This is a genomic window from Georgenia sp. M64 (assembly GCF_038049925.1).
Taxonomy (GTDB): domain Bacteria; phylum Actinomycetota; class Actinomycetes; order Actinomycetales; family Actinomycetaceae; genus Georgenia.
The window spans coordinates 3,099,978-3,561,350 of record NZ_CP145809.1; the positions used below are offsets into that span (position 1 = coordinate 3,099,978).

The following is a 461,373-nucleotide window of genomic DNA, read 5'->3' on the forward strand; positions in this document are numbered from 1 at the left end:
GACCTCGCCCGAACCCAGGCGCGGGACGGGGGCGAGGACCTCGGGCGCGTCGCCGTCCCCCGCCTCGTCGGCCTCCTCCTGCCGGCGGGCGAACTCCTTCTGGTTCACCGAGGCGAGGTAGCCGTCGATGACCTCGCGGACGTCGCCGACCATCTTGGGACGGCCGTGGTCGAGCCAGACGGCGCTGTCGCACAGGTCCGCGGCCAGGCCCAGGGAGTGCGTGACCAGGACGATGGTGGTGCCGCGCTTGCGCAGCTCGAAGAGGTAGTCGAAGCACTTGCGCTGGAACTCCTCGTCGCCGACGGCGATGATCTCGTCGACGATGAGGATCTCCGGGTCGAGGGTGACGGCGACGGCGAAGCCGAGCCGGACGTACATCCCCGAGGAGTAGACCTTCACGGGCGAGTCGATGAACTCGCCGATGTCGGCGAAGTCGATGATCTCGTCGATCGATGCCTCGATCTGCTTCTTCGTCAGGCCGAGGATCGCGCCGTTGAGGTAGATGTTCTCCCGCCCCGTGAGTTCGCCGTGGAACCCGGCGCCGAGCTCGAGGAGGGCCGAGACCCGGCCGTCGACGAGCACCCGGCCGGAGTTGGGCCGGTAGACGCCCGCGAGCACCTTGAGCATCGTGGACTTGCCCGAGCCGTTGTGGCCGATGAGGCCGAAGGTCGAGCCCCGGGGGACCTCGAAGCTGACGTCCTCGAGGGCGTGGAAGACGTGCTTGCCCTTGGCGGACCCGCGGACGAACCGCTCCTTGACGGTGTCCCGGCGCTCGTTGTGGATCGTGAAGGTCTTGCTGACGTTCTCGACCCTGATCGCGACCTCGGTCATATCTGCTCCCCCAGGTCCCCGCCGCGGCGTCTGTACACGAGCGAGCCGAAGACGAGCGCGGCGCCCGTCCACAGTGCCACCGACACCCACTGCGTCAGCGTGCCCGGGGTGAGGTCGTACACGAGCGCGCGGAAGAGGGTGATGAACTCCGAGATGGGGCTGAACTCCACGATCGCCCGCAGCGGGACGCCGCGCCAGGTCTCGGGCACGAACTCCGGGGTGTAGATGATCGGCGTGAGGTAGAAGAGCAGCTGCAGCGCCACCGCGACGAGGTGGGCGAGGTCGCGGTAGTAGACGTTGAGGATCGCGATGCCGGTCGCGACGGCGGAGGAGAACGCGACGAAGAGCACGAGCAGCGCCGGGACGAGCAGCCACGTCCACGACAGGTTCCCCAGGAAGAGCAGGACCACGAGCAGCAGGCCGAGCTCGATGAGGCTCTGGACCCCCACGGCCAGGCCCGCGCCGAGCACCGGCGCGTACGCGGGGAAGTAGATCTTCTGGAGCAGCCCGCCCGAGCCCAGGAGCCCGTTGATGCCGGCGTTGATGCTGGAGTTGAAGAACGACCACAGGGCGAGGCCGGCGAACAGCCAGACGGCGAAGATGCCCTCACGCCCGCTGCCGAGCGGGGGCGGCTGCATCCGGAAGACGATCGAGAAGATGATCGTGTAGATGCCCAGCGTCGCCAGCGGGACGACCAGGGACCAGGCCCAGCCGAGCAGGGTCCCGTTGAACTTGGCCTTGAGGTCGCGTCTACCGAAGTTGTTGATGAGGTTCCACTGCCGCCAGATCGGGACGGCGGGGCGGATCTCCTGGCCGAAGGTCGCGCTCACCGCTCACCGCCGGCGCAGCCGTCGGTGGGGCCAGCGGTGCCCGTCGTCGGCCGCGGTCGTCCGCGCATCGAGTCGTCCTGCCTTCCGGTGCCAGTGCCACGTGGTGCGCCCGCGCCCGGACCAGGTGCTCCCTGGCGGGGGCCGGCGACAGACCAAGGTAGCAAGAGGATCCGCCCGGGTGCCCGGGTGTGCCGGAGGTCTCAGGGCACCGTGACGTCGCGGCACACGAATGGCTTGTGGCTGCCCTCCCCGACATTGGAGCCCGTTACGCACACCCGGTGGCGTCCGCTGTCGGCGGCCAGGGTGGCCGAGAACCCGTGGCGGGAGCCGAGGTGGGGGTAGACCCGCGCGACGTCGCCGCGCTCCCCGCTGGCGTAGAGGTGGCGGCCCCGACCGTCGACCGTCACCCACACGTACACCGGGGAGGTCGTGTCGGGGTCGATGGCCCAGCCGCTGAGGGCGATCCCGCCGTCGACGCCCGTGGCGCGCTCGAAGTTGCCGAACGGCGGGCCGCCGGTGACGGTCACGGTCCGGCAGCCGAGGGGACGGTGTTCACCGGTCCCGACGTTCGAGGCGGTCGCGCAGACCACGTGCTCACCGGGTGCGGCGAAGACCGTGCTGCGGAAGCCGTGACGGTCCCCGTAGGCCGGGTAGGTGCGGCCGACGTCGCCGCGGACCTGGTTGGCGTAGAGGTGGCGGCCCTGGCCGTCGACGGTGAGCCAGACGTACGCGGGCCCGGTGGTGTCGGGGTCGATGGCCCACCCCTTGACCTCGATGCCACCGAGGGTCGGCGTGACCGACTCGAGGTTGCCGTACGGGTCGCCCTCGACGACGACGGTGCGGCAGCCGAGCGGCTGGTGGGTGCCCGCGCCGACGTTGGACGCGGTGGCGCAGACGACGTGGGCCCCCGGGCCGGCGTCGAACGTTCCGGTGTACCCGTGGTCCGGCCCGGCCCCGTAGGCCCGGTCGACGTCGGGGCGCGGGTCGTTGGCGTAGAGGTGACGTCCCTGGCCGTCGACGGTGACCCAGACGTAGATGGGCGAGGTGGTGTCCGGGTCGATGGCCCAGCCCTCGATCCGCACACCGCCGCGAACCACGCTGACGCCGTCGACCATGCCGTAGGGGTTCCCCGTCGAAGGTGGTGCGGGGGCGGGCTCCGGCTCGGGCTCCGGGACGGGCGCGGAGGACGCCGCGATGAGGCGGGCGACCTGGTCCGAGAGGCCGGCGATGCGCCCGTAGATGTCGTTGCCGGGGCACGCGGTGCTCGAGACGTCCCGGTGGCCGAAGACGCGCGGCAGGTTCTTCCCGGCAGGCAGCGCGTAGGTGCCCGGGGAGATGATGCCGCTGGGGGTGGACATGTCGATCCCGGCCGGGCCGAACTTCCAGGCGATGACGTCGGCCATCTTGTCCAGGACGACCTGGGGGGCGTCGACCACGGTGTAGTCGCCCATCGCCGCGATGCCGAGGGTGTTGGTGTTGGCCGGGGCGGCGTGCGCGCCGATCGTCATCTGCCCGTTCGTGGCGGCGAGCGAGCCGCGGCGGCCCTCGAAGACCTGGCCGTACTTGTCGACGAGGAAGTTGTAGCCGATGTCGCCCCAGTCGCGGGTGACCGCGTGGTAGTAGTAGATGCCCCGCACGATCGAGGCGGACTGACCGCTGGTGTAGGTGTTCGTGCCGGCGGTGTGGTGGACGACGGCGGCCTTGAGCTCGGAGTACTTCGGCTGCCACGTCATGAGGGACTCGTCCGCTCCCCAGCCGGCCCGGCTCACGACCGCCGGTGCCGGTACCGCGGTGGGCGCGACCGCACCGCTCACGGCCGGGGTGGTGACGGCAGCCGTCGTGGCCGCAACGGTCGGCGCAGACCCGCCGGTCACGGCTCCCGCCGCGGTGGCGACCGTCACAGCCGTGGTGCCGAGGGAGCGGAACGCCGCCGGCTCCGTCGTCGCCGTCGGCTCCTCGGTGGGCAGGACCTCGGGCTCGGCGGGCGAGTCGGTGATGACCTCGGTCGGCGGCGCCGGGTTCGCGGGCATGAGGCTGAGCTCGAGCCCGGCGGGCAGCTCGGCGGCGTCGCCGGAGACCTGGACCTGGACGGCCTCGGCGCCACCGGTGACGAAGGGGTCGGTGCCCGCGCGGCCCTCGGCGCTGCTGCCCGTCCGGACGGCCCCCTCCTCGACCTGGGTCTCGAGCCAGTCCGACCACACGCCGTCCTCGAGGACACGCAGGAACACCCGCGCACCGGAGGGCAGGGCGGCCCCGGCGTCCCAGGTCAGGCCGGCGACGAGGAACTCCTCGGTGTCCACCGGCGGAGTGAGCACCGCGATGTCGGCGGGGTCGGCGGCGGTGTCGGCCGGCAGCACGGCGGGCACCGCCGCCGCCTCCGGACCGGCGCCGGCCGCAGACAGACCCGCGGTCCCGATGGTGGCGTCGTCGCTCGACGTGCCCGTGGCGTCCTCGAGCTCCGCCACCCCCTGGGCGGCGACGGGGGTGAGGTCGCCGGCGGCGTCCGTGAGCGAGATCACCGTCACCGGCTCGGGCGCGGTGGTCGCCGCCGGGGCCGCGCCGAGCCCGCTCGGCGAGGCCGACGCAGGCTGGGCCGCACCGGCGGCCGGGACGACGAGCGCGCCCCCGACAAGGAGGGCAGCGACGGACAGGGCGGTGGGACGACGAAAAGCCATGGGAGAGCGCCTCAGAACGACCTACGGGGAAGACAACACGGACCTTGGTAAGACCCGTGCCGTGCTCTCGACGGTACCGTGCAGACATGAAGATTTCGGTTATTGGATGCGGTTATCTCGGCGCGGTGCACGCGGCGTGCATGGCCGAGCTGGGGCACGAGGTGATCGGCGTCGACGTCGACGCGCAGAAGGTGTCGCTGCTGGGGAGCGGGAGGGCGCCGTTCCACGAGCCCGGTTTCGAGGAGGTCCTCTCCCGCAACGTCGAGGCCGGCCGGCTCACCTTCTCCACCGACTTCGCGGACCTCGCCGGGGCGCAGGTGCACTTCATCGGGGTCGGCACCCCCCAGGTCGACGGCTCCTACGCGGCGGACCTGACCTACGTCGACGCCGCCGTGACCGCGCTCGCGCCGCACCTGGGCGAGCACCCGGACGGTCCCACGCTCGTCGTCGGCAAGTCCACCGTTCCGGTCGGCACCGCGGCGCGGCTCGCCGAGCAGCTCGCCCCCACCGGCGCCACCCTGGTGTGGAACCCCGAGTTCCTCCGCGAGGGCTTCGCGGTCCAGGACACGATCTCCCCCGACCGCATCGTCTACGGCCTGCCCGGCGACGCCGACCTGGCCGAGCGGGGCCGGGCGACCCTGGACGCCGTCTACGCCGACCTCCTCGCCCAGGACATCCCGCGCCTGCTCACCGACTACGCCACCGCTGAGCTGGTCAAGGTCGCCGCGAACTCCTTCCTCGCCACGAAGATCTCCTTCATCAACGCCATGGCGGAGCTGTGCGAGGCGACCGGCGCCGACGTCACCGCCCTGGCCGAGGCCATCGGGCACGACGACCGGATCGGAAGCAAGTTCCTCCGCGCCGGCATCGGGTTCGGCGGCGGCTGCCTGCCCAAGGACATCCGGGCGTTCATGCACCGCGCCGGCGAGCTGGGCGTGGACCAGGCGCTGACGTTCCTGCGCGAGGTCGACTCCATCAACGACCGGCGCCGCGACCACGTCGTCAACCTCGCCCGGCACGCCCTCGGCGGGACCTTCGAGGGCAAGAAGGTCGCCGTCCTGGGGGCGGCCTTCAAGCCCGACAGCGACGACATGCGCAACTCCCCCGCGCTCGACATCGCCGCCCGTATCGAGAGCCAGGGCGCCGACGTCGTCATCACCGACCCCGCCGCCGGCCCCCGGCTGCGCGAGGAGCGGCCCTACGTCACCGTCGCCGACGACGCCCACGCCGCCGCCGTGGGGGCCGACCTCGTCCTGCTCCTGACCGAGTGGAAGCAGTTCCGCGAGCTCGACCCCGCCGCCCTGCGCGAGGTCGTCGCCCGCCCGTACCTCATCGACGGGCGCAACGCCCTGGACCCCGCCACCTGGCGCGCCGCCGGCTGGACCTACGCCGGCATCGGGCGCCCCTGACCCGACGCGGAACGGTCATACTGGAGCGCAGTCAGCACCCGAACCACGGCCGAGGAGGCCCTTCGTGCGAGTTCTCATCACCGGTGGCGCCGGCTTCATCGGCGCGAACTTCGTCCACCAGACGGTCGCCGACCACCCCGACGCCCACGTGACGGTGCTCGACAAGCTCACCTACGCGGGCAACCGGGCCTCGCTCGACGGACTCGGTGCGAACGTCGAGCTCGTCGAGGGTGACATCGCCGACGCCGACACCGTCGACCCGCTCGTCGCCGACGCCGACGTCGTCGTGCACTTCGCCGCGGAGTCGCACAACGACAACTCGCTCAACGACCCGTCCCCGTTCGTCCGCACGAACCTCGTCGGCACGTTCACCCTCCTCGAGGCGGTGCGGCGGCACGGGACCCGCTACCACCACATCTCCACCGACGAGGTGTACGGGGACCTCGAGCTCGACGACCCGGCGAAGTTCACCGAGGCCACCCCCTACAACCCCTCCTCGCCCTACTCCTCCACGAAGGCGGGCTCGGACCTGCTCGTGCGGGCCTGGGTGCGCTCGTTCGGCGTCGAGGCCACCATCTCGAACTGCTCGAACAACTACGGGCCCTACCAGCACATCGAGAAGTTCATCCCGCGCCAGATCACCAACCTCGTCGACGGCATCCGGCCCAAGCTCTACGGGGCCGGCCAGAACGTGCGGGACTGGATCCACGTACGCGACCACAACACCGCGGTGTGGCGCATCATCGAGCGCGGCCGCATCGGGGAGACCTACCTCATCGGTGCCGACGGGGAGAAGAACAACAAGGAGGTCGTCGAGCTCATCCTCGAGCTCATGGGCCACGACCCCCAGGACTACGAGCACGTCGCCGACCGCCCGGGACACGACCTGCGCTACGCGATCGACAACACGCGGCTGCGCGAGGAGCTCGGCTGGGAGCCGCAGTTCAAGGACTTCCGGTCCGGCCTCGCCGACACGATCGCCTGGTACCGGGCCAACGAGGACTGGTGGCGGCCCCAGAAGGCCGCCATCGAGGCGAAGTACGCCGCCCAGGGCCAGTAGCCCGGCAGACAGCGGCGCCGGGATCCCGCGGGATCCCGGCGCCGCTTTCGCTCCTACCGCCGGGTCTCCAGCGCCGCCCGGGCCCGCAGCCCCAGCGAGATCGCCCCACGCAGGGGCGCGAGGTACCAGGCCGCGTAGCGCCGGTGCAGGTACAGCTCGGCGCTGCGGTGGTGCGCGAGGATCATCCGGGCGGGCTTCTCCCGCCAGCTCGCGCCCTGGTCGTGCACGACGACGGCGTCCGGGACGTAGACGTTCTCCCAGCCCGAGCGCCCCAGCCGCTCACCGAGGTCGACGTCCTCGAAGAACATGAAGTAGCTGGGGTCGAACCCGCCCACGGCGTCCAGGGCGGTCCGGCGCAGCAGCAGGCACGCACCGGAGAGCCAGCCCACGGGGTGCTCGGTGAGCAGGACCTCCTCCTGGCGCCGGTGGTACTGGCGCGTCCACGGGTTGCCGGGCCACACCCGCGCGAAGACGGCGTGGCCCGCCCCCTGGCGCAGCGACGGCACCGCGCGGGCGGAGGGGTAGACCGTGCCGTCGGTGTTGAGGATCTTCGGCCCGAGCGAGCCCGCCCGGCCGTGGCGCTCCCCCGCGGCCACCAGGGCGTCGAGCGAGCCCGGCTCCCAGACGATGTCGGGGTTGGCCACGACGACCCACGGGGAGTCGTCACCGGCGGACCCGAGGTTCGCGGCGGCGCCGTAGCCGAGGTTCCGTCCGGGGCGCAGGACCTCGGCGCCGTGGTCGCGGGACACCGCCTCGACCACCGTGTGGTCCGTGCCGTTGTCGACGACGACGAGGCGGACCGGCGCCGTGGAGGCCCCTCGCAGCGACCGCGCGAAGGACTCCAGCTCCGGCCCGGGGTTGAAGGCCACGGTGACCACGCGCACCGCCGTCGAGGGACTCACCCGGCCTAGCGTAGTGAGGGCCCGGGCGCGCCTGCGCTCCCGGCCCGGGCGGCGCCGCGGCGCAAGGAGGTGCCCGCTGCGACGTGAGGAGGGTCATGACCCCGCGGCGCGGCGCCGCCGTAGGATGTGATGCTGTGCCCCGCCACGCCACGCGCCCGCCGCAGCGCCCGTCCGCCGTCGCGGACGGCGGCGCGCCCGTGGCGCCCCGGCACGCGGTGTCGCTCGACCCGCACCGGCGTCTGCGACGCCTCGGCGCCGGCGCCCTGGGGGTGGCCCTCTTCGCCGGGTCCGGCGCGGCCATGGCCTACAGCGACATGCAGGGCAACATCACCCAGCACGACATCACGGACCTGCTCGGCGAGGACCGGCCCTCGGCGACGGCGGAGGCCGCGCCGGTGGACCAGCGCGCCGGGGAGGCCATCAACCTCCTCGTCATGGGCTCCGACGTGCGTGAGGGCGACAGCGACGTCGACGGCGCCGGCGCCGCCGGCGTCGTGGCCGGGATGCGCTCGGACACGACGATGATCGCCCACGTCTCGGCGGACCGCTCGCGGGTCGACGTCGTCTCCATCCCGCGCGACACCCTCGTCGACGTCCCCAGCTGCACCCTCCCCGACGGCACGACGACGCCCGAGCAGAGCGACGTCATGTTCAACTCCGCGTTCCAGACCGGTGGGCAGACCGGCGACGTCGGCGCCGCCGCGGCGTGCACGATCCGCACGGTGGAGGACCTCACCGGCATCTTCATCGACGACTTCGTCGTGGTCGACTTCGCGGGTTTCACCCAGATGGTCGACGCCCTCGGCGGGGTGGCGATGTACGTCCCCGAGGACATCGACGACGCCGAGGCGGGGCTCCAGCTCGCGCAGGGCTGCCAGGTCCTCGACGGGACGGACGCCCTCGGGTTCGCCCGGGCGCGGAAGTCGATCGGTGACGGCTCGGACATCTCGCGCATCGGGCGTCAGCAGGAGCTCGTCGCGGCGATCGCCCGGGAGGCCCTGGGCAAGAACCTCCTCACCGACCTGCCGGCGCTCTACCAGTTCCTCGACGCCGCCACCTCGACCCTGACCACCGGGCAGTACATCGGCGGGCTGACCACCATGGCCGGACTGGCCAACTCCTTGCGCGGGCTCGAGGCCGGTGGGATCTCCTTCGCGACCATGCCGTTCGAGTGGGCCGGGCCCCGGGTGCGCCCCACCGTCGAGGCGGAGCAGCTGTGGGCCGCGATCGCGGCGGACGAGCCGATCCAGGCCACGCTGACGGGCACCGGCGAGACGCCCACCGAGGAGCCGACGGCGACACCGACGCCGGGCGCGACCACCGCGCCGGGGGCGGAGCCCACGACGCCGGCCGCCCCGACGTCCGCGCCGACGGCGGAGCCCACGCCGACGATCCCGGTGTGCACGAAGTAGCGCGCCGGTCCGTCCAGGTGCAGGGCTTACGCTGTCCCCCGGCGGGCCGGACGTGGCGCACAGGACGAGGGGAGCACCGGTGAGCGAGAACTCGGGCGACCCGCGCCCGCCGAGCTTCCGCCCCGCCGCCCCCGGTCGTCGCCCGGACCCCTCCGGGGCCCGACCCGTGGGTGTGGGGGCCCAGCCCGCCGGCGCCGTCGGCGGCGAGGCGCAGCGGCCCGCCCACCCCCGCCGCACCGCCCGTCCCGACGTCCCCGTCCGGCGCACCTCGGTGCGCGGGGCTGCGCCGGACAGCCCGCCGGCCTACGCCCCCTCGCGGGCCGCCGCCCCGTCGTACGCCCCGGCTCCCGGGGCGGCGTCCCCACCGGGGCCCGCGCCCGCGCCCGGGCCGGACGCCCCGCGCCGCCCCGCCGGAGCTCGCCGGGGCCGGCGACGCCGCAGCCCGCTGGTGGTGCTGCTGCTCCTCCTCCTCGTGGTGCTGGTGGCGTGGCCCGTCGGCCTGGCCGTGTGGGCCGACTCCCGTATCCAGCACGTCGAGGCGCTCTCGAGCGCCGCCGACACCCCGGGCACCACCTACCTGCTCGCCGGATCCGACTCCCGCGCCGACGGTGCGGTCGCCGACGCCACCGAGGGCCAGCGGTCCGACACCATCATGATCATGCACGTGCCGGAGTCCGGCCCCACCGCCCTGGTCTCCCTCCCGCGCGACACGCTGGTGACCATCCCGGGCGTGGGCGAGAACAAGCTCAACGCCGCCTTCTCCCTCGGCGGCCCGCCGCTCCTGGTCGAGACCGTCGAGGGTCTGACCGGGCTGGGCGTGGACCACTACGTCGAGATCGGGATGGGCGGGGTCAGCAGCGTCGTCGACGCCGTCGGCGGGGTCGAGCTCTGCCTGGACTACGACGTCGCCGACGAGCTCTCCGGCCTGACCTGGACCGCCGGCTGCGCGCAGGCCGACGGCGTCACCGCGCTGGCGTTCGCGCGCATGCGCTACGCCGACCCCAACGGCGACATCGGCCGCACCGAGCGCCAGCGACAGGTGGTCAGCGCCGTCGTCAAGGAGGTGGCCGAGCCCACCACCGCGCTCAACCCGGCCGCGCAGGTCCGCCTCGTCGAGGAGGGCACCGGCGCCCTCCTCACCGACCCCGGGACGGGCATCGTCGACCTCGGCCGGATGGCCCTGGCGTTCCGCGCCGCGACCGGGCCCGACGGCCTCGTCGGCACGCCGCCGATCGCCGACCTCGACCACCGCGCCGGGAGCCTCGGCTCGACGGTGCTCCTGGCCGACGGCGCCCCGGACTTCTTCGCACGCCTGCGCGACGGCGAGCTCACCGCCGAGGACCTCCAGGCCGGTTGACCGCCGGGCGGCCGTGTGCCCGCGAGACGGGCCCGGTGCCTGCACGACGCGGCGCCCGCACCGAGGGGTGCGGGCGCCGCGGGGTCCTGCTCGGACCTGATGGCTGGTCCGGCCGCGTCAGCGGGCGCCAGGTGCTGGTTCAGAAGGCCCGGTGGATCCCGAGGGTCTCGGTGCCGTCGCCGTCCCAGTCGCCGACCAGGCCGGTGTCGGTGGAGCGCTCGTAGGTCACGGTGCGGTCGGCCGCGCCGCCTGCGAGGCTGTCCCTCAGGTACCAGACGTTCGCACGCCGGACGCCGACGGTGGTGTCGCCGTCGCTGTCCCAGTCGCCCGCGAACGGCTCGTCGGTGGCCCGGCCGTAGCTGAAGACCACGCTCGCCGCGCCGCCCGTGAGGGTGTTCGACAGGTAGAAGGTCGACAGCCGGCGCACACCGGGGGTGTCGTCGCCGTCGCCGTCCCAGTCACCGGCCAGCGCCGCGTCGGTGGAGCGCCCGTAGGTGAGGGTCACGTCCGCCGCGCCACCGGTCAGGGTGTTCTTGAGGTACCAGGTGCTGCCTCGGCGCAGCCCGATGGTGTCCGTGCCGTCGCCGTCCCAGTCCCCCACGACGATCTCGTCGGTCGAGCGGCCGTAGCCGAAGACGATCTCGGGCACGCCGGTGGTGTTGGAGTTGCGCAGGAAGAACAGGTTCTCGTAGCGGTAGCCCGGCGTGGCGGTGCCGTTGCCGTCCCAGTCGCCCATGAAGACCTCGTCCTCGGGCAGGCCGTACTCGAAGAGCGTCGTCGCCGTGCTCCCGAAGTCGTCGGCGAGGAAGAACCCGGTCTGCTGGACGGGCTCGGGGAAGCTCGGCGTACCGAGCGCGATGTCGAGGACGGCCGTGCTGTAGTCCAGGACGTAGGGGACGTGGAGGGGTCCCTCGCCCTCCGCGTCGTCACCGAGCAGCGCGTCCTGGAGGAAGACCACCGACTCGAAGGGCACCGTGAAGATGAGCCGGTACCAGCCCACGCCCGGGTTCGCGACGCCGCTCGGGGCGCCCCAGTTGAAGCCGTAGATGAGCTTGCCGGAACCGTTGACCTCCGAACCCATGAGGATCTCGGGCACGACGACCTCGCTGTAGGTGCCCGTCTCCTCCTCGGCCTTGAGGATGGTCAGGGTCGCGCCCGGTGCGTAGACCATCGGCGCCAGCTCGACGGCGATGCCGTCGGTGCCGAAGAGCTCCTCACGCATCTCGCCCTCGAGCGAGATGACGTTGTAGCCCATCATGGGCTCGAACGCGGCGGGGTCGTGGGCGAAGAGGTTGACCTCGACCCGGATCGGCTGCGTGCCGGTGCCGGGGAAGGTGTGGCTGACCAGGTTGTCGCTCCACTTGACGTCGGTGACGACCGGCTCGTCCGTCACCACCGTCCGGTCGGCACCCCACATGTCGGCGCCGAACTCCGGGTCGACGGTGCTGAGGTACGTGTCGGAGCCGACACCGGTGAAGTAGTCACCGTCCGGCACGTCGTCGCCGGGGAGGTCGTTGGTGTAGTCGGCGTTCCCGGTGGGCCCGGCCGGCACGGTGACGGGGTTGAACAACCCCGATGCGACGTCGTCGTCGGCAAGGATCACGGGCACGGAGAGGTTCTTCGTGCCCTCCTCCTCTTCCTCCTCGGGCGGCGCGGCCAGGGCGGCGCTGCCCCCGACGACTACCAGCGCGATCGCGGTGACCAGGGACGTCGTCCCGCGGCCCGCGCGCATGTGCACACTCATGGTTCACACCCTTCATCTGCCCCGGGTCCTCTCGGGGCTGCCCGTAGTTGGGCGTCGTGGGACCGCACCCCACGGCGCGGCCGGCGGGCGTCCTCACCCGGCCGACCGGTCGTCTCACCTCCCCCGACAAGCGGTCGAAGCGGACCTCACACCCCAGTTGTATGGGGCATCTCCTCGTTCCCCAAGGGACCTACGTCTGCCCCGTCCACGCGCGGGCCGGGCGCGGGGGTGGTTGCCTGGACCCATGACCCACGTCAACGACCCCGACGTCGTGCGCCGCCTGCTCACCACCCCGGCCCGCTGGGCGGTGGTGGGGCTGTCCCAGAACTCCGCGCGCACCGCCTACGGCATCGCCGCCTACCTCCAGGACCTCGGCATGGAGATCATCCCCGTCCACCCCAAGGCGGAGACCGTGCACGGCGCCCGGGGCTACGCGACCCTGGCGGAGATCCCCGGCGGCGTCGACGTCGTGGACGTCTTCGTCCGCTCCGAGCTCGCCGGCCCGGTCGTCGACCAGGCGGTCGCCGCCGGGGCGAGGGCGGTCTGGCTCCAGCTGGGGGTGGTCGACGAGGACGCCGCGAGGCGGGCGGCGGAGGCCGGGGTCGACGTCGTCATGGACACCTGCCCGGCGATCGAGGCCCCGCGTCTCCGCATCGTCTGACCGGACCCGCCGCCGGGCGGCGGACGGGGTGTTCCGTCCGCGTCGACCGTGCGGACGCGAGGCGGTGCTCCGTCCGCGAGGCCGCCGTGCGCCGTCAGACCGTCTGGGCGTTCCGGGCGGCCGGACGCTCCGCCTGGGGCGCACGCCGCAGCGCGGCCTCGACCCGGCGGCGCATCGGTGGTCCGACCCGCTTCTCGATCCGGTGGATGACCAGGGCGAGCATGACGCTGAGCGTCACGGCACCGGCGAGGACCACCCAGCGCCCGAGGTGGGCGGCGGTGAGGTCGATGAACCACCAGCCCCAGTACTCGTGGATGAGGTAGAGCGGGTAGGTCAGGGCGCCGGCGGGGACCAGCCACGCCCAGCCCAGCCTCTTCAGGGGAGTGAGCGCGATGGCCGCCACGGTGGCGAAGCAGCCGACCGTCAGCGCACCGAGCACCCACGGGTCCGGGGTGAAGACCGTGTTGGCGGTGAGGGAGGTCATCTGCCAGGTGACCGCGTGGTCGACGCCGAGGACGACGTTGCCCGCAAGGATCAGCCACGGAGCGCGGGCGTGGCCCTCGCGGAAGATGAGGTAGAGCATCATGCCGCCCGCGAAGAACGGGGCGTACCCGTCGATCGCCAGGGCGGCCAGCGGCGCGATCCCGGCCTCGACCGCCACCAGCCCGAGCGCCGGCCACAGCGCGGCCACCCAGAGCAGGCGACGGCGGGTGATGCCCCAGGCGACGAGCAGGCCGACGAGGAGGTAGAACCGCAGCTCGGCGTACAGGGTCCAGTACACGCCGTCGACGTGGCGGACGCCGAAGAGCTCCTGGAGCATCGTGAGGTTGACCAGCGCCTCGCCGACGCTGATGTCCTTGCCCGCCGGCCACAGGAACAGCAGAAGGGTGGAGGTCGCGATCACCGCGAGCCAGTAGGACGGGAACAGGCGCGCCACGCGGGAGGCGACGACGTGGGGGAGGTCGCGGCCCCACGCCGTCATGAGGATGACGAAGCCGGAGATGACGAAGAACTGCTCCGGTCCGAGGGCGGCGTAGATGAGCACGGGACCGGTCTCGGGGAAGACCGCCCCGGGGTCGTCCCCCCACACCTGCGACCACCGGGCGGTGAAGTGGTAGAGCATGACGCCGACGGCCGCGAGCAGGCGCAGGCCGTCGAGCGCGTACAGGCGCGGGCGGTCCGTGGTCGAGGACCGGCCGCCCGCGGGCGGCTGCGCGCGGGACCCGGGCGTGTGCGCACGTTCTGGACGGCGCGAGGCCGCCTCCCGCGTCGTGCCTGACGGGCCAGGGACGCGCGGGGCCGCGGGGCGGAGGGTGTCGGTCATCATCTCGACGGTAGGTCAGCCGTGGCCACCCCGCACCCGGAAGGTCACAGATGCATAACGTCGCCCGTGCCGCCGTCGGGCCCAGCGCGCTGCCGCCGCCCCGTCAGCGCACCTCGGTCAGGGCGCCGCTGGAGACGTCGTAGACGAAGCCGCGCACGGCGTCGCGGTGCGGGAGGAACGGGCTCGCGACGACGCGGGCGACGGACTGGCGGACGTCGGTCTCGAGGTCGGCGAACGCCTCCGCGGCCCACGGGGGCCGGATGCCGGTGTCGGCCTCCACCGACTGGCGGAAGTCGTCGTCGGTGAAGGTGAGCATCCCGCAGTCGGTGTGGTGGATCAGCACGATCTCGCGGGTCCCGAGCAGTCGCTGGCTGATCGCCAGCGAACGCACGACGTCGTCGGTGACGGCGCCGCCGGCGTTGCGGATCACGTGGGCGTCGCCCAGGCTCAGGCCCAGGAGGGCCTGGGGGTCGAGGGGGGCGTCCATGCAGGCGACGACGGCGACCCGCCGGGCGGGTGGCAGCGGCAGGTCCCCACTGTCGAAGCGGGCGGCGTACTGCGCGGCGCCGGCCAGGAGCTCGTCGGTGACGCTCATGGTGGGTCCTCTCCCTCGCGGGCGCCCCGGTGGCGCCCGACGCGCCCAGCGTGGGCCCACGGGCCCGGGTGCGGACGGACGAGGTGCCCGCCGTACCGGATGGCGGACACCCGGACGGTGCGCCGCGGGCCCCGGCGCTCAGCCGATGCGGCGCGGACCCGCCTGCCAGGCCTCCCACGCGGACCGGATGATGTCCGTCAGGCCGTGCTCGGCCTTCCACGACAGCACCTCGCCGATGCGGTCGGCCGCTGCGACGAGCTGGGGCGGGTCGCCGGCGCGACGGGCCTCGACCTCGGCGGTGACGTCGAGCCCGGACGCCCGCCCGATCTCGTCGACGACCTCCTTGACCGAGGCCCCCGTGCCGGTGCCGACGTTGAACACGTGCTCGGTCAGCTCGGCGTCGGAGGTGAGGTGGTCCATGGCGGCGAGGTGCGCCTGGGCGAGGTCGAGGACGTGGATGTAGTCGCGGATGCAGGTCCCGTCCGGCGTGGGGTAGTCGTCGCCGAAGATCTTCGGGCGGTCCCCGCGCTCGAGCCGGTCGAGGACCATGGGCACGAGGTTGAGCACGGCCGGGTCGCCGAGGTCGGGCCAGCCGGCGCCCGCGACGTTGAAGTAGCGCAGCGCGGTCCAGCGCAGCCCCCAGGCCCGTTCGCAGTCGGCCAGCAGCCACTCCCCCACGAGCTTGGTCTCGCCGTAGGGGTTGATGGGCCGGCACTCGACGTCCTCGCCCACGAGCTCCACCGGGGGCATCCCGTAGACCGCCGCGGAGGAGGAGAAGATCATGTTCCGCACCTCGGCGTTCTCCATCGCCGCGAGCACGTTGGCCAGCCCCCCGACGTTCTGCTGGTAGTACCAGGCCGGCCGGGCCACGGACTCCCCCACCTGCTTCCGGGCGGCGAAGTGGATCACGGAGGTGACCGCCCGCTCGGTCATCACCCGCTCGAGCGAGGTCTGAGCGCCGTCCCCGGCGACGTCGAGCTCGACGAGGGTGGCCGCGCCCACCCGGTCGGCCGCGCCGGTGGAGAGGTCGTCGACGACGACGACGTCCTCCCCGCGCTCGAGGAGGAGACGGACGACGTGGGCGCCGATGTAGCCGGCGCCGCCGATGACGAGGGTGCTCATGACCCGCAGCGTATCGGGGCAGGGGGAAGGGCCGGGACGCTCGGCGTCCCGGCCCCTCCGGTGCTCCCGCGCGGCAGGTGACCCGCCGCGCCGCGGTCAGCGCTCCCGGTTCTCCGGGTACGCCGTGCCGGTGTCACGGATGTCCCGGTCGATCTCCGGTGCGGCCTTGCCCGGCTCGGTCGCGGCGTCGGCCGCTGCCCGCTCCTCACGGACGCGGCGCTCCTCCCGGCCCGCCGCCCGCTCCTCGGCGGCACGGGCACCGGTCGAGACCGCCGCCGCCTCCTGCGCCTCGTCGAAGACCGACGGGGCGCCAGTGCCCTCGGCGCCGTCCTCCTCGCGCCCGGGGGTGCGCAGGTTGAACCGCTTGATCGCCCAGGTGAACAGCAGGAAGTAGATCACCGCGTAGCCCAGGCCGATCGGGATGATCCACAGGGGGTTCGTCGCGATGCCGAAGTTGAGCAGGTAGTCGATCCCACCGGCGGAGAAGGTGAAGCCGTCCTTGATGCCCAGGGCGTTGACCAGGGCCAGCGAGGTGCCGGTGAGCACGGCGTGGACCACGTACAGCGGGAACGCGACGTAGGCGAAGGCGTACTCGAGCGGCTCGGTGATGCCGGTGAGGAACGAGGTCAGTGCGACGGACAGCATGATGCCGCCGGTGACCTTGCGCCGCTCCGGGCGGGAGGTGCGCCAGATGGCCAGCGCCGCGGCGGGCAGGGCGAACATCATGATCGGGAAGAAGCCGGTCATGAAGGTGCCCGCGGTGGGGTCGCCGGCGAAGAACCGGAACAGGTCGCCCTGCGCCACCTCACCGGTGGTCGGGTTGGTGAACTCGCCGAACTGGAACCACGGGAGGCTGTTGAGCAGGTGGTGCAGCCCGAACGGGATGAGCAGCCGGTTCAGCGTGCCGAAGACGAACCCGCCGATGACCGTGTTGCCCTCGCCCGTCACCCACTCGCTGAACGCGCCGATGACGGCGTCGAACGCGGGGTAGATGAGGGCGAACAGCACGCCGACGACGACCGCGACCCAGGCGGTGATGATCGGCACGAGACGCCGTCCGCCGAAGAAGGCCAGGTACGGGGGGAGCTTCGTGCGGTAGAAGCGCTGCCACAGCAGCGCGGCGATGATGCCGATGGTGATGCCGCCGAGCACGCCGTAGTTGATCGTCTCCTCGCCCTCGGCCCCGGCGCCGAAGTACGGCGCGAGCGAACCGAGCACGGCGTCGAAGGTGAGGTAGCCGATGAGACCCGCGAGCGCCGTCGACCCGTCGGACTTGCGGGCGTAGCCGATGGCCACACCGATGGCGAAGATGAGGGGGAGGTTGTTGAACAGGGCCCCGCCGGCGGCGGCGAGGACGTCGGCGACCGGCTGCATCCAGCCGAAGCCGTCCCAGGACGACACGCCCTCGGCGCCGAGCATGTCGGCCTGGCCGAAGCGCAGCAGGAGGCCGGCCGCCGGCAGTGCGGCGATCGGCAGCATGAGCGAGCGGCCCACGCGCTGGGCCTGGGCGAAGCCGGGGATGTGTCGTTTCTCGCGCGCCGGGGCACCAGCCGCTGCTGTGGTCATCTCGGTTCCTCTCGGGCGGTCTCGCCGCCGTCGTCCGTGCAGCGCCGCACACCTCGCTGTGTCCGGCAGGATCGGTACAGACCGGACACGGTGGTCTGGACCAGTGGTGCACACTGAAGCCCTAACCTCGCGGGGTGTCAAGCATCACAGCGGCGTGGTGCACAATCGTCGGGCCGGACGCGGGGAGAGGGGGCACCGTGAAGCACACGACGGTGCGCGACTACCTCGAGGGGCTCGTCGAGCACCTCGAGCCGGGCTCGCGCATCCCCTCCGAGCGTGAGCTGTGCGAGCAGTTCGGCGTCTCGCGGATGACGGTGCGCCAGGCCGTCCACGCGCTCGTGGTGGCCGGCGTGCTGCAGCGGGTGCAGGGCCGCGGGACGTTCGTGTCCCGGCCCAGGGTGGACATGCAGCTGCGCCTGACGGCCTTCGACGACGAGATGCGCCGCCGGCACATGTCCCCCAGCTCGCGGGTCCTGCGGGCCGACAGCCGCCCCGCCCCGGCCGAGGTGGCCGCCGCGCTGGAGATCACCGCGGGCGACGCCGTGTTCTACCTCTACCGGGTGCGCCTGGCCGACGGCGTGCCGATGTCGCTGGAGGAGAACTGGGCACCGGCGGCACTCCTCCCGGGCCTCCTCGAGCCCGCCCCGCCCAGCAGCCTCTACGCGGCCTTCCTCGAGCGCGGCTTCCCGCCCTCCTGGGGCGAGGACACCATCGAGGCCACGGTCGTGCGCGCCCCCGACGCCGACCTCCTCGGTCTGCCCGACGGCGGGGCGGGCCTGCGCATCACCCGGCGTACCTTCAGCTCCGACGTCGCCATCGGCTACAGCCGCTCGCTCTACCGCGGCGACCGCTACGCCCTCTGGGCGCCGGTGAGCCCACCCAGCCCGGCCCTGGCGCCCCCGCGCCGCGAGGCCCCGAACCGTCGAACCCCCACGGGAGCGTCATGAAGGACGTCGGAGCCATCGTCGCGGCCCTCGGCGGCGTGGACAACATCCGCGAGATCGAGCCCTGCATCACCCGGCTGCGGGCGGAGGTGGACGACCCCGTCCGGGTCGACGAGCGCGCCCTGCGCGCGGCCGGGTGCCACGGCGTCCTGCTGCGCGGACGGGTGGTCCAGGTGGTCGTCGGACCGGAGGCGGACACCCTGGCGAGCGACCTCGAGGAGCTGACGTGGCGGCCCAGTGACGACCGGGGCCCGTCGGCTTGACACCCGTGGCAGGGCCACGATGTGATGCACTTGTCTGGACCACTGCGCCGGCAACGAGGCCGCCGGCAGCCCCGAACGAAGGAGACGACGTGGACGAGGCAGCAGCGACGAAGCGGACGCGCCGATGAGCGGCGTCGTCGTCGGCTCCCCGGTGCCGGGCACGGCGCTGGCCATGTCGGAGGTGCCGGACCCGGTCTTCGCGGAGTCGATCGTGGGACCTGGTGTCGCGGTGGACCCCCCGCGCGACGGGGACGTCGACGTCGTCGCCCCGTTCGAGGGCACGCTCGTCAAGCTCCACCCGCACGCGTTCGTCGTCCAGCATGCCTCCGGCCGTGCGGTGCTCGTCCACCTCGGCCTCGACACCGTCCAGCTCAAGGGTGAGGGCTTCACCCTCCACGCCGCCGAGGGCGAGAGGGTCACCGCCGGCCAGGTGCTCGTCACCTGGCGGCCCGGCGACATCGCCGAGGGCGGCCGCTCCCCGGTCAGCCCCGTCGTCGCCCTCGACACCGCACCGGGTGCGTTGAGCGCGCTCGTGGCGCCCGGCACCACCCTCGAGACCGGCGCCGCGCTCTTCGAGTGGGCCTGACACCTCCGCGGTCCCGAGCCGCGCCCAGCCCACGCGGCGGCCCCCTGCCGCCGGTCCGGGCCACGCGCAGCCACGCGGCGGCGCCCTCATCCGCCCCTTCCGTCCCGACCCCAGGAGCACCATGCCCCAGCGCAGCGCCGTCATCGCCTCGAGGGTGGGCCTGCACGCCCGCCCCGCCGCCGTCTTCGTCAAGGCGGCCGCCGCGACGGGGCTGGAGGTGACGATCGGCCGGCCCGGGTCCGAGCCGGTCGCGGCGGACAGCATGCTCGAGGTCATGACCCTCGGCGCCGGGCACGGCGACGAGGTGGTCCTCAGCGCCGAGGGCGACGGCGCGGAGCGGGCGCTCGAGGACCTCGCCGCCCTGCTGGCGACAGACCTGGACGCCTGACCTCAGGCCCCGAAGCCCACCCGCCCGCCGCGCTGGGCCCGCAGCCGGGCCCCCTTCTCCTGGGCCACCTGACGCAGGCCGTCCTGGAAGGTCACCATCTGCTCGCGCACGCCGGCGGCGCCCTCGCCCTCCCCGGCGCCGAGGATCCGGGCCGCCAGGAGGCCGGCGTTGCGGGCCCCGCCGATCGACACCGTCGCCACCGGCACCCCGGCGGGCATCTGCACGATCGAGAGCAGCGAGTCCATCCCGTCGAGGTGGCGCAGCGGCACCGGCACCCCGATCACGGGCAGGGGTGTCACCGAGGCGAGCATCCCGGGCAGGTGCGCGGCGCCACCGGCGCCGGCGACGATCACCCGCAGGCCACGCTCGACGGCGGAACGCCCGTACTCGATCATCTCCAGCGCCATGCGGTGCGCGGAGACGACGTCCACCTCGGTCTCGACCCCGAACTCCGCGAGGACGTCGGCGGCCTCCTTCATCACCGGCCAGTCCGAGTCCGACCCCATGACGATCCCGACCACCGCACCCATCGCTGCCTCCCGCCCGCCCGGCCGCCACGGCCGGTGCCGGCCACAGTCTCCCACGGCGACGTCTCGCCGGGCCGGGCGCGGTCACGCACACTGGTGACGTGCAGACCACCCACCCGACCCGGCCGGCGACCGGTGTCCGCGCGGACGGCCGGCCCGGCTTCTGGACCCGGGCCGCGCACATCCTCGCCGTCCCCGGCGGGCGTGCGGCGCGCGCGGCCACCGACGCGGTCGCCGTCGCCGGTGTCGTCAGTCTCGTCCTCGCGGCCGCGATGGGCCCGGTCGCCGTCGCCCTGTTCGCCCTGGTCCTGCTGGGGCTGACCGTCCCGCGGGTCCTGGGCGTGCCCGGGTGGCTCCAGGCCGCCTCGGGGACCGTCGTCGTCGTGGCCGCGTGGGCCGCCCTGCTGGGTCTGTACGAGCGGTGGTGGTGGCTGGACATCGCCGCGCACACCGCCGCGAACGGTCTGCTCGCCCTGTTCGCGTTCCGCCTCGTGGTCGCGGCCGGCCTGCTGCCGGGAACCGACGCGGCGGGTCGGGCCCGTGCAGGGGCGGTCCTGGTGACCGTGGCGCTGGGCGTGACCCTCGGCGTGGTGTGGGAGCTGGCCGAGTGGTTCGGCAACGCCTTCCTCGACGAGGGGATCCGGGTCGGCTACGAGGACACCCTGGGCGACCTCGTGGCCGGGGCCGCCGGCTCCGCGGCCGCCGGTCTGCTGCTCGCGCGCCGGCCCGCGGCGTCGCGGCGCGGGCTCTCGCGGCGCGAGCCCTCGCGGCGCCGGACCGCCCCGTGAGTGGCCCCGGCGGGTCGCTCGGCGCACCGGGCTCTGAGGTCGTCGTCAGCGTCGTCATCCCCGCCCGGGACGACGCCGTCGCCCTCGCCGTGTGCCTCGACGCCCTGGCCGTCCAGACGTCCGCGCCGCTGGAGGTGGTGGTCGTCGACAACGGCTCCACCGACGACACCGCCGACGTCGCCCGGTCCCACGGGGCGCGCGTGGTCCACGAACCGGTGCCCGGCATCCCGCAGGCGGCGTCGGCCGGCTATGACGCCGCCCGGGGCGACGTGATCGCCCGGCTCGACGCCGACTCCGTCCCGCCGCCGGACTGGGTGGCGCGGGTGGGTGCCGCGCTGGCCGGCGGCGCGGACGCCGTCACCGGCGTCGGGGTCTTCCACGACCTGCCGCGGGGCACGGCCCGCCTCACGGCGGCCGCCTACCTGGGGGCGTACTACGTGCTCGGGCACGCGGCGCTCGGCCACCACGCCCTGTGGGGCTCGAACATGGCGTTCCGCCGCGAGGCGTGGCTGGAGGTGCGCTCGCAGGTCCACCGCGACGACGCCGAGCTCCACGACGACATGGACCTCGCCTTCGTCCTGGGTCCGGGCCGCCGGGTCGTGCTGGACCGGCGGCTGGTGGTCGGCGTGTCCGGCCGGTCGGTGCGCGGCGGGGCGCAGCTCCGACGGCGGTTCCGCCGCCAGTTCCGCACGCTGGCCGTCAACTGGCGCACCGCCCCGCCGTGGCAGCGGTGGGCGGCGCGGCTGGCCGGCTGAGCAGCGGGCTCGCCGGCTCAGCAGGGGGCACGCCTGCTGAGCGGCGACTCCGCGGGAAGCGGGACGAGTCAGCGGCTGCGGGGGTCCGACCTCGGCGCGCGGCCACGTGCTCGGCGCGAGGCCCCGAACTCGACGCACGGCCACGACCGGCGTGACTCCGCGGGAAGCGGGACGGGTCAGCGGCTGCGGGGGTCCGACCTCGGCGCGGAGCCACGTACTCGGCGCGGGGCCACGTGCTCGGCGCGGACCCGCGCGGGGTCAGCGGTCGACGGTGTCCGGGTCGTCCGCGCCGGTCTCCTCCATGAGGGCGGCGTCGCCGCGCAGGAGCGCCACGGCCGCGTCGGCGGTGCGCCGCGCGTCCTCGAGCGTCGCACCGGTGACGGTCACGTGGCCGAGCTTGCGGCCCGGGCGCACCTCCTTGCCGTACAGGTGGACCTTCGCCTCGGGGTGGCGCGCCATGACCGCGGCGTAGGCCTCGCGCGGGTCGGCCAGGTGCGAGCCGAGCAGGTTGACCATGACCGCGGCCGGCGCACGGACCGAGGTGTCCCCCAGGGGCAGGTCGAGCACCGCGCGCAGGTGCTGCTCGAACTGGCTGGTCACCGAGCCCTCGATGGTCCAGTGACCGGAGTTGTGCGGGCGCATGGCGAGCTCGTTGACCACGAGCCGAGAGGAGCCGTCGTCGCCGTGGACCTCGAACATCTCCACCGCCAGCACCCCGACCACTCCGAGCCCGGTCGCGATGCGCTCGCCGATGGTCCTCGCCCGGTCGAGGGTCTCCTCGGAGAGGTCCGGCGCGGGCGCGAGCACCTCGGCGCAGATCCCGTGCTCCTGCACGGTCTGGACCACCGGCCAGGTGCGCACCTCGCCCGTGCCGTCCGGCCCGCCGCCCGGGCGACGGGCGACGAGGACCGCGAGCTCCTTGGTGAACGGCACCTTCTCCTCGGCGAGCAGGGCCTCGCCGGCGGCCAGAGAATCGAGCCAGTCCGCGGCCTCGTCGGCGGCATGGACGACGCGCACCCCCTTGCCGTCGTACCCGCCGCGGGCGGTCTTGACCACCACCGGCCAGCCGGTGGCCGCCCCGAACGCGTCGAGCTCCGCGGCGTTGCGCACGGCGGCCCACGCCGGGCAGGGCGCGCCGAGCTCGGTGAGCCGGCGGCGCATGACGATTTTGTCCTGGGCGTGCACGAGGGCGTCCGGTCCGGGCCGCACGGGCACACCCTCGGCCTCGAGCTCGCGCAGCAGGTCGTTCGGGACGTGCTCGTGCTCGAAGGTGAGGACGTCCGCGCCCGCCACGAGCGAGCGGACGGCTGACGCGTCGCCGGCTGCGCCCACCGGCGCGTCGGGGACGACCTGCGCGGTGGCCACCGTGGGCGACTCCACGAGGACGCGCAGGTGCACGCCGAGGGCGATCGCCTGCTGCTGCATCATCCGGGCCAGCTGGCCCCCGCCCACGACTGCCACGATCGGTGCTCCCACGATGGGCGAGCCTATCCGCGGTTACCCTGAGGCGGTGACGACGTTCCGCGGACAGGACGCCCCCGCGACCCCCGCGGGCACCGACCGCGCCGAGCCGGGACACCCCCGCACCGGCCTGCTCGGGCGGCTCCTGCGCGGTCAGAGCCTGCGCGCCTGGTTCGTCGAGCTGGTGCGCTTCCTCGCCGTCGGCGGCTCCGCGTACGTCGTCGACGTCGGGCTGTTCAACCTCCTGCGGTTCGGTCCCGGCGAGCTCCTCGGCGACAAGCCGCTGACGGCGAAGGTCGTCTCGGTCACCGTCGCGGTGGTCGTGGCGTGGCTGGGCAACCGGTACTGGACGTTCGCCGGCTCCCGGCAGTCCTCGCGCCGCCGGGAGCTGACGATGTTCGCCCTGGTCAACCTCGGCGGGATGGCGATCGCCGTCGGTGTGCTCGCCGTGAGCCACTACGTGCTGGGGTTCACCTCCCCGCTGGCCGACAACATCGCGGCCAACGGGGTCGGGCTCGTGCTGGGCACCGCGTTCCGCTACGTGTGCTACCGCTACCTCGTCTTCACCGCCGACGGCGGCGCCGCCCCACGCTGACGAGCGCCCCCTGGGGCAGGACGACGTCGGGGTCGAGCGCGGCCGGGACGGCGTTGAGGAAGATCGTGAAGACGGGCGGGCGCCGCTGGCTCAGCTCGAGCCGGCCGCCGTCGGCGGCGACGAGGTCCCGCGCCAGGGCCAGGCCGAGGCCCGTGCCGGACCCGCCGGAGACGTGCTTGGTGAAGATGTCGGGGGCCAGCTCGTCGTCCACGCCGGGCCCGTCGTCGGAGACGTCGACGAAGACGCCCTTGCCGGTCGCGGTGGGCCGTGAGACCACCCTTGTGGTCCCCGCGCCGTAGCGCAGGGCGTTCTCCAGCAGCGTCGCCAGGACCTGGGCGAGCGAGCCCGGGGTGGCCAGGACGGCCAGGCCGGCCGCGTCGTCGAAGACGAGCTCGCGCTTGGCCTTCTTGAAGGTGCGGGCCCACTCCTCCCGCTGCTGCTCGAAGACGTCCCCGAGGTGGACCGCCTCGGTGGTGCCGCCGCCGGCGGAGCGGGAGGTGCGCAGCAGGTCCTCGACGACGCCGGTCAGGCGCTCGGTCTGCTCCAGCGCCAGGTGGGCCTCCTCGCGCACCTCGTCCTGCTCGCTGAGGGCCTCGATCTCCTCCAGGCGCATCGACAGGGCCGTCAGCGGGGTGCGCAGCTGGTGGGAGGCGTCGGCGGCGAACTGCCGCTCCGCGGCGAGGCGCCCGGCGAGCCGGTCGGAGGTGCGGGCGAGCTCGGCGGCGACGAGGTCGATCTCCTCGATGCCGGTGGGCTTCATCCGGGGGCGCACCAGGCCCGAGCCGACCTGCTCCGCCGAGGCGGCGAGGTAGATCAGCGGCGCGGAGAGCTTGCGGGCCTGCCGCCGCGCCACCGCGAGGCCGACGGCGAACGCCGCGACGACGCCCGAGGCGACGAGCAGGACCACGCTGATCGAGCGCCAGCGCACCTGCCACGCGTCGACGTCCATCCGCACGGTGGCGCCGGAGGGGGTGACCTGCAGGGACCGGACCACACGGTCGGTGAACACCGGCCCCGCGCGGTACTGCTCGCCGTCGGGCCCCTGGACGAGGATCCCGGCCTCGAGGTTGACGGTGCCGTCGACCCACGGCTCGAGCATCGAGTCGCTGAGCTCCTGGTCGTTGACGAGGCGCCGCTCGATGGAGCGGCCCAGGGAGGACGCGCGCAGGTCGAGGGTGGAGCTCTCGGACTCCCACACGAGGATCGCCCCGAAGACGGCCATCGGGACACCGAGGATGAGGACCGCCGCGGTGACCGCGACGAGGATCATCTGGGTCGCGCGGCGGCGCACGGGAGGCTAGCTCCCGGACGTCTCGAACCGGAAGCCCATCCCGCGCACGGTGGTGATGTACTTCGGGTCGTTGGCGTCGTCACCGAGCTTGCGGCGCAGCCAGGACACGTGCATGTCCAGGGTCTTCGTCGAGCCGGTGGGGTCCGTCCCCCACACCTCGCGCATGAGGGTCTCGCGGCCCACGACCGAGCCGGCGTCGCGCACGAGCACGCGCAGCAGCTCGAACTCCTTGGCCGTGAGGTGCATCTCGCGCGTGCCGCGGAAGGCGCGGTGCGCGGCGACGTCGACCCGCACGTCCTGGGCGACGAGCTCGTCCTCCTCCGTGACGTCCCCGCCCGCGCGGCGCAGCAGCGCCCGCACCCGCGCCAGGAGCTCGGCCAGGCGGAAGGGCTTGGTCACGTAGTCGTCGGCACCGGCGTCGAGGCCCACGACGAGGTCGACCTCGTCGGCCCGGGCGGTGAGGACGAGGATCGGCAGGGTCAGGCCCTGGTTGCGGATGTGGCGGGCGACGTCGAGGCCGTCCATGTCCGGCAGTCCGAGGTCGAGGACGACGAGGTCGACGCCGTTCGGCAGGTCGTCGATCGCGGCCTGGCCGGTGCCGTGGGGACGGACGTCGTACCCCTCCCGCCCGAGCGCCCGGGCCAGCGGCTCGGCGATCGCCGGGTCGTCCTCTACCAGCAGCACGTTAGTCACGCCGTCATCGTAGGACAGAACGTCAACAAAGGGTCAAGCCTTGCTCACCAGGTGGCGTCGTCGCAGGTCACAGGGGCGCGGCGCGCCCAGTGACGGGGTCTCAGGGCCGGCTCGGCCGGGCTCCCGGGCGCAGCTCGGCCGGGGCCTCGGACGCGAATCAGCCGGGCACCCCGGCGCAGCTCAGCCGGGGACCCGGCGCAGCTCGTACGGCATGACCTGGCCCAGGCCCTGCAGGTCGGCGACGTCGCGCGGGACCATCGTGTACCGGCGCGCGACAGGGGTGAGCGACATCGCCCGTGCGGTGTCCGGGTCCATGAGGATCGCACCGGGCGGGGCGACGTCGACCAGGCGCGAGGCGAGGTTGACCGTGGGCCCGAAGACGTCGCCGTTGCGCGAGAGCACCCCGCCCCACACCACGGCCGCCCGGACGGGCAGCATGTTCTCCTTCGCGTGCAGGGCCTCGATGAGGTCGACCGTCACCTCCGCCGCCGTCGGCAGGTCGTCGGCGACGTAGAGGATGGCGTCACCGATGGTCTTGACCACGCGGGCACCGTGCGTGGTGATGACGTCGCGGGAGGTGTACTCGAAGGTCTGGACGAGGTCGGCGAGCGCGCGGGAGCCCAGCTCGGTCGACCGGCGGGTGTAGGCGACCATGTCCACGAACCCCAGCGCGCGCTGGAGGGGCAGGTGGAACGGGTCGGTGTCCGGCTGGCGCATCTCCGCCACCTCGGCCTCGGTGCGCACCATGAGGGCTCCGAGCTGGCGGCGCCAGGCGTAGTTGAGCTGGGCCTGGAGGACGTCGACGATGCCGGGCAGCTTGTCGAGCACGACGAGCCGCGCCGAGACGTCGTCGAGCTCGAGGGTGCGGGCGGCGTGCTCGATGAGGGCCTCGGTCTGCCAGAGCACCAGCCGGTCGGTCATGTGGGACTGCGCACGCAGGAGCGAGATGACGGCCGTCATGTCGAGGCGGCCGTCGTCGACGAGCGCGGCCATCTCCTGCAGGGCGGCGACGTCGCCGTCACCGAAGAGGACGACGTCGTCCTGGACGTTGGGGAACGCCATCGCCTTCCAGAACGTCCGGGCGAGGTCCACCGACACCCCGGCCCGCTGCGCCAGCTCGATGATCGTGTACCGGGCAGGGCCGCCCAGGAGCTGGTCGAGGTGCTCGGCCACCGTGGAGGACGGCGCGCTGATCGAGCGCGCCTCGCCGATGTCGTCCGTCCGGTCCGGGACGGCCTCGGGCACGCCGCTCGTCCCTGGCTCGGTCGTCACCGTCGCAGCCTAGCCCGCGACCCGGGCGGCACGTCGGCGGCCGTCAGCGAGAACGGACGTGGCTGACGTCCCCGGCGCGCACGGGCACCTCCCGGCCGTCCTCGGTGCGGACGAGCAGCGCCCCGTCGCCGCCCAGCGAGACCGCGGTGCCCTCGAGCCGCTCACCGCCCGGCAGGTCGACGGCGACCTCCTGCCCGAGCGTGGCGCAACGGGCGGCCACCTCGCCGGCGAGGGAGCCGGCGTCCCCGCCGGCCGCCTCCCACCGGTCCAGGAGGGCGACCAGGCGCCGGCCCACCGCGGCGAGGACGTCGTCCGGCGTCGTCGACGCGCCCTCGAGCGTGAGCGACGTCGCCCACGCGACGGGCAGCCCCGGACGCTCCTGCGCGACGTTGACCCCGATCCCCAGGACGACGGCGGGGGGCTGCCCGGGCACCACCTCGGCCAGGACGCCGGCCACCTTGCGGTCCCGGCCCCAGCCCGGCAGGTCCTCCTCGCCGGCGTCGACCACGACGACGTCGTTGGGCCACTTGAGCGCGACCCGGTGCCCCGCCGCGGTGCCGTCATGCGTGAGGACCTCCTCCACCGCCCGCAGGACCGCCAGGCCCGTGAGGAGCGTGACCCAGGCGAGATCCTCGGCGGGCACGCGCGGACGCACGAGCACCGAGGCGGTCAGCGCCTGGCCCGGGGGCGTGACCCAGGACCGTCCCGCGCGGCCCCGGCCCGCGTCCTGGGCGTCGGCCACGAGCACCGACAGGTGCGGCCACCGCCCGGGCTCGCGGGCGGCGGCCTCGCGCAGGTCGGTGCTGGTCGAGCCCGTGCGCGCGACGCGCACGGTCCGGGAGAAGGGGGCGGCGCCGTCGTCCATGGCCCCCATGGAACCACCGGGGGCCGATTTGTGGGACCCGCACAACCACCTGGGTCCGAACACGCACATCCTGCCCAAGGAGGGGTGGAGGTCCGACAACTACCCTCGGGGACGTGACCGATACGACCGAGAAGACCTCGACCACCACCGCCGCGAAGCTCGCGGACCTCGCGGACCGGGTCGAGGCCGGCATCACCGCACCGGCCGAGGCCGCCCGGGAGAAGCAGCACGGTCGGGGCAAGAAGTCCGCCCGCGAGCGTCTCGAGGCCCTCCTCGACCCGGGCTCGTTCACCGAGCTGGACGCCTTCGCCACGCACCGCTCCACCGCCTTCGGCCTGGAGCGACGCCAGGTGCCCGGCGACGGCGTCGTCACCGGGTACGGCACGGTCGACGGCCGGCAGGTGTGCGTCTACTCCCAGGACTTCACCGTCTTCGGCGGCTCCCTCGGCGAGGTCCACGGCCAGAAGATCACCAAGGTCATGGACCTCGCCCTGCGCACCGGGGTGCCCGTGGTGGGGATCTCCGACGGCGGCGGCGCCCGCATCCAGGAGGGCGTCGCGGCCCTGACGCAGTTCGCCGAGATCTTCCGGCGCAACGTGGCGGCCTCCGGGGTGGTCCCGCAGATCTCCCTCATCCTCGGCCCGAGCGCCGGCGGTGCCGTCTACTCCCCCGCCCTGACCGACTTCATCGTCATGGCCGAGGGCACCTCGAACATGTTCATCACCGGCCCCGACGTCATCAAGGCGGTCACCGGCGAGGAGGTGGGCTTCGAGGAGCTCGGGGGCGCGGCCACCCACGCCCAGCGCTCCGGCGTTGCCCACTACCAGGCCGCCGACGAGGACGACGCCATCGACTACGTGCGCGCGCTGCTGTCCTACCTCCCGTCGAACAACCTCTCCGACGCCCCCTCCTGGCCCGTGCCGGCCGCCGAGGCCGAGTCCGCGCTCGAGGTGACCGACGCCGACGCCGAGCTCGACACCCTCGTCCCGGACTCGGACAACCAGCCCTACGACATGCGCACGGTCGTCGAGCACATCGTCGACGACGGCGAGCTGCTCGAGGTCCAGCCGGGCTACGCCCAGAACATCATCACCGCGTTCGGCCACGTCGAGGGCCGGCCCGTCGGGATCGTGGCGAACCAGCCCCTGCAGATGGCCGGGACCCTGGACATCAACGCCTCCGAGAAGGCGGCCCGGTTCGTGCGCACCTGTGACGCGTTCAACCTCCCGGTCCTGACGTTCGTCGACGTGCCCGGCTTCCTGCCCGGCACCGACCAGGAGTGGAACGGGATCATCCGGCGCGGCGCCAAGCTCATCTACGCCTACGCCGAGGCGACCGTCCCGCTGGTCACCCTCATCACCCGCAAGGCCTACGGCGGCGCGTACATCGTCATGGGCTCCAAGCAGCTCGGCGCCGACATCAACCTCGCCTGGCCGACCGCCCAGATCGCCGTCATGGGCTCCGGCGGGGCGGTGAACATCCTCCAGCGCTCGGCGCTGAAGAAGGTGGCCGACGCCGGCGGCGACGTCGAGGCCGAGCGGGCCCGGCTCGTCGCCGACTACGAGGAGGCCCTCGTCAACCCGTGGGACGCCGCCCGGCGCGGCTACGTCGACGCCGTCATCACCCCGTCCGAGACCCGCGTGCAGGTCGTGCGTGCGCTCCGGGCGCTGCGCACCAAGCGGGCGAGCCTGCCCGCCAAGAAGCACGGGAACATCCCGCTGTGACCACCACCCACGCGCGCCTCTCGGCCGCCACGCCCGAGGAGTTCTCCGGCGACGACGACACCGTCGCCGTCGCCCTGGCCGGCGCCGGGCCGGCCGGGGACGGTGCGCTGCCGGCCACCGCCGCGGTGCGCGTCGTGCACGGCGCACCCGACGAGGTCGAGCTGGCGGCGCTCGTCGCGGGCCTCGTGGCGGCCCGGGCGGCGGCCGCCGAGCTCGGCGGCCTGCCCGACGAGGGGGCCGAGCAGGTCCGTACCCGCTGGACCGACCGCGCCCGGCCGCTCGGGGCCGCCCACGCCCCCGGCCCTGGCGCGTGGCGCTGGTCGTTGCACCCCTGATCGCGCCGGCACACGCCCCGCGCCACACCCTCACCTCCGCGCCCGCGCCCGCGCCCGCATCACGCCCGCATGCCCTGGCAGACCCCGCGCCCGCGCCCGCATCACGCCCTCATGCCCTGGCAGACCCCGAGCCCGCGCCGCACCATCAAGCCGAAACTTCCATCAGGACATTCCTGACAAGGTCTTCAGCCTGAGCTCATCGACGCCGGCCCTACGATGGTCGGGTGGTCGAGGGGCGTGCACGGGCGGACGGCGTCGTCGCCCTCGGGTCGACGGTCCGCCGCGCCCGCCAGCGCCGGGCCCTGTCCGTGGAGCAGCTGGCCGCACGGTCCGGCGTCAGCGCCGGCTCGGTGAGCCAGCTCGAGCGGGGCCAGGGCAACCCCTCGCTCAGCACCCTCACCCGCCTCGCGGACGCCTTCGGCGTCACGGTCGTCACCCTCCTGCAGGACGCCGAGCACCGCGGCGAGCCGGTCGTCCGGGCCGACCACCGCACGCTCCTGGCGACCCTCGACCCGGAGCCGGGGTTCGTCCGCGAGCTCCTCACCCCCGACCTGCGGCTGCCGCTACAGGTCATCCGGACCGTCATGCCGCCGCGCTACTCCAACGAGGGCCGCCCGTTCCGGCACCTGGGGACGGAGTGCGCGCACGTGCTCGAGGGTCGCCTCGACGTCGTCCTCGACGGCGTGCGGCACGAGCTCGGCGCCGGGGACACCATCACCTACGACTGCTCGCGCAGCCACTGGTGGGCCAACCCCGGCGACGAGCCCTGCGTGGTGCTCGGCGCGGTCACGCCCGTCGCGGGCTGACCGGTCACGCCGCCGCGGAGCCACCCGGACCGCACGACGACGAATGGCCGCGAGGTCTCACCAGCGCAGCTCACCGACCGTCCGCGCCTCGGGGACCACCGGACGGCCGCGGCGCTCCTCCTCGGCCTCGACCTCGGCGTGCCAGACTCCCAGCAGACGGCCGAGCTCGGCCACCGGGGCCGGGTGGTCGTCGACCCGCAGGTCGACCACCGCCACCGGCGGGGCGATGTCGGCGGCCTCGTTCGCGACGACGTAGAGCGCAGCGCTCTGGCGGCCACGGCGGTCCCCGCCGGCGCTCTCCCCCGCCCGGAGGGCGTCGACGAGCAGCTGCGGGAAGGACGGCGTCGCCGCGGCGAGGTACGTGCCCTCCATCGCGTCGAGCACCTCCGGACCGGTGAGCAGGTTGCCGACGACGGCGTAAAGGGGCCCGTGGCGCCCGCCCGCCCAGGCCGAGCACCCCGGGCCGGTCCAGGTGGCGCTGCGCCCGGCGCCGTCGACGACGCCGAGCTGGCGGTGGTCGAACTCGGAGTCCTCCCCGCGCAGGACCTCCAGGACCTCGGCCGGGGCGACGCCCTGCCGGAGCAGCTCGAGGACCCGTGAGCGGAAGGTCCGGTTGGTGTAGGCCTGGGTCGCGAGCGCGCCCGCCCGGGGCGCGGCGGCCGGCACCACTGCCCCCACGGCGAGGGTCCGCGTGGCCGTGGCGACGCCGAGGTAGTGGCCGTCCGGGCTCAGCGCCACGATCGAGAACGTCATGTCACTCCCATGTCACAGTTGGGTGAACTCCATGAGACCGCCTTGCGCGCACCGGGTGTTGGCAACAGACTGACGGAATCTTCACTGAGGCGAAGGTACCCCCGCCGCGACCGCAAGGAGCCCGCCATGTCCCTCCACCACCCCCGCCGACGCCGGGTCATGCTCGGTGCCACCTTGGCCGCCACCGCCCTGCTCGCCGCCTGCAGCACCGGCGACGGGGTGGACGTGGACGGCTCCGGCGACGAGACCGGCGCGGCCGGCGGCGACGGCGAGGCGTCGGGTGAGGTCCTCGTCGCCGGCATCGCCGGCGAGCCCGACCAGCTCGACCCGCAGTCGACCACCTCCTACTTCTCCTTCCAGGTGCTGGAGAACGTCTTCGACACCCTGGTCGAGCCCGACGAGAACCTCGTCATGCAGCCGGCCCTGGCCGAGGACTGGGAGGTCAGCGACGACCAGCTCACCTGGACCTTCACCCTGCGTGAGGGCGTGACGTGGCACGACGGCTCCGACCTCACGGCCGAGGACGTCGTCTACTCCTTCAACCGGATCATCGACGAGAACCTCTCCAACTCCTGGCGCCTCTCCGCCGTGACGGGCATCGAGGCCCCCGACGAGCGCACGGTCGTCTTCACCGTCTCCAGCCCCTCGCCCAACCTCCTGGCGAACATCGGCGGCTTCAAGGGCATGGCCGTGGTCCAGCAGGAGAACGTCGAGTCCGGCGAGATCGGGACCGCCCCGGTAGGCACCGGACCGTTCGTCGTGGACAGCTACGCCTCGGGCGAGAGCATCGACCTCACCGCCAACCCCGACTACTGGGGCGGCGCGCCCGAGGTCGCGGGCGTCACCTTCGAGTTCATCCCCGAGCCGACGACGGCGCTCGCCGCCCTGCAGTCCGGGGAGATCCACTGGACCGACAACATCCCGCCCCAGCAGGTGGCGAGCCTGACCGACGGCGAGGACGTCGAGCTCGGCCAGGTCGGCTCGAACGACTACTGGTACCTCGCGCTGAACCAGGAGCGCGAGCCCTTCGGCGACGTCGACGTGCGCCGGGCGATCTCCTTCGCGATCGACCGCGAGGCCATCACCGAGGCGACGATGTTCGGCAACGCCACGGTCAACCAGACGGCGATCCCGGAGTCGAGCGACTGGTACACCGAGTACGACGGCTACACCCACGACCCGGAGCAGGCGCGCACCCTCCTGGAGGGGACGGGCGTGGCCGAGGGCGAGCTCACGATCGACCTCATGGTCGCCACCGACTACCCCGAGACCGTCCAGGCGGCCCAGATCATCGCCAGCCAGCTCGACGAGGTCGGCATCGGCACGGAGATCCGCACCCTGGACTTCGGCACGTGGCTCGACGAGCAGGGCCAGGGCAACTTCGACATGCTCATGATGGGCTGGCTCGGCAACATCGACCCGGACGACTTCTACTACGGCCAGCACCACTCCGAGGGCCAGAACAACTACCAGGGCTACGCCAACCCCGAGGTGGACGAGCTCCTCGACGCCGGCCGCACCGAGACCGACCAGGCCGCCCGCAAGGAGATCTACGACCAGGTCGCCACGACCGTCGCGGACGAGGCGAGCTACATCTACCTCTACAACCCCGACGTCGTGCAGGCGTGGTCGCCCGACGTGAGCGGCTACGAGGTGCGCGGCGACCGCGCGATCCGCTTCCGCGACGTCAGCCTCTGAGCGGCACCTGAGCCATGGCCTTCCTGCTCCGGCGCGCCGGGCACGCCCTCGTGGTGCTCGTCGGGGTGACGGTCGTCGTCTTCGCGATCGTCCACCTCGTGCCCGGCGACCCGGTCCGCATCGCCATGGGCACCCGGTTCGACCCCGAGGTCTACGAGGCGCTGCGCCGGGCCTCGGGGCTCGACCAGCCCCTGCCGCAGCAGTACCTCAGCTACGTCACCTCCGCGGTGACCGGCGACCTCGGCGTCTCCTTCCGCTCGGGGGAGCCGGTCACCCAGATCCTCCTGTCCCGGCTGCCCGCGACGTTGTCCCTGGCCGGCGTCGGGATCGTCGTCGCGCTGGCCATGGCGTTCCCGCTCGGCATCTGGTCCGCGCTCCACCACGGCAGGGCCTCCGACGCCGTCGTGCGGGCCGTGAGCCAGGTCGGGGTCTCCGTGCCGGACTTCTGGATGGGACTGCTGCTCATCCTGCTGTTCTCCTCCACCCTCGGCTGGCTCCCGCCGTCGGGGTACGTCCCCCTCACCGAGGACCCGCTCCAGTGGGCGCGACGGGTGGCCATGCCGGGCGTGACGGTCGGGCTGGTCGCCGGCTCGATCCTCACCCGCTACGTGCGCTCGTCGGTGCTGGAGTCGCTCAGCATGGACCACGTGCGCACGGCCGAGTCCAAGGGGCTGCGGCGGCGGGTGGTGCTCGGCCGGCACGTCGTGCGCAACGCGCTGGTGCCGGTCCTGACGATCACGGGCACGCAGCTGGCCACGATGCTGGGCGGGCTGATCGTCGTCGAGGTGGTCTTCGCCTGGCCCGGGCTCGGCCGGCTGGTCTTCGACGCCGTCTCCGCCCGCGACTACCCGCTCCTGCAGGGCGCGGTGCTCCTCATCGCGGCGATCTTCCTCCTCGTCAACCTCGTGGTCGACGTGCTCTACGCCCGCGTCGACCCACGGATCCGGGTGAGCTCATGACCACGACCGCCGCACCCGTCCCACCCGCGGGCCCGCCGGCCGAGCCCGCGGGCACCCCGGCCGCGCCGACGGCGGCCCGCCGCCCGTCCTGGCAGCGCTCGCTCGGCCGGCTCCTGCACCGGCCCGTCGCCGTCGCGTCGCTCGTCGTGCTCACCGTGGTGGTCGTCCTGGCCGTCGCCGGGCCGTGGCTCGCCCCCTACGGGGTCAACGACGTCGACGTCACCCGCGCCCTGCGCCCGCCCGGCGCCGAGCACTGGTTCGGCACCGACGAGCTCGGCCGCGACGTGCTCTCCCGGGTCGTCCTCTCCGCCCGGGTGTCCATGCTCGTCAGCCTCGTCTCGGTCTCCATCGCCCTCGTCGCCGGGGTCGGGCTGGGCCTCGTGGCCGGCTACTTCGGCGGCTGGCTCGACACCGTGATCATGCGCACGGCGGACGTGATGTTCGCATTCCCGGTCATGCTTCTCGCCATGGCCATCGTGGCCATCCTCGGGCCGGGCCTGACGACGGCGATGATCGCCATCGGGGTGGTGTACGTCCCGATCTTCGCCCGGGTCACCCGCGCCAGCGTCCTCAGCGTGCGCACCGAGCCGTACGTGCGTGCCTCCGTCTCGCTCGGGGCCCGGTCGGGTCGGATCATCCGTCGCCACGTCCTGCCCAACGTCACCGCGCCGATCATCGTCCAGACCTCCCTCTCGCTCGCGTTCGCGATCCTCTCCGAGGCCGCCCTGTCCTTCCTCGGCCTGGGCGTGCAGCCGCCGGACCCGTCGTGGGGGCGGATGCTCTACGACGCGCGGGCCTTCCTCGACCAGGCGTGGTGGATGAGCGTCTTCCCGGGGCTCGCGGTGTTCGTGACCGTGCTGTCCTTCAACCTCCTCGGTGACGCCCTGCGGGACGTGCTCGACGTGCGCGGCGGGGACGGGGGACGCTGATGCCCGCCCTGAGCGTGAGCGACCTCCACGTCCGGATCGGCTCCGCGCACATCGTGCGGGGGGTGAGCTGGTCCGTCGAGCGCGGGCAGACCCTCGGCATCGTCGGGGAGTCCGGGTCCGGCAAGTCGATGTCCGTCCTGGCCGCGACCGGGCTGGTGGGCCCGCCCCTGGCGAAGGTCTCCGGCTCCGTCCTGCTCGACCGGCGGCCCGACGCCGGCCTCCCCGCCGAGGGGGCGGCCACCGGCGGTCGTGCGCGCGGCTCCGCGGCAGGCAGGTCCGCCCCACCCTCCGGGGACCTGCTGACCATGGGGGCCGAGGACCGCCGCCGGGTGCGCGGCCGGCGGATCGGGTTCGTCTTCCAGGACCCGGCCACCTCCCTCAACCCGATCCTCGACGTCGAGCGCCAGCTCACCGAGGGCCTCGAGGAGCACCTGGGCATGACGCGCCGCGCAGCACGGGGCCGCGCCCTCGAGCTCCTCGAGCTCGTGGGCATCCCCGACCCCGAGCGGCGGCTGCGCGCCTACCCCCACGAGCTCTCCGGCGGCATGCGCCAGCGCGTCATGATCGCCATCGCCCTGTCGTGCGACCCCGACGTCCTCATCGCCGACGAGGCCACCACCGCCCTGGACGTCACGATCCAGGCCCAGATCATCGACGCCGTCCGCTCGCTCCAGGAGCGCCTGGGCACCGCGGTCGTGTGGATCAGCCACGACCTCGCCGTCGTGGGCGGGCTCGCCGACGAGGTGGCGGTCATGTACGGCGGCCAGGTGGTCGAGCAGGCCGACGTCGTCACCCTCTTCCGCGAGCGCGCCCACCCCTACACCGCCGGCCTGTTCGCCTCGCGGCCCCACCTGGGCAGCCCCGAGGAGACCCTCACGACCATCCCCGGCGCCCCGCCCGACCCGCGGCACCTCCCGCACGGCTGCGTCTTCTACGACCGGTGCACCGTCCGCGACGACCCCCGGTGCGCCACCGACCGCCCCGACCTCCTCGAGGTCGCCCCCGGTCACCTCGTCCGGTCCTTCTACGGAGGTGCCCGATGAACCAGGACCTGCTGCGCGTGGAGAACCTCCAGGTGCTCTTCCCCGTCCACGGCACCGGGCGGCGCGAGCGCCAGTACGTCCACGCCGTCGAGGACGTCTCGTTCACCCTCGGCCGGGGCGAGACCCTCGGGCTCGTCGGGGAGTCCGGCTCGGGCAAGTCCACGGTGGGCAACGCCCTGCTGCGGCTCGTCGAGCCGACCGCCGGGAGGGTGCTGCTCGAGGGTGAGGACGTCCTCACCGCCCGGGGCCGGCACCTGCGGGACCTGCGGCGGCGGATCGCCATGGTCTTCCAGGACCCCCTCGCCTCGCTCGACCCGCGCGCGACGGTCGCGGAGTCGGTGAGCGAGCCGCTGGAGATCCACCGCCTGCACACGGGCCGGGCCCGGCGCCCCCGCGTGGCCGAGCTCATGGACCTCGTCGGCCTGCCCGACCGGTTCCTCGACCACTACCCCCACGAGCTCTCCGGCGGCCAGCGTCAGCGCGTCTGCATCGCCCGGGCCCTGGCCGGGGAGCCGGCGGTCCTCGTCCTCGACGAGGCCACCGCCTCCCTCGACGTCTCCGTCCAGGCGCAGATCATGAACCTCCTGCGGCGTCTCCAGGACGAGCTGGGCCTGGCCTACCTCTTCATCTCCCACGACCTCGCCTCGGTCGCCCACATGAGCCACCGCGTGCAGGTGATGTATCTCGGCCGGCTCATGGAGTCCGCCACGCAGGAGCAGATCTACGCCGCGCCGGGTCACCCCTACACCCAGGCGCTCATGTCGGCCATCCCCCGCGAGGACCCGGTCGAGGAGCGGGCCCGTGAGCGTGTGCTGCTCACCGGTGACGTCCCCTCCCCGATCCACCCGCCCTCCGGCTGCGTGTTCCGCACCCGCTGCCCCCTGGCGATCCAGGCCTGCGCGGAGCAGCTGCCACCGCCCGTCGAGCTCGGACCCGACCACGTGGCGGCGTGCATCCGGGCGGGCGAGAGCATCCTCTCCCCCGACCCGGTGCGCTGACCCACACCCCCGTCCGCACACACCGCACCGCACCGCCGGCCACCTGCCTCACGCCGCACGCCACACGCCGTCCGCCGCCGCACGCCGAAAACTCCGTCAGACCATTCCTGACAGAGTTTTCGCCCGAACCGCCGGCGACCTTGCCGAGACAAGTCGTGCCGGCCGGTCGCTCCGGACGGTCGCTCCGGGCGGTCGCTCCGGGCGGTCGCTCCGGGCGGTCGCTCCGGGCGGTCGCTCCGGGCGGTCGCTCAGGGCGGGCTCTTCTCTCGAGCCGGCCGCGCGGTCCTGCACCCGGTCCCCCCTGGACCAGGCGCCTCGGCCCGGCTCCCCCGGCACCACCCACTCGCAACCCCCAACGTGGGGGGTCCTGGGGACTCAAGTTTGGGGATTGAGGGGCCCTGACGGGCGCGGGAGGCTCACACGTGGGGAACACCGATCGGCGCACGTGCGGCCGACGGCGATTTGGGGGGGCCCACAGCTCAGGCTGGAGGCCGGGACATGGGGACGACGACGACCGAGGCACGGTCGATGCGCCCGGTGCGCCACTGCGCCCCCCTCCCCCTCGCGACGACCGGCCGCCCCCGGCGCCCCAGGCGCACCCGGCGCGGCCGCTGCTCCTGCCGGCCCACGCCACGTCGCACGGCCGCCCCCCGGGACCCCCGCACTCGCCGGGCCCTGCCCCGGTCCTCCCTCGGGACCGACGACGACTCCGGGCCACGCTGCGGGTAGCCCGCGGACCGCCAGCACAGATCAGCAGCACGCGGCGCTGGGCCCGGCCCTCCGCCACCTCGCAGGACCCGAAGCTTTCCGACCACCTTGGTAAGGAGCCAACGATGGCCGAAGTACCGCGGCACCGTCAGGACCGCCGCACCAGAGCGACCAGGCTGGGGGCACTCGTCTCGGCGAGCGCCGTCATGCTGTCCGGAGTGTTCGTCGCCACCGGCCCCGCCGGTGCCGCCCCGCCGCCCGGTCAGGACTTCAACGTCACGACCGGCGACCTCGAGTTCATCCTCAAGCAGATCCAGATCTCCGAGGCGCACGCCGAGGACGTGGTCACCGAGAACCCCGACTCCTCACCGCTGTGCCGCCCCGGCAACAGCTTCGACCCGGCCACCCAGACCCACTTCGACGCCGACGGCGACCCCTGTGTGGGCGCCCCCACCCTCCCCTTCGGCCTGCGCACCGTCGACGGCCGGTGGAACAACCTCCTCCCCGGCCAGGACGGCTACGGCGCCGGTGGGCAGATCTTCCCGCGCCTGCTCGAGGCGCAGTACCGCACCGCCGACCCCGTGCCCGACGGGTTCGGGTTCCCGAACGTGGGTGCGCCGACGACGTACGAGCAGACCCAGGGCCTCGTCTTCGACTCCGAGGTCCGCACCATCTCGAACCTCATCGTCGACCAGACGACGGCCAACCCCGCCGCGGTCGACGTCGCTGCCCGGGTCGAGGGCGCCGGGGTCATCAACGGCGCGACGATCGCCCGGCTCTCCGGGGCCGACCGCTTCGCGACCGCGGCGGCGATCAGCGCCTCGCGGTTCGGGCCCGGTGTCCCCGTCGTGTTCATCGCCACCGGGCAGAACTTCCCCGACGCGCTCGCGGGCGGTCCCGCCGCGGCGGCGGGCGGGGGCCCCCTGCTCCTGGTCTCGGGCACCGGCGTGCCGGCGGCCACGGCTGCCGAGCTCCTGCGCCTCCAGCCGCAGAACATCGTCATCCTCGGCGGCACCCCGAGCGTCAACGACGCCGTCGCCGACATCCTCACGAGCTACACCACCGGGACGGTCACCCGCCTCGCCGGACCCAACCGGTTCGCCACGGCCGCCGCGATCAGCGCCGCGACCTTCGCACCGGGCGTCGCACGCGTATACGTCACGACCGGCTTCAACTTCCCGGACGCGCTCTCGGCCTCGGCCCCCGCGGCCCGCGACGGTCACCCGATCCTGCTGACCAACACGAGCTCCTTGCCCGCCGAGACGGCCGCCGAGCTCAGCCGCCTCGCACCGCAGGAGATCGTGGTCCTCGGCTCGAGCGCCTCGGTCTCGGATGCGACGCTGGCCGCCCTCGGCGCCTACGCCCCGGCCGTCAACCGCGTGTCGGGGACCGACCGCTACACCACCTCCGTCGCCATCTCCGTGGCCAACTACCCCACGGCGACGACCGAGGTGTTCCTCGCCAACGGCGGCAACTACCCGGACGCCCTGGCGGGCGGTCCGGTCGCCGGCCTGGCCGGTGGGCCGCTCCTGCTCGTCCCGAGCACCGGCACGCTGCCCGCCGCGGTCGCGGCGGAGCTCCAGCGCCTCAGCCCCCAGCGGGTGACCATCTTCGGTGGTCTGCCCTCGGTGTCCGCGGCCATGGAGCAGCAGGTCTCCGGTCTCATCGCCGGGACCGACATCTTCATCCCGGACATCGCCACGGACGAGGGCCTCTCGGCCTCGGCCACTGGGCTCTTCACGATCTTCGGCCAGTTCTTCGACCACGGGCTCGACCTCGTGTCCAAGGGCGGTAACGGTGCCGTCATGGTCCCGCTGCAGCCGGACGACCCGCTGTACGTCCCGGGGTCGCCGACGAACTTCTTCGTCCTCGACCGTGCGACGATCGACACCACCGGTGGCGGCCGCGAGCACACGAACCGCACCACACCGTTCATCGACCAGAACCAGACGTACACCTCGCACCCGTCGCACCAGGTCTTCCTGCGTGACTACGACCTCGTCGGCGGCGTGCCGGTATTCACCGGCCGACTCCTCGACGGCGTCGACGGCGGCCTGGCGACGTGGGCCGACACCAAGGCGCAGGCCCGGGAGATCTTCGGCATCGACCTCGTCGACTCCGACGTCCTCAACGTCCCGCTCCTCATGACCGATCCCTACGGCCGGTTCGTCCCGGGCCCGAACGGCTTCCCCCAGGTGGCCTTCGAGGGCGGGTTCGTCGAGGGCAACCCCGCGGCGCCGATCTCGACCGAGGGAGCGTTGAGGGCCAACACCTCCTTCCTCGACGACATCGCGCACGGCGCGGTGCCGCAGGACCCGCCCGCCGGGTACGACAACGCCTCGCTCGACGCGCACTTCGTCACCGGTGACGGGCGCGGCAACGAGAACATCGCCCTGACGGCCGTCCACCAGGTCTTCCACGCCGAGCACAACCGGGTCATGGAGCAGGTCGACTCGTTCCTCACGACCGAGGCGCCACCCGGGCTCCTGACCGGCTTCCAGGCAGACGGGTTCTGGGACTACGGCGAGCGCCTGTTCCAGGCGGCCCGCTTCCTCACCGAGATGCAGTATCAGCACCTGGTCTTCGAGGAGTTCGCGCGCCGCATCCAGCCGAACATCGATCCGACGGTCCTCAACGAGAACTCCTACGTGCCGGACATCAACCCGGCCATCTCGGCGGAGTTCGCACACGTCGTCTACCGGTTCGGACACTCGATGCTCACCCAGACCGTCGACCGCGAGTTCAACGGCGTGACCGAGGAGATCCCTCTGCTGGACGCCTTCCTCAACCCCGTGGGGTTCCGGACCGGCCCGAACGGCGAGAGGCTCTCCCCCGAGGTAGCAGCGGGCTCCGTCATCCAGGGCATGGCCCAACAGACCGCCAGCGGGATCGACGAGTTCGTCACGGACACTCTTCGCAACGAGCTCCTCGGTCTCCCGCTCGACCTGCCGTCGATCAACATGCTCCGCGCCCGTGAGACCGGCGTCCCCCCGCTGCAGGCGGCCCGGGCGAGCTTCTTCGACGCCACGCAGGCGCCGGAGCTCGAGCCCTACAGCAGCTGGGAGGACTTCCGTCTGAGCATGAAGAACCCGGAGTCGATCCTCAACTTCGTGGCGGCCTACGGCGTCCATCCCACCCTCGACGGCGTCACCACCATCGAGGGACGGCGCACCGCCGCCGAGGCGCTCGTCGCCGACGCGGCCTTCATGACCGCCCCGGCGGCCCAGACCGGTCTCGACGACGTCGACTTCTGGATGGGCGGCCTCGCGGAGAAACCGTTCGTCTTCGGTGGGATGCTCGGTACGACGTTCAACTTCGTGTTCGAGCAGCAGCTCGAGAGCCTGCAGAACGGCGACCGGTTCTACTATCTCAACCGCAACCTCGGCAACACCCTTTTCAGCACTCTCGAGGCCAACTCGCTGTCGCAGATCATGCTGCGCAACACCTCGACGGACGGGCTCCCGCACGACGTCTTCGCCGACCCGCAGATCTCCTTCGACCTCGCGGACCCGGCTGCCGACCTCCAGGCGGCGGGCCTGACCCTGCTGGGCGGCCAGTGGCGCTTCACCGGCGGCGAGCACATCTTCATCCAGGGCACCGACCAGGCCGACAACGTCCGCGGCGGTATCGGCGACGACTCCATCTGGGGCCTCGCCGGCAACGACCGCATCGAGGGCGACGACGGCGTCGACGCCATCATGGGCGGCGACGGCGACGACATCCTCACCGACCTCAACGGTGACGACCGCATCCAGGGGGAGGCCGGCAACGACGTCATCAGCGGCGGACCCGGCCTCGGGGACATCCTCTTCGGCGGGTCCGGCAAGGACTTCATCATCGGCGGCCAGGACAAGGCGACCTCCTTCGGTGGCCTCGGTGACGACTTCCTGCTCGGCTCCACCGGGCCGGACAACCTCATCGGTCACGAGAACGACGACTGGATCGAGGGTGGCCTGGGCCACGACCTGCTGGTCGGGGACAACTCCAACACGATGATGAACGACCCGAACCTCAGCCACGGCGGGCACGACGTCATCATCGGTGGTCCCGGCAACAACGACCACGACGCCGAGGGCGGCGACGACATCATGGTCGCCGGCCTGGGCACCGAGCGCTTCGGCGGCATGCTCGGGTTCGACTGGGTGACCAACAAGGGCACCGGCGTCCCGCTCAACACCGACCTCGCGCTGGTGTTCGGCATCCCGCAGAACCTCACCGCAATCCGTGACCGCTACCTCAACGTCGAGGCCGTCTCCGGCTGGGACGGCAACGACGTCATCCGCGGGGCCCAGGCCGCGGAGGCGCTCGACGGCGCCACCGCGGGCCTCGGCTACGGCAACCGCCTCACGCAGGAACACCTGGACCGGGTCATCGGTCTGCGTGAGCTCCTCGGTGGTGGCGAGCTCCCGCCGTACGCCCTGCCGTTCCTGGTCGGGCAGACGGAGCTGGACATGGACTTCAACAACAACATCCTGCTGGGCGGTCAGGGCAGCGACCTGATCGAACCCCGCCTCGGCCGCAACTTCATCGACGGCGACGCCTGGCTGGATGTCAACGTGGTCCACCGGCCGGGCGGCGGCGACGTCGTCGAGCGGCAGGCCAGCATCAACGCCTACGCCGTGCGGATGGTCAACGGGACGATCAACCCCGCGGACCTCTACACCGAGCGGCGTCTGCAGAACGACACCACCAACCAGGCCGACGCGATCGACACGGTGGAATTCTCGGGCAGCGAGCTCGACTACACCATCGTGCAGCTCGAGGACAACGTCTGGCGCGTGACGAACACCGTCGTGGGCGCCGCCCGCGCCGACGTCGTCCGCAACGTCGAGCGGCTGCGGTTCAACGACGTCACCCTGTGTCTGCCCGCAGGCCTGGGCGACCCGACGGACTGCACCCAGGAGAACGGCACGATCACCCTGACCTCGACGTTCGTCGAGGACGAGGCGCTCACCACCGACCTCCAGCTCGTCGCCCCGGCCAGCGTGGTCGGACCGGTGCTCTACGAGCTCCAGATCGCCCAGGACGTGGCCCAGGACGGCATCACCGACCAGTGGATCACGACCCAGGCGAACAACACCGGCAACTTCACGCTCGGTGACGCCGAGGTCGACTGGCAGGTCCGCGTTGTGGCGTCGTACACCGACACCGCCGGGGCCACCCAGATCGTGCTCTCCGACCCGTCACCGGTCTTCGTCCAGAACGTCAACGACGCCCCGGTGGCACCGACGATCATCCCGGCGGCGCCCATCCTGGGTGACTTCGTGCGGATGGCCACGGCGCCGGAGGACGCCGACGGCACGACCGGCCTCGTCGCCGGCACGACCGGCGCGTGGCGCTGGCAGCGCGGCACCGGGGACACCTGGACCGACATCGCCGGGGCGTCGGGCACGGGTCTCGACCCGGTCCCGACCTACCAGGTGACCGCCGAGGACCAGGGCTCCGCCCTGCGCCTGGTCGTCAGCTACACCGACGACCTCGGTACCAACGAGAACGCCGCCTCGGCGGCGACCGAGGTGGTGCCGGGCGGCTGACCCGACCGAACAGGCGGCGGGGGCCCGGGCGTCAGCCCGGGCCCCCGCCCCCATGGATCTCAGGCACGCAGACGGGAGGCGGCGCATGACCGGGAACCGGGCGCAGCAGCAACGCTGCCTGCTGCTCGTGCACCCGTCGCCAGACCTGTACGGCTCGGACCGCCAGCTCCTCGAGACCGTCAGGGCCGCTGTGGCGGCCGGCTGGCAGGCGCACGTGCTCCTGCCCGAGGACGGTCCCCTGCACGGACTGCTTCGCGAGCGGGGCGCGACCACCGCCGTCGTGGCCTTCCCGGTGCTGCGCAAGTCCGTTCTCACCCCGGCCGGCATGCTCCGGTGGGGCCTGGCCGGTCTGCCGGCGGTGGTCCGGATGGTCCGCACGCTGCGCCGCCTCGACCCGGACCTGCTCTACGTCAACACCCTCACCATCCCGCCGTGGCTCCTCGCCGGCCGGCTCGCGGGTGTGCCGGCCCTGTGCCACGTCCACGAGGCCGAGGACGACCAGCCGTGGGTCGTGCGCACGGCCCTCAACCTCCCCCTGGTCCTCGCCCGCACGGTCGTGGCGAACAGCGGCGCGACCCTGGCGACCGTGACCGCGACCCGGCCCCTCGTGCGCCGTGCCGCCGTCGTCCACAACGGGGTGCCCGACGACGGTCCCCCGTGCGCTCCCCGGGCACGACGACCGGCGGACCCGCTGGCGGTGGCCGTGGTCGGCCGGCTCTCGCCCAAGAAGGGCGTGGACCTCGCCGTGGAGGCGGTGGCCCGGCTGCGCGCGACCGGCCTGCCCGTCACGCTCGACCTCTACGGCAGCGTCTTCCCGGGCTACGAGTGGTTCGAGGACCAGCTCCGCCACCGGGTGGCCCGGCCGGACCTGGCCGGCGCGGTCCGTCTCCACGGGTACGTCCACCCCACCCGCGCCGCCCTCGAGGCCGCCGACGTCGTCCTGGTGCCGTCGCGGGCGGAGACGTTCGGCAACTCCGCGGTCGAGGCGATGCTCGCCGCCCGTCCGGTCGTGGCCGCCCGGGTGCAGGGCCTCGCCGAGGTGCTCGCCGACGCGCCCCGGACCGGGCTGCTCGTCGAGCCGGGGTCCGCCGACGCCCTCGCCGAGGGCCTCCGCGCCGTCGCGGCCGACCCGGCCGGGGCCAGGGAGCAGGGCCGGCAGGCCCGGGCGTACGCCCTCGAGCACTTCTCCCTGGGGCGCTACGGGGAGGCGCTCACGGCACTGCTCGACGCCGGCGCCGGGACAGGCGGTCACGGGAGAGGCCGTCGCGGACCCTCCGTGCGGCCATCGCGGCCACGAGCCCCGGGTCCGCCGCCGCGGCTCGCAGGATGAGATCCCCGTACCGCGGGTCGGTGCGGGGCCCCCCCGCCCGCAGGTTCATGGCCTGGCGCAGGAGCACCCGGGCGCGCAGCGCGCGCGGCGCGCGTGGGCGCACCGGCACGGCGTGCACGCCGGCGTAGTGCAGGCGGATGGCCTCGGACGCCGCGATGCTGCGCATCGGGTCCTCGGTGGACTTGCCGCCGGCCAGCGTGTAGCGCGCACTGACCTCGTCGTGGAACTCCAGGTGGCCGGACCCGACGGCGCGGACGGTCAGCTCGTAGTCCTCCGCGTAGGCCGGCCACAGGCCCGGGGGTGCATCGGCGACGGCGGCGCGCAGGACGGGGGCACGCCACACGATCGCCGCCGGGGCACCGGGGGCGAAGCCGTCGCGCAGGAGGTCGTCGAGGTGCACGCGCCGGCGCCGGGCCCGCATGGCCCGCTCGCCACCCCCGGGCGCGACGGCCAGGGTCACCCCGCCCACCCCCGCGCACCCCGGACCACGGGTGGGCAGCAGCGAGAGCGAACGGGCGACCCCGGACGGCACGAGCTCGTCGTCGGCGTCGAGAAGGACGATCGCCGGCGACGTGCAGGCCCGCACACCCGCCCGGCGGGCGGCGGCCGCCCCGGCGTTGGGCTGGACGAGGGTGGTGCAGCCGAGGCTCCGGGCGAGCGCCGCGGTGGAGTCGGTGGAGCCGTCGTCGACGACGACGACCTCCTCGGCCCCGCACGCCCGGGCGCTGGCCACCGCCCGGGCCAGGGTGCGCTCGGCCTGGTAGGCGGGGATGACCACGCCGAGCCCGGTGGTCACCGACGCCCGCCGTCTCCGCGAGCCCCATCGTCTCCGCGAGCCCCACCGTCTCGGGGCGCCCCACCGTCCCGGCGAGCGTCCAGGGCTCCGGCCCCGGCGGCGACGGTCATGCGGTCGGCTGCCTCCGGGGCGAGGAGCCCACCGGCCCGGTCCCGTCCGGCCCCGCCCGCCGGCCCGGCCGGTCGTGCCGACGTGGCGGCCAGCGCAAGGAAGACCCACGGGAAGGTCATCCAGAATCCGTTCGTCGACGTCGAGGTGAGCACGACGGCGAGGAAGACGGGCAGCGCCCCGAGCCGGTCCGCGCTGCGCGCCCAGAGGGCGAGGAGGAGCACCGCGAACGCGAGCACCCCGACGACGCCGGCGTCGTAGAGCCAGGCGATCCAGAGGTTGCCCACGTACCCCTCGGTCACGCCGGTGATGTCCACCGGGTGGCGCTGCGCGTAGGAGTTCACGCCGAGGCCGAACAGCCACGCGTCGGCGGCGTCGAGATCGGCCAGGGCGAGGCGCCAGGTGTCCACGCGGTACGAGCCGGTCCCGATCTCGAAGTTGAGGAGGTTCTCGATCTTCCACACCAGCGAGCCCGGCTCCGCGCGCAGCTCGCCCCAGCGCGCGAGGAGGAGCCCGGCCCCCAGGGCGTAGACCATGAGGGCCGGCGGCGACCGGAGCACCCGTCCGTGCCGCGTGAGCGCCCAGAAGGCCAGCACGACGGCCAGGGCCACCCAGGCCGCCCGGGTGTTGGTGAGCACCAGGGCGACGACGACGGGCACGGCGAGGAGCAGGTGCCGCGGCGAGAGCTGGCGGCGCCGGTGCACCATGACGGCGAGCCAGCCGGCACAGATGCCCCCCATGAGGTTCGGCTCCAGGGCGAGCCCCCGCACCCGGGGCAGCCCGCCGCCCTGGGACGAGGCGACCAGCGGGGTGGTCTCGGGGGGCAGGGCGACGAGCAGGACGAGCGAGACGGCGCACACGGCACCGAGGATCCACGTCCCGGTGCGGACGAGGGCGGCGTGGTGCGGCGCGAGCCGGAGCACGAGGAAGTATGCGGCCACCCCGGCGGTGAGGTTGAGGAGCATGAACAGCGAGCGCACCGGCTCCGGCGCCACGAGGACGGAGGAGAGGAACGACGCCGCCCACCACGCCGCGAGGCCCGCCGTCGCCACCGCCCCAGCACGCACGGGAGGCGGCCCCGTCCCGCGCCCGTCGAGGACGGCCGCAAGGGCCAGCAGGGCGAGGGCGAGCAGCTCGACCCGGACCGTCGCGGGGCCCACCTCGAGGGCGACACCGTTGGCGAGCATGGCGAGGAAGAACACGGCGAACGCGGCGCGGACGCTCAGCGCCAGGCGCGGCAGCCACAGGGCCGCGGCGACCGCGACCGCGGTGACCACCCCCGGCAGCACGTACTCCCTCACGGGGGCATCCCAGCACCTCAGGACGCGCGGGGGAAGGGTGCTCGCAGTCTCGACGCCGTCGCCGGTCCGAGCACGTGCGGCTCGAGCACGGCCGGGACGAGCTCGGGTGGTGCCACGGGCGCCGGTAGCACGGGGACCGGCTGCGGGCGCGGGACGCCCCACGAGGCCGCGACCCCGGCCCGGTGGCCGGTGGGCCTGACCCGCACCGGGCCACCGACGGCCAGGCGGGTCGCGAGCGCCTCGTAGGCGTCCGCGACCTCCTCCCAGTCGTAGCGACGGGCGCGCTCGAGGGAGCGGATGCCGCGGCGGGCCGTGGCGTAGGGGTCGGCCTCGGCCGACTCGACGGCACGGGCGACGTCCGCCACGGTGACGAAGTACTGCCCAGCCTCGGCCAGGACGTCGCGGTTGAACGGGACGTCGTAGGCGAGGCAGGGCGCGCCGGCCCCGATCGCCCGCAGCAACGACGGGTTCGTCCCGCCCACGCTGTGTCCGTGGAGGTACGTCGCACAGCCCGCGTAGAGCTGGTCGAGGAGCTCCTGGTCCCACATCCCGCCGAGGAAGCGCACCCGGTCGTCGGCGAGGGCGTGGACCGTCGCGGTGTACTCGTTCGAGTACGGTGCCGTGCCGACGACGACGAGCGGCAGCCTCGCGCTGCTGCGGACGTAGCCCTCGACGACGAGGTGGAGGTGGTTCTCGGGCTCGAACCGGGCGACCGCGAGGTGGTAGCGGCCCGGCAGCAGGCCCAGCTCCGCCAGCCGGTCCGACCCGGGCGCCACGATGGGTGCACCGTAGGCGATCTGGTTGCTCTCGGCCGCGAACTCGGCCCGGTAGTACTCCGCGATGCCCTCGGCGTCGGCGATGAGGGCGTCCGCCCAGCGGACCCCCAGGCACTCCGCGAGGAGGTAGTAGGCCCGACCCGCACCGGCCCACTTGGCCCGCCGCCACTCGAGCCCGTCGACGTGCAGCGCCACCGGCACGCGTAGCGCCCGCAGCGCCGGCAGGAACGGGGAGTTGGCGGCGTTGAACACCATGGCGACGTCGGGACGGCCGGCGGCGAGCAGGTGCCCCACCGACAGGGCCGTGTGGGACAGGGTCTCGAGGCTCTTGCGTCGCAGCGCGGGAAGGTGCACGAGCCGCATCCCGAGGTGCTCCGGCGGACCAGCCTTGCCACCGGTCCGGCAGTACACGAGGACGTCGTGGCCGCGGGCCGCGAGGCGGCTGCCGACCTCCTCCACCGCCGTCTCGAAGCCGCCGTAGCGGGCCGGGACACCACGGGTCCCGAGGAAGGCGATGCGCAACCGGCCCGACCCTGCGCTCATGGTGGCCTCGCTTCCGTCGGGTCAGTACGCGCCGTCGGCGCGCAGCACGGCGCCGGCCGTCCGCAGGAGGATGACCACGTCACGCCGAAGCGAGCGGTGCTCGACGTAGTCCAGGTCGAGACGGACGGACTCCGCCCAGGACAGGTCGGACCGGCCGCTGATCTGCCACGGCCCCGTGATCCCGGGCTTGAGGAGGAGCCGGCGCCGGGCTGCCGGGTCGTACCGGGCCACCTCGTCGGGCAGGGCCGGGCGCGGGCCCACCACGCTCATGTGGCCCCGCAGGGCGTCCCACAGCTGGGGGAGCTCGTCGAGGCAGTACCGCCGCAGGAACCGGCCGACGGGCGTGACGCGCGGGTCGTCGTGCATCTTGAACAGGACGCCGTTGCCGTCGCTGAACGGGGTCAGCCCGGCGCGACGGGACTCGGCGTCAACCGTCATCGAGCGGAACTTGTGCATGGTGAAGGTGCGTCCGTCGCGCCCGACCCGGACCTGGCGGAACAGCACCGGGCCGCCGTCCCCGGCGGCGACGGCCAGCGCGACCGCCAGGAGCACCGGGGTGAGGAGCACCAGGGCGACCACCGCGACCACGACGTCCATCGCCCGTTTGAGTGCGGCGTCGGCGCTGAGCGCCGGGAGGGAGACAACCCGCCGGTCGCGGGTCCGCGTGAACGGGCGTGCCAGCGGCGCGGTGACCGGCCAGCCGATCTCTGTCGTCGCGCGCTGCTCCACGATCGCCACCGGGGCCCCCAATCGCCTCGTCCTCTCCGGCGAGCGTAGGGAGCGGCCGGTGAGGCCCGGAACCCCCAGGCGCGGGGTTCACGACCCCCCATCCGGGGGGTGCCCAAGAGCGTCCGATCGGCGGTGGCGGGCGGTACCGTGCCAGCCATGACGGCGGCCTCCGGCGGACCGGCGCACGGAGGGAGCTCCCCGTCGGCGCCCCTCGCGCGGGCGGTGCTCACCACGGTCGTCGGCAACCTCGCCCCGGCCGTGGCCGCCCTGGTCGCCGCCCCGATCCTCGCGCAGTCCCTGGGCGTGACCGGCCGCGGCGAGCTGGCTGCCGCCACCGCGCCGTTCCTCCTCGCCGTCACCCTCGCCACCCTCGGGGTGCCCGAGTCCGCCACGTACGCGATCGCCCGCAACCAGGCGGTCGCCTCCAGGGTGACGCGGCGGGCCCTCGCCGTCCTCGCCGGGGCGGGGGCGGTCGCCACCCTCGCCGTCGTCCTCCTCGCCGGGGTGCTCGCCGGCGGGGACGCCGATCTCGCAGCCCTCGTGATGCTGGGAGCGGCCGCGATCGTGCCGGCCCTGGCCGTGGGGGTGCTTCGCGCCACCGCGGCCGGTCTGCAGGCATGGGGGCTCGTCGCCCGGGAGCGGGTCACCGGTGCCGTGGTGCGCCTGGGGGCGGTGGCGCTCCTCGCCGCCGCCGGCGCGCTCACGCCCCTGACCGCGACGGTGGCCACGGCTGCCGCGCCGGTCGTCGCGGGCCTGGCGTACCTGCCCCTGCGTGGGCGGCTCGGGACGGGCGCCGCCGCACCCCCGCTGCTCGGCTACGGCCTGCGGCTCTGGGTGGGGTCGCTCTCGGGCGTGCTGCTCGCCCGCGTCGACCAGGTCCTCATGACCCCGCTCGCCGGTGCCGCGGAGCTGGGTCTGTACGTCGTCGCGGTCAACATCAGCGAGGTCCCGCTCGTGCTCTCGGCGGCGGTGCGCGACGTCACGTTCTCCGCCGACGCCGCCGCCCGTGACGACGCCCGGCTCACCGCCTCGGCCCGGCTGAGCGCGGCCGCGAGCGCCGCCGTCGGTCTCGTCGTGGGGGTGACCATGCCCGCGTGGGTGCCGGTCGTCTTCGGCGCCGGCTTCGCGGCGTCGGTACCGGCCGCCGGGCTGCTCGTCGTCGCCGTGGTGCTGGGCGTGCCTGGCTCGGTGGCCGGTGCGGGGCTCTCCGCCCGGGGGCACCCGGGCCTGCGCAGCGCCTCGCTCGCCGTCGCGGCGTCGGTCAACGTCGTCCTCGTCCTCCTCCTCGTCCCCGCCCACGGCGCGATCGGCGCCGCCGCGGCCACCCTCGTGGGTAGTCTCCTGTCGTCCAACCTCAACATCTGGTGGCTCCGCCGCGTGGCGGGGGTGCCGATGAGCGCCTTCTACGGTGTGCGCCGGTCGGACGCCCGCGAGGCCGTGCGCGCCGTCCGGGGCCTGCGGCACCGGTGAGAGGAGCAGGTATGGGCAGTCCCGACCCGTCCGCTGCCGGCGCCGGCCCGCGGTCCGAGCCGGCCGCCGCCCGCACCGCCCGACGGGTCTCGACCGCGTGGCTCCAGCTCCGCCTCGCCGTGCGCAACCGCCTGAGCCGCGCCCCGGTGACGGGTGACGCGGACGTCGTCGTGTCCCTGACGACCTACGGACCGCGCCTGGCCACGGCCCACCACGCCGTCGAGTCCGTCGGCCGGGGCATCGTCCGCCCACGCCGCATCGTGCTGTGGGTCGGCCGGGCGGACGCCGAGCGGCTCACGCCGCAGCTGCAGCGGCTGCGCCGGCGCGGGCTGGAGGTCGTCGCGACCACCGACGTCGGCCCGCACACGAAGTACCACCCCTACGTCATGGCCCACGAGCGCCACGCCCTGCCGCTGGCGACCGCCGACGACGACGTGCTGTACCCGCGTGGCTGGCTCGCCGGGCTGCTCACCGCCTATGCCGAGCAGCCCGGCGTCGTGAGCTGCTACCGCGCGTGGGAGATGGTCCTCGACGGCGACCGGCTCGCCCCGTACGCCACGTGGCCGCCGTGCCGGACGACGACCCCCGCCCACCGCCACTTCCTCACCGGCGTCGGCGGGGTGCTCTACCCCCCGGCCGTCCTCGACGCCCTCCGCCGGGCCGGCACCGGCTTCCTCACCCTCACCCGCGCCAACGACGACGTCTGGCTCAACGTCGTCGCCCTGCGCCACGGCGTGCCCGTCCGGCAGGTCGTGGCGCGGCGCACCGAGTTCCCCGTCGTGCTGCGCTCCCAGCGCGCCGGGCTCTACGGCCAGAACGTCGCCGCCGGACGCAACGACGCCCTCCTCGCCGCGGTGTACACCGACGTCGACCTCGCCGCTCTCGCTGCTGACGCCCGCGGTACCCCGGGGTGACCTGTGTCACACTGACGCCACCCCCACCACCAGGGACACGAAGGACGGCCCCATGGACCTCACCGACTACCTCGGCGTGCTGCGCAAGCGCTGGTCCACCATCGTCCTCATCGCGCTGCTCACGCTGGGGGCCGCCGTCGCGCTCACCCTGTCCGCGGTCCCGCAGTACACCGCCACGACCCGGATGTTCTTCGCCGCCGAGGGCGGCGAGTCCATCTCCGACCTCAACCAGGGCTCGACGTTCGCCGAGCGGCAGATGGTCTCCTACGCCGCCGTGGCGGCCTCGCCCATGGTCCTCGACCCGGTGATCGAGGACCTCGGTCTCGACGTCCAGGCCCACGAGCTCGCCGAGGCCCTCACGGCCACCATCCTGCCGAACTCGGTCATCCTCGACATCTCGGCCACGGACGAGGACCCGCAGCTGGCCGCGGACCTGGCCGACGCCGTCGCCGACGAGCTGTCCGCCGTCGCCGAGGACCTCTCGCCCGAGCGCTCCGACGGGACCCAGCCCGTCCAGGCCACCATCGTCACCGAGGCCCGTGTGCCCACCGAGCCCTCGGCGCCCGACACGGTGCTCAACGTGGCGCTCGGCCTGGTCTTCGGGGTGCTGCTGGGCACCGTGACGGCGGTGGCCCGCGAGCTGCTCGACACCAAGGTCCGCGGGGCGAAGGACGTCACCGCCCTGACCGGGGTGCCGGTGATGGCCACCGTGCAGTACGAGACCGGCAGCCGCTCGTCGCCCACCTTCATGGTCGACGACCCGCACGGCTCCCGGGCCGAGGACGTGCGACGGCTGCGCACGAACCTGCGGTACGTGGGACTCGACCACAAGCTCCGGTCCATCGTCGTGACCTCCTCCCTGCCCGGTGAGGGCAAGTCGACGACGTCCATCGCACTGTCCCTGGCGCTGGCCGACACCGGTGCCCGCGTCCTCCTCGTCGACGCCGACCTGCGCCGCCCCTCGGTGGCGGAGTACCTCGGCCTCGAGGGCGCCGCGGGCCTGACGACGGTGCTCATCGGCCGGGCCGAGTCCGCCGACGTCGTCCAGCGGTGGCGCCGCACGGGACTGGACGTCCTCCCGGCCGGGGACGTCCCGCCCAACCCCAGCGAGCTGCTGGGCTCCCGGGCCATGGCCACCCTGCTCGTGGACCTCGTGGCCGCCTACGACATCGTCGTCGTGGACAGCCCGCCGCTGCTGCCGGTCACCGACGCGGCGGTGCTGGGCAAGCTGGCCGGCGGCACGTTGGTCGTGGCGGGGGCGGACAAGGTCCACAAGGCCCAGCTGCGCGAGGCGCTCGACGCCCTCGACCAGGTCGGGGCGCACGTCCTGGGCGTCGTGCTCAACAAGGTCGGCCGCCGTGACGCGAACCGGTACGGCTACGAGTCCTACCGCTCGCGCGGGCCCGGGGAGACGCCCCGCCGGCCGGAGTCGCCGGCCGAGGCCGCCGCCGAGCTGGGGGTCTCGCGCCGGGTCCCCGACGCCGAGCCCGGGTCGCCGCCGTCCGGTACTACGCTCCCGGTGTGACCGAGACCACCCGCACCCCCACGCCCGTCGACGCCGTCGCCGAGGAGCACGTCCGCCGCACCGTCGAGCTCGACCCGCTCTTCGCCACCGAGCTGGGCGTCCCCGGCCACGACGACCGCCTGCCGGACCTCTCCCCCGCCGGCCTCGACGAGGTCACCGCCCTGGCGCGGAGCACCCTCGCCGCGCTCGACGCGGTCGCCCCGGTGGACGACGTCGACCGGGTGACCGTCGCCGCGATGCGCGAACGTCTGGGCCTCGAGATCGAGCTGGCCGAGGCGGGCGAGGACCTGCGCTCCCTCAACGTCATCGCCTCGCCCGTGCAGGCGCTCCGGGACGTCTTCGACCTCATGCCCACGAACAGCGCCGAGGACTGGGAGAAGGTCGCCGCCCGCCTGAGCCGCCTCCCCGAGGCGCTCGAGGGCTACCAGGAGTCCCTGCGCACCGCCCAGGGCGCCGGCCACGTCGCCGCCCTGCGGCAGGTCACCGCGTGCCTGCGCCAGGCCGACGAGCTCGCCGACACCGACACCTCGTTCTTCACCCGGCTGGTCCGGGGCGCCACCACCGACGGCGAGGTGCCCTCCCGGGCCCTGCGCGAGGCGCTGGCCGCGGGCGCGGCCGACGCCCGTCAGGCCTACGCCGACCTCGCCCGGTTCCTCGGCGAGGAGCTCGCACCCGACGCGCCGGAGGCCGACGCGGTAGGACGCGAGCGCTACGCCCTGTGGTCGCGCTACTTCCTCGGCGCCGCCGTCGACCTCGACGAGACCTACGAGTGGGGGCTGGGCGAGCTGGCCCGCATCGTCGCCGAGCAGGAGGCGGTGGCCGAGCAGCTCTACGGCCGGGGCACCGGCGTCACCGAGGCCATGGCACGCCTCGACGCCGACCCCGCCCGGATGCTCCACGGGACCGACGCGCTGCGGGCGTGGATGCAGCGGACCTCCGACGAGGCCGTCGCGGCACTCGCGGACACCCACTTCGACATCCCCGCCCCGGTCCGGCGCCTCGAGTGCCTCATCGCGCCCACCCAGTCCGGCGGCATCTACTACACCGGGCCGAGCTCGGACTTCACGCGACCCGGACGCATGTGGTGGGCGGTGCCGGCCGGGGTGACGGAGTTCGCCACGTGGCGCGAGCGCACGACCGTCTACCACGAGGGCGTCCCGGGCCACCACCTCCAGATCGGCCAGACCGTCTACCGGGCCGACACCCTCAACACCTGGCGGCGCCAGGGGTCGTGGGTCAGCGGCCACGGCGAGGGCTGGGCCCTGTACGCCGAGCGCCTCATGGCCGACCTGGGCTTCCTCGACGACCCGGGCGACCGGATGGGCATGCTCGACGGGCAGCGGCTGCGGGCCGCCCGGGTGGTCCTCGACATCGGCGTGCACCTGGGCAAGGAGGCCCCGGCCGAGTGGGGCGGCGGGACGTGGGACGCGGCGAGGGCGTGGCCGTTCCTCACCGCCAACGCCAACATGCCCGAGCCGTTCCTCGCCTTCGAGCTCGACCGCTACCTCGGCTGGCCCGGCCAGGCGCCGAGCTACAAGATCGGCCAGCGCCTGTGGGAGGAGATCCGCGAGTCCTCCCGGGCGGCCGAGCCCGAGACCTTCGACCTGCGGGCCTTCCACCGGCGCGCCCTCGACGTCGGCTCGGTGGGGCTGGACGTCCTGCGCGAGGCACTGCTCGGCTGAGGTGCGGCCGGCCACCCGGCCGTGCCCGGTCCGCGCCCGGTCCGGCCCCCGAACCGCCCCTGCCGGGCACGCACGCGCCGCTAGAGTCGCGCCATGGCGCAGCCTGACGCGAACCCGCCCGCGCGCCCGGCGATGTCCGACTCCACGCCGGCGCCGACCGCGCCGGTCGACCCGCCGCTGCCCGGGGCGCTGCGCGCGGGCCGGCTGGTGTGGCTGGTGAGCATCGCGGCGGGGCTCATCGCCGCCGGCTTCGCCGTCGTCGCCCGGGAGGAGAACCGGTCCCGGGTGGTGACCATGCTCGCCGACCTCGACCCGGCACGGCCGGCCGGGGAGGTCGAGAGCCTGGCCACGACGGTGCTGTGGGCGACGATCGGCGCACTCGTGGTGGTGACCGCGGTCGAGGCGCTGCTGCTGCACCGGCTGGTCCGCCGGCGGCGCGGCACGAGGGCCGTCCAGGCGGTCGTCCTGGCGGCGCACGTGCCGCTGGCTCTGCTCGCGGAGGGCTTCCTCGCCGAGCCGGGCCCGGCCGGGACGACGACGCGGGTCCTCGTGCTGGGCCAGCTCGCCTCAGCCGGCCTGGCGTTCCTCGTCACCCTCCTGGCCCGGTCGCGTCCCTAGGGCCAGCCACGACGCGGTCGCGGCCTCCTCGGCGAGCCCGGCGAGCACCCCCTCGCAGCTGCGCGCGACCTGCTCGCACACCTGGGCGGTCGCCCGGTCGCTGAAGGGGCTCGCGCCGAGGGACCGCCACCGTCGCAGCTCGTCCAGGGCGGCGGCGCGCATCGCCCCGACCGGTGCCGCGGCCTCCATCCCCAGCCGCTCGGCGGCCGTGGTGCCCCGCCCGCCGAGGACCCGCACGGCGTCGGCCTCGACGCCGGCGGGCAGGCCCAGCCCGCCGGTGCGGGCACGGGCGAGGAGGCGCAGCTCCTCCAGCTCGTGCGCTCCCGCGCGGAAGCGCTCCAGGGCGCGCTCGAGGCCGTCGGTGCCCGCCCGCGGCCGGGCCCGCAGCATCCGCTCGACCGCGACGACGGCGGTGCGGGCCTTGAGGTCCTCCGCCCGGGCCTGGAAGTGGTCCTCCACCACCCGGACCAGCTCACCGAGCCCCGAACGGCGGGCCAGCTCGCCCGCCAGCCGGGTCGGCTGGGCCACGCCACCGCGCAGGAGGACCAGCGCCAGGCGGACGCCGAACACCCCGAAGCGGTCGAGCAGGGCGGCACGCTCGGCCTGGTCGACCGGCGCCTCGGCGGTGGCGAACCGGTCGGCCGAGACGAGGAGCCGCTCGGTGTCGGCGCGCTCGAGCGCCGCGAGCGTGCTGAGCGCGTCGAACTCGCTCTGGCGCAGCGTCCGGGCGCTCTGTGCCAGCAGACCCGCCACCGGCACCACCGCCACGGCGAGCTCGCGCAGGGCGGGGTCCTCGCGGGCCCGGGAGGCGATGTCCCGCGCCGAGACGAGGGCGTCGAGCCGGCCGGCGCCGATCTCGTCCGCCCGGGAGAGCACGGCGACGGCGTTGGCGCTGCCCCCGGCGGCGTCCCGGAAGGCCTCGAGGAACGCGGTGTCCGCCGCACGGAGGTGGCGCATGAGGTAGACGACGGCGTCCGCCTCGGCCGGCACGTCCTCGGGCGTGAGGGCGGCCGCGGTCCGGGCGGAGACCTCGGTGGAGAGCGAGGACGTCCCCGGGGTGTCGATGAGCACGAGGTCGCGAAGCGCCCGGGCGGGCCACTCGACGACCAGGCGCTCGACCTCCTCCGGTGCCGTCCCGCCCAGGTCGAGCCGCAGCCGACCGTCCTCGCGCCGCACGGGCAGCGCCCGGGAGGGCCCCCCGCCCACCGGCACCAGGGTGACCGACGGCGCCGCGCCGTACCGGTACCAGGTGACCACCCGCGTGCACTCCCCCGCGTCGGTCGGGGCGATCTCCTCCCCGACGACGGCGTTGATGAGCGTGGACTTGCCGGCCTTGACCATGCCGGCCACCGCGATGCGCAGCGGCTCGTCCAGTCGCCGGGCCAGCCCGGTGAGCGCGGCCCGGTCCGCGGCGTCCTCGCCGAGGACGTCGAGCGCGTCGGCCACCAGGGCGCGCGCCGCGGCGAGGGTCGCGGCGCTCACCGGGCCACCGCCGCGCCAGCGGGTGCTGCCCGGTCGAGGGCCGCTGCGCTGCGGCGCAGCCGCGCCACCTTCTCCAGCTCGGCGTCGATCTGCCTCATGCGGCTCTCCCGTCCGGCGGCGAGGGTGGTGGTGGCGCGCTGCGCCGCCGCCACGGAGTCGGCGAGGGAGCGGTGCTGCTCCTCGGCGATCTCGGTGAAGTGGTCCCGCGTGAGCCGCTGGACGAGCCGGAGCCGGTCCCGCAGCTGCTTGCCCACCTGGAAGACGACGTCGTCGATCTGGCGCCGCACCAGGGTCTTGGCCTCCGACCGGCGCCTGCGCAGGCGCGCCTCCTTGTCCTCCCGGTACGCCTTGCCGCCGAGGAGCACGCCCGCGCCGACCGAGATGGGGTTGATGAGCGCCATGCCGGCGATCCCGGTGAGCAGGCCGAACATCAGCACGCCGCCGTAGGACCCGCGCATGCCGACGAGGATCTTCTGCCCGACCCCGAGGTGGCCGTCGTCCAGCTCGCCGACGTCCGGGACGGGGTCCAGGACGTCGGAGGTGTCCGCGACCTGGAGGGTCGGCAGCGCCACCTGCCCCTGGGCGAAGTGGGCCGCGACCTGCGCGGCCAGCCAGATCGAGCGCTCGTTGGTCCACACGAACGTGTCGGAGACGGCGGAGGCGACCCGCTGCTCGAGCCACTCGGTGAACTCCGGCCAGACCTGGCCGGGATCACCGGCGTCGACGGCCGCCTCGGCCTCGCGCTGGACGGAGCGCATCCGGTCGCGGAGGTCGTACTCCATGTCCGCGATGAGGTCGCCCATCCCGTCGGCCAGGGTGGTCTGCCACCGTGAGGATCGCCGCCGCTGCTCGTCGGCCTGCTGCTTGGCCGCCTCGAGCCCCGCGATGATCTGGGGGGCGGCGTCGGGGTCCTTGAGCGCGTCGAGCTCCGAGCGCAGCGCCAGCTCGAGGTGCTCGGCGGTGAAGAGCAGGTCGTTGGCGACCGACCGCCGGCTCAGCCGCTCGGCCTGGCCCAGCACCTGGTGGCGCAGGTGGCCCACGAGCGCGGGGAAGCCGGACTCCTTGTTCAGCTCGGGGTCGGCCTCTCGCGCGGCCGTCAGCCGCAGCACCGAGGACACGGGGATGAGCGGGATGTCCCCGCGCACGGTCGCCAGGTGGTCCTGGTCGAGCTCGGCGATGCGCCGCCACCGGGGGTACAGGTCGGTCTTGGTCAGGACGCACGCGACGTTGGGGCACACGCGCAGGGCCTGCCTGAGGAAGCGGATCTCGGGCTCGGTCAGCTCCTGGGAGGCGTCGGTGACGAAGAGCACCGCGTCGGCCGTCGTCAGGGCGGAGAGGGTGGCGACCCCGTGGCCGGAGTCCAGCCCGCCCACACCCGGCGAGTCCACGAGGACCAGCCCGCCCTTGAGCACGCTGCGGGGCAGGGCGACCTCGGCAGCGAGGAGGTTCTCGGCGTTGCCGGGGTTCCCGCGCTCCGAGACGTGCGACGCCACCTCCCCGAGCGGGACCGCGCGCCGCTCGGGGACCGCCTCCCCGTCCGGGCCGGCCGGCCCCGCGGCGACGAGCACCGCGGCCGGTTCCGTCCCGTGCCGGACCATCGTGGGCACCGCGGTGGCGACGTCGTCGTCGACCGCGCAGACCGGCGCGCCCACGAGGGCGTTGACGAGCTGGCTCTTGCCCTGCTTGAGCTCCCCGACGACGACGACCCGGACGGACGGGTCGAGCAGGCGGGCCCGGGTCTGCTCGAGGCGGCGGCGCAGGTCGAGCCGGTCCCCGGCGCCGACGAGCCGCATGGTCTGCTCGACGAGCCCGACCAGGTCCTCCACGTGTCCTCCTGTGCTGCGTCCTTGCCCTCAGCGGTCCCGTTCGTCGGTCGGAGCGCCTGACGCGCCGGACCCGGCCCAGCGGCAGGGGGGGGTGTGGTCGCTGGGCCGGGGCGGCGCGGTGCGGTGGATCAGGCGGCGGCGTCGCCCGGTCCGGTCTCGGAGACGAGCTCGACGTCGACCTCGTTGTCCTCGACGATGACGGAGTCGTTGATGGACTCGTCCTCGAACTCGGGGTTGAAGGAGTCCTCGATCGCCACGTCGAGCTCGACGTCGGCCTCGACCGAGTTGTCGACCGAGTTGTCCTCGTTGAAGGACTCCTCGATGTCGACCTCGACGTCCGTCTCCGTCGAGTTGTCGACCGAGTTGTCCTCGTTGAAGGAGTCCTCGATCTCGACGTCGGTCTCGACCGAGTTGTCCTGGTTGAAGGAGTCCTCGATGTCGACCTCGATGTCCGTCGTCGTGGAGTTGTCGGAGTTGTCCTGGAAGGAGTCCTCGATCTCGACGTCGGTGTTGCCGACGTCGCTGTCGGAGATGAGGTCGCCGGGGCCGGCCTCGTTGAGGGAGTTGTCCGAGGCGTCGATCGTGACGTCGCCGACCGTGATGTCGGTGTCGTTGTCCTCGATCTCGCCGCCGCGGTCCGCGAGCTGGCCGGTGTTGCCGCTGTTGTCGGTCGACTCGTTCTCGCCGCCGTTGAACGCGACCTGGCCGGAGTTGCCGCTTGCGTCGACGTCGTTGTCCTCGACCGTGCCGCCGCGGTCGGCGAGGTTGCCGCTGTTCTCGACGTCGTTGTCCTGGTTCTCGCCACCGCGGTCGGCGTACTGACCGCTGTTCTCGATGACGCTCGCGTCGCCGTCGTCCCCGACGTACGCACCCGAGTTGTGCACGACCTCGGCGTCGTCGCCGGCGGCCGTGGAGTTGTCACCGCTGGAGACCACCGCGTCGTTGTCGAAGAGCTGCAGGACGTCGCCGTCGGCCCAGATGTTCTGGTTGACCGACTGGTCCACGACGGTGTCGCGGTCGTCCACCGTGGAGGTGTAGGAGTAGTTGTTCACCACGTTGTGGATCTGCTGGACGGCGTGGCTGTGGTCGTCGTCGCGGTCCTTGTGCCAGTCGTCGCGGTCGTGGTCGTCCCGGTCCTTGTGGTCGTCGTCGCGGTCCTTGTGCCAGTCGTCGCGGTCGTGGTGGTCGTCGCGGTCCTTGTGGTCGTCGTCCCGGTCCTTGCCGCCGCCGTAGTCGTGGTCGCGGTCGGGCTTGCCCACCCACGAGGTGTTCCCGCCGGTGTTGTACTCACGGTCGAAGGTGGAGTCCATGCGTACCGGGGCGTAGTCGATGACCACCGGCATGACGGCGTCGACGTCGTCGGTGCACACCGAGCCCAGCCCGTTCGCGGCCAGCGTGCCCTCGGGATCGTCGTTGAACGCCGCGACCTTGGCCGGGTCGCTCATGAGGCTGAGCAGGAAGTCCAGGAGCGTGCTTGCCAGAGTTGCCATGATCTGTCCTCGTCGGTCGAAGGGTGCCGGCCTCGTTGCCGGCGACGTCACGAACGTAGGTCGGGGCCCGTGGGAGGCACATCGGGGATCGGCCCCCCGCTCCCCCGCGCCCGTTAGGGGATCCGTCCGCCCAGCGCGGGCCCGGCGGGCCCCTCACCCGCCGCCGCCCAGCTCGGCACGTAGGCGCACGAGCAGGTCGGAGCGGCTCTGCGCCCCGAGCCGGCGCCGGATCCGCGCCACGTGGTGCTCGGCCGTGCGGGGGGAGATGTACAGGGTCTCGCCGATGTCGCGGTAGGTGCGCCCCGCGAGGACCATCGCGGCGACCTCACGCTCCCGGTCGCTCAGCAGCGTCGAGACCCCGCCGCCACCCGCACCGGTCGGGGGTGGCGCCGCGCGGGGCGGGCCACCCGGCGTGGGTGGCGCAGCGTCGACCGGGCGGACGTCGACCGGGCGGACGTCGACCGGGCGGACGTCGACCGGATGGCGCGCCGTGCGGGCGAGCCGGTGGTCGATCCGCGTCGGCCCCCCGCCGGAGCTGCCGACCCCGGGGCCCGCCGCCGGCGCACCGGTCGGACCCGCGGCGGGTGCCGCCTCGGGGACCGTCGCACGGACGGGGTGCATGGCCCTGGCGCGGGCCAGGAGACGGCCCTGCTCGCGCCGGTCGTCGGCCCGCGCGGCGGCGTGACCGACGAGCCGGGCCCCCTCCCACACCATCCCCGCGCGGGCGAGCCCCTCGGCAGCCTCCTCCACCTCTGCGGCGTCGAAGGACCGTGCCAGGACCCGCACCCAGGCCCGGCCGGCCGGAGCCAGGGCCGCGGCGAGACGGTTCGTCGGCGCGGCCGCGACGACCGCGGCGGCGTGCGGACGCAGGTCCTGGGGGCGGTCGGCGAGGATCGCGGCCTGGACCGCACCCCAGTGCAGGGGGACCGCCCAGTGCGCGGGGCGGCCCAGCCGCTCCAGCAGCGCCCAGGCGTCGGTCAGGTGCGGCTCGAGGATCTCGGTGTCGCGCAGCCGGGCGGCACAGACGTGCAGCTCGGCGAGCGCCTGGATGGTGAACAGGTCCGAGGGGCAGCGCAGCAGCTGCTCCCGGGCGGCGCTCCACGCGCGCACCAGGGCGGCGGCGTCGTCGGCGCGTCGGGCCAGGCCGACGTCGAGGGTCAGCGCCAGGCACCGGTCGCGCCCGTCCAGGCGGTGCTCCCGCGCCTCCGCCAGAGCCGCCCGGGCGGGCGCGGGCTGGTCGCGCAGCATGGCCGTCCAGGACCGCACGAGGAGGAGGTGGGGTCGGACCGCGGCACCGCCCTGGCCGGCGCGCAGGGCGTCGTCGAGGACGGTGCCCGCGAGCGGCGCCTCGGCGTTCTGCAGAGCGACGAGGGCGGCGAGGACCGCGGGGAGCTCGGGCAGCGGGGGCGGCGCCGCAGCCGAGCTGAGGGTGTCCGAGGCACGCAGGAGCAGGGCCAGGGCCCTCGTCGGGCTGCCCACCACCGAGCATCGCAGCCCCTCGGCCATGAGCCGGGTGGCCACCCCCACCGTGGTCGGCGACCCCACCACGCCCGCGAGCAGGCTCTCCGCGCCGTCGAGGTCGCCCGTGCCGAGCATGGTCACGGCGGCGACGGGCGCGGAGCTGCCCACCCGTGGGCCCAGCCAGCGGTAGGCCTCCGCGCTGCGGACGAGCATGCCTCGGCGCGCCCAGACGGCGGCGGCGACGTCGACCGCGAGCACGGGCGGCTCGGGCCGCGAGAGCAGGTCGTCGACGAGCCGGGACGCGGCCTCCGTGTCCCCCGCCGCGGCCGCGGCACGGGCGCGACGGGCCGCCGTGAGGTCCTCCCCCGCACCGGCCGCCGCGGCGGCGCGGTAGAGGCCGGCCGCCTCCTCCGGCCGGTCGGAGACGAGGTCGTCACCGGCGCCGAGGAGCGCGTGGGCGAGGGCGGGGTGACGCACACCGGCGTCGGCGAGGTCGCGCGCGAGCGTGGACCCGATGGGCCGCCCCGCCTCGACGACGGTCTCCACGAGCCGGTGCCGCAGCGCGTGCTGGAGGTGCGGGTCCGTCCCGGCGAGCACCGCCGCGCCGACCAGTGGCACGCCGGTCGCGCCGCGCGCGAGCAGGCCCTCGTCCCGCGCGGCGTCAACGACGGCTGAGCCGTGCTCGAGGACGGCCGGGGGCAGGACCGGGCCCGACAGGTCGAACCCGACCGCCAGGGCCAGGAGGAGCTCCTGCGTGGCGGGCTCGAGGTGGTCGAGCTCGACGCCGAGCCGGGTGGCCACCTCCGGCGGCACGACGGGGACGGGGAGCCGGCCGTGCTCCCACGCCTCCGCGACCCGGTGCATGAGCCACGGCAGGCCGGCGGTCGCGCGGTGCAGCTCGGCCACGGCCTCCGCCGGGAGGGCGACGCCGAGCACCTCCTCGGCGTACCGGGCGACCTCGGCGAGGCCGACCGGCCCGAGGACCACCCGGCGGCGCCGGGTGCCCATCGCGGCCAGGACCCGGTCGAGGTGGGATCGGCCCGGGCCGGGCCGGTGCGCGACGACGAGGTGGTGCGTGCCGGCGTGCGCGAGCCGGGTGAGCGCGTCGAGCTCGTCGTCGACGAGGAGGTGCGCGTCGTCGACGAGGACGGCGCCGCCCGGCGGGACGTCGGCGCCGGCGGTCTCGGCCGTCCTCACGCCGGCGCCGTGCAGCCGTTCGGCGAGGGCGGCGAGCAGCACGCTCTTGCCCGAGCCGCCCGGGCCCGTGATGCTCGCGAGGAGCAGCCCCGGCGCGTCCGCGAGACGGAGCAGGTCCTCGGCCTGGTCGTGCCGGGCGAGCGGCGGGACGCGGAGCGGAGGACGGGCGGTCGCCATCGCGGTCACCCGGCGGTCGGGGCGGCGGTGGGCTCGACGGGTGGGTCGGTGGGGTCGGGGGCCGGCTCGGTGGCGGGCGTGGTGGGGTCGGGGGCGGGGGTCGTCGGGTCCGGCGCGGGGGTCGTCGGGTCCGGGGCCGGCTCGGTCGGGTCCGGCGCGGGGGTCGTCGGGTCCGGGGCCGGCTCGGTCGGGTCCGGCGCGGGGGTCGTCGGGTCCGGGGCCGGCTCGGTCGGGTCCGGCGCGGGCGTCGTCGGGTCCGGTGCCGGCGTCGTCGGGTCCGGCGCCGGTGTCGTCGGGTCCGGTGCCGGTGTCGTCGGGTCCGGGGCCGGTGTCGTCGGGTCCGGGGCCGGCTCGGTCGGGTCCGTCGCCGGTGTCGTCGGCGTGGTCGGGTTCGTCGTGGGGCTGCCCGGCGTCGTCCCGGACGCGGTGGGGCCACCTGTCGGCCCGGGGGTCGCCGGCGCGGTCGGGGACTCGGGCGCGGCCAGCGGGGTCCCCGCGTGCTCCTCGACACCGGCGGCCGCGAGGAGTCGCGGAGTGCCGGGACCGGTCTCGCCCGCGGAGTCCGTACGTCCCCCGGCCCCCGTGCCGGCCGTGCCCGCCGTACCCGCGGTGCCCGGCGTCGTCGCGCCGGGTCCGGTCCCCTCGGCGTCGGTGCCGCCTGCGGGCGCCTCGGTCTGCCCGGCGGCCGCGGTCGCCGGCTTGCCGGGGAAGGGCAGGAGCGACAGGAAGGTGCCGCCCCCGGGCGCGCCGGGCTCGACCGGTGTCTGCCCGGCGACCGCGGTGACGACGACGATGGTCGTCACCGCGGCGGCGACCGCCATGGCCCGCAGGCCGCGCCGACCGAGGAACATCACCCGGGTCAGGGCGCCGACGTCCATCGCCGCGACCGCCGGCGAGGACACCGTCACGAGCCCGGCCTGCGTCGCCGCCACAGGCTCGTCCTGCTCGGCCGGCGGGGCGGCCGGCTCCGGACGGGAGAGGGTGGCCGCGCCGAGGGCGGCCCCGCGCGCCGCGGCCGTCCCCGGCGCGTCCGCGACGACGACGGCCCGGTCGAGCGCCTCGCACACCCCCTGGACGACAGCGGGGACGCAGGCCGCGCCACCGACGAGGAGCACCTCGTCGACCTCCGCCAGACCCGCGGCGGCGAGGGTGTCGGTGAGCACCCGGACCGTCCGGGCCACCGGCTCGGCCACGAGCGCGTCGAACTCCGAGCGCACGAGCCTGATGTGGCGCTCCCCGTCCGGCCCGGGCACGACGACATCGGTCTCGGGGTCCGCGCTCAGCGCCCGGGTCGCCCGCTCGCAGTCCGTCCGGAGCCGCGCCAGCTCGGAGCGGACGGCCGCGTCGTCGCGGTCGAGGGCACCGACGGCGGTGCCCACACCGGCCAGCACCCGGGAGAGGACCGCCTCGGTGAGGTCGGCGGTCCCGGTCGCCCCGTCGCGACCGGGACGCCCGACCGGCTCGAAGGAGCCGGGGCCCGTCCGGCGCACCACGGCGGCGTCCGTGCCGCCGCCGACGTCGAGGACGGCGACGGTCGTGCCGTCGGGCAGGGCGCGCTGGGCCTCGAGCGCCCGGGCCGTCGCCACGGTGGTGGGCTCGAGGGTCGCGGCAGCCAGGCCGACACCGGCCAGCGACTCGCGCAGGAGGTCGGTGCGGTAGGGCCCCCACGTGGGCGGGTGGCAGAGGACGACGGCGGCCGGGGGCGCGCCCTCCTGCTCCTCGACGCGCTCGACGACGCGGCGCACGAGGGCGGCCAGGAGGTCCTCCGCACGCACGGCGATGTCCCCGAGGTGGACCGGGACGGGGTCGCCCACCCGCTCGACCAGCCCGACGCAGACCCGCTCCGGCGCGGTGTCACGCAGCTCGAGGGCCTCCTCGCCCACGACCGTGGTGCCGTCCTCGCGCAGGCCGATGGCCGCGGGGACCGCCGCACTCCCCCTGCCCAGCCCCACGACCTCCGGGGGCTCGTCCGTCTCGCGGCCCAACGCCGCTGTCACCGTGGTCGTCCCGACGTCGATGCCGAGGCCATAGCTCATGAGCAAGTCCTCCGAGCCTTCCGGCTCATCAGCCCCCCTGCTCCGTTGTCGAGGTTAGAGCGGTACGGCCGTCACCGCTAGGGGTAGCGGGTCCGAAGAACCGGGCTCTACCGGACGGCCGCCCCCTGTGATACGGGCGAAAATTGTCGCGAACCGCCCCGGACAGCAACGCCGCAGGTGGGGAGGGCGAGGGTGGTACCAGACCGCGCGCGCCCGGGAACGGGTCTCTACCCTGGGCGCGGTGACCACCCTGCTCCTGGCCTCCGCCTCCCCCGCACGCCTCGCCACCCTGCGCTCCGCGGGCGTGCGTCCCGACGTCCGCGTCTCCGACGTCGACGAGCCCGCGGTGCTCGCAACGGCCGTGCTGGACGCCGGCGGGACGATGCCCGCCGCCGAGCAGGTGCTCGTGCTCGCCCGGGCCAAGGCCGAGGACGTCGCCTCGCACGCGCCCTCCACGGACGTCGTCCTGGGGTGTGACTCCATGCTCGAGCTGGACGACGGGTCGGGCCCCGACGTCCTCGGCAAGCCGGCCGACGCCGCGGACGCCGTCGCCCGCTGGCGCCGGATGCGCGGCCGGTCCGGTGTCCTCCACACCGGGCACTGGCTCGTCCGTCCGGGCGACGGGGAGGCGGGTGGGACGTCCTCGACCGTCGTGCACTTCGCGGACCTCACCGACGAGGAGATCGAGGCCTACGTGGCCACCGGCGAGCCGCTCGCCGTCGCGGGGGCGTTCACCGTGGACGGCCTGGGCGGGGCGTTCGTCACGGCGATCGAGGGCGACTACCACGGCGTCGTCGGCGTGAGCCTGCCCCTCGTCCGGGTCCTGCTGGCGGAGCTGGGCCTGGCGTGGACGGACCTCTGGGCGCCGCGGTAGCCCCGCCGGCGGTCCCCGCACCGGCGCCTGCGCCGGTGCCCGTCACAGCCGGGCGATGACCGCGTCGAGCATCTCCTCGGTGAGCCGTCCGGTGAAGGTGTTCTGCTGGCTGACGTGGTAGCTGCCGTGCAGACGCAGGGTCCGGCCCTCGGGCGTGCGCAGCTCGGTCCGCGCGTCGTGGCCGAACCTGGGCCGCGGCCGCGGCACCTCCCAGCCGAGGCGCCGCGCCGCGGCGAGGGTCGCGTCCCAGCCGATGGCACCGAGCGCGAGGAGCGAGCGCAGCCCCGGTGCGGCCAGCTCGAGGTCGCGGTCGAGCCAGTGCCCGCAGGTGGCGCGCTCGAGCGGGGTGGGCCGGTTCGCGGGCGGGGCGCAGCGCACGGCGGCGACGATGCGCACGCCGGTCAGCTCGAGGCCGTCACCCGCGGCGGTGCTGGTGGGGCGGCTGGCGTAGCCGGCCCGGTGCAGGGCGGCGTAGATCCAGTCGCCGCTGCGGTCGCCGGTGAACATCCGCCCCGTGCGGTTGGTTCCGTTCGCCGCGGGCGCGAGCCCCACGACGAGCACCTGCGGCCGAGGGTCGCCGAACCCGGGCCCCGGACGCCCCCAGTACGGCTGGTCGGCGAACGCGGCCCGGCGCCCGGCCGTGGCCACCTCCTCCCGCCAGGCGACCAGTCGCGGGCACGCCCGGCAGACCGAGACGCGGGCGTCGAGGGCGGCGACGTCCCCCGCGCCGCTGGCGAGGGCCGCGACCTGGGCCTCGTCGCGCGCGACGGGCGTGCCGGGGAGCGCGGGGTCCCCGGGCCAGCCCGTCCCCGGCGGGACGGGCGAGGTGAACCGTTGACCGGTGATCGGGTGGGGGCGCGGCGGGACCTCGGGCACCACCCCATGCTGCCCGCTCCGCACCGCTCACGCCCGGCGCACCTCCGCGCGGGACGGTCCCTTCCGGACCGCCCACGCCCCGGCGCACCTCTCCGCGGGACGGTGTTTGTCCGGGTGCTACGAAGGTCACCGTCCCGGGCCGTCGAGACCTCCCGGTTGTTTGTGAACATCCCACAAGTTCATTTCGGCTCGCTTGCGGGGATGGACAGACTTCCGCACGCACGCGGGTCCGGTTGTGAGGCGCACGGCCCCCGCGGCTAACGTGAGCCGGTCAGGGAGCACGGAACCCGCGGGACGCCCCGTCGTGCTGCGCCGCCCCCCGGGGCCCGATCGACCAGGAGAGCAGATGACGAGCACCGTGAGCCAGCCGGCCGAGCGCCGGCTCACCAAGGTGCTCATCGCCAACCGCGGCGAGATCGCGGTGCGCGTCGCCCGGGCCTGCGCCGACGCCGGCATCGCCACCGTCGCGGTCTACGCCGACACCGACCGTGACGCCCTGCACGTCACGCTCGCCGACGAGGCCTTCGCCCTGGGCGGGATGCGCGCCGCCGAGACCTACCTCGACGCCGGCAAGCTCCTCGACGTCGCCCGCCGCTGCGGCGCCGACGCCGTCCACCCCGGGTACGGGTTCCTCTCCGAGAACGCCGACTTCGCGCGCGCCGTCGAGGCCGCCGGCCTGGTGTGGATCGGCCCGCCGCCGTCGGCGATCGAGGCGCTGGGGGACAAGGTCACCGCCCGGCACATCGCCCAGCGCGTGGGCGCCCCGCTCGTGCCCGGCACGTCCGACCCCGTCACGGGCCCGGACGAGGTCCTCGCGTTCGCCGACGCGCACGGCCTCCCGGTGGCCATCAAGGCGGCGTACGGCGGCGGCGGTCGCGGGCTCAAGGTCGCCCGGAGCCGGGAGCAGATCCCCGAGCTCTTCGACTCCGCCGTGCGCGAGGCGACGGCGGCGTTCGGGCGCGGCGAGTGCTTCGTCGAGCGCTTCCTCGACCGTCCCCGCCACGTGGAGACCCAGTGCCTCGCCGACGCGCACGGCACCGTGGTGGTGGTCTCGACCCGTGACTGCTCCCTCCAGCGCCGCCACCAGAAGCTCGTCGAGGAGGCGCCGGCACCGTTCCTCACGGCCGAGCAGGAGAGCAGCCTCGTCACGGCCTCCCGGGCGATCCTGCGCGAGGCCGGCTACGTCGGCGCCGGCACGTGCGAGTTCCTCGTCGGGACGGACGGGACCATCTCCTTCCTCGAGGTCAACACCCGCCTCCAGGTCGAGCACCCGGTCACCGAGGAGGTCTCGGGCATCGACCTCGTGCGCGAGCAGCTGCGCATCGCCGCCGGCGAGCCGCTCGGCTACGACGAGGTCGCCGTCCGCGGCCACAGCATCGAGCTGCGGATCAACGGCGAGGACCCGGCCTCGGGCTTCATGCCGGCACAGGGGACGATCAGCTCCCTGACGTGGCCGAGCGGCCCGGGTGTGCGGGTGGACTCCGGGGTGGTGGCCGGCGACGCCGTCTCCGGCGCCTTCGACTCCATGCTCGCCAAGATCATCGTCACCGGCGCGACCCGCACCCAGGCCATCGAGCGGGCGCGGCGGGCGCTGCGCGAGGCCGAGGTGGTCGGGCTGCCGACCGTGCTGCCGTTCCACCGCGGCGTGCTCGCCGAGCCCGACTTCGTCGCCGCGGACGGGGCGGACTCCTTCCGGGTGCACACCACCTGGATCGAGACCGACTACGCCGAGCGCCTGCGGGCCCTGCCCTCCACCCGTACGCAGCCCTCCCCCGCCGCGGCCGAGGAGGAGGCGCCCGCGACCGAGCGGGTCGTCGTCGAGGTCGGCGGCAAGCGCCTCGAGGTGGTCATCCCCGCCGCGCTGGGCATCTCCGCCTCCCGGGGCGCGGGCCGCCGGCCGCTGCGACGCACCGCGCGCGCCACGGCGGGCCCCGGCACCAACGGCAAGGGCCTGACCTCACCGATGCAGGGCACGATCGTCAAGGTCGCGGTCGCCGACGGCGAGATCGTCGCCGCGGGGGACCTCGTGGTCGTGCTGGAGGCGATGAAGATGGAGCAGCCGCTCCTCGCCCACCGGGCCGGCCGCGTGCACTCGATGAGCGCCGCGGTGGGGCAGAACGTCACCAGCGGCGCCGTCATCTGCCAGATCGACCCCCTCGACGACGGCGACAGCACGGACTGACCCTTGAGCCCGCACGAGCACCCGCCGCCGGACGCCCGGGTGCACCGCCGGTCCGGTGACGGCTGGGTGGACTGCTCGTGCGGCGCCGAGCACTGGGGGCTCAACGGCGCCGCGGGCCTGCTCGTCTGGCGTCGCGAGGCCGGCCGGGTGCGCGTGGTGCTCCAGCACCGCGCGCTGTGGTCCCACCACGGCGGCACGTGGGGCCTGCCCGGCGGGGCCCTCGGCGACGGCGAGCCGGCCGTCGACGGCGCGGTGCGCGAGGCCGTCGAGGAGGCCGGTGTGCTTCCTGGCGCTCTGCGGGTGCGTGCCGACCGGACCCTGGCGCACCCGCAGTGGTCCTACACGACCGTCGTGGCGGAGGCCGTCGAGCCGTTCACCCCTCAGGTCAGCGACGCCGAGAGCCTCGAGGTCGCCTGGGTGGACCTCGCGGAGGTCACGGCCCTGCCGCTGCTGCCCGCGTTCGGCGCCGCCCTGCCCGAGCTCACCGCGATGACGCGCCGCCTGGTCCTGGTCGTCGACGCCGCGAACGTGGTGGGCTCTCGGCCCGACGGCTGGTGGTCCGACCGGGCCGGGGCGACGGTCCGGCTGCGGGACCACCTCGTGGGTCTCGCCGGGGACGGCCTGCCCGCCACTGCCCTCGGCCTGCCGGGCGCACGGTGGTACCCCGAGGTCGTCCTCGTCGCCGAGGGCGCGGCGCGCGGTCTGCCCCCGGCCGACGGGGTGCGGGTCGTCGACGCCCCGGGCAGCGGCGACGACGCCGTCGTCGCCGCGGTGGCCGACCTGACGAGCGACCCGGCGACCGTCGTCGCCGTGGCGACGGCGGACCGCGAGCTCGCCGACCGCGTGCGCCGGGCCGGCGCCGTGGCCGTCGTCGGCCCGCGCCTCGTGCGGCACTGAGGGGCCGTCACCCACGTAGGCTGGGGCCATGACCGACCGCACCGCATGGGCCTTCGGCCTGGCCACCGTCACCGACCCCGGCGACACCCTCGACGTCTGGTACCCCGAGCCCTCGCTGGGCGCCGCCCCGGCGGGCGCGAACGGGGCCGACCTCGATCGGCTCGCCGGCGCCGACCCCGCCCGGGGCGTGCGCGCGGAGGTCGTGCGCACCGAGATCGACCTCGACGCCGCCCCCGCCACCGTGGCCGACGCCTACCTGCGCCTGCACCTGCTCTCGCACACGCTCGTCGCCCCGAACACGATCAACCTCGACGGCCTGTTCGGCGTCCTGCCCAACGTGGTGTGGACCTCCGCCGGCCCGTGCGCCGTCGAGGGCTTCGAGGCCACCCGGGCGCGCCTGCGCGCGGCCCGCGGGCACGTGACCGTCCACGGCGTCGACAAGTTCCCGCGGCTGGTGGACTACGTCATGCCCGCCGGGGTGCGCATCGCCGACGCCGACCGGGTGCGCCTCGGCGCGCACCTCGCCCCCGGCACGACCGTCATGCACGAGGGCTTCGTCAACTTCAACGCGGGCACGCTCGGCCGCTCGATGGTCGAGGGCCGGATCTCCCAGGGCGTCGTCGTCTCCGACGGCGCCGACATCGGCGGCGGCGCGTCGATCATGGGCACCCTGTCGGGCGGCGGCAAGCAGGTCATCTCGATCGGTCCCCGCTCCCTGCTCGGCGCCAACGCCGGTCTGGGCATCTCCCTCGGGGCGGACTGCGTCGTCGAGGCCGGTCTCTACCTCACCGCGGGCACGAAGGTCTCGGTGCTGAGCGGCGCGGGCACCCGGCCCGAGCACGGCCAGCTCGAGGAGCCGCGCGTCGTCTCCGCGCGCGAGCTCTCGGGCCGCGACAACCTCCTCTTCCGGCGCAACTCCGTCTCCGGGGCCGTCGAGGCGATCCCCCGCAAGGGCACGGGCATCGAGCTCAACGCCGCCCTGCACGCCTGAGGTGGCCCGGTCCGGCTCCCGGGGGTCCAGGCGGCGCGGCTGCCTCGGCGGCGCCGCGACCCTCCTCGTGGCGCTGGCCCTGGCGGTCGGGGCGGTCGTGGTCGGGCTCAACGTGCTGACCTCCCCCGGCGCGGCCGGGAGCTGCACCGTCACGCTCGCGGACGGCACCGCCGTCGCCCTCGACGACGACCAGGCCGCCAACGCCGCGCTGCTCTCCGGGGTGGCCCTGCGCCGCGAGCTGCCCGCCCGGGCGGCCACCATCGCCATCGCCACCGCGCTGCAGGAGTCCAAGCTGCGCAACATCGACTACGGCGACCGCGACTCGGTGGGGCTGTTCCAGCAGCGGCCGTCGCAGGGCTGGGGCACGGTCGAGCAGATCATGGACCCCGTCTACGCCACGAACGCGTTCTACGACGTGCTCGTCACGGTCCAGGACTGGGAGGGCCAGGAGATCACCGAGGCGGCCCAGAACGTCCAGCGCTCCGCGTTCCCCGACGCCTACGCCCAGCACGAGGACCGCGGCCGGGGGTTCGCCTCGGCCCTGTCGGGCTACTCGGCGGCCGCCCTCACGTGCGACCTGCCGGCGGACGCCGCGACGGACGGCGGCACCGGCGCGACCGGTCCGGTCGCCGCGGCGGAGGCCACCGGGCAGGACCCGACCGTCCCGCAGCGCCTCGCCCGCGTCGCCGAGCGCGTGGAGCGCGACCTCGGTCTCACCGCCACCGTGACGGCCGGCGGCGTGCTCGCCGTCGACGCCACGGCACTGCCCGGCGGACGCGACCCCTCCCCCGACCGTCTCGGCTGGGCCGTCGCCCAGTGGGCCGTCGCCACGGCGACCGACACCGGAGCCGAGGCCGTGGTCGTCGACGGGCGGGCGTGGGTGCGCGCGGGCGAGGAGGGGTGGACCGTGGCCGCGGAGGCGGACCTGCCCGAGGCCGTCGCCGTGGCGGCGGGCGCCGCGGCACCGGGCGTGGTCGTGGTCCTGGCGTGACCTCGCCCGTGGTGCCCGCCGGGGCGGGCACCACGGAGCGGGTCAGCGCTGGTCGATCGGCACGAAGTCCCGCTCGGGCGCGCCGGTGTAGACCTGCCGCGGGCGGCCGATCTTCGTGGTGGGGTCGCTGATCATCTCGCGGTACTGCGAGATCCACCCGGGCAGGCGGCCCAGGGCGAAGAGCGGGGTGAACATCTGCGTCGGGAAGCCCATGGCCTTGTAGATCAGACCCGTGTAGAAGTCGACGTTGGGGTAGAGCTTGCGCTGGATGAAGTACTCGTCGTGCAGCGCGATCTCCTCCAGCTCCATCGCGATCTCCAGGAGCTGGTCGTTCTTGCCCAGCCGCTGGAGGACGTCGTGGGCGGCGTCCTTGACGATCGCGGCGCGGGGGTCGTAGTTCTTGTAGACGCGGTGCCCGAAGCCCATGAGCCGGACGCCGTCCTCCTTGTTCTTGACCTTCTGCATGAACTGCTCGACCGAGTAGTCCGAGTTCTGGATCTTGCCCAGCATCTCCAGGACCGCCTCGTTCGCCCCGCCGTGCAACGGTCCCGAGAGGGCGCCGACGCCGGCGGCGATCGAGGCGTAGATGTTCGCGTGCGAGGAGCCCACGAGGCGCACGGTCGAGGTGGAGCAGTTCTGCTCGTGGTCGGCGTGGAGGATGAGCAGCATGTCGAGCGCCTTGACGATGGCGGGGTCGACGTCGTGGCGCTGGTACGGCAGGCCGAACGTCATCCGGATGAAGTCCTCGATGTAGGACTTCGAGGCGTCCGGGTAGAGCAGGGGGAGCCCGGTGGCGCGCTTGGCGATCGAGGCGATCATCGTGGGCACCTTGGCCATGAGCAGCACCGTGGACAGCTCGCGCTGGTACGGGTCGTGCGGGTCGAGGGTGTGCTGGTAGTACGTGGCGAGCGCGGCGATGCCGGCCTGCAGGATGGCCATGGGGTGGCCGTTCGCGGGGAAGGCGGTGAAGAACGCCTTGAAGTCCTCGTGGAGGATGGTGTGGCGCTTGATCCGGCGGGTGACCGCCTCGAGCGTGTCGGTGTCGGGCAGCTCGCCGTAGATGAGCAGGTAGGCGACCTCGAGGAAGTTCGAGTCCTTCGCGAGCTGGTCGATCGGGTAGCCGCGGTAGCGCAGGACGCCGGCGTCGCCGTCGATGTAGGTGATGGCCGACGTCGTCGACGCCGTGTTCATGAAGCCGGGGTCGAGGGTGACGAGCCCGGTCTCCTTGAGCAGCGAGGAGATGTTCACCCCGTCGTTGCCCTCCACCGCCTGGACGCGGGCGAACTCCAGCCGCTTCCCGTCAACCTCGAACGTCGCCGGGCTCAGCTCAGCATCCGCCATGTGTCCTCCTCGGAGTGGTCGGCGCCGTGCAGGCACCATTGCATGTGCGCCGGGCCCGGTGGCGGCTCGGCCGTGTGATCGTCGACACCAAGATATGTCATCGGCCCGGTCTGCACCGAACCATGGTCGCGTGCGGGGACGGGAGGGCGGCGCGGACGACGCCGCGCGTCCCGTCAGGCGAGCAGGGGCCCGTCGGCCAGCCGCTCCGCCGCAGCGGCGACGCGCTCGTCCGACGCGGTGAGGGCCATCCGCACGTAACCCGCGCCGGCGTGGCCGTAGAAGCTGCCCGGCGCCACGAGGATCCCTCGGTGCGCCAGCGCGTCGACGATCTCCCAGGATCCGGCCGCGCCGTGGCGCAGCCACAGGTAGAGCCCCGCCGCGGAGTCGGGGTCGGGCTCCAGCCCGGCCCGGGCGACGGCGCCGAGGAGCACCTCCCGGCGGGCGCGGTAGCGCTCGCGCTGGGTCTGCACGTGCGCGTCGTCGGCGAGCGCGGCGGCCATCGCCGCCTGGACCGGCGCGGGCATCATCATCCCGGCGTGCTTGCGGATCTCGGTGAGCCGCCCGACCAGCGACGGGTCGCCGGCCAGGAGCGCGGCCCGGTACCCGGCGAGGTTGGACTGCTTGGACAGCGAGTACAGCACGAGGAGGTTCTCGAGGGACCCGCCGCTCACCCGGGGGTCGAGGAGCGAGGGCACGCCCTGGTCGGTCCACGGGGCCACCCAGGGGAGCTCGGCGTAGCACTCGTCCGACGCGACGACGGCGCCGTGCTCGCGGGCCCAGGTGACGACCGCACGCAGCTGCTCCACGCCCAGCACGTGGCCGTCGGGGTTGCCGGGCGAGTTCAGCCAGACCAGCCGCACGCCCCGCGCCGGCCAGTCGGCCGGGTCGGGCCCCACCGGGGCCGGCGTCGCCCCCGCCAGCCGTGCGCCGACGTCGTAGGTCGGGTACGCCGCCCGGGGGTGCAGGACGACGTCGCCGGCGCCCAGACCCAGCAGCGCGGGCAGCAGGGCGACCATCTCCTTCGACCCGATGGTCGGCAGGACCGCGGACAGCGGCAGCCCCGGCACCGCCCGGCGGCGCGCGAACCAGCCCACCACGGCCTCGCGCAGCGCGAGCGTGCCCACGGTCGTGGGGTAGCCGGGGGCGTCGGCGGCACCGCGCAGGGCGTCCTGGGCGACCGCCGGGGTGGGGTCGACCGGGGTGCCGACCGAGAGGTCGACGATGCCGCCGGGGTGCGCGGCGGCGCGGACCTTGGCCGGCCCGAGCGCGTCCCAGGGGAAGTCGGGCAGCGCGCCACCGTGGAGCGGCACCCTCAGGCCTGCGGTGGCAGTGCCGCGATCATCGGGTCGTCCTTGTCGATGACACCCATCTTCGCGGCGCCGCCCGGCGAGCCGAGGTCGTTGAAGAACTCCACGTTGGCGCGGTAGTAGTCCGACCACACCGCCGGGACGTCGTCCTCGTAGTAGATGGCCTCGACGGGGCACACGGGCTCGCACGCGCCGCAGTCGACGCACTCGTCCGGGTGGATGTACAGGGAACGCTTGCCCTCGTAGATGCAGTCGACGGGACACTCGTCCACGCACGCCCTGTCCTTGACGTCCACACAGGGCTGGGCGATGACGTAGGTCACGGGTGCTTCCTCTCCTTGACGACGGCGCGGGCACCACCGGTGCGCCACGCGTCCCCAGTATCGCGCAGGCCCGCCGGGTTGACGAACCGTCTCGCGCGCTGGCGCGGGGGCGGCGCCCGGGGCAGGCTGCTCCCGTGACCAGCGACCACCCCGACCACGCCGACCAGGCCCCTCCCCCGCTGCCCTGGATGGCGTGGCGCCCGGGCGAGCGGGTGGTCGTGCGCTACCGGGCACCCGACGGCGTGCACGACGCCCTCGGGGACCTGCTCGAGGTGGCCCCGGACGCCGTCGTCGTGCAGACCCGTCGCGGTGCGGTCCGCGTGGCGGCGGCCACCATGATCACGGGCAAGCGGGTCCCGCCCCCGCCGGGCGCGTGACGCGCCCGGCGCGTGAGACTCAGCTCGCGGGGGTCGGCCGGTGAGACTCGGCGCGCGGGGGTCGGCCGGTGAGACTCGGCGCGCGGGGGTCGGCCGGTGAGACTCAGCCCGTGGGCGTCGGCGAGCTCGACGGCTCCTCCGAATCCTCGGCGGGCGGGTCGCCGCAGACGACGTGGTTCCAGGGCCGGTAGGTCCACGTCCAGCTCTCGTCGTCGAACAGCGCGCCGTCGCGGTAGCGCTGGCGGTCCACGGAGACGGTGAAGCCGACCTGCCCGCCGGTCTCGGGCTTGCAGTCCTCGGCCGGGTTGTAGACCGTCGTCGGCTGGACGATGTCGTACTTCTCCGACGTGGAGGTCTCCACGTCCCAGTACTTCGTGCCCCACAGGCGTGAGTGGAGCCGCCCGTCGGCGACCCAGGCCTCGACCATGACCCCGTGGTCGGTGCTGTTGCGCCAGACCATGTCCGTGCTCGACTCCCACACGGTGGCCTCGCGCCCGGCGGGGTACCGGTCGAACCAGCGCGTGTGGGGGGTGTGCCGGACGTCGTCCATCCCGGCCAGGAAGCCGATGTTGAACATGTTCGTCGAGAGTTGGGAGAGCCCGCCGCCGAGCGCGGTGGTGGCGAAGCCGTCCTCGACGACACCGGAGGAGACGTAGCCGTTCGCCTCGGTGATCGGTGCGATGTGCTCGAGGAGGGAGAACTCCTCACCGGGCTCGATGATGACGCCGGTGACCTTGCGTGAGCCCGCGACGAGGTTGGAGGTGCGCACCGGGTCGGGTGGCATCGGGGTGGAGAACTCCACGACGAGCTCCTTGATGCCCAGCGCCTCGGCGTCGGCGGTGGTGAACTCGGGCTCGGCCTCGACGAGGTCCACCTCGGCGGTGCGCTCGGTGGAGGTGCCCGCCTCCAGGACGGCCGCGGCGAGCGCCTCGGCGTCGAACCCGCGGCCCGACGTCGACGGGATGATCGTGGGCCTGCCGTCGCGCAGGACGATCTCGGCGTCCTCGCCGCCGGCGACGATGTCGGGGTTCACCTCGGTGACGGTGTCGGCCAGCGTCGGGCCGTCGAGCTGGAGCTCGAGGCGGTCGCCGGACGCGGTGAAGCTCGCGGCGGCGGCGAGCTGCTCGGGGGTGAGCTCGGCGAGCTCCTCCCCAGCCGTGACGACGACCGGTCCGGACACGAGCGGCTCGGCGAGCTCGGTCCGGGCGTCCTCCACGGCCGCGGCGTCGACGGCGGGCTCGAGCTCGCGCGTGGGCAGCTCGATGGGCCGCTCCGCCGTGAGCCACCCCTCGGTGACCACCGTGCGGGCGGCCTCGACGTCCACCGCGGTGCCGGGCACGGGCTCCGTGATCTCCGGCGTCGCGCCGTCGTAGGCGATGAAGCCCTCGACCGGGGCCACCTCGAGCTCGGCGGCCACCGACTGCAGGGCGGCGTCCAGGGCGGGCTCGTCCACCGTCGTCGCCGGGACGACGTCGCCCATGCCGAACAGCCGGCCCCACAGCACGCGCGGGTCGAGGGAGAACCCGGTGACGGGATCGAGGGTGGAGTCCACGTCCAGGGTGAGGCTCACGCCGGCGGGGTCGATGCTCGAGAGCCCCTCCCCCACCGAGACCGGGATCGCGTCGGTGGTCAGCGGGCCGAGCTCGCTCTCGAGCCGCTCGGTGGCGGCGGCCTGCGTCATCCCCCCGACCGGGACGCCCGCCACGACGGTGCCGTTGGGGACCCGGTCGCCCAGGAACCAGGCGGCCGCGCCGTACGCGAGGGCCAGGACGAGGACGACGACGCCCGCCACCAGCCAGCCACGGCCCCTCCGGGGCTCCTCGGCGTCGAACCGGTCCAGCGGCGACGGCGGCATGCGGGTCTCCTCGACCTCCGGGCGGTAGCGGTCGGCCGCCTCGTAGGTGTGCGCGGGGTCGCGAGGGTGCACCAGGGCCTCGCCGCCGCGGGGCGAGTGCGGGGCTGCGACGGCCGGGCCGGCAGGTGCCGCGGCGTCGATGGTCTCGGTGTCGGTGTCGGAGACCGGTCGCTCGGGGCTGAGGAGCGCGGTGTCGGAGTCCTCCGCGTGCTCGACGTACTCGGCGCCCTCCGCGGGCTCGACGTCCCCGGTACGGTCCGCGGGCTCGACGACGTCAGCGGGCGCGACGCCCTCGGCGTCCTCCACGGGCTCGGCCTCGCCGGCCGCCGCTCCGGACTCGACGTCCTCGACGTCCTCGGTGCGGACCGGGCGTTCGGGTGTGAGGAGCTCGGTGTCGGCGTCCGGTGCGTGGCCGTCGGCGAGCGCCGCGCGTCGTGCGAGCACCGCGTCGAGGTCGCCGAGGCCGGTGAAGCCGTGCTCGGCGTCGCTCTCGCGGTCGGCTGAGGTCTGGGCGGTACCGCCCTCGCGCCTGTCGTCGTGTGCCACTGCTGAGTGTCCTTCTCCCCCGGCTGCCGCGTGCTGCGACCCAGGCATCGTAAGCGTCCTGCCCGCCCTGACCGCGGCCGCGGCGCCCGCCGAAACCACATTGTGACCGTTCCGTCCAGGACCCGGACGGGTGGTCTCACGGCAGCGGGCGCAGCCTGCCGTGGTGGTGCACGAGCGCCCCGGTGCCCGTGGGGCCGAGCCGTGCGTCGAGGACCTCGCCCACGACGACGTCGTGGTCGCCGGCCGTGCGCACCCAGGCGGTGCGGCACTCGAGCCACCCCTGCGCGGCGTCGACCAGGGCCGCCCCGGAGGCCTCACCGCGGTGGTGGCCGATGCCGGTCAGCTGGCCGATCGAGGGCCGCCCGGGCTCGGCGAGCCGCTCCGCCACCTGGGTGGCGGTGGCGTCGAGGAGGCTGACGGCCCATGTGTCCGTCGTCTCCAGGGACTCGCGCAGCCGGGCGTCGGAGTAGACGCAGAACAGGACCATCGGCGGTCGCAGGGAGACGGATGCGACGTCGGTCGCGGTCATGGCGAGGTCGAGGCCACCCGCACGGACGGAGACGACGGTGACCCCGACGGGCCGCCGGAGCACGACCGCCCGGAAGCGGTCGACCAGCTCCTCGCCCGGCTCAGCCACGCGGCCCCCGCGACGCCAGGGCCGCCGGCTGCCCCGAGTACCAGCGCCGGGGGGTCACCGCGGCCACCACGGTGCTCAGCGGCAGCCCGAGGAGCCACGCGTACCCGATGACCTCGTCGGTGACGAGGACGTCCCCGCCCGGGGAGACGAACGCCATCGTCTGGGAGGTCACCACCGCGGCCAGCCCGAGGAGCACCACCCCTGCCGCGCCCGCCCCCGCCCGGGCCGCCACCGCGGACAGGGCGGCGGTGACGAGCGCGAGGAGCAGGCCGACCGGCCACCCGTCGGCGTCCCACCGGTGCACGAGCGTGCCGGCGGCCGCGACGACGACGCCCAGGACGACGACGGCGACCAGCGCCCCGGGCGTGCGCCCGAGGTCCTGGCCCCCGCCGGCGCGGGCGTGGTCGCTCACCGTCGTCGCCGGGTCAGGCCTGCCGACGCGCGGCCTTGTACCGCTCGTTGGCGTCGAGGACGACCTTGCGGATGCGCACCGACTCGGGCGTGACCTCGACGCACTCGTCCTCGGCGGCGAACTCGAGCGACTCCTCGAGGGTGAGCCTGCGCGGCGGGACGAGGTTCTCGAAGTTGTCCGCCGTGGAGGAGCGCATGTTGGTGAGCTTCTTCTCCTTGGTGATGTTGACGTCCATGTCCTCGTTGCGGGAGTTCTCCCCGACGATCTGGCCCTCGTACACCTCGGAGGTCGGCTCGACGAAGAAGGACCCGCGCTCCTGGAGGTTGATCATCGCGAAGGGCGTGACCGAGCCGGCGCGGTCGGCCACCAGCGAGCCGGTGTTGCGCATCTCGATGGGCCCCTGCCACGGCTCGTAGCCCTCGGCGATGGAGGAGGCGATACCCGTGCCGCGGGTGTCGGTGAGGAACCGTGTCCGGAAGCCGATGAGACCGCGCGCGGGCACGATGAACTCCATGCGGACCCAGCCGGTGCCGTGGTTCGACATCGTCTCCATGCGGCCCTTGCGCTGCGCCATGAGCTGGGTGACCGTGCCCAGGTACTCCTCCGGGACGTCGACGGTCATGCGCTCCATCGGCTCGTGGCGGCGGCCGTCGATCATCCGGGTGACGACCTGCGGCTTGCCCACGGTGAGCTCGAAGCCCTCGCGGCGCATCTGCTCGACGAGGATGGCCAGCGCGAGCTCGCCGCGGCCCTGGACCTCCCAGGCGTCGGGACGCTCGGTGGGCAGGACGCGCAGGGACACGTTGCCGATGAGCTCGCGGTCGAGGCGGTCCTTGACCTGGCGGGCGGTGACCTTGGCGCCCTTGACCCGCCCGGCGAGCGGCGAGGTGTTGATCCCGATCGTCATGGAGATGGCCGGGTCGTCCACCGTGATGAGCGGCAGGGGGCGGGGGTCGTCCGCGTCGACGAGGGACTCACCGATGGTGATGTCCTCGATCCCGGCGACGGCGACGATGTCACCGGCGCGCGCGCTCTCGGCCGGCACCCTCTCGAGCGCCTCGGTGCGCAGCAGCTCGGAGATGCGCACGTTCTTCATCGTGCCGTCCTGGCGCGCCCACGCCACGGTCTGCCCCTTGCGGAGCTCGCCGTTGTGGATGCGCAGCAGCGCCAGCCGGCCCAGGAACGGCGAGGCGTCGAGGTTGGTGACGTGCGCCTGGAGCGGCGCGCCCTCCTCGTAGGTCGGCGCCGGGATGGTCGAGAGGATCGTCGCGAAGAGCGGCTCGAGGTTCTCGCTGTCCGGCAGCTCGCCGTCGCCAGGCTGGTTCAGGCTCGCCCGGCCGGCCTTGGCCGAGGCGTAGACGACGGGGACGTCGAGGATCGAGTCGAGGTCGAGGTCGTCGACCTCGTCGGCCAGGTCGGAGGCCAGGCCGAGGAGCAGGTCGTGCGCCTCGTGGACGACCTCGCTGATCCGCGAGTCGGGGCGGTCGACCTTGTTGACCAGCAGCACCACCGGCAGCTTGGCCGCGAGGGCCTTGCGCAGCACGAAGCGGGTCTGCGGCAGCGGTCCCTCGGAGGCGTCCACGAGCAGGACGACGCCGTCGACCATGGACAGGCCGCGCTCGACCTCGCCGCCGAAGTCGGCGTGCCCGGGGGTGTCGATGACGTTGATGACGACGCCGTCCTCGAGACCCGCCGCGGCGGGCCCGCGGTAGTGCACCGCGGTGTTCTTCGCGAGGATCGTGATGCCCTTCTCGCGCTCGAGGTCGCCGGAGTCCATGGCCCGCTCGTCGACGTGCTGGTGCTCGCCGAAGGCGCCGGACTGCCAGAGCATGGCGTCGACCAGCGTGGTCTTGCCGTGGTCGACGTGGGCGACGATCGCGACGTTGCGCAGATCAGAGCGCACAGGCATACGCGTAGCTCATTTCATCGGTGAGGACAGACCTCCGCGGGGCGACCGGATCGGCCACAGCCTGCGCGGGCTGGGCGCCGCGGTGGGCGCCAACGGACCAGTTTAGCGTCGTACCCCCGTCCGGCGGCACCCCCTGGCGGTGTGCGCCCACTCACGGCCGCGTCGGCGATGATGGACCGATGGGTCCCACGCTCGTCTTCCGCGCGCCCGCCGCCGGGCGGTACGCCGTCTTCTTCTGGGTGGCCGCGGCGTTGCTGCTCGTCGCCTTCGCGCTCAACGGCGGCCTGGCCGAGGTGGTCCGCTTCGGGGCGGTGCCGCTGGCGCTGGCCGTGATCGGCTGGGTCGTGTTCTGGCGCCCACGGGTGACGGTGGGCCCGGACGGGCTCGAGCTCGCCAACGTCTTCCGCACCGTCGTCGTGCCCTGGGACGACGTCCTCGGGGTCGACACGCGGTGGGGCCTGAAGGTGCGCACCACCGCCGGACGGTACGGCGCCTGGGCGGCCCCGGCCGCACCCGGGCGCCGTCGTCACGACACCGTGCCCGACCAGCTCCTCGACGAGCGGGCCAGCGGCACCGCCCAGCTGGTCGGGGACTCCTCGACCGTGGGCTCGGTCATCGAGCTCGGCCTCGACCGGCGCACCACTGGCTCCCACGCAGCCGGCCCCGCCGGAGCGGACCGCCCGGGCGGGTCCGACCTCTCCAGGGGGCCGTCGGTCCAGGACCAGGCGGCCCGTGGGGTCGGCAGGTCCGGCGGGGTCCGCGTCAGTGTGGACGTGCTCGCGCTCGGCGCCGTCGTCGCCAGCCTCGCGCTGGCCGCCGTCACGGTTGCCCCGCTGGCCTGAGGGGGCGCCGGGCCTCGTCGCCGTGGACGGCGGCGCCCCACCGGCCATGGGCCCTCACGCACCACGAAGGGCCGGTGGTCTCCCACCGGCCCTTCGTCTCGTACTACGGGTGGATCACTCGCTCACGAAGCCCCAGTTCTCCGCACGCGTGGTGCTGAAGCCGGTGGCGCCGAAGTTGGCGAGGTTGCTGACCGTGGCCACGAGCTCGGGGCGCTGGTACAGCGGGAGGGTGTGCCCGGACTCCCAGATCATCACGTCGGCCTCGTTCGCCAGGTCGATGCGCGCGGCGGGGTCGGTCTCGACGTCGATCTGCTTGATGAGCTCGTTGAGCTCGGGGTTGTTGAGCTTGGCGTAGTTCGACGTGTTGGTGGACGGGTCGCCGTAGAGCTGGGCGAGACCGTTCATCGGGTACGGCGTGCCGATCCAGGAGAAGGCCATGATCTCGAAGTCGCCGGCCTCCAGGGCGGGGCCGAACTCGTCGACGGGCGTCTGGACGAGCTCGAGGTCGATGCCGATCTCCTTGAGCTGGGCCTGCGCGAGCTGGCCCTCGTTCTCGGAGGCGCCGACGCCGGTCAGCACGGAGAACTTCACCGCGAGGGGCTCGCCGTCCTTCTCACGGATGCCGGTGTCCTCGTTGAGAACCCAGCCGGCCTCCTCGAGGTCGGCCATGGCGCGCTCCGGGTCGTAGCCGTACTCGCTGCCGTTGTCGACGAAGCCCTCCTGGTTCTCCATGAAGATGTGGTTGTTCAGGGGCTTCTTCTCGCCGGGGAGCCCGGCGAGGTCGGACTCCGCGATCGCCTGGCGGTCGATGCCGCGCTGGATCGCCTGGCGGATCACCTGGTCCTGCAGCAGCCCGGCGGTGGAGTTGATGGTGAAGTGGCGCCAGTTCGGGCCCTTGGCCTCGCGGATCTCCGCACCGGACACGGTCTGGGCCAGGGCGTAGGCGTTCGGGTCCGGGCCGACGTCGAAGACGTCGATCTCGTTGTTCTGGAACGCGGTGCCGGTGGCGTCGGGGGCGACGACCCGGAACTGGATCTCGTCCAGCATGGGGGCCGGGCCCCACCAGTTCTCGTTCGGGACGAGGGTGAGGACCTGCTGCGCCTCGTCGAGGTTGTCGACCTTGTAGGGCCCGGTGAACCAGTCGGCCGGGAACTCCAGCCAGCCCTCGTTGAAGGTCGCGGCGTCGGCGACCGACTCGGCCGGGACGACGGAGCTGACGAGCGAGGACCAGTCGGGGTAGGTCTCCTTGAAGGTGATGACGACGTCGAACTCGGTCTCACCCTGCTCGACGGACTCGATCTGCTCGTACGGACCGGTCTGGACGCACTGGAACTCCGCGTTCTCGCCGTTGCAGGCGGTCAGCGAGGCCTGGTAGTCCTCCCAGTTGATCGGGTCCCCGCTGTTCCAGACCGCGTCCGGGTTGAGGTTCAGGGTGATGACCTGCTGGCCGTCGACCGTCTCGTCGGTGAAGTCGAGCAGGTAGTTCTCGTTCGGCACCGGCGAGCCCTCGCCGTTGTAGTCCCAGGTGGCGGGGCTCATGGCGTCGCGGATGTCGGTGTAGTCGGCGTTGTTGCCGTTGACGTGCATGGGGTTCCACTGCGGGGGTAGCTCGGACACCGCGCGGCGCAGCTGGCCGCCCTGCTCGAGCTGGTCGCGGGGGGTCGCCTTGACCTGGAAGAGGTCACCATCCCCCTCGGTGAGGATTCCGGCCTCACCCTCGGCGCCGCCGCCCTCGGTCTCCTCGGCAGCCCCCGACGTGGTGTCGGTGGGCTCGTCGCCACCGCTGTCGCCGCAGGCCCCAAGGACCAGGGCGAGCGCCGCACCGGTCGCCAGGACCGCTGCACCCTTCTTCGTGCGCACTGTTTGAACCTCCATGAGAATGTCAAGAGAACGTCCGCGGACGGGGCCGCCCACGCCCGACATCGGTCGGCCGCACGTTCATCCGAGTACTGAACCATGTCGCCTGTGACGTACCGCACGCCGACGGCGCTCTAGACGGACTTGTGACCTAATTGAGACCCGGGCGAAACACTTGGGAGACTTAAGTGTTCGGGCCGCTCCGAAACCGCCTCGGCGCTGCCGGCCGGCGCCGGGATCAAGCGAGGGTGACGTCGCCGGAGAGCAGCGGGCGGCGTCCGTGGCGCTCGACGGCACCGGACCGGCGCAACGGGGAAGATCCAGCCGATCCGAGGCACCCCCGACGGCGCAACGGGGAAGATCCGACCGATCGGAGGCACCCCCGACGGCGCAACGGGGAAGATCCGACCGATCGGGTGAGTTCCGACGGCACAGCGCCGCCGAAAGCTCCCCGTAGAAGTCCCCACCGAGGCGACCCGCCGATCCACCCTGCTCACCGTGGCCGCGGGCACGAGCCTGCGTGCCGTGATCGCGGGTGCCGCGAGCCACCTCACCGCGGCCGCGCGTGTGCTCACCGTGCGCGCGGCACGAACCCGCTCACCCTGCCCGCGAGCCGAGCACGCTCCCCGTTCCGCGGAGCGGCCCGCTCGCGGCGCCACACGCGACGGGGCCGCGCGCGGTGTCCGGTACGCGGCCCCCTCGCTCTCGCCAGCCCGGCCGGCGGCGCGGTCGGGTCAGAAGATCTCGACGGCCTGGGCGTAGTGGCAGGCCGACCGCTGGTCCCCACCCATCGGTGTCAGCGCCGGCTCCTCGTCCACGCAGCGCCGCTGCTCGTCCTCGCTCAGGACGAGGAACTTCGGGCAGCGGGTGCGGAACCGGCAGCCCGACGGCGGGTCCGCCGGGGAGGGCAGGTCGCCGACGAGGAGGATCCGCTCGCGCTGGCGCTCCTTGACGGGGTCGGGCACCGGGATGGCCGAGAGCAGCGCCTGCGTGTACGGGTGCGTGGGAGTCTCGAAGACCTTGTCCACCTCCCCGATCTCGACGATCTTGCCCAGGTACATCACGGCCACCCGGTCGGCGATGTGGCGGACCACCGACAGGTCGTGCGCGACGAAGAGGTAGCTGAGCGAGAGCTTGGCGCGCAGCTCGTCGAGGAGGTTGATGATGCCCGCCTGGATGGACACGTCCAGCGCGGAGACCGGCTCGTCGAGCACGAGCAGCTTCGGCTCGAGCGCGAGCGCCCGGGCGATGCCGATCCGCTGGCGCTGCCCGCCGGAGAAGTGCTGCGGGTAGCGGTTGGCGTGGGAGGGCTCCAGGCCCACCAGCGCCATGAGCTCGCGGACCCGGTCCTCCAGCTGCCGCTTGGGGATCCCGTTGGCCTCCATGGGCTCGGCGATGATGTCGAAGACCGGCATGCGCGGGTCGAGGGAGGCCATGGGGTCCTGGAAGACCACCTGGAGGTCCCGGCGCACGGCCTTGCGCTCGCGCCGGCCGCCCAGGGACTCGACGTCGTTGCCCAGGACCACCACCTTGCCGTTGGAGGGGGCCTTGAGGTCGAGGATCTCCAGCAGCGTCGTCGTCTTTCCCGAGCCCGACTCACCGACGAGGGCGAGGGTCTCCCCCGCGCGGATCTCGAACGAGACGCCGTCGACGGCGTGGACGGTGCCGACGCGGCGCTTGAACACCGAGCCCTTCATGAGGGGGAAGTGCTTCTCCAGGTCCGTCACCGCGAGAACCTCCTCGCGCTCGGCCCGCGGCAGCTGGGCCAGCGGTCGCTCGATGATCCGCGGCACCGGGTACATCTCGAGGAAGGTGAGGTCCTGCTCGGCGATCTCCTCCGAGCGGTGGCAGGCGGCGGTGTGGCCGTCGCCCCGGGTGAGTGCCAGGGCGGGTTCGACGGTGCGGCACACGTCGATCGCCATGGGGCAGCGGGCGGCGAACGGGCACCCCGGCGGGAGGTCGAGGAGCGAGGGCGGGTTGCCCTCGACGGGGGCGAGCGCCTGCTTCTCCTCGGCGTCGGGGCGGGGCAGCGAGCCGAGCAGGCCGATCGTGTAGGGCATCGTCGAGCGGTAGTAGATGTCGTCGACCGGCCCGTGCTCGACGACCCGGCCGGCGTACATCACGGCCACCTGGTCGGCCATGCCCGCCACGACGCCGAGGTCGTGCGTGATCATCATGACCGCGGCACCGGTCTCGCGCTGGGCGGTCTTGAGCACCTCGAGGATCTGCGCCTGGATCGTCACGTCCAGGGCGGTGGTGGGCTCGTCGGCGATGATGAGATCGGGGTTGTTGGCGATCGCCATGGCGATCATGGCCCGCTGCCGCATCCCGCCGGAGAACTCGTGCGGGAAGGCCTTGACCCGCACCGCGGCGTTGGGGATGCCGACGAGGTCGAGCAGCTCCACGGCCCGCTTGCGCGAGGCACCCTCGTCGGTGCGCCCGTGGGCCCGCAGTGCCTCGACGATCTGGTCACCGATCGTGTACACGGGCGTCAGGGCCGAGAGCGGGTCTTGGAAGACCATGCCGATGTTCTTGCCGCGGATGGCGGACATGTGGGCGTCGGAGCGCCCGAGGAGCTCCTCCCCCTGCAGCCGCACCGAGCCGCTGACCTTCGCGTTCGGGGTGAGCAGGCCCATGACGGCCATGGACGTCACCGACTTGCCCGAGCCGGACTCGCCGACGATACCCAGGACCTCCCCCGGACGGACGCTGAAGGAGACCCCGCGCACGGCGTGGACCGAGCCGTCCTCGGAGGGGAAACGCACGTCGAGGTTCTCCACCTCGAGGACCGGCCCACCGCGCATGCGCGCCGACCGCTGGAGGCTGTCGGTCAGGGGTGCGGGCCGGTCGGCCTGGCTGCGGCTGAGGATGTTCACGCGCGTCCTCCGGACTTGGACGTGGGGTCGAGGGCGTCGCGCAGGCCGTCGCCGATGAAGTTGATGAAGACCAGCATCGTCGTCAGCGCCGTCGCGGGCGCCAGGAAGATCCACGGGTAGGTCGCCGCGGTGCGCTGGCCCTCCCCGATGAGCGTGCCCAGCGACGTCTCGGGGGCCTGCACGCCGAAGCCGAAGAAGGACAGCGACGTCTCCGCGAGCACCGCCGAGGCGACGGCGAGGGTGGCGTCGATGATGAGGAGGGAGGAGATGTTGGGCAGGATGTGCCGCACGATGATCCGCGGCGTCGGCACGGACATGTACTTCGCCGCCGTGACGTACTCGAGGTTCTTGATGCCCAGCGTCATCGAGCGGACCACGCGGGCGGAGAGCATCCAGCCCAGCCCGGCCAGCAGCACGATGAGCATGAGCACCGAGCCGCGGCTCCCGCCGGTCTGGACCGACAGGATCGCGATGACGAAGAACGACGGCACCACGAGCAGCAGGTCGATGACCCACAGCGCCACCTTGTCGAACAGCCGCCCGTAGTAGGCGGCGAAGGCGCCCACGGTGGCGGCGATCGCCGTCTGCAGGGCCGCGACGCCCAGGCCGATCATCATCGACTTGCGCAGACCCTCGACGGTGAGGGCGAAGACGTCGCGCCCCGCCTGGGTGGTGCCCAGCCAGTGCGCCTCGCTCGGCGGCTTGAGGAACGCCGTCTGGTCGATCTGGGTGTAGGTCCAGGGCGAGAGGGAGGGCCCGAGGACGGCGAACGCCGCGAGGAGGAGGTACCCCACCAGCCCGACGACGGCGGTCTTGTTCCTCAGGAACCGGCGCGCGACGATCGTGCGGCGCGACAGGCGCCGGGTGCCGACGGGCAGGCCTCCCGCGGCCACCTCCGGGAGCTGGGCCTCGAAGGGACCGGCGACCTGCGAGGTGGGCTCGCGGTCGAGGGCGACGCGCGGTGCGTCGTTGTCCTCGTGCTTGGTCGTGGTCATCTCAGCTCACCCTCACTCGGGGGTCGAGGGCGGCGACGAGGACGTCGGAGAGCATCGCCCCGACGAGCACGCACACGCCGCCGAAGGCCGCGACGGCCACCGACCCGTTGACGTCCTGGCCCTGGAGCGCCTGGACGAAGTAGATGCCCATGCCGTGCCAGCCGTAGACGAGCTCGGTGAACGTGGCACCGAGCACGAGCGTGGCGATGGTGAAGGCGAAGTAGGTCCCGGTCGGGATCAGCGCCGTGCGCAGGGCGTGGCGGCGCAGGGCGACGTTCTGGCGCAGGCCCTTGGCGCGGGCGGTCCGGACGTAGTCGGCCCCGAGGGTGTCGAGCATGAGGTTGCGCTGGATGCGGCTGTAGGAGGCGATCCCGCCCACGGTCAGGGTGATCGTGGGCAGCAGCAGGTGCTGGAGGCGGTCCCACAGCGGTGCGAGCGCGCCGTCGCCGTGCCGCCCGGTCTCGCCGAGGAACTCGAAGAACTGGGTGCCGGTGCTCTGGTTGAACTTCACCGCGAGGATCTGCAGGACGACCGCGATGACGAGGATCGGCGTGGAGATGACGACGAGGGAGCCGAGGGTGATCATCCGGTCCCCGACGCTGTACTGACGCGTCGCGGTCCAGGCCCCGAGGGCCACGCCGATGGTGATCCCCAGCAGCGACCCGATGGTCACCAGCCGCAGGGAGACCCACGCCCGGGTGCCGATCTCGTCGTTGACGAACTCCCCGAACGGGCTGCGGCCCCAGTCCCACGAACCGAGGACGCCGGTGAGCCAGATCCAGTACCGCTCGAGCACCGGGGTCTTGTCGTTGAGGTTGAACGACGTCAGCGAGCTCTCGATCGCGGCCGGGTCGATCGGCGGGTTGCGCATCTCGTACAGGCTGCGCGGGTCGAGCTGCGTGGCCGCGAGCACGTACACCAGCGAGATCGCGATGAAGAGCAGGACCAGGTAGTTCAGGAACCTGCGAGCGAGGTAGAGGAGCATGGGGTGGCTTTCGTGCTCAGGAGGGACGCGGGTGGCCGCCCGGTGGGACGGGCCGCCCGGACCTCACCGACGGGGGGTTCCGCTGGCTCGGAATGTGATCCACGCCATTGGTGACATCGAGACAGATTACATGCTCGTTCATGACCATCATGTTTCGGCCGACCGGTGTCCTGAGATGCCGCGCGACGGCGCGCGGCAGGACCCGGGGCGACGGCGCCCACGCACGATCCCGCCTCGGTGCGGGCCTCCCGCGAGCGTGCGTCCGGTGCCGGCGACGAGCCCGGTGGCGACGCCGGCCGGGCCCGTCCAGGATGCAGGCCGGGGCCGCCCGCCGTGGCGGGCGGCCCGGCTCTCACAGCTCCAGGCTGGCTCCGGGGATGGCCGCGAGGAGCTCCTGTGTGTAGGCCTGCTTCGGGTGGTCGAAGACCTCGTCGGTGCTCGCCATCTCCACGATGCGGCCCTTCTCCATCACCGCGACCTCGTCGGCGATCTGCCGGACGACGGCGAGGTCGTGGGTGATGAAGAGGTAGGTCAGCCCCAGCTCGGTCTGCAGGTCGTTGAGCAGGGTGAGGACCTGCGCCTGGACCAGCACGTCCAGGGCGGAGACGGCCTCGTCGCACACCACGAGGCTGGGGTTCAGCGCCAGTGCCCGCGCGACGGCCACGCGCTGACGCTGCCCGCCGGAGAGCTCGTTGGGGTAGCGACGCATGGTCGAGGTGGGCAGCGAGACGAGCTCCAGCAGCTCGGCGACGCGCTTGGCGCGCTCCTTCTTGTCGCCGACGCCGTGGACCCGCAGCGGCTCCTCGATGACGCGGAAGATCGAGTACATCGGGTCGAGGGAGCCGTAGGGGTTCTGGAAGACGGGTTGCACCTGGCGGCGGAAGTCGAACAACTCCTTGCGGTCGAGGGAACCGACGTCCGTCCCTTCGAAGATCACCGAGCCCTCGGTCGGCTCGAGCAGGTTGAGCATGATGTTCGCGACCGTCGACTTGCCGGAGCCGGACTCCCCCACCAGGGCCGTCGTACTGCCGCGGGGGATGGCGAAGGAGACGTCGTCGACGGCCTTGAAGTCCGTGCCCGCGCCGGGTCGTGCTCCGCGCAGGTGGAAGACCTTGGTGAGGTTACGGACCTCGACGATGTTCGCGGCGCGGGCGACCTGCTCCTCGTCGTGCGCGAGGAGCTCCTTCGACTGCTCACCGCGCTCGTGCGCGCTCTGGATGCGGCGCGAGGCGAGCGAGGGCGCCGAGGCGACCAGCCGCTGGGTGTACGGGTGCTGCGGGTCGGCCAGGATCTGGCGGGAGGGCCCCGACTCCACGACGCGCCCGCGGTGCATCACCACGAGATGCTCGGCCCGCTCGGCGGCCAGGCCGAGGTCGTGGGTGATGAAGAGAACCGCCACCTCGCGCTCGCGGGTGAGCTCCTCCAGGTGGTCGAGGATCTTCTTCTGGACCGTGACGTCCAGGGCGGAGGTCAGCTCGTCGGCGATGAGGAGACGGGGCTCACCGGCCAGGCCGATGCCGATGAGCGCCCGCTGGCGCATGCCGCCGGAGAACTCGTGCGGGTACTGCTTGGCCCGGCGCTCCGCATCGGGCAGGCCGGCCTCGGCGAGGACCTCGGCGGCCCGCGCCTTCGTGTCGGCGCGGTTGTGCGTCACGCCGTTGGCGCGGAGCGTCTCCTCGATCTGGAACCCGATCTTCCAGACCGGGTTGAGGTTGGTCATCGGGTCCTGCGGGACGAGCCCGATCTCGCGTCCGCGCAGGTGCTCGATCTCCGCGCGCGAGGCGGTGGTCAGCTCCTTGCCGGCGAACTTGATGGAGCCGCCGACGACCTTGCCGGTGCCGGGGAGCAGGTCGATGATCGCGTGCGCGGTGGTGGACTTGCCGGACCCCGACTCACCCACGATCGCCACCGCCTGACCGGGGTAGATCGTGAGGTTGGCCTTGCGGACCGCCGGGACCATGCCGGTGCTGGACTGGAAGGCGACCTCGAGGTCGCGGATCTCCAGGAGCGGGACGTTGGGGTCGACCGTCGTGGCCGCCTCGGTCGCGGTCGTCGTCGTGCTCATCGGTTCCGAACCTTCGGGTCGAGGGCGTCGCGGACGGCGTCACCCATCATGATGAATCCGAGCACCGTGAGGGCCAGCGCTCCGGCGGGGTAGAAGAGCACCTCCGGTCGGGAGCGGAGCGAGGCCTGGGCCTTGGAGATGTCTCCGCCCCAGGAGACGATGGAGGGCGGCAGCCCGATGCCCAGGAAGCTCAGGGTGGCCTCGGCGACGATGAACGTGCCGAGCGCGACCGTCGCGTAGACGATGATCGGCGCGGCCGCGTTGGGCAGGATGTGGCGGACCAGCGTGGCGAGCTTGCTCATGCCCAACGACTTCGCCGCCGTGACGTAGTCGTTGTTCTTCACGCTCATCACCGAGCCGCGGGTGATGCGGGCGATGGACGTCCAGCCGAAGGCGGCGAGGACCGCGACCACGGTCATCGTGGCCCGGCTGTCGCTGAAGAGCTGCATGATGACGATGGCCGCGAGGACGATCGGGATCGCGAAGAAGATGTCCGTGATGCGGGACAGGATGGTGTCGAACCAGCCGCCGAAGAACCCGGCGATGGAGCCGACGACGGTTCCGATGAGGAGCACCGCCAGGGTGGCCAGCACGCCGACCGTCACCGAGGCGCGGGCGCCGTAGACGGTGCGCGCGTAGATGTCGCAGCCCTGCCGGTCGTACCCGAAGGGGTGTCCCGGAGCGGGGTCGCCGAGGCTGTTGCTGAGCTCGCAGAACCGGGGGTTCTGCGAGGTGAACAGGCTCGGGAACGCCGCGACGACCACGACGAGGACGATGATGACAGCGGACACCCAGAAGATCGGTCGGCGTCGCAGCTTCTGCCACGCCTCGCTCCACAGGCTCGAGGGTGCGCCGGTGTCCTGGACCGCGTCGACCGCGCCGAGGCCGGTCTCGTCCAGGTCGGCGAAGAAGTGCTCCTGGTGGCGCCGGGCCGCCACGGGCTCGGGGCCGTGCAGGGCGTTGGTGTGGACGATGTCAGGCATAGCGGATCCTCGGGTCCAGGACGGCGTAGAGCAGGTCCACCAGGAGGTTGGCGACGATGTAGATCATCACGAGCACGGTTGTGAGGGAGACGACCGTGGCCGACTCCCCCTGGATGATCGCCCGGAACAGCGTGCCGCCGACCCCGTTGATGTTGAAGATGCCCTCGGTGACGATGGCGCCGCCCATGAGCGCCCCGAGGTCCGCACCGAGGAACGTGATGACGGGGATGAGGGAGTTGCGCAGCACGTGCACGGTGATCACGCGGTTGCGGGGCAGGCCCTTCGCCGTCGCCGTCCGAACGTAGTCGGCCGACATGTTCTCCGCGACCGAGGTGCGGGTCAGACGCAGGACGTACGCGAACGACACCGCGCCGAGGACGATGGCGGGCATGAGGAGGCTCCGGAAAGTGGCGTCCCCCCCGACCGTCGTCGGCAGCCAGCCGAGCCGGACGCCCACGGCGAACTGCAGGACGAAGCCGATGACGAAGGTCGGCACCGCGATGACGAACAGGCTCGTGACGAGCGCGGTGCCGTCGAAGACCCCGCCCTTGCGCAGCCCGGCCCACAGGCCCACGGCCACGCCGAGCACGGCCTCGAAGACCAGCGCCATGACGGCGAGCTTGAACGTGACCGGCAGGGCGCCCTTCACCACGTCGAACACCTCGCGGCCGGAGAAGGTCAGGCCGAAGTCGAGGGTGAGGATGCCCTTGAGGTACAGGAGGTACTGGACGAAGAACGGCTCGTCGAGGTTGTACCGCTCCCGGATCTGCTGCTGGACCGCCTCGGGCAGCCCGCGGTCGCCGCCGAGTGCCGCGACGGGGTCGCCGGGCATGGCGAACACCATGAAGTAGATGAGCAACGTGGCCCCGAGGAACACAGGTATCACCTGCAGGATCCTGCGCCCGACGTACCAGAGCATCCGGTCGCCTCCTAGTGAACGAGCAAGAAGATGGCCGCGACGGGGGAAGTGCCGCCGCGTGCGAGGTACGACGATACGTCGTCGCCCGGCCAGGGACATAGACGGGGGCGGGACCGCAACGGCCCCGCCCCCATCGTCGGTGACACTTACGCGTCGGGCGTCAGCCCTTCGTCACCTGGTACATCAGCGGGACGCTGTTCCACGCGAACTCGACGTTCTCCACGCCCTCGGCCCAGCCACCGTTGACGTTGGAGTACCAGAGCGGCACCTGCGGAAGGTCCTCGAACAGGATCTCCTGGGACTGCTGCAGAAGCTCGATGGCCTCCTCCGGCGACTCGGCGGCGTTCGCCTGGTCGATGAGGGTGTCGAAGTCGGGGTTGGCGTACTGGCCGTCGTTCGAGCCGGCGTTGGTGTAGAAGAGCGGCCCGAGGAAGTTCGACAGCGCCGGGTAGTCGGCCTGCCAGCCGGAGCGGAACGCCCCGGTCATGGCGGCGGCGTCACGGTCGTCGAGGAGCTCGGCGAACGTCGGGTACGCCTCGCCCTCGGCGTCGATGCCCAGCGTGTTGCGGATGCCGTTGGTCACGGCGTCGACCCAGGCCTGGTGACCGCCGTCGGCGTTGTACGCGAGGGTGAAGGTGCCCGTGAAGGGCTCGATCTCCTCCGCCTGGGCCCACAGGTCCTTGGCGATGTCGGCGTCGAACTGCGTGACCTCGTTGCCGGGGATGGAGTCGGACCAGCCGTCGATGACCGGGGAGGTGAAGTCGACCGCCGGGGTGCGGGTCCCCTGGAAGATCGTCTCGGTGATCTGCTCGCGGTCGATGGCCCGGGAGATGGCGGCGCGGCGGAGCTTGCCCGCCTCGCCGGACCACTCGGGCAGGTACTCCGGGAAGGTGAAGCCCTGGAAGATGGCAGCCGGCTGGTTCACCGAGCGCCCCTCGAGCTCGTCCTCGTAGGTGCCGAAGGCCGAGTCCGGGATCGCATCCATGACGTCGAGGTTGCCCGCGAGCAGGTCGTTGTACGCGGCGTCCAGCGTGTCGTAGAAGACCACGTCCACGCCGCCGTTCTGCGGCATCCGGTCACCCATGTAGTCCGGGTTCGGGACCAGCGTGACGCCCACGTTGTGCTCCCAGGCACCCTCGCCGTCGAGCATGTACGGGCCGTTGCCGATCGGGTTCTCGCCGAACGCCTCCATGTCCTCGAAGGCCGACTCGGGCAGCGGCGCGAACGCCGTGTAGCCCAGCCGCAGCGGGAAGTCGGACTGCGCCTCGTTCAGGCGCACCGTGAACGTCAGGTCGTCGACGACCTCGAGGCCGGTCAGCTCGGAGTCCTCGTCGTAGGAAAAGCCCTCGATCGGCTCGAAGAAGTAGCTGTTGGGCTGAGCGTTGCTCAGCAGCGCGCCGTAGTTCCAGGCGTCCACGAACGACTGGGCCGTCACGGGGCTGCCGTCGGAGAAGGTCCAGCCGTCCTCGAGCGTGATCGTGTAGGTCTGGTTGTCCTCGGACTCGATGGACTCGGCGACCTCGTTGTGGACGGCGCCCTCGGCGTCGTAGTAGACGAGTCCGGCGAAGATCATGTCGGTGATCTTGCCGCCACCGGTCTCGTTGGTGCTCGTCGGGATGAGCGGGTTCTGCGGCTCCACACCGTTGAGGGTGATGATCTCGCCGCTCGCCGCGCCATCGGCAGCAGTGGTCTCCTCGCCGCCGCCCTCCGCATCGCCGTCTCCGGAATCGGTGCCGCTGCATGCGGCCAGCACGAGCGAGCCGGCAAGGATCGATGCCGCCACGCTTGTCATACGCCTGGTCTTCAATGTTCCTCCTGATGGGTGAGCACGATGCTCTCCGGCGCCGACCGCCGGGACCCGCCGCAGCCGGAGCGTGCGAGGGCGCCCCGGTGGAGGCGCGGATGCGGAAACGATAGGTCGGTCACGCCGCCACGAATGCCCCCGGCATGGATCGTTACGCGATCGTGACCACATTGTGAGAATCCTGACACGAGCCATTCACAGGACGCGTTCGTGGGACTAAGGTCCCGGTCGGCGACGACGCCGCCCCGAGTGACGGGGGCGTGAGGTTGCGGCCGGCGCAGACCTCCCCGAGGGTGGACGGGTCCATGCAGTCAAGACAGAGGGAAGACATGCTCACCCTGACCGACACCGCCCAGGCCGCCGTCCGTGACATCACCGCGCAGGCCGGGCTGCCCGCCGAGGGCGGCATGCGCATCGCCACGACCGAGAACGACGACCAGCTCGAGCTCACGCTGGTCCCCGCCCCCCAGCCGGCCGACGCCGTGATCGAGGACGACGGCGCCCGCGTGTTCGTCGCGGAGGACACCGCTCCCCTGCTCTCGGGCCACGCCCTCGACGCCGGCGCGACCGAGCAGGGCGTGGGCTTCGCGCTGCGCCCCCAGGAGTGACTGCGGCGCACAGCTGACGAAGGGGCGGCCCGGTCTGCGGACCGGGTCGCCCTCGTCTGTCCACCGGCCTGTCGCCGGGGCGAGCGGCGCGCCGGACCCTCGCACCCCAGCCGGTTCGACTCAGCGCGGCCGGACGTCGAACCGCCGGTTCGCCAGGCTGGGGTTGTCCGTGCGAACCCGCGCCACGTCGTCGGGACGCAGTTCGACGACGGCGTGCCCGGGCTCCTCGCCCAGTTCGGCGAGCACCTGCCCGGCGGCGTCCACGACCATGCTCCGGCCCGTGCACCGCGGCCCGGTCATGCCCGCCCCGACCACGTAGGCGGTGTTCTCGATCGCCCGGGCCCGGAGGAGGGTCCGCCAGTGGTCGGCCTTGAGCGGGCCGGCCACCCAGGCGGCCGGCACGAGGAGCACGTCGGCACCGGCGTCGACGAGGAACCGTGCCATCTCCGGAAAGCGGAGGTCGTAGCAGGTCATGAGGCCCAGCCGCAGGCCGCCTGCGGTCACGACCGTCGCGACCGGGTCGGCCGCCCGCAGCCGGTCGGACTCGCGGTCGCCGAACGCGTCGTAGAGGTGGACCTTGCGGTAGGCGGCCAGCAGCGTGCCGTCCGGGCCCAGGGCGACGAGGGTGTTCGCCGGGCGCTCGCCGTCCGTGCCACGTTCCAGCACACCCGCGACCACGGTCACCCCGTGACTGCGGGCGTGCCCGGCGAGACCGGTGACGAAGGGACCGTCGAGCGGCTCGGCGTCCGCGGCGAGGGAGGCGGCGTCGGGCAGCGGGTCGTACGCCATGGCGTACTCGGGCAGGACCACCGCCTCGGCACCGTCCCGGGCCGCGGCCGCAATGAGGTCGCCCGCACGGGCGAGGTTCGCCTCCTTGTCCCGGGTCGCGGCGAGCTGGGCGACGCCGACCCGCAGCCCGCTCACCCCCGCACGTCCCAGGTGTGGTGGGCGACCTCGTGGAGGGCGTAGCGGCCCAGCGACGTCGCGGTGAACGCCGCCCCGTCCGAGCGACGGCCGGGCCGATCGCGCTCCTCGGGCCGAACGGCGTCCAGGGCAGCGGCGAGGTCCGCACCGGCGTCGGCGAGCTCCGTCCACACCGAGGCCGGGTCGGCCCCCACGTACCCCGCGGCGGCCGCGTCCTGGTCCCAGTCGGCGAAGACCGGGTCGTCGTCGGCGAGCACGGCGTCGAGGCGGGTGCGCATGAGCCGGCAGACGTCGCGCACGTGGCAGGCGTACTCCAGCGGGGACCACGTCGCGGCGTCGGGGCGCTCGCCGGCGTCGAGACGTGCCAGCACGCCCTGCCACCGGGGCAGGAGGTCGCGGAGGAAGGCTCCGAGGTCCTCCGACGCGACGGCGCGGGCGTCGAACCCGCACTGCGGGCAGGGGCGCGTGAGGACCCAGGTCCAGTCCTTGGTGTCCGGGGCGATGTCCATGACCCGAGGATGCCGCCTCCGCGCGCCACCGCGCACCCCAGCGGCTACGTTGACCGCATGACGGCAGCACGGAGCGACCTCGTGGCCATCCCGGCCCGCGCGGTGGACCGCGCGATCCGCCTCTACCAGGAGCGGCTCTCGCCGCGGAAGGGCTGGTCGTGCGCCTACGGCGTGGCCCACGGCGACGCCACCTGCTCGGGCGCCGTGCGCGACATCGTCGCCCGGCGCGGCGTCGTGCGCGGGACCGTGCCGGTCGTCCTGCAGTTCCTCGCCTGCTACCAGGCAGCGAGCATGCTGCGGCAGCACAACGTGCAGGGCGTCTGCTGCTGCGGCGGCATCCCGATCCCGTTCAGGTTCTAGCGGCCCGGGCTGCTCGTCCCGTCCCACCTGCGGCGGCCTACCCGACCTCCCACCACGGGACGTCGTTGCCGGCGGACGGAGCTCACGGTCGCCGTCAGCCCGGCCATGGTGACGACGACCTTGCCGGCGCGGGTTCGGCCCTGCTCGACGATGTTGTCGGTCGTCAGCCGGAACGGCAACGTCCTGTCGATGACCGGACGCAGCACCCGGGCGTCGCCTGCCGTCGCTGCTCGGGGTCGGGGCCCTCGCCCTGAGGCCGAGCCTCGGCTGTCTCAGAGCCGTCTCGTGGCGATGAGCGTTGTCCCGTACACCGCGTCGACGTCCTTCCGCCTGGTCTCGACGAACCCGACCTTGGCCAGCACCCGGCGAGAAGCGGTGTTCCAGTCCCAGACCGTGGCCCACAGACGTCGATACCCGGACGATCTCGCCCAGTCCAGAACCGCCGACGCGGCCTCGGTCGCGTATCCCTGGCCCCAGAACCGGCGGAGCAGCTCGAACGCCAGCTCCGGCTCACCCGCTGGTCCGCGTCCGCTGTCGATCAGCCCGCAGTAGCCGATGACGTCACGAGAGACCTTCCGCTCGACCGCCAGCAGGCCGATCGACGATGTCGCGTGCGTGCGGATCGACTCCTCGAGGTCGGCGATCGAGGGGCGGCCATCGGCGTCGATCCGGCGGTGCGGCGGCACTCGTGGGTCGCGTTCGCTCCACATCTCACGCTGGACGCCGGCCTCGGCCACCCGCCAGGGTCGGAGCAGCAGGCGATCCGTCTCGAGCACCGCCGCGCGGTCCGGGGTCGCTCCGCCTGCCATGACAACAACCCTCTCACCGGCGAAGGTCGTGGCACTGCGAGGGACCGTCCCGGACCGCCGCCGCGCCGTACCGCAGGGGGACCCCGCTGCGGGATCGCCGCCCGCTCCCCGGCGCGTCGGGGTCTCGAACCCGCGGTGCGGCATGATCGGCAGGTGCCGTCCTCCGTCACCTCGATGACCGATCCCGCAGGGAACATCTTCGCCTGCGTGCCCGGTGTCATCGCCTCGGCCGAGACCTGGGTGCTGCTGCACGGTACTGACGGAAGAGAGACCGATCTGCTGCCCATCGCAGACCGTCTCGTCCCAGGGGCAGCGAAGATCGCCCCCCGCGGAACCGTCAGGACGCCAGGCGGATACGCACACTTCCGCCGGCACCCGGACCGCAGCCTCGACGACGACGACCTGCGAGCCCGTGCAGAACCCTTGGCGGCGCTGATCAACCACGCGTCGACAACGATGCACCTACCCCGACGATCCGTCGTCCTGGGCAACTCGAACGGTGCGATCATGGCGGCAACACTCATCGAGGCCTACCCCGACCTCTTCGAGGCCGCCGTCCTCCTCCGTCCACTCACACCCTTCCCCGAGCAGCCGGTCCGTGTACGGACACCGATACCGGTCCTGATCCTGGACGGCGCCCACGATGACCGGCGTCTGCCTGGCGACGGGCAGCTTCTCGCTGACCGGTTGGTGAGCGCCGGCGCGCTCGTGACCCGCGCCGTTCTGCCCACCGGGCACGCGATCAGCACCGTCGACGAGCAGGCCATCAGTGCCTGGCTCGACGACGTCCCTCTCCGGGCGAGGCGGTCCCCCCTCTGACCACAGTGCTCGTCCAAACGGTCCAGAAGCAGTCGCGTGGAACCGTGCAAGCCCGAGTTCGCCGGTCCTCGCAGCCGAACACGCGCACATCGGCGAGTGCGTTCAAGGCGATACGCGGTCGGCGGTCGGTGCCGTGACCCCTGTGCTTCGATGGGGCGATGACCAGTCAGGACAGGGAGCTGCGCGTCGCCAGTGCCAGCCGTGACATCTCGGCCAGTGCCGGCCAGATCTTCGAGCTCATCGCCGACCCGTCGCAGCAGCCTCGCTGGGACGGCAACGACAACCTGTCCGAGGCGCCTACAGGTCAACGAGTCCGCGCCGTGGGCGATGTCTTCACCATGACGCTCACCGGAGGACAGGTCCGTGAGAACCACGTGGTGGAGTTCGACGAGGGTCTCCGCATCGCGTGGCGACCCGCGGAGCCGGGTCATGAGCCGCCGGGCCACCTGTGGCGATGGGAGCTCGAGCCGATCGACTCGTCGCGTACGCGGGTTACCCACACCTACGACTGGACGCAGCTGACCGATGACAGCCGGGTCTCTCGCGCGCGGGCAACCACGGCAGAGAAGCTTCAGAACTCCCTGAACCGACTCGCGGCCCTGGCCGAGGGCCGGTAACCGCGAACGCTCCTGGGCGTAGCGCGCGACAGGTCGCGCCGCGCGGCGGGACCGCGCCGAGTTTCGCACCATCGGCGTCTGTCCCGAGCTTCTCTCAATGACGGCCCCGCGTGACGACCTCTCCGTTGAGGCTCTTGCCCTGTCGTCGCTACGTGAGGCTTCTTCGTCACCCCCGTCCGGCCGGAGGCACGCCACGATTCACACGTTGAAGCGGAACGAAATCGCCCGATATTGGCAGGTCGCGATCGTCGTCGGTAGACGTCGAAAATGCGCTCTGACCTGCACTGACGCGACTATCGGACCGTTGGGTCTGGTTGGTCGTCATCGGCCTCCGCCGGACTTCTTGCGGACTGTTTGCGGACCGCTGGGCTCACGGTGCGGCCCTGGCGACGGCCGCTTCGTAGAGCGTCCGGGCGACCTGCTCGGCCTTCTCTGTGCCGAGGAACGAGGTTGCCCGGCGAGGTGCGCAAGCACGACGTCGAGGCGTGCCTCCACCAGGGCGACGACCGTCGCCTGTGGACGCGGGTGAGCGGGGTCAGCGCCACGGCACCTCCCCGATCACCGCGACCGCCGGGCCGCTGCGGACGTTGTCCAGGAAGGCGGAGCGCTCGCCGAACTCCTCGGTGGTGAGGATCGTCGGGTTCACGGGTCGGTGCACCGCGGCCTCCGCCCGGGTGCACGCCTCGTCGACGGCGTCGATGTCGGGCTCACCGACCACCATGACGTCGATGTCGTGCGGTGCCGGGCCGGCATCCCCCAGCATCCGGGCCGCGAAGGAGCCGTAGAGGAACGCCGACTCGATCCGGTCGATGTGGGCGAGCTCCTCGGCCAGGACCACCACCGGTCCGGTCGCGACCATGAGGATCTCGCGAAGGGGGTTCACCAGCGGGCTCGCGTCGTTGGCGCGGAGCAGCCTCGTGCGGCCCACCTGCCGCTCGCTCAGGATGCCCGCCCCCAGCAGCCGCGCGACCTCGCGGTGCGCGGTCGGGTACGCCAGAGCGGCTTCTTTGGCGAGATCGGTGATGCTCAGCTCGTCGCCGGTGAGCAGCAGCGTCGAGAGCAGGCGCGCCTGGCCGTCCGACCGGAAGATCGGAGCCAGGAGCGGCGCCTCGGTTCTCATATAACTGAGGTCAACCTCCACGATGTCGACAGCCAACGCCGCGTTCCGGTCACCGCTAGATCGCGCATCGTTGCGCGCCACCGGCGCCTACGTGGCTTCCGGCCGTGGGCCGCCTGCACTCACCCGCCGATGCTTGCCCGCGTCGCCGTGACCCTGGACCCGGGAGACCTCGTTCGACCGGCGGCATTCATGGGCAAGCTGATCTACGCCGCCAACACCTCGCTCGACGGCTACCTCGAGGCCGAGGCCGGCTCCTTCGACTGGTCCGTGCCCGAAGAGGAGGTGCACACGTTCTGGAACGAGCACGAACGGCACATCGGCACCTCGCTCGCACAACTGATAGAAAGACTCATATCGCGTATCGGTCACCGCGCCAAGACTAGACAGCGCCTGCATGTCGAGCCCGTTGCCCACGAGCGCCAGGATGTTGTACTGATTCCGAGTGTTCTCGAACTTCTCTCGGAAATCCTCATACGCCATACCTGACCTACTCCCTCACGTGACCGAACTACCAGGCGCAACACAATCGATGCACCGAGACGCTGATCCGCTGCGAACCCTCGAGGTTCTCATTGCCGGGTCCGATCGTCTCTGAACGCCTAGTCGAAGTACCTGGGAAAGCGCCTCCACAAATCGACGATCGACGCAAGCTCACCTAAAGCATCTAGCTCCTTTGCCCAAAGCTTCACCTGAGCGCAAACCTGGCCGACTGACAAATCTCGTGCTTCGCCTCGGGCAATGGCGACGCGAATGCACACGGTGAGGTTCTGCGCGTCCCGCTGCTCGCGCAACGCCGCCTCTGCCGACGTCTGCGCAGTCGCAAGGTCGCCCTCGGCGAGCGCAAGTTTGGCCTTCACGTTGTTGAGCACGCCAGCCGGCGCTGCAGGCGACTCCTCGACACCTGCGAGGGTCGCTTTAGCCTCGGCGATGAGCCCTTCATCGATCTGGATGCTTGCCAGCGACAGCGGAGCCTCCACGAACTGTGGATCAAGTTCAATGGTCCGCTGAAACTCCTGCATGGCGGTTTGCCGGTCGTTGAGTTGTAGCGCGATGCGCCCCAACCGGTAGCGGTAACGCGCATTCTTAGGTTCGCGAGCTACCGCACGACTCATGACTTCCTTGGCCTCGGGCAGAAGCCTCTGAGCTTCTAGTGCCTGCGAGTAGGTTGAGAGCGCGTACGGCGTATCGCCACCCATGTCGATGGCAGTCTTCGCAGCTGCGGCCGCGCCCGGCCAGTCCTGCAAACGGACCCTGGCTTGAGCAATGTCGGCATACAGCTGCGCCTTGTGCCGTCTAAAGGGCAACGCCTTCTCGTACCAAGAAATCGCATCGGACCACTTGCGGTCGATCTGTTCGACTCGTCCTCGGTCTCGCAGAACCCCCGCATCCTCGGGGTAGTGCCGCACGAGCCTGTCGCCCAGCTCCCGCGCCTCGGGCATGCGCTTCAAGTTCGCCAGAGTCTTCATGCGCACACGGTTGGCGGGGAGGTCTACCTCGTCGTCCCCGGTCAGTGCCTCATCTAGATGCTCTAGGGCGAGTTCGTAGCGACGTTCCTGGAAGAGCTCCAGGCCCGTCTCGTAAAGAGTTCCAATCAGGCCTTGCCGTAGCTCACGAGCTTCGTTCAGGCGACCCGAGAGTCCGAGCACCTTTACAGTGGACAACAACGCAGGGACATAGCCGTCGTCGGTGTCGGCAAGTGAGCGCAGACGAGTCAATAGGAGGTCCGCAAGCGCACTCGTCTGTGCTGCGTAGTCGGGACGCTTGCGGAATGAGCGCAAGTAGTAGTCGCGCAGCAGTGGATGAAGAGTGAGTGTCCCCGACGACCCCAGTCGGACCAGCGCATAGCTCGTTGCTTCGTCAACGGCACTCGTGTATTGGTCCGCTGCGAGGCCAAGCGCCTCCGCGAGATCGTGCCCGCTCAGGGGACCGTCCACCAATGAGAGGACTTCCAGCATTCGCCAGGTGTTGTCCTGAATGCGTGCCGGGTCGATGAGATCCGTCGCGATTTCGTGACGCTTGTCAAGCAATGACGCTATAGTCAGAGGAAGTTGGGGAGCGACCACCTCAAGAGCCAGGGGGTGACCATCAAGTTCTGCTGCCACCTCCCGAAGCTCGTCATCCGTTGCGTCGGCGCCATGCGACCTTAGTAACGGAATGGCGTGCTTCGGTTGGAGCCCGGGAAGGTAGAAGCTCTGGATCGCTTCTGCGAGTGACGAGTCGATGCGCGGCCGTCGCCTGGAGGTGAAGATGAGCAGCCGATCGGTGTTCTGCTGCGCTTCTGTCACGGCGGAGATGACCTGTTCTGCAAGACGGCCAAGGGTCCCGTTCTCGGCCAGCCAGTGCTCAGCGTCTTGGAAGACGAACACTCCTCCCGCAGCAGTGAACTCACGCATCATCTGACTCGTGTGGGCAGTGATGTCCGCGAGTGACGCCCCGGCCTCGGCGGGATCAAGCCGTAGTTCTCCGGCAACGAGAAGGTTGAGCTCCGGCTCGGCCACGCCTTCGGTCACGCGGATAGTCGCCACCGTGCCGGTTCCCGTCGTGATGCGGTGCAAAGCCTCGCGCGCAAGCGAGCGCTTGCCACTCCCTGGCACACCGCAGACCCACACGGCGGCGGTCGTTGACGAGTAGAGATGTTCCTCGATCGTCCCGATTTCCTCGTTGCGGTTGAAGAACCGCCTGCGTGGCACGGGAGCGGGCTCATTGCGACGCAGTGCATCGGCGATCTGCGGAGCTGACTTCGCGTCGCGTGCCTGCAAAAACGGGCGAAGGCGAAAGGGAACGGAGGTGTCATCTAGGCAGATAATGCGCAGAGCAATCGCCCGGTCCTCCAACCATCGGGTGAACGCCAGCGTGATCTCGTACTCCACCCACCTCGACTGGGCCGATGCAGCAGACCACAGGAGTACGAAGTCGGTCGCTTCCTCGATCCCATCGCTGATCTCGTGCCAGAGGATCTGGCCAAGTTCGATCTCGAAGAGATCGACCCATGCGTCACCGTCCAGCAAGCTCTTGAGCTCGATGGCTAGAGGCTTATCTGGACCTGCGTGAGAGATGAAGAATCGTTTGGCCATGCGCAGCTTTCGTCTTCGGACCGATGTGCGAACCCTATATGTCTCGTGCCCGTGCGGCCAGCTCTTAAGTGCCTTTGAGTTCGCCCCACGCCGTCAGGGCCAATTGCCGGTCACGCTCGACCAGGAGGCCGACGGGCCGACGCGCACGATGAACCATCGCAGATTGGGCAAGCTACGTAGCCCCACTGGGAGACACCGTGATTTGGATGGTTCACTCCGGCGGGCCGTCATCATGAACGCCGGAAGGTCAGGGACGACCATCCCGTCGGCGATAGCCAAGCAGCGTCATTCCACCGCCACGGAGCCGCGTCACGGGCGGATGATCAACTGGTTGCACGGGGTCTGGAGATTGGCCCTCCGAACGACCAGATCGAGCCCATCGCGTTAAGTTTCTTGCGAACTCTGTACGAACGGGGAGCGCCTACACTCCCCCTTGAAGTGGACAGCACGCGATGTCAGACGTGGAAGTGGAACGATATCGGCCGTTTTCGGGTGGTTATGGTCATCGTCGGTAGACCCCGGCAAACATGCTCTGACCTGCGCAAACGCTACTTTCGGACCGTTGGGTCTGGTTGGTCGTCATCGGCCTCCGCCGGACTTCTGCGGGCTGTTTGCGGACCGCGGGGCGCATTGCGCGACCCTAGCGACGCGGCCTCGATGAGCGCCCGGGCGAGCAGCGGCGGGGTCAGCGCCATGACAGCTCCCCGATCGCCGCGACCGCCGGGCCGCTGCGCACGTTGTCCAGGAAAGGCAGAGCGCGCCGAACTCCTCGGGGGTGAGGATCGTCGGGTTCACCTGCCGCTCGCTCAGGATGTCGGCCTCGATCAGGCGCCCGACCTCGCTGTGCGCAGTCGGTAGGCGAAGCCGGCTTCTTAGCCAGATCGGTGATGCTCAGCTCATCGCCGGTGAGCAACAGCGTGGAGAGCAGGCGGCCTGGCCGGCAGACCGGAGCCGGGAGCCGGGAGCCGGGAGCCGGGAGCCGGGAGCCGGGAGCCGGGAGCCGGGAGCCGGGAGCCGGGAGCCGGGAGCCGGGAGCCGGGAGCCGGGAGCCGGGAGCCGGGAGCCGGGAGCAGCGTCGCGGTCCTCATATAGCTGAGGTCAACCTCCACGATATCGAGAGCCGATGCTGGCCTCCGCGCCACCCCAGGAGATCGAGTCGCCGCCGCTGTCGATGTCCAGCTGCGCGCCCGCAACGACAGCCATTCAGCAACCGTGGTCGATGCCCAGGGCCGGGGATCGCTGCAACGCCGGGGCGATGCTGGCGGGTAGCCGTCACATGCCGATCATGTCGAACTGCTCGAAGGAGATGGTGATGCGGAAGTCACGCCTGGGGTACGGAAGCCTCACCAGCACCGACCTGAGCGACGGGGAGTAGTGCCACCCTGTCGTCGCCTCGTCGAAACGCGCCCGGTCCAGGTGATGCGGAAGGCGGGAGTCGTCCACCGAGACCCAGAACGGTGCCTTCCCCGGGTAGACCACGTCCACCAGCAGCTCTTCGATCGTGCTCTCGTAGTCCCCCTGGTGGGTGAAGCCGAGGACCGCGCGCTCTCCCGCCGTCATCGTGATCTCGGTACGGAGGAAGGCGCCGTGCTCGTACGCACGGCTCACGCCGTCGTCCTCGTGGAGCACGAAATGGCCGTCGCGATCGGGAGCACAGACGAGGTGAAGACCCGTGACGTTCTCCCGCGCGAGGTTGTGCATCTGGTTCAGTGCCATCGGCACGATTCCGCCGCCACGGAGGAAGACCGGAACGGTGCCCAGATCGACCGGGACCTCGATCGTCTGCCCGCCGGTGTACGGCTCACGCGTGCTGAAGTCGTAGAAGTGCTCGCCCTCCGGGAGGTAGACCTGCCGTGTCGAGGAACCGGGCGTCACCACGTTCGCCACCAGAAGCGCGTCCCCCAGCATGAAGTCGACGCCCTCCTCGTCGCACCTCGGATCGTCCTGGAAGGCGCTGCACATAGGTTCCGCGATCGGGAGGCCGGCCTCGTGCGCCCTCGCCATGAGGGAGTACAGGTACGGGAAGAGGCGGTAGCGGAGCCGGATCGCGTCCCGTACGTGGTGGGTGACCTCGTCGTACATCCACGGCTCGGTGACGGTGTTGTCGGTGTTGACCGAATGGATGGAGAACCGGGGCTGGAAGACACCGTTCTGGACCCACCTCACCAGGAGCTCGGGCTCCGGGGCCGGCCCGAAGAAGCCACCGATGTCGGCGCCCTGGTTGGCGACCCCGGACAGGCTCATCCCCAGCATCGTCGCGATGTTGTACGCCAGCGAGTCCCAGGAGGTGCTGTTGTCACCGGCCCAGGTCTGCGCGTACCGCTGGATCCCGGCGTGCCCGGACCGGCAGACGAGGTACGGACGGGCGTCCGGGGCAGACTCCGCGATCGCCTCCTGAGTGACGTGGCACATGAGGTTCGGCATCACCGCCTTGAGCCGGCCGATCGTGCCCCCGCCTCCGTCGAACGCGCAGCGGGCGTCCTTGTCGACCAGCCCGTCGTACTCGCAGTTGTCGTTCCACACCGAGGTGGTTCCCCGCTCGAGCACCGTGCGCGTGAGCCGCTTCTTCCAGCTGTCCCGCGCCTGCGGGTCGGTGAAGTCGACGAAGTGCCCCTTGCCGCCCCACCACGTGCCGAGGGCCGCGACGTCCGCGTCGCTGGCTCTGACGAAGATGCCGTCATCCTTCATGTCGTCGAGGTCGGGGTGGACGGTGAGGACACCCGGTTTGACGTTCGGGGAGACGGTGATGCCGCGCGCGGACATGGCGGAGAAGAACCCGGACGGGTCGGGAAAGCGATCGTCGTTCCAGGTGAAGACACAGCGCTTCATCCCCGCGGCGGTCTCCTGCTGGGTGTACCCCGACGACAGCTGGAACCCGTCGATGGGGATCTCGTTCCTCTCCGCGATCTCGACGAACTCGAGGATCGCCTTGTCGCAGTCGGCCGGGAGCTCGGAGTAGTACATGGAAGAGCCGAGGTACCCGAGCGCCGATTTCGGCAGCATGGCTGACCTGCCCGTCAACATGGTGTAGCGCTGGACGACGTCCCTGATCGCCGGACCGGCGATCAGGAAGAGGTCGATGTCGCCGCCGTCGGTGCGGTACCGGCTGTGCGGGGCCCAGTAGTTGCTCCTCTCGCGGCCCATGTCGAAATCGCAGTCGTACGTGTTGTGGTAGAAGTACCCGACGGCCTTCCGGGTGCCGGCGCCGAACTTGATGTAGAACGGGATGTGCTTGTACAGCGGGTCGGACTCCCTGGGGTCGTACCCCATGGCGTCCTTGGGACTCATCGTCACGAGCTTCTGGTACTTGTTGAGCGGACCTGTGGTCTCGCCGAAGCCGTAGAAGCGGTCGTCACGCGCGATCTCGCTCGAGTGGATGCGCCGTCGGTTGGAGTCCTCCAGGTAGCCGATGTCGACGACGTCCGCGTGCAGGAGCGTGCCCTCGACGTCGTAGACGCAGATTCGGAACGGGTCCTTCTCGACCTCGATCCGGAGCTTGCGCCCCGTCACCACGGCCTTGGCCGGGCCGTCGGCCAGCTCCACCGCCGCCGCGCCGATCCGCGTGCGCTCGTCGCCCATGAACGCGTCCAGCCGGTCCGGCCAAGCGGTCGTCACCAGGGTGTACGACTCCTCCGTGAAGCCCGGATCGAACCCGGCCCGGACCCGGACGATGTCGTCGGTCATCAGGAGGATCCTGATCTCGACGCCGTCCGTCCGGACGGAGATCCAGTCGCCTGACCGCTCGACCCGCTCGACTCTTCTGCACAGACGCACGGTGCTCACCTCTCAGCGGTTCTCCCGTCCGCTGCCGGACGGCTGCGCCACCGATTCACCCATGCCTGCAGGCCGGTGGCAATGGCTCCCTCGCATTTCCCTCGCTGTGCCGGAGCTGCCGTTCGTGACGTTCGAGGCACCGTCGAAGCCTGCTCTCCCCGATCTGCGTGTGCCCGATTTGTTATGAATTGTTCACCGCCCACGGAGTGCCATCCCGCCCTAACCGGGGCATGCTCGGTCATGTGCCTCGACGACGAGGCGCACGCGCGCTCCGAGCGCCACGAGTTCAAGGAGGATCCCGTGCGGACGACACGAGTCACCAAACTGCTGGCCCTGGCCGGCGCGACCGCCCTCTTCGCGGCCTGTGCGCCCGGGGAGGTCGAGGGCGAGGGCAGCGACGGCGAGGCCGGAACCGAGGCCCCCGAGGTCGAAAGCGTCGACCCGGCGGAGTTCGCCGGCGAGACCCTCAACTACGTCTACTTCACCGACGGTCCGGACGAGCAGGTCACCCGCGACCTCATCGCCGAGTTCGAGGAGGAGTACGACGTGACGGTCGAGCTCGAGGTCCTCCCCTACGCCGACCTGGTGACCTCGGTGCAGGCGCGCCTCTCCGGCGGCAACCCGCCCGACGTCGTCCGGCTCACCGGTCTCACCGACTTCCGGCCCGACCTCCTCGACCTGAGGCAGTACCTCGGCGAGGACTACGCGGATGAGTTCCAGGAGGGCCCCGTCCGGGGCGCCCTCGGCGACAACGGCGAGCTGCTCGCCGTCCCCTCGGACGCCACCCTGAACGGTCCCTTCGTCAACACCGCGATGTTCGAGGAGGCCGGCGTCGAGCTTCCCGACCCGGCGGACCCGTGGACGTGGGAGGAGATGACCGAGGCCGCCCGCCAGGTCCAGGAATCCGCCGGCACCCCCTACGCCTTCGCGATGGACAAGTCCGGCCACCGCGTCTCGACCATCCTCAGCCAGTACGGCACCGCGCTGGTCGCCGATGGCGAGGTCGCACTCGACGTCGAGAAGGCCGAGGAGGCCCTGACACCGATCGTGGGGCTCATGGCCGAGGACGTCATGCCGCGCGACTTCTGGATCGGGACCGGCACCCGGTACGAGGGCGCCAACGAGATCTTCCTGGCCCAGGAGACGCCGGTGTACCTCTCGGGCAACTGGCAGGTGGCTCAGTTCGCGCAGAACGCCGAGTTCGAGTGGGCGGCCGCCCCCAACCCCTGCGCCGAGGAGTGCGGCGGGTTCCCCGGCGGCAAGTACATGGCCGCGCTGACCGAGGGGCCCAACCCCGCCCTCGCTGCCGAGTTCATCCGGTTCATGAACACCACCGAGAACCAGGAGACGTTCGTCTCCGGCAGCATGTTCCTCCCCACGAGGGCCGACCTCGCCGAGTCCGGTGTCACCTACCCGGACCGCCAGGAGGACATGGACGTCTTCCTCCAGGACCTCGAGCGCACCCCGGAGCTCGGCTACGCCGCCAACGCCGACCCCGCCTTCGCGGGCGCCGCCACCGCCCTCGTCGAGGAGATCTCCCAGGTGGTCACGGGCGGCAAGGACCTCCCGACGGCGCTCACCGACCTCCAGGCCACCACGGAGAGTCTGGTCGAGGAGCTCAGCTCTTGACCTCCGCAGCCGTGCAGGCGCGGCCCCGGCGACGGCGGTCGAAACCGCTGGGGCTGCGCATGTCCCCGTACCTGTTCCTGCTCCCGAACATGCTGATCTTCGGTGTCTTCGTGATCTGGCCGGCGATCAACGGCATCAACATCTCTCGCTTCACCTCCTCCAACGGGCGCACCTTCCGCTACGTCGGGACCGGGAACTACGAGCGGATCCTCCGCGACAGCGAGTTCTGGGGCGTCGTCACCAACACGGTCATCTACGCGATCGCCTTCGTCACGCTGTCTGCCGTCCTCGGCGTCGCGCTAGCCGTGCTCATCGACCAGCAGGGCAGAGGCCGGGCGTTCTTCCGGGCGGCGTTCTTCATCCCCGTGCTCATCTCGCCGGTCGTCGTCGGCCTCGTGTGGAGCTGGATGCTCGAGCGACAAGGCGGGCTGGTGAACACCTTCCTCGGCCGGTTCGGGGTCGGGGAGATCCCCTGGCTCGTGGAGGACACCCTCGCGATGGTCGCCGTGATCGGCGTCGGCGTGTGGATGCAGGTCGGGTTCTACATGCTGATCCTGCTCGCCGGACTTCAGAGCATCGACCCCTCCCTCTACGAGGCGGCCCGCATGGACGGCGCCTCCCGGTGGGGCCAGTTCGTCCACATCACCCTGCCGCTGCTCCAGTCGAGCATCCTCGTCGTCATCATCCTGGCGACCATCCACGGCTTCCAGGCGTTCGACTACATCTTCACCCTCACCGGCGGCGGGCCGGTCGGCGGGACGACGCTCATGGTCCAGTACATCTACGAGAACGGGTTCGTCTCGCCGATCCGGTACGGGGTCGCGGCGGCCGGCAGCGTGCTGCTGTTCTGCGCCGTCTTCAGCCTGACCCTCGTCAACTGGCTCATCGGGCGCCGGAGAGAGGCAGCATGACCACGCAGCCCACCACCACCATCGCCCCGCCCACCACCGAGCCCCGCCGCACCTGGACGTCGACGAGCTCCGGCAAGCGGGTCACCGCCACCGACGCCCTGCGGGTGACCATCCTCATCACCTTGGCGCTGCTCGCCCTCATCCCGATCGTGTGGACGATCCTCGGGGCGTTCAAGACGCCCACGGAGCTGGCCGCGCGCCCGCCCGCGCTCCTGCCCGACTCGTTCGCCCTCACGAACTACACCGACGCACTCACCCGGTTCGACTTCACGACGTACGTGCGCAACAGCGTGCTCGTCACCGTCGGGGCCACCGTGCTGACGCTCGTCATCAACTCCATGGCCGCCTACGCACTGGCGAAGTACAACTTCCGCGGCAAGAACGCGTTGTTCCTGCTGACGCTGGCGACGATCATGATCCCACTGCAGGTCATCCTCATCCCCGTCTACCAGGTGGTCGCCTCGTTCGGGATGGTCAACACCCTGTGGGGCCTCATCATCCCCGCGGCGGCCACCCCGACCGGGGTGTTCCTCCTGCGCCAGTACATGCTCACGATCCCTGACGAGCTCATCGAGGCCGCCCGCGTCGACGGCTCCGGCGAGTTCCGGACGTTCCTGCGGATCGTGCTGCCCCTGTGCCGGCCGGCGCTGGCCGTCGTCGCCATCTTCTCGGTGATGTGGCGGTGGAACGACTTCCTGTGGCCGCTCGTCGTCGCCCAGAGCGAGAGCGTCTACACGCTCCCCGTGGCGCTGGCGCGGTTCAACGCCCAGGAGACGGTGCCGTTCAACCTCATCCTGGCCATGAGCGTCGTCTCGATCGTGCCGGTCATCGTGCTGTTTCTGTTCTTCCAGAAGCAGATCGCGACGGGCATCGCCAACACCGGCATCAAGTGACCAGCGAGCCCGCCGCCCCGACCGGCCGCACGACGCACACCGTCGACGCCGACGGCACCGTCCGCGACTGGCTGGTCTCCCCCGCCTGGGCCGCCCCGTGCACGGACCTCGACGACTTCTTGGCTGCCGACGGCGACCCCTGGGGTCCGGACGGGCGCTGGGTGCTCACGAACGGGCCCGACGTCGCACCACTGAAGGAGCGGCTCGCCGCGGCGCACCCGATCACCACCGACCAGCCGCTGGCCGCACCCCTGGAGGGCGGACCCGTTGCCTGGACCGCCGACGGCCGCACCTACGAGGCCACCTGGCGGCGGGTGCGCACGGGTGGTGACGGGCTGCTGGACTGGTCGGCGTTCTGCTTCACCCCGGAGTACCGCTACTCCGTGGCCACCACGGTCCTGGAGGTCGACCAGGCCGAGTGGCGCATGCTCGAGCTCCACACGACCGGGCCGTTCGTGCTCTGGCTGGACGGCGAGGTCGTCCTCCGCGGTGCCACCGTCTCCTACATGGAGCCGGAGGTGCACACCGTCCGGGTGCGCATCCCGTCCCGGACGACGACGGTCCACCTGGCCACCTGGCAGGTCGCCTTCCGCGAGTGCCGGCACGTCGCCCGCCTGCGGGTGCAGGGGCTGCCGGTCCGGGTCGTGATTCCCTCGCCCGGCGCCGACGAGACGGCCAACCGGCTCGCCGAGACCCTGCTCTCCCGGGTGGCGTCCCGCTCCTGGGCCCTGGAGTCCGCCACCGCCACCCTGCAGGCCCCGCCCGGCGTCGCCCTGCGGGTCCGGGTCGGGGAGGGCCAGCCGTGGCAGCACCTGCTCGCCGACGATGACGGGGTGGTCACGTACCGGCTCGGCAGCGCCCCCGAGGAGACCGACGAGGGCGTCGACGTCGACCTGTCGGCGGGGGCGTCGATGCTCTCGAGCGGCGAGAGCGTCGTGGAGGTGCGGCTCGACGACGACCGATGCCCGCAGACCGTGCGCCTGCATGTGGCGATGCTGCCGTCGCTGAGCACCGAGACCGCGGCGGGCGGCCCGGAGCAGTGGCGCCGCGAGGCGCTCGAGCACGTCGCCGGGTTCGCCCGGGAGGCACCGTGGGCGGAACCTCGCGAGCGAGGCGTCGCGGGGCTGCTCGCGCGACACGCCCTGGACCCGGCCACCACGGTTCGTCCCGAGGACCTCGCCACGGCCCTCGACCGCATCCGGACCAGGGGCGACTGCGCCGACTTCGAGGTCGTCTCGCTCATGCTCGCCTGGCACTGGGTGCCGCAGGACCGCTGGCCCGCCGGCCTCCGGGACGAGGTGGCCGCCGCCGTCACCGGGATGAAGTACTGGATCACCCAGCCCGGCCTGGACGCGATGTGCTACTTCACGGAGAATCACCAGCTCGTCTGGCACGTGGCCGAGATCCTTGCCGGTGAGACGTTCTCCCGGGTGGTGTTCGACGTGGACGGGCGCACGGGGGCCGAGCACGCCGCCGAGGCGCGCGCCCGCGTGGCCGGGTGGATGGCCCGGAAGCTGCGCGGCGGGTTCAGCGAGTTCGACTCGAACGCCTACCTCGCGATCGACAGCTACGCCCTGTGCGCGCTCCACGAGCTCGCCGAGGACACCGGGCTGGCCGAGGCCGCCCGCACGCTGCTGGACAAGGCCCTCGTCACGCTGGCGTCGAACTCTTGGAGAGGCATCCACGGCGCCGCGCACGGCCGCTCGTACGTCCACACACTGCGGAGCTCGCGGTTCGAGGAGACGTCACCGATCCTGCGCCTGGCCACCGGGGTCGGCACACTCAACGACGCCGTCCTCCCGGTGACCACCCTCGCCCTGGCACGGTCCTACCGGATCCCCGACGTCGTGCGCCGCCTCGCCGTCGACCAGCCCGAGGAGTGGTGGGGCCGACAGGTGTACCGCGGCTCACTCGGTTACGAGAGGGACCTGCTCGAGCGGCCGTACCGTTCGGACCTGCAGGTCTGGCGCACGCCCGACGTCATGCTCTCCAGCGTGCAGGACTACCGGGCCGGGCTGCCGGGCCTGCAGGAGCACGTCTGGGGGGCGACGCTCGCACGTGAGCTCCAGGTGTTCGTCACCCACCCGGCCAACGCGGACACCGGTTCGTCCGCGCGGCCGAACGCGTGGGCAGGCCACCGTGTGCTCCCCCGGGTCCACCAGCACCGCCAGGCGCTCGTCCACGTGCAGCGGTTCACGACCACGGATCCGATCCACACCACGCACCTGTGGCTACCGCTCGTCCAGACCGACGAGCACGTGCACATCGGCGACTGGTTCGCCGCGCGCCGCGGGGACGGCTACGTCGCGGTGGCCACCCCGGGCGGGGTGCGGCCGGTCCAGGAGGGCGAGACGGCCTGGCAGGAGTGGCTCCCCGCCCGCGGCGGAGACGTCTGGGTGGTGGTCGTCGGGCGGAAGGCGGTCGACGGCGACTTCCGCCGGTGGGTGGAGCGGCTCGCCGCGAGCCGTCTCACGTGGCACCCGCGCGGCACCATCGACCCGGGGGTGCGGTGGGACCGCGACGGCGCGCCGTCGCTCGAGCTGACCTTCGACACCGCGTTCCTCGTCGACGGCGTGCCGCAGGGCCTGGTCGACGGACGCCCCGAGGCCGAGCCGCACCTGGACAACCCCGCCGTGCGCCTCGGGTTCAGCGACCACCGCACCACTGTGCGGTGGGGTGGCGCCGAGCTGGAGCTCGACGTCGGCGGTTCGCTGGAGACACTGGAGCGCGTTCTCGGTGGCGCGGATGCGGCACCCACCGCGCCCCGGTCGTCGCCACGTTGACCTCGATGCCCCGAAACGCCTGGGGTGGCTCCGGTGGCACCGCGGGAGCATTGCGGTATGAAACTCAGCGTCAGCCTGTCGGACGAGGATGTGGCAATCCTCGACGAGTACGCCCGTACCGCCGGCCTGCCCTCGAGGTCGGCCGCATTGCACCATGCTGTGCGGATGCTGCGCCTGCCCGACCTTGAGCAGGACTACCAAGCCGCGTGGCAGGAGTGGGAAGCCTCAGGCGACCAAGCGGCGTGGACAGGGACCGCGGCCGACGGGATCGCTGATGCTGCGCAGTGAGATCCGGCTCGTCGATCTGGACCCCTCTCGCCGAAGTGCGGCCAACAAGCGCCGTCCGGCTGTGATCGTGAGCAACGACCGGGCGAACTCGATCGCGGCGCGCCTCGGCCGCGGAGTGGTCACCGTGGTACCGGTCACCAGCAACACGGACCGGATCTTCCCGTTCCAGACATTCCTGCCCGCAGCCGCGACCGGCCTCCGGCAGGACGCCAAGGCCCAGGCCGAGCAGGTCCGTTGGATCGCGGTCGAGCGGCTCGGCGCGGTCCTTCGGGAGCCCCAGCCGAGATCATGGCGCAGACGACGCATTGCGCCTCCACCTCCAGCTGTAGGGACCGCGTTGCAGATTGGGATCCGGCGAAGGCCGTGGCATGCCGCACTGCGAGGGACCGTCCCGGGTCCGCGGCACGCCGTACCGCCGGGGAACCTTCTCCGAGACGTCCGCCCGCTTGCGGCATGACCGCGCGCCGGAGCTTCCCACCATCGGCGTTGCCCCGGGTCCTCTTAGCGACGGCGTGCTCGTGACCTCACCGTCGACGCTCTTGCCGGAGTCGTCGCTACGGAGGACTCTGTAGAACCCGTCCAGCCGGAGGCACCCATGGGCAAGCTGATCTACGCAGCCAACATCTCGCTCGACGGCTACCTCGAGGACGAGACCGGCTCCTTCGACTGGTCCGTGCCGGACGAGGAGGTGCACGCGTTCTGGAACGAGCACGAGCGGCACATCGGCACGTCGCTCTACGGCCGCCGCATGTACGAGACGATGCGTGTCTGGGAGGACGACGACTGGCTGACCGACGAACCGGCCGTCGTCCGCGAGTACGCACGCATCTGGCGCGACGCCGACAAGGTCGTCTACTCCTCGACGCTCGCCGAGGTCTCGACGGGGCGGACGAGGATCGAGCGGCAGTTCGACCCTGACGCGGTACGACAGCTCAAGGACACCTCCGAGGCGGACCTGAGCATCGGCGGCGCGACCATCGGAGCCGAGGCGTTCCGCCACGGGCTGGTCGACGAGTGCGTGCTGCTCCTGTGCCCCGTGACCGTGGGCGGCGGCAAGCCGGCACTGCCCCGGGGCGTCCGGCTCGACCTCGAGCTCCTGGACCACCGCCGGTTCCGCAACGGTGTGATCTACGTGCGCCACGCGGTACGAAGCGCTGCCTCGGGCCGGCGGCACTGAATTGGCGGAGTGACCGCGGCGGTGGGCGTCTGATTGCTATGGTCCGAGCTGCCCAGGCGAGGGTTGGCCCTGCGACTGGCTGACCCATGGAGGTGCCGGTGTTGAGTGCCCGCACAGAGGCTCGGCGGCGACTGTCCCTCGCTCGGGTGGTGGCCGCGCTCTTCGCTCTCATCGCGGCCTTCATCCTGATGGGTCTGATCGACCTGTTGACGTTGCCCGGGTGGGTGAACCAGGACTTCGAGTGGGAGGTGCCGCTCGAAGCGAGCTGGGGGGCCCTCTTCACCTTCTTCCTCGCCGGCGCCTACGTGTGGGTGGCCCTGTACCCGCAGGCCCCATGGCCGGCCTTCGTACAGCTGGCGATCTCCGGGCTGGCCCTCCTCGTCAGCGCCGTGGCCGGGACCGACTGGCGACCTCTGGCCCTGGCGACCGGCGTCGCGGTGTCCGGGCTCCTCCTGTGGCGGCTCGTCGGCAGACCGGTTCCTGCCGTCCCCGGCGGCCGACCGTCGGCGCCCTGGGCGATGCTGGCCGTCGCGGTGCTCGGGGTCCCGCTGTGGCTGCCCTACGCGTTGACGGCGTTCTCCCAGTCACGAGCCGGCGTGCTCGGCAGCATCACCCAGGGAATCGAGCACTGGCCGGTCCAGGGTGCGGTCGGCGTCGCCCTGATGGTCGGATCCCTCGCGCTGGCCGTCTGGGACGACGGACGTCCGCTGCTCCGGGTAGCCGTCAGCCTCTCCGCGGTCTACATCGGCATGGCGGAGCTCGCCTATCCCGACAGGGCCGGCGCCATGGGCAGCCTCCTCTGGGGGATCGGCGTCACGCTGTGGGGACTCCTCGTCGCCCTGATCGTCGTGCCCCGACGCGCCCACGCGGCACCCGCGCCCGGGCCCTAGACCACGTACGACAATCGCCTGGCCACGACCCGACCGCCGGCCACACGCACCGACCAGCGGCATGCGCGCACCGAACGCGGCAGATCCGATCACTGAGGCCGGTACGCGTCGGCGCGGTGCTCGATGCGTAGGACGACGGCCTCGCGCAGGTCGTCGTTGATCCGGTAGAGCACCCGGTAAGTCCCCCTTCGCGCGGCGTAGATGCCCGCCAGATCGCCGCGCAGCGGTTTGCCGACCCGGCGAGGGTTGACCACCAGGGCGCCAGTGAGGAACTCGACGACGGCCGCCGCCACGCCTTCGGTCAACCGGGATTGGATCGCACGGATCGCCGGCGGAGTCAGGACCAGCTCATAGGGTTCCGACCCGCTCACGGGCGCAACGCACGAACAGCATCAACGCCGCGCACAACGTCACCGGCGGCATACGCGCGGTCCGCCTCGCGGATGTCCGCGAGGGCTTCCGGGTCGCTGAGCACCGCGAGGGTCTCCTCGAGCTCGGCGAGATCCTCTGGGCTGACGATGACAGCAGCGGCACGACCGTTACGCGTCACGGTCACCCGCTCGTGCTCGCGCTCGACGCGGTCCACGACGTCACTGAAGTGGTCACGGACCTCACGAAGCGGCTCCATACTCATGACCACAATTGTGGCGCTCGAGAAGCTGTACGGCAACCCGCTTGGCTGCAACAGGGTCCGCCCACCGGAGACCAAAGCTCGGTGACGGGGCCGCTTGCCACGGGACCGCGCCCATCCATGATTTCGAAGGGCGGCATGAGCGGATGCCAGCGCCTCTGACCTCTAACTCGCTCCGCCCGCGAAGCCCTCTTCATCGGCCACCCAGGCGGACCCCTCGATACGGCGGCAAGGGTGCTCTCGAAAGACCGCGCGGAGTACGTTGCCAGCATGCCTGACCTCACGATCAAGGCGCTCAGCCCGGCGACGTTCGAGGACTTCGCCGCTCTCCTCGAGCGGAACGGGGGGATGTACGCCAGCTGCTGGTGCACGAAGTTCCATCCTGGCTGCGCCGAGAAGGGCCAGAGCGCCGAGGCGAACCGGGCACTGAAGCAACGGCTGGTGGCCGAGGGGCTCGCGCACGCGGCGCTGGTCTACGACGGTGAGCGGGCCGTCGCCTGGGCGCAGTACGGATCACCCGAGGAGTTGCCCAGCATCCAACACCGCAAGGAGTACATCGCCACTGCCGAGCGCTTGCCCGACTACCGCGTCACCTGCATCCAGGTCGAGCGCGGCCGGCGCGGGCAGGGCCTGGCGGCACTCGCCCTGCGCGGAGCCGTCGAGCTGATCGCGCAGGCCGGCGGCGGCCTGGTCGAGGGCTACCCGCACGACACCGGCGGGGTCCGGAAGAAGAACTCGTCATTCCTCTACAACGGCACTCGCACCATGTACGAGCGCGAGGGCTTCACCTACGACCGGCCCAAGGGCCAGGTCAACTGCGTGATGGTGCGCGAGGTGGCACCCAGCACGCGCGACTAGACCAGTCCAGCGCTTGACGCGGAGACGACGGCTCCCGCCACCGCGCGCATCCGCCCAGGCAAGTGCGTTCAAGGCGACCCGCGGTCGGCGCCAGTGCTGTGACGCCTGTGCTTCGATGGGGCGATGGCCAGTCAGGACCAGGAGTTGCGCTTCGCCAGCGCCAGCCGCGACATTTCGGCCGGTGCCGGCCAGATCTTCGAGCTCATCGCTGACCCGTCTCTGCAGCCTCGCTGGGATGGCAATGACAATCTGTCTGAGGCGCCTACCGGTCAGCGAGTCCGCGCTGTCGGCGATGTCTTCACCATGACCCTCACCGGAGGGCAGGTCCGGGAGAACCACGTGGTCGAGTTCGACGAGGGCGTCCGCATCGCCTGGCGACCTGCCGAGCCGGGTCAGGAACCGCCGGGCCACCTGTGGCGATGCGAACTCGAGCCGATCGACTCGTCGAGTACGCGGGTTACCCATACCTACGACTGGACGCAGTTGACCGATGACAGCCGGATCTCACGTGTTGAGCGTCAGGACATCGGTAACACTTGATGTGTCAGGACATCGGTGACAGTGGCGCGGCCGTGATGCTGCCTGGATGGGCAGAGATGATGGCCGCGAGATCGATCCGGAGCTGGCGGCGGCGGTGCTCGCCTATGTGGCTGGCGAGCCGGTCAACGTCAGCGTGATGTGCCGGCGGCTCGGCGTCTCACGCAAGACGTTCTACAAGTACGCCGCCCGGTACGCCGAGCGGGGCCTGGCCGGGTTCACCCAGGACTCGCGTCGCCCGCGGACGAGCCCGAGCAGGACCACGCCGGCGGATGCCGACGCGATCGTCGCGGCCCGCGCGGAGCTCAAGGCGTCGGGGTTCGACTACGGGGCCTGGGCGATCCGGACCCACCTGACCGAGCACCGAGGACCGACCCGCGAGGGGGCAGGGTCGCCGGTGCCGTCGGAGGCCACGATCAACCGGGTCCTGGCCGTGCGCGGACTGCGCGAACTGGTCCCGGCCCGGCGCCCGCGCAGCTCGTGGACGCGCTTCGAGCGCGAGAAGGTCAACAGCCTGTGGCAGATGGACGGCTTCGACGTCACCCTCGGCGACGGCCAGCAGGTGGTCGTCATCCACGTCAGTGACGACTGCTCCCGCAAGGACCTCGCCCTGCACGTCGCCCCCTCCGAGAGCGGCGCGGCGGCCTGGGAGGCGTTCGTCAAGGCCAGCGCCGAGCACGGACTGCCGATGGAGCTCCTGACCGACAACGCCCGGGCGTTCAACGGCTCCCGGATGGGCTTCGTCTCCCAGATGGAGAAGAACACCCTGGACTGAGGGATTGAATCCGGACCGCTGATTGCTGCTTCTTTTCAGGCGGCTCTGTGCGTTTCGTACCAGGCGTGCTCGACCTCGTTCGGTGTGCGATACCCGAGGGTCGAGTGGAGCCGCTTTTGATTGTACCGCAGCTCAATGTACCGGGTGATATCTCGGACGGCGTGACCCCGGGTGGGATAGGCGGTACGGTGAACTCGCTCGACCTTCAGGGTCGCGTTGAAAGATTCGGCCCAGGCGTTATCGTAGCAAATGCCGGTGCGCCCGACCGAACGGGTCACGCCGACCGCGGCGGTGAACTCAGCGAACGCCGCCGACGTGTATTGCGTGCCCCGGTCGGAATGAAAGATGGTCACGCCGGGGCGGATATGACCATTCCTGTTCGCCATACCCAAGGCGTCGGTGACGAGCTCGGTGCGCATGTGCTCGGCCAGCGCGTAGCCGACGACCTTCTTGGAGAAGCAGTCGAGCACGGTGGCCAGGTACACCCAGCCCTGCCAGGAGGGGATGTACGTGATATCGCCGACGAGCTTTGCCCCGGGCTCGGTGGCGGTGAAGTCCCGCTCGAGCAAGTCGGGCAGGTCACCGGCGTCCGAGGCGATCGTGGTCACCGGTCCCTTAGCGCGCGGCTGACAAGCCACCAGGCCGCGTTCGGCCATGATCGCCCGGACAGTCTGCTCGTCGCAGTACCGGCCCGTGCGGGCCAGCGCGGCGGCGATGCGGCGGTAGCCGTAGGTGCCGTCGGAATCGGCGAAGAGGTGCTCGATGACCTCGCCGAGCTCGGCCCGCCACCGCGCGGTGGCCGACGGTGCCCGGTCCCTCCACTCGTAGTAGCCGGCCCGGGACACCTGCGCCCAGGAGCACATGTTCCGCACGGAGTAGTTGCCTTCCTCGCTGGAGATGAACGCGAACTTCGCGCTCACCGGTACTCCTTCGCGAAGAAGGCCGCCGCTTTTCCCAGGAACTCACGCTCGGCTTTCAGGTCACGGACCTCTTTACGCAACCGAGCCAGTTCATTCCGTTCCGACTCGGTCACCTCCGGCTCCTCCCCGGCGTGCTCGCGCCGATACGCATTGACCCAGTTCCGTAACGTCTCCGCGCCAACGCCGAACTCGCGCGCCACGTCGGCGACCGTCCGCGAGGAACTAATGACCGCGCGCACCGCCTCGGTCTTGAACTCCGGAGTGAACTTTCGTGGAGCCATCGAATCCCTTCCAATTCTCCCAAGGATTCTACCTTGGGGGTCCTGGTCCAGATTCAATCCCTCACCTCACCCGCGCGCTCGGGGTCCGCCAGATCGCCTCCCGGCAGAACCATCCCCAGACCGCGGGCAAGAACGAACGCGCCCACCAACGCTTCCGCAAGTGGTTGCGCGCCCGACCTCTCCCCTCGAGCCCGTCCCACCTCCAAGCGCTGGTGGAGGACTACCGGCACGGCTACAACCACCGGCAAAACCGGGTCCTGGGCGGGCTCACCCCCGCCCAGCGCTACATCCTCGGCCCGGTCGCCGGACCGGCCGCGGAGGCTGCCACGACGCGCATCCTGGGACGCCAGGTCTCGATCAACGGCCTCACCACCATCGACGGCCACAGGTTCTTCGTGGGCAAGCGCTACGCCCTCAAACCCACCGTCGTGGTCCAGGTCGGCGCCGAGTTCACCTTCTACGTCGGCAACATCCTCGCCGCCGAGTTCACCCTCAACCCCAACCGCAGCTACCAGCTCAAGAGGCCCAAACTGTCACCGATGTCCTGACACATAACTGTTACCGATGTCCTGACACATAACACAGCCGGATCTCACGCGCTCGGGCAACCACGGCAGAGAAACTTCAGAACTCCCTGGACCGACTCGCGGCCGTGGCCGAGGGTCGGTGACCGCGCACGCTTCTGGGCGCAATAGAGCGCACGCCATCTGCGGCATGTCCGGACGTCGATGGAGACCCGATCGGGGCCAGCGGGTAGAGGACTTCGGACGGTGGGGCTGTAGGTCAAGAACCTCCCCAAGGCTGAGACTGCGACTACGAAGACGCGCCCCGGACAGGCGACGTAGAAGATGGAAGGCCTGAGCGGATGTCGTCGAGGCTTGCGCTCTGAGCGGGTAAACAAGCGTCACACGCCGGCACGACGAAGAACGAGTCTCCCCGGCTTGGACGGTGAGCTTGCCGAATAACGTTGCGGCGGGTCCGTGCCCCGTCAAACGAGCAAGGTGACTGGCTTAGGTTCGGCCGTACGATAATCTCGACCTATGCCGGTGCCGACCGACCCAACCTATAGCGAAGTTGCTCGTCATATTCAGAAATACGACCACGAGAAGCTCTTGCGTGAGATCGCGCGAATGGCCGCACGTGAAGCGAACCGAAAAATGGCCGGCGCGTCTGTCGAAATTCCCGAAACGGCGTTCGCGTTCGCGGCGGTTGCCCGCACGGCGATTGCCGAAGCACGGGCCACCGCGATATCGGCCGGCTTACGGTCGCGGAGGCGAAAGAAGGGGCGCGGTACGCGCACGCCTGGGCCGGACCAAGTTCGCCGACTGTGCGATGAGATGATCCGAGTGTGGTCGCCGGAACACATGGCTGCAGCATCGACGAGTCTCGGGATGGTGTTGGCGCCGTTCGCCTTCGAGCAGTTCGGGCAACAGTGGTCTGCGATGGAAAACTTGGCTCGCGCGCACAGCTTATTCGCCGATGCCCACGCTAGGCACCCCGACCTGCCCGACAGCGCTGCATGGGCGGATGTGCTCGGAGTCAACTTGGACGGTTTCATGCGCACTGGCTTCGGGCTGTACGTCGCGATGCTGCAGAACGAAGGCCAGGTGTCCCGAGATGTCCTCGCGCGGAGTGACGTTCGGCCCATCTGGGAACCGCTCAGTCCTGCCGAAGTGTTCACCGTCGTTGATAACCACTTCGCACAAGAATTCGTGAAACACCACGCGATCAGTGCTGATGCGCAGAAGCCCGGCTGGGAGAAGTGGTCGTTCAACTCGCTCACCGCCAGACCCCTCATCACTTTCGGCAACGACCTTGTGGCGCCTATTCCGCATTTTCTCGTAGACCGGATCAGCTCCACCGGCCTTTGGTACATCGGTCAGGAGGCCTGGGGCACTACCTTCACCGATGCGGTTGGAGGGGCGTTCGAGGATTACGTCGGCCAGAATCTCGACCTCATCTCCGCTGCCATCGTGCTGCCTGAGATCAAGTACTCCACTCCGACCGGCGACGCGCTGAGCTGTGACTGGTTCGTCGTCACCGACGAAGCCGTCATCCTGGTCGAAGTGAAATGCGCTCGGCCGCTTTTCGGTAGCCGTACCGGAGAAATTGCTGCGTTTGATGACGCGGACAAGAAGATCGGAAAAGCCGTACAACAGCTCGAGAGCACCGCCGGCCTCATCAAGGGCCGCCACCCTGCCTTCGCTGGCATTCCGCGTGACCGTCCCCTTCTCGGTCTAGTCGTCACTCTCGAGCCGCACTATCTGCGCGAGACGGCCCGTGACGACATCCTGGAGAGCGCCGTGCTACCCATCTCGATCGCATGGGCACATGAACTGGAGAACGCGACCGCCCAACTCCGGACCGCTCCCGACGCCGGCAGGCAACTTCTCGAAGCGCTAACACCGAACACCGGCCCCCTTAAGGTATCCGGGTCGCTCTCCAACATCTCGCGCTCGAAGGATGCAGTTAAGAACCCCATCGTCGACGCGAGCTGGGACGCATGGGCGACCTGGCCAGCAATCGACCGACTTGGAAGCAGGCCGACAAGTTGAGCCACACGATGTCGGTGGCCCGCAACGTCGGGCCGTGCCGCTGGACGCGTGCAACCGTGCCGTGGCGTCGTGACGCAGTCGGAATGCACTCAATGGGATTTGCGGAGATCGCGGTAAATACCAAGCGACTAGCGTCGCTCCGATCGGGTGATCGCCTCATGAATGCCGTACGCGCCGTGTTCCGGTAGTTGCGAAGGGCTTCTCGCTGGTCGTGACCGGAGCCGAGGGAACCCAGTTCTTTGGCTTGAGAGTACGCCGGGACTTCTCGGATCGAGATTCCCGCGCCGACGTCGACTTGTTTGTACGTGCGAGGGTCGAGTTGGTCGCCGGGAAGCGACTTGTGACGCGCAGCACCCAGCAGGGTGCCTTCCCCATGGAGACAACCTGCACGTGGGAGCCCGTCGGCTTAAGTGGTGCTTCGGTCCGCCTGCGCGAACCGCGGCGAGCTGCACGGATTGGCTTCGGTGGCCGCACTCCCGTTGCTTGCAGCAGCGATCAGGACGAGCGAGCGAACAAGATCTCGCCCACTTAGCCGAGTCCTGACGACCTGCTGACCTCGCGTTGCCCGGCATCAGGAAGCTGATCTTGGGTTTGCCCGCCGCGCACGCCCTTCCAGGCTGAACCGTTCATCGTCGCCGAGGCGACGGCCATAGCACGGCATGATGGTGTGCGTGCTCGCCGTCGTGCTCGACACCAACGCCGTCTACAGCGATCCGTGGCTGGCCAGCGCGCCGGGGAAGAAGCTCCTGGAGCTGGCCGCGCACGGTTCATGCGTAGTCGTGTACCCCCAGGTCGTGATCGACGAGCTGCGAAGACAACGTCGGGAGGCTGCCGAGAAGGCTCATCGGCAGGCCGCCAACGGGGTGTCCGACATGGAGAAGGCAGGTGTCGAGGTGACCCAAACGGCTGCTCATCTGAAAGCAAGCTTCGAGAAGATTGACCTCGACCTGAATACGGCGTTCGAGGCCGTGCTCCAGCTAGACAACGTCGTCACCGCGCCTGTGCCCGATGTAGCCGCCACAGAGATTCTCAAACGAGATCTCGCACGCCGACGTCCCTTCATGGAGGTCGAAGTGGGACAGAAGTCGGCATCGGTCGGCTTCCGCGACACCCTGATCTGGGAGACGGTGCTTGCAGTTCTAGAACAGGACGCAAACTACGAGAAGGTGCTGCTCGCGACAGCGGACAAGGGGTTCTTGTCCGACGACTTGAAGTCGCTGCATGAGGATCTGATCGACGACCTCGACGGGCGTCACATCGATCGCAAGCGCGCGGGGAGCGTAAAGAACGTCTTCAACGCGAACGCCGAGGTGGGAGAAGCCGCCGCTCGTGCCGCCCTTGTGACTGCGGCAACTGATGCACTCTACGAACTTGCGGGCGAAGACATCTCGCTGCAGCTGGTGAACAGCGGCGACTATGACTACCCAGATTTCGTGCAGTTCGAGATTCCCGACATGGAGAGCGCCTCCATTAGCTACATCGACCAGACCACAGCGTTCGAGTTTGCCGAAGACCGGTCCACCCGTACCGTTACTGCCACGGCGGATGCGCTCATCTCCATTGAGGGTGTCGTCTTCAAGGGGGACTGGCTTAGCGACGAAGGTGAGACCATGAGTCTCTTGGGCGTACTCAACGACCACTACTTCGAGGCGAGCAGCGACGTCTCGGTGCGGGTCGTCGTAGAACTCGACACGAGCGGAGACAGTCCCGAAGTTCTCAGCATCGTGCTCCAGCCCGGACCGGCGAGCGGCTCTCGCTGAGCGGATAGACGCCGTTTTGTTGAGCCGAGACCCCACATCGGCACAACGGCGAACGCTCGGAACTGGGCACGATCGACCGCGCGCACTGTGGCAGATCCCGCATCCTGCCCTCGGCTGAGATCGGACGGCGCGGGGTACATCCAACTCGAGCGATCGATCGTGTCAGTGCCGAGTGGCACGCTCAGCGCATGCGTTCAGTCGAGGTTCTCGAGTTGGCCAGCGAGATGCTGCCGAGACGCTGGGTGCGCAGGGCGGGCGTCATCGTCTTGCTTGGCCTCTTGGCTAGCGGCACGTTCAACGATGCCGCTGGCTGGTACGTGAGGGAGAAGGCTGCGGCACTGCAGGAGAGCCTCGTCGAGCCAATACTCGAACGATTCATCGAGCAGTTGGCAACCCCTTCACAGACGCCGTAGTCCTCGGTGTTTGGTGCGTGTCCGCTGAAGACGCGGCACGCGGCAGATGAGTGCATCAGTGCAATACCACAGCGACACGTCCGTGAGCCGCTCGGGCAAACGCCAGTTCAGAGATGTCCTGAGCCGGAAAGAAGGCGGTAGGTGTCCGGCCCGTCGAGGACGAGGTAGCGGCGGACGTTTCGGAAGTTGCTCGCCACGTCTTGGAGATAGGAGATGACCTCCGGACGGATGTAGTGGCAGTGCTGCAGGACGAGGACCTCGGCGGGGCTGGTGCCCAGGCGCGTCAACTGGTCGCCGTTCTTCCCTAGGTGGCCGATCTTCATCGGCGAGAACCGCGCAGGCCCCTTCAGCAAGAAGGCTGCGGAATGCTGGCGCCCGTTCACAAGCAGGCGGCTCGTATACAGGTCGTTAATTTCGCCACCCCAGTCGGTCGGGACGACCGGCTCGCCGATCAGGGCGGCCAGGGCCTCCTTGACCTGCCGCTCGGGGACTGTCTTCAGCCGAGCGAGACGATCTTCGGAGACGTCCAGATCCCAGTCGACCTGCGCCCACTGGTCGACGTGGCGCGGGTGTATCCGTTGCCAGTCGGGCGCCCACTGGCTCGGGGGTGGCGCCAGCAGGAGCGTGGCGATAGCGAGCGGCCGGATTTCGACGTTATGCCGGCCGATCGTGGCGACCTGGCCCAATATCCATTGCTCGCGGGTACCAGCGAGCTCGACGTTGGCAGTGCTGCAGGTCAGCTTGGCTGGGTCGAAGTTGCCGTGAATAACGACGGCCTCGGCGTTGTCGTTGTGCAGTTGCGCCTCGAACGTCGATCTGACTTCCTGGCCAGCGTGCGCGCGGGCCCGTTCACGCGCGACGTCGCTCCAACGCCAGGACATCTGAACGGTGACAAGCTCGCCGGGGCGGCAGGCGCCTCCCAGGATCGCCCGGCGCACAGGGGGAACGTCGTGCTCTGTGAGCCAGTCCTCCAGGTCGCGGGCGTACGTTTCTATGTCACCGCGTACCCGTTGCAGAGCGCCTGCCCGCAGCCGGGCGCGGCGGGTCCCGTAGAGCAAGGCGTCGAGCATGCGGGGGTGCATAAACCAGGCGTTGATTGCGGGATCAGGACGCACGGGCGAATCATCACACCTCTCAACTGGAGCGCCGGCCGGCTCGAGGTCGGTGAGTGCAACGGCCGTGTCTGGAACGCCGCCGCCGCTGCTCAGCGGCATGACCGGTTGTTCGATCCGCGCAGCCAGCCTCGGCCTGCGGCGACGGGGCGAAGCTCACCCGCGAGGCGTTCGCCTGGGGGTGACGACTCCGGGCTCTCCGGAGACGGGAAGGCGCCGGTGAATCGACAACTCGCGTCGTGTTCTGCCGTCCTCTTCGACCGAGACCAGCTCGTCGCTCCAGGCAGTCCTCGCACCCACCACAATGTCCTCCAGTGGTCGGTCGTCGGGATGGTGGACAATCCAGCGATGAGACTGGGTCGCGACCTGGGCGTTCACGAAGCGGACGAGGGCGTCGCGTCCTGCCGGGGTGTTCGGGGCAGAGAGGCCGAGCGACTCAGGGTCAGCGGTGTTATCGCGCAGTTGGAGGATCCGCCTGCGACTCACGGGCATCCACACTACCCGCGCGGACCCGTAGCCGACCGGGCCGTCACCCGGTGCCCACCAGCACACCGGCTCGTCACTAGTGAGGACCGACGCCCGGTCGGCTTCGATGATGCTCCAGTTCATGTCATCCGCGAGCCTCTCGCCGAGTTGGCCCAGCGCCAGCTTGATGCTCTCCTGAATGAGGTACTCCTTGGGTGGGATCAGGCGGGGACGCTTCGGTCCAACAAGTGTTTCCCGGAAGCCGCTGATGCTCGCGGGCGTCACTGGGTCGCCGCGCTCTTCAAGCCAGCTTCCGATCTGCTCGTCGGTAATGTGCTCGCCCAGGTAGGTGCGAAGGGCCTGCGTCCCAATCGCTTCAATGTCCTCTCGGAATCTGTTTCCTCGAACGCTCTGCAGGGCGATGAAGTTGATCAGGTGGTACCAGTCATCCTGATTGATGTCGTTGAGCCCAGTCTTCACGAGCTTGTACACAGCGGGCGCCGCTGCCCGCTCGAACTGGCTGAGGTGCTGCTCGACGAGTTCGGGGTCGGGACGCTGGCTCTCGTCTTCCACCACGAAGGTGTCGGGGTTCAGCCGGTAGAACCCGACTTCGGCGCAGGCCTTCCTCACCGCCGTCGCAAAGGCACGAGTGAGAACGTCGCGGTCGACGAGCAGGACCTGGCCGTCCCGGGTGGCGAAGTTGCGCAGGTAGAACTGCGGCACGGTGTGATGACGGGGCGTCACCGCACAATTTTCCCAGATCGGTCCTGAGTCGTCCTCCCGTTACGCCCCGGGTTAGGTCCACAACGGGAATCCTGCCCTGGTTCCCGACAGCGACGGCATCGGATGAAGTCGACCTGCGGCATGGGGGGGTCTTGCCGTCGCGCCGGAAGCGGCATGTCTGCGCGGCACCCGGACCCTCACCGCGCGGTCGGTCGACGGCTGCTTCGTCGATGCCGATGTCAGCGATAAGCCGCTCAACCGATTCCGGCGGGCCCATCCCAAACGCTGCGGTATTGGAGGCTTGGCCGCTAGCGGCGGGTGTCGCGCGTGAGGACCTCTCGCAGCCGCCGGGGATGGTCGAGCAGCTCGAGCAGGTAAAGCCATGCGAGCAGACCGACGTCGTGGGGGATGTGCCCATCGTGCACGGCGAGCAAGTCGGCATTCTTTGCGCGCTGGGCGGCGTTGCCACGCACGGTTGAGAAACCGTGCGTGGCGTCGCGAAGCATCCCCAAGTACAGCGCGGCCGCGTGGGATGGCCGGCGCGGCTTGCCAGCGATTGTGATAGCCCCGTCAGGATCGCGCATAAAGAACCCATCCTGAATGCCGGCCAGCGCGGTGACGGAGCGGTGCGCAGCCGGCAGGAGAATTTCCTGGGCTGCGGTAGGGACGTTCTGGGTGAGACCGGTGAGGGTCTTGGTCGCGTGATCATGGTCGAACAGCACCTCAAGGTTCTTGCCGGTGAGGGTCGCAAGGGTGTCCAGGGTGGTCAGGGCCGCGGCGCGGCGCGCGTGGGTGTCATGGTGGGACAGCAGCGCGGACGTGGTGCGCCGGAAAACTTGCTCGACGCCCAGGAGCGCTTGCAGGGCCGCGGTCGGTTGGAAGCGGCCATCGGCGCTGGTGAAGGTGACTGGGTCGCTGAGGACGCCGAAGAGCTCGTCCAGCCGGGCCGTCCACCACGCGATCGCGGCGCCGGGCGCGGACGGTTCGGTGAAAGCCTCGTAGGGGCGCACTTGGTCGCGGTCACGCACCTCGGCGCCGGTAGTTGGGATGGTCTGTAGCAGGTCTCCTGGGATGCCGCCGTTACCGGTCCCGCCGAGCGGGCGCCCGTAGGTGACCATCACCAGGCCGTGGGTCCGCACTGCGGAGAACGCCCACACCGCTGGGCTCAGCGCGCCAAGCAGCGGGGCAAAGTACCCGTCCATCAGTCGCACGGCGTCCTGCAGGCGAGAGGAGGAGGCGAAGATCGCACGCCCGCTCGACTGCAACTCCTGGGCTCGCGCCACGTCGTCGCGGGCAAGCGCCGGGTCGCGCTCCAGGCGCAGCAGCAGCGCAGGCAGGCTCACGCGCAGCAAGAGCGCCCCGTGGCGGTGTACCGAGTGCACCTCAGCCCGGGAGAACGGATGCTCGAAGTCGTTATCGGAGAACGTCACCGCGTGCAACGCATTGAGCACCGCGGAGCACTCCGAGCCCAAGGTCGCCGCGGGCGCTACCAGGAGCCGGGCCTGCATGAGGTGGATCTGGTCGGGCATCGAGGTGGGCTCGCGGGTCAGCTGGTGCCCATAGCGCTCTACGGCGGAGCGGTGGATGGCGGACTCGATCTCGTCGGTGAGGGATTCCAACTTGTTCATCCCGGGGCCGGGACCGCGGGCCGTCAGGACGACGTCGTGCTCAATGAGTTCAGGCCGTGACCGGTTGAGGTGCTGTTCGATGGTCCGCACGCTGAACGAGGCGCCGGAGCGGCGGCTGTCCAGGCGCGCGCCCTCGAGCAGGCCGGCGGGCTGCCCTCCCCAAACCCATGCGGGAAGGTCCAGCAGGGCGCGGGTCGGTCGGGATGCGGTGTCGGCGGACATCAGGACCTTCCGGTGAAGTGGATGGGGCCACTGTGGCAGGCGCCCCGGTGACGAGTGGGCTCACGCGTGGGACCTACGGGACGGCGACCGCGCAGCTCACCGGGGCCGGTGAACGGCCCGCTGCCCGACGGGATCGACGATACCGACAAGAGGGTGGGTCAGGACGCAGGGCGGCGCAGGCCAAGGTCGCGCGTCGGAAGTCGTTCTGGGTCGGTTCGCGACGTCCTAGCCGAACCGATGCCGCCGCCGGGACCTGACGGTGAGCGGCAGAGTCGGACGTCGTTGCCGGCTTGAGTTGGTGCGCTATGACAGCAGGTCAAGGTACCTCCGCTGGGTGGGCGTCGCATGGATTGCCAACTCCTGAGCTAATCGGCCTGGCCATCGTTCGGGGCGGGGGGACCGAACGCGAGGTGAGAGATTCGATGCCTTGGCGGGGGCTAGTGGGCCCGGGTTCGGATTGCCGTCGAGATGAGGTGCTCGAACCCGCTCTACTCGGATGCCGAGCCACACATCGCGCTCGAAGTGACTTTTCGGGATGCGGCTGGACGGTGCTGGAGGCGTCGCGGCTATGCGCTCCGTCGAGAGGGCACGGGACAAAGAGCGCGCAATACGCAATGTCATCGCAAGAGTCCCTATTAAGGTCATGGTGACTAACCAGGAAAGCAGGCCACGTGCGGGCTGACGAGGTGCCTAGCCGCACGTCCATGGAGGAGGGAAACAAGGGTGGCGTCTGACAGCAGCCCGACGAAGTGGGTTATTCCGGAGCACACCCGTGCGAAGCACACAATCCTGCGGCTCTACTTACGGGGCTGGTACGCCGTTATCGGGCAGACCGCTGGCAGGGTCGTCTTCCTTGACGGCTTCGCCGGTCGAGGCATCTATCACGACGGCAGCCCTGGATCGCCGATCATCGCCTTGACGGAGCTGCTCGAGCACAGAGTCTTCCCGAGGTTGGCCGATCGGCAGTTCGTCTTCGTCTTCGTCGAGAAGAACCCTTGCAACGTGGCGTCGCTGCGGGAGGAGATCGAAAAGTTCAAGGGCGAACATCAACCGTGGCCACCCAACGTCAAGACCGAGGTAATTGAGGCGGAGTTCGCAGAGGTTGCGGAGGATATCGTGCGGCAGCTTCGCGGGGGTGGACACCAGATGGCGCCCCTATTTGCGTTCGTCGATCCGTTCGGATTTGGCGGGCTTGCGATCCACACCCTTGCAGCCCTCACCTCGTGGCCGCGAGCCGAACTGTGCGTCAACTTTGCCGCGAACAACGTGAACCGGTTCTTGGAGCAAGAGTCGGTACAGCCCCACATCGAGGCGCTCTTCGGCTGCACCGTCGAGGATATCCTCGCCGGCTGGAGCGGGGCCGGGTCCCGGCTGTCCCACGTGCGAGACGCCTACGCTCGCCAGCTTCAAATCTGCGCGGACTTCCCCTACGTTCAGTCGTTTGAGATGAGGAACGAGAGCGGCAACGTCAGCTACTACCTTTATCACGCAACGCGCCACGAGAAGGGCGTTGAACTGATGAAGGACGCCATGTGGAAGGTGAACCCCGCAGGCGAGTTCAGATTTTCCGACCGCCTAGCCGGGCAGGAGGTGCTCTTCCAGATCGAGGCCAACCTCAAGCCGCTGAGGGACCACCTCGTTGAGCACTTCCAATCGAGAGGCCCAACAGCAATCGCGCTCATCAAGACGCACGTGACGCTATACACCCCATACCGAACCCCGCACCTAACCGCGGTGCTGCGCGAGATGGAGAAGGCGGGTCAAATCACAGTACAGCGGCCCGGAAGGCACGGCTTCCCGGAGGGCACGACTATCGCCTTCTAGCCGACCAAGCGGGCCGGCATCTCCTCCCACAGTCGCCCGTCGAGCTCGCGACCGAGGGCTTTGGGCGTTCGGCCGCCCCACTGCTTGAAGAAGAACGGCACCTCAGCGGCGGTGCAGGCATCGCGGATTCCCCGAGCCCACGTGAGCTCCATAGGGCGGTGATTGTGGCCCGACTCGCCGCCTGCGATGACCCATTGGATGCCAGCCAAGTTGATGCGGTCGAGCGGCCCGAGTAAGGGCTCGCACGAGAGGAACCGGATCGCGGCCGGGATCTGACGGAGGTGGTCGACGCGGTGGAAGACGTCCTCCGACTCAACTGACACACCAAGCCAAAGGTTACCGGGCCAGATCAGCTTGTCAGCGAGGCGAAGCGCGCGAAGCGGTCGCTTCGTCAGCACCTGATACGTGTGCTGAGGCGTCGCCCCGATCACGTCGAAGACGTCCCGGACGAATGCCGCAGGGACGCGGGCATGGAAGAGATCGCTCATCGAGTTGACGAACACAACCTTGTTGCCGCGCCACCGGGAGGGCTGCTGCAACGCGGCCGCGTGCGTTGCCACACCGAAACCCGGACCTGACGTCCGCGGATCGCCATCGTTCTGGTACTTCTCGGCTCCCATCGCCTTGAGCCGCTTCGCGAGTGTCAACGCATAGCAGTTGTCGCACCCAGCCGAGACGCGGTCACATCCCGTAACGGGGTTCCATGTGACCTCAGTCCACTCGATCCTGCTGCTCATCGCCACACCTTCCGACGTTACCGCCTCGATCAAGACATCATAGTCGAACGGGCGTTCGATAGATGCTGCAATGAGGGTCAAGGTTCCGCGTCCGTTTGTCCGGCCAGTGGGTCACACGCTTACTCATCGGCATGAGCGTGCGCCGCGCCACCCAACGCCATCCCGGTTAGGACCACCACCAGCGGGACGCTCGCCGTGACATCTTCACCGACAGAGCTGTTCACCTCCCGCGTCTGCCAACCTCGCCCGACTCCCCTGCGTGATCTCCAGTTCTCACTGGAAACCGTTGACTCCCCACGGCCCCAAGAATCTGCTCCCGCGGATTAGCTTCCGGCCGTCCACACACCCTCCCAACCAAGCGGCACGCATGCTACGAAGGACGTAGGTGGGCCGCCCGGGATCGGGCGGCCCACGACGCATTTCTAGCGGTCCGTTGGTTGTCGACGGACGTGCGCGGAGGTGGTGGTCCGGGTGCACGGCGGGGTCAAGTTCTACCGCGGCGCGGCGAAGGCCGCCCGGGCCTACGTCGAGCGCGATCGGTCCCGGGCTGATGACTACTACCTCGGCGAGGGAACCGGCGTGGCTGAGCGACTCACCGCGACGCCGGACAGCGTCGACCACGCGGGTCCGATGGACGGCGAGACGTACGAGCAGTGGGTCGCCGGGATCGACATCGACAGCGGCCGCCCGAAGGGCTGGGTGCGAAACGACGCGAACGCGCTGCGGTTCGTCGAGGTGACCGTCAACGGCCCCAAGACCTGGTCGCTGGCGGCCGCGCTGCATCCGGACGTTTCGGCTGCGCTGGACGAAGCCCAGGACAGAGCCGCCGCCGAGATCGTCGGCTGGGTCGCCCAGCACGCGACGACTCGAGTCGGCCCGCGTGGTCGCCAGGTGCAGGTCCCGGTCGAGCGGATCGAGGCCGCCGTCATCCGGCACTACACCTCCCGTGCCGGCGACCCGCACCGCCACCTTCACCTCCAAATCAACGCCCGCGTCTACGCGGCCGGCGCCTGGCGCGGAATTCACTCCGTCGGAATCCGCGACAGCATCGAGGCGATCAACGGCATCGGCCACGCCGCCGTCGCGACCGACCCACAGTTCAGGGCGGTGCTGGCGGCGCACGGGCTGGCGCTCGATACCGAGACGAACGAGATTCGCCAGCTGGTCCCGTACGTCGGGGCATTCAGCGCCCGCACCGCGCAGATCCGGCGGAACGTGGACCGCTTCGAAGCCGCGTGGCGCAGCGCGCACCGTGGCGAGGAGCCCGGCCCCAAGCTCCGCGAGGCGTGGGACCGCCGGGCGTGGGCGGAAGCCCGCCCCGACAAGGTCGTCCCGAAGGACGGCCGGGAGCTCGTGGACCGCTGGAACGGCGAGCTGCGCGAGCTCGGCTACCGCGACCCGACCGGACCCTTCCTGCTCACAGGAACGCGCCCCGGCTGGATCGACCGCGACGCCGCAGCCGACCTCGTCGTCGCCATCCTCGGGGCGAAGCGGTCCGTATGGAACACCGGCGACATCCGCGGGACCACCGAGGTCCTCCTCGCACGCACTGCTCTTCTCGCCGACCGTGCCGCGCGGGCCGAGCTCGCCGAGGACATCACCGCCCGAGCCACCAGCCGGTGCGTCCCGTTGCTCGACCGGGCCGATGTGCCCGAGCACATTCGGTCGCTCAGCTCACCGCACGTGCTCGAGGTCGAGGCCGACGTCGTCGCCCGTATCGCGCGCCGGGCGGTGCAGCCAGCCCGCACGCTCCGCCTGGACGGCCGCCGCCCGGTCGGGATCGACCCGGCCCAAGCCGCAGTGGCCGGTGCTCTGGCGGGCGACGGACCGCTTGTAGTGGTCGAGGGCGCCGCTGGCGCCGGGAAGACCACCACGCTTCGGTTCACTCGGGAGCTGCTGTCCATGCGGGGGCATCGGCTCATCGTCGTGACCCCGACGTTGAAGGCCGCCGAGGTCGCCGCCGCCGAGACCGGCGCCGACGGCCACTCCGCCGCCTGGCTGATCCACCAACACGGATGGCGCTGGGACGCCGACGGCCATTGGGCCCGCCAGACGAACCGGACCCCCTATCCCGGCGCCCGGCTCCGGCCCGGCGACCTGCTGCTCGTGGACGAGGCCGGGATGGTCGACCAGGACACCGCCCGGGCACTGCTCACCATCGCCGACGAGGCCGGCGCACGGGTGGCGTTCGTCGGCGACCGACACCAGCTCCCCGCCGTCGGGCGCGGTGGCGTCCTCGACCACGCGGTGACCTGGGCGCACCCGACCGCCGTCGTCAGCTTGGAGACGGTGCACCGGTTCACCGACCCCAACTACGCCGCATTGAGCCTGCGGATGCGCAACGGCGACGACGCCGGCGAAGTGTTCGATGCCCTCCACCGCCGCGGTCACGTCGTGATCCACGCGTCCGACGTCGAACGGACCGCTGTCCTCGCCGACGCCGGCGCCAGAGGGGATCTCGTCATCGCCGACACCCGCGACCAGGTCACGGACCTCAACGCGGCCATCCGTCACCAGCGCCGCCACGAGACGCGCGCGGGGATCACCACTGCCCGCGGCGACCGGATCGCGGTCGGGGACCGAGTCGCGACCCGACGCAACGATCCCGACCTGCAGGTCGCCAACCGCCAGACCTGGACGGTCACCAGAATCGGCAAGGACGGCAGCCTCGTCCTCCACGGCCGGGGACGGGACCGACAGATCCCACCCGACTACGCGACACGGTTCATCGAGCTCGCGTACGCCACCACCGTCCACGGCGCCCAGGGCAGCACTGTCGCGAACGCCCACGTCGCCATCGGGGAACACACCGGCGCCGCGTCGGCGTACGTCGCCATGACCCGTGGCGGGAAGTCGAACGTCGCCCACCTCGTCGCCGACAACGTCGACGACGCTCGCAGCCAGTGGGTCGAGATCTTCGGTCGCGACCGCGCCGACCTCGGACCCGCGGTGGCGCGCCGCCGGGCACGCGACGCCATCGACCGCTACGGCCCGCAGCGCCGGCGTCGGCCGGTCGCGGCGGCACGCGACCGCAGCCTCAGGCTCTGACCGGACGGCGCCGGCGTGCCTTGGCCCGTCGCGGCCAGGCGATGCCGATCTCCGCCGCCATCCGCGCGTTGATCCCGGCGGGGTCGCGCGGCGGATCCTCCCGCGAGGCACCACCCTTCGCCGCGTCGATCAAGGGCTGCCACGCCGCACGCACTGAGTCCGGAAGGTGCATGCTCGGCCAGGCCTCGACCAAGAGCGCGCCGTCGACCGTCTCGAGAAGCATGTCGTCGAGACCCCGGCACAGCATCAGTTCGTAGAACTCGATCCGGTCCGCGGGATCCGCTAGGTTCCAGATCTCCTTGCCGTCCGCGTATCCCATGAACGGGAAGACCTGGACGCGGGAGAAGCACAACGGCACCGGGACCTGCCACAGCCGGTTCGGCACCGGGAACGACCCTAGCTCTGAGTCCTTCACATAGACGAAGTTGACCCGACGCTTCACCGCGAGGTCTGCGTCGGCCGCACCGAGCAACCGCTCGACGACCTCCAGCGTCGGTGACTTGCGACGCGACTCGTATTCGGACACCGACGACTGCTGGGTCCTGGCCAGTTCCGCCAGCCGGCGCTGCGACAACCCCGCATCTTTGCGGGCGGACTCGATCACCGTCCTCGGTTCCACACCTCAATGATCGCTGATCATCGATTGGCGCGCCATGCACACCTCATGGATGAGGTCGGAGACGCCGACCCCGCGACCCAGCCGGGCCGTGACTCACCGAGGAGCAATGACCATGACCGCATCACCGAACCCCCTCGAGAACCGTCCCATCAAGAACCCGGGCGACGAGATGCTCACCCTCCAGGAGGCCTGTGCCTTCCTCCGCATCCCCGAGGGCACTCTGCGCTACTGGCGCCACCTCGGCGCCGGACCGCATAGCTTCAAGATCGGCCGCCACGTCCGCTACTGGCGCGCCGACCTCATCCGTTGGCTCACCGAGCAGGCCAGCCGTCCACAGAACCACCGCTGACGCCGCTTGTCCTCCGATCTCGGAGCAACCATGGAGGCATCCCGGAAGGAGCATCGTCATGGCGGGGAGCATCGCCAAACGGACCAACGGCAAGTGGCGGGCGCGGTACCGCGACGAAACCGGCAAGGAGCACTCGCGGCACTTCGACCGCAAGGTTGACGCCCAGTTGTGGCTGGATCAGGTCACCTCGGCGGTGGTCACCGGTACGTACGCCGATCCCCGGGCCGGACGGATCACATTCGCCGCCTTCTTTGGGGAGTGGTCGGCCCGCCAGGTCTGGGCACCCGGCACCGTGCTCGCGATGTCGCTGGCGGCCAGAACGCCGTTCGCGGGGAAGCCGATGAAGGAGGTCCGCCGCTCCGACGTCGAGGCCTGGATCAAGCAGATGAACGCTGCCGGCCTCGCCCCAGGGACGATCAAGACGCGGTACGTCAACGTCAGGTCGGTGTTCCGCGCCGCCGTCAAGGACAGGGTGATCGGATCCGACCCGACCGACGGCGTGCGCCTCCCCCGGCGCCGTCGGGCGGACGTCGCCATGTCGATCCCCACCCCGGAGGAGGTGGGACAGCTGATGGCCGCGGCCGACGACGGGTTTCAGCCATTCATCGCCCTCTGCGCGTTCGCCGGTCTGCGGCTGGGCGAGGCCGCCGGGGTCCAGCTTGGCGACGTGGACTTCCTGCGCAAGACGCTCAAGGTCTCCCGCCAAGTCCAGCGCCTCAATGGCGGGGAAATCGACGTCCGAGCCCCGAAGTATGGCTCCGAACGCGTCGTCTACCTAGCCGACAGTCTCGTCAACGTGCTCGCCAAGCACGTCGCCAACTACGGCACCACAGGCAAGAGTCGCTGGCTTTTCGCCGGCGAGGAGGAGGGCCCGCCGCACCAGAACACCGTGGGCTACTGGTGGCGAAGGACGCTGCGTGACGCCGGTCTGTCCGGGATCAAGCTCCACGACCTGCGGCACTTCTACGCCTCCGGCCTGATCGCGGCCGGGTGCGACGTCGTGACCGTTCAGCGCTCGCTCGGCCACTCGAAGGCGACGACGACTCTCAACACCTACGCCCATCTCTGGCCGACGGCCGAGGATCGTACGAGGAAGGCAGCGGAGTCAATCATGTCCGCGTCGCTCGGCGAGCCAGATGCGCCCAAAGCCGAGTTGGCGAACATGGGCGAGTGACGCCGCGCCCCGCTACCCAGCCGATTTGAGCGCATCCCGGGATGGCCCAGGTAGTCGGTCCTGCGAGGAGTCTGTCGGACCTACCCCCGATACTGGGAGCGTGTGGATTCGCAACGTCGACGTTTCGTCCGAACTAGTTGCCGCCGCGCGGGCCGGCCGCCTCGTGCTTTTTGTCGGAGCGGGTGCTTCTCGGGACGAACCGGCTGGCCTGCCCGACTTCGGCTCCCTCATCGCGGAAATCGGACGCGTGGTTGACAGCCCGCCCAGCGACGATGACAAACGACACCCAGACGTGTACCTCGGACGCTTGGCCGACAAGGGGATTGACGTTCATCGACTGGTGGCGAACTCCATCAACAAGGCCGGTGCCCGGCCGAACGCGCTCCATCAATCGATAGTGAGACTGGCCAGCGTGCATCCGGCACCACGCATCGTCACGACCAACTACGACGTCCACCTCACCACGGCGGCACTTGATGAAGGACTGGCACTTCCCGTCTACGAAGCGCCGGCCCTTCCCGTCGGTGACGACTTCCAAGGAATCGTCCACCTCCACGGCTCGCTTGACCAGGAGCCACGTCGACTCGTAGTGACGGACAAGGATTTCGGCCGGGCATATCTACTCGAGGCCTGGGCCGCGCGCTTCTTGGAGCGAATGTTCTCTGCTTTCACCGTCCTCTTCATCGGATACAGCCACGGCGACGTCGTCATGCAGTACCTGGCACGGTCGCTTGGACCGTCGGGCAAGAGGTTCGTGTGCACGAGTGACGGGGACGACCCGACCTGGCGACAGTACGGACTGACGCCCGTCCCCTACATCGCGGTAGACGGCGACCACGCCGCCTTACCGACGTTCGTGGCACGCTGGGCTGAACTATCGTCGATGGGCCAGACGCAGCATCGTGCATTAACTGCCACCTTGGTCGCCGCGGGCCCCCCAACGATCCCCGAGGAGGTCTCCTACCTCGATGAAGTGCTCGAGCACCCGGAACGGATCAGATACTTCGTTGAGAAGGCACGAGGTCGGGACTGGTTAGCGTGGGTCGCGGAGCGGCCGGCCTTTCAATCGCTGTTTGACCGCGACAGGGCAGGGACAGATCCGGCGCGGACACTCATGTCGTGGGTCGCTGACCACTGCATGCTGGACGAGTCAACTTCGCCCCTCGCCCTAGAGGCAATGCGGGACAAGCCGTGGCCCCCGGAAACGCGGCAAACCGTCGTACACCGTCTCCTCGCTTATGACGGTGAGATGGCCTCCTGGCTGTCGCCATGGCTGCTCCTCGCCGTACAGAACGCGCCAGGTTCCCGAGAAGACCTGCTCGACATGCTCATTGCGAGCGCCGACTGGCGTGTCAACGTAGGCCTCGCCATCACGTTGCTAGAGGATCGCACGCGACCCGTTCTCAAGCCAGCGATCAGTTTCGTGGAGTCCGAGATTGCCCGCTTCGAGGTCGACCTACCTGGTGACGAGTACTGGCTATCCGAAGCATGGTCTAAGGTATTCACCCCAGTACTCGACAAGCATCTTGCGGCGATTACGGCGTCGGTGGATGAGCAGATTGCCCGGATATACCGCGCGTTTCATAGCCTCGGCTCCGATTTCGACCCGCTCAGCTTCCGTCGGTCGGCCATCGAGCCACACGAGCAGGATTCCTTTCAGCAGCCGATCGATGTGCTGATCAATGCTGCGCGAGACTGCATCGAGTACGCCCTCGACCATGACATCCACCTTGCCGACCGCTATATCGAGTCGTGGACCACCCGCGGCGAGGCAATTTTCCGCCGGTTGGCCGTTCACGGTTGGCGGATAAGGGCCGATCGGACAGTTGACGAGAAGCTCCGCTGGCTGGAAGCACAGAACTGGCTGTGGGAACTTCCCCTACAGCATGAGGTATACCTCCTTCTGCACGAAGCGCTTCCCACGGCGAGCGACGAGATCGTGCAGGCATTCCTAGATGCCGCCAAGGTCGGCCCCCCCTCAGATGGTGACGATGATGTCTCGCCGTACCGCTCCTACAACCTTCTCGCCTGGCTTGCCCGCTCTGCGCCGGGCCGACCCCTGGTCTCCCAGGCATTCGAAGACTCGCAGTCCGCGCATCCCGAATACGCACCCCGGAAGCATCCGGACCTGAACAGCTACATAACCTCAGGCGTTGTCGAGGATGCATCGCCGTACTCAGCCGACGAACTGCACGCACGAATTGCCGAAGACCCAGGAGCTGCGATCGCGGGGCTACGTGACTTCCAGTTCGATTCGTTCGCATTCACAGGACCAACCTGGACAGGTGTGTTGCGGTCGCTACAGGCTTGCGTGTCCGCCTACCCCGACGACGGGCTGACGCTGGTGACCGTGCTGCAGCCTGACGACGGTGATATTCGGAACTCGATCATCCACGGGTGGAATACCGCCGACCTCGACGAGCAGGCGGTGGGCAACGTCCTCTCCGCAATCGACACCTGGGACCGTGATGAGATCCGACACGCTGCCGCCAAGATGCTCGCCAACGGTGGCAGCCAGACGAATCCCACCCCGTGGCACCGCTACGCGCGAGCACGGGACACCGCAAGGAACCTTTGGCTGACCGAGGCGGAACCCGGCGCCATCGACGCTCGCGGAGACCTCCTCATGGAAGCGATCAACCATCCCGCCGGAGACCTCGCCCAGTTCTGGTCCAAGGTTGCGCAGTGGGAGTGGACTCTGGCTGGCGACACGTGGGACGGCTTGCCGGACGAGCTAACCAGCGAACTCGATCGGATGGTCTCCGCTGACGACCGAAACGGTCTCCTCGCAAGCACCTTCCTCGCATCGCAACTGCACTTCTACTTCGCCGCCGACCAAGAGTGGGCCAAGTCCCGCCTGATACCACTCTTCGACTGGGGCGGCGACCAGGAGCGGGCTCGCGGAGCTTGGCAGGCGTTTCTCACCTGGGGCCGCCCTAACGACGGGCTACTCGCCGCAGGACTCCTGGACGCCTATGTGGAGACCTGTAGTCACGTTGATGCGCTCGAACCACGAATCGCGCAGGAGCTCAGCACCCAACTGGCGTCGATCTCCCTGCGTGCCGGAGAGAACCCGCTGGGGTGGCTTCCACGCTTCGTGCTCGCCGCACCCGAGGGACTCCGCGTGTCGTGGGCGGAACAAGTCGGCCGGTTCCTCGAAGAACTCGCTCCCGACGAGGCAGGTACGCAGTGGGAGCGGTGGATCAGCGGCTACTGGTCGGGTCGGCTCCAGTCAACGCCATTGCCGCTCACCAGCGCCGAAGCATCGGCGATGGCACGCTGGCTAATCGGCCTACCCACCGTGCGGGAACAGGCGGTGACGCTTCTGGTCCAGACGCCGGCCGGACTCCCCGAACGTGGGCGGCTCCTACATCGCATCCGCGACCTCGACCTCGCCGCCGATGCGGAAAGGTGGGCGACTTCGATCACGCATCTACTTCGAGGCACCACGGGGCCAGCCTGGAGCCTCGGCCACAACCTCAAGGCCATCGTGGAGCAACTTCGAGCGGCGGATCCAACGCCGGACCTCTCCGAGTTGATCGACGAGGCGTTGAGGCTCGGTGTAACAGATGCGGCGGAGTGGTAGCCAGGATCTGGGGCACGACACTCGCTAGTAGGCCGCGGCGAATCCCGGGTGCGATCGGCCACGTGTCCACTCCCCGCCGCCAAAGCTCACGTTCAAGTCGTGCGATCCACGATCGGTCGGAGTTCTGAAAACCACACGATCGGGGGCGTCCCGCTAAAGCTCTTGCGGACTGTGTGCGGACTGGGAGCGTCCCGCACCGCTCTGACCTGCGCAAACGCGCCGATTCACACGTTGAAGCGGAACTTCAACGCGCTCCGGCACGGGACGACCTATGACGGTCAGCCCTCACGACGCTGTCTGCGCGATCACCTCGTCGACGATCTCCTCAACAGAGAGCGCTGCCGTGTCAAGCTCGATGTGCTCATCGAGCCATGGGGCGCACTCGTCGCGACGGACGAGCACTTCCTCCCACGTCGGCTCTGGCACATGGTTGAAGCCGCGTTGTCGGTCACGAACTCTTCGCTCGTGCTCGGACGGATCCGATACCACGAGGTGCACGAACAGCAGGTCGGCATCGGCGGCGTTCGTAGCAGCGCGCCACGTCTGCCGGGCCAGCTCACTGTCGTTGACCGCGTCGACAACGACGCGATGTCCCAGCCGCAGATTGAGTTCAGCCACGGCCCGCGCCGCCTCGTACGAGGCGACGCCGACCTGCCGGCCCACCGGCAGACCGCAGGCGAGGATCGATTCCTCAATCGCGTCGATGGACAGGTGGACCGCGCCGATGCGACCAGCGACCGCAACCGCCGCACTGGTCTTCCCGACACCGGGCAGGCCAGAGATCACGATCAGACGACCCACCGTCATTCCTCAGGCGACGTGAATCGGCGTGATCGCCGCGATCTGCTCGGCCGCACGGTCCGCGGCCAGGTCCAGGTCGTAGTGTGTCTGCAGGTTGAGCCAGAATTGCGCCGATGTGCCGAAGCTTCACCGTGGATGGGCGAGAGTTTGTACGTGGTAGTCAACGATCTCCACCTCCTCCGGTCCAGCTTCCGTCAATACGAAGCAGATCCGCCACTGGTCGTTGATCCGGATGCTGTGCTGCCCTCCTCGATCGCCTTTCAGCGCTTCGAGCCGGTTTCCGGGCGGGACGCGCAAGTCGTCGAGCGATTCCGCCGATCCCACCAGGCGAAGCTTGCGCAGCGCAGCCCGTTGGATCCGTGGGTCGATCGACAGCACCCGCTCGCGCCGCCGCAGTCGTTCGGTCTCCTTGCTACCGAACGACCTGGTCACGCACCAGCTATATGACGCGGCGCGTCAATAACGCTAGACGTTAAACCGGAAGTCCACCACGTCGCCGTCGGCCATGACGTAGTCCTTGCCCTCGATGCGCACGCGCCCGTGCGCCTTCGCCTCAGCCATCGACCGGTACTTGACCAGGTCCTCGAAGGAGACGATCTCGGCCTTGATGAAGCCCCGCTCGAAGTCGGTGTGGATGACCCCGGCGGCCTGAGGGGCGGTCCAGCCCTTGTGGATCGTCCAGGCGCGGGCCTCCTTGGGGCCAGCCGTGAGGTAGGTCTGCAGCCCCAGGGTGTGGAAGCCGACGCGGGCGAGCTGGTCCAGGCCCGGCTCATCCTGGCCCGTCTCGGCGAGCATCTCGGCGGCCTCGTCGGGCTCGAGCTCGACGAGCTCGGACTCGAACTTCGCGTCGAGGAAGATCGCGTCGGCCGGCGCCACCAGTTCACGGAGCTCGGCCTGCATGGCCTCGTCGGCCAGGCCGGCGTCGTCGGTGTTGAAGACGTAGATGAACGGCTTGGACGTCATGAGCTGGAACGTGGCGAGGATCTGCGGGTCCAGCCCGGCGGCGGCCGCACCGGCGGAGAGGAGCGTGCCCCGCTCCAGCAGCGCCATCGCACCCCTGGCGGTCTCGAGGACCTGGGCGTCGACCTTCTTGCCGCGCACCTCCTTCTCGAGCCGCGGGATCGCCTTCTCCAGGGTCTGCATGTCGGCGAGGATCAGCTCGGTGGCGACGGTCTCGATGTCGTCCTTGGGGTCCACCCGACCCTCGACGTGGACGACGTCGGAGTCCTGGAACGCGCGGGTGACCTGGCAGATGGCGTCGGCCTCGCGGATGTTGGCGAGGAACTGGTTGCCCAGCCCCTCCCCCTCGGAGGCGCCCTTGACGATGCCGGCGATGTCGACGAAGGAGACCGTCGCGGGCACGATCCGATCGGAGCCGAAGATCTCGGCGAGCTCGGCCAGCCGCGGGTCCGGCAGTGGGACCACCCCGACGTTCGGCTCGATCGTCGCGAACGGGTAGTTCGCCGCGAGCACGGTTGCCCGGGTCAGGGCGTTGAACAGGGTCGACTTGCCGACGTTGGGCAGGCCGGCGATTCCGATGGTGAGTGCCACGTGGGCCGAGTCTACGTTGCCGTCGGCGGCCCGCCGTCAGGGCGAGCCCACCTCCACCGCCGCCTCCCGACGGGTGTCGGCGGCCCCGGTGACCCGGCCGGAGCCGTGGTCGACCTCGAGCGCCTGCACCGAGCCGAAGACGGCGTCCTCGACCGGGACGGTGCGCAGGGTCCAGCCACGTGCCGAGAGCTCCTCGGCGTCCGGCGGCAGCTCCTCGGCGGTCAGGGTCGCCCCCTCGAGGTGGAAGCGGGGCGCGACGACGGCGTCAGGCAGGGGCTGGTCGTGGAGGATCCAGCGGGCCAGGACGTTGGCGAGGATGTTGGGGATCTGGCGACCGCCGGGCGAGCCCAGGCCGAGGACCGGGCGGCCCTCGCCGTCGACGACGACCGTGGGCGCCGACCAGCTCACGGACCGCCGGCCCGGCTCGGCCCGGTTGGCGTCGCTGGAGATCGAGTCGAAGCGCGAGAGCTGGTTGTTGAGGAAGAAGCCGCCGACGGTCCGGGCGTCGTTGCCGCCCCAGAAGCTGGTGATGGTGTTGGTCATCGAGACCATGAGGCCGTCGGTGTCCACCACCGTGAGGTGCGTGGTGTTGCCCGGCACGAGGTCCGCCGCACGCACGTCGCCGTCGTCCCGGCCCGCGGAGGCGGAGGACCCGGCGGCGAGCTCGGCGTTTAGGGCCGGGTCGGTGAGCTCCTCGACGGGCACGTCCACGAACGCGGGGTCGCCCAGCACGCTCTGGACCGAGGCGTCGGCCACCTGCCAGCCCGTCGAGAGGTCCTCGATGTACTCCGCCGAGCCCGGTTCCGCCGAGCCTGCTCCGGCGGCCTCGGCCACCTGGAGCATCTGGATCAGCGCCACCCCGGGCAGGGCCGGGGGCGCGGCGAGCACCTCGAGGTCCCCCACGGGGCCGCGGACCGGGGCTGACCGGACCACCTCGTAGGCGGCGAGCGAGGCCTTGTCGATCCCCGCCGCGGCGAGGTCGTCCGCGAGCGCGCCGGAGTAGAAGGCCGCCTCGCCCTCCTCGGCGATGGCCCGCATCGTCGCGGCCAGCTCCTCCTGGACGAGCTCCTGCCCGGCGGCCAGCGGGACACCTCCAGGGGCGTAGTGGGGCAGGTCCGCGACCGCCGAAGGCCCGTAGTCGCTGCGCATCCGCAGCGCGAGGAAGTCCGAGACCGGGTGCCCCTCGGCGAGCTCGACGGCGGGCGCGAGCAGGTCGGCCCACGGCAGCCGGCCGTGCGCCTCGTGGAGCTCAGCCATGCCGGCGACGAAACCGGGGACACCGGTCCCGCGCGCGTCGACGACGCCGTCCTGGCCGACCACCTCCCGGTAGTCGTAGGCCTCGGGCTCGCCGCCGGTGGGCGCGACGATCGCCGCTCCGCCCCCGCCGATGCCCGAGGCGAAGGGCTCCACGACAGCGATCGCGAAGGCTGCGGCGACCGCCGCGTCGGCGGCGGACCCGCCCGCGCGCAAGATCGCCGTCCCGGCCTCGACGGCGGCCGGGTGACCGGCGCTCACGCCGAACTCGGCGAGCGCGGACGACGGCGCCTCGGTCGCGGGCGGCTCGGTGGTGGGCGGCTCGGTTGACGGCGCCGCGGTGGGCCCTGCCGTCGTCGTCGGTGCGGTGCTGGGGGCGGACGGCGCCTCGGACGTGCAACCGGCCGTGACCAGGGCCAGCGCCGCCGTCAGTGCCAGGACCGTGCGGGAGTGCGCGCGTGACGTCATGACTCTCGTCCTCGGGCTGGGGTGAGCCGTGGGCTCGGGACCGGGCCACGCTACCCCGGCGTCCTGGCTGGGCAACCGCGCGGCGTCGGGCTCAGGGGCTTCCAGGGCACGTGGCTTCGAGGGCACCGGGGCACCCGGTCCCCGCGGGCCGAAAGATCACGGTTCGGTTACGGTGATTGCGGGACGGTGCCGACCGGGGCGCCCGGGGAGGGGAGACGCGGGTGACCGAGCTGCGCGCCGCACCCCGGGAGCTGGGCGCCCCGACCCGCACCCGTCTGGAGGGTGTCGACGTCGCCAGAGCCCTCGCCGTCCTGGGGATGCTCGCCGTCAACGTCGGCCCCCGGGACGCCGAGGGCCTCGCCGCGGCGTTCTTCCGCATCCCGCACGGCCGGGCCTCACTGCTCTTCGTCCTCCTCGCCGGCGTCGGGATCTCCCTGCTCACGCGGCGGGCCCGCCTTCCAGGCGGCTCGCTGCCCTGGCCGACGCTGCTCTGGCGCGCCGCGCTGCTGCTTCTCGGCGGGCTGGCCCTGCAGCTCCTCGACCACGACGTCACCGTGATCCTGCCCACGTATGCCGTGCTGTTCCTCCTCGCCGTGCCGCTCGTCCGTGCCCCGGACCGGGCCCTCCTCGTCGCGGCCGGCGCCGCGGTGGTGGCGGGACCCCTGGCGTGGCTCACCGTCCAGACGGCGACGGGTGCGACGTTCGACCTCGCCCCGGCAGAGCTCGCCGACGCCCCGGGTGAGGTGGTGCGCACGATCCTGCTCACCGGGCCCTACCCGGTGATCACCTGGCTGGCTCCCTTCCTCCTCGGGATGTGGGTGGGCCGGCAGGACCTCGCCGCCCGCGACGTCCAGCGCCGTCTCCTTGTCGGTGGCTCGGTCGTCGCCCTCGCGGCGGTCACCACGTCGCGGCTTCTCGTCAGGGAGCTGGGCGAGCCGGGAGAGCGGCTGGGCCCGGACCGCCTCGTCTCGGCCGTCGCGCACTCCCAGATGCCGCTCTGGCTCGTCGGCGGCGCCGGAGCGGCGCTGGCGGTGCTCGGCGCGGCGCTGCTCCTGGTCCCCCGACTCTCGACGCGGCCCGGTGCCAGGACCGTCGTGTCGGCGCTCGGCGCCACCGGTCGGCTCTCGCTCACGATCTACGTCGCCCACCTCGTGGTGCTGGCGCTGCTCGTGCGTCCGGGCCCCGAGACGGCCGCGGAGGGTGTCGTCATAACCCTCCTGATGGCCGCGGCCGCCGTGGTCCTCGCCGCAGCCTGGACCGCTCGGTTCGGCCAGGGCCCGCTCGAGCGACTCCTGCGCCTGCCCCGCACCTCGGCACCGCACGGACCGCGCTGACCTCCTGGGTACAGGACGCCGGTCACCCTGGCGTGCGGTCCGCCGCACTGACCCTCTCGGCCCGTGCTGACCTCCCGGGCCCGCGTCCCACCCGATGTCGGTGGGGGCTGGGAGGGTGACCGGCATGGAGACGACGACGTGGATCGTGGCGCTGGTCGCCCTCGCGGCCGGCCTGGTGGCGGGCTTCGCCCTGGCAGCGGTCCGTGCGGCTGCTCGGGTGGGTGAGGCACGCGCGGAGCGCTCCGGTGAGCTGGCCGACCTGCGGGTGGAGGCAGCGACCGCGCGGGCTCGGGCGGACCGGCTCGCCGAGGAGGTCGAGGGGCTGCAGGAGCGGGCCCGCCAGGACCAGGACGTCCTGCGCGCGCTGGCGCCGGTCCAGTCGGCGCTGCACCAGGTCGGGGAGCACGTCGCCCTGCTCGAGCGGGAGCGCACCGAGCAGTTCACCGTGCTCACCGAGCAGCTCCACCACGCGCGCCGGGCCGACGCCGAGCTCCAGCGCACGACGGCGCAGCTGGAGTCGGCGCTGCGGTCGACGTCGGCACGCGGACAGTGGGGCGAGGTCGAGCTCCGCCGCGTGCTGGAGGCCTCGGGGATGATGCGTCACGTCGACTTCGTCGAGCAGCGGGCGCTGGCGCCGAGCGGGGCTGCCCGCGGGGCGGGGCGGCCCGACGTCGTCGTCCACCTGCCCGGGGAGCGCTACGTCGCCGTCGACGCGAAGGTCCCCATGGACGCCTACCTCGAGGCGAGCGCCATCGGACCACGGGCCTCGGGCGCGGACGCCGAGCGCCGCGAACGCCTCCTCGCCGCGCACGCCAAGGCGCTGCGGGCGCACGTCGAGGCGCTCGCGAAGCGGCGCTACCACGAGCAGCTCCCCGGCTCGCCCGAGCTGGTCGTGCTGTTCGTGCCCTCGGAGGGCCTGCTGGCGGGCGCCCTGGAGGCCGATCCCACGCTGTTGGAGCACGCCCTGCGGCTCGGGGTGGCGCCGTGCTCGCCCTCGTCCCTCCTCGCCCTGCTGCGGACGACGGCGTCGATCTGGTCCGCGGAGCAGGTGGCCGACGAGGCCAAGGAGCTGCTCGAGCTCGGCCGCACCCTCTACGAGCGTCTCGGTGTCGTGGCCGGGCACGTCGGCGCGCTGGGTCGGTCGCTGCGGGCGAGCGTCCAGCACTACAACAAGGTCGTCGCCTCGGTGGAGCAGCGGCTCCTCGTCACGGCCCGCGACTTCGAGTCCCTCGCCGGGGACTCCCTCGCGGTGACACCGGTCTCGTCCGACGACGGTCAGGTGCGCGAGTTCACCGCACCGGAGCTCGTCACGGAGCGCAGCGCATAAGGCCCGGCAGCTCGTGGGGCTCAGCGTGACCGGTGATCGGTGGCCGGTGGCCCGGCGCCGCCTGGCCGGTGGCCGGGCGCAGCGGCGGCGCGGAGCTCCGCGCCCGGCCCCTGGGCGGGACCCTCGGTCCGGTCTTCCGGCTCAGCCCTCCGCGCCGGCCACGGCCCGCTCGCGCCGTGCGCGGTGAGGACGGTCCGGCTGCTCGCCGGCGCTCTTGAGGTCCGCGCGAAGGTTCTTGGGCAGGGAGAACATGATGTCCTCGGTGGCGGTACGCACCTCCTCGACCCCGGTGAACCCGAGCTCCTTGAGCCGGTCGACGACCGTGCGCACGAGGATCTCCGGCACGGACGCCCCCGAGGTCAGCCCGACGGTGGTCGCGCCGGTGAGCCAGGCGGGGTCGATCTCGTCGGCCTTGTCCACCCGGTAGGCGGCGCCGGCGCCGGCCTCGAGCGCGACCTCGACCAGACGCACCGAGTTCGAGGAGTTCGCCGAGCCCACGACGATGACGACGTCGGCGTCCGGCGCCAGCCGCTTGACGGCGACCTGCCGGTTCTGGGTGGCGTAGCAGATGTCGTCGCTGGGCGGGTCCTGCAGGTGGGGGAACCGCTCGCGCAGGAGCGAGACCGTCTCCATGGTCTCGTCGACGCTGAGCGTGGTCTGGGAGAGCCAGATGACCTTCTCGGGGTCCCGGACCTGGACCTGCCCCACCTCGTGGGGACCGTTGACGACCTGGATGTGCTCGGGCGCCTCACCCTGGGTGCCCTCGACCTCCTCGTGCCCGTCGTGGCCGATGAGGAGGATGTCGTAGTCGGACGACGCGAAGCGCACCGCCTCCTTGTGGACCTTCGTCACCAGGGGGCACGTCGCGTCGATCGTGGCCAGGTGCCGCGCGGCCGCCTGGGCGTGGACGGCCGGGGAGACGCCGTGCGCGGAGAAGACGACCCTGGCGCCCTCGGGCACCTCGTCGGTCTCCGCGACGAAGACCGCCCCCCGCTCGGTGAGGGTCTCGACGACGAACTTGTTGTGGACGATCTCCTTGCGCACGTACACCGGCGCACCGTAGAGCTCGAGGGCCTTCTCGACGGCGTCGACCGCGCGGTCGACGCCGGCGCAGTAACCGCGCGGCGCAGCCAGGAGGATCCGCTTGCCCTCCGGCGACGGCTCGGACGACACCGGGGCGGGGAACGCCGAGGCGCCGGCGAGCGAGGAGGTCGCCAGGGCGGGGGTCGTCTGCGCAGAAGTCACCCACTCAGGGTACGTGGGGCCCACCGGGCGGGCCATCCTGCTGCCCCACCTGTGGCCGTGACCTGCGTCGCGGGCGACCGGGACGAGCACCGGCCGCACCCGCGGCTGCCCGGTGGATGCACCGCCGCGCGAGGGCTGCCGGTGGAGGTGGCGTGGCGCACCCAGGGCTGCCCGTGGGCGGCGGGTGAGAGGGTGGGACCGTGAGCAGCCAGAGCCCGCCCGCCCCGCGCCGCCTCGCCGCCCGGGCGCTGGAGACGACCCCGGAGAACCCCTGGCCGGTGCGGCTGCTGTCGTCGAAGATCACCGAGTACGTCGCACGGATGTCCCCGCTGTGGGTCGAGGGGCAGGTCGTCCAGCTCAACCGCCGCCCGGGAGCGTCCCTGGCGTTCCTCACGCTGCGCGACTCCGCCGCGGACATGTCGCTGCCCGTCGCGGTGGACGCCCGGGTGGTGGCCGCGCTGCCCGCGCCGCTGGAGGAGGGCTCCCACGTCGTCGTCCACGCCCGGCCGACCTTCTGGCCCAAGCGCGGCACGCTGCAGCTGCAGGCCGACGACATCCGGCCCGTCGGTGTCGGTGAGCTCCTCGCCCGCATCGAGCAGCTCAAGCGCGTCCTGGCCGCGGAGGGCCTCTTCGACGCCGGGCGCAAGCGCCCGCTGCCCTTCCTCCCCGGCCGCGTGGGGCTGGTGTGCGGCCGCGAGTCCAAGGCCGAGCACGACGTCGTCGTCAACGCCCACGCGAGGTGGCCGGCGCTGCGTTTCGAGATCCGGGAGGTCGCCGTCCAGGGCGCCCGGGCCGTGACCGAGGTCTGCGCGGCCCTCGCCGAGCTCGACGCCGACCCGGCCGTGGAGGTCATCGTCCTCGCCCGGGGCGGCGGCTCCGTGGAGGATCTCCTGCCCTTCTCCAACGAGACGCTGGTCCGGGCGGTGGCCGCGTGCCGCACGCCGGTCGTCTCGGCGATCGGGCACGAGACCGACACTCCCCTCGTGGACCTCGTCGCCGACCACCGTGCCTCGACCCCGACGGACGCGGCCAAACGGATCGTGCCCGACGTCGCGGAGCAGCGACGCGGCGTCCTGCAGTCGCGTCAGCGCATCCGCGCCGCGGTCGCCGGGCGGGTCGCGGCCGAGCAGCGCGGCCTGGACGCGGTGCGCTCGCGGCCCGTCCTCGCCGAGCCGACGACGCTCGTGACACGCCGCGCCGAGGAGGTCGCTCGCCTCACCGCCGCCGCCCGCCGCGCGTTCACCTGGCGCACCGAGCGGGCAGCCGGCGAGCTCGGCGCCCTCCACGGCCGGCTGGTGGCCCTCTCCCCCGCCGCGACGCTCGCCCGGGGGTACGCCGTGCTCCTCACGCCCGACCGGGTCGTGCGCTCCGCCGACGAGGTGGCGGTCGGCGACCGGCTCGAGGCCCTCCTCGCCGGCGGCCGCCTCGACGTGGAGGTCCTGGCCACGCACGAGGGGTCGCCCGGTCGCGCGCGCGACGGCGCGGTCACTCCTCGGGGGTGAACTGCCGGGGCGCGCGACGGGTGAGAGCCGGGGCCGGCGATGGGTAGGAGCCGAGGCCGGCGACGGGTAAGAACTGATCCGGCGACGGGCCCGAGAGCTGCCGTCCCGTGCCATCACGAGGCGGGCGGCCCCTTGCCGCCGGTCCGCGCGTCCACGGCCGGGGACGACGCTGCGGATGTCCCCGGGCTGCGGCAGACTGTGCCGCGTGAGCCCCAGCGACGACCGGCCCGAGGTGTCCGCACTCAGTTACGAGCAGGCGAAGGAGGAGCTGGTCGAGGTGGTCCGCCGCCTCGAGACCGGCTCGGCCTCCCTCGAGGAGTCCCTCGCCCTGTGGGAGCGCGGCGAGGCCCTCGCCGCGCACTGTCAGGAGTGGCTCGACGGCGCCCGCCGACGCCTGGACTCGGCCCACTCGGCCGTGGCGCCGGAGGAGACGGCCGCCGGCACCGAGACCCCGGCGGACCGTGAGGCCGCCCTGGACGACGCCGCCGCCGGCGTCCCCGAGGAGGACGAGCGATGACCACCCCCACCGGCTCCACGCCCACGCCCGACGGTCCGGCCCCGGTCGGCCCCACACCGCCGCCGGACGGCCCCGTACCCGGCCCCGGGGAGCCCGTGCAGCGCTCCCCCCGCGCGCCCGCCGAGCACGACCCCTTCCGCCCCGCGCACGACCCCGAGCTCGACGCCGGCCCGAAGGCGCCCACGACCGAGGCCTACGGCGCCGGCCAGCACGGCCTGCCCGGCGACCACGACGGCGGCGGTGCCCTCGTCATCGGCGAGGCCCTCGTCGACATCGTCGAGCGCCCCGGCGAGGAGCCGGTCGAGCACCCGGGCGGGTCGCCCGCCAACGTCGCGGTCGGTCTGGCCCGGCTGGGCCGCGACGTCGAGCTGGTCACCTGGTTCGCCCCCGACGACCGCGGCGCGACGCTGCGCTCGCACCTGGAGCTGGAGAACGTCCGGCTCTCCGCCGGGTCGAGCCGCGCGGCGCGCACCTCCACCGCCCGGGCCCGGCTCGACGAGTCCGGCTCGGCCACCTACGAGTTCGACCTCGACTGGTCGCCGGAGGCGCCCGCGGAGCTCGGCCGGCCCGTGCTCGCCCACACCGGCTCCATCGCCGCGGTGATCGAGCCGGGCGCCCGCACCGTGGCCGCCACCCTCGACGCCCTGCGCGGCACGGCGACGATCTCCTACGACCCCAACGCCCGCCCCGACCTCATGGGGGACGCGGCCACCGCCCGGCAGACCGTCGAGCGCCTCGTCGCCGGGGCCGACGTCGTCAAGGTCTCCGACGAGGACCTCGCCTGGCTCGCCCCCGACGAGGCGCCCGAGGACGTCGCCCGGCGCTGGCTGACCACGGGTCCGGCGCTCGTCGTCGTCACCCGCGGCGGGGAGGGCGCCTGGGCGGTGGCGGCCTCGGGCGAGGTCACCGTGCCCGCCGAGCGGGTCGACGTCGTCGACACCGTCGGCGCCGGCGACTCCTACATGGCCGGCATCCTCGACGGGCTGTGGGGGGCCGGCCTCCTCGGCGCGCACCGCCGCGAGGCCCTGCGGGCGATCGACCCCGACACCGTCACCCGGGTGCTGCGGGAGGCGGCGACGATCGCCGCGATCACCGTCTCCCGGGCCGGGGCGAACCCGCCCACCAGGGCGGAGCTCACCGCACGCTGAGCCCGGTCCCAGCGCCCACGCCCCACCACGCCGCCACAGGACGGACCTCATGAGCACCGCAGAGCCCCCTCTCTCCCCCGCCCAGGCCTGGGCGCGGCTGCGCGCCGGCAACGCGCGCTTCGCTGCCGACGCCATGGAGCACCCCTCGCGGGGCGCGGCCCGCCGTGCCGAGCTGGCCGGTGGCCAGCACCCCTTCGCGGTGGTCCTGGGCTGCTCGGACTCCCGCGTGCCGGCCGAGCTCGTCTTCGACCAGGGCCTGGGTGACCTCTTCGTCGTCCGGACCGCCGGGCACGTCCTGGACCCGGCCGTCATCGGCTCGGTGGAGTACGGCGTGGCGGTCCTCGGCGCCCCCCTCGTCGTGGTCCTGGGACACGAGGGCTGCGGCGCGGTGCGCGCCGCCACCGACGCCCTGGTGAGCGGTGCGTCGGCACCGGGTTTCGTCGGCGAGGTCGTCGACCGCCTCGTGCCCTCGCTCGTCACCGACCCCGGCGCGCCGCTCGCCGGCCCGTCCGGCGGCGGAGAGCTGCCCGGGCAGGAGGAGCTGCGCCGCCGGCACGTGCGCGCCACGGTCCGGCGCCTGCACGAGCGGTCCGCGCTCGTCGCCGCCGCCGTGGCCGAGGGCCGCTGCGCCGTGGTCGGGGCCGACTACGCCCTCACCGAGGGCACGACCGTGCTCGTCGAGTCGGTGGGCGCGCTCAGCTGACAAGGGCTGCCGCCCCGTAACCCTTCTGTCCCAGACGCCCGCGGACCGGGCCCCGGCGGCACGCCCGGACCCGGCCCGCGGCCGCCGCTCAGATCTCGACGCCCTCCAGCAGCTCGGTGACCAGCGCCGAGACCGCCGAGCGCTCGGACCGGGTGAGCGTCACGTGCGCGAAGAGCTCCTTGCCCTTGAGCGCCTCGACCACCGCGGCGATGCCGTCGTGCCTCCCCACCCGCAGGTTGTCGCGCTGGGCGACGTCGTGGGTGAGGACCACCTTGGAGTTCTGGCCGATGCGCGAGAGCACGGTGAGCAGGACGTTGCGCTCGAGCGACTGTGCCTCGTCGACGATGACGAAGGCGTCGTGCAGCGACCGGCCCCGGATGTGGGTGAGCGGCAGCACCTCGAGCATCCCGCGGGCGATGACCTCGTCGAGGACCTCCTGGGCGACGAGCGCGCCGAGGGTGTCGTAGACCGCCTCGGCCCAGGGGTTCATCTTCTCGTGCTGGTCCCCGGGCAGGTACCCCAGCTCCTGCCCGCCGACGGCGTACAGCGGCCGGAAGACGAGGACCTTGCGGTGCTCCCGGCGCTCCATGACGGCCTCCAGGCCCGCGCACAGCGCGAGGGCCGACTTGCCCGTCCCCGCCCGGCCGCCGAGGGAGACGATGCCGACGTCGGGGTTGAGGAGGTGGTCGATCGCGATCCGCTGCTCGGCCGACCGGCCCCGCACGCCGAAGACCTCCCGGTCCCCGCGCACGAGGTGCAGCCGCCCGCCCGCCGCGGTGGTCGCCAGCGCCGAGCCGCGCGGGGAGTGCAGGACCACGCCCGTGTGGACCGGGGCGTCGGCGAGCCCGTCGGGGGTGGCGAGGTCGTCGATGACGACGGACTCGGCCCCCCACAGGTCCGCCATCTCCGACTCGGTCAGCTCCGCCGTCGTCATCCCCGTGTAGCCGGAGTCCACCACCTGCTGGGCGCGGTACTCCTCGGCGTTGAGGCCGACGGCGGAGGCCTTGACCCGCATCGGCAGGTCCTTGGAGACGACGGTGACGTCGTTGCCCTCCGCGGCGAGGTTGGCGGCCACGGAGAGGATGCGGGTGTCGTTGTCCCCCAGCCGCAGCCCGGAGGGCAGGACCTGGTCGTTGGTGTGGTTGAGCTCGACCCGCACGGTGCCGCCGTCGTCACCGACGGCGACGGGGTGGTCGAGCCGGCCGTTCTTGATGCGCAGGTCGTCGAGCAGGCGCAGCGCAGAGCGGGCGAAGTAGCCCAGCTCGGCGTGGTGACGCTTGCCCTCGAGCTCGGTGATGACCACCACCGGCACGACGACGTCGTGCTCGGCGAAGCGCAGGATGGCCCGCGGGTCGGAGAGCAGCACGGAGGTGTCCAGCACGTAGGTGCGCAGCGCGGTGCCGGTCGGCTCGGCCACGCCCAGCTCGGCCGCGACGTCGGGACCGGACTCGGCCGGGGCGTCAGGAGCGGTGCCGGTCCGGGCGGTGACCTGCTGCGGGGCGCTGGAAGTGCGGTTGAGGCTCACGAGGGCTCCCTCCGGCGCCGTGGCGCCGTGTCAGCTGCTCGGGTGATGGGCGCGGTGCGCGCCCGACCCGGCGGTGGTGGGGGCGGTGGGCCGGCCCGTGAGGGACCGGCGGCCCCTCCCGTCCGCAGCTGGCTGCTGCATGGGCTGACCTCCCGGAGAACGGCAGGTGTGCCGTCCTTCAGGGCGAAACTACGACCGGCGCGGGCGCTGCCCGCCGCGACACACCGCAGGGCGTGGCGTTGTTCACACGCCCGACACACGGCGTTCGGCCGCGTGGCCCACCGCGGCGCGAGGGCCGAGACCGTGCGCCGCGGCCGCAGCGCGGCCTTCAGCGGCCGAGGCGCCGCTCCCGCTGGGCGTAGTCGCGCAGCGCCCGCAGGAAGTCCACCCGGCGGAAGTCGGGCCAGTAGACCTCGCAGAAGTAGTACTCGCTGTGCACGGACTGCCACAGCAGGAACCCGCCGAGGCGCTGCTCGCCGGAGGTGCGGATGACGAGGTCGGGGTCGGGCTGGCCCTTGGTGTACAGGTGCTCGGTGATGTCGTCGACGCCGATCTCCGCGGCGATCTCCTCGATGCTCTGCCCGGCCGCGGCGCGCTCGAGCAGCAGCGAGCGCACCGCGTCGGTGATCTCGTGGCGGCCGCCGTAGCCGATCGCGACGTTGACCGCCATGCCGTCCAGGCCGTCGGTGCTCGCCTGGGCGGCGCTGAGCCGGGCCGCGAACGCCGGCGGGAGCAGGTCGAGGGAGCCCACGACCCGCAGGCACCACCGACCGGTGCGCGCGAGCTTCTCCACGGTGCCGGTGATGATCTCGAGCAGGTCCGCGACCTCGGCCGGGTCGCGCTCGAGGTTGTCGGTGGAGAGCATCCACAGGGTCACGACCTCGACGCCGGTCTCCTCCGACCAGTGGAGGAGCTCGGAGATCTTGTCCGCCCCGCGCCGGTGCCCGTGGACCACCGGGCTGCCCAGCGCCTTGGCCCAGCGCCGGTTGCCGTCGAGGATGACGGCGACGTGCCGTGGGATGCGCTGCCGGTCGAGGTCGGCGACGAGACGCCGTTCGTACAGGGTGTACAGCAGCTCCGGCGTGCGCATCGACCGACAGTCACTCTCCTCGCCCCTGCGGCTTCGCCGCCCTGCCGCGGGGAGGTCCCCCGGTGGCTGCTGGGAGGTTACCGCCGTCACGTGTCCCGACGGACCGCGAGGCCCAAACCTACGCTACCGTAGGTTGTCTCGTCCGACCCCTGCCCCGGAGGCGTCCCATGTCCGAAGTCACGGACCGCACGTCCGGCGTCGCCGACGCGATCAAGCCGAGGCTGCGCGGCTGGCTGCACGCCGTGACCGCTCCCCTCGCGCTGGTCACGGGTGTCGTCCTGGTCCTGCTGACCCCCGCGGGGGCCGGCCGGGTCGCGGTCGGCGTCTTCGCCCTCGCCGGGGTCGTGCTGTTCGGCACGTCGGCGGTCTACCACCGCGGCACGTGGTCGCCCCGCGCCGCGGCCACGCTGCGCCGGATGGACCACTCGAACATCTTCCTGCTCATCGCGGGCACCTACACCCCGCTCGCCGTCCTGCTGCTGGAGCGCTCCACCGCCACGATGCTGCTCACGGTGGTGTGGGGTGGGGCCGTCCTGGGCATTCTCGCCCGGGTCGTCTGGCTCTCGGCCCCGCGGTGGGTCTACGTGCCGATCTACATGGCGCTCGGGTGGGTGGCGGTGTGGTTCATGCCCGCCTTCTGGGCCGGTGGCGGGCCGGCCGTCGTCGCGTTCGTCGCCGTCGGCGGGCTGGCGTACACCGTCGGAGCGCTGGTCTACGCCCTCAAGCGGCCCAACCCCTCACCCCGGTGGTTCGGCTTCCACGAGATCTTCCACGTCGGCACGGTCCTGGGCTGGGGCTGCCACGTCGTCGCCGTCGCCCTGGCGGTCGGGCAGGCCTGACCCACCGGGCGTCGGGCAGGCCTGACCGACCGGCCGCCACACCGGCGATCCGCCGGTTCCGGGTTCGTGCAGCGCCTTCCTCGGCGCGCGGACCTGCGGCGACGGTCCTACGCTCGGTGCCACCCGGACCGAGGAGGAACCGTCATGGCCGACGACGCCGAGACCCTGTGGACCGCCGACCCGCGGCGACTGCTGCGCCCGGGCCCGGAGTTCAACCTCGCGTCGGTCGACCGCGCCGGGACGCCCGGATGGTCTGGCGACAAGGACGACGCCAAGGAGCTCATGCTCCGGCGCGGCGAGCTCCTCTCCGAGCTCCAGGAGCGTCTCTTCGCCCACGGCCGCACCGGTGGGGACCGGTCCGTCCTGCTCGTGATCCAGGGCCTGGACACCGCCGGCAAGGGCGGCATCGTCCGGCACGTCCTCGGCATGGTCGACCCCCAGGGCGTCGCACTGCGCTCCTTCGGCGTCCCGACCGAGGAGGAGCGCGAGCACCACTACCTGTGGCGCATCCGCAACGCGCTCCCGCGCCCGGGCCAGATCGGCGTCTTCGACCGGTCCCACTACGAGGACGTGCTCGTCGTCCGGGTGGAGGGTCTCGTCGAGCGTGAGGTCTGGGAGCCCCGGTTCGAGGAGATCAACCGCTTCGAGCAGGAGGTGGTGGAGTCCGGCACGACGGTGGTCAAGGTCGCCCTCATGGTCTCGGCGGAGGAGCAGGGGATGCGGCTCATGGAGCGGCTCGACCGCCCGGACAAGCACTGGAAGTACAACCCCTCCGACGTCGACACCCGGCAGCGCTGGTACGACTACCAGGCCGCCTACGCCGACGTCCTCGCCCGGACGAGCACCGACGTCGCGCCCTGGTACGTCGTGCCCGCGGACAAGAAGTGGTACTCGCGCCTGGTGGTCACCGAGCTGCTCACCCAGGCACTCATCGACCTCGACCTCACGTGGCCGAAGGCCGACTTCGACGTCGACACCGAACGGGCCCGGCTGGCCGCCACCATGCAGCCGCAGGTCCTGGCCGCCGCGGAGCAGGCCGGCGAGCAGGCTCGCGCCAAGCACGAGGACGGCGAGGAGTCCTACCGCGAGGCGCTCGCGGAGGCGGGCTCGCTGGACGACCTCCCCGGCGACGACCGGGACTGACGGCCGGTCTAGCGACCCGCCGCCGCGTCGTCCTCGGCAGCGCTCGCCGAGCGGTCGTCGGCGACCCTCGCCGAGCGGTCGTCGGCGACCGTCGCCGCGCGGTCCGCGGCGGGGCCCCGGGCTGTGTCGTCCGCGGCGGCGGCGGCCGCCTCGGCCTCGTCACGGAGCCGCGCGTTGCGGTCGACGCGGCGCATGTGGCGGGTCATGGACCAGAAGAGCGGGATCGCCGCCGCCGCGAGGAGGAAGAAACCCCAGAAGAACCCCTCGAGGCCGGGGCTGACGACCCACGCCTCCATCTCCACCGGCGTCGGGGAGGGAGTGGCGGTCAGGACGATCACGACTCCACCGTCCCACGCCGGACCGGGACCTCGACACCGTCCGGGTGCACACCGGCGAACAGGTCGTCCTCGAGGGGCTCGGACACCTCGACGCGGGACCGGGCGAGCTCGAACTCCTCGAACGGCCAGATCTCGGCCTCGATGTCGCGCGGCACCTGGAAGAAGAACCCGTCGGGGTCGATCTGGGTGGCGTGCGCGCGCAGCGCCGCGTCCCGGGCGGGGAAGTGCTCGGCGCAGCGGACCCGCGCCGTCGCCGGCCGCCGGGGACGGTCGCGGCGGCGCTCGAACCACTCCTCGAAGGGCGAGCTGAGCCCGCGCTCCTGCATCGCGGTGTGCACGGCCTCGATCCGCGCGAGCGAGAACGAGATGTCGTAGTACAGCTTCTGCACCGCCCAGGCCGGACCGGCCTCGGGGTAGGCGTCGGGGTCGGCCGCCGCCTCGTACGCGGCCACCGCCACCTTGTGGGCCATGATGTGGTCCGGGTGGGGGTAGCCGCCGTTCTCGTCGTAGCAGGTCATGACGTGCGGCTGGAACTCGCGGATCTGCCGCACCAGGGCGCCCACCGGCACCTCCAGCGGCTCCAGCGCGAAGCAGCCCTCGGGCAGCGGCGGCAGCGGGTCGCCCTCGGGCAGGCCCGAGTCGACGAACCCGAGCCAGACGTGCTCGATGCCCAGGGCCCTGGCCGCCTCGGCCATCTCGCGCCGGCGGTAGCCCGGCAGGTCGCGCAGGATCTCGGCGTCACCCTCGAGGCGGGGGTTGAGGATGTCCCCGCGCTCGCCGCCGGTGCAGGTCACGACACGGACGCGGTGCCCCTCGGAGGTGTACTTCGCCATGGTGGCCGCGCCCTTGCTCGACTCGTCGTCGGGATGGGCGTGGACGGCCATGAGCCGGAGGGACTGGTCGGGCACGGCGAGGTTCCTCTGCTGGGGTGGGCGGTGGCCGGACGGCGGCCTGGTCTGCGGGACAATGGTCTCGCATCACCGCCGGGTTTGGCGACGCAGGTCCCGGCAGCCGCACCGAAGGAAGGCCACCATGTCCGCCAGCCCCCAGCACGACGCCGGCCCACCGGTCCGCGGGCCCGTGGACGACGACGTCGTGGCCGCGCGGTACGGCCGGGGCCCGTCGGCGGCGACGCGCCGACGTCGCCTCGTGGCCGCCGTCGTGGCTGCGGCCCTGCTGCTGGCCGCCGCGGTCGCGCTCCAGGCGGCGTCGCTGCGCGAGCCGTCGGTCGAGGTGGAGAACCTCGGCTTCACGGTCGAGGACGCCTCCAGCACCACCGTCCGGTTCTCCCTCCTCACCGCGCCGGGCACCACCGCCACGTGCACGCTCGTCGCCCTCAACGAGTCCTTCACCCAGGTCGGGTTCCGGCAGGTCACGGTCGGTCCGGTCACCGCCGAGCGGACGTCCCACGAGGCGGTCGTGACCACCACCGAGCTGGCCACCACCGGCAGCGTCGAGAGCTGCCGCGTCGTGGACCGGGGCTGACTCCTTCGTTGCCCTTGGTATACTCGTCGCTTTACACGCCGCCCCGGACGCGGCACGCGAGTGCGGATGCACGGGGCGATGGTTCCCTTTGCCTCGGCCGCGCGGGTGCGCGGACCGGGGCACGAACTTATGTGGAGGAGGAGCCGTGACGCAGACGAGCACCACCTGGCTCACCCAGGAGGCGTACAACCGGCTCAAGGCAGAGCTCGAGCACCTCACGGGCGCCGGCCGGGCCGAGATCGCCGAGAAGATCGACGCGGCCCGTCAGGAGGGTGACCTCAAGGAGAACGGCGGCTACCACGCCGCCCGCGAGGAGCAGGCCAAGCAGGAGGCACGCATCAACCAGCTCACCGAGCTCCTGCGCAACGCGCACGTGGGCGAGGCACCGCCGGACGACGGCATCATCGAGTCCGGCATGGTCGTCACCGCCAAGGTGGCCGGCAAGGAGCGCACCTTCCTCCTGGGCTCGCGCGAGGGCGCGCCGGACCTGGACATCGAGGTCTACTCCGAGTCATCCCCCCTCGGCAGCGCGCTGGTGGGGAAGAAGGAGGGCGACACCGCCTCCTACGACGCGCCGAACGGCTCGACCATCACCGTCGAGGTCACCTCGGTCAAGCCCTTCCAGGGCTGACAGGCACCGCCCGGACGGGCCGTCTCCCCGCGGGGAGACGGCCCGTCCGTCGTCCGTGGCGTGACGACGGACGTCGCACGCCGGTGGCTCAGCACCCTGTCGGACCGCGCGACGGCGCCGCGGCCGTCCGAGGCCACTGACCGTCCGAGGCCGCGACCGTCAGTGGCGCAGGATCGTGTACCCGTGACCCCGGAGCTCCTCGAGCACCGACTCGCAGTGCTCCGGCCCCTTGGTCTCCAGCTCGACGGTGATCTCCACCTCGTCGACGGCGAGGCCGGCCGCGGTGCGCGCGTGCTCGATGTTCACGACGTTCCCACCGCTCTCGGCCAGGCGCTGGAGCAGCCGCGCGAGGTTGCCGGGGGTGTCCTTGAGCAGCACGCGCATCTGCAGGTACCGCCCGGCGGCGGACATGCCGTGCCGGATGATCCGCAGCAGCACCAGCGGGTCGACGTTACCCCCGGAGAGGACGACGACGACGGGACCGGCGAAGGCGTCCGGCTCGGCCAGCAGCGCGGCCACGCCCGCCGCGCCCGAGGGCTCGACCACGAGCTTCGCGCGCTCCACCACGTGCAGGACGGCGCGGGAGAGCTCCTCCTCGGAGACCGTCCGGACCGAGGCCACATGCTCGGCGATGAGCCGGAACGGCACCTCGCCGGGCATCCCGACCGCGATGCCGTCGGCCATCGTGTGCAGCTCGCGGCGCAGCACGGGGTGCCCCTGGGCCAGCGACGCGGGGTAGGCCGCGGCCGCCGCCGCCTGAACGCCGACCACGGCCACGGTCGGGTCCACGGCGTGGACGGCGGCCGCGACGCCCGCGAGCAGCCCCCCTCCCCCGGTCGGGACGAGGATCGTGCGCACCCCGGGCACCTGCTCGAGGATCTCCAGCCCGATCGTGCCCTGACCGGCGACGATGTCGGGGTGGTCGTAGGGGTGGATGAGCACCCGGCCGGAGTCGTCCGCCGTCGCGGCGGCGAGGCACTCGGTGAGGTCGGCGCCGGTGAGCACCACCTCGGCGCCGTACTGACGGGTCGCGGCGACCTTGGGCAGGGCGGCGTCGACCGGCATGAAGATCCGCGCGGAGATCCCCAGCTCCCGCGCGGCCAGCGCCACGCCCTGGGCGTGGTTGCCTGCGGACGCCGCCACGACGCCGCGGGCCTTCTCCTCGGCGGTCAGCCGGGACATGCGCACGTAGGCGCCGCGGACCTTGAACGAGCCGGTGCGCTGGAGGTTCTCGGCCTTGAGCCAGACCGGCGTCCCGACGAGGCGGGCCAGGGTGGTCGACTCCTCCACCGGGGTCACCCGGGCGACGGCGGCGACGGTCCGCGCCGCCTCGCGGAAGGTCTCCAGGTCGAAGGCGCTCATCGTCCCGGCCCGTCCAGGCCGGCGTCGGTGCCGGGCCGGTCCCGTCGGTCGCGGGGGTGGTCGTCGTGGGGTCGGTCGTGGGCGGCGCGGTCGTCGTGGGTGCGGTCGTGGGCCGTGGGGCGCCCGCCGCCCCCGGCCGTGGCGGTGGCAGGGGTGACCGTCGCCGGGCGGCCCTCGTCGTCGACGACCGAGCCGTCCTCGGCGACCTGGAGGTCGACCTCGGGGTACGAGGCCTCGATGGCCTCGGTGACCGCGCCGGGCGGGCCACCGGGCCGGTTGAGGTCGTCGGCGATCTCGGGGTACTTGTCGTGGCCGTTGAGGTAGAGCAGCACGGTGTTGAGCACGGCCGCGACCGGCACCGCGAGGAGGGCGCCGAGGATGCCGGCGACGCCGGTGCCGGCGGTGACCGCCAGGAGGATGGCGATGGGGTGCAGCGAGAGCGCGTTGCCCTGGAGCCACGGCTGGAGGAGGTTGCCCTCGATCTGCTGGACGAGCAGGACGATGGCGAACATGATGAGGCCGGTCACCGGGCCCTGGTCCACGAGGGCGACGAGGACGGCGACGGCCCCGGTGAGGAAGGCGCCGACGATGGGGATGAACGCACCGAGGAAGACCAGCACACCGATCGGCAGGGCGAGCGGGACGCCGAGGATGAGCGCCCCGGCGGCGATGCCGACGGCGTCGACGAAGGCCACGAGGATCTGGGTGCGGGCGTAGCCGCCCACGGTTATCCAGGCCCGGATCCCGGACTCGTTGATCCGCTCCCGCGCCGGCCGCGGCGCGAGCCGGACGAACCACTGCCAGATGCGCCGGCCCTCCTTGAGGAAGAAGAACAGGCAGAAGATGGCGATGACCGCACCGGTGAGGACCGACGTGAGCGAGCCGGTGGCGTTGACCACCCCGTTGATGAGGACGTCGGAGTTGTCGCGCACCTGACCGGTGACCTGCTCGAGGACCTGGTCGATCTGGGCCTCGTCGATGCCCAGCGGCCCGTCGGAGAGCCAGGCGAGGAGCTGGTCGAAGCCCGCCACGGCCTGCTCAGTCAGTGCCCCGAACCCGTCGACGATGGACCGGCCGGCGAGGACGAGCAGGGCGATGACCGCGGCGAGCGTCCCGACGATCGCCGTGAGCGAGGCGAGCGCACGCGGGAACCGCAGCACCCGGCGCAGCCAGGCCGCCAGGGGGTCGAGCAGCACCGCGATGATGATGGCGAGGAGGAACGCCACGACGATCGTCTGGAAGGTGATGACGAGATAGCCGAGGATCGCCAGCGCCGCCGCGACGACGATGAACCGCCACGCCCACGCCGCCGAGGCCCGCAGACCGAACGGCACCACGCCGGAGGGGTCGGAGGCTGCCGAGGACGTCGCCACCGCACGTCCGGTGGTGACACCGCCCGGACGGCGACCGACCGGCCGGTCCGGCCGCGACGGGCTCAGGCGCGTGCGCCAGGTGCTCAGGTCCGGCATGGTCTCCTCGCTCGCTGCGGCCGATCGTGCCGCTAGCGTACGGGCCGGGCGCGCCGCGTCCGGACGGGCCCCTCACGCCGCGCCGGGACGAACCGGACGGAACACGGCGGGGGGCGCACGGCGTTGAACCGTGCGAGACCAACACAGGAGGACCGATGTTCGGACGCAAGACCGAGATGGTGACCCCGCACGAGGCGCTGCCGGGCCGCACCGGGTACCCGTTCCGGGTGCCCACCACCCACGAGGTGCTCGGCACGCCGCTGCAGGGTCCGTGGCCCGAGGGCGCCGAGGTCCTCTACGTGGCCATGGGCTGCTTCTGGGGCGCCGAGCGGATCTTCTGGCGTCAGGAGGGCGTGATCTCCACCGCCGCCGGTTATCTCGGCGGGTACACCCCGCACCCCACCTACGAGGAGGTCTGCTCGTCGCGGACGGGGCACACCGAGGCGGTGCAGGTCGTCTACGACCCGGCACGCACGGACCCCGAGCTCCTGCTCAAGGCGTTCTGGGAGAACCACGACCCGACCACCGCGAACCGCCAGGGCAACGACGTCGGGACGCAGTACCGCTCCGGCATCTACTGGACCACCCCCGGCCAGGAGGCTGCGGCCCGCGCCACCCGCGACGCGTTCCAGGACGTGCTCACCGCGCACGGGCACGGCGCCATCGCCACTGAGCTGCGGCCGTTCGCGGACACGGCGGCGGACGGCGCGGTCGTGCCCGGCGCCGGACCGTTCTACTACGCCGAGGACTACCACCAGCAGTACCTCCACAAGAACCCGGGCGGGTACTGCAACCACGGGCCCAACGGCATGACGTGCCCGGTGGGCCTGGTCCGGCAGGATCAGGTTCCGGCCCAGGTCGACGTCGCACGGCCCGGCGCGCAGCCGGACGGCACGCGCGCCGAGGTGTGATGGCAGCCAGACCTCTGACGCTGCGCCCCGCACGTGACCGCCCCGCCGCGCGGGGGCCCGGCGCGGCGCCGTACTGTGGACCGCGGCCCCGGCTCCCCGGGTGACCGACCGGACGAGAGAGGACGCCATGAGCAACGAGCTCCCCACCGCCACCGGCGGCTTCGGCGACAAGCCCGAGCTGACCTTCCCCCCGACCGGGGCCCCGGAGGGTCTGCAGGTCAAGGTGCTCGAGCAGGGCGACGGCGCCGCCGTGGAGGCGGGCCAGACCATCGTCGTGAACTACCTCGGCCAGACCTGGGGCGGCCACGTCTTCGACAACTCCTACGACCGGGGCAGCTCCATCTCCTTCCCCATCGGGATGGGCGTCGTCATCGGCGGCTGGGACGACGGGCTGGTGGGCCGCCAGATCGGCTCGCGCCTGCTGCTCTCGATCCCGCCGGAGGACGGCTACGGCCCGGCCGGCGTGCCGCAGGCCGGCATCAAGGGCGGCGACACCCTCGTCTTCGTCGTCGATATCCTCGGCGTCGAGTAGCCCCGCTCCGCACGAGCACGACGGCGTCCGGTCACCCGACCGGGCGCCGTCGGCGTCCCCCGACCGGGCGCCGTCGTCCCCGCGCTGGCCATCTGATGCCCTGGCCCTCAGGTGCCCTGACCCTCAGGTGCCCCGGCCCTCAGGCGGGCAGCACCGGGACGTCACGGTGCCACGACTCCGTCCGGTACGCCGTCTCCCAGCCGAGGGAGGCGTAGAGGCCGTCGGCCCCGGTGGGCGAGTCGGCGTCGACCTCGAGCCCCACCCTGTTGCGCCCGCGACTCGCGGCGTCGGCCACGACCGTGCTGAGCAGCGCCTTGGCCACGCCGCGCCCGCGGGCCCGGCGGTGCACGCCGATGTAGTCGACGTAGCTGCCCGCGGCGTCCCCGGTGACGGACCCGACGAGCGCGCCGGCGGGCACCTCCTCGCCGTCGATCTCGACGCTCGCGATCCACCAGTGGTCCCACCGGTGCCCCGGGTCCTGGCGGAGCCGCTGGACGAACTCCGGGAACGACTCGCGGTAGGAGTTGAAGTGGTCCTCGAAGGACTCCTCGAGGATGCGGTGGACGGTGCGCAGGTCGTCGGCGACCGGCATGCCGTCCTCGTGCTTGCCCACCGCCCGCACCCGGACACCGGGGCGCACCGCGCCGGGCAGGCCCTCGGCGTCGGCCGCGTCGACCGGCCTGCTCATCTGGAGCCACGTGCGCACGTGGCGGTACCCGGCGTCGGCGAGCCACCGGCGCTGTCGCTCGTCGTCGGCGTACGCCCCGGCGTCGAGCTGGGTCTCGGCCAGGCCCCGGTGGGACGCGGCGACGACGGCGGCCCGCTCGGCCCACGAGAGGAGGGCGGCGGCGAGCGCGCCGGCGCCGTCCGCCTCGGGGTGCACCGTCACCGCGACGACCGCACGACCCGCGGCGCGGTCGTGCACGCTCGCCCAGGCACGGACGCCACCGGCGGCGTCGAGGACCAGCAGGTGGGTGCGGGTCCACGACCCCTCCCCCACGAGCTCGGCCGTCAGCGACTGCTCGTCCACCGACGCGACGCCGCGGGCGGCCCGCTGGTGCGCGCGCAGAAGGTCCGCGACGGACGGGACGTCGGCGGGGAGCGGGGGGCCGCCCGCGGTCCACCCGGGAGGCAGCTGTGCCGCCAGGGTCGCGCCGGTGACGTCGGGCAGGTCCGAGGAGGTGCTCACCCGACCAGTCTCCCAAACAACGACGACGGCGGCCGTCCCTGGGGGGAGGACGGCCGCCGTCGGGTCAGGGCTGCGGGGTCAGTCGCTGCCGCGCAGGATGGCCAGGAGCCGGAGGAACTCGATGTAGAGCCACACCAGCGTCACCGCGAGCCCGAAGGCGGCGGACCAGGCGAAGCGGGCCGGGACGCCGGCGTCGACGCCGCGCTTGATGGCGTCGAAGTCCATGATGAGGCTCAGCGCGGCGAGGCCCACGGCGAAGATGCCGAGGAAGACGCCCAGCGGGATGCCCATGATCTCCACGCCGGTGCGCAGGCCCCACGCGTCGTCCGACACGCCGGTGAGCATGAGGACGACGTTGACGAGCGAGAACAGCGCGTAGCCCACGAGGGCGATGAGGAAGAAGCGGGTCAGCTTGGGCGTGACGCGCACCGTGCCGGACTTGTAGAGGAACAGGGCGGCGACGAACGTCGCGGTGGTGCCGAGCACCGCCTGGAGGACGATGCCCTCGTACATCGCGCCGAAGACGGCGGAGATGCCACCGAGGAAGAGGCCCTCGGCCGCGGCGTAGGCCAGGATCAGGGCCTTGGACGGCTCCTTCTTGAAGGCGTTGACCAGGCCGAGCACGAGGCCGACGATCGCACCGCCGAAGGTCAGCAGCGGGTTGGCCCCCATGACGACCCAGTTGAAGGCGGCGGCCACGACGATGACGCCCAGGACCAGGCCGGTCTTGACGATGACGTCGTCGTAGGTCATCCGCCCGGTGTCCGCGGGCGCGGCCGCCGGACCGCCGTAGGCGCGCTCGAGGTCCTCGACGCCGCCGGGCCGGCCGTAGCCCTGCTGGGGCTGGCCGTAGCCCTGCTGCGGCTGGGCGTAGGTGGTGCCCGAGCCCGGCGTGTAGCCGGGGTAGGTCGGGTAGCCCGCCGGGGTACGTCCGCCCTTGCGGTTCTCCCCGAAGTACGGGCTGTTCTGGAAGACGGGGTTGGTCACGTGGTGCCTCCTGGTCGCGGCGTCCGGCCATCGTGTGGTGCCGGGCCGATGTCGCTGGCCTGTCGCCCATCCTAGGGGTGCCCGGTCGGGCGGTCCCGGGAAGGGTCGCTGCCATGTCCAACGCGGCGGAGCCGGCGGGTGTTCCACCCGGACGTCGGATCTCATCCCCGGGGATGAGGCCCTCGGCCGGACGGTGGAGCCGGGACAGCTCGCGGCTCGGCCTGGGCGCCGATCCCCCCAGTCCCGTCCGCCCGTAGCGTCGAGGACGTCCCCAGCCGCACGCAGGCACCATCGAGAGGTTCACCATGATCGAGGCACGCGGCCTCACCAAGCGTTACGGCAGCACCACCGCCGTCGACGGCATCAGCTTCACGATCCCCCCGGGCACCGTCACCGGCTTCCTCGGCCCCAACGGTGCCGGGAAGTCGACGACGATGCGGATGATCGTCGGCCTCGACCGGCCGACGGCGGGCACCGTCACCGTCAACGGGCGACCCTACGCCGAGCACCGCTCACCCCTGCGCGAGGTCGGCATCCTCCTCGACGCCAAGGCCGTGCACCCCGGGCGCACCGCCCGCTCGCACCTGCGCACCATGGCCGCCACCCACGGCATCGCCGGCAGCCGGGTGGACGAGGTCATCGAGATGACCGGGCTGTCCGCCGTCGCCGGCAAGCGGGTGGGTGGCTTCTCCCTGGGCATGGGCCAGCGGCTGGGCATCGCGTCGGCCATGCTCGGCGACCCGCAGACCCTCATCCTCGACGAGCCCGTCAACGGGCTCGACCCCGAGGGGGTCATGTGGGTGCGCAACCTCGTGCGCTACCTGGCGAGCGAGGGCCGCACCGTCTTCATCTCCTCCCACCTCATGAGCGAGATGGCCCAGACGGCCGACCACCTCCTCGTCATCGGCCGCGGTCGCATCATCACCGCCGGGCCGGTGCAGGACGTCGTCGACTCCGTCCAGGACACCACCGTGCTGGTCCGCTCCCCCCGCGCCGGCGAGCTGGCCGACCTCGTCACCGGCGTCGGCGGCCGGGTCACCTCCGACGAGGCCGGGGTCCTGCGGGTCCACGGCCTCGCCGCCGAGCAGATCGGCGACGCGGCCGCCGCCGCGGGCATCGCCCTGCACGAGCTGAGCCCCCGCCGGGCCAGCCTCGAGGAGGCCTACATGACCTTGACGCAGGACGCCGTCGAGTACCGCTCCGACTCCTTCCACCCCACCGCCCAGGAGGGCGAGAACCGATGAGCACCGTCACCACCGAAACCCCCGCGACCAGCACCCACCGTTCCGCCGTCGCCGCCGACCTCCGCTTCACCGGGGTCCTGCGCGGGGAGTGGATCAAGATGTTCTCGCTGCGCTCGACGTGGTGGACCCTGGGCACCACCGTCGCCGTCATGGTCCTCTTCGCGCTCCTCCAGGCGACGTCCGTGCAGCTCCTCATCGACCAGCCCGAGATGGCGGGCCTGGAGGAGTTCAGCATGCACGGCGCCGAGATCGTCAGCGCCGGGTACCAGTTCGGCATGGTGACGATCGGTGTCCTCGGCGCCCTGCTCGTCACCGGCGAGTACGCCACCGGCATGATCCGCTCGACCCTGTCCGCGGTCCCCACCCGGCTGCCGGTCCTCGCCGCCAAGGCGATCGCGCTGACCGGAGTGACGGTCGCCGTCTCGGCGGTCTCGCTGGCCCTGGCCTACCTCGTCACGACGCCGGTGCTCTCGCGCCACGACCTCGTCCCGGACCTCGCGGACGCACAGACGTGGCAGGTCTTCGGCGGCATGGTGTACTTCCTGGTCATGGTGGCTCTTCTCGCCCTGGGGCTCGGCACGGTGCTGCGGCACTCGGCCGGCACCATCACCGGCGTGCTGGGGCTCCTGCTGCTCCTGCCGATCGCGCTGCAGTTCGTCAACCTCGACTGGGTGCAGGACGTCATGACGTACCTGCCCCTCCCGGCCGCCACCGCGTTCCTCGCGGTCAACCCGGAGTACTCGATGGCCGGCGGCCTCACCGCCGGGCAGGGCGCCGCCGTCGTGGCGGCCTACAGCGTGGTGGCGCTCACCGCGGGCGCCGTGGCGCTGCGCCGCCGGGACGCCTGAGCATGACCGTCCACCCGGGCCGTGCGGTGCACGGCCCGGGTGCGCCCGCAGGGGCGGACGCGCCGGCCACTCCCGACGGCACGGGTGAGGCGTGGCTGCGCCCAGGGCCGGTCTCCCGGCTCATGCGCGCGCACCCGTGGTGGGTGGACGGCCTGCTGGCCGCCGCCTACCTCGCCCTGGGGGTGGGCGACTGGCTGGTCCAGGCGGAGCTGCTCGACGCCCCCCGTCCCCGCGGCGAGCTCGCGCTCACCGCCGTCTTCACCGCCTTCGTCCTCCTGCGCCGGCACGCGGCCGTCCTGGGGGTCGCGGTGGTCGCCGTCGCGGTCCCGCTCCACCGGTACCTCGTGGCCGGCCTCGAGCGCAACGGCCTCGAGCCGGGATTCGAGGACGCCACCCTCCGGCTCGGCCTCAACGTCACCGCGTACGACGCCGGCACCATGGCCCTGCTGCTCTACGCCGTCGCGGTCTACCGCACCGCGCGGACCGCGTGGGTAACCATGGCCGGCGCGATCGTCGCGGTGACGGTGAGCGTCCTGACCTTCGCCGACTCCTGGGCCTGGGTCACCGAGATCGTCGTGTCGTCCGCGCTCCTCGTCGTCGCCACGGTGGTCGGCCTGCAGGTCCGGGCCCGCCGGCGACGCATGCTCGAGATGACCGACCGCGCGCGCCAGCTCGCGCTCGAGCGGGACCAGCGCGAGCAGCTGGCCGTCTCCGCCGAGCGCACCCGTATCGCGCGCGAGATGCACGACGTCGTCGCGCACTCCCTCACCGTCATGGTCACCCTCGCCGAGGGTGCCGCGGCGAGCCTGGAGCGCAGCCCCGACCAGGCGCGCCGCGCGCTGGCGGAGCTCGCCGAGACGGGCCGCACGGCGCTGACCGACACGCGCCGGATCGTGGGGGTCCTGCGGGCCGACCTGCCCGCACCGTCGGACGGGATCACCGGACCGGCCGGGGTCGGCGAGTCACCCCTGGCCCCGCAGCCGGGGCAGCACGACGTCGCGGGGCTCGTCGACCGGTTCCGCAGCGCCGGCCTGCCGGTGCGGCTGGCGGAGCAGGGGCCTGCGCTGCCCGACGAGGCCGGGCTCCAGCTCGCCGTCTACCGGATCGTGCAGGAGGCCCTGACGAACGTGCTGCGCTACGCCCGCCTCTCGCCGCGGATCGACGTCTCCCTCGTGCGTTCGGCAGGGTCGGTGGTGATCGAGGTGGACAATGACGCCGGCGGTGCGGGGACCGCCGCGGCCGGCAGCGGCCACGGCCTCATCGGCATCCGGGAGCGCGCGGCCGTCTACGGCGGGACCGTGGACGCCGGTCCGACGCCCCACGGGTGGCAGGTGCGGGCGACACTGCGGTGGGACGAGGAGGACGGGTGAGCGACCGACGGGTGAGCGACCGACGGGTGACCGACCGACGGGTGAGCGACGAGGGCCGACCGGTCAGCGAGACGGACCCCGTGGCACCGGGACGGTCGGACCGACCGGTCCGCGTGCTCCTGGCCGACGACCAGTCCCTCCTACGCATGGGCTTCCGGATGGTGCTCGAGGCCGAGGACGGGATCTCGGTCGTGGGCGAGGCCGCCGACGGCGCCGCCGCCGTCACCATGGCCGAGGCCCTGCACCCGGACGTCATCCTCATGGACGTGCGCATGCCCGGGATGGACGGCATCGCCGCGACCGAGCGGATCGTCGCCCGCCGGCCCGAGAGCCGCGTCCTCATCCTCACGACCTTCGACCTCGACGAGTACGCCTTCGCGGGGCTGCGGGCGGGCGCCAGCGGGTTCCTCCTCAAGGACACCCGGCCCGCCGACCTTGTCCAGGCGATCCGGACCCTCGCTGCCGGCGACGCCGTCGTCTCCCCGCGCATCACGCGGCGCATGCTGGAGATGTTCGGCTCCCACCTGCCGGCCGGTGCGCCCGAGGGCCCACCGGGCCAGGACCCCCGCCTGGGCGGGCTCACCGCCCGCGAGCTCGAGGTCCTCACCCTCGTGGCCGAGGGCCTGTCCAACGCCGAGATCGCGGGCCGGCTCTTCGTCTCGGAGACGACGGTGAAGACCCACGTGGGCAACCTGCTGGCCAAGCTGGACCTGCGTGACCGGGTGCAGGCGGTGGTCCTCGCCTACGAGACGGGGCTCGTCCGGCCCGGCTGAGCCCTGCCGCCCTACTGCGTGCCCGAGGGCTGCTTCCCGCCGGGCAGGGCGGCCGCCCGGTCCCGCGCGGGGTCGCCGTCGGTCGCCGCCGCGGCCTCGAACGCCGCGCGGGGGTCGTGCATCGCACCGAGGGAGACGAGCTCGCGACGGAAGAACAGCGCCTCGGTCCAGTCGGCGAGGATGCGGACCTTGCGCTCGAACGAGGGCATCGCGAGCACGTGGTAGCTGCGGTGCATGAACCACGCGAGCGGCCCGCGGAACTTGTAGCCCTTGAGCTGGGCGACGCCCTTGTACAGCCCGAGCGACGCCACGGTGCCGATGTTCTCGTGGCGGTACTCCTCGGGTGCCTCGCCGCGCAGGACGAGCGCGAGGTTCTTGCCGAGCTGCTTGCCCTGGCGGACGGCGTGCTGGGCGGTGGGGGCGGTCGTGGCCCCGGGGTCCTGGGTCAGGTCGGGCACGGCGGCGCAGTCACCGGCCGCCCACGCGTCGGGCACGACGTCGCCCTCGGCGTCGGCGACCTGGAGGGTGGCGAGGGTGCGGACCCGGCCGCGCTCGTCCAGCGGCAGGTCGGTGCGGGCCAGGACCGGGTTCGCCTTGACCCCGGCGGTCCACACGATGGTGTCCGCCTCGAACGACTCGCCCGTGGAGAGCTCGACCTTCCCGTCGACGCACGACTGCAGGAACGTGTTGAGGTGGATCTCCACGCCGCGGTCGCGCAGCTGCTCCAGGGCGTACCCGCCGAGCTCCTCGCCGAGCTCGGGCAGGATCCGCCCCGCCCCCTCGACGATGACGAAGCGCAGGTCCTCCGGCTCGAGGGAGGAGTACTCCTTCGTGGCCGCGCGCGCCATGTCCTCGACCTCGCCGATGGCCTCGATGCCGGCGAAGCCGCCACCGACGAAGACGAACGTGAGCATCCGGCGCCGCTTGTCTGGGTCCCACGTGGAGTCGGCCAGGGCCATGGTGTTGAGGACCTGGTTGCGCAGCGCCGTGGCCTCCTCGATGTGCTTGAAGCCGATGGCGTTCTCCGCGAGCCCGGGGATGGGCAGCGTGCGCGCGACCGAGCCGAGCCCGACCACGAGGTGGTCGTAGGTGACCTCGTACGGCTCGTCGCCGTTGACGGGCGCGATGACGGCCTTGCGCTCCGCGTGGCGGATCGAGGTGATGTTCCCTGTCAGGACGGTGGTGCCCCTGAGCTCGCGGCGCAGCGACGTCACGACGTGGCGCGGCTCGATGGAGCCCGCCGCCGCCTCCGGGAGGAAGGGCTGGTAGGTCATGTAGGGACGCGGGTCGACGACGGCGATCTCGGCGTCCGCACGGCCGAGCTTCTTGCGCAGGGTAAAGGCGGTGTAGAGGCCGATGTACCCGCCGCCGGCGATGAGGATGCGCGGGGTCCGGCCCTGGACCGGGCGCAGCTCCTCGGCGCGCCGGCCGGCGGTCCGGGCGGCGACGGCGCCGGCACCCGCGACGGCGGCGGCAGTGGCGGTGACGGCGAGGGAACGCGCGAAGGAGGCCATGCGTTCATGGTAGGAGCGCCGGACTGGACACTCCACGCGAGAGGGACTATTCGACCCCGTGATACCGGACACGGGGCCTACCAGACGGTGACGCGGCGATGGCGGGACCGACGTCCCGGCACTGCCGGCGCCGCCTGGACGGCCACCGCCGGCTGCCGGCGTGCCCCCAACGGGATTCGAACCCGTACTGCGCCGGGTTTAAGCCGGCTGCCTCTGCCAGTTGGGCTATGGGGGCGCGGCCGGGCCTGACGGGCTCCGGCGGCCCCATCCTGCCGCACGAGCGTGGGCACGGACGCGTCGGGCCGGTCAGGCACGCGACCACACATGCAGGGCCGCGCCGGCGGCAACCTCCGGCAACGGTGCGGCCCTTCCCGTGGACGCAACTATTCTGGGCGGCGAGCGTCCGGCGCCGGCACGACGGCGGACCCCTCTCCGCCGTCGTAGGGAGCACCGTGAGCGCACAGCCGAGGACCGTCCGCGGGACGCACCACCACGGCGCACGTGTCGGCCCGCTGGGCCGGTACCGGCACCGGCTCCAGGACGAACGGTTCGCCGGTCTGGTCCTCATCCTCGGCGCGGCCGTCGCGCTGGTGTGGGCGAACTCTCCCTGGCGCGCCTCCTACGAGGCGCTGTCGTCCTACGTCGTGGGCCCGGAGTCGCTGCACCTCGACCTCGCGCTGCACTCGTGGGCCTCCGACGGGCTGCTCGCCCTCTTCTTCTTCGTCGTCGGCCTGGAGCTGAAGACCGAGTTCGTCACCGGGTCCCTGAGGGATGTGCGACGGGCGCTCGTGCCGATCCTCGCCGCCGTCTTCGGCATGGCCGGCCCGGCCCTGGTCAACACCGTCGTCCAGGTGGTCTCTGGCTCCGGCGTCTACAACGGCTGGGCGATCCCCGTCGCCACCGACATCGCGTTCGCCGTCGCCGTGCTGGGGATCTTCGGTCGGGGCTTCCCGCCCGCGGTCCGGACCTTCCTGCTGACCCTGGCCGTGGTCGACGACCTCCTCGGCATCACGGTGATCGCGATCTTCTACACCGAGCGGATCGACGCCCTCGCCCTGGCCGGATCGCTGGCCCTCATCGCCCTCTTCGGCCTGCTCGTCCGGCGCCGACTCACCCACTGGTGGCTGCTCGTGCCGGTCGCACTCGGCGCCTGGGGCCTCATGCACGCGTCCGGCGTGCACGCGACGATCGCCGGCGTGCTGCTCGGGATGACCGTGCCGGCGCTGACCGCGCACGGCGAGCACGAGGCACTCACGCACCGCTTCGTCAGCCTCATCCAGCCATGGTCAGCCGGGCTGGTCCTGCCGGTGTTCGCCTTCTTCGCCTCCGGCGTCAACGTCGTCGACACCGGCGGCATCGGTGAGATGCTCACCGACCCGGTCGCGGTCGGCGTCTACCTCGGCCTGCCGCTCGGGAAGCTGGTGGGCATCTGGGGCGGGGTGGCCCTGCTGGTCACGTTCACCCGGCTGAGGCTGGGCAACGGGGTCGACCTGGCGGACATCATGCCGGTCTCGCTCGTCGCCGGCATCGGGTTCACCGTGTCGCTCCTCATCGCGTCGCTGTCCTTCGACGACGGCGACCCGCACTCCGCCCACGCCCGCATCGCCGTCATCCTCGGCTCGCTCGTGGCGGCGGTCCTCGGTGCGGTCGCGCTGCGGGTGCGCGCGTCGGTGCGGATCCGCGGCCGGGCCGCGCACACCCACCACGAGGACTGAGAGGCTCAACCAGCCGGTCGGCGGCCGGCCCGGCCCCGCGCCTGCCGGTCGGGGTCAGGCCTCCGCGACCGACAGGGCGATGCCGTCGAGGATGTCGTGCTCGCTCGTGACGACCGTGGACAGCTCACCGCCCGCGTCGGCCACGTCGCGGCGCACCCGCTCGACGACCTCGGACCACACGAGCGCACCCGCGCCGATGACGTCGACCCGGCCCGGGTGCATGAAGCCCATCGCGGCCCGCTCGGCGCGGGTCGCGTGGAGCAGCGCCCGGCAGGAGGCGAGGACCTCCGGCACGCCCAGCACCGCACCGTCGATCGCGGTCGGGTCGTAGGCCGGCAGCGCCAGGGCGTGCGCCGTGACCGTGGTGACCGAGCCCGCGAGCCCGACCAGGGTCCGGGCCTTGCCCAGCGGCACGGCGGCGGCCGCCTCGTCCAGCAGCCGGCGCACGTCCGCGCGCGCCGCCTCCTCCTCCTCGGCGGTCGGCGGGTCACCGAGGAGGTGTCGCTCGGTGAGCCGGACGCAGCCCATGTCCATGGAGTACGACGCCACCGGGGTGCGCTGGCCCAGGACCAGCTCGGTGGAGCCGCCACCGATGTCGACCACGAGGTGTGGGCCGCCGTGGACGTCGGTGTCCAGGACGCTCGCCGCACCGCGGAAGCTCAGCTCCGCCTCCTCCTCGCCGCTGATGACCTCGGGCTCGACCCCGAGCGCCGTGCGCACGCCGTCGACGAAGTCCTGGACGTTCTCCGCGTCCCGGGTGGCCGAGGTCGCCACGAACCGGATCCGTTCGACGCCGTGCACCTCGCACAGGTCGGCGTAGGCGCGGGCGGCCGTGAGCGTGCGCTCGAGGGCGACCGGGTCGAGGCGGCCGGTACGGTCCACGCCCTGCCCGAGGCGCACCACCTCCATCCGGCGCTCGACGTCGCGCAGGCGCAGGACGGGCTCCCCGCCCGTGCCGGTGCAGGCCGTGGCGCCGGTCCCGGCGCCGTCGGTGTCGGCGATGAGGAGCCGGATGGAGTTCGTCCCGCAGTCGATGGCAGCCACTCGAGTCACGGGACAACCCTGCCACGTGGGACCGACACCGCCTCCCGGGCGGGCGACGGTGCGGGAGGGGACGACGACGGGACGGTGACCGGGCCGAGCCCCGTGCGCGGCGGGCTCGGCCTACGCTGGCGGGCATGGACCCCCACGACGACGGCGAGACGCGCGCCCTGGCGGCGCTGGAGGCCGCCGGGATCGGCTTCACCATCACCAGGCACGGCCGGGTCTCGAGCCTGGCGGAGGCGGCCGCCGCGCGCGGGCTCGCGCCGTCGGCGCTCATCAAGACCCTCGTGGTCCGCCGCGGGGAGGGCGACCACCTCCTCGTCCTCGTCCCGGGCGGCCGGACGATCTCCTGGCCCAAGCTCCGGGCCCTGCTGGGCGTGAGCCGGCTGTCGATGCCTGACGCGGCGGCCGCGCGGGACGCCACCGGCTACGAGCGGGGCACCATCACCCCGTTCGGCTCGCTCACCGCCTGGCCGGTCGTCGCCGACGCGTCGATCAGCGGGACGGTCTCCATCGGTGCGGGCGCGCACGGCGTCGCGGCGACCGTGTCGGCAGCCGAGCTCGTCGCCGCGCTCGACGCCCAGGTCGCCGACGTCACCGAGCCGGAGTAGCTGCCGCGAGGTCCGCTGCGGCGGTCACCCGGACCTGGTCGGCCGAGCTGTCAGCAGGTGCAGCGGTCGGGGCTCCAGACCCCGGCGAGGAGCTCCAGCGTCCGGTCACCCATCGGGTTGACGCCCGGGCCGACGGCGAGGGTGTGGCCGAGCAGCGCGTGCAGGCACTTGACGCGCGTCGGCATCCCCCCGGCCGAGACGCCGGCGATCTCCGGGACCTCACCCAGCTCGGACCGCCGGGCGAGGTAGTCCTCGTGGGCGGCGAGGTACGCCGCTCGCAGGTCGGCGTCCTCGGCCAGGGCCTCGTTCATGCTCACCATCGCCCCCTCGGCCTCGAGGGTGCTCACCGCCTTCACCGCCCCCGGGGAGGTGAGGTAGTACGTCGTCGGGAACGGGGTGCCGTCGTCCAGCCGGGGTGCCGTCCGCACGACGGTCGGCCGGCCGCACACGCACCGGGCGGCCACGGCGACGACGCCGCGCGGGACCCGGCCGAGCTGCTCGGCGAGGACCTCGAGGTCCCGGTCGGTGACGGTGGTGTCCACTGAGCCCCTCTCCGCCCGCTCCCCCGGGTGGGCGCGGTCTGCACGAAGCACGATATCCGGGATCGCCGGGGGTCCGGCGTCACCGGACAGGGCCGGCACGGACAGAACATGGGCCTGCCACCGCGGCAGGTCACGCCGACCACGACCTCCACCGGACCCTGACCGACCTCGGGACGACCGGCGCAGCTCAGGGCCGGACCGACCACACCGCGAAGAGCGCACCGACGTAGCCGAGAAGGAGGAGCACCGCGTCCGGCTCCAGCCGGCGAACCCGCGTCTCGACCCCGTGCACGATCGCCGCGAGCGCCAGGGCCATGAGGAGCACGGCCCCGGTCCCGGCGACGGCCTGGCTGGGGTCCGCGGCGGCGAGCACCGGGCCCTCGAGGTAGGCGGCGTCGACGATCACCAGGGCGAGCATGTTGAAGGCGTTGCTGCCGAAGAGGTTCCCCACGGCGAGGTCGTGCGAGCCGATCCGGGCGGCGGCCACGGACGCGACGAGCTCGGGGAGCGAGGTGGTGACGGCGAGGAGGACCGCCCCGACGAAGGTCTGGCCCAGCCCGGTGAGCCCCGCGATCCGCTGGCCGGACACGGCCAGCGCGGGTGCGGCCACGAGGATGGCGCCCGCGGCGACGGCGAACCGCACGACGGCGGGCCGCAGCTCGCCGCGCGCCGGACGCGTCCACCCGGTCGGCACGGGGAGCAGCTCGTCCCGTCCGAAGCGGCCCTGCGGGGAGCGCCGCATCCAGGCCACGGCCGCCACGTACGCCGCCGCCACCCCCAGCGTGTCCAGGCCCACCCACCCGACGGCGAGCCCGGTCGGGGTGAGGATGCCGAGGACCGCGAGCGCGGTCAGCGCGATCGCCACCGAGGCGACCCGGGCGTGGCCCACCTCCACGGCGGGCCAGACGCGGTGCCGGTGGAGCAGGTCGACGACGGCGAGGATCGCCATGTTGGCCATGGAGCTGCCGAAGAGGTCGCCGAGGGCGAGGTCGGGGGCGTCGGCGAGCGCCGCGGCCACGTCGGTGACGATCTCCGGCAGGGACGTCGCCGCCGCCATGAGCAGCATCCCGACCAGGAGCTTGGACAGGTGGGCGCGCTCGGCGATCTCGTCGCCCGCCCGGGCCAGGCGTACCCCCGCCCCCGTCACCACGGCGGCGGTGACGAGGAAGACGGCGGCCCAGCCGGTCATCCCCACCCCACCAGCCTGGCACCGGCAGGCACGCGTCCTGCGGGACCGGGGACCCGGTCGCCGGCGCTCACCCGGACGCCGAGCGCGCCGTGGACTCACGCCGGGTTGCCCGCGGGATGTCGCCGAAGGAGCGTCGCCGTCCGGGTCAGGGGGTCGCGGGGTCGGCGGGGACGGTCAGCCCCGAGGGGTCCTCCTCGCCCGGGCCCGCGTACCCGGCCACCTGCACCGAGTCCCACATCCGCAGGTACCAGGGGGTCGCCGACGCCACCGCGGCGGCCCGTTCGGCGGCCTCGGCCTCGGCCGGGTTCTCCCCGCCCGTGACCGTCTCCGGGTCGACGACGACGTACGGCGTCTCCCCGGGCATGACGTAGCCCAGCCGGTCACGCGCCTGCGCCTGCACGTAGGCGGGGTCCTGCCAGCGCTCGAGCTGGTCCTCGAGCTCGTCCTTGCGCACCTGCGCGTCGGCGACCCGGGCGTTGAGGGCGCGCAGCTCCTCCTGCTGGGCCACGGCGTAGCGCAGCGTCGGGGCGAGCACGGCGAAGGCGACGAGCGCGACGAGGGAGAGGATGAGGGCACGCAGGCTGACGGTCGGGCGGGGCTCCCCCCGCCGTCCCGGACGACCCCACGCCAGGGCCCGGCCCGCCCGGGGCCCGCGGGGGTTGCCGGCCTCGTCCCGGCCTGCACCGGCTGCCGGTGCCGCCTCCGCCCGCGCGGCCGCGGTCCGGGCCGTCGTCCGCCCCCGACCACGGGCCTGTCCCGGGGTTCCCGCGCGCGGCGCGGTGGGACGGCGGCTGCTCATGACCTCATGTTCTCCCATGGGACGAGCGAACGCCGGGAGCCGTCGACGTGAGTCGTGGCCCCCGGCGTCCGGGGCGGTACACCGCTGACGGGCGCGCGCCCGTCAGTGGCCGGCGGTGCGGGTCAGGCGCGGCGCGCGGCGCGCGGGAAGGCGCTGCGGCCGGCGTAGACCGCCGCGTCGTCGAGCTCCTCCTCGATGCGCAGGAGCTGGTTGTACTTGTTGATGCGCTCGCCGCGGGCCGGTGCGCCGGTCTTGATCTGGCCGGCGTTCACGGCCACCGACAGGTCGGCGATCGTGGTGTCCTCGGTCTCGCCGGACCGGTGGGAGACCATCGCGGTGAAACCGTTGCGCTGCGCGAGCGTCACGGCGTCGAGCGTCTCCGTGAGCGAGCCGATCTGGTTGAGCTTGACCAGGAGGGAGTTCGCGGCGCGCATCTCGATGCCACGGGCGAGGCGCTCGGGGTTGGTGACGAACAGGTCGTCGCCGACCACCTGGACGCGGTCCCCGACGCCGGCGACCAGCTGCGCCCAGCTGTCCCACTCGTCCTCGCTCAGCGGGTCCTCGATGGAGACCAGCGGGTAGTCGGCCACGAGCCGCTCGTAGTAGGCGACCATGTCGGCGGGCGAGGTGGCCTTGCCCTCGAACTGGTAGGCGCCGTCGGAGAAGAACTCGGTGGCGGCGACGTCCAGCGCGAGCGCGATGTCCTCACCGGGGGTGTAGCCGGCCTTCTCGATGGCCTCGAGGATGAGGTCCAGCGCGGCGCGGTTGGACTCCAGGTTCGGGGCGAACCCGCCCTCGTCGCCCAGGCCCGTGGCCAGGCCACGGGACTTCAGGACGGACTTGAGGGAGTGGTAGGTCTCCGCGCCCCAGCGCAGGGCCTCCTTGAACGTCGGCGCGCCGACGGGGGCGACCATGAACTCCTGGATGTCGACGTTGGAGTCGGCGTGGGAGCCGCCGTTGAGGATGTTCATCATCGGCACGGGCAGCAGGTAGGCGTTGGGGCCGCCGACGTAGCGGAACAGCGGCAGGCCGGCGGACTCCGCGGCGGCCTTGGCCACGGCCAGGGAGACGCCGAGGATCGCGTTCGCGCCCAGCTTGCCCTTGTTGGCGGTGCCGTCGAGGTCGATGAGGGTCTGGTCGATGATGCGCTGCTCGGTGGCGTCGATCCCGAGGACCTCGGGGGCGATGGTGTCGATGACGGCGTCGACGGCGTTCTGGACGCCCTTGCCGAGGTAACGACCCTTGTCACCGTCCCGACGCTCCACGGCCTCGAACGCGCCGGTGGAGGCGCCGGAGGGAACGGCCGCGCGGGCGACGGTGCCGTCCTCGAGCGCGACCTCGACCTCCACGGTGGGGTTGCCGCGCGAGTCAAGGATCTCGCGGGCGCCGACGGCCTCGATGCTGGCCACAGGGGACTCCTTCAGTCGGTGGACGTGCTGAACGTGCCCACCGTAGTACGGGGCAAACCCGACAGCGAGGGACCATGCTCCCGCCCGGGCCGGCCACCGGCTGTGAGGCTGGACACCTACTGCTGCTCGGTCGTCCCGGCGAGCCAGTCGTGCGACGTCGGCTCGATGACGCCCTCGGCGTTGACCTCTCCGTACCGGGGGTTGACCGCGATGTCGGCGTCGGCCATGGCGGCGGTGAACTCGTCGAAGACGGCCTGCGCGTCCGCCGAGGCGGCGACCTCGGAGTAGACGAAGAGGTAGCGGCCCAGGTCGATGAAGGCGTCGGAGTAGCCGTCGGCGGGCACCTCCGCACCCAGCGCGGCGGCCTGCTCGGCGTACAGCGCCTCGATCTCGCCGTCCGACAGCGCGTAGCCGTGCTCGGCCGCGATCCCGGGGAGGACCTCCGCGGCCAGGAGGGTGTTGAGGACGACGACCGGCTCGGTCTCCTGACCGGTCAGGGCCACGTACTCGCTCGTGGCGTCCTCGAGCTCGTTCTGGGTGATGCGCTCGCCGTCGATGCTCCCGGCGGTGCCCGGCTGGGCGGCGCAGCCCGCCAGGAGCAGGCCGGCCGTGGCCAGGACGAGGGTGTGACGCGCGCGCCGCTGGGTTGTCACCGATGAACCTCCGGAAGTCTCCCGGCGCACGTGCGCCGCCGGGTCGTGGCTGAGCTCACCGACCATCGTAGGGGGAACGGGGCGGCGCTCCGACCCACCTGCCGCGCTATCCCTGGGCGCCGACGTTCGCCGCGGCCGCCACCGACCCGGCGAGCACGGCGTCGACGAGCTCCTCCACCCACGCCATGAGCGCGAGGTCCTTGAGGGGCTTGCCGGCGAGCTTCGCGGTCATGGGGTACGGCACGAGGATCGTGCGCACGGCGGGCTTGAGCACCGTGCCGGGGTAGAGCCGCTTGAGGCGCAGCTGCGCCGACTCCGGCAGGTCCACCGGGGCGAAGCGGACGTAGCGCCCCTGGCCGGTGATGTCGGTCAGGCCGACCCCGCGGGCCTTCTCCCGCAGTGCCGCGACGGCGAAGAGCCGCAGCACCGGCTCGGGCACCGGGCCGTACCGGTCGGTGAGCTCCTCGCGGATCGCCTGGATCGACGCCTCGTCGCCGGCCGCGGCGATCTTCGCGTAGGCCTCCAGCCGCAGCCGCTCGTGGGCGATGTAGTCGTGCGGGACGTGGGCGTCGATGGGCAGCTCGATCTTGACGTCCGCCTTCTCGGTCTCCTTCTCCCCCCGGTACTCCGCGACGGCGTCGGAGACCATCCGCACGTACAGGTCGAAACCCACCCCCGCGATGTGCCCGGACTGCTCCCCGCCGAGGAGGTTGCCCGCGCCGCGGATCTCGAGGTCCTTCATCGCCACCTGGATGCCGGCGCCGAGGTCGGTGTGCGCGGCGATCGTGGCGAGCCGGTCGTGCGCCGTCTCGGTCAGGGGCTTCTCCGGCGGGTAGAGGAAGTAGGCGTAGGCGCGCTCGCGCCCGCGGCCCACGCGCCCGCGCAGCTGGTGCAGCTGGGACAGGCCGAGCTGGTCGGCCCGCTCGACGACGAGGGTGTTGGCGTTGGAGATGTCCAGGCCGGTCTCGACGATCGTCGTGGTCACCAGGACGTCGTACTCCTTGTTCCAGAAGTCCTGGATGACCTTCTCGAGCTGGTGCTCGTTCATCTTGCCGTGCGCGACGGCGACCCTCGCCTCGGGCACGAGCTCGCCGAGGTGGGCGGCCACCTTGTTGATCGACTGGACCCGGTTGTGGACGTAGAAGACCTGCCCCTCCCGCAGGAGCTCGCGCCGGATCGCCGCGGCGATCTGCTTCTCCTCGTAGGGCCCGACGAAGGTGAGGATGGGGTGGCGCTCCTCGGGCGGCGTCGCCAGGGTCGACATCTCCCGGATCCCGGTGATGGCCATCTCCAGGGTGCGCGGGATCGGGGTCGCCGACATCGCCAGGACGTCGACGTCGGTGCGCATCTGCTTGAGCGTCTCCTTGTGCTCGACGCCGAAGCGCTGTTCCTCGTCGACGATCACCAGGCCCAGGTCCTTGAACCGCACCTCGCCGGTGATGAGGCGGTGGGTGCCGATGACGACGTCGACCGCGCCGGTGCGGGCGCCCTCGCGCACGGCCTCGGCCTCGGCGTCGCTCTGGAAGCGCGACAGGGCCCGGACCGTCACCGGGAACCCGGCGTACCGCTCGGTGAAGGTGTCCAGGTGCTGCTGGACGAGCAGGGTGGTGGGCACGAGGACCGCGACCTGCTTGCCGTCCTGGACGGCCTTGAACGCCGCCCGGACGGCGATCTCGGTCTTGCCGTAGCCGACGTCGCCGCTGATGAGGCGGTCCATCGGGGTGGGCTTCTCCATGTCCGCCTTGACCTCGTCGATGGTGACGAGCTGGTCGGCGGTCTCGGTGTAGGGGAAGGCGTCCTCGAGCTCGCGCTGCCACGGGGTGTCGGGGGCGAAGGCGTGGCCCTGGGTGGACATGCGCGCCGCGTAGAGCCGGATGAGCTCGCTCGCGATCTTCTTGACGGCCCTCTTCGCGCTGGCCTTGGTCCTCGCCCAGTCCCCGCCGCCCATCCGGCTCAGCGTGGGCGACTCGCCACCGGTGTACTTCGTGACCTGGTCGAGCGAGTCGGTGGGGACGAAGAGCCGGTCGCCGGGCTGGCCGCGCTTGGACGAGGCGTACTCGATGACCATGTACTCGCGGGTCGTGGCGTCCGCGCCGGTGCCCACGGTGCGCTGGACGAGCTCGACGAACCGACCCACCCCGTGCTGCTCGTGCACGACGTGGTCGCCGGTGCGCAGCGCGAGGGGGTCGACGACGTTGCGCCGCCGCGAGGGCATCTTGCGCATGTCGCGGGTGGAGGTGCCGGCGCGCCCGGTGATGTCGGACTCGGTGAGCATCGCCAGCCTCAGCGCGGGCGCGACGAACCCGCGGCCGCTGCTCGCCGTCGTCACCAGCACGACGGCGGCCGGCGGCTCCTCCGCGACCTCGGCGACGAGCCGGGCGGGGACGTCCGCGGCGGCGAGCTGCTCGCTCATGCGCCGGGCGGGGCCGGGGCCCTCCGTGGTCAGCACGAGCCGCCAGCCCTCACGGACGAGGTCGACGAGGTCCTTCAGCGCCCGCTCGACGTCGCCCTGGTAGCGCTCGACCTCCCGCGCGCCGACGACCAGGGCGCCGTCGTCGTCGAGGAGCTCGGCGTCGGTGGGCAGGGCCGTCAGCGACCACCAGCCCAGCCCCCGGGTCAGCGCCAGGGCGCGGGCCTCGGCGAGGTCGGCGAAGGACGCGGCCCGCAGGTCCAGCGGGACCTTGCCGCCCTGCGCGGCGGAGGTCCAGGCGGCGGCGAGGAACTCCTCGGTGGTGGCGGCGAGGTCGTGGGCGCGGCGGCGCACCCGCTCGGGGTCGGACAGCACGAGGAGCGTGCCGTCGGGGACGAGGTCGAGGACCGGCTGCATCCGCTCGGTGAGGACCGGCGCGAGGGACTCCATGCCCTCCACGGCGATGCCCTCGGAGAGCTTCTCGAGCATGTCGACGGCGCCGGGGAGGTCGGCCACGAGGGCCCTGGCCCGGGCGCGGACGGGCTCGGTGAGCAGCAGCTCGCGGCACGGCGGCGCCCACAGGCCCTGCTCGGCGATCTCGAGGGAGCGCTGGTCGGCGACGGCGAACCAGCGGATCTCCTCGACGTCGTCGCCCCAGAACTCGATCCGCAGGGGGTGGTCCTCCGTCGGCGGGAAGACGTCGAGGATGCCGCCGCGGACGGCGAACTCCCCGCGCCGCTCGACCATGTCGACCCGGGTGTAGGCGGCCGCGGCGAGGCGCGCGGCGATCTCCTCGAGGTCGGCCTGCTGGCCGATCCGCAGCGACACGGGCTCGAGGTCGCCCAGCCCCTCGACGACCGGCTGGAGGAGGGCTCGCACCGGCATGACGAGCACCCGGATGGGGCCGGCCTGGCCGCCGTCGGGGTCGGGGTGGGTCAGGCGGCGCAGCACCGCGAGGCGGCGGGCGACCGTGTCGCTGCGGGGGGAGAGCCGCTCGTGCGGGAGGGTCTCCCACGCGGGGAAGACCGCGACGTCGTCGTCGGGCAGGAAGTTGCGCAGCGCGCTCGCCGCCTCGTCGGCCTCCCGGCCGGTGGCGGTGACGACGACCACCGGGCGGCCGGCCCGCGACCCGGACGCCGGGGGCGTCGCGCCGTCGGGCGCGCCGTCCGCACCGGCGAGCTGGGCCACGAGCGGTGCGCGCACGCCGAGCGGGACGTCGACGGAGACCATCGGCGCGAGGACCGGCTCGCGGGCGAGCTCGACGGCGGAGGCGACGGCGGGGTCGGTGCGCAGCAGCGGGAGCAGTCCGGTGAGCTTCATGGGTCCTTCGCAGGTCGGCGACCGGTGCGCGCTCCCCGGTCCGGGCAGCACGCAGGCCCCGCATCCGTGAGGGCTGCGGGGGCCGCGGACAGTCTACGTTTCGGCCCTCGCGGGGCGCGCGGGGGCGGTCCGGTCAGGTCGGGGCCGGTCGGTCGAGGCGTGGAGGGACTCTTCCGGTCAGCCCGCCTGGCTCGTGCCCACGCCGCCCCACACCGACCGGGCGCCGCTCTCCCCCACCCGGTAGACCTGGAAGCCCGCGACGAGCGCCGCGACCACCGCCAGCGCGGCCACCACCGTCACGGCCCCACCGGCGGTGCGGGTCTCGCGCGCCGTCGTCGCCGCCATCGCCCCCACGCCGCGCCGCGGGGCGGGGCGCCCGTCGCCGGCCGCGCGCCGGCCCGTGCCGGCCGCTCGCGGAGCGTCCGCCGGGACCGCGCGCCGGTCCAGCGCGACGAGCGCCCACAGCAGGAGCGTCATCGGCAGGGCGAACCAGAGCAGCTGCCCGCCGAGCACCTGGTGGTCGCCCGCCGGGGCACCGACCCGTGCCACGAGGGCGTCGCCGCTCTGCGTCGCGACGGGCACCAGCGCGGTGCCGGCGGTCGCGACGAGCGCGGCGAGGGGCCCGAACGTCCGGCGCCACCGGGGCACGACGGCGACGGCGAGCGTGCCGGCCACCGCGAGCGGCAGCAGGACCACGACCGCATGCACGACGAGGGGGTGCAGGGGCAGGCCCTGGATGGTGTCGAACATCTGTCGCTCCTTCGTCGGTGCGTCCCTCCCACGCCGCGCCCGGGCGGGCACCGTGGCCTGTGTGGGATACGGCCGACACCGCGCCCGGGATTGCCGGTCCCTCGCGCGGGGACCGCCCGACCGGACGTCGGCCGACCGAGATCGCCCGAGCACCCGAAGCACCCGAAGCACCCGAAGCACCCGAAGCACCCGAAGCAGAAGACTCCGTCAGGCATGACCTGACAAAGTCTCCTGCTTCCTGGAGGGCGGGCCGCCACACGCACGCCAGGCCCGGGCCGCGCGCCTGTGTACGTCAGGCGTGCTGGTGCGAGAACTGCGTCTCGTACAGCTCGGCGTACAGGCCGCCGGCGGCGAGCAGCTCGGCGTGCGTGCCCTGCTCGACGATCCGGCCCCGGTCGACGACCGCGATGGAGTCGGCCTTGCGCACCGTGGAGAGCCGGTGGGCGATGACGATGGACGTCCGTCCGGCCATGGCGCTGTCCAGCGCCTGCTGCACGGCGGCCTCGGACTCGGAGTCCAGGTGCGCCGTCGCCTCGTCCAGGACGACGATGCGCGGCGAGCGCAGGAGGAGGCGCGCGATGGCCACGCGCTGCTTCTCCCCGCCGGAGAGGCGGTGCCCACGCTCGCCGACCACCGTGTCGAGCCCCTCGGGCAGGCGCTGGACGAGCGGCTCGACGTGGGCGGCGCGCAACGCGTCGAAGAGCTCCTCCCCGCTGGCGTCCGGGCGGGCGTAGAGGAGGTTGGCCCGGACGGTGTCGTGGAAGAGGTGCGCGTCCTGGGTGACCACGCCGACGGCGCGGTGGAGCGAGGCCTGGCGGACCCGGCGCACGTCCAGCCCGCCGATGCGCACGGCGCCCGTGGTGGGGTCGTACAGGCGGGCCACCATCGTGGACAGGGTGGTCTTGCCGGCACCCGAGGGCCCGACGAGCGCGAGCATCGTGCCCGGCTCGACCCGCAGGGTGATGCCCTTGAGGACCTCCTCGGAGGCGTCGCCGTCGGCCTCGCCCGCCTCGGCGCCGTCGGGTCCCGCAGCGGGGTCGGCCGCCCCGACCGCCACGGCCGCGGCGGGCTCGCCGCCGTCGGCGAGGGCCTCGGCGCTCCGGCTGGGCTCGCCCTCGAGCGAGACGATGGAGACCTGGTCCGCCCGCGGGTAGGCGAACCGGACGTCGTCCAGCTCGACGTCGAGGGGCCCCGCGGGCAGGTCGACGGCGTCCTCGGCGTCGGTGATCATCGGCCGGAGGTCGAGCACCTCGAAGACGCGCTCGAAGCTGACGAGCGCGCTCATGACGTCGACCTGGACGTTGCTCAGGGCGGTCACGGGACCGTAGAGACGCCCGAGAAGCCCGGCGAAGGCGACGAGGGTGCCGATGGTCACCACACCGTCGATGGCCAGGACGCCGCCGACGCCGTAGACCAGCGCGGTCGCGAGGGAGGCCATCGCGCCGAGCGCGGCGAAGAAGACCCGAGAGCTCATCGCCGTCCGCACACCGATCTCACGGACCCGGGCGGCCCGCTCGGCGAACTCGGCGTCCTCCCGCTCGGGGTCGCCGAAGAGCTTGACGAGCAGGGCACCGGCGACGTTGAAGCGCTCGGTCATCCGGTTTCCCAGCTCGGCGTTGAGCTCCATGCCACGCCGACGCAGGCCCGCCAGGCGCCGCCCGACGCGCCGGGCGGGCAGCAGCAGGGCCGGGACGACGAGCAGCGCCACCACGGTGATCTGCCAGGACAGGGCCATCATCGTGGCCAGGACGACCGTGACGGAGATGACGTTGGAGACCACCCCCGACAGGGTGGAGGTGAAGGCCTGCTGCGCCCCGATGACGTCGGAGTTCAGCCGGGTGACGAGGGAGCCGGTCTGTGTGCGGGTGAAGAAGGCGACCGACTGCCGCTGGACGTGCCCGAAGACGTCGGTGCGCAGGTCGTAGATGAGGCCCTCGCCGATCCGGGAGGAGAACCACCGCTGAAGGAGGTTGAGGACCGCCTCGGCCACGGCCACGACCGCGACGAGACCGGCGAGGATCACGACGAGGCGCCGGTCACCGTTCGCCACGCCGTCGTCGATGATCCGCTGGAGGAGAAGCGGGGTCGCGACCACCATGAGCGAGCCGACCACCACCAGGACGAGGAAGGCGACGATGTACCGGCGGTGCGGCGCCGCGTAGGCGAGCACGCGCTTGGTGGTGCCGGGCCGCAGGCGGTGGTCCTTGACGGAGTCGTCCTGGCGCAGCGTGCGGCCGAAGCCGCCGGGCCCGCCCATGCCGCCGCCCATGCCGCCGTGGCCCATGCTCATCAGCGCGCCCCGGCGGTGTGCAGCTGCTGCTGCGCCTTCTCCAGACCCAGGACGACGACGTCCTCGACGGCGTCGGCCGCCTCCTCCAGGGTGACGCCGAGGCCCGGCCGCTCGGCGACGGGAAAGTCACGCAGGACGAAGTCGGCCGCGTCCATCCGTCCCGGGGGCCGACCGATGCCCACGCGCAGCCGGACGTAGTCCTTCGTGCCCAGCGCGGACGAGATCGACCGGAGGCCGTTGTGGCCGCCCTCGCCGCCGTCGCGCTTGAGGCGGAGGGTCTCCACCGGCAGGTCGAGCTCGTCGTGGACGACGAGCAGACGCTCGGGCGCGACGTCGTAGAAGCGCGTCAGCGCGGCGACCGAGGCCCCCGAGACGTTCATGTACGACGACGGCTTGGCCAGGACGACGCGCGGGCCCGGAGCCCCGCCTGGCAGGGTGCCGAGACGTCCGTCGAGCACCAGCGCACGGGCCTTGTGGGTGGTGAACGTGCCGCCGATCCGGCCCGCGAGCACGTCGAGCACCATCTGCCCCACGTTGTGGCGGTTACCGGCGTACTGCGGTCCCGGGTTCCCCAGGCCGACGACGAGCCACGGATTCATGCTCTCCCTCTCTCCGGCGCCACGGACCGCCGCACCACGAACCTCCGGCGCCACCTCCGGCTCCACGGACGTCAGGGGCGCCGCCGCCCCATCCTCTCGCGGGCAGCGCGCCCGTGCAGCATCCGTCCGCGGCAGGCGGACGTCGCCCACCTCGAGCAGGCACCCCTGGCACCCCCGTCGCGGCGACGCACGGCACCGACGCGCGGCACCCGCGTCACGACGAGCACCGCCTGTGGAACAACGCGCGCCCAGGCCGGGACGGCCTGGGCGCGCGGGTGGTGCGGGGAGGCTCAGGCCTCCTCGGACCCCTCGGACTCCTCGGCGGCCGGGGCGGCGGCGGGAGCCTCGCCCTCGGCGGCCTCGGTCTCCTCTTCCTCCTCCTCGGCGCGCGGGGTGGAGATGAGGACGACGATCGTCTCGTCGTCGGCGTCGATCGTGGCGCCCTCGGGGCGCGGGATGTCGGCGACGCGGACCTGTGCGCCGTCCTCGAGACCCTCGACCGAGATGACGATCTGCTCGGGGATGGACGTCGCCGGGACCGTGATGGTCAGGGTCTGCTGCTCGAGCTGGTGGATGGTCCCGGGGGCCGACTCGCCCTCGACGTGGACCGGGATGTCGACGGTGACGCGCTCGCCCTTGCGCACGACCACGAAGTCGATGTGCTCGATGGTGCGACGGACCGGGTCGCGCTGGATGTCCTTGGCGAGAGCGAGCTGCTCCCCACCCTCGATGTCGAGGTTGATGAGTGCGTTGGCGTGCCCCTTGACCGCGAGGAACGTCTCGTGGGACGGCAGCGCGAGGTGCTTCGGCTCGGTGCCGTGCCCGTACAGGACGGCCGGGATGAGGCCGCTACGGCGGGCGCGGCGGGCGGCACCCTTGCCGAACTCGGATCGAATGGTCGCAGAGAGCTTGATCTGGTCAGCCACGGGGGTCTCCTCGGGGGCGTTCGGTTTCTCGATGGGCGGTGGGCCTCAGCGTGGGACGTCGTACGGACGGCGCAACGGGGCACCACCGCGTCGATCACGGAACCGGGGGCTCCGCAGGTGCGGTGCCCGGAGCCTGCTGGCCCGTCCGGCGTCCCTCGCCGAGGCAACCTGTACATCTTAGCCGCTCCCCGCCGGGGTCGGTAACCGGACGTTGTGGGGGCGACCCCAGGAGCCTCCCCACGATCTCCGCGACCGCGAACGAGCGGGTCCCGACCGTGGAGGAACGATGCGGGAACGACCCGGGAGCGCCTGGGCGAGATCGGCGCCAGACTGTGGCACTGGGCGGGCGCCGGCCCGCGTGAAGGAGCCCCGATGACCGACCAGCCGACGAGCGTGACGATCCCCACAGCAGACGGCGACATGCCGGGCCACCTCTGGCTCCCGCCGTCGGGCACCGGACCCGGCCTCGTGGTCCTGCAGGAGATCTTCGGCGTGAGCGACTACATCCGGTCACGGTCGGCCGACCTCGCCGCGCTGGGGTACGTCGTCCTCGCGCCGGAGATCTACTGGCGCCTCGACGAGGCCGGGCTCGACGAGTCGGGGGACGACTTCCTCGAGCGCGCGATGGGTCTCGTCGCCCGGGTCGACTGGCCGCGCGCCGTCGCCGACGCCGTCGCCGCGCTGGGGGCGCTGCGCGGCCGTGCGGAGGTCACCGCCGGTACCGGCGTGCTGGGGTTCTGCTTCGGCGGAGGCCTGGCGTTCGAGGTCGCCGCCCACGCGGACCCGGACGCCCTGGTCGCGTACTACGGCTCCGCCCTGCCGCAGCTGCTCGACCTCGCGCCTGCCGTGCGCGCGCCGAGCCTGCACCACTTCGGCACCGAGGACGCCTACATCCCGATGGAGACCGTCGAGCGGATCCGCGAGGCCGTGGCAGGTCCGGAGGTCGAGTTCCGGCTGCACGAGGGCGCCGGTCACGCCTTCGACAACCCCCACCCGATGTTCCACCACGCCGCCGCGAGCGCCGAGGCGTGGGCGCAGACGACCGACTTCCTGGCCCGCCGGCTGCCGGTCTAGGCGCGCCCACCTCGGGGCCACCGCACACGGGAGCCCGCGGAGGCGATGTCAGCGGGGTACCACGCCGGCGCGGGCCATGACGGCACGGAAGCGGTCGACGTCCCAGGCGTCCACCCACGTCCACCGGACGACGCCGCCGACCACCAGCCGGAGCCGGTCCTCCCGCTGCTTCTCCCGCCACAGGGCCTCGGCTCCGCCGGCCCCGTACTTCGTCCGGCCGTCGAACTCGCCGGCGAGGCGCAGGTTCTCCCACCGGAAGTCGGTCCGGGCCACGAAGCCTTCGGCGTCCCTGAACTCGCGCTGGAGGTCGGGCAGAGGAAGGCCGAGCTCCATCATGCGCGCACGGCTGACGGACTCCCCCACCGACTCCGACCGGCCGTCGGCGGCCAGCACCACCGCCCGTGCGCGTCGCGCGCCCCTGGCACCGCTGACCTGGTCGAGCTCGACCATGAGGTCCTCGTGCGTCGCGGCGCCCGTGCGGAGCGCATGGTCCGCAGCAGGCAGCGCCGAGGCCAGTGGTCGACCGCGCGCGAGGTCGACGACGGTCCGGGCGACGGATGTGACGAGCACGCCGCCGATCGAGATCACGGTGGGGATCGTCCGCACGCGGTGCCGCCGGATCCCGGCGGACGACCGCCCGCCACGCGCAGCGTCGGAGGTGACGTGCACCTGCTGCGGAGCCGGCCCGACGATCGGTAGCCCGTGGAGCACAGCGGCCGACTCGTGCGACAGCACAGCGGGGCCGCGCAGCCCGTCCACCGTGGCCAGGACGAGGTACCTGTGCCGCTCGGACACGGTTGCCGCCCGCCACTGCTCACGCTCGATGTACGTCCCTCGCCGCACCCGGAGCAGGTCCGGCCGTCTGGACGCCCTGTCGCGCGGGACCGCCGTGGCGGAGTCCGGCCGACCGAGACGGACCAGCTCGACGAGGTACGTGCGTCGTCGCCATGCGGAGGAGGCTCGCAGACCGGAGCCACGGCTGGTGCCGGCACTGTGGACAATCACAGCCATCGCAACCCGGGGGTTGCCGGTTGTGCTCACGCTCGGCTCGCCAGTGCTCCCGCGGTGACCGAACGATCCCCTGGTGACCGAACGATCCCCTGGTGACCGAACGATCCCCGCACACCGCTCTAACTCGGCAACGGAGGGATCGCTCGCACGCAGGACCCCCTGCCCATGGCAACAAAGGGATCGCTCGCACGCAGGACCCCCCTGCCCATGGCAACAAAGGGATCGCTCGCACGCAGGACCCCCCTGCCCATGGCAATAAAGGGATCGCTCGCACGCAGGACCCCCGGCCACCGGCGACAGAGGGATCACTCCCGCGGGCAACCGGCTCTCAGTGGCCGCACAGGGATCGCTCACGCGCCGGCCCCCGAGCCCCCGAGCACCCGGTCGAGTCAGGCGTTGCCCTCGAACAGCGAGGTGACGGAGCCGTCGTCGAACACCTCACGGATCGCGCGAGCGAGCAGCGGGGCGATCGGCAGCACCGTCAGCTGGGGGAAGTGCTTGTCCGCGCTGATCGGGAGCGTGTCGGTCACGACCACCTCGCGCGCGCCGGACTCGGAGAGCCGCTGCGCCGCGGGGTCGGACAGCACCCCGTGCGTCGCGGCGACGATGACGTCGGAGGCGCCGGCGGCGAGGACCACCTTGACGGCCTCGGCGATCGTCCCACCGGTGTCGATCATGTCGTCCACGAGCACCGCGGTGCGGCCCTTGACGTCACCGACCACCCGGTTGGCCACCGACTGGTTCGGCCGGCTGATGTCGCGGGTCTTGTGCACGAACGCCAGCGGCACCCCGCCCAGGCGTGCGGCCCACTGCTCGGCCACACGGATGCGGCCGGCGTCCGGGGAGACCATCGCGGCGTTGGAGGTGTCGATCCGGGTGCGCACGTAGTCGGTGAGGATCGGCATGGCCCAGAGGTGGTCCACCGGACCGTCGAAGAAGCCCTGCGACTGCGCGGCGTGCATGTCGATGCTCAGCAGCCGGTCCGCCCCCGCGGTCTTGAACAGGTCGGCCACGAGACGGGCGGAGATCGGCTCGCGCCCGCGGTGCTTCTTGTCCTGCCGGGCGTAGGGGTAGAAGGGCGCCACCACCGTGATCCGCTTGGCCGAGCCGCGCTTGAGGGCGTCGACCATGAGCAGCTGTTCCATGAGCCACTGGTTGATCGGCGAGGTGTGCGACTGCAGGACGAACACGTCCGAGCCACGCACCGACTCGTTGAAGCGGACGTAGATCTCGCCGTTGGCGAAGTCGTACGCCGAGGTCGGCAGCAGGTCGATGCCCAGCTCCTGCGCGACGTCCGCCGCGAGCTGAGGGTGGGCGCGGCCGCTCACCAGGACCAGCCGCTTCTCACCCTGGGTGATGATGCCCGTCATCGGACGCTGTCTCCTTCTGCCGAGGTACCCGGGGCCGTGCGGTCCCGCGGGGTCGTGGAACTGCCCTGGGCGCGGCGCGCGCGCTCGGCCCGAGCCTGGGGGGAGAGCCCGCCCGGGGCGACACCGGCGTCCGCGTCGGCCTCGGACATCCCGAGCGCGCGAGCGGCCGCGCGCGCGGCGGCCGTGCCGGGCCGGCGCCGGAAGACCCAGCCCTCGATGATGCGCTGCGAGGCGCCCGTGACGGAGAGCGCGCCCGGCGGCACGTCCTCGCGCACCGTCGTACCCGCGCCGGTGTAGGCGCCGTCGCCGACGGTCACCGGCGCGACGAACATGTTGTCCGAGCCGGTGCGGGCGTGCGCGCCGATCCGGGTGCGGTGCTTCTCCACGCCGTCGTAGTTGACGAACACGGAGGAGGCGCCGATGTTCGTGCCCTCACCGATGTCGGCGTCACCGACGTAGGTCAGGTGCGGCACCTTGGCGCCGGCGCCGATCCGGGCGTTCTTCACCTCGACGAAGGTGCCGATCTTGCCGCCGCTGGCCAGGTGGGTCCCCGGCCGCAGGTAGGCGAACGGCCCGACGTCGACGCCGTCCTCGAGGACCGCCGACGAGCCGTGCGTGCGGCAGACGGTCGCCCCGGCGCCGACGGTGACGTCGGTGAGCGTCGTCTCGGGCCCGAGGGTCGAGCCCTCGCCGACGCTCGTCGACCCGTGCAGCTGGGTACCGGGCAGGAGGGTCACGTCGCGCGCGAGCTCGACGTCGACGTCGACCCAGGTCGTCGCGGGGTCCACGACCGTCACGCCCGCCCGCATCCACTCCTCCACGGTGCGCCGGTTGAGCTCGACGCCGAGCGCCGCGAGCTGGGCGCGGTCGTTGACCCCCTCGACGAGCCAGGAGTCCTCCACGGAGATGGCCTGGACCCGCAGCCCCTTGCCGTGGGCGAGCGCGACGACGTCGGTGAGGTAGACCTCGCCCTGGTCGTTGGCGCGGCCGACGCCGCCGAGCGCCTCGCGCAGGACCGCGGCGTCGAAGACGTAGGTGGAGGTGTTGATCTCGCGGATCTCCCGCTGGGCGTCCGTGGCGTCGCGCTCCTCGACCACGCCGACGACGGCGCCCGTGCCCTCCTCGCGCAGGATCCGCCCGTAGCCGTACGGGTCCTCGACCGTCGTCGTGAGCACCGTGACGGCGTTGGCGTCCTCGGTGTGGGCGCGCAGGAGCTCACCGAGGGTGTCCGCGTCGAGCAGGGGCGTGTCGCCCGCCATGACGACGACGGCGCCGGACAGCACCGGCGACTCCGCGGAGTGGTCAGGGACGCCCGGACCCTGGTGCCCGGCGACCGCGGCGCCGAGCGTGACGGCGTCGAGCGCCCCGAGCGCCACCTGGACGGCCCGTCCGGTGCCCGGCACGGCGTCCTGGTCGACGATCATGACGCCGGGGTCGACCTCACGGGCGTGGGCGGCGACGGCGTCGCGGCCGTGCCGCACGACCACGGCCAGGCGCGCCGGCGCCAGGCCGCGCGCGGCGGTGAGGGCGTGGCCCAGGAGGCTGCGGCCCCCGATCCGGTGCAGCACCTTGGGGGTGCGCGACTTCATGCGGGTGCCCTCACCTGCGGCGAGGACGATGACGGCAGCAGGTTGGGTCGGGCTCACGCCGGCTCCCTCGGTTGTCTCCGCCCGTGATCGCCCCGGGCGTCGTGCACGGATCACTCTAGCGGCGTCCGGACGACCGGCTCCGCCCCCAGGATTCGAACCCGGACCGCAAGGCACCAAAGGCCTGCGTGCTGCCGTTACACCAGGGCGGACCGCGCGTGCGCGCCCGACAAGTGTGCCAGCACCGGGCGCTCTCACCGCCTGCCGCGGGCTCGTTCCGGCCTGCCCCTTGCCGCGCACGGCATGATGGGGGGCATGTCCGAGCCGCGCCGCGCCCCGCGGGTGCGCATGACCGGGAGCCAGCGGCGTGAGCAGCTGGTCACGGTCGGGCGCGCGCTCTTCGCCGAGAAGGGCTTCGAGGGCACCTCGGTGGAGGAGATCGCCGCCCGGGCGGACGTCTCCAAGCCGGTCGTGTACGAGCACTTCGGCGGCAAGGAGGGCATCTACGCCGTCGTGGTCGACCGCGAGGTGCAGCGCCTGCTGGGCATGCTCACCGAGCAGCTCAGCTCCGGCGGCCACCCCAAGGACGTCGTCGAGCGGGCGGCGCTGGCCCTGCTGGACTACATCGAGGACAACACCGACGGCTTCCGCATCCTCGTGCGCGACTCCCCGGTCGCGCAGGCGACCGGGACGTTCTCCTCGCTCATCGGCGACGTCGCGAGCCAGGTCGAGCACCTCCTCGGCGCCCAGTTCCGCGGACGCGGTCTCGACCCGGAGGCCGCCCCCATGTACGCGCAGATGCTGGTCGGCCTCATCGCGCTCACCGGGCAGTGGTGGCTCGAGGCGCGCCACCCGGCCAAGCGGGACGTCGCGGCCCACATCGTCAACCTCGCCTGGAACGGGCTCTCCGGTCTGCAGCGCGACCCGCGCCTGCGTTCGCCGGAGTCCGGCCCCCGGGCGCAGCGGCCGCCGCGGGTGGCGACTCCCGGTGAGGCGACGCCGAGCCCCTCGACGCCGAGCCCCTCGTCGCCCAGCCCCTCGACACCGAGCACGTCGACGACACACGAGCCGAGATCCACACCACCGACGCCGTCCGTGCCGGCCTAGCCCCTCAGGCCAGCGTCCACCCCGGGACGAGCGTGTGGTAGTCGAAGAACCGGCTCGCCACCACGTGCAGGGCCACGTAGTACGCGGCCACCGCCAGGTACGTCAGCACCAGCTTGGGCAGCGTCGCCTGCAGGAGGACCAGCATGAGCAGGGCCGCCGCCACCAGCGGGACGGCGATCACGGCCGTGGCCGAGCCGCCCAGCATGGTCGTCACGACCCCGAGCGTGACGACGGCGAAGCCGACGGCGGCCGCCTCGAACCAGCGCAGGCGACGGAACAGCGAGCGGTCACCGAGGAAGACGCTCAGGGCCGTCAGCGCCACGGCCACCGCGTACACGACGAGGTCCGGCATGGGCACATCATGTCCGCGACAGCCGTCGCCGTGGGGGACGTTCGGCTCAAGATTTCGGCAAGAACCCCGCCCTCCCACCGGGGCGCACCCCACAAGGTCTCTCGACGTCAAGTAATCTTCGGGGATGAGCGCAGCGCAGCCGAACGGGATCGCCGTCCCTGAGGGCGCCCGTCCCGCGGCGGCCGAGGCACCCGCGCCCACGGAGGGGCCTGCTGTCCCTGGTGACGTCCGGCCCGCCGCCACGGACGAGGTCGACCGGATCGTGGCGGCCTGGCAGCGCGAGCGCCCGGACCTCCAGCCGCTGCCGCTGCACATCTTCTCCCGTGTCACCCGCCTCGCCCGGCACCTCGACCTCGCCCGGCGGGCGGCCTTCGCCCGCCACGGCATCGAGGCGTGGGAGTTCGACGTGCTCTCGGCGCTGCGCCGCGCCGGCGAGCCCTACGAGCTCACCCCGGGCCGCCTCATCGCCGAGACGCTCGTCTCGTCCGGGACCATGACCAACCGGATCGACCGGATGGTCGACCACGGCCTCGTCGTGCGAGCTGCGGACACCCAGGACCGCCGGGTGGTCAAGGTCCGCCTCACCGCCGAGGGCCGCTCCCGGGTCGACGCGGCGATGTCCGCGCTCCTGGCGTCCGAGCGAGAGCTCCTCGCCGGGCTGTCCGCGGAGGACCACGACCGGCTGCGCGACCTGCTGCGCGCGGTCCTGCTGCCCTTCGACCGCGGCCCCGTCCCGCCGGCACGGCCCGGCGGCCCGTCCGTCTGACCGGGCCCGCGGCCCGTCCTGGCGGGTGCTACCCCGCCGCCTCGGCGGCGAGCAGCCACTCCTCCTCGAGGCTCTCGTGCTCGGCCTCGGCCGCCCGCGTCTCGGCGGAGAGGGTGGTCAGCCCGTCGACGTCGCCCGCGGCCGAGGCGGCGGCGAGCCGGTGGTGCAGGTCGTCGATGCGCGCGGACACCTTCGCGAGCTGGCGCTCGAGCCGTGCCATCTCCTTGCGGGCGGCCCGCTGCTCCGCGGGCGTGAGGCCGCCGGCGCCGGTGTCGCTCCCGGCGGTGCGGTCCTCGGCGACCGGGGCCGGCGCCGCGGCCGACTGCCGCTCGAGCCGGTGGCGCAGCTGCAGGTACTGGTCGATGCCGCCCGGCAGGTCGCGGACCGAGCCGTCGCCGAGCAGCGCGACCTGGTGGTCGGTGACCCGCTCGAGGAGGTAGCGGTCGTGGCTGACGACGACGAGGGTCCCCGGCCACCCGTCGAGGAGGTCCTCGACGGCGGCGAGGGTGTCGGTGTCGAGGTCGTTGGTGGGCTCGTCGAGCAGGAGCACGTTGGGCTCGGCGACGAGCAGCCGGAGCAGCTGCAGGCGCCGCCGTTCCCCGCCCGAGAGGTCGGCGACGCGCGTCCAGGCGCGTTCACGGGTGAAGCCCAGGCGCTCGACGAGCTGGCCGGCGGTCAGCTCCTTCCCGCCGACCTCGACCCGGCCGCGGACCTCCTCGACCGCCTCGATGACCCGCAGGTGCGCGACGTCGTCGAGCTCGCGGGTCTCCTGCGACAGCTGGGAGACCTGCACCGTCTTGCCACGCCGCACCCGGCCCGCCGTGGGGTGCTGGGTCCCGGCGAGCAGGCGCAGCAGCGTGGACTTGCCGGCGCCGTTGACCCCGACGACGCCCACCCGCTCCCCCGGCGCGAGGCGCCAGGTGACGTGGTCGAGCACGACGCGCGTGCCGGTGCCGGTGCCGGTGCCGGTGCCGGTGCCGGTGCCGGTGCCGACATCCTCGCCCGGGCGCAGCGGGTAGGTGACGGTGACGTCCTCGAGGTCGAGGACGTCCTTGCCCAGCCGGGCGGTGGCCAGCCGGGTCAGCTCGAGGGGGTCGCGCGGGGGCGGCTCGTCGGCGATGAGCGCGGCGGCGGCGTCCAGCCGGAACTTCGGCTTCGAGGTCCGCGCCGGCGCACCGCGGCGCAGCCAGGCGAGCTCCTTGCGCACGAGGTTGACGCGCTTGTCCTCCATGACGGCGGCGGTGCGGGCCCGTTCGGCGCGCGCGAGCATGTACGCGGCGTACCCGCCGTCGTAGGTCTCGACCCGGCCGGCGACGGGCGAGCGACCGCCCGCGCCGTCGTGGCCGGGCACGACCTCCCAGACCCGGGTGCAGACGGCGTCGAGGAACCACCGGTCGTGGGTGACGACCACGAGGGCACCGGTGCCGCGCGAGTACCGCTCCTGCACGTGCCGGGCGAGCCAGTCCACGCCCTCGACGTCGAGGTGGTTGGTCGGCTCGTCGAGGATGAGGACCTCGGCCGGGGTGGTCAGGACGCGGGCCAGGGCCACCCGCCGCCGCTGGCCGCCGGAGAGGGTGCCGACGTCGGCGTCGAGCCCGACGTCGGCGAGGAGGCCCTCGTGGATGTCGCGGACGGACGCCTGGGAGGCCCAGACGTGCTCGTCGACGCCGGGGTGGACGACGTCACGCACGCGGGTGCCGGGCGTCAGGTCGTCGGCCTGGACCAGGACGACCACGCGGGTGCCGCCCGCGCGGGTGACCCGGCCGGTGTCCGGGGTCGTCTCCCCTGCCAGGACGCGCAGCAGGGTGGACTTCCCCGCGCCGTTGCGCCCGAGCACCCCCACGAGCATCCCGTCGTCCAGGCCCAGCGTGATGTCGCCGAGCAGCGGGCGCGAGCCCACGACGACGCCCACGCCCTCGATCCCGAGCAGGTGCGCCATCTAGCGGATCTCCCTCGTCGTCATGGCACCAGTGTCCCAGGGCCGCGCGGGCGTGGACGACGGGCGGGGCCGGCCCGGCCCGGCGGGCGCCGGGCAGCCGCCCGATCCTCCCCGGACCCGGGCGCAGCCCGGGCCCGGCTCAGCGGTGCCGGAGACGCTCGGTCAGACGTGCCAGGTCCTTGGTCATCGCGCGCCTCATCGCCGTCGCCATGACGGGGGCGGCGACCTTGGCGAAGCCGCTGGGCGCGCCTCGGTTGCGCAGCCGCATCCGGGTCCCGCCGGGCACCGGTTCCCAGGTGTAGGTGGTCTCCATCGGGAACGGACCGTCGGCGGTGCGCATGACCAGCCGCCGTCCCGGCTCGAGCGCGACCACCTCGTAGGTGTAGCTCAGCCGGCGTCCCAGGAACGTGGCCACGAAGTCCATCCGCGAGCCCAGCGCCAGCGGCGGCGGCGTGCGCCGGTCGACGGAGACGATGTTGGCGTACCACGTCGGCGCGTTCCCCGGGTCGCCGGCGTAGGCCGCGACCACCTCGGGCGGGTACGGGATGACGGCCTCCACCTCGACGTCGACCTCCATGCCACCGAGTATGCGCCCGAGCCTCGGGGCCGAGCACACCCGGGGCATCCGAGCAGCACCCGCGCCGGGACGCCTCGCCGCGCCCTGCGGGCCGCACCGAGGCGCCGAAGGTCGCCGGGCCACCGATATGCGCCGGTCCGCCAGTCGCGACGGAGCGAGCTCCGCCCGACGCCCCGGGCACGCGGACTCGCGGTAGGGTGCGGAAAGCGCTCGCCAGCCACGGCTTGACCGGACAAACTCGGGCGCGGACCGTTTCATCCTGTGTGGCGGACACCGCCCCCGCCCAGCCCAGCCGCAGACGAAGGAGTCCCCTTGGCCAGCTCGACCGCCGCGACCACCGGTACCGCAGACGTTCCCGCCGACGACGCCCCCGGCGCCGCCGCGGCAGCCGCGGACCGGGCCGCCACCCTCGTCCTCGACCCGGCCTTCAGCGTCGGTCCCGTCCGCCGGCGGACCTTCGGCGCCTTCGTCGAGCACCTGGGTCGCTGCGTCTACACCGGCATCCACGACCCCGGTCACCCCACCGCCGACGAGGACGGCTTCCGTGGCGACGTCATCGACCTCACGCGCGAGCTCGGCGTCTCCACGGTGCGCTACCCGGGCGGCAACTTCGTCTCGGGCTACCGGTGGGAGGACGGCATCGGGCCGGTCGACCAGCGCCCGGCCCGGCTCGACCTCGCCTGGCACTCCACCGAGCCGAACACCGTGGGGGTCGACGAGTTCATGCGCTGGGCCAGGAAGGCCGGCGTCGAGCCCATGATGGCGGTCAACCTCGGCACGCGCGGCGTCCAGGAGGCCCTGGACCTCCTCGAGTACTGCAACATCGCGTCGGGCACCGCGTGGTCGGACCTGCGCCGGACCAACGGCACCGAGGAGCCGCACGGCGTGCGGATGTGGTGCCTGGGCAACGAGATGGACGGCCCCTGGCAGATCGGGCACAAGACCGCCGAGGAGTACGGCCGCCTCGCCACCGAGACGGCCCGAGCGATGCGCATGGTCGACCCGGGCCTCGAGCTCGTCGCGTGCGGCAGCTCCAGCACCTCGATGCCGACGTTCGGCGAGTGGGAGCGCATCGTCCTCACGGAGGCGTACGAGGACGTCGACCTCATCTCGGCCCACGCGTACTACTGGGAGGAGGACGGCGACCTCGCCAGCTTCCTCGCCTCGGCGGTGAACATGGACGGGTTCATCGACGACGTCGTGGCCACCGCCGACGCCGTCCGCGCCGCCCGCAAGCTCACCAAACGGATCCACATCTCCTTCGACGAGTGGAACGTCTGGTACCTCAACGCGTCCCCGTCCCAGGCACCGAAGGACGACTGGCCGGTCGCCCCGCCCCTGCTCGAGGACCACTACTCGGTGGCCGACGCCGTCGTCGTGGGCGGTCTGCTCATCTCGTTGCTCCGGCACACCGACCGGGTGCACTCGGCCAGCCTGGCCCAGCTCGTCAACGTCATCGCCCCGATCATGACCGAGCCGGGCGGGCGGGTGTGGCGGCAGACGACGTTCCACCCCTTCGCCCTGACGTCGCGGCACGCGGCCGGGGAGGTCCTGCGGGTCAAGCTCGACTCCCCCACGCACGAGACCGCCAAGTTCGGCGAGACCCCCCTCGTCGACGCCGTCGCCACGCACGACGCCGACTCGGGCGAGGTCGTCGTCTTCGCGGTGAACCGGCACACCACCGAGCCGGTCACCGTCGAGGTGGACGTGCGAGCCTTCGGCGCCCTCGGCGTGACCGAGGCGCTGACCCTGTCCGCTGACGACCCCTACGCCCGGGCGAGCGCCGACGACGACACCTCTCTGGCGCCTCGGCCGAACGAGACCGCCACGGCCGAGGGCGGCACCGTCCGCATCGAGCTCCCGCCGGTGTCGTGGAGCGTGCTGCGACTCGCGCCGGCCGGCGCCTGAGCCGTCGCCGCGCGCCAGGGCTCCTCCTTGCCCGGGCGCGCGGCGACCACCACGGCGCGGTCCGTCCGCCCTACGGCCGGCGGCTGTGCACGTGCTCGAGCACCCGCGCACCCGGCACCGGTCCGGTGACGAGGAGGATCTCCCCGGCCACCTCCGCGGCCCGCATGACCCCGGCGACGCTGACGGCGTGGGCGTGGTCCAGGGCCAGCGCGGCGACCGTCGGCCCCGACCCGGACACCAGGGCGGCGAGCGCACCCGCGCGGTCGGCGGCGGCCAGGACGTCGCCGAGCTCGGGCCGCAGCTCCAGCGCCGCCTCCTGCAGGTCGTTGCCCAGCTGGCGGGAGAGCTGGATCGGGTCCCCGGAGAGGAGCGCGGCGAGGACGGCGTCGTCCAGGCGGGGGGCGGGGCCGTCGTCGAGGTCCAGGGGCTGCAGGCGGTCGTGCTCGCGGAACACCTCGGGAGTCGAGAGGCCCTCGTCCTGCACCGCGAGGACCCAGTGGTAGGTGCCCCGGCTCATGACCGGGGTGATGAGGTCCCCGCGGCCGGTCCCCATCGCGGACATGCCGGTCAGGGCGAACGGGACGTCCGCGCCGAGCTCGGACGCCAGCTCGGCGAGCTCGTCACGCGAGAGCCCGGTCCCCCACAGCTGGTCGCAGGCGAGGAGGGTGGCGGCGGCGTCGGCCGAGCCGCCGGCCATGCCGCCGGCGACCGGGACCTGCTTGGTCAGGCTCAGGTGTGCCCCGGCGCGCGTGCCCGAGGTCTCGCGCAGGAGGACGGCGGCCCGGACGGCGAGGTTCGTGGCGTCGACCGGCAGGTCCTCCCCGCGGCCGTGGATCTCCAGGCTGATGCCGTCGGCGCGGGTGGCGACGACGTCCTCGTAGAGGGAGACGGCCTGGAAGACGGTGGCGAGGGGGTGGTAGCCGTCCGGGCGCGGGGCGCCGACGCGCAGGGCGAGGTTGATCTTGCCCGGCGCGCGGACCTGGACCGCGATGGGGGTGGCCGTCACGTGGCCAGCGTGCCAGAGGGGCCCCCGGGTCCGCGCGGGGAGGGCCGGTGCTCGGCGATCCTGGCGAAGTCAGCGATGGCGAGCTTCTCCCCCCGTTCGGACGGCTCGACCCCCGCGGCACGGAGCGCCTCCTCCGCCGCCGCGGGCGACCCGGCCCACCCGGCGAGGGCGGCTCGGAGCGTCTTGCGGCGCTGGGCGAAGGCGGCGTCGACGACGGCGAAGACCTCCTCGCGGGTCGCCGTCGTCGACGGTGCCGGACGCCGGTGCAGCCGCACGAGGGCGGAGTCGACGTTGGGCACCGGCCAGAAGACCGTCCGGGAGATCGTGCCGGCGCGCTCGGCAGAGGCGTACCAGGCGGCCTTGGCGGAGGGGACGCCGTAGGTGCGCGAGCCGGGCGGGGCGGCGAGCCGGTCGGCGACCTCGGCCTGGACCATGACCAGGACGTCGGTGACGCTCGGCAGGTTGCGCAGGAGCGTGAGCAGCACGGGCACGGCGACGTTGTAAGGCAGGTTCGCCACGAGGCGGGTGGGCGCCGCGGGCCCGGGCAGGTCGTCGGGCCCGGTGATGGTCATGGCGTCCGCGGCGAGGACGTCGAGGCGGTCGGCGGCGTCGGGCAGCCGCGCGGCGACCGTCTCGGCGAGGGCCCGCGCGAGCGGCGGGTCGATCTCGACGGCGACGACGTGCGCGCCCGTCTCGAGCAGGGCGAGGGTGAGGGAGCCGAGCCCGGGACCGACCTCGAGGACGACGTCGCCGGGGCTCACCCCGCCGGCCCGCGCGATCCGCCGGACGGTGCCCGCGTCGTGGACGAAGTTCTGCCCGAGCGTCTTGGTGGGCCGGACACCGAGGGCGGCGGAGAGCCGGCGCACGTCGGCGGGGCCGAGGAGGCCGGAGTCGGAGGCGGGCACGCCGCGAGCCTACTGGGGCCGGGATGGCCGGACGCACGACGGCGGCGCCCCCCTGTGGGGACGCCGCCGGTGGTCGTGCGCGAGGTGCCTAGAGAAGCCCGAGCGTGGACGCGCAGTGCGGCCACTGGCCCCAGCCGGAACGGGCCTGGAGCGTCTGGGCGCGCATGGTCTGCTCGGCCGGGGACGCCTGGGAGGGCAGGCCGGAGCCGCCCACGGACGCCCAAGTGCTCAGCGAGAACTGGTACAGGCCGTAGTACAGGCCGTTCGCGCTCACGGCCGTGGGGTTGCCGCCGGACTCGCACTGGGCGAGCGCGGCCCACACGCCGGACGTCGGCGCGGCCGGGGCCGACGGCGCGGGGGCCGCTGCGGGCGCAGGCGCCGACGACGTGGCAGGCGCGGGCGCCGGCTCGGGAGCGGGTGCCGGGGCGGGACGCTCCTTGGTGCCCACGGCGATGACCTTGTCCACCGGCGCGGTGGTGACCTCGTCGCCGGTCTGGGCGGAGTGCACCTCCTTGCCGTCGACGGTCACGACGGAGAAGGTGAGGGTCCGCACGCCGGCCTGGCCCTCCTGGACCACCTTCGTCTGGCCCTCGTACAGCGCGTCGTCCGCGCGCTCGACGGTCGCGAAGTCGACCGGCTGCTCCTCGGTCCGCTCCCCCCGCACGACGCGGGTGACGACGACCTCGGGGGTGCCGTCCTCGGCGGTGCCGATGACGACGCGGTCGATGCGCGAGACCTCGACCCCGGCGGCCTCGAGGGCGTCCGCGAGGTAGGCCTCACCCTCGAGGGTGACGCGCTCGGTGGTGCCGTCGGCGACGACGTCGACCTCCCCGTCGATGACGAGCGGGAGGTCGAGTGCGTCGCGGGCCAGCGAGCGGGACGCCGCGACGGTGACGTCGCGACCCGACTCGAACATGCTCCGGACGAGCTCACCCTGGGTCTGCGCGGTCGTCCACACGTCCTCGGGCTTGCCGTCGACGTCGACCGTGACCTGCCGGGCCGTGCGGAAGACGATGTCGGCGCCGTCGCGCAGTGCGGTGTCGGCGGCCGGCGCGAGGAGGTCGTGGCCGCGGACCTCGATGCCCTGCTCGTCGAGCAGGCCCTGGACCGAGCCGGCGAACGTGGTGAGGGTGTGGCTCTGGCCGTTGATCTCGAGATCGATGCTCTTGTGGGCCTGGGCCGCGACGGCGGAGCCGGCGACGAGGACCGGGACGATGCCCAGCGCCAGCCAGCCGAGGCGGCGCCTGCGGGGGGCCTCGACGCTCGTGGCGGAGGCGGGGGTGGTGTGCTGCGGGTTCTGGGGGCTCTTGGCGCTCACGGGGTTCCTTCGACGCGCTGCCCGGTCACAGAGCGACGTCGGTGCTCGGCTCGCACCTCGGCGCGGCCGGCCGACCCCGGGGGCGGGGCGGCACGACGTGTCGGTCTGATCCGGCTGTCGGGCGGGCCGGAGGAGGCCCACGGTGCGGCCCGAGCTGGCGAGCCGAACGCAACCGTAACCGATTCGTTATCTTCCGGTCTACGTGCGTTGCGCCACACGAGCGGACGCGCGCTCGCCTCGTCCGGCGGACGCTCGTCCGTGCACCGGCGTCCAGCGACTGCACGGCCGACGGCGATGCCGCCCAATGCCCCGGACTCCACACCGGCCCGGCGCACGCACGCCCGGCGGCGTGCCCGCCCACCGCTGAGCCGCCCAGCGGCAGGACCGCCGGCCCATCGCTCGTTCTCCGGCCGTGGCCTCGCGCGCGAGCGATCCCTCCGTCGCCGAGTGAGAGCGCCGTTGCCGAGCGAGAGTGGTGTGCGGGGATCGCTCGGTCACCGAGGGATCGCTCGCGCGAGCGATCCCTCCGTTGCCGAGCGAGAGCGCCGTTGCCGAGCGAGAGTGGCGTGCAGGGATCGCTCGGTCACCGAGGGATCGCCCGGCAGTGATCAGTCAGCGACAGAGACCCATCACCAGGGCGCTCGGTCGCGCCCCGGCGCTCAGTACCAGTTGACCGCCTGCGAGTGGGACCAGGCCGCGCACGGGGTGCCGTACCGGCCGCCGATGTAGTTCAGGCCCCACGTGATCTGGGTGGCGGGGTTGGTGAGGTAGTCCGCACCGACAGTGGCCATCTTCGAGGCGGGCAGCGACTGGGGGATGCCGTAGGCGCCGGAGCTGGGGTTCTTCGCCAGCGGGTTCCAGTTGGACTCCTTGGTCCACAGCGCGTCGAGGCAGCTGAACTGGTCGGCGCCCCAGCCCCGGGCGGCGGCGAGCTCGCGACCGAGCGCGCGCGGGTCGCCGGAGTAGGTCGCCGCGGCGGGCGCAGGAGCGGAGCTGGCCGCGGCGGCGGGCGCCGGGGCCGGCTCGGGCTCGGGCTCGGGTGCCTTGGTGCCCACGCGCACGACCTCGTCGACCTTGACCGACGCAATGACGGAGGCGAGCAGCGTGCGGGAGAGCTCCTCGTCGCCGGCGCGGAGGATCTCGAAGGTGGACGTCGTGACGCCGTCGACGCCCTCGGTCTCGACCTCGCGCTCGCCCTCGGGCAGCGACGGGTCGTCCTTCTCCACGGTGGTGAACGGCTCGACCGTCTCCTCGGTGACCGTCTCGCTGGTGACCCGGGTGATCTCGACGGTCTCCCCGGCCGGCACCGCGCCGGAGATTGGGGCGGACACACGGTCGTCGGCGCCGAGGACGATGCCGGCCTCGGCGAGCGCCTCGGCGAGCGTGGCCGCCGTCGTGGTGATCTTCCGCTCCTCGCCGTCAACCGCCACGGTGAAGGTCCGGGCGCCGTCCGCCTCGAGCGCCAGGCGCCCTGCGACCTCGGAGCGGGAGGCGACGTCGCCGGCCCGCAGCGCCAGCGTGCCGCTCTCGGCGGCCGCCACGTCGACGGCGTCGGCGGGCTCGGCCGCGACCTGGGTGAGGGTGAAGGCTCCGGTACCGGCGACGACGACGCCCAGCACACCCGCGCGCACGGCCTTGAGGGCGGCGCCCGGCATGCGGGACGACTGACCCGCGGGCGTCACGGGCAGGGCCTCGGTGGGGTGCTCCTGCGCGGCGCGCAGCGCACGACGGGAGCCGGGGGCGGGCTCGCCGAGGACGACGGTCGAGGACTTGTGGGCGCTGGCGCGCTCCGCGGTGTGACGGGGCAAGGGTGGGTCCTGTCCTGGAGGGAGAGACGGTCCGGGGTCGACCGTAACCGATTCGTTATCTGGAGGGAAGCCGTCGGGTGGACACCTGTTGATGTGATCTTCTCCACACACCTGCCGGACCAAGGTCCGTGGACATGCCCCGGACGGCCGGCGCCGGGTGTGCCACACGGCGCTGACCTGCAACGACACGAGGCTCCCACCGGCTCCGGAGCGGACGGTCGTCCGCGACGAGCACCCGCGAGCCTCACGGGCACCTGCGGCGGTTCCGAGCGGACGGTCGTCCGCGACGAGCACCCGCGAGCCTCACGGGCACCTGCGGCGGTTCGGCGCGGACCGTCCTCGATGAACGCCGCCGCCGTCCCGCCGATCTACCAGGTGCCGTACACGGCGTCGGTGTTGGCGGTGAGCACCCGGCAGGTCTCGCCGACCGCGAGCCCGAGCTGGTCCGCGATCGCCCGCACGGTGATCGGCATGACGTACGGGGCGTTGGGCCGCCCCCGGTACGGGGTGGGCGTGAGGTAGGGCGCGTCCGTCTCGACGAGCACGAGCGAGGGCGGCAGTGCCCGGAGGGCCTCGCGCAGCGAGTCGTTGGCCTTGTGCGTGACCGGGCCGGCGAAGGAGGCGTACCAGCCGTGCTCGGCGAGCACGGCTGCGAGCTCGGCGTCGCCGGAGAAGCAGTGGAAGACCGTGCGTTCGGGCGCACCGTCGGCGAGCAGCGTGGCCACGACGTCGGCGTGCGCGTCGCGGTCGTGGATCTGCAGCGGCTTGCCGAGCTCCTTGGCCAGGGCGATGTGGTCGCGGAAGGCGCGCAGCTGGTGGGCTCGCCCCTCCTCACCGGTGCGGAAGTGGTCCAGCCCGGACTCCCCCACCGCCACGACGCGCTCGTCCCGCGCCAGCTCTGCCACGCGGGCGAACGCCTCTGAGAACGACAGGGCGTGGTGCTCGCGGACCGCCGGGTCCAGGCCGTCCGGGGCGATCTCGCGCACCCCGGCGTGCAGCGGCGCCTCGTTGGGGTGGATGGCCAGCGCGGCGGCGATCTGCGGGTGGTCGTGGGCGAGACGGACCGAGCCGACGAGCGAGGGGACGTCGCACCCCACCGTGAGCACGCGCACCACGCCCGCCGTGGCCGCCCGCTCGAGCTGCTCGGCGGTGGTCAGCGGCGCCTCACCGGGCGGGAGGGCGACGTCGTCGTCGTCGACGGGCCTGCCGTCGTCGTCGAGGACGGGCAGGTGGGCGTGGTTGTCCACCACCGGGCCCGGCAGCGGCTCGGGCGGCTCCGGCCAGCCGCGGGACCCGCGCCCCATCAGCCCTGGTCGCGCAGGCGCGCGAGCTCGTCGTCGACGACGGAGTCGTCCAGCTTGGTGAACACCGGTACGGGCTTGGCCACCGGCGTCCCGGGGGTCACCGGACGCGGGCCCCACGCCGGCACGACGTCGCGGCCGTAGCTACCGGTGATGATCGGGTACGGGTCGCCGCCGTCGAGGTCCTCGACCTCCTCGATCCGCGGCATGGGCGCGACGTCGCCGGGCCCGCCGAGGACCCGGTCGACGGCGTTGGCCGCGTGCGGCAGGAACGGCGAGAGCATGACGTTGAGGTCGGAGACGGCCTGGGCGAGGGTGTGCAGGACGGTGGCGAGGCGCTGACGCTGCTCGGGGGCCTTGAGCTTGAAGGGCTCGGTGCGGGTGACGTAGGTGTTCGCCTCCCCCACCAGTCGCATCGCCTCGGCCAGCGCGGCACGCTGGCGGTGGGAGCCGATGGACTCACCGACCGTCGCGAAACCCGCCCGGACCGTCGCGAGCAGCTCGGCGTCGATCGGCTCGAGCTCCCCGGGCGCGGGGATCTCGCCGAAGCTCTTCGCGATCATCGCCGCGGTGCGGTTGACGAGGTTGCCCCAGCCGGCGACGAGCTCGCCGTTGGTGCGCCGGACGAACTCGGCCCAGGTGAAGTCGCTGTCCTGGTTCTCCGGGCCGGCCGCGGAGATGAAGTAGCGCAGCGCGTCGGGCTGGTAGCGCTCGAGGACGTCGCGGACGTAGATGACGACGCCGCGGGAGGAGGAGAACTGCTTGCCCTCCATGGTGAGGAACTCGCTGGAGACGACCTCGGTGGGCAGGTTGAGGGTGCCGTAGGAGCCCGGCGCCCCGCCGCGGTCGCCCTCGCCGTTCTGCGCGAGGAGCTCGGCGGGCCAGATCTGGGAGTGGAAGACGATGTTGTCCTTGCCCATGAAGTAGTAGGACAGCGCCTCGGGGTCGTTCCACCACCGTCGCCACAGGTCGGGGTCGCCCTGGCGGCGCGCCCACTCGATCGAGGCGGAGAGGTAGCCGATGACGGCGTCGAACCACACGTACAGCCGTTTGGTGGGCTGGTCCTCCCAGCCCGGGACGGGGATGCCCCAGTCGATGTCGCGGCTCATCGCGCGGGGGCGGATCTCCTCGAGCAGGTGCTGCGAGAACTTGATGACGTTGGGGCGCCAGGTGCCCGAGGCGGCACGGTCCTCGAGCCACTTTCCGAGCGCGCCGGCGAGCGCCGGCAGGTCGAGGAACCAGTGGTTGGTCTCGACGAACTCGGGGGTCTCACCGTTGATCTTGCTGCGCGGGTCGATGAGGTCGGTGGGGTCGAGCTGGTTCCCGCAGTTGTCGCACTGGTCCCCGCGCGCCTCGGGGTAGGCGCAGATGGGGCACGTGCCCTCGATGTAGCGGTCGGGCAGGGTGCGCCCGGTCGACGGGCTGATCGCGGCCTGGGTGGTCTTCTCGACCATGTAGCCGTTGTCGCGCACGGTGCGGAACATCTCCTGCACGACGGCGTAGTGGTTGCGCGTCGTCGTGCGGGTGAACAGGTCGTAGCTCAGGCCCAGCGCGACGAGGTCCTCGACGATGAGGCGGTTGTTGCGGTCGGCGAGCTCCTTGGCGCTGACCCCGGCGGCGTCGGCGGCGACGAGGATCGGCGTGCCGTGCTCGTCGGTGCCCGAGACCATGAGGACGTCGTGCCCGGCCATGCGCATGTAGCGGGAGAAGACGTCGGAGGGCACGCCGAAACCGGCGACGTGGCCGATGTGGCGAGGCCCGTTGGCGTACGGCCAGGCCACGGCGGAGAGGATGCGCGTCATGGCGACCAGCCTAGTTGCGGCGGGGCGGCCCACCCGCCGTGGCCCGTCCGCCCGTCAGAAGACCGGCTTGCCGCCGGTGACGCCCAGGACGGTCGCCGAGACGTAGCTCGCCTCCGAGGGTGAGGCGAGGAACACGAACGCCGGCGCGAGCTCCGCCGGCTGGCCGGCGCGGCCCAGCGGGGTGTCCCCGCCGAACGACTCCAGGTGCTCGCCCTCCTGCGTCGCGGGCTGCAGCGGCGTCCAGATCGGCCCCGGCGCCACGGCGTTCACCCGGATCCCGCGCTCGCCCACCTCGGCGGCGAGGTTGACCGTGAAGTTGTTGATCGCCGCCTTCGTGGACGCGTAGTCCAGCAGCGTCTGGGAGGGCTGGTAGGCCTGGATGGAGGACACGTTGATGATGCTGGCGCCCCTGCCCAGGTGCGGCAGGACGGCCCTGGTCAGCCAGAACATGGCGTAGAGGTTGGTCTTGAAGACCCGGTCCATGTCCTCGGTGCGGAGCTCCTCGAGACCGGTCGTGCGGGCCATCTGGAAGCCGGCGTTGTTGACGAGCACGTCGAGGCCGCCGAGCTCGGCGACGGCCCGCGCCGCGACGTCGGCGCACGTCTGCTCCTCGCGCAGGTCCCCGGGCAGGAGGACGGCGCGGCGCCCGGCCCGGCGGACCCACTCGGCCGTCTCGTCGGCGTCCTCCTGCTCCTCGGGCAGGTAGGAGATGGCGACGTCGGCACCCTCGCGGGCGAAGGCGATGGCGACGGCACGCCCGATGCCGGAGTCACCACCGGTGATGAGGGCTCGCAGTCCGGCCAGCCGGCCGTGGCCGACGTAGGTCTCCTCGCCGTGGTCCGGCCGCGGGTTCATCGCGCCGGTCAGGCCCGGCGGCTGCTGCTCCTGGGCGGGAAAGCCGCCCTGGTCGTTCGTCAGGGCTGCCGCCCGCTCGGCGACGACGGACGTCGTGGGGTCCTGCTTCGAGGTCTTCTCGTCCATCTGTTGAACGTATCCCCGTGGTCGCGGTTCCTCATCCGGAGAGACGTCGCGGACCGGTTCAGACCGGGCGGGCGCAGCACCTCCGCACCCGAACAGGCACGGTCACTCTCGTTCCTCGCAGAGCCACCGCTCCCGTTTCTGGGGCACTGTTCGTGCGTCTCGTCGCGCCCTCGCCGTCACGCCCGGGACAATGGGGTAGGTCGAGATCGAGGAGGCACCCCATGTCCAGCAGCACCCGCGCCCTGATCGTCGTCGACGTCCAGCCCACGTTCTGCGAGGGCGGCGCCCTGCCGAGCCCGGGCGCGAACGCCGTCGCCGAGCGTGTGGCGCGATACGTGGAGCAGCACGGCGGCGACTACGCCGCCGTCGTCACCACGCAGGACTGGCACGTCGACCCCGGCGCACACTTCTCGGACGAGCCCGACTTCGTCGACACCTGGCCGCCGCACGGTGTGGCCGGCACCGCCGAGGCGGAGCTCCACCCGGCCCTGGCCGGGCTGGACTTCGATGCGTCCGTCAAGAAGGGCATGTACGCCGCCGCCTACTCCGGCTTCGAGGGCGTCGACGACGAGGGCCGGTCACTGGAGGACGTCCTGCGCGGACGCGGCGTCACCGCCGTCGACGTCGTCGGCCTGGTGGAGTCGCACTGCGTCAAGGAGACGGCGCTGGACGCCCGGCGTCGGGGGCTGGAGGCACGGGTGTTCACCGATCTCACCGTGCCGGTCACGCCCGAGCTGGGGGCCCAGGCGCGCACGGTGATGGCCGCGGCCGGCGTGGAGCTCGCCGAGTCCGGCACCTGACGCGGCCCGGAGCCGCCACCCTCAGGTGGTGCGGCGCTCCAGGGCGGCCTGGTAGAGCTCGCGGCGCCCCAGGCCGGTCTCGGCGGCGACCGTGGCCGCGGCGTCCTTGAGCCTGGCTCCGCCGTCGGCGAGGGCGACGACGCGGTCGACGTGGTCCTCGACGCTGGCGGCGACCGGTGTCGCCCCCGCGACGACGAGGGTGATCTCCCCGCGGACCCGCTCGGCGGCCCAGTCCGCGAGCGCGGCGAGCCCGCCGCGCCGGACCTCCTCGTAGGTCTTGGTCAGCTCCCGGCAGACAGCGGCGGGCCGGTCGGGGCCGAAGGCGGCGGCCATGTCCGTCAGGGTGGCGGCGAGCCGGTGCGGGGACTCGAAGAAGACCATGGTGCGCGGCTCGGACGCGAGCGCCGTCAGCGCCCGCGCCCGGTCGCCGCCCTTGCGCGGGACGAACCCCTCGAAGCAGAAGCGGTCGGTCGCCAGCCCCGAGATCGCCAGGGCCGTGAGGACCGCCGACGGGCCGGGCAGCACACTGACGGGCACCCCGGCGTCGGTGGCCGTGCGGACGAGGCGGTACCCCGGGTCCGAGACGGACGGCATGCCCGCGTCGGAGACGACGAGGACGCGGCCGCCGTCACGGGCCACCGCGACGAGGTCGCCCGCACGCTCGCCCTCGTTGTGCTCGTGGAAGCTCAGCACGCGTCCGGTCACGCGGACGCCGATGCGTGCCGCGAGGGCGCGGAGACGGCGGGTGTCCTCGGCGGCGACGACGTCGGCCTCGGCCAGCGCCCGGCGCAGACGTGGCGGGGCGTCGCCGGCGTCGCCGATGGGGGTGGCGGCGAGGAGGATGACGCCGGGCGTCATGGGGCGCGCGCCGGGCTTGTCGGTGCCGTCCACGTCGGGCACGTGGTCGGCGGTGCGGTCCACGTCGGGCACGTCGTCGGCGTCGGGTACGGCGTCGGCCTCGGTGTCGGTGTCGGGTACGTCGTCGGCGTCGACCGCACCGTCCGCATCCGGTGCGCCGTCGTCCGTCTCCATATCGCGCTCGAGGCCGGGACCCAGGTGGTCGCCGGCTGCGTGCTCGACGGCTCCGTGCTCGACGGCTCCGTGCTCGACGACGTCCGGCCTCTCCTCGGTGCTCACCGGCCCAGTCTTCCCCACGGCACGCGGACCCGCGGCTCCGGCCCCCGCGCCGGGCGCACCGACCTAGACTCACCGCGTGACCGAGCCGGGGACCGACCACCGCGAGCCGCCGGGCGAGCCCGGCAGGTCCGAGGTCCGCCGGGTCCAGCTCAGGGACCGGCTCGCGAGGATGGCCGCGCCCGGCCCAGCCGGAGGGAACCACGCGCTCGCCACGTCACCGGACGCGCCCATCGATGCGGCGGACGACGCGGCGTCGGAGCCCGGCTCGGGGCCCGGCAGCGCCGGGTCGGCGGCGCCGCCGACCGAGGACGGGCTCCGAGTGCGCCTGGGGCTCCTCCCCCTCGCCGCCAGGCTCGATCCCGCGACGCTGCTGTGGGGGTGGGTGGGCCCGCTCGCCGTCGCCACGCTCGCCGCGGTCGTGCGCCTGGTGGGGCTGACGCACCCCGGGCGCCTCATCTTCGACGAGACCTACTACGTCAAGGAGGCCTTCTCCCTCCTCACGCTCGGCTACGAGGGCGACTGGCCCGCCGAGGACGCCAACACGCGCTTCCTCGCCGGCGACTACTCGGCGCTGTCCACCGAGGCCGACTACGTCGTCCACCCGGCGGTCGGGAAGTGGATGATCGCGCTCGGGATCCAGCTGTTCGGCGCCGACAACGGGGTGGGGTGGCGGTTCTCGGGCGCCGTCGTCGGTGCGCTCTCGGTGCTGCTCCTCGCCCGCATCGCGACGCGGATGTTCCGCTCGCCGCTGCTGGGCACCACCGCGGGTCTGCTCCTCGCCCTCGACGGCATCCACCTCACCCTGTCCCGCACCGCCCTGCTCGACGTGTTCCTCAGCTTCTGGGTGCTCGTCGGGCTGTGGTTCGTCCTGCGCGACCGCGAGTCCAGCCGCGCCGTCCTCGCCCGTCGCGTGGCCGCCGAGACCGCGTCGGGCCGCACCCTGAGCGCGTGGGGCCCTCGCGTGGGTCCGCGCTGGTGGCTCGTGGGCGCCGGCGTCGCCCTCGGCCTCGCGTGCGGGGTGAAGTGGTCGGGGATCTACGCCGTCGCGGTCCTCGGCGTGCTGGCCTTCGCCTGGGACGTCGCCGCCCGTCGCGCGGTGGGCACGCGGCTGTGGCTGGGGTCGGGGGTCTTCCGGGGCGGTCTGCCCGCGTTCGTCGCGCTCGTGCCGACGGCGGCCCTGACCTACGTCGCCGGCTGGTTCTCGTGGTTCGCCCAGCCCGACGCCTATCGCCGGCAGTGGGCGGCGGACCTGCGCGCCGCCGGCGACGTCGTCCCGCGCGGGTGGCTGCCCGACGTCGTCAACTCCTGGTGGGAGTACCACCTGGTGATGTGGCAGTTCCACAACAACCTCGACTCCGAGCACACGTACGAGGCGCACCCGGCGGGCTGGCTGCTCCAGCTGCGGCCGACGTCGATGTACTGGCCCGACCCGGCACCGCCGCCCGAGGCCTGCGGGGCCGCGCGGTGCGTCGAGGCGATCGTCGCCCTGGGCAACCCGGCGGTGTGGTGGGCCGGTGCAGCGGCGCTGCTCGTCGTCGTCTACCTCGCGGCCCGGCGGGACTGGCGGGCCTGGGCGGTCCTGGCCGGGTACGGCGCGATGTACGTGCCGTGGCTGTTCTACTCCCACCGCACGATCTTCACCTTCTACTCCGTCGCCTTCGTCCCCTACGTCGTCCTCGGCCTGGTCATGGCGCTCGGCTGGGTCATGGGAATCGTCCGCCCGCCCGGCGCGGCGCCCGCCCGGCCCGAGGACGACGACGCGGGCGTCGTCGCCACCGGCTCGCCCTCACCGCTCGCCTGGGTCGTTCTCGCGCTCGTCGTCGGGCTCACGGTGGCGCTCTTCGTCTTCTTCTGGCCGGTGTGGACCGGCCAGACCATCGCCTACGACGCCTGGCACCTGCGCATGTGGCTGCCCCGCTGGGTGTGAGGGCCCACAATGGGACGCCCACCCGAGCCAGCTCCCTGGAGGACCGTGTGACCCCGACCGTGCGCGGAGCACGCATCCTCATCACCGGCGCGAGCCGCGGCATGGGCCGCCTCTTCGCCGAGCGCGCCGCCGCCGAGGGGGCTGCCGCGCTCGCCCTGTGGGGCCGCGACGCGGACGCCCTCGCCGAGGTCGCGGCAAGCATCGCCCGGCCGGGTCTGCGCGTGCGCACCGACGTCGTCGACCTGGAGGACCTGGCCGGCCTCGACGCCGCGGCCGAGGCGGTGCTCGCGGACCTCGGCGGCCTCGACGTCCTCGTCAACAACGCCGGGGTCATCACGGGCAACCGCTACTACTGGGAGCTCGAGCCGGCTGCGGTGAGCCACACCCTGCGGGTCAATACCCTGGCCCCCATGCACCTCGTCTCCCGCCTGCTGCCCGCGATGCTGGCGGAGCCCGGCCGGGCCAAGCGCATCCTCAACGTGGCCTCGGCCGCGGGCATCGTGCCCAACCCGCGGATGTCGGTCTACGCGGCGTCCAAGGCGGCGATGCTGAGCTGGTCCGACACGCTGCGGCTCGAGCTCGAGCAGGCCGGTCACCGCCACGTCAGCGTGACGACGTTCAGCCCGTCGTATGTCGCCACCGGGATGTTCTCGGGCACCAGGCCCGTAGCGCTCACCCCGGTCCTGACGCCCGAACGGGCCGTGGACCGCGCCTGGCGCGGGATGCTCGCCGGCCGGGCGCACGTGGTCACCCCGGCCATGGTCCTCGTCGCGCGGGCCGCCCGGGGCGCGCTGCCGACGCGTGCCTGGGACCGGCTGGCACGGACCTTCGGGGTCCACCGGTCGATGGACGGGTTCGCCGGCCGCCACTGACCGCTCCGCGGGGGCACCACCGGGTCGACGTCCCGCGGCCGCCCCACGGGGTCAACCGGCGACACCCATCACCGCGTCAACCGGCTCCCCCACGAGGTCACCTGCCACCCACACGGGTCAGCCGGCTCCACCCACACGGGTCACCCAGACGGCGCCGGCCGCGGGCAGGCCGATCTCGGCGGGAGCGCCGCCGTCCACCCGGACGCTGACCGTGCCGGCGAACTCCCGGCGCTCGAGCACCTCGAGCTCGGTGTCGAGGGCGACCCCGAGGTCGGCGAAGTAGCGCAGCACCTGGGGGTCGTCGTCGGAGATCCGCGCCACCCGCACCAGTGAGCCGTCGGGCGCGCGGTCGAGCGGGGCGGCGGGCGGTGCGGGCACGGTGCCGTCCGCCGTCGGGATCGGGTCGCCGTGCGGGTCGCGCTCGGGATGACCGAGCCGGGCGTCGAGGGCGTCCACGAGGCGGTCGGAGACGGCGTGCTCGAGCACCTCGGCCTCGTCGTGCACCTCGTCCCAGGCGTAGCCGAGCTCGGCGACGAGGAAGGTCTCGAGGATCCGGTGCCGTCGCACCATCCCCAGGGCGGCGGTCCGGCCGGCCGCCGTCAGCTGGATCGAGCCGTACCGGGCATGGGTGAGCAGGCCCTGCGCGGTGAGCTTCTTGACCGCCTCGGAGACGGTGGAGGGCGAGTTGCCGAGCTTGCGGGCGAGCATGGTGGTGGTCACCGGGTCGTCGGACCACTCCTGGGCGGACCAGATGACCTTGAGGTAGTCCTCGGTGGCAGGCGTGAGCTCGGGCACGACGCCACGCTACGCGAACCGGACATCACCGGGCCCTCCCGCTCGGGTTCGCTCGACCGCGGCCTTGCCGCAGCGCACCGAGTGTGACGTTGTTGCGGCCCCGAGGCCTCCGGAACAACAACAACGTCCCACTCGGCGGGCTGGGCGCAACAGCACGCCGGGCGCGACAGCGGGCCGGGCGCGACAGCGGGCCGGGCGCGACGGCGGACCGGGCGCGCGACAGCGGGTCCCACCGCGCCTGCTCGTGGTTCACTAGGGTTTCGGCGAGCCGAACTTCAACCAGAGGGGTATGCGAAACATGGTGACCGACGTCCGAGCACGTCCCCGCCGGACGCTGCCTCTTCTCGGGCCCGCGTTCGTCGCGGCGGTGGCCTACGTCGACCCCGGGAACGTCGCGGCCAACATCACCGCCGGCGCCCGTTACGGCTTCCTCCTCGTGTGGGTGATCGTCGTCGCGAACGCCATGGCCGTCCTCGTCCAGTACCAGTCGGCGAAGCTGGGACTCGTCACGGGCCGGACCATGCCCGAGCTGCTCGGGGAGCGGCTGCGCCGCCCGGCTCGACTGGCCTTCTGGGGGCAGGCCGAGCTCGTCGCGGCCGCCACGGACCTCGCGGAGATCATCGGCGGCGCCATCGCCCTGTACCTGCTGTTCGGGACGCCGCTGCTCGTCGGCGGGGTGATCGTCGGCGCGGTCTCCATGCTGCTCCTGGCTGTCCAGACCTACTTCGGCCAGCGCCGCTACGAGTTCGTCATCATCGCTTTCCTCCTCGTCATCACCGCGGGCTTCCTCTCCGGTCTGATCGCCGACCCGCCGTCGGCCGCCGACGTCGCCGGCGGCCTGGTCCCCCGCTTCGCCGGCACCGACTCCGTCCTGCTCGCCGCCAGCATGCTCGGGGCCACGGTCATGCCCCACGCCATCTACGTGCACTCCGACCTCGTGCGCGAGCGCCACCTCGTCGAGGGCCCGCCCACCGAGACCGTCCACCTCCTGCGCGCCACCCGCGTGGACGTCCTCGCCGCCCTCGTCCTGGCCGGCGCGGTCAACCTCGCGATGCTCCTCCTGGCCGCGACCAGCCTGCGGGGGGTGCCCGGGACGGACAGCATCGAGGGCGCGCACGGCGCGATCGTCGCCGCGCTCGGGCCGGGGATCGGCCTGGTCTTCGCCATCGGGCTGCTCGCCTCGGGGCTCGCGTCGACGTCGGTGGGCAGCTACGCCGGGTCGACCATCATGGCCGGGCTGCTGCGGCGCCGGATCCCCATCGCCCTGCGCCGGGCGATCACGATGATCCCGGCCCTGGTCCTCCTCGGCCTCGACGTCGACCCGACCTGGGCGCTGGTCATCAGCCAGGTCGTCCTCAGCTTCGGCATCCCCTTCGCCCTCGTGCCGCTCCTGCGCCTGACCTCCGACCGGTCCCTCATGGGCGCCGCCGCGAACACCGCGCTCATGCGCTGGGCGATGACGGTCGTCGTCCTGCTCATCTCGGCGCTCAACGTCACGCTGGTCGTGCTCACCGTCAGGGGGTCGTGAGCGCGGGCGTCCGCGCACCGGGTGCCGCGTGGTCGCCGGCGGGCAGGAGCTCCTCCTCGGCCCGCTCGGCGGCGCCCGGGCGCGAGGCGAGGAGCGCCCACAGGATGCACGCGAGGTCGACCCCCTCCTGGGTCCACGCCCCGACGATCGCCGGGAGCAGCCCGACCGCGGCGACCACCATGAGCCCCACGGAGAGCGCCACGCCCAGGCCGATGGCCTGCCACGCCACTCGCATCGTGCGGCGCCCGATCTGGACCGCACGGACGGTGCGGGCGAGGTCGTCGAGCATGATGACGACGTCGGCGGACTCGCTCGCCGCCGTCGAGCCCCGCGCCCCCATGGCCACGCCGACGTCGGCGACGGCGAGCACCGGGGCGTCGTTGACCCCGTCGCCGACCATCATCACCGGCCGGTCGCGCAGCCCGCGGACCGCCTCGACCTTGTGCTCGGGGAGGAGCTCGGCGCGGACGTCGTCGATCCCGATCGCCGCGCCGATGTGCCGGGCGGTGGCCTCGGCGTCACCGGTGAGCATGACGGTGGTCCGGACGCCGGCGCGGTGCAGGGCGGCGAGGGTCGCCGGGGTCTCACCGCGCACCCGGTCGGCGAGCCAGACCGTTCCCGCGTACCGCCCGTCGACGCCGACGTGCACCGCGGTGCGGCCGGGCGCCAGAGTGCTCCCGGGCGCGGACCCGGGACCGGGCGCCGACCCAGCACCCAGCGCGGACCCGGAACCGGGCGCGGACCCGGGACCGATCGCGGACCCGTTCTCGGGCGCACGTGCCACAGGACGATCGGTGACCTCGGCCGCGACGAAGGCCTCCTTCCCGACGACGACCCGCCGGCCCGCCACCGTGGCCCGGACCCCGTGGGCGGTGGTCTCCTCGACCTCGGTCGCGTGGCGCAGAGGCAGCCCGCGCTCCCGGGCCGCGGCCACGACGGCGGCCGCCAACGGGTGGGTGGAGTACTGCTCGACGGCGGCGACGAGCCCGAGGAGCTCGTCCGGCCCGAGCCATGGCCCGGGGAGCACGGCGGCCACCTCGGGCCTGCCGTAGGTGAGGGTGCCGGTCTTGTCGAAGGCGGCCGTGCGTACCCGGGACAGCTGCTCGAGGGTGCCGCCGTTCTTGACGATGATGCCGCCCAGCGCCGCCCGGGACATGCCGGCCATGAACGCCACCGGCGCGGCGATGATGAGCGGGCAGGGGGTGGCGACGACGAGCACCTCGGCGAACCGCACCGGGTCCCCGGACACCGCCCACGCCGTCGCCGCGATGCCCAGGCTCACGAGGGTGAAGGGGACGGCGACCCGGTCGGCGAGGCGGACGAACGGCGCCTTCGAGCCCTGCGCCTGGCGGACCAGCTCGATGATGCGCTGGTACTGGGAGTCGGCAGCCGCGGCCGTGGCACGCATGCGCACCACCTCGCGCCCGTTGACCGAGCCGGAGAGGAGCGAGTCACCGCGACCATGCTCCACCGGCAGCGACTCGCCCGTGAGGGACGACTCGTCGAGGTACGCACCGGCGGAGGTGAGCACGCCGTCGACGGGGACGATCTCGCCGGGCTTGACGAGCAGCTCGTCACCGGCGTGGACGCGCGCGACGGGCACGTCGGCCACCGAGCCGTCGGCGGCGACGAGGTGGGCGATGACGGGTGCCCGCTCGAGGAGGGCGGACAGCTCACGCCGCGCGCGGCCGGCGGCGTAGTCCTCCAGCGCCTCGCCGCCCGCGAGCATGAGGCACACGACCAGGGCCGCCCAGTGCTCCCCCACCGCGACGGTCGCGCCGATCGCGGTGACCGCCAGCACGTCGACGCCGTACGTGCCGGCGCGCAGGTCGGCCACCATCGCGCGGGCCTGCCGCAGGGCGACGGCGACGGCGAAGACGGTGAGGAGCCAGCGGGCGAGGAGTGGCTGGCCACCGACCTCGAGCACCGCGCCGACGGCACCGACGGCGACCGTCGCGGCGACGAGCGGGTAGCCCCGGAAGAACCGCACGAGCGGGCCCATGCCCTCAGTGTCCGGCGGGGCGGGGCGGCGGTCCAGCAAGGAGAGGCTGCCCTTGGCTCCGGCACAGCAGGAAGGCGGGCCGTGAGCTCGCGCTCACGGCCCGCCCTGTGGGGGTGCTGAGCTGCCTCAGTCGTCGCTGTCGTCGGCGGACGGGGCCGAGGCTGCGGACCCGGTCGAGGCGGCGGACCTCGCTGACTTCGCGGACGCCGCGGACTGCATCGAGGCGGCTGACGGCATCGAGACTGCGGACCGCGCGGACGGCGCGGAGACCGTGCTCGGGGCGGAGGCGGGCGACGGCCCGCTCGGCGCGGAGTGCGGCGCGGTGGTGGCGGCCGTCGACGTTGTCGACGCGACGTCGGCCGTGGCGGCGGAGCCGACGGTTGCTGCCGAGCCGGACGTGGCGGCGGAGCCGGAGGTGACCGCCGAGCCGGTGGTCGTCGCCGATCCCGCGGTGAGGGAGGCAGGGTCGGTGGCGCGCTCGTCGGTCGCAGCGACGACGTCGACAGGCCCGGTGATGGGCGCCTTGCCGGGGAGCACGAGCTCCTGCTTGGTCACCGGCGCCGCGATGGACACCGGTGCGATGGCGTCGGAGTCGTCCGTGGCCGGGTTCGCGGCGGCGACTCCGAGCCCACCGACCACGCCGAGGGCTCCGAGAGTGCCGCCTGCGATCCAGAGCCGTCTCGTGTCCATGACCTTCTCCTGATGACGACCGCACCGGGCCGGCCCCCTGCGCCGGCCCGGTGCGGTCATTGGTGATGGGAACACTGTGGGGCACCCAGGTGAGAGCTGAAGGAACGCTTCATGAGGAAGTTCTCATCCGCCCCGAGCACGGGTGGCACGGCGCGGTCGTGGCGCGATCCTCAGGCGTACGGGTCGGCGATCCCGACGTAGACCGTCTCGAGGTACTCCTCGATGCCCTCGTGCGAGCCCTCCCGACCCAGACCGGACTGCTTGACGCCGCCGAAGGGCGCCGCGGGGTTGGAGATGACGCCGGAGTTGAGCCCGAGCATGCCCGTCTCGAGGACCTCGGCCATCCGGAGCCCGGTGTCCAGGCTCCTGGCGAAGACGAAGGAGATCAGGCCGAGCTCGGTGTCGTTGGCCATGGTCACCGCCTCCTCCTCGGTGGTGAAGGAGGTGATGGAGACGACCGGGCCGAAGATCTCCTCGCGGTGCAGCCGCGCCCGCGGACCGGCACCGGTGAGCACCGTGGGCGGGTAGAACCAGCCGGGCCCGTCGGGCACGGTGCCGCCGAGCAGCACACGGGCACCGTTGGCGACGGCGTCGTCGACGAGCTCGGCGACCTTGCTGCGCTGCTTCTCCTCGACCAGGGCACCGAGGGTGACGCCCTCCTGCACGCCGGGTCCGAGCCGGATCTCGCGCACCTTGGCCACGAGCTTCTCGGTGAACTCCTCGACGAGCGAGCTGTGCACGAGGAACCGGTTGGCGGCGGTGCAGGCCTCGCCACCGTTGCGGAACTTCGCCGCCATCGCGCCGGCGACCGCGGCGTCGACGTCGGCGTCCTCCAGCACGAGGAACGGGGCGTTGCCGCCGAGCTCCATCGAGGTGCGCAGCACCTGGTCGGCCGCAGCGGCGAGCAGGTGCCGCCCGACCTCCGTGGAGCCGGTGAACGACAGCTTCCGGGTGCGGGGGTCCGTGAGCAGCGGACCGGTCGTCCCCCCCGCCTGTGAGGTGGGGATGACGTTGACGACGCCGGCCGGCACACCCGCCTCCGCGAGGATGTCGGCGAGGAGGAGGGACGTCAGCGGGGTGAGCCGGGCCGGCTTGAGCACCACCGTGCAGCCGGCCGCGAGCGCGGGGCCGATCTTGCGGGTGCCCATCGCCAGCGGGAAGTTCCACGGGGTGATGAGGACCGACGGGCCCACGGGCCGCTTGGTCACCAGGACCCTGGAGCGACCGTCGGGGGCGATGGAGTACCGGCCCGGGGTGCGGACCGCCTCCTCGGCGAACCAGCGGAGGAACTCCGCCCCGTACGTCGCCTCCGCCCTGGCCTCGGCGAGGGGCTTGCCCATCTCGAGGGTCATGAGGAGCGCGAGGTCGTCGGCGCGGGCCGTGACCGTCTCGAACGCGCGCCGCAGGATCTCCGAGCGCTCGCGCGGGGCCGTGCGAGCCCAGGAGGCCTGGGCGCGGTGGGCGGCGTCGAGCGCGGCCAGGGCGTCGTCGGCGGTGGCGTCCGCGACCGTGGTGAGCACCTCGCCCGTCGCCGGGTCCTCGACGGCGAAGCGCCGTCCGCTGCTCGCGTCCCGCCAGGCGCCGTCGATGTACAGGCCGGTGTTCAGGGACCCGAGCAGCGTCTCCGTGCGCCGGGTGATCTCCTGGGCGGTCGTCGTCGTCATCGTGGGCTCCTCTCGTCCCCCTCGAGGCTAGCCGCGGGCGTCCGTGCGAGCAGGGCGAGCGGCGGCAGGGCGGGGAAGGGCGAGGGGCGGCGGGGCGGGAACGACGAGGGCGGGGCGGCCGGTGAGGGGACGATCAGGGCGAGAGACGGGCGCAGGCGGCGTCACCGCGGCAGGTCGACGCCGTTCCGCGCTACGGTGACGGCGGCGGCCGTCCGGAACGCCCGACATGTCCCGCCCGCCGCCGCACCGCCGCGGCACGACCCAGGAGAGGCGATGTCGCGCGCGAACCGTCCGCTCGGCCCGGCGATCCTGCTGGCCGGGATCGTGCTCGTCGCCGTCAACATGCGCCCGGTCATCACCGCCGTCGGACCGGTGCTCCCCCAGGTCGGCGACGACGTCGGCCTCGGCGCCGCCGCGCTCGGGACGCTCGGCGCCGTGCCCGTCCTCGCGTTCGCCGTCGTCTCCCCGTTGGTGCACCCGCTCCTGAGGCGCTTCGGCCTGGAGCGCACCGTGCTCGTGGCGCTGCTCGTGCTGGGTCTGGGCACCGTGCTGCGCTCCCTGCCCGGTCCGGCCGCCAACCTGTGGGTGGGGACGGCGGTCATCGGGGCCACGGTCGCCGTGGGGAACGTCGCCCTCCCCGTCGCGGTGAAACGGGACTTTCCGCTCCAGGTGCCGCGTACGACCGGGACCTACGTGGCCACCCAGACGGTGTTCGCGGCCCTGGCCTCCGGGCTGGCGGTCCCGCTCGCCGGTCTGGGCACGTGGCGGCTGTCGTTGGGGATCTGGGTGGTGGCGATCGCCGCTGCGGTGGCGCTCTGGCTGCCCCGGCTCCGCCATGGCACGTCCGGCGCCAGGACCGATGGCGTTCGGGCGGACGGCCGTGCGCCCGACGACGCCGCACGCGGGCCGGCGGACGGTGCCGCGCGGCGCGACGCGCCCGGAGCCGCTCGGCGCGACGGGCCCGGGGCCTCGCGGGGCGGGGTGCGCGCGGGCGCCACGCGAGGCGAGGTGCCCGGCGGCATCGGGTCGGACGTCCAGCGGCACCGTTCCGTGTGGCGGGCACCGCTGGCCTGGCAGGTCGCGGCCTACATGGGCCTGCAGTCGACGCCGTTCTACGTCCTCATCACGTGGCTGCCGAGCATCGAGCAGGACCTGGGGATCGGCGCCGCCGAGGCGGGGTGGCACCTGTTCGGCTACCTGGCCGCAGCCATCGTGGCGAACCTCCTCGCGCCGTCGCTCATGCGCATCGGCAAGGACCAGCGCTTCGCCGCCGTCGCCGTCGCCGCCCTCATGGTGGTCGCCACGCTCGGCGTGACGCTGTGGCCCGGCGGCATCGTGCTCTGGGTGGTCGTCATGGGTCTGAGCAGCGGGGCGGCGCTCGTCGTCACCCTGTCGCTGGTGGGCCTGCGCTCCTACGACCACCGCACCGCGAGCCAGCTTTCCGCGATGTCGCAGTCGCTCGGCTACGCGCTCGCCGGTTCGGCCCTCGTCCTGGCGGGGCTCCTGCGCGACGCGACCGGTCCCGGCCCCCTGCTCCTGGTGTGCCTCGCCGGGGTCGCCCTCGCCCAGCTCGCGCTCGGCGTGCTCGTGGGCCGGCACCAGGTGCTCCTCAGCGGCGCCTGACCGGCGTCCGTGCCGGGCGCGCGCGGCGCCTCAGGGCCCCGCGAAGAACGACACCGGGCCCGCCACGACGAGGCCGACCTCCTCCTCCGACGGCAGCGGCCCCTGGGTGCGGCACAGCACCGGCACGCTCATGCCGTCCGCACCGGCGACGGACAGCCGCACCGACGCATCGTGGCCGTAGAAGGTCGTCCCGAGCACCTTGGCGGTGACTCCCCCGCGGCCCGAGCGCACGATGTGCACCTGCTCGGGCCGCACCGCGACCAGCCCGTGACCGTCGCTGACCTGGTCGCCGCGCAGCAGCGGCAGCCGGCCGAGCGCGGTCGTCGCGACCCCGCCCGCGACGTCGGCGGGGAGGATGACGGCCTCACCGACGAACGTGGCGACGTCGAGGTCGGCCGGGGCGCGGTAGAGCTGCTCGGGCGCCGCGGCCTGGACCACCTGGCCCGCACGGACGACGGCGACGACGTCGGCGATGCTCAGCGCCTCCTCCTGGTCGTGGGTGACCAGGACGCCGGTGGCGCCGGAGCTGTGCAGCGCGTCGCGCACGTCCTCGCGCACCGACGCGCGCAGCCCGGCGTCGAGCGCGGAGAAGGGCTCGTCGAGGAGGACGACGTCGGGGTCCGGGGCGAGGGCGCGGGCGAGCGCCACCCGCTGCTGCTGCCCGCCGGAGAGCTCGGCGGGCATGCGGGAGCCGAGGTCCGCCAGACCCACGAGCGCGAGGAGCTCACGCACCCGTTCCCGCCGGCGCGCGCCCTCACGGCGCGGCATGCCGAACGCGACGTTGGCCGCGACCGACAGGTGCGGGAAGAGCGCGCCCTCCTGGGGGACGACGGCGACCCGGCGGCGCTCGGGCGGCAGGCCCTGACGCCCGGTGGCGACGACACGGTTGCCGATGCGGACCTGACCGGCGTCGGCGTCCTCGAACCCGGCGATGACGCGCAGGAGGGTGGTCTTGCCGCACCCGGAGGGGCCCAGGACCGCGGCGAGCGCCCCGGAGGGGACGTCGAGGTCGAGCCCGCGCAGGACCTCGGTGCTCCCGAAGGACTTGCGCAGCCCCGTGATCTGGAGTCGCTTCACGTCTCCCCTCCCGTCTCCTCCACCACCCGCGTGGCGGCGTCGTCCGACACCAGTGAAGCCTGTACGCGCGACAGAACAAAGGTGGGCACCGCCGCGAGCAGGACCAGCGCGACGGCGTAGGGGGCCGCGGCCGCGTAGGCGCCGACCCCCGTCTCGGTCCACAGCCGGGTGGCGAGGGTGTCCATGCCCGTGGGCCGCAGCAGCAGCGTGGCGGGCAGCTCCTTCATCACCGTGAGCATCACCAGCGCGAACCCGGCGGCGATGCCGGGCCCGGCGAGCGGCAGGGTGACGTCGCGCAGGACCCCCAGCGGGCTGCGGCCGAGCGAGCGGGCGATCTCGCCCATGCTGCGCGGGCTCTGGGCGACGGCGGCGCGCACCGACCCGATCGCCGCCGGCATGAACAGCACCGTGTAGGCCAGCACGAGCAGCGGCGTGCGCTGGTAGATCGGCTGGGCGTAACGGGCGCCGAAGAAGACGAGCGCGAGCGCGACGACGATCCCCGGCAGGGCGTGGCCGGCGTAGGTGGCGTGCTCGATGAACCGGCCGCCGCCGCGGGGGAACCGGGCGGCGATGATGCCCACCGGCACGGCGAGCGCCGTCGCGGCGAGCGCGCCGAGCAGGGCCACCCACAGCGTGGACACGCCCGCGGGGAGGAGCCGCTCCCACTCCACGCCGGCGGAGCTGCCGCGGCTGACCCAGTAGCCGAGCACCGCCGCGGGGTAGCCCAGCGCGACGGCGGCGACCCCGCCGGTGACGAGCAGGGCGAGGGGCTTGCCCCGCCCGAGCCGGACCGTGCGCAGGGCGCGCGCGCTGCCGCCGCCCACCCGGGCGTGCTCGGCCCGGCCCCGGCTGCGGGACTCAGCGACGGTGATCGCCACGGTCACCGCCACCAGGACGAGGGACAGCACAGCCGCCGGGGTGCGGTCGAAGGAGGCCTGGTAGGAGGTGTGGATGACGCGGGTGAAGACGTCGTAGCGCAGGAGGGACGGGGTGCCGAAGTCGCTGAGCGAGTACAGCGCCACCAGCAGCGCCCCGGCGGCGACGGCGGGGCGCACCTGCCGCGCGGTGACGGTGAGGTGGGTCTGCCACGGGCCACGTCCGAGGGAGCGGGAGACCTCCTCCAGCGCCGGGTCGACCCGGCGCAGGGCCGCCGCGACGGGGAGGAACACGTACGGGTAGGTGCTCATGGTCAGCACCAGCCAGGTGCCCAGGAAGCCCGAGACCTCCGGGACCACCGAGACCCAGGCGTACGCGGCGACGAAGCTCGGCACCGCCAGCGGCAGGGCCGCGACCACGCTCCACGCGCCGCGACCGGGGAGGTCGGTCCGGGTGGTCAGCCAGGCGAGGGCGACGCCGACGACGACGGCGGCCGCCGTCACCGCCCCCGCCAGGCCGAGGCTGCGCAGCACCAGCCAGAGCGTCCGGTCCCGCCACAGGGTGTCCCAGATCGCGGGCCCGCCCGCCTCCGCCGTCCGCAGGAGCAGGTAGCCGATCGGGAGCAGCGCGACCGCGGCGGCCACCGCGGCAGGGACGAGGAGCACCGCCGGCGCGCGACGGCCGGCGGTGCTCCTCGTGCGGCGCGGTGGCGCCGGCGCTGCGGTCATGCTCAGGTCAGCCCGACCTCGTCCAGCAGCGCCAGGGTCTCCTCGAGGGAGTCCAGCTCGTTGAGGTCGATGTTCAGGCCCTCCCCGAGCGGGGCGAGGTCGTGCTCGGTGGAGCTGACGCCCTCGACCACCGGGTACTCGGCGGTCTCGTCGGCGAAGTACTGCTGCGCCTCCTCCGACAGGAGGTACTCGACGGCCGCGAAGGCCGCGTCCTCGGCGTCGGAGCCGTTCAGCACACCGACGCCCGCGACGTTGACGAGCGCGCCCGGGTCGTCGCTGTCGAGGAACCGGATCTCGGCCTCGACGGCGTCGGCGCCCTCCTCGGCGATGCGCTCGTACCAGTAGTAGTGGTTGATCAGGCCCACGGAGACCTGGCCGCCGTTGACGGCGTCGAGGACCGCGTTGTTGTTCTCGTACGCCTGGGGCTCGAGAGCGGCGAAGTCCTCGAGCCACTGACGGGCGCCGTCCTCGCCGCGGTCGACGCGCAGGGCGGTGACGAAGCTGTGGAACGAGGCGTTCGTCGGCGCGTAGCCGATCGTGCCGCGGTAGGCCTCGTCGAGGATCTCGTCGATACCCGTCATGTCCGCGACCTCGGGAGCCTGCTCCGGGTCATAGGCGAGAACACGCGCCCGGGCGGAGGTGGCGACCCAACGCCCGTCGGCGTCGCGGTAGCCCTCCTCGACCAGGTCCAGGACGTCCTCGGGCAGCTCGGTGAGCATGTCGGCACCCGCCAGGGCGCCCAGCGCACCGGCGTCCTGGGAGAAGAAGAGGTCGGCCTGGGTGCCGTCGCCCTCCTCCAGGAGCTGGGCGGCGAGCTCGCTGGAGCCGGCGTAGCGGACCTCCACCTCGGTGCCGACGGCGGTCTCGAGGTCCTCGAGGATCGGGCCGACGAGGTTCTCGTTGCGGCCGGAGTAGATCGTCAGGGTCGTGTCGTCGGAGCCGGCGGCGGTGGCGTCGCCGGTGGCCTCCTCGGCCGGCTCGTCGGCGCTGCAGGCGGCCAGGCTCGCGACGGTGGCGAGGGCAACGGCGACCGTGGCGGCGCGGCGGATCGTGAGGGACATGGGTTCTCCCGGTCGTGGGGGCGGACGGCCCTGGGGCGTCCGCGTCGTCGGACGGAGCGTAATTAGGTAAGGCTCCCCTTAGCAAATTCCGTGAGGGGGACGACACCCCACCGTCCGCCGCGCGGCCGGGGTGCGACACGGGCCCCCCGGGTGCGACACGGGCCGGGGTGCGACGCGGACCCGAGTGCGACGCGGCCCGCGCACCGCACGGACCGCGTACCGCGTACCGCACGGACCGGGTACGACAAAGGCCGGAACCGCGTGGGTCCGGCCTGTCGCGGATGTCATGGGACATCACATCGGTGGAGCTAGGGGGATTCGAACCCCCGACCTTCTCGGTTGGGGTCGCCCCCTTCGCACCGCCTGTGAGGACGTTCTAGTTACCCTGCCGAGGGCCGCGGCTGGGCACCAAGATCGTTGGAGTTCCAATGATCTTCGTAGGTCACCGTCATCTTCCCACCCCGCCGTCACAGTAGGCAACGGCAGGCACTAGTTGGCCGGCGACGCGTTCGGCAAGGCGTACGGCGGGGAGCATGGCGTACGCATGGCGTACGCGAGTTTCGAACCGCCGCGGCCATCCATTAGCGTCACCCACGCTGAACCCGAGGTCGACCTGACCGCCATCGAGTCTGCGGCGGTACGCCGAGATGGCAGATTCTTGCGCGCTGGCGTAGCGCATCTGGGACTCGAGGGGATAAGTGATCACATGGAGAAGGTTCAGCCGAGCCCCCGGCGCCAGAGCTCTCGCGAGGTGGACGGACGTCAACGACGCCGGCAAGAAGTCGACGGCGACGAGCACCGAGTCGTACGCAGCGGCCGCGGCATCCTTGACGACCAGGACCCGGGCACGGCGCCGTGGCGGAGAACCTGCGAGCTGGTCGAGCCGTAAAACCACCGCTCGAGCAGGCCGCTGCTCCGGGCGCCGACGAGCGGCAGGCCTACGTCCTGCTCCTCAGCGGTCGCTACGAGCGAGGGTCCGGGCGCACCCGTCCGGACGAGGGTGTGGGCGGATTTAAACCGTGGAAACAGACCGAACCGCGGCGTCGAGCCTCTTGCCTGCCGCGTCGAGCACTCGGCGGCGGATCTCGTCCGGGTCCTCGCCCAGGAGCGAGCGGAGGGACGTCGCCAGGTCGGGTCCGATAGCGTGCTGCACCGAGAGCCGTGCGCCAGGTGGTCCCGCGCACCTGCGCCGCGCGCCGGAGCACCGCGATGCTCGCACCCGCCTCGGGGTCCACCCCCGCAAAGATGGGAGGATGCTCGTTTCAGCCACGCTGCTCAGTCCCCTTTCTCACCTTGCGGTTCTGAGCAAAGCTCGTTCCGCCTCGCTCAAGGCCTCCTCGCTTCCCACCAGTACCACGACGTCCCCTTCCTCGATGCGGTGACCGGACACCGGCGCTACCACCACCCGATGCGGTCCCCGCTTCAGCGCGGAGACCGCCACGTCCACGCCCTCGAGCGACTCAATGGGTCGGCCGACCATGACGCCGTCGACGGGTACGACCACGGTCCTGACGGCTCGGCTCGCGCCGACAGGGGCGCCCGTGGGCTCCGAGCCATGGAAGAACTCTCGCATCAGGGTGTACTGACCGGAGCGCTGCTGACGCACGTGGCTCTCCACCCGGGCGGCGGGCACGTCGAGGAGGAGCAGGACGTGCGACGCGATGGCCAGGCCGGCTTCGAGGGTCTCCGGGACCACCTCCGCGGCCCCGGCCGCCCGCAGCTCCGCGGTGTGCGCCTCGTCCCGGGTCCGCACGACGACGGGCAGTTCGGGCCGGGTGCGCTGGACGTGACCGAGTAGCACCAGGGCCGAGGGGATGTCATCGTGGGCGATGACCACGAGGCTCGCCCGATTCAAGCCCACGGCCTCGATCAGGGAAGGGTCGCCGGCGTCGCCGTAGTAGACGGGCTCGCCGACGTGCCGTGCCGCTCGCACGCGGTCTGCGTCGAGGTCGACGGCGACGTATGGGAGGGCCTCCTGCTCGAGGAGGTGCGCCACGCCCTGACCGATGCGTCCGTAGCCACAGATGACGACGTGGCCTTGAAGGTCGGTGGGCAGCAGCTGTGTAGTCCCGTCTGCTTCCGCCGCGGCAGTGCTCCGGCGGCTTACGGCGTTGCCGATGGCCCGGTTCTTCCGGATGAGGAATGTGCCAACGATCATCGACAGCAGGACAGAGGCGAGCCCGATTTGACCGAGCTGCTCGCCGATGACGCCGCCCGTGAGGGCGATCGAGAGCAGCGCGAGGCCGAACTCCCCGCCGACAGCGAGGAGGAGCCCGGTCCGTGCCGCGACCGCTCGCTCCTGGCCCGATGCGGCGACGAGGATCGTGACGAGGAGTGCCTTCGTGACCACGAGGACGACGGCGCCGAGCAACGCCCAGGCCCAGATGTCAGGCAGCGCGGAGGGCTGGAACTGCATGCCGATCGCGACGAAGAACAGCCCGAGCAGGACGTCGCGGAACGGGCGGATCGTCGTCTCTGCGGCGTGTCGGAACTCAGTCTCACCGAGGGTCATCCCGGCAAGGAAAGCCCCGAACGCGAGCGAGAGGCCGAGGCTGTTGGTCGTCATGGCGGCGACGAGGACGACGAAGAGCACCGTCAGCGTGAAGGTCTCCGTAGAGCCACGCCGAGCGACCACCCGGAACAGAGGGTGCAGGAGCCGTCGACCGAGGACGAACACCAAGGCGATCGCCAACGCCGCCTTCGCGGTCGCCAGGATGAGCTCGGGGCCGAGCGTGCTCACCCCGGAGGCCGCCGCGAGTGCGGGGATGACGACGACGAAAGGCACCGCGGTGACGTCCTGAAAGACCGACATGGCCAGGCCCAGGCGTCCGGAACGCGTGTTCTCCTCCCCCTGCTCGGCCAACTGCTTGCCGATGATCGTGGTGGAGGACTGGGCGAAGACCGCGCCGATGACGAAGGCAGCCGCGACGGGAAGCCCGATCAGCCACGCTCCGAGAGTGACCAACGCCGTCGTCAAGACGACCTGACCGGTGCCCAGCACCGGGAGGAGCCGGCGCATGCTCCGCAGTTCCGGCAACGAGTACGACAGCCCGATGGTGAACAGGAGAAAGACGATTCCGAATTCGGCCACGGTGTCGATGTAGGCCGCATCCACGACGGGCCCGATGGTCCCGGGACCGAGGATCACACCGACGAGCAGGTAGCCCACGGTGGAGGGAACATTGAACCGCTGGAGAGCGACGACCACAGCCACGGCTAGCCCTAGAAGCAACACAATCTGGGGAAGGGCTTCCATTCCCTCATCGTCGCACGGGAGGGTCAGCCCGATATGCGGGTCCAGGTGATGCAGGCTGAGCTGAGCCTGGATCCACCGATGGGATGGGCCGGGAGAGTGGGCGCGGGAACGCGAGAATGCCCTTCTGACCTGGGGAGATACGACTTGTCTAAGGTCCGTATCGCCAGTTCAAGAAGGGCATCTCGTAGATGCAACTTTCTCACACCTCTGCGGTGGTCTCCGCGTCGTTCGACGAGCCCAACCTCGTGTCGGCCGCCGGGCTGGTCCCGCTGATGGCCCTGGCCCGGCGGGCGGGCCTGCGTGAGCTGGCCGAGGAGCACCTGAGCGTGCCGACGGACAAGGGCGCCAACCCAGGGTTGAAGCTCTCCTCGTTGGTGGCCGGCATGGCCGCCGGGGCGGACAGCATCGACGACATGGCCCTGCTGCGACACGGCGGGATGGGCAAGGTCTTCACCGGCGCCTACGCGCCCTCGACGCTGGGGTCGTTCCTGCGCTCGTTCACCTTCGGCCACGTCCGCCAGGGCGACGCCGTGGCCTCGAGGTTCCTGCTGAACCTCGCCGAGCACACCGACCTGCTCGGCGCCGCGGGCGATGTCGGGACGGTGATGGTCGATATCGACGACACCATCGTCGAGGTCCACGGCTACGCCAAGCAGGGCGCCGGGTTCGGCTACTCCGGGGTCCGGGGCCTCAACGCCCTGCTCGCCACCGTCTCCACCGATCAGATCGCCCCGGTGATCGCCGCCCAGCGACTACGCAAAGGCAGTGTCGGCTCCCCACGCGGGGCGGCCCGGCTCGCCACCGACACCCTCGCGCTGGTCCGCCGCAGCCAGCTGGCGGGCGGGGCCGTGCTGGTCCGCGCCGACTCGGCGTTCTACTCCCAGGCCCTGGTCGCCGCCGCCATGAAGGCTGGCGCCGACGTCTCGGTCACCGTCCGGCTGGACCCGGCCGTGCGGCGTGCCATCGCCACCATCACCGACGACGCGTGGACGACCATCAAGTACCCCGACGCGATCTACGACGAGACCACACAGACCTGGATCTCCAAAGCCGAGATCGCCGAGATCCCCTTCACCGCGTTCACCTCGAAGAAGAAGACCGAGCAGGTCCCGGGCCGGCTCATCGTCCGGCGCATCCCCGACCTGAACCCCAAGAAGGGCGACGGGCAGGAGACGTTGTTCGAGACCTGGCGCTTCCACGCCTTCTTCACCACCACGCCCGCCGACCGGCTCGACACCGTCGCCGCCGACCAGACCCACCGCCGGCACGCGATCATCGAGAACGTCCACGCCGACCTCAAGGCCTCCGCCCTGGCCCACCTGCCCTCCGGGAACTTCAACGCCAACGCGGCCTGGCTTCTCTGTGCCGTCATGGCCTTCAACCTCACCCGCGCCGCCGCCACCCTCACCACCGCCCCGTCCCTGGTCCGGGCCACGACCGCGACGATCCGCCGCAAGCTCATCACCGTCCCCGCCCGGATCGCGACCTCGGCACGACGCCTACGCCTGCACCTGCCCACCGCCTGGCCCTGGGAAACGGACTGGACCACGCTCTACCAAGCCGTGCTCCCGCCGCGAGCCCGAGCGACCTGAACCCCACCCACCGCCCCAACGACCGAGGAACCCCAGTGGAAAAGCCGGGCAGACCGGCGATTACCTCGCGCCCGAGAACCACCACAGCCACCAGCCCGACCTCACCGACCAGCCCCCGGGCCCGTCGGTGGATCGAGGCTGAGAGGACGGTGGCAGCGCGGTAAGTGATTGCGAGCTTGTCGTAGCAGGTGGCCAGGGTTGAAGAGGTTAAAGGAGCGTTCGAGTCGGCCGCGCCCTTGCGCTCACGGGCCGCGAAGGAGTCCCTCTTCTCCGGGGATCGCTGCGTTGATCCGCAGGCGCGCGGGTGCCGGCGGAGACTGGACCGGCAGGGTCCGCACCGGTGTGCTGGCGCTTCCAGATCGTCATCTGCAGGGCGTCCAGCGCCCAGATCGGTGTAGAGCGAGGTCGCGACCTGCCAGCCGACGACGACCAGCCGGGAGAAGACGTCGATGACGAACGCGGCGCAGAACCACCCCGACCGGACTTCCTCAGTTGGATCTTGTCGGAGGGCCTCCACACCGGCGCTCTGGTCCGCGCTGGATTCCATGCGTGCAACTCCGGTCGAGGCGTGGGGCGCCCTACAAGCTGCGTCCGCTAATGCGCACACGCCTCGCTGCTGTCCCCTGCTCCTGGGCGACTGCCTGGGCGCGGCGCAGGGCTTCGGCGGCCCGGCGCCGGTCGCGTTCCTGGATGAGGGTTCGGGTGGAGGCTCCGAGCGGAGGGCCGGTGATGCCGTAACGGTCGCGGTAGGCGGCGACGACCGCGACCTCGGCCAGCCACCGTTCGCGGTCGCCGGCACTGTGCGGCCGGTCACCGATGCGGCCCACCCACGGCGCCCCGTCGCGGATCGCAACCTTGGCGAGCGTGCGGGCGCGAGCCTCGATGAGCTCGCGGCGTTCGGCGAGCGCTCGGGCGGCGTCGGCGGGCAGCGGCCCGCCCGCAGCGGGGATAAACCCAGCGATGAGATCCGGCGTCGTCCCGCGTGCGGGTCGCCGGGTGGCTCGGGCGAGGCGGGTGGTGAGGACGGCGGCGATGTCGTCCGCGTCGAGCAGGGTGCGCTGTGCGGCCAGCCGCGGCAGGAGGGTCTCCACGTCGTGGTGGTGGGCTTCGGCGCGGCGCAGCTCGGCCATGAGGACGGTGAAGGCCTCGGACGAGGTGACCTGGCCAGCCTCGGCCGTCGTGAGCCCGCCTGTGCGGGTGAGCGTGTCGGTGACGAGGCGGGTCCAGCGGCCGCGTTGGGCGGTGGCGGCGATGGTCTCGTACTCGGCCGCGAGCTGGGCGATGCCGGTCCACCGCTCTTGCTCGGCGGTGATGGTCTGGTGGGCGGAGAGCTCGAGACCGGAGTGGTTGAGCACCCCGAACAGCACGGTCCGTGCGGAGGTGACGGTCTCGGCGGGGGTGACGTGGAGGGGGTCGGGCTGGTCGAGGGCGACGTAGGCGGTGTTCGCGTGCCGGCCGCGGGTCATGGACACGTAGAGGTTCTCGCGGGTCGTCGAGGGCGAGACGACCACGTGCGCGGTGTCGACGGTCAGGCCCTGGGCGCGGTGGGCGGTGACGGCGTAGCCGAGGTCGACGTGCCGGGCGACGTACCCGGCCGGCAGCCTCACCCTCGCGCCATCGCCGGCTTGGCAGACGTCGAGCGTGCCGTCGTGTCCGACGTGGGTAACGGTCCAGCGGTCGCCGTTACGCACCCAGGTGCCGGGGCCGGTGCGGAGGCGACGGTCGTTGCGGCGTGTGATGACCACATCGCCGACGGATGCGCGTGCCTCGTCGCGCAGCCGGACCTCGCGGTCGGTGGCGGTCGGGCCGGCCTGGATGCGTTCGGCGCGGGCGCGCTCGTTGAGCTGCCGTACCGATTCCGCGGCCTCGGTGACGAGGATGGAGGACCTGCCGGCAGTCAGGTCGTGCTGCCACGCCTGGTAGGCGGCGTCGGTCATGGCCTCGGTGGTGCCCTCGACGATCCGGCCGTGGCCCGCGTATGCGTCGATCGCGGCCGGGTCGCCGTCGCGCAGGGCGAGGGAGGCGTCCTTCTCCCATGCGTGGACGAAGCGCCGCACCTCCACCAGCTGTGCCAGGTCGTCGCCGCGGGCCTGGGCGAGCATGTTGAACGCGCCGCCGGCGTCGACGGACTGCAGCTGGGCCGGGTCCCCGACGAGGACGACCTTCGCGCCGACCTCGCCGGCGCGGGTCGCGATGGTCTCCAGGGTGCGGGTGGAGGCCAGGGTGGCCTCGTCGAGGATGACGAGCTGGCCCGGGCGGAAGTCCGCCCGGCCGCGGGCGTGGTCGTGCACCCACTTGGCGGTGTTGTCGCACCCGATGCCGATGTCGTCGGCGAGGACCTGTGCGGCGGCGGCCGACGGCGCCATCCCCACCACGGATCCGGGCCCGTGCGCCGTGGTCCAGGCACCGGCCAGGGCGGCCATCGCGGTGGACTTCCCGGTCCCGGCCGGACCGACCAACAGATCCAGGCGTCGGCCCGAGGTGAGGATCTGCGTGATCGCGGCGGCCTGCTCCCCGCCGACCACCACACCGTCACCCCGGCCGCCCTGCACGGTCTCGACGATGGGTGGCGGGACGACGAGCGCCGGTTCGTGGTCTTCGGCCAGGGCGAGGAGCCGGTCCTCCGCGGCGAGCAGACGCTCGCTCGAGTAGTACGTGGAGTGCCGGGGGCGCAGGGTGCTGGTGCCGTCGTCGCGCCGCATCCCCGCCGGGGTGGTGGCCACCTCGGCGGGGGTGAGTTGGACGGACCGCCGGGTGGCGGCGTCGGTGATGAGCGCGATCGCCTGTTCGCGGTCCGCGGGGGACTGGAAGCGCCAGCCCATGGTGCGGCGCGAGGCCTCGGCCCAAAGGTTCCAGTGCCGCCAGGTCGACCGCCGCTCCGACACGGCGTCCACGACGTCGGCGGCGGCCTGGTCGATCAGGAACATCGGCACCGACTCCCCGGTCAGCGCCCGCGCCGGCTCTCGGGTGGTGGTGAGGTCGCGTGCCCACTCGGTCGGGTCGCCGCCCACGATGTCCCGCGCGCGCGTCCGCCACTCGGCGGTCAGCTCGGTCAGTGCGCGGATGGTCTTCTCGGGCCGGGTCTTGAGGGTGGCCTGCGCGCGCAGCTGCACGATCCGTCGGCCGGTGGGGCGGTGGCCGTGCTCGGCCACGTAGTGAGCGATCTTCGCGTCGGTGGCGACGTCGATCGCGCGGGCCCGGCTGGAGAACTCGGCGATGAGGTCCTCGCCGACGCCGCGGATCTCCCACTGGCCGGTGCGGTCCTCGCCGCGGTCGCGCCGCTCCCACGACAGCCCGAACGTGCCGGTGAGCCGGTCGGCGAGGACGGCGTTGTAGTGCTCGGACAGGCCCACGATCGCGTGGTGGACGGCCCGGGAGTCCAGGGTCCGCCACTGCCCGCCATCGTGGGCGGTCATCACCTTGTTCGACACGACGACGTGGGTGTGGAGTTGTGGGTCGTTCGCGCGGGAGTCCCAGTGGTCGTACGCCGTGGCAGCGATCCCGACGACGGGCACCTGCGCGATGCCGGCGTGGCCGGTGCGGGTGGCGGCGACCTCTCGCTCGAACAGGTCCAGCACGTCGGTCACGGCGGCGTGGTGGGCCTCGACGATCAGCTCCTGGGTGTTCGCGTCGGCCAGGCCCCACAGCACCGACACCGACTTCGGCACCGAGAACGTCAGGTCGAACCCGGCCGTCGCGGTCTGCGGCCCCCGGACGGCCTGCTCGGCCTGGATGCGGGTCACCTCGGCGTCGAACTCCCCCGCCGGCAGGGCCCGGTCGACACGGCAGGTCAAGGCCGCGGTGCGCTCAGCCGCGGTCGGGTACTCCCGGAACGGCCGGCCCAGGTTCGCCCCGGTGACCGGGTCGCTCCCGCGCCCCAGCAGCGTCTGCAGCTGCTCCGGTGTCACTGTCATGCCGGGGCGCAGCTCGCCCGCCCCGAAGTACGCGACCCCGTTGCCCATCCACACCCCGGGCGGGGTGCCGGCCTCGGTGAAGTACCGCGTGAACCCGGCCGCCTGGGTCGCGTCGCCGTCGCCCTGCACCACCGACCGGAGCAAGTACCCGTACCCCTTGCCCGCCGAGACCACCCGCATCGAGACCGTCACACCCACCAGGTGTGCGACTCAGTCCGCCTCGGGTGCCAGAGGTGTGAGGACCACAACCGCCGGTGTCTCGGACCCTCACGGATGGCTCGCACGCGGGCAAGCCGTCCACGCGGGCGTCGGCTCCGCCACCGCGTCTCCGGTCGGCGCCGGACGTTCGGAGCCGCGGTGGCTCGGCCCATGGCGCGGGCGGCGCACCTGGTAGTCGAACAGGCCTTCTCGGGTGCTGTTGCCGGCATGGGCGCGCTGGTCGACGAGCTACCGCAGGAAGGCGGAGAGGAGTGAACTTAGGTCCGGTCGTCGACACGCGGCGACCTTCTCCCCGTACGCACCCTGACCTGTGCCGATATGCGCGGTCGTAGTGCGTACGGGGTGCGTACGGGGTGCGTACGGGGTCGGGCACCCCGTACGTTCTCGGCAATGCACCCGCGCGAGAGTAAGACCCATGAAATCCGCGCTCACACATGCGAGCCGGACGCCGGCACCGCGGGGAAAAGAGCGGTGGTGATGAGTCATCACGACCGAGGAAACGCCGCCGCCGGGCAGACGACCCGCTTCGGTCGAGACCCCGACCTCGGGGGGAAGAGAACGGTGGTGACGACTCGTCACCACCGCGGACACGGCCACCATCCCAGGCAGCTGCGCTTCGGTGGAGACGGCATCTCGGGGGGAGGAGAACGGTGGTGAGGACTCCTCACGATCGCGGCCGCCTCGACCGGGCACCAGGCGATGGGTTCATGTGGAGCCGGCAACCTTGCGGAAGACAGCGACACGGTGGGGGACGACGTCGTGCTCGGCGCCCTGGAAGCGTGTCCGCTCGGCCGTGACGAGAGTCCTCGACCGGCTCAACACCGCCCCAGACCGGCAACGGGCTGCGCCGCGCTTCACCCGCACGGCGGAATCGGCTGGCTCGCCCCGATTCCGGTCGACGGGATCGACCACGTCATCGACGCCCCCTCACCATCCCGATACTTCCTCGACCATCGCCGCGACTTTGACGGTCCTCGACGCCGTCGCACGCTCGGTAGCCGCAAGGATGGTCGGCGCCGGCAGGATCGCGGCCTGCCCTTTCAGACGCCTCTCCTTCGCGGCCTCCCACTTCGCACCCTCCTCCTCCGCAATCTCGACGAGCTGTTCCAAGACGTCGGAGACGTCCGGAGCCACGCGGAGTCGCTCGATGTAGTGCTTGCCAGTGACGCCGGCATTGATCTTGTGGCCGAGGACCGATGCGGCGTCGCCCGCACCGCGCTCCCTTGCGACGTACGTGGCCACGGTCTTGCGCAGCAGGTGCGGATGGACCTCCCCGCTCATCTTTGCCAGATCAAGTGCAAGCCGAAGCGTCCGGCGAACGTTGTGGGTCGTCTGCGGCTTGCAGGAGACCCTGCCGTCCCTGAACGACCTCGACGGAAACACCGGTGTGGTCGGCTCAGGGCTTGCGGGCCGGATGGCCTCGAGCGCATCTACAGCGAACCGTGGCAGCACGATCGTGCGCTCGCCCGCATCCGTCTTTGCCTTCGTCTGACGGATCGTGCCCTCGCCCTTGACGTCGACCAGTGTCGCGACGACCGCGACCGTGGGCCGCGGTCCCGTGAGGCTGACCTCGCCCCACTGCAGCGCGAGCACCTCGCCGATACGCAGGCCCGTGCCGAGCATGAGATCGACCGCGGCCGGCAGGCTGCCCGTCGGTCTGGGACCGGGTCTGCCGATGCGGGACGCCTCCCAGTCGCGTACGGCCTTACGCAGCCGGTAGATCTCGATGACCGTCATGGCCCTGGGTACGGGTGTCGACGGTCGCGGGGTCTTGACCTTCTCGACCGGGTTCATGCGCATCGCGTCATGCCTGATTGCGCGATCGAGCACGGCCGTGAAGCAGAACTTCGCCTGATCAGCCGTCCAGATCAGGTCGTGCGGCCCCGACCTGCCCCTCTCGATGATTCCGTCGATCCACCTCTGACACATGGCGGTCGTCAACTCGTTGAGCTTCTTCTTGCCGAGCACTGGGATCAGGTGGTTGCCCAGGAGCAGTTCGTACCCGTCGACGGTCTGCGGCCGGACCGGCGGATTGGGCCACCTCGACTGTGCCCGCAGCTCGGTGATCCACTGCCGTGCGGCCAGGCCGACCTTGCTGTCGGCTTGCAGGTCCTCGGAGCCCGTTGGGGCGTTGAGGACCTGCTCGATCTCTGCCTGTGCAGCGAGTCGAGCCGACTGTCTCGTGGATCTCGTACGCGCGATGAAGGTCGTCGAGCCGTCGAACAGCCGCAGCCGCACACGCGCCTCGTGCTTGTTCGCGCCGACCTCACGGATGAAGATCTCGCCGTGCTCGCCCGGCCTCAGTCCGGGATTGGCCATGACGGTCACCAACCCGTCTGTGAGCCGGCGTCGCCGCGCTCCCTTGCTGCGACCGCCGCGCGATCTGCGAGCCAGGCCCTGACATCGGCCTCCTCGAACATCAGGTGCCGGCCGATGCGGTATGCCTTCGGAGCCGTCCCCCGCTTGCGCCACGTGTGGACCGTGGCCGGCGTCGTATGGAGCTTCGTGCACAGCTCCTCCAGGCTCCACAGCGGCGTGCGACTCAGCGGGGGTTCGATGTGCTCGTTCATGTAGCTCAGGTGCGCGAGCACCACCGGCACACCTAGGCACGTGGGGGCATTCGCGAGCAGTGCTGCCAGGCCAAGGCGTACGGCATGGCGTACGGACATGGGGTTTCACCGTCCTTCGGTCGGTGTCCTCCCAGGCAAGCGAAAGGCCGCTGACCTGCACTTTCGGTGCTGATCAACGGCCTCTCAGGAGTGGAGCTAGGGGGATTCGAACCCCCGACCTTCTCATTGCGAACGAGACGCGCTACCAACTGCGCCATAGCCCCATGCTCTCTCGAGCAGAGACAACTCTAGCAAGACGCTCCGGTCCCGCGAAATCGGCCTGATCACTCGCCGGCGGCGCGGCGACGCGCGAGGACGGCGTCGAGGTCGAGCGCCGCCGGGCTCCCGGCCACGACCGGCGCAGCCGGCTGGGCGGCGGCCGCCGGAGTCTGCACGGGCGGCTCCGGCGCGGCGTAGGGCGCCACGTCTCGCCGCGGGGCCGAGGGCTTGAGCGTGTAGCTCGGGGCCGGCAGCGGCACGGGTGTCCATGACTCGCCGCGCCCGTCGCCGGCGGCTTCCTGCCCGTCGAGGAGGTCGTCGACCTCGGTCGCCTCACCCTCGGCGTCGTCGGGCTCCACCGGGGCGCCGGTACCGGCCGAGGTGCGGTCAGCCGGCTGCTCCGCCTCGCCCGCAACGACCACCGTGGCCACGTCCGCGACGGTCACAACGTCGGAGACGGTTGCCGGATCGCCGACGGTTGCGACGTCGGCGGGGACACCGGTGCGGTCGGCGGCTGCACCAGCCTCGACGTCCTCGACGACGTCCTGCGCCGGAACCCGCGACGACCCGGCGCGGGCGACGACGGGGCCGGTCGTCCGCGCAGCCGTGCGCGACCCGGCCTGAACACCGCTGCGCGCACCAGGCTGGCCCGACACGACCGCGGGCTGACCCGGGCGGGCCCCGGCCTCACCCGACCGGACCGCGGGCTGGCCCGACCGGCGCGGCAGCGCCCGCAGCCGGGCCTCGAGCCGGGCCATCTCGGCGCGGTCGCGCTTGTCGTGGGCGGCCGCCTTGACGGCCGTGCGACGCCCGAGCACGAGCACGGTGACGAGCAGCGCCGCGGGCACGGCGCCCAGCACCCAGGAGGTGCTCGCCATGGCGAAGCCCGCCCAGCCGGCCGCCGTCGCCGCGAGCAGGACGATCGTGAGCGCGAGACGTCGCCGCGCGGCGGCCGCCCGGCGGGCGACCCGCGCCGCCCGAGCCGCTCGGGCCGACGCCAGTGCGCGCGCGTCGTCGGTGCGCTCGGAACGGGCTCCTGGCCTGTTCATGGGGGCCTCCGGTCGGCGGGTCGGGTCGTGCAGGAAGGGCCGGGCAGCCGGCCGGAAGTGCTGTCCGGGCTCGCCTGCCCGGTTGACGGGGACCGGCCGGCTCGCGCCGGTGGTCAGGATCCGCAGATCGCCGGAGAACCGGTCCTCCACGCGGCAGTCGAGCGCGAGCTGCCTGCTGCGCACCAGGTGCGGGAGCAGGAAGCCCAGAAGGATCAGGGTCAGGCCGATGACCACGAATCCCTGGAGCTCCACGGCTCAACGCTAGGTGCGCCGGGTCGCACGGAGCCTGAGCGGCCTCGGCGTGTCTGCCGCGCGTCTGTGCTGGTCGCGCCGACGCCACCCCGCACCGCCCGTCAGCGCACCGACCCGCCCGCCTCCGCCCACCGGCGCACGAGGCCGCCGGGCACCTCCTCCACCGTCAGGGCGAAGCTGCGGTGGTCGCGCCAGTCGCCCTGGATGTGGAGGAACCGCCGCCGCAGCCCCTCGTCGCGGAACCCGAGCTTCTCCACGACCCGCAGCGAGGGTGCGTTCTCGGGCCGGATGTTGATCTCGATGCGGTGCAGCCCCGCCTCGTACCAGGCGTGGTCGGTGGCCATGGCGACGGCGAGCGGCATGACTCCTCGGCCCGCGACGTGCTGGGACACCCAGTACCCGATCGTCGCCGAGCAGAACGACCCCCGGGTGATGGAGGAGACGTTGAGCTGGCCCACCATCTCGCCGTCGAGCTCGATGACGAACGGCAGTGACACCCCGGCGCGCGCCTGCCGGTCCAGGGCCTGCACGTAGGACCGGTACGACACCGGCGGGCCGCCGGTGGGTGAGGTGGCCTCCCACCGCTCGAGCCAGGCGGCGTTGCGCCGGCGCAGCTCCTCCCAGTCACCGCGGTCGCGCCGGCGCAGCGGGCGCAGGGCGACCGGTCCCTCCACGAGGGTCACGGGCCAGGCCGGGGGCGGGGTCCGGTCCACCTCAGGCGTCCAGGAGGAGGCAGTGCAGCCGGTCGCCGGGACGCACGTCCGTGACGTCCTCCGGGACGACGGCGAGCGCGTTGGACCGGGCGAGCGCCGAGAGCAGGAGCGCGGCGGGGGCCCCGACGGGCTGGGCACGGTAGCCCTCCGCCGGACCACCGGTGACCTGGACGCGGACGAACTCGCGCCGTCCCGACGGCGAGTACCAGCCCCCGGTGACGGCCGCCTGGACCGAGGGCCGGTACAGCTCGGCGTACCCGGCCATCGCCCGCAGCGCCGGTCGCACGAAGGTCTCGAACGCCACCTGCACCGAGACCGGGTCGCCGGGCAGGGCGAAGATCGGCGTCCCGTCGCCGACGTGCCCGACGCCGAGCTGGCGCCCGGGCCACATGGCCACGTTGTCGAACCGCACGGTGCCGAGCGGGCCGAGAACCTCCTTGACGGTGTCGTTCGCGCCGTGGCTGAGACCGCCGGTCGTGATGACGAGGTCCGCCCGCACGAGCTGGTCCTCGAGCGTCTCGCGCAGCTCGCGGTGCTCGTCGGGGACGGCGGCGACGCGGTAGGTCGCGCCGCCGGCGTCCTGGACTGCGGTGGCGAGCGCATGGCCGTTGGCGTCGTAGACCTGGCCGGGCTCCGCCGGCCGCCCGGGCTCGACGAACTCGTCACCGACCGAGACGATGACGACGCGCGGACGCGGGTGGACGCTGACCCGGCCCCGTCCGGCGGCGGCGAGCAGCGCGACCTGGCGGGCACCGACCCGCTCCCCCGCCGGCAGGACGATCTCACCGGCGCGCAGGTCCTCCGCCTGACGCCGGACGTTCTCGCCCGCCGCGGACGCGGTCCGCACCTCGACCCGGGCCCGGCCGAGGTCCGTCTGCTCCAGCGGCACGACGGCGTCGGCACCGACCGGCAGCGGCGCCCCGGACGCGATGCGCACGGCCGTCCCCGGTACGAGGTGGAGGCGGTCCGCCGCGCCGGCGCGGACCTCGTCGGTCACACGCAGGGTGACCGGCGCCGTCGGCCGGGCGCCGTCGAGGTCGGCCGAGCGGACGGCGTACCCGTCGATCCCGGCGAGGTCTGTGACCGGCAGGTCACCCCCGGCCAGGACGTCCTCGGCCAGGATGCAGCCGACGGAGTCGGGCAGCACGACGTCGAGCGGCGGGAGCGGTCCGACCGCGGCCAGGCAGGCCGCGAGGTGCTCCTGGACCGATCTCACCGGGCGCTCGGGCTGCCCTGCGACGGCTCGGCGGCCCGGCCGGACCCGGCGGGGTCGGACGCCAGCTCGACGTGGCGTCCGGCGACGAACTGCTCGAGCCAGCCGCCGAAGTCCGGGCCGAGGTCCTCGCGGTCGACGGCCAGGCGCACGACGGCCTTGAGGTAGTCGAGCTTGTCGCCGGTGTCGTAGCGCCGGCCGCGGAAGACGACGCCGTGGACGCCGCCGCCCTCGGCGGGGTCCGTGCGGGCGAGGACCTGCAGCGCGTCGGTGAGCTGGATCTCCCCGCCCCGGCCGGGCGCCGTCTCCTCCAGGACCCGGAAGACCGACGGGTCGAGGACGTACCGGCCGATGAGGGCGAGGTTGGACGGCGCCTCGTCCACCGGGGGCTTCTCGACGAGCTCGGTGACGCGCACGACGTCGCCGTCGGCGAGCGTGCCCACCGGGGCGTGGTCCACCGGCTCGACGGCGGCGGCGCCGTAGAGGTTGATCTGGTCGGGGTCGACCTCGAGCAGGGCGATGACCGAGCCGCCCAGGGCCTCCCGCACGGCGATCATGTCGGTGAGGAGCGGGTCGCGGGCGTCGATGAGGTCGTCGCCGAGCAGGACGGCGAACGGCTCGTCGCCGATGTGGTCCCGGCCCTGGAGGACCGCGTGGCCCAGGCCCTTGGGGATGCCCTGACGCACGAAGTGGATGTGGGCGAGGTTGGTGGAGCGGCGCACGAGGTCGAGCCGCTCGGTGTCCCCCTTGTGCTCCAGGGCGGTCTCGAGCTCGCGGGTGTGGTCGAAGTGGTCCTCGATGGCGCCCTTGCCCCGGCCCGTGACCAGCAGGACGTCGGTGATCCCGGCGTCGGAGACCTCCTCGACGACGTACTCCACCGCCGGCTTGTCCACCACCGGGAGCATCTCCTTGGGCATCGCCTTGGTGGCGGGCAGGAACCGGGTCCCGCGGCCGGCGACGGGGATGAGGGCCTTGCGCACTGACGCTTCGCTCGCAGACATGGTCCGACGATATCGGGCGACGCCCACGCGCACCCGTCCGACGACGCCGTACCCGGGTCACCCCCGGCCGCGCGCCTCGGTGGCCGCGTGTCCCCTCCGGCTGAGAGACTGGACACATGGAGCGCCCGCAGATCCCCCTGCCCCGGACGGACGGTTACGAGGCGGAGGACGCGAAGCAGATGCTCCGCCAGATCATCCGTGAGCACCGCGCCCAGCGCCCCCCGCAGGAGCGCGCCGAGGTGGGCCGGTCGCTCGTGCCGCACGTGCTCGAGGCGGTCGGCGCGGCCCGCACCGTCGCGGCCTGGGTCTCGCAGGGGACCGAGCCGAGCACCCTGGCGTCCCTGGCGGCCCTGCACGAGCAGGGTTGCACCGTGCTGCTGCCCGTGCTCGGCCCGGGCCTGAACCGGACGTGGGGCCACTACACCTCGGAGCAGGACCTCGCCGTGCGTGCGCCGGGCCGCCCACCCGAGCCGTCGGGGCCCGTGCTGCCTGCCGAGGCCGTCGCGGACGCCGACGTCGTCCTCATCCCCGCGCTCGCGATCGACGCGCACGGCACCCGCCTGGGCCAGGGCGGCGGCTGGTACGACCGGGTGCTCGTCCACACCCGCCCGGGCACACCGGTCTTCGCCGTCATCCACGCCGAGGAGCTCGTCGGCGACGTCACGCTGCCCCGGGTGGAGCACGACGTGCCCGTCGGTGCGGTCATCACCCCCGCCGAGTGGTTCCTCCTGGAGGGCTCGGCCTTCCGGGCGGAGGCCCTCGCGAACGGCGCCTCCGCGGTCGACCACCTCGCGGAGCGCTGAGACCGGCTCCCCTCCGCAAAGCGCTGAGACGCTTCCCCTCTGAGCGCTACTCCGGCGGCCGCAGCGTCAGGGTGGCGCTCGCGACCTCCTCGACCGCCTCCCGTGAGGACGGCCAGGGGTAGGTCTCGCCCTGCGCCCAGGCGCGGAGCTGGTCCGTGTACGCGTCGGCACCGGGGTGGCCGGAGGTGCCGGTCGAGATCACCCAGGTGGAGGCGTCGGGCTCGGCCAGGTCGGCGACCAGACGCACGGCGGGGCCGGCGGTGACGGTGTACTCGCCACGGCCCAGGTCGTCGCGGGCGGACGCGTCGTAGTGCGTGGCGTTGACGACCGCGCCACCCCCGGCCACCCCGATCGGCGCCGGGTTGACCAGCCGGCGCACCGCGGCGGGCACGCTCTGCCCACCGAGCACCGGGTGCTGCGGGGCGAAACGGTGCAGGTTGCCCCACTCCCAGTCCTCGGCGTCCTTCCCGAGCGAGTTCGTGAGCTGCTGGCGGGCCGTGAACATCGCCTGGCGGAGGATCTCGTCCCGGCCCTCGACGAGGTTGACCGTGGTGCGGTCGTCCCACCAGGGGTTGGACGGGTCCTCGAGGAGGTTGGTGATCACGCGGAGCCACCGCCCGCCGCCGTCGGGCGCCTGGGACGCCGGCAGGTCGTCGGCGAAGGTGAGGTCGAGGAGGTTGGCCCACACGGCGTTGAAGTACGCGGCGCCGGAGGAGTCCGCGCTCGTCGGGAAGCCGGCCGCCGACCACGTCCGGAGCTCGTCGACGGCCTCGGAGACGAAGGGGTCGTCGATGTCCACCTGGAGCAGCGCCGGCACGACGGCGGGACCGAAGGGGCTGGCGTCGTCGAGCATGATCTCGTTCATCGCCGCGACGTCGAGCTGCTCGCCGGCGGCGATGCGTCCCTCGAGGATCGTGCGGATGCGCTCGGAGCGGTAGCCGGCGGACCAGTCGGAGGTGAGGAAGGGGCCCTCACCGGCGGGCATGACGGCCTGGTTGGCGGCGACGACGAAGCCCTCGCCGGGGTTGAGGACGGCGGGCATCTGCTCGGCGGGGACGAACCCCTGCCAGTCGAACCGCGGGTCCCAGCCGGGCCGCGGCCAGGAGCCGTCGGACGGCACCGGTGAGTCCGGCACCGCCCCGCGCACAGGGATGCGCCCCGGCGCCTGGTAGCCGATGTCGCCGTCGGCGGTCGCGAAGACGATGTTCTGCGAGGGCACCTCGAGCAGCGCCGCGGCGGCGGCGACCTCCTCGGCCGTGGTGGCGCGGTTGAGCGCGAAGATCGCCTCCGGCGTGCGACCGGGGGTCAGCGCGGTCCACTGCAGGGCGACGGCGTAGCCGGAGAACCCGGCGGGCGGCGCCCCCTCGGGGACCGGCACCGAGCCCGCCGCGTCGACGTCGGGCAGGACCTCGGAGACGATCGGACCGTGCGCCGTCGCCGAGACGGTGATGACGCGCGAGGCACCGCCGTTGACCTCGATCGTCTCGCGCCGGGTCTCCAGCGCGACCCGCTCGCCGTCACGCAGGTACGTGCCGTCGTCGTAGAGGCGCTCGAGGGTGAGGTCGGTGACGTCGGCCGGGAGCGTGGTCAACCCCCAGGCGAGCTCGGGGTTGCGGCCGATGATGACACCGGGCAGGCCCGAGAAGCTCACACCCGTGACGTCGAAGGTGCACGTGGGCGACGGCTCGGTGCAGTGCAGACCCACCTGGGTCCACAGGCTCGGCGAGGGCAGCGCCATGTGCGGGTCGTTGGCGAGCAGCGGCGCGCCCGTGGTGGTGTGCTCGCCGGAGACGACGAAGGAGTTCGACCCGATGCCGCTGCCCTGCCCCAGCATGCCCGGGACGGCCCGCAACGCGGCCGCCGCCTGGCCCAGCGCCGCCGACGCGGCGGAGACGGCCGCGTCCGAGGCATCGCCCGGCTCCTCGGGGCGGTGGGCGGCGGCCTCGACGCTCTCGCCCTGCGGCGCGACGATCGGCGTGGCCTCCTCGTAGGCGTACTCGGGGTAGAGCTCCTCGACCCGGGCGACATTCCCGGCCAGGGGCCGCAGTGCCGCCGCCCGCCCGATCTCGTCGTCGAGGTTGCCGCTGAGGTCCCACGCCATGGCCTTGAGCCACGCGATGGAGTCCACCGGGGTCCACGGCTCGACCGGGCGCAGCTCGGTACTCATCCCCAGGATCGTGTACTCCAGCCCCAGCTCGGAGGCCTCACGCCGGTCGAGGTAGGCGTTGACGCCCTCCGCGTAGGCCTCGTAGAGCGCCCGGGACTCCTCGCCGAGCAGGTCCCACTCCTGCTCGGCGACGTGGCGCCAGCCCATCGTGCGGATCGCCGAGTCGGCGTTCAGCGCCGCGTCGTTCTCGCCGACCAGCTCCGACAGGCGTCCGGCGGTGACATGCCGGCGGTAGTCCATCTCGAAGAACCGGTCCTGGGCGTGGACGTAACCCTGCGCGCGCATGAGGTCGGTGTCCGAGGACCCGTACAGGTGGGCGACCCCGCGCTCGTCACGGATGATCTCCACCTCGGCGCCGAGGGAGTCCAGGGTGGCGGCGCCGGCGTGGTCCGGCAGCGGGCGGCGCACGAGGACGGTCGCCAGACCCGCGCCCACCACGAGGACGACGACGACCAGCGCGGCCACGACGATCGCCACCTTGCGCACCACAGACATCCGCACGTCGAGAGCCTAAGGGACGACGCCGGTGCCGCCCACGACCCCGAGGGCCCGCGCCGTGACGACGCGGTAGGATTGGCACTCGGTGAGGTGGAGTGCCAGCAGCCGCCCCGAGTCCCCTGGAGGTTCCCGTGCCTACCTATGCGTACCGCTGCACCGTGTGCGGTCACGAGTTCGAGGCCAAGCAGTCGTTCTCCGACGACGCCCTCACGGTGTGCCCGGAGTGCGGCGGTGCGCTGCGCAAGCTCTTCTCGTCGGTGGGCGTGGTCTTCAAGGGGTCGGGCTTCTACCGCAACGACTCTCGCTCGACGAGCACCTCGACGGCACCGGCGAGCGAGCCTGCCAAGACCGCACCGCCCAAGGAGACCGCGAAGCCGGCGTCCACGACCGCAGCGCCGTCGACCGCTGCGAGGTCGACGGCGGCGAAGTCCGCAGGCTGAGGCCCATGCGCTGACGCGCTGGTCTGCTCCCGACGGGTCTCTGCTCCTGAGGCGGGTCTGGTCCTGACGCTGGTCCGCTCCCGAGGCGGCGTCCGTGCCCCCGCGCGACCGGGCCGGCGTCCTCCACAGGTACGCCGGCCGCCGACGGGCCCACAGCGCCCCAGGTACGACTCGGCGGTCCAGACCCGCCCGCCTAGCGTCGCTCGGGTGCGCAGAGAGACGGTCCCCTCCCGCTCGGCGGCGGCGGTGCTGCGTCGGACACTCTGGCGCGGGCGCCATCTGCTGGCTGCCCTCTGCCTCGGTCTGGCGGTGAGCGTCACCGTCTCGACGCTCGCTCCGCCACCGCCGGCCGGGGTGCCGGTCCTCAGCCTCGCCCGCGACATCCCGGCCGGCACCGTTCTGACCGATGCCGACGTCGCGCCCCGCACCCTGCCGGCTGCCGCCGCGCCCGCCGCCCTCACGGCTCCCGCCGACGCGGTCGGCCGCACCCTTGCCGTCGGGCTGCCCGCAGGCACCGCACTCGTGGAGGGCATGCTCGTCGGGCCTGGGCTGGCCGGCGCCGCTCCGGAGGGCATGGTCGTCATTCCTGTCCCGCTGGCTGACGCGGGCTCGGCCGCCCTGGCCGAACCGGGACGCCGGGTCACGCTCGTCGCCGCGGACTCCGATCTCTCGGGCACGGCCGGGGCCGCCCGGGTGGTGGCCCGCGACGTCGTCGTCCTGGCAGTCCAGCCGCCTCAGGCCGGCGGGAACCTGCTCGACCCCGGCACCTCAGGCGTGACGACGATCTTCGTCGCAGCCCGCGAGGCCGACGCCACCGCACTCGTCGGCGCCGGTGCGTGGGCGCCTCTTCGGGCGGTGATCAGGTGAGCACCACCCGCGGCGAGGGCGGCGCGTAGGCACCTCTGCGCGGTGCGTGGGCGCATCTGCGGGCGGTGATCAGGTGAGCACCACCCGCGGCGGCGGTGCGTGAGCGCCTCTGCGGCGGAGCGTGCGGGCCTCTGCGGCGCCGATCCGGCGAACACCGCCCACGCTGGCCTCCCGCGCGTCGGTCGGGCCGCGGTGCGACGGACCCGGCCCAGTCGGCCCCCTGAGCTGCTCGATCCCGGTGATCGGCCCGATCAGACCTGGCGACGCTCGCGGAGCGCGTCGCGGATCTCGCGAAGCAGGGCGATCTCCTCGGCGACGGCCTCGTCCTCCGCCGTGGGCTTCGTGAACCGCGTCTTCGCCGCCTCGTAGGGCTTGACGATGAAGAAGTAGACGACGAACGCCAGGATGACGAACGCGACAAGGGCGGTGAGGAACGGCCCCACGGTCGTGAAGCCGCCGGGTGCCCACTCGTCGAAGTTCGGGGCACCGCCGGCCTTGGCCAGCGCCTCGAGGACGATGGCGGTGAAGGCGGTGACCACGGCCGCGAACGCCGTCGCCATGATGAAGGCGACGGCGAGCTCGACGAGGTTGCCGCGCATGATGAAGTCCTTGAAGCCCTTCACGGGATCCTGCCTCCTTCACGGGAGCGTCCGGCCGATGGCTTCGGCGCGGGGACTCACGCTAGCGGTGCTGTCCTGCCGGTTGGCGACGCGAAGGCTTCGGCCGCGACCGTGGCGTCTGCGGTTGTCCTCTGCCCGGACGCGGCAACACCACCACGCCACAACCCACGGCCTGGGGCGCGTGTGGTCACGGCCCCAGGACGTGGGTTGTGTACGTCAGTTGGTGCGGAAGGTGGTGGTGCCGAGGAGGGTGCCGTCGCGGCGGTGGAAGGTCCATCGGTCGGTGTGTCGTTCGATGGTGATGTGGCGGTTGTGGACGTGGTCGTGGTGGTGCCAGCAGAGCAGGATGCCTTTGCGGAGGTCGGTGGGGCCGTGCTGGCTGTACCACCACAGGGAGTGGTGGATCTCGCCCTCGCCGGGTGGTGCTGAGCAGTCGGGGTACTGGCAGTGGCGGTCCCGGGCGATGATCGCCCTGGTCTGGGCGGTGGTGTAGAGGCGTTCCTCGCGGCCGACGTCCAGGGGTTGGGAGTCGGGCCCGAACACGACGCGGTGGATGCCGGAGGAGCAGGCCAGGCGGGCCAGGAGGGCGGGGGGCAGGGGGGTGCCGTCGGGGAAGGTGGCGGGCTCCGCGGCGGCCATCGCGGCCAGGTCGACGTCGGCGCTGATGAGCGCCTCGGGGGCGCCGCAGGTACAGGGGGCCGCGGCGGCGGTGTCGGTGCCGCCGGTGACGCCGGTGGCGGTGTCGGTGGTGTCGTTGGCGCCGGTCGTGACCGGGGTGAGGCCGAACGCGGCGCCCGGGCCGCTGGCGCCGGGGCTGGTGGGGCCGGGGCTGGTGGTGCGGGTGGCGGGGCAGGAGGGGTGGTGGGGGGTGGGGGTGGTCTGGGCGAGCAGGGCCAGGGTGGTGAAGGGGACGGTGACGCAAAGGTGGGGTCGGACCCGGGCGAAGGGTTTGAGGACGCCGGCGTCGAGGGTGAGGTGGGCCAGGGAGCCCAGGGCGCCGGCGCGGCGCTGGTTGGGGGTGCGGGTATCGGTCGCGGCGGGGGTGCCGACCCGGGCGTCGAGGGCGGTCAGGAGCGCGGTGCCGGTGGCTTTGGAGAGCCACCCGCCGGGGACGTAGCCGTCGGTGGTCTCGGCGAGGTAGAACTCCTCGCGGTCGGCGTCGGCGCGGTAGGCGCGGTCGGCGGCGTCGGGGTCGGCGCGCAGGGCCCAGTGGCGCAGGGCCAGGGTGAAGCCCTGGGCGTCCATGGTGGTGGCGTGGCGCAGGAGGAAGTCCTCGCCGACCTCGTGGTGGCGCAGCAGGGCCTGGCGGGCCGGGGTGTCGGTGGTGTGGCGGACCAGGGCGGCGGCGTGGTCGACGCTGATCGCGCCGGTCGCCAGGGCGGTCGCGGTGGCGGGGAGGTGGTCGCGCAGGGCGCGGGCCTGGCGGACCTTGCGGGCCGCGGCACTGTGGTGGCGGCCGGAGCGGTTGCGGTACCAGGTGGCCATGGACCGGGCCCCGTCCAGGGCCCACCGGCCGTCGGCCTCGATCGCGGTCAGGGCCTGGGCGGTCAGGGCCTCGACCTGGCGGCGCAGGGTCTCGGCCTGGTCGAGGACGTCGAGGGCGACCTGGGCGGGGTGGTCGAGCAGGTCGGTCGTCAGGACCGCCGTGAGGGCGTCCTGCGCCGTGGTGAGCAGGGCGGTGGTCTCGCTCCCGGGCAGCTCGGCGGTGACCGCCATGACCGTTCACCTCCCTCGTCCGTGTTGACCCTCACCGTATCGAACGGGCGTTCGGCAGGTCTAGAGGAACGGCGTCATTCCGCCAAATTTGTGGACACCCACGCACGAACCACACCTGTGGAGGAACAGTCGGATGGACCGTGGCCGCCTGAACTTTGACGGGTGGATAGTGGCGGCCTGAACCGGGGCGAGTCTGATTCCGGAGCGAGTAGAACGAGGATGCGAACTGACGTTGCCGGTGCCGGCTTGACCACAACCGCCTGCCCTCCGCACCTGAGGCGCTCGAGTCGGTGACGCCGAGAGATGCGCCGTATCATCGCCGGGCCAGCGCGGGCGCGTTCCCCGCGCGCCCGGACCGAACCGGGGAGGACGCTCGATGCTGCAGGGATTCAAGGAGTTCGTCGCGCGAGGGAACGCCGTGGACCTCGCCGTGGGCGTCGTCATCGGCGCGGCTTTCGGCGGGGTGGTCACCGCCATCGTCGAGAAGGTGCTCAACCCGCTCGTGGCGGGGATCGTCGGGCAGCCGAACTTCGACGACGTCCTCGCCTTCACCCTCGGCGACGCGACCGTCCAGCCCGGCGCCGTCGTCACCGCGCTCGTGAACTTCCTGCTCGTCGCCGGCGCGATCTACTTCCTCGTGGTCACCCCCATGAACAGGCTGGCCGCGAGGCGTCGGGACGAGGAGGCCGAGCCGGCCGCCCCGGCGGACGACGTGCGAGTGCTCACGGAGATCCGCGATCTGCTGGCCGCCCAGGCGAGCGCCCCGGCCGACGCCGAACGCCGCTGACACCCAGGTTCAGGGCTCAGGGCTCAGGGCTCAGGGCTCAGGGCTCAGGGCCAGCGGCTCATCGGCAGCGGCAGCGGCAGCGGCATCGGCAGCGGCAGCGGCAGCGGCAGCGGCAGCGGCAGCGGCAGCGGCCCTCGAGTGTGACGCCGAGCAGCTCCGGCCGAGGCACCGACCGGACCGGCCGGCGCGTTCCATCCCCGTCTCACCGGGCGACCGCGCCACCAGCCCACCCCTGCACCCGGCGTGGCTACTGCCGCCCCCAGTGCGGCGGCACGTCCTCGATGAGCCTGGCGTCGTTCGCGCCCGCGGCACCGGACGGAGCCGGGCGCGCGACGGCGCCCGGGTCCCCGGTGTGCAGGGCCTCGGCCTCCCCGGATACCTCACCCGATGCGAGGCGCCGTCGATCGGCCTCCGAGAGCGCGATGACCCGCCGGTGACGGCGGCGCCGAGGAGCCTCGCTCACGGCCGCCGCCGCACCACGTGCCCGAGCACGGCGTCGACCTGGGCGCCGCGCAGCGTGAGGGCCAGCGCGCCGCGCAGCTCCTCGACGAGCTCGGCGTCGTCGCGCTCGGCGCCGTCGGAGACGACCCAGGCCAGGAGGTCGTCGAGCTGGTCGTCGCTGTACGCGGCGAGCGGCAGTCCGGCCACGACCGGCGGCCGGGGCCCGCGCTCACGTACGGGCCCGCGTCGGGCCACGGCGCCCGGGTCGTCGGTGCCGGAGAGAGGGCCGGGCACCGCGCCCTCCGTCGGCGGAACGTCGGCGCCGGCCACCCGGCCTGTGGCACCGGCTCCCGGTGCCGCTGCCGGGTCACCGGCAGCCGCGTCGTCGACCGGGGCACCGTCAGGACGGGGCCCACCCCCACGCCGGCCACCGTCATGCGGCTCGGCGCCGTCACCGTGCGCCGAGGCACCGTTCGAGTGCGCACCGTCGTCGGTGCCCGCGCCGCTCCGGTGCGCATCCCCCGCCGCGTACGTGTGAGGCAGCGCGGAGCGGGCGGGGGTGGCGGCGGCCAGGGCGGCCTCCGCCGCCGCGCGGCGCTCCTCGACGACGGCGAGCACCTCGGCGAGGATCGCCTCGGCCTCCGCCTGCGGGTCCATGAACACCGCCGTCGAGAACGCGGTCCGGACCCGCCAGCCCCGGGCCGTGAGCCGCTGGACCCAGTGCCGGTCGCGCCGGCGCAGGCTCTCCTCGGCCACGTACTCGGCATCGTCGGTGAGGACGGCGACGACGAGCTCCCCGGGGAGCTCGGGGTGACCGATCGCGAGCGGGATGCGCACCCCGCCCGGCAGCCCGTAGCGCGGCACGACGGTCAGTCCGAGGCGCCACAGCCGCTCGGCGAGGTCGACGAGGAGCTGGTCGGGCTTCTCCCCCGGTGCGGCGGTGGGCGTCTCGCCCGGCAGCGCCCCGGTGGCGGCCTGGTCGAGGAGGTCGGCGAGCAGCTTCGGCCCGGCCTGGCTGACCCTGCTGCGGTCGATCTCACCCGGGCCGATGCAGCTGACGATGACGAGCTGGTGGCGCACGGCGTCGAGGGCGTCGACGAGGCACGCGAGGCCGTCCGGGCCGGAGACCGGGCCGAAGCGGTGCAGCACCCGCCCGTGCGGGGTCTTGCCGAACCCGACCGAGAGCACGACGACGTCGCGGCGCAGCCCGGCGGCGCCATCGACCTCGAGGACCGTGAACGGCTCGGGCCGGTCGGGGGCGAAGAAGCCGGCGACGGCGTGGCTGTCGGCGACGGCGGCGCGCACGGCCTCGCGCACCCGGTCGGCGTGGCGGGCGTTGAGGGCCACGACGGCGAGGGACTGCTCGGGGGTGGTGAGGGCGTGCTCGACGACGAGGTCCACGACCCGGTCGACCTCGCTCTGCACCGACTCCACCGCGTCGGAGCCGGGCGCCGGCATGCCGAAGCCCTCGACGAGGTCCAGGCGCATCCGCGACGCCGACGGCGGCGCGGGCACGGAGCGGATGACGTCGCCGTAGCCGTGGGCGGAGAGGAACGCGGCGATCCCCTCGTCCCGCTCGGCCCGGCCGGTCGGCAGGGTCACGGCAGGCAGGAGCGGGGCGAGCGCACCGACGAGACCGTCGCCGCCGCGCCGCGAGTCGCCCACGAGGACGACCTGGCGGGCCCGGGCCAGCAGGGCCACGGCCTGCTCGACCGGCAGGTTCTGCACGCCGTCGAGGACGAGGAGGTCCACGCTCGGCTCCTCGGGCGCGAGCTGGGCGACGAGCATGGGGGCGACGAGCCACACGGGCCGCACGACGCCGGTCAGGCGCGGGTGGGCGGCGAGGGTCTCCCGCAGGTTGGCGCCGCGGTCGGCGCCGAGCGCGTGGTAGAGCCGGGCGGCCTCGTCGCGGTGCTCACGGACGGTGGCGCGCACGTTGGCGGCGACGGCGCGGCGCACCGGGCCGGCGAGGGAGGCGACCTGGGCCTCGTCCAGCTCCCGGAACCGCTCCGCGAGGGCCGTGAGCGCGGGTCCGTCGTGCCCGGCGAGCGCGGGGTCCGTGCGCAGGATCTGCTCGAGGACCGAGCTCCACCAGGCCAGGTCCAGCTCGGGCCCCACGAGGGAGGTCGGCACGCGCCGCTCGGTGAGGTCGTCGACGAGCGCGCCCAGCCCGCGCGAGCGCAGCGACCCGAGCAGGGCGGTGCGCTCGGGCAGCAGGCGCAGGGCGGGGGCGTCGAGCCCGAGCTCGCGCATCCGGGTGGTCAGCGCCGGGAGCTCGAGCGTGAACAGGTCCTCCCGGCCCGCGCCGGCGCCGACGACGTCCTGCAGGGCGGCGAGGTCGGCGTGGGCCTGGGCGGCAGTCGTCTTGATCTCGGCCAGGCCGTCGGGAAGGCGGGGCCAGCCGCCGGCCGGGTCGTAGCGCCGCCAGATCTCGCGCTGCTCCTGCACGCGCACCAGCTCGGCGTTGAGGTCGGCGACCGGACGGCCCGGACGCAGGAGGTCCTTGGCCTGCTTGCGCAGGCGCCGGCGCACCGACCATTTCATCGACAGCCCGCGGTCCTTGCGCCAGCGGCGGGTCGCCGTCGCGACGACCATGTCCGCCGCGGAGCGCTCGAAGATCTGCGGGAGGAAGACGTCCAGGGCCTCGGCGACCCCGTCGAGCATCCCCAGCTGCTCCTCCCACTGGGTGAGCGTGGTGGCGCGCTCGATGCCGGTCTCGCGCACGACCCGGTCGACCTGGGCGGTCACCGCCGGGAGGGTGAGCTCGCCGAGCCGCTGGGTGCGCTCGAGCGCGGTGGAGGCGGCGGGCGCGTCGGACAGGCGCGCGCCGTACCAGGGGGTGTCCGAGGGGCGCAGCGTGAACGCGCCCAGCACCGACGCGCGGGCGAGCTCCTCGTGCGCGGCGGCCAGGCCGCCGTCGACGAGGGATCGCAGCGTGCGGGCGTCCAGGCGCACGCGGGTGCGCGGGCCCGGCCGGGCGGCGGTGAGCTCGGCGAGGGCCTGGAGGGCGTCGTAGCCCGAGGCGTCCCAGTCCTCGTGGCGGGCGTGCAGCCCCGCCACGTAGCTGCCCAGCCGGTTCCGCACATCCACCAGCTCGGCGCGCAGGGCGGCGTTGGCGTCGTCGTCGACCTCGACCTCGTGGGCGTCGAGACCGGCGCGGAGCGAGGCGGCCGCCGAGGTCCGCCAACGGCTGTCGGTGGACAGGTCGAGCACCAGCTCGCCGAGGCCGAGCTCGGAGATCCGCTGGAGCAGGGCGCGGCCGGTGCGCCGCGAGCCGGGTACGTACATGGCGGTCCGGCCCGACGCGGCGGCGTCGGCCAGGATCGCGGCGACGGTGCCGGGGACGTCGGCGCCGGGCGGGGCGTCGAGGAACACGTGCGCACCGGAGGCGACGGCGTCGACGGCGTGGGCCTGGTCGACGTCGAGGTCGCCCGCCCCGCGCTCGGTGGCGGGGTCGCGGTCCACGGGGACCCGGCGGGGCAGGTCGACCGTGAGCTCGGCGCGGGCGTCGGCGTCCCCGGCGAGGGCGGCGACCACCGTGGCGGCGGGCAGGTGCGGTGCCATGGCGTCGAGGTCGTCGACGAGGGCCTGGCCGGGATGGACGAAGGGGCCGACGACGATCCGCTCGGAGAGCTCGAAGCCGGGCAGGTTCTCCCGGCCGAGCTCACCGAGGCGGGCCAGCGCCAGGCGGGGCATGAAGCCCTGGTCGGTGTAGGCGGACCTGCCGACGGCGGTGACGTCGTCGTCGACGCCCGCCGCCCGCAGGGCCCGCACGAGCACGGGGTTGACCTCGATGGCGGACTCGAGGTCGATGTCGAAGTCCGACTCCCCGGGGTGGGCCTCGAGCCGCACGGCCCGCAGGAGCACCGGCGCGTGGACGGTGCGGACCCGGGTCCGGGCCGCGTCCTCGGCCGTTTCGGGGGTGCGCGTCGGCGGGGCCACCGGTGCGTCCGCCGAGGCGCCGCGGTGCGGCTGGTCCGCCCCGGCAGTCGTGGCGGCCTCGTCGTTCGGCGTGGCGACGGCGTCCGCTGGGGCCGCGTCCGGGGTCATCGCACCGTCCGGGGTGGTCGCTCCGTCCGGGGTGGTCGCACCGTCCGGGGTGGTCGCACCGTCCGGGGTGGTCGCACCGTTCGGGGTGGTCGCACCCTCCGTGGGAGCCGCAGCGTCCGTCGGCGTCTCGTCGTCCGCGACCACGGCACCGTCCGTGGTCACCGTGCCGTCGCCGAGCCCTGCCTGGTCCGGGGTGCCGGCCGAGGAGCGGGCGGTGGCCGCGTGGTCGGCGTGGGCCGTGCCGGGGTCCGCGGAGACCTCCAGGACCAGCGAGCCCGTGTCGGTGAGGTCCGGCGCCACCGGGTCGGGCAGGACCGTCCAGGTGGCCACGCCGATCGCGAGGTAGGTGGGGGCGACGCCGTACCGCTGGGCGAGCTCGTCGGCCCGGGCACGCACGGTCCGGGCGGCGCGGCGAGCGGCGAGCTGCGCCCCGCCCTCGCGCACGAGGTTGTTGAGCCGCGTGGTGCGTCCGGCGTACAGCTGGGCGATGCCGGACGGGTGGGCGGCCGTGAGGTCGATGACGGCGTCGCCGAGGAGGGTGATGTCGGCCAGGGTCGACGCCCCACCGAGACGGACGAGGCTCTCCCGCCAGGTCGCGGCGGCCCTCGCGACCAGCGCGGCGCGCTCGGGGTCGACGTCCCGTGGCCGCACGGGGCGGAACGGGCGGGCGACCGAGCGCCGGGGAGTCCGGCCCTCGCGGCTGAACGCCGAGCCCGGTGCCGGCCCGTCCGGGACGACGGCGGGCTCGTCGGGCGATGCGGTCGCGACCGCACCACCGCGGCGTCCGTCGTTGCGGTCCTGGGCGGCCCGAGCGGCGTGGCGCCGGGCCTGCCCGCCTCGGGAGAAGAGCGCAGGAGGGGTCATCCCACCACCGTAGGCAGGGCCGGGGCGGGGCGCGTGGTGCCGCGCCGAGGAGCGGGACCCGGCGCCCGCCGGCGGCACCCGGCGCACGCGCGGGGCTCTCCACCGGCACCGAGGCCGGGCTGCGCCAGCACCATCGACGAGGGTGGCGGGACCGCCGTGTCGGTGCTCTTGTCGGTGTTCCAGGTCCGGGGTCCCGGGCCGGCGCGCCCTGAACGGAGCGCGACGCGCAGGGGGGGTTCGGCATCGCGCCCCGTCCACCGCCATCCTCGCTCACCCGGCGGACCCGGTCAACGGACTCAGCCCAGCCAGCCCCGCACCTTCGTGCGTCCGAGCCGCCGCCGTGCGCGCGGCACCCGGGCCTCCGCCCGGTCGGCGAGGTCGCGCTCGACCAGCGCGACCCGGGCGTGCAGCCACGTCTCGGGCTCGGTCGCCGCGGGCCGCAGCCCCTCGAGCAGCGCCCGCGCGGTGACGGCGTCCTGGTGCTCACCCAGCACCTCCTGCAGCTCCTCCGCGGCCGCGGCGAGGCGGACCGCCGGCTTGCCGACGGCGGGCGCGACCGCCTCCGCGGCGTACCTCAGCCGCTTGGCTGCCTTGCGGGCCTCGTGCAGCAGCGGGTCGCGGACGGCGGGGTCGTCCTCCGCGAGCGCCGCCTCGAGCCGGCGCACCACCCGGCGGTGGTCCTTGCGGACCCGGCGCCTCAGGTCCTTGCCGGACGTGCCGGGGACCAACGGCCCCGCACGGAACCGGTCCAGCGCACGGGTCAGGTCGCCGGCGCGCGGGGAGTCCAGCGCCTCGACGAGCTCGGCGTGGGCGGCGCGGTGCCGCTCCTCGAGAACGCGCGCGAGGGCGGCGACGGCGTCGTCGTCGCCGAGACCGGATGCGTGCTCGGTCAGGCGGGCGGCCATCACCTCGGCGTCACGGACCGCCCCGAGCCGCCGGCCCAGCCACCTGGCGTCGTCTCGGAGCCGGTCCGCCGGCTCGAGGAGCGGCCCGAAGGTCGCCAGCGCGCTGCGCAGCCGCCGCGTCGCCACCCGCATGCGGTGCACCGCGTCGGGCTCGTCGGCCCGGACGGCGTCGACGAGCTCGGTGAGGGTGTCGACCTGCGCGCGCAGGTACCGCGCCACGGCCCTCCGGCCGCGCCGCCCTCCCACCTTCCCGCCGCCCAAGACGCCCCCTCAGCGCACCCGCGGCCAGAGGGTCTCCACCGCGGCGTCGTCGGCGTCGCGCAGCACCCGCAGGACGTTGCCGCCGACGAGCGCGGCGAGCTCCGCCCGGGACCAGCCGCGCTCGGCCAGGGCGTCCAGGAGCCGGGGGTAGCCCGAGACGTCCTCGAGCCCGTCGGGGAGCCGGTCGACGCCGTCGTAGTCGCCGCCGAGACCGATGTGGTCGACCCCGGCGACCTCGCGGGCGTGCTCGACGTGCCGCACGACGTCCGCGATGCCGACCGTGGGCCGGGGGTGGTCGGCCTCCCACCGGGCGAGCTCCTCCTCGGGCACCGCCGTGTGCAGGGCCGTGTCGTTCTCGACGACGGCCACGGCGGGGTCCTCCCCCGGCCGGGGTGCCCGGGGCCACGGGAAGGCGTGCTCACCGAGGGCCTCCTGGGCCTCGCGCCACCACCGGGCCGCCGCCACGGAGAGGAAGGACGGCACGAAGGTCAGCTGGACGACGCCGCCGTTGCCGGCCAGCCGGGCCAGGACGGCGTCGGAGACGTTGCGCGGGTGGTCGCCCTCGGCCCGGGCGGAGGAGTGGGAGAACATCACCGGCGCGGCCGCGACGTCGAGCGCGGCGTGCTGGGTGGTCTCCGCGGTGTGCGAGAGGTCCACGAGCACCCCGATGCGGTTCATCTCCGCGACCACCGCCCGGCCGGTGGCGTCCAGCCCGCCGGCGACCTCGGTGCCGGTGGCCGAGTCCGCCCAGGACGTGGAGTCGTTGTGCGTGAGGGTGAGGTAGCGCACCCCCAGCCGGGCCAGCGCCCGCAGCACGCCCGCGGAGCCGGCGATGGCGTGGCCGCCCTCGGCACCGAGGAGAGCGGCGATCCGGCCGGAGCTGAAGGCCGCGAGCACGTCCGGCTCGGTGCAGGCCAGGGCGAACGTGCCCGGGTAGCGGGCGACGAGCCGGTGCACGAGGTCGATCTGCTCCAGCGTGCCCACCACCGCCTCCGGCTCGGGCAGGGTGGACGGGACGAACACCGACCAGAACTGGGCGCCGACCCGCCCGGCCCGCAGGCGTGGGATGTCGGTGTGGAAGCCCGTCCTGGGCCGGTCGAGGTCCTCGACGGAGGACCCGGCCCGGCCGCGCAGGGCGTAGGGCCAGTCGTTGTGGCCGTCGACGAGCGGAATCTCGGCCAGGACCTGCTCGACGAGCTCGTGCACGGCGGTCCTCCTGACGGCGGCCGGGGCCCCGCGGGTCCGCCGGGGCGCGGTGGTGCCCATCATCGTCGCCGGGCGACGACGGCGCGCGGGAACCGAGGCCGAGCGACGACGCCGCTCGGGAACCGTCGCCGGGCGACGACGGGCACGAACCGAGCCCATGCGGTCCGGTCGCGGAAATCGATGGCGCCACGCCGCCGGTCACCGGTTCACTGACGTCATGGACGTCGCCACCCTCGAGGGCCTGCCCACCGGCCTCACCCACCGCCCGCTCGTCCCCGGCGACGCCGCCGCCCTCACGGCGATCATCGCCACCGAGGAGCTCGCCGACACCGGCGAGGTCTCCATCGAGGAGGCCGACATCGTCGCGGACTGGCAGCGGCCCGGTTTCGACCTCGCCACGTCCGCCGTCGGCGTCCTCGACGGCGGGCGCCTCGTCGCCTACGCCGAGCACTCCGGCGCCGACCGCGCCGACGCCTCGGTCCACCCGAGCCACCACGGCCGGGGCATCGGCACCGCGCTGGCGGACTGGGTGCGCCGGACCGCCCGGGCCCGCGGCGCCTCGGTCGTGGGGATGCCCGTGCCGGTCGGCTCCCCCGGCGACCGTCTCCTCGACGCGCTCGGCTGGCGCGTGCGCTGGACCAGCTGGGTGCTCAGCCTGCCGGAGGGCCGCGAGGTCCGGCCCCAGCCGCTCCCCGCCGGCTACGCGCTGCGGGAGGCGGCCGCCGCCGACCACCGGGCGGTGTGGACGGTCGTCGAGGACGCCTTCCTCGAGTGGTCGGTGCGGGAGCGGCAGACCTTCGAGGACTTCGCCGCGCAGGTCATGCTCCGGCCCGGGTTCGAGCCGTGGAACCTGCGGGTCGTCACCGACCCGGCGGGCGACGTCGTCGGGGCGTCCTTCGTCGTCGTCGCGCACGGCGAGGGCTACGTGGACCGGTTGGCGGTGCGCCGCGACCAGCGCGGCCGGGGCCTGGCGACGGCGTTGCTCGCCGACTCCTTCGCCCGCGCCCGGGAGCACGGGGCCACCCGGTCGGGCCTGAGCACCGACTCGCGTACGGGCGCCCTGGGGCTCTACGAGCGGGTCGGCATGGAGGCCACCCAGACCTGGGTCAACCGCGCCACGGAGGTCTGAGCCGCCGCGCTCGGCTCCACGCTCGCGCGCATCCGCCGCCGTCGCGCGCGTCCGCGCCCGCGACACGCCCGCCCTTCGCTAGCATCCGGCCAGGTCGGGACGTCGCGGCCACCGACGAACCCCAGGAGCCCGATGAGCCAGCTCGCCATCGAGACCACCGCCCTGCGCCGGACGTACCGCGGCCGGGGCGGGACCCGGGTGGGGGTCGAGGGCCTGGACCTGCGCGTCCCGGTCGGCGGCGTCCACGGGTTCCTCGGGCCGAACGGCTCGGGGAAGACCACCACGATCCGCATGCTCCTCGGCCTCGTCCGGGCCGAGTCCGGCACGATGCGCCTGTTCGGGCAGGAGGTGCCCGAGCACCTGCCCGACGTCGTGGGCCGGGTCGGGGCGATCGTGGAGTCCCCACGGTTCTTCCCCACCTTCACCGGCCGGCGGAACCTCGAGCTGCTCGCCGGCGCGGTCGGCGCCCCGCGCGCCCGGGTCGGTGAGGTCCTCGAGGCCACCGGCCTCGCCGGGCGCGACCGCGACCGGTACAAGGGCTACTCCCTCGGCATGAAGCAGCGGCTCGCGATCGCCGCGACCCTCCTGAAGTCACCGGACCTGCTCATCTTCGACGAGCCGACCAACGGGCTCGACCCCGCCGGCATCCGGGACATCCGCCGCACGATGCGCCGGCTCGGGGACGAGGGACGCACCGTGCTGGTCTCGAGCCACATCCTCGCCGAGGTCGAGCAGGTCGCGGACACGGTCTCGATCATCGGACGGGGGCGTCTGCTCGCCGAGGGGCGCGTGGCCGACGTCATCGGCGACCGTGGGGTCCGGGCGGTGCGCGTGGGGGTGCCCGACCCGGCCGCCGCCGCGCAGGTCCTGACGGCGGCCGGCCTGCAGGTGCGGCCCGAGGGTCCGGCCCTGCACGTCACCGGCGTCGACGACCCCGCCCGCATCACCGAGGTCCTCGCCCGGGCGGCCATCTTCGTCCACGAGCTCACCCCGCTGCGGGCCGATCTGGAGTCGGTCTTCCTCGACCTCACCGCGCCCGGCTGGGGCGCGCAGCCCGGCGGCGGTGAGCAGCGGTGACGCGCCTGCTCGTCGTCGAGCTCCGCCGGCTGTTCTCCCGGCGCCTGGTGGTCCTGGCCATGGCCGGCGCCCTGGTGGCGACGGCGCTCGTCCTGGCGGGGGTGTGGCAGTCCTCCCGCCCGATGTCCGGCGACGCGCGGGCCCGGGCCGTGGCCGAGCTCGAGAGGGCGCAGGCGGACTGGGCGGAGAACGGTGACGAGAACGTCGCGCAGTGCGTGGCCGCTGAGGAGCGCGAGCGCGAGCTCTCCGGCGGGGACGTCGATTTCGGGTGCGACCAGATGGAGCCGCAGGAGGAGTGGTTCCTCGTCACGGCGCCGCCGCTCGAGGACTCCCTGCCCGGGGTGCTCGCCGGGCACGCGTACCTGCTCGTCCTTCTCGCCCTGCTCGTCGGCGCGACCTTCACGGCGGCCGAGGTGAGCACCGGCTCGCTGAGCACGTGGCTGACGTTCGAGCCCCGGCGGCTGCGGGTCTACGCCAGCAAGCTCCTCGCGGGGACCCTCGGGGTGCTGCCCGCGACCGTGGTCCTGGTCGGGCTGCTGGTCGGGGGCGCGTGGCTCGTCGCCCAGGGGTTCGGCCTCGCGGGGACCATGACGTCGCGGGACTGGGGCGACGCGGGCGCGACGGCGCTGCGGGTCCTCGCCCTGACGGCGCTCGTCACCCTGGCCGGCGCCGCCCTCGGCATCCTCCTGCGCCACACCGCCGGGGTCCTCGGCGCGGTCGTGGGCTACGTGGTCGTCGTCGAGCTCGTCCTCGCCAACCTGCTCCCCCGCCTTCAGCCCTGGCTGATGCTGAAGAACGTCGAGGGCTGGGTCGCCGGCGGCACCGTCTACTTCCTCCAGACCTGCACCACCGACGCCACCGGCACCATCTGCGACGTCACCGAGCGCGCGCTGCCGCTGACGCACAGCGTCGTCTACCTCCTCGTCCTGACCGCCCTCGCCGTCGGCGCCGGGGCGCTGGCCATCCGGCGCCGCGACGCCGTCTGAGACCCCGCGCGCAGGTGCTTGTCGACCGCGTCGACGGCGAGCAGCACCGGCCCGGCGGCAGCCGCGACGGCCCAGCCGGCCGCCGGCGGGGCCGCGTGCCCGAGCAGGAGGGCGACCGGCGCGACGAGGAGGACGACGACGGAGAAGGCGAGCTCGACCGTCGCAGCGGGAAGGAGGAGCCGGTTGGTCGTCCAGCCGAGGTCGCCGGGCCACCGGGTGGAGCTGCGGCAGGCGAAGGCGTTGGCGGTCTGGGCGAGCACCACCGTCATGAACGCCGCTCCGGAGGCGGCCGCGAGGTCCCGGCCGGTCGGGAAGGACCCGCCGGGCCGCCACCTGGCGGCGGCGAGGGAGACGACGAAAGCGAGCATCGTCATCGCCGCCACGAGCGGCCCGAGCAGCCCGAACGACCGCCGCAGGACGGTCCGGCTCAGCAGACGTCCGCGCACCGGCGGGCCGTCGAGCAGGTGCCGGGCCGGCGGCTCGGCACCCAGCGCCGTCGCCGAGAGCGTGTCGGTGCCCAGGTCGAGGGCGATGATCTGCAGGACGCCCAGCGCCAGGGGGAACCGGCCGCCCGAGAGCGCCCAGACGAGGAACGGGGTGAGCTCGGCGACGTTGTCGGTGAGGTGGTAGGTGAGGAAGCGCCGGACGTTGACGAAGGTCGCCCGCCCCTGCTCGATGCCCGCGACGATCGAGGCGAACGCGTCGTCGAGGAGGACGAGGTCGGCGGCCTCACGGGCGACGTCGGTGCCGGAGCGGCCCATCGCCACCCCGATGTCCGCCTCGTGCAGGGCCGGGGCGTCGTTGACGCCGTCGCCGGTCATCGCCACGACGTGGCCGCGCGAGCGCAGCGCCCGGGCGATGCGGAGCTTGTCCTCCGGCGAGACGCGGGCGACGACGACGCCGTCGTGGTCGAGCAGCGCCGCCAGGACCCGCTCCTCCGCCGGCAGGTCCGCGCCGGTGAGCAGCGGCGCCCCGGGGCGGCTCAGCCCGACCTCGGCGGCGATCGCCGCCGCGGTCGCCGGGTGGTCCCCGGTGACCATCGCGACGGCGACCCCGGCGCGCCGGCACGCGGCGAGGGAGGCGGCGACGTCGTCGCGCGGCGGGTCCTCCAGCGCCAGCAGACCGAGCAGGCGCAGCCCAGCCCCCGCCTCCTCGGGCGTGGTCGGGAGGTCGCCGGCCAGCGGGGCGCCGGCGACGGCGATCACCCGCAGCCCCCGCGCCGTGAGCGTCTCGACCTGGGCGTGGGCGGCGTCGAGCACCGTGCCCTCCGCCGTCGTCGGGCCGGCGGGTCCGCACAGCGGCAGCACGCCGTCCGGAGCGCCCTTGACGACGACGCCACCGGCCACGACCACCGACATCCGGCGGACCCGCGGGTCGAAGGGGAAGCGCCGGTCGACGGGGTGGCCGCGCCGGTCCGCCTCCGTGTCGACGCCGAGGCGGCGGGCGAACGCGTCGAGTGCCGCCTCCATCGGGTCACCGTGCGCCTCCCAGACGCCGCGCACCTCAAGCGCGTAGCCGGTGGAGCAGCGCACCGCCGCGAGGGCGAGGGCCACGCAGGCCCGCTCGGCGTCATCCCCCGGAGTACCGGCGGCGTCGTGCCCCGACGTACGGGCGCCGTCGTCCCAGGTGTCAACGGCGCCGCCGGCGTGCCCGCCCGGCCGGCGGCCCGGGACCCGGGTCAGCCGGGCGGTCGGCCCGTAGCCGGTGCCGTCGACGACCACCCCGCCCGCCGGCGTCCACGCCTCGACCACCGTCATCTCGTTGCGGGTGAGCGTGCCGGTCTTGTCGGTGCACACGAAGGTGGTCGAGCCGAGCGTCTCGACGGCCTCGAGGTTGCGCACGAGGATCTGCCGCTTCGCCATCTGCTCGGCGCCCCACGCCAGCGAGAGCGTCACGGTCGGTAGCAGCGCCTCGGGGACGAGGGCGACGGTGACGCCGACGGCGAAGACGAACCCGTCCTGCACCGGGTTGCCCACGAGCAGGGAGATCCCCAGGAACGCCGCGCCGACGCCCACCGCGATCCCGGCGACCACCCGCACGAGGGCCCGCAGCTCGCGGGTGAGCGGGGTGTCGGGCGAGGCGGACGTCGTCAGCCGGGCGATGCCGGCGAGGCGGGTGCCCGCGCCGGTGGCCCGCACTCGCGCCTGCGCCTCCCCCTCGACGAGGAACGTCCCGGCGAAGACCGCCTCCCCGTCCGCCACGGCCGCGGCACCGCTCTCGCCGGTGAGCATGGCGGTCTCGACGAGGAGTCGGTTCCCGCGCTCGACGACGGCGTCGGCGGGCACCCGGTCCCCGCTCTCGAGGAGCAGGAGGTCGCCGACGACGACCTCCGCGGCCTCGACGATGCGGCGCCGCCCGTCCCGCCGGACGGTGACCTGGGTGGGGAGCATGGCGCTCAGGCGGTCGGCTGCGCGGTCGGCCCTCGCCTGCTGGGCGAGGGCGAACACCGCGTTGAGGACGACGACGGCGGCGATGGCGGCAGCGAGCTCGGGCAGCCGGCCGAGCAGCGCCAGCCCCGCGGCCGCCCAGAGCATGAGGGCGAAGAAGTGGGTGAGCTCGCCGGCGAGCCGGCGCGCCGCCGAGGGACGACGCGCTGCGGGTAGGAGGTTCGGACCGTCCCGGGCGAGCCGGACCGCCGCCTCCGCCTGGGTCAGACCGGCCATGGCCCCTCCGCCTCACGGACGGTGCACCGCAGGTCCGATGGGGCCGCCGACGTCCGCGGAGGCCGGCGTGCGCCGCCGTCCCGACCAGCATGCGCCGTCGTCGGCCCGCCAGGTCAGGTCCGTTGGTCCCCACGGGTCTGCCGCTCCGAGCGCCACCTCGCGGGAGACGGCCTGCTCAGGTGGCGAGCGGCCAGTGCGGGTGCTCCACCGCGCGGCCCTGGAACGACAGGATCGCCCGGTTCTGCACGACGCCGTCGCGGATCTCGACGGCGCGCGCGATCGTCCGGTTCCGCTCCCAGGCGTCGGGCCCCTCCATGACGGGACGCAGGAAGGGCAGCAGCGCGACGGAGTTCTCCCACGTGGCGGAGTTCCACAGGTAGGACGGGCTGTGGTCGACCGCGTAGTACAGGACGTTCTCACCCACGGTGAGGGTCGGGTCCTCGAACGTCGTCGGGCGCGCCCAGCTGAACCCCATGCCCGCGTCGCAGGAGACGTCGACGACGACCGTCCCGGGCCGCAACGACGGCAGGTCCTCGTCGGTGAGGAACATCTGCGGGGCGTCGGTGTCCTGGAGGACGCAGTTGACGATGACGTCGTGCCCCGCGAGGAACTCGGCCAGCGGGACCGGCCCGTCGTCGGTGGCGACCTCGCCGGTGTGCGGCGGTTCGTCGCTGTCGAAGTGGATGATCCGGGCGGCGTGGATGGGGGCGGCGACGGCCGCGATCTGGCGGTGGGTGAGGACGTCGACGTCGTGCACCCCGAGCGCCTGGAGCGCCGTGACGGCGCCGCGGGCGGTCGCCCCGAAACCGATGACGACCGCGCTCAGCCGCCGGCCGTAGTCACCGGTGGTCCCGGCGAGCTGCATCGCGTGGAGGATGGAGCAGTAGCCCGCGAGCTCGTTGTTCTTGTGGAAGACGTGGAGGCTGAACGAGCCGTCCGCGTTCCAGTGGTTCATCGCCTCGAACGCGATGAGCGTCAGGGAGCGGTCGATCGCCACCTGCGTGAGCTCGTGGTCCTGGACGCAGTGCGGCCACCCCCACAGCACCTGCCCCCTGCGCAGCGCCGCGATCTCCTCGATGAGCGGCTTGGGCTGGAGCACGACGTCGCACTCCTCGACGAGCTCGGCCCGGGTGCGGAAGCCCCCGACCACCCGCTCCAGGGCGGCGTCCGGGACGCCGAAGCGCTCGCCGTACCCGCGCTCGAGGAGGACGTGGCCCCTCAGGTCGTCGGGGATCCGCGCGAGGTGCCTGGGGTGGATGGCGAGGCGGCGCTCGTTCTCCTTGCACGACGACCCCATGACGCCGAGGCTGAGCAGCGTCATCGGACCTCCTCGTGACCGGACGTCCGTCCGAGCGGCGGCGCGGTCCGGCCTCGTCGGCAGCGTACGCCGAGAGGCCGCCGGGCGGACCGCGTTGGCCCGGTCCGGCACCGGCCGACGGGCCGCATCGCGCCGGACCGTAGAATCTCCTGACGGCCCACCGCGGGCAGCCCAGCACCCAGGAGGACGAGTGAGCCAGACGGCCGAGCGCGTCGACGTCGCCACCGAGGCGGCCCGCCGGCGCACGTTCGCCGTCATCAGCCACCCCGACGCGGGCAAGTCGACCCTGACCGAGGCGCTGGCGCTGCACACACACGCCATCGCCGAGGCCGGGCACGTCAACGGCAAGGCCGGTCGGCGCCGCACGGTCTCGGACTGGATGGACATGGAGCAGGCCCGCGGCATCTCCATCACCTCCGCCTCGCTCCAGCTCGACTACCGCGACACCGTCCTCAACCTCCTCGACACCCCCGGCCACGCCGACTTCTCCGAGGACACCTACCGCGTCCTGGCCGCCGTCGATGCCGCCGTCATGCTCGTCGACGCCGCGAAGGGCCTCGAGCCCCAGACGATGAAGCTCTTCGCGGTCTGCAAGCACCGCGGCATCCCCATCATCACCGTCATCAACAAGTGGGACCGGCCCGGCCGGGACGCCCTGGCCCTCATGGACGAGATCGCCGAGCGCACCGGGCTCACCCCCACGCCGCTGACCTGGCCGGTGGGCATCGCCGGGGACTTCCGCGGGGTCCTGGACCGCCGCACCGGGGAGTACGTGCGCTTCACCGCCACCGCCGGCGGTGCGCACATCGCCCCCGAGGAGCGCCTCGACCCCGCCACGGCCGCCGCCCGGGAGGGCCACGCCTGGGACGTCGCCGCGGAGGAGTCCGACCTCCTGCACGTCTCGGGGGCCGACCACGACGACGCCACCTTCCTCGCCGGGATCTCCACCCCGCTGCTCTTCGCCTCCGCGGTGCGCAACTTCGGCGTCCACGCCCTCCTCGACGTCCTCGTCGACCTCGCGCCGGCCCCGGACGCGCGGCCCGACGTCGACGGCGACCCGCGCGAGATCACCGAGCCGTTCAGCGCGTTCGTGTTCAAGATGCAGGCCGGGATGGACACCGCCCACCGCGACCGCCTGGCCTTCGTGCGGGTCTGCTCGGGCGTCTTCGAGCGCGGGAGCGTCGTGACGATCGCCCGCACCGGCCGTCCGTTCGCCACCAAGTACGCCCAGCAGGCGTTCGGCCGCGAGCGCACGGTGGTGGACCTGGCCTACCCCGGCGACGTGGTCGGCCTGGTCAACGCCACCGACCTGCGCGTCGGCGACACCCTCCACGACGGGCGCCGCGTCGAGTTCCCGCCCCTGCCCACCTTCGCCCCGGAGCACTTCGCCGTGGCCCGGGCCGTGGACCCGAGCCGGTACAAGCAGTTCCGGCGGGGCATCGCCCAGCTCGACGCGGAGGGTGTGGTCCAGATCCTGCGCTCGGACCTGCGCGGCGAGCAGGCGCCGGTCTTCGCCGCAGTCGGGCCCATGCAGTTCGAGGTGGCCCAGCACCGGATGGCCACCGAGTTCAACGCACCGATCCGCCTCGAGCAGCTCGGGTACTCCACCGCCCTGCGCACCGAGCGCGCGTGGGTGCCGGCGATCGACGCCCAGCTCGGCGCCGAGGTCCTCGAGCGCACCGACGGCCAGCTCCTCGCGCTCTTCGCCGACCGCTGGCGGCTCCAGACCTTCCAGCGCAACAACCCCGAGGTCGTCCTCACCCCCCTCGTGGCCGCGTGACGACCAACCCGACCTCCGACGAGGTCGCTCCCCTCCCCGGCCCGCACGGGCCGCACCCGACGAAAGACTGACGATGAGCCCCGCTGCCCAGAACAACGCACCCGCCCAGAAGAAGGCACCCGCCCGCAGGAACGCACCCGCGCGGAAGAACGCGTCCGGCCCCGCCGGCGCCCGTCGCGCGCCGGCCGGCCCGCGGGCGTCCGAGGACCGGCGCACCCCACCGGCCCCGCTCGCCCCCGGCGGGCTCCGCATCATGCCGCTCGGCGGCCTGGGCGAGATCGGCCGGAACATGACCGTGTTCGAGCACGACGGCAAGCTGCTCGTCGTCGACTGCGGCGTCCTCTTCCCCGAGGACCACCAGCCCGGGGTCGACGTCATCCTCCCCGACTTCACCCCGATCCGGGACCGCCTCGACGACATCGTCGCGATCGTCCTGACCCACGGCCACGAGGACCACATCGGCGGCGTCCCGTACCTGCTCAAGGAGCGCTCGGACATCCCGCTGATCGGCTCGGAGCTGACGCTGGCGTTCATCACGGCCAAGCTCAAGGAGCACCGCATCACCCCGTCCACGGTGCACGTCGAGGCCGGCGACCGGCGCACCACCGGGCCGTTCGACCTGGAGTTCGTCGCCGTCAACCACTCCATCCCCGACGGCCTGGCCGTCGCGATCCGCACCGGCGCGGGCCTGGTCCTGCACACCGGCGACTTCAAGATGGACCAGTTCCCCCTCGACGGCCGGATCACCGACCTGCGCGCCTTCGCCCGCCTCGGCGAGGAGGGCGTGGACCTGTTCCTCACGGACTCGACGAACGCCGAGGTCCCCGGCTTCACCATCTCCGAGCGGGACCTCATCCCGGCCATCGACCAGGTCTTCGCCACCGCCCCGCGGCGCGTGATCGTCTCGAGCTTCGCCAGCCACGTCCACCGCATCCAGCAGGTGCTCGACGCCGCCCACGCCCACGGGCGCAAGGTCGCGTTCGTCGGACGGTCGATGGTGCGGAACATGGGGATCGCGCGCGACCTCGGCTACCTCACGATCCCGCGCGGCCTCCTCGTCGACGCCAAGAAGCTCGAGCAGATGCCCGACGAGAAGGTCACGCTCGTGTGCACCGGCTCCCAGGGCGAGCCCCTGGCCGCCCTGTCCCGGATGGCCAACGGCGAGCACCAGATCGAGGTCGGCGAGGGTGACACGGTGCTGCTGGCCTCCTCCCTCATCCCGGGCAACGAGAACGCCATCTACGGCGTCATCAACAAGCTCACCGACCGGGGCGTCCGGGTGGTGCACAAGGGCAACGCCAAGGTGCACGTCTCCGGCCACGCGAGCGCCGGCGAGCTCGTGTACTGCTACAACATCGTGAGGCCCCGCAACGTCATGCCCGTACACGGCGAGGCCAAGCACCTGCGCGCCAACGCCGACCTCGCCGTGCGCACCGGGGTCCCCCCCGAGCGCACGGTCATCGCCCGCGACGGCGACGTCATCGACCTCGTCGACGGCCGTGCGCGGCTCGCCGGGCACGTGCCCGCCGAGCTCGTCTACGTCGACGGCGAGACGATCGGCCGTGCCACCGAGGGCGTCCTGGCCGAGCGCCGCCAGCTCAAGGACGGCGGCGTCGTCACCGTCCTGGCGATCCTCGACCCCGACACCAACGCCCTGGCCGAGCCCCCCGAGTACCTCACCCGCGGCTTCGTCAGCGACGGCCCGCTGCTCAAGGGAGCCACCGCGGAGATCACCAGGGCCCTGGCCCGGGAGGCGCGGCCCGACGACGACATCACCCGGCTCGAGTCGGTCGTCGCCCGCGCCGTCGCCCGCCACCTCGGCCGGGCCCTGCGGCGCGAGCCGGTCGTCATCGCGGTCGTCGTCGACGCCTGACCGGAGCCGCCTGACCGACGTCGCCCGCCGTGCGGACCCCGAAGTCCCGACCCGGCGCCCGCGCGGCCGGTAGCGTCGGGGTCGCCCACCACCGACCGATCGAGGAAACGTGACGAGCACGGCCCCGCCCACCACCACCGACGGCGTCATCACCGTCGAGCACCTCACCAAGACCTTCGGGCCGGTGCGTGCCGTCGACGACCTCAGCTTCACGGTCGCGCCCGGCCGGGTCACCGGGTTCCTCGGACCCAACGGGGCGGGCAAGACGACGACCCTGCGGGTCCTCCTCGGGCTCGTGCGCCCGACGGCGGGGCACGCCACCATCGGCGGGCGCACCTACGGCGAGCTCGAGCGACCCATGCGCACCGTCGGGGCGGCGCTCGAGGCCGCGAGCTTCCACCCCGGCCGGACCGCCCTGGACCACCTGCGCGTCTACGCGCCGCAGGCCGGTGTCGGTGACGCCCGGTGCCGCGAGCTCCTCGACCTCGTCGGGCTCGGTCCCGCGGCCCGCCGCCGCGCGGGCGGTTTCTCCCTCGGCATGCGCCAGCGCCTCGCCCTGGCCACGACGCTGCTCGGCGACCCCCGCGTGCTGCTCCTCGACGAGCCGGCCAACGGTCTCGACCCCGAGGGGATCGCGTGGCTGCGCGCCTTCCTGCGCCACCTCGCCGCGGAGGGCCGCACGGTGCTCGTCTCCAGCCACGTCCTGTCCGAGGTGGAGCAGACCGTCGACGACGTCGTCATCATCAGCCGGGGCCGCCTCGCGCACCAGTCCTCCCTGCCCGAGCTGGCCCGGCTCGCCGAACCCAGCGTGCGGGTGGTCTCCCCCGACGCCGACGGCCTCAGCGCCCTCGTCGAGCGGGCCGGCTGGACCGACCGCGCCGAGCGCGACCCGCGCCGACGCGGCGCCGTGGTCCTGCACCGGGTCGACGCCGCCGAGATCGGCGCCCGCGCCTTCGCCGCGGGCCTGGAGCTGCACGAGCTGAGCCCCCGCGACGTCGGCCTCGAGGACGTCTTCCTCCGGCTCGTCGGCGAGCGCGCGGACGAGACCGGACCCGCCGAGGGAGGCGCGCGATGAGGGCCGCCCTGGTCACCGAGTACCGCAAGCTCGTCACCACCCGCCTGTGGTGGGTGCTGCTGGCGTCCATGGCCGCCTACATGGCCTTCCTCGCCGGGGTGATGGCCTTCGCCCTCGTCCAGGACCCCGAGTCGATCGGCGGGGCTCCCGGCGCCGGCCCCGGGGCACCGATGGCGCCCGAGCAGGTCGCCGGCACGATCTACACGCTGGCGACCTCGCTGGGCTACGTCTTCCCCGTCGTCGTCGGCGCCCTGTCGATGACCGGCGAGTTCCGCCACCAGACGATCACCCCGTCCCTCCTCGCCGAGCCGCGGCGCACCGTCCTGCTCGGGGCGAAGATGCTCTCCTGCGTCGTCGTCGGCCTGCTCTTCGGCCTCGTCGGCACCGGCGCCACGGTCGGCGCGGGTGCGGCCACCCTCGCCCTCCTCGGCGAGCCGACCTACCTCTCCGACCCCGCCGTGCTGCGCAGCGCGGGCCTGTCCGTCCTCGCCCTGGCGGTGTGGACGGTCGTCGGCGTCGGCTTCGGCACGTGGCTGACCAACCAGGTCGTCGTCATCGTCGTGCTGCTGGCGTTCACGCAGTTCGTCGAGCCCGTGCTGCGCCTCGTCCTGGGCCAGTTCGCCTGGGCGGACGGCATCTCGAAGTACCTCCCCGGCGCTGCGGGCGAGGCCATCACCGGCAGCTCGTTCTACGCCGACTCCGGCATGGCGGCAGGGCTGCTGCCGTCGTGGGCGGGTCTGCTCGTGCTGCTCGGCTACGCCGTGCTCTTCGCCGTCCTCGGCCGCCTCACGAGCCTGCGCCGCGACATCACCTGACGGCGGCGCGGTCCCCGCCGCGCGCCGTCCGGCACGTCCTCGCGCCACCTCCGAGAGGCCGCACGGCACGCTCGCGTGCGTCCCCACAGGCCTGCGCCTCATATGGGACGAAGGGCACAGGTCGCGCATGAGGGGCGACCTACGCTGGCATTGCCGCCACTGGACGTGAGGTTGCGATGACCGTTCGGACATCCCTCCCGCCGGGGCACGGCGTCGCCGACGACGCCGCCCCGGTGCACGCGGCCGCCCGGGCGCACCACCAGCGCGCCCCTCTCCCGGAGGACGAGGAACCATGAGTGCTCAGCCGTACCCCGGCACGCCCGCCGTCATCAACGGCAACGGCGCTGTCGCCCATGTCATGCGGCACGTCTGCGGCGGGGTCATCGGCTACCCGATCACCCCCTCCACCGAGATCTCCGAGCTCTACGAGGCGGCCCGCGCCGAGGGCGGCCTCAACGTGTGGGGACGGCACCCGTTCTTCTTCGAGCCCGAGGGCGAGCACTCCGCCCAGAGCGGCGCGCTCGGCGCGGCGCTGACCGGCGGGCAGTACATCTCCAACGCCTCCTCCAGCCAGGGGATCCTCTACGCGATGGAGTCGCACTACGTCACGGTCGGCAAGAAGATCGGCGGCTTCGTCCTCCAGGTCGCCGCGCGCGTCGTCTCCAAGCACTCCCTCAACGTCATGGCCGGCCACGACGACGTCTACGCCCTCCTCCCCTCCGGCTACACCATCCTCTTCGGCTCCTCCCCCCAGGAGGCCGCCGACCTCGCCGCGATCGCCTACCGCACCTCCGCGCTCTCGCTCATCCCGGTCACCAACGCCATGGACGGCTTCACCACGAGCCACATGCTCAGCGAGGTCCTCCTGCCCGAGCCGGAGCTGCTGCGCGACTACCTCGGCGACCCCGCCGGCCGCATCCCGTGCCCGACCGTGGCGCAGGAGCTGCTCTTCGGCGCCAAGGGCCGCGTCTTCCAGCTCGGCCAGTACCTCGAGCGGCACGCCGCCGAGATCCGCGAGGACGACGCCCGCGCCCTGCGCGCCTACCTCGAGGCCGCCGCGGAGGCCGTCGAGGCCGACGACGACGGCACGCTCCTCGCCCGCACGCTCCCCTGGCTGCCCGAGGAGCTCCACGGCCAGTGGCGGCGCCAGTGGACCGGCGCGTACGCGCGCGGCACCCGCCAGCTCGTCCCGGCGCTGGTCGACGTCCACAACCCGGGCGTGACCGGGCCGGTGCAGAACCAGCCCGACTTCCAGGCCGGCGCCGTCGACCACCGCACCCACTTCGCCGCCGACGTGCCCGCGCTCGCGCGCCGCGCCATGGCCGAGTACGGCGAACTCACCGGCCGCCGCTACTCCCCGCTGCACACCTACGACTGCGACGACGCCGACTACGTCATGGTGGGCCTCGGGTCCATCACCGACGACGTCCGAGCCGTCCTGCCGCACCTGAGGGCCCAGGGGCTCAAGGTCGGCGTCGTCTCCGTCAAGCTCCTCCAGCCCTTCCCCGAGGCCGAGCTCGTCGAGGCGCTGCGGGGCAAGGTGGCCGTGACGGTCCTCGAGCGCTCGGACACCACCGCCCTGACCGACCTGGTCACGTCGGCGCTGTTCAAGGCCCGCGCCAACGCCGACGCGATCGGCGCCGCCGCACCTGCGGCTGCCGACGGCGCGGCGCCCGCCCTGCGCTACCCGCACCTCCCGGCGCTGGAGCGCATGCCGCGCCTGACCACGGCGATCTTCGGCCTCGGCGGGCACGACGTGCAGCCCCGCCACCTCGTCGCCGCGTTCCAGAACATGGCCGACGGCGCCGGCGCCCCGCTGGTCTACCTCGGCTCGCAGTTCTTCGCCGAGGACCCCGCCCCGCACATGGCCGAGGTGCAGGACCGCCTGCGGAGGGCCTACCCCGACACCGAGCTCATGGCGCTGCGCACCGGGCCCAACCCCGTCCTGCTGCCGCCGTCGGCCCTGCGCATCCGCTTCCACTCGGTCGGCGGCTACGGCACCATCGCCACCGGCAAGCTGCTCACCGACATCCTCGCCGGCGTGCTGGGCATGCACTCCAAGTCCGCGCCGAAGTACGGCTCGGAGAAGTCCGGCGCCCCGACGAACTACTACATCACCCTCAGCCCCGAGCCGGTCCTCATCTCCAACGCCGAGCTCGAGGACGTCGAGATCGTCATCTCCCCCGACCACAAGGCCTTCGTCCACACCAACCCGCTCAAGGGCCTGGCGCGCGGCGGCACGTTCATCCTCCAGAGCGACCTCGGCCCCGAGGAGGTCTGGCGCGAGCTGCCCCGGCACGCCCGCCGCACGATCCGCGAGCGCGGGATCCGCTTCCTCGTCGTCGACGCCTTCCGCGTGGCCAAGAAGCACGCGCCGACGCCGGAGCTCGAGACCCGCATGATGGGCATCGCGTTCATCGGCGCGGTCGCCGGGCACGTCGACCGGGTCACCGGCGGCGCCGAACCCGAGGTCATCGCCGAGAAGGTCCGCGCCCAGATCGTCAAGAAGTTCGGCGGCAAGGGCGAGGCCGTCGTCGAGGGCAACATGGCCGTCATCCGCGAGGGGATGGCCGCCACGATCCCGGTCGACTACGACGCGCCGGCGTTCGTGGCCATCGACGCCGAGGCCGCCCCGCGCACGGTGCGCACCGTGGCGCTCTCGGCCGCGATGTGCCCGGCGACGACGACGCCGCGGCCCAGCGCCCTGTTCGACCCGGCCTACTACGAGGATCTCGCGGCCCGACCGTTCCGGGAGGGCACCATCGGCGAGTCCCCGGTGCTGCCCGGTGCCGGGCTCTTCATGCCGTCCGGGACCGGTGCCGCCAAGGACAAGGGCGTCTTCCGGCGCAGCGTGCCGGTCTTCGACCCGACCTCCTGCACGGGCTGCCTCGAGTGCGCCCTCGTGTGCCCCGACGTCGCGATCCCCAACACTGTGCACGAGATCCACGACCTGCTCCTCGCCGGCATCGCGCCGCTGGAGGTCACCGAGGCGCAGCGCGCGACCCTGCGCGAGCAGGTGCCGGGGCTGGCCGCGCGGGTGCGCGAGGCCTACCGGCAGGACCGGGCCTACCGCCCCTTCCACGAGGTCGTCGCCGAGCAGGCGGCCGGCCTGGACGTCGACCAGCCGGGCTTCGCCCGCACCGTCGACGCGCTCGTCAGCCGTCTCGCGCTGTACCCGGTGGCGCGCCCGCGGCCCTTCTTCGATGCCATGGAGAAGGACGTCCCCGGCACCGGCGGCCTCTTCACCGCCACCATCGACCCGTGGAAGTGCACCGGGTGCCTGCAGTGCGTGCAGGTCTGCGGACCCGGCGCCCTGACCGAGGCCGTCCAGGACGCCGACGTCCTCGCCACGCTCGAGGACCGCTTCGAGATCATGACGACGCTGCCCAACACCCCCCGGCGCTTCGTCGAGGGCTCGACGACGCCGGACGGCGACCTCAAGCGACTCATGCTCGACCACGAGAACTTCTACGCCACCACCGGCGGGCACGGCGCCTGCCGCGGCTGCGGCGAGGTCACCGCGATCCGGCTCGTCACCTCCATGAGCCACGCGCTCGGCGAGGAGCGCCGCCGGACCCACCGGCGCGAGCTCGACACCCTCGTGACCGAGCTGCGGACCAAGCTCGCCTCCTTGGACGGCGCGGGCACCGCGAGCGCGGCCGACGACGGCGCGGCCGGTCTCGCCGGGCGGCGTGCCCGGATCACCGAGGCCATCGACACGCTCGAGGGCCGCCTGTTCCTCTACGAGGGCGGACCGACCGGCAACGGCCCGGCCTCCACCGTCGTGGCGAACTCGACCGGCTGCTCGAGCGTCTACTCCTCGACGATGCCGTTCAACCAGTACCTCGACCCGTGGGTCAACAGCCTCTTCCAGGACGCCCAGCCCCTGGCCAAGGGCATCTTCGAGGGCATCAGCGCCCAGGCCGTCCCGGCCGTGCGGGCCCTGCGCACCGCCCGCCTGGAGCTGGCCGACGCCTACGACCCGGCCGTCCACGACGCCGAGCTGCGGGTGCTGAGCTGGTCGCGGTTCACCCCCGACGAGCTCGCGCTCCTGCCGACCGTGCTGACCGTCGGCGGCGACGGCGCGAGCTACGACATCGGCTTCGGCGCGATGTCACGCGTGCTGGCCTCCGACACCCCGGTGAAGATGGTGGTGCTCAACTCCGGCGCCTACTCCAACACCGGCGGCCAGGCCTCCACCGCCAGCTACACCGGCCAGGACTCCGACCTCGCGCGCTTCGGCAGCGCCCACGACGGCAAGCACGAGGGCCGCAAGGAGCTGGCCCTGCTGGCCTCCTTCCACCCGAACGTCTACGCGTGCGCCACCTCGACCGCGCTGTACGGGCACTTCCTCAAGGCCTCGATGGAGCTGCTCACCTACGGCGACGGCCCGGCGGTCATGGACGTCTACACCCCGTGCGGGACGGAGAACGGCATCCCCGAGGACGCCTCGAACGCCCGCTCGCGCCTGGCGGTGGAGAGCCGGATGGCGCCGGTGTTCGTCCACGACCCGCGCCGCGGCACCACGCTGCACGACTGGTTCTCCCTCGACGGCAACCCCGACGTCGACAGCACGTGGACGACGTCGACCCTGCAGTACGTCGACGACGAGGGCCGCCCGCAGCTCATGACGACGCCGCTGACGCCGGCCGAGTTCGCCCTGGGCGAGGCCCGCTTCAAGAAGCACTTCCGCCGGCTCGACCCGGCCCGCGAGGCCGACGCCGTCCCGGTCGACGAGTACGTCGAGCTCCCTGCCGACCGGCGCGCCGGCAAGGTCCCGTTCGTCCACGCCACCGACGACGACCGCCACCTCATCAAGGTGGCCTGCTCCTCCTCGGTCGTCGCGCTCGTGGAGGACCGGCGCCGCTACTGGCAGACCCTGCAGTACCTCGCCGGACGCCACGAGGCCCAGCTCACCGCCCTGCACCGCGGCGACCTCGCGGCGCTCCAGGCGGCCTACGACGAGGCCGTCGCCGCGCGCGAGACCTCCTTGGACGACATCGCCCGCGCGATGACCGAGCTCGCCACCGCGGCACCCGGTGCGGCGACCGGTGCGCTCGGGGCGTTCGGCGGTCTCGGCGCAGCGGGGATCGGCGGCCTCGGCGCGGGCGTGCCGGGCGCCGTCGCACCGGCCGGCACGGGCGCGGCGGCCGTGGCGGCGCCAGGCGCCGTCGCCACGATGGACCTGCCCTTCTTCCTCGACCCCGCCGACCAGGCCCTGTGCAACGACTGCGGGACCTGCTACCAGGAGCTGCCCCAGTTCTTCGAGAAGACGACGGCCATCATCGAGGGCGAGGTCCGCACCGTGGCACGGATGATCCCGGGCTCCCTCGAGGGCGTCGAGATCACCCCCGAGCTGCAGCGGCGCATCGACCGGGTCAAGGCCACCTGCGACGGGGAGATCATCCGATGAGCACCATCACGCCCCCGCGGCCCGGCCCCGCGCCGGACGTCCCCGGCACCGACGGTCCCGCACCAGGTCCGGGTGACGGTCTCGCCGACCTGGGCCGCTACCTCGCCGCCCGCAGCGCCCTCGACGCGGGCCGCGCCGAGGTCGAGGCCCTGGAGTCCTCCACCGCGGTGACCACGTTCAACGGTCAGGTCGAGCTGCTGCGCCGCCGCCTCCTCGCCGAGCCCCGCGCCTTCCGCGAGCTCTTCGTGGCCGACGGCATGGCCGCCGTCGCGAACGAGTTCCGCCGGCCCGAGCTCGACCCGGGGTTCGTGCGGACCCTGTGGCGCGGCCTCCTGCGCGAGGACGACTCCGCCACGGTCCTCATGCGGTTCCTCTGGGGGCTGCCGCTGGGCCTCAAGCGCAAGTTCATCCGCGGGATCGACCACCACCTGTCCGACCGGTACCCCATGTTCGCCGGCCTCTCCGACGGGTGGCCCGCCACCGCCAGCATCCCGCCCTACGTGCGCGACGCCGAGTCCCGCGCGCAGGACTTCGGCCTCGTCAACCAGGGGTACCTGGGCTACATGACCCTCGGCTACACCGCGCGCGAGGTGGACCTGTTCGTCTGGCTCGAGGCGCTGCGGGACAAGCAGTGCACCGAGAAGCCGTGCGAGCTGGGCGTCTTCCTCGCCAACCACCGCGAGCCGGTGGGCGGCTGCCCGGTCAAGATCCACATCCCGCAGATGCTCGAGCTCGTCGGCACCGGACGGTTCCGTGAGGCCCTGGAGCTGCTCGAGTCGTGCAACCCGCTGCCCGACGTCACCGGGCGGGTGTGCCCGCAGGAGCTGCAGTGCCAGGGGGTGTGCCTGCACAAGACCCCCATCGCGATCGGCCAGGTCGAGTGGTTCCTGCCGGAGCGGGAGAAGCTGCGTGACCCCGGGGCCACCGCCCGCCGCCTCGCCGGCGTCCCCGACCCGTGGGACCGGGCCGACCGCCCGCCCGTCGCGATCGTCGGGTCGGGCCCCTCGGGCCTCATCGACGCCTACCTCCTGGCCGCCGAGGGCTTCCCCGTCACCGTCTTCGAGGCCTTCCACGCGCTCGGCGGGGTGCTGCGATACGGCATCCCGGAGTTCCGGCTGCCCAACGAGCTCATCGACGACGTCGTCGAGAAGATCACCCTCCTCGGCGGGCGCTTCGTCACGAACTTCGTCGTCGGGAAGACGGCGTCCCTGCAGGACCTGCGCGATTCCGGGTTCTGGCGCGTCTTCGTCGGGACCGGCGCGGGGCTGCCCCGGTTCATGAACGTCCCCGGCGAGCACCTCCTCAACGTGATGTCCGCCAACGAGTTCCTCACCCGGGTCAACCTCATGCAGGCGCTGCGCCCCGACCACGAGACGCCCCTGCCGGAGACGGCGGGCAAGCGGGTCGTCGTCGTCGGCGGCGGCAACACCGCCATGGACGCGGCCCGGACCGCCCGGCGCCTCGGCGGCCACGTCACCATCGTCTACCGGCGCACCCGGGCCGAGATGCCCGCCCGGGTCGAGGAGCTCGAGCACGCCCTCGAGGAGGGCATCGAGCTGCTGGTGCTGCGCTCGCCGTCGGAGTTCCTCGGCGACGACGCCACGGGCTTCGTCCGCGCCGCGACCCTGGAGGTCATGGAGCTCGGCGAGCCCGACGAGTCCGGACGGCGGCGCCCCGTCGCGACGGGCCGGACCGAGACCATCGACGCCGACCTCGTCATCATGGCGCTCGGCAACGCCGCCAACCCGATCATCAAGGACTCCGAGCCCCGCCTGCACACCACCCGGTGGGGCACCATCGACCTCGACCACGACGGCTCGCAGGCGACGACGCTGCCCGGCGTCTACACCGGCGGCGACGCGGCCCGGGGCGGCTCGACCGCGATCCGTGCCGCCGGGGACGGCCAGGCCGCCGCCCGGGAGATCCTCGGCGAGGTCGACCTCAGCGCCTCGGACGTCACCGACCGGGTCGGCCGCGCCCGGCAGTACACCGAGCAGGCCGCCGCCGCGCCCGTCATCGTCGCGAAGACCGACCTCGGCGGCGGGATCTGCGAGTTCACGGTCCGCGCTCCGGTCGTCGCCCGGGCCGCGCGGGCCGGGCAGTTCGTCCGGGTGCTCCCCCGGCCCGACGGCGAGCTCATCCCCCTCACCCTCGCCGACTGGGACGCCGGCGCCGGCACGATCGTCCTCGTCGTCCAGGGGATGGGGACCTCCAGCCTGGAGATCAACGAGATGTCGGTCGGCGAGGCCTTCGCCGGCGTCGCCGGGCCGCTCGGGCGGCCGAGCGAGATCCACCTCCACGCCGAGGGCTCGACGGTGGTCATGACCGCGGGCGGGCTGGGCCTGCCGCCGGTCTACCCGATCATGCGTGAGCACCTGGCCGCGGGGAACCACGTCACCCTGATCTCGGGCTTCCGCAGCCGGGAGCTGATGTTCTGGACCGGCGAGGACGAGCGGGTGGGCCGCCTGCAGGAGCGGTGGGGCGACCGGCTCGACGTCGTGTGCACCACCAACGACGGCAGCTTCGGTGTGCCGGGGTTCGTCACCGGTCCGCTGGAGGAGCTGCTCGAGGCGAACCGCCGCGGCGAGGGCCGGCGGGTGGCCGAGGTGGTCACCATCGGCCCGCCGCTGATGATGCGGGCGGTCAGCGACCTCACCGCGCCGTACGCCGTGCCGTGCGTGGCGAGCCTGAACTCGATCATGGTCGACGCCACGGGCATGTGCGGGGCGTGCATGGTCCCGGTGGTGGAGGGCGGCACGCTGGTGCGCAAGCACGCCTGCATCGACGGCCCCGAGATCGACTCGCACACCATCGACTGGGACAAGTTCCTCCCCCGGTTCCGGCTGTTCGAGGCCCAGGAGCGGGCCAGCATGGTGGCGCACGGGCGCGCCTGACCGCCGCACGGGGCCCCGGCTCGGTCGACCGCGCCGCCGGCCGACGGCAAACCCCGTGACCGTGTCGGTGCCCGGTGCCACACTGGCGCCAACCTGAGGAGGTTCATCACATGTCGAGACTTGTGCACTTCGAGATCCAGGCCGACGACCTGGAGCGCGCCAAGACGTTCTACTCCGCCGTCTTCGGGTGGACGTTCGAGGACTACGGGCAGTTCACCGGCGGCTCTCCCTACTGGGGAATCACCACCGGGCCGGATGAGGAGCCCGGGATCAACGGCGGCCTGCTCCCCCGGCCGGTGGCCGCGCCGGGCCTGGGCCATGGGACGAACGCGTACGTGTGCACCATGGCGGTCGAGGACTACGACGCCACGGAGCGGCGCATCCTCGACGCCGGCGGCCAGGTGGCGCTGCCGAAGATGGCGCTGACGGGCATGGCCTGGCAGGGCTACTACATCGACACCGAGGGCAACACCTTCGGCATCCACCAGCCCGACCCCGAGGCCCGCTGACCCCTCGTCGCGGCCGGCGGCGGCCGCCGTCGTGTACCGGACCCCGGGACCGTCGGCCCTTCGCGGCGGTACCCGGGGACCATCACCCCCCGGCGGCGGTCCCGGGGGACCATCGCCCCTGGCGGCGCCCGTGCCCCGGTGCGACGGTGAGACCGACGCCGGTGCGCCGGGCCCGGGGCCGCCACCTCGCGGCCGGGCGCACCGGCGGACAGAGCGCCACGAGGGGGCGTCATGGACCGCAGCACCCGGGGGCGCGACCGCGGCGCAGCCGTCGCCACGCACGACCTCACCAAGCACTACGGCGACGTGGTCGCGCTCGACTCGCTGGACCTGGAGGTCCGGGCCGGTGAGATCTTCGGCTTCCTCGGCCCCAACGGCGCCGGGAAGTCCACGACCATCCGCCTGCTGCTCGGCCTCGTCCGGCCCACACGGGGGACGGCGACGATCCTCGGGGTCCCCGTCGACGACGTCGCGCGCGCCCACCGGCTCGTCGGGTACGTCCCGGGTGACGTCGCCCTGTGGCCCCAGCTCACCGGCACCGAGACCCTCGAGCTGCTGGGGAACGTCGCCGGCGGCGTGGACTCCCCGTTCCGTGACGAGCTCCTCGAGCGTCTCCAGCTCGACCCGTCACCGCGCGTGCGCTCGCTGTCCAAGGGCAACCGGCAGAAGGTCGCCCTCGTCGCGGCGATGATGACGCGGCCGGAGGTGCTCCTCCTGGACGAGCCGACCGCCGGCCTCGACCCGCTCATGGAGGCCGAGTTCCAGCTCCTGGCCCGCGAGGCCGCGGCGCGAGGTCAGACCCTCTTCCTCTCCTCGCACATCCTCGACGAGGTCCAGGACCTCTGCGACCGTGTCGGGATCCTCCGGGCCGGGCGCCTCGTCGAGGTGGCGACCCTGGACGACCTGCGCCGGATCGGCGCGACGAAGGTCGAGATCGTCGTCGACGGTCCCGTGCCGGTCCTCGACGACGTGCCCGGCGTGAGCGCCGTCGAGACCCCGGGCACCCCGGGCGCGGTCCGGTTCACGGTCACCGGCTCGCCGGGCCCGCTCCTCCGACGCCTCGCCGGTGTGCCGGTGGTCCGGCTGCGCACGGAGGAGCCGTCGCTGGAGGAGATCTTCCTGACCTACTACTGAGCGCACACGCGAGGTCGGCGACGAGAGGAGGTGGAGATGGCCACGGCAGTAGCCCCCGGCGAACGACGGCACGTCGCCGTCCCACGCCGCGGGGCCCCCCACGCCGCACCACCGACCCGGCCGGCCCGCGCCGTCGCCCGGCTGACCGCCCGGCTCCTGCGTCGCGGCACGGCCGCCATGATGCTCGGGGTCGCCCTGTACATGGTGGTCGAGGCGGTCTCCTTCACGGTCGGGTACCCCGACGCCGCCTCCCGCAGCGCCCTGGTGGCCTGGGGTCAGGACCCCACCATCCGGATCCTCTCCGGCCCGGCCACGGCGCTGGACACCGTCGGCGGCTTCGCCGTGTGGGACTCCGGCCTCATCCTCTCCCTCGTCGTGTGCGCGTGGGCGATCACGACGACGACGCGCGTCCTGCGCGGCGACGAGGCCGCCGGCCGCTCCGAGCTGGTCCTCGCCGGAGCCGTGCCCGCCGGCCGGGCGCTGCTCGCGCAGGTGGGCGTGCTGCTCGCCGGGTGCGTCGGCGTCGGGGCCGCGGTGGGCGCGGCACTCGCCGCGGGCGGCGCGCAGGGAGAGGGTGCGCTGGCGTACGGCGCCGCGATCGCGGCTCTGGCGGCGACGACGGTCGCCGTCGCGACCGTGACCGCCCAGCTCCTCGTCTCCCGGGCCGGTGCGTCGGGGGCTGCGGCGTCCGTCGTCGTCGTCGCGGTGCTGCTGCGCGTCGTCGCCAACAGCGCCGAGTCCCGGGCCTGGCTCGCCTGGCTGACCCCGCTCGGTTGGACCGACCAGCTCCGCCCGTTCGGGGAGAACCGGTGGGGCGTCCTGCTCGTGCCGGTGGCGGTGACGACGGCGCTGGTCGGCGGCGCCCTCGCCGTCCGGGGGCGCCGCGACCTCGGCGCCGGCACGCTGTCGCGGCGCGGTCCCCCGCGGTCCCGCCGGTGGGGCCTGCGGGGTCCGACCGGCTTCGCCTGGCGCTCGGGCCTGGGCACCCTGCTGGGCTGGACGGCCGGGATCGCGCTGAGCGCCGGCGTCGTGGGGGCCATGGTGCCCACGATCGAGGAGTTCCTCGCCGAGGACGCCGGGTTCCAGAACATCCTCGTCGTCATCGGGATGGACACCTCAGACCTCGTGCGGGGGTTCCTCGGAATGACGGGGACGATGATCGCGCTCGCGATCTCCGTCCAGCTCGCCTTCCGCCTCGGTGCCGCGCGCACCGAGGAGGCCTCGGGCCGGGCCGAGCTGCTCCTGGCCCGGCCCCTCTCCCGTCGCCGGTGGCTGACCGGGCACGTGCTCGGTGCCGCTGCGGCCGCTCTCCTCCTCGCCGGTGCCGCCGCCTTCGCGACGTGGGCCGGTGCCGCGGTCGCCGGCGCCGACGTCGCCGCCACCGACGCCGCCCTCGCGATGCTCGGCCCGCTGCCGGCCGTGGCCGTCCTCGCCGGGCTCGGGGTGCTCGTCCTCGGCGTGGCGCCCAGGCTGACGGTCGTCGTCGCGGCGTCGGTGCCCCCGGCGGCCTACGTCCTCGAGCTCGTGGGCCCGCTGCTCGACTGGCCGGAGGAGGTCGTCGGTCTCTCCCCGTTCCACCACCTCGCGGCGGTCCCGGTGGAGCCCTTCGCCACGGCACCGGCCCTCGTCATGACCGCGGTCGGCATCGCGCTGGCGACCGCGGGCGTGCGGGCGTTCGGGCGGCGGGACCTCGCCGGGGCGTGACGGGCCCCCCGCCGACGGGGCCGCCGACGGGCCGCCGACAGGCCGTCGACAGGCCGTCGACAGGCCGTCGACAGATCGCCGGCCGACTACACCCCGCCGAGCGAGAAGCAGACCTTGTACGACGCGCCCTGCCCCGAGCCGAGGAGCCTGGTCTCGACCTTGAACTCGACCCCGTAGTGGTGGGTGTTCGTCGTCCGCGCGGCCAGCACGACCATCTGCTTGACGGAGAGGGTCACGACGTCCCGGCCGAGGTCGTCGTCGTCGGTGTCCAGAGCCGTGTTGAGGAAGTCCGCGATGGGCTCCTCGAGGTACGGCATGATCGCCTCCGCGCCGTAGGAGAGGACCGGTCCGACGAGCGGGATGTACTCCAGCCCCTTCTCGATGCCCTCCGAGGCCACCTTCACGAACTGCGCGACTCGCGCCTTGAACTTGTCCGGGTCGCCGAAGTCGTGCTCCATGAGCTGGACGCCGATGACCAGGCCGCTCGGCCGGCCGCGGTAGAGCTCGAGCGAGTCGGGCCGGGTGTCGCCGTGGTCGACGTCGGTGTAGACCTGCGACCGCACGTCCACGGTGCCGGTCGGCGCAGCGAGTCCCAGGATGACGTACGGCTCGTCCTCGAACGGTGTCTCGTCGCCGTCGGAGTCGGTCTCGCCGAAGCAGATGAGGCCGGAGTAGTGCAGGGCGACGTCGTTGAGGTCGATCGCCCCGACGTCGGGCCACCAGTACACGGCCCCGCGTTCGAAGACGGTGATCCGCCCGCCCTCGGGGAGGTCTGCCTCGTCGGTCAGCGGCAGCCCGAGCCAGCTGGTCGCTCCGCCGAGCTCGTCGTAGCGCTGCCCGATGGCCCCGTAGACGTAGGCGATGCCGCCGTCGCGGCGCTGGTACATCGTGCCGTGCTGGTAGCGCACCCGGAGCCCGGTGCCGACCGGCTCGGGCAGGGCGGCCGGCGCCAGCGGCGCGCCGGGTGCTCCGCCCAGCTCCGCGTGCTTGTCGTTGAACGGGGCCCACTGGAGCGTGTGCAGGTTGAAGCCCTGGCGGACGACCTCGATCAGCTGCTCCGCACGCCTGGAGATCGTCCTCGTGTCGACCGTCTGGTCGAGACGGACCTTTGCGGGCATGGTGACCTCCGGTGGTCGGACGCCGGCGAGGGTCGCCGTGCGTCATGTGGATCGTCCGGCCGGCCCGACGCAGGAGGGAAGGGGTGGTTCCTCCCTGGAACCACCCCTTGACGGGTCGGCGGCGCCGGCTCTTCTGCCGGACACCTCCGCGGCCCTACGATCGGCACCTGCGAGCGCTCCGGCGCCGGGAAGGTGGACGACGTGCACCTCGACCTGGACTGCGCCGAGAGCTTCGCGGTGCTCGCGCAGGAGCGGCACTACGGACGAGCGGCTGCCCGGCTCCACCTCACGTCACCGACGCTGACCAAGCGCATCCAGCGGCTGGAGCGCCAGCTCGGGGTCCAGCTGCTGCTGCGGGGGCCCGGCGGCGTGGTCGCCCTGACCGCCGGCGGCGCCCGGCTCGCGGTCGAGCTGGGGCCGCTGCTGGCCCACGAGGTCCGGGTACGGCGGGCGAGCCGTGGCCGCGGCACCACGCTCGTCGTCGGCATCCCCCACGACGGTGACGACGACACGCTCGACGAGCAGCTCGCCGACGTCCAGCGTCTGGTCCGGCTCGAGAACCCCGACGTGTCGATGCTCCGCCGCCGAACCCCCTTTCCGCTCATGACCACCTGGCTCCTCGACGGACGCGTCGACGTCCAGCTCACCGCCGGGCCGGTCCGGCACGCCGCCATCCGCTCCACACCGATCGCCGCGGTGTCGCGGATCGTCGCCGTGGGGCGGCGCAGCGCCCTGGGCGAGGCCGCCTCGCTGGCGGTGGACGACGTCGTGGACCTGCCGCTCCTCTACGACCCCGGCCTCCCGGCGGACTTCATGGAGCCGTTCTGGCTCGCCGACGTGCGCCCCGCCGCCCAGGCCCGGCTCGTCGGCATCGTGGCCCGCGACAGCCGGGCGGTGCTCGAGCACGTGCTCCGTGACGTGGGGGTCATGGTCCTGCTCCCCATCCAGGCCGCCGGCGTCCCGCCCGGGGTGCGCCTGCTGCCGCTGGCCGGTCTGCCACCGCTCGTCCTGCACGCCGCGACCCGGATGAGCGACCGGCGCGCCGCTGTCCGCTCCCTCCTGGACGCTCTGCGGTCGCTCCGCGGCGGCATGGCCGAGGCCGCCGCGGGGTGACGAGGGCCGGTTGTGGATTCGACGAAGATTCGATGTCGGGCCTGTCGGGCCAGGCGCCGTGGTGCTTCGATGGTTCGGCGGGGCACTCGATGACCCCGGCCCCACCTCCCAGAACGGACCCACCGTGAAGCTCACCCGCACAGCACTCGTCGCCGCCGCCGTCGTCGGACTCACGATCACCGCGCTTCCCGCCGGCGCGGCGGAGACGGGCACAGGTCGGGATTTCGCCGAGCACGTCGTCATGCACAACGACCACTTCTCGGGGGAGATGAACCCGGGCATGCACCAGGGCTACGCCGGCTGGCCGGACCACCACCACCCCATGTGAGGCGGCGTCCCGGCGTGAGAGCGCCGGGACGTTCGTTCCTCGCGCGGCGGTGGACGGAGCGGGACGCTCGACACATCGGAGGTGTCGGGAGATGCGCCGCCCACCATGCCTGCTGGTGCTCGTCGGGGTGCTGGCAGCGTGCAGCGTGACCTCGCTGGGACCGGCGCCGCCGGGTCCTTCACCCGTCACCACCGCGGAGACGTCGGGGGCCGCGGAGACGTCGGGCGCCGCCGATCCCGTCCCGACCGGGACGGTGACTGTCGAGATCTCCGACGTGCGGGGTGCGACCGGATCGCACCTCGCCGTGGTGATCTTCGACCGTGGAGGCGCCGTCGTCCGGCCTGGTGAGGAGCCGCTGGAGGAGTTCACCGGCCACGGCGGGTTCGTCGTACCCGTCGACGCCGACCCGTTCTCCGTCACCCGCACCCTCCAGGAGGGCTCCCCGCTCCTGGAGGAGTACCCGAGCACGGGTCCGGACGCCGCCGTCCCGGCAGGCGACCACACGATGCTCGTCGCCGTCTCCTCCGACCTCGGGCCGTACAGCGAGTGGATGCCCGCCGCCCCCGTCGACCAGGGGTGCGACCTCACGGTGACCGTCACGGCGGGGACGACCACGACCGTGCGCCTGTCGGGGCTGCCGCGCTGGAGTGAGACGTCCGTGACCACGTGCACGGCCGGCACTGACGAGCAGCCGACGTAGCGCCTGGAGCCTCGGGACGGTCGAGCCTCGGGACGGCGGAGCCTCGAGACGGTCGAGCCTCGGGACGGACGCCTCACGCCGGGCGGGGTGCCCCGACCCGCACGTGAACCACCGGCGCGTGGTGGACGAGCGGGTGCGCATTCGGCGTCGGCAACCCGTTCGCCGCCAGGAGCCGACCGACGTCCACCTGCGCCTGCGCCTCGCACAAGGGCCACGGCTCGTGCTCGACCGGCACCCGCCAGAGCCTCCCGCACCGCTCGGTGTAGGCGTTCCACCGTCCCGTCAGCCCGTTGGCGAGAGCGTCCGGCTCAGGTAGCGGTGCGCCCGGGCGGGCCCGCACGAGCATCTCGCCACCGCCGCGCTGCCGGCGCGAGGCGTACTCGACGCGCGACCGCCCGGGCGTGCGCACCGCGGTGCGCGCACGGACGTACGGCAGGCCGATCGTCCGCAGCGCCGCGACGACCGGCAGCCGGCCGCACTCCAGGGAGAAGAACCAGATCCCGTCCCGGCCGTCCGGGCCCTGGACGTAGGTGCGCACGTTGACCTCGACGAAGTCGCGAACGACGGGGACGGGCCACCCCGGTGCGCGTACCTGACGCATGACGAAGGGCGTGACACCGATCCACCCGGAGCCGTCGACCTCGTCGACCACCAGGCGCCGCGGGAACATCGGCTGGAGCAGCGCCGCCTCCACCCGCCAGTGCAGGAAGGTCACGAGGTGCCACTGCTGGAGGTTCAGCGGCACCCGCACGGCGGCGTCCGGACACCTGCCCACCATGGTGCGTCCTCCTGCGGCGCTCAGGGACGGGGGTCGACGCGGCTCCACCGGCGCTCACCCCGCCGCGCGCCCATGCCGGCCGCGCACCTCGGGCACACCTGCGTCACCTCGTCCGCGTGCCGGCCGGTCGCCGGCTGGACATCGGCCCAGCCGACGTGCGAGAACCAGACGAACCGCTCCCGGCTCAGCGCCCGACCGCACAGGGTCTGGTTGTGGCCCGGCACCCAGGCGTGCACCTCCCCTGCCGGGGCGCGCATACCGTCCGGGTCGGTCCACTGACCCGTGGCGACCACCGACGCGGCCGACCTCTTCCTACCGCTCGACCCCTTCGCCACCTGCTGCCTCCTCCCTGTGCCCCGCCGGTCAGGTCGCGGCGGTCCGCCGGTCGCCGCGGTGGGGCACGGCTCGACGCACCGGGGTCAGGAGTGCCTTGCTCGCCACGCATGGTCCGCCGCCGTGCGCTCCTCGGCAACCTGAAGGGCCGTCGTGGCCGGAGCCGAGGCGGTCAGACCGCTCTGACGACCAGGACGACGACGTCGACCAGGGCCACCACCATCGCCACCCGGAAGGGTGTCCTGCCCTCGGAGCGGACGCCGACGACGACGAGCGTCGCGACCCCGACCAGTGCCGCCCAGGCCCACGCCGGAACCGGCGCGGCGGGGCCGACGACGACGAGGACCGACGCGCCGCCGAGGAGCACGAGGGCCACCAGGCTGCTGCGGCGCCCGCCGAGCCGGTGCGGGAGCCCGTGGACCCCGGTCGCGGCATCGTCGTCGAGGTCGGGAAGGACGTTGAGCAGGTGGGCACCCATACCCAGCATCGCAGCGGCGAGGACCAGCCACCACGGCGTGGCCTGGGGCGGGTCGAGGGAGGTGCGCACCACGACCGGAAGTGCCCCGAACGCCACGACGTAGGGCAACCAGGACCACACCGTCCGCTTGAGCACCAGGTTGTACGCCCACCCGGCGGCCACACCCAGCAGGTGCACCAGACCGGGGACGGCACCGAGAGCCAACGACGCCAGGACGCAGATCACGAGGGCGACGCCGGTAGCCGCCCGGACCGTGGCCGCGCTGACCTCCCCCGTCGCGACCGGCTTGTCGCCGCGACCGGCCGCGGTGTCCCGAGCGGCGTCCACGAGGTCGTTGGACCAGCCCACGGACAGCTGCCCGGCGAGCACGGCCACCCCGAGCAGCACGGTGCGGGCACCGAGCCCGGAGGAGATGCCGAGCAGGACCGTGAGGGTCGTGACCGCGGCGGTCGGCAGCGGGTGGCTCGCTCGGACGATCGCCGGGACGTCCAGGTGCAGCATCCCGGTCACGTCCCTCCTCGCGGCGCCGACGGCAGGGCCGGCCGGGCAGCGGGCGCACCCCGCGGGCAACGGGGTGCTGCGCCGACACCGTCATCAATGCGCTGTGCCCTCGGGCAGATTCGAACTGCCGACACCCGCTTTAGGAGAGCGCTCGGGGCTGATATGGGGACAGACGGGCATCGTTGACGAGCCTCGGAATCGGCACCACGGCGCCGTTTCGTGCCGTTGGGCACCGATGGGTCCCGACGTCGGTCGACGGGTGCGCTGCGGACTCGCTGCGGACTCGCTGTGCGAAGGAGCAAGCTCCGGCGCGGGGCCGGCGAGGGGTGGCCGTGGCGTGGCGTCCCCAGCGGTGGGGAGGATCCGTTTTCATTGCAATTCCGCCACAAACGGGGTCCCCCCGGGGCTGGAAGCCCCCGGGGGGAGACGAAGGAGACGGCGGCCTCTTTCCGTCCTGGCGGGTAGGCCAATTTTCTAGCGAGGCGCGCACTGTGCGTTGGGCGTGGCGGCCGCGGTCGTGTCACCGGGTGGGCGTAGCGTCGTGGTCACTGGTGGATGAACGGTTTGGGTGACCGTCGTCCTACCGGCTCGGGCACGACGCCCCGGTCGAGGCAAGTCCCTCGCCGGGGCGTCGTGGCGTCTCGGTCTCAGCGGCCAAGCACCGTGACGGTCTCGCCGTCCAGAGCACCGGTCAGCGCGGTGCCGATGGGGTTGCTACCGGCGCCGAGTGCAGCGACGGTGCCGGCGGTGCCGGTGGCCACGCGGTCCCCGGCGGCGATGACGCCGGAGGCCACGAGCTCGTGCACTACCCCGGTCAGCGGGTGGACGGCGAGTTGGTCGCCCACGGCAGCATCGTGGGCGGCGACCCCGACGACGGCGGCGCTGTCGGCGCCGGCTGGGGCGACGGCACGGTTACCGGAGACGGCGACGACCTGGCCGCCGGTGACGGCAGCGGTCGGGGCGTAGGTGATCGCCGCACCCGGGGCGAAGGCAGGCAGGTACTGCGTCATGGGTCAGACCCTCCCGGGGTAGACGGAGCCGTAGACGGCCCGCTCGTCGGCGTCGGTGGCCCCGTGGGCGGCCGCCGGGACGGGGTAGACGGCGGCGTAGGCACGGGCGTCGTCGGTGCCCTCGCGGGCGGCGCGGCGGTCACGAGCCGCGGCGCGGACCGCGGCGACGTCGATCGTGGGCGGGGTCGCCGGCTCGGCGGGGCGCTTGCGGCGGGCGAAGGTCCGCCGCACCTGGTTGTGGGCGTCGGAGCGGAGCTCGCGGGCGGTGGCGAGCAGGTCGGATATGGCCCTGTCGAGCGTGGGCCGGTGGGTCGTTGCCATGGTGGCTCCCTTGCTGGGGTTGGCCCAGGCGGGCAGGGTTGCCCGCCTGGGGTGTGGGGTCAGTCGGTGACGCCCGCCAGGCGGCGGGCCTCGGCGCGGAGGCGGTCGACGTCGTAACCGCTGGCGCGGAGCTGGTCGTCCTCGGACACGCCGGTCAGCGGCACGAGCTCGAGGTGCGGTGCCGCCTCGAGCCACTTGACGTGCTCGGGCTCGCGCGGGCGGTGCGGGTCCACGAGGGACGGCTGGGCGGGGCGGGTGACGCCCACGGAGTGCTCGCCGGTGGGGCCCTCCCCGACGCCGAGGACCTCGGCCAGGGCGATGCGAAGCACGGTGATGCGCTCCAGCGTGGCGACGGCGGGGCTGTCGCGGAACTCCAGCCACGCGGCGACCTTGGCCGGGTTGTGACTTCGTCTGCTGAATGGCGGGGTTCTTCGGTCGCTTCGTGGCGGGGTCAGGTGACACCGATGACCAGGGTGCTCTGTGCGGCTTCGATGACGTCGTTGGTGATGGTGTCGAGTTCGTTGATCTTCAGGACCCGCTGGATCTGGGGGAAGAGGCGTTCGAGGAGCCGGAAGTTGCCGCGGGTGATCCGTGCGATGGCTGCGATGGCTTGGGCGTCGGTGAAGTCGTCGGGGTCGAGGGTCTTGCCGAGGGATCGCCAGTGTCGCTCGAGGACGAACAGCAGTTCGTCTTGTCCCAGGGGCCGGTACTGGTGGGCGAAGCCGACTCGGCTGTAGAACTGGGGGTAGTGGCTGAACTGCTTCTCCAGGCCGGGCATGCCGATCAGGATCAGGGCGATGTCGTCGCGGTCGTAGCGATCGCGCAGCAGTTCCAGAGCGGCGGGACGCAGTCGTTCGGCCTCGTCGACGATGATCAGCTCCACGTAGTTCCTGCCGTCTCGCCATCCCCAGGCCTCGGGAGTGGCCGTGCCGGGAGGTACGAGGTGCTGCTCGATGCACATGTTGGTGCGGGTGATGGCTTGGGTCAGCTCGTCCTTCAGGGTCCGCGGGGTGGTCAGCACGCTGGGGGTGTAGAGCACGGTGCGGCTCCGGTTCAAGGCGGCGTAGATCTTGGCGTCGTTGTCGGAGCGCGGCCCCCAGTAGGTCAGCAGGTCATGAGCCTTCTCGTAGTGTGCGTAGCGGCGCGCGGAGAGTGTCTTTCCTACGCCGGCTGATCCGAAGCACAAACCGATGGTGTGCCCGCGGCGCACGGCGTCGGCGAACTCGGTGAAGCGGCGGTGCTCCTTGGTGACGATGAAGCGCTGGCTCACCTGAGGTCCTCCTTGTAGATCTTCAACGCCGACCTCGGCGCCGGAGCCGGTGCTTCGGTGATCCGTGGCGTCTCGGTAGGTGCGGCCACGAGGGCGATGCGTTCGTTGATGCTGGCTCGCAGCGCTCGGCGGCGGGCGTTGCGCGCGGCCTGGATCTCCTTGAGGCTGACCTTTTGATCGTGGTGCTCTTGGTTGACGGCCTTGCAGACGAATTCGTCGTGATCGAAGACGCGGATCTCGGTGATGTCGCGGGGGTCGTAGCGGATCACGACCGAGCGTCCGACGTAGCCGGCCAGAGTTGGCGAGACGTAGCGCAGGCCCTGGAAGCGGATGCCATCGCGGCGCACGACGCGGGTCTTGGCGACGGTCAACAGCAGTCTGTCGAGGTCTTCCAGGCTGTCGGGCATTCGGGGCAGCCAGCCGTCCGCGATCCACGCGCTGCGCGGGGAGGTTCCGAGCTCGCTGTGCGTGCGGTCGTTGTAGGTGGCCACGAACGCCTCCAGGGCGCTATCGAGGTCGGCCAGGGACAGTTTCGGTGTCGGCCAGGGGTCCCCTTCGGTGATGTGTCCGGGCAGGGTGGCGAGTAGCTCGGTGTTGATGGTCCCGAAGAACCGCTCGATCTTGCCCCGTCCCTGGGGTCGGGCGACGGTGGAGTGGATCAGTCGGATATGGAGGTCGACGGCGGTGTGGGCGAGCTGGTCACTGGTGAAGTCGCTGCCGTGGTCGACGTAGAGCACGTCGGGCAAGCCGCACATCGGCCAGGCCGGGTCGGTCTTGTGCCAGATCGCTTGGCGCAGCGCCAGGGCGGTGTTCATCGCCGACGGTGCGCCCAGGAAGACTGTGTAGCCGCAGACCGCCCGGGAGCAGTCGTCGAGGATCGTTGTCAGCCATGGCCGTGCGGGCTTGCCGTCGGTGCCCACCACCAGGATGTCGAGCATGGTGTGATCGGATTGCCACATCGCGTTGGGCAGCTCTGCTTGCCGGCGTAGCACCAGCTCGTGCTTGTCGCGGTAGGACGCTGCGCCCTCCAGGGCGAGGGTGACCATGCCGGGATCCAGGGTCCGCACGATGTCCCACACCACCGAGTAGGAGGGGACCGGCCATCTCCGGGTGGCGCAGATGCCGGTGACTTTGCGATGGATCGTGGCGATGGCCGGCCGCGGCTTGCTCAGTGCCAGGCCCTCGATCAGGTCGACGAGGTCGGGCGGAAGGCGGCGGGTCCCGGTGTCCGCCCGTGAGGCTGTCTCCAGTCCGGCGTAGCCGTCGGCGCGGTAGCGGGCGTGCCAGCGCTCCAGGGTCCGCAGCCCTACATCGGTCTCGCGAGCTAAGCGCGCGAGGGGCACCTGGTCCTCGACGTGGAGCCTGAGGATTCGCCACCGCGCTCGAGCGTCCACGACGCACCTACTGCAAGGCGTTCTCGCGCCCGCGCTCGGCGCGCTGAAGGGCGCGGTAGACCGTGGAGCGGCCCACGCTGAACAGCTCGGCCAGCTCGCCCACGGTGTGCTCGTCGGCGGCATGTAGCTGGACGAGGTGAGCTTCTTGCCGGGGGGTGAGTTTCGGTGACTTCCCGCGCAGCCGGCCCTTGGCCTTGGCGACCTTCATCCCCTCGCGGGTGCGGGCACGGATGAGGTCGGCTTCGAACTCGGCGACCATCGCCAGCACGTTGAACAACAGTTTCCCCATCGGGTCGGTCGGGTCGTACACCGATCCGGCGATGCTCAGCTTCACTTCCCGCGCCGCGAGGTCGTCGGCGATCTGGTGGGCATCACGGACTGAACGCGCCAGCCGATCGAGCTTGGTGACCACGAACGTATCGCCGTCCCGACAGGCAGCCAGCGCCTGCCGCAGGCCCTCACGGTCGGCGTTGCGGCCCGTGAGCCCGTGATCGACGTAGATGCGCTTGGGATCGACGCCGAACGCCGCGAGTCCGTCACGCTGCGCGGTCAGGTCCTGCTCGTCGGTGGAGACTCGGGCATAGCCGACCTTCAAGGGGGACATGCTCCCCAGTGTGTCATATAGCCTCCCTTCACCGGACAGTTCACCGGACGGGTCTTACGGGACAGCCCGCCAGGCGTGCCGTCGTTCCTCTCGATAAGTAGCGGTGGTGTCCGATGAGGGTTCCACTTACGGGACGGTCAATGCTCATGCCGCAGACCTCCCCCTCCCGCCGCAGAAGAGGTAACAGCGTTTGCTCCCGAGGACCGCGACGTTCTGTCAGTCGTCGTTGAATTTCCAGTGATGTCGGGCGCCGCGGGCGTGAGCTACAAGCCGAAGGCGCCGCCCTCGAGGAGGATGACGATGCCGAGGCCGATGAGGACCAGCGGGAAGAGGATGTGTTCCCAGCGTTCGAGGATCTCGGCGATGGGCCGGCGGGTGGCGACGTACTTGGCTGCGAGGACGAGGAGGCCGACCAGGGCGAGGAAGACGAGGCAGTAGGCGATGATCGCGGTGGTGGACGCGGTGGCGAAGACGGGGACGTAGACCCCGATGTTGTCTCCGCCGTTGGCGAACGTCACGGCGGCCACGGTCAGGACTCCGACCTGCTTGTCGGCGACCTTGGCCTCGTCATCGTCGTCGTCACCGCGGTTGCGCCACGCTCGCCATGCCGCGTAGAGGCCCAGGGCGAGGGGGATGAGCCCGAAGTAGGGCAGGGCGTCCTCGGGCAGGAAGCTGCGGGCCCCGAGGGAGATCACCACGGCGGCGAGCAGGATGCCCCCGAAGCCGAGGTACTGGCCGAGCAGGATCTTGCGGGTGGTGCCCCGCTGGCCGGCGCCGCGGGCGTAGAAGAGGGACAGGACGATGATGTCGTCGATGTTCGTGGCCACGAACAGGCCGATCGCCTGCAGGATCGGGGTGAGCAGTTCCATCGGTGCCTTTCAGGGCGCGCCGGACCGCCGGCGGTGGGTCAGTGGGGCCGCGTTGGTCCGCGGGGGTCAGTGTCCGCGCGTGGGCTGGTGGGTGCGTGCGGCGCGCAGGCCGTTGAGGATGACCAGGACCTCGGCGACTTCGTGGATGAGTACGACGGCGGCCAGGCCCAGGACGCCGGTGATGGCCAGGGGTGGCAGCGCGGCGATGATGAGCAGTGACAGGACGATGTTCTGGTTGACGATGCGCCGTCCGCGTCGGGCGTGGGCGATGGCCTGGGGCAGCAGGCGCAGGTCCTGGCCGGTGAAGGCGATGTCGGCGGACTCGATCGCGGCGTCGGAGCCGGTGGCTCCCATCGCGATCCCGACGTCGGCCGCGGCCAGGGCGGGGGCGTCGTTGATGCCGTCACCGATCATCGCGGTGGGCCGGCGCACGCTGAGCTCGCCCACGGCGGCGGACTTGCCTTCGGGGCGCAGCTCGGCGCGCACGTCGCTGATGCCGGCCTGGGCCGCGAGGGCGCGGGCGGTGCGCTCGTTGTCTCCGGTCAGCATCGTGACGTCGATGCCCTGGCCCGCCAGGGTCGTGATGACCTCGGGGACCTCGGGACGGAGCTCGTCACGCACCCCGATCGCCCCGGCGACCGCGCCGTCGCGGTGGACGACGACGACCGTCATCCCCTGGGCCTCCAGGTCACGGACCCGGTAGGTGAGGTCGCCGGGGTCGACCCAGCGGGGGCTGCCGACCAGCACTACGGCGCCGTCGACGGTGCCGTGGATTCCGTGGCCGGCTTCCTCGGTGGTGCCCTGGGCGGCGGGGATTGTGGGGGCGGCGTGGGTGATGGCGGTGGCGAGGGGGTGGGTGCTGTGCTGCTCGAGCGCGGCGGCCCAGGCCAGGACCTGTTGCTCGGTGACGTCGGCGGCGGGGACGACGGCGGTGACGGTGGGCTGGTTGCGGGTCAGGGTCCCGGTCTTGTCGAAGGCGACGTGCCCGATGTCCCCGAATCGTTCGAAGATGGCACCGCTCTTGATGATGACGCCGAACTTGCTGGCCGAGCCGACCGCGGAGACCACGGTGATCGGCACCGCGATCGCCAGCGCACACGGGGAGGCGGCCACGAGCACCACCAGGGCGCGGGTGATCCAGGTCTGCGGGTCACCGGCGAGTGAGCCGATGAGCGCGACCAGCACGGCCAGGACCAGGACGCCGGGCACGAGCGGACGGGCGATGCGGTCGGCCAGCCGGGCGCGTTGCCCCTTCTCGGCCTGGGCGCGTTCGACCAGGCTCACGATCGTGGTCAGGGAGTTGTCGGTGCCGGGCGCGGTCGCCTCGACCTGCAGGGCTCCGGCGGCGTTGATCGCCCCGGCAGACACCTCATCACCGGGGCCGACCTCGACGGGGATGGACTCACCGGTGATCGCCGAGGTGTCCACGCTGCTGTGCCCGCTGCGGACGATGCCGTCGGTGGCGATGCGCTCACCGGGCCTGATCAGCATGACCTGCCCCGCGGCCAGGTCACGGGCCGGGACGCTCGCGCTATGGCCGTCGGTGAGGACGGTGGCGCTCTGGGGCACGAGCTTGAGCAGCGCGCGCAGCCCGGCACGCGCCCGGTCCATCGCCCGGTCCTCCAAGGCCTCGGCGATGGAGTAGAGGAAGGCCAGGGCCGCGGCCTCCTCCACGTGGCCGAGGATGACCGCGCCGGTGGCGCTCATCGTCATGAGGAGCGCGATGCCGAGCTTGCCCGTGGCGAGCTTGCGCAGCGCACCGGGGACGAACGTGGAGGCCCCGAGCAGCAGACCGACCCAGAACAGCACCAGCGCCGCGCTCTGGGCGCCGGACCACTCACAGGCCAGCCCGGCGACGAACGCGACCCCCGAGGCGATGGGGATCAGGACGGAGCGGTCAGCCCACCACGGGGTCTCGTGCTCGTCGTCGGTCTCGAGCTCCTCGACGGGGGTGTGGGTGGTCGCCCTCATGCCACGGTCCCGCTCGGGCAGCAGCCGGGCACCGTGCAGGTGGCATCCACGCACGGGGCGTTCTCATCGACGGCCAGCGTCACCTCGACCAGCGCGGTCATCGCCGCCCCCAGGTGGGGGTCGGCGATCTCGTACCGCGTCTGGCGCCCCTCGGGCTCGGCCACGACGATGCCGCAGTCCCGCAGGCAGGTGAGGTGGTTCGACACGTTCGACCGGGTCAGGCCTAGGGCGTGTCTCCTAACTCCTGGGTGAGGTTGGCGGCAGGCTGGGAGGCGTGTCGCGAACCTCGTCTTTCTCGGATGCTGCGTGGGCTCGGATCGAGCCGTTGATGCCAGTCGCCTCGGCGAAGGGGGGTCGGCCGTTCCAGGATCACCGCCGAGTGGTCGAGGGGATCGTGTGGCGGTTCCGGACGGGGTCGCCGTGGCGCGATCTGCCGGCCGAGTTCGGACCGTGGCAGACAGTATGGAAGCGACACCGCCGCTTCAGCGGCGACGGCACCTGGGATCGGATCTTCGCGGAGGTCCTCGCCGATGCGGATGCTGCAGGCGAGATCGACTGGGCCATCAGCGTGGACTCCACGGTCAACCGTGCGCATCAGCACGCGACGAACCTCCCGCGCGACACAGGGGGCTCTATCGAGTTACAAGAATCTGCGCGAGGAGCCGCCTGATCACGCGATCGGCCGGTCACGAGGCGGATTGAGCACGAAGATCCATCACCTCGTCGACGGGCGCGGTCTCCCGCTGGTCATCCTCGTCGGTCCCGGTCAGGCAGGTGACGCACCGATGTTCCCGGTCCTGATGGATCACCTCCGCGTCGCCCGGCGCGGGCCTGGCAGGCCTCGCACCCGCCCCGCCCGGGTCCGCGGAGACAAGGCGTACTCGTCCCGCGCGATCCGCACCCACCTGCGCGAACGCGGGATCATCGCGGTGATCCCCGAACCGTCTGATCAGCAAGGGCACCGCAGGCGTCGCGGCTCCCGAGGCGGGCGCCCGGTCAGCTACGACATCGAGGACTACAAGGGCCGCAACGTCGTCGAACGAGGCTTCAACGAAGACAAGCAATGGCGCGGCCTCGCCACCCGTTACGACAAACTCGCCCTCACCTACCGCGGCGGCGCCATCCTCCGAGCCATCACCCTCTGGCTCAAACGGTTAGGAGACACGCCCTAGACGTTGAACGGGATGTGTTTGATCGAGGTGCCTACGGGAGTCGAACCCGTCTGGGCGGCTTTGCAGGCCGATGCCTGACCGCTCGGCCAAGGCACCGTGGCTCTTCACTGGAGGTGAAGAGCGTAGGCCACCCGGCCAGGTCCGGGTTAGGACCGGACCAGGCGGGCGATCGCGTCGGTGGCTTCCTTGATCTTGTTCTGCGCGTCGTCGTCGTCCATGCGTGCGGCGTCGATCACGCAGTGCTTGAGGTGGTCGTCGAGGAGTCCGATCGCGACGGCCTGCAGCGCGCTGGTGAGGGCACTGATCTGGGTGAGGATGTCGATGCAGTACTTCTCGTCGTCGACCATCTTGGAGATCCCGCGCGCTTGTCCCTCGATCCGCTTGAGCCGGTTGAGGTACTTGTCCTTGTCGGTGATGTAACCGTGGTGGGGCGCGGGCGGGGCTTGCACAGCGGGTGTGGACATGAGGGGTCTTCCTTCGGTTAGCTGTCCAGCACGGCGCGGGTGCTGGCTTCGGGTGTGAGGTCGATGCGGCGCAACAACTGCGCGTTCAGCGCGACCACGACGGTGGACAGGGACATCAGGATCGCTCCGATCGACATTGGGAGCACGAACCCGATCGGGGCCAGCACGCCGGCAGCGAGCGGCACGGAGATCAGGTTGTACCCGGCAGCCCACCACAGATTCTGCTTCATCTTCCGGTACGCCGCACGGGACAGCTGGATCACCGACAGCACGCTGCGCGGGTCGGAGCTGGCGAGGATCACCCCGGCGGACGCGATCGCCACATCGGTGCCGGCGCCGATCGCGATCCCGACGTCGGCCTGCGCGAGGGCGGGGGCGTCGTTCACGCCGTCGCCGACCATCGCGACCTTGCGGCCTTCTTTCTGGAGCTCGGCGACCTTGCTGGACTTGTCCTCGGGGCGCACGTGAGCGAAGACCCGGTCGATACCCAGCTCCGCGCCGACCGCGTTGGCGACAGCTTCGGCGTCGCCGGTGATCATGACGACCTGGACGCCCAGCTTGTGCAGCGCGTCGACCGCCTGGCGGGATTCGGGGCGGATCTCGTCAGCGAGCTTGAGTCCGCCGATCACCTTCCCGTCCCGAATGACGTGCAGGATGATCGCACCCTCGCTGCGCCACGCGTCCGCCTGGTCGACTTCGGCAGCGCCGACGTCCTCGAGCAGGCGGGGGCCACCCACCCGGATCTCGGCGCCGTCGACGGTGGCGGTTACGCCCACGGCCGGGGAGGAGGTGAACCCGGTGGCCTTGGGCAGGGTGAGGTTCGTCTCATGTGCGGCGCGGACGATCGCCTTGGCGAGGGGGTGCTCGCTGTCGGCTTCGGCGGCGGCCGCGAGGGCGAGGACGGTGTCGGCGTCGAGGTCACCGACCGGCTCCACGGCGGACACTGTGGGCTCGCCCTTGGTGAGGGTGCCGGTCTTGTCGAACAGGACGGTGTTGACGGTGCGCATGCTCTCCAGCGCGAGGCGGTCCTTCACCAGCACACCGCCACGGGCAGCGCGCTCGGTGGCGATGGATACCACCAGCGGGATGGCCAGGCCCAGCGCGTGGGGGCAGGCGATCACGAGGACGGTGATCGTGCGCACGACCGCGTCGTCCGGGTTGCCGACGAGCGTCCACACGACGGCGGTGATCGCGGCGGCGCCGAGCGCGAACCAGAACAGCAGTGCGGCGGCACGGTCGGCGATCCGCTGCGCACGGGAGGACGAGTTCTGTGCCTCCGTCACGAGCCGCTGGATGCCGGCGAGGGTGGTCTCATCGCCGGTCGCGGTGACTTCCACGCGCAGCCCGGAATCGGTGGCGACGGTGCCGGCAGTGACCGGGTCGCCGGTACCGCGGGCGACGGGGCGGGACTCGCCGGTGACCATGGACTCGTCCATGTCGGCGCGGCCGTCGACGATCTTGCCGTCGGCGGGGACGCTGCCGCCGGGGCGGACCACGACGATGTCGCCGACGCGGAGGTCAGCGGGGGCAACCTTGACGATCTGGTCGCCCTCGACCCGTTCGGCCTCATCGGGCAGCAGCGCGGCGAGGGTGTCCAGCGCGGAGCTGGTCTGCGCGAGGGAGCGCATCTCGATCCAGTGGCCGAGCAGCATGATCACGATCAGCAGCGCCAGCTCCCACCAGAACTCCAGTTCGTGGTGCAGCAGGCCGAGCGTGGCACCCCAGGACGCGAAGAACGCGACGGTGATGGCCAGGCCGATCAGCAGCATCATCCCGGGCTTGCGGGAGCGGAGCTCGCTGATCGCGCCGGTCAGGAACGGCCAGCCACCCCATCCGTACATGACGGTCCCGAGTACCGGGGCGATCCACAGTGCCCAGCCGGGGACCTCGTAGCCGAGGATCATCGCGAACATCGGCGAGAACGCCACCACGGGGACCGCGATGATCAGGTTGATCCAGAACAGGCGGCGGAACTGGCCGACATGGTCGCCGTGTCCGGCGTGGCCCCCGTGGCCGCCGCCGTGTCCGGCGTGCTCTCCGTGACCGGCGTGTTCGCCGTGGCTGGGCTCGACGCCGTGGCCGGCGTGGGTGTCGTGCTGGGTGGGCGGTTCGGGGGTGTGGTCGTCGTGGCCGGTGGCGGTTCCAGCTGCGGAGCCGCCGTGATTGTGGTGTGCGTGCGGGTCGGTCATCAGTTCACTTCCCTGTGCAGTAGCGATTACTTGGAGTCTGCACCGGCGGCACCGACGGCGGCGAGGGTGTCGTCGTCGGTGTGCACCGGGGTGTAAAGGTGGGGCATCCAGCCGAACACGGCGGGTGCGGCGTCCAGCCCGAGCACCCCGACGGGGATGTTGCCCTGCTGGTGGAGGATTACCAGCGGGTCGGTGGACTCGGCTCGGGCGTTGCCGTGGTGGCCGGTGAGGCCGGCGCCGGCGATCATGGCGCCGTGAATGGTGGCGGTGAAGGGGGCACGGGGCTGGTACGTGCCGGGCTGCTCGCCGACGCCCAGGTCGGCGAGCAGGGTGCGGGCGGCGTGTTCGCCCTGCGCGGCCGCGTCCGCCCAGTGGTCGATGCGCCAGGTGCCCAGCGTGGGGTCGTTGTGGATGGCCACTCCCCCGGCGGCGTACACGCCGGGGGTGGCTGTGCGCGACTCGCCGTCGACCGCGACGCCGCTCCCCCAGGGGGCGGGAGCGGTCGGGGTGGTGCCGTGCGCGACGATGAGCACGTCGGCGGGCAGCACCGTTCCGTCGTCGAGGGTGAGCTGCACGCTGTCCTCGGTTTCGGTGAGCGAGGTGATGGTGCGTCCGAACGCGGTGTGCAGGTTGGCCTGGTGGGTGGCGGCGAGCGTCTCGGCCACCTCGGTCCCGAAGACGCTGATGCCGGGCGTTGCCGCGCGGGCGAGGAGGGTGACTTCGTGTCCGCGATCGTGCAGCAGCGTCGCGGTCTCCCCCGCGACCAACCCGGCACCGGAGATCACGATGCGGCCGGGTCGACCCAGGCCCGCGAGGAGGTCCCGGACGGCGACCGCGTCGCGCAAGGAGTGCAGCGCGGTGACCCGTCCCGTTCCCGGCACCGCGGCCGCTGTGACGCCCGCGCCGAGGTCGCGGGGGGCGCTGCCGGTGGTGATCAGGAGCGCGTCGTAATGTTCCACCCGCCCCGATTCGAGCCGCACGGTCCGCGTGTCCGGGTCTACCTCGACCGCGGTGTCGGCGATTGCGGCCACGCCGGGAAGCGCGGCTTGCTCGGGCGTGAGCAGCCCGATGGCGATGCCCTTGTTGACCAGGGTGCGGTTGTAGGGCGTTTCGTCGGTGCGGCCGATCAGGGTGACGGTGACCGCGTCAGAGCTGCCGAGAATACGGGCGGCGGCGGTGCCGGCGGCACCGGCGCCGAGGATCAGGACGTTCTGCGTAGACATGTCGTTCCTTGAGGGGCGGGAAAAGAAGGAGAGGTGCCCAGGCGCGGGGCTGCTGGGCACCGGGCTCAGGCGGCCGTGACGTACTTCTGGGGCTCGGCGTCGAACAGTGGTCCGCAGGCCGAGCAGCAGAACCAGTACCGCTCGCCGTCGTAGTCACGGTAGAGGCCCTGGGCCTCGGCCGCGCTCTTGCTGACGGTGTTTCCCGGCATGACCGGACACACGACGACATCATCGGCCGGCGTGCCGGTGGGGGCCTCGTGGTGGTGATCGTGATCGTGGCTCATGGGGGTTTTTCTTCCTGTCGTTCGTGCGACGGCGGGAAACGGCCGTCGGTTCATCACGGATGCGACGAACCATTCCAGCGTATACCCCGTACGGGTATCACAACAGGCGGTGTCGGTTGGATATTCCCGTGGCTGCGCGGTCGTCGTACCGCAGTCGGGTCAGGGTGGCCGAGGCACTCAGCAGCACCACGACCGCTGCGAGGGTCACGGTCGCGCCGGGCAGGGTGAGCCAGGGCACGAGCAGACCTGCGATCACGACCGGTGCTGACATCGCGAGGTAGGAGATCGTGTAGATCACGGCCATGATGCGGGCGCGGTGGGCGAGCTCGATGTGGGGCAGGAGGGTTCGCATCGCCCCCATGAAGGCGGTGCCGAATCCGGCGCCGACGATGGCGACGCTGGCCAGATATCCGAGATAGGTGTGCCCGTACAGGGCGAGCACGCTGAACAGTGTGCCGATGCCGAGGGCGGCGCTGCCGAACAGGCTGATCGTGCGCGGGGTGGAGTGATGCAGGAAGGCGGCGCCGATGACGCCAGCGGCGGCGAGGACCAGGATGGGCGCGGCTTCTTGCACTCGGGTGTCCGCGTCGAATTGGGTGGCGACGATTCCGGTGCCCAGGGCCAGGAACATGCCGTTGGTGACCCATCCGGCGATCACCGCGGGGACCACCACGAGGATGACTCGCCGGGTCACGGCGGGCAGACGGGTCCGTCTCTCCGGGCGGCGGTCGCGTGTGCGGGGGCGTGCTGAGTCGGGAACCGCCCAGGAGGTGGCGCCGATCAGGGTGAACAGTGCGGCCAGGATGAGGAAGATCGCACCGGCGTCGACGCCGGGTGTGTCCAGAAGGGCAGCTGCGGTGATGGCACCCAGTCCGAGGCCTGCCATGGGTGCGGCGGTGTTGGCGAGGGCGGCGGCGCCGGGCCACCGGGCGGGTTCGAAGTCGACCATCATTGCGTTCAGCGCGGGAACGAGCAGACCTGCCGCGAGGCCCTGCAGGGCGCGGGCGGCGAGGAGGACGGGGAACGAGTCGGCTGCCCAGAACATGATGAGGCTGGCCGAGAGCAGGGCCGATCCGATGGTGAGGATGCGGCGGCGGCCGACCCGGTCTGACACCGACCCGAGGGTGAGCAGGGCGAGCAGGAGCGGGAGGGCGTAGATGGCGAAGATGAGAGTGGTGGCGACGGCGGGTAGCTGCAGGGTGCGGGTGAGTTGCGGATAGAAGGGGGATGGCGCGGACGCTGCGGCCATCAGGAGGATGGTGCCGGTCACGGCGAGACAGAACCCGCCGCGCGCTCGAGCGGCGGGTGATGGTGTGCTCATGTCAGGACCCCATGCAAGCGCTCAGCCCGCTGATATGCAGCGGTGACCGCGTCGACGGCGACGACTCCGACCAGCGCACCGTGGAGGGTGTGCTCAATGACGAGATCCGGTCCGGGGAGGGAGCGTTCTTCTGCGGTCGGGGTATACCCAATCCCGGTGATCGCGGTGCCGTGGATCAGCGCACCGTAGGCGCTCCGGGGCCGGTAAGGGCCGGGGTCGGGTTGCCCGGTGTGATCGTGGAGGAGTGCGGCCGCGGCGTGGGCGCCTTGGGCGGCGGCGTCGGCCCAGTGGTCGATGTGCCAGGTACCCAAATGGTGGTCGTGGTGCGTCGCGGCCGCGCCGGCGGCGTAAATGTGGGCAATACGGGCTCGGTGGCGGTCGTCGACGTCGACTCCTCGAGTGAACGGTGACGGGCCGGTGGGGTCGGTGCCGAGGGCGACGATGAGCAGGTCGGCGGAGAGCAAGGTGGTGTCATCGAGGATGATGCCGACAGAGTCTTCCCGGGGGTGCAGTGCGGCGATCGTTCGGCCGGGGAAGCTGGTGATCCGGGCGCGATGGGTGGCGGCGATGCGGGCGGCAAGGGTCGGTCCGAACGCGGATTGTCCGGGGATGCGGGCGCGGCTGATCAAAGCAACGTGGTGTCCGCGGTCTCGGAGGGATGAGGCGACCTCCGCTCCGGTGAAGCCTCCCCCGTAGATGGCGACGCGCGTCGGGGTGCCCGCGTGCTGCAGTCGTTCCCGGATCTTTTCGGCGTCGTCGAGGCTGTGCAAGGTGGTGACTCTCTGCACGACCGCGGGGTGCCCTACGCCGGGGGTGTGCGGGTCCAGGGCGCGGGGGTGGCTGCCGGTCGCGATGAGGAGGGTGTCGTAGCGCAGCAGAGTTCCTGAACTCAGCGTCACGGTGCGCGCGGCAGCGTCGATGTGGACGGCGGTGTCGTCAAGCAGAGGGACTGCGGGTAGGGGCGCGTGGATGGTGTGCGGGAGTGTCGGTCCGAAGGCGACACCGGTGATGTGCATCCGGATGGAGGGGGTCTCTCCGGTGTGGGCCACGAGGGTGACGCGGACGTTCTCTGCTCGGGTGAGGGCGGCGGTAGCGGCGAGGCCTGCGGCACCGGCGCCGAGGACGATGACGTGGTGATCGGTCACGTGGTGCAGCTCGCTTCCGTTACGCGTGTCGGTTGGCGACGCTGCGATGGCAGTGGTGTCAGGTTCGGACGAGGCCGCTGACGGCGGTGCGAGTGTCGGCCAGGGTGTGAGGTTCGGTCAGAACGCCGGTGGCGTGGGCGTGCCGGAGGTAGTCGTTCAGGAGCGCCAGGGCCAGGCCTTCGAGGGCGCGTATGGTGGCGGAGATCTGTGTGAGGGTGTCGATGCACGGGCGGTCGTGTTCGACCATGCCGGTGATGCCGCGGATCTGCCCTTCGAGGCGGCGTAGACGGTTGCGGTAGGCGCGGGCGTCGGCCGGGGCTGGTGTGCGGGGGGCGGGTGCGGTCATGGTGTGTCCTGTCTCCCGGGGTCCGCACCGTGATGGTGTGGACCCCGGGATGGAGGAATTACGCCATGGTGGCGGCGTACTTGGCCGGGTCCGCGTCGAAGGCGGGGCCGCAGCCTGCGCAGCAGAAGTAGTACCGCTCGCCCTCGTAGTCGCGGAACAGGCCGGCTGCCTCGGCGGTGGCCTTGTTGACGGGGGTGCCCTCCATCACGGGGCAGGTCGTCATGTCCGCGCCGGTGGTGGTGTCGAGGAGGTTCTCGCGTCCACCGGGAGCGGGGGCGTTGGTGCTGCAACAGCTGGACATAGGTGGTGTTCCTTCCGATGTGGGTGGTGGTGTGCGCTGGCGGGGTGGCCCGGTCAGCGCGCGATGCTCTTGAATCCGCGCAGACGCAGGCTGTTGCCCACGACGAACACGCTGGAGAATGCCATGGCGGCACCGGCGAGCATCGGGTTGAGGAGACCCAGGGCAGCGACGGGGATCGCGGCCGTGTTGTAGGCGAACGCCCAGAACAGGTTGGTCTTGATCGTGCCCAGGGTCTTGCGGGACAGCCGGATCGCGTCGGCTGCGCTGCGCAGGTCGCCGCGGACAAGGGTGATGTCGGATGCTTCGATCGCGACATCGGTGCCGGTTCCCATGGCCAGGCCCAGGTCGGCCTGCGCGAGCGCGGGGGCGTCGTTCACGCCGTCTCCGACCATCGCGACGACCTTGCCCTCGCCCTGCAGGCGGGTGACGACGTCGACCTTGTCCTTGGGGAGGACTTCGGCGATGACCTGGTCGATGCCGACCTCGGCGGCGATCTGGCGGGCGACCGCCTCGTTGTCGCCGGTGAGCAGCACTGGGGTCAGGCCCAACGCCTTGAGCTGGGCGATGGCCTCCTTGCTGGTCGGCTTGACGGTGTCGGCGACGATCAGGATGCCGCGGGCGGCTCCGTCCCAGCCGACGGCGACGACGGTCTTGCCTTCGCTCTCGGCCTGCGCCTTGGCCAGCGCGACCTCTCCGCTCAGGTGAAGGGACCATTCGGCGAGCAGCGATTCCCGGCCGACGAGGACCGCGTGCCCGTCGACGACGCCCTGCACACCCTTGCCTTCGAGGTTGGTGAAGCCCTCCACGGCGGGTAGGGTCCCGACCTGCTGGGTGGCGCCCTTGGCGATGGCTTGCGCGATGGGGTGCTCGGAGGCGTCCTCGAGCGCTCCGGCGAGGCGGAGCAGCTCGTCCCGGTCGGTGCCGGGCTCGGTGATGACGTCGGTGAGGGTCATCTTGCCGGTGGTGACGGTGCCGGTCTTGTCCAGTACGACGGTGTCGACCTTGCGGGTGGATTCCAGCACTTCCGGGCCCTTGATCAGGATGCCCATCTGCGCGCCGCGACCAGTGCCGACCAGCAGTGCGGTCGGCGTGGCAAGACCCAGGGCGCAGGGGCACGCGATGACGAGGACGGCGACCGCGGCGGTGAACGCGGCGGCGACGGGGAACCCGGCGCCGAGCCATGCACCCATCGCGATCACGGCGATGAGGATTGCGATCGGCACGAACACACCTGAGATCTTGTCGGCGAGGCGTTGCACCTCGGCCTTGCCGGTCTGGGCGTCTTCGACGAGCTTGGCCATCTGCGCCAGTTGGGTGTCCGAGCCGACCCGGGTCGCGCGGATGACCAGACGGCCGCCGGCGTTCACGGTGGCGCCGGTGACCGGGTCGCCTTCTCCGACCTCGACGGGGACGGATTCGCCGGTCAGCATGGACGCGTCCACGGCGGAGGTCCCCGAGACCACTACACCATCGGTGGCGATCTTCTCACCGGGCCGGACGACGAACTCGTCTCCGACCTGGAGGTCGTCGATGGAGATCTTCGTCTCCACGCCGTCGCGCAGCACGGACACTTCCTTCGCGCCGAGCTCGAGCAGGGCGCGCAGTGCGGCGCCGGCCTGACGCTTGGAGCGCTTCTCGAAGTAGCGGCCGGCGAGGATGAACATCGTCACCCCGGCGGCGACTTCGAGGTAGATGTTCGCCGCGCCGTCCGAGGGGGCGAGGGTGAACTCGAACGGGTGCGTCATCCCGGGGGTGCCGGCGGTACCGAAGAACAGCGCGTACAGCGACCACAGGAACGCCGCGGTGGTGCCCATCGAGATGAGCGTGTCCATCGTCGCCGCCCCGTGGCGGAGGTTCGCCCATGCGGCCTTGTGGAACGGGAACGCCGCCCACACGATCACCGGTGCGGCCAGCGCCAGCGACGCCCACTGCCAGTAGGTGAACTGCAGTGCGGGGATCATCGCCATCGCGATGACCGGGACGCTGAGCACGATGGAGACGATCAGCCGGTTGCGCAGGCTGGTCAGTTCCGGGTCGGCGTCATCCGCGTCCGCGGCCTGGCCGGGGTCGTTCTTGGTTTTCTTCGGGGCCGGGAGCGCGGCGGTGTAACCGGTCTTTTCGACCTCGGCGATCAGCAGGGCCGGGTCGTACCCGGCGGGGATGGTGACCTTCGCCTTCTCGGTGGCGTAGTTCACCGTGGCCGCGACACCGTCGAGCTTGTTCAGCTTCTTCTCGATGCGGTTCGCGCAGGACGCGCAGGTCATCCCGCCGATCTGAAGTTCGACCGCGGAGTCCGCGGCTGAGCCTGCGGGGGCTGTGGTGCTCATGATGTTCCTTCTTCTCTCAGGGCTCGCGGGAACGGTCAGTGACCGTCGCCGGTGCCGCTGTGTGAGTCATCCGTCGTCTGCTCGCCGGTGCCGTGACCGGCGTCGACGACGAACTCGGCGGTGTGAACCTGTCCATCGACCTGGAAGTCCAGGTAGAACAGGTAGCGGCCGGCGGTGGGGACGTCCGTCGCGAATCGGATGTCCGGGCCGGCGGTGTCTCCGGCCTGCGGGTCCTCGCCCTCGGCGTGCACGTGCAGGTAGGCCAGGTCGCCATCCCGCAGTGCGACCAGGTGCCCGAAAGCACCGAGGTAGGGCTGCAAGGTGGTGACCGGCTGGCCGTCGCGGGTAACCGACAGGGTCAGCTCGGAGCTCTCCCCCGCGATCAGGTCCCCGTCGAGGGTGACCGTGTACCCGTCGACGTCACTGCTGGTGGACGTGGCGGTGGGCGGGTTCGGGGTGAAGTCGCCGGCGACGTCGATCGTGCGGGTCAGGGTGACCTTGTCGGGGCCGTCCGCAACGTCCGGCACGAAGTCGGCAAACACCCGATAGGTTCCTGCCTCGTCCCACTCCCACGACGTCGACCAGGTGCCGCTGGCCTCATCGAGGGTGGGGTGCACGTGCCGGAACCCGGTTCCATCGGTGCGCACCGCGATGAAGTGCAGGTCCTTCTCGTGCGTGGTCTCGTAGTCGGTGAGCGGGTGACCGTCGGCGTCCAGGATCTGGAAGCTGAGCTCGCCCGATTCGCCGACCGTGGTCGGCGTGGTGATCGGGCTGAGCTGGTACCCGTATGCGGACAGGGCCACCCCGGGAACGGTGGCGGTCGTGGTGTCGCTCATGCCTGCGTGGTCCTCCATGGAGTTTTGGTCGGCGGCGGCAGTCCAGTTCGCGACCGCGCTGTCCGGGACGACAGCGCCAGCGATCGCGAATGATCCGCCGAACGCCACGGCAACGCCGAGGGCGTAGAGGCTCAGTCGTCCCGCAGCATTCATCAGGAGCGCACCGCCGAGTAGCCGGCCTCGTCGACCGCGGCCAGCACAGCCGCGTCATCGATCGCGGCGTCCGAGGACACGACGAGCTTGCCGGTCTGGGCGCTCACCTGGATGTCCTCAACGCCGGGGATCTGGGAGACCTCTTCACGGATGGACATCTCGCAGTGTCCGCACGTCATGCCGGTGACCTGGTACTCGTTGGTGGCCATGATGGGTTTCCTTCCGTCGGTGAGAGCGCTGATCCGCGCTGCTCTCAACCGTAACACCCCTACCCCCCTAGGGTATTCCCGTCGGCTACACCCGGATTCCGATCGCGGCCAGCATGTCGCGCCCGTCCGGGGTGATCAGGGCCGTGTTCCAAGGCGGCGACCAGACCCAGGCAATGCGGTGATGCGGGATGACGTCGCGCAGTTGCAGCTCGATGTCGTGCTCGAGTTGTGCTGTCAGCGGGCAAGCCGGTGTGGTCAGCGTCATGGAGATGATCGCCGTGTCTCCACCCTCGATCGAAACGTCGTAGACGAGGCCAAGGTTGACGATGTCGATGCCGAGTTCTGGGTCGAAAACGTAGAGCAGGGCGTCGACCAAGAGTTGCAGGACCTCCTCCTCGGTGCGCCCGTCACCGAGCGTTGCCGTATTGCTCACCGACTCACCTCCACCGTTTCAGTACGTGTACCGGGCAGGGGTATAGGTTATCGGCGTTGAGCCCGTCAGTCAGCGCATCCGTCTCACCACTGTGGGCATGGCGGGACTAATACGGTAACGAGGGCCCCGGCGGATACCCCCGGAATAACGTCCAATCAGCCCTTGCGGCGCGGGGGCACCCCGATCACGGCTGGCTGCTTTTCCGCCACTGCAGCCGCGTCAGCGCGGCGCACCCCCGTGGAAGACGAAACGAATCGACCAGCGGCGAGGTCGCGCTTGAGACGAGCCCTCAGTTCACGGGCGGCGGTGCGAGCCTCATCGCTGTAAGCGCTGGTCATAGTCATTCACCGCCTTCTGGTCCGGGCAACGTCGGAGGGTCGACGATCTCGGATATCTCGATCGCCATTCTCGCATCCTCGGCGGTCGCGAGGCTAGGGCGTGTCTCCTAACTCCTGGGTGAGGTTGGCGGCAGGCTGGGAGGCGTGTCGCGAACCTCGTCTTTCTCGGATGCTGCGTGGGCTCGGATCGAGCCGTTGATGCCAGTCGCCTCGGCGAAGGGGGGTCGGCCGTTCCAGGATCACCGCCGAGTGGTCGAGGGGATCGTGTGGCGGTTCCGGACGGGGTCGCCGTGGCGCGATCTGCCGGCCGAGTTCGGACCGTGGCAGACAGTATGGAAGCGACACCGCCGCTTCAGCGGCGACGGCACCTGGGATCGGATCTTCGCGGAGGTCCTCGCCGATGCGGATGCTGCAGGCGAGATCGACTGGGCCATCAGCGTGGACTCCACGGTCAACCGTGCGCATCAGCACGCGACGAACCTCCCGCGCGACACAGGGGGCTCTATCGAGTTACAAGAATCTGCGCGAGGAGCCGCCTGATCACGCGATCGGCCGGTCACGAGGCGGATTGAGCACGAAGATCCATCACCTCGTCGACGGGCGCGGTCTCCCGCTGGTCATCCTCGTCGGTCCCGGTCAGGCAGGTGACGCACCGATGTTCCCGGTCCTGATGGATCACCTCCGCGTCGCCCGGCGCGGGCCTGGCAGGCCTCGCACCCGCCCCGCCCGGGTCCGCGGAGACAAGGCGTACTCGTCCCGCGCGATCCGCACCCACCTGCGCGAACGCGGGATCATCGCGGTGATCCCCGAACCGTCTGATCAGCAAGGGCACCGCAGGCGTCGCGGCTCCCGAGGCGGGCGCCCGGTCAGCTACGACATCGAGGACTACAAGGGCCGCAACGTCGTCGAACGAGGCTTCAACGAAGACAAGCAATGGCGCGGCCTCGCCACCCGTTACGACAAACTCGCCCTCACCTACCGCGGCGGCGCCATCCTCCGAGCCATCACCCTCTGGCTCAAACGGTTAGGAGACACGCCCTAGGTCGCGGGCGAGTACCGCCGGGTAGCTCGGGCCCTCGAGGAGTGTCATGAGGATGCGGGAGCGGGTCGGGTCGGCCATCGCCCGGCCCAGCCGGTTCATCACGTCCAGCCGCGAGGCAATAGTCAGCATGCGCTGACCATACAGAACCTGCTGACCTCTCGTGTGTGGCTCCCGCTGCTGATATCTGCCCATCTGCATTGGTGTATGGTCGTGGCATGAGTGTGACGCCGTTGGATTCGTGTCAGGTCACCGCCGTCCATCCGGAGAAGGTGGCGCTGACCCGGGAGAGGATCCCCGACGAGCGCGAGGCCGGCAGGTTGGCCGGGCTGTTCAAGCTCCTGGCGGACCCGCGCCGTGCCCGGGTGCTCTATGCGTTGCTGGAGGCCGGCGAGCTGTGCGTGTGTGACCTGGCGGCGTCGGTCGATGTCGCGGAGGCGTCGGTGTCCCAGGTGCTGCGGGTGCTGCGTACCGCTGGGGTGGTCGAGAACCGCCGGGAGGGGCGGATGGTGTACTACCGCCTCGCTGACGGGCATGTGCGGATGCTGCTGGACGTCTCCCGTGAGCACGCCCGCCACGAGGGGCAGGGCTGATGGGGGCGGGACACAGCCATGCCCCGGCGACCGGGCATGCCGGTGGCCGCTACCGTCGGCGGCTGGCGGGGGCGTTCGCCCTGACGGCGGGCTTCTTCCTGATCGAGCTGGTCGCGGGGCTGGTGTCGGGGTCGTTGGCGCTGCTGTCGGATGCCGGGCACATGGCTGCCGATGTGGTGGTGCTGGGTGCGGCGCTGCTGGCGACGCGCATCGCGAGCCGGCCGGACTCCACAGGGCGACGCACCTATGGCTCCTACCGGACCGAGGTGTTCGCCTCGGCGTTGGCGGTGCTGGCGATGCTCGCGGTCGGGGTGTACGTGGTGGTCGAGGCCATCAGCCGGCTGGGCGACGCGCCGGAGGTGGCCTCCGGCGCTATGCTCGCGGTCGGCTTCGCCGGCCTGGTGATCAACATCATCTCCATGCTGCTGCTGCGCAGCGGGGCCAAGGACAGCCTGAACGTCAAGGGCGCCTACTACGAGGTGATCGCCGACGCCGCCGGGTCGGTGGGTGTCATGGTCGCCGGCGTGCTGATCATCCTCACCGGCCAGCCGATCTGGGACGTCGTGGTCGCGGCGCTCATCGCGGTCTTCGTCATCATCCGGGCAGTGGTTCTGGGCAGGCAGGTGATCGCGGTGCTGGGCCAGCACGCCCCGGAAGGGGTGGACCCGGAGGACGTCGCCGGTGACCTGGACGCGGTCGAGGGGGTGGAGGAGGTCCACGACCTGCACCTGTGGACCCTGACGTCGGGGATGAACGTGGCCACGGCCCACCTGGTCGCTGACCAGGGCGCGGACCACGGCGCCGTGCTTGCCGGCGCGCGCCGGGTGCTGCGCGACCGTTACGGTATCGCCCATGCCACCTTGCAGGTGGAGGGCGCCGGCAGCGACGGCTGTCACGACCTGAGCTGGTAGCACTCGGCACGGAAGCCCGCTCGCGAGAGCCGCACATGCTTGAGCAACGTCTTAGGAGCGCGCGATGACCGCGAAGCACGGCAAGGGCCCCGGGCCGGACGAGGGCCAGCGGCCGGCCCGGCGCGGGGTGGTGCTCACCCTGCTGGGGATCGGTCTGGTCGCCGCGGCTTACGTGGTGACGATCGTGGTCATGGTGGTGCGGTGACGCGGCCCAAACGGACCGCGGCCTCATGGCGGCGCCGCAAGGCGGTCATCGCGTCGTCCAGTGCTGTCCTCGTCGGGTCGAGCACGTAGAGGTCGTGAAGACGTCCAGATATAGGCCTGGGACGGGAGTTCTTGCATCGACTGAACTCCCCGGTGGTTGCAGGTCCGATACGCAGGGGTGCCAGTAAGTAGGGCTGATCGGCGCCCATTTTCTTGTCTCGCGCCCCGGGGCGAGGCGGTCCCCTATCGGTGTCCCTGTGTGCGGGGCAGGTTCACGCCGCGCAGCAGGAGAGCTTGGCGATGTCGGTGGTGAAGGCCTGCGCGGTGAGCTTGAGGCCTTCGGCCATGGTCAGGTAGGGGCTCCAGAGGTTGGCGACCTGGCTGGTGGTCATGCCGGCCTCGAGCATGTAGACCCCGGCGGCGGCGAGGTCGCCGGCGTCCTGGGCCAGGGCGGTAATGCCGATGATGCGGCCGGTGTCGGCGTCGGTGACCATCTTGATGAACCCGCGGGTGTCGCGGTTGACGATCGCGCGTGGGACGTGCGCGAGTGACAGGACACGGCTGTCGTAGCGGATCCCGGCAGCGGAGGCCTGCCGTTCGGTCATCCCGACGGCGGCCAGGGCGGGGCTGGTGAACACGACCCGGGGCAGGTGGCGGTAGTCGACCTCGAGGCCGGCGCCGGTGAGGGCGTTGTCGGCGACGAGGGCGCCGTGGGCCGCGGCGACGTACACGAACTGACGGTGGGCGGTGACGTCACCGGCAGCCCAGACGCGCGGGTTGGTGCTGCGCAGATGGCTGTCGACGACCACCTCGCCGTGGTCGCCGGTGCGCACGTCGACGGTGTCGAGACCGAGCGTGGCGGTGACCGGGCGGCGCCCGGTGGCGACGAGTACCTCGGCCGCCCGGAGTTCCTGTGAGCCGTCAGTGGTGGTGGCAGTGACCGTGACCTCGCCGGTGGCCGGGTCGCGGCGGACCGCGCTGGGCACCGCGCCGCGGATGATCTGGATGCCTTCGTCCGTGAAGATCTCATCCAGGGCGGTGGACGCCTCGGGTTCTTCCTGGGACGCCAGCCGTGAGCGGACCAGCATGGTGACCCGGACGCCGAGCCGAGCGAAGAGCTGGGCCTGCTCCATCGCGACGTAGCCGCCGCCGATGACCAGCAGCGACTCCGGGACGTGGTCCAGTTCCATCGCGGTGGTCGAGGTCAGGTAACCGGCCTCCTGCAGGCCGGGGACCGGCGGCGCCCAGGGCCTGGAGCCGGTGGCGATGAGGTAGTGCGCGGCCCGGACCGTCTCCACCGTGCCGTCAGGGCCGGTGACGCGCAGTGCCGGCTCGCTGGGTGTGCCGACGAACGTGGCGTCCCCGGGGTGGAGATCCCATCCGTACTCGGTGGCCAGGTCCAGGTACTTCTCGCCACGCAGTGACCCGACGAGCCGATCCTTGCCGGCGATCAAGGCGGGCATGTCGACCGGCCGGACTTCGGGGAGCGGCAGGCCGGGGAACCGGGAGGCGTCGAGTGTGACGTGGCGGGCCTCGGCGGTCGCGAGCAAGGCCTTAGAGGGCACGCACCCGGTGTTCACGCAGGTACCGCCGACGGTGCCACGCTCGATCATCACCACCCGTCTGCCGAGGCTGGTGGCGCGGATCGCGGCCGCGAACGCCGCCCCACCGGACCCGATCATTGCCAGGTCATACGACCTGCTGTTAGCCGTTGCCGTCATGAACTCCTCCTTCATCGCCCTCAGGATCGACCTTCCAGTGCACTGGAAGGTCAAGGGGGAGAATGAGTGGCATGCGGATCGGTGAGGTGGCTCGGGCGTCGGGCACGACGAGCAAGACCCTGCGGTACTACGAGGAGGTCGGGCTGCTACCCGCCGCGGACCGCACCCCGGCGGGCTACCGGGACTACGGCGCCGAGGTGCTCGACCGGCTGGACTTCATCCGCCGGGGGCAAGCGGCCGGGCTGACCCTGGCCCAGATCGGTCAGGTGCTGGACATCCGCGACCGGGGGCAGGCCCCCTGCCGGCACGTCACCGACCTGCTCGACACCCGCCTTGATGTGATCGACCGGCAACTCGCCGAGCTCGCGCAGCTACGCACCACGATCGCCGACCTGCGCGAGGACGCCGCCGCCGGCGACCCGGCCACGTGCTCCCCCGAGGATGTCTGCCGCTACCTGTGACACCGAAGTTCACGGGCCCGTGGCAGCGCATGGCGGCCCACTCTGTTGCGTTGGGGTGTTAGACCTTTCGCAACGGTTCTGTTGCGCGGGGTGCACCCTATCGCGACGCCTATTCCTCCGGCCTGCCGTCGGCCGCTGTCCCGGTGAAGGATCCCCTTGCGGGCATGCGATCTGGGCTGACGCCTGTGACCGAGTGTTCAGTGCACGCTGTATAGTTCAGTCCATGCTGACTATTACTTCGCGTCTCGAGGTGATGAACCGCCTGGGTCGTGCAATGGCCGACCCCACTCGATCCCGGATCATCTTGACCCTGCTCGACCATCCCGCTTACCCGGCGGAACTGGCCCGAGATCTGGACCTGACACGCCCGAACGTGTCCAACCACCTGGCATGCCTGCGCGATTGCGGGATCGTCGTCTCCGAGCCCGAGGGCCGTCGGACACGATATGAGATCGCCGATTCGCACCTGGCGCAGGCGCTGACGGCACTGGTCGATGCCACCCTGGCAGTGGACGAAGACGCCCCGTGCATCGATCCCGCCTGCTCGCTTCCCGGATGCGACGCAGCTGGGGAGGGCGCATGAACCTCACCTCGGTCTTGCAGGCGATGGGCCTGTTCGCAGCGACCAACATCGACGACATCATCGTGCTCTCCCTCTTCTTCGCGCGAGGGGCAGGCCAGCGCGGCACTACCGCCCGCATTCTGGCCGGCCAGTACCTCGGATTCGCCGGCATCCTCGGTGCCGCGGTCCTGGTGACCATCGGCGCCGGAGCATTCCTGCCCTCGGCAGCCATCCCGTACTTCGGTCTCATCCCTCTGGGCCTCGGCCTCCGGGCCGCATGGCAGGCCTGGCGCGGAGACGATGACGACGATGACGACGAGGCCAAGGTTGCCGGCAAGAAGGTCGGCGTGTGGACAGTCGCAGGCGTCACCCTTGCCAACGGCGGCGACAACATCGGCGTCTACACCCCTGTCTTCCTCAGCGTGGAACCTCTCGCAGTAGTCGCCTACTGCATCGTCTTCCTCGCGCTCGTCGCGGTCCTGGTGGCCCTGGCAAAGTTCGTCGCCACCCGCCCCCCGATCGCCGAAGTGCTCGAACGCTGGGAGCACATCCTCTTCCCCATCGTTCTCATCGGCCTCGGCATCGTGATCCTCGTCAGCGGCGGAGCCTTCGGACTCTGACGTAGCGGCAGCGATCCAAACGGCCCCGACCGGGCGCACCCCTCTCGGTTCAGACCGCGACACCTACCTGCAGCCAGTCCTGCGTGATCGCGGCAACAAGACCGCCACGGAGCGCTGCAAAAACGCCGCCACCAAGCGAACGAAGCCACAGCCGGGTCGTCACCGATGAGGCTCTCGGCGGTGTCGTGTGGGTCGACGCCCAGGGCCCGGACGTTCCGGGCCTCCTCGGCGGCGGCGTCGAAGGGCCGGCGCAGGACGTCGAGGTAGGTGTCAGCCTCGGCGGCCATGCTCTGCCGGACCTCGCGGCGGATTCGGTCGTGCATCCGGCCGCGCTCGTTGTCGATGGCGCGGCGGGCCCCGACGCGCACGGCGTTGTCGAGGACGTGGGCGGCGTACTGCTCGGGGGTGAGGTCGAGGAGCCGGGCGGGCGTCTCGGTCTCGGCGGGGTTGACCGCGAGCAGGGCCCGGTAGCGGGCGGCGGCCGTGACCGTGCAGCCCTCGGCCTCCAGTGCCGCGATCAGGCCGTCCACGTTGGCGATGGGCGCCGCGGGGGCGTCGGAGAGGTCGACCTCGCCGGCCTTGGCCACGGGCGCGGACCGGCGCACTGCACCCGTGGGCGGGTTCAGGGGGACGCGGATGCGGTCGATCAGGCGCCGGGTGACGGCGTTGTCGAGGAACTCCGGCGTGGTCTCGGAGGGGCTGACGAACTCCCCGGGCGCCTTCTTCGCGGACGGGGCGCTGTACGGGCCTTCCCCGGGGCCGGCCGGGCGGGGCTTGAGCCACACGGCACGGCGGACGACGTAGACGTCCTGGTGCGTGGGGGTGGCGGTCTTGGTGGGCATGGGGGTGGTTCCTTTCGGTTCGTCCGGTCGGGCGCCGGCTCGGGTTGGGGTGGGGGTCACGAGGCTTGCTCCTGGTCGCCGTCGTCGTCGGTCCAGCGGGAGGAGGTGGGGCCGCTGGGGAGGGCCGCGGGGACACCGGCCCAGGTGCCGCCGTCCTCGCGGTAGGTGGTGGCGTAGCTGGTGCAGCGGTCGAGGGCGTCGCAGGCGCGACGGCAGGCACTGGCGGCCCAGGCGGCGTCGTCGGGGTCGTCGGAGGTCCACAGGGGCCCGGCGTCAGGGTGCAGGCAGGGCACGGCGTGGCCGGCGTCGACGGCGGCCGCGAGGTGCTCCACGAGAGCGAGGTGCGCGGCGGCCTTCGCACGGGCGTAGGCCGCGCGCGGGCTCAGGGTCTGCGGGGTCGTCACGCGGCGGGCCTCTCGCGGTCGGTCCGGGGGCGGTACATCAGCGGGTGGCGGGGGTGGGGACGGAAACGCTCCTGCATGTCGACGGTGAACTCTGGGCGGTGCAGCAGGGGGCCCGTGGGGTCGTTGGGGTCCTCACCGAAGTAGAGATCGCTCGGCCCGATGACGAGGAGGCCGTAGTCGGGCATGGTCGCGCCGAGCTCGGCCGCGAGCGCGTGGCGGCCGTCGGGGTTGAGGTGGCGCCACATGTTGGCGCAGAAGGCGAGGTGGCACGGGTCGGGGATGAGGCCGGCCGGTGCGTTGAGGTCGGCCACGGTGAAGTCGATGCGGTCGAGCACGCGGGGCTTGACTTGCCAGGTGGCCGTGTCGACGCGGGTGAGGTAGCGCTCGGCCATGTCGCGGGTCAGGATCCCCTCACGCAGCAGGGCGCGGGCTACCTCGCCGTCTGTGAGCACGCCGGTGCGGGCCTGGGCGATGAGGTCGGGGTCGACGTCCGTGGCGGTGACGGTGAAGTCGTGGCGGTAGCAGTAGTGCTCGAGGAGCATGGCGATCGAGTAGGGCTCGCGGCCGGTGGCGCAGCCGCCGGAGAACACGCGGAGGTGCGTGGGGCCGCCGGCTCGGGGGTGGGGCATTGCCTTGACGGCGTTGGACAGTGGCCCCCACAGGTCGAGACGGCGGAAGAGCTTGGTGTTGGCCATCAGCGCACCGCCAGGTAGCCGGCGAAGTTGAGGGCCCGCCAGTAGGTGTCGACGTGGGTGAAGCCGGCGGCGCGGAGGAGCTCGCGGTTCCACGCGTCGGTGACCGGGACGAGGACGCCCTCGAGGCTGGCGGCCTTGCGGGCGATCGCGTCGGCGCTGTAGCCGTGGGCGCCCTTCATCGCGTGGTAGGTCTCGGTGAGGGCCTGGTCGAGGTGGTGGTCGTCGCCGAGAACCTTCTCGACCAGGAGCAGCGCACCGCCGGGCATGAGGGCGTCGTGGGCGCGGGTGAGGATCGCGTGGCGGTACTCGATCGGGGTGAACTGCAGCGTGAGGACGGACAGGATCACCGCGGCGGGAGCGTCGTCAGGGAAGTCGTGGCGCAGGTCGGTGGCGCGGACCTCGCACGCCCCGGCGTCGACGTACTCGGCCAGGGTCTCGGCGGCCGCGGCGCGCATCGGTGCCGAGGTGTCGACGGCGACGTAGGAGCGCTGGTGGCCGAGCGCCTGAGCGATCGGGGCGAGGGCGCGGCCACGGGAGCAGCCGAGGTCCACGACACGACCGGCGGGCTGGGCGCGGGCGTAGCGGACGGCGAGCGCGGTGGTGAGGTCGCGCATGGTGTCGTGGGCGGGGATCGAGCGGGAGAGCATGTCGTCGAAGGCGTCGGTGACGGCTTGGTCGAAGGTCCAGGGCCCGGCGGGGGTGATGGTGTCGAGGATGCTCACGCTGCCCCCGTGACCGTGGGGAGGTCGGCGCTCGCGGGCAGCAGGTCGCGGCCTCGGGCGGTGTGGGGCTTGCACACCGGGCACGGGATCGGGCGGCCCTGGGCGTCCTGGCCGAGCCAACCGCGGCCGCGGCCGCCGGTGATGCCCATGCACACGTGCACGGTGGCGAGGTCGAAGCCCTCGGGCACGAGCTCGCCGTCGCGGTCTCGTCGTAGGCCGTCGGTGCGGGTCATCGCGGCACTCCTCTCGGTGGTCATGGTTCAGGCGACCTCTGACACGAGCTCGCGCTCGCGGTGCCATTGGAGGTCGTCGGCGCTGAGGTGGCCGCTGACGTCCTCGGGGGCGCGCTGGCCGGCCTTGAAGTCGCCGCGGCAGGGCGCGCAGACGGCGGTGTCGAGGTAGTGCACGCCGTGGTGCGGGCAGAGCATGCTCGCCCCGGTCGTGGTGCGGGTGGTGGGGCGCGGGGGGCCGTCAGCGACGAAGCCGCGCAGGACGGAGCGGAGGTAGGCGGCGGGGTTGACGGCCCGGTCCAGCTCGCGGCGGCGGCGGTCGAGGACGGCGGCCAGGGCATCGGGCTCCCACCCGGCGCCGTCGAGGGTGGCGGCGTGCTCGGCTGCGACGCGGCCGGCGCCGTCGAGGGTGGCGGCGGCAGGCTGGGCGAGGATCACCGCGGCGAGCTCGTCGGCGCGCGACGGCGGAGCCGGAGCGGCCGCGAGCGCCGTGGTGGTCTCGGGCTCAGCGTCCCATGCATGCATGTTGTTGTTCTCTTTCTCTTTCGTGGCGGGGTACCCCGCCAGGTCCCCCGCCAGGTCCCCCGCCAGGTGGGTGGCGGGGTACCCCGCCAGGTCCCCCGCCAGGTCCCCCGCCAGGTGGGTGGCGGGGGACCCCGCCAGGTCCTCGCTGGTGGGGGTGGCGGGGTACCCCGCCACGTCTGTAGGGGTGGCGGGGTATCCCGCCAGGTGGGGTGCGCACAGGCGCCACCGGGTGACGCGGCCGGGCGCTGCCTCGGCCACGGCGATGAGGCCGGCGGCCGCGAGCGCGTCGAGGGCGTTGCGGACGTCGCGGCGGCTCAGGCCGGAGACGTCGCCGGCCAAGGTCTGCGCCGAGGGCCAGGCGATCCCCTGCGCGTCGGCGTAGAGCGTCAGAGCTGCGAGGACGCGGCCCACGGCGTGCGGGCCTATCTGGCGCGTGCTGGGCAGGTCGGCGGCCAGGGCCCAGGCGAGGAGGGTGTCGCTCTGCCTCACGGCGTTACCTCCCCGACCCGTCCCGTCCCGGCGCGGCTAGCCGCGGCAGACCGCCGACCTGCTGGGACCTGCCGACGGCCGGGCAGGGGGCTGTCCCGGCCAGTCCCGACCCGTGAACGGTGTTCGCGCTCGCCGGGGGCTGCGGGTCGCACTCTCGCGTGGGGTGCCGTTGTCGCGCTCTCCGGGGCTGCGTGTGGGTGGAGCTCAGCGACCCGGGGGCACAGCGGGCACCTGGCCACGTGCGCGTGCCAGGGCTCAGCGACGGCTTGAGGGCCGGCGAGCGACGGGGCGAGCTCTTGGACGGTCATTCCTGCGGGGCCTCCTCTCCGCTGCCGTCCGTCAGGGCGTAGTCCGTGCGGCCGTGCGGGCCTGGGACGGACCGGACGGGTGGTTGCCCGCCCTCGGGGGCGCTGAGGCCGCTCAGCGCCGCACGGAGGCGCTGGGCACCCATCCGGCACGTGCGGGCCAGCTCTTCGCGGCCACGGCGGTAGGCGCCGTCATCGTCGGCGCCGTCCGCGAGGACCTGGAGGACGGCACGCTCGTCGTCGGTGAGTTCGAGGGTCCGGCCCCGCCAGGGGTAGGGCCGTCGCTGCCCGGGGGCGACCGCGGGGGCCGGCGTCCGCGGGGGTGCCGTGGCGGTGACCTCCTCGAGCAGGGTCACGGTCTGGCGGGCGAGGATCAGGGCAGCGCGTAGCTGGCCCTGCATGTGGGCCGGGGTGATCATGCGGTCTCCTCTCGGGGGACGGCGCGGAGGTGACGCCCGCTCGGTGCGGCGGGCGGTGTGGCACCAAGGCCGGCGGCGGAGCGGACGGCGGCGCGGATCGCGTCGTCGGGCAGGCGCACGTAGCGCTGGGTGGTCTCGGGCTTGCTGTGGCCGAGGAGCTGCCCGACCGCGAGCATGTCGCGGGTGCCGGCATAGGCGGCGGTGGCGAACCGGTGGCGGAGCTGGTGGCCGGTGACGCCCGCGGGCAGGACGGCGGAGAGGTGGTGCACGACGTGGCCGGGGGTGACGTGCTGGTCGACGCCGTAGGGCGAGGGGAACAGCCACGACCGGGCCGCGGCGACGGCGGCGAGGAGCTCGGGGTGCTCGAGCGGGACGGCGCGGAGCTTGCCGCCCTTGCCGTTGACGTAGAGCAGGCCGTCGCGGAGGTCGTCGTGGTGGACGGCGGAGATCTCCGCGCAACGGAGGCCGGCGAAGGCGCCGAACAGGATCATGAGCCGCACGTCGGGCGTGGCCCGGGCGAGGGCGGCCGCGATCGCCTCATCGGTGGCGGGACGCGGGGCGGCGGTGGGGACCTTGATGCCGGGGAGCCGCTCGGCGGGGCTGGTCTCGCAGTGGCCCATGTCGATCGCCCACCGGTAGAACGTCACCAGCGCGGACCGTGCGGACTTGCGGGTGTCGGGCTTCCAGTCGCCCGCGGCGAGGAAGGTCACGAGGTCGCCGGTCGTCGCGGTCCACGGCGAGGATGCCACCGTGCGGAGCCGGCCGAGGTAGGAGCGGTGCACGCGGATCGTGCCGAGGGCCCTGCCGCCCGCGCGCTGGTACCGGGCGTAGGCCTCGATCGCTGCGCCCCACGTCTCGGGCCGGCCGTTCACCGGGCACCGCCGCGGCTGGGACGTCGGCCGGCGATGTAGGCCAGTCGCCCGGACGCCGTAGCAAGGGCGAGTGCTAGCGCCATGGCGGCCTCGTTGTCGAGCGTGGTCCCCTCGTTCACCCACGCGGCGATGTGCGGCTCGCCGGGCTCGTGCTTGCCGTCGCGCCAGGTGTCCTCACGGTCGATCGAGACGGCGAGGTTCGCGCGCCGCGGCGTGAGGGGCACGTCGAGGGTGTGGGTGGTGAACAGCGTGCCGGCGTCGGGGTCGACGGACCACGACGCGGACGACTCTGCCCACGCGGGGGCGAAGTCCGCGGGGTCTGGCGCTGCGGCGAACAAGGCGTCGATGCGGTCGAGCTCGGCCAGGTCCGCGGCCGCGCGCTCCCGGTCAGGGTCGGCGGCGACGGCGGCGCGGAAGCGCTCACTGAACGTCTGGCCGATGGGGGTTGTGCCGCGCTCGGGCTCAAGGTGCCATCGTGCAGTCGGGTCGGCGGGGTTGAAGTACGCGTGAGAGTCGTCGTCGCTGGCAGTCGCCGGTACGCTTGTCACGAACTCATCTCCTCGGTTGGTGGGTTCCACGCCCCGGGACGCTGCACACGTCGCCGGGGCTCTGTCGTCGGTCAGGCGGTTGCCTTGGTGGTCTCGCGGCTGGGGCCGGCAGCGAACTGCTCGTCCACCCACCGCTGGAGCCGCTCACGGTCGTAGACGACACGGCGGCCGATGCGTGCGGAGCTCGGGCCGGTACCCATGTGGCGCCAGTAGCGCAGGGTCGCCTCCGGCACTCGCAGCACCTCAGCAGCCTCAGCCAGCGTCAGCAGGTCACTCACGGCAACTCCCCTTTCGTGTGGTTCAGCCATGTCGTCACTGAACCATCGAGGTGCAGGCTTGTCAAGTGGTGCTCCCGTTGGCAATGATGGGGCGCTATGAGGATCAGCGCTCGGACAGAGGGCGACCCGCCTTCGACAGAGGTCGGGCCGGGACTATGGGTGCGCGTGCCGGTCACGGTGCTCTGCGAGGGAGTCGAGCTAGAGGGGGCGCTCTACGATGTGGCGCTGACGATCGACATGACCGACGACGACGGGCTCAGGCCGGTGGCGGTGAAGGTGGCGGCCCAGAAGGGCAGCCCCCCGATAGCGAGCACGACACTGCGCAGCGTGAAGGTCGGTGAGCTCACGCGCGAGGCTCTCGCGCTGGTCGTGGAGCCGCGAGCGCGGCGCAGGACGGGGCTGGTCGGACCCCACGCACGTGCGATCGACGTCGCCAAGCACGGCATGGATCCCGCTCAACACACGGTCACGATCACGCCGAATCTCGATGACGAGGCGCGCGCGCGGTTGCGGCAGCAAGGCCCAACGGACGAGGCGTTGGCGTGGGTGGCGTACTTCTACAACCTCGCCACCCTCCTCGGCCTACCTCCCGCCCGGCATGTCGAGGTCAACCTCGGGCTCCCCCGCACCACCGCCTCTAAGTGGGTCCGTCGCGCCCGCGAGAGGGGGTTGCTCGGTAATGGCTAGCGTCTCGCGGTACAAGCTGCGCCGGTACGTCACCGACGACGAGGGCCGGCGGGTCCTCGATCCGGACACGGGCAAGCCGCTGCGCGAGGAGACGGGCGAGACGGTCTGGCGTGCGCGGTACCGCGACGCCGCCGGCAAGGAGCACGTGGCCCACCGGGCGCGAAAGGTGGACGCCCAGCGCTGGCTAGATGCGCAGACCGCCTCCCTGGTGCGAGGGGATCACGTCGAGCCGGGTCGGGGGCGCGTCGCCCTGCGAGCCATGGCGGAGCCGTGGCGGGAGAACCCGAACTGGACCGCCAGCACGAAGGCACGTAACGAGTCCATCCTCGAGCAGCACGTGCTCCCACGCTGGGGAGCTGTGCGCCTGGTCGACGTCGAGCACGAGGCGGTGCAGGCGTGGGTCAACGAGCTCGTGGCCGCCGGCCTGGCGGGTGGCACAGTGCGCAAGGTGGTGGGGGTGCTGGCCGGCGTGCTCCAGCTCGCGGTGAAGGCGCGGCGCATCGCGGTCAACCCTGCCCGCGGGGTCGAGCTACCGAAGCAGGCGCTGACTCGCCGGCGCTATCTCACGGCCGCCCAGGTCGAGGCAGTGGCGGACGCCGCCGACGAGTGGGGTGACCTGGTGCTCGTGCTTGCGTACTGCGGTCTCCGGATCGGCGAGGCGGCCGCGCTGCGGGTCCGACACGTCGACATGCTGCGGCGACGCTTCCGGATCGAGGAGGCCGTCACCGAGGTCGACGGCAAGCTCGTGTGGTCCTCCCCGAAGGACCACCAGCGGCGCAGCGTGCCGTGGCCGCCGTTCCTCACCGAGGACCTGGCGGAGCGGCTCAGCGGCAAGGGCAGGGATGATCTGGTGTTCCCCGCGGCGCGCGGCGGCGCCGTGCGCGTGCGCAACATGCGCCGCGACTGGTTCGACCTGGCGGCCGCGGCCGCCGGCGTCGAAGGGCTCACGCCGCACGAGCTGCGGCACACCGCGGCGTCGCTTGCGGTCTCCGCCGGGGCCTCGGTGCTGGCGCTGCAACGGATGCTCGGTCACGACAAGGCGAGCACGACGCTCAACGTCTACAGCGACCTCTTCGACGAGGACCTCGACGACATGGCGGAGAAGCTCGGAGAGGTGCGCGCTCGCGGCGTTGCGGACTCAGTGCGGACTCGGGCCGGCGCCCAGACCAGGGCCGTCGTCGCTATAGGTCGCTGACCTGCGGCGTTACTGGTGCCCTCGGGCAGATTCGAACTGCCGACACCCGCTTTAGGAGAGCGGTGCTCTATCCCCTGAGCTACGAGGGCGGGGACCGGGGAACAGGTTACCGGGCGCTGACCCGCCTGCCCGAACCGGGCTCAGCCCGCCTGCTCGAACCGGGATCGGACCGCCTGCCCGAACCGGGCTGGGGCCCGGCCGAGCCGGACGCGGCTCATGCCTGCCCCGCCTGGCTCTGCAGCACCCGCGCCTGGTTCTGCGCCCGCACGCTGAGCTCGGCCGCCTTGAACGCGTGCTCCTGCGTCATGGCGGTCTCGGTCCGCTCGAGGCAGTCGGTGATGAGCCGGCCGAAGTACGGGTGGCCGACCGTCCCCTCCGCCCTGATGTGGTGCTCACCCCCGCCGTCGACGAGGAAGACGTGCCCGGGCCGGGCCTCGGTGGCCACGTTGACGTACTTGCGCATCTCGATGTAGCCCTCCGTCCCGAGGATGAAGGTGCGCCCGTCGCCCCAGGTGCTCAGGCCGTCCGGGGTGAACCAGTCCACCCGGCAGTAGCCGCTGGCGCCGTTGTCCATGACGGCGTGCGCGTCACCGAAGTCGTCGAGCTCGGGGTGCTCCGGGTGGTGGTAGTTGGCGATCGAGGAGCTGACCACCTCGGCGTCGGTCGCACCGGTGTAGTGGAGCATCTGCTCGAAGTTGTGGCTGCCGATGTCGCAGAGGATGCCGCCGTACTGGTCCTTGACGAAGAACCAGTCCGGACGTGCGGACGGGTCGCCCAGCCGGTGCGGGCCGAGCCCGACGAACTGCAGCACCCGGCCGATCGCGCCCTGCTCGATGAGCTGGCCGGTGAGCACCGCGGCCTCGACGTGGATCCGCTCCGAGTAGTAGACGGCGTACTTCCGGCCCGTCCGTTCGACCGCCTCCCGGGCGACGGCGAGCTGGTCCAGGGTGGTGAGCGGGGCCTTGTCGGTGAAGTAGTCCTTGCCGGCCTCCATGACGCGCACGCCGAGGTCGCACCGCTCGGAGGTGATCGCCGCGCCCGCGACCAGGCGCACGTCGTCGTCGTCGAGGACCTCGGCCTCCGACCGGGCGACCCGCACGTCGGGGAACCGCTCGCGGAAGGCCGCGACCTTCGCCGGGTCCGGGTCGTAGACCCACCTCAAAGTGGCGCCGGCGTCGAGAAGCCTCTCGGTCATGCCGTAGATGTGGCCGTGGTTGAGGTGCGTCGCCGCGATGACGAACTCACCGGGACCCACCACGGCACCGGGCGGCGGGGTGAGCTCGAGGTGGGCGGGGAGCTGGTCGGTCATCGGTCGTCCTCGGGGTCCGTCGTCGTCCGGCCACTGCCACGCGACCGCGGTCGCCCCATTCTCCGGCAGACCGGTGACCTGTGGTCGGACCCCACGCGGACGGCCGGCTCGCGTGCCGCCCGGGGGCGCTGCGCCGGAGCAGCCGAACCGCGGCACCCGAGACCCACAGGGGTTGGCCTCGGATGCCGCACACTCAGCGCACGGGCGTCCCGCCCGCGACGAGGGAGCCCAGCTCCTCGCCCCACGCGCGCGCCCGTTCGGCCTCGCCGGGGTAGAGCGGACCCTCGTAGCCGTGGACGTAGAACGACGTCGGGCTGCCGACGACGTTCGCGCCGAGACGGCGCAGCCGCTTCTCGGCGGCGTGGCCCGCCCGTCCCGGCAGGTTCGGGACCCGGACGTGGGTGTCGAAGCAGGCGACCGGCAGGTCGCGCGGCGCGGAGTAGGCCTCCGCGAGCCACTCGCGCATCCCCGTCGTGTCGGAGATGACCGGGCGCCCGACCCGCTCGGCGGCGTCACGCCGGGTCTCCGGGCGGCTGAGCCCGAACGCGTGGGTGGGCGCGCCGACCACGAGGAGGTCGACGTCGTCGAGCAGCTCGAGCAGCGGCGCCCGGGAGACCTCCAGCACCTCGACGTCCATCACCGCGCGCAGCCCCTCGGCGACCACCTCGGCGACCGTCTCGGTGTTGCCGAACATCGACTCGTACACGACGAGAGCACGCACGGCCCGCCCCTTCTCGGCCGGACCCGGCACCACGCCGGGCCACGTCTCCACAGTGGCACGCGCGCGTTCCGGACGAACGGGACAGAGGTCCCCGGCGCGCACGCCCGGCGTGGCGGGGCAGCCCCGGCGCCCGCACCCGGCGTGGCGGGGCAGCCCCGGCGCGCGCGCCCGGCGTGGCGGGGCAGCCCCGGTGCCGGCACCCGGCGTGGCGGGGTCCCTCAGGCCATGTCGATGAAGCTCTCCGCGATCTCCTTCGGGCCCATGACGATGATCTGGTCGTCCCAGCGCGGCACGGTCTCCCCGGTCGCGTGCTCCCACTCCCCCTCGGGCCGGCGCACCGCGACGACGTTGAGGTTGTACTTCTTGCGGAAGCCGATCTCCTCGAGCGAGCGTCCCACCATCGACGGCGTCGGGGCCGCGGTCACCATGGCGAAGCCACCGCCGATCTCCTGGTAGTCCGCGATCGAGCCGCGCAGCAGGTGGGCGACCCGCCGGCCCATGTCGGCCTCGGGGTAGACCACGTGGTGGACGCCGAGCTGCTTGAGGATCTGACCGTGCGGCTCGCTGATCGCCTTGGCCCAGATCGCGGGGATCTCGAACCTCAGCAGCCAGGACGAGGTGAGGATGGAGGCCTCGATGTTCGACCCGATCGCCACCACGGCGTGGGTGAACTCGGCGACCCCGAGCTGGTGGAGCACCTCCTCCTTGGAGGCGTCGGCGCGCACCACCTGGGTGAGGACGCCGTTGAGCTCCTGGACGACCTCCTCGTCGGTGTCGACGCCCATGACCTCGACGCCGGACTGGGCGAGCTCGACCGCCAGGGCCCGGCCGAAGCGGCCGAGCCCGATGACGACGACGGAGTCGCCCTCGGAGAGGGTGCGTGCGCGCCTGGCGCGGAAGGCGTTAGCCAATGACGGGTCTCTCCTTGGGCAGTTCGTACAGGAGCTTGCGGCTGCGGGTGGCGAGCGCGGTCCCGAGGGTGACGGGGCCGAGCCGGCCGATGAACATGATCACCGCGAGCATGATCTTGCCCGCGTCCGGGATCGCCGGGGTGATGCCGGTGCTGAGGCCCACCGTGCCGAACGCGGAGACCACCTCGAAGAGGACCTGGTCGAGGGTGAAGTGGGTCGTGATGAGCAGCACCCACGTGCCGGTCATGACGACGGCGACCGCGAGCAGGGCCACCGTCACGGCCTCGCGGTGGACAGAGCGTGCGAGCCGCTTGCCGAACGCGTTGACCGCCGTCTCCCCGCGCAGCTCGGTGACGATGATGAAGAACAGCACGAGGAACGTGGTGATCTTGATGCCGCCGGCAGTGCCGGCGGGGCCGCCGCCGATGAACATGAAGATGTCCTGCGCGAACCACGTCTGGGTGTGCATCGCCGAGACGTCGACGGCGTTGAACCCGGCGGTACGGGTCCACGCCGCCGCCGCGAAGGCGTTGAGGAGCTTGGCCGGCCAGTCCAGGGGGCCGAGCGTGCCGGGGTTGGTCCACTCCAGGGCGGCGATCGTCACGGTGCTCACCGCGAGGAGGCCGGCGGTGCCGGCCAGGACGAGGTTGGTGTTCATCGACCAGCGCAGGCGCTCGCCGAGGTGGCGGCGCAGCTCGAAGATCACCGGGAACCCCAGACCGCCGATGATGACCGCCACGGTGATGGGCACCAGGACCACCGGGTCGGTGGCGAAGCCCATGAGGCTGTCGCCGGCGAGCGCGAAGCCCGCGTTGTTGAAGGACGAGCCGGCGAGGAAGACCGCGTTCCACGCCGCCGCGCCGGGGCCGAGGTCGTGGGCGGTGAGGAGCCGCACGAACAGGATCGTGGCGACGACGGCCTGGACCGCACCCGCGACCCGGACCACGCCCAGCACCACCCCGCGCAGGTCCTCCATGCCCACCGTGCGCACCGACGCCGAGGTCTGGAGGCGCCCGCGCAGACCCAGGCGGCGCGCCATGAGGATGGCGAGGAGGGAGGCGAAGGTCATGATGCCCAGGCCGCCCACCTGGATGAGCGCGAGGATGACGGCCTGGCCGAACGGCGTCCAGTAGGTCGCCGTGTCGACCACGACCAGACCCGTCACCGCCACGGCGGACGACGCGGTGAAGACGGCGGTGACGAAGGTGGCGCCACCGACCGCGGTGGTCGGCGCCGGCATGAGGTCGGTCGGCGGCTCGGCGACCACGGAGACCGGCAGCATGAGCAGGACCGTGCCGATCGCCAGGGCGACGGCGAAGCCGAGGGCCAGCACCTGGGACGGGTGCCGCTGGAAGGGCTGGAGCGGCGGCCGGGGCCGGCGTGTGTGCGGCCCGTCCGGGGTCCGGGGCCTGCCCGGTCCCGCAGGAGGTCGGGCCGTGGGCCCGTCGTTCAGCACGCGGGAAACGTAGTCCTCCGCGCATGGCCGCCACCAGCCCGCGCGGTGTCTGGTGCGACACAGGTGCCAGGTGCCGGCGGGCGGTCGGGGCGCGCCCTGCCGCTTCGCTCCCCCGGCCGTTCGGGACCCGGTGGGAGCGCTGCTCAGGCCAGGTAGGTCCGGGACTCCCACGGGGCCAGGCTCACCCGCTCGCCGTCGGCGGGCGCGCCGTCGGCGTGGGTGCCGAGCAGCAGGGTGCCCGCCACGGTCGCCGCCTGCCCCGGCAGGTCGACCACGGCCGGGGCGCTCGAGAGGTTCGCGACCACGAGGAGCGTCTCGTCCGCGAGGGTGCGGGTGTAGGCGAAGACCTGCTCGTCGTCGGGCAGCAGCAGGGTGAAGTCCCCCTCGACGACCACCTCGCGGGAGTGCCGGAGCTCGATGAGCCGGCGGTAGTGGTGGAAGACCGAGTCGGGGTCGGCGACCGCGGCCTCGGCGTTGACCGCCGGGTAGTTGGGGTTGACGGCGAGCCACGGTGTCCCCGTGGTGAAGCCGGCCTGCGGCGTGTCCGACCACTGCATCGGGGTGCGGGCGTTGTCCCGCGAGACCGGCCCGATGCCCGCCATGACCTCGCCGTCGCTGGCACCCCCGGAGACGGACTCGCGGTAGTAGTTGAGCGTCTCGATGTCCTGGTAGCTCCCGATCTGGGACCAGCCGACGTTCGTCATACCGAGCTCCTCGCCCTGGTAGACATACGGCGTGCCGCGCAGCAGGTGCAGGACGGTGCCGAGGCTCTTCGCGGAGGCGACGCGGTGCTCGGCCGAGTCGTCGCCCCAGCGCGAGACGACGCGGGGCTGGTCGTGGTTGTTCCAGTACAGCGAGTTCCAGCCGACCGTCATGAGGCCCTCCTGCCAGCGGGCGAGGTTCGCCTTGAGGTCGGGCAGGTGCAGCGGGCGCAGCGCCCACTTGCCGCCGGGGCCGTGGTCGATGCCGACGTGCTCGAAGGTGAAGACCATGTCGAGCTCGCGTCGCGCCGGGTCCGTGACCTTCCGGGCCTCCTCCAGGGTGACGCCGGGCATCTCGCCGACGGTGATGAGGACGTCCCCCGATGCCGCCCCATGGGCAAGGACCTCGGTGTGCATCTCGTGGAGGAACTCGTGCAGGCGCGGCCCGTTGGTGTAGAACGGCGAGCCGTCGGCGTAGCGGCTGACCCCGGCCGGGAGGTCGGCGCCCACGAGGCCGTCGGGCAGCGCGCCGTCCTCGCCCACCACCTTGGAGATGAGGTTGATGACGTCCATGCGGAAGCCGTCGACGCCGCGGGCGACCCACCACCGCATCATCGCGTAGACGGCCTGGCGGACCTCGGGGTTCTCCCAGTTGAGGTCGGGCTGCTTGCGGGCGAAGAGATGGAGGTAGTACTCCCCCGTCTCCGGGTGCCACTGCCAGGTGGAGCCGGAGAAGAAGGAGTGCCAGTTCGTCGGCTCCGCGCCGGGCTCGCCGCCGACGAAGCCCTCGCGGGGCGGGCGCCACCAGTACCAGTCGCGCTTGGGCGAGTCCTTCGACGCCGCCGACTCCACGAACCACTGGTGCTCGTCCGAGGTGTGGTTGACCACGAGGTCCATGACGAGCCTCATACCGCGGCTGTGCAGACCGGCGATGAGCTCGTCGACGTCCTCGAGCGACCCGAACGTGGGGTCGATGCCCTGGTAGTCGGAGATGTCGTAGCCGTTGTCCGCCTGCGGGGAGGTGAAGATCGGCGAGAGCCACACGACGTCGACGCCGAGCGACCTGAGGTGGTCGAGCTTGGCGATCACGCCACGCAGGTCGCCGACGCCGTCGCCGTCGGAGTCGGCGAAGGAGCGCGGGTAGATCTGGTAGACGACGGCGGAGCGCCACCACGCGTTGCCGCGGCCGGCGTCGCCCCTCCTGCCGGCATCGTTGTTCCGGCCGGGGTCGTCGTTCCTGCCGGCGTCGTTGCTCCTGCCGGGGTCCTCCCCCGTGCCGGCGTGGTCCGGGGCGAGGTTCGGCTCGGGACTCGTCATGACAGCCAGCGTAGGAGGCGGCCCGGCATCGCACCCGTCGACCGGTCCGTCGGTGCCGGTCGGCGGGGCGGTGGGGGTGCGCGACCGGCGGGGCGGGGTGGAACAGGTGGTCTCTGCCTCCGGTTGCCGCCCCCCGTGATCGGGACTACACAGGAAGCAGATGGGACCTACGTCACACCGGCACGGTGGACGTCCAGCGGACACGAGCCCCCGAGGTGGTCCATGAGTCGACGAGGACTCCGCAGCACCGCCGCCCTCGCGGCGGTGACCATGCTCGCCGCGTGCGCGGGCGGCACCGACGACCGCACCGAGCTGGTGTTCTTCCAGTTCAAGGGCGAGGCGGTGCAGTACTTCGAGGAGCTGGCCGCGCGGTTCGAGGCCGAGAACCCCGACATCGACATCGTCGTCGACAACGTGCCCGACGCCGAGACGGCGCTGCGCACGCGGCTCGTCAAGGAGGACGTGCCCGACGTCCTCACCCTCAACGGCAACGCCACGTTCGGTGAGCTCGCCTCCGCCGGGATCTTCATGGACTTCGCCGGCGAGCCGGTGCTGGAGGACGTGAGCGAGCAGTACGTCGAGACGCTCCAGGAGCTCGGGGCGAGCACGCCGGACGCCGTCAACGGTGTGCCCTTCGCGGCCAACGCCAGCGGGGTCCTCTACAACATCGAGATGTTCGAGGAGTACGGCGTCGAGGTCCCGCAGACGTGGTCCGAGCTCATCGAGGTGGCCGAGACGTTCGAGGCCGAGGGCATCACGCCGTTCTACGGCATGCTCGCCGACGCCTGGACCGCGCAGGCGCCGATGGCACCGATCATGTCCCAGACCACGCCCGAGGACTTCTACGTCGACCGCTTCGCCGGGGAGGCGTCGTTCCAGGAGGCCTGGCCCGAGGGGGTGGAGAAGCTCGCGACGCTCTTCGAGTACACCCAGCCCGACCCGCTCGCCGACGGCTACCAGGAGGGCACCCGGGCCTTCGCCGAGGGCCAGTCGGCGATGCTCCTCATCGGCAGCTACGCCGTCCCGCAGGTGCGTTCGTTCGAACCGGACTTCACGATCGGGACCTTCGCGCTGCCGGCCACGGAGAACCCCGAGGACACCCGGCTGGTCTCCGGCGTCGACGTCGTCATCACGGCCGGCGCCAACGGCGCGCACCCGGAGGAGTCCATGCGCTTCATCGAGTTCCTCATGCAGCCCGACGTCGTCGAGGAGTACGCCGAGCAGCAGCTCGCGATCCCCACCCTCGAGGGCGTGACCAACGACGACCCGGCACTGGCCGGCGTCCGCAGCTACATCGAGGAGGGACGTACCGTGGGCTTCTTCGACCACCAGTTCATCCCGGCGATCCCGCTCGGGCCGCTCCTGCAGCAGTACCTCAGCGACGGCAACACCGACGCGTTCCTCGGCACGCTCGACGAGAACTGGGACCGCGTGTCGCAGCGGCGCTCCTGGGGCCTCGGGGCGGTGCAGAGCTGATGGCCGCCGCGACCGACACCAGGGCCACCCGTCCCGCCGGCACGGAGGGCGAGCGGGGTGAGCGCCGCAGGAGGAGCGGTCTGGACCGGGCGTACTACTGGATGGTCGTGCCGGCCTTCATCCTCTTCTTCATCTTCCACACCCTCCCGGTGCTCCAGGGCGTGTTCTTCAGCCTCACGGACTCCCCCGGCTACGGGTCGTGGAACTTCGTGGGGCTGTCGAACTACGCGGCGCTCTTCGGCGACGACCGGGTCCGGAGCACCTACCTCTTCACGTTCCAGTTCGCGCTCGTCGCCACCGTGCTGGTCAACGTCATCGCCCTGTCGGTCGCCGTCGGGCTCAACGGGAAGATCAAGTTCAAGAACACCCTTCGCGGCGTCTACTTCATCCCGAACGTCCTGGCACTGATCGTCGTCGGGTACGTCTTCCAGTACCTGTTCAACCAGTCGCTGCCCGCGATCGCCTCGTCCCTCGGCATCGAGGCGCTCTCGACCTCGATCCTCACCGACCCGGACCTGGCGTGGATCGGGATCGTCGTCATGACGGTCTGGCAGGCGGTCGCGTTCAACATCATCATCTACATCGCCGGCCTGCAGACCGTGCCGGTGGAGCTGTACGAGGCCGCATCGATCGACGGCGCCAGCCCGTGGACGCGGTTCTGGCACATCACCATGCCGATGATCTGGGCGTTCTTCACCATCAACATGGTCCTGTCGCTGAAGAACTTCCTCCAGGTCTTCGACCAGGTCATCGCCATGACAGGCGGCGGTCCGGGCACCGCCACCGAGACCATCGCCGTCCTCATCTACCGGGGCGGGTTCCAGGGCGGCGAGTACGGCTACCAGATCGCCAACGCCGTCATCTTCATGATCGTGATCATGGTCTTCGCCGTCGTGCAGCTACGCGTGCTGCGGCGTGAGGAGGTGTCCGCCTGATGTCCGCCACGTCCGTCACCCTGCCGGAGCCGAAGCAGGCGCGCCGTTCCCGTCGGGAGCGCAGCGGCGCGAACATGTGGCTCACGGCGCTCCTCATCGTGCTGTCCCTGACGATCTTCATCCCGCTGTACTTCACGATCGTCACGGCCCTGAAGACCCCCCACCAGCTCGGCGGGTCCGGGTTCGCCCCACCGAGCGAGGTCGCGTGGGGGAACTTCTCCCAGGCGTGGACCCTGACCAACTACCCGCGGGCGTTCCTCAACAGCGCCTTCATCACCGTGGGCGCCGTGGTCCTGACGCTGCTGACGAACTCGATGGTCTCCTACGCCATCGCCCGTCACATGGACCGGAAGCTCTTCAAGGGCCTCTTCTTCTACTTCATCTCCGCGCTGTTCATCCCCTTCCCCATCCTCATGCTCCCGGTAGCGAAGCTGACCGCGACCCTCGGGCTGGACAACCAGATCGGGCTGGTGCTGCTGTACACGGTCTACGGGCTGTCGTTCAACGTCTTCATCTACACCGCGTACATCGCCTCGATCCCCCGCGAGCTCGAGGAGGCGGCACGCATGGACGGGGCGAGCACGTGGGCGGTGTACTGGCGGGTCGTCTTCCCGCTGCTGGCTCCGATCAACGCCACGGTCGGGATCCTGACCTGCCTGTGGGCGTGGAACGACTTCATGCTCCCGCTCATCATCATCTCGGACCCCGGCGGCGCGACCATCCCGCTCGTCCAGTACGTCTTCCAGGGGCAGTTCTCGGCCGACTTCACGCTCGCGTTCGCCTCGTACCTGCTGGCCATGGCGCCGCTCCTCCTCGTCTACCTCTTCGCACAGCGGTGGGTCATCTCCGGCGTCACGCGGGGTGCGATCAAGTAGTCGTCGACGCGGGCGGTCGGTACGCCCAGCTGGAGTTTGCGCAGCGCACCTGACCAGTCGTCGGTTCGAGCGGTGGCCGAGCCTTCGTACCCGTCGGTCGGGTGAAGGTGTGTGGCCCGGCGCTCGGTGTGGTCCGGCGCTCGGTGGCGGCCTGGCGCTCGGCGACGACTACGTGCCCGGCGGCGCTCCGGTACTCGGCGGCGATCCGGTACTCGGTGGTGATCCGCTGCTCGGCGATGCTCCGGGGCTCGGTGGCGCTCCGGTGCTTGGTGGTGACCCTGAGGTCGATGGTGCTGCGCGGGGGGTCGGTGGTGTTCCGGGGGTGGTGATGGGGGTGGTGCCGATGGGGGTGGCGTGGCGGTCGAGGAAGGTCCAGTGGGTTGGGTGGCGTTCGATGGTGATGTGTTGGGCGTGGACGTGGTCGTGGTGGTGCCAGCAGAGCAGGATGGCGTTGGTGATGTCGGTGGGGCCGTGGTGGGCGTACCACCAGAGGTTGTGGTGGATCTCGCCCTCGCCGGGTGGGGCGTCGCAGCCGGGGTACTGGCAGTGGCGGTCGCGGGCGATGATCGCCCTCGTTTGGGCGGTGGTGAAGAGGCGTTCCTCGCGGCCGACGTCGAGGATCTCGGCGTCGGGGCCGAAGATGACGCGGTGGACGGCGCTGGCGCAGGCCAGGCGGGCGAGGAGGGTGAAGGGGATGGGGGTGTTGTCGGCCAGGGTCGCGGCCTCGACCCCGGCCAGGACGCCCGGGTCGAGGTCGGCGGTGATCCGTGCCAGCACGTCCGTGTCCTGACCGCCGCCCGTGCCGGCGTCACTCTGCCCGGGACCGCCAGAGCCGCCCGCGCCGCCAGAGCCGTCGGTGCTCCCGGTGGTGGTGCAGATACACGCCGTGGCGCCGGCGCGGCGGGTGCAGTCGGGGTCGTGGGGTGCGGCGGCGGCGGTGAGGGCGAGGAGGGTGTCCAGGGTGGTGGTCACGGCCAGGTGGGGGCGGATCCGGGCGGTGGGTTGGAGGGTGCCGGAGTCCAGGGCGAGGTGGGTGATGCCGTTCAGGGCCGCGGCGCGGCGTTGGGCGGGGGTGCGGGTGTCTCCGGCGGGCGGGACGCCGGTGCGGGCGGTCAGGGCTTCTTTCAGGGCGGTGGCGTTGGCGGTGGCGAGGAAGCCGCGCAGGAGGGACCCGCCGGGGACGTCGGAGATGAACAGCTCCTCCCGGTCCAGGTCATCGGCGTAGGAGCGGTCGGCGGCGTCGGGGTCGGTGCGGATGGCCCAGTGGGCGACCAGGCGGGTGAACCGGGCCACGTCCAGGCCCGCCGCGCAGCCGACGAGGAACTCCTCGCCCATCTCGGGGTCGGCCAGCTGCGCCACCCGGGCGGGGGTGTCGGTGGCGTGGCGGATGAGGACCCCGACGTGCTCGTCACTGATGTCCCCGGCCGCCAGGGCCGCCGCGGCGGCGGGCAGGACGTCACGCAGGGCCCGGGCGGTACGCACCCGCCGGGCGGCGGTCGCGGGGTGGGCGCCGGTGATCTGGCGCACCCAGGCGGGCAGGGTCCGGGCCCCGCCGGTGGCCCACCGCCCGTCGGCGTCGACCGCGGCCAGGACCCTGGCCTCCAGGCCCGCGACCTGACGGCGGACCCGCTCCAACGCGCCGGCAGTCTCGGCCAGGGCGGTGAACGCCACCCCGTGCACATCCACCTCCGCCAGGGCCGCGCACGCGGTGAGCAGGTCGCCGACCCCGGCCGCCAGCGCGGTCCCGGGATCGACCACCGCCTCCGCCGCCACCACACACCTCCAGGGCACACCGCCCCGGTCTCCGAGGCATCCAATACGAGTCAGCTACCTACCCCTAATTTATCGAACGCCCGTACAAGGAAGCAATACCCACGACTTGTGCAAATGAATTTGTGGATAACCCCGAATATCCACAGACGCCGCATTCTTGAATACACACGCACCGATGCGCCCACGCGCCGCGAAACCCGGAGGTACCCGGACCAAGGCACCAGGAGGAGGCGGCGAAAGCGTCCTCGCGGCGCGTGAAGCACCCGACACGCGGTCAGTGCGGGAGCGTCACAGCACGACGGTGACCGCGCAGCTGTGGCGCCGGGCGCGCAGACGAGGACCGGCAGACGGAGCGGTTCTCGCCGCGGCCCGGAGTCCGCGCCCCGGATTGCCGACCCGCCGACGGCGCCGCAGAGTTGCCCCATGCCTGCCCGTCCCGCGTCCCGCGCCTCCTCCTCGGGGAGCTCCGCCACGACCGTCGCCGCGCACACGCCCGCCGCGCTCACCGATGCACCCTCGGACACCACCGACACCACCGAGGTCGAGCGCGTCGCCCGGGACACCTTCGGCTGGGTGGAGCTCCGCCCGGGCCAGGGCCAGGCCATGGCCGCGGCCGTCGCCGGCCGCGACGTCCTCGCGGTCATGCCCACCGGCTACGGCAAGTCGGCCATCTACCAGGTGCCGGCGGTCCTGCGGGACGGTCCGACCGTAGTCGTCTCCCCGCTCATCGCCCTTCAGGCCGACCAGGTCGCCGGGCTCCTTGAGGCCGGCGGGCCCGAGGCGGTGGCGGTCAACTCGGCGCAGAACGCGCGGGAGAACGCCGAGGCCTGGGAGGCCGTGCGCGAGCACGGGGCGGAGTTCCTGTTCCTCGCACCCGAGCAGCTCGCGAAGGACACGGTGGTCGACCGGCTCCGCGACGCCCACCCCTCGCTCCTCGTCGTCGACGAGGCGCACTGCGTCTCGTCCTGGGGACACGACTTCCGGCCGGACTACCTCGCCCTCGGATCCGCCGTCGACCGGGTCGGTCGGCCGCCGGTCGTGGCGCTGACCGCGACGGCGTCGGGCCCGGTCCAGCGCGAGATCATCGAGCGCCTGGGCCTGCGGGACCCGCTCGTCGTCACCCGCGGCTTCGACCGGCCCAACCTCAACCTCGAGGTCCACCGCCACACGAGCGCCGACGACAAGCGACGTGCCGTCCTGGCGCAGGTGAGCGAGCTCGCCGGCCCCGGGCTCCTCTACGTCGCGACGCGCAAGGAGACCGAGGCCTACGCCGCCGAGCTGGCCGACCGCGGCCTCCGGACCGCCGCCTACCACGCCGGACGCCGGGCGGACGAGCGCGACGACGTCCACCGGGCCTTCCTCGACGGCGCGCTCGACGTCGTCGTCGCCACCTCGGCGTTCGGGATGGGCATCGACAAGCCGGACGTGCGCCACGTCGTCCACGCCGACGCCCCCGAGTCCCTCGACAGCTACTACCAGGAGATCGGACGTGCCGGACGTGACGGCGAGCCCGCCGTCGCGTCGCTGCACTACCGTCCCGAGGACCTCGGGCTGCGCCGGTTCTTCGCGACGACGTCGGTGGACGAGGACTCCCTGCGCGCGGTGCTCACCGCCCTTCGTGCCGCGGACCGGCCCGTGCCGATGACGGCGTTGCGCCGCGAGCTCGGCATGCCCGCCCGCCGCCTCACCAACCAGGTCAACCTCCTCACGGAGGTGGGCGCGGCGGTGCGGAGCCGGCGGGGCGTCCGGGCGGTCGGCGACGACCGGCCCGCCCGCGTGGTCGAGGCGGCGGTCGACGCGACCGAGTCACGGGAGCGGATCGCCGGCTCCCGGATCGAGATGATGCGGGGCTACGCCGAGACGACGTCCTGCCGGCGCGACTTCCTCCTGGGGTACTTCGGGGAGGAGCACACCGGCGCGTGCGGCAGGTGCGACGTCTGCCTCTCGGGGACCGCGGCGCACGACGGCGACGACGCGAGCGAGGCCTGGCCGCTCCAGGCCGCCGTCGTGCACGCGGAGTGGGGGCCGGGGGTGGTGATGCGCCACGAGGGCGACCGGATCACCGTCTTCTTCGAGACCGAGGGCTACAAGACCCTCTCCCGCGACCTCATCGACGCTCTGCTGCGTCGGGCGTAGGGACGGTCCGGCAGCGCTGAGGACGGCCGCGGAAAGGTCGTGCGGAGGGTCCGCGGGGTCGGGCCACCCCACCGCGGCGGCTCCACGGACGGCGGGCATCACCTCCGGCGCCGGTTCCGCCGACCCGGGTGGGCGCGGATCAGCCTAGGACCAGGTTGACGGCCAGGACGAGCATCACCACGCCGATCACCACGTCCACCGCCTGCCAGGTCCTCGGGCTCCTCAGGACCCCGGAGAGCGCCCGGGCACCGTACCCGAGCGCGGAGAACCACACGACGCTGCCCGTGACCGCTCCGGCCGCGAAGACCCACCGGGTGCCCGGGCCGTGCTGGTTGGCGAGGCTGCCGACCAGGACGACGGTGTCGAGGTAGACGTGGGGGTTGAGGTACGTCAGCGCAAGGGTGGTGGCGATCACCGATCCCCGTGACCGCGGCGCCTCGGCGGCCAACGACGACGGCCGGGCCGCCGAGGCGAAGGACCGCACGGCCCACCACGCGAGGTAGGCGGCCCCGCCCCACCGCAGGACGTCCAGCACCGCCGGGAAGCGCGACACCAGCACCCCGATGCCCGCCGTCCCGCCGAGGATGAGCACGGCGTCGCTCACCGCGCACAGGACCACCACGACGCCGACGTGCTCGCGCCGGATGCCCTGGCGCAGCACGAACGCGTTCTGCGCACCGATCGCGACGATCAGCGCGAGACCGGTCAGGAGGCCGGCTCCCCAGGTGCTCCACACCACCGCGACGGTACGGAGGACCCTCGCTGAAGACAAACGCGGGGATCTGCACGTCGTTAAGGTCTGCTTCATGAACTTCGAGCAGCTCAGGGCCCTGGCGGCGATCATCGACGAGGGGACGTTCGAGGCTGCGGCGGACCTGCTGAGAATCAGCCCGTCGGCGGTCAGCCAGCGGATCAAGGCCCTCGAGAGGTCGGTGGGACAGGTCGTCGTCCGCCGCGGCGCGCCCTGCACCCCGACCGAGGCGGGGGTGGTGCTGCTGCGCACCGCCCGTCAGGTCCAGGTCCTCGAGGCCGAGACCTGGAGCGCGCTCGGCACCGGCGCCGCCTCCCGCCCGGTGACACCCGTGGCGGTCAACGCCGACTCCCTGGCGACGTGGTTCGTCGCTGTCCTGCGCGAGGCCGCCGGCTGGCCCGACACCACGGTGAAGCTCCACGTCGAGGACCAGGACCACAGCAGCAAGCTCCTCAGCCGCGGGGACGTCGTCGGCGCCGTCACCGGCAGCCCCACGCCCGTGAACGGCTGCCGCGTCGAGCGGCTCGGCTCGATGCGCTACCTCCCGGTCGCCGCCCCCGCACTGGTCGAGCGGTACCGCACGGGCTCGGGCGTCGACTGGGGCGCCATGCCCGTGCTGGAGTTCAACGCCAAGGACGCCCTGCAGGACGAGGTCCTTCGCGCCCGCGGCGTCTCGCCGCCGAGGCACACCATCCCGTCCTCGGAGGCGTTCCTCGCCGCTCTCCGGGCCGGTCTGGGGTGGGGCATGATCCCTGAGCTCCAGCTCGGCGCCGACCTCGACGACGGCTCCCTCACGCTCCTCGAGGACGGCGCGCACCGCGACGTCGCGCTCTACTGGCAGGTCTGGACGCTCGACGCCGAGCGGCTGGACCGGATCAGCGAGTCCGTCCGCCGGCTGGGCCGGCAGGCGCTGCGAGACGCCGGGCGAAAATCGCTCGACGCCGACGCGGCGCCCGGCTAGCGTCCACACCGGCGCCACGACAGCGCCGACGTCGTCCGAGGAGGTGAGGGCAGTGGTCGTTCTCCCGCTGTGCCCGTCCACTCCCCGGATGCCCCCGTCGCCCTGACGTGCGCGGCATCCCCACCCGAAGGATGCCCACCAGTGACTGCACCACGTCAGACCCGGCACGACCCCTCTCACCCGACCCGCCCCGACTCCCCCGACCTCCCCGCGCTCGGCTGGAGCGACGCCCTGGCCGCGACCCTGCCCGCCGGCACCGAGCCCGGGCGCGTGAGCCGCGTCGACCGCGGCGCCGTCGAGGTCCTCACCGCCACCGGCGCCGAGCACGCGCGGCTCGCCGCTCCCGTGCGCCGGTCCGGCGCGGCCGACCCCGTCGCGCTCCCGTGCGTGGGCGACTGGGTGGCCCTCGTCGCCGTGCCCGAGGGCCGCCGCGAGGTGGCGGCCGTCCTGCCGCGCCGGTCCGCCGTCGTGCGTGGCGGCGTATCGCGGACCTCACGCGAGGGCCTCTCCGGTGACGGGCAGGGTCAGGTGCTCGCCGCCAACGTCGATGTCGTCGTGGTCGCCGAGCCGGCCCGCCACGCCGACGACCTCGCGGACCTCGGGCGCATCGAGCGCCTCGTCGCCCTCGGCTGGGACAGCGGCGGCACGCCCGTCGTCGTCCTCACCAAGGCCGACCTCCTGCCCGACGGGCTGCCGCGGCTGCTCGCCGACGTCGGTGGCGCCGCGCCGGGCGTGGACGTCCACGCCGTCTCGGCGGTGACGGGCGAGGGCGTCCCCGCGGTGCGTGGGTACCTCGCCGGCTCGGCGACGGCGGTGGTGCTCGGTCCCTCGGGCGCGGGCAAGTCCACCCTCGTCAACGCCCTGGCCGGCGGCGAGGTCATGGCCACCCAGCAGGTCCGGGCCGCCGACGGCCGTGGGCGGCACACCACCGTCCACCGTGAGCTCGTCGTCCTCCCCGGGGGCGGCCTCGTCATCGACACCCCCGGACTGCGCAGGGTCGGGCTGTTCGACGTCGGCGACGGCGTCGACAAGGTCTTCGCCGACGTCGAGGAGCTCGCGGCGTCGTGCCGCTTCGCGGACTGCAGCCACCGGGCGGAGCCGGGATGCGCCGTCCTCGCGGCCGTCGAGTCCGGGGAGTTCCCCCGGCGCCGCCTCGAGAGCTGGCTCCACCTCCAGCGCGAGGCGGCGTGGATGGCGACCCGGTCCGACGTCCGCGCGCGGCGCGAGCAGGCCCGGCAGTGGGGCTCGATGCACCGGCAGATGCGCCGGGACGGGGTCGTCCGGCGCTGAGCCGGGGCTCGCTCCGTCGGCACGGACGCCGGCCCGGACGCCGGTCCGACCGTCGGTCCGGACGCCGGCCCGACGCCGGTCCGGACGCCGGTCCGACCGCCGCCGGGATGCGCAACCGGGCGGGGCGGCGCAACCTGGGAAGGAGATCGGCGAGCGTGCGGAGGTCTCCATGGAGCGGTAGAGCCGGTGACGGTGTCCCGGGTGGTCGCGCCATGACGCCCGGCGGCACCGTCGCCCTGGGGGTCCGTCCCGACCATTCGCGCCCCCCTGCGCCAAGGAAGGGACGGGCCCCCTCCGCCTCCGCGCACGGTCCGGGGCCCACCGCGCGAGACGGGGGCGCCACCCGCGTAACCTGCGGGGATGAGTCGTCTGCGCCAGTACCACCGAGGGAGCCTCCTCTTCGACGTGCGGGACGAGGGGCCGGTCGACGGCGAGAGCGTCGTCCTCCTCCACGGCTTCCCCCAGAGCTCCGCCGCGTACGACAAGGTGGTCCCGGCCCTGCACGGCGGTGGCCTGCGCACCCTCGTCCCGGACCAGCGGGGGTACTCCGCGGGGGCCCGGCCGCCCGCCCGCGCCGCGTACCGGCTCGAGTGGCTCGTCGCGGACATCCTGGCCCTCCTCGACGCCGCCGGTCTCGAGCGTGCGCACCTCGTCGGTCACGACTGGGGTGGCGGCGTCGCCTGGGCACTGGCCTCCGCCCACCCGGACCGCGTCGCCTCCCTCACCGCCCTGTCCACGCCGCACCCGCGCGCGATGGTGCGGTCGATGCTCAACCCGGCGCAGCTGGTGCGCTCGTCCTACATGCTCGCGTTCCAGGTGCCCCGCCTGCCCGAGGCGGCGCTCGGCGAGCGTCTGGAGGGAGCCCTGCGCGACAGCGGGCTCCCGGAGCCCGACGCCGCCCGGTACGCCGCGCTGATGGACGAGCCCGGTGCGCTCACCGCCGCCCTCAACTGGTACCGCGCCCTCCCGCTGACCCGGCTGGACGTCGGACCCGTCCACGTGCCGACGACCTTCCTGTGGGGCAACCGCGACCCGTACCTGTCCCGGTCGGCCGCGGAGCGCACCGGCGACCTCGTCGAGGAGCGGTACCGCTTCGTCGAGCTCCCCGCGGGGCACTGGCTGCCCGAGCGGGAGCCGGACGAGATCTCCACCGCCGTCCTGGACCTCGTCGGCACTACCTGACGGGTCAGTACCCGCGCCCCAGGTCGACCGTCGTCGACGGCCGCCGCCCCGCCGCGAGGTCGGCCCGGACGGCGAGCAGCTCCTCGGCGATGTCCACCGCCTCGGTCGGCCCCGAGACGTGCGGGGTGAGGGTGACCCCCGGGTGGTCCCAGCGCCAGTCGTCGGCGGGCAGCGGCTCGGTCTCGACGACGTCGAGGACGGCCCGGCGCACGGAGCCGGCGTCGAGCGCCGCCCGCAGCGCACCGGGGTCGAGGGTCGCGCCCCGGCCGACGTTGACGACGACGGCGCCGCGCAGCGACCCCAGGACGCCCGGTCCCACCAGACCCCGGGTGCTCTCGGTGAGCGGGAGCGCGAGGATGAGGAGGTCGGCCGCCGCGAGGTCCGTGGCGCCGTCGGCCAGGGCGACGACCCGGTCGAACCCGGGCCGGTGCCGGCCGGACCGGCTCAGCCCGGTCACGGAGTAGCCGACCGCCCGCAGCACCTCGGCGACCCCCGCACCGATCTCGCCGGTGCCGAGGACGACGGCGCGCCGGCGCTCGACCCGCGCGGGCTCGAGCCGCCGCCACTCGTGGCGGTCCTGCTGCGCCCGGTACTCGGCGACGTGCGTCAGCTCGGGGAGCACGTGCGCGAGGACGTACGTGCCGATGGCCCGCGGCATCGAGCCGATGGTCCTGGTCAGCACGACGTCGCTGCCGGTCAGCGCCGCGACCATCCCGTCCACGCCCGCGGCCATCGTGTGGACCCAGCCGATGCCGGCGGCCGTCAGCCCCGGCGGGGCAGTGACGCCGGAGAAGCTGTCGGCCCAGGCGAGGTCGTCCGCCGTCGCCGCTGCGTCCAGGACCCGCAGGTCGAGCTCCGGGAGCCGTGCCGGGCCCGTCCCGTCCGACCGGTCGGGTTCGCGGGCACAGTCACGCAGGTGCTCGGCGACGGCGGGGGCAAGCTCTCCGGCGAGAAGGAGGCGGCGGGCGAGGAACATGCGCCCATCCTGCCCGGCGGGCCCGACAGCGGCCTCAGCCGTCCGCCACGCAGAAGAACTGCAGCTCCGCCGGCCCTGAGTAGACGTAGTGCAGCCCCGTGAAGCCGTGCGAGGTGGACGACCCGAGGTCGGCGCCGGCGCCCACCTGGTACAGCACGTGGTGCAGGGGCTCGCCGGCGGGGTCGTCGACGGCGATGCGCACCGAGGCCCCCTCCGGGCCGGCGGCGACGTAGACGACCTCCATCCGGAAGTCGGGCAGCTCGGTCACCGCCGGTGCGGTCGCGGGCCCGGTCGTGCCCAGCACCTCGACGGTGCCGCTGCGCTCGCCGGCCGACGCCCCCGCGCCGGGACGGTACTGGTAGGTGCAGCCGATGGTCGCGGGCAGGTCCGGGGGCGGCGCCGAGCACGCGCCCAGGCCCGCGGCCGCGGCGAGCAGCGCGACGGCGACGCGCACCCGTCGCCGCGGTCGACCCATGGCGCTCATCATGCCCGGTGCCGGCACCCCTCCGCGCCGCGCCGTCCAGGACCTGCGACGATGGGACCGGCCCCGGGCACCGGGGCGTGATCGAGAGGAGCGCCGGTGCGCCGTGTCCTGCCCGTCCCCGCCGAGGTCGCCTTCGCGCTGGTCGGCGACCTCGCCGGCCACGACCGCTGGATCCCGCTGACCACGGTCGACGCCCCGCCCGCACCGCCCCGCCCGGGTGACGTCATGGAGGCGGTGACGACGGGGTTCTTCGTCGACCGGATGCGGGTGGAGGAGGTCCGGTCGCCCGAGGGCGACCGACCGGGCCTGCTCCGCGTGCGCAAGATCGGCCCGGTGCTCCTCGGTGACGTCTCGATCGAGGTCGAGCCGCTCGGCCCGGGACGCTGCGCCGTCGGGTGGACCGAGCAGGTTCACCTGCGGGGTCCAATGCCGCGCAGGTTGACGACGGCGCTGCTCACGCCCGTCCTCGAGGGCATGACCGCGCTGGCCCTGTGGCGGATCGAGCGCTACCTCGCCCGCTGAGCCCGCGCCGCCGGGCCCGTTCCGCCCGCCAGGGCACCCGCGCTGCCAGCCTCGCGGGATGTCGCGAGGTCGCGTGACGCCATCGCCGTCGCCGTCGGTGACGCCGTCGCCGTCGGTGACGCCGTCGTCGTCGGTGACGCCGTCGTCGTCGGCGACCGTCCGGACGGAATGTGCCGTGCCCCCCAAGCGTTCTCTCTGATGACCGATCCGACACGGCCCCCGGGCTTCAACGCCGAGCCGCTTCGAGCGGCCCTACCGCCGAGAGGCGCTGCGGACGGTCACGGAGCCCGCCCCGAGGGGACGGGCTCCGCTTCGTCAGACCGTTCGTGCTGAGCTGTCAGGTCGGCTGAGGCCCCGGGCTGGCCGAGGTGTCGGGTGTCCGAGGTGTCGGGCGGCCCGGGCTGTCAGCGCCGGACGCCGGACGCCGCCGTCTCGGCCACGTCGCCCGAGCCGACGAGCGCGGGAGCCGCGCCGTCCGCGCCGTCGGGAGCCGCGCCGGCCGCGTCGATACGCCCCTCGTCGTCCAGGTCGTCCGTGAAGAGGTCCTCGGCGTCGGCCGACTCGTACTGCTCGACGTCGAGGATGCCCTCGCGCTTGGCCACGATGACCGGCACGAGCGCCTGACCGGCGACGTTGACCGCGGTGCGGCCCATGTCGAGGATCGGGTCGACGGCGAGCAGCAGACCCACGCCCTCGATCGGCAGGCCCAGGGTGGAGAGGGTGAGGGTGAGCATGACGGTCGCGCCGGTGAGCCCGGCGGTCGCCGCGGAGCCCACCACGGACACGAAGACGATGAGCAGGTAGTCCGTCACGCCGAGGGAGATCCCGAAGAACTGGGCGACGAAGATGGCCGCGATCGCCGGGTAGATCGCCGCGCAGCCGTCCATCTTGGTCGTCGAGCCCAGCGGCACCGCGAAGGAGGCGTAGGCACGCGGCACACCGAGGTTCCGCTCGGTCACGCGCTCGGTCACGGGCAGGGTGCCGATGGAGGAGCGGGAGACGAACGCCAGCTGGATCGCCGGCCACGCGCCCCGGAAGTAGCGGCCCACCGACAGGCCGTGCGCACGCAGGAGCACGGGGTAGACGACGAAGAGGACGAGCGCCAGGCCGACGTAGATGGCCAGGGTGAACGTGCCGAGCTGGGCGATGGAGCCCCAGCCGTACGTCGCGATCGCGTTGCCGATGAGGCCGAGGGTGCCGATGGGCGCGAGGCGGATGATCCACCACAGCACCTTCTGGATCACGGCCAGCAGCGAGCGGTTGAAGGTGAGGAAGGGCTCGGCCTTCTGGCCCACCTTGAGGGCGGCGACGCCGACCACGAGCGCCATGACGATGATCTGCAGGACGTTGAAGCTCACCGACGTGCTCACGCCGGCGACGGCGCCGTCGGCGCCCGTCTGCAGGCTGCCGGAGGAGGTCAGGCCGAGGAAGTTCGCGGGGATGATGCCCTTGAGGAAGTCGAGCCAGCTGCCCGTCCTCCCCGGCGCGGACGCGGCCGACGCGTCGGCGCCGGAGTTGATGCCCGGCTGCAGGAGCAGGCCGAGCCCGATGCCGATCGCGACGGCGACGAGGGCCGTGATGGCGAACCACAGGAGGGTCTGGCCGGCCAGGCGGGCGCCGTTGGCGACCCCGCGCAGGTTGGCGATCGAGGCGACGATGGCGGTGAAGACGAGCGGCGGGACGACCGCCTTGAGGAGGCTGACGAAGGACGAGCCGATCGTCGCCAGCGCGACGGTCAGGCCGTTGGGCTCACCCTCGGCGCCGGTGCCGATCTCGAGGGCGAGCCAGCCGAGCAGGACGCCGACGACGAGGGCGATGAGGATCTGCGCGCTGAACGACGGCAGGCGCAGACGCCTCTGGGTGGGAGCGGTGGACACGGGTGGTGCCTTTCTGGTCTGGCGGGCGGCGGGCCGGGTGGCCGGCCGGGGTGGGTTCGAGGGCGCCGGCGCGACGAGGTGTTCGCTCGGGCGTGGGGGCGGGTGTTGCGGCGAGGTGCGGCCAGGTCGCGGCGGGCCGGGGCGCAGCTCCGACAAGCGGCGACGCACGAGGCGGTCGGCACCCGGCGGCGCCGTCGGACCCGGCGGCCCGAGGGCGCCGGTGACGGACGGCCGGGCACGGCTCACCTGTGGGCCGACGGCCCCCTGGGCCGGTCGCACGAGGCCCGGGCGCCATCGGCGGCCCTGACCGACGCGGTCACCGTGCGGGAGGCGACGCTGTCACCGTGCAGCTGACGACGGGGTCACCGTGCGGGTGCCGACGCGGTCACCGTGCGAGGTGCCGCCTCGCCGGGTCGGTCAGCTCAACAACAGGACGCCGGCACACACATCGCACCGGCCTGCCGACGGAGGTCGACGACGAGGCGGGTGGTGAGGTTCCAGACGTTGAGCACGAGCGCTCCCGGATCAGGCGGGCCGCGGACCGGCCCGGTAGGTGACCGGCACACCGAACCACGTCCCACGGCCCGGGGGCAGGCGGTCCACCGTGCTTCTCACCCACCGAGACGCGGACGCGCCCGATCGAGCCCCCGCCGGGGTACGCGAGAGCCGGCGCCGTCGACCACCGGACCTCTGCCATGTGCGCCGATGCGCGCGATCCTGCGGGTCCCTGCCACCGGAGGGCCGCGTACTGCGACACTGGTCACACCGCTGCCACCCCAGGAGGATCCGTGCTCGACCCCCGCCAGGCGCCCCCCACCCTCTCGGCGCCGCACCGCTCCACCACCCCGGACGCCGCCACCCCGCCTGCCCCGTCGTCGTCGCACTCCCACGCCCCAGGACGCCACGCCGCCCCGCCCAGCTCGCTGGCCCCGAACTACCACCCGCTCGCCATCGTGCTGCACTCCGGCGAGGGGTCGTGGGTGACCGACGTCGACGGCCGGCGCTACCTCGACTGCCTGGCCGGCTACTCCGCCCTGAACTTCGGCCACCGCCACCCCGCACTCGTCGAGGCGGCCAAGGCGCAGCTCGACCGGATCACCCTGACCTCGCGCGCCTTCGACCACGACCTCCTCCTGAGGTTCTCCGACGCCGTCGCCGCGCTGACCGGCACGGAGATGCTGCTGCCGATGAACACCGGTGCCGAGGCGGTCGAGACGGCGGTCAAGGCCGCCCGCAAGTGGGGCTACGACGTCAAGGGCGTGCCCGACGGCGAGGCGACGATCGTCGTCGCCGAGGGTGCGTTCCACGGCCGGACGACGACGATCGTCTCGATGAGCTCGGACCCCGAGACGCGCGACGGGTTCGGGCCCTACACCCCGGGCTTCCGGATCGTGCCCTACGGCGACGCCGACGCCGTCGCCGCGGCCATCGACGAGACGACGGTCGCGGTCCTCGTCGAGCCCGTGCAGGGTGAGTCGGGCGTGATCATCCCGCCGGCGGACTACCTGCCGAGGCTGCGGAACCTGTGCGACGGCGCGAACGTCCTGCTGGTCCTCGACGAGATCCAGTCCGGTCTCGGGCGCACGGGAACCACCTTGGCGCAGGACGTCGCGGGCGTGCGGGCCGACCTCACCACGCTCGGGAAGGCGCTCGGTGGCGGGATCCTGCCGGTGTCCGCGGTCGTGGGCCGCCGCGACGTCCTGGAGGTCCTCTCCCCCGGCACCCATGGCTCGACGTTCGGTGGCAACCCGCTGGCGTGCGCGGTCGGCCTGGCCGTGGTGGACCTGCTCGCACCGGGCGACCTGCAGGCGCGGGCCCGCGAGCTCGGCGCCGAGCTCACCGCCCGGCTGGAGGACCTCGTGGCGGAGGGACTGCTCGCCGAGGTGCGCACGATCGGGCTCTGGGCGGGCCTGGACGTCCAGCCGGCGCTGGGCCTGAGCGGGCGGGCGACGTCGGAGCGCCTCGCCGCGCGCGGCGTCCTCACCAAGGACACCCACGGGAACACGCTGCGGCTGGCGCCGCCCCTGACGATCTCCCGCGGCGACCTGCACCTCGCGCTGGACACCCTCGCGGAGGTGCTGCGGGAGGAGGCCCGCGAGGCCGGTCGCTGACCGCGGCGGTCAGGCCGGCGGCGCCCGGTGAGGCGGCCACCGGTGTGCGCCGGTGTGCCGGTCTCCGTCGGTGTACCGGTGTGCCGGGTCAGGCGGGGCGCGGCGCGTACATGATCAGCGCGACCCCGACGAGGCAGACGAGCGCACCCGTGAGGTCCCAACGGTCGGGGCGGAAGCCGTCGACGACCGCGCCCCAGAGGAGCGAGCCCGCCACGAACACCCCGCCGTAGGCGGCGAGGACGCGGCCGAAGCTCGCCTCCGGCTGGAAGGTCGCGACGAGGCCGTAGAGCCCCAGCGCGATCGCACCGAGTCCGACCCACAGCCAGCCACGGTGCTCACGCACCCCCTGCCAGACCAGCCAGGCGCCGCCGATCTCGAGCAGGGCGGCCAGGACGAACAGCAGCATCGAACGCAGGGGCATGGTGTCTCCTCGGGTCGGCCACGACGGTACCGGGTCCAAAATCCCTCGACGGCGCCCACCGCGGCACGCGATGCTCGTCCCATGTTCACCTCGTGATGCAGACGCGCGACCCATCGGCATCGAGGAGAAGGAGGTAGCCGTGCGAGCTCCCAAGAAGGCGAACCCGGCCGGGAAGCGGCAGCCCGGCCAGCGCCGGTCGCAGGGCTTCGTGCCCCACGAGACCCGCGCCCAGCCGGCCCGGCAGTGGCACGCCCGCCGCAAGTAACCCGGCAAGGTTCGGCCGGCCGCGAGCGGTCCGGCAGGACGGGCCGCGAGCGGTCCGGCATGACGGATGGCCCCGTCGCCCAGGCGGGGCCATCCGTCGTCCCACGGCGGGTGCGTCAGCGTCAGCGTTGGAGCAGGCCGTCAGCGGGGCAGCAGACCGTCGGGCAGGGCCGAGAGGACGAACGGCAGCAGGGTGACACTGACGAGGAAGGCCCAGCCGCCCGTGAGCCGTCGCCGGACGGGTCGGGGCGACCGTGACCACAGCGGCACCGGCTCCAGCAGCACGAACACCAGCCAGACCGGAGCCGCGGCGACGGCGAGCCAGAACCACGCCCACCTCGTCGCCAGGCGGGGCTCGGGCCCGAGGACCAGCACCAGCAGGGCCGCGAGACCCACGGCCGACCAGGCCGGACCAGCCTGGTCCCGCTCGACGACGGCGAACGGCTCGCTCTGCACCGGGACCCCGGCGTCCCTCGCGGCCGCGAGGATGGTGAGCCCCTCGTCATCCTCCCCGGGCACCGTGCTGGACCAGTACGTCGCCCAGAAGGTCTGTCCGTCGGTGGTCCACTGCACCTCGGCCTCGCCGGAGGTGACGGACCGCGGGTCGGGACGCTCGATGGTCAGGCTTCTCACCTCGCCGACCGCCAGGTCGGTGAGGAGGTCACCGGTGGACCGCTCGACCGGGCCTCCCGCCGTCTGCGCCCACACGAGGAGCAGGCCGATCGCCACGAGGACACGCACGAGGACCGGCCCCGCACGGGTCGGCCCGGCCGGGGCGGACGCGACCGCTCCGCCGGGGTTCGCCGACGCACCGCCGGGGTTCGCCGACGCACCGCCGGGGTTCGCCGACGCACCGCCGGGGTTCGCCGACGCACCGCCGGTGCCGGTCGGACCGGTACCGGCCGACCACGATGTCCAGGGTCCCTCGCCCATCCCCCGACGGTAGCGGACCGGGTGGGGAGTTCTCCCCATGTCACGGGGGCAGGATCTGCGCCAGGATGAGCCGGTGAGCACGCTCCGGGTCGACGAGCCCCGCCCCGCGCCCTCCCCGGTGCACGTCACGCTCGACGTCGCGGCGTGGTCGCTCGTCCTCGGCGTCCTGCGGCGGGACCTGCCGGACCTGCCGCTGCCCGACACCTTCGTCACCCCCGTGCCGCTCGCACCCGGCCAGCGGCGTGCCGCCTGGCGCCGGCTCACGAGTCTCGGCCTGGCGACGGCGGAGCCGGGCTCCCCCGGCAAGCGTGGCTCCGCCGACCAGCGGGACGACCCCGACGAGGCCGACGAGGCCGACGACCCCGACGAGCCCGACGAGCCCGACGAGGCTGCGGAGGCTGCGGAGGCTGCGGAGGCGACCCTGGCCGACCTCGCGCCCGGGTTCGTCGCCGGCCTGGCCCTGTTCGCCCTGCCGGGGCTGCGCATCCGCGTCAGCGCCACCGTCGGCGACGTGGCGCTGACCCAGATGCTCGCCTGGGACGGCGACAAGGCGGTCGCCCTGTCGCGCCGTCGCCGCTCGACCGGCACCGGGTCCGAGCTCGAGCCGGCCGTCGACCTCACCTTCCTCGACACGGCGTCGCTCCTGGCCCAGGTCATGCTCGCTGTGCCCGCCGACCCCCCGGGGCACCGCGGCGCCGGACGGCCGATCACCCTCGCCTGGCCGACCTCGGTCGCCGTGGCGACGGCCCTGCGGGAGGGGCGCGACGACGTCGCCCGGCACCTCGCCGACCTGCCGCCCGAGGCGCTGACCGCCGTGGGAGCCGTCGCGTGCGACCTCGTCGGCGCGGTCGACGTCGGCGTGGAGCGGGTCGGCCCCGTCGGGCACCCGGTGGCCGCCCCCACCCACCGGGCGGTCTGGCTCTGGACCGGCCCCGACGTCGTCCGGCTCACCGCGGCCACGGCCGAGGAGGTCACGCTGCGCCTGAGCAGCCGCGCCGACGTCGAGGACGACGTCGCCCGGGCCGTCACGGCGCTCGGGCGCGGGGTGGCCGGGCCCACGCCGCCCGGGGCGGCCCGATGAGCTCCCTCACCGTCGCCGGCGGCGCCGCCTCCATCGACGCCCGCACCGAGGACATGCGTGCCCAGGCCGCGACCCTGCGCACGATGGTCGAAGAGCTCGGTGGCCTCGCCGTCACGGTGGCGGCCGTCGCCGTCGACGGGCCCGTCCTCGCCTCCGGGATCTTCGACCCCGTCGGCCTGGCCAGGATCGAGGCCGCCGTCGGGCTGGCCCACCTCCCGCCCGAGGGGCTGACCTGGCTGGTGCTGGAGTACGAGGCGACCGCGACGCTGCTCCTCGGCGCCGCGGACGCGTACGAGCTCATCGACGCCGCGCTCGCCGAGATGGCCGGCGCCCTGCGGGCGGTCGCGGGCGAAGCGGTCGTCACGGGGCTGTTCGTCACCGCCGCGGGCGCCGTGGTGGCCGTCGGCGCGGCCGGCGTCGTCGGGCTCGCCGGCCTCGCGGCGCTCCCTCCCGGGGTGCGGGCCCTCCTCCTGGCCGGTGCCGGGCCGTGGCTGGCGCAGCTCGAGGCGAGCGGCGCGACCGACCGGCTCGGCCGTGGGCTCACCGCCGCCGGGATGCAGACCCTCTTCGACAACCCGTGGCTCGTGGACTCCGTCGCCGCCGGCCTGCCGGGCACGGTCAGCAGCCCGGGCAACCTCTTCGGGCTGCGTGGGCTCACGTACGAGCAGGTCGTCGCCCTCGTCCTGGCCGGCGGGGGTCTCGGCGGCGCGTTCCACGACGGCCCCGTCCGGGTGACCCGGACCGGCCGGTCCGACGGCGCCGGGCCGGTCGGCGTCGGCGACGTCTTCACCCGGATGGGCACCATGACCGGCGCGGAGGAAACCCACGAGGTCCGCGTCACGCGGGTGACCGGCGCGGACGGCGAGGTGCGCTTCGTCGTCGAGATCCCCGGCACGGAGCAGTGGGACCCGACCTCGACGACGAACCCGGCGGACACCAAGACCAACCTCGAGGCGGTCGCGGGCATCGACTCGAACATGGAGGAGGCGGTCCGTCTCGCCCTCACCGACGCCATGCGGGAGGCCGGCATCCCGGCCGGGGAGCACAGCCGGCCCGAGGTGCTCCTCGCCGGGCACAGCCAGGGCGGGATCGTCGCGGCACGGCTCGCGCAGGAGTCCGCGTTCAACGTCACCGACGTGCTCACCGGCGGCTCGCCCGTCTCCCGCGTCGACCTGCCGGCCGACGTCCACCTCCTCTCCCTCGAGCACGACCAGGACGTCGTCCCCCGGCTCGACGGCGAACCGAACCCGTCGGCCCGGAACGTCACGACGATCAGCCGCGACGTCGCCGCGCTGGTCCCGGGCGACCCGGCGCTCGGCGGGGCGCAGAACGTGGGCGACGCGCACGCGTCGAACCTCTACGGCGACACCGGGGCCCTGGTGGACACCTCCACCGATCCCGCGGTGGTGGCCGCGCGCGAGCGCCTCGACCGGTTCCTCACCGGCGGCGCCACCACCTCCACCTACGAGGCCACGCAGGAGGCGACGCCGTGAGCCACCGTGCGATCCCGGCGGACCTGCGCGCCCTGGCGGGGCAGGTCGCCGCCGCGGCGGCCCGCACCGAGGAGGTCGCCGCGGACCTGCCCGCGCTCGGGGAGCGCGCGGGGTGGGGCTCCACCGCCGGGGACCGCTTCCGCGAGGACCTCGCGCGCCGCGCGGCCGACACCGCCCGCACCGCCGCCCTCGTGCGCGACGTCGAGGCGGCCCTGCGCGCGCAGGCGGAATCTGTGGAGGAGCGGATCGCCCTCGTCGACGCCGCCCGGAGCTGGGTGGCCGACCGGGTCGACGAGGCCCGCGGGCTCATCGGCCAGGTGTGGGACGGCGTGGTGGACGCCGTCGGCGCGGGGGTGGACGAGGCGCAGCGGGTGCTCGACGTCGCCGCGCGGGCCCCGGACGACGAGCTCGACCCCGGCTGGCTCGACACCGCCCGGAGCCTCGGCCGGTGAGGCGGCGGCTCATCACGGCCACGCTCGTGGCCGCTCTCGCGCTGTCGGGGTGCGGCGCGGGCGACGGGACCGGGGCAGGCAGTGCCGGGGCGGGTGGTGCCGGGTCGCGTGGTGCCGGCGCTCAGCCGACCGCTGCCTCCGCCGCCGACCTCGAGCGGGAGGCCGACCGGCTCCGCGCCGAGATGGCCGCCCTGCCGGGCGTGCGCGACGCGGACGTCGCCGTCGAGCAGGACGAGAAGTCGGGCCGGGCCGTGCGCGGCACCGTCACGGCCTCGGGTGGCGCCGCCGCGCTCGTCGGCGTGCTCGACCGCGCCACCGAGCTCGGCTGGGACACCGAGGTGTTCGTCCCGCAGGTGGTCGAGGTCCGCGTGGTCGGCGACGACGGCGTCACCCTCGACGCCACCGACCTCGGCCTGCCCGGCCCTGCCGCGACGCTCACCGGGTTGCACGAGCGCTACGGCCCACCGGCGGCGGACCCGGACCTCTGACCTCGACCGGCTACTGGTTCCACGGCACGTCGGTCGGTGCGGCGCCCTCGTCGGCGCTGCGCGACGGCACGACCATGACCGGGCACACGGCGTGGTGGAGCACGGCCTGGCTCGTCGAGCCCAGGAGCAGCCCGGCGAACCCGCCCCGGCCACGCGAGCCGACGACCACGAGCTCCACGGCGGTGGAGAACTCGGCCATGAGCGCGGCGGCGTTGCCGTCCAGCGCGTGCTGGCGCACGCGGACCTCGCGGTCGCCCACCGCCGCCTGCACCGCCACACCCAGACCCTCACGGACGTCCGCGAGGACCTCGTCGCGGTCGACGGCGGCCGGCAGCCAGGCCATCGCGCCCGCACCGGTCGCGATCGGCACGGCGGCGACGGCGCTGAGCTCGGCGTCCCAGACGATCGCCTCGTCGACGGCTCGCCGCAGGGCGATGCGGGCGGACTCCGAGCCGTCCACGCCGACGACGATGCGCCGCACCGGCAGGAACGACCGCGCGGGCGACAGCGGCACGACGACCGTCGGGCAGTGCGCGTGGGCGGGCAGGGCCGAGGAGACCGTCCCCAGCAGGCGGTCGGTGAACCCACCACCGCCGCGGGTACCGACGACGACGAGCGCGGCCTCGCGCGAGAGGTCCACGAGCACGCCGGCCGGGTCGCCGGTCTCGAGGGAGGACGTCACCTTGAGCCCGGAGTCGGCGGTGCGGGCGACGGCCTCGTCGACCACGGCTTGGGCGCCCTGCTGGATGGCGGTGTCGTCCATCGCGGCGTACCCGCCGTCGAGGGAGGCCGCGGTGAAGGACGGCAGCGCGTAGGCGCAGACCACGTGGAGCCGGTGCCCGGTGCGGGTCGCCTCGGCAACGGCCCAGTCGACGGCGGCGAGGCTCGCCTCGGACCCGTCGACCCCGACGACGATGACCTTCTCGTGCGACATGGACTCTCCCCGGCGGTGGTTCGGCGATCCGTTGCCCCACATTGTGCCCTTCCCCGTCCGGGGGACGTGGGGTTTCGCCGGGCGGTTCGCGCAGGGCCGCGCCACGCGGCGTGACTCAGCAGCCAACGGTCGAGCAAGCACCTCCCGGGGTGACTCAGCACCACCGGCCCTACGCGCTCGACCCGGAACCCGCGGCCTCACCGCAGACCCGCGACGTCACCGCTCCCCGCGCCGGCGCCGGGCACACCACGACGGCCGTACGACGACGGCGGCCCGTCCCTCACGAGGAGGGACGGGCCGTCGGGTGCAGCTGGAGAGGCTCGCTCAGAGAACCCGGATGAAGACGGGGTTCGAGATGTAGATCGGGCTCTCGTACAGCGCGGTGCCCGGGTTGCGGGCGGCGATGTGCTGGCCGTTGCCGGTGTAGATGCCGGCGTGACCGGGGCCCCAGACGAGGTCGCCGGGGCGGGCCTCCGCGGCGGAGACCCGGTAGCCGACGCTGCCCTGGGCGGAGGACGAGCGGGGCAGCGAGATGCCGACCTGCGCGTAGACGTACTGGGTGAAGCCGGAGCAGTCGAAGCCGGCCGGGGTGGCGCCGCCGTAGACGTACGGGGTGCCGATGTACTGGCGGGCGATGTCGACGATCTGCTGGCCGATGCCGGAGGTGGCGGCGACGGGGGCCGGAGCCGGCGCGGGCGCCGGGGCGGCCTCGACGGCGGCGGCCGGGGCGGCCTCGGCGGGCTCCTCGATCGCGGTGCGCTCGGCGGTCCGGGAGGCGACCTCGGTGTCCCGCTCGACGACGGGCTCGGGCTCCGGCTCGGGCTCCGGCGGCGGGGGCGGCGGGGTGGCCTCGGCGGAGGCGACGACGTCGGCGGACCAGGTGATGTCGGCCGGCACGGTGACGGTCGGGGTGGTCACCATCGCGGTGAGCGCCTCGGACGTCGCGGCGGAGATGTCGACGTTCGGCAGGGCCGAGGACTCCGGGGCCGCAGCGGCGGAGGTGGCAGCCATCGTCAGGACGAGGCCGGAGGAGGCGAAGGCGGCGATGCCGCGGCGCGCACCCTGGCCGGAGAGAGCCACGGTCAGGGGGGTGGAGGGACGGCGGGCCGCGCGGTGGCGGGCGCCCTGGGGCGTCATGGTGGTCACGGACTACCTCTCCTGGCTGCCTACGGAGTGAGCTGTCGGGTTCGGGTGGGAGAACACCCGGCGCGGACTCCCGAGGAAGGCCGCACTTCACCCCAAGGCTCCGGTCTCCCGGAGCCGTCAATCACTTGGTTCCCCCGTCCCTGCCGCTGTTCCTACTCGAAGCTGACTCCGGGGCGGCGGCAGGGTTAGGCGTCCGCCCGAAGACTTCACGGAGGAGGGTTCCGGAAGCGATCTGGACACTACAGCCAGATTCTGGCTATGTCACGTTTCGATCACGACCCCGGGGATGCGCCGTCGGCGCAGGTGTGGTGAGGTCCACCGCGACCCGTCCGTCGCCGGTCCCGGGGAGCACCCGCGAGGTGGTCACGTCAAGGGGTGTCGTCCCAGGTGACGGGACCGCAGGGGACCATCGGCCCACCCGCCTCCGACCACACCCGGGGGCGGCCGGAAAGCGCTTCTCAGCGCGTCTTCTGTGAGGCGGCTCACACCCGGCGGCGCGCGTGGCGCCCATTCCCGAGCGGATGCCGCCTCGCGTGCCCGAGCGCTCGTCAGGTGGTGACGAACAGGTGCCGGGTGATCTCCTCCGGCAGATCCAGGACCGTCTCGGAGCCCGGTGCGTACAGGGACACGACGTCCCCGCCGGGCCGCACCCGGACCTCGACGCGCACCCCGGGCCGCAGGCCCGACTGGTCCATGCGGGAGAGGAGGTCGACGTCGACCTGCAGCGGCTCGCCGATGCGGGCCAGCACGACGTCGGCACGGAGGTCGGCGGCGTCCGCGCGGGCGGCACCGTCGGCGGCGCTGCGGCTCTCGCCGTGCACGGGGGCCTGCGGGGCGGAGCGCTCTCCGTCGTCGCCGGCCGGGAGGAGCTCGGCGGCGACGTCGGCGAGGGACCGGACCTCCTCACGCGGCGGCATGACCTCCTCACCCCCCGTCAGGGCGTCGAGGCCGGGGATGGGGTTGCCGTAGGGGTCGACGTGCGGGTGGTCGAGCAGCTCGAGGAGGCGGCGCTCGACCCGCTCGCTCATGACGTGCTCCCAGCGGCAGGCCTCGTCGTGGACGTACGCCCACTCCAGGCCGACGACGTCGGTGAGCAGCCGCTCGGCGAGCCGGTGCTTGCGCATGACCTCCGTCGCCCGGCGGCGACCGGCGTCGGTGAGCTCGATCTGCCGGGTCCCGGAGAGCAGGAGCAGCCCGTCGCGCTCCATGCGGGCCACGGTCTGGGACACCGTCGGGCCGGAGTGGCCCAGACGCTCCGCGATGCGCGCGCGCAGCGGCACGACGCGCTCCTCCTCGAGCTCGTAGACGGTCTTGAGGTACATCTCCGTCGTGTCGATGAGATCGCTCACGTACTCCCGCTCTCTTCCGCGCGCGCCCCAGCGGCCGCGTCGCGACGGCTGGTGATGGCATGCCTGCCCTCAGGATAGGGATGCGGGACGACAGCGGGCAGCGGTCCGCCCCGGTGAGGGCCCTCACATGATACGGACGGACCGCTTCTTCAAGAGTCGCCGCACCGCCCGGTTCGCGACCGCACCGCCCGGTTCGCGACCGCGCGCACCACCGTCCGACGAGGCCTCCCGTCGCCGGGCCGGGGAAGCGTCCCGTCTGTTTTCCGTTCTGTCCCCTTTCGGCTCTATGGTTCGCGTGATGCCGCTCACGCCACCTCGCCTCCCGCGGCCCGACCCGGGCACCGCGCCGCCCCTGTACGCGGTCGCCGACGGCGAGCCGGTCTTCCGCGGCCGGCGGATGCGCGACCTGGTGGGCACCCCGTTCGAGCAGATCTGGGGCCTGCTGGTCGACGGCGAGGGCGGCGCCGCCCTCCCGCCGGCCGAGCCGTTCAACCTCCCCGTGCGCACCGGCGACACGCGGGTCGACGTCCTCTCCGCGCTGGCCCAGCTCACCCCCGTCTGGGGCTACCGGCCGCTGGTGGAGATCGACTCCACGCGTGCCCGGGAGGACCTCGCTCGGGCGTCGGTGATGACGCTGAGCTTCGTGGCCCAGTCCGCGCGGGGCGAGGACGTGCCGGCGGTGCCCCAGCGCGAGGTCGACATGGTCACGACCATCGCGGAGCGGTTCCTCGTGCGGTGGCGCGGCGTCGCCGACCCGGAGGCCGTCGCGGCGCTCGACCTGTTCTGGCTCGCCGTCTCCGAGACGGGCCTGGTCCCCTCCACCCGCACCGCACGCACGGCCGCGGAGATGGGGGCCGACGCCGCCTCGTGCCTCGCCGCCGCGGTCGCCGTCGCGGGCGCACCCTTCGGCGGTGGCGCGGCCGCCCGGGCGCTGGCGATCGTCGAGGAGGCCGAGCGGACCGGCGACGCCGACGCCGCCATCGCGGCGCACCTCGCGCGGGGCGGCGACCTCTCCGGCTTCGGCGACGAGCTGGTCCCGGCGGACGCCCGCGTGGGGCTGCTCCGCGACGCCTGCGTCCGGGTCGGCGCGCGCCGGCTGGAGGCCGCCGAGGCGGTCGCCCGCGCGGGCGCCGAGGCCCTCGCCCGCACGTCGGGCTCCACCCCCGGGGCGAACACGCTCTTCTGGGGTGGCGTGCTGCTCGACCACGTCGGGGTCCCGCCCCAGCTCTTCTGCGCCCTGTACCTGTGCGGGCGCACAGCCGGGTGGTCTGCGCACGTCCTGGAGGTCCAGCGCCTGCGGCGCCAGTGAGCAGACACCGGGCAGGCCGCCACGGGAGCCCTCACCGTCAGGGCAGGAGCGCCTCCCGCAGTGCGCGCCCCAGGACCGCGTAGCCGGCCTCGGTGGGGTGGACGCCGTCGTCGCTCATCCCCGGCGCCCAGCCGTCACCGCGCCTGAGGTCCGCCGCGACGTCGGCGAACTCCCACCCGTGCTCACGGGCCAGCGCCTCGAGGTCGGCGTTGTGCCGGGGGGCGAGGTCGGGGGCCCACTCGATCGGCGGGACGCTCGCGAGGATCACCCGCGGGGCGCCCACCGTCGCGACGATCGCCTCGACGTTCGCGGCGATCTCCTCGGCGGGGACCCCGAGGGCGATGTCGTTGGTGCCGGCGAGGACCACCAGGACGTCGGCGTCGGGGCGTGGCACGGCCTGGGCCCGCATGACGGCGGTGGTGGCGCCCGGCACCGCCCAGCCGCCGACCCACTCCACCGACCCGCCGTCCGCGGGCCCGAGCGCGTGGTGCAGCCAGGTGCCTGGCCCGAAGTCGCCGCCGGCGAGGTCGCCGTCGCTGCCCGTGAGCGAGTCCCCGATCGCGGTCAGCCGCACCGTCGTGCTCCTCTCCCGTGCCGTGGTGTCCTCTGCCGTGGTGGGCGAGCCCGGCGCCGGGGTGGCCGCGGCCGTCGTCGGGCCGACGGTAGCCGCCGGACCGGGCTGCGGCGTCGTCCCCGCACAGCCGGTCAGCACGAGCGCCACGACGAGCGCGCGCGGCGCCGCAGTGCGCACGCTCCGCCGGTTCGTCATGCCTTCATCCTCGCCGATGGCCGGCCACCGCTCACCGGCACCGGCGCCGGCACCAGCACCCGGCGCGCTCACCGGCACCGGGTACATCCCGACAGGCGCCCGGCTCGGCAAGGCCACATCCTCGCGGTGTCATGGCCCGGGCACGCGCACCGGGCCCACCCGAGCCGGTGGCAAGATCGCGCCCATGGAGACCGTCACCATCCCCACCGACCTGCTCCCCGCCGACGGCCGGTTCGGCTGCGGACCGTCCAAGGTCCGTCAGTCCCAGGCGGACATGGTCGCCGCGCTGGGCTCGTCGCTGCTGGGCACCTCGCACCGCCAGGCGCCGGTGCGCCAGCTCGTCGGGAGGATCCGGGAGGGCGTCGCGCAGCTGCTCGGGGCTCCCGACGGCTACGAGGTGGTCCTCGGCAACGGCGGCTCGACGGCGTTCTGGGACGCCGCCACCTTCAGCCTCGTCCGGGAGCGGGCCCAGCACGCGGCGTTCGGGGAGTTCGGGCAGAAGTTCGCCACCGCGACCGACCGGGCGCCGTTCCTCGAGCCGTCGGACATCCGCACCGCCGAGGCCGGCTCGCTGGCGCTCTGCACGGGCGTCGACGACGTCGACGTCTACGCCTACCCCCACAACGAGACCTCCACCGGTGTCCTCTCCCCCGTCTGGCGGCAGGGCGACGGCGACGCGCTCACCGTCGTCGACGCCACCTCCGTCGCCGGGGGCACCGCGGTCGACCTGTCCCAGACCGACGTCTACTACTTCGCGCCGCAGAAGGTCTTCGCCGCCGACGGCGGGCTCTGGCTCGCCGTCGTCTCGCCGGCCGCGCTCGCCCGGATCGAGGAGGTCACCGCGGCGCGGTGGGTGCCCGACTTCCTCAACCTCGCCCTCGCGGTGGAGAACTCCCGCAAGGACCAGACCCTCAACACCCCAGCCGTGGCCACGCTCGTCATGCTCGCCGAGCAGGTCGACTGGATCAACGAGAACGGGGGCCTGGAGTGGGCGGCCGCGCGCACGGAGCGCTCGTCGTCGATCCTCTACGGCTGGGCCGAGGACCGCGACTACACCACTCCGTTCGTGACCGTCCCCGAGCACCGCTCCCCCGTCGTCGGCACGATCGACTTCGCCGGGAGCGTCGACGCCAAGGAGCTCGCCGCGCAGCTGCGCGCGAACGGGGTCGTCGACACCGAGCCGTACCGCAAGCTCGGCCGCAACCAGCTGCGCATCGGCATGTTCCCCGCCGTCGACCCGGCCGACGTCGAGGCGCTCACCGCGTGCGTCGACCACGTCGTCGAGCGGATGGCCTGACGGGCGCGGCACACGGGCCGGGGCCCGGCGGCGACAGGCCGGCTCTCGCCCGGCCGGACGACCCGGCGCATCATGGACGGGTGGACAGCGCCGTCGAGATCCGCCCGCTCACGCCGACACGGTTCGGCGACCTCGAGCACCTCTTCCGACGCCGCGAGGACCCGGCGAGCTGCTGGTGCATGTGGTGGCGGCTCTCCCCCGAGGCGTTCTCCGCCTCCCGCGTGGCGGAGCGGCACGACCTCCTCGCGGCACGGGCCGGCGAGGCACCCGCCCCGGGCCTGCTCGCGTACACCGGCGGCGAGGCGGTGGGCTGGGTCGCCGTCGCCCCGCGCCCGGAGCACGCGCGCATCCCCCGCTCGACGATCATCACGCACGAGGACGTCCCCGACTGCTGGTCGGTCACCTGCTTCTACGTCCGCGCGGACCACCGCGGCGAGGGCGTGACCGGCGCGCTCGTCAGCGCCGCGGTGGACCATGCCCGGGGGCACGGTGCCCGCTTCGTCGAGGCGTACCCGGTGGACACCGGGGACGACGCCGGCCCGCGCAGCAGCTCGAGCCTGTTCCGCGGCACGCTCGCCACGTTCACCCGGGCCGGGTTCGTCGAGACCGGCCGACGACGGGGCCGCCCCACCGTGCGACTGGCCCTCGAGGCGAACGAGGATTCCCCTGCGCCCCCACCGCCGGGGCCCCTACGCTGAACACATCCGGACCCGTGCCGGAACCGGACATCTGAAGACCAGGACCCGCCATGTCGAACCCTCCCGACGACCGTTCGCCCTACGCCCCGCCACCTCCGCCCGGGCAGGCCGGCCGGTCGGCCGGGCAGGGTGCGGACGGTGACACGCCCGGCCAGCCCTACCAGCAGGGTGACGCGGAGACCTCAGGCGACCAGCAGGGCTACGGCCAGCAGGGTTACGGCCAGCAGGGCTACGGCCAGCAGGGCTACGGCCAGCAGGGCTACGGCCAGCAGGGCTACGGGCCGCCGTCCGGCTCGGAGGGATACCCGGGTCAGCAGCCGTACGGTCAGCCCTACACGGGCCAGCAGCCGTACTCCGGCCAGCCGCCGTACACCGGCCAACAGCCCTACACCGGCCAGCAGCCCTACACCGGCCAGCAGCCCTACGGTCAGGGCTACGGGTACCAGCAGCAGTACGGCCAGCCCACCGGCCAGCCACAGCGGACGAACGGCCTGGCTGTGGCCGCGTTCGTCGTCGGCCTGCTGTCGATCCTCGTCGCGTGGATCCCCGTGGTGGGCATCGCGGGGATCGTGGGCGGGATCGTCGCCGTCGTGCTCGGACTCATGGCGCTCAGCAAGGCCAACAAGGGCCAGGCGGGCGGCAAGGGGCTGGGGATCGCCGGGCTCGTGCTCGGCGTGCTCTCGGTCCTGCTCGGGCTCGTCGTCTCGGTGATCCTCGGGGCGGCCCTCACGGCCTTCCAGGAGAGCGACCTGGGTGCTCCCGCTCCCGTCGTCGAGGAGGAGCCCGCCGAGGCCCCGGCCGACGAGGACCTCATGGACGCCCCCACCGGCGACGGCGCGACGACCGCCCTGGACGGCGCTACCGGCGACGCCCCCGACCTGGCCGCCGCGCTGCCGCTGGGTCAGGGAGCCGAGGTGGGCGACTACACCGTCACCGTCACCGCGATCGACCTCGACGCCGACGAGGAGATGGGCGCCGTCGAGTTCAACGAGCCCCCCGAGGGCCGCTACGTCCTCGCCGACGTCTCCGTGGTCTACAACGGCACGGACGAGGGCGACCCCTGGATCGACCTCAACCACGTCTTCGTCGGCACCGACGCCCTGCAGTACGACTGGGCGTCCTGCGCGGCCACCGAGCCGAACCCCGTTTTCGACGTCCCGACGATGGGCGCCGGCGCGAGCGCGAGCTACCAGGTGTGCATGGACGTCCCGCCCGAGGAGATCCAGGGCGGGAGCTTCTTCATCGAGGAGCTCTTCGCGTTCGACGACGCGGGCCGGGCGGTCTGGGAGATCCGCTGACAGCCGGACCCACCGAGAGCGCGGCGTGAGCCTGCGGGCAGCGTCGGACGCCCTGCCTCGTCGGTCAGCCCTTGATGAGCGGCGCCAGCCAGGCCACCTGCTTGGCGAACTGGTGCACCTGGCCGCCCTCGTGCTGGTTGAAGGGGTAGACGACGATCTCCTTCGCCGGCCCGTCGGCACCGGCACCGGCACCGGCACCGGCACCGGCACCGGCAGCGACGTCGGTGCGCGAGCCCGCGCCCGCGCCGTAGTGGTTGAACGCGGCGTACACCGTCGACGGTGGGCACGTGGCGTCCATGAGCGCCACCGAGAACAGCGCCGGGGCGTTCGCGCGCCGGGCGAACGTGACGCCGTCGAGGTAGGACAGCGTCTCGAAGACCCGCTCGACGCCGTCCCGGTGGACGGCGAGGTACCGGGTGATCTCGGCGTAGGGCAGGGAGTCGGTGATCTCCGTGGCCCGGCGGTAGTGGCACAGGAACGGCACGTCCGGCAGCACGGCGGCGAGGTCGGGGACCAGTCCCGCGACGGCGAGGGTGATGCCGCCGCCCTGGCTGATGCCGGCCACGGCCACACGCGCCGGGTCCACCCCGGGCACCGCACGCACGGCCTCGACCGCGCGGACGGCGTCGGTGAAGACCCGGCGGTAGTAGTGGCCGGCGGGGTCCTCCACGCCGCGGGTGAGGAAGCCCGGTGCCGCGGGGCCGGCGCCGGCCGGGTCGGGCGTGTGCCCGCCGCCGCCCCACGACGAGCCCTGGCCGCGGGTGTCCATGACGAGGTGGGCGTAGCCGGCGGTCGCCCAGCCGATGCGCTCGTGGGGCAGCCCGCGGCCCCCGCCGTAGCCCACGTACTCCACGACGGCGGGCAGCGGACCGGCGGCGCCGGCGGGCCGGGTCAGCCAGCCCTTGACCGGGTGGCCGCCGAAGCCGGCGAAGGTGACGTCGAAGGTCTCGACGAGCTCGAGGCCCGTGTCGACCCGCTCGAGCCTCAGCGCGAGGTCGTGGCCGCGGGCCTCGGCCAGCGTGGTCGACCAGAAGTCGTCGAAGTCCGCGGGCTCGGCGACGTCGGGCAGGTACGACTCGAGGGCGCTCTGGGGGAGGTCGAACAGCGGCATGGGCGGGAACCTACCGCAGCCCGTGCGGACCCTGCGCCCATCGGTCACGATGGCTCCGACCTGCGAGGACGCGTGACCGGCGGGAGGGACCATGACTGTCGACGTCGCCCTGGTGGGCGCGGGCTGGTGGGCCGCCAACCACCACCTGCCCGCCCTGGCCGGCCACCCCCACGCCCGGGTCGTCGCGGTGTGCGACCCGGACCGGGACCGCGCCGACGAGCTCGCCGCCCGCGTGGGGGCGCGCTCGTTCCCCACGGCGGCGGACGCGTGGACCGCGGTGCCGGTCGACGCCGTCGTCGTCGCGACGCCGCACGCGTCCCACCACGAGGTCGTCGCGGCGGCACTGGACGCCGGCCTGCACGTGCTGGTGGAGAAGCCGATGACGCTCACCGCGGCGGACGCGTTCGACCTCGTGCGCCGCGCCGAGGAGGCGTGCGTCCACCTCACGGTCGGCTACACCCACCACTTCCAGCCCGCCGCGCTGGCTGCGCGTGACGCCGTCGCGAACGACATCGGCGACCTGCTCCAGGTGACGGTCGAGTTCTCCTCCCGGACGGGCCCGCTGTTCGAGCGGGCCGAGCGCGGCGAGTCGGGCGACCGTCCCGAGGAGCAGCACGCCGAGAGCTACTCCGCCGAGCACGGCGGCGGGCAGGCGCACACCCAGCTCACCCACGCCCTCGGCATGCTCACCTGGGTCACCGGCGACCAGCTCACCGAGGTCGCGGCGTTCACCTCCTCCGGCGGGCTCGACGTCGACGTCGACGACGCCGCCGCGTTCCGGCTCGCGTCCGGGGCGACCGGGGTGGCCGTCGGCACCGGCCGCACGGCCGACGCCGTGCCGGTGCGCGAGCACCTGCGCTACCACGGCACCTCCGGGGTGGTGGAGCAGGACCTCGCCCGCGGCCGCACGGTGGTCCGCCGCGCCGACGGCACGGCGGTGGTGACCGAGCCGGCCGAGGACGAGCCGGCCTACGACCCCGGCGCGCCGGCCCGCGCGTTCGTCGACCTCGTGCGCGGCGAGGGACCCGACCTCGCCCCCGCCCGCCCGGCCGCGGCGACCGTCGCCGCGATCGAGGCCCTGCTCACGGCCGCCCGGGAGGGCCGGGTCGTCGCGGTGCCCCAGCTGCCGGACCGTCAGCCGCGCGGGGGGAGCGGGTAGGTGCGCAGCCACCCGCACATACCGGCGTGGCGCGGCCCGGGGTCGGCGACGACGGAGCGCGTCGTGGCGTCGGCGAGGTGGGCGGCGCCCTGGCCGGCCGCCGCGGCGAGGGCGGTGAGCGCCTCGTCGGTCGCGCGGGTCTGGGCCAGGGCGCCGGCCTCCCAGGTCTGCCGCCATCCCGGGATCTCGTGGGCGACCAGGCGCGCGGCGGCGTCGTACAGCCCGACGAGGGCGGCGGGGCCGCGGCGCTGGACGGCGTCGACGAGATCGGCGTAGCCGGTCAGCGCCAGGTCGCGGCGACGCCGGGCGGCGGTGGCGACCTCGAGGGCGTCCCCGGTGGGCAGGCGCGCGGCCTCGGCGTAGCGCGCGGCGTCGTCGAGGACCTCCGGCGGGAAGGTCAGGACGGCGTCCCCGGCCTCGGGCAGGCCGGAGCTCTGCATGACCACGAGGATCTCGAGGTCGCCGTCGTTGACGAGGCGGTGCACGGTGCCGGGCGTGAACCACAGGACGGTGCCGGCGGCGAGATCGTGCTCGGCGTAGCCGGCGGAGCCGAGCGTCTGCACGCCGCCGCTGCCCCCGAGGACGACGTAGGCCTCCCCCGAGACGGTGTGCAGGTGCGGGGTGCCGCCGCCCGCCGCGCCCGCACCGTCGGGGGTGGGCCAGTCGTAGACCCGCAGGTGACTCAGACCCACCCCGCCGGGGAAGCTCGCGGCGCGGGCCGCGCCGGCGCCCGCGTGCCGGGCGACGTGCCCGCCGTCGTGCGCGGCGTCCCCGCTGTCGTGCGCGGCGTCCCCGCCGTCGTGCGCGGCCGGCCCGCCGACGTGCGCGGCGTGGCTCATGCCCGCACCGCCGCCCCGTTCATCGAGTGGTAGAAGGGGTTGTCCGGGGTGAGCTCCTCCCGCAGGACGGGGCGTCCGGTCATCGCGGACTGGTACAGCCCCGCGGCGAGCTCGAGCGAGCGCCGGCCGTCGTGGCCGCCGGCGGCCGGCCGCTCGCCGGACGCGAGGGAGTCGAGCAGGGCGCTCAGCTGGGCGGCGTGGGAGCTGGGCAGGTCGTTCGCCGGCGCCCAGCCGTCGGTGCGGGCGACGTCGTCGACGTGCGCGGCCGGGGTCCAGCGCCAGTGGGAGTTGTCGTACCCGTACAGGTGGGTCAGCTCGACCGTGGCGTCGGAGAAGTCGAAACGCAGGTAGCTCGTCTCCCGCGGTGAGAGCAGGGAGTTGACCACCGAGAGCATCGCCCCGGACTCCAGGCGGACCATGGCCATGGAGACGTCCTCGGTCTCGACGTCCCGGTCGAGCGTGCCCGTCATCGCCCGCACCTCGGTCCAGTCCCCCAGGAGGGACAGCGCCAGGTCCATCTGGTGGATCCCGTGGCCCATCGTGGGCCCGCCCCCCTCGGTGTCCCACCGGCCGCGCCAGGGCAGGTCGAAGTACGACGGCGGGCGGAACCAGAGCGTGTGGCACACGGCCACGAGCGGGCGGCCGAGGGCGCCGGCGTCGATCTGGGCGCGCAGGGTTGTCGCGCCCGAGCCGAACCGGTGCTGGAAGACGTAGCTGACGACGGCGCCGTCGCGCTCGTGGGCGGCGATCTCGTCATACTCCGCCAGGGACAGCGCGGGCGGCTTCTCGCACCACACGGACACCCCGGCGTCGAGGCACGCGACGATCGCCTCTCGGTGGGCGCCGTCGGCGATGCCACCGGCCCCCACGACGGCGATGCGAACGGCACGGTCGGAGTGCATGGGGTCCTCACGGCAGGTGTGTCCGGGGTCACGTCGACCCTATGCTCGGTGTCGACCGGCCTGCAAGCGCTTTCCCGGCATGTGGGCCTACGTCCGCGGACCCCTGCCGCGAACCCGCTGGGGCTCGCGAGAACCGCACCGACCGAGGAGGACCCGATGACCCGTTTCGCCGTGATCGGCAGCGGCTTCCGCGCCGAGGCCTTCGTGCGGGTGGCGAGCCTCGTCCCCGGCCTGGAGGTCACCGGCGTCCTTGCACGTGACCCGGGGCGTGGTGCGCAGCTCGAGCGGGCCTTCGGCGTGCGCACGCACCGCGACCTCGCCGCGGCGCTCACCGGTGACCCGGACTTCGCCGTCGTCGCCGTCGCGAAGGCCGCCTCGGAGGAGGTGGTCACCGCGGTCGCGGCCGCGGGCGTCGCCGTCCTGGCCGAGACCCCGCCGGCGCCCGACGTCGCCGGGCTCGCCCGGCTGCACGCCCTCGTGCGGGGCGGCGCGCGCATCCAGGTGGCCGAGCAGTACCACCTCGAGCCGCTGGTCAGCGCGCAGATCGCCGTCACCCGGTCGGGCCTGCTCGGGGACGTCAGCGAGGCGCTGGTCTCCGTGGCCCACGACTACCACGGCATCTCGGTGCTGCGCCGGCTGCTGGGGATCGGATTCGAGGACGCCACGGTCACCGCGCACGAGTCGGTCGCCCCGCTGGCAGGCGGACCGGACCGGGCCGGCGACCCCGCCGCCGAGCGGGTGCTCGAGGAGCGGCACATCACCGCACGGCTGGACTTCGGCGGCCGGGTGGGCACCTACGACTTCAGCTCCGACCAGTACCGCTCCTGGATCCGCTCAGGCACGGTGCTCGTCCGCGGGGACCGCGGCGAGCTCCGCGACGAGACGGTGCGCCGGATGGTCGACCACCGCACCCCGCTGCTCACGCGCATCGAGCGGCTGGCCGCCGGCGGCCCGGGCAACCACGAGGGCATGTTCCTGCGCGGGCTCACCCTCGGGGACCGGTGGCTCTACCGCAACGAGCTCCTCCCGGCCCGGCTGCCCGACGAGGAGCTGTCCGTGGCGGCGCTGCTGCGCGGGATGGGCGAGCACGTCGCCGGCGGCCCGGAGGTGTACAGCCTCGCCGAGGCGGCGCAGGACCAGTACCTCGCCCTGGCGGTGCGCCGCTCGGTCGAGACCGGCGCCGCCGTCCGCACGAGCCGGCAGGTCTGGGCGCCGTGAGTGCCTGGGCCTGACGGCGGTGGAGCCGGCCTCCTCGCCTACAGCGCCCCGCGTGCCTGCAGGTGCAGCGCCGCGGCCAGGCCGGGGGCGAGCGGCAGCACCGGCACCAGGGTCGCCTGGACCGCGTGGTAGAGGTCCGGCTTGCCGGGCCACACCGTCCCGGCCGGGACGTTGGCCGGGTCGAGCTCGTGGTGCCACGAGCCGCGGGCGCGGTCGAGGTGGAAACCGGCGGCGAAGTCCCACCACCGGTGGTAGTCGGTGAGGTAGGCGTCGTCGCCCGTGGCGTGGAACAGCGCCGCCGCGGCGCCGACCGCCTCGGCCACCACCCAGTGCATCCGCTCGCGCACGACCGGCGCGCCGGTCCAGTCGGTGGTGTAGACGAAGCCGGGGGCGCCGTCGGCGTGCCAGCCGTCGGCGACGGCGCGCGAGTACAGCGACCGCGCGGCCGGGACGAGCTCGGCGGTGGTGCCGGACGCGGCGCCGACGTGCAGCAGCAGCCGGGCCCACTCCAGCCCGTGGCCGATCGTGGCGCCGTAGGGCTTGAACGGGTCGGCCGGGCGGTCCCGGTTGAGCTCGAGCTGCGGCGTCCACGCCTCGTCGAAGTGCTCGGGGATGCGCCAGTCGTTCCCCTGCGCCAGGCGGACGACGTTGCGGCCGATGATCCCGGCGCGGTCGAGCCAGCGCCGGTCGCCGGTGGCGTCGTGGGCGGCGAGGAGGGCCTCGACGGCGTGCATGTTGGCGTTGACGCCGCGGTAGGGGTCGGCGGTGGTGAAGGTGCGGTCCCACTCGTCGAGGTGCATCCCGGCCTCGGGCTCCCAGAAGCGCACGAGCGTCTCCAGGGCCTCGCCGAGCAGCTCGGGGGCGCCGTCGAGCCCGGCGATCGTGGCGGAGGCCGAGGAGAGGACGACGAACGCGTGGGCGTAGGCGCTCTTCGTCTCGTCCGGCGTGCCGTCCGCGGCCACCGAGGCGAACCAGCCGCCGTTCTCGTCGTCGTGCAGCGTGCCGCGCAGGCCCGCGAGCGCACGCTCGGCCACCGGACGCGAGCCCGGGTGACCCAGGAGGTGGCCGAGGGACTGCACATGGACGGTGCGGGCGGTGATCCAGGTGTGGACGGCCGCGCCGGGCTCCGGTGCGCCGTCGTCGTCCAGCCAGCGGGCGCCGGCGTCGTCGGGGGCCTGGGCGAGCCCGAAGTCGAGGAGGCGGCGCCGCTCGGCGTCGAGCCAGGCGAGGTGGTGGGCGGTGTGGGTCACGGCACCGACGGTACTGGTCCCGCGCCCCCGCCGGGAGGCACACTGGCCGGACGTCCCGAGGAAGGAGACCCCCGTGAAGGTCACCGCGTCCGCCGTCGTCCTCACCGTCGACGACCCCGCCGCCTCCGCCACGTTCCTCGTGGACCACTTCGGGTTCGCCGAGGAGATGGCCGCCGACGGGTACTCCTCCCTCACCCGGCCCGACGTCGGCATGAACGTCGTCCTCGTCCGGGTGGGGATGGACACGATGCCGCCCGACCAGCGCGACGTCCACGCCCGCGGTCAGATCCTCGCGTTCGTCGTCGACGACCTCGAGGGCGAGCTCGCCCGGCTCACGGCCGAGGGCGTGGCGATCACGATGCCGCTGACCGAGGAGGAGTGGGGCGAGCGGGCCTTCCAGGTGCGCGACCCCAACGGGATCGTCGTCCAGCTCGTCGACTGGAAGGGCGGGGCCTGAGGAGGCGCGCCACCCGGCGCGTCAGCCCTTGCCGTTGCCGTTGTTGCCGTTCGCGTTCTCGTTGGCGTTGGGGTTGGTGTTCTCGCCGGGAGTCTTCTCGGTCGCGGCAGGCACCTGCGCCGCCGGGGCCTCCTCCGCCGGGGCCGCCGGCGGGGCGGCGGGAGCGACGGGGGCCGGGGCGACGGGGGCCTCCGTCTGGGCCACCGGTTGGGCCGGCTGCTCCGGTTCGGCCGTCGTGCTGTCCTCGGTCTGCGCCGCGGTCGGCTCCTCCGACGGCGTCTCGGATCCCAGCGGCGCCTCGATGGCGGACAGGTCGGTGGAGGTCTTCGCGGCGTCGGCGGGGGGCCGGGTCGCCAGCGCAGCCCCGGTGACGAGCCCCGCGGCCACGGCGGCCGCGACACCGAACCGCAGCCATCGGCCGCGCCCGGCCCGGGCCGGCGCGTAGGCGGGCAGACCGGTGGCGGTGGTGTCGGTGCCCGGCTCGTCGGGCGTCGCGGCGACCGACCCGACGGGCGCTGCGCCGACCGGGACCGCGCCGACCGGGACGCCGCCGAGCGGGAGAGCCGCGGCCGGGGCCGCGGGGCGGGCGGGGGCGGCCGACGCCGCGTCGGTCTCGGACCAGTCCGCGAGGGCCATCGCCCCGGTCGGCAGGTCGGTGACGTCGACGGCCCCCGCGGCGCCGGCGCCGCCCAGGGCGGGGACCGCGCCGGACCGCTCGGCCAGGCCGGCGAGGAGCTCGTGGGCCTGGACCGCCGTCGGGCGCCCCGCGGGGTCCTTCTCGAGCAGGGCGGTGACGAGGTCGTCGACCTCGATCGCCACGCCGGGGGCGAGGTCCTTCAGGCGCGGGGCAGGCTCGGCCACGTGCTGGTGCAGCACCGCGATCGGGGAGTCGCCGGTGAACGGCGGGCGGCCGGCGAGGAGGGTGGTGAGGAGGCAGCCGAGCGAGTACATGTCCGCGGCGGCGGTGACCGGCTCGGCGCGCGCCTGCTCGGGGGCCATGTACTCGGCCGTGCCCAGGGTGGTGCCGGGACCGGTCAGGGCCGCGGCGGCGGCGTGCTCGACGGCGGCGATCCCGAAGTCGACGACCGTGACCTTGTCGCCGTCGAGGAGGATGTTGGCGGGCTTGATGTCACGGTGGACGATCCCGGCGGCGTGGGCGACGGCGAGCGCGCCGGCGATCCGCGAGCCCACCCGGATGGCGTCGGGCTCGGTGAGCGGACCCTCCTGCAGGACCGCGGCGAGGTTGTGCCCGCCGAGGAGCTCCATGACCAGGTAGGCGGTGTCGCCGTCGACGCCGGCGTCGTAGACGGTGACGACGTCGGGGTGGTCCAGGGCCGCGGTGGCCACGGCCTCGCGGCGGAGCCGGTCACCGAGCGTGGGGTCACCGGCGGTGTCGAGGTCGACGGTCTTGACGGCGACCGAGCGGCCGAGGACGAGGTCGCGCGCCTCCCAGACCTCGGCCATGCCGCCGCGCCCGAGGGGTCGCCGGAGCTCGTACCGGCCGGCGAGCACGACGTTCTCCACGCCGTCGATTGTCGCCCGCCGCCGTCCGGTCGGCATCCGGTACGGGGGCGTTCATCCTTCGTGGCAGGTCAGCGGGGGTGAGAGATCGGCCACACGCTCAGTCGTCGCCGTCGTTCTCGTCGTTCCCGCCGCCGTTCTCGTCCTTGCCGCCGTCGTTGCCCCGGCCGGAGCTGTCCTGCTCCAGCACACCGGCGCCGAGGACGGCCTCGACCTGTGCGGCGAGCTCGTCGCGGTCCGCGGGGTCGAGGCGGCCCTCGTCGGCGAGCTCGTCGGCCCGGGTGAGGAGGTCCTGGGCCTTGTCGGCGACCTTCTGCTCCTGGTCCTTCTCCCGCGCCGCGAGCACCTCCTGCCAGTCCTCGAGCAGGGTCTCGCGGACGTCCGCCTCCGCGGGGAGGGCGACGATGAGTGCGGTGACCGGGTCCGTGTCGGCCGGTGGGGTGGCCGAGGGCGGCGCCTCGGTGGCCGGTGGCTCGGTTGCCGGCGCCTGGGTGGCGGGTGCCTCGGTGGGGGGCGCCTCGGTGGGCTCGGCGCCGGGATCCTCGGTGGTCTGCTCCTGGACCGTGGGCCGGGCGTCCGCCGCCGGGTCCGGCCCGGTCTGCGACCGCAGCGCCCAGCCGACGACGGCCAGGAGCAGCAGCACGGCCGCGACGACGGCGGCCGGGCCGACCCAGCGACGCTCGTCGGGACGGCGCGGCGGCGGTGCGCTCGCGGCGCCGGACCACCTGGCGGAGCCGGTCGGGGGGCCGGCGTCCGCGGTGGGCACGCCGGCGGCCTCCCGAGCCGCCTCGGCCGCCAACGCCCCGCCCGCGAGCGCCGATCCCCCGGCAGCCGCGGCTGCGGCGGTGGGCATGGCCCGGGTCGTTCCAGCCGACAGCACCGTGGTGGGAGCGGTCGGCGCCCCGGCAGCCGTGACACCGGCCGGACCGCCGGAGCGGGCCGCGGCGAGCGACCGTGCCGCGTCGGCCGCCCCCGGCCGGACCGCGGGGTCCTTCGCGAGCAGCGCGGTGACGAGCGCGTCGGCCTCGGCGGGCACCTCCGGGTTCAGCGACCTCAGGCGCGGCGGCACCTCGTCGAGGTGGCGGCGCAGGACCTCGACGGGGTGCCCGCCGGAGAACGGCGGCCGGCCGGTGACCATCGCGACGAGGAGGCAGCCGAACGCGTACATGTCGGTGGCGGCGGAGACCGTGCCGCCGTTGGCCTGCTCGGGCGCCATGTACTCGGCGGTGCCGATGGTCGTGCCCGTGGCGGTGAGCCCGGCGCCGGCCTCCTGCTCCACGGCGGCAATGCCCAGGTCGACCACCGTGACGCTCTCGCCGTCGACGATGACGTTGCCGGGCTTGACGTCGCGGTGGACGATCCCGGCGGCGTGGGCGGCCGCGAGCGCGCCGGCCACCTTCTCCCCCACCCGCAGGGCCTCGGGCACGGGCAGGGGGCCCTCGCGCAGCACCGCGGCGAGGTCACGGCCCGGGAGGAGCTCCATGACGATGTAGGCGGTGTCACCGTCGACGCCGGTGTCGTAGACCGTGACGATCCCCGGGTGGGCCAGGGCGGCGGTGGCGCGGGCCTCGCGCCGCAGGCGCTCGCCGAGGGTGGGGTCGTGGGCGGCGGCGAGGTCGACCGTCTTGACCGCGACCGTGCGCCCGAGCACGGTGTCGTGGGCCTGGTGGACCTCCGCCATGCCGCCCCGGCCGATGGACCGCTCGAGCCGGTAGCGGCCGGCGAGGAGGACAGTCATGACCTCCATCATCACCGACGCACCTGGCGCGGGCGAGCCGGGCCTCCCGCTCAGGGGGCCGGGGACCGGTCAGGGCCCGGGGAGGAACTCCTTGAGCCGCAGCGCCAGCTCACGGTCGCCCTGCAGGCGCAGGCGCGGCGAGGTCAGGGGCAGGCGTCCGTAGGCGGCCAGGAGCACGGCGTCGTCGTCGCCGCCGATGACGACGGCGGGCGCCCGGGTCGGCTCGGCCCAGCCGTCCCGGGTGTACTCGGCAGCGACGACGACGGCCTCGCCGCGCAGCTCGAACCCGGTCCCCGCGGGCGGGGCGGTCAGCGCGGCCGCGGCGAGCGTGCCCCAGAGGGTCTGCAGCACGCCGGCGGCGGCGGCGTGGGTGCCGGGGTGGAGCCGGTCGTCGTCGCCGAGCGCGTGCGCGAGGTCGCTGCGGTGCATCGCGGCCTCCATGACGAAGATGTGCAGCGCGAGCGCCATCGGCAGGTCGCCGTAGGGCATCGGGGCGACCGCGCCGGGGTCGGTCGGGGCGGCGGCGAGCGCGGCGAGGAGCCGGTCCCGGGCCGCGCGGAGGGCCGGCACGAGGGTCTCGACGGGTCCGTCGTGCTGGATGCCGCGGGCGCGCTGGTCCGGGTCGTGGTGGTCGACGGCCGGGGTACCGGCGGCGTCGGCGGAGCTGGCGGCTCTCGCGGCGGCCATGTTGGCGGCGGCGAGCTCGAGGGCCTCGGCCTCCAGGGTCATCCCCCAGTGGGCGTGGCGGGCCAGGCCGGCCACGTCCCAGCCGTCGAGGCGGGTGGCGATCGACCACACGCCCGGGCCGGCGGCGTCGAGGAGATCGATGAAGGCCGCCCAGTCCCGCCCGACGTGCCCGGTGGTGCTCATGTGCCTGGTTCCTTCCCCGTGAGCTGCGCCCTCGAGCGTGCGGCGAGGGCCCGCGCGCCCAGGGCGTCGTTGAGCCGGGCGGCGGCGCGCAGGTGCGCCTCCGCCCCGACCGTCTCCCCGGCGCCGCGCAGGGCGAGGCCGAGGAAGTGGTCCGCGGCGCCCAGGCACAGCGCCCCGGAGCCGAGGACGACCAGGTGGCCCGCCCACGGCGCGAGCTCGCGGGCGAGCGCCGCGCACTGCTCTGGGGCGCCGACGGCGGCACCGACCTCGGCGAGGTAGGCCAGCGTCGTGCTGCGGCTGAGGTCGGTGGAGACGTTCGCGAAGTCCCGCCGGGCGTAGTGCTCGAAGCCGTCGCGAGCGCCGTCGGGGTCGCCGCCGAGGAGCTGGACGAGAGCGCGGGCGAAGACCCACCGGTCCAGGTCGGCGTCGGCGTACCGGCCGATCTCGGCCGCCAGGTCCGCCGCGACGTCACCGGTCATCCGGCCGAGCTCGAGGAGCTGGATGCTGCGCACGAGCGCGGTGTCCCGGTAGTGCGAGCGCGCTCCCTGGTCGGCGAACGCCTCCACGAGCGCCGGCGCACCGGCGTGGTCGCCCGCGAGGAGGGCGCGCATCGACCGCCACATCGCCGGGTACCACAGGTAGAGCGGCCGCCCGAGCTCCCCCGCGAGGTCGGTGGCCCGGGCCTGGGCGCGGTCCGCGGCCATGACGTCACCGGCCTCGAGCTGGTCGACCAGCTCGAGCCGGGCCGCCTCGAGACGCAGCTCGTCGTCGCCCGTGCGCTCCGCGGCCTCGACGGCGCGGCGGATGCCCGCCAGTCGGGCGGGCAGATCCGCCGGGGAGTCCTGTCCCGCGCGCAGCGCGAGATGGGCCTCGGCGACGGCGCGCGGCTCGTCGCCGGCCTCCGCGAGGCGCACGGCCTCGGTGCCGGCCGCGACACCCTCCTCGCGACGTCCCGAGTACACCAGCGCCCGCCCGAGGGCGGCCAGGACCCGCACGCGGGGGTCGACGGCGGTGTCCGCGCGCGGCGTCGATTCGCCGTCTGAAGCGGCCGGCGGGTCGGCGGCCGGCGGGTCGACGGCCGGCGCGTCCGCGGTCAGCGCGTCGAGCGCCGCCCGTAGGAGCGTGAGCGACTCCTCCCCCCACGCGGCTCGGGGCAGCCGGCTGGCGAAGAGGGCGTTCTCGTAGCCGAGCGCGGCCTCGACGAGCGCGGCGCCGTCGGCGCGAACCTCATCGGCACGCACCGGCACACCCTCGTCGGCACGCGCCAGCGCACCGGCGTCGCGGAACCCTCGCAGCGCCTCCTCGAGCCGGCCCGAGCGGCGCAGAGCCTCGGCGTGGGCGAGGGTGCGGCGCAGCCGGTTCGCTGGCGTCGCGGCGGCGTCGACGGCCAGGGCGCGGCCGAGGAGCTCCGCCGCGCGCTGCGGTGAGCTGACGAGGTGGTCCCCCGCCGCGCGCTCGAGGAGACCGGCCGCCTCCGCCGCCACCTCGGCGACCGGCCGCCCCTCGAGGTCGGTCGCGGTGGCGGGCAGGGCTGCCAGGGCCAGGGCCAGGTGGATGCCGACGAGCTCGCCGGAGCCGTGCTCGCCCACCCAGCGGGCGAAGCGCGCGTGGAGCCCCGCCCGGCGCCGGCGCGAGAGCGAGGCGTAGGCGGTGTCGCGCAGCAGGGCGTGGCGGTAGGTGTACGAGGCGCCGCCGGCCGGGCCGTCGTGCGGGCCGTGCAGCAGCCCCACCACGGTGAGGCGGTGCAGGGCCGGGGTCGCGTCGTCGTCGATCCCGAGCACCGACAGCGCACCCGCCGGGAAGGTCGTGCCCGGCACCGACCCACCCTCGACGACGGCGCGTGGGCCCTCGGCGAGCCGGTCCAGCTGCGCCTGGTAGATCGCCTGGACGGTGGTCGGCAGCACCGGCTCCTGCGGGCCGGCGGTGAAGCGCCACCCGGGCTCGTCGGGCCGCAGGACCCCGGCGAGCATCCACGAGCGCAGCAGCTCCTCGACGAAGAGCGGGTTGCCGCCGGACGCCGCGAGGATCCCCTCCCGGTACCGCGCGGGCACCGTGCCCCGCCCGACGAGCGCCTCGACCATCGCCGACGTCGCCGCGGCGGGCAGCGGCGGCAGGTGGAGCACGGGCAGCAGGCCGAGCACGGGGTCACCGATGATCACCGGGTAGGGCCGCGAGGTCAGCACGACCATCCCGCGGACGTGGCCGAGGAGGTGGGCGAGGAACGCGCGCAGGTCGGGGCCGGCCAGGTGGGCGTCCTCGACCAGCCACAGCGGCGCCGGTCCGGCCTGCGGGTCGGGCGCGCCGGTCCGGGCCAGGGCGGCGAGCGCCGCGGACCAGGACGCGAACAGGTCGGCCTGCTCGGCCGCCAGTGCCCGCCCGTCCAGCAGGTCGGCGACGTGGGTGGCCACGGTGCGGGCGTGGGCCGGCGCGAAGCCGACCTCCTCGAGACGTCGGGCGACGACGGCGCCCGGGTCGTCCACCGGTGCGCCGGATCCGGCCAGAGCTGCGCGGAGCAGTGTGGCGACCGCCCCGTACCCGTCGCCATCGCGTCGCAGCCGTGCCTCCAGCACCGGGTGACCGGCGGCCCGGGCGCGGACCGCGAGCTCCTCAACCAGCCGGCTCTTGCCGACACCGGGCGGGGCCGAGACGACGATGCCCGTGCTCGCCTCGCCGGCAGCGGCCAGCCGCTCCATCAGGCCGGCGAGCTGCTCCTCCCGGCCGACCGTGGGGGCCCGGAGCCCGTGCGGCGCCAGGCCGCGCGGGACCGGCCGGGGCGCCCCCGGCCGGAAGACCCGCACCGGTGCGGTCCGGCCGCGCAGGACCCGCTCCCCCGCCGGCTCGACCGCGTAGGCGTGGGCCACCCCGAACGCCGTCTCCGCCCCGAGGAGCACCTCACCGGGTTCGGCCGCGACCTGGAGCCGGGCGGCGGTGTTGACGACGTCGCCGGTCACCCGCCACTGCGAGCCCGCCCGGGAGACCGCGACCTCGCCGGTGTTGACGCCCACCCGTAGGTCGAGCGGACCGAGGGCGTCGCTCGCGAGCGACCGGACCGCCTCGACCAGCCCGGTGGCGGCGCGGACGGCCGCCACGGCGTCGTCGTCGGTGGCGGACTGGACGCCGAAGGTGGCCATGACGGCATCGCCGATGAACTTCTCGGTGCGCCCGCCGTGGGCGTCGATGACCTCGGCCGCGCGCGCGAAGTAGTCCTCCTGGACGCGGGCGACGTCCTCGGGGTCGAGGTTCTCGGACAGCCCGGTGAAGCCAACGAGGTCTGCGAACACCACGCTGACGACACGACGCTCGATCCGCTCCATCGAGGCTGAAGATAGTCGCCGCCGGGCGCCCTCACGGAGGCTTTTCGGCGGCTGTCCGGACCGTGGGCGCCGGGGGCCTGCCGTCGGATCCGCGACGCCGGCAGGGAGGTGTGTCCGGGGCGGCAGGGACGGCGGTCCGGGCCGCGATAGGGGCGACCGTCCCGGCCACGGAAGGGGCGACCGTCCCGGCCGCGGGAGGGCTGACTCTCCGGGCCGCGGGAGGGTTGTGTTTCGGCCCTGTGGGGCGATCGAGCATAGTGGCGGAGGGAGCGAACCGGATGTTCGATCCGCCGTCAGCGCTCAAAAACGGTACCCCCGTGCTCCGAGATCACCGCCGAAGCCTCAGCAACCACCGCCGACAGCGGGCCCGATGGGTCAGGCGTCGAGGCGCGCCGCGACGTCGGGCGGGAACCCACCCGTCGCGACCGGACCCCACCGCGTGGGGGTGATCCGGATGAGCGACTTGCCCTGGAGCACCATCGCCGCGCGGTACTCCGCCCAGTCCGGGTGCTCGCCGGCGATGCAGCGGTAGTAGTCGACGAGCCCCTCGACGGCGTCGGGCGTGTGGAGCACCTCGGCGTCGCCGTCGAGCTGGACGTAGGGGCCGTCCCACGTGTCGGAGAGCACGCAGACCGAGGCCCGCGGGTCCCGCTGGAGGTTCACGGCCTTCGCGCGCGCCGGGTAGGTGGAGATGACGATGCGGCCCTCGCCGTCCACGCCGCCCGCGACCGGGGAGACCTGGGGCCGGCCGTCCTTGCGCAGGGTGACCAGGAGCATGTGGTGCCGCGGACGCACGAAGTCCAGGAGCCCGGCGAGGTCCACCTTCTGCGTCGTCGCGATCGTTCTGGCCATGACCCGATCCTAGGCCGGATCGGCTCCGCGGCGACCTCGTCGGAAGGGCACCACTGGACCGCTCGCGCCGGTCCGACCTGGTGTGGCCATAGTCTCGGGCTATGGCTCCATCGCGAGATCGGCCTACTACGGGAGGTCGCGAACGGGCAGGGTGGAGGGATGACCCCGGATCAAGCCACCCGTCCCGACGTGACGACAAGGCGCGCTGTCGCGCGGCGCAACCTGCCGGGCCTGGCCCTCGTGGCGGCCGTCGCGGCGATGAGTCTCATGGTCTCGAGTCTCGTGCCGATCGTCTCCCCGCTGATCCTCGCCATCGTCCTGGGCATCGTCGCTCGTAACGCCGGCCTGCTCCCCGCCGTCGCCCGGCCGGGCACGCAGTGGTCGACGAAGCGCCTGCTTCGCGCCGGCGTGGTGCTCCTGGGTCTGCAGCTCTCTCTCGGTGAGGTTCTCTCCTTGGAGGTGGGAGAGCTCGCCACCATCGTCGCCACGGTGGCGGTCACGTTCCTGGCGACGCGGTGGGTGGGCGCACGCCTGGGCGTGAGCAGGACGACGTCGCTCCTCGTCGCGACCGGCTTCTCCATCTGCGGCGCGTCGGCGATCGCCGCCATGAGCTCGGTCGTGCAGGAGGACGAGACCACCGAGGACGACGTCGCGACGTCGATCGCCATGGTGACGCTCTTCGGCTCCCTCGCCATCTTCGTCATGCCGTTGCTGCAAGGAGTGGCCGGCCTCGACGACCGGCAGATGGGCGTGTGGATCGGCTCGTCGGTGCACGAGGTCGCACAGGTGGTGGCCGCGGCCGCCGCCGTCTCGACGGCGGCCCTGACCGTCGCCGTCGTGGTGAAGCTGGCACGGGTGGTCCTCCTGGCCCCGATGGTCGCGATCGTGGGGGCGACCGAGCGGCGACGGGCGACACGAGCCGGGCTGAGTGGCCAGGACGGCGCCGCCCGGCCCCCGCTGGTGCCCCTCTTCGTCCTGGGCTTCCTCGCCATGGTGGTCGTGCGAAGCGTCGACGTCGTCCCCGATCAGGTGCTGGAGCCAGCGAAGCTCGCGACGACCGCTCTGCTCACCGCCGCCATGTTCGGCCTCGGGACGGGGGTCCACCTCGCCACCCTGCGTGCGACCGGGGCTCGAGCCGTGGCACTCGGTGCCGCCTCCACGGCCATCGCGGCGACAGTGAGCCTCACCGGGATCCACCTTCTGACCTGACCGAGACCGCGAGCAGCTCGCGCGCGGCCGCGCCGAGGTCGTCCCGCGCCCGTCGGACGGCGCGGAACTCGCGGCGCAGGTCCAGTCCGACGAGGGGAACCCGAACCAGCGTGCCGAGCCGCAGCTCACCGCTCACGGCCCGCATCGAGATCACGCCGACGGAGTCTCCCTCCGCCAGAGCGGACTTGATCGCCGATGTCGACCCGAGCTGCGGCAGGTCGTGCGGCAGCACGGCCCCGACGGCAGCGAGGGCCCGTTCGAGCACCTCACGCGTACCAGACCCCTTCTCGCGCAGGACCAGCCCCGCGGTGGCGAGCTGGTCCGGAGCGGCGGCAACCTGGCCGTCGGCCCACGGGTGGGTCGGGCCGACGACGGCGACGAGCTCGTCCACGCCGACCGTGACGGCCGTCAGGCCGGGCAGCACGTCACCGCCCTCGATGTAACCGATCTCGGCGTCACGGTCGAGCACCGCCCGCATGACCCCCACCGAGTTGCGCACCAGCAGCTCGACGCTCGGGCGTTGCACACGACGGTTCGTCAGCTCCCGCTGCCAGCGCGCGAGCCAGCTCGGCATGAGGTTCTCGGCCACCGTCATCGACGCCGCGACCACCAGCCGACCGCTCCCCCGGCCCGAGGCACCGGCCATCGACTGCTCGAACCTGTCCGATGCCGCCAGCACGTCACGGGCGAGCTCCGCGGCCCTGACACCGGCCTCGGTGAGCGTGGAGCCCCGGGCGGTTCGGCGGACCAGCTGCACCCCGAGACTGCGCTCGAGTCCTCGCAGTCCGGCAGAGACCGTGGGCTGTGCCAGTCCTAGCGCCCGCGCCGCGCCGCCGATGCTCCCGTGCGTCTCGACGGCGAGAAGAAGCTCCAGGGAGGTCAACGATGTGCGCGACATGCCGTGCTCACCGGTCGCGGACGGACGAGGGCCAGGACACGGGGCCGTGCGCCGTCGTGCTCATGGACGGCTCACCGGGACCGCTCACGGCGTCGCCTCTTCAGCCACCGGGGGGTCCCCGCGGCGGGAGACCGTGGTCACGACGGTGGCGGTCGCAAGGAGGAGGGAGAGCATCCAGAACACGGCGCGGGACCCGACGACGCCGGACACGCCGGCCGCTGCGGTGGGAGCCAGCACCTGCCCCAGCCGGTTTCCCACGAGCCGGACGGCGAGCGCCCGACCGCGGAGCGTCTGCGGGACGAGGAGGGCCAGCCACGACATGGTCAGCGGCTGCCCGAAACCGAGCGTGAGGCCCAGCACGGTCATCAGGATGACCAGCAGCGCCGTCTCGGTCATGAGCGGCAGAACCCCCATGACGAGCGCGGCGACCGCCGTCGAGACGATCAGGACGAGCGCTCTCGAGGTCCAGGCCACCAGGCGCCCGATGAGCAGTCGGGACGCGATGGAGGCCGCGGCGCGCACGGACAGGAGCATGCCGACCACGAGGGGCGGGATCGAGGTCTCCTCCCCCAGCACCGGCAGGTAGGCGGTCAGGATGTCGATCCCCGCCAGGACGATGAGACCGACGTAGATCGCGGAGGTCGCCCCGCGGTGACGGAGCACGTCGCGCGCGCCGCGTCCGAGCCCGTCCGTGCCGGACCTGGAGACCTCCGTCCTCGGACCGCCCCGAACCAGGGCGAGGCTGGAGAACGCCGTGACCAGGCAGGCGGCGGCGGCGATGAACATCGCGGTGCTCGTCCCCGCCCTCGCATCGCCCGCCGCGGTGAGCACAGCCGTACCGGCGATCGGGCCCAGCAGCTGCCCGAGTGAGGCTCCGGCCGTGAAGATCCCGAAGTTGCGGTCGTAGCTCTCGTCCGGCGACTCCTGCGTGATGAGGATCTGCAGCGCGAGCATGAGCCCGATGTGGCCGGCCCCGAGGACGACCGACGCGACAACCGCCTGCACGGTGGTCGCCATCAGGGCGAGCCCCAGCGCCCCGACGACCATGATCGCGCTGCCCACCGTGCCGAGGATCGCGGTGCGCCGCCCGGTGGCCAACCTGCTCAGCGGCAGGGCAAGGAACAGCGGGGCCAGCGCGAACGCGGCTGTGACGATGCCGATGCTCGTGCTTCCCTCACCAAGGGCGAGCAGCCGGTAGGACGTCATCGGCCGGACGATGTGCAGGGCCGCCTGGGAGGTCATGAGCCCGAACGCGACAAGACCCAGCCTGATCGGCGTCACTGCGACAGCGCTCCGTCGGTCGTCGGGACCGGCCCGAGGACGCTCACCGGGGGCCGGCAGGTTCGTCGGCGCGCGGGCCCTCCGCCCGGTCCAGCGGGGACGGAAGCTCGACCTCGTAGGCCTCGGCGGTTCCGGCCAGGGCTCGGACGACATGGGCGGAGAGGGGGACGCCGTGAGCAGTGGCGTCCATCTCTCGCTCGTGCTCGATCTCCCCCGGGAGGTAGATCCGCTCCACACCCTCTGCCCTGGCACTGCCGCGTACCTGCCTGACGAGTCCGTCGACCCGAGATGTGAAGGTGTCGACCGTCGAGAACCGGGCGACGTCGATGGCGATGAAGAGGTGGCCGACGTCCTGTCGCGCCGCCGCGTCCTGCGGGGGCTGCAGGTCAGAGGTCGACGACGCGCCGGTGAGCAGACCGGCGAGGACGTCGACCGCGAGGGCCATCGCGTAGCCCTTGTGCCCGCCGATCGGCTGCAGGAGCCCCTCCAGCGCGGCAGCAGGATCGGCGGTCGGATGCCCGTCCTTGTCGAGCGCCCACGTGGTGGGTATCGCCTGTCCCAGGTCGAGGGCTTTGCGGATCCGTCCACGAGCGACCGCCGTCAGGGCGAAGTCCATGACGATCGGCTCTTCACGTCCCGCAGGGACGGCCATCGCCCAGGGGTTCGTGCCGAAGAGGGGTGTCAGCCCACCGGTGGGCGCGAGCGCCGGAGGTGCGTTCGTCGTGACGATGCCGATCATGCCCCGAGGCGGTGCGTACATCGCGTAGGCGTCCGTCGCTCCGAAGTGGCCGCTGCCCCGCACGCCCACCACCCCGACCCCGACGGACGCCGCGAGCTCGAGCGCACGCTCCATCGCCCGGTGGGCGGCCAGGTGGCCCATCCCCCCGGCGGCGTCGAGGAGTGCGGTTGCGCCGGAGGACCGCACGAACTGCATGGAGGCGCCGGGATCGATGCCTCCCGACCGGATGCGGTCGGCGTACATCGGGAGGCGGACGAGCCCGTGGGTCTCGATGCCCCGAAGATCCGCACGGACGATCAGTGGTGCGACGGTCCGGGCGTCCTCGGTGGACAGTCCCGCCCGCACGAGGACCTCCTCCGCGAAAGCCTCGAGCGCCCCGGCGTCGTACCGGTGTGCTGCGGGTGTTTCCGTTGTCACGGGGATCTCCCAGCTGTCGGGATCGGCGGAGGAGAGGTCGTCCTCCGCGCCGGACGAGGCGTAGCCCACCCCCAGGTGTCGTCGTAGCCGCCGGGTGGGCCACGCACTGTGACTCACGTTCGGCGTTCCGATCGCTCGTCGTCGGGCCCGAACGGCACCGGCTGCGCCGCGTCCGGGACCTTGGCGCGGGGGACCCCGCCGTCGGAGCCCACCGCGACCGGGCGGTCGGCGCCAGCGTCTGCACCGCCGGGAGGCACACCGCCCGGACGCACGTCCCCGGGGTCGGGACGCGAGCGGCCGCCGTCCGGGCCGGGCATCCGCCGCCGGCGGATGATCCCGGCAAGGAGCGGCCAGAGGACCGTGACGATGGTGAGGGCGAGCAGCACCAGTGCGAGGGGGCGCTGGAGGAAGATGTCCAGCGACCCCCCGGAGATGACCATCGAGCGGCGGAACGAGCCCTCGACCAGCTTGCCGAGGACGATCGCCAGCACGATCGGGGCGATCGGGAAGTCGAACCTCCGGAACGCATAGCCGACGACACCGAACGCGATGGCGACCCACACGTCGAAGATGGTGTTCGAGTCCGAGTACGCCGCCACCAGGCTCAGGGCGAGGACGAGAGGCATGAGGACCCGTGGGGAGATGAGGGTCACCCGAGCCCACAGCCGCACGCCGCCCAGCCCGAGGGCGAGCATGACGAAGTTGCCGACGAACAGCGCGCCGAAGAGTCCGTAGATGAGGTCCGGCTCGTTCTGGAACAGCAGGGGCCCCGGGGTGAGCCCGTGGATGAGGAAGGCCCCGATGAGGATGGCCGCCGTCGCGGACCCGGGGATACCGAGGGCCAGCAGCGGCACCAGCGAGCCGCTGACGGCGGCGTTGTTGGACGCCTCGGGGGCCGCGACACCCCTCAGGTCCCCCTTGCCGAACGTCTCCGGGTGGCGGGAGGAGCGCTTCTCCTGGCTGTAGGCGACGAACGAGGAGACGGAGGCGCCGGCGCCGGGGAGCACGCCGATGAGGAAGCCGATGATCGAACCCCTGACCATGGCGGGCGCCGCATAGCGGTACTCCTTCGTCGTGGGCATTCCACCCCGGAGCTTCGTCTCGGGCTTGACTCCCTGCAGGGACTGCTCCACGGAGACGAGGACCTCGGAGATGGCGAACAGCCCGATGAGCGCCGGTACCAGGGTGATTCCCTCGTACAGCTCCGTGACGTAGGTGTAGCGCGGGGAGCCGGTGAGTGCGTCGAGCCCGATGGTGCTGACGAGCAGGCCCACGCACACCGCGATGAGTGCCTTGAGCTGTGACCCGCTGCCGAGCGTCGCCGCCACGGTGAGGCCGAAGACGGCGAGGGCGAAGTACTCCGGAGGGCCGAAGCGGAGGGCGATCTCGCCGAGCTGGATGGCGGCGAACATCAGCCCCACCGTGCTCACCAGACCACCGAAGAAGGAGGCGCCCATCGACATCCCGAGCGCCTTCTGGGGTTTGCCCTGCTTCGTCAGCGGATAGCCGTCGAAGGTCGTCGCGGTGGCCCCCGCCTCGCCAGGGATGTTCATGAGGACGGCCGTGATGGACCCTGCGTACTGTGCGGCCATGTACAGGGCGGTGAGCATCGCGAGGCTCGTCAGGGGCGACATGTCGTACGTGAACGGCAGGAGCAGCGCGACGGTGACCGCGGGCCCCAGGCCTGGTAGCGCCCCGACGATGTAGCCCAGGACGACCCCGACGACGATGGCCAGGAGGATGACGGGCTGGGCGGCCTGGCTGAGTGCGGTGAGGAGGTTGTCGATCATCGTGACCCCCTAGGGCAGAGGAACATTGAGGATCCTGTCGAAGACGTAGAAGGCCCCGGCGGTGTAGATCGCGGCGGAGAGGGCGAGGGTCTTCCAGGAGCGGACCCCCGCCGCGGCCATCGTCACCAGCACGAAGACGACTGTGAGCGGGACGAAGCCGACCTCCCACAGCAGGGGGTAGGCGACGATGGCCACCCACATGGTCGCGAGCATCGGCCAGTGGACCGCGTCGCGCTCTCCCGGGTGCGGGCGCGCCCACACGACGACGACGAGCCGGACCAGGGAGAGGCCGATCATGATCCCGGCGACCATCCGCGGGAAGAAGGCGCTCCCCAGGTCGGTAGGCGCGTAGGAGCGCCCGGTCGGCGCCTCCACGATGAACGCCGTCGCGACGACCATGAGGCCCAGGAGGACAGCCACCTCACCGAGGTAGGCCGTGAGGGGTGCACGGCCCCCCACGGAGACTGCCCCGACGTCAGCCATCGACCCCAGCCGCCTTCAGAGCGGCATCCAGCCGAGGCTTCACCGCGTCGCCGGCCGGCATCACCGGGAGCCGGGGCTCCCCGACGTTCCAACCCCGCCGCGACATCATGTACTTGATGGCGCCCGGGATGGGCGCCCAGTGGCAGGCCTGGATGACGGGCAGGCACCGGTAGAACAGCTCCCGGGCGCCGGCCACGTCCCCGGCCGACCACGTCTCGTAGATCTTCACGAGCTCCGGGGCGATGATGTTGCCCGAGAAGCTGATGGAACCCGGTCCGCCCATCGCGAGGACGGTGAGCAGGTCGAACTCACCGCGGGACCAGACCGGGATCCGCTGCCCCAGACGCCGGTAGCTCTCCACGAGCAGCGCCGGGTCGGCCTGCTTGAGTCCGACGACGTCCTGGTACTCGTCGGTGAGCCGCTCGATGACGTCGAGCGGCAGGTCGACCGACGTGCGGTCCGGGTTGTTGTAGAGCACGGCGGCGAAACCGGGCGTCGCCTCGATGGTGCGCCGGTAGTGCTCGTACAGCCCGGCCGCGTCCGGCCGCGTGAACAGCGGCTGCACGAGGAAGTACGCGTCGGCGCCGATCTCCTGGGCACGCTTCGTGAGCCGGATGGTGTGGGCGGTGTCGGGCCGACCGGGATAGGCGGTGACCAGCGTCCCGGTGCCGGCGCACTCCTCCACGGCGATCTCGAGCAGCCGCGCGTACTCGTCGTCACTGGTCTGCATCACCTGGCCCGTCGCCGCGGACGGCTGCACGTATCCGACGCCCGACTCGATCAGCCACTGCAGGTGTCTGCGGTACTCGGACTCGACCACGTTCCCGTCGTTGTCCGTCGGGGTCGCGACGACGACTCCGATCCCCCTGATCACGGGACGCTCCCACCTGAAGGCGTCCCACTCCTTGTTCCCCACTTCACGCATGCTGCTCTCCTTCTGTCTTGTCACGATGTGGTCGTCCGGGCCGTGCCGTGCCGGCGCTCGGTGTCAGGCGGGTACCGCCGAGAGCGCTGCCCGCGCTTCTGCGAGGAGCGCGGCGACCACCTCGGCGTCGGGGCCGCCCTCGACCCAGATCACCTCGGCCCCGGCTGCCGTGAGCTGTTGCGCCGCGGCGTCGAGGGACGGGTAGTCCGCTCCGCGGTGCAGCACCGTGGACGGGAGGACTCGTTGTGTCAGGGAGATGACCACCATGCCCGGGGTGAAGTACTTCACCGCGCAGCGCAACGCCTCCAGCGGTTCGAGACCGACCACGAGGTGGCACTCCCCGGGCTTCACGAGAGGCACGACGGCCGAGGAGTCGGCGCCCAGACGGGCGTGGGCCTCGACGCCACGGCCTGGCCGCGCGTCGGGGTTGCCGCAGACGCTCGCGCTGGACGTGTCCGTCAGGGCGCCGTCGGCGAGGTCGCGTGCCAGCGCGTACACGGCCTGGCCCGCCACACCTGCGACGACGATGCCGGTCGCGCCGCTCATCGCTGCTCCCTCTCGGTGCCGGGCCAGACGGTGATGGCGTCCGGCGCGATCTGCTTGCAGTCCCCGACTCTCACGCAGAGCCTCCCGTCGATCTGTGCCCTGCCGTCGGCGAAGCCGAGGGCGGGGCAGGCGAACTCCTCGATCTGCTTGCGGTACGTCTCGGCCTTCTGCGGGTCGATCTCGACCCTCTCGACCAGGCCCTCCGCAGGGCGACCCACCGCGAGAACCACCGAGACCCCGTCGACCGCCGCACACTCCTCGAGCGCCTCGTCGACGGCCGTGATGTCCCGCGAGTCGACCTTGACGAGGTGGTGCACGCCGATGGCGCGGAGGGTCCCCTCGATGTCCAGCGGCGCCTCGTCACCGCGCAGACCGGCGGTCGACGTGGGTGTCGGCTGCCCGCCCGTGGACTCCATGGTCCCGTTGTCGACCACGAGGAGGACCAGCCGTGCCCGGTTGTAGACGGCGTCGGCGACGCCGTTGAGGGCGAAGCCGTACAGGGTGCCGTCGCCCACCACCGTGACCACCAGCGCGCTGGGGTCGCTGCGGGCGGCTCCGACGGCCATCCCGATGCCAGCGCCCATCGCCGAGTGGGCCTTCATGAACGGCCGTCCGATGGACGCCGCCTCGCCGACGTCGCCCATGAACACGACGTTCTCGTGCCGTCGCGCGAAGCGGCGCAGGGCGAAGAAGGTGGGGCGGTGCGGGTTCCCCGGCGCCGGCGCCGCCGGCCGCTCGGGGAGGTCCAGGTGCACGCCGGCGCTCGTCGTGGTCGTGGCGCCCACGAGCTCGCCGACGGCGTCGGTCACCATGGTGGGGGTGAGCTCGCCGACGGGTGGCAGCGCACCGGTGCCGCGTCCCATGACCTGTGTCGCCAGGCCCGCCCGATGAGCGAGGACGGCAACACCCTCCTCGACGACGGGCTCGATCTCCTCGACGACGAGCACGCGCTCGCACCGCCCCAGGAAGGGCTCGAGCACCCCTTCGGGAAGGGGGTTGATGGTCGAGAGCTTGGCCACCGGCACCTGTGCGGACGCCCCGTGGCGCTCCAGCGCCTCCAGGACGAAGTGGTAGGCGTTGCCGGACGCGATGACGCCCACAGCCGCCGCCCCCCCCGGCCCCTCCACGCGGTCCATGCCCCATGCCGACGTCACCGTCGGCACCTGCGCGAGCGTGCTGTGGAGCCGGCGGTGCTGGCCGAGGATGGGCCGGGACTGGTAGTGGTGGGAGTCCCAGACGGGCGCCGACGCCGGCGTCGGGTCGTTCCGCGGCGTGACCGGGCCCGCCCAGTCGCTCAGCCACTTCACGAGCCTGAGATAGACGGGGACGGAGAGCTCCTCCGAGAGGTCGTAGGCGTGGCCGATCAGCTCGTAGGCCTCCTGCGGCGAGGATGCCTCCAAGCAGGGCATGTCCGCAGCCTTGGGATACGGCCTGGTGTCCTGCTCACTGTGAGAGGTGTGGCCCTGAGGGTCGTCGCCGACCACGATGACGAGGCCGGGGATGAACATCAGCGGGGCGGCGAAGATCATGTCCGCGGCGTTGTTGGCGCCGAAGTGCTTCATCACCGCCATGGCCCTGACGCCGCCCATGGCGGCACCGGCGGCCGCCTCGACCGCCACCTTCTCGTTGAGGGACCACTGCACCTGCGGACCGCCGTGCGCCGAGAGCTCAGCCAGTGCGTACACGAGCCCGGTGGTGGGGCCCCCCGGGAACGCGGAGACGAACGAGACCCCGGCGTCGGCGGCACCGCGGGCCACCGCCTGGTTGCCGCTGAGCAGCAACCGGCTGCCCCCCGGGCCCGTGACCTCCGACCGCTGACCGGTCGAGGTCGCCGTGCCGGTCACTGCTCCACCAGTCCCGCGTCGGTGAGGAGCTTCAGGTAGACCTCGTCCTGCTCCGTCACGGCCTCGCGCGTCTCCTCCGAGTCGAGGAAGCGCGGCGCCGACCCACCGGAGACCATCGCCTCCTGGAACTCGGGGTCCTCCACCGCCGTCTTCATCGCGCTCTCCAGCACCTCGATGCGCTCGGGCGGCGTGCCCTTCGGGACGAGGATGACGCGGACGGTCTCGAACACGATGTCGTACCCGGCCTCCGTGAAGGTCGGCACCCCCGGCATGGCCTCCTCCAGCGGCTCCTCCGCCGTGATGGCCAGCACGCGGATGTTGCCCGCGTCGAGCTGGGCGCGGAGCTCGGTGGGTGAGGCGAAGGTGGCGTCCAGGGTCCCGCCGGCGGTGTCCGTGACGGCGCCGGCGGCGCCGCCGTCGTAGGGCACGAGGCTGAAGACGTTGCCGACCGCGTCGTTCACGAGCGTGGCCGCCAGGAAGTTGTTGCCGCCGACGGCGGTGGTCCCGACGTTGAGGGGGCTCTCCTCACCGGCCGCAACGAGGTCTTCGAATGTCTGGTGCGGGGAGTCGGCCGGGACCGCGATGCCGTAGGGCTCGGCCTGGATGGTGGCGACGGTGTCGAAGTCCTCGGACCCGAACTCAGAGGTGCCGATCGGCTTGAGCGCGGACAGGGAGGAGGTGATGACCATCATCGTGTACCCGTCCGGCTCCGCCTCGTGCAGCTTGGCGAGACCGATCGCACCCGAGCCGCCGGGCAGGTTCGTCGGCGTCACGGTCACTCCGAGCTCTGGCTCGATGATCCGCGCCACGAGCCGGGCGGTGACATCCGACCCGCCGCCCGCGTCGTAGGGGATGATGAACTCGATGCGCTCGGTGGGGAAGTCGTCGGCCGCCGCCTCCCCCGTCGCATCGGCGTCGTCCGGAGAGCCGCTGGATCCTCCAGATGCTGTGGATCCGCACGCCGCCAGGGCGAGCGTGGCCACCATGGCGGTCAGGGCCGGGAGTGGGTTACGCACGACGGGACTCCTTCGTCTCGGTTGTCGTTCGGTCGCGTTCGGTAGTCGTTCGGTTGGTCGTCGTCTGCTCCGGGTCGTCGATGTGCTCGTGCGCCCGCTCGTGGTCGGCGTAGAAGCTGACGACGGCCTCGTAGCGCTCCGGCGGAATGCCGCCGAAGTGCTCGCGGGCGCCGCTCGAGGCTGACCTGCGCATCCGCTCGAGCGTTCCCCTCGTGGCGAGGGGCTCCACGCCCTGGGCCTCGAGGAGCGCGATGACGTCCTCGACCTCGTGCACCCGCCGACCGGCGTGGATGGCGTTGCCGGTGACGTAGCGGTTCGCCGCCGCCGGGAACCTCTGACTGGCGAGGGTCTTCTCGATGGAGGTCAGGACGGTATCGGAGACGCCGAGGCTCTCGGCCGCCATGAGCGTCTCGACCAGGAGTGCCTCGATGCCCTTGGTGAACACCGAGCGGCACAGCTTGATGGCCGAGGCGTCGCCGGCCTCGTCGGACACGACGTCGATGTCCATCCCGACGGCGCCCAGCGCCTCGAGGTGGCCGGCGGCGAAACGGCCGCTCGCCAGGATCGGAACCCGTTGCGCGAGAACTCGGACCGGTCCGACGATGGCGAGGTCCGCCACGGGCACGGGCCCGAGCAGGTCGGCCACGTGGACCTTGGTCCGGGGGTGCGACGCTGTCAGGTCGTAGTACGCGGCGCCTCCTCCGAGGTGCTCCCTGACCGAGGCGGCCGCCTCGACCGCGAACGAGCTCGGTACCGCCGAGAACACGGCGTCGCTCGCCGTCGCGATCTCCTCCGCGGAGCCGACCAGGCGCACGCCGACGTCCTGCGCGCGTGACGCGACGAGCCGTGCCGCGTCCGAGCCGGGCGGTGCGGCGTCGTAGGCGAGCACCCGCACGTCGCCGCCCTCGTCGCGCAGGCCGCGGGCGAAGGACGACCCCACCTCGCCGAACCCCAGAAAGCCGATGGTCAGAGTCATGCGATCACCTCGTGGGTCGTGACACGGTGCCGGAGGAGGCCGTCGACCGAGGTCGCGTCCGAGCCGACCGTCTCGACGATCTCCGCCGCCGCGCCGCTCGTCAGCAGCGGTGAGGCGAGGTCGGTGAACTTGCGCGTCACCTGCTCGGACGTGAGCGGGCGCTCCGGCATCCCGGCGGCGGACTCGGCGACGGCACTGAGGGAGGACCCGTCCGCGAGTCGGACAACGACCTCGGTGGGACGTCGTGCGGGAAAGGCGTCGGTGAAGCTCGGCTCCTCCGTCACGCGGGTCCGGCCGGCGAGCGCGAGGACCGACGTGTCGGACAGCCCGGAACGAACGGAGTCGATCGAGACCACACCATGGTGCAGGCACAGCGAGACGAGGAACGGGATCGAGAACTGCCCCTCCTGGAACGTCTGCGGCTCTGCGTTGCGCAGGACCGAGGCGGCTCGGTACGTCGCGACCTCCACCGCCACGATCTGACTCGCCTCGACACCTCTGCGCCGCAGGTCGAGAGCGGCCTCGATCGCCGTGAAGCCGTGTCCACAGGCGGTGTAGGGCTTGAAGTAGTTCGAGAGAATCTCCGTCCGCGCCCCGAGCCCTTCGGTCACCACCTCCGGTCGGACCTCGTCGGAGTAGGCACGGAAGAAGCCCTCCGGACCTTCGAGGACGTCCTCGGGTCCGGTGAAGCCGTTGCGTGCCAGGAGCGCCGCGAGCACCCCGGCCTGTGCCGCGTGCCCGGCGTGGAGGTGCTTGGTGGGATGCAGCCCGTTGAGGAACGCGAACACCCCGCCGGCCATCGAGGCGGCCACCGCAAGGGCCATCGCGGTCTCGTGCGGCCCGAGACGGAGCATTCGGGCCGCCCCGGCGGCGGCCCCCAGGACGCCCACGGTCCCGGTGCTGTGGAAGCCACGGTAGCGGTGCGAAGGGTTGATGGCCCGACCGATGCGGCCACCCACCTCGTACCCCACGACGATGCCCTCGAGGACCGCGGAGATCCCCGCCCGCTCCTGCTCCGCGACTGCCAGGACCGCGGGGATGACCGTTGCGCCCGGGTGGTAGCCCGCCGCGAACCGGTGAGAGTCGTCGAGGTCGAGGGCGTGGGCCGAGATCCCGTTGCACAGGGCGGCCGACGGGGCGGACATCTTCAGCCCCTCACCGACCACCGTTGCGGGTCCGCTCTCACCGAGCGCCCGCATGGTGTCCCGCACGATGTGCGCCGACCGGCCGTATGCCGCTCCCGCGAGCATGGCGCCGACCGTGTCGAGCAGCACCAGACGCGCCCGCTCCTGCGTCTGCTGGGAAAGGTCGGCGAACCTGATGTCGCTGAGGTCCGCAGCCAGCGCCCCGGCGAGCGACCCGTTGAGCTGAACCTGCGCGGTGTCGACCACGGGCGCCCCCTCTCCGTCGAGTTTCGGACCTGCGCTCCGGACGGTAGGGAGGGTGACCTCTGTCATGCAACGGTCGGTTGCACGATATGAAACGTACCGTTCGTGATGCCCGAATTCTGGGGACACGACGGCCGCATCCTCATGAGGCGCCCTGCACCTGCGGTTATCTGGATGCGTTGCCCAGGGCCGGGTGGTGGGAATGACGACCGCGTTTCACATCGCGCAACACAACGTTGCGACTGTGCGTGGGCCGGGGCCTAGTCTGCGCGAAGGGGGCACGAGCGCCCCGCCCGCGGCACATCTACATCTCGGAGGCGACATGACCATCGATTCCGCGCGCGTGTCAGAGAACGAGCGGACCCTGTTGGCCAGGGTGCCGAAGGGGCTCTTCATCGCCGGGGAGTGGCGAGACGCCGCCGGCGGCGCCACGTTCGGCGTCGAGGACCCGGCGACCGGAGACCTCCTGGCACATGTCGCCGACGCGTCCGCGGCCGACGGGGCTACGGCGCTCGAGGCCGCCCGCGCCGCACAGCCCACGTGGGCCGCCACGCCACCGCGCGAGCGATCGGACATCCTCGACCGCGCGTACCACGCCGTCGTCGAGCGCATCGAGGACTTCGCGCTCGTCATCACCCTCGAGATGGGCAAGCCGCTGGCCGAGTCCCGCGGCGAGGTCCGATACGCCGCGGACTTCCTGAAGTGGTTCAGCGAGCAGGCGGTCCGGATCCGGGGAGACTACCGCGTCAGCCCGGACGGTCAGTCGCGCCTGCTCACCCTCCGCCAGCCCGTCGGGCCGTCGCTGCTGATCAGCCCGTGGAACTTCCCGCTCGCCATGATCACCCGGAAGGTGGCACCGGCACTGGCTGCGGGATGCACGGCCGTGCTCAAGCCGGCCGAGGACACTCCCCTGACGTGCCAGCTCCTTGCCGAGGTGCTCTCCGACGCAGGGCTGCCTCCCGGTGTGCTGAGCGTCCTTCCGACCAGCGATCCCGCCGGGCTCGTCGGGCCCATGCTCGCGGACGAGCGGCTGCGGAAGGTGTCCTTCACCGGTTCGACGGCGGTGGGGCAGAACCTCCTCATCGGAGCCGCTCAGAACGTGCTGCGCACGTCCATGGAGCTCGGCGGGAACTCCGCGTTCCTCGTCTTCGACGACGCGGATCTGGACGCCGCTGTCGAGGGCGCCCTCCTCGCCAAGCTCCGTAACGGAGGCGAGTCCTGCGTCGCGGCCAACCGCATCCTCGTCCAGTCCGGTGTCGCGGACGAGTTCGCGGAGCGGCTCGCCGACCGGATCAGCCAGGTCAAGGTCGGCCGCGGCACCGAGCCCGGCACACAGCTGGGCCCGATGATCAACCGCGAGCAGCGCGACCGCGTGCAGCTCCTCGTCGACGACGCGGTGCGCGGCGGTGCGACCGTCGTCACGGGCGGATCTGCTCCCGACTCCGACGGCTACTTCTACGAGCCCACGGTCATCACGGGCGTCTCCGCGTCGGCACGGATCACGCACGAGGAGGTCTTCGGGCCGGTTGCACCGGTCTACACCTTCGACCACGAGAACGAGGCGCTGAGGGCGGCCAACGACACGAGGTTCGGGCTCGTCTCCTACGCCTACACCCGGGACATCGGCCGCGCCCTGCGCGTCGCCGAGGGCCTCGAGGCCGGGATGGTCGGAGTGAACCGCGGCCTGGTCTCCAACGCCGCGGCACCGTTCGGCGGGGTCAAGCAGTCCGGGCTCGGCCGTGAAGGCGGTTTCGAGGGGATCGACGAGTATCTGTCGGTCAAGTACGTCGCCATCGACAAGCCGTGACGCAGAGCTTGCGATGAGCGCGACCCCGGGTAGAGGGACAGGGACGATCCAGTCGGTCGAGCGAGCGCTGGACGTCCTCCTCGCGCTGGCGATCGCCCCTGGCGCGGGTCCGACGACCATCGGTGCGCAGCTGGGCCTGCACAAGAGCACGGTCCATCGGCTTCTCCGCAGCATGGAGTCGCGGGGGTTCGTTGCGCGGGACAGCGCCACGGACCGCTACCGCGTCGGACCCGCGGCACTGCAGCTGGCCCAGTCCTCCGCGATCAGGCCCGACCTCGCCGCCGTCGCCCAGCCCGAGCTGACCAGGCTCCGTGATGCCACCAGCGAGACCGCGATCCTCGACATCCGCGTGGGTGCGTCGCGGATGTGCATCGCCCAGGCGGAGTCCCGCCAGGAGATCCGGCGCTCGCAGCCCCTCGGCTCACCGATGGAGATCCACGCCGGTGCCATGGGCAAGGTTCTCCTGATGGACGAGCCTGTCGACCACCTCCAGGAGATTGCCCAACGGGTCGGCTTCCGCAAGCTGACCGACCACACGCCCGTGACCGTCGAGGCGCTGATCGCGCAGATCCACAAGCTTCGGCGGGACGGCTACCTCGTGTCCGTCGGCGAGCGCGTGAAAGGCGCGACGACGATCGCGGCGCCGGTCCGCTCATCGTCCGGCCAGGTGGCGGCCGCCGTCGCCGTGAGCGGGCCGACCTTCCGCTTCGGCGTCCCTCAGGCCCGTGCGGTCGTGCCCCAGCTGCTCGAGACCGCCGCTCGGATCGCCGCGAGGCTCTGAGTCGCGCTCGTCCACCGACAGAACCCCATCCCAGACCCGACACCGAATGGAGACGTCCGTGTTCGACAACATCGTCATCGCCCTCAAGGAAGGGCTGCCCCACGACCGGCTTCTGGACCTCGGAACGTCGGTCGCCCGTGAAGGAGCCAAGATCCACCTCGTCACCCTGGTTCGTGTGGGTACCGACGAGGACGAGCCGAAGCGGCTGGCCGCAGTGGGTGAGTACCTCGAGCAGCGAGCTGGGCAGCTTCGCGACCGAGGACTCGACGCCACGTGGGAGCGTGGTCTCGTCGTGGTCGCCGCGGCCGCCGACATCCTTCAGGTCGCCGGCAGCAGGAACGCCGATCTCGTCGTCATCGGGCTGGCGAAACGGACACGTGTGGGCAAGGCTCTCATGGGCAGCGACGCCCAGCGGATCATGATGGGCGCCCCGTGCCCCGTGCTGGTGACCCAGCTCTACCGCGACTGACGCGGCCGCCGACCTCGCGAGACAGCCGACCCGGCGGTGCCGCGCGTCGCTACGCTGGCGCCGCACCCCCCCTCGACGACGAAGGACGGCCCCAGTGAGCACCCCGGACATGACGACGGCGCCGGTCGCGGCGCGCAGCACCGATCCCCTGGGCATCGAGGTGCCCTCGACCGTGCCGACGCACTGGTACAACCTCGCCGCCGACCTGCCCGAGCCCACCCCGCCGCACCTGCACCCCGGCACGAAGGAGCCGCTCGGCCCGGCGGACCTCGCGCCGCTGTTCCCCATGGCGCTCATCGAGCAGGAGGTCACCACCGAGCGGTACGTGGAGATCCCGCAGACGGTGCGGGAGATCTACGCCCTGTGGCGGCCCTCGCCGCTCATCCGCGCGCACCGCCTCGAGCGGGCGCTGGGGTCGAGGGCGCGGATCTACTACAAGTACGAGGGCGTCTCGCCGGCCGGGTCGCACAAGCCCAACACCGCCGTCGCGCAGGCGTACTACAACGCCGTCGAGGGCGTCACGCGGCTGACCACGGAGACCGGTGCGGGCCAGTGGGGCGCGTCGCTGTCGCTGGCGTGCGCGCTGCTGGGGATGACGTGCGAGGTGTGGCAGGTGCGCAGCTCCTACGACGCCAAGCCCTACCGCCGCTTCCAGATGGAGACCTACGGCAGCGTCTGCCACTCCTCCCCGTCCGAGCTGACCGAGGCGGGCCGGGCGATGCTCGCGGCCGACCCCGACACCACCGGCTCGCTCGGCATGGCGATCTCCGAGGCGGTCGAGGTCGCGGCGAAGGACCCCGCCGCCCACTACTCCCTCGGCAGCGTCCTCAACCACGTCATGCTCCACCAGAGCGTCATCGGCCAGGAGGTGCTCGTCCAGCTCGAGGAGACGGGCGAGCGGCAGGCCGACGTCGTCTTCGGCTGCGCCGGCGGCGGGTCGAACCTGGCCGGGCTGACGTTCCCCCTCATCGGGCAGAACCTGCGCGAGGGGACGACGACGCGGGTGGTCGCGTGCGAGCCGGCCGCCTGCCCGTCGCTGACCCAGGGCGAGTACCGCTACGACCACGGCGACGTCGCCGGCCTGACCCCGCTGCTGAAGATGCACACCCTCGGCAAGGACTTCGTCCCGCCGGCCATCCACGCCGGCGGGCTGCGCTACCACGGCATGGCGCCGATGGTCTCGCACGCCCTCAACCTCGGGCTGCTCTCCGCGGTCGCGGTCGAGCAGGACGACGCCTTCCGCGCAGGGGTCCAGTTTGCCCGCGCCGAGGGGATCATCCCGGCGCCGGAGTCCACCCACGCCGTCGCCGCGGCGATGGACTACGCCCGGACGGCGCCCAAGGGTGAGGTCGTCGTCATCGGGCTGTCCGGCAACGGGGTGCTCGACCTGCCGGCCTACGGGTCGTACGTCTGAGGTCCTCGCCCGCAGTCGCGCGGTGACGCCCTCGCCGCGAGGGCGTCAGGGGAGCGACTCGCAGGCGAGGTGGTCGTTGTCGCTGCCGTCGAGGCGGTGGACGTCACCGAGGCCCTGGCTCGACCAGTAGTCGTAGGTCGCCTGCGCCTGCGCGCGGGAGGAGAAGTCGGCGCAGTCGAGGTCCGGGCTCGCCGGGGCGACACCTCCCGCCGGCGTGGGGGCAGCGGGCGCCGGTGCCGGAGCGGGCGCCGGTGCCGGAGCGGGCGCCGGAGCCGGAGCGGGCGCCGGAGCCGGAGCGGGCGCCGGAGCCGGAGCGGGCGCCGGAGCCGGAGCGGGCGCCGGGGCCGGAGCGGGCGCCGGGGCCGGAGCGGGTGCAGGAGCCGGAGCCGGATCCGCGGGCGTCGCGGCGTCGTCGGCGGTCTTCGCCACCGTCCCCTCGGGTAGCGGCTCCTCGGGGCAGGTGGACAGCACGCGCACCATCGCGTCGCGCTCGGCTGCGGTGACCCACAGCCCGTACGTGAGCTTCACCCCGACCTGGCGTGCCACGTACGCGCACCGGAACGCCTTGTTGGGCGGGAGCCAGGTGGCGGTGTCGCCGTCGCCCTTCTGGCTGTTGAGCGGACCGTCGACGGCGAGGAGGTTGAGCGGGTCGTTCCCGAACCGGCCGAGCGTGGTCGCGTCCCACTGCTGGGCGCCCTTCTGCCAGGCGTCCGAGAGGGCGACGACGTGGTCGATCTGGACGTCGCCGGACGTGGCCGAGCCGCGCGTGAAGGCGATGAGCGCGCCCCCGTACGGATCGGCGAGGGTCCCGGTCTCGACCACGCAGCCGTTCGTCCCGCCGCGCAGCCGGACGTCCGTGAGGTCGCGGCGCAGGACGTCGTTGCGGGTGTCGCAGCCGTTGCGGTCGACGTCGACGGCGCGCCACTGGAAGAGGTCACGGTCGTAGCCGGTCTTCGGTGCCCGTCCCTTCACCTCGAGGAGCGGGACGGCAGCCACGGCCGTCATCGCCCCGGGTGCGGCGCCGCTCTGGGGCGGCGTGGAGGGTTCGGGCGCAGCGGTGGGCTCGGCACTCGCTGTCGGCGTGCTCGCCTCGGGCGTGGGCTCGGGTGACGTGCTGGGCTCGGGTGACGTGCTGGGCTCGGGCGTGACGTCGGGCCCCGTGCTGGGCTGCTCGGTGACGACGGCGAGCGACGGCCCGTCCGCCGTCGGAGCTGCCGTCGCGCCGCCGACGGTCATGAGCACCAGCGCCGCGGCGAGCGCACCGGCGCCGGCCTTGCGGCCGACGAGGCTGAACGGCCGTCGCCCGAGGAGCAGCAGCAGCCCGACGACGACGGCGAGCAGCGAGGTCATGACCAGAGCCCCGCTGATCCCGCCCGTGACGCCGCCGAGCAGCGCGACGAGACCGACCACGACCGTCGGGACCAGCCACCGGTGCCGCACCTGCCCGGGCGGACCGCCCCGCCCAGCGGGTGCAGGCGTCGACGGCGTCGGGCCAGGCGACGGCCCCGGCCCCGGCGCCGGCAACCACAGCTGCCAGCCGGCCGGGGGCGGTCCCCACCGCGGGTCCGGCTGCCAGCCCGGCCCGGGCGTCCAGCCGGGCGGCGGGGCGGGCCAGCTCGGTGGCGGGTTGAAGATCACTCGGACGCCCTCGGTTCACTGGACGGACAGACCCCGGCGAGGCCTCGTCCCATCCATCCTCCTCGACCGCACCGCGGCCGCGCAGGACGATTGTCGTCGGTCCGGCACCTCAGACCTTCCCGGCGCCCCGGCGCGCCGCGGACCCGCCTGCTCCGGCTCCCGCCAGGGCCACACGCGACAGGCGCGAAACCGCCCGGTTCGGCCCGGAATCGAACCATTGACGCGAACCGGACAACGGCGCGAAAATCCTCGGACCAGGCACCTCCCGACGTCGTCGGCGCACTCCCGGCGGCGACAAGCCGGTGCGTTTCTCGCTCGCCGAAGGAGAACGCTGTGGACCCCAAGGACGACCGGCTCTCGCTCGGAGAGCTCCGGCACCTCGACGGGCTGATCACCATCCTCGAGGAGCAGGGGCTCTCGGTCGACGACGTGATCATCACCGGGGAGGACGGCTGCTGCGGCGCGATCGCCGCGACCGCCCACGAGAACGACCGGTTCGCCTCCTCGGTCCACGACCGCGAGATCCTCGCCCGGATCCGCGAGCTGGAGTCCCAGCTCGAGTCGGCCCCCACGCTGGGCGAGCTCATCGAGCTGCGCGGAAGAGCGCTCCGGCCGCAGGGCTGAGGGGGCCGCCGGGTGTGGCGGACCCTGACGGTCGTCGTGCTGGCCGCGGTGCTCGTCGCCAGCGCGCTCAACCAGCTCAAGCTCCGGCAGTGGGAGCGGTTCGCCGGCCGCTGGGACCGGTGGGCCGTGCTGCCCCACTTCGCGTTCTTCGCCCCTGAGCCGGGCCATGCCGGCACCCACCTCGTCCTGCGCGACCGGGGCGAGGACGGGTGGACCGGCTGGCAGGAGGTGCCGCTCTCCCCACGCACCCGGTGGCGGTTCGTGTGGAACCCCGCGCGGTACGAGCGCAAGGCGCTGCAGGACCTCCTGAGCGGGATCGCGCGCGACGCCCAGGAGATCGACGACGCCGGCGCCCTGACGCTGACCTCCTGCTACCTCGGCCTGGCGGCGTGGGCGGACGCGCAACCACCTGCCGCGCCCGGCGCCGCAGAACGCCAGTTCGCCGTCCTGCAGACCATCGGGCACGGCGACGACCGCGCGCTGCGGCCGGCGATCCTCTCGCGCCCGCTGCGCCGTGTCTGACGAGGCCTGGGCCGTCTCGATCGCCGCCCGCGCCGCCTGTCTGGCCCTGACCGTCGGCTTCCTCGAGCAGCTCACCGTCTTCCGCCGCGCCTACGGTCCGCGCGGGCCGTTCTCCGCCGCGGTCGCCGGCGTTTTCGCCCGGCCCGGGCACCGGCTCCTCGCCCGCGACGGCGTCGCGCGGGGGGTCCTCGCGGTCGGCGCCGTCGCCGGCACGGTCGGGCTCGTCCTGGGTCCGCTCCCCGTGGCCGGGTGGGCCGCGGGCCTGACCTGCGTGCTGGCGGCGCTCGCGATCAAGGGCCGGCGCGTCACCGCCGGCGACGGCGCGGAGCAGATCTCGGTCATCGTCCTGCTCGCGACGAGCCTCGCCCTGGCACCGGTCGCCGGCGAGCCCGCGCTCAACGTCGTCGCCCTGTTCGTCGGTGCGATGAGCGTGCTGAGCTACGTCACCGCCGGGCTCGCCAAGGCGGTCTCGTCCACGTGGCGCTCCGGCGCCGCGATCGCGATCATCATGGGCTCGACCGCCTACGGCCAGCCGCGGGTGGCCGCCCTGCTCGACGGCAGGCCGTACCTCGGCGTCCTCCTCGCCCGGTCGACGGTCGCCTTCGAGTGCGCCTTCCCGCTGGTGCTGCTCGCGCCGCTGCCGGTGGCCCTGGCCCTCCTGGGCGTCGGGCTGATGTTCCACCTCGGCACGGCCGTCACGATGGGGCTCAACACGTTCGTGTGGGCGTTCGTCGGGACCTACCCGGCGGTGCTGGTCCTGGCGCGGGCGACCTCGCCCTTCTGGTGACCGGGCACCGGGCACGCAGCGGTCCCGTGGCGGTGCCAGATCCACCGCACCGATGAGGAGGGAGGCCAAACCCAGCCGGTTGCGGGCCGTCCGGTCGCGGAGCACCAGCCCGCCGTCACCACGACGAGTCTGCTCATCTGGTCGCTGATCACGACCATCCGAGCAACCTCGCCCGGCACCAACCGACGGCACCACCCGCGCATTCAACGAGTCTGCTCATCTGGTCGTCAATCACGACCATCCGAGCAATCTCGTGCAGCTGGGAGGGCGGCACGAGTCCGGGCGTGACAGCCCCACGCCGGCCGCCACCGCTGAGGTCACGCCAAGCCAGGTCAGGCCGAGCCAGGTCAGGTCACGAGGCGCCCAGCACCCGCACGAGCCCGCGCACGAGTGTGCCGGCCGCCCCGAGCGAGACCACGACGACGGCCACGGTCCGGGCCGTCGTCGGCGGGACCCGGCGCGCGACCCGTCCGCCGAGGAGCACACCGACCGGGACGGCACCGAGTACCGCAACCACGAGCGGCCAGGGCACCGCGGCCCCCTGCGCGCTAGCGCCGAGGAGGGTCTTGGTCGACAGCGACACCACGCTCATCGTGAGGAAGATCGGCTGGAGCGTGGCGGCGAAGGACCGCTGCGCCCACCTCGTCGCCCGCGCGTAGACGAGCAGTGCCGGCGCCGCGACGCCGACGGCGGTGTTGAGGAACCCGCCCGTCACCCCCGCGAGCAGGCCGGCCGGGGTCGGCGCGAGGTCCGGGACCCCCCGCACGAGGGCGCCCCCGCCCAGCGCGAGCAGGAGCACCGCGCCGATGACCACCTCGAGCCAGCCTGGGTCGGCCTCCCGCACGAGCAGGGCCGCCGGGACCGACCCGACCACCACCACGGGCGCGATCCGCAGCAGCCGGCCGAGGTCGACGTCGGCCCGCATCGCGACCGTCATGAGCAGGGCCGAGACGAGTGTCGTGACGTTGGTGAGCATGACGCCGGTGACCGGACCGATCGCGAGGACCAGTGTCGGGGAGACGACGAGGCCCGTCCCCGTCCCGCTGGTGCGCTGCAGGACGCAGCCCAGCACGACGGCGGCGACGACGACCGGCGCCACCACCTCGACCGGCAGGTCCACCGACGGACCCGCTCAGCCGGACAGCTCGGCCATGACGGCGTACAGGTCGGACTTGCCCTCGAACCCGATGCCGGGGAGCTCGGGCATGGTGACGTACCCGTCCTCGACGCCCACCCCGTCGGGGAATCCCCCGAAGGGCTGGAACAGGTCGGGGTAGGACTCGTTGCCGCCCAGTCCCAGGCCCGCCGCGATGTTGAGGGACATCTGGTGGCCGCCGTGCGGGATGCACCGGCTCGCGGACCAGCCGTGCTCGGCGAGCATCGCGAGGATGTGCTCGTACTCCACGAGCCCGTAGGACAGGGCGCAGTCGAACTGGAGCCAGTCGCGGTCCTTGCGCATGCCGCCGTACCGGATGAGGTTGGCGGCGTCCTGGACGGAGAAGAGGTTCTCCCCGGTGGCGACCGGGCCGTCGTACGCGGCGGTGAGCGCGGCGTTGAGCTCGTAGTCGAGGGGGTCGCCGGCCTCCTCGTACCAGAAGAGGTCGTAGGCGCTCAGCGCCTCGCCGTAGGCCAGCGCGGTGTCGCGGTCGAACCGGCCGTTGGCGTCGACGGCGAGGCGCTGGCCGGGGCCGAGCACGTCGAGGGCCGCCTCGATGCGGCGCACGTCCTCACCGAGCCCGGCGCCGCCGATCTTCATCTTCACCACGGTGAACCCACGGTCGGTGTAGGAGCGCATCTCGTCCTGCAGTCCGCGCACGTCCTTGCCCGGGTAGTAGTAGCCGCCTGCGGCGTAGACGAACACGCGAGGGTCGGCCGTGCGCCCGTGCCGCTCGGCGAGGAGGCGGAAGAGGGGCTTGCCCGCGATCTTGGCGACGGCGTCCCACACGGCCATGTCGAGCGTCCCGACGGCGACCGAGCGCTCCCCGTGCCCGCCCGGCTTCTCGTTGGTCATCGCCGTCGCCCAGATGCGGTGCGGGTCGAGGTTCGTGCCGTCGTCGTCGACCAGGGTCGCCGGGTCCGCGGCGAGGACGCGCGGGATGAACCGGTCACGCAGGAGCGCCCCCTGGCCGTAGCGGCCGTTGGAGTTGAAGCCGTACCCCACCACCGGCCGGCCGTCACGCACCACGTCGGTGACGACGGCGACCAGGCTCAGCGTCATCGTCGAGAAGTCGATGTAGGCGTTGCGGATGGGCGAGCTGATGGGGAGCGTCCGCTCCCGGATGTCGACGATCCTCATCGGGCCGCCACCTCCCGGTCCAGGGCCGTGAGGAGCTCGGCGGTGACCTCCCGGGTGGAGGCCGTGCCACCGAGGTCGGCGGTGCGCACGCCCGTCTCGGCGAGCACGTGGGACACGGCGCCCATGACCGCCTCGGCGGCGTCGGCGTGGCCGAGGTGGTCGAGCATCATCGCCCCGGCCCACACCTGGCCGAGCGGGTTCGCGCGCCCGGTGCCGGCGATGTCGGGGGCGGAGCCGTGGACGGGCTCGAACATGGACGGGAACGCACCCTCGGGGTTGAGGTTGGCCGACGGGGCGATGCCGATGCTGCCGATGATCGCGGCGCCGAGGTCGGTGAGGATGTCGCCGAACAGGTTGGAGGCGACGACGACGTCGAACCGTCCGGGGTCGAGGACGAACAGGGCCGAGAGGGCGTCGATGTGGTACTCGCTGGTCTCCACGCCCGGGTGCTCGGCGGCGAGCTCGCGGAAGACGTCGTCCCAGAACGGCATCGTGTGGATGATCCCGTTCGACTTGGTCGCCGAGGCGAGCCTGCCGCGGCGCGAGCCGGCGAGGTCGTACGCGTACCGCATGACCCGCTCGACCCCGCGGCGAGTGAAGACCGACTCCTGGATGGCGACCTCGTCCGCGGTGCCGCGGTACAGACGCCCGCCGGCCTCGGAGTACTCACCCTCGTTGTTCTCCCGCACGACGACGAAGTCGATGGCCGGCACGTCCCGCAGCGGCGAGCTGATCCCGGGCAGCAGCGTGACGGGACGGAGGTTGACGTACTGCCGGAACGCCCGCCGGATCGGGATGAGCAGCCCCCACAGGGAGACGTGGTCGGGCACACCGGGGTAGCCGACGGCACCGAGGAAGATCTGGTCGAACCCGCCGAGCGTCTCGATGCCGTCCTCGGGCATCATCCGGCCCGTGCGGGCGTAGTACTCGCACGACCACTCCAGCTCGGTCCAGGCCAGCTCGATGCCGAAGCGGGCGCCGACGCGCTCGAGGACCTCCTGAGCCGCGGGCACGACCTCCGTGCCGATGCCGTCGCCCGGGATCGTGGCGATCCGGTACGTGTCCATGTGTCTCCAGTTCGGGGTCGGCGGGCGCGGGAGCGCGCCCGCGGGAAGCGGGGTGGGTGGCTCGGTGGGTCAGCGGGTCGGTGGCTCAGAACGCGGTCTCGGGCAGGCGGACGTACAGCACCTCGGTGAAGAGCAGGTAGAACGCCCCGACGACGACGACCGCGACGGCGGTGTCGAGCAGGACCCCGCGCACCGTCGGGCGGTCCTTGCGCATGACGACCGCCATGAGCACGAAGAAGACGATCCCCCCGACGAGGTAGCCGAGGTAGGGCAGCGCGGCCACCCAGCCGATAAGAACCGCGACCGCGACGAGGAGCCCGCGTACGGGCATGCGCTCCTCGACCTCGGTGCCGTGCCCGACCGCGCGGCGCAGGAGACCCATGACGAGCAGGGCGAGCCCGAGCACACCGAGCGCTAGGATGACGGGGTCGGCGAAGGTGCCGCCGTGCTCGGTCGTGTAGCTGCGCTGCGACCAGAAGACGGCGGTCACGGCGACGGTGAGGCCGCCCACCGCGACGTTGACCTTGTCGGCGGTCATCGTTCGTGCGGCCATGTCAGTCCTTCCTCAGTGTGTCGGCGCGGACGGTGCCGGGCGCGTCGCCGTCGGACGCTGGGGTGGGCGCGTCACCGTCGGGCGAGGCGTCGGACGCGGTGGCGCCATCGCGGTCGGGCGCCTCGGTGGACAGCACCACGGAGGGCCGCCCGCCCCGCCGGGCACGCCGGGCCCGCACGAGGGGCCACAGGAGCGAGACGAGGGTCATCGCGATGAGGACGATGCTCAGCGGCCGCGTGAAGAACGACATCCACGGCACTGCGTCGCCCTGCGAGGTGAGCAGCCCCTGCACGAGACCGGTCTCGGCGATGGACCCGAGGATGAGGCCCAGGACGATCGGGGCCGAGCTGATCCCGGCGAGGGAGAGGAAGTAGGCGAGCACGCCGAGCACGAGCATGATGACGACGTCGACGACCGAGCTCCGCACGGCGTACGCGCCGACGATCGTCAGCACCGTGATGCCCGGGGCGAGGTACCGCGCCGGCATCGCGATGACGCCCCGCTGCAGAGCGCGGCCACCGATGAGGCCCACCGGGACCATCATGAGCGCCGAGACCGCGAGCGCGATGACGAAGGTGTAGACGAGGTCGCCGGAGGTGGTGAACAGCTGCGCGCCCGGGCGCAGGCCGTGGAGGAGGAGCACCCCGAGGATGATCGCGTCCGGCGGGGTGCCGGGGACGCCGATGGTCAGCGTCGGGATGAGGCCGGCGCCGACGGTGGCGTTGTTGGCCGACTCCGCGGCGACGACCCCGTCGACCTCGCCCTTGCCGTAGGTCTCCGGGTGCTTGGAGGAGCGCTTGGCCTCGTTGTAGGCGACGAGGTTGGCGATGCTGCCCCCGGCGCCGGGCAGGATGCCGACGACCGTGCCGATCGCGCTGGAGCGCAGCAGGTTGACCGGTTGGCCGAGCACCCGGCGGACCATCGGCCACAGGGTCTCGCGGTGCTCGCGGTCGCCCACCATGTGCGCCTCGCGGCCCTTGCGGGCGACGAGCCGGATGATCTCGGGGACGGTGAAGAGGCCCACCATGGCGGGCACGAGCGGGACGCCGCCCTGGAGCATCGGCTCACCGAAGGTGAACCGGACTTCACCGCCGACCGGTGCGACACCGACGGTCGCGAGGAGCAGCCCGAACGCCCCGCCGATGAGTCCCTTGAGCAGGGACCCCGACGCCATGGAGATGATGATCGTCAGGCCGAAGACCGCGATCCAGAAGTACTCCTGCGGCCCGAACCGCAGGGAGAGGTCGGCCAGCGGCGGGGCGAGGAAGATCAGCGCGAGGACGCCGACGATGCCGCCGACGAGCGAGCCCATCGTCGCACCGACGACGGCCAACTCGCTCTTGCCCTTCCTCGTCATCTGGAAGCCCTCGATCGCCGTCGCCACGGACGACGGCGTCCCGGGGGCGTTGACGAGGATGGCGGTGAACGACCCGCCGTAGATGGCGCCCATGTAGAAGGCACCCAGAAGGACGAGGGCCCTCGTGGGCTCCATGACGAACGTGAACGGCACGAGGAGGGCCAGGCCCATCGTCGCGCTGAGGCCGGGCATGGCGCCGACCGCCATGCCGGCGGCGGTGCCGACGAGGACGAGGAGCAGCATCGAGGGGGCGAGGTTGGCGAGGACGCCACTGCCGAGGAGGTCGAGCATCGTGTTCCCTTCCGGGAGCGGTGTCCCCCCGCCCCGCGGGCGGGGGGACACCGGTCGTCAACGCAGGGAGCCGGTCCGGAGGCGGTCGTGCGACCACCGGGAGACCGTCAGGGAGGTCAGAGCAGGCCGAGGCGCTCGAAGAGGTCCTGGTAGACCTCCTTGCGCTCCGCCGTGAACTCGGTGGCCTCCTCCGGCCCCATGTTCTCCAGGACGAAGCCCTGCTCCTCGAACTCCGCGGCGAGGTCAGGGTCCTCGTTGATCTCGGTGAAGGTGTCGACGAGCTTGTCGACGATCGCGTCCGGGGTCTCCTGCGGGACGGCGACGCCGCGGTACGCGCCGTCGACGAGGTCGATGCCCTGCTCGGTGAAGGTGGGCAGGTCGTCCAGGCCCTCCATCCGCTCCTCCGTCGCCACGCCGAGGACCCGGATCTGGTCGCCCAGCTGGCCGACCATCGGGGTGTACGTCATGAGGGCGTCCACGTGTCCGCCGAGGAGCGCGGGCACAGCGGCGCCCGTGCCGGAGAACGGCGTGTAGGTGGTCTCGATCCCCGCCTCGTCGTTGAGGAGGAGCGTGCCGACGTGGTTCGCGCTGTAGTCGCCGCTGCCGCCGACCGAGATCGCCCCGGGGCTCTCCTTCGCCGCGGCGATGAAGTCGTCGAGCGTCTCGTACTCGCTGTCGGCGGGCACGGCGAGGATGTTCGGGGTGCTCTGGAAGATGTAGACCTGCTTGAGGTCCTCGGTCTCGTAGCCGGCGTCACCGCGCATCATCGGCTGGAGGATGATGTGCGGAAGGTTGTGCCCCATGATCGTGTAGCCGTCCGGCTCGGTCCTCGTCAGCTCCGACCACGCGAGCGCGCCACCGCCGCCGGGCTTGTAGGAGACCGTCACGGTCGTGTCGAGCGCCTCCTGGAGCGGCTCCTGCTGGAGGCGGGCCGTGATGTCGGACTCGCCGCCGGCGTCGAAGGCGATGACGTAGTCGATCGGGCGCTCGGGGTAGCCCGCGGCGGCGTCCTCCGTCTCACCCCCTCCACCACCTCCCGCGCCGGCGTCGGAGGGGTTTCCGCCGCAGGCGGCCAGCAGGCCGCTCACGGCGAGGACGGACAGGGCGATCGTGGCAGTGCGCTTCATCGTGATCCTCCATTGGATCGTCAGGTGCGGGTGCTCGGTGCGGTCAGTGCTGTGGGACGACGTCGGCCTTCTCGAGGTGCTCCGACGTCGCGGCCTCGCGCAGCGCGGCGACGAGGGCGGCGGTGACGTCCTCGGTCGTGGCCGCGCCGCCGAGGTCGCGGGTGAGGACGCCGGCGGCGGTGACGGCGTCGATGGCGGCCCGGACGGCGTCGGCGGCCGCGGGCAGGCCGAGGTGGTCGAGCATGAGGGCGCCGCTCGCGACGGCCCCGACCGGGTTGGCCATGCCCTGGCCGGCGATGTCCGGGGCGGAGCCGTGGACGGGCTCGAACATGGACGGGTAGCGGCGCTCGGGGTTGAGGTTGGCGCTCGCCGCGAGGCCGAGGCTGCCGGCGAGCGCGCTGCCGAGGTCGGAGAGGATGTCGGCGTTGAGGTTGGAGGCGACGACGACGGACAGGGTCTCGGGCCGCAGGACGAACCTCGCGGCCATGGCGTCGACGAGGACCGACTCGGTCTCGACGTCCGGGTAGTCCGCGGCGACCCGGGCGAAGACCTCGTCCCACAGCACCATCCCGTACTGCTGGGCATTGGACTTCGTCACCGAGGTGAGCGTCTTGCGGTCGCGGGTGCGGGCGAGGTCGAAGGCGAACCGCATGATCCGCTCGCAGCCGACCTCGGTGAACAGCGACGTCTGGACGGCGACCTCGCCGCCGGTGCGGGCGGAGAGGTTCCGCCCGCCGAGCCCGGCGTACTCGCCCTCGCTGTTCTCCCGGACCACCACCCAGTCCAGCTCGGTGGTGTCGGCCTTGCGCAGGGGGCTGGTCACGCCGGGGTGGAACCGCACCGGCCGGACGTTGGCCCACTGGTCGAAGCCCTGGCAGATGGCCAGCCGCAGACCCCACAGGCTCACGTGGTCGGGCACGCCCGGCCAGCCGACCGCGCCGAAGTAGATGGCGTCGAAGTCCTGGAGCACCTCGAGCCCGTCGGTGGGCATCATCCGGCCGGTCTCGCCGTAGTACGCCGACCCCCAGGGGAGCTCCGTCCACTCCACCGCGGAGGCGCCGTGCAGGCGCAGCGCCTCGTCGAGGACGACCCGGCCGGCGTCGACGACCTCACGCCCGACGCCGTCGCCAGGGATCGAGGCGACGCGGAAGGTGCGGGGAGCGGGGTCGGTCATCGTGGTCTCCGGTCTCGCGGGGTGTGGCACGCCCCGAGTGAACCGGTCGTGGCGCGGTCGTGTCCAAGACGAACCTCCGATATCTCCGATAGCCACGGCCTATCGGACATCGTCACCGGCCGGCATAGATCTGCATGTCAACTGCGACGCGGCTCGTTCCGGACGTCGGGTCAATAGGTGCGGACCGTCCGACCGGTACGGTGCCGGTGTGGACGTGCGCCAGCTCCAGTACTTCCTCGCCGTCGTCGACGAGGGCGGGGTGCACGCCGCCGCGGAGAAGCTGTTCGTCGCGCAGCCGTCGGTGTCGCAGTCCCTGCGCGCCCTCCAGCGCACCCTGGGGGCCGAGCTCTTCACCCGCACCGGGCGGCGGCTGCAGCTCACGGCCGCCGGGGAGGCACTGGTCGCACCGGCCCGTCAGGTCCTGCACTGGATGGAGCTCTCCCGGGCGCACGTCGAGGCGGTCAACGGCCTGCGCACCGGCCGCCTCGTCGTCGCCACCATGCCCTCGCAGGCGGTGGACCCGCTGCCCACCGTCATCGACCGGTTCGTGCGCAAGTACCCGATGGTGCAGATCTCGATCCGGTCCGCCGGGACCCCGCAGACGGTGATGGCGCTGGTGCGCTCGGGTGGCGTGGAGCTCGGCGTCATGGCGGTGACCGAGACCCCGGACGCCGAGGACCTCATCGTCCATCCCCTGGCCCAGCAGGGGTTCATCGTCATCTCCTCCCGGGAGGCGAACCTGCCGGCGCGGGGACCGCTCACCTACGACCAGCTCGAGGGCCAGCGGCTCATCATCGGCCAGCCCGGCACGGGCATGCGGCGGGTGGCCGACCAGGTGATCGCGGCGAACCGGTCGACGGTCGCCGTCGTCGAGACCGAGCACCGGGAGGCGATCCTCCCAATGGTCCTCGCAGGCACCGGGATCGCGATCATCGCCGAGCCGTGGCGCGCCCTCGCCCGGGAGGCCGGGCTGGTCGTCCACGACCTCGTCACGGACGAGCGGCTCGAGGCCTCGGTCGTGCACCGCGACGTCGACCTCTCCCCGGCCGCGCGCGCCTTCCTGCTCCTCACTGCGCCGGTCGCGGCCACGCACCACCCACCCGGCTGACGGCGGCACCGCCGCGGCGCCACCGCCCGCGAGCGCCGTCACCCTCCAGCACCGGCACCCTCACGGCTACCACCGCCACTGGCCGCCCGCCGCCCGGTCTGCCGCCATCGAGTCTGCTCATCTGGTCGCTCATCACTACCATCCGAGCAGACTCGTCCGGCAAGGACCGACGGCGCCACGGACGCACGCACCGAGTCTGCTGATCTGGTCGTGGATCGCGACCATCCGAGCAATCTCGTGCGGAGGGGACTGACGGTGCCACGTCAGTGCGGCTGCCGGGAGCGCACTGAGCTCGGTGGCACCGGCACCGGCACCGGCGCCGGCCGACGGTCAGTCCGGCGGGCTCGCGGAGACGACGCCGCGGCGACGAGAGAAGTGCGCCGCCCGGCTGAAGAGCTGCCCGGTCAGGTCGTCGCGCTGTCTTGGAGGAGCATCTCCGCGGTCCTCGAGTCCGTGATGAGCACGTTGACCCAGCCGCCAAGAACCGCCCCGCGGACGGCCTGGAGCTTGGACTCACCGCCGGCAACCCCCACCCGGCGGGGGACCCGGTGGAGCAGCTCCGCGGAGATCCCGGCCACGCGACCGTCGAAGTCGGACCGGACGAGGCGCCCGGCGTGGTCGAAGTACCGCAGGCACACGTCACCGACGGCGTCCAGGTCCTGGAGCTGGCGCAGGTCGGCCTCCGCCAAGGTGTTGCCGCTCTCTCGCAGCATCGGGGAGGGGTTCAACGCACCGATTCCCACCAGAGCCACCGTCAGGTCCTGCCAGAAGGTCATCACGTGCTCCATGGTCGGGTCGCTCAGCAGGCTCTCGCGCGCCTCGGCGGTGCCCATGACCCCCGGCGTGAGCATGAAGACGGCCTCAGCCCCCACCAGCATGGCGAGCCGCTCGAGCAGGCGCGTGGCCTGGACCTGAACCCTGGGCGTCCCGAGCCCGCCGACGAGCTGGACGACCACATCGGCGGCTCGCGTCTTGCTCGGCCGCATGACCTCGATCGCCGCCAGCAGGGAGGCACTCCACGAGGAGATGCCGATACGGTCGTGACCGGTCAGCGTGGTCTCCAGGTAGGTCGCCGCAGCGGCCCCCAGCGCCTGGACGGAGTCTCCCTCGATGCCCGAGACATCGGCGACGACGGCCTCCGAGAGGCCGAACCGCGCCTCCAACGCCTCCTCGAGATCTGTGTGGACCCCCGCGGGAAGGCTGACGACCGTGCGCACGATGCCCACGTCGACGGCCTGCTTGAGCAGCCGCGAGACGCGCGGCTGGGAGATGTGCAGCTCCGCAGCGATCTCGGCCTGCCGCATCCCTCGCTCGTGGTACATCCGCGCCACACGGGCCATCAGCCTCAGGTGATCGTTGCGGACGAGGTTCGCCGGCTGGCGCCCGCGCCGCAGAGTGCTGTCCAGCACCGGTGTCCCCTCTCTCGCGAAATGTCCCGGGCGGTGCGCTCTGAGAACGCACCGCCCTGTGACCATGGTCGCATCCGCCGCGTGGGCGCGGCGGTGTCGGTCAGGCCTTGCGTCCGATCGTCTCGCGAGCCGCTGCGGCGATCCCCTCGGCACTGATACCGAAGTGGTCCATCAACCAGCCCGCGGAACCGGTCGGCGCGAAGGTGTCCGGGACCCCGACCCGACGCACGGGCACGGGGTGGTGCTCGACGACGACCTCGGCGACGGCGCCGCCGAGTCCGCCGTTGACCGTGGCCTCCTCCGCGGTCACGATGGCGCCGGTCTCCCGGGCCGCCACCACCACGGCATCGACGTCGAACGGCTTGATCGACGGGACCGACAGCACCCGGGCGCGGACACCCTCGGCGGCCAGGATGTCGGCGGCGCCCAGGGCACGCGTCACGACCGTCCCGTTGGCCATCAGGGTGACGTCGTCGCCGTCGCGGAGCCGGACGGCCCTGCCCGGCTCGAACTGGTATCCCTCCGGGTTCACCGCCGGCACGCCCATCCGGCTGACCCGCACGAACACCGGGCCCTCGTGCCGGGCCGCCCAGGCGATGGCCTGCGCCGTCTCCGCGGCGTCGGCCGGGACGATCACCGCCAGGTCCGGGATGGCGCGCAGCCAGGCCAGGTCCTCGATGGAGTGGTGCGTGGGGCCGAGCTGGCCGTAGGCCATGCCAGGGCTCATGCCGCAGAGCTTGATGTTGCCCTGGGCGTAGGCACCGTCGACCTTCACCTGCTCCATGGCGCGGGCCGTGAGGAAGCACGCCGCCCCGGAGACGAACGGGATCTTCCCGCCGTTCGCGAGACCAGCGGCCACTCCCACCATGTCCTGCTCCGCGATGCCCACGTTGATGAGGCGGTCGGGGAACCGCTCGGCGAACGGCGCGAGCTTGCTCGAGCCGACCGAGTCGTTGACCACGACGACGATCCGCTCATCGTGCTCCGCCGCCTCCAGCAGCGCCTCGACGTAGGCCTCGCGGCAGTCGTGCAGCGTCTCCTGCAGGACGGCGTTCATGCTTCCTCCAGCTCGGTCGTGGCCGTCGCCACCTGCTCGGCGCTCGGGACCTTGTGGTGCCAGGCCGCCTTGTCGCTCATGAACGAGATGGGGTGGCCCTTGTGGGTGTGGGCGATGACGAACGTCGGTCGGCCGGAGGCCGCCGGCACCGCGGCGAAGGCGTCGATGAGCGCACCGTGGTCGTGCCCGTCGACCTCCACGACCTCCCACCCGAACGCCCGCGCCTTGTCGGCGAGCGGCTCCAGGTCGTTGGTCTCGGCCACCGCGGCACCCTGCTGCAGGCCGTTGCGGTCGACGATCGCCACGAGGTTGCCCAGGCGCCGGTTGCCGGCCGTCATCATGGCCTCCCAGTTCGAGCCCTCCTGGAGCTCACCGTCGCCGAGGATGACGTAGGTCTTGCGGTCCGAGCCGTCGATCTGCGCTGCGATCGCCGTGCCGACGGCGATGGGCAGGCCATGGCCGAGCGGCCCGGTGTTGGCCTCGACGGCTGCGACCTTCTTCCGGTCGGGGTGGCCGTTGAGCTTGGACAGCGGCTGCAGGAAGGTCTCCAGCTCGTCGGGGTCGAGGAGCCCGGCCGCCGCGAGGGTGGTGTAGAGAGCGGCGGCGACGTGCCCCTTGGACAGCACGACCCGGTCGCGCTCGGGGTCGTCGAGCCGGGTGGGGTCGATGTCAAGGACGTGCAGGTACAGGGTCGCCAGGACGTCGGTGATGGACATCTCGCCGCCGATGTGGCCCTGCCCGGCCTCGTGCACCATCCTGATGTCGCGCAGCCGGATCTGGCGGGCACCCTCGGCGACGTGGGCGACGATCTCCTCCCTGCCCGCGCCGGCGCCGGTCCGGCCGATCCAGGGTGCCTTGCCCGCCGGCGGCATCAGCGCGGTCATCGCTTCAGCTCTGCGGACGTCATGGAGCTCAGCAGCGCGTCCTGGATCAGCCGCTGGGCGGCCATCGCGTCGTGGCGCTCCTGCGCCTCGGCCAGTGCGGCCATGTCCAGGCTCTCGAGCGCCCGGTAGAGCGCCTTGAGAAACCGGATCGCGGTCCGGGCGGCGTCGACGCTGTCCTCGCGGAACGGGAACTGGTCGAGCTGCCACACCCCTTCCCAGCCGTTGATCTTGAGGGTGTAGAAGAACTCGAAGATCTCCGTCATGTGCACGGTGCCGACGACGAGGTCGTCGTCCCAGCCGCGCAGGTTGTCGTTGACGTCCATCGCCCAGAGCTTGCCGTGGTCGATGAGCAGCTGGGCCGCGGCCGCGGGCGACTCACCGCCGAAGAGCGAGTGGCCGAAGTCCATGAGGACCCCGATGTTGTCCAGGCCCGTCTCCTGGATCCCGAGCAGGGTGGTGGCGGCCGAGTCCCAGAGCATCTTGACCCGCGGTTCGCGGGGCTTGTACTCGATGACGAACTTCAGGTCGGGGTGTGCGCCGGCGAGCTCACGCAGCCCGTCGACCGAGCGCTTCCACTGCTGGCGGTGGTTGACCTGGAAGGGGTAGTCGAAACCGTCCTGCCCCGGCCAGAGCTTGACGTAGGTCGCACCGAGCTCACGAACCACCTCCGCGGAGGCGTGCATGATGTCCATCGCCCGGCTCCGGGCCCCGGCGTCGGGGTTGGTGAAGGCACCCTTGACGTGGTCGCGGAGGTAGATCTCGGGGGTGATCCCCACGGCCTCGAGACCGTGCGCGGCGAGCGCCTGCTTGATCTCGTCGACGCCGACACCCGGGGTGAACGGGTAGGGCAGGTCGACGTAGGACAGGTCGCCGACCTTCCCCGCCAGCTCGATCATGTCGAGCGTGGTCCTGGGGTCGCCGTATCCGTCCACGGCGTAACGGTCCACGTACGTGGCGAAGTGCCACAGACCGGCTCCGAACTTCGGGTATGTCGTCATGTCAGCTCTTTCTTTGGTGGTGGTGCTCGCCACGAGGCCGTTCCCGGGGGAGCGGCGCACCGCGCCGCTCCCCCGGGAGCGTTCAGCTCTCGAGGGCGAAGAGGGTGTACTGCTCGGCGTTGTCCGCGTTGATGAGGACGCAGTCCACGGACTGCTTCTCGGGCTGACCGGTCTCGCCGGTGCGGATGAAGGCGTCGGCCTGCTCGACCGCCATCTCGGAGATGGTCACGGCCGGCTGCAGACCGGTGGCCAGGAGCGTTCCGTCCTTGATGGCCTGCACCGCGTCCGGGCTGCCGTCGAAGCCCGCGACCACGACCTCGCCGGTCAGGCCGGCGGCGTCCACCGCCGCCACGGCTCCGAGCGCCATGGTGTCGTTGCCGGCGATGACGCCCGCGACGTCGGGGTGCTGCTGGAGCAGGGTCTCCATCTTGGTGAACGCCTCCTGCTGGTCCCAGTTGGCGGTCTCCTGGGCGACCATCTCCATGCCCTCGAACTGGTCGATGACGGAGTGGAACGCCTCGGAGCGGACCTGGGCGTTGGTGTCGGTCTCGCGGCCGAGGAGCTCGATGTAGGTGCCCTCTCCCTCGAGCGCGGTGGCGAAGGCCTCCGCCACGAGTCCCGCACCCTGGGAGTTGTTGGCGACGATCTGGGAGGTCGCGATCCCGGTCTCGTTGATCTCGCGGTCGATGAGGAACACCGGGATGCCTGCGTCGACGGCCTTCTGCACCGGGCCGATCGTGGAGTCCGCGCCCGCGTTGTCCAGGACGATCGCGACGGCGTCGCGGGAGATGGCGGCGTCGATGAGCTCGCTCTGCTTGTTCGGGTCGTCGTCGTGGGAGTCGCTGGCCGTCTCGTAGCCGAGCTCCTCGGCCTTGGCGACGGCGGCGTCCGCCTCCGCCTTGAAGAACGGGTTGGAGTGGGACGGCGTGATGACGGCGATGAGTCCGCCGGCCTCGCCGCCGGCCGCGGCCGTGGTTTCCCCCTCGGTGGGCTCGCTGGAGCCGCTCGATGAGCAGCCCGCCAGGAGCAGGGCGGAGGACGCGGCGAGGACGGCGGCGTTGCGGAAGAAGCGACGGGACATGGGTGATGACCTCCGTTGGTCGTTGTGTGGACGTTGCTGATCAGACACTTGCGGGTTGCGGTCGGGCGGCTGCCTCCCGCTTGACGCTCTGGGCGGCCATGGCCGCCGCACGCGCCTTCTTCAACCTCTCCTGTCCCTGGTCGAGCATCACCGCGAGGACGATGACGAGGCCCTTGATGAGGATCTGCCAGAACGAGGAGACCCCCACCAGCACGAGGCCGTCGGAGAGGAAGCCGATGACGAAGGCGCCGATCAGGGCGCCCTTGACCGTGCCGCGGCCGCCGGCGAGGGATGCCCCACCGATGACGACGGCCGCGATGGCATTGAGCTCGAAGGCGTTGCCCGCCTGGGGGGCAGCCGAGGTGAGCTCGGAGGCGATGATGAGCCCGGCCATGGCGGCGCAGACCCCAGAGATGATGTAGACGCGGGTGGTGACCTTGCGCACCGGGACGCCCGAGAGCGCGGCCGCCCGGGCGTTGCCACCGGTGGCGTAGAGCCAGCGGCCGAACGGCGTCTTCGCCACGACGAACCAGAAGACGAGCGCGAAGCCGATCATGATCCAGATGGCGGTCGGGATGCCCAGCGGGCGGCCCGTGCCGAGGAAGCCGAAGCCCGTGTTGCCCAGCGCCTCGTCGCCGCGGAGGTTGGGGAAGGTGGAGCCGTTGGAGATGAGGAGGGCGGCCCCGCGCGCCATGTACATGGTGCCGAGGGTGGCGATGAACGGCGCGACACCGAACCTTGTGATGAGCAGGCCGTTGATCCAGCCGACCGCGCCGCCCACGAGCAGGGCGACGATGACGACCACCCACACCGCCGGGTAGGCGGTGACGTCGAAGAGGGAGAGCTCCATGCCGCGGAGCAGCACCCCGGCGACGATCCCGGACAGCCCCACGATCGAGCCGACGGACAGGTCGATGCCGCCGGTGAGGATGACCAGGAGCATCCCCAGCGCCAGGATCGCGTTGTAGGCCACGTGCCGGGTCATGGTGATGAGGTTGCTGGGGTTGAGGAACGCGTCGGTCATCAGCGAGAAGATGATGACGAGGAGGATGAGCGCGATGAACGCGCGCTGGTCGAGGAGGAACTCGCCCACGCTCCGTCCACCGAGGATGTCCACGCCCCGCGGGGGACGGACGGTGCTCTGTGCGGTCATGGGTCAGGCTCCTACTCTCTCGCTCGACTCGCTCAGCTCGCTCGACTCGTCGGAGGCGGCGAGGATCTGCTCTCGGGTGGTCGTGGCCGGGTCCAGCTCGGCCACGATGCGGCCTCGGGACATGACGAGGATCCGGGTGGAGGCGTGCAGCACCTCGCTCACCTCGGAGGTGGCGAAGAGGACGCCCACGCCGGCGCCGGCCTGGTCGGCCATGAGCCTGAAGATGTCTGCCTTGGCTCCGACGTCGATCCCCCGGGTCGGCTCGTCCAGCAGGAGGAGGTCGGGCTCGGTCATGAGCGCCTTGCCGATGACGACCTTCTGCTGGTTGCCCCCCGAGAGCGAGCCGATGGGGGCACCGGGCCCGGCGGCCTTGACGCGGACGTCGCGGGTGGCGTCCGCGACCGCCGCGCTCTCGCGCCGGCCGTCAATGAGGAAGCCTCGGACGAAGTCCTTCAGGGCCGAGATCGAGAGGTTGCCGCCGACCGACATCGTCTGGACGAGGCCGTCGCGCTGACGGTCCTCCGGGACGAGGATGACGCCCGCGTCGATCCGGCCTCCCACGCTGCGCTCACCGATGTCGCGGCCGCGGTGCCGGATCGTCCCGCCCAGCGCCCGGTTGCGCCCGGCGAGGGTCTCGAGCAGCTCGGTCCGGCCGGCGCCCATGAGCCCGTAGATGCCGACGACCTCGCCGCGCCGGACCGTGAGCGACAGGTCGCGCACCGCCATCCGGTCCGGGCTCCCCGGGTCGGCGACGATGAGCCCGTCGACCTCGAGAACGGGTTCGCCCACCTCGGCGTCGATCGCGGTGTAGAGGTCGTCCTCCTCGCGCCCGACCATCTGGGCGACGATCCAGCCGAGGTCGATCGTCTCCATCGGCGCGTGCGCCACGACGGCGCCGTCGCGCAGGACGACGGCGTCGTGCCCGATCTCGAGGCACTCGTCGAGGTGGTGGGAGATGTAGACGATGGACACGCCGGCGTCGTTGAGCTCACGGATGAGGCGGAAGAGCACCGTCACCTCGGTCGCCGAGAGCGCGGACGTCGGCTCGTCCATGATGAGGATGCGGGCGTCCTCGACCAGGGCGCGGGCGATCTCGACGATCTGCTGCTGCCCCAGGCGGAGGTCTCCGACGAGGGCGTCGGGGTCGATCGGCTCCTCGAGCCGCTCGAGCACCTGCAGGGCGGCCTCACGCTGGCCGGCCCGGTCCACCACGCCCCGGCGGACCCGCTCCCGGCCGACGAAGATGTTGTCGGCGACCGAGAGGTTGGGGCACAGGTTCAGCTCCTGGTGGATGATCGCCACGCCCTGGGACACGGCGTCCGTCGGGGAGTCGAACTGAACCTCCTGCCCGCGGAGCCACAGGTGCCCCGAGGTGGGCCGCTCGACTCCCGACATGATCTTCATGAGGGTCGACTTCCCGGCCCCGTTCTCCCCGAAGAGGACGGTCACCGTGCCGCGCCGGACCTCGAAGTCCACCCCGCGCAGGGCGTGCGTGGCCCCGTACGCCTTGGTGATGTCGACAGCGCGCATGATGACGTCGTCCTGGGGCAGGTCACTCATCGCCGGTCCTGATCTCGACCGGGGTGATGGTCAGGTGCGCCGGGTCGTCGTACGTGAACGCGCCGAGCACGGTGATCTCCTCACCCAGCAGCGAGTCGAAGTCGGTTTGGGTGAGCACGGCCGCCTTGACCTGGTTGTTGAGCTCGGTGGCGATGTTGGCGAACTCGATCTGGTTGCGCGCCTGGTCGAACGTGATGAACCCGACGGCGTCGCGCAGCGCGGTGCCGATGACGGCCGGGCCGGTCTGGACCCCGACGGTGGCGTCCGACTCCAGACCCTCGACCTCCAGGCCCACCTGGCCGAACGGGCCCTCGACGACCGTCCCGGTCGCCTCGACGGCGTAGCTGTACGGGGACGAGCCGTTGCGGTGCCCCAGCTCCTCGCCGGTGCCCTCCGGGTCGGCCTCGATCCTGGGCAGCAGCTCCGTGAGGTCGGTCGCGTTCTCCTCGATCGTGGGCACCACGTCGGGCTCGTAGATCTCGGTGGCGTAGGTGGCCGGGTCGAGCACCGCCTCACCGGCGGTAGCGGCCTCCTCGCCCGGTCGCACGAACGTCGTGCCGATGAACATCGCGCCGACGAGAACGACCCAGAACGCGGTGCGGCGGACGCTCGGACGTCGCCAGACCGGCGGGCTGGTCTCCTCGCGGCGGCGCAGCTCGGTGGTCATGCGTACTCCTCTCCTCGGTGCGCCCGGCGCACCGCGCGGCCACCGGACCGGTCGAGGGCCTCGCGCCACTGTGCGCGAGCCTCGATCCGGCGGTCGGCGGGCAGCTGTGGTTCGTAGACGGTGTAGGACGTGGGGTTCGCGTCGAGGCCGGCGCCACCGCCCGCGGCGCGAATCGCCAACTTCGCGACGCCGACGGCGGACAGCTCGGCGGTGCCGGCCACGTGCACCGGCTTGCCGATGAGATCGGCCTGGACCTGCATGACGAACGGGTTGACGCTCGCACCTCCGTCGGCCCGCAGGGCCTCCACGGCGTCGCCGCTCCGCTCGATCTCCTCGACGATGTCGCTGACCTGGTGCGCCATCGACTCGACCGTCGCGCGGGCGACGTGCGCGGCACCGGTGTCGCGCCGGACGCCGGTGACCACACCGACCGCGGAGCGGTCCCAGTGCGGGGCCGCCAGGCCGCTGAAGGCGGGCACGACCTGCACGCCACCGCTGCTGTCCGCGGACGCGGCCAGCGCGGCCAGCGCGGACCCGCCCGAGGGCAGGCCGAGGATCGACCCCATCGTCTCCAGGGCCGCACCGGTGGCGAGGACGTTTCCTTCCCGGGCGTAGAGCGGCTTGTCGCTGAGCCAGGCGAGGGTGGTGTCGACCGTGGTTCCGTGCGCCGGGGCGGAGCGCGGCGTGGGGACCATGACGGAGGACCCGGTGCCGTAGGTGACCTTGCCGAGGCCCGGGCGGTGGCACTCCTGCCCGTAGAGCGCGGCGTGGGAGTCGCCCAGCACGCCGGCGACCGGCAGCCCGGCCGGGACGGCGCCCCCGGCCACGGTGACGCCGAAGTCGCCGTCCGAGCGCTCCACCTCCGGCAGCGCGGCGAGCGGCACGCCGAACAGGTCGCACAGCTCCTCGTCCCAGGCGAGGTCGTGCAGGTTGTACAGCAGGGTGCGGGAGGCGTTCGTCGCGTCGCACCGCACGGTCGCGCCGCCGGTCAGGCGAGAGACGAGGAAGGCGTCGACCGTTCCGACGACGACGTCGGCGGGGTCGTGGCCGCCGTCGATGACCGAGCTGTACAGCCAGGCCATCTTCGTGGCGGAGTACATCGGGTCCAGGTGCAGCCCGGTTCGTGCCGCGACGAGGGCGGAGGTCTCCGGCGTGGCGATCCGGGCGCAGCTCTCGGCGGTCCGACCGTCCTGCCAGCCGACGACCGGGCCGAGCGCGCGCCCCGTGGCCCGGCTCCAGGCCACCACCGACTCACGCTGGTTGGAGATCACCAGGGCCACCGGCTCGACATCCACCGCCTGCGCCAGGCACCTCGTGATCGCCTGCTCCGTCGCTGACCAGATCTGCTCGGCGTCCTGCTCGAAGTGTGCCGGCGCGGGGTTGACCAGCTCTACCGCGGCACTCGCAGCGGCGACAACCCGTCCCGTGAGGTCGACGAGCAGCGCCTTGGTGTTCGTCGTGCCCTCGTCGAGCGCGAGGTACGCGGGGACCGCCATCGGTTCCTCTCGGCATATTCATTCAGCTCTGAATGGGACATGCACGAGTGTGCCCGGGTCACTAGGCTGTGTCAACACCGGCACCGGAGCCGGACCGATGGCCTCCCGGGGCCGGAGAGAGAGCTCGCATGGGAACCCCGTCCGTTGCTGTCATCGGCTCGGCCAACGCCGACCTCGTTCTCGACATCCCCCACCGTCCGGCCGGCGGCGAGACGATCCTCGGGTCGGACCTCGTGGTCACGTCGGGCGGCAAGGGCGCCAACCAGGCGGTGGCCGCCGGGCGCCTCGGCGGCGCCGTCGCGTTCGTCGGATGTGTCGGGGACGACGCCTACGGCGAGATGCTCCGTGCTGCCCTGGCAGGTTCGGGCGTCGACATCGCCGGGTTGCGCACGGTGTCCGCTCCCACCGGAAACGCCCTGATCCTCGTCACCCCGGACGGTGAGAACTCCATCATCGTCTCGCCCGCCGCCAACCGTCACGTCACACCCGCCCTGGTCGATGCGACGGAGCAGGTCTGGCTCGGCGCAGCGGTCGTCGTGCTCCAGCTCGAGATCCCGCTCGAGACCGTGTCCCACGTCGCACGGCGCGCCGGGGGCTCACGGGTGGTCGTCAACGCAGCACCGGCCGCGGAGCTGGATGGCGAGGTCCTTGCGGTCGCAGACCCGCTGGTCGTCAACGAGTCCGAGGCCGCATTCCTGCTGGAAAGGGCAGGAACGGCCCCGGAGGTGTCGACCGCGTCGCCGGACGAGGCGTTGACCGTGGCGAGGTCGCTCCTGGCACTGGGTCCGCGAAGCGTCGTCGTCACTCTCGGTCCACGGGGTGCGGCGCTCGCGGAGCACGGCGGCCGCGCTACGCACGTCGCCGCCCGGCCGGTGACGGCGGTCGACACCACCGGTGCGGGAGACGCGTTCGTTGGCGCGTTGGCACTCGCGCTGGCACATGGCGCCCTGCTCGAGGACGCCGTCCGCCGCGCCACCGTCGTCGCCGCTCACACGGTCACCCGCCGCGGCGCCCAGGAGTCCTACCCCACCCGTCAGGAGCTGCGGTGAAGAAGCAGGGAATTCTCAACGCCGCGCTCTCGAGGGAGATCGCCAGCCTGGGCCACACGGATCTCGTGGTCGTCGGTGACTGCGGGTTGCCCAGGCCACCCGGTGTGCCGGTGGTAGACCTCGCCGTCACCTTCGGGATTCCCACGTTCGCCGAGGTCCTCGGCGCGCTCGAGGTCGAGCTCGAGATCGAGGCAGCGATCCTCGCGGAGGAGACCCGCCGGGCCAACCCCAGCGCGCACGAGCTGGTCAAGGGTCTTTTCGGCGACCCCGGCTGGGTCACGCACGAGGAGCTCAAGACGCTCTCGGGCTCGGCACGGCTCCTCGTCCGTACGGGCGAGGCGACCCCCTACGCCAACGTGATCCTCAGGTGCGGCGTGCCGTTCTGACAGGCTCCGCGAGGCGGGTCCACCTCACCGTGACGATGCACGACGTCCCGGACCTACCGACCATCGCCCGATGGTTCGCGCACCGGCGGCCTCGTCCTCCGCCGGCGCACCCGACCGGGCGTAGAGCCGGCGCCCCGGCGACGACGTCAGCCCGAAGGCCAGCACGCTCGCGGCGACGGCGAGGGTCCCCGCCGCGAAGAACGCCGGATCGGTGACGCCCTTGTCCACGCTGTGCGCGATGTAGAAGATCGAGCTGGCGCCCATCGGCCCGAACCAACCGAGGAACGCCGCCTCGGAGGCGGGCAGGGCCGCGGGACGGGCCAGGGCGAGCACCACGGGAAGCCGGCGCAGCACCAGCACCAGGGCGACGAAGGCCAGCGCCGGCGCGCCGAACGCCGCCCACTCCCGCCACGGCAGGACCACGCCGAGGAAGAAGAACAGCGGCAGCGACAGGTACCGGTTCACGGCCTCGTCGATGTGCTGCTGGGGCTCGCGCTCGTCGCCGGTGACCATCGCGTTGTAGACGGTGCCCGCGACGAACACCCCGAGGATCCCGTCCGTCGCGGCGGCCCGCCCGAGCCCGAGCACGGCGACGGCGAGCAGGACCGTGAGCACGAGGTTCGGGCCGGGCTCGAGGTCGTCGTCCTTCGTCGCGACCCGGACCCCCAGAGCGGCCAGCGCCCCGCCGACGGCGCCGATCGCGATCCCGGCGAGGACCTCCCGGGCGAGCCGCCCCGCCTCCGGGCCGGGCGAGGTGGCGGGCAGGACGACGGCGAGGGCCACCCCGACGAGCGGCAGCGCCAGCCCGTCGTTGATGCCGCTCTCGACGCTGAGGGTGTGGCGAAGCCGCTCGGGCAGGTCGCGCTCGGCGGGCTTGCCGGACACGATCGAGCCGGCGAGGACGGGGTCCGTGGGCGACAGAGTCGCCCCCACGAGTGCGGCGACGGCGAGGGGCAGTCCCAGCGTCAGTGCTGCCGCTCCGGAGATCACCGCGGCCAGCGGCATGACCACCACCAGCAGGATCAGGACCGGGCGCAGGACGTGACGCAGACCGGCGGCGGGGAACCGCAGCGCCGTCCCCATGACCGAGACCGCGACGATGAGCCGGCTGCCCTCGAGCAGGACGAGGTCGCGCGCGGGTTCGCCGACCTCCACCGCCCCCAGGACGAACGGGCCCAGGAGGACGCCGAGGTCAGGGCCACCAGGGGCTCGGACAGCGGCAGGCTGCGCATGCGCCGGCTGAGGAGGGCGAGCGCGACGGCGATGGCGCCGACCACGCCGTAGGTCAGGTGCAACTCGGTCACGAGGTCCTCCGTGCGTCGACGGCCCCGTCGGGCACGCCGTAGGGGGTCACCCGTTGCACGCGCCCGCCGCGGGGTGGGGCCGGAGCCCTGGTCGGGGCGCACCGAGCAGGGCTCCGATGGCTCTTCTGTCTCGTTCGGCGCGGGTCAGCTCTCTCCTGACGCCGGTCAGCCGATGGCGGCGAGCAGCTCGGTGCAGGCCTGCTCGCAGGTGCGGCAGGCATCGGCGCAGACCTTGCAGTGCTCGTGCATGTCGGCGTGGAGGTTGCACTGGTCCTCGCACGACCGGCACGCCTGGGCGCACGCCTGGAGCTGGGTGCGGGTGATGTTGGCGTCGTAGCCGGTGTGCCGCGACAGCACGCGGGCGGTGGTCGCGCAGATGTCGGCGCAGTCGAGGTTGGTCCGGATGCACGTGCGCAGCTCGGCCACCATGTCCTCGCTCAGGCAGGCGTCGGCGCAAGCCGTACATGCCTGGGAGCACGCCACCAGCGCGTCGACCGTGCGGGCGAGGAGGTCACGGTCGAGGTTGATCTCGGCCGGGTAGGTCTTCATCATCTCGGCGGTCTTCATCGCTTCCTCCAGGTTCTCGCAGAGGACGGCGGCGGCGCGGCCGGCGCGTCGGCGCCGTCAGGGCACGAGCGACGCTAGCGACGGCCCGGCAGCCTCGCATCCGGGGCGCGCAACCGGCGCGCACCCCGGGTGTACTACCTCGACGAGTCTGCTGATCTGGTCGTGGATTGCGGCCAGATCAGCAGAATCGTGGCGCATCGCCGGAACAGAACCCTGGGCGACACCGAACCCGCGCAAGCATCCGGACGCCGGGGAACATCGACCGGATCGGGTCACATCCGACGGCTCCCAGCCGTCGAGACATCCCCAGTGTCACGAGCAGTCTCACCAGCGGGCACTCCCATCGGCTGCACGCCGGGGGGCCGGGAAGTCGGCGCCGGGGTGCCGACGCCGGACGTGAGCCGGCCCCTCCCCCAGAAGATGCGAGGGCGCCTCGTCTCCTCCCCTGAAGATGTGGTGACTCGGTCGCGATGGGCACCGATAGGGTTGATGCCGTCGGGTGGGGGACGGCCAAATCCCCCCTGCGCTTTCCCCCACCCCATGCTTCGCCGGCGCGGCGTCGAGCGACCGGATGAGCCCGGGTCATCCCGACATCGTGTTGAGCACGAACACGTACACCTCGTCAATGACCGCGCCGGTCTCCGGGTCGTGGATCGGCGCCCAGGAGATGTTGATCTCCGCCGTGCGCGGCGTTCCGCTCCACAGCACCGTGATGGCGCCCTGCAGGGACGGCCCGATCACGTAGAACACGCTCACCTGCTTGGTCAGGGTCGCGGCGATCGCCGGCTGGTAGAACTCGATCGTCGCCCTGCCCGAGAGGGCGTAGCTCACGGTCGACCCGCCCGTCGGCGGGACCGGCAGCGTCACCACGGCCGTGCCCGCGTTCGGCGTCGCGTCGCGCGTGATGCTCTGCCCCGCACCCGTCAGCGTCCAGGAGATCTCCTTGATGGCCTGGATCGCGACGCCGAGGCTCGCGTGCGACGTGATCGTCACCGTGGCGGGCGGCGGCGGCGGGGGCGCCGCGACGGTCAGGTCGATGACGCCGTCGGCGTACCCCTCGATCGCGACCGTGAACCTCACCGGCGCCGTCGAGGGAGCCGTCACGTCGAAGGCCTGCCCGAGGTAGCCCACCACGGCCCCGCCCACCCGCACGGGTCCGAAGAGCGGGTGGCCCAGGTCCCGGTCGCGGGCCCGGATCGTCACAGCGGTCCGCACGCCCTTCTTGAGCGTGCCCGGGTCCGCCTCGAGGTCCATCCGCCCTCGGGTGACGTGCACGGCCGGGCTCTCGCCGAAGGTCTGCCCGCACACGGTCTGCCGGGCGGTGACGGCGTCCTCCTCGGTCAGCTCGCCCACGACGACGGCGACCCGACCCATGCTCGGCACGTCGCCCGTCACCCACACGCTCGCCCGTCGGACGCCGTTGACCAGCACGTGCAGCCGCGCCCCGACGACGGCGCCGTCCACCCACACGGTGCGGTTGTGTCCCGGCCGCAGCCCCTCGTCGATGCGCAGCGCCTCCGGGTCGCCGTGCCCCTGGACGGTCACCCAGTCCGAGACCCGCAGGTGCTCGGGTACGCAGCCCACCTCCACCGTCACCTGGACGTCCTCGCCCGCCCGCAGCATCCGGTTCAGCGGCACCCACCCGCTCGCCGGCACGAGGGTGAACGAGGCGAGCACCGGCCAGTCGCCGTCGTCCGAGCGCACCGTGACCAACGAGCCCCACGCGTTGAGCACGTGGAGCCAGGGCGAGCACTCCATCGGCGCGTCGAAGAACGCCGGCGGCACCTCCTGCTGCCCGGACGAGCGGTGCACCCCGGCCCGGTTCGACTCCGCCGACAGGGTGCACAGCTGCTCGGTGAGCACCACCGCCGGGTCCGGCGGCGCGGCCGGGACGAGGGCGGAGAGGTCGCCGAGGACGTAGGTGTCGGAGCGGCCCGCGTCGGGCGCGCCGGCCCGGCCGACCACCGTGGTCCCGCCCGCCCCGCGCATCTCGAAGCTCAGCGCGGCGCCGGGCGCGAGCACCTCCGCGCGCACGCTCACCAGGCTGGGGCAGTACTGGTGGTCGGGCTGCAGCCGCGGCGGGTCCAGCGGCGCGGCCGGGTCCACCCCGACGGCCGCCGAGACGGCGCTGGACCGCCCGATCCGCAGCAGCTCGTTGGAGACGGCGAAGGTCTCCGGCGCGTGGGCGCCGCCGGGCAGGATCGCCCAGAAGCTCTCGCTCACCGCCGCGTACTCGTGCGTCGTGCCCCCCGTGTGGAGGTGCACGTGGCACCCGGGCACCGCGCCGACGACGAGCACCGCGCCCTCGCACTCGCGCACCGGCCCGACGACGGACGGCGCGTCGGGCTGCTCCTCACGGGAGAAGCGGTCCTCGGCCGGCAGACCCTGCCCGGGCGGGCTCTCCACCACCGACTCGTGCGGCCGGCGCGCCGACTGGGTCACCTGCAGCTCGGAGCCGGCGTCGATCCGGTCGCTCACCCGCACGTGCAGCGTGGGACCGTCGCAGACGCCGCCGCCGACCACCCGGCCGCCGTCGACGATCGTCACCTCCGCGCCCGGGAACAGCCCGCCGACGGCGATCCAGTCGGCCGCGGTGTGCACCGGGCTGAGGACGACGGGCGGGTCGAGCCGGCCGGGAACGCCGAGGACCACCTCGGCGCTGCTCGGCGGGCTCGTCTCCCCGCCGAGGCTCCACGTCGCGGTGACGACGGCCCCCGCCGGCAGCGCACCGGCCGGCACGTGGATCCGGGCCGAGTTGGAGCCGGCCAGGCCGACCAGCGCCGACGGCGCCCCGCCCACGAGGAGCTCGACGGCGGCCGAGGGCAGCACGTGGTCGACCGTGACCGTGCTCGAGAGGGTGGTGATCGGTCCGCGCAGTGCGGGTGGGATGAGCGGCATGGTCGTCGCCTGCCTCAGGTCGGGCACACCGGACGAACCTCCGGGTGAGTCCTCAGTGTGGGCGCGTCGGCCCGGCGGGCGCGCCCCCACTCACGGGGCCTCACCACGCCCCTCGAGCCTCCCCACGACAACCCGGATCCCGGCCGTGTCCGATCAACGGATCCGTTTGCCGTCCACCGCGTCGCGCGCGCCCGCCGCCGTGAGGACGCTGCCCATCCGCCGACATGGCGACACACTTTCGGTGCACCGACCTCGAGTCCCCATTCCTAGGGAATGTCGTGATGCATTCTGCCCCCACCAACGGGGCTCGGTGCCCAAGGTCACGAACAGGAAACGGTCCCGTGCTCGGCGGCGCCAGGTCCAAGAGTCGCGAGACGCCACCTCGGAAACCCTCAGGGTCCGGCCGGACCGGCCGGCTCGGGCGTTCGATATCGGCGCCACTGCGCGGTTTTCGAACCCTCTGCATCCTCTACCGATCGCAACGTTCCATCGCCCGACAGGGCGACAAACAGCACCTCCGTGCTGGCACTCCGCGCGACCACCATTTCACGCAGAACAGACCCAACTCCCCCAGAAAATGCGGCATCGTCCTTCCGGGGGACCATTTCTTGTGGTGGACAGGTCGACACCTGTCCCCCAGCATCGAAAAGAGCAGGCACGCGGCACCCGCCTCCACGGGCGTCGCCACCGGACCCGTCCGCCGCCTGCGAGAGCACACGCGACCGCCCCGGAGCAGACCGGCGGCGGGCAAGTCCGACGAAGGGCCGACGGCCCTCCGTCGGCAGCCCGTCCACCGGAGCCCAGCCCCAGGAATCGACGTGCCAGAGAACCTCACCCGGCCGCACGGCCACTCCCACGCCTCCCGCCCGCTCACCTCCGACCGTCAGCTCACCCGCCGCGCACTCCGCGAGCGAGAGGTGCGTGAGCGCGAGCGGTCCGCGAGCGCCCCGGTCACCGCTCCCACCGTCGAGCGCACCGCGCCGCACCGGGGCACGGACCGCGACGCTGCACCCCGCGTGGCCGCCGCCCGCGACGCTGCACCCCGCGTGGCCGCCGCCCGCGACGCCGCCACCGACCTCACCCGCCCCTCCCCCGAGCGCGCCGACTTCGAGCGCCGCGCCGCCCGCGTCGGGCACGTCGAGCGCGACCTGCAGTCCCCCTCCCTGACGATGCTCGTCCTGCTCGCCACGATCGGCGTGCTGCTCTACGCCTCGTTCCTCCTACGCCCGGAGAACGCCGGCGACCTCCTGCCCTGGTCGCTCGTCGTCGTTGCGGAGTCGATCATGATGGGCCAGGTCCTCATCTCCCTGTGGACCCAGCTCTCCAGCGCCCACGACCCCCGCGACTTCGCCTACAACGAGGCCCGCCGCCACCTCTTCGTCCCCACCGGGTGGGACCTCGACGCCCCGCTCGGCACCGACGCCATGCAGCTCGGCGGCACGGGCATCGCCGTCGACGTGTTCGTCACCACCTACGGCGAGCCGGTCGAGACGATCCGCACCACCGTCGCCGCGGCCCGCGCCATGCGCGGGCGCCACGAGACGTGGATCCTCGACGACGGCCGCTCCCCCGAGGTCAAGGCCCTCGCCGCCGAGCTCGGCGTGCACTACCTGACCCGCCCGGACAACGCCGGCGCCAAGGCCGGCAACATCAACCATGCCCTCACCAAGAGCACGGGCGACTACTTCGTCGTTCTCGACGCCGACTTCGTCCCGTCCCCGGACTTCCTCGTCGAGACCCTGCCGTTCTTCGCCCAGGAGAAGGTGGCGTTCGTCCAGACCCCGCAGGTCTACGGCAACATCCACAACTTCATCACCCGCGGCGCCGGCTACCTCCAGACCGTCTTCTACTCCCTCATCCAGCCGGGCAAGAACCGCTTCAACTCGGCCTTCTGCGTGGGCACGAACGTCGTCTTCCGCCGCGACGCCGTCGCCGAGATCGGCGGGATCTACGCCGGCTCGAAGTCCGAGGACGTGTGGACCTCGATGAAGCTGCACGAGCGCGGCTGGCACTCGGTCTACATCCCCACGGTCCTGGCGGTCGGCGACACCCCCGAGAACATCGAGGCCTACACCAAGCAGCAGACCCGCTGGGCCACCGGCGCGTTCGAGATCCTCTTCCAGGCCAACCCGCTGCTCAACCGCCGCCTCACCGTGGACCAGCGCCTGCAGTACTTCGGCACCGCCACGTTCTACCTCGGCGGCGTCGTCACCTTCGCGCTGCTGCTCCTGCCGCCGCTGCAGATCTTCCTCGACCTCACCCCGATCGACGCCGGCCTGCCGCTGTGGCAGTGGGCGATGTACTACTCGGGCTTCTACCTCATGCAGATCGTCGTGGCCGTCTACACCATCGGCTCGTTCCGGTGGGAGACCCTCCTGCTGTCCACGGTCTCGTTCCCCATGTACATCCGCGCCCTGGGCAACGCCCTGCTGCGCCGCGACCGTGCCTGGCACGTCACCGGCCGGGCCGGCCGCGCCGCCTCGCCGTTCAACTTCATCGTCCCCCAGGTGCTGATGTTCGTCGCTCTCCTGGCCACCACGGTCGTGGGTGTCTGGAAGGCCGAGTGGACCGGCGCCGTCACCATCGCGCTGGTGTGGAACACCGTCAACACCGCCGCCCTCGCCGTCTTCCTCGGCATCGCCGTGCGCGAGGGCGCCGCCCTGAAGAACCGGAGCACCCGATGACCTTCCGCAAGTTCCTCTCCCTCCTGCTCGGCACGGTCCTCGTCCTCGGCGCCGCCGGGATGGGCCTGGTCTACAGCTACGGCCGCGCCCACACCCTCGAGGCCCGCGAGGCCGTCGTGGAGTCCGACGTCTCCACCGTGGGCACGCCGTTCGGCGGCTCCATCCAGTCCGTCGCGGTCCGCGCGGGCGACACGGTGGCCGCCGGGCAGGAGATCCTCCGTGTCCAGAGCGCCACCCTCCAGCAGGCGCTGGAGACCGCCCGCTTCAGCCCCGAGGGCGTCGGCTACCACATCGAGGGTGAGGACGTCATGGTCTTCACCGCCACCGCCGAGGGCACGGTCGGCCGCGCCGACCTCGCCGTCGGCTCCTTCGTGCCCGCCAACACCGAGATCGCCACGGTCGAGGTCGCCGGCACGTCCCGCATCACCGCCCGCGTCCCGATGACCGCCGCGGACTTCGCGCGCCTGCCCCTCGGCGCGCCCATGACCGTCGTGCTGCCCGACAGCACCGAGGTCACCGCCGAGGTCTACGACGTCCAGTTCGACGACTCCACCGGCGACACCGTCGCGGTCGTCCGCGCGCGCAGCGAGGACCTCGCCGCCGCCGGCACCTTCACCAACGGCGCCCCCGTCGAGGCCGAGATCCGCCTCGACGACGCCGAGGGCTTCGGCTCCTGGGCGGCCCGCCAGCTCACCGAGCTCGTCACCCCCGACGGCGCCACCATCTGAGGAGCCCGATGACCTTTCCCCGAACCCCCCGCCCCGCCCGCACCCTCACCGTGATCGCCGCCTCGGCCCTGGCCCTCGCGGCGTGCACCGCCCCTGCCGACGGCGGGGCCGGCGACGCCGCCCCGTCCTCGTCCGACGCCGGTACCGCCGCGCCGGCCGACCTCTCGGCGGAGGCCGCCGCGGCCGACGCCGCGGCCGCCGAGCTGCCCACCACCACCGGCCCGTTCGACGGCGAGATCGCCGTCGCCGACGGCGTCGCGCCCCCGACGAACTCCTGGCTGACCCCGGCCGTCTTCGCCCCCGAGGACCGGCCCATCTTCACCGGGGTGCTCAGCGCCCGCCTCACCGGCGACACCCTGGGCCTCGGCCTGCCCCAGCCGCAGACGTCGGCCAAGGTCGTCATGGGCGCCCACCCGCAGCACGTCGAGCTCGCCCTGCCGGCCGACCGGTACGAGCTCGAGCGCACCGACGCCCTGTCCGGCACCTTCGCCCACTACGACGGCGAGACGCTGACCGGCCGGGTCACTCTCGCCGAGGGCTGGCCCTACGCCGCCTACGAGGCCGTGACGGCCCAGTCGATCGAGCTGCCCGCCGCCACCCAGGCGGCCGACGGCGGAGCCTCGGCCGAGATCGGCGGCATCACCTACCGCTTCGTCACCGAGGCACCACTGTCCGGGACCACCCTGGAGCTGCCCGCGGGCGCCACCCTCGTCGTCTTCGCCGAGCCGGCCGGGGCCTCCGACGCCGACCGCGAGGCCCTCCTCGCCGGGGCGCTCCCGCTGGCCGGCACGTCCGTCGAGCACGACGTCTCGGGCGGCGAGGCCACCACCACCTTCCGCTACGACACCGGGGGCGCGCCCACCGTCGTCGCCGCGCGGCCGCACCAGCAGCCCACGCTCCGCACCGACGGCGAGACGCTGGCCGCCACCATCCCCACCATCTACGGCGACCTCGCCCTCGCCTCGGGCACCGAGGCGTCGTTCTCCGTCCCCGAGCTCACCCCGGTCCCCGAGCTGGACCTCAGCGGTCTCACCGACGCCGAGCGCACCCAGGTCACCGACCTGCTCCGCGCCGACCTCGCCGGGGTCACCTTCGACGCCGCGGACAGCTACTTCGCCGGCAAGCAGCTCCAGCGCGCCTCCCAGCTCTACCTCCTCGCCGGCCGACTCGGCCTGGACGAGGAGGCCGCCGCGCTGAAGGACCAGATGCTCGCCGAGCTCGACCTCTGGTTCGACCCGGCCGGGTGCGAGGGCACGGACGAGAAGTGTTTCGCCTACGACGACGTCCTCGGCGGCCTCGTCGGCATGCAGCCGTCCTACGGCTCCGACGAGTTCAACGACCACCACTTCCACTACGGCCACATGCTCTACGCCCTGGGCGTGCTGGCGGGCGAGGACCCCTCGCTCGTGGAGCGCTACGCGCCCATGGCCGACCTCGTCGCGTGGGACATCGCCGCACCCGAGGAGAGCGGTGCGTTCCCGCAGCGCCGGGCCTTCGACGACTGGTACGGGCACTCGTGGGCCTCGGGCACCGGCCCGTTCGGCGACGGCAACAACCAGGAGTCGTCCTCGGAGTCGGTCAACGCCTGGACGGGCCTGACCCTGTGGGCGCAGGCCTCCGGGGACGAGGCGATGGCCGAGCAGGCGCGCTGGATGCTCGCCAACGAGGCCGCCACGGCCATGGAGTACTGGGTGGCGCCCGAGCTGCCCGAGGGCTTCGGCGCCCCGTCGGTGGGGATCAACTGGCAGGGCAAGCGCGACTTCGCCACGTTCTTCAACGCCGACCCCGCCGCGGTCATCGGCATCCAGCTCATCCCCATGAGCCCGACGTCGGCGGCCTACCTCGGCGCCGAGCCGGAGGCGCTCCAGGCGCTCGTGGACCACGCCGTCCCGGGCGGTGACCCCACCGGTCGCCCGCTCGTGGACTACGTCGTCATGGCCCAGGCCCTCACCGACCGCGAAGCCGCCCTGGCCATGCTCGAGAAGCTCCCCGCGGAGCAGGTGGACAACGGCAACTCCCTGTCCTACCTCACCGCCTTCGTGCTGGCGCAGAAGTAGCCCGGACGACGACGCAGAAGGAGCAGCCGTCGGCCCCGATCCGCGGATCGGGGCCGACGCGCGCACCTACGATCGAGGTATGCCGGACCCGCACTTCTTCGACCGTCGGCCCGACCCGCCGCCCGCGAAGGTCAACGCCATCACCCTGACGGTGACCGGCACGGTCGTGTGGATCCTGGCGACGGCGGTCGTGGGCTTCCTCAACCTGCGCGGCTCGGTCCCGGACGAGTGGCTCTGGATCTGCTTCGCGGGCCTGGCCATGGGGGTGATCGGCGTGGCATGGGGGTATGTGCACGAGTACCGAGCACGGCGACGCGCGGCTCAGGGTGCCCCGGAGACCGGGACACCCTGAGCGGTTCCGCGCCGGCAGGAGCGCGTCAGTCCTTGACGGACCGCAGCAGCTCCTCCGAGTACTTCCCCACGGCACCGCCGGGGTGGCTGTGCAGCACCTGCTCCCACGTGTACTGGCGCTGCCCCATGAGGATCATCGCGAGCGCATCACCCCACGCCGCGGTGGCAAGAGTGCTGCCCATCGCGATGATGCCGCTCGGGTCCGCAGCCGAGCTGTCGACGGTGACGACGACGTCGGCAAGGGCTGCGAGCGAGGACTCGGGGGTTGCCGTGAGCGCCACCGCTCCCGCTCCACGCTCCTTGGTGCGGGTGACGAACTCGGCCAGCTCCATCGATTCACCGCCCTTGGAGATCGCGATGACGACGTCCCCCACGGTCGCGACTCCCAGGCTGCCGTGCAGACCGTCGCCGGGGTTCTGGTAGAGCGCCGGCGTACCGGTCACCGAGAGCAGGTGGGCCAGGCGGCGTGCGATGGTCCCTGAGGTCCCCGAGCCGGTGACGATGACCTTCCCGCCCGAGTGGGTGATGAGATTCGCGACCTCGAGGAGAGACTCGTCGAGCTGGTCGGCGACCTTCGCCACCGCCTCGGCCTCCCGCCTAACGAACGCTGCTGCTGAGCTGAGGGTCTGACTCGGATTCTCCATGATGTCCTTCTTCGTATGGTTGTTCAGCAAGGGGTGAGGGCGCGGGCGTCGAGCGGCCGGTGCGCCATCTCGAGATGGCCGCCGCGACACGGACGCGCTCGACGCGCGCCACCATGACCCCGGCGAGGATGAGGCCCTGCACCATCTGGTAGATGTACGGGCTGATCCCAAGCAGGTTGAAGCCGCTCGAGATGAGCTGGAGGATCACCGCCGCGAGCGCGGCTCCCCACACGGCGACCCGTCCGCCGAAGGGGCTGACGCCGCCGAGGACGGCGATGGTGATCGCAAGGAGCAGGTACGAGCTCCCGTAACCTGCGGACGCGCTGACCGTGCGCATCACCATCATCAGACCTGCGAGTGCCGAGATGATGCCCGTGAGCATGTAGGTCCGGAAGATCACCGATCGACGGTTGATGCCCGAGTAGTCGGAGGCGACCGCGTTGGCCCCGACGAGAGTGGCCCGCATCCCGTACCCGGTCTTGCTCATGATGAACCACGCGGACGCCACGATGAGTAGGAAGAGCCAGAAGATGATGGGGATCCGCGCGAAGGTGCCGGTACCTAGTGCGGTGAGCTCCGGGGTCAGCCCGTAGATGGGCTCACCCCGCGTCAGCGCCACCGCGAGGCCGGTGAGGAGCATCTGCGTGGCCAGTGTGGCGAGGATCGGTGCGACGCCGACGATGGAGATGACCACCGCGTTGACGGCGCCGCACAGCAGCCCGACCACGAGGGCCGCGGCGACGGCGACAACGCTGACGAGCGGCGTGGACATCCCGGCCTCCTGTCCCTGGAGCGAGACGAAGGCGACCGTGAGGGCCGACAGGTTCGCCACGGCCACGATGGACAGGTCGATACCGGCGGTCGTCATCGCGATCGAGATGGCCAGCGCCATGAGTCCGATCTCCGGCACGGAGAAGGCGATGGACTGCACGTTGAGGATCGAGGCGTACGTCGCGGGGTTGACGGCGGTGAACGCGACGGCGATGAGTACCGCGAGGACGAGCAGCCCGGCGGTGTAGCCGTTGCGTCCGGTGGCGTTGGTGACTCTCGTGACGAACGGCGATGTCGCCCAGCTCATGCGGACACCTCTCCTTCGAGAATGCGTGCCCGCTTCGCCCCACGGGCGCTGCTGCGGGCCTGGATGGCCACGCCGACGAGGATCACGAGCCCGACGACGAACACGTGCCAGTAGCTGGAGATCCCCAGGCGGACGAGGGAGTTCTGGACCAGGGAGACGAGGATGACGCCCAGGACGGTGCCCTGCACCGAGCCGCGTCCGCCGGTGTCCAGGGCGCCGCCGATGACGACGGCGGCGATGACGCTCATCTCCATGCCGACCAGCTCGAAGGGCGAGGCGTGGCGGGACAGGACGACGTGAACCATGCCGGCGAACCCGGCCAGGAGACCGGCGATGAGGTAGATGCGGGTCTGCACCCACGGCACCCGGAGCCCGACGCGCCGGGCGGACTCCTTGTCGCCGCCGACGGCGTAGATCGAGCGTCCGAACAGCGTCTTCTTGAGCATCAGCGCCAGCAGGACGCAGAGCAGGACTACCGGGATCACCAGGACGTTGACCGGGCTACCGCCGAGCCGGAAGATCGTCATGGCACCGACCGAGTCGAGTGCCGGGGGCAGCGTGGCGAGGTAGACCGAGCCGACGAAGGCGAGCAGGAAGCCGCGGATGATCACCTGCGTGCCGAGCGAGGCGATGAGAGTCTCCATCCGGTACCTGGCCACGAGCACCGCGTTGATGGAACCCAGAGCGCAGCCGATGGCGGCGGAGACGATGAAGGGCCAGACCCGGCCGTCGAGCCCCAGGTCGGCCATGAGCTTGACCGTGGCGTAGCCGCTGAAGATCGCGATGGCGGTGAAGGAGACGTCCATGCCGCCAGAGATGATGATGAGCAGCAGGCCGAGGGCGAGGGCGAGTGTCACGAGACCCGAGCGGAGGATGTCGCCGGCGAACCCCCAGGTCAACGCCGAGGGCTCGAGGACGAGCATGCCGAGCAGCAGGACGACGATGACGCCGAGGAGGACGCCCTCGTTGTTGCGGCCCTTGAGCATGGCGGGGACCTCACGCAGGCTGCCCCGCGTACGCGTGGCGATGGCGGTCATTTGACGAGCCCCTCTCTGACGCTTTCCTCGGTGACGTTCTCGCCCGCGAGCTCGCCGGCCATGCGGCCGCGGCGGATGAAGAGCACGCGATGACAGACGCTGACCAGCTCCGGCACGTCGTCGGAGATGAGCAGGATGCCCATCCCTTCCGCGGCGTGCTGGCGGAGGATCTGCATGATCGCGGCCTTGGACCCGGCGTCTACCCCGACGGTCGGGCCGTTGAGGATCAGCACGGCCGGCTTGGTGGCGAGCCACTTGCCCAGCACGACCTTCTGCTGGTTGCCGCCGGAGAGGCTGCGGACGGGGTCGTCGGCGTCGCCGATCTTGATGGCGAGGTCCTCGACGGCGGTGAGCACCTGAGTGCGCATCGCTCCCTCGTCCAGGACACCGCCACGGTGGGCGACGCCGTCGATCGAGGCCGAGACGAGGTTGACCGAGATGGGCTGGTCGAGGAAGACGCCCTGGGTGAGACGGTCGCTCGGGACGTACGCGATCCCGGCGGCGAGGGCGTCCCCGACGCTCCTCACCGTCACCTCCTGACCGAGGACCCGCACGGTCCCCCGTGAGGTACGGATGCGCCCGAAGATCGCCTCCGCCACCTCCGATCGGCCGGAGCCGAGGAGCCCGGTGAGGCCCACGACCTCCCCCTGGTCGACGCGGAAGCCGATGTCCTCGAAGAGCGAGGGAGCCGAGAGGCCTGTGACCTCCAGCGCGGGTGCGGGCTGCTCGGGCAGCGGGGAGAGCACCCGCTCCTCCGAGGCGGAGTAGCCCAGGAGCGCCTCGACGAGGCGTTCCGGGGTGAAGTCTGCGGAGGCGCCGTTGGCAACGACCTCGCCGTTGCGGAGCACGGTGATGCGGTCGGAGATGTCGAACACCTCCTCGGTCTTGTGGGACACGAAGACGATCCCGACGCCCGCGGCCTTGAGCTGCTCGACCACACCGAAGAGGGTTTCCACCTCGTGCCAGGTCAGCGCAGTGGTGGGTTCGTCCATGAACAGGACCTTGACGTCGAGGACCAGTGCCCGGCAGATCGCCACGAGCTGGCGGTCGGCGACGGGAAGGTCCTGGACCTCCGCGTCGAGGTCGAGGTCGATGCCCAGCCTCGCGGTGACGGCCTCCGCCATCTCCCGGGCGGCCCGGTCGGAGACGACCCTGCGGCGGGAGGAGACCCGGGCGGACATGGCGATGTTCTCCGCGACGGTGAGGTTCGGGAACAAGGACATGTCCTGGAAGATCACCTGGACGCCCCGGTCCACCGCTCCGGTCACGGTGAGGTGCTCCGCCTGCCGGCCACCGATCTCGATCGTCCCACTGTCGGGTGACTCGACGCCCGAGATGATCTTGATGAGTGTGGACTTGCCCGACCCGTTGGCGCCCGCGAGGCAGAGAACCTCGCCGGCGCGGACCTCGATGTCCACGCCCTTGAGGGCGTGAACACCCCCGTAGGACTTCCTCACTCCGCTCGCGCGTAGCGCGAGTGCCTGCTGTGACACGTTGACTTCTTCCTCCGGGGTGGGCCGGCTCGACGCCGGCCCACCCTGGTGACGAGCTCGGAGGCTCAGGGCCTCAGAACGGGTAGTCCGCCTTGTTCTCGTTGGTGATGTCGATCCAGGCGTTGCCGTAGAAGTTGTTCGGGACCTCCGGGTCCTGCCCGATGGACTCGTACCCGGGGATGCCCAGGTCGGTGCCCTCGGCCAGCTCCTCACCGTCGAGCACGAGCTCGGCGGCCGCGAGCATGGCCTTGCCGGCCAGGGCGGGGTCCCAGCCGGTGATGACGTCCACCGCACCCGACTCGAGCAGGTTTCCGGCGATCGCCGGCGTAGAGGTGCCGACGACGCAGGTGGAGTCCGCCTTGCCCGCCTCCTCCAGCGCGCGACCGATACCGGCGACATCCGTCGACGCCGCTCCGATGAAACCGGCGATGTCGGGGTAGGTCGCGAGGAGCTCCTTCGTGCGCTGGTAGGCGGTCTCCTGGCTCTCCTCGGAGGAGATGGGGTCCGCGACCCGCGTGATGTCCGGGTACTCGGCCTCGGCCTGCGCGAGCGCACCTTCGGCCCACACGTTGTGGCTGGCGACCGTGAGCGAGCCGACGAAGTGGGCGTAGGTGCCCTCCCCACCCATGCACTCGGCCAGCAGGTCGAGCTGGTGGGCGCCGTAGTCCTCGTTGACGAACGCCTCGATGTTGGCCTCGGCGTTCTCGATCCCGGGCGCCTCGTGGGTGATGACGACGATGCCGGCGTCCTGGGCGCGCTTGAGGACGGCCTCGAGCGACTCCGGCGAGTTGGGCACCACGGCCAGGGCGGCAGGCTGCTGCGGGATGAGGTCGTTGATGACGGCGATCTGCTTCTCCTCGCTGGCGTCGTCACCGGCGGTCTGGGTGACCGTCACGCCGTTCTCCTCGGCGTACTCCTGGTTGCCCACCTCCATGCGGTTGAACCAGTCGCCGCCCGCGAGCTTGACGACGTTGACGATGCTGCGCTCGCCGTCGCCCGCGGTGGAACCGGCCGAGGGGCTGGCGGACTCCGCCGTCCCGCAGGCGGCGAGCGTCAGGGCGGCAGCCGTTGCGACCAGGGCCGCGGCACTCCGTCGTGCGTTCATGGGTGAATCTCCTCTGAAATCGGGTTGTTGGTCAGGACTCGGGCGGCGGACGCCTGGGCGGCGATCCGACGCAGGGCATGCATGACCTCCTCGGGACGACGCCCGAAGTGGTCGTGAAGGCCGGAATAGATCGAGTAGAGCTGGTCATAGGTGGTCCGCGCCGACTCGTCCGGGCGGTAGACCCGGTCCTGGAGCCGGCCGAGCCGTGCCGCCTCGGTGAAGGTGGCGTACCCGCCCCCGTCGGCACCGGCGGCGAGCGCCGCGTGGAGGGCGGCCCCGAGGGCCGGGGTGTTGGTCGAGGCGGAGACGTGGATCTCCCGGCCGGTGACATCGGCGAGCACCTGCATGAGCAGGGGACTCTTGCCGGGGAGCCCACCGCACGCCACGACCGAGTCGACCGCGACGCCAGAGCCCTCGAACGCGTCCATGATCTGTCGCTGGCCGAAGGCCGCGGCCTCAACCAGTGCCCGGTAGACGTGCTCGGGGCGTGTGGCCAAGGTCATGCCGACGAGGAGGCCGGTGAGGTCGGCGTCAACGAGCACTGACCGGTTGCCGTTGAACCAGTCGAGGGCCATGAGGCCGCTCTCCCCGGGTGCGAGTGCCGCGGCGAGGTCGGCGAGGTGGTCGAAGGCCGACACCCCGGCCTCGTGGGCCGCCGTCGCGTAGCTTGCGGGCAGGAAGTTCTTGACGAACCAGCCGAAGGTGTCGCCGACGCCGGGCTGACCGGCCTCGTAGGCCCAGTAGCCGGGGACGATCCCGTCGCGGACCGCGCCGGACATCCCCTCGACGGCGTGCTTGTCCTCGGACAGCACGAGGTTGCACACCGAGGTGCCCATCACGAGGACCATCTCGCCAGGACTCGCAGTGCCGCAGGCGATCATCGCGACGTGGGCGTCCATGTTCCCGGTGGCGACCGCGGTCCCCTCGGTGAGCCCGAGCCGATTGGCCCACTCGGCAGTCAGTCCGCCGGCCTTGGCCCCTGGGTCGAGGAGGTCGTGGCCGACCTTGCTCAGGACCGAGGAGAACCCGGGGGCGAGCTCGTCGAGGAACTCGGCCGACGGGTACCCGCCGGCCTCCGTGCGGAACGTCGCCTTGTACCCGGCGACGTGCGCACCCCGGACCTCGGCGCCGACGAGCTGGGAGACCAGCCAGTCCTCGAGCTCGATGATGCGCTCGGCCGCCCTGAAGACCTCGGGAGCGCCCTCGAAGATCTCCAGGGCCTTGGGTAGCAGCCACTCGGACGAGATCTTGCCGCCGTAGGCGTCGAGGAAGAGCCCGCCCCCCTGCCGCGCCAGGTCGTTGATCCGGTCCGCGTGCGGCTGGGCGGCGTGGTGCTTCCACAGCTTGGCGTAGGCGTGCGGCTCACGCTCCCAACGGCGGTCCTCCCGCAGCGGCGTGAGGTCGGCGGCCGTGGGAATGATCGTGCACGCGGTCGTGTCGACACCAAGCCCGATCACGGCGCGGCCCTGCACCCCGGCGGACCGCAGAGCCCCCGTCACCACGGCGACGAGTCCCTCCAGGTAATCCGTCGGGTCCTGCAGCGCCCAGCTCTGCGGCAGACGGTGCCCCGTCGCGGGGAAGACGGAGTCGATGACGCCGTTCGCGTACTCCTGCGACGCCGCGCCCAGCTCCTCGCCGGTGTCGAGGTCGACGACGAGCGCCCGGCAGGACTCCGTCCCGAAGTCAACTCCCACGGTGACACGCTGGCTCATGGCCACTCCTCTCTGAGCTCGCGGCCGGCGGCCCTTCGTAGGCCTGCCGTCTGGCACCCATGAGAGATCCCCCGATGTCCACCCGGCAAAGATAGGGTGCTCATATGAGCACATCACCCGGCTCGGGCGACGGCGCCCGAGAACGTGACCGACTCCTCATGGACGTCGCGAGGCGCTACTACCTCGGCCATGAGAGCAAGGTGGAGATCGCGCGCGAGCTCGCGATCTCCCGGTTCAAGGTGGCCCGACTGCTCGAGGAGGCAGTCGACCGAGGTGCCGTGCGCATCACCCTGCACACTCCGCTCCAGCGCGAGGGGGCGCTCTCCGCACAGCTGAAATCCCGGTTCGGCCTGCAGCACGCCGTCGTGATCCACGCGCCCGGGAATCTGCCGGACCCCCGGCTGCGCGAGGCACTGGCACGCGAGGGCGCGCACATGCTCTCATCGCTGCTGCGTGACGGCGACGTCCTCGGGGTCGGCTGGGGCCGGACCATCAAGGCGCTGGTCGAGGCGACGTCAAGCCTTCCGAGCTGCCCGGTCGTCCAGCTCACCGGCATCGCCGGCCATCCCGGCGAGAACTCGATGGAGCTCGTCCGGCTCTTCGCAGCACTCACCGGGGAGAAGGCCTATCCGCTCTACGCGCCGCTCCTCGTCCCTGACATCGCGACGGTGCACAGCCTGCGAAGGTCGCCCGGCATCGCCGACACGCTGCGCCGGTTCAGCGACGTCTCCGTCGCCCTCGTGGCGATCGGGAGCTGGAACCCGCCGAACTCCCAGCTCCGGAGCTTCTTCTCCCAGGCTGACCGTGACGCCCTGACCCGGTTGGGCCTTCAGGCTGAGCTCGGTGGAGTCCTGCTCGACGCCGAGGGCGCCGAGCTCCGCACACCGATCTCGGGGCGGATCCTCGGCATCACACCGGCCCAGCTCCGGGCGATCCCGACGGTGATGGCCGTCGCAGGCGGGCGGTCGAAGGCCAACGCCATCAGAAGCGTGCTGCGCAGCGGTGTGCTCAACATCCTCGTCACGGACACCGCAGCAGCGCAGCTCATCCTCGAGCAGGATTGATGCTCATATGAGCGGAGCGGCCTGGGCGCCGTTCCTGTGGCGTGCTCCGATAGCCGCCTGAGTCGCAGCGATGCGAGGGACGCGAGGAGGCGCACGACGATGGGACCAACGCTGTTCGTCGACTCGGCCGACCAGCAGGCTGCGGAGGAGCTCTTCGCCACGGGCGCCTTCTACGGCCTCACCACGAACCCCACGATCTTGGAGCGCGCCGGTCGCACCATCGCCGACCTCCGCTCCATCGACCGCTGGGCGCGAGCCGCCGGGGCGCGCGAGGTGTGCCTGCAGGCCTGGGGCGAGACGACCGCCGCCCTCCTCGCCAGTGCGGCGGACCTCCTCGACATCGACGCCTCCACTGTCGTCAAGGTCCCCGCCACGCGGACGGGCATTCCCGCCGCGGCGGCGCTCACGGAGCAGGGCGTCTCGGTCTTGCTGACCGCGGTCTACCGGCCGACACAGATGATCGCCGCCTGCGCGATCGGCGCTCGGTACATCGCGCCCTACGTCGGAAGGATGGCGGACACCGGATCGGACGCCCTCGCGGACACCGTCGCCATGCAGCGCATCGCCGACCGCGCGGCGAACCCGACCACCGTCCTGGCTGCGAGCCTGCGGTCCGCCGACGACGTCGCGCGCCTCGCCGAAGCCGGCGTGCCGGCGTTCACGCTGTCCCCGGCCGTCGCGTGGGAGGTGCTGTGCGACGACCGCTCGGAGACGGCCGCCACGGTCTTCGAGGAGACCGTGGCCAAGCTGGTCTGAGTCCCCCTGCACGAGATTCGTGATCGCAGTGAGCACCCGGGGTCCGATGGAGCGCAGCGACGCTCCGACCAGTGCTGTGACCGGGCAGAGCGTCGCCGATCACCGCCGCTGGACCGGCACCCCGAGCTGGGCCGCCCCGAGAGGCGCCACGTCCGAGCCGATCGGGAGCAGCCGCACCCGGTCCGCCAGGTCGAGGGAACCGAGGAACTGCGAGCTCGCCGCCCACCCGCGCAGCACCTGCCGCACCGCACCGACCAACGGCTCACCGACGGTGGTGACGCCACCGCCGAGCACCACGACGTCGACGTCCACCACCAGCACCATCACGCGCACCGCGGCGGCGATGTTCTCCACCAGGGTGGCCCACACCTCGCTCGCGCGGGGGTCCCCCGCGGACGCCGCGGCGTGCAGGGCGACGACCGGCCGCGGGTGGGTCACCGGCCACGCACGCTCGATCGCCGAGCCGGACGCCATGAGCTCGAGGCACCCGCGCTGACCGCAGGCGCACAGCGGCCCGTCCGCCCTGATCGGGAGGTGGCCGATCTCCCCCGCCACCCCGCGGGAGCCGCGCCACAGCTCGCCGCGCAGCACCAGCCCCGCCGCGAGGCCGGTGCCGAGGTTGAGGTACGCCATCGAGCTGGCTGCGTCGAGGCCGAGGAGCCGGAACGCCCCGAGGGCCCCGACGTTGACGTCGTTCTCCACGTGCACGGGCGCACCGAGCAGGTCCTGGAGCCGCGTCCCGAGCGGCAGCGCCCGCAGACCGAGGTTGACGGCGTGGCTGACCGTGCCGGAGACGTGGTCCACCACCCCGGGGATCCCGACGCCGACCGAGTCCAGGTCGGCCGCGGCACGTCCGGCGCTGCGGAGCAGCCCGTGGACGGCGTCCGACGCGGCGCCGACGACGGCGTCCGGGCCGTACCCGGTCGGCGCGGAGTAGGACCGCAGGACGGTGCCGTCGTCACCGACGATCACGCCCGCCGTCTTGGTCCCGCCGATGTCCAGGCCCACCCTCACGACGCCAGCCCCGCCCGCTCGGTGGAGGACGGCGTGGTGTCCGGCGACGCGAGCATGACCGGCGTGATCTCCGTGAGCTGCCCGCCGGCGCGCGCCGAGGAGGCGACCGCCGTGAGCACCTCGAGCACATGCAGCGCGCGGTCGCCGCCGGCGGTGACCGGGCGGCCCTGCCGCAACGCACGGGCCATGTCCACCAGTCCCATGCCCATGAAACCGTCCTCAGGACGGGCAGCCGGGAGCACCTCGGTGAAGTCGCTCTCGCCCCGCCGCATGAGCAGCACCGGCCCGCCCCAGGAGTTGGCCTCCGCGGCGACGAGGGAGCCCTCGGTGCCGTGGATCTCGAGCGGCGGCGTCCGGGTTGCCACGACGTCGAAGCTCGTCACGAGCGTGGCCACCCCGCCGCCGGCGAACTTGAGCAGGCTCATGACGTGGGTCTCCGTCTCGACGGCGAACGCGGCGCCGGCCCGGGGCCCGGCGAGGATCCGGCGCTCGTCCGCCGAACGGGTGCCCAGCGCGGAGACGCGCGCGACCGGCCCAAGCAGGGCCACCATCGCGGTGACGAAGTACGGGCCGATGTCGAACAGCGGACCGGCGCCGTCGCGGTAGAGGAACTCCGGTTCGGGGTGGAACCGCTCGGGCCCGGCGTTCATCACCGCCCCGGAGATCGACACCGGTGTCCCGATGGCACCGTCGCGGATGAGCCGGGCGCACAGGGCCGTCCCCGCACCCATGAAGGTGTCCGGGGCGCTGCCCACCTCGAGACCCCTCTCGCGGGCCCGCGCGAGGATCTGCCGGCCCTCGGCCAGGGAGGCGCCGAGGGGCTTCTCCGTGTACACGTGCTTGCCGCGGTCGAGCGCGGAGAGGCTCACCTCGGCGTGGCTGCGCGGTGGTGTGAGGTTGAGGACCAGGTCGACGCCGGGGTGGTCGAGGACCTCCGCCGGCGTGGCCGCCAGCGCGACGCCGTGCCGCCCGGCGAGGTCCCGGGCCCGGGCGACGTCGACGTCCGCGCACGCCACCACCTCGAGGTCGGCGAAGGGCGCGACGTTGGCGAGGTAGCGGTCGCTGACGTTGCCGCACCCGACGACGGCGACCCGCACCGGACCCGACGCCCTGCCGTCCGCCTCCTCAGGTGAGGGAGACCTCCCGGCCGAGGGCAGCGGACTCATAGACACCCCCCAGCATGCGCATCACCTCGAGGCCGTGACCGACCGGGGCAACCTCCTCGGCCTCCCCCAGGCACAGCGCGACGAAGTGGGCGACCTCGTTGGCGAAGCCCTCCTCGAAGTCGAACGAGAGGTGGTCGATCTGCGGGTCGATGTTGAGCACGGTGTCGTGCTGCTCGGTGACGATCCGCAGCCGCGGCTCGAGCTCGGCGCCGCCCCGGTCACCGAAGACGGCCACCTCGAGCCGGTCCTCCGGCGCGTGGACGGAGTAGCTGGTCTCGAGCAGCAGGGATGCACCGTTCTCGAACCGCACGAGGGCGGTGGCGAGGTCCTCGACGTCGCTGAGCGTGGGGTCGTAGTCCGCCACCTTGTACCGCGACAGGGAGGTGACGTTGGCGCGGTTGCCGAGCCGGTTGTGCGTCACCGCGCTGACCGTGGTGGCCCGCGGGGTCCCCATGAGGTACCAGCACAGGTCCAGCACGTGCACGCCGATGTCGATGAGCGGGCCGCCGCCGGAGCGCGCGGAGTCGGCGAACCAGCCGCCGGGGTTGCCGATCCGCCGGATGTTCGTGGCCCGGGCGTGGTAGATCTCGCCGAGCGTGCCGCCGTCGACGAAGGACTTGAGCACCTGGGTGTTGGCGCCGAACCGCCGGACGAAACCGACCTGGAGCAGTCGGCCCGTGCGCCGCACGGCGTCGGCGATGGCCTCGGCCTCCGCGACGGTGCGGCTCAGCGGCTTCTCCACCAGCACGTGCTTGCCCGCCTCGAGGGCGGCCACGGCCAGCTCGGCGTGGCTGTTGTTCCAGGTGCACACGCTGACGGCGTCGATCTCGGGGTCGGCAAGGAGGTCCTCGAGGGTGTCGTGCGCGCGCGCCACCCCGAAGGTCTCCGCCTTGGCCCGGTTCCGGTCAGCGTCGATGTCGTAGGTGCCCATCAGGCGCACCGCGGGGTTGGCCGCGTAGGCGCCCAGGTGCATGTCGGCGATCGAGCCGACGCCGATGACGCCGATGCCCAGCCGGCTCACCGGGCGGCCTCCGCCTCGTCGAAGAGCCGCTTGGCGTTGGCCAGACCCACCGTGCAGCCCATGAGGCACTCCTCGATGCCCTCGAACTCGATGGAGATGAAGCCGTCGTAGCCGGCGTCGAGGATGCCGCGGACGATCCCGCGCATGTCGAGGTCGCCGTACCCGACGATGGAGCCGAGCAGGTAGGAGCCGCCGGGCGTGTGGTGCCAGCCGTCCCCGGGGAGCTGGGAGCGCACGTAGAAGTCCTTGAGGTGGACGATCGAGGCGTACGGGGCGTTCTGCTGGACAGCGACGACGGGGTTCTCGTCGACCGACATGAAGTTGCCGACGTCGAGGGTGGTCTTGAAGTTCGGCTCATCGACGAGGTGGATGAGGCGCCGCACCCGCTCGCTGCCGTTCATGAGCAGGCCGTGGTTCTCCACGCTGGTGGTGATGCCGTACTGGGCGCCGTACTGCGCGACCTCCTTGCTCGCCTCGACCATCCGCGGGAGGAGCTGCTCGAACTCGGCGACGTCCTTGGCGCGGTGCGCCCACTTGGAGACGTCGTGGCGGAACAGGGTGATGCCGAGCTCGGCGGCGACGTCGAGGTGCCGCTTGAGCCTGGCCATGTCGCGCTCGGCGTTCTCCCCCAGGAGGTCGGCGGGCACGACGAGGTTGGACAGGGTGACCCCGCGGTCGGCGGCGCGCTTCTTGATCTCCTGGACGAACCCCGGGTCGGCGTCGAGCGTGGAGGTGTCGTTGGAGATCTCGGGCGAGAGCGAGACGGTCGCGATCTCCATGTGGGTCGCGTCGCTCTCGGCGATCCAGTCGATGACGTCGAGGAGCGTCATCCGCCCCGCGCGCAGGTGCTGGTAGAAGCTGTAGGAGCTGAATCCGAACTGCACTGGTGGTTCCTCCGCCTTGTCGTGGTGGTCGTGTCGTGGTGCTCGTGTCGTGGTCGTCGTGTCGTGGTGGTCGTGTCGTGGTGGTCGGTTGTGGGTGGGGTCAGGACAGGCCCGCGTAGCTGAGCCGCCGCTCCGCCTGGCGCACCGGGTGGGCGACGGGCGAGGCGAGCAGGAGCTTCTGGGTGTAGGGGTGGACGGGGTTCGACGTCACGACGTCGCCCTCGCCGGACTCGACGATCTCCCCGCGGAGCATGACGGCGACGCGGTGGCTGATGTACCGCACCACCGACAGGTCGTGGGAGACGAAGAGGTAGGACACCCCCGTCTGTTCCTGGACGTCGATGAGGAGGTCGAGGACGACCGCCTGGGTGGACAGGTCCAGGGCGCTGACCGGCTCGTCGCACACGATGAGCCGGGGTCGCATCGCCAGGGCCCGGGCGATCGCGACGCGCTGGCGCTGGCCGCCGGAGAACTCCCGCGGGTAGCGCCGGCCGGCGTCGGCGGCGAGGCCCACCTGGTCGAGCAGCTGCCGCACCCGCGCGGACGCCTCCGCCCGGCCCACCCCCTGCGCGGTGAGCGGCTCGGTGAGGATGCTCTCGACCGTCATCGCCGGGTTGAGCGAGGAGTACGGGTCCTGGAAGACCACCTGGATGTCGCGGCTGAGGACCCGGCGCGCGCGGCGCCCCAGGTGGGTGATGTCGGTGCCGTCGAAGTGGATGCTTCCGCCGGTGACCTCGGCCAGGCCCAGGACGGCACGGCCCAGGGTCGTCTTGCCCGACCCGGACTCACCGACCAGCCCGACCGTCTCGCCCGCGGCGACGTCGAGGGAGACGCTGTGCAGGGCATGGAAGGACGGCCGCCGGAAGCCGCCGCCGCGGTAGACGACGTCCAGGTCGCGCACGGAGAGCAGGGGCTCGCTGGTGGCGTTGTCGTTCATCGGGTCACCTCCGGGACCTCGTCGCGGGAGCGGCGCGGCGGCGCGTCGTCGAGCGTCGCGGCGAGCAGGGTGCGGGTGTACTCGTGGTGCGGGTCGTCGAAGAGCTCGAGCACAGGGCGCTGCTCGACGATGCGGCCCTCCCGCATGACGGCGACACGGTCGCAGATGTCTGCCACGACGCCGAGGTTGTGCGTGACGAGGACGAGGCCCATGTTCCGCTCACGCTGAAGGTCCCGGAGCAGGCTGAGGACCTCCGCCTGGACGGTCACGTCCAGCGCGGTCGTCGGCTCGTCGGCGATGAGGAGCTCGGGGTCGCACGAGACCGCACCGGCGATGAGGACGCGCTGGGCCATGCCCCCGCTGAGCTGGTGCGGGTAGGAGCGCATCGTCCGGGCCGGGTCCGGGATGCCCACGCGCTCGAGCAGCGCCGTCGCCCGCGCGGTGGCCTCCTTCCTCGACAGACCGAGCCGGCGGCGCATCGGCTTGACGAGCTGGGAGCCGATCGTGAAGGACGGGTCGAGGTTGGACATCGGCTCCTGCGGCACGTAGGCCATCCGGGTGCCGCGCAGCGCCTGCATCTGCGGCTCGGAGAGCCCGACGAGGCTGCGGCCGTCCAGCTCGAGGCGTCGGGCCGAGACGACGGCACCGGGCGGCAGCAGGCCGAGGATGGCGAAGGAGGTCTGCGACTTCCCGGAGCCGGACTCGCCCACGAGGCCGAGGACCTCACCGCGCTCGACGTGGAGCGAGACGTCCTCGACCACCGTGGTGCCGGTGCCGTCTGCGCCCGGGTAGCGCACGCTGAGGTTGGCGACGTCGAGGAGCGCACCCTCGTGGGTGGGGGCCGCGGCGGCCGAGCCGTCGTCGTCGCTCGCGGCGACGACCAGCCGGCCGTTCCCGGGCCGGGTGCCCTTCGCCCAGGCGCTCTTGGTGGTGCGGGACGCGCCGAGGGTGTCCGCGAGCGCGGCGCCGAGCAGCGCCAGGGACATCACGGTCAGTCCGATCGCGACACCGGGGACGACCACCAGCTCGGGGGCGCGCTGGAAGTTCTGGAACGCGGAGCTGAGCTCCCCGCCCCAGCTCGGCCGCTCGGGGTCGCCGAAGCCGAGGAACTCCAGGCCGGCCTGGACGATGATCGCCATGCCGAAGATGAAGGACGAGCGCACGAGCACCGGGCCGAGCACCACGGAGAGCACGTGCCGGAAGATGATCCGCGGGTCGGTCAGTCCCGCCACCCGTGCCGCGTCGACGTAGAGCTCCTGGCGGACCCCGATGACGGCGCTGCGGGTGAGGCGGAAGAGGTCGGGCGAGGCCAGGACCCCCAGGGTGATCATGGTCGGCGCGAGCCCGCTGCCGAGCGAGGCGATGACCACGATGATGATGAGGATCTCGGGCAGGGACATCAGCAGGTTCGACACCCAGCTGGCCAGCCCGTCGAACCAGCGCGAGTAGTAGCCGGCGAGGAGCCCGGCCGGCACCCCGCACAGCACGGCGGTGACCACCATGATCGTGCCGGCCTGGAGGCTGACGCGCCCGCCCCACAGGATCCTGCTGAGCACGTCGCGGCCGCTGCCGTCGGTGCCGAGCGGGTGAGCGGCGCTGGGCCCCTGGAGGGACTCCGACAGGACGACGAGGTTGGGGTCCTGGGGGGAGAGCACCGGTGCGAGGAGGCTCGCGGCGACGATGGCCAGCAGGACCGAGGCGGCGGCGACGCCGACGGGGTTGCGGACGAACGTGCGGGCGCGGCGCAGGGTGGGCGACGGGGCGACGGCGGGGACGCTCATGCGTGACGCACCTTCGGGTTGAGGGCGGCGTAGAGGATGTCGACGGCGAGGTTGACCAGCACGACGATGACCACCGTGAAGAGCAGGACGCCCATGATCACCTGGATGTCGCTGTTGCCGCTGGCGTTGATGGCCACGGCCCCGATGCCCTGGAGGCCGAAGACCCGCTCGATGATCGCGGCCCCGCTCATGGCCGCGATGAACTGCAGCGAGAGCATCGTCAGCGCCGGCGGCGCGGCGTTGCGCAGCACGTGGGCGAGGAGGATCTCGCGCCCGGCGAGGCCGCGGCTGCGCAGGGTGCGGACGTAGTCCTGGGAGTAGACGGTGATGACCGAGTTGCGCAGCTGCTGGGCGATCGCCGCGATCGAGCCGATGGACAGGGCGATGACCGGCAACGTGATCGACAGGAGCCAGCCCGTGGGCGAGTCCTGGATGTGGGTGTACCCGGTGGCGGGGAACCAGCGCAGCTGCACGGCGAACACGAGAGCGAGGATGATCGCCACCCAGAAGTTCGGGAGGCTGAACCCGAGCACCATGACCACCTGGAGGACCCGGTCGAGGAAGCCCGGGCGGACCGCGGCGAGGAGACCGAGGGCCACACCGAGCACGGCGGCCACCACCACCGCACCGAGCGCGAGGGAGACGGTGACCGGGAGGCGGGTGACGAGCAGGTCGACGACCTCGACGTTCTGCGCGGTGGAGACCCCCAGGTCGCCGCGCACGGCGTGGCCGAGCCAGTCCAGGTACTGCTCGACGACCGGTCGGTCGAGGCCCAGCTGCTGGCGCCGGGTCTCGACCTGGTCCTCGGTGGCGTACAGGCCCAGGGCGCCCCGTGCCGGGTCGGTCCCGGTGAGCATGAGGAAGAAGAACATTCCCGTGACCACCGAGAAAGCCAGCAGCACGCCCGTGGCGAGCCGTCGTGCGATGAAGCCGAGCACCGTCGCCCCCTTCTGTCGGAAACTGTCGTGGAGCGGGTGGGCCGGGCTCGCGCCCGGCCCACCCGGGGTCGGTCACTCCGCGGGGGCGAAGAACCGCAGGCTGGGCATGAGCTGGGCCTGCTGCATCGTGACCTCGACGTCGTCCGAGGAGAGGTAGATGTTCTCCTGGGTCACGACCGGGGCGAACCAGGCGTCCTCGACCAGGTGGGTGTTGAGCTCCTGGTAGAGCGCGGCCTGCTCGTCGCCCTGCGTCGCGGGGATCTCCTCGAGGAGCCGGGTGACGGTCTCGTCGGTGTAGCCGAAGTAGTTCCACAGCGAGGTGGGCGTGAGCTTGTTGAGCACGTCCGTCCACGCCGGGATGTTCGTGGAGAACGAAAGCATGAACGCCGGCTGCGACTGCAGGGTCTCCAGACCACCGTTGGCGAACCCGTTCACCGGCACCTGCTCGACCGTGATGCCGACGTCGGCGAGGTACTGGGCGACGATCGGGACGAGCGGGGACATGAAGCCCTCGGAGTAGGAGACGGGGATGGAGAACCCGTCGGCGTACCCGGCCTCGGCGAGCAGCTCGCGGGCCATCTCCGGGTCGTAGGGGTAGCGCTCGTTGAGCTCGTCGACCCACGCCTCGCTGGCGGGGTTGAAGGTCTGGGTGGAGACCTGTCCGAAGCCGCTGTAGTGGGTCTCCAGGATGGCCTCGCGGTCGAGGGCGTAGTTGATCGCCTGACGCACGCGGACGTCACCGAGGGGCTCGGAGACCTCCCCGCCGCGGTCCTGGAGGATGATGCCCTGCCACTCCCCGGGTACGGACTGGACGGTGAGCCCGTCGGCCTCGGCCTGCGGGACCATGTCCGAGGTTCCGTACATGAACTGGATCTGGCCGGTCGTCAGGGCGTTGTACCGGGCGGAGAACTCCTCGTAGGGCCGGATCTCGAGGGTCTCGAACGGGTAGGCCTCGGGGTTCCAGTAGTCCTCGCGGGCGTCGAACTGGTAGCTCACGCCGCCCTCGGAGTCGGCCGCGTCGAGCACGTAGGGCCCGGTGCCGACGGGGTTCGTCGCGATCTCGCCGGACTCGATGACGGCGGGGCTGGCCATGTACCCCAGGTACGTGGCGAGCGCGGCGAGCAGGCCCGGGCTGGGCTCGCTGAGGGTGAGGACGACGGTCGTCTCGTCCACGGCCTCGATGCTCTCGATGGCCTTCGCGGCCTCGGAGGCGCTGCCGGCGCCTGCCTTGCGGGCCTCGAGGTTGGCCTTGACCGCCTCGGCGTCGAGCGCCGCGCCGTCGCTGAAGGTGATGCCCTCCTGGAGGGTGAGCGTGAGCTCGGTGAGGTCGTCGTTGTAGGAGTAGTCGGTGGCGAGGTTGCCCTCGATCTGGGAGTCCGCCGTCTTGCGGAGCAGGGGGTCGTAGACCGCCTCCGCGTAGTGGATGACGGCGCCCTCCTTCATCTCGCCCGGGTCCCAGGTGAGGACGTCGCCGTTGTTGCCCAGGACGAGGTTCTGGGCCTTCTCGGCACCGGCGGTGCTGTCGGCGCCGCCCTCCTCCTCGTCGGCGGGGCTGTTGCTGCACCCGGCAAGTGCGAGCGTCGCGGCGAGGGCCGCGGCGAGGACTGAGTTTCTGATCGGCACTGGTGGTTCCCTTCTCGGTGATGCGTGGGCCACGCCGGTCGGCAATGGTCGGGTCTTCTTGTGGTGGTGCGGCGTACGTGCGGAGGGTGGCGGCTCAGGAGATCCCGAGCTGCTGGGTCAGGACGAGGGCTGCGGCGCCGCGGGTGACGATCTCGTCGCCGAGGGCGGTCATCCGCAGCTCGAGGTCGCCGTGGAGCTCGGCGAGGGTGCGCAGACGGATCGCCTCGATCGTTGCGGCGGAGAGCCGGCCCTCGAGGAGCTCCGCCGGTCCGCTGAGGACGATCTCGGAGATGTTGAGGGCGCCGACGATCGGTGCGAGCGCCCGACCGAGCACCTGCCCGGCGCGAGCGAGGACCACCTCGCGGTCGGCGGCGGTGCCGGCCTCCTCCAGCGCGGCGGTCAGACGTGCGGTGGCGAGCCAGGTCTCCAGACAGCCGGTCTTGCCGCACGCGCACTGTCCACCGCCGGGCTCGTCGACGACGACGTGGCCCACCTCGCCGGCAGCGAAGCGGCTGCCGATGACCGGTGAGCCGCCGAGGAGCAGTCCGGCTCCGACGCCGTGCCCGATCTTCACCAGGAGCGTGTCCTCGCTGGCGCCGCCGAAGCTGTGCTCGGCGAGGACGGCAACGTTGGCGTCGTTGGCCACGACCACCGGGAGGGAGAACCGCTCCTCCAGCGCCGCCCGGAGGTTGAGGTCGTGCCAGCCGAGGTTGGGTGCGCTCATGACCACACCGGCGAGGTCGACGATGCCGGGCGAGCCGACGCCGATGCCGAGGACGCGCCGTCCGGCCTGCCCCAGCAGCCCGGCCACGAGAGTAGCGACACGTTCGAGGGCATCGGTGCCCGTGGCGCCGTCGAGCTCGACCTCGGCGCGCGAGAGCACCTGGCCACCGAGGTCGAGCACGGCGCCGCGGAACAGCGAGTGGTCGCTCAGGTCGATCCCGACGATGTGGGACGCGTCGCGGCTGAACTCCAGGAGGGTGGCTGGCTTGCCCGGCCGGCTGCCGCCACGAGGCCCGACCTCGGCCACGAGCCCGTCGGCGAGGAGGTCTGCCACGAGGTCGGAGACCGTGACCCGGGTGAGGCCGGTGCTGCGGGCGAGGTCCGCCCGGCTCTGCGTGCCGTCGCGGTAGAGGGTCTGCAGGATCAGGGCCCGGTTGTGCGGCCGCGCCTGGCCTGGCAGCACCTTGGCGCTGATGCGCAGGCGCCCGCCCACGAGCCCACCGGCCGCCACGAAAGGCGTGGTGCGGCGCCCCTCGGGGACCGTCGGTGAGCCGCTCGTGGTCTGCATCACATTAGTAAAGACGCTTCACAAACCTCTTGGCAAGGGGTTTGTTAGGACTGTTTACAAGATCGTTACATCCCGATGTGTCCGCGATGTCCGCGATCGGCTCTCCGATGGCGCCGAGGCAGCGTCCCCGCGACACGCACCGCCCAGTCGGTCCGCGACTCCTGCGCTCGACGTGTTCACGATCTCCGGCGCCGGCCCGCTCTACGCTTGGACCACACCCCTGGGGAGGTCGGGATGAGCGAGCAGCCCACGCAGACCGAAGACCCTGGCGCCGACGGCGCGCCGGCGGAGTCCGGCGCGCACACCGCGCCGGAGCGGGAGCACTACGACGTCTTCGACCAGCTCATGGACGCCGTCGCCGCGGGCGACCTCACCCAGGACGCGGCCATCGCGATCTACCGTGACCTCAAGCCGGTTGCGGTCCAGGAGGTCATCCCCGGGACTCCGCACCGGCACGAGCTCATCGCCAACACCGGCGAGGAGTGGTGCATCGACTGCGGCGGCCCGGCCCGCGCGTGCCCGGTGGGCAACGGGGCGCCGACCGAGGGTGAGGAGCAGCCGTCCGCCAACGATCCCTTCGTCGCCGAGTGAGAGCGGTGTGCGCAGGTTGCCAGGGTGGTGGTGAGACACCTCTGTTGGCTTCCGTGCAGATCGGATGAAAGATGATTGATGTCGAGATCGGTCTTACGCCCAAGGGCCGGCGTGCGTTCCCGTTGGAGTTCCGGATCGAGTTCCTCGCACAGTGGGACGCTTGCGTGGAGTACGGGGCGAAGATGCGACTGCTTCGTGAGCACGCGTTGGCCCGCAAGACGGTCTCGCGTTGGCTCCACGCCCGGGAGAGCGGGCAGTGGCAGGCGGCGATGGAAAGCGCGACCCAAGGGAGTTCGAGTCGGGTGGACAGTCAAGATCGGGCCGAGCTGGCCCGGTTGCGGATCGAGAACGAGGCCTTGAAATCCAAGGTCGCTCGCTCCGAGGCCGCACAGGAAATACTCGGAAAAGCATTCGAGCTCTTGCAGGGGATCAACACGGGCTCGACCGAACCAGCAACACAGATCCCCCCGTCGCTGATGAGCGCGGACGAGTACGCGCAGTGGCTCAAGCGACACAGACTGTCTTGATCGAGACCATCCAGGCGCTGAGCAGGGCCGGGATGGCGGTCACGCCCGCCTGCCGGCAGGTCGGGCTCGCCCGGGCGACGTACTACCGCCGCGATCGCGGGTATACCCACTATCGACCGGTCAAAGATCCGGTGGCCCACCGCGACCGGGTCCAGCCCGCGGCCCTGAGCCAGAAAGAACGCGATCAGATCGTCACCGCTCTGAGCAAGGAAGAACACGCAGAGCGTTCCGTGGTCCAGGTCTACTGGGCCGAGTTCGACGCCGGCACGATCGCCTGCTCGCAGCGCACGTTCTACCGTGTGGCGGCCGCTCATCACCTCGTCGGGGACCTGCGCCCGACGAACCGCCGTTCACCGTCGTCACGGCGGACGCCCGCCGTCGCCGCGACCCGCGTCGGGGACCTTTGGTCCTGGGACGTCACCGAGCTCCGCGGACCCGGCCGCGACCGCTACTTCCTCTACCTCGCCCTCGACGTCTTCTCCCGCTACCCGGTCGGGTGGTGCATCGAGCACTCCCAAACCACCGAACGGGCCCGGGAGATGTTCACCACCGCGATCCACGACCACGGGCCACCGCGGACTATCCACGCCGACAACGGCTCGATCCAACGCGCCCACGACCTCATCGCGGACCTTCACAAACACGGCGCAGTAACTTCCTACTCCCGGCCCCGCGTCAGCGACGACAACCCATTTTCCGAGTCCCTGTTCAAGACCATCAAGTACGACCCCACCTGTCCCGAACAATTCCAGAGCCTTGACCACGCCCGGGAATGGACACAGAACTACCTCCACCAGTACGCCACGACCCATCGCCACAGCGCCCTGGGCCGCCACACCCCGCACAGCGTCCACACCGGAACGGCCCACCAGATCCACCAACAACGCCAGACCCAGCTCGAGGCCTACTGGAACGAACACCCCAACCGCTTCCGGCGCCGCCCCACCCCTCCACCGCTACCCCAAACAACCGGAATCAACACACACCTGCTGTCTCAGCAAGGTTGACAACTACCGTGTGCGGGGATCGTTCGGCAACTGAGTGATCAGCCGCGACCTGCTCGACCCGGCACCGCTCTCAGGCCTGGCCGGACAGCGCGTCGACGAACCACGACGTGATTGTCGTGGGGTGCGTGATCGCCGTGCCCACACACACCGCGTGCGCCCCGGCCGCGAGCGCGGCGGCGGCCTGCGCGGGGGTGTGGATGCGCCCCTCGGCGATCACGGGCACGCTGACAGCCGCGACCACCTGCTCGAGCAGCTCGAGGTCCGGGCCGTCGGTCCTCGGCCGCTCGCCGGTATACCCGGCAAGCGTGGTCCCGACGAGGTCCGCGCCGGCGTCGGCCGCGGCAAGAGCGTCCCCAAGCGAACCGCAGTCCGCCATGACGAGGACGTCGCTGTGCTCGCGCAGCGCTGAGATCGTCTCGGCCAGGGTGCGCCTGTCCGGTCGCGGGCGCTGCGTGCCGTCGACGGCGACGACGTGCGCCCCGGCCTCGGCGACCCTGATCGCGTGCTGCAGCGTCGGGGTGATGAAGACCCCGTCGGTGCCGTCCTTGACGAGCCCGATCACCGGGACGTCGACCGCGGCGACCACCTGGCGGATGTCCTCCTCGCCCTGCGCGCGGACGGCGGCGGCGCCACCCGCGACGGCAGCCCGGGCCACCTGGGCCATCGTGCGCGGGTCCCGCATCGCCTCGCCCGGGTAGGCCTGGCAGGAGACGATCAGCCGCCCGCGCATCAGCTCGATCACGTCCATGCCCGCTCCTCCACCAGGTCCCACGCCCCCTTGGCGGCTCCCACGATGGCCGCCTCGTTGCCAAGAGCCGCCCGCAGCAGCGGGATGCCGGCGAGCGGGTCGATGAGCTCGGCCCGCAGGGTGGCCTCCATCGTGTCCCACCACAGCTCGCCGGAGCCGGCCAGCCCGCCGGTCACCAGGACGGCGTCCGGGTCGAGCACCGTGACGATCCCCGCGGTGCCCCGGCCGACGGCGGTGGCGGAGTCCCGCACCGCGCGGACCGCAGCCTCGTCGCCGGCCACCGCCCGGGCCACGACGTCACGCGCGTCGGGGCTCGCCGAGTCACCGCCGAGGGCCAGGTACCGACGGCGCAGACCGGGGCCGGCGCCGATGGCCTCGAGGTGCCCGGTCCGTCCGCAGCTGCACCGCAGACCCTCCGCACCCGGGACCGGCAGGTGCCCGATCTCGCCGGCCACGTGGTGGGCGCCGCGCAGCGGGATCCCGTCGAGGACCACCGAGCCGCCGACGCCGGTCCCGACCGCCACGACCAGGACGCTGCCGAGCCCGGCGGCCGCGCCGACCCAGGCCTCCCCGCTCGCGTGCGCGTCGACGTCGTTCTGCACGTGGACGCCGACCTCTCCCAGCTCGGGCGCCAGCCGCGCTCGCAGGCCGTCGGCGACGGCGGTGCCGGTCCAGCCGGGCAGGACGTCGGTGGCCGAGACGACCCGACCCCGGCCGACGTCGACCACTCCGGCCGTACCGATACCGACGCCGAGGATCGGTCGGCGGCCCCCTGCGTCGCCGGCCGGTCCTGTCATCCGGGCCAGCTCGAGGACGAGCCCGGCGACGGCGTCGAGCACGGCACCCGGCCCGTCCGCCGCGGGTGTGCGCACCTCGAGCACGTCCCCGAGCGTGCCGTCGGCGGCGACGCACGCCCCGGCGATCTTCGTGCCGCCGAGGTCGATCCCGACCACCGCTCGCTCCATGCCTGCTCCCACCCGCTCCTCCTCCACCGCCGACCGGGGGCGCGGCGCCACGCGCCACACCCCCGGCCCTTGCGGATCCGCTCGATCCGTCGCCGATCGTCGACGTCGACCGGACCGCCCGGCTCTACCGTCGCACGGTCACGGTCAGCGGCTCGCTCACCGTCGTCCCGGCATGGTTAGTGAGCTCGACGACGTACGTGTACGCGCCCAGCCCCTTCCCGCTGACCGCGGCCGAGACCTGCTGCGCCGACGGCGTCGCCGCCTCGAGCTCACCCTCGGCGATGACGGCCCCGTCCTCGAGGATCCGGTACGACGTCGCGTTAGTGCCCCACCACATGTTCGCGGTGACGGTGTAGTCGCCGTCGCCGTCCTTGCGGTTGTCGTGGCTGAGCACCGGCGTGCCGGGTCCGGCGTCGGTGACCTCGACGGTCACCGAGGTCGTCGCGGTCGCACCCTGGGAGTTGATGAGCTCGCCGGTGTAGACGTACGTGCCGTTGACCCGCCCGGTGACCGGGATCCGCAGCGACTGCGCCTCAGGCGTGTCGAGCGACAGGGTCTCGGCCGCGATGAGCTCGCCGTTCTCGTAGAGGGTGAAGACGCTGCCGTTGGTGCCCCACCACAGGTCCATGAGGACCTCGAAGTTCCCGTCGTCCAGGCCGGTGGCCCAGCCGCTGGTCGAGCGCAGGTCCGCCTCGCCCGGCGCCTCGGTCTCCTCGTCCGCCGGGACCTCCGGGACGACGACGACGGCGTCGCACGCGGCCTGCTCCTCCTCGGTGGGGGTCCACCGCAGCCACGCGAACTCCGCCTCGATCTCGGCGGCGGCGGTCGCCCCGCGCATCGCGAACGGCCCGACGCCGACCGGGGCCAGGGCCCCGAGGTCGTGCGAGCGGCCCCACGGCTGGAAGGTCTCGCCGTCGACCGACACGCTCGCCGAGACGGCCGTCCCGTCGCTGCTCAGCCGCAGCCAGAACGTCTCGCCCAGACCTGCCGGCGGCGCGAGGGAGTCCGCCGAGGTGTTGATGTCGCTGCCGTTGACGCGCCGGATGAACTCCAGCCGCGGCCCGAACGAGCCGTGGACGAGGTCGAGCTTGGCGTAGTTGGCGTCGTCGCGGTACAGCAGCAGACCGGCCTGCTGGAACCTCTCGGTGGGCGAGACCCTCACCTCGGTGGTCACCTCCCAGGCGCCGTCCGGCACCTGTTGGAGGAGCAGCGGCGCCCCGTTGACGCCGGAGTGGTAGGTCGGCAGGACGAGCGAGCCGTCGCGCAGCTCGTGCCGGCTGGCGTCGGCGCGCACCCGCACCGGCCACAGGTCGGCGTCGAGCTCGGTGCCGTCGAACTCGTCGGAGTCGACACCCGCACACTGCTCGCGCAGCGGGTCGGGGTCGGGCACGGGGTCCGGCGGCCGGACGGCGTCGGGGTTGAGCTTGGCGTAGGCGATGGTCGCGCCGAGCCGGTCGCCCGCCTCGTAGAAGAGGTACGTCCCCGTCTCGTCGGTGACGATCTCGGGCGCTGCCACGCGGCCGGTGTCCTCGCCCACGCCGCTCGCCTTGTGGAGGGTCAGGGTCGGGCCGGTCTCGGTGAGGGTCGGGTCGACGGTCCGTGCGTGGATCTTCCCTGACGACGCGTGGTAGATGACGTAGAGCTGCCCCTCCCACTCCCAGAGGTTCGCGCTGGAGACGTTCTGCCCCTCCTCGGCGCCCGGGACGACGAGCGGCTCGGCGCGCACGTCCCAGTCGCGTCCGTCCACGGACTCCGCCACGCGGATCCGGCGGATGTTCTCCGGGGTGTTGTCCATGTAGAACATCGCGTACTCGTAGGCCGAGGCCTCGTCCGGGTGCTCGAAGACCCGCGCGTAGGACGTCTCGGAGGTGCCCGGGCCGCCGTCGGCGTTGGTCACCGCGACCCCGCCGTACTCGAAGGTGACCCCGTCGGTGGAGGTGGCGTACCGGGTGGTGCTGTTCTCACCGTGGAAGTACAGGAACAGCTTCTGCTCGGTCGGGTGCCAGAAGGCCTCCGGGGTGGAGACGTGCGAGACGGTGTCGTAGTGCGGCAGCCACGTGTTGGCGATGAGCGGGTTGCCCGGGTGCTCGGTCCAGGGACCCTCGAGGGAGTCGGCGTACATGAGGACGACGCCGCCCGGCGCGTCGTGGGGGGCGAGGTAGAGGTACCACTCGCCCAGGGGGTCCGCGAGGTGCTCGCCCGCGTGGAAGACGCTGGGGAAGATGTACTCGTCCGTGGGGTTGTAGAGCATCTCCTCCTTGTCGGTGATGATGCCCTGGAACTCGAACACCGGCAGGTCGTCCTGCCCGGGTCCCTCCTCGGCGCCCGCGGCGCCGGCCATGCCGGTCACCGCCAGCAGCGCCGCGCACAGCGTCGCCAGCGGCGCCCAGACCCTGCGACGTTGTCGTGTCCTCATCGGTTGACCTCCGTTCCGTCCCGCTTCCTCGCGGGACTCGTGCGGCCCTCCGGCGGGCCTGTGGGAGGCCTCGCGACGGAGGTGCCGGCGCGGTCCCGCCGGCCTGCGTCACTCAACTGAGTCATACGTAAAACAGCAAGACCCTTCCCGACGTCGATCCGCGCTTCCCAGCGCTGCGCTCGGTCGGGGCCCGCCTGCGGCCGTCAGATCCGGATAGATCTCAGCACTGCAGACCCTTGTCGTTTTACGCAAAACCTGATTCGCTCCCCTCCATCGACCACGGAAGGACCCAAGGATGAGTCCGAGGACCCGGCGGGCCACACAGGCCGACGTCGCCCGCCTCGCGGGCGTGAGCCAGACGACCGTCTCCATGGTGCTCACCGGCACCGGGACGGCGCAGCGCCGCGTCAGCGACGAGGTGCGCGAGCGGGTCCTGCGCGCCATCGAGGTCACCGGCTACGCGGCCAACCCGTTCGCCCAACGCCTGGCGGGCGGCCGCACGAGCATCATCGGGGTCTACACCTACGAGTCGGTCTTCCCCCACTCGGCCGGCGACTTCTACCACCCGTTCCTCGAGGGCGTGGAGAACGAGGCCGAGCGCGCCGGCGTCGACCTGCTCATGTTCACCTCCCTCTCCGGCGCCGAGGGCCGCCGCCTCCAGGCCTCCGGCGGCCTGGGCCGCCTGCACGTGGCCGACGGGTGCGTCCTCCTCGGCCGGCACAGCCACACCGAGGACCTCGCCGAGCTGCTCAAGCAGGACTTCCCCTTCTCCTTCGTCGGGCGCCGCGAGGCCCCGGGCGGCAAGGTGCCCTACGCCGGCGCCGCCTACGACCTCGCCACCCAGCAGGTGGTGGAGAACCTCCTGCTCCTTGGCCACCGCCGCATCGTCCTCATCAGCGAGTACACCGACCACGAGTCGGTCAAGGACCGCGCCCGCGGCTACCGCCGGGCCATGGCCCGCGCCGGTCTGCAGCCCGTCACGTTCGACGAGCCGGACCTCGGCTCCGGCGAGCTCCTCGACGCCCTGCGCCACGCCGGCGTCACCGCCGCCCTGGCCTCGTCCGACCTCGCCGCCCCCCTGCGCCGCGCGGCTCTGGCCCGCGGCCTCGACGTCCCCGGCGACCTCTCCATCGCGCGCCTGGGCGACCCCGAGCACCCCGACACCGAGGACGTCGACTGGTCCGGCTTCCTCATCCCCCGCCAGGAGATGGGCGCCGAGGCGCTGCGCGTCGTCCTGCGCCAGCTCACCCCCATCGAGGGGGACGAGGACCTCCAGGTCCTCATCCCGTGCGCGGTCGTCCCCGGGACGACCGTCGCGCGGCACACGTCCCCGGCCGGCCGGCCGGCACCCAGCGGAAAGGCATGAGCGTGCACGAAGCACACACCCAGGTCCTCGTCGTCGGCGGAGGCCTCGGCGGCGTCGCGGCCGCCCTCGCGGCGGCCCGGCACGGAGCGTCGGTGATCCTCACCGAGGAGTTCGACTGGCTCGGCGGCCAGCTCACCTCCCAGGGCGTCCCGCTCGACGAGCACCCCTGGATCGAGGACTTCGGCTGCACCGCGTCCTACCGCCAGCTCCGCGACGGCATGCGCGACTACTACCGCCGCAACTACCCCCTCACCCCATCCGCCTACGCCAAGCGGGACCTCAACCCCGGCGCCGGCTGGGTGAGCAAGATCTGCGTCGAGCCCCGCGTCGGCGTGGCCGTCCTCGACGAGATGCTCGCGCCCCACCGCTCGGGTGGCCGGATCCGGGTGCTCCAGCCGGTGCGGCCCGTGGGCGCCCGCACCGACGGCGACGCCGTGCGCGCCGTCGTCGTCGAGGACGTGCGCACCGGCGAGCGCACCACCATCACCGCCGACTACGTCGTCGACGCCACCGAGACCGGCGACCTGCTGCCGCTGACCGGCACCGACTACGTCACCGGCTTCGAGTCCGCCGCCGAGACCGGGGAGCCCAGCGGTCCCGCGGAGGCGCAGCCGGAGAACATCCAGGCCGTCAGCGTCTGCTTCGCCATCGAGCACCTCGACGGCGACCACACCATCGACAAGCCCGACCAGTACGACTACTGGCGCGGCTACGCCCCGGACTTCTGGGGTGGGAACCTCCTGGGCTGGGCCGCCCCGCACCCGCGCACCCTCGAGGTGGTCGAGCGCCACTTCGAGCCCAACCCCGGCGACGACGCCCTCGCGGTCTTCGCCGACCAGAGCCTCAACCCCGGCGACGGCAACCTGTGGACCTTCCGCCGGATCGCCGCCAAGGACCTGTTCGAGCCCGGCACCTACCCCAGCGACATCACGCTGGTGAACTGGCCGAGCATCGACTACTTCGACGGCCCCCTCATCGACGTCCCCGCCGACGTCGCCGCCGCCCGCCTCCACGACGCCAGGCAGCTGAGCCTGTCGATGCTGTACTGGATGCAGACCGAGGCCCCGCGCCCCGACGGCGGCAGGGGCTGGCCGGGGCTGCGCCTCCTGCCCGAGGTCATGGGCACCGCCGACGGCCTGGCCATGGCGCCCTACCACCGCGAGGGCCGACGCCTCCGCGCGCTGGAGACCGTGCGCGAGCAGGACGTCTCCCTCGCCATCCGCGGCGAGGGCGGCGCCCGCCGCTACCCCGACAGCGTCGGCGTGGGGATGTACCGCATCGACCTGCACCCCTCCACCGGCGGCGACACCTACATCGACGTCGGCGCCGAGCCCTTCGAGATCCCGCTCGGTGCCCTCATCCCCCGCACCACCACCAACCTGCTCGCCGGCTGCAAGAACATCGGCACCACCCACATCACCAACGGCTGCTACCGCCTGCACCCGGTGGAGTGGAACGTCGGGGAGGTCGCGGGCGTCCTGGCCGCCACCTGCCTGCAGGACGGCACAACCCCCCACCAGGTCCACGCCGACCCCGCGCTCGTCGAGCGCCTGCAGTCCCGCCTCGTCGCCGACGGCGTCGAGCTCCGCTGGCCGGAGCACGTCCGTGGCTACTGACCGCACCACCGCACCGCACCCCCTCCAGCCCCGCACCCCCGACCGCCGCCGCCCGGCGCCCGGTCACGCCAGAAGAGGAGTTCTCATGGTTCAGCGTCGAACAGTCCCCGCCCTCGCCCTGCTCATGCTCGGCGCCGGCACCCTCGCCGCCTGCTCGTCGGGCGGCGACGAGGGCGGCACCGGCGGCGGGTCCGCCACCGAGGCCGCCGCGGGCCCGGTGGACCTGCGCATGACGGTCTGGACGGCGAGCGAGGACCACCTCGCCCTCTTCGACGAGATCGCCGCCGAGTACGTCGAGGAGAACCCCGACACCGTCTCCTCGGTCACCTTCGAGTCCGTGCCGTTCGAGGACTACACGACCACCCTGACCACCCAGCTCGCGGGCGGCAACACCCCGGACCTGGCGTGGATCTTCGAGTCCAACGCGCCCGAGTTCGTCCAGTCCGGCGCCCTGGCCGACATCCAGCCCACCCTGGAGGAGGCCGAGGGCTACGAGTTCGACGACATCCTGCCCACCGCCCTGGACCTGTGGTCCTCGGACGAGGGGCTGCACGCCTACCCGTTCTCCAACTCGCCCTTCGTCATGTTCGTCAACACCGACCGCATCGCCGAGTCCGGCCAGGACAGCCCGGCCGAGCTGGTCGAGTCGGGCGGGTGGACCTTCGACGCCGCCCGGGAGATCGCCGCCGCCTCCACCGAGCAGCTCGGCGGCTCCGGCCTCATCGTGCGCGACTTCAACTACAGCCTGTGGGAGAACCTCGCCACGGTCTGGGGCGGTTGGGGCGCGGCGCCCTGGTCGGAGGACGGCACCCAGTGCACCTTCACCGAGCCCGAGATGGTCGAGGCCATGACCTGGCTGCACGAGGCCACCTTCGCCGACGGCGCGATCCCCGGCCCCGGCACCAACGCCGACTTCTTCGCCGGCGACGTCACCATGACCATCACCCAGATCTCCCGCGCCTCCTCCCTCGACGGCAGCTTCGAGTGGGACGTCGTCCCGCTGCCCGAGGGCCCGTCGGGCCGGCAGAACGTCATCGGCCAGGCGGGCATCGGCGTCTTCGAGAACGGCGCGAACCCCGAGGTCGCGGCGGACTTCCTCGCCCACTTCACCAGCCCCGAGAACGCCGAGAAGCTCGCCACGTACTTCCCGCCGCCGCGCGAGTCCCTCCTCACCGCCGAGACCCTGGGCGCGGCGAACCCGCTGCTGAGCGAGGAGCAGCTCGAGGCCGTCGTCATCGGCGGCATCACCGACGCCACCACGAAGCCCGCGCACGCCAACTTCGCCGAGCTCCAGACCACGGTCCGCGGCGAGCTCGACGCCCTGTGGAACGAGGGCGCCGACGTCGAGGCGGTCCTGGGCGACGTCTGCGCCGCGGCCGAGCCGCTGCTGCAGGACTGATCCATGGCGGTCCTGGCCACCGGCCTCCGGGCGGACCGGCGTCAGCGCCGGTCCGCCTGGCGGCGCCGAGACGCCGCCACCGGGCTGCTCTTCGTCAGCCCCGCGGTCCTCGGCTCGCTCGCCTTCGTCATCACGCCCCTCGTGGCGGTGGTCTGGTACAGCCTCCACGAGTGGAACGTCCTCGCGGCCACCTTCACCTTCGAAGGTGCCGCGAACTACGAGCGCATGCTCGCCGACAAGTCCCTGCACGCCTCGCTCGCCGCGAGCGGCTGGTTCTCCCTCGGCCTCGTCGTGCTCAACATCTCCCTGGCGCTCGGGCTCGCCGTGCTGCTCAACCAGCGCCTGCCGGGCACCACGTTCTTCCGGGTCGCCTTCTTCTCCCCCGTGGTCGTCTCGCTCGTGGCGTGGACGATCGTGTGGGGGTTCCTCCTGCAGGTCGACGGAGGCATCAACTCCGCCCTCGGCGCGATCGGCATCGACGGCCCCAACTGGCTGCGCGGCAACGTCACGGCGATGGTCGCCGTCGTCGTCGTCCAGGTGTTCAAGAACGTCGGCCTCAACATGATCCTGTTCCTCTCGGCCCTGCAGTCGGTGCCCGAGGAGATCCAGGAGGCGGCCACGCTCGACGGCGCCGGCCCGTGGCGGCGGTTCGTCTCGATCACAATGCCGATGATCAGCCCGACGATCCTGCTCGTCTCCATCCTCACCATCGTCGGGTCGCTGGAGACCTTCGCCCTCATCGACGTCCTCACCCAGGGCGGCCCGGGGAACTCGACGACCGTGCTCGTCTACTACCTCTACCGGCAGGCGTTCGAGTTCAACGAGTTCGGCTACGCCAGCGCGATCGCGGTGCTGCTGTTCGCGATCGTCCTCGCCCTGACGCTGCTGCAGTGGCAGACCCGAAAGCGGTGGGTGTTCCATGAAGTCTGACCAGACCGTCGCCCCCGAGCGGCCCGCGGCCTCCCCGCCGCCGCCCGCCCCGGCGACCGACCACGACGGGTCCGTGCAGGCCCGGCGACGCCGGCCGCGCCGGCCCGGCCGGTGGGTCCTCGTGGCCGTCATGGCGGTGCTCTCCGTGCCGTTCCTCTTCCCGACGTGGTGGATGGCCACGTCGAGCATGAAGACGACGAGCGAGATCCTCCGCGTCCCGCCGACCGTCTGGCCGGCCACGCCGTCGCTCGAGCCGTACGTCCAGGTCTTCGCGCTGCAGCCGTTCGCGCAGCAGTACTGGAACTCCCTCTACATCGCGGCCGTCGTCACGATCGGGACGATCCTCGTGGCCTCGCTCGCCGGGTACGCCTTCGCCCGGATCCAGTTCCCGGGGGCGAACCTCCTGTTCATCCTCGTGCTCGTCGGGCTGCTCATCCCCACCGAGGTGACGATCGTCCCGCTGTTCCGGATGGTGAACTCGCTCGGCCTCATCGACACGCACTGGCCGCTCGTCGTCATCCCCATCCTCGGGGCGCCGAGCGTCCTGGCCACGTTCATCATGCGGCAGTTCTTCCTGGGCCTGCCGCACGAGCTGGAGGAGGCCGGCCGGATGGACGGCCTGAGCCGGTGGGGCATCTTCTGGCGCATCGCCTTCCCGCTGGCCCGCCCGGCGATCGCCGCGGTCGCGATCTTCACGTTCCTCAAGTCCTGGAACATGTACCTCGAGCCGATCGTGTACCTCTCGAGCCGGGAGAACTTCACCCTCCCCCAGGCCCTGACCCAGTACGTCGACGCCTACGGCGGGCCCATCTGGAACGTCCAGCTCGCCGCGACGACCCTCACGGTCATCCCGGTGCTCGTGGTGTTCGTCGTCGCGCAGCGCCACTTCATCCAGGGCCTCGCCCAGACCGGCCTCAAGGGGTGATACCGCCCTTCTGCGCGTGACCTGAGATCCGCCCGACCCACAACGAGGTGAGGTTATGACAACCCCAGGTTCGCTCCGAGGCCGCATCGGCGTCCTTCTCACCGCCGCACTGGTGGCCGCGGCGACGGCGCTGCCGGCGTCCGCCGCGACGGCCGCGCCGGCGCCGTCAACCGCGCCGGCCGCGCCCGCCACCCTGCCCACCACCGCGCCCGACGGCGCATCCACGTACCCCGTCATGCCGCAGGACCCCACCGCGGTCGTGCTCGGCAGCGCGGAGTTCCCCGTCCACGGCGACGGCGTCGGCGACGACACCGCCGTCATCCAGGCGGCCATCGACGAGGCGTCGCGCCGCGGCGGGGAGAACTGGCTCGGCAACATCGTCGGCGGCGCCCGCGGCCTCGACGTCGGCGACGGCGGCGGCCTGGTCTTCGTGCCCGAGGGCACCTACCGGGTCACCGACCGCATCGACGTGCGCGCGAGCGTCCGGCTCATCGGCTTCGGGCAGACCCGGCCCGAGTTCGTCGTCACCCCCGGCACGCCCGCATACGCCGGCGAGCCGGAGTTCGTCTTCGCGGCGGTGCGCCGACCCTTCGTCGAGGGCGGACCGGTCACGTTCGGCAACAACGACACCTTCGCCACCGGCCTCGTCAACGTCGACATCACCGTCGAGGAGGGCAACCCCGGAGCGGTCGGCGTGCGCTTCGGCGGGGCGCAGATGTTCCTCCTGCAGGACGTCGACATCGACATGGGCGACGGCCACGCCGCCGTCGACCACAACGCCAACCTCCTCCAGCGGGTCAACGTCACCGGCGGCCGGTACGGACTCCTCGCGTTCGCGGCCTCCCCCGGCTGGCAGACGACGATCGTCGACTCCACCTTCACCGGCCAGTCCGAGGCCGCGATCCTCCTGCACACCGACGCCAAGCTCAGCATCATCCGCAACCGCTTCACCGACATGCCGCGGGCGATCGAGGCCACCCCGGGGCAGACCCAGCGCCTGTACGTGCAGGACTCGGTGTTCGAGCGGGTCACCGGCCCGGTCATCACCCTCAACGACTCCGAGTCCGTCCCCGCGCCGGAGGAGCCCGAGCTCGTCCGCGGCCAGAACCAGCTCAACGTGGTCAGCAGCGGCGTCGTCGACTCCGGCCCGCTGCTGCGCACGATGCCCAGCGCCCGCACGTGGACGCTGCCCGAGGCGTCCTACCTCGTGCGTGAGGCCACCCTCGGCCTGCGGGTCGAGGACGCGCTCGGCGACGACGAGCGGCGCAGCGACGAGGTGCTCCTCGACGCGCAGGCCCAGGCGCCGCAGGCCCTCGAGCCGCTCCTCACCACCGACATGCCGCTGCCGCCCGACAGCGGCACCTGGGTGAACGTCGCGGAGTACGCGGCCGAGCGCGGCGTCACCATCGGCGCCGGCACGGACGACCACGCCATCTTCCAGCAGGCGCTCGCCGAGCACGACACCGTCTACGTCCCCATGGGCAGCTACGTCCTGTCGGACACCCTGATCCTTCGCCCGCAGAACGACCTCATCGGCCTGCACCCCCGCCAGACCTGGCTCACCATCGAGGACGAGTCCCCGGCGTTCGCAGACCCCGACGCGCCGCGCGCCCTCGTCGAGACCCCGCTCGGCGGGCGCAACGTCGTCAGCGGCCTCGGTCTCGACACCGCCGAGACGAACCCCGGCTCGGTGCACGTGCGCTGGCGCTCCGGCGAGCAGAGCCACCTCTCCGACGTCACCACCCAGTTCGTCAAGTGGGCCCCGGAGGAGACGGCGCCCGGCGATCCCGCCCTCGGCGACCCCGGGTACGACCACCGCGGCGACTACACGTACAACTTCTGGGTCGACGGCGGCGGCGGGACCTTCCTCAACCTCTGGGCCGTCGCCGGCTACGCCGAGAACGGCTTCCTCGTGGAGGACACCGCCGTGCGCGGCCGCGTCTACGAGATCTCCGTCGAGCACCACCGCCACCGCGAGGTGGTCCTGCGCGACGTCGCGAACTGGGAGCTCCACGCCCTGCAGACCGAGGACCACATCTACGGCTGGGAGTCCCAGGCGGTCGAGCTCGACGGCGTCCGGGACGTCCTCCTGGCCAACACCGTCCTCTTCCGGGTGGCCACCGTCCTCGGCCCGTACCCCTACGCGATCGGCGTGCGGGACTCCAGCGACGTCGTCGTGCGCGGCACCCGCGGCTACCGGCCCACCAACGTCGGGAACACCCGGTGGGGCGCGACCATCCGCGACGTCGAGACCAGCCGGGAGGTCCCCGAGCTGGAGGTGGCCTACCTGGCGGTGGACGCCCCCGGCCGGGAGGCCACCAGCACCGGCGTCTCGGTCGCCGCGGCCCCGGTCCAGCTCCTCCCCGGGGACACGGCGGAGGTCGGCGTCGAGCTCACCAACGCCGAGCCCGCACCCCTGGACGTCGTCGCCGTGACCGCCGAGGCGCCCGACGCCCTCGAGGTCACGGTCCCGTCCGCGCCCACCGTCGTCGGTGGCGGTGAGACCCTCGCGCTGCCCGTCTCCGTCACCGCGGCGGAGGACGCCGCACTCGGCACCGACCACGTCGTCACCCTCACCCTCACCGTGAGTGGCGGCGGCGGTACCACCGAGATCGAGGTCCCGCTGGCCGTCCGGGTGGGCGGGGAGAACCTCGCCCTCGGCGCACCGGTCACCGCGAGCTCGGTCCTGTCCACCAACGTCGCGATGAACGCGGTGGACGGCCTCACCACGGGCGGGCGGTGGATCTCCGGCAGCGGCGACCCCGCGCCCACCCTCACCATCGACCTCGGGGCACCGGCCGACCTCTTCCGACTCGTCCTGTACAGCGGCGTCACCGGATCCACCGCGCTGCGGGTGGACTCCGTCGAGGTCGACGGCCTGGTCGGGGACACGTGGCGGCCGATCGGCCGGCTCACCGGCAACACGGCCAGCCCGGCCACGATCCGCCTCGACGACGCCGACGGCGTCTCCCAGGTCCGCGTGCGTTTCACCCGACCGAGCCCCACCGACGGCCTCGCCCGCGTCTTCGAGACGGAGGTCTACGGCACCCGCTGACCGAGCCCGACGCCAGCCCGACGCCAGCCCGCTCGACGAGAGGCACACCCATGCGCTCCGCCCTGTCCCTGACCGCCGCCGCGGCCCTGGCCGCCTCGGCCCTGACGGCCCTGCCGGCCGCCGCCGCTCCCGACCACGCCGGACCGCCGCCGTCCCTCGGCGACGTCGCCGTCGTCCCGCTCGACGACCGGCCCTTCCCGGCCGTCACCCCGGTCGAGATCGCCGCCGCCGGCGGCCACACGGCCCTGACCCCGGAGACCGAGCTCCTCGGGGAGTTCTTCACCTACGGCCAGGCCGACGCCGTCGGCCAGTGGTGGTCCGAGACCGCCGCCGAGGCCGACGCCTCGGTGGTCGCCCTGCCGATGATCGCCTACGGCGGCCTCGTCGCCTCGCGCACGTGCGCCACCGACCTGACGACGGCCCGCGAGCGCCTCGAGGTCCTCGAGGACGTCAAGGCCGCCGACCCCGAGCACCCGGTGTACGCCTTCGACGTCATCCAGCGCCTCACCATCGAGCCCACCAGCGGCTACCCGGGGATGTACTCCGGCCCGGTGCGCCGC

General features: G+C 72.7%; 388 protein-coding genes, 6 tRNA genes, 3 pseudogenes and 1 riboswitch (2 of these 398 running past the window's edge). Of the genes and pseudogenes, 164 read left to right on the forward strand and 233 right to left on the reverse strand.

The features are described 5' to 3' along the window. From AAEM63_RS13870 to AAEM63_RS13880, 3 genes are all read right to left on the reverse strand, one after another. Window positions 1-831: the 5' portion of an ABC transporter ATP-binding protein gene (locus AAEM63_RS13870; protein ID WP_341358835.1), read on the reverse strand. It extends 432 nt beyond the left edge of the window; only the first 831 of its 1,263 coding nucleotides appear in the window; it begins with the start codon at window positions 829-831; its stop codon lies off the left edge, out of view. Further along, window positions 828-1,661: an ABC transporter permease gene (locus AAEM63_RS13875; protein ID WP_341358836.1), complete on the reverse strand. Its 834-nt coding sequence runs from the start codon at window positions 1,659-1,661 to the stop codon at window positions 828-830. Before AAEM63_RS13875 ends, AAEM63_RS13870 begins: the two co-directional genes overlap by 4 nt. A 200-nt stretch (window positions 1,662-1,861) precedes the next feature. Next, window positions 1,862-4,336 (reverse strand): N-acetylmuramoyl-L-alanine amidase, encoded by a 2,475-nt coding sequence (locus AAEM63_RS13880; protein WP_341358837.1) that lies wholly within the window; start codon window positions 4,334-4,336, stop codon window positions 1,862-1,864. Window positions 4,337-4,422: 86 nt separating this feature from the next. Between AAEM63_RS13880 and AAEM63_RS13885 the strand changes: the two genes are divergently transcribed. Both AAEM63_RS13885 and rfbB read left to right on the forward strand, forming a co-directional pair. Continuing rightward, complete coding sequence (locus AAEM63_RS13885) at window positions 4,423-5,745, forward strand: UDP-glucose/GDP-mannose dehydrogenase family protein (protein ID WP_341358838.1); 1,323 nt, start codon at window positions 4,423-4,425, stop codon at window positions 5,743-5,745. A 64-nt stretch (window positions 5,746-5,809) separates the two neighbouring features. After that, window positions 5,810-6,805 (forward strand): dTDP-glucose 4,6-dehydratase, encoded by a 996-nt coding sequence (gene rfbB / locus AAEM63_RS13890; RefSeq protein ID WP_341358839.1) that lies wholly within the window; start codon window positions 5,810-5,812, stop codon window positions 6,803-6,805. A gap of 53 nt (window positions 6,806-6,858) precedes the next feature. On the opposite strand, the gene AAEM63_RS13895 is transcribed toward rfbB, so the two are convergent. After that, the gene (locus tag AAEM63_RS13895) at window positions 6,859-7,707 is read right to left on the reverse strand and encodes a glycosyltransferase family 2 protein (RefSeq protein ID WP_341358840.1); all 849 of its coding nucleotides are present in this window, start codon (window positions 7,705-7,707) and stop codon (window positions 6,859-6,861) included. 134 nt (window positions 7,708-7,841) lie between these two features. Here AAEM63_RS13895 and AAEM63_RS13900 point away from each other — a divergent pair, with 134 nt between their 5' ends. Continuing rightward, window positions 7,842-9,119 carry an LCP family protein gene (locus AAEM63_RS13900; protein WP_341358841.1) on the forward strand — a complete coding sequence of 426 codons (1,278 nt, stop codon included), beginning with the start codon at window positions 7,842-7,844 and terminating at the stop codon, window positions 9,117-9,119. Between the two features lie 79 nt (window positions 9,120-9,198). Beyond that, window positions 9,199-10,476 (forward strand): LCP family protein, encoded by a 1,278-nt coding sequence (locus tag AAEM63_RS13905; protein WP_341358842.1) that lies wholly within the window; start codon window positions 9,199-9,201, stop codon window positions 10,474-10,476. A gap of 139 nt (window positions 10,477-10,615) precedes the next feature. Here AAEM63_RS13905 and AAEM63_RS13910 read toward each other — a convergent pair whose 3' ends face one another. After that, window positions 10,616-12,220 (reverse strand): hypothetical protein, encoded by a 1,605-nt coding sequence (locus AAEM63_RS13910; protein WP_341358843.1) that lies wholly within the window; start codon window positions 12,218-12,220, stop codon window positions 10,616-10,618. Between the two features lie 244 nt (window positions 12,221-12,464). Between AAEM63_RS13910 and AAEM63_RS13915 the strand changes: the two genes are divergently transcribed. Then, entirely contained in the window at window positions 12,465-12,881 is a 417-nt protein-coding gene (locus tag AAEM63_RS13915) for a CoA-binding protein (protein ID WP_341358844.1), read from the forward strand. 94 nt (window positions 12,882-12,975) lie between these two features. Here AAEM63_RS13915 and AAEM63_RS13920 read toward each other — a convergent pair whose 3' ends face one another. The 4 genes from AAEM63_RS13920 to AAEM63_RS13935 all read right to left on the reverse strand — a co-directional run bounded on the left by AAEM63_RS13920 (window position 12,976) and on the right by AAEM63_RS13935 (window position 17,488). After that, entirely contained in the window at window positions 12,976-14,205 is a 1,230-nt protein-coding gene (locus AAEM63_RS13920; RefSeq protein ID WP_341358845.1) for an acyltransferase, read from the reverse strand. A 103-nt stretch (window positions 14,206-14,308) separates the two neighbouring features. Then, complete coding sequence (locus AAEM63_RS13925; RefSeq protein ID WP_341358846.1) at window positions 14,309-14,800, reverse strand: carbonic anhydrase; 492 nt, start codon at window positions 14,798-14,800, stop codon at window positions 14,309-14,311. A 138-nt stretch (window positions 14,801-14,938) separates the two neighbouring features. Beyond that, window positions 14,939-15,922: a UDP-glucose 4-epimerase GalE gene (galE, locus tag AAEM63_RS13930; RefSeq protein ID WP_341358847.1), complete on the reverse strand. Its 984-nt coding sequence runs from the start codon at window positions 15,920-15,922 to the stop codon at window positions 14,939-14,941. Between the two features lie 96 nt (window positions 15,923-16,018). Beyond that, a complete protein-coding gene (locus AAEM63_RS13935; protein WP_341358848.1) occupies window positions 16,019-17,488 on the reverse strand; it encodes a PTS transporter subunit EIIC in 1,470 nt (489 codons plus the stop codon). A gap of 197 nt (window positions 17,489-17,685) precedes the next feature. Between AAEM63_RS13935 and AAEM63_RS13940 the strand changes: the two genes are divergently transcribed. From AAEM63_RS13940 to AAEM63_RS13955, 4 genes are all read left to right on the forward strand, one after another. Then, a complete protein-coding gene (locus AAEM63_RS13940; protein ID WP_341358849.1) occupies window positions 17,686-18,435 on the forward strand; it encodes a GntR family transcriptional regulator in 750 nt (249 codons plus the stop codon). After that, entirely contained in the window at window positions 18,432-18,695 is a 264-nt protein-coding gene (locus AAEM63_RS13945) for a glucose PTS transporter subunit EIIB (RefSeq protein WP_341358850.1), read from the forward strand. Before AAEM63_RS13940 ends, AAEM63_RS13945 begins: the two co-directional genes overlap by 4 nt. A gap of 124 nt (window positions 18,696-18,819) precedes the next feature. Next, window positions 18,820-19,281 (forward strand): PTS glucose transporter subunit IIA, encoded by a 462-nt coding sequence (locus tag AAEM63_RS13950; RefSeq protein WP_341358851.1) that lies wholly within the window; start codon window positions 18,820-18,822, stop codon window positions 19,279-19,281. Window positions 19,282-19,402: 121 nt separating this feature from the next. Next, window positions 19,403-19,669 (forward strand): HPr family phosphocarrier protein, encoded by a 267-nt coding sequence (locus tag AAEM63_RS13955; protein WP_341358852.1) that lies wholly within the window; start codon window positions 19,403-19,405, stop codon window positions 19,667-19,669. 2 nt (window positions 19,670-19,671) lie between these two features. On the opposite strand, the gene purE is transcribed toward AAEM63_RS13955, so the two are convergent. Further along, on the reverse strand, window positions 19,672-20,199 hold the full coding sequence (purE, locus tag AAEM63_RS13960) for a 5-(carboxyamino)imidazole ribonucleotide mutase (RefSeq protein WP_341358853.1): 528 nt from the start codon (window positions 20,197-20,199) through the stop codon (window positions 19,672-19,674). Window positions 20,200-20,297: 98 nt separating this feature from the next. Between purE and AAEM63_RS13965 the strand changes: the two genes are divergently transcribed. Together AAEM63_RS13965 and AAEM63_RS13970 are read left to right on the forward strand one after the other, a co-directional pair. Then, window positions 20,298-20,984 carry a hypothetical protein gene (locus AAEM63_RS13965; RefSeq protein ID WP_341358854.1) on the forward strand — a complete coding sequence of 229 codons (687 nt, stop codon included), beginning with the start codon at window positions 20,298-20,300 and terminating at the stop codon, window positions 20,982-20,984. Next, entirely contained in the window at window positions 20,981-21,739 is a 759-nt protein-coding gene (locus AAEM63_RS13970) for a glycosyltransferase family A protein (protein ID WP_341358855.1), read from the forward strand. Before AAEM63_RS13965 ends, AAEM63_RS13970 begins: the two co-directional genes overlap by 4 nt. A gap of 258 nt (window positions 21,740-21,997) precedes the next feature. On the opposite strand, the gene AAEM63_RS13975 is transcribed toward AAEM63_RS13970, so the two are convergent. Then, window positions 21,998-23,215 carry a 5-(carboxyamino)imidazole ribonucleotide synthase gene (locus AAEM63_RS13975; RefSeq protein ID WP_341358856.1) on the reverse strand — a complete coding sequence of 406 codons (1,218 nt, stop codon included), beginning with the start codon at window positions 23,213-23,215 and terminating at the stop codon, window positions 21,998-22,000. Window positions 23,216-23,249: 34 nt separating this feature from the next. On the opposite strand from AAEM63_RS13975, the gene AAEM63_RS13980 reads away from it, so the two are divergent. Further along, window positions 23,250-23,795, forward strand: a complete 546-nt coding sequence (locus tag AAEM63_RS13980; protein WP_341358857.1) for a GtrA family protein — start codon at window positions 23,250-23,252, stop codon at window positions 23,793-23,795. On the opposite strand, the gene AAEM63_RS13985 is transcribed toward AAEM63_RS13980, so the two are convergent. The 4 genes from AAEM63_RS13985 to AAEM63_RS14000 all read right to left on the reverse strand — a co-directional run bounded on the left by AAEM63_RS13985 (window position 23,764) and on the right by AAEM63_RS14000 (window position 27,916). Next, window positions 23,764-25,086: an ATP-binding protein gene (locus tag AAEM63_RS13985; RefSeq protein WP_341358858.1), complete on the reverse strand. Its 1,323-nt coding sequence runs from the start codon at window positions 25,084-25,086 to the stop codon at window positions 23,764-23,766. The two genes, AAEM63_RS13980 and AAEM63_RS13985, sit on opposite strands and share 32 nt — an antisense overlap. 6 nt (window positions 25,087-25,092) lie before the next feature. Then, entirely contained in the window at window positions 25,093-25,779 is a 687-nt protein-coding gene (locus AAEM63_RS13990; RefSeq protein WP_123914083.1) for a response regulator transcription factor, read from the reverse strand. Between the two features lie 180 nt (window positions 25,780-25,959). Next, a complete protein-coding gene (locus AAEM63_RS13995) occupies window positions 25,960-27,051 on the reverse strand; it encodes an adenylate/guanylate cyclase domain-containing protein (RefSeq protein WP_341358859.1) in 1,092 nt (363 codons plus the stop codon). 43 nt (window positions 27,052-27,094) lie between these two features. Further along, a complete protein-coding gene (locus AAEM63_RS14000) occupies window positions 27,095-27,916 on the reverse strand; it encodes a biotin--[acetyl-CoA-carboxylase] ligase (RefSeq protein WP_341358860.1) in 822 nt (273 codons plus the stop codon). A gap of 113 nt (window positions 27,917-28,029) precedes the next feature. Here AAEM63_RS14000 and AAEM63_RS14005 point away from each other — a divergent pair, with 113 nt between their 5' ends. The 3 genes from AAEM63_RS14005 to AAEM63_RS14015 all read left to right on the forward strand — a co-directional run bounded on the left by AAEM63_RS14005 (window position 28,030) and on the right by AAEM63_RS14015 (window position 30,781). Continuing rightward, on the forward strand, window positions 28,030-29,640 hold the full coding sequence (locus tag AAEM63_RS14005) for an acyl-CoA carboxylase subunit beta (protein WP_341358861.1): 1,611 nt from the start codon (window positions 28,030-28,032) through the stop codon (window positions 29,638-29,640). Next, complete coding sequence (locus AAEM63_RS14010) at window positions 29,637-29,975, forward strand: acyl-CoA carboxylase epsilon subunit (RefSeq protein WP_341358862.1); 339 nt, start codon at window positions 29,637-29,639, stop codon at window positions 29,973-29,975. The genes AAEM63_RS14005 and AAEM63_RS14010 overlap by 4 nt, the downstream gene beginning before the upstream one ends. Before the next feature lie 224 nt (window positions 29,976-30,199). Continuing rightward, window positions 30,200-30,781, forward strand: a complete 582-nt coding sequence (locus AAEM63_RS14015) for an XRE family transcriptional regulator (protein WP_341358863.1) — start codon at window positions 30,200-30,202, stop codon at window positions 30,779-30,781. A gap of 57 nt (window positions 30,782-30,838) precedes the next feature. Here AAEM63_RS14015 and AAEM63_RS14020 read toward each other — a convergent pair whose 3' ends face one another. Beyond that, complete coding sequence (locus AAEM63_RS14020) at window positions 30,839-31,534, reverse strand: DUF1028 domain-containing protein (protein ID WP_341358864.1); 696 nt, start codon at window positions 31,532-31,534, stop codon at window positions 30,839-30,841. Between the two features lie 126 nt (window positions 31,535-31,660). Between AAEM63_RS14020 and AAEM63_RS14025 the strand changes: the two genes are divergently transcribed. From AAEM63_RS14025 to AAEM63_RS14055, 7 genes are all read left to right on the forward strand, one after another. Then, a complete protein-coding gene (locus AAEM63_RS14025; protein WP_341358865.1) occupies window positions 31,661-33,232 on the forward strand; it encodes an ABC transporter substrate-binding protein in 1,572 nt (523 codons plus the stop codon). A gap of 14 nt (window positions 33,233-33,246) precedes the next feature. Continuing rightward, the gene (locus tag AAEM63_RS14030) at window positions 33,247-34,191 is read left to right on the forward strand and encodes an ABC transporter permease (RefSeq protein WP_341358866.1); all 945 of its coding nucleotides are present in this window, start codon (window positions 33,247-33,249) and stop codon (window positions 34,189-34,191) included. After that, window positions 34,188-35,120: an ABC transporter permease gene (locus AAEM63_RS14035; RefSeq protein ID WP_341358867.1), complete on the forward strand. Its 933-nt coding sequence runs from the start codon at window positions 34,188-34,190 to the stop codon at window positions 35,118-35,120. The genes AAEM63_RS14030 and AAEM63_RS14035 overlap by 4 nt, the downstream gene beginning before the upstream one ends. Further along, entirely contained in the window at window positions 35,120-36,163 is a 1,044-nt protein-coding gene (locus AAEM63_RS14040) for an ABC transporter ATP-binding protein (protein ID WP_341358868.1), read from the forward strand. Before AAEM63_RS14035 ends, AAEM63_RS14040 begins: the two co-directional genes overlap by 1 nt. Continuing rightward, window positions 36,160-37,161 (forward strand): ABC transporter ATP-binding protein, encoded by a 1,002-nt coding sequence (locus tag AAEM63_RS14045; RefSeq protein WP_341358869.1) that lies wholly within the window; start codon window positions 36,160-36,162, stop codon window positions 37,159-37,161. Before AAEM63_RS14040 ends, AAEM63_RS14045 begins: the two co-directional genes overlap by 4 nt. 833 nt (window positions 37,162-37,994) lie before the next feature. Beyond that, window positions 37,995-43,403 (forward strand): peroxidase family protein, encoded by a 5,409-nt coding sequence (locus AAEM63_RS14050; protein WP_341358870.1) that lies wholly within the window; start codon window positions 37,995-37,997, stop codon window positions 43,401-43,403. An 85-nt stretch (window positions 43,404-43,488) separates the two neighbouring features. After that, the gene (locus AAEM63_RS14055; protein ID WP_341358871.1) at window positions 43,489-44,733 is read left to right on the forward strand and encodes a glycosyltransferase family 4 protein; all 1,245 of its coding nucleotides are present in this window, start codon (window positions 43,489-43,491) and stop codon (window positions 44,731-44,733) included. On the opposite strand, the gene AAEM63_RS14060 is transcribed toward AAEM63_RS14055, so the two are convergent. The 4 genes from AAEM63_RS14060 to AAEM63_RS14075 are packed head-to-tail and all read right to left on the reverse strand — an operon-like array spanning window position 44,615 to window position 48,995. After that, window positions 44,615-45,529: a glycosyltransferase family A protein gene (locus AAEM63_RS14060; RefSeq protein ID WP_341358872.1), complete on the reverse strand. Its 915-nt coding sequence runs from the start codon at window positions 45,527-45,529 to the stop codon at window positions 44,615-44,617. The genes AAEM63_RS14055 and AAEM63_RS14060 overlap by 119 nt on opposite strands. After that, entirely contained in the window at window positions 45,526-46,938 is a 1,413-nt protein-coding gene (locus AAEM63_RS14065) for an O-antigen ligase family protein (protein WP_341358873.1), read from the reverse strand. Before AAEM63_RS14065 ends, AAEM63_RS14060 begins: the two co-directional genes overlap by 4 nt. Before the next feature lie 17 nt (window positions 46,939-46,955). Further along, entirely contained in the window at window positions 46,956-48,257 is a 1,302-nt protein-coding gene (locus AAEM63_RS14070; RefSeq protein ID WP_341358874.1) for a DUF1972 domain-containing protein, read from the reverse strand. A gap of 21 nt (window positions 48,258-48,278) precedes the next feature. Beyond that, the gene (locus AAEM63_RS14075; RefSeq protein ID WP_341358875.1) at window positions 48,279-48,995 is read right to left on the reverse strand and encodes a sugar transferase; all 717 of its coding nucleotides are present in this window, start codon (window positions 48,993-48,995) and stop codon (window positions 48,279-48,281) included. A 147-nt stretch (window positions 48,996-49,142) separates the two neighbouring features. On the opposite strand from AAEM63_RS14075, the gene AAEM63_RS14080 reads away from it, so the two are divergent. The 5 genes from AAEM63_RS14080 to AAEM63_RS14100 all read left to right on the forward strand — a co-directional run bounded on the left by AAEM63_RS14080 (window position 49,143) and on the right by AAEM63_RS14100 (window position 55,195). Beyond that, window positions 49,143-50,456 (forward strand): oligosaccharide flippase family protein, encoded by a 1,314-nt coding sequence (locus AAEM63_RS14080; protein WP_341358876.1) that lies wholly within the window; start codon window positions 49,143-49,145, stop codon window positions 50,454-50,456. 11 nt (window positions 50,457-50,467) lie between these two features. Then, a complete protein-coding gene (locus tag AAEM63_RS14085; RefSeq protein WP_341358877.1) occupies window positions 50,468-51,370 on the forward strand; it encodes a hypothetical protein in 903 nt (300 codons plus the stop codon). A gap of 52 nt (window positions 51,371-51,422) precedes the next feature. Then, the gene (locus tag AAEM63_RS14090) at window positions 51,423-52,895 is read left to right on the forward strand and encodes a polysaccharide biosynthesis tyrosine autokinase (RefSeq protein ID WP_341358878.1); all 1,473 of its coding nucleotides are present in this window, start codon (window positions 51,423-51,425) and stop codon (window positions 52,893-52,895) included. Continuing rightward, on the forward strand, window positions 52,892-54,577 hold the full coding sequence (locus AAEM63_RS14095) for a DUF885 domain-containing protein (protein WP_341358879.1): 1,686 nt from the start codon (window positions 52,892-52,894) through the stop codon (window positions 54,575-54,577). Before AAEM63_RS14090 ends, AAEM63_RS14095 begins: the two co-directional genes overlap by 4 nt. A gap of 93 nt (window positions 54,578-54,670) precedes the next feature. Then, window positions 54,671-55,195, forward strand: a complete 525-nt coding sequence (locus AAEM63_RS14100) for a hypothetical protein (RefSeq protein WP_341358880.1) — start codon at window positions 54,671-54,673, stop codon at window positions 55,193-55,195. Here the strand turns inward: AAEM63_RS14100 and AAEM63_RS14105 are convergent. From AAEM63_RS14105 to AAEM63_RS14125, 5 genes are all read right to left on the reverse strand, one after another. Next, window positions 55,145-56,677 (reverse strand): dynamin family protein, encoded by a 1,533-nt coding sequence (locus tag AAEM63_RS14105; RefSeq protein WP_341358881.1) that lies wholly within the window; start codon window positions 56,675-56,677, stop codon window positions 55,145-55,147. The genes AAEM63_RS14100 and AAEM63_RS14105 overlap by 51 nt on opposite strands. After that, window positions 56,674-58,470: a dynamin family protein gene (locus AAEM63_RS14110; protein ID WP_341361380.1), complete on the reverse strand. Its 1,797-nt coding sequence runs from the start codon at window positions 58,468-58,470 to the stop codon at window positions 56,674-56,676. The genes AAEM63_RS14105 and AAEM63_RS14110 overlap by 4 nt, the downstream gene beginning before the upstream one ends. Window positions 58,471-58,631: 161 nt before the next feature. Further along, window positions 58,632-59,993, reverse strand: coding sequence for an IniB N-terminal domain-containing protein (locus AAEM63_RS14115; RefSeq protein ID WP_341358882.1), 1,362 nt, complete (start codon window positions 59,991-59,993; stop codon window positions 58,632-58,634). A 153-nt stretch (window positions 59,994-60,146) separates the two neighbouring features. Continuing rightward, a complete protein-coding gene (locus AAEM63_RS14120) occupies window positions 60,147-62,828 on the reverse strand; it encodes a LuxR C-terminal-related transcriptional regulator (protein ID WP_341358883.1) in 2,682 nt (893 codons plus the stop codon). Window positions 62,829-62,833: 5 nt separating this feature from the next. After that, window positions 62,834-64,864 (reverse strand): Hsp70 family protein, encoded by a 2,031-nt coding sequence (locus AAEM63_RS14125; protein WP_341358884.1) that lies wholly within the window; start codon window positions 64,862-64,864, stop codon window positions 62,834-62,836. Between the two features lie 241 nt (window positions 64,865-65,105). On the opposite strand from AAEM63_RS14125, the gene AAEM63_RS14130 reads away from it, so the two are divergent. Beyond that, window positions 65,106-65,738, forward strand: a complete 633-nt coding sequence (locus tag AAEM63_RS14130) for a Maf family protein (protein WP_341358885.1) — start codon at window positions 65,106-65,108, stop codon at window positions 65,736-65,738. Between the two features lie 42 nt (window positions 65,739-65,780). Here AAEM63_RS14130 and AAEM63_RS14135 read toward each other — a convergent pair whose 3' ends face one another. Continuing rightward, window positions 65,781-66,614 carry a uracil-DNA glycosylase gene (locus AAEM63_RS14135; protein ID WP_341358886.1) on the reverse strand — a complete coding sequence of 278 codons (834 nt, stop codon included), beginning with the start codon at window positions 66,612-66,614 and terminating at the stop codon, window positions 65,781-65,783. Window positions 66,615-66,960: 346 nt separating this feature from the next. Between AAEM63_RS14135 and AAEM63_RS14140 the strand changes: the two genes are divergently transcribed. From AAEM63_RS14140 to AAEM63_RS14155, 4 genes are all read left to right on the forward strand, one after another. Beyond that, on the forward strand, window positions 66,961-68,796 hold the full coding sequence (locus AAEM63_RS14140; RefSeq protein WP_341358887.1) for a biotin carboxylase N-terminal domain-containing protein: 1,836 nt from the start codon (window positions 66,961-66,963) through the stop codon (window positions 68,794-68,796). 3 nt (window positions 68,797-68,799) lie between these two features. Next, a complete protein-coding gene (locus AAEM63_RS14145) occupies window positions 68,800-69,693 on the forward strand; it encodes an NUDIX domain-containing protein (RefSeq protein ID WP_341358888.1) in 894 nt (297 codons plus the stop codon). A gap of 28 nt (window positions 69,694-69,721) precedes the next feature. Beyond that, a complete protein-coding gene (dapD, locus tag AAEM63_RS14150; RefSeq protein WP_341358889.1) occupies window positions 69,722-70,684 on the forward strand; it encodes a 2,3,4,5-tetrahydropyridine-2,6-dicarboxylate N-succinyltransferase in 963 nt (320 codons plus the stop codon). Window positions 70,685-70,751: 67 nt separating this feature from the next. Next, window positions 70,752-71,675: a hypothetical protein gene (locus AAEM63_RS14155; RefSeq protein ID WP_341358890.1), complete on the forward strand. Its 924-nt coding sequence runs from the start codon at window positions 70,752-70,754 to the stop codon at window positions 71,673-71,675. Window positions 71,676-71,717: 42 nt separating this feature from the next. Here AAEM63_RS14155 and AAEM63_RS14160 read toward each other — a convergent pair whose 3' ends face one another. The 3 genes from AAEM63_RS14160 to fdxA all read right to left on the reverse strand — a co-directional run bounded on the left by AAEM63_RS14160 (window position 71,718) and on the right by fdxA (window position 74,646). Then, window positions 71,718-73,016, reverse strand: a complete 1,299-nt coding sequence (locus AAEM63_RS14160; protein ID WP_341358891.1) for a citrate synthase — start codon at window positions 73,014-73,016, stop codon at window positions 71,718-71,720. Between the two features lie 173 nt (window positions 73,017-73,189). Then, window positions 73,190-74,326: a succinyldiaminopimelate transaminase gene (gene dapC / locus AAEM63_RS14165; RefSeq protein ID WP_341358892.1), complete on the reverse strand. Its 1,137-nt coding sequence runs from the start codon at window positions 74,324-74,326 to the stop codon at window positions 73,190-73,192. Window positions 74,327-74,328: 2 nt separating this feature from the next. Further along, on the reverse strand, window positions 74,329-74,646 hold the full coding sequence (gene fdxA, locus AAEM63_RS14170; RefSeq protein ID WP_123914133.1) for a ferredoxin: 318 nt from the start codon (window positions 74,644-74,646) through the stop codon (window positions 74,329-74,331). 134 nt (window positions 74,647-74,780) lie between these two features. On the opposite strand from fdxA, the gene AAEM63_RS14175 reads away from it, so the two are divergent. Further along, the gene (locus AAEM63_RS14175; RefSeq protein ID WP_341358893.1) at window positions 74,781-75,023 is read left to right on the forward strand and encodes a hypothetical protein; all 243 of its coding nucleotides are present in this window, start codon (window positions 74,781-74,783) and stop codon (window positions 75,021-75,023) included. A 103-nt stretch (window positions 75,024-75,126) separates the two neighbouring features. Here the strand turns inward: AAEM63_RS14175 and AAEM63_RS14180 are convergent, their stop codons facing one another. From AAEM63_RS14180 to typA, 4 genes are all read right to left on the reverse strand, one after another. After that, window positions 75,127-77,424: a VanW family protein gene (locus AAEM63_RS14180; RefSeq protein ID WP_341358894.1), complete on the reverse strand. Its 2,298-nt coding sequence runs from the start codon at window positions 77,422-77,424 to the stop codon at window positions 75,127-75,129. Window positions 77,425-77,560: 136 nt separating this feature from the next. After that, window positions 77,561-78,061 carry a flavin reductase family protein gene (locus AAEM63_RS14185; RefSeq protein ID WP_341358895.1) on the reverse strand — a complete coding sequence of 167 codons (501 nt, stop codon included), beginning with the start codon at window positions 78,059-78,061 and terminating at the stop codon, window positions 77,561-77,563. Continuing rightward, the gene (locus tag AAEM63_RS14190; RefSeq protein ID WP_341358896.1) at window positions 78,054-78,473 is read right to left on the reverse strand and encodes a DUF6113 family protein; all 420 of its coding nucleotides are present in this window, start codon (window positions 78,471-78,473) and stop codon (window positions 78,054-78,056) included. The genes AAEM63_RS14185 and AAEM63_RS14190 overlap by 8 nt, the downstream gene beginning before the upstream one ends. Window positions 78,474-78,486: 13 nt before the next feature. Then, on the reverse strand, window positions 78,487-80,382 hold the full coding sequence (gene typA, locus AAEM63_RS14195) for a translational GTPase TypA (RefSeq protein ID WP_341358897.1): 1,896 nt from the start codon (window positions 80,380-80,382) through the stop codon (window positions 78,487-78,489). 179 nt (window positions 80,383-80,561) lie between these two features. On the opposite strand from typA, the gene AAEM63_RS14200 reads away from it, so the two are divergent. Next, complete coding sequence (locus AAEM63_RS14200) at window positions 80,562-81,224, forward strand: PH domain-containing protein (protein WP_341358898.1); 663 nt, start codon at window positions 80,562-80,564, stop codon at window positions 81,222-81,224. A 114-nt stretch (window positions 81,225-81,338) separates the two neighbouring features. On the opposite strand, the gene AAEM63_RS14205 is transcribed toward AAEM63_RS14200, so the two are convergent. The 8 genes from AAEM63_RS14205 to AAEM63_RS14240 all read right to left on the reverse strand — a co-directional run bounded on the left by AAEM63_RS14205 (window position 81,339) and on the right by AAEM63_RS14240 (window position 93,696). Next, window positions 81,339-83,084, reverse strand: a complete 1,746-nt coding sequence (locus AAEM63_RS14205) for an ABC transporter family substrate-binding protein (RefSeq protein WP_341358899.1) — start codon at window positions 83,082-83,084, stop codon at window positions 81,339-81,341. A 731-nt stretch (window positions 83,085-83,815) separates the two neighbouring features. Then, window positions 83,816-85,885 carry an ABC transporter ATP-binding protein gene (locus AAEM63_RS14210; protein WP_341361381.1) on the reverse strand — a complete coding sequence of 690 codons (2,070 nt, stop codon included), beginning with the start codon at window positions 85,883-85,885 and terminating at the stop codon, window positions 83,816-83,818. Between the two features lie 68 nt (window positions 85,886-85,953). Then, on the reverse strand, window positions 85,954-86,952 hold the full coding sequence (locus tag AAEM63_RS14215) for an ABC transporter permease (protein ID WP_341358900.1): 999 nt from the start codon (window positions 86,950-86,952) through the stop codon (window positions 85,954-85,956). A 1-nt stretch (window position 86,953) separates the two neighbouring features. Beyond that, window positions 86,954-87,937, reverse strand: coding sequence for an ABC transporter permease (locus AAEM63_RS14220; RefSeq protein ID WP_341358901.1), 984 nt, complete (start codon window positions 87,935-87,937; stop codon window positions 86,954-86,956). Between the two features lie 352 nt (window positions 87,938-88,289). Then, a complete protein-coding gene (locus tag AAEM63_RS14225) occupies window positions 88,290-90,002 on the reverse strand; it encodes an ABC transporter ATP-binding protein (protein WP_341358902.1) in 1,713 nt (570 codons plus the stop codon). Continuing rightward, complete coding sequence (locus tag AAEM63_RS14230; RefSeq protein ID WP_341358903.1) at window positions 89,999-90,985, reverse strand: ABC transporter permease; 987 nt, start codon at window positions 90,983-90,985, stop codon at window positions 89,999-90,001. Before AAEM63_RS14230 ends, AAEM63_RS14225 begins: the two co-directional genes overlap by 4 nt. Further along, window positions 90,978-91,904, reverse strand: a complete 927-nt coding sequence (locus tag AAEM63_RS14235) for an ABC transporter permease (protein WP_341358904.1) — start codon at window positions 91,902-91,904, stop codon at window positions 90,978-90,980. The genes AAEM63_RS14230 and AAEM63_RS14235 overlap by 8 nt, the downstream gene beginning before the upstream one ends. 160 nt (window positions 91,905-92,064) lie before the next feature. Beyond that, window positions 92,065-93,696 carry an ABC transporter substrate-binding protein gene (locus tag AAEM63_RS14240; RefSeq protein ID WP_341358905.1) on the reverse strand — a complete coding sequence of 544 codons (1,632 nt, stop codon included), beginning with the start codon at window positions 93,694-93,696 and terminating at the stop codon, window positions 92,065-92,067. 341 nt (window positions 93,697-94,037) lie between these two features. Between AAEM63_RS14240 and AAEM63_RS14245 the strand changes: the two genes are divergently transcribed. After that, window positions 94,038-94,316 (forward strand): Fe-S cluster assembly protein HesB, encoded by a 279-nt coding sequence (locus tag AAEM63_RS14245; RefSeq protein WP_341358906.1) that lies wholly within the window; start codon window positions 94,038-94,040, stop codon window positions 94,314-94,316. Window positions 94,317-94,436: 120 nt separating this feature from the next. Here AAEM63_RS14245 and AAEM63_RS14250 read toward each other — a convergent pair whose 3' ends face one another. Both AAEM63_RS14250 and AAEM63_RS14255 read right to left on the reverse strand, forming a co-directional pair. Further along, window positions 94,437-95,240 (reverse strand): carbon-nitrogen hydrolase family protein, encoded by an 804-nt coding sequence (locus tag AAEM63_RS14250; protein ID WP_341358907.1) that lies wholly within the window; start codon window positions 95,238-95,240, stop codon window positions 94,437-94,439. Beyond that, a complete protein-coding gene (locus AAEM63_RS14255; RefSeq protein WP_341358908.1) occupies window positions 95,237-95,749 on the reverse strand; it encodes a DinB family protein in 513 nt (170 codons plus the stop codon). Before AAEM63_RS14255 ends, AAEM63_RS14250 begins: the two co-directional genes overlap by 4 nt. A 57-nt stretch (window positions 95,750-95,806) precedes the next feature. On the opposite strand from AAEM63_RS14255, the gene yidD reads away from it, so the two are divergent. After that, a complete protein-coding gene (gene yidD, locus AAEM63_RS14260; protein ID WP_341358909.1) occupies window positions 95,807-96,109 on the forward strand; it encodes a membrane protein insertion efficiency factor YidD in 303 nt (100 codons plus the stop codon). Between the two features lie 272 nt (window positions 96,110-96,381). Here yidD and AAEM63_RS14265 read toward each other — a convergent pair whose 3' ends face one another. Further along, entirely contained in the window at window positions 96,382-96,918 is a 537-nt protein-coding gene (locus AAEM63_RS14265) for a GNAT family N-acetyltransferase (protein WP_341358910.1), read from the reverse strand. A 153-nt stretch (window positions 96,919-97,071) separates the two neighbouring features. On the opposite strand from AAEM63_RS14265, the gene AAEM63_RS14270 reads away from it, so the two are divergent. After that, entirely contained in the window at window positions 97,072-97,737 is a 666-nt protein-coding gene (locus tag AAEM63_RS14270) for a hypothetical protein (protein ID WP_341358911.1), read from the forward strand. Window positions 97,738-97,895: 158 nt separating this feature from the next. Continuing rightward, window positions 97,896-98,354: an SRPBCC family protein gene (locus tag AAEM63_RS14275; protein WP_341358912.1), complete on the forward strand. Its 459-nt coding sequence runs from the start codon at window positions 97,896-97,898 to the stop codon at window positions 98,352-98,354. Between the two features lie 535 nt (window positions 98,355-98,889). On the opposite strand, the gene AAEM63_RS14280 is transcribed toward AAEM63_RS14275, so the two are convergent. Then, window positions 98,890-99,510 (reverse strand): ArsR family transcriptional regulator, encoded by a 621-nt coding sequence (locus tag AAEM63_RS14280; RefSeq protein ID WP_341358913.1) that lies wholly within the window; start codon window positions 99,508-99,510, stop codon window positions 98,890-98,892. 93 nt (window positions 99,511-99,603) lie between these two features. Here AAEM63_RS14280 and AAEM63_RS14285 point away from each other — a divergent pair, with 93 nt between their 5' ends. Continuing rightward, complete coding sequence (locus AAEM63_RS14285) at window positions 99,604-99,960, forward strand: hypothetical protein (RefSeq protein WP_341358914.1); 357 nt, start codon at window positions 99,604-99,606, stop codon at window positions 99,958-99,960. Window positions 99,961-100,073: 113 nt separating this feature from the next. Here the strand turns inward: AAEM63_RS14285 and AAEM63_RS14290 are convergent, their stop codons facing one another. Together AAEM63_RS14290 and AAEM63_RS14295 are read right to left on the reverse strand one after the other, a co-directional pair. Next, on the reverse strand, window positions 100,074-102,548 hold the full coding sequence (locus tag AAEM63_RS14290) for a TIR domain-containing protein (protein ID WP_341358915.1): 2,475 nt from the start codon (window positions 102,546-102,548) through the stop codon (window positions 100,074-100,076). Between the two features lie 1,272 nt (window positions 102,549-103,820). After that, window positions 103,821-106,331, reverse strand: a complete 2,511-nt coding sequence (locus tag AAEM63_RS14295) for a TIM-barrel domain-containing protein (RefSeq protein WP_341358916.1) — start codon at window positions 106,329-106,331, stop codon at window positions 103,821-103,823. 291 nt (window positions 106,332-106,622) lie between these two features. Here AAEM63_RS14295 and AAEM63_RS14300 point away from each other — a divergent pair, with 291 nt between their 5' ends. The 8 genes from AAEM63_RS14300 to AAEM63_RS14335 all read left to right on the forward strand — a co-directional run bounded on the left by AAEM63_RS14300 (window position 106,623) and on the right by AAEM63_RS14335 (window position 114,893). After that, window positions 106,623-107,951 carry an extracellular solute-binding protein gene (locus AAEM63_RS14300; protein ID WP_341358917.1) on the forward strand — a complete coding sequence of 443 codons (1,329 nt, stop codon included), beginning with the start codon at window positions 106,623-106,625 and terminating at the stop codon, window positions 107,949-107,951. A 59-nt stretch (window positions 107,952-108,010) separates the two neighbouring features. Further along, complete coding sequence (locus AAEM63_RS14305; RefSeq protein WP_341358918.1) at window positions 108,011-108,862, forward strand: sugar ABC transporter permease; 852 nt, start codon at window positions 108,011-108,013, stop codon at window positions 108,860-108,862. Beyond that, window positions 108,859-109,755 carry a carbohydrate ABC transporter permease gene (locus tag AAEM63_RS14310; RefSeq protein WP_341358919.1) on the forward strand — a complete coding sequence of 299 codons (897 nt, stop codon included), beginning with the start codon at window positions 108,859-108,861 and terminating at the stop codon, window positions 109,753-109,755. The genes AAEM63_RS14305 and AAEM63_RS14310 overlap by 4 nt, the downstream gene beginning before the upstream one ends. Then, window positions 109,752-112,538: a hypothetical protein gene (locus AAEM63_RS14315; protein ID WP_341358920.1), complete on the forward strand. Its 2,787-nt coding sequence runs from the start codon at window positions 109,752-109,754 to the stop codon at window positions 112,536-112,538. Before AAEM63_RS14310 ends, AAEM63_RS14315 begins: the two co-directional genes overlap by 4 nt. 57 nt (window positions 112,539-112,595) lie before the next feature. Beyond that, complete coding sequence (locus AAEM63_RS14320) at window positions 112,596-112,826, forward strand: ribbon-helix-helix domain-containing protein (RefSeq protein WP_341358921.1); 231 nt, start codon at window positions 112,596-112,598, stop codon at window positions 112,824-112,826. Further along, window positions 112,813-113,283, forward strand: a complete 471-nt coding sequence (locus AAEM63_RS14325) for a type II toxin-antitoxin system PemK/MazF family toxin (RefSeq protein WP_341358922.1) — start codon at window positions 112,813-112,815, stop codon at window positions 113,281-113,283. The genes AAEM63_RS14320 and AAEM63_RS14325 overlap by 14 nt, the downstream gene beginning before the upstream one ends. Window positions 113,284-113,421: 138 nt before the next feature. After that, window positions 113,422-114,003, forward strand: coding sequence for a dihydrofolate reductase family protein (locus AAEM63_RS14330; RefSeq protein ID WP_341358923.1), 582 nt, complete (start codon window positions 113,422-113,424; stop codon window positions 114,001-114,003). 101 nt (window positions 114,004-114,104) lie between these two features. After that, window positions 114,105-114,893, forward strand: coding sequence for a hypothetical protein (locus tag AAEM63_RS14335; protein WP_341358924.1), 789 nt, complete (start codon window positions 114,105-114,107; stop codon window positions 114,891-114,893). Between the two features lie 89 nt (window positions 114,894-114,982). On the opposite strand, the gene AAEM63_RS14340 is transcribed toward AAEM63_RS14335, so the two are convergent. Further along, window positions 114,983-115,264 (reverse strand): type II toxin-antitoxin system RelE/ParE family toxin, encoded by a 282-nt coding sequence (locus tag AAEM63_RS14340; protein WP_341358925.1) that lies wholly within the window; start codon window positions 115,262-115,264, stop codon window positions 114,983-114,985. Next, window positions 115,261-115,527 (reverse strand): type II toxin-antitoxin system Phd/YefM family antitoxin, encoded by a 267-nt coding sequence (locus tag AAEM63_RS14345; protein ID WP_341358926.1) that lies wholly within the window; start codon window positions 115,525-115,527, stop codon window positions 115,261-115,263. The genes AAEM63_RS14340 and AAEM63_RS14345 overlap by 4 nt, the downstream gene beginning before the upstream one ends. A gap of 267 nt (window positions 115,528-115,794) precedes the next feature. On the opposite strand from AAEM63_RS14345, the gene AAEM63_RS14350 reads away from it, so the two are divergent. From AAEM63_RS14350 to AAEM63_RS14360, 3 genes are all read left to right on the forward strand, one after another. Further along, complete coding sequence (locus AAEM63_RS14350; RefSeq protein ID WP_341358927.1) at window positions 115,795-116,382, forward strand: GNAT family N-acetyltransferase; 588 nt, start codon at window positions 115,795-115,797, stop codon at window positions 116,380-116,382. A gap of 123 nt (window positions 116,383-116,505) precedes the next feature. Further along, window positions 116,506-116,922 carry an SRPBCC family protein gene (locus tag AAEM63_RS14355; RefSeq protein ID WP_341358928.1) on the forward strand — a complete coding sequence of 139 codons (417 nt, stop codon included), beginning with the start codon at window positions 116,506-116,508 and terminating at the stop codon, window positions 116,920-116,922. 46 nt (window positions 116,923-116,968) lie between these two features. Then, window positions 116,969-117,694 (forward strand): helix-turn-helix domain-containing protein, encoded by a 726-nt coding sequence (locus AAEM63_RS14360; protein WP_341358929.1) that lies wholly within the window; start codon window positions 116,969-116,971, stop codon window positions 117,692-117,694. A 35-nt stretch (window positions 117,695-117,729) separates the two neighbouring features. Here the strand turns inward: AAEM63_RS14360 and AAEM63_RS14365 are convergent. Further along, a protein-coding gene (locus AAEM63_RS14365) for an IS3 family transposase (protein WP_341358930.1) occupies window positions 117,730-118,895 on the reverse strand; the annotation gives its coding sequence in 2 pieces (ribosomal slippage) (window positions 117,730-118,649 and window positions 118,649-118,895; 1,167 coding nt in all). Here AAEM63_RS14365 and AAEM63_RS14370 point away from each other — a divergent pair. From AAEM63_RS14370 to AAEM63_RS14385, 4 genes are all read left to right on the forward strand, one after another. Continuing rightward, entirely contained in the window at window positions 118,886-119,443 is a 558-nt protein-coding gene (locus AAEM63_RS14370) for an integrase core domain-containing protein (protein WP_341358931.1), read from the forward strand. The genes AAEM63_RS14365 and AAEM63_RS14370 overlap by 10 nt on opposite strands. Before the next feature lie 492 nt (window positions 119,444-119,935). Further along, on the forward strand, window positions 119,936-121,450 hold the full coding sequence (locus tag AAEM63_RS14375; protein WP_341358932.1) for a hypothetical protein: 1,515 nt from the start codon (window positions 119,936-119,938) through the stop codon (window positions 121,448-121,450). Between the two features lie 671 nt (window positions 121,451-122,121). Beyond that, window positions 122,122-123,210 carry a PIN domain-containing protein gene (locus AAEM63_RS14380; protein ID WP_341358933.1) on the forward strand — a complete coding sequence of 363 codons (1,089 nt, stop codon included), beginning with the start codon at window positions 122,122-122,124 and terminating at the stop codon, window positions 123,208-123,210. 188 nt (window positions 123,211-123,398) lie between these two features. Continuing rightward, window positions 123,399-123,623 (forward strand): hypothetical protein, encoded by a 225-nt coding sequence (locus tag AAEM63_RS14385; RefSeq protein ID WP_341358934.1) that lies wholly within the window; start codon window positions 123,399-123,401, stop codon window positions 123,621-123,623. A 107-nt stretch (window positions 123,624-123,730) separates the two neighbouring features. Here the strand turns inward: AAEM63_RS14385 and AAEM63_RS14390 are convergent, their stop codons facing one another. The 3 genes from AAEM63_RS14390 to AAEM63_RS14400 all read right to left on the reverse strand — a co-directional run bounded on the left by AAEM63_RS14390 (window position 123,731) and on the right by AAEM63_RS14400 (window position 127,773). Then, complete coding sequence (locus AAEM63_RS14390) at window positions 123,731-124,837, reverse strand: hypothetical protein (RefSeq protein WP_341358935.1); 1,107 nt, start codon at window positions 124,835-124,837, stop codon at window positions 123,731-123,733. Window positions 124,838-124,891: 54 nt separating this feature from the next. Beyond that, window positions 124,892-125,923 (reverse strand): DUF4238 domain-containing protein, encoded by a 1,032-nt coding sequence (locus tag AAEM63_RS14395; protein WP_341358936.1) that lies wholly within the window; start codon window positions 125,921-125,923, stop codon window positions 124,892-124,894. A gap of 308 nt (window positions 125,924-126,231) precedes the next feature. After that, window positions 126,232-127,773 (reverse strand): hypothetical protein, encoded by a 1,542-nt coding sequence (locus AAEM63_RS14400; RefSeq protein WP_341358937.1) that lies wholly within the window; start codon window positions 127,771-127,773, stop codon window positions 126,232-126,234. Between the two features lie 723 nt (window positions 127,774-128,496). Between AAEM63_RS14400 and AAEM63_RS14405 the strand changes: the two genes are divergently transcribed. Then, the gene (locus AAEM63_RS14405; RefSeq protein ID WP_341358938.1) at window positions 128,497-129,597 is read left to right on the forward strand and encodes a three-Cys-motif partner protein TcmP; all 1,101 of its coding nucleotides are present in this window, start codon (window positions 128,497-128,499) and stop codon (window positions 129,595-129,597) included. On the opposite strand, the gene AAEM63_RS14410 is transcribed toward AAEM63_RS14405, so the two are convergent. Beyond that, complete coding sequence (locus AAEM63_RS14410; RefSeq protein WP_341358939.1) at window positions 129,594-130,334, reverse strand: phage Gp37/Gp68 family protein; 741 nt, start codon at window positions 130,332-130,334, stop codon at window positions 129,594-129,596. The two genes, AAEM63_RS14405 and AAEM63_RS14410, sit on opposite strands and share 4 nt — an antisense overlap. Before the next feature lie 462 nt (window positions 130,335-130,796). On the opposite strand from AAEM63_RS14410, the gene mobF (AAEM63_RS14415) reads away from it, so the two are divergent. After that, window positions 130,797-133,382, forward strand: a complete 2,586-nt coding sequence (mobF, locus tag AAEM63_RS14415; protein WP_341358940.1) for a MobF family relaxase — start codon at window positions 130,797-130,799, stop codon at window positions 133,380-133,382. Here the strand turns inward: mobF (AAEM63_RS14415) and AAEM63_RS14420 are convergent. Further along, the gene (locus AAEM63_RS14420) at window positions 133,372-133,986 is read right to left on the reverse strand and encodes a helix-turn-helix transcriptional regulator (protein ID WP_341358941.1); all 615 of its coding nucleotides are present in this window, start codon (window positions 133,984-133,986) and stop codon (window positions 133,372-133,374) included. The two genes, mobF (AAEM63_RS14415) and AAEM63_RS14420, sit on opposite strands and share 11 nt — an antisense overlap. Before the next feature lie 127 nt (window positions 133,987-134,113). Here AAEM63_RS14420 and AAEM63_RS14425 point away from each other — a divergent pair, with 127 nt between their 5' ends. From AAEM63_RS14425 to AAEM63_RS14435, 3 genes are all read left to right on the forward strand, one after another. After that, window positions 134,114-134,350 (forward strand): helix-turn-helix domain-containing protein, encoded by a 237-nt coding sequence (locus AAEM63_RS14425; RefSeq protein WP_341358942.1) that lies wholly within the window; start codon window positions 134,114-134,116, stop codon window positions 134,348-134,350. 58 nt (window positions 134,351-134,408) lie between these two features. After that, window positions 134,409-135,524 (forward strand): site-specific integrase, encoded by a 1,116-nt coding sequence (locus AAEM63_RS14430; protein WP_341358943.1) that lies wholly within the window; start codon window positions 134,409-134,411, stop codon window positions 135,522-135,524. 100 nt (window positions 135,525-135,624) lie between these two features. Further along, entirely contained in the window at window positions 135,625-139,110 is a 3,486-nt protein-coding gene (locus tag AAEM63_RS14435; RefSeq protein ID WP_341358944.1) for a DUF4020 domain-containing protein, read from the forward strand. Between the two features lie 285 nt (window positions 139,111-139,395). Here AAEM63_RS14435 and AAEM63_RS14440 read toward each other — a convergent pair whose 3' ends face one another. From AAEM63_RS14440 to AAEM63_RS14455, 4 genes are all read right to left on the reverse strand, one after another. After that, window positions 139,396-139,911, reverse strand: coding sequence for an AAA family ATPase (locus AAEM63_RS14440; protein WP_341358945.1), 516 nt, complete (start codon window positions 139,909-139,911; stop codon window positions 139,396-139,398). A gap of 126 nt (window positions 139,912-140,037) precedes the next feature. Next, complete coding sequence (locus AAEM63_RS14445; RefSeq protein ID WP_341358946.1) at window positions 140,038-140,343, reverse strand: type II toxin-antitoxin system RelE/ParE family toxin; 306 nt, start codon at window positions 140,341-140,343, stop codon at window positions 140,038-140,040. A 33-nt stretch (window positions 140,344-140,376) separates the two neighbouring features. Further along, window positions 140,377-141,462, reverse strand: coding sequence for a redox-regulated ATPase YchF (gene ychF / locus AAEM63_RS14450; protein ID WP_341358947.1), 1,086 nt, complete (start codon window positions 141,460-141,462; stop codon window positions 140,377-140,379). Window positions 141,463-141,498: 36 nt separating this feature from the next. Next, window positions 141,499-143,184, reverse strand: coding sequence for a gamma-glutamyltransferase (locus AAEM63_RS14455; protein ID WP_341358948.1), 1,686 nt, complete (start codon window positions 143,182-143,184; stop codon window positions 141,499-141,501). A 221-nt stretch (window positions 143,185-143,405) separates the two neighbouring features. Between AAEM63_RS14455 and AAEM63_RS14460 the strand changes: the two genes are divergently transcribed. After that, the gene (locus AAEM63_RS14460) at window positions 143,406-144,518 is read left to right on the forward strand and encodes a DUF418 domain-containing protein (RefSeq protein WP_341358949.1); all 1,113 of its coding nucleotides are present in this window, start codon (window positions 143,406-143,408) and stop codon (window positions 144,516-144,518) included. A gap of 124 nt (window positions 144,519-144,642) precedes the next feature. Next, window positions 144,643-145,845, forward strand: a complete 1,203-nt coding sequence (locus AAEM63_RS14465) for a DNA recombination protein RmuC (protein ID WP_341358950.1) — start codon at window positions 144,643-144,645, stop codon at window positions 145,843-145,845. Between the two features lie 141 nt (window positions 145,846-145,986). Here the strand turns inward: AAEM63_RS14465 and AAEM63_RS14470 are convergent, their stop codons facing one another. After that, on the reverse strand, window positions 145,987-147,018 hold the full coding sequence (locus tag AAEM63_RS14470; RefSeq protein WP_341361382.1) for a 4-hydroxy-3-methylbut-2-enyl diphosphate reductase: 1,032 nt from the start codon (window positions 147,016-147,018) through the stop codon (window positions 145,987-145,989). 272 nt (window positions 147,019-147,290) lie between these two features. Between AAEM63_RS14470 and xseA the strand changes: the two genes are divergently transcribed. From xseA to AAEM63_RS14490, 4 genes are all read left to right on the forward strand, one after another. Next, the gene (xseA, locus tag AAEM63_RS14475) at window positions 147,291-148,592 is read left to right on the forward strand and encodes an exodeoxyribonuclease VII large subunit (RefSeq protein WP_341358951.1); all 1,302 of its coding nucleotides are present in this window, start codon (window positions 147,291-147,293) and stop codon (window positions 148,590-148,592) included. A 175-nt stretch (window positions 148,593-148,767) separates the two neighbouring features. Beyond that, window positions 148,768-149,109, forward strand: coding sequence for an exodeoxyribonuclease VII small subunit (locus AAEM63_RS14480; RefSeq protein ID WP_341358952.1), 342 nt, complete (start codon window positions 148,768-148,770; stop codon window positions 149,107-149,109). Next, window positions 149,106-150,257 carry a carbohydrate kinase gene (locus AAEM63_RS14485; RefSeq protein ID WP_341358953.1) on the forward strand — a complete coding sequence of 384 codons (1,152 nt, stop codon included), beginning with the start codon at window positions 149,106-149,108 and terminating at the stop codon, window positions 150,255-150,257. Before AAEM63_RS14480 ends, AAEM63_RS14485 begins: the two co-directional genes overlap by 4 nt. A gap of 49 nt (window positions 150,258-150,306) precedes the next feature. Further along, window positions 150,307-150,960 carry a carbonic anhydrase gene (locus AAEM63_RS14490; RefSeq protein WP_341358954.1) on the forward strand — a complete coding sequence of 218 codons (654 nt, stop codon included), beginning with the start codon at window positions 150,307-150,309 and terminating at the stop codon, window positions 150,958-150,960. Window positions 150,961-151,048: 88 nt separating this feature from the next. On the opposite strand, the gene AAEM63_RS14495 is transcribed toward AAEM63_RS14490, so the two are convergent. Together AAEM63_RS14495 and AAEM63_RS14500 are read right to left on the reverse strand one after the other, a co-directional pair. Beyond that, window positions 151,049-152,383 (reverse strand): PhoH family protein, encoded by a 1,335-nt coding sequence (locus tag AAEM63_RS14495; RefSeq protein WP_341361383.1) that lies wholly within the window; start codon window positions 152,381-152,383, stop codon window positions 151,049-151,051. Between the two features lie 430 nt (window positions 152,384-152,813). Then, window positions 152,814-153,575, reverse strand: coding sequence for an isoprenyl transferase (locus tag AAEM63_RS14500; protein WP_341358955.1), 762 nt, complete (start codon window positions 153,573-153,575; stop codon window positions 152,814-152,816). Between the two features lie 167 nt (window positions 153,576-153,742). On the opposite strand from AAEM63_RS14500, the gene AAEM63_RS14505 reads away from it, so the two are divergent. Beyond that, a complete protein-coding gene (locus tag AAEM63_RS14505) occupies window positions 153,743-154,414 on the forward strand; it encodes a hemolysin III family protein (RefSeq protein ID WP_341358956.1) in 672 nt (223 codons plus the stop codon). Between the two features lie 144 nt (window positions 154,415-154,558). Further along, window positions 154,559-155,557, forward strand: coding sequence for a PPK2 family polyphosphate kinase (locus AAEM63_RS14510; protein WP_341358957.1), 999 nt, complete (start codon window positions 154,559-154,561; stop codon window positions 155,555-155,557). 8 nt (window positions 155,558-155,565) lie between these two features. Here the strand turns inward: AAEM63_RS14510 and AAEM63_RS14515 are convergent, their stop codons facing one another. Both AAEM63_RS14515 and mca read right to left on the reverse strand, forming a co-directional pair. Continuing rightward, window positions 155,566-155,895, reverse strand: coding sequence for a hypothetical protein (locus AAEM63_RS14515; RefSeq protein WP_341358958.1), 330 nt, complete (start codon window positions 155,893-155,895; stop codon window positions 155,566-155,568). After that, a complete protein-coding gene (gene mca, locus AAEM63_RS14520) occupies window positions 155,892-156,803 on the reverse strand; it encodes a mycothiol conjugate amidase Mca (RefSeq protein WP_341358959.1) in 912 nt (303 codons plus the stop codon). Before mca ends, AAEM63_RS14515 begins: the two co-directional genes overlap by 4 nt. 124 nt (window positions 156,804-156,927) lie before the next feature. Here mca and AAEM63_RS14525 point away from each other — a divergent pair, with 124 nt between their 5' ends. Together AAEM63_RS14525 and greA are read left to right on the forward strand one after the other, a co-directional pair. Further along, a complete protein-coding gene (locus tag AAEM63_RS14525; protein ID WP_341358960.1) occupies window positions 156,928-157,380 on the forward strand; it encodes a DUF4307 domain-containing protein in 453 nt (150 codons plus the stop codon). 145 nt (window positions 157,381-157,525) lie between these two features. Continuing rightward, the gene (greA, locus tag AAEM63_RS14530) at window positions 157,526-158,011 is read left to right on the forward strand and encodes a transcription elongation factor GreA (RefSeq protein WP_123914263.1); all 486 of its coding nucleotides are present in this window, start codon (window positions 157,526-157,528) and stop codon (window positions 158,009-158,011) included. 159 nt (window positions 158,012-158,170) lie between these two features. On the opposite strand, the gene ilvA is transcribed toward greA, so the two are convergent. Beyond that, window positions 158,171-159,373: a threonine ammonia-lyase gene (ilvA, locus tag AAEM63_RS14535; protein WP_341358961.1), complete on the reverse strand. Its 1,203-nt coding sequence runs from the start codon at window positions 159,371-159,373 to the stop codon at window positions 158,171-158,173. Beyond that, window positions 159,370-160,842, reverse strand: coding sequence for an AI-2E family transporter (locus AAEM63_RS14540; RefSeq protein ID WP_341358962.1), 1,473 nt, complete (start codon window positions 160,840-160,842; stop codon window positions 159,370-159,372). The genes ilvA and AAEM63_RS14540 overlap by 4 nt, the downstream gene beginning before the upstream one ends. A 155-nt stretch (window positions 160,843-160,997) precedes the next feature. On the opposite strand from AAEM63_RS14540, the gene msrA reads away from it, so the two are divergent. Both msrA and AAEM63_RS14550 read left to right on the forward strand, forming a co-directional pair. After that, window positions 160,998-161,753 carry a peptide-methionine (S)-S-oxide reductase MsrA gene (msrA, locus tag AAEM63_RS14545; protein ID WP_341358963.1) on the forward strand — a complete coding sequence of 252 codons (756 nt, stop codon included), beginning with the start codon at window positions 160,998-161,000 and terminating at the stop codon, window positions 161,751-161,753. 127 nt (window positions 161,754-161,880) lie between these two features. Then, window positions 161,881-162,285, forward strand: a complete 405-nt coding sequence (locus tag AAEM63_RS14550; RefSeq protein WP_341358964.1) for an FKBP-type peptidyl-prolyl cis-trans isomerase — start codon at window positions 161,881-161,883, stop codon at window positions 162,283-162,285. Window positions 162,286-162,424: 139 nt separating this feature from the next. Here AAEM63_RS14550 and AAEM63_RS14555 read toward each other — a convergent pair whose 3' ends face one another. Continuing rightward, on the reverse strand, window positions 162,425-163,474 hold the full coding sequence (locus tag AAEM63_RS14555) for a GNAT family N-acetyltransferase (protein ID WP_341358965.1): 1,050 nt from the start codon (window positions 163,472-163,474) through the stop codon (window positions 162,425-162,427). A 78-nt stretch (window positions 163,475-163,552) separates the two neighbouring features. Continuing rightward, window positions 163,553-164,461, reverse strand: coding sequence for a Bax inhibitor-1/YccA family protein (locus AAEM63_RS14560; RefSeq protein ID WP_341358966.1), 909 nt, complete (start codon window positions 164,459-164,461; stop codon window positions 163,553-163,555). A gap of 305 nt (window positions 164,462-164,766) precedes the next feature. Between AAEM63_RS14560 and AAEM63_RS14565 the strand changes: the two genes are divergently transcribed. From AAEM63_RS14565 to AAEM63_RS14580, 4 genes are all read left to right on the forward strand, one after another. After that, window positions 164,767-165,705, forward strand: a complete 939-nt coding sequence (locus tag AAEM63_RS14565) for an ABC transporter ATP-binding protein (RefSeq protein WP_341358967.1) — start codon at window positions 164,767-164,769, stop codon at window positions 165,703-165,705. Further along, window positions 165,702-166,553 carry an ABC transporter permease subunit gene (locus tag AAEM63_RS14570; protein WP_341358968.1) on the forward strand — a complete coding sequence of 284 codons (852 nt, stop codon included), beginning with the start codon at window positions 165,702-165,704 and terminating at the stop codon, window positions 166,551-166,553. The genes AAEM63_RS14565 and AAEM63_RS14570 overlap by 4 nt, the downstream gene beginning before the upstream one ends. A 2-nt stretch (window positions 166,554-166,555) precedes the next feature. Beyond that, window positions 166,556-167,923, forward strand: coding sequence for a histidine kinase (locus AAEM63_RS14575; RefSeq protein WP_341358969.1), 1,368 nt, complete (start codon window positions 166,556-166,558; stop codon window positions 167,921-167,923). A 113-nt stretch (window positions 167,924-168,036) separates the two neighbouring features. Beyond that, on the forward strand, window positions 168,037-168,696 hold the full coding sequence (locus tag AAEM63_RS14580) for a response regulator transcription factor (protein WP_341361384.1): 660 nt from the start codon (window positions 168,037-168,039) through the stop codon (window positions 168,694-168,696). 11 nt (window positions 168,697-168,707) lie between these two features. Here AAEM63_RS14580 and AAEM63_RS14585 read toward each other — a convergent pair whose 3' ends face one another. Then, window positions 168,708-170,210: an NAD(P)/FAD-dependent oxidoreductase gene (locus tag AAEM63_RS14585; protein ID WP_341358970.1), complete on the reverse strand. Its 1,503-nt coding sequence runs from the start codon at window positions 170,208-170,210 to the stop codon at window positions 168,708-168,710. Between the two features lie 161 nt (window positions 170,211-170,371). Beyond that, window positions 170,372-170,445, reverse strand: a tRNA-Leu gene (locus AAEM63_RS14590). A gap of 217 nt (window positions 170,446-170,662) precedes the next feature. On the opposite strand from AAEM63_RS14590, the gene nhaA reads away from it, so the two are divergent. Continuing rightward, on the forward strand, window positions 170,663-171,925 hold the full coding sequence (gene nhaA / locus AAEM63_RS14595) for a Na+/H+ antiporter NhaA (RefSeq protein WP_341358971.1): 1,263 nt from the start codon (window positions 170,663-170,665) through the stop codon (window positions 171,923-171,925). Window positions 171,926-171,979: 54 nt separating this feature from the next. Here nhaA and AAEM63_RS14600 read toward each other — a convergent pair whose 3' ends face one another. Then, the gene (locus tag AAEM63_RS14600) at window positions 171,980-172,978 is read right to left on the reverse strand and encodes a Ppx/GppA phosphatase family protein (protein ID WP_341358972.1); all 999 of its coding nucleotides are present in this window, start codon (window positions 172,976-172,978) and stop codon (window positions 171,980-171,982) included. 125 nt (window positions 172,979-173,103) lie between these two features. Between AAEM63_RS14600 and AAEM63_RS14605 the strand changes: the two genes are divergently transcribed. Then, the gene (locus AAEM63_RS14605; protein ID WP_341358973.1) at window positions 173,104-173,580 is read left to right on the forward strand and encodes a YbaK/EbsC family protein; all 477 of its coding nucleotides are present in this window, start codon (window positions 173,104-173,106) and stop codon (window positions 173,578-173,580) included. A 50-nt stretch (window positions 173,581-173,630) separates the two neighbouring features. Here AAEM63_RS14605 and AAEM63_RS14610 read toward each other — a convergent pair whose 3' ends face one another. The 10 genes from AAEM63_RS14610 to AAEM63_RS14655 form a co-directional block, all read right to left on the reverse strand. Further along, complete coding sequence (locus tag AAEM63_RS14610) at window positions 173,631-174,122, reverse strand: DUF501 domain-containing protein (RefSeq protein ID WP_341358974.1); 492 nt, start codon at window positions 174,120-174,122, stop codon at window positions 173,631-173,633. Window positions 174,123-174,309: 187 nt separating this feature from the next. Beyond that, entirely contained in the window at window positions 174,310-175,311 is a 1,002-nt protein-coding gene (locus tag AAEM63_RS14615) for a hypothetical protein (RefSeq protein WP_341358975.1), read from the reverse strand. Between the two features lie 145 nt (window positions 175,312-175,456). Then, a complete protein-coding gene (locus tag AAEM63_RS14620) occupies window positions 175,457-176,110 on the reverse strand; it encodes a septum formation initiator family protein (RefSeq protein WP_341358976.1) in 654 nt (217 codons plus the stop codon). 122 nt (window positions 176,111-176,232) lie between these two features. After that, window positions 176,233-177,519, reverse strand: coding sequence for a phosphopyruvate hydratase (eno, locus tag AAEM63_RS14625; protein WP_341358977.1), 1,287 nt, complete (start codon window positions 177,517-177,519; stop codon window positions 176,233-176,235). Between the two features lie 116 nt (window positions 177,520-177,635). Continuing rightward, window positions 177,636-178,172 carry a hypothetical protein gene (locus tag AAEM63_RS14630; RefSeq protein ID WP_341358978.1) on the reverse strand — a complete coding sequence of 179 codons (537 nt, stop codon included), beginning with the start codon at window positions 178,170-178,172 and terminating at the stop codon, window positions 177,636-177,638. Window positions 178,173-178,278: 106 nt separating this feature from the next. Next, window positions 178,279-181,902 carry a transcription-repair coupling factor gene (gene mfd / locus AAEM63_RS14635; protein ID WP_341358979.1) on the reverse strand — a complete coding sequence of 1,208 codons (3,624 nt, stop codon included), beginning with the start codon at window positions 181,900-181,902 and terminating at the stop codon, window positions 178,279-178,281. 177 nt (window positions 181,903-182,079) lie between these two features. Then, complete coding sequence (locus tag AAEM63_RS14640) at window positions 182,080-182,652, reverse strand: DUF2231 domain-containing protein (RefSeq protein ID WP_341358980.1); 573 nt, start codon at window positions 182,650-182,652, stop codon at window positions 182,080-182,082. A 292-nt stretch (window positions 182,653-182,944) separates the two neighbouring features. Beyond that, the gene (locus AAEM63_RS14645) at window positions 182,945-184,942 is read right to left on the reverse strand and encodes an ABC transporter ATP-binding protein (protein ID WP_341358981.1); all 1,998 of its coding nucleotides are present in this window, start codon (window positions 184,940-184,942) and stop codon (window positions 182,945-182,947) included. After that, window positions 184,942-185,541, reverse strand: coding sequence for an aminoacyl-tRNA hydrolase (gene pth / locus AAEM63_RS14650; RefSeq protein WP_341358982.1), 600 nt, complete (start codon window positions 185,539-185,541; stop codon window positions 184,942-184,944). Before pth ends, AAEM63_RS14645 begins: the two co-directional genes overlap by 1 nt. A 290-nt stretch (window positions 185,542-185,831) precedes the next feature. Next, the gene (locus AAEM63_RS14655) at window positions 185,832-186,467 is read right to left on the reverse strand and encodes a 50S ribosomal protein L25/general stress protein Ctc (protein ID WP_341358983.1); all 636 of its coding nucleotides are present in this window, start codon (window positions 186,465-186,467) and stop codon (window positions 185,832-185,834) included. A 372-nt stretch (window positions 186,468-186,839) separates the two neighbouring features. Between AAEM63_RS14655 and AAEM63_RS14660 the strand changes: the two genes are divergently transcribed. Next, window positions 186,840-187,541: a dienelactone hydrolase family protein gene (locus tag AAEM63_RS14660; protein WP_341358984.1), complete on the forward strand. Its 702-nt coding sequence runs from the start codon at window positions 186,840-186,842 to the stop codon at window positions 187,539-187,541. A 48-nt stretch (window positions 187,542-187,589) separates the two neighbouring features. Here the strand turns inward: AAEM63_RS14660 and AAEM63_RS14665 are convergent, their stop codons facing one another. The 4 genes from AAEM63_RS14665 to AAEM63_RS14680 all read right to left on the reverse strand — a co-directional run bounded on the left by AAEM63_RS14665 (window position 187,590) and on the right by AAEM63_RS14680 (window position 191,720). Further along, window positions 187,590-188,552 carry a hypothetical protein gene (locus AAEM63_RS14665; RefSeq protein WP_341358985.1) on the reverse strand — a complete coding sequence of 321 codons (963 nt, stop codon included), beginning with the start codon at window positions 188,550-188,552 and terminating at the stop codon, window positions 187,590-187,592. A gap of 389 nt (window positions 188,553-188,941) precedes the next feature. Next, window positions 188,942-189,922: a ribose-phosphate diphosphokinase gene (locus AAEM63_RS14670; protein ID WP_341358986.1), complete on the reverse strand. Its 981-nt coding sequence runs from the start codon at window positions 189,920-189,922 to the stop codon at window positions 188,942-188,944. After that, entirely contained in the window at window positions 189,919-191,568 is a 1,650-nt protein-coding gene (glmU, locus tag AAEM63_RS14675; protein WP_341358987.1) for a bifunctional UDP-N-acetylglucosamine diphosphorylase/glucosamine-1-phosphate N-acetyltransferase GlmU, read from the reverse strand. The genes AAEM63_RS14670 and glmU overlap by 4 nt, the downstream gene beginning before the upstream one ends. Window positions 191,569-191,648: 80 nt before the next feature. Beyond that, a tRNA-Gln gene (locus AAEM63_RS14680) sits at window positions 191,649-191,720 on the reverse strand. Between the two features lie 136 nt (window positions 191,721-191,856). On the opposite strand from AAEM63_RS14680, the pseudogene AAEM63_RS14685 reads away from it, so the two are divergent. After that, window positions 191,857-192,441: pseudogene (locus tag AAEM63_RS14685) on the forward strand (TetR/AcrR family transcriptional regulator); the annotation flags it as partial. A gap of 178 nt (window positions 192,442-192,619) precedes the next feature. Here AAEM63_RS14685 and AAEM63_RS14690 read toward each other — a convergent pair. Beyond that, window positions 192,620-192,967 carry a hypothetical protein gene (locus AAEM63_RS14690; RefSeq protein ID WP_341358988.1) on the reverse strand — a complete coding sequence of 116 codons (348 nt, stop codon included), beginning with the start codon at window positions 192,965-192,967 and terminating at the stop codon, window positions 192,620-192,622. Window positions 192,968-193,091: 124 nt separating this feature from the next. On the opposite strand from AAEM63_RS14690, the gene AAEM63_RS14695 reads away from it, so the two are divergent. After that, window positions 193,092-193,733, forward strand: coding sequence for a MarR family winged helix-turn-helix transcriptional regulator (locus tag AAEM63_RS14695; protein ID WP_341358989.1), 642 nt, complete (start codon window positions 193,092-193,094; stop codon window positions 193,731-193,733). Window positions 193,734-193,761: 28 nt separating this feature from the next. Here the strand turns inward: AAEM63_RS14695 and AAEM63_RS14700 are convergent, their stop codons facing one another. Beyond that, window positions 193,762-195,672, reverse strand: a complete 1,911-nt coding sequence (locus AAEM63_RS14700) for an ABC-F family ATP-binding cassette domain-containing protein (protein WP_341358990.1) — start codon at window positions 195,670-195,672, stop codon at window positions 193,762-193,764. A gap of 139 nt (window positions 195,673-195,811) precedes the next feature. Further along, entirely contained in the window at window positions 195,812-196,249 is a 438-nt protein-coding gene (locus AAEM63_RS14705; RefSeq protein ID WP_341358991.1) for an SRPBCC family protein, read from the reverse strand. Between the two features lie 312 nt (window positions 196,250-196,561). Between AAEM63_RS14705 and AAEM63_RS14710 the strand changes: the two genes are divergently transcribed. After that, window positions 196,562-198,157, forward strand: a complete 1,596-nt coding sequence (locus tag AAEM63_RS14710; RefSeq protein WP_341358992.1) for an alpha-N-arabinofuranosidase — start codon at window positions 196,562-196,564, stop codon at window positions 198,155-198,157. Window positions 198,158-198,227: 70 nt separating this feature from the next. On the opposite strand, the gene AAEM63_RS14715 is transcribed toward AAEM63_RS14710, so the two are convergent. The 7 genes from AAEM63_RS14715 to AAEM63_RS14745 all read right to left on the reverse strand — a co-directional run bounded on the left by AAEM63_RS14715 (window position 198,228) and on the right by AAEM63_RS14745 (window position 207,278). Then, window positions 198,228-199,163: a 4-(cytidine 5'-diphospho)-2-C-methyl-D-erythritol kinase gene (locus tag AAEM63_RS14715; protein ID WP_341358993.1), complete on the reverse strand. Its 936-nt coding sequence runs from the start codon at window positions 199,161-199,163 to the stop codon at window positions 198,228-198,230. Next, the gene (rsmA, locus tag AAEM63_RS14720) at window positions 199,160-200,068 is read right to left on the reverse strand and encodes a 16S rRNA (adenine(1518)-N(6)/adenine(1519)-N(6))-dimethyltransferase RsmA (RefSeq protein ID WP_341358994.1); all 909 of its coding nucleotides are present in this window, start codon (window positions 200,066-200,068) and stop codon (window positions 199,160-199,162) included. Before rsmA ends, AAEM63_RS14715 begins: the two co-directional genes overlap by 4 nt. An 88-nt stretch (window positions 200,069-200,156) precedes the next feature. Next, window positions 200,157-201,386 carry a G5 domain-containing protein gene (locus tag AAEM63_RS14725; RefSeq protein WP_341358995.1) on the reverse strand — a complete coding sequence of 410 codons (1,230 nt, stop codon included), beginning with the start codon at window positions 201,384-201,386 and terminating at the stop codon, window positions 200,157-200,159. 659 nt (window positions 201,387-202,045) lie between these two features. Continuing rightward, the gene (locus AAEM63_RS14730; RefSeq protein ID WP_341358996.1) at window positions 202,046-203,194 is read right to left on the reverse strand and encodes a G5 domain-containing protein; all 1,149 of its coding nucleotides are present in this window, start codon (window positions 203,192-203,194) and stop codon (window positions 202,046-202,048) included. Between the two features lie 368 nt (window positions 203,195-203,562). Further along, a complete protein-coding gene (locus AAEM63_RS14735; RefSeq protein WP_341358997.1) occupies window positions 203,563-204,498 on the reverse strand; it encodes a TatD family hydrolase in 936 nt (311 codons plus the stop codon). Beyond that, entirely contained in the window at window positions 204,498-206,297 is a 1,800-nt protein-coding gene (metG, locus tag AAEM63_RS14740; RefSeq protein WP_341358998.1) for a methionine--tRNA ligase, read from the reverse strand. The genes AAEM63_RS14735 and metG overlap by 1 nt, the downstream gene beginning before the upstream one ends. 54 nt (window positions 206,298-206,351) lie before the next feature. Further along, a complete protein-coding gene (locus AAEM63_RS14745; RefSeq protein WP_341358999.1) occupies window positions 206,352-207,278 on the reverse strand; it encodes an SDR family oxidoreductase in 927 nt (308 codons plus the stop codon). Window positions 207,279-207,499: 221 nt separating this feature from the next. On the opposite strand from AAEM63_RS14745, the gene AAEM63_RS14750 reads away from it, so the two are divergent. After that, complete coding sequence (locus AAEM63_RS14750) at window positions 207,500-208,078, forward strand: isochorismatase family protein (RefSeq protein ID WP_341359000.1); 579 nt, start codon at window positions 207,500-207,502, stop codon at window positions 208,076-208,078. A gap of 21 nt (window positions 208,079-208,099) precedes the next feature. On the opposite strand, the gene rsmI is transcribed toward AAEM63_RS14750, so the two are convergent. Beyond that, the gene (rsmI, locus tag AAEM63_RS14755; RefSeq protein WP_341361385.1) at window positions 208,100-208,936 is read right to left on the reverse strand and encodes a 16S rRNA (cytidine(1402)-2'-O)-methyltransferase; all 837 of its coding nucleotides are present in this window, start codon (window positions 208,934-208,936) and stop codon (window positions 208,100-208,102) included. A 355-nt stretch (window positions 208,937-209,291) separates the two neighbouring features. Here rsmI and AAEM63_RS14760 point away from each other — a divergent pair, with 355 nt between their 5' ends. Further along, window positions 209,292-211,142, forward strand: a complete 1,851-nt coding sequence (locus AAEM63_RS14760) for a phospholipid carrier-dependent glycosyltransferase (protein WP_341359001.1) — start codon at window positions 209,292-209,294, stop codon at window positions 211,140-211,142. A 47-nt stretch (window positions 211,143-211,189) separates the two neighbouring features. After that, on the forward strand, window positions 211,190-212,014 hold the full coding sequence (locus tag AAEM63_RS14765) for an SDR family NAD(P)-dependent oxidoreductase (protein WP_341359002.1): 825 nt from the start codon (window positions 211,190-211,192) through the stop codon (window positions 212,012-212,014). Window positions 212,015-212,131: 117 nt separating this feature from the next. Here the strand turns inward: AAEM63_RS14765 and AAEM63_RS14770 are convergent, their stop codons facing one another. Beyond that, entirely contained in the window at window positions 212,132-212,809 is a 678-nt protein-coding gene (locus tag AAEM63_RS14770) for a metal-dependent transcriptional regulator (protein ID WP_341359003.1), read from the reverse strand. Between the two features lie 289 nt (window positions 212,810-213,098). Here AAEM63_RS14770 and AAEM63_RS14775 point away from each other — a divergent pair, with 289 nt between their 5' ends. Further along, window positions 213,099-214,337: an Nramp family divalent metal transporter gene (locus AAEM63_RS14775; RefSeq protein ID WP_341359004.1), complete on the forward strand. Its 1,239-nt coding sequence runs from the start codon at window positions 213,099-213,101 to the stop codon at window positions 214,335-214,337. Here AAEM63_RS14775 and AAEM63_RS14780 read toward each other — a convergent pair. The 3 genes from AAEM63_RS14780 to AAEM63_RS14790 all read right to left on the reverse strand — a co-directional run bounded on the left by AAEM63_RS14780 (window position 214,324) and on the right by AAEM63_RS14790 (window position 218,693). After that, window positions 214,324-216,339, reverse strand: a complete 2,016-nt coding sequence (locus AAEM63_RS14780) for a heavy metal translocating P-type ATPase (protein ID WP_341359005.1) — start codon at window positions 216,337-216,339, stop codon at window positions 214,324-214,326. The two genes, AAEM63_RS14775 and AAEM63_RS14780, sit on opposite strands and share 14 nt — an antisense overlap. A gap of 126 nt (window positions 216,340-216,465) precedes the next feature. Next, window positions 216,466-217,029 (reverse strand): hypothetical protein, encoded by a 564-nt coding sequence (locus AAEM63_RS14785; RefSeq protein WP_341359006.1) that lies wholly within the window; start codon window positions 217,027-217,029, stop codon window positions 216,466-216,468. 170 nt (window positions 217,030-217,199) lie between these two features. After that, window positions 217,200-218,693, reverse strand: a complete 1,494-nt coding sequence (locus tag AAEM63_RS14790) for an NAD-dependent succinate-semialdehyde dehydrogenase (RefSeq protein ID WP_341359007.1) — start codon at window positions 218,691-218,693, stop codon at window positions 217,200-217,202. Between the two features lie 273 nt (window positions 218,694-218,966). Here AAEM63_RS14790 and AAEM63_RS14795 point away from each other — a divergent pair, with 273 nt between their 5' ends. Continuing rightward, entirely contained in the window at window positions 218,967-220,316 is a 1,350-nt protein-coding gene (locus tag AAEM63_RS14795; RefSeq protein WP_341359008.1) for an MFS transporter, read from the forward strand. A gap of 30 nt (window positions 220,317-220,346) precedes the next feature. Here the strand turns inward: AAEM63_RS14795 and AAEM63_RS14800 are convergent, their stop codons facing one another. The 4 genes from AAEM63_RS14800 to AAEM63_RS14815 all read right to left on the reverse strand — a co-directional run bounded on the left by AAEM63_RS14800 (window position 220,347) and on the right by AAEM63_RS14815 (window position 227,314). Beyond that, complete coding sequence (locus AAEM63_RS14800) at window positions 220,347-221,393, reverse strand: ABC transporter ATP-binding protein (protein ID WP_341359009.1); 1,047 nt, start codon at window positions 221,391-221,393, stop codon at window positions 220,347-220,349. Next, window positions 221,390-222,997: an iron ABC transporter permease gene (locus AAEM63_RS14805; protein ID WP_341359010.1), complete on the reverse strand. Its 1,608-nt coding sequence runs from the start codon at window positions 222,995-222,997 to the stop codon at window positions 221,390-221,392. The genes AAEM63_RS14800 and AAEM63_RS14805 overlap by 4 nt, the downstream gene beginning before the upstream one ends. 2 nt (window positions 222,998-222,999) lie before the next feature. After that, complete coding sequence (locus AAEM63_RS14810) at window positions 223,000-224,058, reverse strand: extracellular solute-binding protein (RefSeq protein ID WP_341359011.1); 1,059 nt, start codon at window positions 224,056-224,058, stop codon at window positions 223,000-223,002. A gap of 1,288 nt (window positions 224,059-225,346) precedes the next feature. Further along, window positions 225,347-227,314 carry a cation:proton antiporter gene (locus tag AAEM63_RS14815; protein WP_341359012.1) on the reverse strand — a complete coding sequence of 656 codons (1,968 nt, stop codon included), beginning with the start codon at window positions 227,312-227,314 and terminating at the stop codon, window positions 225,347-225,349. 188 nt (window positions 227,315-227,502) lie between these two features. On the opposite strand from AAEM63_RS14815, the gene AAEM63_RS14820 reads away from it, so the two are divergent. Next, window positions 227,503-228,906, forward strand: a complete 1,404-nt coding sequence (locus AAEM63_RS14820; protein WP_341359013.1) for an IS1380 family transposase — start codon at window positions 227,503-227,505, stop codon at window positions 228,904-228,906. 578 nt (window positions 228,907-229,484) lie between these two features. Here the strand turns inward: AAEM63_RS14820 and mobF (AAEM63_RS14825) are convergent. From mobF (AAEM63_RS14825) to AAEM63_RS14860, 8 genes are all read right to left on the reverse strand, one after another. Continuing rightward, a complete protein-coding gene (gene mobF, locus AAEM63_RS14825; protein ID WP_341359014.1) occupies window positions 229,485-233,012 on the reverse strand; it encodes a MobF family relaxase in 3,528 nt (1,175 codons plus the stop codon). A gap of 954 nt (window positions 233,013-233,966) precedes the next feature. After that, the gene (locus AAEM63_RS14830) at window positions 233,967-235,358 is read right to left on the reverse strand and encodes a site-specific integrase (protein ID WP_341361386.1); all 1,392 of its coding nucleotides are present in this window, start codon (window positions 235,356-235,358) and stop codon (window positions 233,967-233,969) included. 5 nt (window positions 235,359-235,363) lie between these two features. Continuing rightward, window positions 235,364-235,633 (reverse strand): helix-turn-helix domain-containing protein, encoded by a 270-nt coding sequence (locus tag AAEM63_RS14835; protein ID WP_341359015.1) that lies wholly within the window; start codon window positions 235,631-235,633, stop codon window positions 235,364-235,366. Window positions 235,634-235,799: 166 nt separating this feature from the next. After that, a tRNA-Ala gene (locus AAEM63_RS14840) sits at window positions 235,800-235,872 on the reverse strand. 60 nt (window positions 235,873-235,932) lie between these two features. Beyond that, window positions 235,933-237,168: a hypothetical protein gene (locus AAEM63_RS14845; protein ID WP_341359016.1), complete on the reverse strand. Its 1,236-nt coding sequence runs from the start codon at window positions 237,166-237,168 to the stop codon at window positions 235,933-235,935. A 101-nt stretch (window positions 237,169-237,269) separates the two neighbouring features. After that, window positions 237,270-237,881, reverse strand: coding sequence for a GNAT family protein (locus tag AAEM63_RS14850; RefSeq protein WP_341359017.1), 612 nt, complete (start codon window positions 237,879-237,881; stop codon window positions 237,270-237,272). Window position 237,882: 1 nt separating this feature from the next. Beyond that, window positions 237,883-239,097: a gephyrin-like molybdotransferase Glp gene (gene glp / locus AAEM63_RS14855; protein ID WP_341359018.1), complete on the reverse strand. Its 1,215-nt coding sequence runs from the start codon at window positions 239,095-239,097 to the stop codon at window positions 237,883-237,885. Further along, window positions 239,094-240,095 (reverse strand): UTP--glucose-1-phosphate uridylyltransferase, encoded by a 1,002-nt coding sequence (locus AAEM63_RS14860; protein ID WP_341359019.1) that lies wholly within the window; start codon window positions 240,093-240,095, stop codon window positions 239,094-239,096. Before AAEM63_RS14860 ends, glp begins: the two co-directional genes overlap by 4 nt. A gap of 116 nt (window positions 240,096-240,211) precedes the next feature. On the opposite strand from AAEM63_RS14860, the gene AAEM63_RS14865 reads away from it, so the two are divergent. Beyond that, window positions 240,212-240,898, forward strand: coding sequence for a 5-formyltetrahydrofolate cyclo-ligase (locus tag AAEM63_RS14865; RefSeq protein WP_341359020.1), 687 nt, complete (start codon window positions 240,212-240,214; stop codon window positions 240,896-240,898). A gap of 46 nt (window positions 240,899-240,944) precedes the next feature. On the opposite strand, the gene AAEM63_RS14870 is transcribed toward AAEM63_RS14865, so the two are convergent. Beyond that, on the reverse strand, window positions 240,945-243,560 hold the full coding sequence (locus tag AAEM63_RS14870) for a penicillin acylase family protein (protein WP_341361387.1): 2,616 nt from the start codon (window positions 243,558-243,560) through the stop codon (window positions 240,945-240,947). A 134-nt stretch (window positions 243,561-243,694) separates the two neighbouring features. Here AAEM63_RS14870 and AAEM63_RS14875 point away from each other — a divergent pair, with 134 nt between their 5' ends. After that, window positions 243,695-244,003 (forward strand): FmdB family zinc ribbon protein, encoded by a 309-nt coding sequence (locus AAEM63_RS14875; RefSeq protein WP_341359021.1) that lies wholly within the window; start codon window positions 243,695-243,697, stop codon window positions 244,001-244,003. 309 nt (window positions 244,004-244,312) lie between these two features. Next, complete coding sequence (locus AAEM63_RS14880) at window positions 244,313-244,870, forward strand: SAF domain-containing protein (protein ID WP_341359022.1); 558 nt, start codon at window positions 244,313-244,315, stop codon at window positions 244,868-244,870. Between the two features lie 251 nt (window positions 244,871-245,121). Here AAEM63_RS14880 and AAEM63_RS14885 read toward each other — a convergent pair whose 3' ends face one another. Further along, entirely contained in the window at window positions 245,122-245,493 is a 372-nt protein-coding gene (locus AAEM63_RS14885; protein WP_341359023.1) for an MscL family protein, read from the reverse strand. 213 nt (window positions 245,494-245,706) lie between these two features. Further along, window positions 245,707-247,206: a DUF222 domain-containing protein gene (locus AAEM63_RS14890; protein WP_341359024.1), complete on the reverse strand. Its 1,500-nt coding sequence runs from the start codon at window positions 247,204-247,206 to the stop codon at window positions 245,707-245,709. Between the two features lie 376 nt (window positions 247,207-247,582). On the opposite strand from AAEM63_RS14890, the gene mscL reads away from it, so the two are divergent. Further along, the gene (gene mscL / locus AAEM63_RS14895) at window positions 247,583-247,993 is read left to right on the forward strand and encodes a large conductance mechanosensitive channel protein MscL (RefSeq protein ID WP_341359025.1); all 411 of its coding nucleotides are present in this window, start codon (window positions 247,583-247,585) and stop codon (window positions 247,991-247,993) included. Window positions 247,994-248,452: 459 nt separating this feature from the next. Here mscL and AAEM63_RS14900 read toward each other — a convergent pair whose 3' ends face one another. From AAEM63_RS14900 to AAEM63_RS14910, 3 genes are all read right to left on the reverse strand, one after another. Next, window positions 248,453-253,348 carry a hypothetical protein gene (locus AAEM63_RS14900; protein WP_341359026.1) on the reverse strand — a complete coding sequence of 1,632 codons (4,896 nt, stop codon included), beginning with the start codon at window positions 253,346-253,348 and terminating at the stop codon, window positions 248,453-248,455. A gap of 296 nt (window positions 253,349-253,644) precedes the next feature. Further along, a complete protein-coding gene (locus AAEM63_RS14905) occupies window positions 253,645-254,472 on the reverse strand; it encodes a CHAD domain-containing protein (RefSeq protein ID WP_341359027.1) in 828 nt (275 codons plus the stop codon). A 51-nt stretch (window positions 254,473-254,523) separates the two neighbouring features. Further along, a complete protein-coding gene (locus tag AAEM63_RS14910; RefSeq protein WP_341359028.1) occupies window positions 254,524-255,720 on the reverse strand; it encodes a dipeptidase in 1,197 nt (398 codons plus the stop codon). A 217-nt stretch (window positions 255,721-255,937) separates the two neighbouring features. Here AAEM63_RS14910 and AAEM63_RS14915 point away from each other — a divergent pair, with 217 nt between their 5' ends. From AAEM63_RS14915 to AAEM63_RS14925, 3 genes are all read left to right on the forward strand, one after another. Further along, window positions 255,938-256,849 carry a GNAT family N-acetyltransferase gene (locus tag AAEM63_RS14915; RefSeq protein ID WP_341359029.1) on the forward strand — a complete coding sequence of 304 codons (912 nt, stop codon included), beginning with the start codon at window positions 255,938-255,940 and terminating at the stop codon, window positions 256,847-256,849. Window positions 256,850-256,981: 132 nt separating this feature from the next. Continuing rightward, window positions 256,982-257,926, forward strand: a complete 945-nt coding sequence (locus AAEM63_RS14920; RefSeq protein ID WP_341359030.1) for an ATP-binding cassette domain-containing protein — start codon at window positions 256,982-256,984, stop codon at window positions 257,924-257,926. Next, on the forward strand, window positions 257,923-258,912 hold the full coding sequence (locus tag AAEM63_RS14925) for a hypothetical protein (protein ID WP_341359031.1): 990 nt from the start codon (window positions 257,923-257,925) through the stop codon (window positions 258,910-258,912). Before AAEM63_RS14920 ends, AAEM63_RS14925 begins: the two co-directional genes overlap by 4 nt. Here the strand turns inward: AAEM63_RS14925 and AAEM63_RS14930 are convergent. Together AAEM63_RS14930 and AAEM63_RS14935 are read right to left on the reverse strand one after the other, a co-directional pair. Then, window positions 258,840-261,575 carry an HAD-IC family P-type ATPase gene (locus tag AAEM63_RS14930; protein ID WP_341359032.1) on the reverse strand — a complete coding sequence of 912 codons (2,736 nt, stop codon included), beginning with the start codon at window positions 261,573-261,575 and terminating at the stop codon, window positions 258,840-258,842. The two genes, AAEM63_RS14925 and AAEM63_RS14930, sit on opposite strands and share 73 nt — an antisense overlap. 175 nt (window positions 261,576-261,750) lie before the next feature. After that, window positions 261,751-262,896, reverse strand: coding sequence for a N(5)-(carboxyethyl)ornithine synthase (locus tag AAEM63_RS14935; protein WP_341359033.1), 1,146 nt, complete (start codon window positions 262,894-262,896; stop codon window positions 261,751-261,753). Window positions 262,897-263,083: 187 nt separating this feature from the next. Between AAEM63_RS14935 and AAEM63_RS14940 the strand changes: the two genes are divergently transcribed. The 9 genes from AAEM63_RS14940 (at window position 263,084) to AAEM63_RS14980 (ending at window position 280,090) form a co-directional block, all read left to right on the forward strand. Continuing rightward, window positions 263,084-264,673 (forward strand): peptide chain release factor 3, encoded by a 1,590-nt coding sequence (locus AAEM63_RS14940; RefSeq protein WP_341359034.1) that lies wholly within the window; start codon window positions 263,084-263,086, stop codon window positions 264,671-264,673. Window positions 264,674-264,926: 253 nt separating this feature from the next. Then, window positions 264,927-266,546 (forward strand): ribonuclease J, encoded by a 1,620-nt coding sequence (locus tag AAEM63_RS14945; RefSeq protein ID WP_341361388.1) that lies wholly within the window; start codon window positions 264,927-264,929, stop codon window positions 266,544-266,546. Window positions 266,547-266,655: 109 nt separating this feature from the next. Beyond that, window positions 266,656-267,621 (forward strand): ATP-binding cassette domain-containing protein, encoded by a 966-nt coding sequence (locus AAEM63_RS14950; RefSeq protein ID WP_341359035.1) that lies wholly within the window; start codon window positions 266,656-266,658, stop codon window positions 267,619-267,621. Then, window positions 267,618-268,436, forward strand: a complete 819-nt coding sequence (locus AAEM63_RS14955) for an ABC transporter permease (protein WP_341359036.1) — start codon at window positions 267,618-267,620, stop codon at window positions 268,434-268,436. Before AAEM63_RS14950 ends, AAEM63_RS14955 begins: the two co-directional genes overlap by 4 nt. Before the next feature lie 292 nt (window positions 268,437-268,728). Then, entirely contained in the window at window positions 268,729-273,849 is a 5,121-nt protein-coding gene (locus AAEM63_RS14960; protein WP_341359037.1) for a 2-oxoacid:acceptor oxidoreductase family protein, read from the forward strand. Next, window positions 273,846-276,743 carry a sulfide/dihydroorotate dehydrogenase-like FAD/NAD-binding protein gene (locus AAEM63_RS14965; RefSeq protein WP_341359038.1) on the forward strand — a complete coding sequence of 966 codons (2,898 nt, stop codon included), beginning with the start codon at window positions 273,846-273,848 and terminating at the stop codon, window positions 276,741-276,743. The genes AAEM63_RS14960 and AAEM63_RS14965 overlap by 4 nt, the downstream gene beginning before the upstream one ends. A 110-nt stretch (window positions 276,744-276,853) precedes the next feature. Next, window positions 276,854-277,252 (forward strand): VOC family protein, encoded by a 399-nt coding sequence (locus AAEM63_RS14970; protein ID WP_341359039.1) that lies wholly within the window; start codon window positions 276,854-276,856, stop codon window positions 277,250-277,252. A 231-nt stretch (window positions 277,253-277,483) separates the two neighbouring features. Then, entirely contained in the window at window positions 277,484-278,386 is a 903-nt protein-coding gene (locus AAEM63_RS14975; protein WP_341359040.1) for an ABC transporter ATP-binding protein, read from the forward strand. A 36-nt stretch (window positions 278,387-278,422) separates the two neighbouring features. Then, window positions 278,423-280,090 (forward strand): hypothetical protein, encoded by a 1,668-nt coding sequence (locus AAEM63_RS14980; RefSeq protein ID WP_341359041.1) that lies wholly within the window; start codon window positions 278,423-278,425, stop codon window positions 280,088-280,090. Window positions 280,091-280,176: 86 nt separating this feature from the next. Here AAEM63_RS14980 and AAEM63_RS14985 read toward each other — a convergent pair whose 3' ends face one another. Then, a complete protein-coding gene (locus AAEM63_RS14985) occupies window positions 280,177-281,208 on the reverse strand; it encodes a hypothetical protein (RefSeq protein WP_341359042.1) in 1,032 nt (343 codons plus the stop codon). Window positions 281,209-281,409: 201 nt separating this feature from the next. Between AAEM63_RS14985 and AAEM63_RS14990 the strand changes: the two genes are divergently transcribed. The 3 genes from AAEM63_RS14990 to AAEM63_RS15000 all read left to right on the forward strand — a co-directional run bounded on the left by AAEM63_RS14990 (window position 281,410) and on the right by AAEM63_RS15000 (window position 283,349). Next, on the forward strand, window positions 281,410-282,321 hold the full coding sequence (locus AAEM63_RS14990) for a LysR family transcriptional regulator (protein ID WP_341359043.1): 912 nt from the start codon (window positions 281,410-281,412) through the stop codon (window positions 282,319-282,321). A 124-nt stretch (window positions 282,322-282,445) separates the two neighbouring features. Then, a complete protein-coding gene (locus tag AAEM63_RS14995) occupies window positions 282,446-282,649 on the forward strand; it encodes a hypothetical protein (RefSeq protein WP_341359044.1) in 204 nt (67 codons plus the stop codon). Between the two features lie 91 nt (window positions 282,650-282,740). Then, window positions 282,741-283,349, forward strand: a complete 609-nt coding sequence (locus tag AAEM63_RS15000) for a hypothetical protein (RefSeq protein ID WP_341359045.1) — start codon at window positions 282,741-282,743, stop codon at window positions 283,347-283,349. Window positions 283,350-283,422: 73 nt separating this feature from the next. On the opposite strand, the gene AAEM63_RS15005 is transcribed toward AAEM63_RS15000, so the two are convergent. The 13 genes and pseudogenes from AAEM63_RS15005 to AAEM63_RS15065 all read right to left on the reverse strand — a co-directional run. Then, window positions 283,423-284,127: a DUF2071 domain-containing protein gene (locus tag AAEM63_RS15005; RefSeq protein ID WP_341359046.1), complete on the reverse strand. Its 705-nt coding sequence runs from the start codon at window positions 284,125-284,127 to the stop codon at window positions 283,423-283,425. A gap of 20 nt (window positions 284,128-284,147) precedes the next feature. Continuing rightward, window positions 284,148-284,384, reverse strand: coding sequence for a hypothetical protein (locus tag AAEM63_RS15010; RefSeq protein ID WP_341359047.1), 237 nt, complete (start codon window positions 284,382-284,384; stop codon window positions 284,148-284,150). 248 nt (window positions 284,385-284,632) lie between these two features. Further along, window positions 284,633-285,439, reverse strand: coding sequence for a UbiA family prenyltransferase (locus AAEM63_RS15015; protein WP_341361389.1), 807 nt, complete (start codon window positions 285,437-285,439; stop codon window positions 284,633-284,635). A 104-nt stretch (window positions 285,440-285,543) separates the two neighbouring features. Beyond that, window positions 285,544-285,650 (reverse strand) — tRNA-Ser (locus AAEM63_RS15020). Window positions 285,651-286,086: 436 nt separating this feature from the next. Further along, a complete protein-coding gene (locus AAEM63_RS15025; RefSeq protein WP_341359048.1) occupies window positions 286,087-286,449 on the reverse strand; it encodes a capsid cement protein in 363 nt (120 codons plus the stop codon). 3 nt (window positions 286,450-286,452) lie between these two features. Beyond that, complete coding sequence (locus AAEM63_RS15030; protein WP_341359049.1) at window positions 286,453-286,770, reverse strand: hypothetical protein; 318 nt, start codon at window positions 286,768-286,770, stop codon at window positions 286,453-286,455. 59 nt (window positions 286,771-286,829) lie between these two features. Further along, a complete protein-coding gene (locus AAEM63_RS15035) occupies window positions 286,830-287,099 on the reverse strand; it encodes a hypothetical protein (protein WP_341359050.1) in 270 nt (89 codons plus the stop codon). 122 nt (window positions 287,100-287,221) lie between these two features. Beyond that, window positions 287,222-288,040 carry an AAA family ATPase gene (locus tag AAEM63_RS15040; protein ID WP_341359051.1) on the reverse strand — a complete coding sequence of 273 codons (819 nt, stop codon included), beginning with the start codon at window positions 288,038-288,040 and terminating at the stop codon, window positions 287,222-287,224. Next, on the reverse strand, window positions 288,037-289,434 hold the full coding sequence (locus AAEM63_RS15045) for a Mu transposase C-terminal domain-containing protein (protein WP_135039699.1): 1,398 nt from the start codon (window positions 289,432-289,434) through the stop codon (window positions 288,037-288,039). Before AAEM63_RS15045 ends, AAEM63_RS15040 begins: the two co-directional genes overlap by 4 nt. 7 nt (window positions 289,435-289,441) lie before the next feature. Then, the gene (locus AAEM63_RS15050) at window positions 289,442-290,038 is read right to left on the reverse strand and encodes a recombinase family protein (protein WP_010534181.1); all 597 of its coding nucleotides are present in this window, start codon (window positions 290,036-290,038) and stop codon (window positions 289,442-289,444) included. Between the two features lie 263 nt (window positions 290,039-290,301). Then, entirely contained in the window at window positions 290,302-290,907 is a 606-nt protein-coding gene (locus AAEM63_RS15055; RefSeq protein WP_068398372.1) for a cadmium resistance transporter, read from the reverse strand. A gap of 66 nt (window positions 290,908-290,973) precedes the next feature. Then, on the reverse strand, window positions 290,974-292,878 hold the full coding sequence (locus tag AAEM63_RS15060; RefSeq protein ID WP_341359052.1) for a cation-translocating P-type ATPase: 1,905 nt from the start codon (window positions 292,876-292,878) through the stop codon (window positions 290,974-290,976). Beyond that, window positions 292,875-293,105 (reverse strand): annotated as a pseudogene (locus tag AAEM63_RS15065) (ArsR family transcriptional regulator); the annotation flags it as partial. The pseudogene AAEM63_RS15065 and the gene AAEM63_RS15060, both read right to left, overlap by 4 nt. A 101-nt stretch (window positions 293,106-293,206) precedes the next feature. Between AAEM63_RS15065 and AAEM63_RS15070 the strand changes: the two are divergent. Then, window positions 293,207-294,050 (forward strand): IS5 family transposase gene (locus AAEM63_RS15070; RefSeq protein WP_341361390.1). Its coding sequence is split into 2 segments (ribosomal slippage): window positions 293,207-293,503 and window positions 293,505-294,050, totalling 843 coding nucleotides; the frame shifts between segments, so codons are not numbered across the junction. A 25-nt stretch (window positions 294,051-294,075) separates the two neighbouring features. Here AAEM63_RS15070 and AAEM63_RS15075 read toward each other — a convergent pair. From AAEM63_RS15075 to AAEM63_RS15135, 13 genes are all read right to left on the reverse strand, one after another. Next, window positions 294,076-294,146, reverse strand: a tRNA-Cys gene (locus AAEM63_RS15075). Between the two features lie 50 nt (window positions 294,147-294,196). Then, complete coding sequence (locus AAEM63_RS15080; protein ID WP_341359053.1) at window positions 294,197-294,514, reverse strand: metal-sensitive transcriptional regulator; 318 nt, start codon at window positions 294,512-294,514, stop codon at window positions 294,197-294,199. A 17-nt stretch (window positions 294,515-294,531) separates the two neighbouring features. After that, window positions 294,532-296,703 (reverse strand): heavy metal translocating P-type ATPase, encoded by a 2,172-nt coding sequence (locus AAEM63_RS15085; protein ID WP_341359054.1) that lies wholly within the window; start codon window positions 296,701-296,703, stop codon window positions 294,532-294,534. Between the two features lie 26 nt (window positions 296,704-296,729). Further along, window positions 296,730-297,926: an FAD/NAD(P)-binding oxidoreductase gene (locus AAEM63_RS15090; protein ID WP_341359055.1), complete on the reverse strand. Its 1,197-nt coding sequence runs from the start codon at window positions 297,924-297,926 to the stop codon at window positions 296,730-296,732. 65 nt (window positions 297,927-297,991) lie between these two features. After that, a complete protein-coding gene (locus AAEM63_RS15095; RefSeq protein ID WP_341359056.1) occupies window positions 297,992-298,210 on the reverse strand; it encodes a YHS domain-containing protein in 219 nt (72 codons plus the stop codon). A 97-nt stretch (window positions 298,211-298,307) separates the two neighbouring features. Further along, window positions 298,308-299,531: an MFS transporter gene (locus tag AAEM63_RS15100; protein WP_341359057.1), complete on the reverse strand. Its 1,224-nt coding sequence runs from the start codon at window positions 299,529-299,531 to the stop codon at window positions 298,308-298,310. After that, complete coding sequence (locus AAEM63_RS15105; RefSeq protein WP_341359058.1) at window positions 299,528-300,676, reverse strand: NAD(P)/FAD-dependent oxidoreductase; 1,149 nt, start codon at window positions 300,674-300,676, stop codon at window positions 299,528-299,530. Before AAEM63_RS15105 ends, AAEM63_RS15100 begins: the two co-directional genes overlap by 4 nt. Window positions 300,677-300,734: 58 nt before the next feature. Continuing rightward, entirely contained in the window at window positions 300,735-301,022 is a 288-nt protein-coding gene (locus AAEM63_RS15110; RefSeq protein WP_341359059.1) for a metal-sensitive transcriptional regulator, read from the reverse strand. A 58-nt stretch (window positions 301,023-301,080) separates the two neighbouring features. Further along, window positions 301,081-301,323 (reverse strand): YHS domain-containing protein, encoded by a 243-nt coding sequence (locus tag AAEM63_RS15115; protein WP_341359060.1) that lies wholly within the window; start codon window positions 301,321-301,323, stop codon window positions 301,081-301,083. 53 nt (window positions 301,324-301,376) lie between these two features. Beyond that, complete coding sequence (locus AAEM63_RS15120) at window positions 301,377-303,650, reverse strand: heavy metal translocating P-type ATPase (RefSeq protein ID WP_341359061.1); 2,274 nt, start codon at window positions 303,648-303,650, stop codon at window positions 301,377-301,379. A 35-nt stretch (window positions 303,651-303,685) separates the two neighbouring features. After that, window positions 303,686-304,486, reverse strand: a complete 801-nt coding sequence (locus tag AAEM63_RS15125; protein WP_341359062.1) for a hypothetical protein — start codon at window positions 304,484-304,486, stop codon at window positions 303,686-303,688. Window positions 304,487-304,638: 152 nt separating this feature from the next. Next, complete coding sequence (locus tag AAEM63_RS15130) at window positions 304,639-304,848, reverse strand: heavy metal-associated domain-containing protein (protein ID WP_341359063.1); 210 nt, start codon at window positions 304,846-304,848, stop codon at window positions 304,639-304,641. Between the two features lie 85 nt (window positions 304,849-304,933). Continuing rightward, complete coding sequence (locus AAEM63_RS15135; protein ID WP_341359064.1) at window positions 304,934-305,281, reverse strand: metal-sulfur cluster assembly factor; 348 nt, start codon at window positions 305,279-305,281, stop codon at window positions 304,934-304,936. A 536-nt stretch (window positions 305,282-305,817) separates the two neighbouring features. Between AAEM63_RS15135 and AAEM63_RS15140 the strand changes: the two genes are divergently transcribed. Continuing rightward, window positions 305,818-306,661, forward strand: a protein-coding gene (locus AAEM63_RS15140; protein WP_341361390.1) for an IS5 family transposase whose coding sequence is annotated in 2 segments (ribosomal slippage) — window positions 305,818-306,114 and window positions 306,116-306,661 — 843 coding nt in all. Because the reading frame shifts where the segments join, the coding sequence is not laid out codon by codon here. Here the strand turns inward: AAEM63_RS15140 and AAEM63_RS15145 are convergent. Beyond that, window positions 306,656-306,790: pseudogene (locus AAEM63_RS15145) on the reverse strand (ArsR family transcriptional regulator); the annotation flags it as partial. The gene AAEM63_RS15140 and the pseudogene AAEM63_RS15145 sit on opposite strands and share 6 nt — an antisense overlap. Before the next feature lie 86 nt (window positions 306,791-306,876). Here AAEM63_RS15145 and AAEM63_RS15150 point away from each other — a divergent pair. The 3 genes from AAEM63_RS15150 to AAEM63_RS15160 all read left to right on the forward strand — a co-directional run bounded on the left by AAEM63_RS15150 (window position 306,877) and on the right by AAEM63_RS15160 (window position 308,367). Beyond that, a complete protein-coding gene (locus AAEM63_RS15150) occupies window positions 306,877-307,251 on the forward strand; it encodes a metalloregulator ArsR/SmtB family transcription factor (RefSeq protein ID WP_158493939.1) in 375 nt (124 codons plus the stop codon). Beyond that, on the forward strand, window positions 307,251-308,162 hold the full coding sequence (locus AAEM63_RS15155) for a cation diffusion facilitator family transporter (RefSeq protein WP_341359065.1): 912 nt from the start codon (window positions 307,251-307,253) through the stop codon (window positions 308,160-308,162). The genes AAEM63_RS15150 and AAEM63_RS15155 overlap by 1 nt, the downstream gene beginning before the upstream one ends. 64 nt (window positions 308,163-308,226) lie before the next feature. Continuing rightward, the gene (locus AAEM63_RS15160) at window positions 308,227-308,367 is read left to right on the forward strand and encodes a hypothetical protein (protein ID WP_002854087.1); all 141 of its coding nucleotides are present in this window, start codon (window positions 308,227-308,229) and stop codon (window positions 308,365-308,367) included. A gap of 271 nt (window positions 308,368-308,638) precedes the next feature. On the opposite strand, the gene merA is transcribed toward AAEM63_RS15160, so the two are convergent. Continuing rightward, window positions 308,639-310,102 (reverse strand): mercury(II) reductase, encoded by a 1,464-nt coding sequence (gene merA, locus AAEM63_RS15165; RefSeq protein ID WP_158493938.1) that lies wholly within the window; start codon window positions 310,100-310,102, stop codon window positions 308,639-308,641. Between the two features lie 56 nt (window positions 310,103-310,158). On the opposite strand from merA, the gene AAEM63_RS15170 reads away from it, so the two are divergent. From AAEM63_RS15170 to AAEM63_RS15180, 3 genes are all read left to right on the forward strand, one after another. Continuing rightward, window positions 310,159-310,548, forward strand: coding sequence for a heavy metal-responsive transcriptional regulator (locus AAEM63_RS15170; protein WP_036382791.1), 390 nt, complete (start codon window positions 310,159-310,161; stop codon window positions 310,546-310,548). Between the two features lie 223 nt (window positions 310,549-310,771). Next, a complete protein-coding gene (locus tag AAEM63_RS15175; RefSeq protein ID WP_158493936.1) occupies window positions 310,772-311,131 on the forward strand; it encodes a metalloregulator ArsR/SmtB family transcription factor in 360 nt (119 codons plus the stop codon). Beyond that, on the forward strand, window positions 311,128-311,730 hold the full coding sequence (locus AAEM63_RS15180) for a cadmium resistance transporter (protein ID WP_067191811.1): 603 nt from the start codon (window positions 311,128-311,130) through the stop codon (window positions 311,728-311,730). Before AAEM63_RS15175 ends, AAEM63_RS15180 begins: the two co-directional genes overlap by 4 nt. Window positions 311,731-312,628: 898 nt before the next feature. Here the strand turns inward: AAEM63_RS15180 and AAEM63_RS15185 are convergent. The 9 genes from AAEM63_RS15185 to AAEM63_RS15225 all read right to left on the reverse strand — a co-directional run bounded on the left by AAEM63_RS15185 (window position 312,629) and on the right by AAEM63_RS15225 (window position 318,059). After that, window positions 312,629-312,976 (reverse strand): hypothetical protein, encoded by a 348-nt coding sequence (locus AAEM63_RS15185; protein WP_341359066.1) that lies wholly within the window; start codon window positions 312,974-312,976, stop codon window positions 312,629-312,631. Continuing rightward, window positions 312,973-313,671 carry a CheR family methyltransferase gene (locus AAEM63_RS15190; protein WP_341359067.1) on the reverse strand — a complete coding sequence of 233 codons (699 nt, stop codon included), beginning with the start codon at window positions 313,669-313,671 and terminating at the stop codon, window positions 312,973-312,975. Before AAEM63_RS15190 ends, AAEM63_RS15185 begins: the two co-directional genes overlap by 4 nt. Then, complete coding sequence (locus AAEM63_RS15195) at window positions 313,671-314,393, reverse strand: methyltransferase domain-containing protein (protein WP_341359068.1); 723 nt, start codon at window positions 314,391-314,393, stop codon at window positions 313,671-313,673. The genes AAEM63_RS15190 and AAEM63_RS15195 overlap by 1 nt, the downstream gene beginning before the upstream one ends. Further along, window positions 314,390-314,626 (reverse strand): hypothetical protein, encoded by a 237-nt coding sequence (locus AAEM63_RS15200; protein WP_341359069.1) that lies wholly within the window; start codon window positions 314,624-314,626, stop codon window positions 314,390-314,392. Before AAEM63_RS15200 ends, AAEM63_RS15195 begins: the two co-directional genes overlap by 4 nt. 27 nt (window positions 314,627-314,653) lie before the next feature. Beyond that, on the reverse strand, window positions 314,654-315,637 hold the full coding sequence (locus tag AAEM63_RS15205) for a helix-turn-helix domain-containing protein (protein WP_341359070.1): 984 nt from the start codon (window positions 315,635-315,637) through the stop codon (window positions 314,654-314,656). Window positions 315,638-315,941: 304 nt separating this feature from the next. Then, window positions 315,942-316,361 carry a hypothetical protein gene (locus AAEM63_RS15210; protein WP_341359071.1) on the reverse strand — a complete coding sequence of 140 codons (420 nt, stop codon included), beginning with the start codon at window positions 316,359-316,361 and terminating at the stop codon, window positions 315,942-315,944. Continuing rightward, window positions 316,358-317,233 carry a tyrosine-type recombinase/integrase gene (locus AAEM63_RS15215; RefSeq protein WP_341359072.1) on the reverse strand — a complete coding sequence of 292 codons (876 nt, stop codon included), beginning with the start codon at window positions 317,231-317,233 and terminating at the stop codon, window positions 316,358-316,360. The genes AAEM63_RS15210 and AAEM63_RS15215 overlap by 4 nt, the downstream gene beginning before the upstream one ends. After that, entirely contained in the window at window positions 317,230-317,781 is a 552-nt protein-coding gene (locus tag AAEM63_RS15220) for a hypothetical protein (RefSeq protein ID WP_341359073.1), read from the reverse strand. Before AAEM63_RS15220 ends, AAEM63_RS15215 begins: the two co-directional genes overlap by 4 nt. A 71-nt stretch (window positions 317,782-317,852) precedes the next feature. Then, a complete protein-coding gene (locus AAEM63_RS15225; RefSeq protein WP_341359074.1) occupies window positions 317,853-318,059 on the reverse strand; it encodes a helix-turn-helix domain-containing protein in 207 nt (68 codons plus the stop codon). Window positions 318,060-318,218: 159 nt separating this feature from the next. On the opposite strand from AAEM63_RS15225, the gene AAEM63_RS15230 reads away from it, so the two are divergent. Both AAEM63_RS15230 and AAEM63_RS15235 read left to right on the forward strand, forming a co-directional pair. Continuing rightward, window positions 318,219-318,746 carry a hypothetical protein gene (locus AAEM63_RS15230; RefSeq protein WP_341359075.1) on the forward strand — a complete coding sequence of 176 codons (528 nt, stop codon included), beginning with the start codon at window positions 318,219-318,221 and terminating at the stop codon, window positions 318,744-318,746. Further along, on the forward strand, window positions 318,739-319,941 hold the full coding sequence (locus AAEM63_RS15235; RefSeq protein WP_341359076.1) for a tyrosine-type recombinase/integrase: 1,203 nt from the start codon (window positions 318,739-318,741) through the stop codon (window positions 319,939-319,941). Before AAEM63_RS15230 ends, AAEM63_RS15235 begins: the two co-directional genes overlap by 8 nt. A 13-nt stretch (window positions 319,942-319,954) precedes the next feature. Here AAEM63_RS15235 and AAEM63_RS15240 read toward each other — a convergent pair. The 6 genes from AAEM63_RS15240 to AAEM63_RS15265 all read right to left on the reverse strand — a co-directional run bounded on the left by AAEM63_RS15240 (window position 319,955) and on the right by AAEM63_RS15265 (window position 326,356). Further along, window positions 319,955-320,030 (reverse strand) — tRNA-Arg (locus AAEM63_RS15240). 125 nt (window positions 320,031-320,155) lie between these two features. Further along, window positions 320,156-321,250 (reverse strand): Gfo/Idh/MocA family oxidoreductase, encoded by a 1,095-nt coding sequence (locus AAEM63_RS15245; protein WP_341359077.1) that lies wholly within the window; start codon window positions 321,248-321,250, stop codon window positions 320,156-320,158. A gap of 193 nt (window positions 321,251-321,443) precedes the next feature. Beyond that, the gene (locus tag AAEM63_RS15250) at window positions 321,444-321,971 is read right to left on the reverse strand and encodes a flavodoxin domain-containing protein (RefSeq protein ID WP_341359078.1); all 528 of its coding nucleotides are present in this window, start codon (window positions 321,969-321,971) and stop codon (window positions 321,444-321,446) included. A gap of 218 nt (window positions 321,972-322,189) precedes the next feature. Then, the gene (locus AAEM63_RS15255) at window positions 322,190-322,882 is read right to left on the reverse strand and encodes a TrkA family potassium uptake protein (protein ID WP_341359079.1); all 693 of its coding nucleotides are present in this window, start codon (window positions 322,880-322,882) and stop codon (window positions 322,190-322,192) included. Continuing rightward, window positions 322,875-324,215, reverse strand: coding sequence for a potassium transporter TrkG (locus tag AAEM63_RS15260; protein ID WP_341359080.1), 1,341 nt, complete (start codon window positions 324,213-324,215; stop codon window positions 322,875-322,877). The genes AAEM63_RS15255 and AAEM63_RS15260 overlap by 8 nt, the downstream gene beginning before the upstream one ends. 266 nt (window positions 324,216-324,481) lie before the next feature. Beyond that, window positions 324,482-326,356, reverse strand: a complete 1,875-nt coding sequence (locus AAEM63_RS15265; protein WP_341359081.1) for an alpha-glucosidase — start codon at window positions 326,354-326,356, stop codon at window positions 324,482-324,484. 222 nt (window positions 326,357-326,578) lie between these two features. Between AAEM63_RS15265 and AAEM63_RS15270 the strand changes: the two genes are divergently transcribed. The 3 genes from AAEM63_RS15270 to AAEM63_RS15280 are packed head-to-tail and all read left to right on the forward strand — an operon-like array spanning window position 326,579 to window position 329,642. Next, window positions 326,579-327,832, forward strand: coding sequence for an extracellular solute-binding protein (locus AAEM63_RS15270; protein WP_341359082.1), 1,254 nt, complete (start codon window positions 326,579-326,581; stop codon window positions 327,830-327,832). Beyond that, on the forward strand, window positions 327,832-328,767 hold the full coding sequence (locus AAEM63_RS15275; protein WP_341359083.1) for a sugar ABC transporter permease: 936 nt from the start codon (window positions 327,832-327,834) through the stop codon (window positions 328,765-328,767). Before AAEM63_RS15270 ends, AAEM63_RS15275 begins: the two co-directional genes overlap by 1 nt. Next, window positions 328,767-329,642, forward strand: a complete 876-nt coding sequence (locus AAEM63_RS15280; protein WP_341359084.1) for a carbohydrate ABC transporter permease — start codon at window positions 328,767-328,769, stop codon at window positions 329,640-329,642. Before AAEM63_RS15275 ends, AAEM63_RS15280 begins: the two co-directional genes overlap by 1 nt. 168 nt (window positions 329,643-329,810) lie before the next feature. On the opposite strand, the gene AAEM63_RS15285 is transcribed toward AAEM63_RS15280, so the two are convergent. Beyond that, entirely contained in the window at window positions 329,811-331,415 is a 1,605-nt protein-coding gene (locus AAEM63_RS15285; protein ID WP_341359085.1) for a DUF222 domain-containing protein, read from the reverse strand. 423 nt (window positions 331,416-331,838) lie between these two features. On the opposite strand from AAEM63_RS15285, the gene AAEM63_RS15290 reads away from it, so the two are divergent. Beyond that, window positions 331,839-333,551, forward strand: a complete 1,713-nt coding sequence (locus AAEM63_RS15290) for a RecQ family ATP-dependent DNA helicase (protein WP_341359086.1) — start codon at window positions 331,839-331,841, stop codon at window positions 333,549-333,551. Window positions 333,552-333,690: 139 nt separating this feature from the next. On the opposite strand, the gene AAEM63_RS15295 is transcribed toward AAEM63_RS15290, so the two are convergent. After that, window positions 333,691-334,287, reverse strand: coding sequence for a LysE/ArgO family amino acid transporter (locus tag AAEM63_RS15295; RefSeq protein WP_341359087.1), 597 nt, complete (start codon window positions 334,285-334,287; stop codon window positions 333,691-333,693). Between the two features lie 70 nt (window positions 334,288-334,357). Here AAEM63_RS15295 and AAEM63_RS15300 point away from each other — a divergent pair, with 70 nt between their 5' ends. From AAEM63_RS15300 to AAEM63_RS15310, 3 genes are all read left to right on the forward strand, one after another. Further along, entirely contained in the window at window positions 334,358-335,263 is a 906-nt protein-coding gene (locus AAEM63_RS15300) for a LysR family transcriptional regulator ArgP (protein WP_341359088.1), read from the forward strand. A 141-nt stretch (window positions 335,264-335,404) separates the two neighbouring features. Next, a complete protein-coding gene (gene rsgA / locus AAEM63_RS15305) occupies window positions 335,405-336,553 on the forward strand; it encodes a ribosome small subunit-dependent GTPase A (protein ID WP_341359089.1) in 1,149 nt (382 codons plus the stop codon). 360 nt (window positions 336,554-336,913) lie between these two features. Then, a complete protein-coding gene (locus AAEM63_RS15310) occupies window positions 336,914-337,735 on the forward strand; it encodes an alpha/beta fold hydrolase (protein WP_341359090.1) in 822 nt (273 codons plus the stop codon). Window positions 337,736-337,739: 4 nt separating this feature from the next. Here AAEM63_RS15310 and AAEM63_RS15315 read toward each other — a convergent pair whose 3' ends face one another. Both AAEM63_RS15315 and AAEM63_RS15320 read right to left on the reverse strand, forming a co-directional pair. Beyond that, window positions 337,740-338,711 carry an NAD(P)-dependent oxidoreductase gene (locus tag AAEM63_RS15315; protein WP_341359091.1) on the reverse strand — a complete coding sequence of 324 codons (972 nt, stop codon included), beginning with the start codon at window positions 338,709-338,711 and terminating at the stop codon, window positions 337,740-337,742. A 34-nt stretch (window positions 338,712-338,745) separates the two neighbouring features. Continuing rightward, window positions 338,746-339,186 (reverse strand): hypothetical protein, encoded by a 441-nt coding sequence (locus tag AAEM63_RS15320; RefSeq protein WP_341359092.1) that lies wholly within the window; start codon window positions 339,184-339,186, stop codon window positions 338,746-338,748. A 105-nt stretch (window positions 339,187-339,291) separates the two neighbouring features. Here AAEM63_RS15320 and AAEM63_RS15325 point away from each other — a divergent pair, with 105 nt between their 5' ends. Continuing rightward, the gene (locus AAEM63_RS15325) at window positions 339,292-339,717 is read left to right on the forward strand and encodes an SRPBCC family protein (protein WP_341359093.1); all 426 of its coding nucleotides are present in this window, start codon (window positions 339,292-339,294) and stop codon (window positions 339,715-339,717) included. Between the two features lie 404 nt (window positions 339,718-340,121). On the opposite strand, the gene AAEM63_RS15330 is transcribed toward AAEM63_RS15325, so the two are convergent. Continuing rightward, entirely contained in the window at window positions 340,122-341,594 is a 1,473-nt protein-coding gene (locus AAEM63_RS15330) for a dicarboxylate/amino acid:cation symporter (protein WP_341359094.1), read from the reverse strand. Window positions 341,595-342,517: 923 nt separating this feature from the next. On the opposite strand from AAEM63_RS15330, the gene rocD reads away from it, so the two are divergent. Continuing rightward, window positions 342,518-343,705, forward strand: coding sequence for an ornithine--oxo-acid transaminase (gene rocD / locus AAEM63_RS15335; RefSeq protein WP_341361391.1), 1,188 nt, complete (start codon window positions 342,518-342,520; stop codon window positions 343,703-343,705). A gap of 88 nt (window positions 343,706-343,793) precedes the next feature. Here the strand turns inward: rocD and AAEM63_RS15340 are convergent, their stop codons facing one another. Continuing rightward, window positions 343,794-344,126 (reverse strand): YnfA family protein, encoded by a 333-nt coding sequence (locus AAEM63_RS15340; RefSeq protein WP_341359095.1) that lies wholly within the window; start codon window positions 344,124-344,126, stop codon window positions 343,794-343,796. Between the two features lie 139 nt (window positions 344,127-344,265). Between AAEM63_RS15340 and AAEM63_RS15345 the strand changes: the two genes are divergently transcribed. Then, window positions 344,266-344,391: a hypothetical protein gene (locus AAEM63_RS15345; RefSeq protein ID WP_341359096.1), complete on the forward strand. Its 126-nt coding sequence runs from the start codon at window positions 344,266-344,268 to the stop codon at window positions 344,389-344,391. Window positions 344,392-344,531: 140 nt separating this feature from the next. Here AAEM63_RS15345 and AAEM63_RS15350 read toward each other — a convergent pair whose 3' ends face one another. Continuing rightward, window positions 344,532-345,323: a hypothetical protein gene (locus AAEM63_RS15350; RefSeq protein ID WP_341359097.1), complete on the reverse strand. Its 792-nt coding sequence runs from the start codon at window positions 345,321-345,323 to the stop codon at window positions 344,532-344,534. Between the two features lie 73 nt (window positions 345,324-345,396). Here AAEM63_RS15350 and AAEM63_RS15355 point away from each other — a divergent pair, with 73 nt between their 5' ends. From AAEM63_RS15355 to AAEM63_RS15370, 4 genes are read left to right on the forward strand one after another with little or no spacing between them, the layout of a single operon-like run. Next, window positions 345,397-346,404 carry a hypothetical protein gene (locus AAEM63_RS15355; protein WP_341359098.1) on the forward strand — a complete coding sequence of 336 codons (1,008 nt, stop codon included), beginning with the start codon at window positions 345,397-345,399 and terminating at the stop codon, window positions 346,402-346,404. Then, window positions 346,401-347,897 (forward strand): alpha/beta hydrolase, encoded by a 1,497-nt coding sequence (locus AAEM63_RS15360; protein WP_341359099.1) that lies wholly within the window; start codon window positions 346,401-346,403, stop codon window positions 347,895-347,897. Before AAEM63_RS15355 ends, AAEM63_RS15360 begins: the two co-directional genes overlap by 4 nt. After that, window positions 347,894-348,349 (forward strand): hypothetical protein, encoded by a 456-nt coding sequence (locus tag AAEM63_RS15365; protein ID WP_341359100.1) that lies wholly within the window; start codon window positions 347,894-347,896, stop codon window positions 348,347-348,349. The genes AAEM63_RS15360 and AAEM63_RS15365 overlap by 4 nt, the downstream gene beginning before the upstream one ends. Beyond that, a complete protein-coding gene (locus tag AAEM63_RS15370) occupies window positions 348,346-348,837 on the forward strand; it encodes a hypothetical protein (RefSeq protein WP_341359101.1) in 492 nt (163 codons plus the stop codon). The genes AAEM63_RS15365 and AAEM63_RS15370 overlap by 4 nt, the downstream gene beginning before the upstream one ends. A 10-nt stretch (window positions 348,838-348,847) precedes the next feature. On the opposite strand, the gene AAEM63_RS15375 is transcribed toward AAEM63_RS15370, so the two are convergent. The 3 genes from AAEM63_RS15375 to AAEM63_RS15385 all read right to left on the reverse strand — a co-directional run bounded on the left by AAEM63_RS15375 (window position 348,848) and on the right by AAEM63_RS15385 (window position 352,266). Continuing rightward, window positions 348,848-349,771, reverse strand: a complete 924-nt coding sequence (locus AAEM63_RS15375) for a universal stress protein (protein WP_341359102.1) — start codon at window positions 349,769-349,771, stop codon at window positions 348,848-348,850. A 324-nt stretch (window positions 349,772-350,095) separates the two neighbouring features. Next, window positions 350,096-350,908, reverse strand: a complete 813-nt coding sequence (locus tag AAEM63_RS15380; protein ID WP_341361392.1) for a C40 family peptidase — start codon at window positions 350,906-350,908, stop codon at window positions 350,096-350,098. 11 nt (window positions 350,909-350,919) lie between these two features. Further along, window positions 350,920-351,119: riboswitch (cyclic di-AMP (ydaO/yuaA leader) on the reverse strand. Window positions 351,120-351,465: 346 nt separating this feature from the next. After that, window positions 351,466-352,266 carry a metal-dependent transcriptional regulator gene (locus tag AAEM63_RS15385; protein WP_341359103.1) on the reverse strand — a complete coding sequence of 267 codons (801 nt, stop codon included), beginning with the start codon at window positions 352,264-352,266 and terminating at the stop codon, window positions 351,466-351,468. Between the two features lie 298 nt (window positions 352,267-352,564). Between AAEM63_RS15385 and AAEM63_RS15390 the strand changes: the two genes are divergently transcribed. Next, window positions 352,565-353,575, forward strand: a complete 1,011-nt coding sequence (locus AAEM63_RS15390) for a citrate/2-methylcitrate synthase (protein WP_341359104.1) — start codon at window positions 352,565-352,567, stop codon at window positions 353,573-353,575. 37 nt (window positions 353,576-353,612) lie between these two features. Here AAEM63_RS15390 and AAEM63_RS15395 read toward each other — a convergent pair whose 3' ends face one another. Continuing rightward, window positions 353,613-354,344, reverse strand: a complete 732-nt coding sequence (locus tag AAEM63_RS15395; RefSeq protein ID WP_341359105.1) for an SGNH/GDSL hydrolase family protein — start codon at window positions 354,342-354,344, stop codon at window positions 353,613-353,615. Between the two features lie 184 nt (window positions 354,345-354,528). Here AAEM63_RS15395 and serC point away from each other — a divergent pair, with 184 nt between their 5' ends. The 3 genes from serC (at window position 354,529) to AAEM63_RS15410 (ending at window position 357,637) form a co-directional block, all read left to right on the forward strand. After that, on the forward strand, window positions 354,529-355,641 hold the full coding sequence (gene serC, locus AAEM63_RS15400; protein WP_341359106.1) for a phosphoserine transaminase: 1,113 nt from the start codon (window positions 354,529-354,531) through the stop codon (window positions 355,639-355,641). An 80-nt stretch (window positions 355,642-355,721) separates the two neighbouring features. Then, on the forward strand, window positions 355,722-356,339 hold the full coding sequence (locus AAEM63_RS15405) for a GNAT family N-acetyltransferase (protein WP_341359107.1): 618 nt from the start codon (window positions 355,722-355,724) through the stop codon (window positions 356,337-356,339). Window positions 356,340-356,389: 50 nt separating this feature from the next. Continuing rightward, a complete protein-coding gene (locus AAEM63_RS15410; RefSeq protein ID WP_341359108.1) occupies window positions 356,390-357,637 on the forward strand; it encodes a DUF4190 domain-containing protein in 1,248 nt (415 codons plus the stop codon). 64 nt (window positions 357,638-357,701) lie between these two features. Here the strand turns inward: AAEM63_RS15410 and AAEM63_RS15415 are convergent, their stop codons facing one another. Further along, the gene (locus AAEM63_RS15415; protein WP_341359109.1) at window positions 357,702-358,748 is read right to left on the reverse strand and encodes an acetylxylan esterase; all 1,047 of its coding nucleotides are present in this window, start codon (window positions 358,746-358,748) and stop codon (window positions 357,702-357,704) included. Window positions 358,749-358,839: 91 nt separating this feature from the next. Here AAEM63_RS15415 and AAEM63_RS15420 point away from each other — a divergent pair, with 91 nt between their 5' ends. Continuing rightward, entirely contained in the window at window positions 358,840-359,907 is a 1,068-nt protein-coding gene (locus AAEM63_RS15420; RefSeq protein WP_341359110.1) for a Gfo/Idh/MocA family oxidoreductase, read from the forward strand. On the opposite strand, the gene AAEM63_RS15425 is transcribed toward AAEM63_RS15420, so the two are convergent. Together AAEM63_RS15425 and AAEM63_RS15430 are read right to left on the reverse strand one after the other, a co-directional pair. Then, a complete protein-coding gene (locus AAEM63_RS15425; protein ID WP_341359111.1) occupies window positions 359,883-360,746 on the reverse strand; it encodes a cupin domain-containing protein in 864 nt (287 codons plus the stop codon). The two genes, AAEM63_RS15420 and AAEM63_RS15425, sit on opposite strands and share 25 nt — an antisense overlap. Next, a complete protein-coding gene (locus tag AAEM63_RS15430; protein ID WP_341359112.1) occupies window positions 360,743-361,648 on the reverse strand; it encodes a Gfo/Idh/MocA family oxidoreductase in 906 nt (301 codons plus the stop codon). Before AAEM63_RS15430 ends, AAEM63_RS15425 begins: the two co-directional genes overlap by 4 nt. Before the next feature lie 156 nt (window positions 361,649-361,804). On the opposite strand from AAEM63_RS15430, the gene AAEM63_RS15435 reads away from it, so the two are divergent. Next, window positions 361,805-362,866 carry a Gfo/Idh/MocA family oxidoreductase gene (locus tag AAEM63_RS15435; RefSeq protein WP_341359113.1) on the forward strand — a complete coding sequence of 354 codons (1,062 nt, stop codon included), beginning with the start codon at window positions 361,805-361,807 and terminating at the stop codon, window positions 362,864-362,866. A gap of 38 nt (window positions 362,867-362,904) precedes the next feature. Here AAEM63_RS15435 and AAEM63_RS15440 read toward each other — a convergent pair whose 3' ends face one another. After that, window positions 362,905-364,116, reverse strand: coding sequence for an AGE family epimerase/isomerase (locus AAEM63_RS15440; protein ID WP_341359114.1), 1,212 nt, complete (start codon window positions 364,114-364,116; stop codon window positions 362,905-362,907). A 73-nt stretch (window positions 364,117-364,189) separates the two neighbouring features. Between AAEM63_RS15440 and AAEM63_RS15445 the strand changes: the two genes are divergently transcribed. Next, entirely contained in the window at window positions 364,190-364,573 is a 384-nt protein-coding gene (locus AAEM63_RS15445) for a VOC family protein (protein WP_341359115.1), read from the forward strand. Between the two features lie 21 nt (window positions 364,574-364,594). On the opposite strand, the gene AAEM63_RS15450 is transcribed toward AAEM63_RS15445, so the two are convergent. From AAEM63_RS15450 to AAEM63_RS15470, 5 genes are all read right to left on the reverse strand, one after another. Continuing rightward, on the reverse strand, window positions 364,595-366,097 hold the full coding sequence (locus tag AAEM63_RS15450; protein ID WP_341359116.1) for a serine/threonine-protein kinase: 1,503 nt from the start codon (window positions 366,095-366,097) through the stop codon (window positions 364,595-364,597). Window positions 366,098-366,194: 97 nt separating this feature from the next. Beyond that, a complete protein-coding gene (locus tag AAEM63_RS15455; RefSeq protein WP_341359117.1) occupies window positions 366,195-367,832 on the reverse strand; it encodes a protein kinase in 1,638 nt (545 codons plus the stop codon). 69 nt (window positions 367,833-367,901) lie between these two features. Beyond that, window positions 367,902-368,702, reverse strand: a complete 801-nt coding sequence (locus AAEM63_RS15460; RefSeq protein ID WP_341359118.1) for a maleylpyruvate isomerase family mycothiol-dependent enzyme — start codon at window positions 368,700-368,702, stop codon at window positions 367,902-367,904. After that, window positions 368,699-372,016 (reverse strand): adenylate/guanylate cyclase domain-containing protein, encoded by a 3,318-nt coding sequence (locus tag AAEM63_RS15465; RefSeq protein WP_341359119.1) that lies wholly within the window; start codon window positions 372,014-372,016, stop codon window positions 368,699-368,701. The genes AAEM63_RS15460 and AAEM63_RS15465 overlap by 4 nt, the downstream gene beginning before the upstream one ends. Before the next feature lie 375 nt (window positions 372,017-372,391). Beyond that, complete coding sequence (locus AAEM63_RS15470) at window positions 372,392-372,868, reverse strand: PPOX class F420-dependent oxidoreductase (RefSeq protein ID WP_341359120.1); 477 nt, start codon at window positions 372,866-372,868, stop codon at window positions 372,392-372,394. Window positions 372,869-373,027: 159 nt separating this feature from the next. Here AAEM63_RS15470 and AAEM63_RS15475 point away from each other — a divergent pair, with 159 nt between their 5' ends. Continuing rightward, window positions 373,028-374,077, forward strand: a complete 1,050-nt coding sequence (locus AAEM63_RS15475) for a putative sulfate exporter family transporter (protein ID WP_341359121.1) — start codon at window positions 373,028-373,030, stop codon at window positions 374,075-374,077. Here AAEM63_RS15475 and AAEM63_RS15480 read toward each other — a convergent pair. The 11 genes from AAEM63_RS15480 to AAEM63_RS15530 all read right to left on the reverse strand — a co-directional run bounded on the left by AAEM63_RS15480 (window position 374,052) and on the right by AAEM63_RS15530 (window position 386,383). After that, window positions 374,052-374,975: a LysR family transcriptional regulator gene (locus AAEM63_RS15480; protein WP_341359122.1), complete on the reverse strand. Its 924-nt coding sequence runs from the start codon at window positions 374,973-374,975 to the stop codon at window positions 374,052-374,054. The genes AAEM63_RS15475 and AAEM63_RS15480 overlap by 26 nt on opposite strands. A gap of 84 nt (window positions 374,976-375,059) precedes the next feature. After that, entirely contained in the window at window positions 375,060-376,256 is a 1,197-nt protein-coding gene (locus tag AAEM63_RS15485; protein WP_341359123.1) for an MFS transporter, read from the reverse strand. Window positions 376,257-376,299: 43 nt separating this feature from the next. Continuing rightward, the gene (locus tag AAEM63_RS15490; RefSeq protein ID WP_341359124.1) at window positions 376,300-377,529 is read right to left on the reverse strand and encodes an Ldh family oxidoreductase; all 1,230 of its coding nucleotides are present in this window, start codon (window positions 377,527-377,529) and stop codon (window positions 376,300-376,302) included. Beyond that, a complete protein-coding gene (locus AAEM63_RS15495) occupies window positions 377,526-379,202 on the reverse strand; it encodes a tripartite tricarboxylate transporter permease (protein ID WP_341359125.1) in 1,677 nt (558 codons plus the stop codon). Before AAEM63_RS15495 ends, AAEM63_RS15490 begins: the two co-directional genes overlap by 4 nt. Window positions 379,203-379,211: 9 nt before the next feature. Next, a complete protein-coding gene (locus AAEM63_RS15500; RefSeq protein ID WP_341359126.1) occupies window positions 379,212-379,685 on the reverse strand; it encodes a tripartite tricarboxylate transporter TctB family protein in 474 nt (157 codons plus the stop codon). Continuing rightward, entirely contained in the window at window positions 379,678-380,610 is a 933-nt protein-coding gene (locus AAEM63_RS15505) for a dihydrodipicolinate synthase family protein (RefSeq protein WP_341359127.1), read from the reverse strand. Before AAEM63_RS15505 ends, AAEM63_RS15500 begins: the two co-directional genes overlap by 8 nt. Before the next feature lie 63 nt (window positions 380,611-380,673). Beyond that, window positions 380,674-381,156, reverse strand: coding sequence for a hypothetical protein (locus AAEM63_RS15510; protein WP_341359128.1), 483 nt, complete (start codon window positions 381,154-381,156; stop codon window positions 380,674-380,676). Beyond that, the gene (locus tag AAEM63_RS15515) at window positions 381,153-383,000 is read right to left on the reverse strand and encodes a thiamine pyrophosphate-dependent enzyme (RefSeq protein WP_341359129.1); all 1,848 of its coding nucleotides are present in this window, start codon (window positions 382,998-383,000) and stop codon (window positions 381,153-381,155) included. The genes AAEM63_RS15510 and AAEM63_RS15515 overlap by 4 nt, the downstream gene beginning before the upstream one ends. Beyond that, a complete protein-coding gene (locus tag AAEM63_RS15520) occupies window positions 382,997-384,016 on the reverse strand; it encodes a tripartite tricarboxylate transporter substrate binding protein (protein ID WP_341359130.1) in 1,020 nt (339 codons plus the stop codon). Before AAEM63_RS15520 ends, AAEM63_RS15515 begins: the two co-directional genes overlap by 4 nt. Next, entirely contained in the window at window positions 384,009-384,992 is a 984-nt protein-coding gene (locus AAEM63_RS15525) for a DUF1932 domain-containing protein (protein ID WP_341359131.1), read from the reverse strand. The genes AAEM63_RS15520 and AAEM63_RS15525 overlap by 8 nt, the downstream gene beginning before the upstream one ends. Then, window positions 384,989-386,383 (reverse strand): MmgE/PrpD family protein, encoded by a 1,395-nt coding sequence (locus AAEM63_RS15530; RefSeq protein WP_341359132.1) that lies wholly within the window; start codon window positions 386,381-386,383, stop codon window positions 384,989-384,991. The genes AAEM63_RS15525 and AAEM63_RS15530 overlap by 4 nt, the downstream gene beginning before the upstream one ends. 319 nt (window positions 386,384-386,702) lie before the next feature. Here AAEM63_RS15530 and AAEM63_RS15535 point away from each other — a divergent pair, with 319 nt between their 5' ends. The 4 genes from AAEM63_RS15535 (at window position 386,703) to AAEM63_RS15550 (ending at window position 390,851) form a co-directional block, all read left to right on the forward strand. Continuing rightward, on the forward strand, window positions 386,703-388,187 hold the full coding sequence (locus AAEM63_RS15535) for an NAD-dependent succinate-semialdehyde dehydrogenase (RefSeq protein ID WP_341359133.1): 1,485 nt from the start codon (window positions 386,703-386,705) through the stop codon (window positions 388,185-388,187). Between the two features lie 13 nt (window positions 388,188-388,200). Continuing rightward, window positions 388,201-388,968 (forward strand): IclR family transcriptional regulator, encoded by a 768-nt coding sequence (locus AAEM63_RS15540; RefSeq protein ID WP_341359134.1) that lies wholly within the window; start codon window positions 388,201-388,203, stop codon window positions 388,966-388,968. Between the two features lie 58 nt (window positions 388,969-389,026). Beyond that, window positions 389,027-389,437, forward strand: a complete 411-nt coding sequence (locus tag AAEM63_RS15545) for a universal stress protein (RefSeq protein ID WP_341359135.1) — start codon at window positions 389,027-389,029, stop codon at window positions 389,435-389,437. A gap of 109 nt (window positions 389,438-389,546) precedes the next feature. After that, a complete protein-coding gene (locus tag AAEM63_RS15550) occupies window positions 389,547-390,851 on the forward strand; it encodes a TrpB-like pyridoxal phosphate-dependent enzyme (protein WP_341361393.1) in 1,305 nt (434 codons plus the stop codon). A 45-nt stretch (window positions 390,852-390,896) separates the two neighbouring features. On the opposite strand, the gene AAEM63_RS15555 is transcribed toward AAEM63_RS15550, so the two are convergent. Further along, window positions 390,897-392,291 (reverse strand): DUF1524 domain-containing protein, encoded by a 1,395-nt coding sequence (locus AAEM63_RS15555; RefSeq protein WP_341359136.1) that lies wholly within the window; start codon window positions 392,289-392,291, stop codon window positions 390,897-390,899. 531 nt (window positions 392,292-392,822) lie between these two features. Between AAEM63_RS15555 and AAEM63_RS15560 the strand changes: the two genes are divergently transcribed. The 3 genes from AAEM63_RS15560 to AAEM63_RS15570 are packed head-to-tail and all read left to right on the forward strand — an operon-like array spanning window position 392,823 to window position 394,422. Further along, window positions 392,823-393,113: a hypothetical protein gene (locus tag AAEM63_RS15560; protein WP_341359137.1), complete on the forward strand. Its 291-nt coding sequence runs from the start codon at window positions 392,823-392,825 to the stop codon at window positions 393,111-393,113. A gap of 12 nt (window positions 393,114-393,125) precedes the next feature. Next, a complete protein-coding gene (locus AAEM63_RS15565) occupies window positions 393,126-393,635 on the forward strand; it encodes a hypothetical protein (RefSeq protein ID WP_341359138.1) in 510 nt (169 codons plus the stop codon). After that, a complete protein-coding gene (locus tag AAEM63_RS15570; protein ID WP_341359139.1) occupies window positions 393,628-394,422 on the forward strand; it encodes a hypothetical protein in 795 nt (264 codons plus the stop codon). The genes AAEM63_RS15565 and AAEM63_RS15570 overlap by 8 nt, the downstream gene beginning before the upstream one ends. A 352-nt stretch (window positions 394,423-394,774) precedes the next feature. Here the strand turns inward: AAEM63_RS15570 and AAEM63_RS15575 are convergent, their stop codons facing one another. From AAEM63_RS15575 to AAEM63_RS15605, 7 genes are all read right to left on the reverse strand, one after another. After that, the gene (locus tag AAEM63_RS15575; RefSeq protein ID WP_341359140.1) at window positions 394,775-395,542 is read right to left on the reverse strand and encodes a sulfite exporter TauE/SafE family protein; all 768 of its coding nucleotides are present in this window, start codon (window positions 395,540-395,542) and stop codon (window positions 394,775-394,777) included. Window positions 395,543-395,554: 12 nt separating this feature from the next. Next, complete coding sequence (locus AAEM63_RS15580; protein WP_341359141.1) at window positions 395,555-396,718, reverse strand: mandelate racemase/muconate lactonizing enzyme family protein; 1,164 nt, start codon at window positions 396,716-396,718, stop codon at window positions 395,555-395,557. Beyond that, on the reverse strand, window positions 396,715-397,785 hold the full coding sequence (locus tag AAEM63_RS15585; RefSeq protein ID WP_341359142.1) for a tartrate dehydrogenase: 1,071 nt from the start codon (window positions 397,783-397,785) through the stop codon (window positions 396,715-396,717). The genes AAEM63_RS15580 and AAEM63_RS15585 overlap by 4 nt, the downstream gene beginning before the upstream one ends. A gap of 85 nt (window positions 397,786-397,870) precedes the next feature. Then, a complete protein-coding gene (locus AAEM63_RS15590) occupies window positions 397,871-398,338 on the reverse strand; it encodes a tripartite tricarboxylate transporter TctB family protein (RefSeq protein ID WP_341359143.1) in 468 nt (155 codons plus the stop codon). 1 nt (window position 398,339) lies between these two features. Beyond that, the gene (locus AAEM63_RS15595; protein WP_341359144.1) at window positions 398,340-399,986 is read right to left on the reverse strand and encodes a tripartite tricarboxylate transporter permease; all 1,647 of its coding nucleotides are present in this window, start codon (window positions 399,984-399,986) and stop codon (window positions 398,340-398,342) included. A 116-nt stretch (window positions 399,987-400,102) separates the two neighbouring features. Then, window positions 400,103-401,113 carry a tripartite tricarboxylate transporter substrate binding protein gene (locus AAEM63_RS15600; protein WP_341359145.1) on the reverse strand — a complete coding sequence of 337 codons (1,011 nt, stop codon included), beginning with the start codon at window positions 401,111-401,113 and terminating at the stop codon, window positions 400,103-400,105. A gap of 43 nt (window positions 401,114-401,156) precedes the next feature. Then, the gene (locus tag AAEM63_RS15605) at window positions 401,157-402,287 is read right to left on the reverse strand and encodes a tartrate dehydrogenase (protein WP_341359146.1); all 1,131 of its coding nucleotides are present in this window, start codon (window positions 402,285-402,287) and stop codon (window positions 401,157-401,159) included. Window positions 402,288-402,495: 208 nt separating this feature from the next. On the opposite strand from AAEM63_RS15605, the gene AAEM63_RS15610 reads away from it, so the two are divergent. Next, window positions 402,496-403,395: a LysR family transcriptional regulator gene (locus AAEM63_RS15610; RefSeq protein ID WP_341359147.1), complete on the forward strand. Its 900-nt coding sequence runs from the start codon at window positions 402,496-402,498 to the stop codon at window positions 403,393-403,395. Between the two features lie 404 nt (window positions 403,396-403,799). Here the strand turns inward: AAEM63_RS15610 and AAEM63_RS15615 are convergent, their stop codons facing one another. The 9 genes from AAEM63_RS15615 to AAEM63_RS15655 all read right to left on the reverse strand — a co-directional run bounded on the left by AAEM63_RS15615 (window position 403,800) and on the right by AAEM63_RS15655 (window position 413,700). Then, window positions 403,800-404,804, reverse strand: a complete 1,005-nt coding sequence (locus AAEM63_RS15615) for a sugar-binding domain-containing protein (RefSeq protein ID WP_341359148.1) — start codon at window positions 404,802-404,804, stop codon at window positions 403,800-403,802. A 100-nt stretch (window positions 404,805-404,904) separates the two neighbouring features. Then, window positions 404,905-405,861, reverse strand: coding sequence for a transketolase C-terminal domain-containing protein (locus AAEM63_RS15620; RefSeq protein WP_341359149.1), 957 nt, complete (start codon window positions 405,859-405,861; stop codon window positions 404,905-404,907). Continuing rightward, entirely contained in the window at window positions 405,858-406,745 is an 888-nt protein-coding gene (locus tag AAEM63_RS15625) for a transketolase (RefSeq protein ID WP_341359150.1), read from the reverse strand. The genes AAEM63_RS15620 and AAEM63_RS15625 overlap by 4 nt, the downstream gene beginning before the upstream one ends. Further along, entirely contained in the window at window positions 406,742-407,743 is a 1,002-nt protein-coding gene (locus tag AAEM63_RS15630) for a TIM barrel protein (protein ID WP_341359151.1), read from the reverse strand. Before AAEM63_RS15630 ends, AAEM63_RS15625 begins: the two co-directional genes overlap by 4 nt. Before the next feature lie 82 nt (window positions 407,744-407,825). Beyond that, window positions 407,826-408,824 (reverse strand): D-ribose ABC transporter substrate-binding protein, encoded by a 999-nt coding sequence (locus AAEM63_RS15635; RefSeq protein ID WP_341359152.1) that lies wholly within the window; start codon window positions 408,822-408,824, stop codon window positions 407,826-407,828. Between the two features lie 40 nt (window positions 408,825-408,864). Continuing rightward, window positions 408,865-409,977 carry an ABC transporter permease gene (locus AAEM63_RS15640; protein ID WP_341359153.1) on the reverse strand — a complete coding sequence of 371 codons (1,113 nt, stop codon included), beginning with the start codon at window positions 409,975-409,977 and terminating at the stop codon, window positions 408,865-408,867. A 3-nt stretch (window positions 409,978-409,980) separates the two neighbouring features. Continuing rightward, window positions 409,981-411,537, reverse strand: coding sequence for a sugar ABC transporter ATP-binding protein (locus AAEM63_RS15645; protein WP_341359154.1), 1,557 nt, complete (start codon window positions 411,535-411,537; stop codon window positions 409,981-409,983). Beyond that, entirely contained in the window at window positions 411,530-412,204 is a 675-nt protein-coding gene (locus AAEM63_RS15650) for a DUF2291 domain-containing protein (protein WP_341359155.1), read from the reverse strand. The genes AAEM63_RS15645 and AAEM63_RS15650 overlap by 8 nt, the downstream gene beginning before the upstream one ends. After that, window positions 412,201-413,700 (reverse strand): FGGY family carbohydrate kinase, encoded by a 1,500-nt coding sequence (locus tag AAEM63_RS15655; RefSeq protein ID WP_341359156.1) that lies wholly within the window; start codon window positions 413,698-413,700, stop codon window positions 412,201-412,203. Before AAEM63_RS15655 ends, AAEM63_RS15650 begins: the two co-directional genes overlap by 4 nt. A 128-nt stretch (window positions 413,701-413,828) precedes the next feature. Between AAEM63_RS15655 and AAEM63_RS15660 the strand changes: the two genes are divergently transcribed. Further along, window positions 413,829-414,749 (forward strand): ribokinase, encoded by a 921-nt coding sequence (locus AAEM63_RS15660; protein ID WP_341359157.1) that lies wholly within the window; start codon window positions 413,829-413,831, stop codon window positions 414,747-414,749. After that, window positions 414,746-415,135 (forward strand): D-ribose pyranase, encoded by a 390-nt coding sequence (rbsD, locus tag AAEM63_RS15665; protein WP_341359158.1) that lies wholly within the window; start codon window positions 414,746-414,748, stop codon window positions 415,133-415,135. The genes AAEM63_RS15660 and rbsD overlap by 4 nt, the downstream gene beginning before the upstream one ends. Window positions 415,136-415,159: 24 nt before the next feature. Here rbsD and AAEM63_RS15670 read toward each other — a convergent pair whose 3' ends face one another. The 3 genes from AAEM63_RS15670 to AAEM63_RS15680 all read right to left on the reverse strand — a co-directional run bounded on the left by AAEM63_RS15670 (window position 415,160) and on the right by AAEM63_RS15680 (window position 419,931). Continuing rightward, the gene (locus tag AAEM63_RS15670) at window positions 415,160-416,314 is read right to left on the reverse strand and encodes a cation:proton antiporter (protein WP_341361394.1); all 1,155 of its coding nucleotides are present in this window, start codon (window positions 416,312-416,314) and stop codon (window positions 415,160-415,162) included. A gap of 290 nt (window positions 416,315-416,604) precedes the next feature. Next, a complete protein-coding gene (locus AAEM63_RS15675) occupies window positions 416,605-417,006 on the reverse strand; it encodes a four-helix bundle copper-binding protein (protein WP_341359159.1) in 402 nt (133 codons plus the stop codon). 582 nt (window positions 417,007-417,588) lie between these two features. Further along, window positions 417,589-419,931: a hypothetical protein gene (locus AAEM63_RS15680; protein ID WP_341359160.1), complete on the reverse strand. Its 2,343-nt coding sequence runs from the start codon at window positions 419,929-419,931 to the stop codon at window positions 417,589-417,591. A 791-nt stretch (window positions 419,932-420,722) separates the two neighbouring features. On the opposite strand from AAEM63_RS15680, the gene AAEM63_RS15685 reads away from it, so the two are divergent. The 4 genes from AAEM63_RS15685 to AAEM63_RS15700 all read left to right on the forward strand — a co-directional run bounded on the left by AAEM63_RS15685 (window position 420,723) and on the right by AAEM63_RS15700 (window position 425,725). Beyond that, window positions 420,723-422,588, forward strand: coding sequence for a glycosyltransferase family 2 protein (locus tag AAEM63_RS15685; protein ID WP_341359161.1), 1,866 nt, complete (start codon window positions 420,723-420,725; stop codon window positions 422,586-422,588). After that, window positions 422,585-423,316: an HlyD family efflux transporter periplasmic adaptor subunit gene (locus AAEM63_RS15690; protein ID WP_341359162.1), complete on the forward strand. Its 732-nt coding sequence runs from the start codon at window positions 422,585-422,587 to the stop codon at window positions 423,314-423,316. The genes AAEM63_RS15685 and AAEM63_RS15690 overlap by 4 nt, the downstream gene beginning before the upstream one ends. Before the next feature lie 8 nt (window positions 423,317-423,324). Then, window positions 423,325-425,373 (forward strand): glycosyl hydrolase, encoded by a 2,049-nt coding sequence (locus AAEM63_RS15695; RefSeq protein WP_341359163.1) that lies wholly within the window; start codon window positions 423,325-423,327, stop codon window positions 425,371-425,373. 79 nt (window positions 425,374-425,452) lie between these two features. Next, window positions 425,453-425,725: a DUF2530 domain-containing protein gene (locus AAEM63_RS15700; protein WP_341359164.1), complete on the forward strand. Its 273-nt coding sequence runs from the start codon at window positions 425,453-425,455 to the stop codon at window positions 425,723-425,725. Between the two features lie 25 nt (window positions 425,726-425,750). Here the strand turns inward: AAEM63_RS15700 and AAEM63_RS15705 are convergent, their stop codons facing one another. The 6 genes from AAEM63_RS15705 to AAEM63_RS15730 form a co-directional block, all read right to left on the reverse strand. Next, on the reverse strand, window positions 425,751-426,368 hold the full coding sequence (locus AAEM63_RS15705) for an SIS domain-containing protein (RefSeq protein ID WP_341359165.1): 618 nt from the start codon (window positions 426,366-426,368) through the stop codon (window positions 425,751-425,753). Continuing rightward, window positions 426,322-427,446 carry an ABC transporter permease gene (locus tag AAEM63_RS15710; RefSeq protein WP_341359166.1) on the reverse strand — a complete coding sequence of 375 codons (1,125 nt, stop codon included), beginning with the start codon at window positions 427,444-427,446 and terminating at the stop codon, window positions 426,322-426,324. The genes AAEM63_RS15705 and AAEM63_RS15710 overlap by 47 nt, the downstream gene beginning before the upstream one ends. After that, window positions 427,443-428,483, reverse strand: coding sequence for an ABC transporter permease (locus tag AAEM63_RS15715; RefSeq protein WP_341359167.1), 1,041 nt, complete (start codon window positions 428,481-428,483; stop codon window positions 427,443-427,445). The genes AAEM63_RS15710 and AAEM63_RS15715 overlap by 4 nt, the downstream gene beginning before the upstream one ends. After that, window positions 428,480-429,976, reverse strand: a complete 1,497-nt coding sequence (locus AAEM63_RS15720) for a sugar ABC transporter ATP-binding protein (RefSeq protein WP_341359168.1) — start codon at window positions 429,974-429,976, stop codon at window positions 428,480-428,482. Before AAEM63_RS15720 ends, AAEM63_RS15715 begins: the two co-directional genes overlap by 4 nt. A gap of 73 nt (window positions 429,977-430,049) precedes the next feature. Continuing rightward, window positions 430,050-431,081, reverse strand: a complete 1,032-nt coding sequence (locus tag AAEM63_RS15725; RefSeq protein ID WP_341359169.1) for an autoinducer 2 ABC transporter substrate-binding protein — start codon at window positions 431,079-431,081, stop codon at window positions 430,050-430,052. After that, window positions 431,078-432,793: a ribulokinase gene (locus AAEM63_RS15730; protein ID WP_341359170.1), complete on the reverse strand. Its 1,716-nt coding sequence runs from the start codon at window positions 432,791-432,793 to the stop codon at window positions 431,078-431,080. Before AAEM63_RS15730 ends, AAEM63_RS15725 begins: the two co-directional genes overlap by 4 nt. A 104-nt stretch (window positions 432,794-432,897) precedes the next feature. Here AAEM63_RS15730 and AAEM63_RS15735 point away from each other — a divergent pair, with 104 nt between their 5' ends. Continuing rightward, the gene (locus AAEM63_RS15735; RefSeq protein ID WP_341359171.1) at window positions 432,898-433,857 is read left to right on the forward strand and encodes a sugar-binding domain-containing protein; all 960 of its coding nucleotides are present in this window, start codon (window positions 432,898-432,900) and stop codon (window positions 433,855-433,857) included. Window positions 433,858-433,956: 99 nt separating this feature from the next. Then, a complete protein-coding gene (locus AAEM63_RS15740) occupies window positions 433,957-434,613 on the forward strand; it encodes a transaldolase family protein (RefSeq protein WP_341359172.1) in 657 nt (218 codons plus the stop codon). A gap of 99 nt (window positions 434,614-434,712) precedes the next feature. Here AAEM63_RS15740 and AAEM63_RS15745 read toward each other — a convergent pair whose 3' ends face one another. The 9 genes from AAEM63_RS15745 to AAEM63_RS15785 all read right to left on the reverse strand — a co-directional run bounded on the left by AAEM63_RS15745 (window position 434,713) and on the right by AAEM63_RS15785 (window position 445,268). Then, complete coding sequence (locus tag AAEM63_RS15745; RefSeq protein WP_341359173.1) at window positions 434,713-435,627, reverse strand: ROK family protein; 915 nt, start codon at window positions 435,625-435,627, stop codon at window positions 434,713-434,715. After that, on the reverse strand, window positions 435,624-436,724 hold the full coding sequence (locus AAEM63_RS15750; RefSeq protein ID WP_341359174.1) for a Gfo/Idh/MocA family oxidoreductase: 1,101 nt from the start codon (window positions 436,722-436,724) through the stop codon (window positions 435,624-435,626). The genes AAEM63_RS15745 and AAEM63_RS15750 overlap by 4 nt, the downstream gene beginning before the upstream one ends. Window positions 436,725-436,752: 28 nt before the next feature. Further along, entirely contained in the window at window positions 436,753-437,814 is a 1,062-nt protein-coding gene (locus tag AAEM63_RS15755; RefSeq protein WP_341359175.1) for a Gfo/Idh/MocA family oxidoreductase, read from the reverse strand. Continuing rightward, on the reverse strand, window positions 437,811-438,698 hold the full coding sequence (locus AAEM63_RS15760; protein WP_341359176.1) for a sugar phosphate isomerase/epimerase: 888 nt from the start codon (window positions 438,696-438,698) through the stop codon (window positions 437,811-437,813). The genes AAEM63_RS15755 and AAEM63_RS15760 overlap by 4 nt, the downstream gene beginning before the upstream one ends. A 100-nt stretch (window positions 438,699-438,798) precedes the next feature. Continuing rightward, entirely contained in the window at window positions 438,799-439,635 is an 837-nt protein-coding gene (locus AAEM63_RS15765; protein ID WP_341359177.1) for an ATP-binding cassette domain-containing protein, read from the reverse strand. Then, entirely contained in the window at window positions 439,632-441,416 is a 1,785-nt protein-coding gene (locus tag AAEM63_RS15770) for a dipeptide/oligopeptide/nickel ABC transporter permease/ATP-binding protein (protein WP_341359178.1), read from the reverse strand. The genes AAEM63_RS15765 and AAEM63_RS15770 overlap by 4 nt, the downstream gene beginning before the upstream one ends. Continuing rightward, entirely contained in the window at window positions 441,413-442,354 is a 942-nt protein-coding gene (locus AAEM63_RS15775; RefSeq protein ID WP_341359179.1) for an ABC transporter permease, read from the reverse strand. Before AAEM63_RS15775 ends, AAEM63_RS15770 begins: the two co-directional genes overlap by 4 nt. A 72-nt stretch (window positions 442,355-442,426) precedes the next feature. Continuing rightward, entirely contained in the window at window positions 442,427-443,977 is a 1,551-nt protein-coding gene (locus tag AAEM63_RS15780) for an ABC transporter substrate-binding protein (protein WP_341359180.1), read from the reverse strand. 94 nt (window positions 443,978-444,071) lie between these two features. After that, window positions 444,072-445,268, reverse strand: a complete 1,197-nt coding sequence (locus tag AAEM63_RS15785) for an ROK family transcriptional regulator (RefSeq protein WP_341359181.1) — start codon at window positions 445,266-445,268, stop codon at window positions 444,072-444,074. A gap of 234 nt (window positions 445,269-445,502) precedes the next feature. Between AAEM63_RS15785 and AAEM63_RS15790 the strand changes: the two genes are divergently transcribed. From AAEM63_RS15790 to AAEM63_RS15800, 3 genes are all read left to right on the forward strand, one after another. Next, window positions 445,503-445,859, forward strand: a complete 357-nt coding sequence (locus tag AAEM63_RS15790) for a hypothetical protein (protein WP_341359182.1) — start codon at window positions 445,503-445,505, stop codon at window positions 445,857-445,859. Window positions 445,860-445,930: 71 nt separating this feature from the next. Continuing rightward, on the forward strand, window positions 445,931-446,386 hold the full coding sequence (locus AAEM63_RS15795; RefSeq protein WP_341359183.1) for a hypothetical protein: 456 nt from the start codon (window positions 445,931-445,933) through the stop codon (window positions 446,384-446,386). Then, complete coding sequence (locus tag AAEM63_RS15800; RefSeq protein ID WP_341359184.1) at window positions 446,383-447,393, forward strand: IS3 family transposase; 1,011 nt, start codon at window positions 446,383-446,385, stop codon at window positions 447,391-447,393. Before AAEM63_RS15795 ends, AAEM63_RS15800 begins: the two co-directional genes overlap by 4 nt. Before the next feature lie 70 nt (window positions 447,394-447,463). Here AAEM63_RS15800 and AAEM63_RS15805 read toward each other — a convergent pair whose 3' ends face one another. The 3 genes from AAEM63_RS15805 to AAEM63_RS15815 all read right to left on the reverse strand — a co-directional run bounded on the left by AAEM63_RS15805 (window position 447,464) and on the right by AAEM63_RS15815 (window position 451,522). Further along, on the reverse strand, window positions 447,464-448,141 hold the full coding sequence (locus tag AAEM63_RS15805) for a putative N-acetylmannosamine-6-phosphate 2-epimerase (RefSeq protein ID WP_341359185.1): 678 nt from the start codon (window positions 448,139-448,141) through the stop codon (window positions 447,464-447,466). Beyond that, on the reverse strand, window positions 448,132-449,118 hold the full coding sequence (locus tag AAEM63_RS15810) for an ROK family protein (protein ID WP_341359186.1): 987 nt from the start codon (window positions 449,116-449,118) through the stop codon (window positions 448,132-448,134). Before AAEM63_RS15810 ends, AAEM63_RS15805 begins: the two co-directional genes overlap by 10 nt. A 112-nt stretch (window positions 449,119-449,230) precedes the next feature. Continuing rightward, window positions 449,231-451,522 (reverse strand): DUF1349 domain-containing protein, encoded by a 2,292-nt coding sequence (locus AAEM63_RS15815; protein WP_341359187.1) that lies wholly within the window; start codon window positions 451,520-451,522, stop codon window positions 449,231-449,233. Window positions 451,523-451,817: 295 nt separating this feature from the next. Between AAEM63_RS15815 and AAEM63_RS15820 the strand changes: the two genes are divergently transcribed. The 7 genes from AAEM63_RS15820 to AAEM63_RS15850 form a co-directional block, all read left to right on the forward strand. Further along, window positions 451,818-452,888 (forward strand): LacI family DNA-binding transcriptional regulator, encoded by a 1,071-nt coding sequence (locus tag AAEM63_RS15820; RefSeq protein WP_341359188.1) that lies wholly within the window; start codon window positions 451,818-451,820, stop codon window positions 452,886-452,888. Next, window positions 452,885-454,504, forward strand: a complete 1,620-nt coding sequence (locus AAEM63_RS15825; RefSeq protein WP_341359189.1) for an FAD-dependent oxidoreductase — start codon at window positions 452,885-452,887, stop codon at window positions 454,502-454,504. Before AAEM63_RS15820 ends, AAEM63_RS15825 begins: the two co-directional genes overlap by 4 nt. A gap of 85 nt (window positions 454,505-454,589) precedes the next feature. Further along, on the forward strand, window positions 454,590-455,903 hold the full coding sequence (locus tag AAEM63_RS15830) for a sugar ABC transporter substrate-binding protein (RefSeq protein ID WP_341359190.1): 1,314 nt from the start codon (window positions 454,590-454,592) through the stop codon (window positions 455,901-455,903). Between the two features lie 3 nt (window positions 455,904-455,906). Further along, the gene (locus tag AAEM63_RS15835) at window positions 455,907-456,833 is read left to right on the forward strand and encodes a sugar ABC transporter permease (protein ID WP_341359191.1); all 927 of its coding nucleotides are present in this window, start codon (window positions 455,907-455,909) and stop codon (window positions 456,831-456,833) included. Then, a complete protein-coding gene (locus AAEM63_RS15840) occupies window positions 456,823-457,758 on the forward strand; it encodes a carbohydrate ABC transporter permease (RefSeq protein ID WP_341359192.1) in 936 nt (311 codons plus the stop codon). The genes AAEM63_RS15835 and AAEM63_RS15840 overlap by 11 nt, the downstream gene beginning before the upstream one ends. Before the next feature lie 55 nt (window positions 457,759-457,813). Then, window positions 457,814-460,813, forward strand: coding sequence for a glycosyl hydrolase family 28-related protein (locus AAEM63_RS15845; RefSeq protein WP_341359193.1), 3,000 nt, complete (start codon window positions 457,814-457,816; stop codon window positions 460,811-460,813). Window positions 460,814-460,863: 50 nt separating this feature from the next. Then, window positions 460,864-461,373 carry the start of a DUF4127 family protein gene (locus tag AAEM63_RS15850; protein ID WP_341359194.1) on the forward strand. The gene runs 1,914 nt beyond the window's last position, so the window shows 510 of its 2,424 coding nt (coding positions 1-510); it begins with the start codon at window positions 460,864-460,866; its stop codon lies beyond the right edge, outside the window.

Bases quoted from the DNA above. Each gene is read 5' to 3' on its own strand.
- AAEM63_RS13880 (WP_341358837.1), bottom strand. From the start codon at position 4,336: ATGGCTTTTCGTCGTCCCACCGCCCTGTCCGTCGCTGCCCTCCTTGTC.
- AAEM63_RS13885 (WP_341358838.1), top strand. From the start codon at position 4,423: ATGAAGATTTCGGTTATTGGATGCGGTTATCTCGGCGCGGTGCACGCG.
- AAEM63_RS13910 (WP_341358843.1), bottom strand. From the start codon at position 12,220: ATGAGTGTGCACATGCGCGCGGGCCGCGGGACGACGTCCCTGGTCACC.
- AAEM63_RS13915 (WP_341358844.1), top strand. From the start codon at position 12,465: ATGACCCACGTCAACGACCCCGACGTCGTGCGCCGCCTGCTCACCACC.
- AAEM63_RS13920 (WP_341358845.1), bottom strand. From the start codon at position 14,205: ATGACCGACACCCTCCGCCCCGCGGCCCCGCGCGTCCCTGGCCCGTCA.
- AAEM63_RS13925 (WP_341358846.1), bottom strand. From the start codon at position 14,800: ATGAGCGTCACCGACGAGCTCCTGGCCGGCGCCGCGCAGTACGCCGCC.
- galE (WP_341358847.1), bottom strand. From the start codon at position 15,922: ATGAGCACCCTCGTCATCGGCGGCGCCGGCTACATCGGCGCCCACGTC.
- AAEM63_RS13935 (WP_341358848.1), bottom strand. From the start codon at position 17,488: ATGACCACAGCAGCGGCTGGTGCCCCGGCGCGCGAGAAACGACACATC.
- AAEM63_RS13945 (WP_341358850.1), top strand. From the start codon at position 18,432: ATGAAGGACGTCGGAGCCATCGTCGCGGCCCTCGGCGGCGTGGACAAC.
- AAEM63_RS13950 (WP_341358851.1), top strand. From the start codon at position 18,820: ATGAGCGGCGTCGTCGTCGGCTCCCCGGTGCCGGGCACGGCGCTGGCC.
- AAEM63_RS13955 (WP_341358852.1), top strand. From the start codon at position 19,403: ATGCCCCAGCGCAGCGCCGTCATCGCCTCGAGGGTGGGCCTGCACGCC.
- purE (WP_341358853.1), bottom strand. From the start codon at position 20,199: ATGGGTGCGGTGGTCGGGATCGTCATGGGGTCGGACTCGGACTGGCCG.
- AAEM63_RS14000 (WP_341358860.1), bottom strand. From the start codon at position 27,916: ATGGACGACGGCGCCGCCCCCTTCTCCCGGACCGTGCGCGTCGCGCGC.
- AAEM63_RS14020 (WP_341358864.1), bottom strand. From the start codon at position 31,534: ATGACGTTCTCGATCGTGGCGCTGAGCCCGGACGGCCACTACCTCGGC.
- AAEM63_RS14025 (WP_341358865.1), top strand. From the start codon at position 31,661: ATGTCCCTCCACCACCCCCGCCGACGCCGGGTCATGCTCGGTGCCACC.
- AAEM63_RS14030 (WP_341358866.1), top strand. From the start codon at position 33,247: ATGGCCTTCCTGCTCCGGCGCGCCGGGCACGCCCTCGTGGTGCTCGTC.
- AAEM63_RS14035 (WP_341358867.1), top strand. From the start codon at position 34,188: ATGACCACGACCGCCGCACCCGTCCCACCCGCGGGCCCGCCGGCCGAG.
- AAEM63_RS14040 (WP_341358868.1), top strand. From the start codon at position 35,120: ATGCCCGCCCTGAGCGTGAGCGACCTCCACGTCCGGATCGGCTCCGCG.
- AAEM63_RS14045 (WP_341358869.1), top strand. From the start codon at position 36,160: ATGAACCAGGACCTGCTGCGCGTGGAGAACCTCCAGGTGCTCTTCCCC.
- AAEM63_RS14050 (WP_341358870.1), top strand. From the start codon at position 37,995: ATGGCCGAAGTACCGCGGCACCGTCAGGACCGCCGCACCAGAGCGACC.
- AAEM63_RS14055 (WP_341358871.1), top strand. From the start codon at position 43,489: ATGACCGGGAACCGGGCGCAGCAGCAACGCTGCCTGCTGCTCGTGCAC.
- AAEM63_RS14070 (WP_341358874.1), bottom strand. From the start codon at position 48,257: ATGAGCGCAGGGTCGGGCCGGTTGCGCATCGCCTTCCTCGGGACCCGT.
- AAEM63_RS14080 (WP_341358876.1), top strand. From the start codon at position 49,143: ATGACGGCGGCCTCCGGCGGACCGGCGCACGGAGGGAGCTCCCCGTCG.
- AAEM63_RS14085 (WP_341358877.1), top strand. From the start codon at position 50,468: ATGGGCAGTCCCGACCCGTCCGCTGCCGGCGCCGGCCCGCGGTCCGAG.
- AAEM63_RS14090 (WP_341358878.1), top strand. From the start codon at position 51,423: ATGGACCTCACCGACTACCTCGGCGTGCTGCGCAAGCGCTGGTCCACC.
- AAEM63_RS14100 (WP_341358880.1), top strand. From the start codon at position 54,671: ATGGCGCAGCCTGACGCGAACCCGCCCGCGCGCCCGGCGATGTCCGAC.
- AAEM63_RS14110 (WP_341361380.1), bottom strand. From the start codon at position 58,470: ATGCGGCTCGTCGGCGCCGGGGACCGGCTCGACCTGCGCCGCCGCCTC.
- AAEM63_RS14115 (WP_341358882.1), bottom strand. From the start codon at position 59,993: ATGGCAACTCTGGCAAGCACGCTCCTGGACTTCCTGCTCAGCCTCATG.
- AAEM63_RS14120 (WP_341358883.1), bottom strand. From the start codon at position 62,828: ATGGCGACCGCCCGTCCTCCGCTCCGCGTCCCGCCGCTCGCCCGGCAC.
- AAEM63_RS14125 (WP_341358884.1), bottom strand. From the start codon at position 64,864: ATGAGCTATGGCCTCGGCATCGACGTCGGGACGACCACGGTGACAGCG.
- AAEM63_RS14140 (WP_341358887.1), top strand. From the start codon at position 66,961: ATGACGAGCACCGTGAGCCAGCCGGCCGAGCGCCGGCTCACCAAGGTG.
- dapD (WP_341358889.1), top strand. From the start codon at position 69,722: ATGACCGACCGCACCGCATGGGCCTTCGGCCTGGCCACCGTCACCGAC.
- AAEM63_RS14160 (WP_341358891.1), bottom strand. From the start codon at position 73,016: ATGGCGGATGCTGAGCTGAGCCCGGCGACGTTCGAGGTTGACGGGAAG.
- typA (WP_341358897.1), bottom strand. From the start codon at position 80,382: ATGCCTGTGCGCTCTGATCTGCGCAACGTCGCGATCGTCGCCCACGTC.
- AAEM63_RS14200 (WP_341358898.1), top strand. From the start codon at position 80,562: ATGGGTCCCACGCTCGTCTTCCGCGCGCCCGCCGCCGGGCGGTACGCC.
- AAEM63_RS14210 (WP_341361381.1), bottom strand. From the start codon at position 85,885: ATGCGCGGTGGGCCGGTCCTCGAGGTGGAGAACCTCGACGTGCGTTTC.
- AAEM63_RS14215 (WP_341358900.1), bottom strand. From the start codon at position 86,952: ATGACCACGACCAAGCACGAGGACAACGACGCACCGCGCGTCGCCCTC.
- AAEM63_RS14220 (WP_341358901.1), bottom strand. From the start codon at position 87,937: ATGCTCCTCTACCTCGCTCGCAGGTTCCTGAACTACCTGGTCCTGCTC.
- AAEM63_RS14225 (WP_341358902.1), bottom strand. From the start codon at position 90,002: ATGAGCACGACGACGACCGCGACCGAGGCGGCCACGACGGTCGACCCC.
- AAEM63_RS14230 (WP_341358903.1), bottom strand. From the start codon at position 90,985: ATGCCTGACATCGTCCACACCAACGCCCTGCACGGCCCCGAGCCCGTG.
- AAEM63_RS14235 (WP_341358904.1), bottom strand. From the start codon at position 91,904: ATGCTCTGGTACGTCGGGCGCAGGATCCTGCAGGTGATACCTGTGTTC.
- AAEM63_RS14240 (WP_341358905.1), bottom strand. From the start codon at position 93,696: ATGACAAGCGTGGCGGCATCGATCCTTGCCGGCTCGCTCGTGCTGGCC.
- AAEM63_RS14245 (WP_341358906.1), top strand. From the start codon at position 94,038: ATGCTCACCCTGACCGACACCGCCCAGGCCGCCGTCCGTGACATCACC.
- AAEM63_RS14255 (WP_341358908.1), bottom strand. From the start codon at position 95,749: ATGGACATCGCCCCGGACACCAAGGACTGGACCTGGGTCCTCACGCGC.
- yidD (WP_341358909.1), top strand. From the start codon at position 95,807: ATGACGGCAGCACGGAGCGACCTCGTGGCCATCCCGGCCCGCGCGGTG.
- AAEM63_RS14265 (WP_341358910.1), bottom strand. From the start codon at position 96,918: ATGGCAGGCGGAGCGACCCCGGACCGCGCGGCGGTGCTCGAGACGGAT.
- AAEM63_RS14275 (WP_341358912.1), top strand. From the start codon at position 97,896: ATGACCAGTCAGGACAGGGAGCTGCGCGTCGCCAGTGCCAGCCGTGAC.
- AAEM63_RS14285 (WP_341358914.1), top strand. From the start codon at position 99,604: ATGCTTGCCCGCGTCGCCGTGACCCTGGACCCGGGAGACCTCGTTCGA.
- AAEM63_RS14290 (WP_341358915.1), bottom strand. From the start codon at position 102,548: ATGGCCAAACGATTCTTCATCTCTCACGCAGGTCCAGATAAGCCTCTA.
- AAEM63_RS14305 (WP_341358918.1), top strand. From the start codon at position 108,011: ATGTCCCCGTACCTGTTCCTGCTCCCGAACATGCTGATCTTCGGTGTC.
- AAEM63_RS14310 (WP_341358919.1), top strand. From the start codon at position 108,859: ATGACCACGCAGCCCACCACCACCATCGCCCCGCCCACCACCGAGCCC.
- AAEM63_RS14320 (WP_341358921.1), top strand. From the start codon at position 112,596: ATGAAACTCAGCGTCAGCCTGTCGGACGAGGATGTGGCAATCCTCGAC.
- AAEM63_RS14325 (WP_341358922.1), top strand. From the start codon at position 112,813: ATGCTGCGCAGTGAGATCCGGCTCGTCGATCTGGACCCCTCTCGCCGA.
- AAEM63_RS14330 (WP_341358923.1), top strand. From the start codon at position 113,422: ATGGGCAAGCTGATCTACGCAGCCAACATCTCGCTCGACGGCTACCTC.
- AAEM63_RS14345 (WP_341358926.1), bottom strand. From the start codon at position 115,527: ATGAGTATGGAGCCGCTTCGTGAGGTCCGTGACCACTTCAGTGACGTC.
- AAEM63_RS14350 (WP_341358927.1), top strand. From the start codon at position 115,795: ATGCCTGACCTCACGATCAAGGCGCTCAGCCCGGCGACGTTCGAGGAC.
- AAEM63_RS14355 (WP_341358928.1), top strand. From the start codon at position 116,506: ATGGCCAGTCAGGACCAGGAGTTGCGCTTCGCCAGCGCCAGCCGCGAC.
- AAEM63_RS14360 (WP_341358929.1), top strand. From the start codon at position 116,969: ATGGGCAGAGATGATGGCCGCGAGATCGATCCGGAGCTGGCGGCGGCG.
- AAEM63_RS14375 (WP_341358932.1), top strand. From the start codon at position 119,936: ATGCCGGTGCCGACCGACCCAACCTATAGCGAAGTTGCTCGTCATATT.
- AAEM63_RS14385 (WP_341358934.1), top strand. From the start codon at position 123,399: ATGCGTTCAGTCGAGGTTCTCGAGTTGGCCAGCGAGATGCTGCCGAGA.
- AAEM63_RS14390 (WP_341358935.1), bottom strand. From the start codon at position 124,837: ATGCCGCTGAGCAGCGGCGGCGGCGTTCCAGACACGGCCGTTGCACTC.
- AAEM63_RS14400 (WP_341358937.1), bottom strand. From the start codon at position 127,773: ATGTCCGCCGACACCGCATCCCGACCGACCCGCGCCCTGCTGGACCTT.
- AAEM63_RS14410 (WP_341358939.1), bottom strand. From the start codon at position 130,334: ATGAGCAGCAGGATCGAGTGGACTGAGGTCACATGGAACCCCGTTACG.
- AAEM63_RS14425 (WP_341358942.1), top strand. From the start codon at position 134,114: ATGACCGCATCACCGAACCCCCTCGAGAACCGTCCCATCAAGAACCCG.
- AAEM63_RS14430 (WP_341358943.1), top strand. From the start codon at position 134,409: ATGGCGGGGAGCATCGCCAAACGGACCAACGGCAAGTGGCGGGCGCGG.
- AAEM63_RS14455 (WP_341358948.1), bottom strand. From the start codon at position 143,184: ATGACGTCACGCGCGCACTCCCGCACGGTCCTGGCACTGACGGCGGCG.
- AAEM63_RS14465 (WP_341358950.1), top strand. From the start codon at position 144,643: ATGGAGACGACGACGTGGATCGTGGCGCTGGTCGCCCTCGCGGCCGGC.
- AAEM63_RS14480 (WP_341358952.1), top strand. From the start codon at position 148,768: ATGTCCCCGGGCTGCGGCAGACTGTGCCGCGTGAGCCCCAGCGACGAC.
- AAEM63_RS14485 (WP_341358953.1), top strand. From the start codon at position 149,106: ATGACCACCCCCACCGGCTCCACGCCCACGCCCGACGGTCCGGCCCCG.
- AAEM63_RS14490 (WP_341358954.1), top strand. From the start codon at position 150,307: ATGAGCACCGCAGAGCCCCCTCTCTCCCCCGCCCAGGCCTGGGCGCGG.
- AAEM63_RS14500 (WP_341358955.1), bottom strand. From the start codon at position 153,575: ATGCGCACGCCGGAGCTGCTGTACACCCTGTACGAACGGCGTCTCGTC.
- AAEM63_RS14505 (WP_341358956.1), top strand. From the start codon at position 153,743: ATGTCCGAAGTCACGGACCGCACGTCCGGCGTCGCCGACGCGATCAAG.
- AAEM63_RS14510 (WP_341358957.1), top strand. From the start codon at position 154,559: ATGGCCGACGACGCCGAGACCCTGTGGACCGCCGACCCGCGGCGACTG.
- AAEM63_RS14525 (WP_341358960.1), top strand. From the start codon at position 156,928: ATGTCCGCCAGCCCCCAGCACGACGCCGGCCCACCGGTCCGCGGGCCC.
- ilvA (WP_341358961.1), bottom strand. From the start codon at position 159,373: ATGAGCGCCTTCGACCTGGAGACCTTCCGCGAGGCGGCGCGGACCGTC.
- AAEM63_RS14540 (WP_341358962.1), bottom strand. From the start codon at position 160,842: ATGCCGGACCTGAGCACCTGGCGCACGCGCCTGAGCCCGTCGCGGCCG.
- msrA (WP_341358963.1), top strand. From the start codon at position 160,998: ATGTTCGGACGCAAGACCGAGATGGTGACCCCGCACGAGGCGCTGCCG.
- AAEM63_RS14550 (WP_341358964.1), top strand. From the start codon at position 161,881: ATGAGCAACGAGCTCCCCACCGCCACCGGCGGCTTCGGCGACAAGCCC.
- AAEM63_RS14565 (WP_341358967.1), top strand. From the start codon at position 164,767: ATGATCGAGGCACGCGGCCTCACCAAGCGTTACGGCAGCACCACCGCC.
- AAEM63_RS14570 (WP_341358968.1), top strand. From the start codon at position 165,702: ATGAGCACCGTCACCACCGAAACCCCCGCGACCAGCACCCACCGTTCC.
- AAEM63_RS14575 (WP_341358969.1), top strand. From the start codon at position 166,556: ATGACCGTCCACCCGGGCCGTGCGGTGCACGGCCCGGGTGCGCCCGCA.
- AAEM63_RS14585 (WP_341358970.1), bottom strand. From the start codon at position 170,210: ATGGCCTCCTTCGCGCGTTCCCTCGCCGTCACCGCCACTGCCGCCGCC.
- AAEM63_RS14605 (WP_341358973.1), top strand. From the start codon at position 173,104: ATGGACCCCCACGACGACGGCGAGACGCGCGCCCTGGCGGCGCTGGAG.
- AAEM63_RS14615 (WP_341358975.1), bottom strand. From the start codon at position 175,311: ATGACCGGCTGGGCCGCCGTCTTCCTCGTCACCGCCGCCGTGGTGACG.
- AAEM63_RS14620 (WP_341358976.1), bottom strand. From the start codon at position 176,110: ATGAGCAGCCGCCGTCCCACCGCGCCGCGCGCGGGAACCCCGGGACAG.
- mfd (WP_341358979.1), bottom strand. From the start codon at position 181,902: ATGAAGCTCACCGGACTGCTCCCGCTGCTGCGCACCGACCCCGCCGTC.
- AAEM63_RS14640 (WP_341358980.1), bottom strand. From the start codon at position 182,652: ATGTTCGACACCATCCAGGGCCTGCCCCTGCACCCCCTCGTCGTGCAT.
- AAEM63_RS14645 (WP_341358981.1), bottom strand. From the start codon at position 184,942: ATGAGCATGGGCCACGGCGGCATGGGCGGCGGCATGGGCGGGCCCGGC.
- pth (WP_341358982.1), bottom strand. From the start codon at position 185,541: ATGAATCCGTGGCTCGTCGTCGGCCTGGGGAACCCGGGACCGCAGTAC.
- AAEM63_RS14660 (WP_341358984.1), top strand. From the start codon at position 186,840: ATGACCGACCAGCCGACGAGCGTGACGATCCCCACAGCAGACGGCGAC.
- AAEM63_RS14665 (WP_341358985.1), bottom strand. From the start codon at position 188,552: ATGGCTGTGATTGTCCACAGTGCCGGCACCAGCCGTGGCTCCGGTCTG.
- AAEM63_RS14670 (WP_341358986.1), bottom strand. From the start codon at position 189,922: ATGACGGGCATCATCACCCAGGGTGAGAAGCGGCTGGTCCTGGTGAGC.
- AAEM63_RS14690 (WP_341358988.1), bottom strand. From the start codon at position 192,967: ATGCCGGACCTCGTCGTGTACGCGGTGGCCGTGGCGCTGACGGCCCTG.
- AAEM63_RS14695 (WP_341358989.1), top strand. From the start codon at position 193,092: ATGAGCGCAGCGCAGCCGAACGGGATCGCCGTCCCTGAGGGCGCCCGT.
- AAEM63_RS14700 (WP_341358990.1), bottom strand. From the start codon at position 195,672: ATGGCGCACCTGCTCGGGATCGAGGGCGTGGGCGTCGTCGTGGGCTCG.
- AAEM63_RS14705 (WP_341358991.1), bottom strand. From the start codon at position 196,249: ATGGAGGTCGACGTCGAGGTGGAGGCCGTCATCCCGTACCCGCCCGAG.
- AAEM63_RS14735 (WP_341358997.1), bottom strand. From the start codon at position 204,498: ATGGGGCGCGGGTCCCGCGGCTGGCCGGAGCCGCCCGAGCCGCTGCCG.
- metG (WP_341358998.1), bottom strand. From the start codon at position 206,297: ATGACGCGCATCCTCTCCGCCGTGGCCTGGCCGTACGCCAACGGGCCT.
- AAEM63_RS14745 (WP_341358999.1), bottom strand. From the start codon at position 207,278: ATGGACGAGAAGACCTCGAAGCAGGACCCCACGACGTCCGTCGTCGCC.
- AAEM63_RS14750 (WP_341359000.1), top strand. From the start codon at position 207,500: ATGTCCAGCAGCACCCGCGCCCTGATCGTCGTCGACGTCCAGCCCACG.
- rsmI (WP_341361385.1), bottom strand. From the start codon at position 208,936: ATGACGCCCGGCGTCATCCTCCTCGCCGCCACCCCCATCGGCGACGCC.
- AAEM63_RS14775 (WP_341359004.1), top strand. From the start codon at position 213,099: ATGCGAAACATGGTGACCGACGTCCGAGCACGTCCCCGCCGGACGCTG.
- AAEM63_RS14780 (WP_341359005.1), bottom strand. From the start codon at position 216,339: ATGGGCCCGCTCGTGCGGTTCTTCCGGGGCTACCCGCTCGTCGCCGCG.
- AAEM63_RS14785 (WP_341359006.1), bottom strand. From the start codon at position 217,029: ATGGACACGAGACGGCTCTGGATCGCAGGCGGCACTCTCGGAGCCCTC.
- AAEM63_RS14790 (WP_341359007.1), bottom strand. From the start codon at position 218,693: ATGACGACGACGACCGCCCAGGAGATCACCCGGCGCACGGAGACGCTG.
- AAEM63_RS14795 (WP_341359008.1), top strand. From the start codon at position 218,967: ATGTCGCGCGCGAACCGTCCGCTCGGCCCGGCGATCCTGCTGGCCGGG.
- AAEM63_RS14805 (WP_341359010.1), bottom strand. From the start codon at position 222,997: ATGACCGCAGCGCCGGCGCCACCGCGCCGCACGAGGAGCACCGCCGGC.
- AAEM63_RS14810 (WP_341359011.1), bottom strand. From the start codon at position 224,058: ATGTCCCTCACGATCCGCCGCGCCGCCACGGTCGCCGTTGCCCTCGCC.
- AAEM63_RS14815 (WP_341359012.1), bottom strand. From the start codon at position 227,314: ATGGAAGCCCTTCCCCAGATTGTGTTGCTTCTAGGGCTAGCCGTGGCT.
- AAEM63_RS14820 (WP_341359013.1), top strand. From the start codon at position 227,503: ATGCAACTTTCTCACACCTCTGCGGTGGTCTCCGCGTCGTTCGACGAG.
- AAEM63_RS14830 (WP_341361386.1), bottom strand. From the start codon at position 235,358: ATGGCCAATCCCGGACTGAGGCCGGGCGAGCACGGCGAGATCTTCATC.
- AAEM63_RS14860 (WP_341359019.1), bottom strand. From the start codon at position 240,095: ATGTCTGCGAGCGAAGCGTCAGTGCGCAAGGCCCTCATCCCCGTCGCC.
- AAEM63_RS14865 (WP_341359020.1), top strand. From the start codon at position 240,212: ATGGAGCGCCCGCAGATCCCCCTGCCCCGGACGGACGGTTACGAGGCG.
- AAEM63_RS14870 (WP_341361387.1), bottom strand. From the start codon at position 243,560: ATGTCTGTGGTGCGCAAGGTGGCGATCGTCGTGGCCGCGCTGGTCGTC.
- AAEM63_RS14890 (WP_341359024.1), bottom strand. From the start codon at position 247,206: ATGGCGGTCACCGCCGAGCTGCCCGGGAGCGAGACCACCGCCCTGCTC.
- mscL (WP_341359025.1), top strand. From the start codon at position 247,583: ATGCTGCAGGGATTCAAGGAGTTCGTCGCGCGAGGGAACGCCGTGGAC.
- AAEM63_RS14900 (WP_341359026.1), bottom strand. From the start codon at position 253,348: ATGACCCCTCCTGCGCTCTTCTCCCGAGGCGGGCAGGCCCGGCGCCAC.
- AAEM63_RS14915 (WP_341359029.1), top strand. From the start codon at position 255,938: ATGGACGTCGCCACCCTCGAGGGCCTGCCCACCGGCCTCACCCACCGC.
- AAEM63_RS14920 (WP_341359030.1), top strand. From the start codon at position 256,982: ATGAGCCAGCTCGCCATCGAGACCACCGCCCTGCGCCGGACGTACCGC.
- AAEM63_RS14930 (WP_341359032.1), bottom strand. From the start codon at position 261,575: ATGGCCGGTCTGACCCAGGCGGAGGCGGCGGTCCGGCTCGCCCGGGAC.
- AAEM63_RS14935 (WP_341359033.1), bottom strand. From the start codon at position 262,896: ATGACGCTGCTCAGCCTCGGCGTCATGGGGTCGTCGTGCAAGGAGAAC.
- AAEM63_RS14945 (WP_341361388.1), top strand. From the start codon at position 264,927: ATGCCGCTCGGCGGCCTGGGCGAGATCGGCCGGAACATGACCGTGTTC.
- AAEM63_RS14955 (WP_341359036.1), top strand. From the start codon at position 267,618: ATGAGGGCCGCCCTGGTCACCGAGTACCGCAAGCTCGTCACCACCCGC.
- AAEM63_RS14960 (WP_341359037.1), top strand. From the start codon at position 268,729: ATGAGTGCTCAGCCGTACCCCGGCACGCCCGCCGTCATCAACGGCAAC.
- AAEM63_RS14965 (WP_341359038.1), top strand. From the start codon at position 273,846: ATGAGCACCATCACGCCCCCGCGGCCCGGCCCCGCGCCGGACGTCCCC.
- AAEM63_RS14970 (WP_341359039.1), top strand. From the start codon at position 276,854: ATGTCGAGACTTGTGCACTTCGAGATCCAGGCCGACGACCTGGAGCGC.
- AAEM63_RS14975 (WP_341359040.1), top strand. From the start codon at position 277,484: ATGGACCGCAGCACCCGGGGGCGCGACCGCGGCGCAGCCGTCGCCACG.
- AAEM63_RS14980 (WP_341359041.1), top strand. From the start codon at position 278,423: ATGGCCACGGCAGTAGCCCCCGGCGAACGACGGCACGTCGCCGTCCCA.
- AAEM63_RS14985 (WP_341359042.1), bottom strand. From the start codon at position 281,208: ATGCCCGCAAAGGTCCGTCTCGACCAGACGGTCGACACGAGGACGATC.
- AAEM63_RS15000 (WP_341359045.1), top strand. From the start codon at position 282,741: ATGCGCCGCCCACCATGCCTGCTGGTGCTCGTCGGGGTGCTGGCAGCG.
- AAEM63_RS15005 (WP_341359046.1), bottom strand. From the start codon at position 284,127: ATGGTGGGCAGGTGTCCGGACGCCGCCGTGCGGGTGCCGCTGAACCTC.
- AAEM63_RS15010 (WP_341359047.1), bottom strand. From the start codon at position 284,384: ATGCGCGCCCCGGCAGGGGAGGTGCACGCCTGGGTGCCGGGCCACAAC.
- AAEM63_RS15015 (WP_341361389.1), bottom strand. From the start codon at position 285,439: ATGCTGCACCTGGACGTCCCGGCGATCGTCCGAGCGAGCCACCCGCTG.
- AAEM63_RS15025 (WP_341359048.1), bottom strand. From the start codon at position 286,449: ATGACGCAGTACCTGCCTGCCTTCGCCCCGGGTGCGGCGATCACCTAC.
- AAEM63_RS15030 (WP_341359049.1), bottom strand. From the start codon at position 286,770: ATGGCAACGACCCACCGGCCCACGCTCGACAGGGCCATATCCGACCTG.
- AAEM63_RS15050 (WP_010534181.1), bottom strand. From the start codon at position 290,038: ATGTCCCCCTTGAAGGTCGGCTATGCCCGAGTCTCCACCGACGAGCAG.
- AAEM63_RS15055 (WP_068398372.1), bottom strand. From the start codon at position 290,907: ATGGAACTGCTCACCCCGATCCTGCAGGCGATCGGCCTGTTCGTGGCC.
- AAEM63_RS15060 (WP_341359052.1), bottom strand. From the start codon at position 292,878: ATGAGGGCGACCACCCACACCCCCGTCGAGGAGCTCGAGACCGACGAC.
- AAEM63_RS15080 (WP_341359053.1), bottom strand. From the start codon at position 294,514: ATGTCCACACCCGCTGTGCAAGCCCCGCCCGCGCCCCACCACGGTTAC.
- AAEM63_RS15085 (WP_341359054.1), bottom strand. From the start codon at position 296,703: ATGACCGACCCGCACGCACACCACAATCACGGCGGCTCCGCAGCTGGA.
- AAEM63_RS15090 (WP_341359055.1), bottom strand. From the start codon at position 297,926: ATGTCTACGCAGAACGTCCTGATCCTCGGCGCCGGTGCCGCCGGCACC.
- AAEM63_RS15095 (WP_341359056.1), bottom strand. From the start codon at position 298,210: ATGAGCCACGATCACGATCACCACCACGAGGCCCCCACCGGCACGCCG.
- AAEM63_RS15100 (WP_341359057.1), bottom strand. From the start codon at position 299,531: ATGAGCACACCATCACCCGCCGCTCGAGCGCGCGGCGGGTTCTGTCTC.
- AAEM63_RS15110 (WP_341359059.1), bottom strand. From the start codon at position 301,022: ATGACCGCACCCGCCCCCCGCACACCAGCCCCGGCCGACGCCCGCGCC.
- AAEM63_RS15115 (WP_341359060.1), bottom strand. From the start codon at position 301,323: ATGTCCAGCTGTTGCAGCACCAACGCCCCCGCTCCCGGTGGACGCGAG.
- AAEM63_RS15120 (WP_341359061.1), bottom strand. From the start codon at position 303,650: ATGAGCACCACAGCCCCCGCAGGCTCAGCCGCGGACTCCGCGGTCGAA.
- AAEM63_RS15125 (WP_341359062.1), bottom strand. From the start codon at position 304,486: ATGAGCGACACCACGACCGCCACCGTTCCCGGGGTGGCCCTGTCCGCA.
- AAEM63_RS15130 (WP_341359063.1), bottom strand. From the start codon at position 304,848: ATGGCCACCAACGAGTACCAGGTCACCGGCATGACGTGCGGACACTGC.
- AAEM63_RS15150 (WP_158493939.1), top strand. From the start codon at position 306,877: ATGAGTGTGACGCCGTTGGATTCGTGTCAGGTCACCGCCGTCCATCCG.
- AAEM63_RS15155 (WP_341359065.1), top strand. From the start codon at position 307,251: ATGGGGGCGGGACACAGCCATGCCCCGGCGACCGGGCATGCCGGTGGC.
- AAEM63_RS15160 (WP_002854087.1), top strand. From the start codon at position 308,227: ATGACCGCGAAGCACGGCAAGGGCCCCGGGCCGGACGAGGGCCAGCGG.
- merA (WP_158493938.1), bottom strand. From the start codon at position 310,102: ATGAAGGAGGAGTTCATGACGGCAACGGCTAACAGCAGGTCGTATGAC.
- AAEM63_RS15170 (WP_036382791.1), top strand. From the start codon at position 310,159: ATGCGGATCGGTGAGGTGGCTCGGGCGTCGGGCACGACGAGCAAGACC.
- AAEM63_RS15175 (WP_158493936.1), top strand. From the start codon at position 310,772: ATGCTGACTATTACTTCGCGTCTCGAGGTGATGAACCGCCTGGGTCGT.
- AAEM63_RS15180 (WP_067191811.1), top strand. From the start codon at position 311,128: ATGAACCTCACCTCGGTCTTGCAGGCGATGGGCCTGTTCGCAGCGACC.
- AAEM63_RS15190 (WP_341359067.1), bottom strand. From the start codon at position 313,671: ATGGCCAACACCAAGCTCTTCCGCCGTCTCGACCTGTGGGGGCCACTG.
- AAEM63_RS15200 (WP_341359069.1), bottom strand. From the start codon at position 314,626: ATGACCCGCACCGACGGCCTACGACGAGACCGCGACGGCGAGCTCGTG.
- AAEM63_RS15210 (WP_341359071.1), bottom strand. From the start codon at position 316,361: ATGATCACCCCGGCCCACATGCAGGGCCAGCTACGCGCTGCCCTGATC.
- AAEM63_RS15235 (WP_341359076.1), top strand. From the start codon at position 318,739: ATGGCTAGCGTCTCGCGGTACAAGCTGCGCCGGTACGTCACCGACGAC.
- AAEM63_RS15245 (WP_341359077.1), bottom strand. From the start codon at position 321,250: ATGACCGACCAGCTCCCCGCCCACCTCGAGCTCACCCCGCCGCCCGGT.
- AAEM63_RS15265 (WP_341359081.1), bottom strand. From the start codon at position 326,356: ATGACGAGTCCCGAGCCGAACCTCGCCCCGGACCACGCCGGCACGGGG.
- AAEM63_RS15270 (WP_341359082.1), top strand. From the start codon at position 326,579: ATGAGTCGACGAGGACTCCGCAGCACCGCCGCCCTCGCGGCGGTGACC.
- AAEM63_RS15275 (WP_341359083.1), top strand. From the start codon at position 327,832: ATGGCCGCCGCGACCGACACCAGGGCCACCCGTCCCGCCGGCACGGAG.
- AAEM63_RS15280 (WP_341359084.1), top strand. From the start codon at position 328,767: ATGTCCGCCACGTCCGTCACCCTGCCGGAGCCGAAGCAGGCGCGCCGT.
- AAEM63_RS15290 (WP_341359086.1), top strand. From the start codon at position 331,839: ATGCCTGCCCGTCCCGCGTCCCGCGCCTCCTCCTCGGGGAGCTCCGCC.
- AAEM63_RS15300 (WP_341359088.1), top strand. From the start codon at position 334,358: ATGAACTTCGAGCAGCTCAGGGCCCTGGCGGCGATCATCGACGAGGGG.
- AAEM63_RS15310 (WP_341359090.1), top strand. From the start codon at position 336,914: ATGAGTCGTCTGCGCCAGTACCACCGAGGGAGCCTCCTCTTCGACGTG.
- AAEM63_RS15315 (WP_341359091.1), bottom strand. From the start codon at position 338,711: ATGTTCCTCGCCCGCCGCCTCCTTCTCGCCGGAGAGCTTGCCCCCGCC.
- AAEM63_RS15320 (WP_341359092.1), bottom strand. From the start codon at position 339,186: ATGGGTCGACCGCGGCGACGGGTGCGCGTCGCCGTCGCGCTGCTCGCC.
- AAEM63_RS15340 (WP_341359095.1), bottom strand. From the start codon at position 344,126: ATGCCCCTGCGTTCGATGCTGCTGTTCGTCCTGGCCGCCCTGCTCGAG.
- AAEM63_RS15350 (WP_341359097.1), bottom strand. From the start codon at position 345,323: ATGGGCGAGGGACCCTGGACATCGTGGTCGGCCGGTACCGGTCCGACC.
- AAEM63_RS15360 (WP_341359099.1), top strand. From the start codon at position 346,401: ATGAGCTCCCTCACCGTCGCCGGCGGCGCCGCCTCCATCGACGCCCGC.
- AAEM63_RS15375 (WP_341359102.1), bottom strand. From the start codon at position 349,771: ATGTCGCACGAGAAGGTCATCGTCGTCGGGGTCGACGGGTCCGAGGCG.
- AAEM63_RS15380 (WP_341361392.1), bottom strand. From the start codon at position 350,908: ATGACGCCCCAGGGCGCCCGCCACCGCGCGGCCCGCCGTCCCTCCACC.
- AAEM63_RS15390 (WP_341359104.1), top strand. From the start codon at position 352,565: ATGCCGCTCACGCCACCTCGCCTCCCGCGGCCCGACCCGGGCACCGCG.
- AAEM63_RS15395 (WP_341359105.1), bottom strand. From the start codon at position 354,344: ATGACGAACCGGCGGAGCGTGCGCACTGCGGCGCCGCGCGCGCTCGTC.
- serC (WP_341359106.1), top strand. From the start codon at position 354,529: ATGGAGACCGTCACCATCCCCACCGACCTGCTCCCCGCCGACGGCCGG.
- AAEM63_RS15410 (WP_341359108.1), top strand. From the start codon at position 356,390: ATGTCGAACCCTCCCGACGACCGTTCGCCCTACGCCCCGCCACCTCCG.
- AAEM63_RS15415 (WP_341359109.1), bottom strand. From the start codon at position 358,748: ATGCCGCTGTTCGACCTCCCCCAGAGCGCCCTCGAGTCGTACCTGCCC.
- AAEM63_RS15420 (WP_341359110.1), top strand. From the start codon at position 358,840: ATGACTGTCGACGTCGCCCTGGTGGGCGCGGGCTGGTGGGCCGCCAAC.
- AAEM63_RS15425 (WP_341359111.1), bottom strand. From the start codon at position 360,746: ATGAGCCACGCCGCGCACGTCGGCGGGCCGGCCGCGCACGACGGCGGG.
- AAEM63_RS15430 (WP_341359112.1), bottom strand. From the start codon at position 361,648: ATGCACTCCGACCGTGCCGTTCGCATCGCCGTCGTGGGGGCCGGTGGC.
- AAEM63_RS15435 (WP_341359113.1), top strand. From the start codon at position 361,805: ATGACCCGTTTCGCCGTGATCGGCAGCGGCTTCCGCGCCGAGGCCTTC.
- AAEM63_RS15455 (WP_341359117.1), bottom strand. From the start codon at position 367,832: ATGACTGTCCTCCTCGCCGGCCGCTACCGGCTCGAGCGGTCCATCGGC.
- AAEM63_RS15460 (WP_341359118.1), bottom strand. From the start codon at position 368,702: ATGAGCACCACCGGGCACGTCGGGCGGGACTGGGCGGCCTTCATCGAT.
- AAEM63_RS15465 (WP_341359119.1), bottom strand. From the start codon at position 372,016: ATGGAGCGGATCGAGCGTCGTGTCGTCAGCGTGGTGTTCGCAGACCTC.
- AAEM63_RS15470 (WP_341359120.1), bottom strand. From the start codon at position 372,868: ATGGCCAGAACGATCGCGACGACGCAGAAGGTGGACCTCGCCGGGCTC.
- AAEM63_RS15475 (WP_341359121.1), top strand. From the start codon at position 373,028: ATGACCCCGGATCAAGCCACCCGTCCCGACGTGACGACAAGGCGCGCT.
- AAEM63_RS15480 (WP_341359122.1), bottom strand. From the start codon at position 374,975: ATGTCGCGCACATCGTTGACCTCCCTGGAGCTTCTTCTCGCCGTCGAG.
- AAEM63_RS15495 (WP_341359125.1), bottom strand. From the start codon at position 379,202: ATGATCGACAACCTCCTCACCGCACTCAGCCAGGCCGCCCAGCCCGTC.
- AAEM63_RS15500 (WP_341359126.1), bottom strand. From the start codon at position 379,685: ATGGCTGACGTCGGGGCAGTCTCCGTGGGGGGCCGTGCACCCCTCACG.
- AAEM63_RS15505 (WP_341359127.1), bottom strand. From the start codon at position 380,610: ATGCGTGAAGTGGGGAACAAGGAGTGGGACGCCTTCAGGTGGGAGCGT.
- AAEM63_RS15510 (WP_341359128.1), bottom strand. From the start codon at position 381,156: ATGAGCGGCGCGACCGGCATCGTCGTCGCAGGTGTGGCGGGCCAGGCC.
- AAEM63_RS15525 (WP_341359131.1), bottom strand. From the start codon at position 384,992: ATGACTCTGACCATCGGCTTTCTGGGGTTCGGCGAGGTGGGGTCGTCC.
- AAEM63_RS15535 (WP_341359133.1), top strand. From the start codon at position 386,703: ATGACCATCGATTCCGCGCGCGTGTCAGAGAACGAGCGGACCCTGTTG.
- AAEM63_RS15540 (WP_341359134.1), top strand. From the start codon at position 388,201: ATGAGCGCGACCCCGGGTAGAGGGACAGGGACGATCCAGTCGGTCGAG.
- AAEM63_RS15550 (WP_341361393.1), top strand. From the start codon at position 389,547: ATGACGACGGCGCCGGTCGCGGCGCGCAGCACCGATCCCCTGGGCATC.
- AAEM63_RS15580 (WP_341359141.1), bottom strand. From the start codon at position 396,718: ATGAGGATCGTCGACATCCGGGAGCGGACGCTCCCCATCAGCTCGCCC.
- AAEM63_RS15585 (WP_341359142.1), bottom strand. From the start codon at position 397,785: ATGGACACGTACCGGATCGCCACGATCCCGGGCGACGGCATCGGCACG.
- AAEM63_RS15590 (WP_341359143.1), bottom strand. From the start codon at position 398,338: ATGGCCGCACGAACGATGACCGCCGACAAGGTCAACGTCGCGGTGGGC.
- AAEM63_RS15595 (WP_341359144.1), bottom strand. From the start codon at position 399,986: ATGCTCGACCTCCTCGGCAGTGGCGTCCTCGCCAACCTCGCCCCCTCG.
- AAEM63_RS15600 (WP_341359145.1), bottom strand. From the start codon at position 401,113: ATGAAGCGCACTGCCACGATCGCCCTGTCCGTCCTCGCCGTGAGCGGC.
- AAEM63_RS15605 (WP_341359146.1), bottom strand. From the start codon at position 402,287: ATGACCGACCCCGCTCCCCGCACCTTCCGCGTCGCCTCGATCCCTGGC.
- AAEM63_RS15620 (WP_341359149.1), bottom strand. From the start codon at position 405,861: ATGAACGCCGTCCTGCAGGAGACGCTGCACGACTGCCGCGAGGCCTAC.
- AAEM63_RS15625 (WP_341359150.1), bottom strand. From the start codon at position 406,745: ATGACCGCGCTGATGCCGCCGGCGGGCAAGGCACCCTGGATCGGCCGG.
- AAEM63_RS15630 (WP_341359151.1), bottom strand. From the start codon at position 407,743: ATGACGACATACCCGAAGTTCGGAGCCGGTCTGTGGCACTTCGCCACG.
- AAEM63_RS15635 (WP_341359152.1), bottom strand. From the start codon at position 408,824: ATGTCCCGTCGCTTCTTCCGCAACGCCGCCGTCCTCGCCGCGTCCTCC.
- AAEM63_RS15640 (WP_341359153.1), bottom strand. From the start codon at position 409,977: ATGACCGCACAGAGCACCGTCCGTCCCCCGCGGGGCGTGGACATCCTC.
- AAEM63_RS15645 (WP_341359154.1), bottom strand. From the start codon at position 411,537: ATGAGTGACCTGCCCCAGGACGACGTCATCATGCGCGCTGTCGACATC.
- AAEM63_RS15650 (WP_341359155.1), bottom strand. From the start codon at position 412,204: ATGACCACCGAGCTGCGCCGCCGCGAGGAGACCAGCCCGCCGGTCTGG.
- AAEM63_RS15655 (WP_341359156.1), bottom strand. From the start codon at position 413,700: ATGGCGGTCCCCGCGTACCTCGCGCTCGACGAGGGCACGACGAACACC.
- AAEM63_RS15660 (WP_341359157.1), top strand. From the start codon at position 413,829: ATGGGAACCCCGTCCGTTGCTGTCATCGGCTCGGCCAACGCCGACCTC.
- AAEM63_RS15675 (WP_341359159.1), bottom strand. From the start codon at position 417,006: ATGAAGACCGCCGAGATGATGAAGACCTACCCGGCCGAGATCAACCTC.
- AAEM63_RS15690 (WP_341359162.1), top strand. From the start codon at position 422,585: ATGACCTTCCGCAAGTTCCTCTCCCTCCTGCTCGGCACGGTCCTCGTC.
- AAEM63_RS15695 (WP_341359163.1), top strand. From the start codon at position 423,325: ATGACCTTTCCCCGAACCCCCCGCCCCGCCCGCACCCTCACCGTGATC.
- AAEM63_RS15700 (WP_341359164.1), top strand. From the start codon at position 425,453: ATGCCGGACCCGCACTTCTTCGACCGTCGGCCCGACCCGCCGCCCGCG.
- AAEM63_RS15705 (WP_341359165.1), bottom strand. From the start codon at position 426,368: ATGGAGAATCCGAGTCAGACCCTCAGCTCAGCAGCAGCGTTCGTTAGG.
- AAEM63_RS15710 (WP_341359166.1), bottom strand. From the start codon at position 427,446: ATGAGCTGGGCGACATCGCCGTTCGTCACGAGAGTCACCAACGCCACC.
- AAEM63_RS15715 (WP_341359167.1), bottom strand. From the start codon at position 428,483: ATGACCGCCATCGCCACGCGTACGCGGGGCAGCCTGCGTGAGGTCCCC.
- AAEM63_RS15725 (WP_341359169.1), bottom strand. From the start codon at position 431,081: ATGAACGCACGACGGAGTGCCGCGGCCCTGGTCGCAACGGCTGCCGCC.
- AAEM63_RS15730 (WP_341359170.1), bottom strand. From the start codon at position 432,793: ATGAGCCAGCGTGTCACCGTGGGAGTTGACTTCGGGACGGAGTCCTGC.
- AAEM63_RS15735 (WP_341359171.1), top strand. From the start codon at position 432,898: ATGAGCACATCACCCGGCTCGGGCGACGGCGCCCGAGAACGTGACCGA.
- AAEM63_RS15740 (WP_341359172.1), top strand. From the start codon at position 433,957: ATGGGACCAACGCTGTTCGTCGACTCGGCCGACCAGCAGGCTGCGGAG.
- AAEM63_RS15765 (WP_341359177.1), bottom strand. From the start codon at position 439,635: ATGAACGACAACGCCACCAGCGAGCCCCTGCTCTCCGTGCGCGACCTG.
- AAEM63_RS15770 (WP_341359178.1), bottom strand. From the start codon at position 441,416: ATGAGCGTCCCCGCCGTCGCCCCGTCGCCCACCCTGCGCCGCGCCCGC.
- AAEM63_RS15785 (WP_341359181.1), bottom strand. From the start codon at position 445,268: ATGCAGACCACGAGCGGCTCACCGACGGTCCCCGAGGGGCGCCGCACC.
- AAEM63_RS15790 (WP_341359182.1), top strand. From the start codon at position 445,503: ATGAGCGAGCAGCCCACGCAGACCGAAGACCCTGGCGCCGACGGCGCG.
- AAEM63_RS15795 (WP_341359183.1), top strand. From the start codon at position 445,931: ATGATTGATGTCGAGATCGGTCTTACGCCCAAGGGCCGGCGTGCGTTC.
- AAEM63_RS15805 (WP_341359185.1), bottom strand. From the start codon at position 448,141: ATGGACGTGATCGAGCTGATGCGCGGGCGGCTGATCGTCTCCTGCCAG.
- AAEM63_RS15815 (WP_341359187.1), bottom strand. From the start codon at position 451,522: ATGAGGACACGACAACGTCGCAGGGTCTGGGCGCCGCTGGCGACGCTG.
- AAEM63_RS15820 (WP_341359188.1), top strand. From the start codon at position 451,818: ATGAGTCCGAGGACCCGGCGGGCCACACAGGCCGACGTCGCCCGCCTC.
- AAEM63_RS15825 (WP_341359189.1), top strand. From the start codon at position 452,885: ATGAGCGTGCACGAAGCACACACCCAGGTCCTCGTCGTCGGCGGAGGC.
- AAEM63_RS15830 (WP_341359190.1), top strand. From the start codon at position 454,590: ATGGTTCAGCGTCGAACAGTCCCCGCCCTCGCCCTGCTCATGCTCGGC.
- AAEM63_RS15835 (WP_341359191.1), top strand. From the start codon at position 455,907: ATGGCGGTCCTGGCCACCGGCCTCCGGGCGGACCGGCGTCAGCGCCGG.
- AAEM63_RS15840 (WP_341359192.1), top strand. From the start codon at position 456,823: ATGAAGTCTGACCAGACCGTCGCCCCCGAGCGGCCCGCGGCCTCCCCG.
- AAEM63_RS15845 (WP_341359193.1), top strand. From the start codon at position 457,814: ATGACAACCCCAGGTTCGCTCCGAGGCCGCATCGGCGTCCTTCTCACC.